The sequence below is a fragment of the Modestobacter marinus genome, from assembly GCF_011758655.1.
Taxonomy (GTDB): Bacteria; Actinomycetota; Actinomycetes; order Mycobacteriales; family Geodermatophilaceae; genus Modestobacter; species Modestobacter marinus.
This window is the reverse complement of sequence record NZ_JAAMPA010000001.1, coordinates 796,094-1,257,466: the sequence shown is the minus strand read 5'-3', so window position 1 is coordinate 1,257,466 and position 461,373 is coordinate 796,094. Positions and strand designations below refer to the sequence as shown.

The 461,373-nt window shown below is 73.9% G+C and carries 417 protein-coding genes, 3 tRNA genes, 3 rRNA genes, 4 pseudogenes and 1 riboswitch (2 of these 428 only partly in view); of the genes and pseudogenes, 230 read left to right on the top strand and 197 right to left on the bottom strand.

Annotated elements, in window-relative coordinates:
• Positions 1-135, bottom strand: partial view of an Nramp family divalent metal transporter gene (locus FB380_RS05930; protein ID WP_229681750.1) — the 5' portion only. Its footprint begins 1,164 nt before the window's first position; only the first 135 of its 1,299 coding nucleotides appear in the window; its start codon is at positions 133-135; its stop codon lies beyond the left edge, outside the window.
• A gap of 116 nt (positions 136-251) precedes the next feature.
• The gene (locus FB380_RS05925) at positions 252-872 is read right to left on the bottom strand and encodes a GNAT family N-acetyltransferase (protein ID WP_166754266.1); all 621 of its coding nucleotides are present in this window, start codon (positions 870-872) and stop codon (positions 252-254) included.
• A 164-nt stretch (positions 873-1,036) separates the two neighbouring features.
• On the opposite strand from FB380_RS05925, the gene FB380_RS05920 reads away from it, so the two are divergent.
• Positions 1,037-1,630, top strand: a complete 594-nt coding sequence (locus FB380_RS05920; protein ID WP_166754265.1) for an ATP-dependent Clp protease proteolytic subunit — start codon at positions 1,037-1,039, stop codon at positions 1,628-1,630.
• 144 nt (positions 1,631-1,774) lie between these two features.
• Complete coding sequence (locus FB380_RS05915; protein ID WP_166754264.1) at positions 1,775-2,287, top strand: VOC family protein; 513 nt, start codon at positions 1,775-1,777, stop codon at positions 2,285-2,287.
• 99 nt (positions 2,288-2,386) lie between these two features.
• Here FB380_RS05915 and FB380_RS05910 read toward each other — a convergent pair whose 3' ends face one another.
• On the bottom strand, positions 2,387-2,896 hold the full coding sequence (locus FB380_RS05910) for a PaaI family thioesterase (RefSeq protein WP_229681749.1): 510 nt from the start codon (positions 2,894-2,896) through the stop codon (positions 2,387-2,389).
• 164 nt (positions 2,897-3,060) lie between these two features.
• On the opposite strand from FB380_RS05910, the gene FB380_RS05905 reads away from it, so the two are divergent.
• The 4 genes from FB380_RS05905 to FB380_RS05890 are packed head-to-tail and all read left to right on the top strand — an operon-like array spanning position 3,061 to position 6,367.
• On the top strand, positions 3,061-4,275 hold the full coding sequence (locus FB380_RS05905; protein ID WP_166754263.1) for an N-acetylglucosamine-6-phosphate deacetylase: 1,215 nt from the start codon (positions 3,061-3,063) through the stop codon (positions 4,273-4,275).
• Positions 4,276-4,277: 2 nt separating this feature from the next.
• A complete protein-coding gene (gene nagB, locus FB380_RS05900) occupies positions 4,278-5,075 on the top strand; it encodes a glucosamine-6-phosphate deaminase (RefSeq protein ID WP_166754262.1) in 798 nt (265 codons plus the stop codon).
• Positions 5,072-5,818, top strand: a complete 747-nt coding sequence (locus FB380_RS05895) for a GntR family transcriptional regulator (RefSeq protein ID WP_229681748.1) — start codon at positions 5,072-5,074, stop codon at positions 5,816-5,818. Before nagB ends, FB380_RS05895 begins: the two co-directional genes overlap by 4 nt.
• 15 nt (positions 5,819-5,833) lie before the next feature.
• Positions 5,834-6,367 (top strand): GNAT family N-acetyltransferase, encoded by a 534-nt coding sequence (locus FB380_RS05890; protein WP_229681747.1) that lies wholly within the window; start codon positions 5,834-5,836, stop codon positions 6,365-6,367.
• A gap of 19 nt (positions 6,368-6,386) precedes the next feature.
• On the opposite strand, the gene FB380_RS25850 is transcribed toward FB380_RS05890, so the two are convergent.
• The gene (locus tag FB380_RS25850; protein ID WP_208382770.1) at positions 6,387-7,058 is read right to left on the bottom strand and encodes an NAD(P)H-dependent oxidoreductase; all 672 of its coding nucleotides are present in this window, start codon (positions 7,056-7,058) and stop codon (positions 6,387-6,389) included.
• An 86-nt stretch (positions 7,059-7,144) separates the two neighbouring features.
• Here FB380_RS25850 and FB380_RS05880 point away from each other — a divergent pair, with 86 nt between their 5' ends.
• A complete protein-coding gene (locus tag FB380_RS05880; RefSeq protein WP_166754260.1) occupies positions 7,145-7,498 on the top strand; it encodes a winged helix-turn-helix transcriptional regulator in 354 nt (117 codons plus the stop codon).
• Between the two features lie 3 nt (positions 7,499-7,501).
• On the opposite strand, the gene FB380_RS05875 is transcribed toward FB380_RS05880, so the two are convergent.
• Positions 7,502-7,939, bottom strand: a complete 438-nt coding sequence (locus tag FB380_RS05875) for a rhodanese-like domain-containing protein (protein WP_166754259.1) — start codon at positions 7,937-7,939, stop codon at positions 7,502-7,504.
• 126 nt (positions 7,940-8,065) lie between these two features.
• On the opposite strand from FB380_RS05875, the gene FB380_RS05870 reads away from it, so the two are divergent.
• The 4 genes from FB380_RS05870 to FB380_RS05855 all read left to right on the top strand — a co-directional run bounded on the left by FB380_RS05870 (position 8,066) and on the right by FB380_RS05855 (position 11,233).
• Positions 8,066-8,722, top strand: a complete 657-nt coding sequence (locus FB380_RS05870) for a GntR family transcriptional regulator (protein ID WP_229681746.1) — start codon at positions 8,066-8,068, stop codon at positions 8,720-8,722.
• Complete coding sequence (locus FB380_RS05865) at positions 8,709-9,752, top strand: 1-aminocyclopropane-1-carboxylate deaminase (protein WP_166754257.1); 1,044 nt, start codon at positions 8,709-8,711, stop codon at positions 9,750-9,752. The genes FB380_RS05870 and FB380_RS05865 overlap by 14 nt, the downstream gene beginning before the upstream one ends.
• 35 nt (positions 9,753-9,787) lie before the next feature.
• Entirely contained in the window at positions 9,788-9,934 is a 147-nt protein-coding gene (locus FB380_RS26195; protein WP_208382769.1) for a type II toxin-antitoxin system Phd/YefM family antitoxin, read from the top strand.
• Between the two features lie 357 nt (positions 9,935-10,291).
• A complete protein-coding gene (locus FB380_RS05855; protein WP_166754256.1) occupies positions 10,292-11,233 on the top strand; it encodes a hypothetical protein in 942 nt (313 codons plus the stop codon).
• A 61-nt stretch (positions 11,234-11,294) separates the two neighbouring features.
• On the opposite strand, the gene FB380_RS05850 is transcribed toward FB380_RS05855, so the two are convergent.
• The 3 genes from FB380_RS05850 to FB380_RS05840 all read right to left on the bottom strand — a co-directional run bounded on the left by FB380_RS05850 (position 11,295) and on the right by FB380_RS05840 (position 14,315).
• Positions 11,295-11,963 (bottom strand): DUF6518 family protein, encoded by a 669-nt coding sequence (locus tag FB380_RS05850; RefSeq protein WP_268237706.1) that lies wholly within the window; start codon positions 11,961-11,963, stop codon positions 11,295-11,297.
• Between the two features lie 121 nt (positions 11,964-12,084).
• Complete coding sequence (locus FB380_RS05845; RefSeq protein ID WP_166754254.1) at positions 12,085-13,494, bottom strand: hypothetical protein; 1,410 nt, start codon at positions 13,492-13,494, stop codon at positions 12,085-12,087.
• Positions 13,495-13,646: 152 nt separating this feature from the next.
• Positions 13,647-14,315: a TetR/AcrR family transcriptional regulator gene (locus FB380_RS05840; RefSeq protein ID WP_166754253.1), complete on the bottom strand. Its 669-nt coding sequence runs from the start codon at positions 14,313-14,315 to the stop codon at positions 13,647-13,649.
• A 359-nt stretch (positions 14,316-14,674) separates the two neighbouring features.
• Between FB380_RS05840 and FB380_RS05835 the strand changes: the two genes are divergently transcribed.
• Positions 14,675-17,470: a glycoside hydrolase family 3 protein gene (locus FB380_RS05835; RefSeq protein WP_166754252.1), complete on the top strand. Its 2,796-nt coding sequence runs from the start codon at positions 14,675-14,677 to the stop codon at positions 17,468-17,470.
• 48 nt (positions 17,471-17,518) lie between these two features.
• Here the strand turns inward: FB380_RS05835 and FB380_RS05830 are convergent, their stop codons facing one another.
• From FB380_RS05830 to FB380_RS05815, 4 genes are all read right to left on the bottom strand, one after another.
• Positions 17,519-18,247, bottom strand: a complete 729-nt coding sequence (locus tag FB380_RS05830; protein ID WP_166754251.1) for an alpha/beta hydrolase — start codon at positions 18,245-18,247, stop codon at positions 17,519-17,521.
• A 26-nt stretch (positions 18,248-18,273) separates the two neighbouring features.
• Positions 18,274-18,474 carry a hypothetical protein gene (locus tag FB380_RS05825; RefSeq protein ID WP_166754250.1) on the bottom strand — a complete coding sequence of 67 codons (201 nt, stop codon included), beginning with the start codon at positions 18,472-18,474 and terminating at the stop codon, positions 18,274-18,276.
• 121 nt (positions 18,475-18,595) lie between these two features.
• Positions 18,596-19,618 carry an NADP-dependent oxidoreductase gene (locus FB380_RS05820; RefSeq protein ID WP_188959479.1) on the bottom strand — a complete coding sequence of 341 codons (1,023 nt, stop codon included), beginning with the start codon at positions 19,616-19,618 and terminating at the stop codon, positions 18,596-18,598.
• Positions 19,615-20,379, bottom strand: coding sequence for an SDR family NAD(P)-dependent oxidoreductase (locus FB380_RS05815; protein WP_166754249.1), 765 nt, complete (start codon positions 20,377-20,379; stop codon positions 19,615-19,617). The genes FB380_RS05820 and FB380_RS05815 overlap by 4 nt, the downstream gene beginning before the upstream one ends.
• Positions 20,380-20,538: 159 nt before the next feature.
• Here FB380_RS05815 and FB380_RS05810 point away from each other — a divergent pair, with 159 nt between their 5' ends.
• From FB380_RS05810 to FB380_RS05795, 4 genes are all read left to right on the top strand, one after another.
• Entirely contained in the window at positions 20,539-21,453 is a 915-nt protein-coding gene (locus FB380_RS05810; RefSeq protein ID WP_166754248.1) for a haloalkane dehalogenase, read from the top strand.
• Positions 21,454-21,487: 34 nt separating this feature from the next.
• Positions 21,488-21,778: a hypothetical protein gene (locus FB380_RS05805; RefSeq protein ID WP_166754247.1), complete on the top strand. Its 291-nt coding sequence runs from the start codon at positions 21,488-21,490 to the stop codon at positions 21,776-21,778.
• An 89-nt stretch (positions 21,779-21,867) separates the two neighbouring features.
• Positions 21,868-22,989, top strand: coding sequence for a class I SAM-dependent methyltransferase (locus FB380_RS05800; protein WP_166754246.1), 1,122 nt, complete (start codon positions 21,868-21,870; stop codon positions 22,987-22,989).
• 43 nt (positions 22,990-23,032) lie between these two features.
• On the top strand, positions 23,033-24,139 hold the full coding sequence (locus FB380_RS05795) for a class I SAM-dependent methyltransferase (protein WP_166754245.1): 1,107 nt from the start codon (positions 23,033-23,035) through the stop codon (positions 24,137-24,139).
• Between the two features lie 16 nt (positions 24,140-24,155).
• Here FB380_RS05795 and FB380_RS05790 read toward each other — a convergent pair whose 3' ends face one another.
• A complete protein-coding gene (locus FB380_RS05790; RefSeq protein ID WP_166754244.1) occupies positions 24,156-24,647 on the bottom strand; it encodes a phosphoribosyltransferase in 492 nt (163 codons plus the stop codon).
• A gap of 192 nt (positions 24,648-24,839) precedes the next feature.
• Between FB380_RS05790 and FB380_RS05785 the strand changes: the two genes are divergently transcribed.
• Positions 24,840-26,450: a methyl-accepting chemotaxis protein gene (locus FB380_RS05785; protein ID WP_166754243.1), complete on the top strand. Its 1,611-nt coding sequence runs from the start codon at positions 24,840-24,842 to the stop codon at positions 26,448-26,450.
• 37 nt (positions 26,451-26,487) lie between these two features.
• Here FB380_RS05785 and FB380_RS05780 read toward each other — a convergent pair whose 3' ends face one another.
• From FB380_RS05780 to uraD, 4 genes are all read right to left on the bottom strand, one after another.
• On the bottom strand, positions 26,488-27,222 hold the full coding sequence (locus FB380_RS05780; protein ID WP_188959478.1) for an ANTAR domain-containing protein: 735 nt from the start codon (positions 27,220-27,222) through the stop codon (positions 26,488-26,490).
• 116 nt (positions 27,223-27,338) lie between these two features.
• Positions 27,339-28,235: a factor-independent urate hydroxylase gene (pucL, locus tag FB380_RS05775; protein ID WP_166754242.1), complete on the bottom strand. Its 897-nt coding sequence runs from the start codon at positions 28,233-28,235 to the stop codon at positions 27,339-27,341.
• A 100-nt stretch (positions 28,236-28,335) separates the two neighbouring features.
• Complete coding sequence (uraH, locus tag FB380_RS25320; RefSeq protein ID WP_166754241.1) at positions 28,336-28,653, bottom strand: hydroxyisourate hydrolase; 318 nt, start codon at positions 28,651-28,653, stop codon at positions 28,336-28,338.
• Positions 28,654-28,726: 73 nt separating this feature from the next.
• Positions 28,727-29,230 (bottom strand): 2-oxo-4-hydroxy-4-carboxy-5-ureidoimidazoline decarboxylase, encoded by a 504-nt coding sequence (gene uraD / locus FB380_RS05765; protein ID WP_166754240.1) that lies wholly within the window; start codon positions 29,228-29,230, stop codon positions 28,727-28,729.
• 20 nt (positions 29,231-29,250) lie between these two features.
• Here uraD and FB380_RS05760 point away from each other — a divergent pair, with 20 nt between their 5' ends.
• The 4 genes from FB380_RS05760 to FB380_RS05745 all read left to right on the top strand — a co-directional run bounded on the left by FB380_RS05760 (position 29,251) and on the right by FB380_RS05745 (position 33,128).
• Positions 29,251-30,453, top strand: a complete 1,203-nt coding sequence (locus FB380_RS05760) for a DUF6986 family protein (protein WP_166754239.1) — start codon at positions 29,251-29,253, stop codon at positions 30,451-30,453.
• Between the two features lie 260 nt (positions 30,454-30,713).
• Positions 30,714-31,625, top strand: a complete 912-nt coding sequence (locus tag FB380_RS05755; protein WP_166754238.1) for a sensor histidine kinase — start codon at positions 30,714-30,716, stop codon at positions 31,623-31,625.
• 76 nt (positions 31,626-31,701) lie between these two features.
• On the top strand, positions 31,702-32,550 hold the full coding sequence (locus tag FB380_RS05750; protein WP_166754237.1) for an SDR family oxidoreductase: 849 nt from the start codon (positions 31,702-31,704) through the stop codon (positions 32,548-32,550).
• Entirely contained in the window at positions 32,547-33,128 is a 582-nt protein-coding gene (locus FB380_RS05745; RefSeq protein WP_229681745.1) for a MarR family winged helix-turn-helix transcriptional regulator, read from the top strand. Before FB380_RS05750 ends, FB380_RS05745 begins: the two co-directional genes overlap by 4 nt.
• Positions 33,129-33,199: 71 nt before the next feature.
• On the opposite strand, the gene FB380_RS05740 is transcribed toward FB380_RS05745, so the two are convergent.
• From FB380_RS05740 to FB380_RS05730, 3 genes are all read right to left on the bottom strand, one after another.
• Positions 33,200-33,409, bottom strand: coding sequence for a hypothetical protein (locus FB380_RS05740; protein ID WP_166754236.1), 210 nt, complete (start codon positions 33,407-33,409; stop codon positions 33,200-33,202).
• A gap of 88 nt (positions 33,410-33,497) precedes the next feature.
• Positions 33,498-33,893, bottom strand: coding sequence for an STAS domain-containing protein (locus FB380_RS05735; protein ID WP_166754235.1), 396 nt, complete (start codon positions 33,891-33,893; stop codon positions 33,498-33,500).
• Between the two features lie 29 nt (positions 33,894-33,922).
• Complete coding sequence (locus FB380_RS05730) at positions 33,923-34,462, bottom strand: NUDIX domain-containing protein (RefSeq protein WP_166754234.1); 540 nt, start codon at positions 34,460-34,462, stop codon at positions 33,923-33,925.
• Positions 34,463-34,501: 39 nt separating this feature from the next.
• On the opposite strand from FB380_RS05730, the gene FB380_RS05725 reads away from it, so the two are divergent.
• Positions 34,502-34,981, top strand: coding sequence for a DnaJ family domain-containing protein (locus FB380_RS05725; protein ID WP_166754233.1), 480 nt, complete (start codon positions 34,502-34,504; stop codon positions 34,979-34,981).
• Positions 34,982-35,044: 63 nt separating this feature from the next.
• Here FB380_RS05725 and FB380_RS05720 read toward each other — a convergent pair whose 3' ends face one another.
• From FB380_RS05720 to FB380_RS05705, 4 genes are all read right to left on the bottom strand, one after another.
• A complete protein-coding gene (locus tag FB380_RS05720) occupies positions 35,045-35,566 on the bottom strand; it encodes a hypothetical protein (RefSeq protein ID WP_166754232.1) in 522 nt (173 codons plus the stop codon).
• A 208-nt stretch (positions 35,567-35,774) separates the two neighbouring features.
• Complete coding sequence (locus FB380_RS05715; RefSeq protein ID WP_166754231.1) at positions 35,775-35,927, bottom strand: hypothetical protein; 153 nt, start codon at positions 35,925-35,927, stop codon at positions 35,775-35,777.
• A gap of 148 nt (positions 35,928-36,075) precedes the next feature.
• On the bottom strand, positions 36,076-37,959 hold the full coding sequence (locus FB380_RS05710; protein WP_166754230.1) for a hydantoinase B/oxoprolinase family protein: 1,884 nt from the start codon (positions 37,957-37,959) through the stop codon (positions 36,076-36,078).
• Positions 37,956-40,019, bottom strand: a complete 2,064-nt coding sequence (locus FB380_RS05705) for a hydantoinase/oxoprolinase family protein (RefSeq protein ID WP_166754229.1) — start codon at positions 40,017-40,019, stop codon at positions 37,956-37,958. Before FB380_RS05705 ends, FB380_RS05710 begins: the two co-directional genes overlap by 4 nt.
• Positions 40,020-40,067: 48 nt before the next feature.
• Between FB380_RS05705 and FB380_RS05700 the strand changes: the two genes are divergently transcribed.
• Complete coding sequence (locus tag FB380_RS05700) at positions 40,068-40,292, top strand: helix-hairpin-helix domain-containing protein (protein WP_229681744.1); 225 nt, start codon at positions 40,068-40,070, stop codon at positions 40,290-40,292.
• 19 nt (positions 40,293-40,311) lie between these two features.
• On the opposite strand, the gene FB380_RS05695 is transcribed toward FB380_RS05700, so the two are convergent.
• From FB380_RS05695 to FB380_RS05645, 11 genes are all read right to left on the bottom strand, one after another.
• A complete protein-coding gene (locus FB380_RS05695; RefSeq protein WP_208382767.1) occupies positions 40,312-42,750 on the bottom strand; it encodes an FAD-dependent oxidoreductase in 2,439 nt (812 codons plus the stop codon).
• Positions 42,747-43,988: a beta-ketoacyl synthase N-terminal-like domain-containing protein gene (locus FB380_RS05690; RefSeq protein WP_166754228.1), complete on the bottom strand. Its 1,242-nt coding sequence runs from the start codon at positions 43,986-43,988 to the stop codon at positions 42,747-42,749. Before FB380_RS05690 ends, FB380_RS05695 begins: the two co-directional genes overlap by 4 nt.
• Positions 43,985-45,289: a beta-ketoacyl-[acyl-carrier-protein] synthase family protein gene (locus FB380_RS05685; protein ID WP_308422983.1), complete on the bottom strand. Its 1,305-nt coding sequence runs from the start codon at positions 45,287-45,289 to the stop codon at positions 43,985-43,987. Before FB380_RS05685 ends, FB380_RS05690 begins: the two co-directional genes overlap by 4 nt.
• A complete protein-coding gene (locus FB380_RS05680; RefSeq protein WP_166754227.1) occupies positions 45,286-45,738 on the bottom strand; it encodes a cupin domain-containing protein in 453 nt (150 codons plus the stop codon). The genes FB380_RS05685 and FB380_RS05680 overlap by 4 nt, the downstream gene beginning before the upstream one ends.
• Positions 45,735-46,709: an ACP S-malonyltransferase gene (locus FB380_RS05675; protein WP_166754226.1), complete on the bottom strand. Its 975-nt coding sequence runs from the start codon at positions 46,707-46,709 to the stop codon at positions 45,735-45,737. The genes FB380_RS05680 and FB380_RS05675 overlap by 4 nt, the downstream gene beginning before the upstream one ends.
• On the bottom strand, positions 46,706-47,200 hold the full coding sequence (locus tag FB380_RS05670; protein WP_166754225.1) for an SRPBCC family protein: 495 nt from the start codon (positions 47,198-47,200) through the stop codon (positions 46,706-46,708). The genes FB380_RS05675 and FB380_RS05670 overlap by 4 nt, the downstream gene beginning before the upstream one ends.
• A 101-nt stretch (positions 47,201-47,301) precedes the next feature.
• A complete protein-coding gene (locus FB380_RS05665; protein ID WP_208382766.1) occupies positions 47,302-47,571 on the bottom strand; it encodes an acyl carrier protein in 270 nt (89 codons plus the stop codon).
• Entirely contained in the window at positions 47,571-49,058 is a 1,488-nt protein-coding gene (locus FB380_RS05660) for an acetyl-CoA carboxylase biotin carboxylase subunit (RefSeq protein WP_166754224.1), read from the bottom strand. The genes FB380_RS05665 and FB380_RS05660 overlap by 1 nt, the downstream gene beginning before the upstream one ends.
• The gene (locus FB380_RS05655) at positions 49,055-49,579 is read right to left on the bottom strand and encodes an acetyl-CoA carboxylase biotin carboxyl carrier protein (RefSeq protein WP_229681867.1); all 525 of its coding nucleotides are present in this window, start codon (positions 49,577-49,579) and stop codon (positions 49,055-49,057) included. The genes FB380_RS05660 and FB380_RS05655 overlap by 4 nt, the downstream gene beginning before the upstream one ends.
• Before the next feature lie 2 nt (positions 49,580-49,581).
• A complete protein-coding gene (accA, locus tag FB380_RS05650; RefSeq protein ID WP_166754223.1) occupies positions 49,582-51,318 on the bottom strand; it encodes an acetyl-CoA carboxylase carboxyltransferase subunit alpha/beta in 1,737 nt (578 codons plus the stop codon).
• A gap of 31 nt (positions 51,319-51,349) precedes the next feature.
• Positions 51,350-51,676, bottom strand: coding sequence for a TcmI family type II polyketide cyclase (locus tag FB380_RS05645; protein WP_166754222.1), 327 nt, complete (start codon positions 51,674-51,676; stop codon positions 51,350-51,352).
• Positions 51,677-52,056: 380 nt separating this feature from the next.
• On the opposite strand from FB380_RS05645, the gene FB380_RS05640 reads away from it, so the two are divergent.
• Together FB380_RS05640 and FB380_RS05635 are read left to right on the top strand one after the other, a co-directional pair.
• On the top strand, positions 52,057-52,848 hold the full coding sequence (locus FB380_RS05640) for a LuxR C-terminal-related transcriptional regulator (RefSeq protein ID WP_166754221.1): 792 nt from the start codon (positions 52,057-52,059) through the stop codon (positions 52,846-52,848).
• A 176-nt stretch (positions 52,849-53,024) separates the two neighbouring features.
• Positions 53,025-53,798 (top strand): response regulator transcription factor, encoded by a 774-nt coding sequence (locus FB380_RS05635; protein WP_341800155.1) that lies wholly within the window; start codon positions 53,025-53,027, stop codon positions 53,796-53,798.
• Positions 53,799-53,940: 142 nt separating this feature from the next.
• Here FB380_RS05635 and FB380_RS05630 read toward each other — a convergent pair whose 3' ends face one another.
• Together FB380_RS05630 and FB380_RS05625 are read right to left on the bottom strand one after the other, a co-directional pair.
• Complete coding sequence (locus FB380_RS05630; RefSeq protein ID WP_229681743.1) at positions 53,941-54,867, bottom strand: ABC transporter permease; 927 nt, start codon at positions 54,865-54,867, stop codon at positions 53,941-53,943.
• Positions 54,864-55,877, bottom strand: a complete 1,014-nt coding sequence (locus tag FB380_RS05625) for an ABC transporter ATP-binding protein (RefSeq protein ID WP_166754219.1) — start codon at positions 55,875-55,877, stop codon at positions 54,864-54,866. Before FB380_RS05625 ends, FB380_RS05630 begins: the two co-directional genes overlap by 4 nt.
• A gap of 355 nt (positions 55,878-56,232) precedes the next feature.
• Here FB380_RS05625 and FB380_RS05620 point away from each other — a divergent pair, with 355 nt between their 5' ends.
• The 3 genes from FB380_RS05620 to FB380_RS05610 all read left to right on the top strand — a co-directional run bounded on the left by FB380_RS05620 (position 56,233) and on the right by FB380_RS05610 (position 58,527).
• Entirely contained in the window at positions 56,233-57,510 is a 1,278-nt protein-coding gene (locus FB380_RS05620; protein WP_166754218.1) for a right-handed parallel beta-helix repeat-containing protein, read from the top strand.
• A gap of 128 nt (positions 57,511-57,638) precedes the next feature.
• Entirely contained in the window at positions 57,639-58,148 is a 510-nt protein-coding gene (locus tag FB380_RS05615) for a hemerythrin domain-containing protein (RefSeq protein WP_166754217.1), read from the top strand.
• Positions 58,149-58,152: 4 nt separating this feature from the next.
• Positions 58,153-58,527, top strand: coding sequence for a VOC family protein (locus FB380_RS05610; protein ID WP_229681742.1), 375 nt, complete (start codon positions 58,153-58,155; stop codon positions 58,525-58,527).
• A gap of 18 nt (positions 58,528-58,545) precedes the next feature.
• Here FB380_RS05610 and FB380_RS05605 read toward each other — a convergent pair whose 3' ends face one another.
• Positions 58,546-59,373, bottom strand: a complete 828-nt coding sequence (locus tag FB380_RS05605) for a dienelactone hydrolase family protein (protein WP_166754216.1) — start codon at positions 59,371-59,373, stop codon at positions 58,546-58,548.
• Between the two features lie 172 nt (positions 59,374-59,545).
• Between FB380_RS05605 and FB380_RS05600 the strand changes: the two genes are divergently transcribed.
• A complete protein-coding gene (locus FB380_RS05600) occupies positions 59,546-61,123 on the top strand; it encodes a molybdopterin-dependent oxidoreductase (protein WP_166754215.1) in 1,578 nt (525 codons plus the stop codon).
• Positions 61,124-61,138: 15 nt separating this feature from the next.
• Here FB380_RS05600 and FB380_RS05595 read toward each other — a convergent pair whose 3' ends face one another.
• From FB380_RS05595 to FB380_RS05585, 3 genes are all read right to left on the bottom strand, one after another.
• Complete coding sequence (locus tag FB380_RS05595) at positions 61,139-62,143, bottom strand: alpha/beta fold hydrolase (RefSeq protein WP_166754214.1); 1,005 nt, start codon at positions 62,141-62,143, stop codon at positions 61,139-61,141.
• A gap of 187 nt (positions 62,144-62,330) precedes the next feature.
• On the bottom strand, positions 62,331-62,957 hold the full coding sequence (locus FB380_RS05590) for a hypothetical protein (RefSeq protein ID WP_166754213.1): 627 nt from the start codon (positions 62,955-62,957) through the stop codon (positions 62,331-62,333).
• A 105-nt stretch (positions 62,958-63,062) separates the two neighbouring features.
• The gene (locus FB380_RS05585) at positions 63,063-63,677 is read right to left on the bottom strand and encodes a copper chaperone PCu(A)C (RefSeq protein ID WP_166754212.1); all 615 of its coding nucleotides are present in this window, start codon (positions 63,675-63,677) and stop codon (positions 63,063-63,065) included.
• 134 nt (positions 63,678-63,811) lie between these two features.
• Here FB380_RS05585 and FB380_RS05580 point away from each other — a divergent pair, with 134 nt between their 5' ends.
• The 3 genes from FB380_RS05580 (at position 63,812) to FB380_RS05570 (ending at position 66,872) form a co-directional block, all read left to right on the top strand.
• Complete coding sequence (locus FB380_RS05580; RefSeq protein ID WP_166754211.1) at positions 63,812-65,296, top strand: phosphatase PAP2 family protein; 1,485 nt, start codon at positions 63,812-63,814, stop codon at positions 65,294-65,296.
• Positions 65,296-66,162, top strand: coding sequence for a metallophosphoesterase (locus FB380_RS05575; RefSeq protein ID WP_166754210.1), 867 nt, complete (start codon positions 65,296-65,298; stop codon positions 66,160-66,162). The genes FB380_RS05580 and FB380_RS05575 overlap by 1 nt, the downstream gene beginning before the upstream one ends.
• An 86-nt stretch (positions 66,163-66,248) precedes the next feature.
• Positions 66,249-66,872, top strand: a complete 624-nt coding sequence (locus FB380_RS05570) for a dihydrofolate reductase family protein (protein ID WP_166754209.1) — start codon at positions 66,249-66,251, stop codon at positions 66,870-66,872.
• A 92-nt stretch (positions 66,873-66,964) separates the two neighbouring features.
• On the opposite strand, the gene FB380_RS05565 is transcribed toward FB380_RS05570, so the two are convergent.
• On the bottom strand, positions 66,965-67,381 hold the full coding sequence (locus tag FB380_RS05565; protein ID WP_166754208.1) for a MarR family winged helix-turn-helix transcriptional regulator: 417 nt from the start codon (positions 67,379-67,381) through the stop codon (positions 66,965-66,967).
• Positions 67,382-67,448: 67 nt separating this feature from the next.
• On the opposite strand from FB380_RS05565, the gene FB380_RS05560 reads away from it, so the two are divergent.
• Positions 67,449-69,296, top strand: a complete 1,848-nt coding sequence (locus FB380_RS05560) for an ABC transporter ATP-binding protein (protein WP_308422982.1) — start codon at positions 67,449-67,451, stop codon at positions 69,294-69,296.
• Between the two features lie 29 nt (positions 69,297-69,325).
• Positions 69,326-70,732 carry a purple acid phosphatase family protein gene (locus FB380_RS05555; RefSeq protein ID WP_166754207.1) on the top strand — a complete coding sequence of 469 codons (1,407 nt, stop codon included), beginning with the start codon at positions 69,326-69,328 and terminating at the stop codon, positions 70,730-70,732.
• Between the two features lie 22 nt (positions 70,733-70,754).
• Here the strand turns inward: FB380_RS05555 and FB380_RS05550 are convergent, their stop codons facing one another.
• Positions 70,755-71,207, bottom strand: a complete 453-nt coding sequence (locus FB380_RS05550; RefSeq protein ID WP_166754206.1) for a hypothetical protein — start codon at positions 71,205-71,207, stop codon at positions 70,755-70,757.
• Between the two features lie 98 nt (positions 71,208-71,305).
• Between FB380_RS05550 and FB380_RS25315 the strand changes: the two genes are divergently transcribed.
• Together FB380_RS25315 and FB380_RS05540 are read left to right on the top strand one after the other, a co-directional pair.
• On the top strand, positions 71,306-72,616 hold the full coding sequence (locus tag FB380_RS25315; RefSeq protein ID WP_166754205.1) for a methyl-accepting chemotaxis protein: 1,311 nt from the start codon (positions 71,306-71,308) through the stop codon (positions 72,614-72,616).
• 134 nt (positions 72,617-72,750) lie between these two features.
• On the top strand, positions 72,751-74,103 hold the full coding sequence (locus FB380_RS05540) for a pectate lyase family protein (RefSeq protein ID WP_166754204.1): 1,353 nt from the start codon (positions 72,751-72,753) through the stop codon (positions 74,101-74,103).
• Positions 74,104-74,146: 43 nt separating this feature from the next.
• On the opposite strand, the gene FB380_RS05535 is transcribed toward FB380_RS05540, so the two are convergent.
• Genes FB380_RS05535 through FB380_RS05520 form a run of 4 tightly spaced genes read right to left on the bottom strand, consistent with a single transcriptional unit; the run spans position 74,147 to position 78,431 of the window.
• Positions 74,147-75,235 carry a M24 family metallopeptidase gene (locus tag FB380_RS05535; RefSeq protein ID WP_208382764.1) on the bottom strand — a complete coding sequence of 363 codons (1,089 nt, stop codon included), beginning with the start codon at positions 75,233-75,235 and terminating at the stop codon, positions 74,147-74,149.
• An 18-nt stretch (positions 75,236-75,253) separates the two neighbouring features.
• Positions 75,254-76,333 carry a LacI family DNA-binding transcriptional regulator gene (locus tag FB380_RS05530; RefSeq protein ID WP_166754203.1) on the bottom strand — a complete coding sequence of 360 codons (1,080 nt, stop codon included), beginning with the start codon at positions 76,331-76,333 and terminating at the stop codon, positions 75,254-75,256.
• On the bottom strand, positions 76,330-77,247 hold the full coding sequence (locus FB380_RS05525; RefSeq protein ID WP_166754202.1) for a DUF6807 domain-containing protein: 918 nt from the start codon (positions 77,245-77,247) through the stop codon (positions 76,330-76,332). Before FB380_RS05525 ends, FB380_RS05530 begins: the two co-directional genes overlap by 4 nt.
• Positions 77,244-78,431 carry a Gfo/Idh/MocA family protein gene (locus FB380_RS05520; RefSeq protein WP_229681741.1) on the bottom strand — a complete coding sequence of 396 codons (1,188 nt, stop codon included), beginning with the start codon at positions 78,429-78,431 and terminating at the stop codon, positions 77,244-77,246. Before FB380_RS05520 ends, FB380_RS05525 begins: the two co-directional genes overlap by 4 nt.
• Positions 78,432-78,950: 519 nt before the next feature.
• On the opposite strand from FB380_RS05520, the gene FB380_RS05515 reads away from it, so the two are divergent.
• From FB380_RS05515 to FB380_RS05420, 20 genes are all read left to right on the top strand, one after another.
• A complete protein-coding gene (locus tag FB380_RS05515; protein WP_208382763.1) occupies positions 78,951-79,808 on the top strand; it encodes a carbohydrate ABC transporter permease in 858 nt (285 codons plus the stop codon).
• A gap of 19 nt (positions 79,809-79,827) precedes the next feature.
• Complete coding sequence (locus FB380_RS24495) at positions 79,828-80,688, top strand: carbohydrate ABC transporter permease (protein ID WP_208382762.1); 861 nt, start codon at positions 79,828-79,830, stop codon at positions 80,686-80,688.
• A 107-nt stretch (positions 80,689-80,795) separates the two neighbouring features.
• Positions 80,796-82,100: an ABC transporter substrate-binding protein gene (locus tag FB380_RS05505; RefSeq protein ID WP_166754198.1), complete on the top strand. Its 1,305-nt coding sequence runs from the start codon at positions 80,796-80,798 to the stop codon at positions 82,098-82,100.
• 82 nt (positions 82,101-82,182) lie between these two features.
• Positions 82,183-83,601 carry a Gfo/Idh/MocA family oxidoreductase gene (locus FB380_RS05500; RefSeq protein WP_208382761.1) on the top strand — a complete coding sequence of 473 codons (1,419 nt, stop codon included), beginning with the start codon at positions 82,183-82,185 and terminating at the stop codon, positions 83,599-83,601.
• A gap of 29 nt (positions 83,602-83,630) precedes the next feature.
• A complete protein-coding gene (locus tag FB380_RS05495; protein WP_229681740.1) occupies positions 83,631-84,779 on the top strand; it encodes a Gfo/Idh/MocA family protein in 1,149 nt (382 codons plus the stop codon).
• Entirely contained in the window at positions 84,776-85,936 is a 1,161-nt protein-coding gene (locus tag FB380_RS05490; RefSeq protein ID WP_166754196.1) for a dihydrodipicolinate synthase family protein, read from the top strand. The genes FB380_RS05495 and FB380_RS05490 overlap by 4 nt, the downstream gene beginning before the upstream one ends.
• Entirely contained in the window at positions 85,933-86,814 is an 882-nt protein-coding gene (locus FB380_RS05485) for a sugar phosphate isomerase/epimerase family protein (protein ID WP_229681739.1), read from the top strand. The genes FB380_RS05490 and FB380_RS05485 overlap by 4 nt, the downstream gene beginning before the upstream one ends.
• On the top strand, positions 86,811-87,695 hold the full coding sequence (locus FB380_RS05480) for an NAD-dependent epimerase/dehydratase family protein (RefSeq protein WP_166754195.1): 885 nt from the start codon (positions 86,811-86,813) through the stop codon (positions 87,693-87,695). Before FB380_RS05485 ends, FB380_RS05480 begins: the two co-directional genes overlap by 4 nt.
• On the top strand, positions 87,692-88,783 hold the full coding sequence (locus FB380_RS05475; RefSeq protein ID WP_166754194.1) for a mandelate racemase/muconate lactonizing enzyme family protein: 1,092 nt from the start codon (positions 87,692-87,694) through the stop codon (positions 88,781-88,783). The genes FB380_RS05480 and FB380_RS05475 overlap by 4 nt, the downstream gene beginning before the upstream one ends.
• 99 nt (positions 88,784-88,882) lie before the next feature.
• The gene (locus FB380_RS05470; RefSeq protein WP_166754193.1) at positions 88,883-89,992 is read left to right on the top strand and encodes an ABC transporter ATP-binding protein; all 1,110 of its coding nucleotides are present in this window, start codon (positions 88,883-88,885) and stop codon (positions 89,990-89,992) included.
• A 59-nt stretch (positions 89,993-90,051) separates the two neighbouring features.
• Positions 90,052-91,170, top strand: coding sequence for an MFS transporter (locus FB380_RS05465; RefSeq protein WP_229681866.1), 1,119 nt, complete (start codon positions 90,052-90,054; stop codon positions 91,168-91,170).
• 217 nt (positions 91,171-91,387) lie between these two features.
• On the top strand, positions 91,388-92,470 hold the full coding sequence (locus FB380_RS05460) for an alkene reductase (protein ID WP_166754191.1): 1,083 nt from the start codon (positions 91,388-91,390) through the stop codon (positions 92,468-92,470).
• Between the two features lie 110 nt (positions 92,471-92,580).
• Positions 92,581-93,189, top strand: a complete 609-nt coding sequence (locus FB380_RS05455) for a maleylpyruvate isomerase family mycothiol-dependent enzyme (RefSeq protein WP_166754190.1) — start codon at positions 92,581-92,583, stop codon at positions 93,187-93,189.
• A 189-nt stretch (positions 93,190-93,378) separates the two neighbouring features.
• The gene (locus FB380_RS05450; protein ID WP_166754189.1) at positions 93,379-94,026 is read left to right on the top strand and encodes a hypothetical protein; all 648 of its coding nucleotides are present in this window, start codon (positions 93,379-93,381) and stop codon (positions 94,024-94,026) included.
• Between the two features lie 256 nt (positions 94,027-94,282).
• The gene (locus FB380_RS05445) at positions 94,283-95,293 is read left to right on the top strand and encodes a LacI family DNA-binding transcriptional regulator (protein ID WP_166754188.1); all 1,011 of its coding nucleotides are present in this window, start codon (positions 94,283-94,285) and stop codon (positions 95,291-95,293) included.
• A gap of 29 nt (positions 95,294-95,322) precedes the next feature.
• The gene (locus tag FB380_RS05440) at positions 95,323-96,273 is read left to right on the top strand and encodes an ABC transporter substrate-binding protein (protein ID WP_166754187.1); all 951 of its coding nucleotides are present in this window, start codon (positions 95,323-95,325) and stop codon (positions 96,271-96,273) included.
• A complete protein-coding gene (locus FB380_RS05435; protein ID WP_229681738.1) occupies positions 96,266-97,222 on the top strand; it encodes an amino acid ABC transporter permease in 957 nt (318 codons plus the stop codon). The genes FB380_RS05440 and FB380_RS05435 overlap by 8 nt, the downstream gene beginning before the upstream one ends.
• Positions 97,219-98,004: an amino acid ABC transporter ATP-binding protein gene (locus tag FB380_RS05430; RefSeq protein WP_425563406.1), complete on the top strand. Its 786-nt coding sequence runs from the start codon at positions 97,219-97,221 to the stop codon at positions 98,002-98,004. The genes FB380_RS05435 and FB380_RS05430 overlap by 4 nt, the downstream gene beginning before the upstream one ends.
• Complete coding sequence (locus FB380_RS05425) at positions 98,001-99,116, top strand: aminotransferase class V-fold PLP-dependent enzyme (protein WP_166754186.1); 1,116 nt, start codon at positions 98,001-98,003, stop codon at positions 99,114-99,116. Before FB380_RS05430 ends, FB380_RS05425 begins: the two co-directional genes overlap by 4 nt.
• Before the next feature lie 252 nt (positions 99,117-99,368).
• Positions 99,369-100,004 carry a hypothetical protein gene (locus FB380_RS05420; RefSeq protein ID WP_166754185.1) on the top strand — a complete coding sequence of 212 codons (636 nt, stop codon included), beginning with the start codon at positions 99,369-99,371 and terminating at the stop codon, positions 100,002-100,004.
• 20 nt (positions 100,005-100,024) lie between these two features.
• Here FB380_RS05420 and FB380_RS05415 read toward each other — a convergent pair whose 3' ends face one another.
• Both FB380_RS05415 and FB380_RS05410 read right to left on the bottom strand, forming a co-directional pair.
• Positions 100,025-100,357, bottom strand: a complete 333-nt coding sequence (locus tag FB380_RS05415) for a hypothetical protein (RefSeq protein WP_166754184.1) — start codon at positions 100,355-100,357, stop codon at positions 100,025-100,027.
• 84 nt (positions 100,358-100,441) lie between these two features.
• The gene (locus FB380_RS05410) at positions 100,442-101,119 is read right to left on the bottom strand and encodes a DUF2306 domain-containing protein (protein ID WP_166754183.1); all 678 of its coding nucleotides are present in this window, start codon (positions 101,117-101,119) and stop codon (positions 100,442-100,444) included.
• A gap of 93 nt (positions 101,120-101,212) precedes the next feature.
• Here FB380_RS05410 and FB380_RS05405 point away from each other — a divergent pair, with 93 nt between their 5' ends.
• Positions 101,213-101,911 (top strand): TetR/AcrR family transcriptional regulator, encoded by a 699-nt coding sequence (locus FB380_RS05405; RefSeq protein WP_208382760.1) that lies wholly within the window; start codon positions 101,213-101,215, stop codon positions 101,909-101,911.
• Positions 101,912-101,963: 52 nt separating this feature from the next.
• On the opposite strand, the gene aztA is transcribed toward FB380_RS05405, so the two are convergent.
• A complete protein-coding gene (aztA, locus tag FB380_RS05400) occupies positions 101,964-102,626 on the bottom strand; it encodes a zinc ABC transporter ATP-binding protein AztA (protein WP_208382759.1) in 663 nt (220 codons plus the stop codon).
• Between the two features lie 47 nt (positions 102,627-102,673).
• Here aztA and aztB point away from each other — a divergent pair, with 47 nt between their 5' ends.
• Genes aztB through aztD form a run of 4 tightly spaced genes read left to right on the top strand, consistent with a single transcriptional unit; the run spans position 102,674 to position 106,913 of the window.
• On the top strand, positions 102,674-103,489 hold the full coding sequence (gene aztB / locus FB380_RS05395) for a zinc ABC transporter permease AztB (protein WP_166754182.1): 816 nt from the start codon (positions 102,674-102,676) through the stop codon (positions 103,487-103,489).
• A gap of 24 nt (positions 103,490-103,513) precedes the next feature.
• A complete protein-coding gene (locus FB380_RS05390) occupies positions 103,514-104,734 on the top strand; it encodes a WD40 repeat domain-containing protein (protein ID WP_166754181.1) in 1,221 nt (406 codons plus the stop codon).
• Positions 104,731-105,627: a zinc ABC transporter substrate-binding protein AztC gene (gene aztC, locus FB380_RS05385; protein WP_166754180.1), complete on the top strand. Its 897-nt coding sequence runs from the start codon at positions 104,731-104,733 to the stop codon at positions 105,625-105,627. The genes FB380_RS05390 and aztC overlap by 4 nt, the downstream gene beginning before the upstream one ends.
• A 44-nt stretch (positions 105,628-105,671) precedes the next feature.
• Positions 105,672-106,913 carry a zinc metallochaperone AztD gene (gene aztD, locus FB380_RS05380; RefSeq protein ID WP_166754179.1) on the top strand — a complete coding sequence of 414 codons (1,242 nt, stop codon included), beginning with the start codon at positions 105,672-105,674 and terminating at the stop codon, positions 106,911-106,913.
• A gap of 67 nt (positions 106,914-106,980) precedes the next feature.
• Here the strand turns inward: aztD and FB380_RS05375 are convergent, their stop codons facing one another.
• Positions 106,981-107,616, bottom strand: a complete 636-nt coding sequence (locus FB380_RS05375; protein WP_166754178.1) for a TetR/AcrR family transcriptional regulator — start codon at positions 107,614-107,616, stop codon at positions 106,981-106,983.
• A 79-nt stretch (positions 107,617-107,695) separates the two neighbouring features.
• Between FB380_RS05375 and FB380_RS05370 the strand changes: the two genes are divergently transcribed.
• On the top strand, positions 107,696-108,103 hold the full coding sequence (locus FB380_RS05370; protein WP_166754177.1) for a RidA family protein: 408 nt from the start codon (positions 107,696-107,698) through the stop codon (positions 108,101-108,103).
• 48 nt (positions 108,104-108,151) lie between these two features.
• On the opposite strand, the gene FB380_RS05365 is transcribed toward FB380_RS05370, so the two are convergent.
• Entirely contained in the window at positions 108,152-109,183 is a 1,032-nt protein-coding gene (locus FB380_RS05365; protein ID WP_166754176.1) for an aldo/keto reductase, read from the bottom strand.
• Positions 109,184-109,271: 88 nt separating this feature from the next.
• Here FB380_RS05365 and FB380_RS05360 point away from each other — a divergent pair, with 88 nt between their 5' ends.
• Complete coding sequence (locus FB380_RS05360; protein ID WP_166754175.1) at positions 109,272-109,832, top strand: TetR/AcrR family transcriptional regulator; 561 nt, start codon at positions 109,272-109,274, stop codon at positions 109,830-109,832.
• A 107-nt stretch (positions 109,833-109,939) separates the two neighbouring features.
• Here the strand turns inward: FB380_RS05360 and FB380_RS05355 are convergent, their stop codons facing one another.
• Both FB380_RS05355 and FB380_RS05350 read right to left on the bottom strand, forming a co-directional pair.
• The gene (locus tag FB380_RS05355) at positions 109,940-110,560 is read right to left on the bottom strand and encodes a hypothetical protein (RefSeq protein WP_166754174.1); all 621 of its coding nucleotides are present in this window, start codon (positions 110,558-110,560) and stop codon (positions 109,940-109,942) included.
• 168 nt (positions 110,561-110,728) lie between these two features.
• Entirely contained in the window at positions 110,729-111,268 is a 540-nt protein-coding gene (locus tag FB380_RS05350) for a CGNR zinc finger domain-containing protein (protein ID WP_166754173.1), read from the bottom strand.
• An 85-nt stretch (positions 111,269-111,353) separates the two neighbouring features.
• Between FB380_RS05350 and FB380_RS05345 the strand changes: the two genes are divergently transcribed.
• Positions 111,354-112,235, top strand: coding sequence for an alpha/beta fold hydrolase (locus FB380_RS05345; RefSeq protein ID WP_166754172.1), 882 nt, complete (start codon positions 111,354-111,356; stop codon positions 112,233-112,235).
• Between the two features lie 82 nt (positions 112,236-112,317).
• Here FB380_RS05345 and FB380_RS05340 read toward each other — a convergent pair whose 3' ends face one another.
• Positions 112,318-112,890, bottom strand: coding sequence for a TetR/AcrR family transcriptional regulator (locus FB380_RS05340; RefSeq protein WP_166754171.1), 573 nt, complete (start codon positions 112,888-112,890; stop codon positions 112,318-112,320).
• Between the two features lie 68 nt (positions 112,891-112,958).
• Between FB380_RS05340 and FB380_RS05335 the strand changes: the two genes are divergently transcribed.
• Entirely contained in the window at positions 112,959-113,990 is a 1,032-nt protein-coding gene (locus tag FB380_RS05335; RefSeq protein WP_166754170.1) for a DUF3995 domain-containing protein, read from the top strand.
• Here the strand turns inward: FB380_RS05335 and FB380_RS05330 are convergent.
• Positions 113,965-114,312 (bottom strand): hypothetical protein, encoded by a 348-nt coding sequence (locus FB380_RS05330; protein WP_188959477.1) that lies wholly within the window; start codon positions 114,310-114,312, stop codon positions 113,965-113,967. The genes FB380_RS05335 and FB380_RS05330 overlap by 26 nt on opposite strands.
• A 79-nt stretch (positions 114,313-114,391) precedes the next feature.
• Between FB380_RS05330 and FB380_RS05325 the strand changes: the two genes are divergently transcribed.
• Genes FB380_RS05325 through FB380_RS05315 form a run of 3 tightly spaced genes read left to right on the top strand, consistent with a single transcriptional unit; the run spans position 114,392 to position 117,100 of the window.
• Positions 114,392-115,339 (top strand): hypothetical protein, encoded by a 948-nt coding sequence (locus FB380_RS05325; protein ID WP_166754169.1) that lies wholly within the window; start codon positions 114,392-114,394, stop codon positions 115,337-115,339.
• A 13-nt stretch (positions 115,340-115,352) separates the two neighbouring features.
• Complete coding sequence (locus tag FB380_RS25310) at positions 115,353-116,432, top strand: sensor histidine kinase (protein WP_166754168.1); 1,080 nt, start codon at positions 115,353-115,355, stop codon at positions 116,430-116,432.
• On the top strand, positions 116,429-117,100 hold the full coding sequence (locus tag FB380_RS05315) for a response regulator (RefSeq protein ID WP_166754167.1): 672 nt from the start codon (positions 116,429-116,431) through the stop codon (positions 117,098-117,100). Before FB380_RS25310 ends, FB380_RS05315 begins: the two co-directional genes overlap by 4 nt.
• Here FB380_RS05315 and FB380_RS05310 read toward each other — a convergent pair whose 3' ends face one another.
• The 4 genes from FB380_RS05310 to FB380_RS25845 all read right to left on the bottom strand — a co-directional run bounded on the left by FB380_RS05310 (position 117,101) and on the right by FB380_RS25845 (position 121,668).
• Complete coding sequence (locus FB380_RS05310; protein ID WP_166754166.1) at positions 117,101-117,751, bottom strand: SRPBCC family protein; 651 nt, start codon at positions 117,749-117,751, stop codon at positions 117,101-117,103.
• Positions 117,748-120,156: an aerobic carbon-monoxide dehydrogenase large subunit gene (gene cutA, locus FB380_RS05305; protein WP_166754165.1), complete on the bottom strand. Its 2,409-nt coding sequence runs from the start codon at positions 120,154-120,156 to the stop codon at positions 117,748-117,750. The genes FB380_RS05310 and cutA overlap by 4 nt, the downstream gene beginning before the upstream one ends.
• On the bottom strand, positions 120,153-120,713 hold the full coding sequence (locus tag FB380_RS05300; RefSeq protein ID WP_166754164.1) for a (2Fe-2S)-binding protein: 561 nt from the start codon (positions 120,711-120,713) through the stop codon (positions 120,153-120,155). The genes cutA and FB380_RS05300 overlap by 4 nt, the downstream gene beginning before the upstream one ends.
• Before the next feature lie 79 nt (positions 120,714-120,792).
• Positions 120,793-121,668 carry an FAD binding domain-containing protein gene (locus FB380_RS25845; protein WP_166754163.1) on the bottom strand — a complete coding sequence of 292 codons (876 nt, stop codon included), beginning with the start codon at positions 121,666-121,668 and terminating at the stop codon, positions 120,793-120,795.
• A 173-nt stretch (positions 121,669-121,841) separates the two neighbouring features.
• Between FB380_RS25845 and FB380_RS05290 the strand changes: the two genes are divergently transcribed.
• From FB380_RS05290 to FB380_RS05265, 6 genes are all read left to right on the top strand, one after another.
• Positions 121,842-123,308: an FdrA family protein gene (locus tag FB380_RS05290; RefSeq protein WP_166754162.1), complete on the top strand. Its 1,467-nt coding sequence runs from the start codon at positions 121,842-121,844 to the stop codon at positions 123,306-123,308.
• Positions 123,305-124,717: a YlbE family protein gene (locus tag FB380_RS05285; RefSeq protein ID WP_166754161.1), complete on the top strand. Its 1,413-nt coding sequence runs from the start codon at positions 123,305-123,307 to the stop codon at positions 124,715-124,717. Before FB380_RS05290 ends, FB380_RS05285 begins: the two co-directional genes overlap by 4 nt.
• A gap of 41 nt (positions 124,718-124,758) precedes the next feature.
• Positions 124,759-125,508, top strand: a complete 750-nt coding sequence (locus FB380_RS05280; protein WP_166754160.1) for a hypothetical protein — start codon at positions 124,759-124,761, stop codon at positions 125,506-125,508.
• 182 nt (positions 125,509-125,690) lie between these two features.
• Positions 125,691-125,957, top strand: coding sequence for a hypothetical protein (locus FB380_RS05275; RefSeq protein ID WP_166754159.1), 267 nt, complete (start codon positions 125,691-125,693; stop codon positions 125,955-125,957).
• Positions 125,954-126,649: a lysophospholipid acyltransferase family protein gene (locus FB380_RS05270; protein ID WP_229681737.1), complete on the top strand. Its 696-nt coding sequence runs from the start codon at positions 125,954-125,956 to the stop codon at positions 126,647-126,649. The genes FB380_RS05275 and FB380_RS05270 overlap by 4 nt, the downstream gene beginning before the upstream one ends.
• Positions 126,650-126,778: 129 nt before the next feature.
• On the top strand, positions 126,779-128,479 hold the full coding sequence (locus FB380_RS05265) for a SpoIIE family protein phosphatase (protein WP_166754158.1): 1,701 nt from the start codon (positions 126,779-126,781) through the stop codon (positions 128,477-128,479).
• Here the strand turns inward: FB380_RS05265 and FB380_RS05260 are convergent.
• Complete coding sequence (locus FB380_RS05260; RefSeq protein WP_229681736.1) at positions 128,461-129,585, bottom strand: PP2C family protein-serine/threonine phosphatase; 1,125 nt, start codon at positions 129,583-129,585, stop codon at positions 128,461-128,463. The genes FB380_RS05265 and FB380_RS05260 overlap by 19 nt on opposite strands.
• Before the next feature lie 180 nt (positions 129,586-129,765).
• Between FB380_RS05260 and FB380_RS05255 the strand changes: the two genes are divergently transcribed.
• A complete protein-coding gene (locus FB380_RS05255) occupies positions 129,766-130,188 on the top strand; it encodes an organic hydroperoxide resistance protein (RefSeq protein WP_166754157.1) in 423 nt (140 codons plus the stop codon).
• Between the two features lie 52 nt (positions 130,189-130,240).
• Here the strand turns inward: FB380_RS05255 and bar are convergent, their stop codons facing one another.
• The 4 genes from bar to FB380_RS05235 all read right to left on the bottom strand — a co-directional run bounded on the left by bar (position 130,241) and on the right by FB380_RS05235 (position 133,542).
• Positions 130,241-131,344, bottom strand: a complete 1,104-nt coding sequence (bar, locus tag FB380_RS05250; protein WP_166754156.1) for a barbiturase — start codon at positions 131,342-131,344, stop codon at positions 130,241-130,243.
• A 3-nt stretch (positions 131,345-131,347) separates the two neighbouring features.
• The gene (locus FB380_RS05245; RefSeq protein WP_166754155.1) at positions 131,348-132,325 is read right to left on the bottom strand and encodes a carbamate kinase; all 978 of its coding nucleotides are present in this window, start codon (positions 132,323-132,325) and stop codon (positions 131,348-131,350) included.
• A 65-nt stretch (positions 132,326-132,390) separates the two neighbouring features.
• Positions 132,391-132,639 (bottom strand): hypothetical protein, encoded by a 249-nt coding sequence (locus FB380_RS05240; RefSeq protein ID WP_166754154.1) that lies wholly within the window; start codon positions 132,637-132,639, stop codon positions 132,391-132,393.
• A 75-nt stretch (positions 132,640-132,714) separates the two neighbouring features.
• The gene (locus FB380_RS05235) at positions 132,715-133,542 is read right to left on the bottom strand and encodes a PHP domain-containing protein (protein ID WP_166754153.1); all 828 of its coding nucleotides are present in this window, start codon (positions 133,540-133,542) and stop codon (positions 132,715-132,717) included.
• Positions 133,543-133,624: 82 nt separating this feature from the next.
• On the opposite strand from FB380_RS05235, the gene FB380_RS05230 reads away from it, so the two are divergent.
• The 5 genes from FB380_RS05230 (at position 133,625) to rrf (ending at position 142,415) form a co-directional block, all read left to right on the top strand.
• The gene (locus FB380_RS05230) at positions 133,625-135,865 is read left to right on the top strand and encodes a RecQ family ATP-dependent DNA helicase (protein ID WP_166754152.1); all 2,241 of its coding nucleotides are present in this window, start codon (positions 133,625-133,627) and stop codon (positions 135,863-135,865) included.
• A 124-nt stretch (positions 135,866-135,989) separates the two neighbouring features.
• Entirely contained in the window at positions 135,990-136,619 is a 630-nt protein-coding gene (locus FB380_RS05225) for an alpha-ketoglutarate-dependent dioxygenase AlkB (protein ID WP_166754151.1), read from the top strand.
• Between the two features lie 388 nt (positions 136,620-137,007).
• A 16S ribosomal RNA gene (locus tag FB380_RS05220) occupies positions 137,008-138,529 on the top strand.
• Between the two features lie 504 nt (positions 138,530-139,033).
• A 23S ribosomal RNA gene (locus FB380_RS05215) occupies positions 139,034-142,155 on the top strand.
• Between the two features lie 143 nt (positions 142,156-142,298).
• Positions 142,299-142,415, top strand: a 5S ribosomal RNA gene (gene rrf / locus FB380_RS05210).
• Together the 16S, 23S and 5S rRNA genes form the textbook arrangement of a ribosomal RNA operon.
• Positions 142,416-142,592: 177 nt before the next feature.
• Here rrf and FB380_RS05205 read toward each other — a convergent pair.
• Genes FB380_RS05205 through FB380_RS05195 form a run of 3 tightly spaced genes read right to left on the bottom strand, consistent with a single transcriptional unit; the run spans position 142,593 to position 144,570 of the window.
• Positions 142,593-143,291 carry an ABC transporter permease gene (locus tag FB380_RS05205; protein ID WP_166754150.1) on the bottom strand — a complete coding sequence of 233 codons (699 nt, stop codon included), beginning with the start codon at positions 143,289-143,291 and terminating at the stop codon, positions 142,593-142,595.
• Positions 143,288-144,211 (bottom strand): ABC transporter ATP-binding protein, encoded by a 924-nt coding sequence (locus FB380_RS05200; protein ID WP_229681997.1) that lies wholly within the window; start codon positions 144,209-144,211, stop codon positions 143,288-143,290. Before FB380_RS05200 ends, FB380_RS05205 begins: the two co-directional genes overlap by 4 nt.
• The gene (locus FB380_RS05195; RefSeq protein WP_166754149.1) at positions 144,208-144,570 is read right to left on the bottom strand and encodes a GntR family transcriptional regulator; all 363 of its coding nucleotides are present in this window, start codon (positions 144,568-144,570) and stop codon (positions 144,208-144,210) included. The genes FB380_RS05200 and FB380_RS05195 overlap by 4 nt, the downstream gene beginning before the upstream one ends.
• 157 nt (positions 144,571-144,727) lie before the next feature.
• Here FB380_RS05195 and FB380_RS05190 point away from each other — a divergent pair, with 157 nt between their 5' ends.
• Genes FB380_RS05190 through allB form a run of 7 tightly spaced genes read left to right on the top strand, consistent with a single transcriptional unit; the run spans position 144,728 to position 150,564 of the window.
• Positions 144,728-145,030 (top strand): urease subunit gamma, encoded by a 303-nt coding sequence (locus FB380_RS05190; protein ID WP_166754148.1) that lies wholly within the window; start codon positions 144,728-144,730, stop codon positions 145,028-145,030.
• The gene (locus tag FB380_RS05185; protein ID WP_229681996.1) at positions 145,027-145,365 is read left to right on the top strand and encodes an urease subunit beta; all 339 of its coding nucleotides are present in this window, start codon (positions 145,027-145,029) and stop codon (positions 145,363-145,365) included. The genes FB380_RS05190 and FB380_RS05185 overlap by 4 nt, the downstream gene beginning before the upstream one ends.
• Entirely contained in the window at positions 145,365-147,086 is a 1,722-nt protein-coding gene (locus FB380_RS05180) for an urease subunit alpha (RefSeq protein ID WP_166754147.1), read from the top strand. Before FB380_RS05185 ends, FB380_RS05180 begins: the two co-directional genes overlap by 1 nt.
• 42 nt (positions 147,087-147,128) lie before the next feature.
• Entirely contained in the window at positions 147,129-147,776 is a 648-nt protein-coding gene (locus FB380_RS05175) for an urease accessory protein UreF (RefSeq protein WP_166754146.1), read from the top strand.
• A 33-nt stretch (positions 147,777-147,809) separates the two neighbouring features.
• Positions 147,810-148,505: an urease accessory protein UreG gene (gene ureG / locus FB380_RS05170; RefSeq protein WP_166754145.1), complete on the top strand. Its 696-nt coding sequence runs from the start codon at positions 147,810-147,812 to the stop codon at positions 148,503-148,505.
• Positions 148,502-149,242: an urease accessory protein UreD gene (locus FB380_RS05165; protein ID WP_166754144.1), complete on the top strand. Its 741-nt coding sequence runs from the start codon at positions 148,502-148,504 to the stop codon at positions 149,240-149,242. Before ureG ends, FB380_RS05165 begins: the two co-directional genes overlap by 4 nt.
• Positions 149,239-150,564: an allantoinase AllB gene (gene allB, locus FB380_RS05160; RefSeq protein WP_166754143.1), complete on the top strand. Its 1,326-nt coding sequence runs from the start codon at positions 149,239-149,241 to the stop codon at positions 150,562-150,564. Before FB380_RS05165 ends, allB begins: the two co-directional genes overlap by 4 nt.
• Positions 150,565-150,592: 28 nt before the next feature.
• On the opposite strand, the gene FB380_RS05155 is transcribed toward allB, so the two are convergent.
• The gene (locus FB380_RS05155) at positions 150,593-150,754 is read right to left on the bottom strand and encodes a hypothetical protein (protein ID WP_166754142.1); all 162 of its coding nucleotides are present in this window, start codon (positions 150,752-150,754) and stop codon (positions 150,593-150,595) included.
• Positions 150,755-150,849: 95 nt separating this feature from the next.
• Here FB380_RS05155 and alc point away from each other — a divergent pair, with 95 nt between their 5' ends.
• Complete coding sequence (gene alc / locus FB380_RS05150) at positions 150,850-151,992, top strand: allantoicase (RefSeq protein WP_166754141.1); 1,143 nt, start codon at positions 150,850-150,852, stop codon at positions 151,990-151,992.
• Between the two features lie 192 nt (positions 151,993-152,184).
• Here the strand turns inward: alc and FB380_RS05145 are convergent, their stop codons facing one another.
• The 5 genes from FB380_RS05145 to helR all read right to left on the bottom strand — a co-directional run bounded on the left by FB380_RS05145 (position 152,185) and on the right by helR (position 159,171).
• Complete coding sequence (locus tag FB380_RS05145; protein ID WP_166754140.1) at positions 152,185-153,015, bottom strand: DUF4397 domain-containing protein; 831 nt, start codon at positions 153,013-153,015, stop codon at positions 152,185-152,187.
• Positions 153,016-153,171: 156 nt separating this feature from the next.
• A complete protein-coding gene (gene pucD, locus FB380_RS05140; protein WP_208382756.1) occupies positions 153,172-155,544 on the bottom strand; it encodes a xanthine dehydrogenase subunit D in 2,373 nt (790 codons plus the stop codon).
• On the bottom strand, positions 155,541-156,047 hold the full coding sequence (locus FB380_RS05135; RefSeq protein ID WP_166754139.1) for a (2Fe-2S)-binding protein: 507 nt from the start codon (positions 156,045-156,047) through the stop codon (positions 155,541-155,543). Before FB380_RS05135 ends, pucD begins: the two co-directional genes overlap by 4 nt.
• A gap of 1 nt (position 156,048) precedes the next feature.
• The gene (locus FB380_RS05130) at positions 156,049-156,942 is read right to left on the bottom strand and encodes an FAD binding domain-containing protein (RefSeq protein ID WP_166754138.1); all 894 of its coding nucleotides are present in this window, start codon (positions 156,940-156,942) and stop codon (positions 156,049-156,051) included.
• An 81-nt stretch (positions 156,943-157,023) separates the two neighbouring features.
• A complete protein-coding gene (gene helR / locus FB380_RS05125; RefSeq protein WP_166754137.1) occupies positions 157,024-159,171 on the bottom strand; it encodes an RNA polymerase recycling motor ATPase HelR in 2,148 nt (715 codons plus the stop codon).
• A gap of 180 nt (positions 159,172-159,351) precedes the next feature.
• On the opposite strand from helR, the gene FB380_RS05120 reads away from it, so the two are divergent.
• Complete coding sequence (locus FB380_RS05120) at positions 159,352-160,725, top strand: 8-oxoguanine deaminase (RefSeq protein WP_229681994.1); 1,374 nt, start codon at positions 159,352-159,354, stop codon at positions 160,723-160,725.
• Between the two features lie 13 nt (positions 160,726-160,738).
• On the opposite strand, the gene FB380_RS05115 is transcribed toward FB380_RS05120, so the two are convergent.
• From FB380_RS05115 to egtA, 9 genes are all read right to left on the bottom strand, one after another.
• Positions 160,739-161,527: an anti-sigma factor gene (locus FB380_RS05115; protein ID WP_166754135.1), complete on the bottom strand. Its 789-nt coding sequence runs from the start codon at positions 161,525-161,527 to the stop codon at positions 160,739-160,741.
• Positions 161,508-162,107 (bottom strand): RNA polymerase sigma factor, encoded by a 600-nt coding sequence (locus FB380_RS05110; RefSeq protein ID WP_229681993.1) that lies wholly within the window; start codon positions 162,105-162,107, stop codon positions 161,508-161,510. Before FB380_RS05110 ends, FB380_RS05115 begins: the two co-directional genes overlap by 20 nt.
• A gap of 44 nt (positions 162,108-162,151) precedes the next feature.
• Positions 162,152-162,853: a class F sortase gene (locus tag FB380_RS05105; protein ID WP_166754133.1), complete on the bottom strand. Its 702-nt coding sequence runs from the start codon at positions 162,851-162,853 to the stop codon at positions 162,152-162,154.
• 25 nt (positions 162,854-162,878) lie between these two features.
• The gene (locus FB380_RS05100) at positions 162,879-163,697 is read right to left on the bottom strand and encodes a DUF4397 domain-containing protein (protein ID WP_229681992.1); all 819 of its coding nucleotides are present in this window, start codon (positions 163,695-163,697) and stop codon (positions 162,879-162,881) included.
• A gap of 79 nt (positions 163,698-163,776) precedes the next feature.
• Positions 163,777-164,946: an ergothioneine biosynthesis PLP-dependent enzyme EgtE gene (gene egtE, locus FB380_RS05095; protein ID WP_229681991.1), complete on the bottom strand. Its 1,170-nt coding sequence runs from the start codon at positions 164,944-164,946 to the stop codon at positions 163,777-163,779.
• A complete protein-coding gene (gene egtD / locus FB380_RS05090; protein ID WP_166754131.1) occupies positions 164,943-165,911 on the bottom strand; it encodes an L-histidine N(alpha)-methyltransferase in 969 nt (322 codons plus the stop codon). The genes egtE and egtD overlap by 4 nt, the downstream gene beginning before the upstream one ends.
• Positions 165,908-166,612, bottom strand: coding sequence for an ergothioneine biosynthesis protein EgtC (gene egtC, locus FB380_RS05085; protein ID WP_166754130.1), 705 nt, complete (start codon positions 166,610-166,612; stop codon positions 165,908-165,910). The genes egtD and egtC overlap by 4 nt, the downstream gene beginning before the upstream one ends.
• A gap of 13 nt (positions 166,613-166,625) precedes the next feature.
• The gene (egtB, locus tag FB380_RS05080) at positions 166,626-167,903 is read right to left on the bottom strand and encodes an ergothioneine biosynthesis protein EgtB (RefSeq protein WP_166754129.1); all 1,278 of its coding nucleotides are present in this window, start codon (positions 167,901-167,903) and stop codon (positions 166,626-166,628) included.
• Positions 167,900-169,234 carry an ergothioneine biosynthesis glutamate--cysteine ligase EgtA gene (gene egtA / locus FB380_RS05075; protein WP_166754128.1) on the bottom strand — a complete coding sequence of 445 codons (1,335 nt, stop codon included), beginning with the start codon at positions 169,232-169,234 and terminating at the stop codon, positions 167,900-167,902. The genes egtB and egtA overlap by 4 nt, the downstream gene beginning before the upstream one ends.
• Positions 169,235-169,479: 245 nt before the next feature.
• Between egtA and FB380_RS05070 the strand changes: the two genes are divergently transcribed.
• From FB380_RS05070 to FB380_RS05035, 8 genes are all read left to right on the top strand, one after another.
• Complete coding sequence (locus FB380_RS05070; protein WP_166754127.1) at positions 169,480-170,454, top strand: sensor histidine kinase; 975 nt, start codon at positions 169,480-169,482, stop codon at positions 170,452-170,454.
• A 1-nt stretch (position 170,455) separates the two neighbouring features.
• Positions 170,456-170,968: a DUF309 domain-containing protein gene (locus FB380_RS05065; protein ID WP_166754126.1), complete on the top strand. Its 513-nt coding sequence runs from the start codon at positions 170,456-170,458 to the stop codon at positions 170,966-170,968.
• A complete protein-coding gene (locus tag FB380_RS05060) occupies positions 170,965-171,405 on the top strand; it encodes an SRPBCC domain-containing protein (protein WP_166754125.1) in 441 nt (146 codons plus the stop codon). Before FB380_RS05065 ends, FB380_RS05060 begins: the two co-directional genes overlap by 4 nt.
• Before the next feature lie 121 nt (positions 171,406-171,526).
• On the top strand, positions 171,527-172,942 hold the full coding sequence (locus tag FB380_RS05055; RefSeq protein WP_341800154.1) for an NAD-dependent malic enzyme: 1,416 nt from the start codon (positions 171,527-171,529) through the stop codon (positions 172,940-172,942).
• A gap of 5 nt (positions 172,943-172,947) precedes the next feature.
• On the top strand, positions 172,948-174,102 hold the full coding sequence (locus FB380_RS05050) for a MalY/PatB family protein (protein ID WP_229681990.1): 1,155 nt from the start codon (positions 172,948-172,950) through the stop codon (positions 174,100-174,102).
• A gap of 80 nt (positions 174,103-174,182) precedes the next feature.
• A complete protein-coding gene (locus FB380_RS05045) occupies positions 174,183-175,052 on the top strand; it encodes an Fpg/Nei family DNA glycosylase (protein ID WP_166754123.1) in 870 nt (289 codons plus the stop codon).
• A gap of 72 nt (positions 175,053-175,124) precedes the next feature.
• Positions 175,125-175,784: an HAD family hydrolase gene (locus FB380_RS05040; protein ID WP_166754122.1), complete on the top strand. Its 660-nt coding sequence runs from the start codon at positions 175,125-175,127 to the stop codon at positions 175,782-175,784.
• A 54-nt stretch (positions 175,785-175,838) separates the two neighbouring features.
• A complete protein-coding gene (locus FB380_RS05035) occupies positions 175,839-176,606 on the top strand; it encodes a hypothetical protein (RefSeq protein ID WP_166754121.1) in 768 nt (255 codons plus the stop codon).
• Between the two features lie 9 nt (positions 176,607-176,615).
• Here the strand turns inward: FB380_RS05035 and FB380_RS05030 are convergent, their stop codons facing one another.
• Positions 176,616-177,815, bottom strand: a complete 1,200-nt coding sequence (locus FB380_RS05030; protein WP_166754120.1) for an MBL fold metallo-hydrolase — start codon at positions 177,813-177,815, stop codon at positions 176,616-176,618.
• A gap of 232 nt (positions 177,816-178,047) precedes the next feature.
• Between FB380_RS05030 and FB380_RS05025 the strand changes: the two genes are divergently transcribed.
• Together FB380_RS05025 and FB380_RS05020 are read left to right on the top strand one after the other, a co-directional pair.
• Positions 178,048-179,016: a cyclase family protein gene (locus FB380_RS05025; protein WP_166754119.1), complete on the top strand. Its 969-nt coding sequence runs from the start codon at positions 178,048-178,050 to the stop codon at positions 179,014-179,016.
• An 8-nt stretch (positions 179,017-179,024) separates the two neighbouring features.
• On the top strand, positions 179,025-180,671 hold the full coding sequence (locus FB380_RS05020) for a class I adenylate-forming enzyme family protein (RefSeq protein WP_166754118.1): 1,647 nt from the start codon (positions 179,025-179,027) through the stop codon (positions 180,669-180,671).
• A 101-nt stretch (positions 180,672-180,772) separates the two neighbouring features.
• Here FB380_RS05020 and FB380_RS05015 read toward each other — a convergent pair whose 3' ends face one another.
• From FB380_RS05015 to FB380_RS05000, 4 genes are all read right to left on the bottom strand, one after another.
• The gene (locus tag FB380_RS05015; protein WP_166754117.1) at positions 180,773-183,235 is read right to left on the bottom strand and encodes an ABC transporter permease; all 2,463 of its coding nucleotides are present in this window, start codon (positions 183,233-183,235) and stop codon (positions 180,773-180,775) included.
• Between the two features lie 4 nt (positions 183,236-183,239).
• Positions 183,240-184,010 (bottom strand): ABC transporter ATP-binding protein, encoded by a 771-nt coding sequence (locus FB380_RS05010; RefSeq protein ID WP_229681989.1) that lies wholly within the window; start codon positions 184,008-184,010, stop codon positions 183,240-183,242.
• Between the two features lie 244 nt (positions 184,011-184,254).
• Entirely contained in the window at positions 184,255-184,965 is a 711-nt protein-coding gene (locus FB380_RS05005) for a response regulator transcription factor (protein WP_166754116.1), read from the bottom strand.
• A complete protein-coding gene (locus FB380_RS05000; protein WP_229681988.1) occupies positions 184,962-186,671 on the bottom strand; it encodes a sensor histidine kinase in 1,710 nt (569 codons plus the stop codon). Before FB380_RS05000 ends, FB380_RS05005 begins: the two co-directional genes overlap by 4 nt.
• Before the next feature lie 215 nt (positions 186,672-186,886).
• On the opposite strand from FB380_RS05000, the gene FB380_RS04995 reads away from it, so the two are divergent.
• Positions 186,887-188,128 (top strand): MFS transporter, encoded by a 1,242-nt coding sequence (locus FB380_RS04995; protein ID WP_166754115.1) that lies wholly within the window; start codon positions 186,887-186,889, stop codon positions 188,126-188,128.
• 3 nt (positions 188,129-188,131) lie between these two features.
• Here the strand turns inward: FB380_RS04995 and FB380_RS04990 are convergent, their stop codons facing one another.
• The 3 genes from FB380_RS04990 to FB380_RS04980 form a co-directional block, all read right to left on the bottom strand.
• On the bottom strand, positions 188,132-188,410 hold the full coding sequence (locus tag FB380_RS04990; RefSeq protein WP_268237733.1) for a GyrI-like domain-containing protein: 279 nt from the start codon (positions 188,408-188,410) through the stop codon (positions 188,132-188,134).
• Positions 188,411-188,636: 226 nt separating this feature from the next.
• Positions 188,637-189,089: a universal stress protein gene (locus FB380_RS04985; RefSeq protein ID WP_166754113.1), complete on the bottom strand. Its 453-nt coding sequence runs from the start codon at positions 189,087-189,089 to the stop codon at positions 188,637-188,639.
• A gap of 33 nt (positions 189,090-189,122) precedes the next feature.
• On the bottom strand, positions 189,123-190,454 hold the full coding sequence (locus FB380_RS04980) for a Rieske 2Fe-2S domain-containing protein (protein ID WP_166754112.1): 1,332 nt from the start codon (positions 190,452-190,454) through the stop codon (positions 189,123-189,125).
• A 168-nt stretch (positions 190,455-190,622) separates the two neighbouring features.
• On the opposite strand from FB380_RS04980, the gene FB380_RS04975 reads away from it, so the two are divergent.
• Positions 190,623-190,997, top strand: a complete 375-nt coding sequence (locus FB380_RS04975) for a DUF485 domain-containing protein (RefSeq protein ID WP_166754111.1) — start codon at positions 190,623-190,625, stop codon at positions 190,995-190,997.
• Positions 190,990-192,603 carry a solute symporter family protein gene (locus FB380_RS04970; protein WP_166754110.1) on the top strand — a complete coding sequence of 538 codons (1,614 nt, stop codon included), beginning with the start codon at positions 190,990-190,992 and terminating at the stop codon, positions 192,601-192,603. The genes FB380_RS04975 and FB380_RS04970 overlap by 8 nt, the downstream gene beginning before the upstream one ends.
• 158 nt (positions 192,604-192,761) lie before the next feature.
• On the opposite strand, the gene FB380_RS04965 is transcribed toward FB380_RS04970, so the two are convergent.
• The 3 genes from FB380_RS04965 to FB380_RS04955 all read right to left on the bottom strand — a co-directional run bounded on the left by FB380_RS04965 (position 192,762) and on the right by FB380_RS04955 (position 194,971).
• Positions 192,762-193,088 (bottom strand): hypothetical protein, encoded by a 327-nt coding sequence (locus FB380_RS04965; protein ID WP_229681987.1) that lies wholly within the window; start codon positions 193,086-193,088, stop codon positions 192,762-192,764.
• A gap of 133 nt (positions 193,089-193,221) precedes the next feature.
• On the bottom strand, positions 193,222-194,085 hold the full coding sequence (locus FB380_RS04960; protein ID WP_166754109.1) for a manganese catalase: 864 nt from the start codon (positions 194,083-194,085) through the stop codon (positions 193,222-193,224).
• 172 nt (positions 194,086-194,257) lie between these two features.
• A complete protein-coding gene (locus FB380_RS04955) occupies positions 194,258-194,971 on the bottom strand; it encodes a sensor histidine kinase (protein ID WP_166754108.1) in 714 nt (237 codons plus the stop codon).
• Between the two features lie 106 nt (positions 194,972-195,077).
• On the opposite strand from FB380_RS04955, the gene FB380_RS04950 reads away from it, so the two are divergent.
• The 3 genes from FB380_RS04950 to FB380_RS04940 all read left to right on the top strand — a co-directional run bounded on the left by FB380_RS04950 (position 195,078) and on the right by FB380_RS04940 (position 198,190).
• Entirely contained in the window at positions 195,078-195,734 is a 657-nt protein-coding gene (locus tag FB380_RS04950) for a response regulator (protein WP_229681986.1), read from the top strand.
• A gap of 108 nt (positions 195,735-195,842) precedes the next feature.
• Positions 195,843-196,949, top strand: a complete 1,107-nt coding sequence (locus tag FB380_RS04945; RefSeq protein ID WP_166754106.1) for a saccharopine dehydrogenase family protein — start codon at positions 195,843-195,845, stop codon at positions 196,947-196,949.
• On the top strand, positions 196,946-198,190 hold the full coding sequence (locus tag FB380_RS04940) for a glutamate mutase L (protein ID WP_166754105.1): 1,245 nt from the start codon (positions 196,946-196,948) through the stop codon (positions 198,188-198,190). Before FB380_RS04945 ends, FB380_RS04940 begins: the two co-directional genes overlap by 4 nt.
• 52 nt (positions 198,191-198,242) lie before the next feature.
• On the opposite strand, the gene FB380_RS04935 is transcribed toward FB380_RS04940, so the two are convergent.
• From FB380_RS04935 to FB380_RS04925, 3 genes are all read right to left on the bottom strand, one after another.
• Positions 198,243-198,884, bottom strand: a complete 642-nt coding sequence (locus tag FB380_RS04935; RefSeq protein ID WP_166754104.1) for a pentapeptide repeat-containing protein — start codon at positions 198,882-198,884, stop codon at positions 198,243-198,245.
• Between the two features lie 73 nt (positions 198,885-198,957).
• A complete protein-coding gene (locus FB380_RS04930; RefSeq protein ID WP_166754103.1) occupies positions 198,958-200,424 on the bottom strand; it encodes a PH domain-containing protein in 1,467 nt (488 codons plus the stop codon).
• On the bottom strand, positions 200,421-200,936 hold the full coding sequence (locus FB380_RS04925) for a PH domain-containing protein (protein WP_166754102.1): 516 nt from the start codon (positions 200,934-200,936) through the stop codon (positions 200,421-200,423). Before FB380_RS04925 ends, FB380_RS04930 begins: the two co-directional genes overlap by 4 nt.
• 83 nt (positions 200,937-201,019) lie before the next feature.
• Here FB380_RS04925 and FB380_RS04920 point away from each other — a divergent pair, with 83 nt between their 5' ends.
• Positions 201,020-201,352: a rhodanese-like domain-containing protein gene (locus FB380_RS04920; protein ID WP_166756047.1), complete on the top strand. Its 333-nt coding sequence runs from the start codon at positions 201,020-201,022 to the stop codon at positions 201,350-201,352.
• Positions 201,353-201,409: 57 nt separating this feature from the next.
• On the opposite strand, the gene FB380_RS04915 is transcribed toward FB380_RS04920, so the two are convergent.
• Entirely contained in the window at positions 201,410-203,026 is a 1,617-nt protein-coding gene (locus tag FB380_RS04915) for a long-chain fatty acid--CoA ligase (RefSeq protein WP_166754101.1), read from the bottom strand.
• A gap of 264 nt (positions 203,027-203,290) precedes the next feature.
• Here FB380_RS04915 and chvE point away from each other — a divergent pair, with 264 nt between their 5' ends.
• The 7 genes from chvE (at position 203,291) to araA (ending at position 212,545) form a co-directional block, all read left to right on the top strand.
• Positions 203,291-204,442 carry a multiple monosaccharide ABC transporter substrate-binding protein gene (gene chvE / locus FB380_RS04910; RefSeq protein WP_229681985.1) on the top strand — a complete coding sequence of 384 codons (1,152 nt, stop codon included), beginning with the start codon at positions 203,291-203,293 and terminating at the stop codon, positions 204,440-204,442.
• Positions 204,443-204,609: 167 nt separating this feature from the next.
• Positions 204,610-206,148 (top strand): multiple monosaccharide ABC transporter ATP-binding protein, encoded by a 1,539-nt coding sequence (gene mmsA / locus FB380_RS04905; protein WP_166754099.1) that lies wholly within the window; start codon positions 204,610-204,612, stop codon positions 206,146-206,148.
• Positions 206,145-207,398: a multiple monosaccharide ABC transporter permease gene (gene mmsB, locus FB380_RS04900; protein ID WP_166754098.1), complete on the top strand. Its 1,254-nt coding sequence runs from the start codon at positions 206,145-206,147 to the stop codon at positions 207,396-207,398. The genes mmsA and mmsB overlap by 4 nt, the downstream gene beginning before the upstream one ends.
• Before the next feature lie 93 nt (positions 207,399-207,491).
• Positions 207,492-208,526 carry a LacI family DNA-binding transcriptional regulator gene (locus FB380_RS04895; protein ID WP_166754097.1) on the top strand — a complete coding sequence of 345 codons (1,035 nt, stop codon included), beginning with the start codon at positions 207,492-207,494 and terminating at the stop codon, positions 208,524-208,526.
• 103 nt (positions 208,527-208,629) lie between these two features.
• Positions 208,630-210,288, top strand: a complete 1,659-nt coding sequence (locus FB380_RS04890) for a xylulokinase (protein ID WP_166754096.1) — start codon at positions 208,630-208,632, stop codon at positions 210,286-210,288.
• Positions 210,285-211,025 carry an L-ribulose-5-phosphate 4-epimerase gene (locus FB380_RS04885; protein ID WP_229681984.1) on the top strand — a complete coding sequence of 247 codons (741 nt, stop codon included), beginning with the start codon at positions 210,285-210,287 and terminating at the stop codon, positions 211,023-211,025. The genes FB380_RS04890 and FB380_RS04885 overlap by 4 nt, the downstream gene beginning before the upstream one ends.
• Positions 211,022-212,545: an L-arabinose isomerase gene (gene araA / locus FB380_RS04880; protein WP_166754095.1), complete on the top strand. Its 1,524-nt coding sequence runs from the start codon at positions 211,022-211,024 to the stop codon at positions 212,543-212,545. The genes FB380_RS04885 and araA overlap by 4 nt, the downstream gene beginning before the upstream one ends.
• 98 nt (positions 212,546-212,643) lie before the next feature.
• Here the strand turns inward: araA and FB380_RS04875 are convergent, their stop codons facing one another.
• The 3 genes from FB380_RS04875 to FB380_RS04865 all read right to left on the bottom strand — a co-directional run bounded on the left by FB380_RS04875 (position 212,644) and on the right by FB380_RS04865 (position 217,184).
• Positions 212,644-214,419: an ATP-binding protein gene (locus FB380_RS04875; RefSeq protein ID WP_166754094.1), complete on the bottom strand. Its 1,776-nt coding sequence runs from the start codon at positions 214,417-214,419 to the stop codon at positions 212,644-212,646.
• Between the two features lie 302 nt (positions 214,420-214,721).
• Entirely contained in the window at positions 214,722-215,579 is an 858-nt protein-coding gene (locus FB380_RS24485) for a LysM peptidoglycan-binding domain-containing protein (protein WP_166754093.1), read from the bottom strand.
• A 7-nt stretch (positions 215,580-215,586) separates the two neighbouring features.
• Positions 215,587-215,724, bottom strand: a riboswitch (cyclic di-AMP (ydaO/yuaA leader).
• 248 nt (positions 215,725-215,972) lie between these two features.
• Entirely contained in the window at positions 215,973-217,184 is a 1,212-nt protein-coding gene (locus FB380_RS04865; protein ID WP_166754092.1) for a cytochrome P450, read from the bottom strand.
• A gap of 104 nt (positions 217,185-217,288) precedes the next feature.
• On the opposite strand from FB380_RS04865, the gene FB380_RS04860 reads away from it, so the two are divergent.
• Both FB380_RS04860 and FB380_RS04855 read left to right on the top strand, forming a co-directional pair.
• Positions 217,289-218,227: a DUF5926 family protein gene (locus tag FB380_RS04860; RefSeq protein WP_166754091.1), complete on the top strand. Its 939-nt coding sequence runs from the start codon at positions 217,289-217,291 to the stop codon at positions 218,225-218,227.
• 91 nt (positions 218,228-218,318) lie between these two features.
• Positions 218,319-219,302, top strand: a complete 984-nt coding sequence (locus FB380_RS04855) for a cytochrome c oxidase assembly protein (RefSeq protein ID WP_229681983.1) — start codon at positions 218,319-218,321, stop codon at positions 219,300-219,302.
• Positions 219,303-219,326: 24 nt separating this feature from the next.
• Here the strand turns inward: FB380_RS04855 and FB380_RS04850 are convergent, their stop codons facing one another.
• Positions 219,327-219,881: a sigma-70 family RNA polymerase sigma factor gene (locus FB380_RS04850; RefSeq protein WP_166754090.1), complete on the bottom strand. Its 555-nt coding sequence runs from the start codon at positions 219,879-219,881 to the stop codon at positions 219,327-219,329.
• 47 nt (positions 219,882-219,928) lie between these two features.
• On the opposite strand from FB380_RS04850, the gene FB380_RS04845 reads away from it, so the two are divergent.
• Entirely contained in the window at positions 219,929-220,699 is a 771-nt protein-coding gene (locus FB380_RS04845; protein ID WP_229681982.1) for a zf-HC2 domain-containing protein, read from the top strand.
• A gap of 141 nt (positions 220,700-220,840) precedes the next feature.
• Here FB380_RS04845 and FB380_RS04840 read toward each other — a convergent pair whose 3' ends face one another.
• Positions 220,841-222,061, bottom strand: a complete 1,221-nt coding sequence (locus FB380_RS04840; RefSeq protein WP_166754089.1) for an arginine deiminase — start codon at positions 222,059-222,061, stop codon at positions 220,841-220,843.
• A 125-nt stretch (positions 222,062-222,186) separates the two neighbouring features.
• On the opposite strand from FB380_RS04840, the gene FB380_RS04835 reads away from it, so the two are divergent.
• On the top strand, positions 222,187-222,477 hold the full coding sequence (locus FB380_RS04835) for a DUF1540 domain-containing protein (protein ID WP_166754088.1): 291 nt from the start codon (positions 222,187-222,189) through the stop codon (positions 222,475-222,477).
• 32 nt (positions 222,478-222,509) lie between these two features.
• Here FB380_RS04835 and FB380_RS04830 read toward each other — a convergent pair whose 3' ends face one another.
• Together FB380_RS04830 and FB380_RS04825 are read right to left on the bottom strand one after the other, a co-directional pair.
• Positions 222,510-222,938: a hypothetical protein gene (locus tag FB380_RS04830; protein ID WP_166754087.1), complete on the bottom strand. Its 429-nt coding sequence runs from the start codon at positions 222,936-222,938 to the stop codon at positions 222,510-222,512.
• A 76-nt stretch (positions 222,939-223,014) separates the two neighbouring features.
• Positions 223,015-223,350 (bottom strand): STAS domain-containing protein, encoded by a 336-nt coding sequence (locus FB380_RS04825; protein WP_208382755.1) that lies wholly within the window; start codon positions 223,348-223,350, stop codon positions 223,015-223,017.
• A 199-nt stretch (positions 223,351-223,549) separates the two neighbouring features.
• On the opposite strand from FB380_RS04825, the gene FB380_RS04820 reads away from it, so the two are divergent.
• Positions 223,550-224,344, top strand: a complete 795-nt coding sequence (locus tag FB380_RS04820; RefSeq protein WP_188959552.1) for a methyltransferase domain-containing protein — start codon at positions 223,550-223,552, stop codon at positions 224,342-224,344.
• 77 nt (positions 224,345-224,421) lie between these two features.
• Here FB380_RS04820 and FB380_RS04815 read toward each other — a convergent pair whose 3' ends face one another.
• The 3 genes from FB380_RS04815 to FB380_RS04805 form a co-directional block, all read right to left on the bottom strand.
• A complete protein-coding gene (locus tag FB380_RS04815; protein ID WP_166754084.1) occupies positions 224,422-225,669 on the bottom strand; it encodes an MFS transporter in 1,248 nt (415 codons plus the stop codon).
• Positions 225,670-225,726: 57 nt separating this feature from the next.
• A complete protein-coding gene (locus FB380_RS04810) occupies positions 225,727-226,818 on the bottom strand; it encodes an FUSC family protein (protein ID WP_166754083.1) in 1,092 nt (363 codons plus the stop codon).
• A 128-nt stretch (positions 226,819-226,946) separates the two neighbouring features.
• Positions 226,947-227,705 carry a MerR family transcriptional regulator gene (locus tag FB380_RS04805; protein WP_166754082.1) on the bottom strand — a complete coding sequence of 253 codons (759 nt, stop codon included), beginning with the start codon at positions 227,703-227,705 and terminating at the stop codon, positions 226,947-226,949.
• Between the two features lie 130 nt (positions 227,706-227,835).
• On the opposite strand from FB380_RS04805, the gene FB380_RS04800 reads away from it, so the two are divergent.
• Entirely contained in the window at positions 227,836-228,735 is a 900-nt protein-coding gene (locus tag FB380_RS04800) for a haloalkane dehalogenase (protein ID WP_166754081.1), read from the top strand.
• A 13-nt stretch (positions 228,736-228,748) separates the two neighbouring features.
• Here the strand turns inward: FB380_RS04800 and FB380_RS04795 are convergent, their stop codons facing one another.
• The 5 genes from FB380_RS04795 to FB380_RS04775 all read right to left on the bottom strand — a co-directional run bounded on the left by FB380_RS04795 (position 228,749) and on the right by FB380_RS04775 (position 236,238).
• A complete protein-coding gene (locus FB380_RS04795) occupies positions 228,749-229,336 on the bottom strand; it encodes a GGDEF domain-containing protein (protein WP_166754080.1) in 588 nt (195 codons plus the stop codon).
• Between the two features lie 110 nt (positions 229,337-229,446).
• Positions 229,447-230,046: a TMEM165/GDT1 family protein gene (locus FB380_RS04790; protein ID WP_166754079.1), complete on the bottom strand. Its 600-nt coding sequence runs from the start codon at positions 230,044-230,046 to the stop codon at positions 229,447-229,449.
• 169 nt (positions 230,047-230,215) lie between these two features.
• Positions 230,216-231,463 carry a nickel pincer cofactor biosynthesis protein LarC gene (gene larC, locus FB380_RS04785; RefSeq protein ID WP_166754078.1) on the bottom strand — a complete coding sequence of 416 codons (1,248 nt, stop codon included), beginning with the start codon at positions 231,461-231,463 and terminating at the stop codon, positions 230,216-230,218.
• A gap of 123 nt (positions 231,464-231,586) precedes the next feature.
• The gene (locus FB380_RS04780) at positions 231,587-234,367 is read right to left on the bottom strand and encodes a diguanylate cyclase domain-containing protein (protein WP_268237730.1); all 2,781 of its coding nucleotides are present in this window, start codon (positions 234,365-234,367) and stop codon (positions 231,587-231,589) included.
• A gap of 101 nt (positions 234,368-234,468) precedes the next feature.
• Positions 234,469-236,238 (bottom strand): GGDEF domain-containing protein, encoded by a 1,770-nt coding sequence (locus tag FB380_RS04775; protein ID WP_229681981.1) that lies wholly within the window; start codon positions 236,236-236,238, stop codon positions 234,469-234,471.
• A 125-nt stretch (positions 236,239-236,363) separates the two neighbouring features.
• Here FB380_RS04775 and pheA point away from each other — a divergent pair, with 125 nt between their 5' ends.
• The 4 genes from pheA (at position 236,364) to FB380_RS04755 (ending at position 239,795) form a co-directional block, all read left to right on the top strand.
• Positions 236,364-237,317, top strand: coding sequence for a prephenate dehydratase (pheA, locus tag FB380_RS04770; RefSeq protein WP_166754076.1), 954 nt, complete (start codon positions 236,364-236,366; stop codon positions 237,315-237,317).
• 144 nt (positions 237,318-237,461) lie between these two features.
• Positions 237,462-238,490: an NAD(P)-dependent alcohol dehydrogenase gene (locus FB380_RS04765; protein ID WP_166754075.1), complete on the top strand. Its 1,029-nt coding sequence runs from the start codon at positions 237,462-237,464 to the stop codon at positions 238,488-238,490.
• The gene (locus tag FB380_RS04760; protein ID WP_166754074.1) at positions 238,487-239,314 is read left to right on the top strand and encodes an SDR family NAD(P)-dependent oxidoreductase; all 828 of its coding nucleotides are present in this window, start codon (positions 238,487-238,489) and stop codon (positions 239,312-239,314) included. The genes FB380_RS04765 and FB380_RS04760 overlap by 4 nt, the downstream gene beginning before the upstream one ends.
• Positions 239,315-239,324: 10 nt before the next feature.
• Positions 239,325-239,795, top strand: a complete 471-nt coding sequence (locus FB380_RS04755; RefSeq protein ID WP_166754073.1) for a MerR family transcriptional regulator — start codon at positions 239,325-239,327, stop codon at positions 239,793-239,795.
• Positions 239,796-239,806: 11 nt separating this feature from the next.
• Here the strand turns inward: FB380_RS04755 and FB380_RS04750 are convergent, their stop codons facing one another.
• Together FB380_RS04750 and FB380_RS04745 are read right to left on the bottom strand one after the other, a co-directional pair.
• Positions 239,807-240,142, bottom strand: coding sequence for a GroES family chaperonin (locus FB380_RS04750; protein ID WP_229681980.1), 336 nt, complete (start codon positions 240,140-240,142; stop codon positions 239,807-239,809).
• 67 nt (positions 240,143-240,209) lie between these two features.
• On the bottom strand, positions 240,210-240,977 hold the full coding sequence (locus tag FB380_RS04745; protein WP_166754071.1) for a dienelactone hydrolase family protein: 768 nt from the start codon (positions 240,975-240,977) through the stop codon (positions 240,210-240,212).
• Between the two features lie 182 nt (positions 240,978-241,159).
• Here FB380_RS04745 and FB380_RS25295 point away from each other — a divergent pair.
• Together FB380_RS25295 and FB380_RS25290 are read left to right on the top strand one after the other, a co-directional pair.
• Positions 241,160-241,600: pseudogene (locus FB380_RS25295) on the top strand (FAD-dependent oxidoreductase); the annotation flags it as partial.
• 445 nt (positions 241,601-242,045) lie between these two features.
• Positions 242,046-242,384 (top strand): FAD-dependent monooxygenase, encoded by a 339-nt coding sequence (locus FB380_RS25290; RefSeq protein WP_279590851.1) that lies wholly within the window; start codon positions 242,046-242,048, stop codon positions 242,382-242,384.
• On the opposite strand, the gene FB380_RS04735 is transcribed toward FB380_RS25290, so the two are convergent.
• Positions 242,381-242,728: a metallopeptidase family protein gene (locus FB380_RS04735; protein ID WP_166754070.1), complete on the bottom strand. Its 348-nt coding sequence runs from the start codon at positions 242,726-242,728 to the stop codon at positions 242,381-242,383. The genes FB380_RS25290 and FB380_RS04735 overlap by 4 nt on opposite strands.
• A gap of 10 nt (positions 242,729-242,738) precedes the next feature.
• Entirely contained in the window at positions 242,739-244,172 is a 1,434-nt protein-coding gene (locus FB380_RS04730; protein WP_166754069.1) for a GuaB1 family IMP dehydrogenase-related protein, read from the bottom strand.
• A 152-nt stretch (positions 244,173-244,324) separates the two neighbouring features.
• Between FB380_RS04730 and FB380_RS04725 the strand changes: the two genes are divergently transcribed.
• The 3 genes from FB380_RS04725 to FB380_RS04715 are packed head-to-tail and all read left to right on the top strand — an operon-like array spanning position 244,325 to position 246,065.
• Entirely contained in the window at positions 244,325-245,179 is an 855-nt protein-coding gene (locus FB380_RS04725; protein ID WP_166754068.1) for a COG1361 family protein, read from the top strand.
• Positions 245,166-245,531, top strand: coding sequence for a hypothetical protein (locus tag FB380_RS04720; RefSeq protein WP_166754067.1), 366 nt, complete (start codon positions 245,166-245,168; stop codon positions 245,529-245,531). The genes FB380_RS04725 and FB380_RS04720 overlap by 14 nt, the downstream gene beginning before the upstream one ends.
• Before the next feature lie 21 nt (positions 245,532-245,552).
• Entirely contained in the window at positions 245,553-246,065 is a 513-nt protein-coding gene (locus FB380_RS04715; protein ID WP_166754066.1) for a GNAT family N-acetyltransferase, read from the top strand.
• A gap of 221 nt (positions 246,066-246,286) precedes the next feature.
• Here FB380_RS04715 and FB380_RS04710 read toward each other — a convergent pair whose 3' ends face one another.
• Complete coding sequence (locus FB380_RS04710; protein ID WP_166754065.1) at positions 246,287-247,063, bottom strand: hypothetical protein; 777 nt, start codon at positions 247,061-247,063, stop codon at positions 246,287-246,289.
• Complete coding sequence (locus tag FB380_RS04705) at positions 247,060-247,407, bottom strand: PadR family transcriptional regulator (RefSeq protein ID WP_229681979.1); 348 nt, start codon at positions 247,405-247,407, stop codon at positions 247,060-247,062. The genes FB380_RS04710 and FB380_RS04705 overlap by 4 nt, the downstream gene beginning before the upstream one ends.
• 128 nt (positions 247,408-247,535) lie before the next feature.
• Between FB380_RS04705 and FB380_RS04700 the strand changes: the two genes are divergently transcribed.
• Positions 247,536-248,438 (top strand): hypothetical protein, encoded by a 903-nt coding sequence (locus FB380_RS04700; RefSeq protein ID WP_166754063.1) that lies wholly within the window; start codon positions 247,536-247,538, stop codon positions 248,436-248,438.
• 310 nt (positions 248,439-248,748) lie between these two features.
• On the opposite strand, the gene FB380_RS04695 is transcribed toward FB380_RS04700, so the two are convergent.
• Genes FB380_RS04695 through FB380_RS04685 form a run of 3 tightly spaced genes read right to left on the bottom strand, consistent with a single transcriptional unit; the run spans position 248,749 to position 251,716 of the window.
• Positions 248,749-250,245, bottom strand: a complete 1,497-nt coding sequence (locus FB380_RS04695) for a glycosyltransferase family 2 protein (RefSeq protein WP_166754062.1) — start codon at positions 250,243-250,245, stop codon at positions 248,749-248,751.
• Positions 250,242-251,333, bottom strand: a complete 1,092-nt coding sequence (locus FB380_RS04690) for a HEAT repeat domain-containing protein (RefSeq protein WP_166754061.1) — start codon at positions 251,331-251,333, stop codon at positions 250,242-250,244. Before FB380_RS04690 ends, FB380_RS04695 begins: the two co-directional genes overlap by 4 nt.
• On the bottom strand, positions 251,330-251,716 hold the full coding sequence (locus FB380_RS04685; RefSeq protein ID WP_166754060.1) for a response regulator transcription factor: 387 nt from the start codon (positions 251,714-251,716) through the stop codon (positions 251,330-251,332). Before FB380_RS04685 ends, FB380_RS04690 begins: the two co-directional genes overlap by 4 nt.
• 121 nt (positions 251,717-251,837) lie before the next feature.
• Between FB380_RS04685 and FB380_RS04680 the strand changes: the two genes are divergently transcribed.
• The 6 genes from FB380_RS04680 (at position 251,838) to FB380_RS04655 (ending at position 261,403) form a co-directional block, all read left to right on the top strand.
• Positions 251,838-254,639: a hybrid sensor histidine kinase/response regulator gene (locus FB380_RS04680; RefSeq protein WP_166754059.1), complete on the top strand. Its 2,802-nt coding sequence runs from the start codon at positions 251,838-251,840 to the stop codon at positions 254,637-254,639.
• Between the two features lie 49 nt (positions 254,640-254,688).
• Positions 254,689-255,993 (top strand): serine--tRNA ligase, encoded by a 1,305-nt coding sequence (serS, locus tag FB380_RS04675; RefSeq protein ID WP_166754058.1) that lies wholly within the window; start codon positions 254,689-254,691, stop codon positions 255,991-255,993.
• A complete protein-coding gene (locus FB380_RS04670) occupies positions 255,990-256,943 on the top strand; it encodes an HAD family hydrolase (protein ID WP_166754057.1) in 954 nt (317 codons plus the stop codon). Before serS ends, FB380_RS04670 begins: the two co-directional genes overlap by 4 nt.
• Positions 256,936-257,745 (top strand): HAD family hydrolase, encoded by an 810-nt coding sequence (locus tag FB380_RS04665; RefSeq protein ID WP_166754056.1) that lies wholly within the window; start codon positions 256,936-256,938, stop codon positions 257,743-257,745. The genes FB380_RS04670 and FB380_RS04665 overlap by 8 nt, the downstream gene beginning before the upstream one ends.
• 58 nt (positions 257,746-257,803) lie before the next feature.
• Positions 257,804-259,534 (top strand): methyl-accepting chemotaxis protein, encoded by a 1,731-nt coding sequence (locus tag FB380_RS04660; protein ID WP_229681978.1) that lies wholly within the window; start codon positions 257,804-257,806, stop codon positions 259,532-259,534.
• A gap of 303 nt (positions 259,535-259,837) precedes the next feature.
• The gene (locus tag FB380_RS04655) at positions 259,838-261,403 is read left to right on the top strand and encodes a methyl-accepting chemotaxis protein (RefSeq protein ID WP_229681977.1); all 1,566 of its coding nucleotides are present in this window, start codon (positions 259,838-259,840) and stop codon (positions 261,401-261,403) included.
• A gap of 106 nt (positions 261,404-261,509) precedes the next feature.
• Here the strand turns inward: FB380_RS04655 and FB380_RS04650 are convergent, their stop codons facing one another.
• A complete protein-coding gene (locus tag FB380_RS04650; RefSeq protein ID WP_166754054.1) occupies positions 261,510-262,991 on the bottom strand; it encodes a sigma-54-dependent transcriptional regulator family protein in 1,482 nt (493 codons plus the stop codon).
• Between the two features lie 178 nt (positions 262,992-263,169).
• On the opposite strand from FB380_RS04650, the gene FB380_RS04645 reads away from it, so the two are divergent.
• The 5 genes from FB380_RS04645 to FB380_RS04625 are packed head-to-tail and all read left to right on the top strand — an operon-like array spanning position 263,170 to position 268,161.
• Positions 263,170-263,637, top strand: a complete 468-nt coding sequence (locus FB380_RS04645; protein WP_166754053.1) for a diol dehydratase small subunit — start codon at positions 263,170-263,172, stop codon at positions 263,635-263,637.
• Positions 263,634-265,346, top strand: a complete 1,713-nt coding sequence (locus tag FB380_RS04640) for a propanediol/glycerol family dehydratase large subunit (RefSeq protein WP_166754052.1) — start codon at positions 263,634-263,636, stop codon at positions 265,344-265,346. The genes FB380_RS04645 and FB380_RS04640 overlap by 4 nt, the downstream gene beginning before the upstream one ends.
• Position 265,347: 1 nt before the next feature.
• Complete coding sequence (locus FB380_RS04635; protein WP_166754051.1) at positions 265,348-265,932, top strand: propanediol/glycerol family dehydratase medium subunit; 585 nt, start codon at positions 265,348-265,350, stop codon at positions 265,930-265,932.
• Between the two features lies 1 nt (position 265,933).
• On the top strand, positions 265,934-267,814 hold the full coding sequence (locus FB380_RS04630; RefSeq protein WP_166754050.1) for a diol dehydratase reactivase subunit alpha: 1,881 nt from the start codon (positions 265,934-265,936) through the stop codon (positions 267,812-267,814).
• Positions 267,799-268,161 carry a glycerol dehydratase reactivase beta/small subunit family protein gene (locus tag FB380_RS04625; RefSeq protein WP_166754049.1) on the top strand — a complete coding sequence of 121 codons (363 nt, stop codon included), beginning with the start codon at positions 267,799-267,801 and terminating at the stop codon, positions 268,159-268,161. The genes FB380_RS04630 and FB380_RS04625 overlap by 16 nt, the downstream gene beginning before the upstream one ends.
• Before the next feature lie 127 nt (positions 268,162-268,288).
• Here FB380_RS04625 and FB380_RS04620 read toward each other — a convergent pair whose 3' ends face one another.
• The gene (locus FB380_RS04620) at positions 268,289-268,819 is read right to left on the bottom strand and encodes a bacterial proteasome activator family protein (protein ID WP_166754048.1); all 531 of its coding nucleotides are present in this window, start codon (positions 268,817-268,819) and stop codon (positions 268,289-268,291) included.
• Positions 268,820-268,958: 139 nt separating this feature from the next.
• Between FB380_RS04620 and FB380_RS04615 the strand changes: the two genes are divergently transcribed.
• Complete coding sequence (locus FB380_RS04615; RefSeq protein WP_166754047.1) at positions 268,959-270,176, top strand: cysteine desulfurase-like protein; 1,218 nt, start codon at positions 268,959-268,961, stop codon at positions 270,174-270,176.
• Between the two features lie 109 nt (positions 270,177-270,285).
• Here FB380_RS04615 and FB380_RS04610 read toward each other — a convergent pair whose 3' ends face one another.
• The 4 genes from FB380_RS04610 to folP all read right to left on the bottom strand — a co-directional run bounded on the left by FB380_RS04610 (position 270,286) and on the right by folP (position 274,646).
• Complete coding sequence (locus tag FB380_RS04610) at positions 270,286-271,275, bottom strand: NAD(P)H-quinone oxidoreductase (protein ID WP_166754046.1); 990 nt, start codon at positions 271,273-271,275, stop codon at positions 270,286-270,288.
• Positions 271,276-271,448: 173 nt separating this feature from the next.
• The gene (locus FB380_RS04605) at positions 271,449-273,044 is read right to left on the bottom strand and encodes a 4-coumarate--CoA ligase family protein (RefSeq protein WP_166754045.1); all 1,596 of its coding nucleotides are present in this window, start codon (positions 273,042-273,044) and stop codon (positions 271,449-271,451) included.
• Positions 273,045-273,181: 137 nt separating this feature from the next.
• The gene (locus FB380_RS04600; protein WP_166754044.1) at positions 273,182-273,607 is read right to left on the bottom strand and encodes a PaaI family thioesterase; all 426 of its coding nucleotides are present in this window, start codon (positions 273,605-273,607) and stop codon (positions 273,182-273,184) included.
• Positions 273,608-273,764: 157 nt separating this feature from the next.
• Entirely contained in the window at positions 273,765-274,646 is an 882-nt protein-coding gene (folP, locus tag FB380_RS04595) for a dihydropteroate synthase (protein ID WP_166754043.1), read from the bottom strand.
• An 11-nt stretch (positions 274,647-274,657) separates the two neighbouring features.
• Between folP and FB380_RS04590 the strand changes: the two genes are divergently transcribed.
• Positions 274,658-275,203 (top strand): DinB family protein, encoded by a 546-nt coding sequence (locus FB380_RS04590; RefSeq protein ID WP_188959551.1) that lies wholly within the window; start codon positions 274,658-274,660, stop codon positions 275,201-275,203.
• A 69-nt stretch (positions 275,204-275,272) separates the two neighbouring features.
• Positions 275,273-275,812, top strand: a complete 540-nt coding sequence (locus tag FB380_RS04585) for a DinB family protein (RefSeq protein WP_166754042.1) — start codon at positions 275,273-275,275, stop codon at positions 275,810-275,812.
• 41 nt (positions 275,813-275,853) lie between these two features.
• On the opposite strand, the gene FB380_RS04580 is transcribed toward FB380_RS04585, so the two are convergent.
• The 3 genes from FB380_RS04580 to FB380_RS04570 form a co-directional block, all read right to left on the bottom strand.
• Entirely contained in the window at positions 275,854-276,807 is a 954-nt protein-coding gene (locus tag FB380_RS04580; protein ID WP_166754041.1) for an acetamidase/formamidase family protein, read from the bottom strand.
• A gap of 50 nt (positions 276,808-276,857) precedes the next feature.
• Positions 276,858-278,105 (bottom strand): serine hydrolase domain-containing protein, encoded by a 1,248-nt coding sequence (locus tag FB380_RS04575; protein ID WP_229681976.1) that lies wholly within the window; start codon positions 278,103-278,105, stop codon positions 276,858-276,860.
• Between the two features lie 134 nt (positions 278,106-278,239).
• Complete coding sequence (locus tag FB380_RS04570) at positions 278,240-278,527, bottom strand: HU family DNA-binding protein (RefSeq protein ID WP_166754040.1); 288 nt, start codon at positions 278,525-278,527, stop codon at positions 278,240-278,242.
• A 345-nt stretch (positions 278,528-278,872) separates the two neighbouring features.
• On the opposite strand from FB380_RS04570, the gene FB380_RS04565 reads away from it, so the two are divergent.
• Positions 278,873-279,796, top strand: a complete 924-nt coding sequence (locus FB380_RS04565; RefSeq protein ID WP_166754039.1) for an aldo/keto reductase — start codon at positions 278,873-278,875, stop codon at positions 279,794-279,796.
• A gap of 99 nt (positions 279,797-279,895) precedes the next feature.
• Here the strand turns inward: FB380_RS04565 and FB380_RS04560 are convergent, their stop codons facing one another.
• Complete coding sequence (locus FB380_RS04560) at positions 279,896-280,069, bottom strand: DUF1059 domain-containing protein (RefSeq protein WP_166754038.1); 174 nt, start codon at positions 280,067-280,069, stop codon at positions 279,896-279,898.
• Between the two features lie 92 nt (positions 280,070-280,161).
• A complete protein-coding gene (locus FB380_RS04555; RefSeq protein WP_166754037.1) occupies positions 280,162-281,253 on the bottom strand; it encodes an EAL domain-containing protein in 1,092 nt (363 codons plus the stop codon).
• A 195-nt stretch (positions 281,254-281,448) separates the two neighbouring features.
• Between FB380_RS04555 and FB380_RS04550 the strand changes: the two genes are divergently transcribed.
• Positions 281,449-284,274: a SpoIIE family protein phosphatase gene (locus FB380_RS04550; RefSeq protein WP_229681975.1), complete on the top strand. Its 2,826-nt coding sequence runs from the start codon at positions 281,449-281,451 to the stop codon at positions 284,272-284,274.
• Between the two features lie 119 nt (positions 284,275-284,393).
• On the opposite strand, the gene FB380_RS04545 is transcribed toward FB380_RS04550, so the two are convergent.
• On the bottom strand, positions 284,394-286,436 hold the full coding sequence (locus FB380_RS04545) for an acyl-CoA dehydrogenase family protein (RefSeq protein WP_166754035.1): 2,043 nt from the start codon (positions 286,434-286,436) through the stop codon (positions 284,394-284,396).
• Positions 286,433-287,137, bottom strand: coding sequence for a TetR family transcriptional regulator (locus tag FB380_RS04540; protein WP_166756040.1), 705 nt, complete (start codon positions 287,135-287,137; stop codon positions 286,433-286,435). The genes FB380_RS04545 and FB380_RS04540 overlap by 4 nt, the downstream gene beginning before the upstream one ends.
• A gap of 105 nt (positions 287,138-287,242) precedes the next feature.
• Between FB380_RS04540 and FB380_RS04535 the strand changes: the two genes are divergently transcribed.
• The 5 genes from FB380_RS04535 (at position 287,243) to FB380_RS04515 (ending at position 291,925) form a co-directional block, all read left to right on the top strand.
• The gene (locus tag FB380_RS04535) at positions 287,243-288,526 is read left to right on the top strand and encodes an acetyl-CoA C-acetyltransferase (protein ID WP_166754034.1); all 1,284 of its coding nucleotides are present in this window, start codon (positions 287,243-287,245) and stop codon (positions 288,524-288,526) included.
• A 106-nt stretch (positions 288,527-288,632) separates the two neighbouring features.
• The gene (locus FB380_RS04530; protein ID WP_166754033.1) at positions 288,633-289,988 is read left to right on the top strand and encodes a 3-oxoacyl-ACP reductase; all 1,356 of its coding nucleotides are present in this window, start codon (positions 288,633-288,635) and stop codon (positions 289,986-289,988) included.
• Position 289,989: 1 nt separating this feature from the next.
• Entirely contained in the window at positions 289,990-290,844 is an 855-nt protein-coding gene (locus FB380_RS04525; RefSeq protein ID WP_166754032.1) for a MaoC family dehydratase, read from the top strand.
• Between the two features lie 53 nt (positions 290,845-290,897).
• Positions 290,898-291,767, top strand: coding sequence for a class E sortase (locus tag FB380_RS04520; RefSeq protein WP_229681974.1), 870 nt, complete (start codon positions 290,898-290,900; stop codon positions 291,765-291,767).
• Positions 291,767-291,925: a hypothetical protein gene (locus tag FB380_RS04515; protein WP_166754031.1), complete on the top strand. Its 159-nt coding sequence runs from the start codon at positions 291,767-291,769 to the stop codon at positions 291,923-291,925. Before FB380_RS04520 ends, FB380_RS04515 begins: the two co-directional genes overlap by 1 nt.
• Positions 291,926-291,938: 13 nt before the next feature.
• Here FB380_RS04515 and FB380_RS04510 read toward each other — a convergent pair whose 3' ends face one another.
• A complete protein-coding gene (locus FB380_RS04510; RefSeq protein ID WP_166754030.1) occupies positions 291,939-294,572 on the bottom strand; it encodes a phosphatase domain-containing protein in 2,634 nt (877 codons plus the stop codon).
• Positions 294,573-294,791: 219 nt separating this feature from the next.
• Between FB380_RS04510 and FB380_RS04505 the strand changes: the two genes are divergently transcribed.
• Positions 294,792-296,195, top strand: a complete 1,404-nt coding sequence (locus tag FB380_RS04505) for a hemolysin family protein (protein ID WP_229681973.1) — start codon at positions 294,792-294,794, stop codon at positions 296,193-296,195.
• Positions 296,192-297,250 (top strand): hemolysin family protein, encoded by a 1,059-nt coding sequence (locus FB380_RS04500; RefSeq protein ID WP_166754029.1) that lies wholly within the window; start codon positions 296,192-296,194, stop codon positions 297,248-297,250. Before FB380_RS04505 ends, FB380_RS04500 begins: the two co-directional genes overlap by 4 nt.
• Positions 297,251-297,265: 15 nt before the next feature.
• Here FB380_RS04500 and FB380_RS04495 read toward each other — a convergent pair whose 3' ends face one another.
• Positions 297,266-299,077, bottom strand: a complete 1,812-nt coding sequence (locus FB380_RS04495; protein ID WP_166754028.1) for a helicase-related protein — start codon at positions 299,075-299,077, stop codon at positions 297,266-297,268.
• A gap of 301 nt (positions 299,078-299,378) precedes the next feature.
• On the opposite strand from FB380_RS04495, the gene FB380_RS04490 reads away from it, so the two are divergent.
• Positions 299,379-299,466 (top strand) — tRNA-Ser (locus FB380_RS04490).
• Here FB380_RS04490 and FB380_RS26190 read toward each other — a convergent pair.
• A complete protein-coding gene (locus FB380_RS26190; protein WP_208383103.1) occupies positions 299,422-300,360 on the bottom strand; it encodes an integrase core domain-containing protein in 939 nt (312 codons plus the stop codon). The two genes, FB380_RS04490 and FB380_RS26190, sit on opposite strands and share 45 nt — an antisense overlap.
• A 703-nt stretch (positions 300,361-301,063) precedes the next feature.
• On the opposite strand from FB380_RS26190, the gene FB380_RS04480 reads away from it, so the two are divergent.
• Positions 301,064-302,368, top strand: a complete 1,305-nt coding sequence (locus FB380_RS04480; RefSeq protein WP_166754027.1) for an SIR2 family protein — start codon at positions 301,064-301,066, stop codon at positions 302,366-302,368.
• A gap of 79 nt (positions 302,369-302,447) precedes the next feature.
• On the opposite strand, the gene FB380_RS04475 is transcribed toward FB380_RS04480, so the two are convergent.
• Positions 302,448-304,193, bottom strand: a complete 1,746-nt coding sequence (locus tag FB380_RS04475) for a DUF2075 domain-containing protein (protein ID WP_208382754.1) — start codon at positions 304,191-304,193, stop codon at positions 302,448-302,450.
• 1,073 nt (positions 304,194-305,266) lie between these two features.
• On the opposite strand from FB380_RS04475, the gene FB380_RS04470 reads away from it, so the two are divergent.
• The 9 genes from FB380_RS04470 to FB380_RS04430 all read left to right on the top strand — a co-directional run bounded on the left by FB380_RS04470 (position 305,267) and on the right by FB380_RS04430 (position 317,227).
• Entirely contained in the window at positions 305,267-306,445 is a 1,179-nt protein-coding gene (locus FB380_RS04470; RefSeq protein ID WP_208382753.1) for an ROK family transcriptional regulator, read from the top strand.
• A 139-nt stretch (positions 306,446-306,584) separates the two neighbouring features.
• Positions 306,585-307,928 carry an extracellular solute-binding protein gene (locus tag FB380_RS04465; RefSeq protein WP_166754024.1) on the top strand — a complete coding sequence of 448 codons (1,344 nt, stop codon included), beginning with the start codon at positions 306,585-306,587 and terminating at the stop codon, positions 307,926-307,928.
• Between the two features lie 113 nt (positions 307,929-308,041).
• Entirely contained in the window at positions 308,042-309,028 is a 987-nt protein-coding gene (locus FB380_RS25285; RefSeq protein ID WP_166754023.1) for a carbohydrate ABC transporter permease, read from the top strand.
• On the top strand, positions 309,025-309,927 hold the full coding sequence (locus FB380_RS04455) for a carbohydrate ABC transporter permease (RefSeq protein ID WP_166754022.1): 903 nt from the start codon (positions 309,025-309,027) through the stop codon (positions 309,925-309,927). Before FB380_RS25285 ends, FB380_RS04455 begins: the two co-directional genes overlap by 4 nt.
• Positions 309,924-310,904, top strand: a complete 981-nt coding sequence (locus FB380_RS04450; RefSeq protein WP_166754021.1) for an ROK family protein — start codon at positions 309,924-309,926, stop codon at positions 310,902-310,904. Before FB380_RS04455 ends, FB380_RS04450 begins: the two co-directional genes overlap by 4 nt.
• Positions 310,905-310,948: 44 nt before the next feature.
• Positions 310,949-312,436, top strand: a complete 1,488-nt coding sequence (locus tag FB380_RS04445; RefSeq protein WP_166754020.1) for a glycoside hydrolase family 3 protein — start codon at positions 310,949-310,951, stop codon at positions 312,434-312,436.
• Positions 312,437-312,607: 171 nt separating this feature from the next.
• Positions 312,608-315,178 carry a bifunctional metallophosphatase/5'-nucleotidase gene (locus FB380_RS04440; protein ID WP_166754019.1) on the top strand — a complete coding sequence of 857 codons (2,571 nt, stop codon included), beginning with the start codon at positions 312,608-312,610 and terminating at the stop codon, positions 315,176-315,178.
• A gap of 275 nt (positions 315,179-315,453) precedes the next feature.
• Positions 315,454-316,440 (top strand): GGDEF domain-containing protein, encoded by a 987-nt coding sequence (locus FB380_RS04435; protein WP_229681972.1) that lies wholly within the window; start codon positions 315,454-315,456, stop codon positions 316,438-316,440.
• A gap of 28 nt (positions 316,441-316,468) precedes the next feature.
• Positions 316,469-317,227 carry a sulfite exporter TauE/SafE family protein gene (locus FB380_RS04430; protein ID WP_166754017.1) on the top strand — a complete coding sequence of 253 codons (759 nt, stop codon included), beginning with the start codon at positions 316,469-316,471 and terminating at the stop codon, positions 317,225-317,227.
• A 41-nt stretch (positions 317,228-317,268) separates the two neighbouring features.
• Here FB380_RS04430 and FB380_RS04425 read toward each other — a convergent pair whose 3' ends face one another.
• The gene (locus FB380_RS04425) at positions 317,269-318,609 is read right to left on the bottom strand and encodes a Wzz/FepE/Etk N-terminal domain-containing protein (protein WP_166754016.1); all 1,341 of its coding nucleotides are present in this window, start codon (positions 318,607-318,609) and stop codon (positions 317,269-317,271) included.
• A 143-nt stretch (positions 318,610-318,752) separates the two neighbouring features.
• Here FB380_RS04425 and FB380_RS04420 point away from each other — a divergent pair, with 143 nt between their 5' ends.
• The 5 genes from FB380_RS04420 to FB380_RS24470 all read left to right on the top strand — a co-directional run bounded on the left by FB380_RS04420 (position 318,753) and on the right by FB380_RS24470 (position 329,248).
• Positions 318,753-319,685 carry a glycosyltransferase family protein gene (locus FB380_RS04420; RefSeq protein WP_166754015.1) on the top strand — a complete coding sequence of 311 codons (933 nt, stop codon included), beginning with the start codon at positions 318,753-318,755 and terminating at the stop codon, positions 319,683-319,685.
• A complete protein-coding gene (locus FB380_RS25840; RefSeq protein WP_166754014.1) occupies positions 319,682-320,950 on the top strand; it encodes an O-antigen ligase family protein in 1,269 nt (422 codons plus the stop codon). Before FB380_RS04420 ends, FB380_RS25840 begins: the two co-directional genes overlap by 4 nt.
• The gene (locus FB380_RS04410; RefSeq protein ID WP_166754013.1) at positions 320,940-322,199 is read left to right on the top strand and encodes an MATE family efflux transporter; all 1,260 of its coding nucleotides are present in this window, start codon (positions 320,940-320,942) and stop codon (positions 322,197-322,199) included. Before FB380_RS25840 ends, FB380_RS04410 begins: the two co-directional genes overlap by 11 nt.
• A 270-nt stretch (positions 322,200-322,469) precedes the next feature.
• Entirely contained in the window at positions 322,470-328,232 is a 5,763-nt protein-coding gene (locus tag FB380_RS24080; RefSeq protein ID WP_208382752.1) for a pectinesterase family protein, read from the top strand.
• A 149-nt stretch (positions 328,233-328,381) separates the two neighbouring features.
• Entirely contained in the window at positions 328,382-329,248 is an 867-nt protein-coding gene (locus FB380_RS24470; protein ID WP_166754012.1) for a WecB/TagA/CpsF family glycosyltransferase, read from the top strand.
• 10 nt (positions 329,249-329,258) lie between these two features.
• Here FB380_RS24470 and FB380_RS04380 read toward each other — a convergent pair whose 3' ends face one another.
• From FB380_RS04380 to FB380_RS04350, 7 genes are all read right to left on the bottom strand, one after another.
• Positions 329,259-330,374, bottom strand: a complete 1,116-nt coding sequence (locus tag FB380_RS04380) for an NAD(P)/FAD-dependent oxidoreductase (RefSeq protein WP_166754011.1) — start codon at positions 330,372-330,374, stop codon at positions 329,259-329,261.
• A gap of 10 nt (positions 330,375-330,384) precedes the next feature.
• Positions 330,385-330,957 (bottom strand): LOG family protein, encoded by a 573-nt coding sequence (locus FB380_RS04375; protein ID WP_166754010.1) that lies wholly within the window; start codon positions 330,955-330,957, stop codon positions 330,385-330,387.
• An 86-nt stretch (positions 330,958-331,043) separates the two neighbouring features.
• Positions 331,044-331,499, bottom strand: a complete 456-nt coding sequence (locus FB380_RS04370; protein ID WP_166754009.1) for a MaoC family dehydratase — start codon at positions 331,497-331,499, stop codon at positions 331,044-331,046.
• On the bottom strand, positions 331,496-333,040 hold the full coding sequence (locus FB380_RS04365; RefSeq protein WP_166754008.1) for an acyl-CoA synthetase: 1,545 nt from the start codon (positions 333,038-333,040) through the stop codon (positions 331,496-331,498). The genes FB380_RS04370 and FB380_RS04365 overlap by 4 nt, the downstream gene beginning before the upstream one ends.
• Complete coding sequence (locus FB380_RS04360) at positions 333,037-333,900, bottom strand: amidohydrolase family protein (RefSeq protein WP_166756036.1); 864 nt, start codon at positions 333,898-333,900, stop codon at positions 333,037-333,039. The genes FB380_RS04365 and FB380_RS04360 overlap by 4 nt, the downstream gene beginning before the upstream one ends.
• A gap of 8 nt (positions 333,901-333,908) precedes the next feature.
• Positions 333,909-334,817 carry an SDR family NAD(P)-dependent oxidoreductase gene (locus tag FB380_RS04355; RefSeq protein WP_166754007.1) on the bottom strand — a complete coding sequence of 303 codons (909 nt, stop codon included), beginning with the start codon at positions 334,815-334,817 and terminating at the stop codon, positions 333,909-333,911.
• Between the two features lie 61 nt (positions 334,818-334,878).
• Positions 334,879-335,733, bottom strand: coding sequence for a PaaX family transcriptional regulator (locus FB380_RS04350; protein WP_229681971.1), 855 nt, complete (start codon positions 335,731-335,733; stop codon positions 334,879-334,881).
• A 169-nt stretch (positions 335,734-335,902) separates the two neighbouring features.
• Here FB380_RS04350 and FB380_RS26315 point away from each other — a divergent pair, with 169 nt between their 5' ends.
• From FB380_RS26315 to FB380_RS04320, 6 genes are read left to right on the top strand one after another with little or no spacing between them, the layout of a single operon-like run.
• Entirely contained in the window at positions 335,903-337,465 is a 1,563-nt protein-coding gene (locus tag FB380_RS26315; RefSeq protein ID WP_166754006.1) for an ATP-binding cassette domain-containing protein, read from the top strand.
• A 31-nt stretch (positions 337,466-337,496) separates the two neighbouring features.
• Positions 337,497-338,390 carry a branched-chain amino acid ABC transporter permease gene (locus FB380_RS04340; protein WP_166754005.1) on the top strand — a complete coding sequence of 298 codons (894 nt, stop codon included), beginning with the start codon at positions 337,497-337,499 and terminating at the stop codon, positions 338,388-338,390.
• A complete protein-coding gene (locus FB380_RS04335) occupies positions 338,383-339,558 on the top strand; it encodes a branched-chain amino acid ABC transporter permease (RefSeq protein ID WP_166754004.1) in 1,176 nt (391 codons plus the stop codon). The genes FB380_RS04340 and FB380_RS04335 overlap by 8 nt, the downstream gene beginning before the upstream one ends.
• Entirely contained in the window at positions 339,555-340,826 is a 1,272-nt protein-coding gene (locus FB380_RS04330; RefSeq protein WP_166754003.1) for an ABC transporter substrate-binding protein, read from the top strand. Before FB380_RS04335 ends, FB380_RS04330 begins: the two co-directional genes overlap by 4 nt.
• A gap of 18 nt (positions 340,827-340,844) precedes the next feature.
• The gene (locus FB380_RS04325; RefSeq protein WP_229681970.1) at positions 340,845-342,380 is read left to right on the top strand and encodes a class I adenylate-forming enzyme family protein; all 1,536 of its coding nucleotides are present in this window, start codon (positions 340,845-340,847) and stop codon (positions 342,378-342,380) included.
• Positions 342,377-343,171, top strand: coding sequence for a TIGR03084 family metal-binding protein (locus tag FB380_RS04320; RefSeq protein ID WP_166754001.1), 795 nt, complete (start codon positions 342,377-342,379; stop codon positions 343,169-343,171). Before FB380_RS04325 ends, FB380_RS04320 begins: the two co-directional genes overlap by 4 nt.
• Before the next feature lie 25 nt (positions 343,172-343,196).
• Here the strand turns inward: FB380_RS04320 and FB380_RS04315 are convergent, their stop codons facing one another.
• Positions 343,197-343,961, bottom strand: a complete 765-nt coding sequence (locus tag FB380_RS04315; protein WP_166754000.1) for an IclR family transcriptional regulator — start codon at positions 343,959-343,961, stop codon at positions 343,197-343,199.
• Positions 343,962-344,121: 160 nt separating this feature from the next.
• Here FB380_RS04315 and FB380_RS25825 point away from each other — a divergent pair.
• From FB380_RS25825 to FB380_RS04260, 11 genes and pseudogenes are all read left to right on the top strand, one after another.
• Positions 344,122-345,045: pseudogene (locus tag FB380_RS25825) on the top strand (PDR/VanB family oxidoreductase); the annotation flags it as partial.
• 23 nt (positions 345,046-345,068) lie between these two features.
• Positions 345,069-346,280 carry a cytochrome P450 gene (locus tag FB380_RS04305; protein ID WP_166753999.1) on the top strand — a complete coding sequence of 404 codons (1,212 nt, stop codon included), beginning with the start codon at positions 345,069-345,071 and terminating at the stop codon, positions 346,278-346,280.
• Between the two features lie 118 nt (positions 346,281-346,398).
• Entirely contained in the window at positions 346,399-347,508 is a 1,110-nt protein-coding gene (locus FB380_RS04300) for an aromatic ring-hydroxylating oxygenase subunit alpha (RefSeq protein ID WP_166753998.1), read from the top strand.
• Positions 347,505-347,825: a hypothetical protein gene (locus FB380_RS04295; RefSeq protein ID WP_166753289.1), complete on the top strand. Its 321-nt coding sequence runs from the start codon at positions 347,505-347,507 to the stop codon at positions 347,823-347,825. Before FB380_RS04300 ends, FB380_RS04295 begins: the two co-directional genes overlap by 4 nt.
• A 182-nt stretch (positions 347,826-348,007) precedes the next feature.
• A pseudogene (locus tag FB380_RS04290) lies at positions 348,008-348,925 on the top strand (PDR/VanB family oxidoreductase); the annotation flags it as partial.
• Positions 348,898-349,692, top strand: a complete 795-nt coding sequence (locus FB380_RS04285) for an IclR family transcriptional regulator (protein WP_166753996.1) — start codon at positions 348,898-348,900, stop codon at positions 349,690-349,692. The pseudogene FB380_RS04290 and the gene FB380_RS04285, both read left to right, overlap by 28 nt.
• A 367-nt stretch (positions 349,693-350,059) precedes the next feature.
• Positions 350,060-350,950, top strand: coding sequence for a hypothetical protein (locus tag FB380_RS24075; protein ID WP_208382751.1), 891 nt, complete (start codon positions 350,060-350,062; stop codon positions 350,948-350,950).
• A gap of 12 nt (positions 350,951-350,962) precedes the next feature.
• Entirely contained in the window at positions 350,963-352,018 is a 1,056-nt protein-coding gene (locus FB380_RS04275) for a hypothetical protein (protein WP_166753995.1), read from the top strand.
• Between the two features lie 10 nt (positions 352,019-352,028).
• Positions 352,029-352,238 carry an IclR family transcriptional regulator gene (locus tag FB380_RS04270; protein ID WP_188959550.1) on the top strand — a complete coding sequence of 70 codons (210 nt, stop codon included), beginning with the start codon at positions 352,029-352,031 and terminating at the stop codon, positions 352,236-352,238.
• A 123-nt stretch (positions 352,239-352,361) separates the two neighbouring features.
• Positions 352,362-354,056, top strand: a complete 1,695-nt coding sequence (locus tag FB380_RS04265; RefSeq protein ID WP_166753994.1) for a PHP domain-containing protein — start codon at positions 352,362-352,364, stop codon at positions 354,054-354,056.
• Positions 354,056-354,649: a hypothetical protein gene (locus FB380_RS04260; protein ID WP_166753993.1), complete on the top strand. Its 594-nt coding sequence runs from the start codon at positions 354,056-354,058 to the stop codon at positions 354,647-354,649. The genes FB380_RS04265 and FB380_RS04260 overlap by 1 nt, the downstream gene beginning before the upstream one ends.
• Before the next feature lie 42 nt (positions 354,650-354,691).
• On the opposite strand, the gene FB380_RS04255 is transcribed toward FB380_RS04260, so the two are convergent.
• Complete coding sequence (locus FB380_RS04255) at positions 354,692-354,988, bottom strand: hypothetical protein (protein ID WP_166753992.1); 297 nt, start codon at positions 354,986-354,988, stop codon at positions 354,692-354,694.
• 101 nt (positions 354,989-355,089) lie between these two features.
• On the opposite strand from FB380_RS04255, the gene FB380_RS04250 reads away from it, so the two are divergent.
• Both FB380_RS04250 and FB380_RS04245 read left to right on the top strand, forming a co-directional pair.
• Positions 355,090-355,563 (top strand): NUDIX domain-containing protein, encoded by a 474-nt coding sequence (locus FB380_RS04250; RefSeq protein WP_166753991.1) that lies wholly within the window; start codon positions 355,090-355,092, stop codon positions 355,561-355,563.
• Positions 355,560-356,234, top strand: a complete 675-nt coding sequence (locus FB380_RS04245; RefSeq protein WP_166753990.1) for a Pr6Pr family membrane protein — start codon at positions 355,560-355,562, stop codon at positions 356,232-356,234. The genes FB380_RS04250 and FB380_RS04245 overlap by 4 nt, the downstream gene beginning before the upstream one ends.
• 34 nt (positions 356,235-356,268) lie before the next feature.
• Here the strand turns inward: FB380_RS04245 and FB380_RS04240 are convergent, their stop codons facing one another.
• Entirely contained in the window at positions 356,269-357,057 is a 789-nt protein-coding gene (locus FB380_RS04240; protein WP_166753989.1) for an endonuclease/exonuclease/phosphatase family protein, read from the bottom strand.
• A gap of 86 nt (positions 357,058-357,143) precedes the next feature.
• Between FB380_RS04240 and FB380_RS04235 the strand changes: the two genes are divergently transcribed.
• From FB380_RS04235 to FB380_RS04225, 3 genes are all read left to right on the top strand, one after another.
• Positions 357,144-358,034 carry a 1,4-dihydroxy-2-naphthoyl-CoA synthase gene (locus FB380_RS04235; RefSeq protein ID WP_166753988.1) on the top strand — a complete coding sequence of 297 codons (891 nt, stop codon included), beginning with the start codon at positions 357,144-357,146 and terminating at the stop codon, positions 358,032-358,034.
• A gap of 98 nt (positions 358,035-358,132) precedes the next feature.
• On the top strand, positions 358,133-358,465 hold the full coding sequence (locus FB380_RS04230) for a hypothetical protein (protein ID WP_166753987.1): 333 nt from the start codon (positions 358,133-358,135) through the stop codon (positions 358,463-358,465).
• Positions 358,466-358,558: 93 nt separating this feature from the next.
• Positions 358,559-359,185: a TetR-like C-terminal domain-containing protein gene (locus FB380_RS04225; RefSeq protein WP_229681968.1), complete on the top strand. Its 627-nt coding sequence runs from the start codon at positions 358,559-358,561 to the stop codon at positions 359,183-359,185.
• Between the two features lie 61 nt (positions 359,186-359,246).
• On the opposite strand, the gene FB380_RS04220 is transcribed toward FB380_RS04225, so the two are convergent.
• Together FB380_RS04220 and FB380_RS04215 are read right to left on the bottom strand one after the other, a co-directional pair.
• Positions 359,247-359,921, bottom strand: a complete 675-nt coding sequence (locus FB380_RS04220) for a TetR/AcrR family transcriptional regulator (protein ID WP_166753985.1) — start codon at positions 359,919-359,921, stop codon at positions 359,247-359,249.
• A gap of 42 nt (positions 359,922-359,963) precedes the next feature.
• Positions 359,964-360,485 (bottom strand): DUF5946 family protein, encoded by a 522-nt coding sequence (locus FB380_RS04215; protein WP_166753984.1) that lies wholly within the window; start codon positions 360,483-360,485, stop codon positions 359,964-359,966.
• A gap of 134 nt (positions 360,486-360,619) precedes the next feature.
• Between FB380_RS04215 and FB380_RS04210 the strand changes: the two genes are divergently transcribed.
• Complete coding sequence (locus FB380_RS04210) at positions 360,620-361,720, top strand: NDMA-dependent alcohol dehydrogenase (protein ID WP_166753983.1); 1,101 nt, start codon at positions 360,620-360,622, stop codon at positions 361,718-361,720.
• Positions 361,721-361,793: 73 nt separating this feature from the next.
• Positions 361,794-362,459, top strand: coding sequence for an HAD family hydrolase (locus FB380_RS04205; RefSeq protein WP_166753982.1), 666 nt, complete (start codon positions 361,794-361,796; stop codon positions 362,457-362,459).
• A gap of 68 nt (positions 362,460-362,527) precedes the next feature.
• On the opposite strand, the gene FB380_RS04200 is transcribed toward FB380_RS04205, so the two are convergent.
• From FB380_RS04200 to FB380_RS04180, 5 genes are all read right to left on the bottom strand, one after another.
• Positions 362,528-363,520 carry a glucosyl-3-phosphoglycerate synthase gene (locus tag FB380_RS04200; RefSeq protein WP_166753981.1) on the bottom strand — a complete coding sequence of 331 codons (993 nt, stop codon included), beginning with the start codon at positions 363,518-363,520 and terminating at the stop codon, positions 362,528-362,530.
• Positions 363,521-363,670: 150 nt separating this feature from the next.
• Entirely contained in the window at positions 363,671-364,501 is an 831-nt protein-coding gene (locus FB380_RS04195) for an MBL fold metallo-hydrolase (protein WP_166753980.1), read from the bottom strand.
• A gap of 30 nt (positions 364,502-364,531) precedes the next feature.
• On the bottom strand, positions 364,532-367,135 hold the full coding sequence (locus FB380_RS25820) for a diguanylate cyclase domain-containing protein (protein WP_166753979.1): 2,604 nt from the start codon (positions 367,133-367,135) through the stop codon (positions 364,532-364,534).
• Entirely contained in the window at positions 367,132-369,780 is a 2,649-nt protein-coding gene (locus FB380_RS04185) for a putative bifunctional diguanylate cyclase/phosphodiesterase (protein WP_166753978.1), read from the bottom strand. Before FB380_RS04185 ends, FB380_RS25820 begins: the two co-directional genes overlap by 4 nt.
• A 127-nt stretch (positions 369,781-369,907) precedes the next feature.
• A complete protein-coding gene (locus tag FB380_RS04180; protein ID WP_166753977.1) occupies positions 369,908-370,204 on the bottom strand; it encodes a hypothetical protein in 297 nt (98 codons plus the stop codon).
• A gap of 135 nt (positions 370,205-370,339) precedes the next feature.
• Between FB380_RS04180 and FB380_RS26310 the strand changes: the two genes are divergently transcribed.
• From FB380_RS26310 to nrfD, 4 genes and pseudogenes are all read left to right on the top strand, one after another.
• A complete protein-coding gene (locus FB380_RS26310; RefSeq protein WP_188959549.1) occupies positions 370,340-370,900 on the top strand; it encodes a molybdopterin-binding domain-containing protein in 561 nt (186 codons plus the stop codon).
• 12 nt (positions 370,901-370,912) lie between these two features.
• Positions 370,913-373,669, top strand: a pseudogene (gene fdh / locus FB380_RS04170) (formate dehydrogenase); the annotation flags it as partial.
• A gap of 31 nt (positions 373,670-373,700) precedes the next feature.
• Positions 373,701-374,813, top strand: coding sequence for a 4Fe-4S dicluster domain-containing protein (locus FB380_RS25815; RefSeq protein WP_166753975.1), 1,113 nt, complete (start codon positions 373,701-373,703; stop codon positions 374,811-374,813).
• Positions 374,814-374,868: 55 nt separating this feature from the next.
• Positions 374,869-376,005, top strand: a complete 1,137-nt coding sequence (gene nrfD / locus FB380_RS04160) for an NrfD/PsrC family molybdoenzyme membrane anchor subunit (protein ID WP_229681966.1) — start codon at positions 374,869-374,871, stop codon at positions 376,003-376,005.
• A 69-nt stretch (positions 376,006-376,074) separates the two neighbouring features.
• Here nrfD and FB380_RS04155 read toward each other — a convergent pair whose 3' ends face one another.
• The 3 genes from FB380_RS04155 to FB380_RS25280 form a co-directional block, all read right to left on the bottom strand.
• A complete protein-coding gene (locus FB380_RS04155; RefSeq protein ID WP_166753973.1) occupies positions 376,075-376,470 on the bottom strand; it encodes a nitroreductase family protein in 396 nt (131 codons plus the stop codon).
• A gap of 2,703 nt (positions 376,471-379,173) precedes the next feature.
• Positions 379,174-379,692: a diguanylate cyclase domain-containing protein gene (locus FB380_RS04150; RefSeq protein WP_166753972.1), complete on the bottom strand. Its 519-nt coding sequence runs from the start codon at positions 379,690-379,692 to the stop codon at positions 379,174-379,176.
• A 107-nt stretch (positions 379,693-379,799) separates the two neighbouring features.
• The gene (locus FB380_RS25280) at positions 379,800-380,816 is read right to left on the bottom strand and encodes a hypothetical protein (protein ID WP_166753288.1); all 1,017 of its coding nucleotides are present in this window, start codon (positions 380,814-380,816) and stop codon (positions 379,800-379,802) included.
• Between the two features lie 800 nt (positions 380,817-381,616).
• On the opposite strand from FB380_RS25280, the gene FB380_RS04140 reads away from it, so the two are divergent.
• A complete protein-coding gene (locus tag FB380_RS04140; protein WP_166753971.1) occupies positions 381,617-383,155 on the top strand; it encodes a sugar transferase in 1,539 nt (512 codons plus the stop codon).
• Between the two features lie 387 nt (positions 383,156-383,542).
• Here the strand turns inward: FB380_RS04140 and FB380_RS04135 are convergent, their stop codons facing one another.
• From FB380_RS04135 to FB380_RS04105, 7 genes are all read right to left on the bottom strand, one after another.
• On the bottom strand, positions 383,543-383,866 hold the full coding sequence (locus FB380_RS04135; RefSeq protein ID WP_166753970.1) for a hypothetical protein: 324 nt from the start codon (positions 383,864-383,866) through the stop codon (positions 383,543-383,545).
• Between the two features lie 14 nt (positions 383,867-383,880).
• A complete protein-coding gene (locus FB380_RS04130) occupies positions 383,881-384,765 on the bottom strand; it encodes a tyrosinase family protein (RefSeq protein WP_166753969.1) in 885 nt (294 codons plus the stop codon).
• A gap of 365 nt (positions 384,766-385,130) precedes the next feature.
• A complete protein-coding gene (locus FB380_RS04125; protein ID WP_166753968.1) occupies positions 385,131-386,183 on the bottom strand; it encodes a glycosyltransferase family 4 protein in 1,053 nt (350 codons plus the stop codon).
• A gap of 5 nt (positions 386,184-386,188) precedes the next feature.
• The gene (locus FB380_RS04120; RefSeq protein ID WP_166753967.1) at positions 386,189-387,310 is read right to left on the bottom strand and encodes a polysaccharide pyruvyl transferase family protein; all 1,122 of its coding nucleotides are present in this window, start codon (positions 387,308-387,310) and stop codon (positions 386,189-386,191) included.
• 153 nt (positions 387,311-387,463) lie between these two features.
• Entirely contained in the window at positions 387,464-388,435 is a 972-nt protein-coding gene (locus tag FB380_RS04115; protein ID WP_166753966.1) for a glycosyltransferase family 2 protein, read from the bottom strand.
• Between the two features lie 18 nt (positions 388,436-388,453).
• Complete coding sequence (locus FB380_RS04110) at positions 388,454-389,101, bottom strand: CHAP domain-containing protein (protein WP_166753965.1); 648 nt, start codon at positions 389,099-389,101, stop codon at positions 388,454-388,456.
• On the bottom strand, positions 389,098-390,249 hold the full coding sequence (locus tag FB380_RS04105) for a polysaccharide lyase family protein (RefSeq protein WP_166753964.1): 1,152 nt from the start codon (positions 390,247-390,249) through the stop codon (positions 389,098-389,100). The genes FB380_RS04110 and FB380_RS04105 overlap by 4 nt, the downstream gene beginning before the upstream one ends.
• Before the next feature lie 310 nt (positions 390,250-390,559).
• Here FB380_RS04105 and FB380_RS04100 point away from each other — a divergent pair, with 310 nt between their 5' ends.
• From FB380_RS04100 to FB380_RS04070, 7 genes are all read left to right on the top strand, one after another.
• The gene (locus FB380_RS04100; RefSeq protein WP_166753963.1) at positions 390,560-391,480 is read left to right on the top strand and encodes a hypothetical protein; all 921 of its coding nucleotides are present in this window, start codon (positions 390,560-390,562) and stop codon (positions 391,478-391,480) included.
• Between the two features lie 196 nt (positions 391,481-391,676).
• The gene (locus FB380_RS04095) at positions 391,677-392,666 is read left to right on the top strand and encodes a glycosyltransferase (protein ID WP_166753962.1); all 990 of its coding nucleotides are present in this window, start codon (positions 391,677-391,679) and stop codon (positions 392,664-392,666) included.
• Complete coding sequence (locus tag FB380_RS04090; RefSeq protein WP_166753961.1) at positions 392,663-394,273, top strand: lipopolysaccharide biosynthesis protein; 1,611 nt, start codon at positions 392,663-392,665, stop codon at positions 394,271-394,273. The genes FB380_RS04095 and FB380_RS04090 overlap by 4 nt, the downstream gene beginning before the upstream one ends.
• Positions 394,270-395,523, top strand: a complete 1,254-nt coding sequence (locus FB380_RS04085; protein WP_166753960.1) for a polysaccharide pyruvyl transferase family protein — start codon at positions 394,270-394,272, stop codon at positions 395,521-395,523. Before FB380_RS04090 ends, FB380_RS04085 begins: the two co-directional genes overlap by 4 nt.
• Positions 395,524-396,096 (top strand): acyltransferase, encoded by a 573-nt coding sequence (locus tag FB380_RS04080; protein ID WP_166753959.1) that lies wholly within the window; start codon positions 395,524-395,526, stop codon positions 396,094-396,096.
• A 151-nt stretch (positions 396,097-396,247) separates the two neighbouring features.
• Positions 396,248-397,366: an acyltransferase family protein gene (locus FB380_RS04075; protein WP_166753958.1), complete on the top strand. Its 1,119-nt coding sequence runs from the start codon at positions 396,248-396,250 to the stop codon at positions 397,364-397,366.
• A complete protein-coding gene (locus FB380_RS04070; protein WP_166753957.1) occupies positions 397,366-398,376 on the top strand; it encodes a glycosyltransferase in 1,011 nt (336 codons plus the stop codon). The genes FB380_RS04075 and FB380_RS04070 overlap by 1 nt, the downstream gene beginning before the upstream one ends.
• A 540-nt stretch (positions 398,377-398,916) precedes the next feature.
• On the opposite strand, the gene FB380_RS04065 is transcribed toward FB380_RS04070, so the two are convergent.
• Positions 398,917-400,719 (bottom strand): ABC transporter ATP-binding protein, encoded by a 1,803-nt coding sequence (locus FB380_RS04065; RefSeq protein ID WP_166753956.1) that lies wholly within the window; start codon positions 400,717-400,719, stop codon positions 398,917-398,919.
• A 158-nt stretch (positions 400,720-400,877) separates the two neighbouring features.
• On the opposite strand from FB380_RS04065, the gene FB380_RS04060 reads away from it, so the two are divergent.
• Complete coding sequence (locus tag FB380_RS04060; RefSeq protein WP_166753955.1) at positions 400,878-401,753, top strand: ATP-grasp fold amidoligase family protein; 876 nt, start codon at positions 400,878-400,880, stop codon at positions 401,751-401,753.
• 64 nt (positions 401,754-401,817) lie between these two features.
• Here the strand turns inward: FB380_RS04060 and FB380_RS04055 are convergent, their stop codons facing one another.
• The 6 genes from FB380_RS04055 to FB380_RS04030 all read right to left on the bottom strand — a co-directional run bounded on the left by FB380_RS04055 (position 401,818) and on the right by FB380_RS04030 (position 407,953).
• Positions 401,818-402,810 carry a sugar-transfer associated ATP-grasp domain-containing protein gene (locus FB380_RS04055; RefSeq protein ID WP_166753954.1) on the bottom strand — a complete coding sequence of 331 codons (993 nt, stop codon included), beginning with the start codon at positions 402,808-402,810 and terminating at the stop codon, positions 401,818-401,820.
• Entirely contained in the window at positions 402,807-403,601 is a 795-nt protein-coding gene (locus FB380_RS04050; RefSeq protein WP_166753953.1) for a hypothetical protein, read from the bottom strand. Before FB380_RS04050 ends, FB380_RS04055 begins: the two co-directional genes overlap by 4 nt.
• 61 nt (positions 403,602-403,662) lie before the next feature.
• Complete coding sequence (locus FB380_RS04045) at positions 403,663-404,796, bottom strand: sugar-transfer associated ATP-grasp domain-containing protein (RefSeq protein ID WP_166753952.1); 1,134 nt, start codon at positions 404,794-404,796, stop codon at positions 403,663-403,665.
• A gap of 72 nt (positions 404,797-404,868) precedes the next feature.
• A complete protein-coding gene (locus FB380_RS04040) occupies positions 404,869-406,296 on the bottom strand; it encodes a hypothetical protein (protein ID WP_166753951.1) in 1,428 nt (475 codons plus the stop codon).
• A 74-nt stretch (positions 406,297-406,370) separates the two neighbouring features.
• Complete coding sequence (locus tag FB380_RS04035; RefSeq protein ID WP_166753950.1) at positions 406,371-407,042, bottom strand: Wzz/FepE/Etk N-terminal domain-containing protein; 672 nt, start codon at positions 407,040-407,042, stop codon at positions 406,371-406,373.
• A 50-nt stretch (positions 407,043-407,092) separates the two neighbouring features.
• On the bottom strand, positions 407,093-407,953 hold the full coding sequence (locus FB380_RS04030) for an alpha/beta hydrolase (RefSeq protein WP_166753949.1): 861 nt from the start codon (positions 407,951-407,953) through the stop codon (positions 407,093-407,095).
• Between the two features lie 725 nt (positions 407,954-408,678).
• On the opposite strand from FB380_RS04030, the gene FB380_RS04025 reads away from it, so the two are divergent.
• Positions 408,679-409,992 (top strand): hypothetical protein, encoded by a 1,314-nt coding sequence (locus FB380_RS04025; RefSeq protein ID WP_166753948.1) that lies wholly within the window; start codon positions 408,679-408,681, stop codon positions 409,990-409,992.
• Between the two features lie 27 nt (positions 409,993-410,019).
• Here FB380_RS04025 and FB380_RS04020 read toward each other — a convergent pair whose 3' ends face one another.
• Entirely contained in the window at positions 410,020-411,246 is a 1,227-nt protein-coding gene (locus tag FB380_RS04020; RefSeq protein WP_166753947.1) for a hypothetical protein, read from the bottom strand.
• Positions 411,247-411,905: 659 nt separating this feature from the next.
• On the opposite strand from FB380_RS04020, the gene FB380_RS04015 reads away from it, so the two are divergent.
• Positions 411,906-412,844 (top strand): hypothetical protein, encoded by a 939-nt coding sequence (locus tag FB380_RS04015; protein ID WP_166753946.1) that lies wholly within the window; start codon positions 411,906-411,908, stop codon positions 412,842-412,844.
• 189 nt (positions 412,845-413,033) lie between these two features.
• Positions 413,034-413,186 carry a hypothetical protein gene (locus FB380_RS04010; protein ID WP_166753945.1) on the top strand — a complete coding sequence of 51 codons (153 nt, stop codon included), beginning with the start codon at positions 413,034-413,036 and terminating at the stop codon, positions 413,184-413,186.
• A gap of 173 nt (positions 413,187-413,359) precedes the next feature.
• Here the strand turns inward: FB380_RS04010 and FB380_RS04005 are convergent, their stop codons facing one another.
• Positions 413,360-413,977: a hypothetical protein gene (locus FB380_RS04005; RefSeq protein WP_166753944.1), complete on the bottom strand. Its 618-nt coding sequence runs from the start codon at positions 413,975-413,977 to the stop codon at positions 413,360-413,362.
• Positions 413,978-414,485: 508 nt separating this feature from the next.
• On the opposite strand from FB380_RS04005, the gene FB380_RS04000 reads away from it, so the two are divergent.
• Positions 414,486-416,042 carry a sugar transferase gene (locus tag FB380_RS04000; protein ID WP_166756031.1) on the top strand — a complete coding sequence of 519 codons (1,557 nt, stop codon included), beginning with the start codon at positions 414,486-414,488 and terminating at the stop codon, positions 416,040-416,042.
• Between the two features lies 1 nt (position 416,043).
• Here the strand turns inward: FB380_RS04000 and FB380_RS03995 are convergent, their stop codons facing one another.
• Complete coding sequence (locus FB380_RS03995; RefSeq protein WP_166753943.1) at positions 416,044-417,753, bottom strand: GMC oxidoreductase; 1,710 nt, start codon at positions 417,751-417,753, stop codon at positions 416,044-416,046.
• 314 nt (positions 417,754-418,067) lie between these two features.
• Between FB380_RS03995 and FB380_RS03990 the strand changes: the two genes are divergently transcribed.
• Positions 418,068-419,171 carry a glycosyltransferase family 4 protein gene (locus tag FB380_RS03990; RefSeq protein WP_229681965.1) on the top strand — a complete coding sequence of 368 codons (1,104 nt, stop codon included), beginning with the start codon at positions 418,068-418,070 and terminating at the stop codon, positions 419,169-419,171.
• 16 nt (positions 419,172-419,187) lie between these two features.
• On the opposite strand, the gene FB380_RS03985 is transcribed toward FB380_RS03990, so the two are convergent.
• Positions 419,188-420,300 carry a glycosyltransferase gene (locus FB380_RS03985; protein WP_166753942.1) on the bottom strand — a complete coding sequence of 371 codons (1,113 nt, stop codon included), beginning with the start codon at positions 420,298-420,300 and terminating at the stop codon, positions 419,188-419,190.
• 371 nt (positions 420,301-420,671) lie between these two features.
• Between FB380_RS03985 and FB380_RS03980 the strand changes: the two genes are divergently transcribed.
• Entirely contained in the window at positions 420,672-421,457 is a 786-nt protein-coding gene (locus tag FB380_RS03980) for a glycosyltransferase family 2 protein (protein WP_424991929.1), read from the top strand.
• A gap of 6 nt (positions 421,458-421,463) precedes the next feature.
• On the opposite strand, the gene FB380_RS03975 is transcribed toward FB380_RS03980, so the two are convergent.
• Positions 421,464-423,545 carry a glycoside hydrolase family 16 protein gene (locus FB380_RS03975; RefSeq protein WP_166753941.1) on the bottom strand — a complete coding sequence of 694 codons (2,082 nt, stop codon included), beginning with the start codon at positions 423,543-423,545 and terminating at the stop codon, positions 421,464-421,466.
• A 234-nt stretch (positions 423,546-423,779) separates the two neighbouring features.
• On the opposite strand from FB380_RS03975, the gene FB380_RS03970 reads away from it, so the two are divergent.
• The gene (locus tag FB380_RS03970; protein ID WP_166753940.1) at positions 423,780-425,159 is read left to right on the top strand and encodes a hypothetical protein; all 1,380 of its coding nucleotides are present in this window, start codon (positions 423,780-423,782) and stop codon (positions 425,157-425,159) included.
• An 8-nt stretch (positions 425,160-425,167) separates the two neighbouring features.
• On the opposite strand, the gene FB380_RS03965 is transcribed toward FB380_RS03970, so the two are convergent.
• Positions 425,168-426,514, bottom strand: a complete 1,347-nt coding sequence (locus FB380_RS03965) for a Wzz/FepE/Etk N-terminal domain-containing protein (protein WP_166753939.1) — start codon at positions 426,512-426,514, stop codon at positions 425,168-425,170.
• A 430-nt stretch (positions 426,515-426,944) separates the two neighbouring features.
• Between FB380_RS03965 and FB380_RS03960 the strand changes: the two genes are divergently transcribed.
• On the top strand, positions 426,945-428,282 hold the full coding sequence (locus FB380_RS03960) for a lipopolysaccharide biosynthesis protein (protein ID WP_166753938.1): 1,338 nt from the start codon (positions 426,945-426,947) through the stop codon (positions 428,280-428,282).
• Positions 428,283-428,386: 104 nt separating this feature from the next.
• Here FB380_RS03960 and FB380_RS03955 read toward each other — a convergent pair whose 3' ends face one another.
• On the bottom strand, positions 428,387-429,454 hold the full coding sequence (locus FB380_RS03955; protein ID WP_166753937.1) for a glycosyltransferase family 4 protein: 1,068 nt from the start codon (positions 429,452-429,454) through the stop codon (positions 428,387-428,389).
• Between the two features lie 341 nt (positions 429,455-429,795).
• The gene (locus tag FB380_RS03950) at positions 429,796-430,827 is read right to left on the bottom strand and encodes an LCP family protein (protein ID WP_229681964.1); all 1,032 of its coding nucleotides are present in this window, start codon (positions 430,825-430,827) and stop codon (positions 429,796-429,798) included.
• Between the two features lie 325 nt (positions 430,828-431,152).
• Here FB380_RS03950 and FB380_RS03945 point away from each other — a divergent pair, with 325 nt between their 5' ends.
• From FB380_RS03945 to FB380_RS03930, 4 genes are all read left to right on the top strand, one after another.
• Positions 431,153-432,472: a UDP-glucose dehydrogenase family protein gene (locus tag FB380_RS03945; protein WP_166753935.1), complete on the top strand. Its 1,320-nt coding sequence runs from the start codon at positions 431,153-431,155 to the stop codon at positions 432,470-432,472.
• 423 nt (positions 432,473-432,895) lie between these two features.
• Positions 432,896-433,999 (top strand): acyltransferase family protein, encoded by a 1,104-nt coding sequence (locus FB380_RS03940; RefSeq protein ID WP_268237725.1) that lies wholly within the window; start codon positions 432,896-432,898, stop codon positions 433,997-433,999.
• Positions 434,000-434,278: 279 nt separating this feature from the next.
• Positions 434,279-435,022 (top strand): 3'(2'),5'-bisphosphate nucleotidase CysQ, encoded by a 744-nt coding sequence (locus tag FB380_RS03935; protein WP_166753933.1) that lies wholly within the window; start codon positions 434,279-434,281, stop codon positions 435,020-435,022.
• A gap of 64 nt (positions 435,023-435,086) precedes the next feature.
• Positions 435,087-435,977: a hypothetical protein gene (locus FB380_RS03930; RefSeq protein WP_166753932.1), complete on the top strand. Its 891-nt coding sequence runs from the start codon at positions 435,087-435,089 to the stop codon at positions 435,975-435,977.
• Positions 435,978-436,034: 57 nt separating this feature from the next.
• Here FB380_RS03930 and cysC read toward each other — a convergent pair whose 3' ends face one another.
• The 4 genes from cysC to FB380_RS03915 form a co-directional block, all read right to left on the bottom strand.
• Entirely contained in the window at positions 436,035-437,063 is a 1,029-nt protein-coding gene (gene cysC / locus FB380_RS24445; protein ID WP_166753931.1) for an adenylyl-sulfate kinase, read from the bottom strand.
• Between the two features lie 70 nt (positions 437,064-437,133).
• Positions 437,134-437,262, bottom strand: coding sequence for a hypothetical protein (locus tag FB380_RS25275; RefSeq protein WP_268237724.1), 129 nt, complete (start codon positions 437,260-437,262; stop codon positions 437,134-437,136).
• A gap of 300 nt (positions 437,263-437,562) precedes the next feature.
• Positions 437,563-437,706: a hypothetical protein gene (locus tag FB380_RS03920; protein WP_166753930.1), complete on the bottom strand. Its 144-nt coding sequence runs from the start codon at positions 437,704-437,706 to the stop codon at positions 437,563-437,565.
• 65 nt (positions 437,707-437,771) lie between these two features.
• Positions 437,772-438,944, bottom strand: coding sequence for a glycosyltransferase family 1 protein (locus FB380_RS03915; RefSeq protein WP_166753929.1), 1,173 nt, complete (start codon positions 438,942-438,944; stop codon positions 437,772-437,774).
• 101 nt (positions 438,945-439,045) lie between these two features.
• On the opposite strand from FB380_RS03915, the gene FB380_RS03910 reads away from it, so the two are divergent.
• Positions 439,046-439,912: an ATP-grasp fold amidoligase family protein gene (locus FB380_RS03910; RefSeq protein WP_166753928.1), complete on the top strand. Its 867-nt coding sequence runs from the start codon at positions 439,046-439,048 to the stop codon at positions 439,910-439,912.
• Here FB380_RS03910 and FB380_RS03905 read toward each other — a convergent pair.
• The 3 genes from FB380_RS03905 to FB380_RS03895 form a co-directional block, all read right to left on the bottom strand.
• Positions 439,877-440,926 (bottom strand): PHP domain-containing protein, encoded by a 1,050-nt coding sequence (locus FB380_RS03905; RefSeq protein WP_188959547.1) that lies wholly within the window; start codon positions 440,924-440,926, stop codon positions 439,877-439,879. The genes FB380_RS03910 and FB380_RS03905 overlap by 36 nt on opposite strands.
• A gap of 9 nt (positions 440,927-440,935) precedes the next feature.
• Positions 440,936-441,484 (bottom strand): DoxX family protein, encoded by a 549-nt coding sequence (locus tag FB380_RS03900; protein WP_188959546.1) that lies wholly within the window; start codon positions 441,482-441,484, stop codon positions 440,936-440,938.
• 118 nt (positions 441,485-441,602) lie between these two features.
• Positions 441,603-441,785, bottom strand: a complete 183-nt coding sequence (locus FB380_RS03895; protein WP_166753927.1) for a hypothetical protein — start codon at positions 441,783-441,785, stop codon at positions 441,603-441,605.
• 229 nt (positions 441,786-442,014) lie between these two features.
• On the opposite strand from FB380_RS03895, the gene FB380_RS03890 reads away from it, so the two are divergent.
• On the top strand, positions 442,015-442,593 hold the full coding sequence (locus FB380_RS03890; RefSeq protein WP_166753926.1) for a hypothetical protein: 579 nt from the start codon (positions 442,015-442,017) through the stop codon (positions 442,591-442,593).
• Positions 442,594-442,615: 22 nt separating this feature from the next.
• Here the strand turns inward: FB380_RS03890 and FB380_RS03885 are convergent, their stop codons facing one another.
• From FB380_RS03885 to FB380_RS03870, 4 genes are all read right to left on the bottom strand, one after another.
• Entirely contained in the window at positions 442,616-443,521 is a 906-nt protein-coding gene (locus FB380_RS03885; protein ID WP_166753925.1) for a hypothetical protein, read from the bottom strand.
• An 8-nt stretch (positions 443,522-443,529) separates the two neighbouring features.
• Entirely contained in the window at positions 443,530-444,075 is a 546-nt protein-coding gene (locus tag FB380_RS03880; protein ID WP_166753924.1) for a DUF6318 family protein, read from the bottom strand.
• Between the two features lie 308 nt (positions 444,076-444,383).
• Positions 444,384-444,923, bottom strand: a complete 540-nt coding sequence (locus tag FB380_RS25810) for a phosphatase PAP2 family protein (protein ID WP_166753923.1) — start codon at positions 444,921-444,923, stop codon at positions 444,384-444,386.
• Between the two features lie 13 nt (positions 444,924-444,936).
• Complete coding sequence (locus FB380_RS03870) at positions 444,937-445,467, bottom strand: CGNR zinc finger domain-containing protein (RefSeq protein WP_166753922.1); 531 nt, start codon at positions 445,465-445,467, stop codon at positions 444,937-444,939.
• A gap of 104 nt (positions 445,468-445,571) precedes the next feature.
• Here FB380_RS03870 and FB380_RS03865 point away from each other — a divergent pair, with 104 nt between their 5' ends.
• The 3 genes from FB380_RS03865 (at position 445,572) to FB380_RS03855 (ending at position 447,053) form a co-directional block, all read left to right on the top strand.
• Entirely contained in the window at positions 445,572-446,780 is a 1,209-nt protein-coding gene (locus FB380_RS03865) for an MFS transporter (protein WP_166753921.1), read from the top strand.
• An 88-nt stretch (positions 446,781-446,868) separates the two neighbouring features.
• Positions 446,869-446,957: transfer RNA gene (locus tag FB380_RS03860), tRNA-Ser, on the top strand.
• Positions 446,958-446,980: 23 nt separating this feature from the next.
• Positions 446,981-447,053, top strand: a tRNA-Arg gene (locus FB380_RS03855).
• 69 nt (positions 447,054-447,122) lie between these two features.
• Here the strand turns inward: FB380_RS03855 and FB380_RS03850 are convergent.
• Positions 447,123-447,788: a biliverdin-producing heme oxygenase gene (locus FB380_RS03850; protein ID WP_166753920.1), complete on the bottom strand. Its 666-nt coding sequence runs from the start codon at positions 447,786-447,788 to the stop codon at positions 447,123-447,125.
• Positions 447,789-447,835: 47 nt separating this feature from the next.
• Positions 447,836-448,255 (bottom strand): PaaI family thioesterase, encoded by a 420-nt coding sequence (locus tag FB380_RS03845; protein WP_229681962.1) that lies wholly within the window; start codon positions 448,253-448,255, stop codon positions 447,836-447,838.
• A 175-nt stretch (positions 448,256-448,430) separates the two neighbouring features.
• Between FB380_RS03845 and FB380_RS03840 the strand changes: the two genes are divergently transcribed.
• Positions 448,431-451,190, top strand: coding sequence for a penicillin-binding protein (locus tag FB380_RS03840; RefSeq protein WP_229681961.1), 2,760 nt, complete (start codon positions 448,431-448,433; stop codon positions 451,188-451,190).
• Positions 451,191-451,645: 455 nt separating this feature from the next.
• Here the strand turns inward: FB380_RS03840 and FB380_RS03835 are convergent, their stop codons facing one another.
• A complete protein-coding gene (locus FB380_RS03835) occupies positions 451,646-452,557 on the bottom strand; it encodes a universal stress protein (protein WP_166753917.1) in 912 nt (303 codons plus the stop codon).
• Positions 452,558-452,981: 424 nt separating this feature from the next.
• On the bottom strand, positions 452,982-454,280 hold the full coding sequence (locus tag FB380_RS03830) for an alpha-hydroxy-acid oxidizing protein (RefSeq protein WP_166753916.1): 1,299 nt from the start codon (positions 454,278-454,280) through the stop codon (positions 452,982-452,984).
• A 250-nt stretch (positions 454,281-454,530) separates the two neighbouring features.
• Here FB380_RS03830 and FB380_RS03825 point away from each other — a divergent pair, with 250 nt between their 5' ends.
• The 7 genes from FB380_RS03825 to FB380_RS03795 all read left to right on the top strand — a co-directional run.
• Positions 454,531-455,781: a hypothetical protein gene (locus FB380_RS03825; protein ID WP_166753915.1), complete on the top strand. Its 1,251-nt coding sequence runs from the start codon at positions 454,531-454,533 to the stop codon at positions 455,779-455,781.
• Between the two features lie 59 nt (positions 455,782-455,840).
• Complete coding sequence (locus tag FB380_RS03820) at positions 455,841-456,356, top strand: MarR family winged helix-turn-helix transcriptional regulator (protein WP_166753914.1); 516 nt, start codon at positions 455,841-455,843, stop codon at positions 456,354-456,356.
• 202 nt (positions 456,357-456,558) lie between these two features.
• On the top strand, positions 456,559-458,058 hold the full coding sequence (locus FB380_RS03815; RefSeq protein WP_166753913.1) for an HAD-IIIA family hydrolase: 1,500 nt from the start codon (positions 456,559-456,561) through the stop codon (positions 458,056-458,058).
• Positions 458,055-459,056: a glycosyltransferase family 9 protein gene (locus FB380_RS03810; protein ID WP_188959545.1), complete on the top strand. Its 1,002-nt coding sequence runs from the start codon at positions 458,055-458,057 to the stop codon at positions 459,054-459,056. The genes FB380_RS03815 and FB380_RS03810 overlap by 4 nt, the downstream gene beginning before the upstream one ends.
• Positions 459,053-460,018, top strand: coding sequence for a glycosyltransferase (locus FB380_RS03805; protein ID WP_166753912.1), 966 nt, complete (start codon positions 459,053-459,055; stop codon positions 460,016-460,018). The genes FB380_RS03810 and FB380_RS03805 overlap by 4 nt, the downstream gene beginning before the upstream one ends.
• A 59-nt stretch (positions 460,019-460,077) precedes the next feature.
• Positions 460,078-461,286: a glycosyltransferase gene (locus tag FB380_RS03800; RefSeq protein WP_166753911.1), complete on the top strand. Its 1,209-nt coding sequence runs from the start codon at positions 460,078-460,080 to the stop codon at positions 461,284-461,286.
• A gap of 26 nt (positions 461,287-461,312) precedes the next feature.
• Positions 461,313-461,373, top strand: partial view of a D-sedoheptulose-7-phosphate isomerase gene (locus FB380_RS03795; protein WP_166753910.1) — the 5' end (the start) only. 608 nt of this gene lie beyond the right edge of the window; 61 of the gene's 669 nt are visible here — the first part of the coding sequence; its start codon is at positions 461,313-461,315; the stop codon falls past the right edge of the window.

Here is a 461,373-nt window from a genome sequence, read left to right as displayed (position 1 = left end):
GACCGCGGCGACGAACGCCGGCCCGAGCAGCGGCCACAGCTTGCGCTTGGCCTTCGGCGCCGGTGGGGTGGGCCGCGGCAGGGTGCGCGGCAGCGTGCTGGTGAGGACGGCGGCCTCGGTCTTCGACAGGTACACGGGGACCTCGCGGGTGGCTGGAGCCTGGGTGGTCGCTCCTGTCCTGCCCGGCCCACGGGGGCCGACCGGGCCGACCTGTGGCCCCCGGGGGTCAGGTCAGCCTTGCCTGCGCCGGGTCAGTTGCGCTTCGGTTGGCGGACCAGGGTCCAGATCGGCAGCTCGTGGTCGACGGCGGTCCGGGTCGAGTGGGTCACGGCGAAGCCGGACCGCTGCAGCCAGCGGACGGCGGTGGAGGTGTAGACCGTCGTCGCCGCCGGCACCAGCTCGGCGTCGCAGCGCTCGAGCACCGGCTGCAGCACCGCCGCGCCCAGCCCCTGGTGCCGCGCGGCGGGCCGGGTGCCCACGGCGTGCAGCCACCAGTGCGGCTCGTCCGGGCGGCCCAGCGCCCCGAGTCGTTCGCTGGCCAGCACCACCGGCTGCCGGGCGCCGAACACCCGGGGCAGGTCCCGGTCGATGACCGCCTGCACGTCGGCGGCGTGCGGCGGCGCGTCGGGGGCCACCCAGGCGGCGGCCGCGTCGACGTCGTCGGTCACCCACGCCGTCTCGGCCAGCACCGGCACCAGCGCGCCCCAGAGCTCGGCCCAGCGGGACAGTCGCTGGGTGCGGCCGTCCTCCGGCAGCGCCCAGGAGGTCCACCGGTAGTCGGGGTAGGCGGCGGCCAGGGTGGCGGCCAGCCGGGGGACGTCGGCGCGGGTCGCCCGGCGCACGACGGGGCGGACGGCGGCTGGCTCGGTCACCGCGCCATCAGACCACGCACCCGCGGACGTGCGCCGTCCAGACCATTCCTCTGACAGCACAAGAAGTGCGCGGAGAGCGCAATACGCCATTCCTGACTGGCTTCCAGGAATGCATGGCGATTGGCTGACGGCGTCCATTCCGATGTTGAAGAGGGGATGCCGAGATGACCGGTCCCACCACCACGTCCCTGGGCGACGCCGTCTACGACCGCCTCCTCCGGGAGCGGATCGTCTTCCTCGGCCGTGAGGTCGACGACGAGATCGCCAACCAGCTCGCCGCCCAGATGCTGCTGCTCTCGGCGGAGGACCCGCGCCGGGACATCCACCTCTACGTCAACTCACCCGGTGGCGGCGTCAGCGCCGGGATGGCCCTGTTCGACACCATGCGGTTCGTCGACTGCGACGTGGCCACCTACGGGATGGGGATGGCCGCGTCGATGGGCCAGTTCCTGCTCAGTGCGGGCACGCCCGGGAAGCGGTTCGCGCTGCCGCACGCGCGGATCATGATGCACCAGCCCTCGGCCGGGCTCGGCGGGACGGCGGCCGACATCACGATCCGCGCGGAGATGCTGACGCGGATGAAGCAAGAGCTCAACGAGCTGCAGGCCGAGCACTCCGGGCAGTCGGTCGAGCAGATCGAGCGCGACTCCGACCGCGACCGCTGGTTCACCGCGACCCAGGCGCGCGACTACGGCCTGATCGACGCGGTGCTCACCGACGCGGCGTCGCTGCCGGGCGGCCGGGCGCCGTTCGGCTGACCTCGGCGCGCAGGGCGCCACCGCCGGCCCGGTCACGCCCGGGCTCCGCCCGCCGCGTCGCTCGGGTCACCTCACCAGGTAGTTGCTTGAATTCTCAAGCAACCAGGCGCAGACTGGCTGCCTCGACGACCTCAGGAGTGCACCGTGCCCGTCCAGCGCCTCAACCACGCCGTCCTCTTCGTCCGCGACGTCGACCGCAGCGCCGCCTTCTACCGCGACGTCCTCGGCTTCCGCGTCAAGGTCGAGATGCCCGGCCAGGCGGTGTTCCTGCAGGCCGAGGGGTCGACCAACGACCACGACCTGGGTCTGTTCGCGGTCGGTGTGCAGGCCGGCCCGTCCGGCGCCGGGCGCAGCACCGTCGGGCTCTACCACCTGGCCTGGGAGGTCGACACGCTCGCCGAGCTGGCCCGGTTCCGGGGCGCGCTGGCCGACGCCGGGGCGCTGGCCGGGGCCTCCGACCACGCCACCACCAAGGCGCTCTACGCCCGGGACCCCGACGGCATCGAGTTCGAGGTCTCCTGGCTGCTGCCCGCCGACCTGATCACCCCCGACGTCCGGGAGCTGGGCGCGACCACCCGGCCGCTGGACCTGGACGCCGAGATCGCCCGCTACGGCGCCGAGACCAAGGGCGGCCTCGGGGTCAGCGTCCCGGCCTGAGCCGCCCGGCGTCCGTCGAGTGAGCACTTGTGGTCGCCGACACGGCGGGACACGCCGCGTGGGTCGACCGCAACTGCGCAGTCGAGGACGGCGACGAGCTCAGCCGACCTGGGTGCCGGGCTGGGGGCGGATGACCAGGATGCTGCTGACCGCCGTCCCGAGCAGCCGGTCGGCCCCGTCGAGCAGGCGGGCCTCGGCGAGCGCGGTGCGGCCGCCCAGGTGGGTCACCGTGCCGACGCAGGTCACCCGGCCGGTGTCCAGGGTGATGGCGCGGAGGAACTTCACCGTCAGGTCCAGGCTGGTGTAGCCGACCCCGGCGGGCAGCATCGAGTGGACGGCGCAGCCGGCGGCCGAGTCGAGCAGCGTCGCGTAGACGCCGCCGTGCACCGAGCCGATCGGGTTGTAGTGGTACTCGGCCGGCTCGAACGCGAAGACGACGCGGCCCTCGGTCACCTCGACCAGGTCGAACCCGAGGGAGGCGGCGATCGGCGGCCCGGGCAGGTCGCCGGACATCGCCGCCCGCAGGAGGTCGACCCCCGCCATCGTCCGGGCGGCCGTCGCCGTCTGCATCGGGTCGCCCCAGGAGTAGGTGCGTTCGCGCTCGCTCACGGCCGGACGGTAGCGCCCGGCCTGCTCCAGCTCCGCGGGACGTGAGGGCACGTTGACACGAGGCTCAGGCACCGGTCATCCTCCATGCACTGGTCATGACCGGACAGGGCCGCTGTCACTGCACCGGCTGAACTGTCAGCCCGCCCGTCCCTGAGGAGTCCTGGATGCCCGCCCGGAGCGTCGCGCCCCGCGGTGGGCCCACCGGCTCGCAGGCCCCGGGCCCCGTGCTGCGGGGCCGGCTGGTCACCGGCGGCTCGGTCGTCGACGACGGGGTGCTCGCCGTCACCGGCGGCCGGGTGGCCTTCGCTGGCCCGGCCGGGGAGTGGGACGGCGTCCTCCCCCCGCCGGCACCGGGCACGCTGCTGCTGCCCGGACTGGTCGACCTGCACTGCCACGGGGCCGCCGGCCACGGCTTCCCCGACGCGGACGTCGCCGGAGTGCGCGCCGCGGCCGCCCACCACCGGGCGCACGGGACGACGACGCTGGTGGCCAGCCTGGTCTCCGCGCCCGCGGCGGTGCTGCGGGGGCGGCTGGCCCTGCTCGCCCCGCTGGTCGAGGAGGGCGAGCTGGCCGGGGTGCACCTGGAGGGGCCGTTCCTCTCCGCTGCCCGGTGCGGCGCCCAGGACCCGGCCGCGCTGCTCCCCGGCGACCCGGCCCTGCTGGCCGACCTGCTGACCACCGGCCGGGGGACGGTCGTGTCGATGACGCTGGCGCCGGAGACCGCGCACCGGGCGGAGCTGGTCGACCTGCTGCGGGCGCACGGGGTGCTGCCCAGCTTCGGCCACACCGACGCCGGCGCGGTCGAGGTCACCGCGGCGATCCGCAGCGCGGCGCCCGGTGGCCCGCTCTCGGCCACCCACCTGTTCAACGGCATGCCGCCGCTGCTGTCCCGCGCGCCCGGCCCGGTCGCCGCCTGCCTGGCCGCCGCGGCGCGCGGTGAGCTGGTGGTCGAGCTGATCGGCGACGGCGTGCACCTGGCGCCGGAGACGGTGGCGACCGTGTTCGACCTGGTCGGCCCGGGCGCGATCGCGCTGGTCACCGACGCGATGGCCGCCGCCGGGACGGCCGATGGCAGCTACCACCTCGGTGCCCTGCCGGTCGAGGTGCGCGACGGCGTCGCCCGGCTCGCCGGCGGATCGGGCGCCATCGCCGGGGGCACCGCCCGGCTGGTGGACGTCGTCCGCGCGACCGTGGCCGCCGGCGTCCCGCTGGCCGGCGCCGTCCTCGCGGCGAGCGGCACCCCCGCCCGGCTGCTCGGCCGCACCGACGTCGGGCACCTGATCCGAGGCGCGCGCGCCGACGTGCTCGTCACCGACCCGGAACTGAACCCCACCGCCGTCCTCCGGGCCGGTGCGTGGGTGCACCGAGAGGAGAGCTGACCGTGGAGGTCGTCCTGCTGCCCACCCCCGAGGAGTGCGGGCGGGTCGTCGCCGACGCCGTCGCCGGGTCGGTGCTGGCCGCGCTGGGCCGGGGCGGTCCGGTGGTGCTGGGCCTGGCCACCGGGTCCTCGCCGCTGCTCGCCTACCAGGAGCTGCTGCGCCGGCACCGGGAGGAGGGGCTGGCGTTCGAGGGCGTGCAGGCCTTCCTGCTCGACGAGTACGTGGGCCTGCCCGGCGGCCACCCGGAGAGCTACCGCGAGGTGATCCGCCGCGAGCTGACCGACGAGCTCGGGCTGGACCCCGCGGTGGTGCACGGGCCGGACGGCGCGGCCGCCGACCCGCTGCAGGCCGCCCGGGACTACGAGGACCAGCTGCTGGCCGCCGGGCCGGTGGCCGTGCAGGTGCTGGGCATCGGGGCCAACGGGCACCTCGGCTTCAACGAGCCCGGCTCCTCGCTGGCCAGCCGCACCCGGGTCAAGACGCTGACCGAGCAGACCCGGGTCGACAACGCCCGCTTCTTCGGCGACGACGTCGACGCCGTGCCCCGGCACGTGATCACCCAGGGGCTGGGCACGATCCTCGGCGCCGAGCACCTGGTGCTGGTGGCGACCGGGGAGGCCAAGGCGGCCGCGATCGCCGCCGCCGTGGAGGGGCCGCTGACGGCGACCTGCCCGGGCTCGGTGCTGCAGCTGCACCGGCACGTCACCCTCGTCGTCGACGAGGCGGCCGGCGCCCAGCTGACCCGGGCCGACTACTACCGGTACGTGCTGCGGCACAAGCTGCCCCAGCAGCGCTGGTGACGGAACGGTCCGACGCAGGGGTGGGCGTGATCGTCGACGGGGTGGTGCCCAAGCACGAGCAGCTGCGCGGCCGGCTGGCCGAGCTGGCGGCCGGGCTGCCCGCGGGTGCGCCGCTGCCCGGTGAGCGGCAGCTGTGCACCGAGCACGGGGTCAGCCGGATCACCGTCCGGGAGGCGATCGGCCAGCTGGTCAGCGAGGGGGTGCTGGTCCGGGTGCGCGGCAAGGGCACCTTCGTCGCGGAGCGGCCCGCGCGGTCCCGGCTGCACCTGGCCTCCTTCTCCGAGGACATGCGCCGGATGGGGCTGCGGCCGGCCACCGTCGTCCTGACGGTCGGCCGGGCCGTGCCGCCGCCGGCGACCCGGGCCGCGCTGGGGCTGGTGGCGGGGGAGCCGGCCTGGCACGTGCGCCGGCTGCGGCTGGCCGACGACCAGCCGATGTCGGTCGACGACGGCTGGTACCCGGTCGCGGTGGCCCCGGACCTGGACGCGGCCGACTTCACCGGCTCGCTGTACACGCTGCTCGCCCAGCGGTACGGCGTCACGATCGAGCGGGCCGAGCAGACCGTGCGGGCGGCGGAGGTCGACCGGGAGTGCGCCGTCCTGCTCGGGCTGGCGGCGTCCCGCCCGGTGCTGGTGTTCGACCGGGTCTCCTACAGCGCCGGCCGGCCGGTCGAGCACGCGCTGTCGACCTACCGCGGTGACCGGTACGAGGTCGCGGTGACGGTCGAGCTGGGGGAGGGCTGAGCGGTGGAGCCGTGCGTGCTGCCGGCCGGTGGCCTGGTGCTCCGGCCCTGGCGGGAGGACGACGTCGACGCCGCCTGGGCGGCGTTGCAGGACCCGGAGACGCGGCGGTGGAACGACGCCGGATCCGGCTCGCGGGAGGACGCCCGGGCGCTGCTGGCCCGACGGCGGGACTGGAGCAGCGGCGACCACGCCTCCTGGGCGGTGGCCGACCCGGCCGACCGGCTGCTCGGCTCGGTGTCCCTGCACTCGGTCGACCGGGATCAGGGGGACGCGGAGATCGGGTACTGGACGGTGCCGGCGGCCCGCGGTCGCGGGGTGGCCGTGCGGGCGGTCGACGCCGCGTGTCGGTGGGGGTTCGCCGTGCTGGAACTGGACCGGGTACAGCTGTTCCACGCGGTGGAGAACGAGGCGTCGGGGCGGGTGGCGGCCAGGGCCGGGTTCACCCGCGAGGGCCGGTTGCGGCGCAGCTTCCGGTACGGGGACGGCGTCCGGCACGACGAGCTGCTCTGGTCGCGCCTGTCCGACGACCCGCCCCCGGCGCTGCGCTGAGCCGGGGTGCGGTCGTGGTTCAGGCGGCGGCGGGGGTGCTGCTGAGCAGTCGGCCGTGCTCGGTGGCCTCCCGCTCGGCGGTCGCCTTCAACTCTGCGGCCAGGTCGGTGAAGGAGTCCAGTGCCGGGTTGACCCCGACCAGGGTGAAGTCGCGCTCGACCACCCGCAGGTCCATCCCCCACACGTCGGCGAGGATGCGGCGCAGCCAGCCGGTGGCGTGGTCCCAGCCCTCGCGCGGGGTGCCGGCGCTGTAGTTGCCGCCGCGGACGGTGACCAGCACGGCGGGCTTGCCCGCGGTCGGCGGCTCGGCGCGGGGGCCGAACCGTGGGTCGGTGATGACCAGGTCGACGTAGGTCTTGATGTGCTGCGAGACGCCGAAGTTGTACAGCGGGACGGCGAACAGCAGGGCCTCGGCGTCGGCGATCTCGTCGGCCAGCGTGGCGGCGAGCGCGAGGGCCCCGGCCTGCTCCGGCGTCCGTTCCGCCGCCGGCAGGTAAGGAGCCGGCGACCGCCGCGCCCCAGGCGGTGGCCGGGATCGGCTCGGTGCCGACGTGCCGGCGGGTGACCGGGGCGTCGGGGTTCCCGGCCCGCCACTCGCGCTCGACGATGTCCGCGATCTCGCGGCTGGCCGAGCCCTCGACCCGGATGCTGGCGTCCAGACGGAACAGGGACATGATCGCTCCTCATGCACTAGTCGCTAGCTGATCGCTAGCACTTCGGGAAAGCTAGCACTTCGATTCCAGAAGTGCCCCCACTGTGGACGACTAGGCTGAGGTCGTGACCGAGGACGTGGTGCACACCCCGGAGGCGTGCGACGGCGCCCTGGTGCGCGCCTTCGGGTTCCTCGGCAAGCGCTGGAACGGCCTGATCATCGGCGTGCTGGCCGGCGGTCCGGCGGGCTTCAGCGGCCTCCGGCGGGCGGTCGGCGGGATCAGCGACTCGGTGCTCTCCGACCGGCTGACCGAGCTCACGCAGGCCGGGTTGGTGCAGCGCACGGTCGACGAGGGCCCGCCGGTGTCGGTGAGCTACCAGCTCACCGACGCGGGCGCCTCGCTGCGGCCGGTGCTCGAGCAGCTGGCCGACTGGGCCCGGGTGAGCCTGCCCGAGCGCGAGTGCACCGGGCACTGCTGAGCCTCAGCAGCCGCAGCTGACCTCGGCCGGCGCGGTCAGCGGGTCGACCGCGGGACGGGCCACCCCGTCTGCCGTCTCGACCGGCAGTCCCTCGCGCGCCCAGTACTCGAACCCGCCGATCATCTCGCGCACCCGGTAACCCAGCTGGGCCAGCGTCAGCGCCGCACGGATGGCCCCGTTGCAGCCCGGCCCCCAGCAGTAGGTCACCACCGGGACGGCGGGGTCGAGCTCTGCCGCGCGGGCGGTGATCTCCCGGCCGGGCAGGTGGACGGCGCCCGGCACGTGGCCCTGGGCCCAGGACTCGGCGCTGCGGCTGTCCAGCAGCACGAAGCCGGGCCGGCCGGACTCCAGCGCGGCGTGGACGTCGGAGACGTCGGTCTCCACGGCCAGCCGCCGGGCGAAGTGGGCGGCGGCGTCGGCGGGGGTGGTCGTCCAGTCCATGCCGTCGATGCTCGCGGCGGCGCGCCGAGTCGGACAGTGGCCGCCCTGCCGAGGACCGCAGCGATCCGGCCTTGCTCCGCGGGAAGTCGTTGACAGCGAGGTGCACTGACATGTCAGATGTCAGTTGTGTCCCTCGATCCGGTCCCGCGCGTGCTGCTGCGCGACCAGGCGCTCACCCGGATCCGCGACGCGATCGTGGCCGGCGACCTCCCGCCCGGCACCGTGGTCAAGGACGCCGCGCTGGCCGGACGGCTCGGTCTGTCGGTGGCCCCGGTGCGCGCCGCACTGGCCCGGCTGACCGACGAGGGGCTGGTGGAGGCCAAGCCGCAGAGCCACACCCGCGTGACGCCGCTGGTGCTCGACCAGGTCCGGGACGCCGCCGTCGTCGTCCGGGCGATGCACGAGCTGGCGGTGCGCGAGGCCGTCGGCCGGGTCACCACCGAGGACGTCGCCGCGATGCGCGCGGCCAACGAGCGGTTCGCCGCCGCGCTGCGGGCCGCGGACGTCGACGCGGCGATGGGCGCCGACGACGAGCTGCACGACGTCCTGCTGGCCCGCTGCGGCAACGCCGCCCTGACCGCCACCGTCGACCGCTTCACCCCGGCGATCCGCCGGCTGGAGCGGCAGCGCTTCGCGGCCCACGGGGAGGGCTCGGTCGCCCTGCACGACCGCCTGATCGCCGCCTGCGCGGCAGCCGACGCCGACACCGCCGTCGCGACCACCACCGAGATCTGGACGGCGCTGCTGTCCCAACTGGAGGAGACGACCGATGAGCGTTCCTGACCCCACCCGACCCTCCCTGGGCGACTTCCCCCGCCACTCCCTGCTGTTCGGCCCCTCGCCGGTGCACCGGCTGGACCGGCTCACCGCGCACCTGGGCGGCGCGGCGGTCTGGGCCAAGCGGGAGGACGTGAACTCCGGCATCGCGTACGGGGGCAACAAGACCCGCAAGCTGGAGTACCTGGTCGCCGACGCGCTGGCCCAGGGCTGCGACACGCTCGTCTCCATCGGGGGCGTGCAGAGCAACCACACCCGGCAGGTCGCCGCGGTCGCCGCGCACCTCGGGCTGAAGTGCGTCCTGGTGCAGGAGAGCTGGGTCGACTGGCCGGACGCCGTCTACGACAAGGTCGGCAACATCCTCATCAGCCGGCTGGCCGGGGCCGACGTCCGGCTGGTCAAGGCCGGGTTCGGCATCGGCTTCAAGGAGAGCTGGGAGTCCGCGCTGCGGGAGATCGAGGCGCGCGGCGGCAAGCCGTACCCGATCCCGGCCGGGGCGTCGGACCACCCGCTGGGCGGCCTCGGGTTCGCCAACTGGGCGCACGAGGTGGCCCAGCAGGAGGCGGAGCTCGGCGTCTTCTTCGACACCGTCGTCGTCTGCTCGGTGACCGGCTCGACGCAGGCCGGCATGGTCGCCGGCTTCGCGCAGCTGGAGGAGCAGGGTGGCCGGCCGCGCCGGGTGCTCGGGGTGGACGCCTCGGCGAAGCCCGCCGAGACCCGGGACCAGGTGCTGCGGATCGCCCAGCGGACGGCCGCGGCGATCGGGCTGCAGCGCGAGCTCACCCTCGACGACGTGGAGCTCGACGAGCGGTACCACGCCGGCATCTACGGCATCCCGGACGAGGCGACGATCAAGGCGATGGAGCTGGCCGCACGCACCGAGGGCATGGTCACCGACCCGGTGTACGAGGGGAAGTCGATGGCCGCGACCATCGACCTCGTCGGCCGGGGCGAGATCGACCGGTCCTCGACCGTCCTCTACGCCCACCTCGGCGGCCAGCCGGCGCTGAACGGCTACAGCGCGTTGTTCTCCTGATCCGGTGGGAGCCGCACCGGCGCTACCTTCTCCGTGTGCGGACGGTCGGGCTCAGCGCACTACAGCGGCAGGCCGCTGACCTCGTTCGGTTGACCGAGTCCGGCGAGGAGGTCATCGTCACGATGGCCGGCCGTCCCCGCGCGCGTCTCGTTCCGGTCGAGGTACGCACCTGGCGTTTGTAGACCGATGTCGATGACCTGTTTCCCGGACCGGCAGATCCGACGTGGGAGCAGGACCGCGACCTCGTCGACTTCACGGTCACCGATCTGTGAGTGCCGAGATGAGGTCTGTCCTGGACTCGGTGTTCCGTGCAGCGTCGTCAAGTCGCACGGCTTGACGACGGTTCCGCGGAACCGTGATCAGCAGCGCGTCGGCGTGGCCCGATCCGTTGGTGGGTGAGAGTGTCCTGGCTCGGCGTTGCTGACCCGACCTCGAACCCAGCTCGTGACGGCTCTGGTCGACGCCACTCGCATCCGTCCCCTGGCCGGCATGGACGAGGACCACCCATCCGGTTTCGGCGAGTGATCGGAGAGGCCCGCGTGGACCCCCTCGAGCAGGACCTGGTCGACGAGTTGACGGGCGGCGCGGGCGGGGACGCCGAGGGTGCGCAGCCCCGCTGGCATCGGCGGCGGGTCCGGCAGGGGCTCACCGCCGTCGCCGCAGTCGTGGTCGCGGTCGGGGTGCCGGTGGCGTCCGGCTGGCTGTCCTCCTCGCCCAGCGCGGCCGACGTCGCCGGGCCGGGGCCGACCACGGCCGCACCTGCGCCGACCTCGACGGCCCCCGCGTTGCCCACCGACCGCCCGGTGACCGCCGACGCCGGCGACGCCGTCCTGACCGGTGGGGCGGCCGACGCGTACGGCAAGGACCCGCAACCCACCCCGACGGACGCCGACTCCCTCGCCCGCCGGGCAGCGGTGCAGGCAGACCTGGGCCGTTTGGAGGCACGGCTCGGCGCACCCGTGCTGTTGACCTCCCCCACCGACTGGGACCGCTGGCTCCCAGACAGCAAGCCCTATCCGGGAGCGGACACCGCGGACGACCTCTCCACGTGCCCGGTGCTCTCCGACGGGCTCGCCACCTCACTCGGACCGCAGATGAGCTATTGGGTGGGCACGCTGCCCAGCGGCCCGGTGGGCTGCACCTGGGCACCGGTGCCCCTGCAGTACGACACCATCGAGTACCCGTTCACCGTCAGCGTGGGCTTCCTCGGCGACGGCACGACGCCCGAGGAGCTGGCCGGCAGCGCGGTCAGCGTCGCCGGGGACCAGCCGACCGGCTGCCCGCAGGCGGTCCTGCCCGGCGGCGGCGTCCTCTACGAGTGCTGGTCGACCCAGGGCGTCACCGACGTGTGGCTCGCGGTGCCCGACGTCCGCGGGGCCGGGGTGTGGGTGGTGAACGGCACCGCGCGGGACGACTCCCCGGTGAGCGCCGTCGATGCGTTCACCGCGGTGCTCGACGGCGTCGTCCGGAACTACGGCTGAGACGGCGTCGAAGTCAGTTCCGCCGGTGTCGAGCCGACCGGCGCGTCGCCGCCGGCAAGACTCAGAACCCCTCGATGAGTCCCTGCTCGATGAAGTCAGGGGCAGATACGGCTACCAGTCCAAGAGCGCTCGCGGCGATCGTGAGGCCCAACGTCGAGAGTGGTCGCTTGTTGTCCCTGGTGGCGATGACGAACACGGCAAGGGCTGCCAGCACATCCACGATGACCGACACGTCGATGTCCCTGTTCCTCGAGAACTGGCGGTAGGCGTCGGCCACGAGGAGCCCCATCAGCGCAGCCGTCGCGGCCGCTCCCTTCCATTCCGGGCGGGGAGCGAAGAACCCCAGCAACCCGAAGGCGACGCCCGCCACGACGGCCAGGACCAGCCACGATCCGATCCTGTCCCAGTTGATCGACATGTGGCTTCCTGAATCGGCCCAGCGGATGTCGTGGCCGACCTTGAGCCCGACGTAGAAAGTGACGACGGCAGTCCCCAGCGATGCGATGGGCGCGCCGATGGCCAGCACTGGAGGTCGACGGAAGGCGACCGCACTGGCCATCACCGCCCACAGGCCCAACGAGTGCGCGAGTGGACGCCACGGGTCGTTGTAGTTGGCGTAGACGGTGGCTGTGGCCACCGCCACCCCGATCGTTCCAGCCATCAGAAGGGTCAGTGCCCACGCGCGGGCCTGAGGCGGCTGCGACGGCGTGGCACGGGACCTGAGCGCCATCGAGTTCCGATCGATCCAGTGCCACGTCAAGGGCGACGGGTGAGCGCTGATCGTGGGACAGCACCGTCCACCTGACAAGGACGTGAACCGACCGGCAACGGTCACCGGGCATCCGTTGAGGTCAGACGTCGATGTGGTCGGCTCCCGGGGCTGCGGCGCCCGGGATGTCCTCGGTGTCCAGGGTCTCCATCAGGTGGATGGCGGCGTACTCAGGTGGGGCCTGTCGCCCGAGTTCGTCGAACAGCGGGACGATCCGCCGGAGTCGTCGTCCGGGGCGGGGCGCGTAGGCGAAGGTGATGTGCAGTGCGGTGTCCGGCCAGGTCCCGACGACGTCGACCCGGCTGTCGCTGAGTCCGCCGGCCAGTGGGGTGCGGTGGCCGTCGGAGCGCGTCCAGAAGTGGTCGAGATCGGTGAGGCGGTCCCGCCAGAAGGACGTGTAGTCCTTCGCGTCGACCGGCTCTGGCGGCAGCGGCCAGCAGTGCTCGGTGACGTCGACGGTGTCTGCGGCGAGCACGGTCACCACGGTCCCGTCGTCCGCGCGCACCCGGATGAGCGCGGTCGGCGCAGGGTCGGTGTAGGTCTCGTAGCGCCTCGGGCCCTCGACGGCCAGCCACAGCCAGCCGCGGGTGGCGATCGCGGCGTGGGCGGTGCCTGGTCCGAGGTCGATCCGGTGCCGCTGGACGGTCGTGCCCGCCTCGTGGGCCAGGACGGCGGCGTGGCGGTCACGGCCGTGTCCGACCCAGCCGGCCCGCCAGTCGACCGCGGCGGGACCCGGGTCGCTGGCCGCAGGACCCTCGAGCGGGTCGTCCTGGTCGGGCCGCGGTAGCCAGCGGTAGCCGAAGCGACGTCCGCCGTCCGGCTCCGCGCTCTCCGTGCCCGGCGGCGGGCTCGATGCATGGGTGCTCAGGCTCAGCTGGTCGGGCAGTGGCTCGTTGGCCGGCAGCCGCAACCACGCAGTCTCCGGCTCGAGGTCCCAGAAGTCGGGGGTGCCCAGATTGCGGCGGGACCATCGGCCGGTCTCCACCTGCAGGTGGACGTCGCCGTCCTGCGAGCGGGCGGCGTGCACCTCGGCGTCGAGGAGCACTGTGGCGGTGGTGCGGTCGGGGTGGGCGACGTAGAGGTGGTGGAGGCCGCCGCGGCCGCGAGGCGGTGTGCCCTCGGTGGCGGCGATGTCCTGGACCGGCGGGTCGGGCAGGCACCAGGCCCCGTGGGCGGACACGGCGCGGAGCGTGCACCCGCCGCTGAGGTGGCCGCTGCGCAGTCCGTCCTCGGTGACCAGCGCGAGGGGACCGCCGGCCTGCTGCACCCACAGCCCGTCGTCGGCTGGGCGGACCTGCCAGCCGCTCGGCCAGTTGTCCGGCCCCTGCGGCGGCAGCTCAGGCCAGCCGACCGTCGCCACCGGCTCGGCGGTGCGGGAGTCGAGGACGACAGCGACCGGCTGCACCTGGTCGATGACCCAGATGCGTTCGCCGACCGTCACCAAGGAGCCCGGACGCAGGTGACGCCGCCGATCAGCCGAGTCGATGACCATGCGCTCACGCTCCCACGGCTGGTGCTGATCCCCTCCACGCCAGCGACGCTCGACGACCCGAGGACGGTCGGTCGCCGGGCAGTCTCTCGACGGGCGATGCCGGCCACGTCGCCCACCGTCGGCCGAGGGGTGGTGGCGAGCCGATCTGGGCCTCAGCTCGGGGTGGTCGGTGGTGGGCTGCTGGTCGACCCGCGGCCGTGGTCCCCTGTTGCCGTCGGTGGGGTCGCAGGAGCGGCGACCAGCTCGAGGAAGTGGTCCAGGATGTCGACGACCGGCAGGTCGTGGTCGTGCAGCCACTGCAGTTGCAGGCCGTCGAGCACAGCGGCCAGGAGCGCGCCGACGTGCTCCGGGTCGATGTCGCCCCGCACTGCACCGGCGGCGACGCGGGACCGCATGTACTCGGTCATGGCGCTGCGGACCTGGGCGTAGCGCTCGACGAAGTAGTCGTGCGCGGGATGAGCGGGCCGGGCCGCGGCGGCGGTCACCTCCAGCCACAGTCGGACGAGCTCTGGTGCGGCCTGGCGCTCGGTGACCAACTCGGCGATCAGCGGCGCGAGCCGGTCCTCGTCGCTGGTGGTGGCGCGCTGAGCGCGATCGCGTGCGCTCTCCTCGGCATCGCGCTGCTGCAGCAGCGCCACGACCAGGTCGTCCTTGCTGCGGAAGTGGTGGAGCAGTCCGGCGTGGGTCATCCCGGCGCGAGCGGCGATGTCCCGCAGGGACGCGCCGTCCACGCCGTGCTCGACGAAGCTGTCGCGCGCCGCACGCAGGATCGACTGTCGCCGCTCGCCGGTCCGCACGTTCGGACCCCGCTGCCGCCCCACGGTGACTCCTCACCCTGCCCTGGCGCCCGCCGGACCTCGGGGCGAACCGCAGGGTAGCGGTCGCAGGCCGCGGCTCGAGCCGGCCGCAGGAGCAGGTAACGGCGAGGTAACGAAGGGGGTCGCGACCTTGGGTCGCCCAACGCCTGTGACCTACGTTACGACTATCACTTACCAAGTGGTTAGCAATAGCGTCGGTTGACGCGTGTGTGCGCCGTTGCCGGCCACCGCGCCACCCCCGAACCTGAGGACGCACGTACATGACACGCAAGCTCGACAGGCGGGCTCGGCGGTCTGCCGCAGCGGTGACCGCCGTGGCCTTCGCCCTGGTGCTGCCAGCCGTTCCCGCGGGAGCCGCGCCGGTGGGGACCGCCCCTGCGGACGACGGCAGGACGGTGGCGAAGGAGATCTCCGACGAGGGCATCGTGCTGCTGGAGAACGAGGCTGCGCTGCCCCTGAGCAAGGGGACCCGGCTGTCGGTCTTCGGGTCCACGCAGGTCGCGCCGTTCCTCGGCGGTGGCGGCTCGGGCTCCGTCATCGACGCCGGTGGTGTGGGGTTCCTCGACGCGTTGCGCCAGGAGGGATTCGAGGTCAACGAGCCGCTCGCGACCCGCTACCAGACGTGGTGGGACGAGGGCATCGACGGCAGCTTGCCGGGCAAGGAGCAGGACTACCGGCCCGTGAGCGACACCGGCGGTGCGTTCGACGAGTTCGGGATCAACTCCGTCGCCCGCGCGGAGATGGAGGTCCCCGCCGACGTCCTCGCGGCGGCCAGCGACTTCTCCTCGACAGCCGTCGTCGTGATCGGCCGCAACGGCAGCGAGGTCCACGACCCGCGGCTGGGTGACCTGGAGCTGTACCCGGCCGAGCGGGCGATGATCGACGCCGTCGCCTCGAGCTTCGGCGAGGTCGTCGTGCTGTTCAACACCGGCGTCGCGCTGGAGATGGGCTTCCTCGAGGAGCACGACTCCATCAAGGCCGCAGCGGTCATCTGGACCCCGGGGCAGGCCGGCATGCTGTCGGTCGCCGACATGCTCTCCGGTGACGTGAACCCGTCGGGCAAGCTGCCGCACACGATCGCCCACCGGACCGAGGACCACCCCTCGACGGTGAACTTCGGCGACTTCGTCAAGCCCGGCAGCGAAGCGGGACTGGACAAGTACTACGTCCAGTACGAGGAGGGCATCTACGTCGGCTACCGCTACTTCGAGACCTTCGACGTGCCCGTCCAGTTCCCCTTCGGGCACGGCCTGTCCTACACCAGCTTCGACCGGGAGGTCCTCGACGTCGACCACGGCCCCGACGGGCTGTCCGTGGCGACCAGGGTCACCAACACCGGCGACGTGCCCGGCAAGGACGTCGTCCAGGTCTACGTCGAGGCGCCCGACGGCGAACTGGAGAAGCCGGCCAAGGAGCTGCGCGCCTTCGGCAAGACCGATGTGCTCCAGCCCGGCGAGTCGCAGATCGTCACCACGACCGTGGACACCTACGGCCTGAGTTCCTGGAGTGAGGAGCGGGGCGCCTACCTGCTCGACGCCGGGGAGTACACCGTCCACAGCGGGGCCTCCGTGCAGGACGTCGACGTCGCGGGGAGCTTCCGGCTGCGCGAGCCGGTGGTCATCGAGGAGGACCCGACGACGGGCGTCCCGTTGGAGAACCGCTTCGCCGAGGTGGGGGAGGGCCTGACGGTCCTGTCCCAGGAGGACCCCACGGGCACGGCCCCCACCGCGCCGGCCACGGGCACGCGGACGGTGCCCAACACCAGCCCGCTCGGCTCCGGCTTCAACGCCCAGGGCTCCGGGAACCCGCCGGGCTTCCTCAACGAGCCCGGCGCCATGCCCGCGCTGGTCGACGGGAACCGGGTCGCGATGTCCCCGGAGCAGGGCCCCGCTCCGATCCAGCTCACCGACGTCCACGCCGACCCCACGCGCATGGACGCCTTCCTCGCTCAGTTCACCGACGCCGAGCTCGTGGCGATGCAGCTGCAGGGCGGCTTCAAGACCCTCGGGTTCGACCGCCTCGGCATCCCCGCCACCGATGCCACGGACGGGCCGGCGCAGGTGAAGGCCCCTGCCGGCAGCGGCCGGCCCAACGGGACGGGCTTCCCGGCGGCGTCCATGGTCGCGGCGACGTGGAACACCGAGCTCGCCCACCGCTACGGTGCGGCCGCCGGCGCGGAGGCCCGCGCCCTCGGTGTCGACGCCTGGTACGCCCCCGGCGCCAACACCCACCGCAACCCCATGGGCGGCAGGAACTTCGAGTACTACTCCGAGGACCCGCTGCTCGGCGCCGGGATGATGGCCAACGTGGTCGTCGGGGCCGGCGAGCAGGGCGTCACCACGGTCGTCAAGCACTTCGTCGGCAACGAGCAGGAGCAGAACCGGCAGGGCGTGGAGACCTACGTCTCCGAGCGTGCCCTGCGGGAGATCTACCTCAAGCCGTTCGAGTACGGCGTGAAGGCCGGGTCGCTGGGGATCATGGCCTCGTTCAACCGGCTCGGTGAGACGTGGGTCGGCGCGACTCCCGAACTGCTCCAGGGCGTCGTCCGCGGCGAGTGGGGCTTCGACGGGTTCGTGGTCTCCGACATCTGGATCTCGCCGTACATGAACGCCGTCAGTGCCTCCGCGGCCGGTACCGACCTGATGCTCAGCATCCCGGGCCAGGGCTACAACCGGCAGGGGCTGGCCGACTTCTCCCGCGCGCTCACCAAGGAGCCGCAGAGCACCCGAGCCGCGCTGGAGGCCAACGCCCGGCACGTCCTCCAGTTCGTCGTGACCACGCCGGCGTTCTCCGCGGTCCTGGGATCGACGGAGAACACGACCAGGGCCCTCGACCCCGGGGCGCTGCCGTTCGACAGCTCGACGGAGTCGGGCAGTGGCATCGTCGACCTGGCGGGCCTGCGCCGGGCCCTCGCCGAGTACCGCGCGCAGGGGAGTGTGTCCGGGCCCGTGGCGGCGCAGCTGACGGCAGCGCTCGATGCCGCGGTCCGGCACGCGGAGCGGGGGCGCCCGCAGGACGTCCGACAGGTCGAGCGGTTCATCGAGCGGTTCATCGACCGGCTCGAGGACCCGCGCGGGAAGAGCACCGTCAGCGACGAGGCGAGGGAGCGGCTGAGCAGGGGGGCCGCGGCCGTCCTGCAGAGGTCGGCCGGGGACTGACCCGGGGACGCGTGCGGCGGGGGTGCCGGTGCTCCCCCGCCCCACGGGTCAGAGCGGGACGGCGAGGCCCTCGGGGCTGGGCTGGGCCAGCGCCTCGGCGATCGCCTCGGGCATGGGCGCCAGCCCGGTCCCGGCCAGGACGACGTCCCGGGCGAACCGGTGCCAGCGCTGCGACCGCCGGACCATGCCGTGCCCGCCGACGATGGTGAACCGCGCGACCCGCGCCTTCGCCCGCCGGGCCCGGACGGCGAACTCCGCGGACAGCCGCGCCGGCACCCAGCGGTCGCCGCGGCCGTGCAGGATCACCACCGTCTGGCCCCCCAGGTGCATCACCGGCTCTCCGGGTGGGGTCCACGGGGCGAGCGCACAGACCGCGGTCACCGAGGGCTCCCCGCCCGCCCGGAGCGCGGCGCGGCCGCCCATCGAGTGCCCGACCAGCACGATCGGGACGTCGGTGCCGTGCTCCTCGCGGAGCTGCCCGATCGCCCAGCGGACGTCCTGGTAGGCGTCGGCCGCTTCCCCGTTCCAGCCGGCCACCCGGTACCGCAGCACCGCGGTGGCGATGCCCTGGTCGGCGGTGGTGCTGTGCACGTACTGCTCGAAGGCCCGCATCCGCACCAGCGAGAGCGCCCGGGTCTTCGGCGGCTCGACGCTGGCGGGGGTGCCACCGTGACAGAACAGGGCGATGCCCCGGGTCTCCCCGACCGCCGGCCGCTGTTCCAGCTCCGGCGAGCGGGGGTCGGGGCGGTCGGCGTCCGGGCTGGGGGATTCGGTCACGACGTCCTCGGGGGTGGGAGCTGCGGTCAGCGGCGGCGCTTGCCGCCCAGCTTCACACGCGCCTTCTCGCCGAGGTCGCCGGCCTTGAGCAGGCCGTTGCTGATCGCGGAGGGGCCGCGGCGCTTCTCCAGGGTCTGGCCCAGGTTGCGCAGCACCGTGGTGGCCAGCGGTGCCAGGACGGTGAGGATGACCCACATGCGGAAACGGCGGGTGAGGAAGAGCCACATGAGGAGCACTCTGCCCTGATCCGACGGTCGTCAACCCAGGGGGCAGCAGGATGATCACCACGGGCTGAGGGCGGTCTCGCTCGACCGGAGGCAGCCCTCAGCCCGTGATGATCACGGCGGGTCAGGACGGGTCGGGGGCCAGCCGGACGACCATCTTCCCGGTGTTCCCGCCGCTGAGCAGCGCCCGGAACGCCTCGACCGCGTCGTCCAGGCCCTCGACCACCGTCTCCCGGGCGACGACCGAGCCGTCCCGCAGCCACCCCGACACCGCGCCGACGAACTCCGGCCGCAGGTCGGCGTGGTCGCCCACGATGAACCCACGCAGCGTCAGCTGCTTGCCGACGATCAGCCCGAGGTTGCGCGGCCCGGGCGGTGCAGAGACGGCGTTGTAGCCGGAGATCGACCCGCACAGCGCGGCCCGGCCGTACGTCCGGAACGCGCCGATCGCCGCCTCCAGGTGCTCACCGCCCACGTTGTCGAAGAAGAGATCGATTCCGTCGGGCGCGGCGGCGCCGAGCAGGTCGGGGACGGCGCCGTCGTGGTAGTCGAACGCCGCGGAGAAGCCCAGCTCCTCGCGCAGCCAGCGCACCTTCTCCGGCGACCCGGCGCTGCCCACGACCCGCGACGCCCCGCGCAGCCGGGCGAACTGGCCGACCAGGCTGCCCACCGCCCCGGCCGCGCCGGAGACGAAGACGGCGTCCCCCTCCCGGAAGTCGGCCAGCCGGAACAGCCCCGCCCAGGCGGTGAGCCCGGGCATGCCGAGCACGCCCAGGTACAGCGACAGCGGCAGGCCGGGCAGCGGCTCGACGACGGAGACGTGCCGGGCCGGGACGACGGCGACGTCCCGCCAGCCCAGCCCGTGCAGCACCAGCGCGCCCTCGGGGACGGCGTCCGAGCGGGACGCGATCACCTGCCCGACCGTCCCGCCCTGCATCGTCTCGCCCAGCTCCCAGCTGGCGGCGTAGGACTTCGCGGCGCTCATCCGGCCGCGCATGTACGGGTCGACCGACATCGCGATGGTCCGCACCACGACCTCGCCGTCCGCCGGGTCCGGTCGTTCGGCCGACACCAGCCGGAAGTCCTCGGCCACCGGCTCGCCGTGCGGACGCCGGACCAGCTGCCACTCGCGCGTGGAGATGCTCATCGCGGGAAGTCCGGCTCGTTGCGGGGGATGACGAACACCTCGGGCACGAAGCTGGTGTCCGGCATGGTGACCATGGTCAGCACCATCCGGGCCACGTCGGACGGCGGCATCATCCGGTGCGCCGGGATGCCCCAGCGCTCCATCATCGGGGTGTCCATCGCGGCCGGCACGATGCTGTGCACCCGCGCCGGGAAGGGGACCTCGGCGCCGTCCGGCCCGACCGTCCCCTTCTCCCGCAGCTCCCGCTGGATGCACCGGGTGGCGCTGCGGAAGGCGGCCTTCGAGCTGTTGTAGGCGATCGCACCGCTGCCGGAGGTCACCGCCGACAGCGACGTCACGTGCACCACGTCGGCGAGGGTGTCGGCCGGGCGGTGCTGGACGGTCTTGAGGAACTCGCTGGTGAGGAAGACCGGGCCCTCGCAGTTCACCGCCTGCACCATCCGGTAGTCGGCGAGGTCGATGTCGGTGATGTAGCCGGGACGGTCGATGCCCGCGACGTTGACCAGCAGGTCGAACCGGTCACCGTGCCGGGCGAACAGGTCGGCGACCACCCGGCGGCGGGCGTCGTCGTCGGTGACGTCGAGGGCCACCACCTCGGCGTCCCGGCCGATCTGGGCGCGGGTCTTCTCCGCGCCCTCGGTGTCCACGTCGCCCAGCGCGACCGTGGCTCCGGCCTCGGCCAGGGCGATCGCGACCGCGCGGCCCAGGCCGCTGGCCGCACCGGTCACCAGGGCCACCCGGCCCGCCAGTTCCGCTGTCATGTGTCTGCTGTCTCCTCCACGTCGGCGGCGCCGCCTTGCGCCCCCGCCACCTTCGCGCAGGGCGGACCGCCGTGCAGGACGGAGTTCCCTCCCCCGCGTCCGACGCCCGGGCCTCCTCGATAACGTCGGGCGTCGTCCCACCAGTCGAGGAGGCCTGCGATGGACGTGCTGCGCACACCCGAGGACCGGTTCACCGACCTGCCGGAGTTCGGCTACGAGCCCCGGTACGTCGAGGTGGACGACGGGGAGGGCGGCCGGCTGCGGGTCGCCGTCGTCGTCGAGGGGCCCGACGACGGCGAGACGGTGCTGCTGATGCACGGGGAGCCGTCCTGGTCGTTCCTGTACCGCCGGATGATCCCGGCGCTGACGGCGGCCGGGCTGCGCGTCGTCGCCCCCGACCTGGTCGGCTTCGGCCGCTCCGACAAGCCTGCCGAGCTGACCGACTACACCTATGCCCGGCACGTCGAGTGGATGCGGCAGGCGCTGTTCGACGAGCTGGCGCTCACCGACCTGACCCTGGTGGCGCAGGACTGGGGCGGCCTGCTCGGCCTGCGGCTGGTGGCGGAGAACCCCGACCGGTTCGCCCGGGTGGTCGTCGCCAACACCGGCCTGCCCACCGGCGACCACCCGATGAGCGAGGCGTTCCTGGCCTGGCAGCGGGCCGCGGCCGGCATGACGGACATGAAGGTCGGCCGGATCGTCTCCAACGGCACGGCGACGGAGATGGCGCCCGAGGTGGTCGCGGCCTACGACGCCCCCTTCCCCGACGGCCGGTACAAGGCCGGTGCCCGGGTGTTCCCGTCGCTGGTGCCCACCAGCCCCGACGACCCGGCGGCGGAGGCCAACCGGGCCGCCTGGGGGGTGCTGCGCACCTGGGAGAAGCCCTTCCTCACCGCCTTCTCCGACAGCGACCCGATCACCGGCGGCGGCGACGCGGTGTTCCGGAAGCTGGTGCCCGGCGCGCAGGGCATGCCGCACCCCACGCTGGCCGGGGGTGGGCACTTCCTCCAGGAGGACGTCGGCCCGCAGCTGGCCCAGGTGACCGTCGACCTGATCGCGGCCACGCCCCGGTAGCGACGTTGCGCCGCCGGCACCGGGAGGGTCCGCCGTGTCCGTGCTCATCACCGTGGTGGGGGTCTGGCTGGGGTACGCCTACGTGCGCCTCGTCAGCCGGCGCCTCGGTCTGACGGATCGGCGTCGCTGGCTGCTGCTGGCGCCCGTGTGGGCGGCCTACGTCGTCGTGCTGCGCACCGCGGACACCGCGGACCCGGGCCCGCGGGCGGTGCAGGCGTTCGCGCTCGCCGCCCTTCTCGGCACCGCGGTCGACGTCGTCCGGGGTCTGTGGTCCCGGCGGGGCGCGAGGCGCGGCCGGCGGTCCGACACCGGCGTGAGCCCCTGACCTCGACCTGTCCGCCCCGCGGGGCAGGCCGCCCGGACGGGACCCGGGCCGGTGTCGGGGGAGCGCGGGCCGCCGGGCACAGTGGGCGCGTGGCCCCCGACGAACTGTTCGCCCAGCTCCGCCGCGAGCCCGACGTCGACGCGCCCGAGCTGGTCGCCGTCGACGCCACCGACCGCCTGCTGCTCGACGAGGCCGCCGAGCTGATCGGGCAGCACCCGGACGGCGTGGTCGTGATCGACGACTCGCACGGTGCGCTCACCCTCGGCGCGGTGGCGCTGCACGGCGCGACCGGCGTCCGGGTGCACCAGGACCTGCTGGTCGGTGAGCTGGCCCTGGCGCGCAACGCCGAGCGCACCGGGCACGCCGGCACCTACCGGTCGCTGCCGCTGGGGGCCGAGCTGGTGCGCGGGGCCCGGGTGGTGCTGGCGCAGGCGCCCAAGGGGCTGGACGCGCTGCGCGAGCTCGCCGAGGTCGTCGCCGCCGACGCCGATCCCGACGTCACGTTCCTGGTCGGCGGGCGGGTCAAGCACATGACCCACGCGATGAACGACGTCCTGGCCGAGAGCTTCCGCGAGGTTCACGCGACCCGGGGCCGGCAGAAGTCCCGGCTGCTGGTCGCCCGGGGGCCGCAGCCGGGAGCGTCGTCCTTCCCGGTCTGCCGGGAGCACCCCGACCTCGGGCTCACCGTGTGCGCCCACGGTGCGGCCTTCGCCGGCGCGAAGGTCGACCGCGGCACCCGGGCGCTGCTCCGGTCGCTCCCCGGCGCCGTGCCGGACGCCGGGACGGCGCTGGACCTGGGCTGCGGCACCGGGGTGCTGGCCGTGGGCCTGGCCACCGCCCGGCCCGGGCTGTCCGTCCTCGCCTCGGACCAGTCGGCGGCGGCGTGCGCATCGGCCACCGCGACCGTCGCCGCCAACGGGCTGACCGGCCGGGTCACGGTCACCCGGGACGACGCCGCCGGCAGCGTGCCCGACGGCAGCGTGGACCTCGTGGTCTGCAACCCGCCGTTCCACCTGGGGGCCGCCGTGCACGCCGCCGCCGCGGAACGGCTGTTCGCCGCCGCGGCCCGGGTGCTGCGGCCGGGCGGTGAGCTGTGGTGCGTCTACAACAGCCACCTGCCGCACCGCGACGCCCTGCGCCGGATGGTCGGCCCCACCCGCCAGGTGACCCGCGACCCCACGTTCACGATCACGGCCAGCACGCGACGCTGAACCCCCTGGTGGCGCCCCGCCGGCCCGAGGACCCTGCAGGGGCATGACCACGACACCACCGGCCCCGCAGGACGACCTCCCCGACCGCCTGCTCGCCGCCCTGCTGGGCGCCTACGAGGTGGCCGCCGTCGCGCTCGGCGACCGGCTCGGCTGGTACCGCTCCCTGGCCGACGGCGGACCGGCGACGGCGGCCGAGCTCGCCGCCCGCACCGACAGCGACGCCCGCTACGCCCGGGAGTGGCTGGAGCACCAGGCGGTCTCCGGCTACCTCGACGTCGCCGACGTGCACGCCGACCCCGAGTCCCGCCGTTACCCCCTTCCCGACGCCCACCGCGCCGTGCTCGTCGACGAGCTGGACCCGGGTCACATGACGCCGCTGGCCCGGTTCACCTCCGCCGTCGTCCGGGGCGTCCCGGCGCTCACGCAGGTGTACCGCGGCCGGCGCACCCTCTCCTGGGCCGACCTCGGTGACGAGGTGCGCGACGCCCAGGCCGCCGCCAACCGGCCGCTCTTCCTCGGGCCGCTGGTCGACGAGCTGCTGCCCGCGGTGCCCGGCCTGGACGCCGCCCTGTCCGCCGGCGGCCGGGTGGCCGACATCGGCTGCGGGCACGGCTGGTCGGCGATCGGCATCGCGCGCCGGTGGCCGCAGGCGCGGGTGGACGGCTTCGACGTCGACCCGCCGTCCGTCGCGCGGGCCCACCAGCACGCGGAGGCCGCCGGGGTGGCCGACCGGGTCTCCTTCCGGACCGACGACGTCGCCGTCCTGGTCGACGACCCGGAGGGCCCCGGGCAGCTCGACGGGGCCTTCGACCTGGTGGCGGCCTTCGAGTGCGTGCACGACCTGCCCCAGCCGGTGCCGGTGCTCCGGGCGATGCGCCGGATGGTCCGGCCGGGCGGCACGGTGCTGGTCATGGACGAGGCGGTCGCCGAGGAGTTCACCGTCCCCGGCAGCGAGGTCGAGCGGCTGATGTACGGCTACAGCCTGTTCTGCTGCCTGCCCGACGGTCGCGCCCACGAACCGTCGGTGGCCACCGGGACGGTGATGCGCCCGGGGACCCTGCGGACGTACGCCCGTGCGGCCGGCTTCGCCGACGTGGAGGTGTTGCCGCTGGACAACGACTTCTTCCGGTTCTACCGGCTGGTCGGGTGACCCGGCCGGCCCGTCCTCAGTGGCCGCTGCCGCCGCGGGAGACGACCGGCGGGAGGGTCGACCACGGGAAGTCGATCCAGGCGTCGGTCCGCTTCCAGGCGTAGTCGCACGTCACCAGCGAGCGCGGCTTCTCGTAGACCACGGCGGTGCGCACCTCGGTGACGTGGCCGGCGCAGAACTCCGTGACCAGCTCCAGGGTCTTGCCGGTGTCGGCGACGTCGTCGGCGATGAGCACCTTCGCCCCGGTCAGGTCGACGACGTCGAGGGTCGGCGGCAGCACCACCGGCAGCTCCAGCCGCTCGTCGACGCCGGTGTAGAACTCGACGTTCATCACGAACAGGTTCTTCACGTCCAGCGCGTAGCCCAGCGCGCCGCCGAGGAAGAGCCCGCCGCGGGCGATGGACAGGATCAGGTCGGGTGCGAAGCCGCTGTCGGCGACCTGCTGCGCCAGCTCCCGCGCCGCCCGGCCGAAGTCCTCGTAGGTCAGGGTCTCCCGCTCGTCGCTCATGGGGAGAGCGTGGCAGGCCGCGGGCGGCAGACCCACAGGCCCGGTGAACATGTGGTGCACAAGACGACTGTGGACGGCCCGTCGCGCCGGGTGTTGCGGTGGTGTTGTGATACGCGACTCGGCTGCACTCCGCCGCGGGCCGGTCGACAACGCAGGTACGGCAACTGCGCCGTCGACGACGGGGAGCACGGCATGGGCACACGACCACGGGACGTCCTCACCAGCGGGGGGCTGCGCCAGATCCGGATCAGCACCCGGCTCCTGGCGCTGGTGCTGGCCGCCGTGGTCGGCATGGGCACCATCGCCGTCATCGGGGCCCTCCAGGTGCGCCAGACCATCGAGGCGGAGCAGCGCAACAAGGCGCAGTCCGCGGTCGAGGCGGTGCTCGGCGTCGTCGCCTTCTACGGCGCCCAGGAGAGCAGCGGCGCGCTGACCCGCGAGCAGGCGCAGGCGCAGGCCAAGACGGCCCTGAGCGGGCTGCGGTACTCCGGTGAGGAGTACTTCTGGGTCAACGACATGGACCCGACGATGGTCATGCACCCCATCAAGCCCGAGATGGACGGCACCGACCTCTCCGGCAACACCGACCCGACCGGCAAGGCGCTGTTCGTGGAGATGGTGGACGTCGTCGAGCGCGACGGCAGCGGCTTCGTCGAGTACATGTGGCCCAAGCCGGGCGAGGAGGAGCCGCAGGCGAAGATCTCCTTCGTCGCCGGCTACGAGCCCTGGGGCTGGGTCGTCGGTTCCGGTCTCTACGTCACCGACCTGAACGGCGCCTTCGTGGACCACCTGCTCTCCATGGCCCTGTGGGCCGCGCCGGTGGTGCTGGTCATCGTGCTGATCTCCCTGCTGGTGTCGCGCAGCGTCACCCGGCCGCTGCGCCGGATGACCGACGTCCTGGCGGCGGGCGACCTGCACGAGCGGCTGGACACCGGCGCCGGGCGGAACGAGCTCGACCAGCTCGCCGGGGCGCTGAACACCACGCTCGAGCGGGTGGCCGACGTGGTCGGGGAGGTCGGCGAGGCCTCCCGGCTGCTGGAGGGTGCGGCGCAGACCCTGTCCGCCACCGGCGCGACGATCGCCGGTGCCGCCGAGCGGTCGACCGGGCAGGCCGACACGGTGACCGCGGCCGCGAAGGAGGTCAGCACCTCGATCGACGCCGTCGCCACGGGGGCGGAGGAGATGGGTGCCTCGATCCGGGAGATCGCGCACAACGCCGCCGAGGCCGCGCGGGTGGCCGGGAGCGCGGTGACCGCGGCGGAGAGCGCCAACCAGACGGTGGCCCGCCTGGGCGAGTCCTCGGTGGAGATCGGCAACGTGGTCAAGGTGATCACCTCGATCGCGGAGCAGACGAACCTGCTGGCGCTCAACGCCACGATCGAGGCCGCCCGGGCCGGTGAGGCGGGCAAGGGCTTCGCGGTGGTGGCCAACGAGGTGAAGGAGCTGGCCCAGGAGACGGCGAAGGCCACCGAGGACATCGCCCGACGGGTGGAGGCCATCCAGGCCGACACCGACAGCGCGGTCGGCGCCATCGGCGGGGTCACGTCGGTCATCGCCCAGATCAACGACTACCAGACGACGATCGCCTCGGCGGTGGAGGAGCAGACCGCCACGACGAACGAGATGAGCCGGGCGATCGGCGAGGCCGCGCAGAGCGGGCGGTCGATCGCCGAGACGGTCGCCGAGGTCGCCCGGGCCGCCCAGGAGACCCACACCGGCGTCGCCGAGCTGCAGTCGGCCACCGGCGAACTGGTGCAGATGTCGGCGGGCCTGCAGCGCTCCGTCGACACCTTCCAGCGGTGACCCGCCGGTGCGGCCGGCAGCGCCGGCCGCACCGGCCTCAGGAGCCGGACTCGGCGGAGTGCGACAGGTCGGCCAGGCTCAGCCGGTCCTCCAGCACGGCCTCGGCGACCTCGTCGAGGTCCCGGCCCGTCCCGTAGGCCTGGGCGCGCAGCAGGGTCAGCGCGTCGGTGCTGTCCAGGTCCAGCCCGATGCTGACGAAGCCGACCGCCTGCCAGACCAGTGCGCGGCGACCCGCCGCCGGGGCGTCCAGCCAGGCCGGGCCGGAGTCGGTGCGCGGCTGCCGGTCCATCGCGTCGGCGAAGGTGTCGCTGAGTGCCGTGGTGACGGTGAGCGCATCGGCGAGGCTCAGGTCCCGGACGGAGCCGGGTGGCTCCACGAACAGGTCCAGGGAACCGATGCCCTCCAGCCCTCCGTGCAGCGGCAGGGCGATGATGCCGCGGATCGCGGTGCGCGCGACCACGGCGTCGTGGAAGACCGGCCAGCGGGCACGCAGCTCGGCCTCGTCGGCGAGCACCGGGCTGCCGCTGCGGTGCGCGCTCAGGCACGGTCCCTCACCGACGGTGAACTGCAGGCGTTCGGCGAGGCCGGCCGCCGCGTCGCTGCCGCCCAGCGGCAGCCGCCGGTCGGCGTTGAAGAAGACGCTGAGCCCGGCGCCGGCCACCGGCAGGACCTGCGCGCACGCCCGGGCCAGCCGCAGGGGCAGCTGCTCGGGGCCGGGCAGCTCCCGCTCGGCGGCGGTGACGCGGGCAGCGAACTCGTGCCAGAGGTCCATGCCTCCCTCTCCGGGGCGCAACGACCGCGGTGGAGAGGGCCGGGGCTGGACCGTGCGTCCGGGGCGTCGCTGGGGGCTGGTACCCCCGTGGGTGGCCCCCGCACACCTCCGGAGGCTCAGCAGAACCCGGGGGTGCCCAGCCAGGCGGCCGGGACGTCGTCCCGCAGCACCGTCCCCTCGATCAGCCCGTAGGGGCGGTCGTCGGCGTGGTAGACCACCGCGCCCGGGCCGTCGAGGTCGTTGTCCAGCCCGAACGCCGAGAGGTCCTGCAGGAAGTGGTGCTTGTTCGGCATCGACATCCGCACCTCGGCCACGTCCCGGTGCTGCTCGAGCACCGCCTCGCCCATCGCGTAGAGCGACTGCTGCAGCGCGAGGGAGTGCGTGGCGGCGAAGGTCTCCAGCAGCGTCGCCCGGACGGCGTCGTACGTCGCGTGCCAGTCGACGTCCAGCCCGGTGTACCGCCAGCGGGCGGTGACCGCGGTGGCCAGGATCCGGTCGGTGGTCTCCGGCAGGGTGGTGTACCGGTCGCGGGGGAAGCCCCAGAACTCCGACCCGGTGGTCTTGAGGACGACGAGGTCGCTGAGCCCGGCGAGCACGTGCAGGTCCTCGCCGTCCGCGGTGACCACCGCCGTCCGCACGTCACCGCCGGTGCGGGAGAAGGCGTGGTCGTGCGGCGCCCCGCCCACGACGATCCGGTCCCAGCCGTAGGACTCGATCGCCACCCGGGCCCCGGTGACCCAGTCGTAGCTGCCGGCGAGGTGCCGGGCCAGCCGCAGGCCGAACTCCTCGGGCGAGGCGATCCCGTCCCGGGCGAAGGCGAAGACGGTGTTCTTCTGCGCGTCGGTGGTCAGCACGTGCCCGTTGTCGCCGGTCGTGTGCGCGGCCGCGAAGTCGCCGCGCAGGGCGGTGCTGACGTTCAGGTCGACGAGGGAGTGCCGGGCGGTGGAACGGTCGACCGCGACGACGCGCACCTCCGCCTTCCCGTACTGGTTGGGGCCGAGGACGATCGCCATGCGCGCACTCTCACTCATCTGCGTTGCCGGGATGTTGCACCAGAAGGACCCCCTGCCCCCCACCACTCGCAAGCTCGCGGCGGGACCCTGCAGGGGGCCGTCACGAACCTCGGTAGGTGGAGTAGGCGAACGGGGAGAGCAGCAGCGGCACGTGGTGGTGCTCGGCCGGTTCGCGAACGGCGAAGGTCAGCACCACCTCCGGCCAGAAGGTCTCCCGGCCCAGCCCGGCGGCCCACTCCCCGGTGCCGAAGACGATCCGGTGCGCGCCGGCGGCGGTGGGCTCCTCGGTGAGCCGGCAGCGGCCGTCGGTGTCGGTGACCCCGGAGGCGACCTCGCCGGCGTCGGCCAGCAGCCGCACCGTCATCCCCGCCGCGGGGCGACCGGTCGCGGCGTCCAGCACGTGGGTGGAGACGCTCACGCCGCCTCCTCGCGGGCGCTCGTCAGCCGCATCAGCGGCGCTGCTGCGCCCATCGGTGAGCTCGCGAGCTCGCTCACTGGAGCAGCCCCGCGACGCGCAGGCCGGTGATCTGGGCAAGCTGCTCGGTGACCTCGGCGCGCTCGGTCTCCGGGTCGTTGCCCAGCCGGCGGTGCAGCTCGGCGAGCATCTCCTCGGCCGACCGGCCGGCGGCGCGGACCAGGAAGACCTGGTCGAAGCGCTCCTCGTAGTCGTGGTTGCCCTCGACCATCGCGGCCCGGACCGAGTCCGCGGCGGTGGTCATCCCGCTCTGCTCCTCGCGGGAGTTCCGCGCCTCCGCCGAGGCGCCCTGCATCCGGTCGCCGATCCGCGGGTGGGCCGCCAGCGCGGCGCTCACCTCGGCCCAGGGCAGGGCCCGGCTGACCTCCTCGGCGCGGGCGACGAGTGCGGCGGTGGAGTCGTAGGGGCGGCCGGCGGCGACGGTCGGGGCGAAGGACGGCGCCGCGTTGCAGGTGCGCAGCAGCTCCTCGGCCCGCACTGCCGGTTCGGCGTTGAAGCTGTCCAGCGGGGAGTCGGGCACGGCTGACAGGATGCCAGTCCATGATCCCCGTGGAGCTGTACGACGAGCTCGACCGGCGGCTGGAGCCCGTCGACGCCGCACGGCGGGCTGCCTACCCGGGCGAGTCGTCGACCCGGCAGCCGGTGCACACCTGCTACGTGCCCGCCGACGCCGTCGTCCCCGGGCTGGTCGCGCACTGGGGAGCCGCCGCGCTGGCCGCGCTGGACGAGCACGGCCTGCCCGACCTCGGTCTGGACGCCGGCCTGGTCGAGCAGGTGCTGCCCCGGGTCCTGGCCAAGCTGGCCACCGAGCCGGTCGAGGACCTGCGGGTCGACGCCGAGGACGGCTACCGAGGCCCCCCGGACGCCGAGGACGGCGACGTCACGGCCGCCGCAGCGGTGCTCGCCGCCGAGACCGGGCTGCCGCCCTTCCTGGGGGTCCGGGCGAAGTCGCTGGAGGAGCCGACCCGCCGCCGCGGGGTGCGCTCGCTGGACCTGTTCCTCACCGGCCTGGCCGCGGCCGGCCGGGAACGGGCGATCGTCACGCTGCCCAAGGTGACCGCCGTCGAGCAGGTCGCCGCGTTCCTGCCGGTGCTCGACGCGCTGGAGCAGACCAGCGGGCTGGGCCTGGACCTGGAGCTGCAGGTGGAGACGCCGCAGGCGGTCCTGGGCCCCGACGGGACGACGACGCTGGCCCGGATGCTGCACGCCGGCGGGGGGCGTGTGACCGGCCTGCACTACGGCACCTACGACTACAGCGCCGCGCTGGGCATCTCCGCGGCCCACCAGTCCTCCGACCACCCGGCCGCGGACGCCGCCAAGCAGGCGATGCAGGTGGCCGTCGCCGGCACCGGGGCGCGCGCGGTCGACGGCTCGACCAACCTGCTGCCCGTCGGCACCACCGCCGCGGTGCACGCGGCCTGGCAGGTGCACGCCGGGCTGGTCCGCCGGGCCCTGGAGCGCGGCTTCTACCAGGGCTGGGACCTGCACCCGGCGCAGCTGGTCACCCGCTACCTCGCCACCTACGCGTTCTTCCGCGCGGCCCTGCCGGCTGCGGCGGCCCGGCTGGCCGGCTACGTGAGCCGGGTCGAGGGTGGGGTGCTCGACGAGCCGGCCACGGCCCGGGCGCTGGCCACCGTGGTGCTCCGTGGCCTGGACTGCGGCGCGCTGGACGCCGCCGAGGTCGAGTCGGCCACCGGGCTGGACCGGGCGGCGCTGGACACCCTGGCCGGTCGCCGCCGCTGACCCGGCGGGTGCGCCGTCCGGACGCTCAGCCGGTGGGTCGTCGCGGTTCGTGTCGTCGTGCGGCGGTTCACCCTCCCGGGGGAGTGCCGATGGCGGGGGCGGTTGCCGAGACCTGGTCCGGGTGATCGAGAATGCCAGCAGTTCCCAGGGTCCATCGTCCGTCGAGGGGTGCCGTGTCCGTGCCCGGAGCTCGTCCCGTGCGCTCGGTCGAGCGCGTGCGGGACGACGCCTGCCCCGGCGGACGCGGGCACACGGCAGTCGTGGTCGGCTCCGACGACGGGCTGCTCGACGTGGTCGTCCCGTGGCTGGAGGCCGGCCTCGCCGCCGGCGACGTGACCGTCCTGTCCTGCGCCGAGGAGACCGCCGAGCTGCTGCGCTCGGCGGTCGGGGCCCCGGACACCGAGCTCCTCAGCGATCCCCGGGTCGCGCTGCGCGGCGCCCGGGCCCCGGACGCCGTCGTCGCCACCCGTCGGTTGCTCGACCGGGCCGCCGCATCGCCGTCGGGCTCGCTCCGGGTCCTGGGCGCACCGGAGTTCGGTCCCGATCCCCGCACGTGGCGGGAGGGGCAGCGGTACGAGTCGGTGGTCAACGACCTGCTCGCCGGCTCCCCGCTGGACGCGTTGTGCTTCTACGACCAGCGGCAGCTGTCCGCCGAGGTCGTCGCGAGCGCCGGGCAGACCCACCCCCACCTCCTCCTCGACGGCGTGCGGGTGGCGAGCGCTGGCTACCTGCCGCCGGCGCAGTACCTGCCGGCGCTGCCGCTGCCGCGCGAGCCGATGGAGGACGGGCCGCCCCTCTTCGCCGTCGACGGTGCCGAGGAGCTGGCTCCCCTGCGGCACCAGCTGGCCGCGGTGCTGGCCACCTGCGTGCCCGACCGGGAGCAGGTCGGTGACCTGCACCTGGCGGTCAGCGAGATCGCGGCCAACGCGTTCCGGCACGGCACGCCGCCGGTGTCGGCCCGGGTGTGGGCCTCGCCCGACCGGGTGGTCTGCACCATCAGCGACCGCGGCGCGGGGTTCGCCGACCCGCTGGCCGGCTTCCAGCCCGCACACGGGGACGACCTCTCCCGGGGCGGGATGGGCCTGTGGCTGGCCCGCAAGCTCTGGGACCACGTCGACCTGGTCCCCGGGCCCGGCGGCCTGACGGTCCGGCTGAGCTCACCGCTGCACTGAGCAGCGGCCTCCGTCCTCCGGGTCGCCACCCGCACGGGAACTGCCCGACCGGGTCCTTCAGAACTAAGATGTCCCGATGATCGTGGTGACTGCGGCCGGTGGGCCCACGGGAACGGCGGTCGTGCGGGCCCTCCGCGCCCGGGGCGAGCCGGTGCGCGCCGTGGTCTCCCGGCGGGGCCCCCGGCCGGAGCTGACCGACCTCGGTGCCGAGGTCGTCGTCGCCGAGCTGTCCGCGCCGATGGCCTGGTCGTCGGTGTTCCGGGGTGCGGACGCCATGTACCTGATCTGGCCGAACTTCGACCCCGACGAGGCCGAGGGCGCGGCGGCCCTGTTCGCCGAGGCCCGCCGGGCCGGCCTGCCGCGGATGGTCTACCACTCGGTGATGCGGCCCCAGCTGCGGGTGATGCCCCACCACGCGGGCAAGGACCGCGCCGAGGAGGCCCTGGACTCGAGCGGGCTGCCGTCCTGGCGGGTCCTCCAGCCCTGCTCCTACGCCGACAACCTGGACAGCCAGCTCGCGTCGGCGCAGACCAGCGGGGTGCTCCGCAGCTTCTGGGGCCTGCGGACGGCGCAGTCCATGGTCGACCTGCGGGACGTGGCCGACGCCGCCGCCGTGCTGCTCACCGAGGACGGCCTGGACGGCGGGACCTTCGAGGCGGCCGGCCCGGAGGCGCTCACCGCACCGCGGCTGGCCGAGCTGATCGGTGCCTGGCTCGGCGACGAGGTCGTCGCCGACGACGTCGTCCCCGGGGGCGAGGTGCCCACCGGCTACGCGGCCCGCTGCCAGCGCACCATGTTCGACCACTACCGGGCGCACGGCTTCGTCGGCAGCCCGCGGGTGCTCACCGACCTGCTCGGCCGCCCGCCGCGCACGTTCGCCGACCACCTCGCCGGTCAGCCGCGACCGGGCGAGGAGGCTCCGTGAGCGACCTGCTGGACGACCCGAGTCGCGCCCAGGACGGCGAGGGGGCCGCGGGCGAGGGGGCGGCCGGGGACGCGATGGACGTGATCCTGGCGCAGTGGGCGCAGGAGCGGCCGGACCTGGACTGCTCCCCGATGGGCGTGATCGGCCGGATCAGCCAGCTGCAGCGGGAGGTCTTCCTCGCGCAGCGGGCCACCTTCGCCCGGCACGGGCTCGACGCGCCGTCCTTCGACGTGCTCGCGGCGCTGCGGCGGGCCGGGGAGCCTTACCAGCTGACCCCGACCGCGCTGATGCGCACCGCCCTGGTCACCTCCGGCGCCATCACCCAGCGGCTGGACCGGCTGGAGGAGAAGGGCTTGATCACCCGTGGCCGGAGCGAGGCCGACGGGCGCGCCGTGGTGGTCACGCTGACCGATGCCGGGCGGACGGCGCTGGACGCCGCGCTGCCCGACCACCTCGACACCGAACACGGCATGCTGGCAGCTCTCTCGCCCGAGGAGCGCACGCTGCTGGCCGACCTGCTGCGCCGCTGGCTGATCAGCCTCGGGCGCGTGCCCGGCGGCACGCCCGACCCCAGCTGACCGGCCCGCCCGGCCCGGGCCCGAGCGGCTGGTCGGCCGCTGGGCCCCGGGCCGGGCGGCCGGGCCGGCGGTCAGTTCTCGGTGTCGCCGACCTCCTCGTCGACCTCCTGCTCGGCGTCGTCGACGCCCTCCTCGACCTCGTCGACACCCTGCTCCACGTTCTGCTCGACGCCGTCGTCGACGACGTCGTCTCCGCAGGCCGCGGTCGTCAGTGACGTGGCGACGATGGCGAACGCGGCGAACGTGCGGCGCACGGTCCGGGGGCGGGCGGAGCTGAGCATGAGACCTCCTGGCTCGGGGTGCTGATGACCTGGAGGGGGTGCCCGGTGTCGCCTGCCGGAAACTCGCCGCTGCCGGGCTGCGGCGCGGTCAGCTGTGGTCGTGGCCGTGCGGAGTGGCCTCGTGGACGTCCTCCGGGTGTCCCTCGCGGCGGTCGACGATGGTGAAGCGCCGCCACAGGCCGCTGAGCTGCAGGGGCCGGGCGACGACGGCGGAGTGCACCACGAGCGTGGTGTCGATGCCCCGGGGCTGGGCCATCCGCTGCACCTGCACCAGCGTCGCCAGCCCGGCGGAGTTCATGAAGGTGACCTCGCACAGGTCGAGCCGGATCTGCTTGAGCGTGGGGCCGGCCAGCATCAGGTCGGTCATCTCGCGCACCAGCGGGCGGCGGGCGTGCTCGGTCAGTTCACCGACGACGGCGATCTCGGCGGACTCCGCGTCGTGCGCGGTGACCGTGACCTCGACGTCCGGAGCAGGTTCGTCCATGGCTCCCCGGTTCCCGTCGGTGGCCCAGTTCACTCCTGCGCCGCGGCCCGGGCGAGGAGCAGCAGGCCGTAGGCGGCCAGCGAGGGCCCGTCGGTGAACCGGCCGTCGCGCACCATCGCCCGGAACTCGGCCTCGGTCACGAACGCCGTGCGCATGTCGGCCTCGGTCGCCTCACGGGCGGTGGGGCCGGGGGTCAGGTCGCCGGCCAGCCAGACGTCGAACTCCTGGGTCGCGAGGCCCGGTGCCAGGTCCAGGTGCCCGAGGTGGCTCAGCCGGGCGGCCCGCAGTCCGGTCTCCTCGGCCAGCTCGGCGCGGGCCAGCTCCTCCGCCGTCCCGGCCCCGCCCGCCGGCCAGGTGCCCTGCGGGAACTCCCAGGAGCGGCGGCCCAGCGGGTGGCGGAACTGCTCGACCAGCCAGAACCCGTCCCGCTCGGCAGCGATCACCAGGCCGAAGTCGGGCCGCTCGACGACGGAGTAGACGCTCGGCGAGCCGTCGTCCAGCTCGATGGCGTCCTCGCGCAGCGTGAGCCACGGGTTCCGGTAGACCTCACGGGTGCTCGTCGTCCGCATGGGGCAGAGACTGGCAGAGGAGCGTGGAGGAGGACGCCGATGACGGAACGCAAGCCGCAAGGCGTGTCGTTCGAGAGCTGGGTCGAGCACCAGATCGTGCAGGCCCGCGAGCGGGGGGACCTCGAGGGCCTGAGCGGCGCCGGGAAGCCGCTGCCCCGGCGGGACCGGGAGAAGTCGACCTACGAGTGGGCGCTGGAGTGGGCCCGCCGGGAGGAGGCCGACGTCGCCGCGATGCTGCCCACCGGGCTGGCGCTGCGGAAGGAGCGCGAGGAGCTGCCGGCCCGGGTCGCCCGGCAGCCCACCGAGGAGCTGGCCCGGGCGGTGGTCGAGGCGCACGTCGCCCGGGTCGACCGGTACTACCGGCAGCCGGTCGAGGGCCCGTGGATCCCGGTCGGCATGCCCGACGTCCAGGAGATGGTCGCCCAGTGGCGGCTCGACCGTCCGCCGGCCCTCCCCGCACCCGAGCTGCCGGTGCCCTCGCCGCGCCGGCGGCGGTGGCTCCGGCGGCGGGCGGCCTGACGACCGGTCCGGCTCACCCGCCACCAGCCGGCGTGGGCCCCTCGTGCGGGGCCCACGGTGAGGTCACTCCTCCTCGGCCGGGACCTGGATGTCGACGCTCTCCGCGACGATGTAGTCCTGGCCGGCGAAGTCGGTGTACTCGCCGTCGGGCAGGTCGAAGCCCTGCTCCTCCTCGACCGCGGCCTCGTCGAACCCGCTCTGCACGGTCCCGGTGACGAGGAGGACCTGCCCGTCCTCGAGGACACCCGCGATGTCGGAGCCGACGACGAGCAGCGGTTCGGCGTCGGTCTCCTCGATGCCGCCGATGGCGAAGGAGTTCGGGTCGTAGATCTCCTCCACCGTCGCCGACACGGTCACCTCCTCGCCCACGAACTGGTCCGACTGCTCGTAGAACCCGGAGTCGTAGCTGCCGTTGAAGACCCCGGCATCGACCCCGGCGTCGGCCTCGACACCCTCTTCGTCCAGGAGGTCCCCGGCGCTCCACACCCCGTCGGGGCCCTTGTCGCTGCAGGCGACCAGGGTGAGGGGCGCGAGGCCCACGGCGCCGGCGAGGACGAGCTTCGCGATGGGACGGGTCTGCTGCACGGTGGTTCCTCTCGTCAGGCGGGCACGGGAGCGCCGCCGCAGGACTCGGTCACCACGGTCATTGCCCGAGTCGGCCGTGCCATGCCCGAGCGCGGGAACTCGACGCCAACACGTGACGGACGCGGCCGACCGGCACGTGTCCGCCAGGACGACGGACGGGACCCGGCCTGCCCGGTGCCCGGCCGGGACGGCTGCGGCGAGCCCGCCCTCAGTCGCGCTCGTCGTCCCCGCGCTCGTCGTCCCCGTGGTCGTCGTCGGAGTGGCGGGCCTGCAGTTCCCGGGTGGCCATGCCACCGGTGCCGCCCTCGTCGTACTGGCCGGGGTGCAGGTTGGGGGCGTCGTCCTGGTCGGGGTCGCTCATGCTCCGAGCCTGCCCCGGCCGGTCGGGGACAGCCACCTGGCAGGAGTGGTGCTCTGGTGCACCAGCCAGGCCAGAGCACTACTCACCCGACCCCGCTGCAGGCGCCCCCCGTCAGGAGTGTGTGTGGTGCCGGCAGCGGGGTCCTCCGTCAGAGCAGGTCGAACTCGTTGTGCGACTCACCGCCGGAGAGCAGGGCGTAGCCGGGGCCGCGGTCGAAGAACGGCTCGACCTCCGGGCGGGCGGCGCGGAGCTCCTCGCGCAGCTGCGCCGTCGCCGGCTCGTCGGCCGTGCCGTCGTCCCGGACCACCACGCCGTAGTCCGCCCGGGCGCCCGCGACGCTGACCTTGTGCCAGGAGATGTCCCGCAGGACCTCCTCGACCGGCCGGTCCAGCGGGTCGCCCCAGCCTCCGCCGCCCGTCGTCCGCACCCGCACGACGGTGCCGGCGCGCAGCGGCTCGGCGTCGGCCAGCGCGTCGACCTCGTGCTCGTCGGGGCCGCCCGGGTCGACGGTGATGGAGAACGGCCGCCCGGCCTTGCCGCCCTTCACGCCCCAGCAGGACAGGATCGAGCGGTCGGCGATGGACATGAAGTGGGCGTCGCGGAGCACCCGGATGTCCTTCTCGTAGCCGCAGCCGCCGCGGTACCGGCCCGGGCCGCCGGAGTCCACCGCCAGCGCGAGCCGCTCGATCCGCAGCGGGAACCGGGACTCGGTGAACTCCGTGGGCAGGTTCCGGGAGTCCGGGACGACGTGGATGGTGTCCTCGCCGTCGGCGTAGTACCGCCCGCCGGAGCCACCGCCCAGCACCTCGCGCATCAGGTACGGCTCGCCGTTTGCGTCGGTGCCGTACACGCCGGTGTAGCGGATCGTCTCCTGGTCGGCGGGCATCCGGCCGCCGGTGGCCTTGGCCAGCACCCCGGCGAGGACGCCGAGCAGCCGCAGGATCACGAACGTCCGGGCGTTCGTGGGCGCCGGGAAGATCGGGGTGAGCAGGGTGCCCTTCTCCGGGAACCGCATCTCGATCAGCGGGACGACGCCCTCGTTGACGTCCAGCTGCGCCATCCGCTCCGGCGACTCGGCCAGGTTGCGCAGGATCGGCGCCAGCCACTTCTTCAGGAAGTTGCCGTCGGCGTAGTCGCCGCAGTGGTTGATCGGGCCCTTGGCCTGCGGGCCGGTGCCGGTGAAGTCGATGACCAGCGGGACGTCCTTGGTGGAGTCCATGGTCAGCGTGATCCGCTGCCGGTGCAGCTGGGGCTCGTCGACGCCGTCGTGCTCGGCGTAGTCCTCCCACACGTAGCTGCCGTCCGGGATCTGGGACAGGATCTCCCGCCGGTAGACCTCGGTGGAGCTGCTCAGGATCGACTCGAAGCAGGCCTCGACCGCGTCGACGCCGTAGCGGTCGAACAGCTCGCCGAGGCGACGTGCCCCGGCCAGGCACGCGGAGCACTCGGCGTCGAGGTCGGCGGCGAGCGAGTCGGGCATCCGCGAGTTGCGGGTCATGATCGTCAGGGCGGCGTCGTTGCGCACGCCGCGGTCCCACAGCTTGATCGGCGGGACCATCAGGCCCTCCTCGAACACGCTGGTGGCCGCCGACGGCATGGAGCCGGGCACCGCGCCGCCGATGTCGTCGTGGTGGCCGAACGCCTGGACGAAGGCGACGACCGTCGGGGCCCCCTCGACGTCGGCGAAGACCGGCACCGTGACGCACAGGTCGGGCAGGTGGCCGATCCCGCCCTCGGAGAGGTAGACGTCGTTGTGGAAGAAGACGTCGCCCGGGTTCATCGTCGGGATCGGGTGGTCGCGCACCACCGGCTGCACCAGCGCGGAGTACGAGCGGCCGGTGAGCTTGCGCAGCCGGCGGTCGTGGATGCCGGCCCGGAAGTCGTGCGCGTCGCGGATCATCGGCGAGCGGGAGGTCCGCCCGATCGACGTCTCCACCTCCTTCTCGATCGCGGCCAGCGTCCCGGCGACGATCTCCACCAGCACCGGGTCGGCGTCCCCCGGGCGGAAATGGCCATTTCTGCCCTGGTTCATCGGGCGTCCTCTCGGGTGAGCAGCAGGTTGCCGAAGCGGTCGACGGTGGCGGTGAAGCCCGGGTGCACCGGGACGGTGGAGCCGAACTCCTCGACGATCGCCGGGCCGGCGACGACGTCGCCGGGGGAGAGGTCGGGCCGCCAGTACAGCGGCGCCTCGACCCACTCGTCGAAGAACACCGGGCGGGTACCGCGGCGGGCGTCCCGGCCGGACGGCGCCGGCTCGACGATCTCCGGACGGCGGATCGGCCCGATCCCGCTGACCCGCAGGTTCACCCACTCCACCGCCTGGCGCGGGTCGGTGGCGAAGTCGTAGCCGTAGAGCTGGCGGTGCGCGGCGTGGAAGGCGGTGGCGACGGCCTCGATGGCCGCGTCGTCGAGCTCGCCCTCGGCGACCGGCACCCGCACCTCGAACGCCTGCCCGACGTAGCGCAGGTCGGCGGTGCGCTGCATCCGCTGCTCACCGCGCGGGAAGCCCTCGCCGTCCAGGGCGACCTCGGCCTGGCCCTCCAGGTCGGCGAAGGCGGTGGCCAGGGCGGCGGGGGAGACGTCGGCGTGCCGGGCGACCATCGTCTGCACGTAGTCGTTGCGGACGTCGACGGTGAGCAGCCCGAAGGCGCTGACGTTGCCCGGGTTCGGCGGCACCAGGGTGCGCGGCAGGCCCAGCACGTCCATCAGCCGGCAGGCCAGCAGGGAGCCCGAGCCGCCGAAGGTGGTGAGGGTGAAGTCGCGGACGTCGAGGCCGCGGGCGACGGTGACCTGGCGCAGCGCGTTGGCCTGGTTCCACGCCGAGATCTCCAGGATCCCGCTGGCCAGCGCCTCCACGGTCAGGCCCAGCTCGCCGCCGAGCCGCGCCAGCCCGGCGCGGGCCGCGTCGACCGACAGCGGGATCTCCCCGCCCAGCAGGTGCGGGGGGATCCGGCCGAGGACGACGTGCGCGTCGGTGACGGTGGGCTGCTCGCCCCCGTTGTCGTAGCAGATCGGCCCCGGGTCGGCGCCGGCCGACTTCGGACCCACCTTGAGCGTGCCCTCGGGCGACAGCCAGGCGATCGAGCCGCCGCCGGCGCCGACGGTGACGACGTCGATCATCGGGATCTTGGACGGGTAGTCGCCGACCGAGCCCTCGGTGGTCAGCGTCGGCTCACCGTCGATGACCACGGTGACGTCGGTGGAGGTGCCGCCGCCGTCGCAGGTGAGCACGCGGTCGAACCCGGCGGTGCCGGCGATCAGGGCGGCACCCAGGGCGCCGGCGGCGGGGCCGGAGAGCATCGTGGTGATCGGCTGGTGCACCACCTCGGCGGCCGAGAGCACCCCGCCGTTGCTCTTCATCACGTAGAAGGGCACGCCCGGGGCGATCTCGTCGAGCCGCCGGCGGATGTTGGTCACGTAGGCGCCGACCCGGGGCTTCACCGCGGCGTCGACCAGCGTGGTCACCGAACGCTCGTACTCCCGGTACTCGCGCAGCACCTGGGAGCTGATCGAGACCACGGCGTCGGGATGTTCCACGTGGAGCACGTCGAGCATCGCCCGCTCGTGCGCGTCGTTCGCGTAGGCGTGCAGGAAGCAGACACCGATCGTGGTGATCCCGGCGTCCCGGAAGAACCGGGCGGCCGCGACGGCGTCGTCGGTGTCGAAGGGCCGGACCTCGGCGCCGCTGACGTCGAGCCGGCCGCGCACGGTGCGGACCAGGTCGGCCGGCACGATCCGCGGCGGCTTGACCCAGAAGTAGCTGTTGCCGTAGCCGTCGGGCACCGACTGCCGGGCGATCTCCAGCACCGAGCCGTAGCCCTCGGTCGTGACGAAACCGATCCGGTCCAGCTTGCCCTCGAGCAGCTGGTTGGTGGCGACCGTCGTCCCGTGGCTGACCGCGGTCACCGACGACCCGTCCAGGCCGAGCTGGCCCAGCACCTTCTGCACGCCGGCGAGGAAGCCGTCGGCCGGGTCGCCCGGCGTGGACGGTGTCTTCGTCGTCGAGACCTCCCCGGTCTCCTCGTCGACGGCGACGACGTCGGTGAAGGTGCCGCCCGTGTCGATCCCGATGCGGACCCGGCGAGAGCTCATGTCGAAGTACCTTAGTGCTGAGATACCTCGGCGGGGAAGGTGCCGCCGATGAAGTCTGCGTCTCCCGGCGGTCTCCACGGCATGACCGACGACGACCTGCCCCCGATCGGCGCACCGGCCCGCCGCGCGCTCGCCGGCGCGGGCATCACGCGACTGGACCAGCTGACCTCGCTGACCGAGGCGGAGCTGTCGGCGCTGCACGGGGTCGGGCCCCGCGCGGTGGGCCTGCTGCGTCAGGCGCTCACCGCACGGGGCCTCGACCTCAACCGATGAGACCTCGCCCGTCGAGACCTCAGCCGGTGAACACCCCCGCCAGGTGCTCACGCAGCGCCTGCTCGCTCACCGGCCGGGTCCGGAACCCCACGTGCCCGTCCGGCCGCACCACGTACGCCGCCGTCCCAGCACCGGCCGTGCCGTAGGCGGCGGCGAAGGCGCCGCGCGCATCCCGGAGCACCGGCAGGTCGACCAGCGGCGGGACGGCGACGTCCGGGCCGGCGATCAGGTACGCGCGCACCTGACCCCCGGTGGTGTCCCGGATCGTCCCGGCCAGCTCCTCCAGGCCGCGCAGCTCGTCGGCCCCGACCCCGTCGCCCGCCGACAGCAGCAGGGTCGCGTGGGTGCCCCGGGTCAGGTCGAACAGCCGCAGGTCGTGCGCGACGCCGAACCGGCGGAGCCCCAGCACGTCCGGTGCCCGGTGGCCGGGCAGCGGTCCGCCGGTGAACCCGACCCCGCCGGCGGCCTCGCCGACCAGCGGGCTGCCGGCGTAGTTCATCGTCATCTGCATCTCGAGCAGGAACTGGGCCCGCTCGTCGTCCATGTCCATCTCGTCGGTGAACGCGACGGCCACGGCGCGGTCGACGATGGCCTTGCCGGCGGGCCGGCGCTCGGCGTCGTAGCTGTCCAGCAGGCCGGCGGAGGCCTGCCCGCGGACGGCGAGGGCCACCTTCCAGGACAGGTTCCAGGCGTCCTGGATGCCGGTGTTCATCCCCTGCCCCCCGGCGGGCGGGTGCAGGTGGGCGGCGTCCCCGGCGACGAACACCCGGCCGGTGCGGTACCGGTCGACGATGCCGTGCTTGACCCGGAAGATCGACGACCAGCGCAGGTTGCTCGCCGTCGTCCCGGCCGGGCCGAGGTCGTCGATCGCGGCCTGGATGTCGGCCAGCCCCGGCGGGTCGTACTCCTTCCAGAACCCGGGCGGCACGACCCCGCTGCCGATCGTCTTCTGCAGCCGCTGCGGCGCCAGCGTCGCCACCCGGTACCGGTTGTGGCCCTTGAGCGGCACGCAGACCAGCATCCCGGTGAAGTCGCCGTCCTCCTCGATCCGCACCCAGCGCACCAGGTGCCCCGGCGGCATCTCCCAGTCGACGTCGACGTCCCCGAGCATGAACAGCTGCGGGAACATCGACAGGCCGCCGTCGAAGGTGAGCCCGAGCTGCTCCCGGACGACGCTGCCGGAGCCGTCCGCGCCGATCAGGTACTGCGCCCGGGTGCTCGACCGGGTGCCCGCGGCGTCGACGAGCTCGGCGGTGACGCCGTCGTCGTCCTGGGTGAAGCCGGTGAGCTCCACGCCCCGGTCGACCGGGACGCCGAGGGAGGTGAGCCGGGCGATGAGGATCCGCTCGGTCTCGTACTGCGGCAGCCCGAGGTGGGCGTAGGGCAGTTCCTCCAGGCCGGACCAGTCGACCTGGTGGGTCTGCTGGCCGTTGACGAACACCGTCTGCCCGTGCAGCCAGCTGCCGGCGTCCATCGCCTCGGTGACGATGCCCTGGTCCTCCCAGATCTCCATCGTCCGGCAGTGCACGCCGATCGCCTTGTCCGCCTGGGTGGCGGGCTGGCTGCGCTTGTCCACCACCCGGACGGCGATCCCCCGCCGGGCCAGCTCGATCGCCGCGGTCAGCCCGGTCGGGCCCGCGCCGACCACCAGCACCTCGCACGCGGTGCGGGTCGGGGCCTCCGCCGGTGGGGGAGCCGGCGCGACCGCCGGCTCGGCCCGGGGCGTCGGCAGGCCGGCGGTCTCCGGCGCGGCCGGGGCAGGAGCCGGACGGGTGGCCCGGACGCCGCGGACCCCGGCCTCCTGCGGGCGGAAGCGGATCTCGTAGAGCTTCCGCTCGAAGAAGACCGACAGCCAGCGGATCAGCGGCCCGCTCTGGTCGGCGTGCGAGGGGTCGTCCACCCAGTTGCGGAAGTCCTCGTCGGACTCCCACTCGGCGAAGATGTGGTACAGGTCCGACCCGGGTTCCCGGAGCAGCTCCTCCCGGATCAGGCCCGGCGTCCCGCGCAGCCGGTCGGTGACGACGGCGTACGCCCGCTCGAACGCCTCCTCCTCGCCCGGGGCCACCCGGGTGCTGATGTCCACCCGGACGTGCGAGGCCTGCTCGCCGCCGGCGATGCCGTACCGGACCTCGTAGGTGCTGCGGTCGGCGTCCTCCCGCAGCTCCCGCAGCGACGCGGTCAGCGCCTCCCGGGCGGCGGACCGGCCGAACGCGTCGGCGGCCGCCCGGTCGGCCCACTCGCCGACGATCAGGAAGGTGCGCGCGTCCTCGGCGTCGCGCATCAGCTCCTGCCGGATGTTGCCCGGCTCCCCGGCGATCTGGACCGCCGCCGTGCGCCAGGCCTCCTCGAACTGCTCCTCGCAGCCCTCCCGCACCCGCATCCGCAGCAGGGTGCGGACCGCGCCACCCGGCTCCCCGGCGGTGGGGGTGGCGGTGGCGGGGTCCTCCAACGTCGTCATGACGTCCTCTCCTCGGTGGGCCGGCGCAGCACCAGGCTGCTGTTGAAGCCGCCGAACCCCCGGGCGAGGACGACGACCGTCCCCACCTGCTGGGCACGGCTGTGCTGGACCAGGTCGAGGCCGGGGGCGTCGACGGGGTCGTCGAGGTACGCGGTGCCGGGCACGATCCCGTCCCGCATGGCCAGCAGGGCGGTGGCCACGTTGAGCGCCGAGCCCCCGGCCATCAGCCGTCCGGTGAAGGACGACGGCGCGGTCACCGGGACCGGGACGGCCCGCCCACCGAAGACCCGCTGCAGCGCCTCGAGCTCCAGCGCGTCCAGCTCCGGCACCCCGGCCCCCTCGGCGAGGACCAGGTCCACCTCGTCCGGGGTGATCCCGGCGTCGGTGAGGGAGAGCTGGATGGCCCGGGCGTACTGCCGGGCGTCGGGCGCGGCGTCGGCGTGGTGGTGGGCGTCGTGCGTGGCGCCGTGACCGACGACCTCGCCCCAGACCTTCTCCACCCCACGGGCCCGGGCGGCGGCGGGGTCCTCCACCAGCAGGATCGCCCCGCCCTCGCCGACGACGTGGCCGGAGGCCCGCCGGTCGAAGGGCTTGTAGGCGTCCTCGGGCGCCGTCGCCGTGGACAGCCGCCCGCTGGTCGCCTGGCAGAGCAGGGCGTAGGGGGTCACCCCGGCCTCGGTGCCCCCGACCAGCACCGCCGGGGTGCCGCGCCGGACGACGCGGCGGGCCCAGCCGATGCTGTCCAGCCCGCCGGCGCCCTCGCTCACCACGACGCCGGAGGGCCCCTTGTAGCCGTCCCGGATGGAGATCTGGCCGGTGCTGGCCGCGTAGAACCAGGCGATCGACTGGTAGGCCCCGACCGACTTCGGCCCCTTGGCCCACAGCCCCTGGATCTCGTGCTGGCTGAACTCGTTGCCGCCGGAGCCCGCGGCCAGGAACACCGAGGTCGCGTAGGCGTCCTCCGGCGGGGAGTACCCGGCGTCCTGCGCCGCCAGGGTGGCCGCCGCCAGCGACATCCACGTCCAGCGGTCGGTCTGCACCATCAGCCGGGGGTCCACGTGGTCGGCCGGGACGAAGTCGGTCACCTGCCCGGCGAGGGAGACGCCGTACTGGGCCGGGTCGAAGCCGACGATCGGCCGGATGGCCGGTTCGCCCCGCACCAGGGAGGACCAGTGCGCCTCCACGCCCACCCCGGTCGGCGCCACCACGCCGATCCCGGTCACGACCAGTGCCGTCATGGGGTCCTCCTCGTCGGGTGGGCCAGCACGATCGCGGACTGGAAGCCGCCGAACCCGCTGCCCACCGAGAGCGCGACGTCGACCTTCTGCTCCCGCGCGGTGTTGGGCACGTAGTCCAGGTCGCACTCGGGGTCGGGGACCTCGTAGTTGGCGGTCGGCGGCACCACGCCGCGCTGCACCGCCAGCGCGGTGGCGGCGATCTCGATCGAGCCGATCGCGCCCAGCGAGTGGCCGATCATCGACTTGATCGAGCTCATCGAGACCTGGTGGGCGGTCGGGCCGAGGCTGAGCTTCACCGCGGCCGTCTCGTGCCGGTCGTTCTGCTTGGTGCCCGAGCCGTGCGCGTTGACGTAGCCCACCTCGTCGGCGTCGATCCGGCCCTGCCCCAGGGCCAGCCGGATCGCCTCGGCCATCTCCACCCCGTCCGGCCGCAGCCCGGTCATGTGGTGGGCGTTGCACCGGTTGGCGTAGCCGCTGACCTCGCAGTACACCTCCGCGCCCCGGCGGCGGGCGTGCTCGAGCTCCTCCAGGATCAGCACCGCGGACCCCTCGCCCATCACGAACCCGTCGCGGCGGGCGTCGAAGGGCCGGGCGGCGTGTGCCGGGTCGTCGTTGTTGCCGGTGGTCGCCCGGATGGTGTCGAAGCAGGCCATCGAGATCGGCGAGATGGGGGCGTCGCTGGCCCCGGCGATGACGATGTCGGCGTCGCCGTCCTCGATCAGCTGGCTGCCGTACCCGACCGCGTCGATGCCGGACGTGCAGCCGGTGGAGACCACGGTGGCCGGCCCCGAGGCGCCGAAGCGGACCGCCAGCTCGGTGGCCCCGCAGCTGGGCACCAGCGCGTGGTGCAGGAACCGCGAGGCGTACCGGGGGTCGACCAGCCAGTGGGTGCCCGCGTCGCTGACCGCGACGTACTCGTCCTCCAGCCGCATGGTGGCCCCGACCGCACTGCCCAGGACGACGCCCACCCGGTCGGGGTCGGGGCCCTCGACGCCGCCGCCGAACGCCAGCCCGCTGTCGGCGACCGCCTCGTCGGCGGCGACCATCGCCATCTGCACGAAGCGGTCGTTGCGGAAGACCTCGTGCGCGGTCAGGCCCTGCGCCCGCCCGTCGAAGTCGACCTCGGCGGCGACCTGGGAACGGAACCGGCTGGGGTCGAAGAAGGTGATCCGCCGGGTCGCCGTCCGGCCGGCGGTGATCATCTCCCAGAAGCCCTCGCGGCCCATCGAGCCGGGGGCGACCACGCCGATCCCGGTGATGACCACCCGGCGGCCCCCGTTCGGCGCCATCGGGGTGCTCACCGGACGCCCATGGAGCCCGGCGAGGGCTCGGTGTCGACGTGGCCCAGCTCGGGACGCGGTGCCAGCGGGCCGGCCAGGAAGACGAAGAACGCCGCCTCCGTGCCGTCGTTGACGATCCGGTGCCGCACCCCGATCGGGATGTGCACCGCCGACTCGCCGCCCAGCCGGCGCTCCTCGCCGTCCAGCGTCAGCAGCACGTCGCCGGAGACGCAGTAGAGGAACTCCTCCGAGTACGGGTGCCAGTGCTCGGTGACGACCTCCCCCGGCTCGAGGGTCAGGGTGCCCATGAACCCGGCGGTGGCGCCCACGCTGGTCGGCGACAGCAGCACCCGGATGTCACCGCCCCGCCGGCGGTTGGGCGGAGCGTCCGCGCGGGACACGGTGGGCCCGCACCGCACCTTCGTCGTGGGGTGCTGGATGGTGGCCGGGGGCTGCTGGACGGTGGTCATCTCTCTCCTCTGCTGGGGGCCGCGCCGGTGAGCGCGGCTGCGGGACGGGCCGGCCGGCCGGGCACGCCCGGTCCGGTGGCCAGGTGGACGGGGAGGTCGGGGTGGACCTGGCGGATCAGCGGCCCCAGGGTCGGGACGGCGCCGACCTCGACGACCCAGGTCGCCCCCGCGTCGGCCACCAGGGCGTGCGCGATGGCCTCCCACTGCACCGGCGACGTGAGGTGCCGGTGCAGGCACCGGGCCAGGTGCTCCGGGTCGCGGGAGGGCCGGGCGTCGACGTCGGACAGGACGGGCACGTCCGGGACGGACCAGTCCAGCTCGTCGAGCGTGGGCGCCAGGCGCTCGGCGATCGACTGCACCAGCGGGCCGTGGGCGGCGGCCCGCCCCGGCAGCCGGACCAGGTCCAGGCCGGCGGCGGCGACGCCCTCCCGGGCCTGGGCCAGCTCCGGGCACCAGCCCGACAGCACCACCTGGGCCGGGCCGTCGTACGCGGCGATCGCCAGGCCGGAGCTGGTGCCCAGGTCCGCGACCACCGCGTGGGCGACCTCGCGGGCGCCCGGCCCGACGACGGCGGCCATGCCCGCGGACGACGGGCGCGGGGAGTGGGCCAGCATCTCCGCCCGGCAGTCGACGAGGTCGACCACCTGGTCCAGCCGGAGCGCGCCGGCGGCCACCAGCGCCGCGTACTCGCCGACGCCGTGCCCGGCGACGGCGACCGGCTGCAGTCCGGCGGCGGTGAGGCTCCGCCACCCCGCCACCCCGATGACGAGCGCCGCGAGGTGGGCGACCGCCGGGTCGTGCAGGTTGAGCGGGTCACCCCACCACTCGACGACGTCCCGGCCCAGCACGTCGGAGGCCTCGGCCGCGACCTCGCGGGCGGCCGGGTCGGGCAGCCACGCCTCCAGGGCACCGGGGACGGCCGTCCACTCGCCCGGGAGGACGACGGCCGCCCCGGTGACCGGGGCGGTCACCGCGCCGGCTCCGGATGGCGGGCGGCGGCCTCGACCTTGTCCCGGATGACCGCCATCTGGATCTTGCTGTTGCCGTCGATCCGCTCGGTCATCCCGGCGGTGTCGATGGGCGCCTCTGGGCGCATCCGGAAGTCCTGCACCCACCGCATCCGGGTGCCCGTGCCCTCCTCGGCGTAGCTCCACCGGATGTCCATGAACTCGAACGGGCCCGGTTCGACCCGGTGCGCCACCACCTCGTGGCGCTCCTCGTCCAAGGTGCGTTCGGAGACCCAGCTCCAGACGCGGCCGCTCTCGTCCGGGTGCATCTTCAGCCGGAACCGGAAGGTCGAGCCGGTCTGCGCGAGCACCTCCACCTCGGCGTACTCGGTGAAGAGGTCCGGCCACGTCGGCAGGTCGTTGGTCATCTTCCAGACGTGGTCGATGCCGGCGTCGATGAAGATCGAGTTGTCGGTGTGGCCGATGGTCGGGCCGTCGTTCTCGGGCGTGCTCATCTGGGTCCTCCGGCGGTGGGGTGGATGTGGTGGTGTGGGGTCCGGCCCCGTCCGGGGGCCCGCGCCGAGGGCGCGGGGCGTGCGGAGGACGGGGCCCGTCGTCAGGCGGGCTGGGACTGCGCTGCGGAGACCCGCTCGACGATGTCGCCGAGGGTGTAGCGCTCCGCGTCGTCGTCGGGCATCTCGGTGCCGAAGCGGTCGTGCAGCTCCGTCTGCATCGAGAGGAAGGCCAGCGAGTCCAGGCCGATGTCGGAGAAGTGGGCGTCGGGGTCGGTGGTGCGCGACTCCGGCGGGAGGCCGGCCTTCGCCTGCAGCAGGTCCATCAGGGCGGCGAGGGTGAACGGGGCGGAGGACAGCGGGGCTGCGGACATCAGGGTGTTCCTTCCAGGGGTTGGGCGGGGACGGGCGGGCCCGGCCGGTGCTGCTCGGGGGCCGGGACGAGTTGGAGGGGGCCGTGCGCGACGGGCAGCCCGGTGGCGGAGCTCTCGGCGAGGGCCGCGGTCTGCACGAGCAGGTCGGGGAGCGCCCGGTCGAGGAACTCGATGTCGTGGGAGTCGGCGCGCACGTCGGGGTGGCGCAGCAGGGCCCGGTGCAGCCCGACGGTGGTGCGCACGCCGGGGCCCTCGACCCGCAGCTCGGCCAGCGCCCGGTCCATCCGCCGGATCGCCTGGTCCCGGTCGGGCGCCCAGACGACGAGCTTGCCGAGCAGCGAGTCGTAGTGCGGGCTGACGTCGTCGCCCTGGCGGTAGCCGGTGTCGAACCGGGTCCAGGGGCCGCCCGGCGGGCGCAGCTCGTCGAGGTGCCCGGGGGCGGGGGCGAAGCCGCGGGTGGGGTCCTCGGCGTTGATCCGGCACTCGATCGCCGCCCCGCGCGGGACGACGTCCTCCTGGCGCAGGTGCAGCCGGCGGCCGCCGGCGGCCAGCAGCTGCTCGCGGACCAGGTCGACGCCGGTGAGCATCTCGGTGACCGGGTGCTCGACCTGGATCCGCGCGTTCATCTCCATGAAGTACGCGCCGGCCTCGTCGACGAGGAACTCCATGGTGCCGGCCCCGGTGAAGCCGACCGACAGCGCGCCGCGCACGGCCAGGGTGCCCAGCTCCTCCCGCCTCTCGGGGGAGAGGTGGCCGGCCGGGCCCTCCTCCAGCAGCTTCTGGTGCCGGCGCTGGAGCGAGCAGTCCCGCTCGCCGAGGGAGATCCCCGAGCCGTGGGCGTCGCACAGCACCTGCACCTCGACGTGCCGGGCCCGGGTGAGGTAGCGCTCCACGTAGACCGTCGGGTCGCGGAACACCGCCCGGGCGACCGCGCGGGTGCTGGTGAAGGCCTCGGCGAAGTCCCCGGGCGAGGTCACCACCGTCATCCCGCGGCCACCACCGCCGGCGACGGCCTTGATGATCACCGGGTAGCCGATCTCGTCGGCGATGGCGCGGCCCTCCTCCGCCGTCCGGACCGGCTCGACGACCCCGGGGAGCAGCGGCAGGCCGGCGTCGGCCATCAGCCGCCGGGCGGTGGCCTTGTTGCCCATCTGCTGCATGACCGCCGGCGGCGGGCCGACGAAGGTGAGCCCCTCCTTGTCGCAGATCTCGGCGAAGTCGGGGTCCTCGGAGAGGAAGCCGTAGCCGGGGTGGACGGCGTCGGCGCCGGTGCGCAGCGCCGCCTCGATGAGGTTGGGCACGTGCAGGTAGCTGTGCCTTGGCGCGGCCGGGCCGATGGTGACGGCCTCGTCGGCCATCTCCGCGACCGCGGAGTACCGGTCGGGGGTGGAGCAGGCGGCCACCACCTCGATGCCGAGCTCCCGGCAGGCCCGCGCGATCCGGACGGCGATCTCACCGCGGTTGGCGATGAGCAGCCGGCTGATCACCGGGGGTCCCCGGCGGAGCGCAGGTACATCAGCACCTGCCCGTACTCGACCGACTCGGCGTCCCCGACGACGACCTCGGCGACCACGCCGGCCTCGTCGGCGACGATCGGGTTCATCAGCTTCATCGCCTCGACGATCCCGAGCGTCTGGCCGGCCTCGACCTCGTCACCGACCCGGACGAAGGGCCCGGCCTCCGGCGCCGGCGCCGCGTAGAAGGTGCCGACCAGGGGGGCGTGGACGGCGGTGAGGTCCGTCGGCACCTCCGGGCCGGGGGCGGGGTCCGCGGCCAGGGCGAGGCTGCGCGGGCCGGGGACGCCGGCCCCGTCGGCCGGCGGGCGGTCCTCGGCGGCCCACTCGATCTCGATCGAGCTGTCCCCGCTGCGCACGGTGAGCCGGCGCAGGTCCCCGGGGAGGCTGCGGGCCAGCTGCAGCACGTCCTCCCGCAGCGAGCGCACCTCGTCGTCCTCACCGGTGGTCGGGCCGGTCACCTCGGCTCGCTGGGCGAGCTCCCCGGGGCGCACGGTCAACGCTCCACCGGCTGGACGGGCTGGAGCGCCCGTACCGGCCGTTCGTCGTCGACGTCGATCCGGGAGAACCGCCGTGACCGGGCCGCCAGCAGGGTGTCGACGTCGTGGCCGGCGAGCTCGTCCAGTTCCCGGCGGAGCGCCGCGCGGAGCAGCCGGGCCGCGGCCGCGGGATCGGTGTGCGCGCCGCCCGGTGGCTCGGCGACCACGGAGGTGGCGATGCCGGACCGGTGCAGGTGCGCGGCGCCCAGGCGCATGGCGCGCGCCGCGGTCGGCGCCGCGGTGGCCGTCCGCCACAGGATGGCCGCGCAGCCCTCGGGGCTGATCACCGACAGGTAGGCGTTCTCCAGCACCAGCAGCCGGTCGGAGGTGCACAGCGCCAGTGCGCCGCCGCTGCCGCCCTCCCCGGTCACCACCGAGACCACCGGGACGCGCAGCCGGCTGCTGCGCATGATGATCTCGGCGATCGCGTGGGACTGGCCGTGCTCCTCGGCCTCCGGGCCCGGGTGGGCGCCGGGGGTGTCGACGAGCGTGACGACGGGCAGCCCGTGCACCTCCGCGTGCCCGAGCAGCCGCAGTGCCTTGCGGTAGCCCTCCGGGTGCGGCATGCCGAACTCGTGCGCCACCCGCTCGCGGACCGAGTGCCCCTTCTCGTGACCGAGGACGACGACGGAGTGACCGCCGATCGAGGCCACCCCGCCGACCAGGGCCGGGTCGTCGCCGTAGGCGCGGTCGCCGTGCAGCTCGACGAAGTCGTCGAAGGCGGTGTGCAGGTAGTCCAGCGTGGTCGGCCGGTCGACGACCCGGGCCCGCTGGACGACCTCCCACGGGTCGCTGTCCGGGACCGGCGCGGTGTCGGGGACGACCGGCTCCGCCTCGTCCTCGTCCTCGACCGCTCCCCGCGGCCGGTCCGGGGCGTGCAGGGCCAGCAGGCGCACCAGCAGCGGCCGCAGCTCGGCCCGGCTCTCGACCCGGTCGACCAGGCCGTGGGCCAGCAGGAACTCCGCGGTCTGGAAGTCGCGGGGCAGCTCGGCCCGGATCGTCTCCTGGACGACCCGCGGGCCGGCGAACCCCACGTGCGCCCCGCGCTCGCCGACCAGCACCGACGCGAGGGTGGCGAAGGAGGCGGACACGCCCCCGTAGGTGGGGTCGGTGAGCACGCAGACGGAGAACAGGCCCGCCTCGCGGAGCCGGCCGAAGGCCTCGCTCACCCGGGCCATCTGGAAGAGCGAGAAGACGCCCTCCTGCATCCGCGCCCCGCCGCTGGCGCACACGGCCAGCAGCGGTAGCCCGCGCTCGAGCGCCAGTGCGGCGGCGCCGCTCACCCGGCGCCCGACCTCCACGCCCATGCTCCCGCCGAGGAAGCCGAAGTCCATGACGGCCAGCGCCACCGGGGTGCCGCCGATGGTGGCCACCCCCGCGACGACCGCCTCGGACTCCCCGGACCGGCTCGCGGCGTCGCGCAGCCGGTCGGGGTAGGGGCGCAGGTCGGTGAAGTCCAGCGGGTCCGCCTCGCGCTCCGGGAAGACGGTCTCGGTGAAGCTGCCGGCGTCGACGAGCTGGTCGATGCGGGCCCGGGCGCCGAGCCGGAGGTGCGCGTCGCACTCCGGGCAGACGTGCAGGTCACGCTCGAGTCGCTTGCGGTACAGCAGCCAGCCGCAGGAGGGGCAGGAGGTCCAGTCCGCCGGTGCCGGCGGTACCGACACCCCGGGCGTCGTCATCGAGGAACGTGTCATGTCGGCCTCTCAACCGTGTGAGCCGCTCGCCTCACTCGGGCGAGGACGTCCAGTGGTAGAAGCGCTGGGCCATCGCGTCCTGCGGTGAGCGCCAGGTCGGGCTGTACGCCTCGATGTAGGGCTTGAGGTCCTCGCTCACCGCGCGGAAGGCCGGCAGCGACTGGGCGATCTGCATGGACTCCGCCGGGGGCCGGTCGAAGCCGATCAGGTGCACGTAGATGCCGTGGAACCGGAACAGCGACCGGTGCGTCACCCCGATCTCGTGGGGCATCGAGGTCGCGTCGTAGCGACCGAAGACGGCGGCGACGTCGTCGGCGTCGGCCGGGTCCATCTTCGCGATGATCATCGTCTCGTGCACGGCTGCTCCTGCGAGTTCGGGACCGGCTGACGAGGCGGAACGCTAGGGCCGCGCCGGACCGGCGGGCATCGGCCGCACGGGCGGTTCTGCAGCCGCACCCGAGGGCGTGGGTGGCGCGCCACCCCCACCGGGAGGAGGGGGGCGGGCCCGTCCGGACGCCCGGGGTGGCCCGTCCGCCGTCGGTCACCTCCACCGCCCGGCGCGGTCGGGTCGTGCGCCTGGAGCCGGGGGGACCACGACCTGGGTATGAACCGTCGGTGCGTTCGGTGACAACGCGCCCGAGTCGGTGGCGCTCACCGTGCGTCATCCCCTAGCTTCCGAGGCCGGTGAGAACCAGGCGGGTGGAGCCTCGCGCCCGTCCTCGAGCGGAGTTGACAGGGATGGTCGGCGACCCGTACATCGGCACGGCCCGTGAGGTGCTGCCCGCCGGCGGGTCCACCCGGCCGGCCGGCGACGGTGCGCCCGACGGCCGCCAGGGCGCCCCCCTCGGTGACGGCGGCGTCCGGGAGGGCGACGGTGCCCCCTTCCGGGTGCTCATCTGTGACGACCACGAGGTGCTCCGGCGGGGTCTGCGGGCGGTGCTGCTCCGGGCGACCGACCTGCGCGTGGTCGCCGACGTGGGGTCGGCGACCGATGCCCTCGCCCTCGCCGCCCGGCTCCGGCCCGACGTCACCGTGGTGGGGCTGGGGTCGTGGGGGCCGGTGGTGGCCGACCTGGTGCGCGCGCTGAGCGGGCTGGGGGTCCGGGTGGTCCTGCTCGGTGAACCCGGGGCGGGGAGCGACCTGGTCGACGCGCTGCAGGCCGGTGCGTGCGGCTACGTGCACACCACGGTCAGCCCCCAGCGGCTCGTCGACGGGGTCCGGGCGGTCGCCCGCGGCGAGGTGGTGCTGGACGCGGCGGCCACCGGCGAGCTGCTGCACCGGCTCGACGACGCCCCGCGGCAGGCGGACGGGCAGCGGACGTCGTACAGCGGGGTGCTGACCGCCCGGCAGATGGCCGTCTCGCGGCTGGTCGCCGAGGGGCTGACGAACGCGGAGATCGCCGCCCGGCTCGACGTCAGCCGGGCGACCGTCAAGGGGCACATCACGGTGGCCCTGCGCCGGCTGGGGCTGCGGGACCGCACCCAGCTGGCGATCCACTTCCACCGCGCGGCCGGGGACCTGCAGGCCTGAGCGCCTGCTGTGAGTTCTGTGGACAGAAACCGACACAGGAACTCGATTGTCCGTTACCGTTCTGTCACCGCAGCCCCGTCAGTCCCTCGCGGCGAGCCGGAGCTGTCGTTGCGCGGGCATCAGGGGGAGTTCGCATGAGCCTTACCGACGTAGGGACCGATCCGGGGCACGGGGACGTGCGTCTCCGGCCCGCCGAACCGCCGGGCCTGCGGGCGCTGCTGCACGACGTGGCGGCCGCGCCGGACACCCCGGCACCCCGGCCCGACCTCGGACCCTGCGCCCGGCGGCCGCCACGGCCCCTGGTCCAGGTGCTGTTGTGCGAGGACCAGGAGGTGTTCCGGCTCGGGCTGCGGGCGATCTTCGAGTCCCAGCCCGACATCGCGGTCGTCGCCGAGACCGCCGACCTCATGGAGGTCGACGCGGTCGCCGACGGCCCCGGCACCCGGGTCGTGGTCGTCCGGCAGAGCCTGGTCGGCAGCGCCACGCTGCCGTTGCTGCGCGACCTGTGCCAGCGCGGGGTGGGCGTGCTCGTGCTGGCCGAGAGCGGTGGCGGGGGGCGGGCCGGCCTCATGGACGTCCTGCAGTGCGGGGTCCGCGGGTTCCTGCCCCGTCGTTCGGCTGCCCAGCGGCTGGTCGACGCGGTCCGCGCCCTCGCCCGCCAGGAACCCGTCCTGGACGCCGCCGTGACCAGGCAGCTCGTGCGGCACCTGACCGGGGAGGTGCCCAGCCAGACCATGGTGGCCCGGGCCCTCGACCGGCTGACCGAGCGCCAGCGCGAGGTGGCCGAGCTGGTGGCGCAGGGGCTGAGCAACGAGGAGATCGCCGGCCGGCTGTTCCTCAGCTCGGCGACGGTGAAGAGCCACCTGACGGCGGTGATGCGCCGGCTGGACGTCCGCACCCGGACGCAGCTGGCCATCCTGGTCAACCGAGAGGACGCCCCGGCGGCCTGACCGGGGACCGCCCCGGGGCGGTCCCCGGCGGCGGGCTGCGCGCCGCCGGACCCGGACCGAGCCGGGCCCGGACCGAGCCGGACCCGGACCGAGCCGGACCCGGACCGAGCCGGGGCCGAGCCGAGCCGGGCCCGGGCCGACGTCAGACGACGTCGCGCCGGGTCAGCAGGACGCCGGTCAGGGTGGTGAACAGCACGAGGAACCCGGCGAGCACCCAGGCGGCCTGGGGCCCGTCGACGATCGCCGCCACCCCGGGGGTGCGCAGCGCCGCACCGGGCCCGGCGAGCGCGGCGACCAGCGAGCCGGCGTTGACCCCGGGCAACCCGGCCTGGGCGGCGTCGAAGAACCCGAGCAACGGTGCGGCGACGTTCACGATCAGGTTCTCCACGGCCAGGACCCAGACCAGCCCGAGGGCGATCGGCAGCGCGGTGCTGCGCAGCGCGTGCCCGAGCAGCAGGCCCAGCGACCCCCAGGTGGCCGCGATGAGCAGGCCGCCGCCGAGGCCCCGGAGCAGCCGGCCGGCCGTCGGCCAGTCGGCGGTCGCCGACTCACCGGCCGCGATCACCCCGCTCGCCAGGGCGGTGATCGCGAAGCTCACCAGCACGGCCACGGCCAGCACCACGAGCAGCGCGAGCAGCTGGGCCGCCAGCACCTGGAGGCGGCGGGGCCCCTGGCCGAGCACCGTCTTCAACGTGCCCCAGCCGTACTCGCTGCCGGCCAGCAGGGCGCCGAGGGTGAGCAGCAGGGCACCCCCGAACAGCGGCAGCCCGGACAGCGAGTTCAGCACCAGCTGGTCGGGCAGCATGCTCGCCAGCACCGCCTCGGGCGGCAGCCCCTCGAACGTCGCGCCGCGCTGGTAGCTGACGTAGGGGATCAGCGTGCTGAACACCAGCTGCAGCGCGGGCCACAGCCCGACCAGCACCCAGGTGGCGGGTCGGCGGAGGAGCTTGGTGAGCTCGGCCGAGACCATGGCCCCGAGCGACCCCGCCGTCCGGCCGGTCCGCGGAGCCGGGCGGGCGGCCTCCGCCGTCCCGGGCCCGGGGTCGTCGGTCTGCGTCGTCGCGGTCACCGCGTCGCTCCTCTCCGGGACAGGCGCCCGGTCCGCTGGGCCGGACGGTCGTCCGGATCGGGATCGGCGACGGCCAGCTCCGACCCGGTCATCTGCAGGAACACCGCCTCGAGGGTCTGTGCCTCCTGGCGCAGCCCGGAGACCTCGACGTCGGCCAGCACCAGCGCCCGGTTGATCCGGGCGGCGTCCTCCGGCCCGGCCTGGGCGTGCACGACCCCGTCGACGACCGACACCCGTTCCGGGCCCAGCAACCGGGTCGTGATCGCGGCCGCCTCGCCCAGCGGCTCCGCCTCGATGACCAGCCGGCGCAGCCCGAGCAGCTCGCCGACGCTGCTCTCGACGACCAGCCGGCCGGAGGAGATGACCGCCACCCGGTCGCACACCTGCTCGACCTCGCCGAGGAGGTGGCTGGACAGCAGCACGGTGTGGCCGTCGGCCGACAGCCGGCGCAGCAGGGCCCGCATGTCGGAGATGCCGGCCGGGTCCAGCCCGTTGGTCGGCTCGTCGAGGACGACGAGCTCGGGGTCCTTGAGCAGCGCGGCGGCGACGCCCAGCCGTTGCTTCATGCCGAGGGAGTAGGTGCTGTAGCGGTCCCGGGCGCGATCGGTCAGGTCGACGGTGTCCAGCACGGCGTCCACCCGGCCGGCGGGTGCGCCGGCGTACCGGGCGAGCACCCGGAGGTTCTCCCGGCCGGAGAGGTACGGGTAGAAGCCCGGGCCCTCGATCAGCGCGCCGACGCCCGCGGACGGGGAGCCGGCCGGCCGGCCGAGCACCGTCGCCGTCCCGCTGGTCGGGCGCACCAGGCCCAGCAGCGCCCGCAGGGTGGTGGTCTTGCCCGCCCCGTTGGGGCCGAGGAAGCCGTACACCTCCCCGCGGCGCACGGTGAGGGAGAGGTCGTCGACGACGGTGCGGGGCCCGTAGCGCTTGGTGAGCCCGGCGATCACCACCACCTCGTCGCCGGGACCGGACTCGACGAGTGGCCGCACACCGACGGCCTGCGCTGGGGGCATGGCGGGACTGTGCCCCTGTGGCTGCCGTGCTGTCGACGGCGACCCGGGGTCGATCCGCAAATCCCTCGCCCGGCGGCAGACCTGCGATGCGCAGGCCAACCAACGGGTGCGACCCGGGACGGGTCCCGTATGCGACCTCGGTCGGGGGTGGGGTCCGCCGCAGGTCGTGGGTTGCCACCTCGGGTGGGGAGAGTTGTCGACCCGCGGCGGCTGCGCGGAGCGCGGTGCGTGATCGAGGGTTGTCCTCGCCTCGGGCCGGGAGCACCGGACCGGGTGCCGGAGTGGCCGCCGCACCGGCGCGGCTCACCAGCACGGCCCTCTCCGGAGGGCCGCGGTCCCGTCCAGGAGGGCGATCATGTTCAGCAGGAACACAACCAGGGCCGGCGCGGTCAGCCGGCGGACCCGAGGCCGGACCGTCGTCCTGGCCGCAGCACTGATGGTCGCCGCCCTGCCGGCGGGCACCGCCGCCGCCGGTGGGTCGAGCACGATCACCGTGCGCCCGGGGGAGTCGATCCAGGCGGCGGTCGACCGGGCGTCCTCCGGCGACACCATCAAGATCGCACCCGGCACCTACCAGGAGGCCGTCTGCGTCGTGGGCAAGGGCCTGAAGATCATCGGCTCCGGCCCCAACACCACGCTGATCACCTGGCCGGAGTGGGGGGCGCAGGCACCGCTGCCCGAGGTCACGTCCAACGCCTGCCTGGAGGCCCACGAGCGCTCGGACGCCGAGGGCAACCCGACCACCCTCTCCGATGACGTCTCCGGGATCTTCTTCCTCGACCCGGACAGCCCGGTCACCGTCGCCAAGCTCGGCACCCGCAACCACCCGGCCAGCGGGATCGCCGCATGGGGGGCCGACGGCGTCACCGTCACGGCCACCTCGGGCATCGCGCACGAGCGGTACGGCGTGGTGGCCGCGGACTCCACCAACATCACGATCGCCGGCAACGTCGAGCGGGGCCTCGACCGGGGAGCGCCCTGGTACTCCGGCACCGGTGGCATCAGCGTCGGCGACTCCGACGGGGCGAACGCGCGGATCACGGCCAACTACGTCGAGGGCTACAACCTGGGCATCTTCTTCCGTGAGTCCCGCGGCGCCAAGATCGCCGGGAACAAGCTGACCGGCAACTGCGTCGGCGTCCTGGTCTTCGACGACGCGCAGACCGAGGTCCCGGACACCACCCGGCAGGTCCAGGGCGGTGACGTCACCCTCACCGCGAACGCCTCGATCGCCAACAACCGGTACTGCATCGCCGGTCGCGACGGCATGCAGCGGGTCTCCGGGGTCGGGATGTCGATCACCAACGCCGACTCCGTGCGGGTCGTCGGCAACCGGATCACCGACAACCAGGTCACGATCCCGGCCGGCGAGGCCCCGATCAACTACCCGGCGGGTGGGCTGGTGCTGGTCAGCTTCGCCCCGCCGCCGGGCACCCTCCCGCCGGGCGTCACCGGGCCGGGGCTGGTGGAGAACGTCGAGGTCAAGTCGAACAAGATCCTGGACAACGACCCGCTCGACGTCTGGGTGACCCGGGCGATCCCGGGCACCCTGCTCCAGGAGGCCGGCCCGGGGATCACCTTCCGGAACAACAAGTGCCGCGTCAGTGACCCGGCGGAGATCTGCGCCCGCTGACCTGCCTGGTGCGAGGCCCTCTCCCGTTCGCGGGAGGGGGCCTCGTCACGTCAGCCGCGGCCCTGCCGCGGGGCTGCACCCCGCCGTCCTGGCGTGTGAGGAGCCGGTACCAGGGGCACGCACCGGACATGGACATCACCGAGATCATCCTGGAGCAGCACCACCAGCAGCGGCGCATGTTCGCCCTCCTCGACGAGATGCCGCGCGGGGACAACGAGGCGCTGCGCGCCATGTGGGATCGGCTGGCGGCCTTCCTCGAGGTCCACGCCGAGGGGGAGGAGAAGTACTTCTACCCGCAGGTGCTCAAGCTCGGGAAGGGCAACCCGGAGGGCGGCGTGCGCGACGAGGTCGAGGACGCGGTCTCCGACCACAACGAGATCCGGGACGCCGTCCGGAAGACGCAGGACCACCAGGTGGGCACCGACGAGTGGTGGACGGCGGTGTGGGAGGCCCGCAAGGCCAACGACGAGCACATGGCCGAGGAGGAGCGGGAGGACCTGCTGGACTTCCGGCACCACGCCGACCTGCAGACCCGGCACGACATCGCCGTGCAGTTCCTGACCTACGAGGCGAAGCACGTCACGGGGATCCCGATCCGGGACAAGGACCCGGACACCTACATCGAGCAGAACAGCTGATCCCGTGCCCGGCCGGCCGCGGATGACGCTGACCGCCACCGTGCTCGACACCCCGGACCCGCGCGGGCTGGCGCGCTTCTACGCGACGCTGCTCGGCTGGCCGATCGGCACCGACGACCCCGAGTGGGCCACGCTGCGTCCCGACGGTCCCGGGCTGTCGTTCCAGCTGGAGGCCGACCACGTGCCCCCGGTCTGGCCGGCCGGCCCCGGTGACCCGCGGATGCAGGCCCACCTCGACATCGCGGTCGACGACCTGGACGCGGCGGTGGAGTTCGCCCGGTCGCTGGGTGCGACCGTCGCGGAGTTCCAGCCGCAGGCCGACGTCCGCGTGCTGCTCGACCCGGCCGGCCACCCGTTCTGCCTGTACCTCCCCGGGTGAGCCGGCCGGCCGAGCGGGTCAGCCCTGCCCGGCGCCGACCTCCTGGCGGGCCAGCCGCTCCCGCAGGAAGGCGACGACCTGCTCGCGCGCCTCGTGGGTCGGGTGGCCGGGCGTCTCGACGTCCCCGTTGGTCAGCACCTGGTGCTCGCGCCGGCCGATGCCCGCGTCGTTCCCCGGCCGGTTGTTCAGCGACACCGGCAGCCAGCCGTCGCCGAACGCCGCGCGCAGGGCCCGGAAGCGGTCGCTGGGGGAGGCGGCGTCCTCGCTGAACCGCAGGCCCATCAGGCAGAGGCCCTCGTTCGTCACCCGTCCCTGGATCACCTCGCGTTCCCGGTCGGACATGCCCAGGTCGCGGCGGCGGCCCGGGGTGAGCGGCAGCGGTGTCGACGGCTGGCTGGCGACCGGCGCGAGGACGGCCGGCTCGGCGGCGGAGGCGAGCGCGAACCCCCCGCTGAAGCACATGCCGATGACCCCGACCCCCGGGCCGCCCACCCGGTCGTGCACCCGGCGGGCCACGGCGCGGACGTACTCGGCCACCGGACGGTCGGCCCGCTTGGCGAAGGCGCGGAACTCCCGGCTGATGCAGGCCCCGGCGAAGCTGCGGGCCGCGTACCCGGGGCTCATCGGCCGGCCCGGGTCACCGAACAGCTCCACGACGGTGACGCTGAACCCGGCACCGACCAGGTGGTCGGCCAGGCCGAGCACCTCCGGCGTCAGGCCCGGCACCTCGGGCAGGACCACCACGCCCGGCCCGGAGCCGCGCGTGTGGAGGGTGTGGGTGATGCCGGCGTTGGTGAAGGGCTCGGGTGCCCAGCCGGCCAGGACGGCGGATGACGACTCTGTCATCGGCTGATCGTGGAGCACGGAGGCCGATCGGTCGAGTCCTCGGCGGGGTGGACCGATCGGTCCGCTCCCCGGGGCCGCACGGATGCCCCTCCGGAGTGCTGTTCCGTGACGATCCTGCGTCGGTTCCCCGGCTCGGCGGGTCCCGCCCGCGGGGCCGGGTGAAGCTGGGTCCATGGGAGAGCCACGACTGGTCGAACGACCGCAGGCCGACGACGCGGCGCGGCGGCGGGCACCGGCCGGTGCCGCGGCGCTGTCCGGGCTGCTGGCGGCGGCAGCGGGCATCGGGGTGGTCGAGCTGGCCGCCGGCGCCCTCGACGCGGTGCCGTCGCTGGTGCTGTCGGTGGGCGACGCCGTCATCGACAGCGTGCCCGGCTGGCTGGAACGCGCCGCGATCGCCGCGCTGGGCACCAACGACAAGCCGGTGCTGCTCGCCTCGATCGCACTGGTCGCCGCGCTGCTGGGTGCGGGCACCGGCCTGCTGGCGCGCCGGCGGTTCGTGCTCGGTGCGGCCGCGTTCGTGCTGATCACCGCGCTCGGGGTCGCCGCCGGCCTCGCCGCGCCGGACGCCTCCGCCGTCCTCACCGTGCTGGCCGGGGCGGTGGGCGCCGCGGTCGGTGTCGGGGTGCTGCGCGTCCTGCTGGCCGCGGCGGCTGCGGACGCCGCGGCGTCGGACGATCGCCCGACGACGGACCGTCGCCACTTCCTCCTGCTGGCCGCCGGCGCGGCCACGGTGGCGGTGGCCAGCGGTGTCGGCGGCTGGCTGCTCAGCGGGCGCGAGCGGGTGGACCAGCTGCGGGCGGCGATCCGGCTCCCGGTGCCGGTGCGGCCGGCTGGGCCGGTGCCGGCCGGCGCCGACCTGGAGATCCCCGGGCTGACGCCGCTGTTCGTCCCGAACGAGGAGTTCTACCGGATCGACACCGCCCTGCGGGTGCCGACCGTCGACCCGGCGGAGTGGCAGCTGGAGATCCGGGGGATGGTGGACAACCCGTTCACGATCACCTACGACGAGCTGATGTCGATGCCGCACATCGAGGCCGACATCACGCTGTCCTGCGTCTCCAACGAGGTCGGCGGCACCCTGGTCGGGAACGCGCGCTGGCAGGGGGTCCCGCTGTTCCGGCTGCTCGAGCGCGCCGGGGTCCAGCAGGGGGCGACGCAGCTGGTCGGCCGGTCGGTCGACGGGTTCACCGCCGGGTTCCCCACGGTCACCGCCCTGGACGTCACCGAGGCGATGGTGGCGGTCGGGATGAACGGCGAGCCGCTGCCGGCCGAGCACGGTTTCCCCGCGCGGCTGGTCGTCCCCGGGCTGTACGGCTACGTCTCGGCGACCAAGTGGCTCTCCGCGATCGAGCTCACCGACTGGGACGTCGACGGCTACTGGATCCCGCGTGGCTGGGCCAAGGAGGGGCCGATCAAGACCTCCACCAGGATCGACGTCCCCGGCCCGGGGCGGACCGTCACCGCCGGGGAACGTCCGATCGCCGGGGTGGCCTGGGCGCCCACGCGCGGCATCGAGCGCGTCGAGGTGCGCATCGACGACGGCCCCTGGCAGGAGGCCGAGCTGGCCGAGCGCCTGGACGTCGACTGCTGGCGGCAGTGGTACCTGCCCTGGGAGGCGACCCCGGGCGTCCACGTCATCGCCGCCCGGGCCACCGACGGGCTCGGCGAGCTGCAGACCGACGAGCGCACCCCGGTGGCCCCGGACGGCGCCTCCGGCTACCCGGTGATCGAGGTCGTCGTCGAGGAGTGACCGGGCGGGGCGCCCTCAGGTGGCCGCCTGCACCCGGTCCAGCAGTGCGCCCAGCGCCGCGTCGACGGTGTCGGGGTGGCTGACGTTGACCAGGTGCCCGGCGCCCGGCACCAGGACCAGCTCGGCCCGCTCGCCGATCTGCGCCGCCATCCGGGGCGCCGAGCGGGGCGGGATGGTGCGGTCGGCGGTCCCGGCCAGGACGAGGACCGGTACGGCACGCAGGGCCGCGATCGCCGGTCGCTGGTCGTAGGTCGTCAGGCTCCGCAGGTAGGCCGCCAGCACCCCCGCCGGGGTGTCCGCCCACATCCGGGACATCGCCTGCACCGCGCCGACGGGCGGGTCACCGGCGAACAGCTGCCGGCGGAGCAGCCGTTGTCCGGGGCGGGACCGGAAGGGGTGCAGCGCGCCCATCAGCGGGGCCATCAGCCACACCGCCCACGCGCCGCCGGTGGACAGGCGGGTGCGGGCCCGGGCGGTGACCGGGGTGCTGGCCCGCTCCGCGCCGGTGAGTGGTGCGGCCCGGGTGCTCATCAGCGCCGCCCCGGCGATCCGGGAGCCGAACAGCTCCGGTCGGCCGGCGGCCAGCGCGAGCACGGCCATCCCGCCCATCGAGTGCCCGACGACCACGACCGGCCCGTCACCGCCCAGCTCGTCGACGACCTGGCCGAGGTCGCGCCCCAGCTGCTCCACGGTCGCCCCGCGCCCGCCGGCCCAGCCGCTGGAGCCGTGCCCGCGCTGGTCGTAGCGGACGAGCCGCGCGCGGCGGCGCAGCGCCGTCCACTGCGGGTCGTACATCTCCGCCGAGGCGCCGATGCCGTGCACGAGGACGACGGTGGGGGCGCCGACCTCGTCGGCGACCTCCACGTGCAGCCGGACGCCGTCGTCGGTGCGCAGGGACGGCGACGTCCCGGTCGTCCGGCGGGCCAGCCGACGTGCGTCCGCGCGGCGTGCGAGGGCCCCGGCGACGAGCGCCGCGGTCGCCAGCGCGGCAGGGGCGGCCCGGCGCGCCCGGGCGCTCACCCGGCCACCTGCGGCGGGTCCGTCTCGGTCAGGGCGTTCTGCACGATGCGGCCTCATCCACGGGGAGGGAACGGTTCGTCACGGTGGAGCGGACGGACGGCGGCGTCCCCGGACCGCAGCTGCGGGCCGGGGACGCCGTCGGGGTCCGGTGCGTGATCACCCGGCAGGGGACCACGTCAGCGCGGGATCACTCCACGAGGGTGATCTCCGACGCCTGGACGTAGAAGTCGCCGGTCTCGAACTGCTGGGCGGGGTCGTAGAGCTGGAGCTCGGCGAGGAACTCCTCGTCGACCTGCTCCAGGGTGCCGCCGAAGCTCACCGTGTCACCCTCCTGCACCTCGAAGGGGGACTCCGGGTCGTCCTCGCCGCCGAAGGGCTGCAGCCGGACCAGGATCGTCTGCCCGGCCTCGGGGCCGACGTAGAACGCCTCGTCGGCGACGACGGCCTGCACCTGGACGGTGTTGGCCTGGACGGGCTCCCCGGCGCTGGCGCTGAGGTCGACCGCCGGGTCCAGCACGTCCAGGTCACCGACGAGGACGGCGCCCAGGGCGATCTCGGGGCCGACCGCCGCAGGGGTCTCGGTCGCGGTGCCGGTCACCTCCGTCTCCGTCTCCGTGTCGGTCTCGGTCTCGGTGGTCTCCTCGACCACGGCGCCGGCGTCGGCACCGGTGTCCAGGTCGTCGTCGCCGGTGAACTCGGCGATGAGCAGCCAGAGCGCGAGTGCGGCGATGAGCGCGGCCAGCAGGATCCAGGGCCAGATCGGCCGCTTCTTCGCTGCAGCGACGGTGGCGCCGCTGTCTCGGGGTTCGGTCATGGGTACGTGTCCTCAGCCTCGGTGTCGGTGTCCGTACACCCGTGCCCGGGGACGGCGGCGCGGTGCGTCATCCGCCGGAACGTCACCGGACCGCAACCTGCGGGGTCAGTTCGTGCTCGGGTCCTCGGCCGGGTCGGGGAAGCTGAACCGCTCGAAGGGGTCGCTGTCGTCCGCGGAGACCGGGACCTCCACGGTGATCTCGCCGGCCTCCTCGAACACGAACGTGACCGGGATCGACTGGGAGGAGCGCAGCTCCGTCCCCAGACCCACCAGGGCGATCGAGGGCGAGCCCTCGGCGCCGACGTAGGTGTTGTCGTTGGGCGCGACGGTGATCTCCAGCGCGTCCGACGGCTCGGCGCTGCCGCCGAGGCTGACGGCCTCCTCGAAGTCCGGGCCGGTGACGTCGACCAGGGTGACCGGCTCGGTGCCGATGTTGGTCAGCGCGGCGTAGAGCGGCACCTCCGCCCCGACCTCCCAGAGCCCGTCGACGGGATAGGCGAGCTCGACACCGACGACCTCGACGTCCTCGTTGACCGGGACCACCGGGGCCTCGGGCCCCCCGACGATCTCACCGCCCTCGTCGTCGACGACCTCGCCCTCGTCGTCCTGGAGGCTGGGGGAGTCCTCGGTCTCGCCGCAGCCGGTGACGAGCAGCAGGGGCGCGGCGACGGCGAGCGCGACGCCCGGCCAGCGGCGGTGCCGGGGGAGGAGGGAGGTCATGAGCGAGTCCGTTCTCTCGGCGAGCAGGGATCTGCCGCCCCGTACCCGGCGGTCCACGGGGTAGACGTGCGGCGCAGGTCACGGTGTCGCAACGATGCCCGCTGTCCCGCGGAGAGCTGGGTAGCGGGACCTCCATGAGCCGGCCCCTCACCACCTCGACCTCGTCCCCACCCGACCAGGACCAGCCACACGCAGCAGGCCGGTTCGGCGGCCGCGCCGTCCTCGGGCTGGTGGCCCTCCTGGTCGGCGCGGTGCCCTTCCTGGTGCTGTGGCTGCTGGTCCAGGGCAGCTGGTCGCCGCTCGCCTCCCTCGACGGTGAGGTCGCGGCCGACCTGAACCAGGCGGTCAGCGGCTCGCCGGTGGCGGTGAGCGTGCTGCGTGCCGTCACCGACCTCGGGGGCACCGGCGCCTCGGTGCTGGTGACGGTGCTGGCGACGCTCTTCCTGCTCATCCGGCGGCACCGGCGGCTGGCCGCGTACGTCGCGGTCACCGGCATGGGGCTGCCGGTCCTCATCCTGCTCACCAAGTACGTGGCCGACCGGGCCCGCCCGGTGGTGCTGGACCCGGTGGTGGACACCCCGAGCAACGCGAGCTTCCCCAGCGGGCACGCGATGACGGCCGTGGTGACCTGGGGGGTGCTGCTGCTGGTGCTGCTGCCGGTGGTGAGCCGCCGGGTCCGGCCGTGGCTCGTCGCCGGGTTCGCGCTGCTGGTGTTCGTCATCGGCTTCACCCGGCTGGCCCTCGGCGTGCACTTCGTCTCCGACGTGCTGGCCGGCTGGGCGCTGGGCGCCGCCTGGCTGGCGATCACGACGGCGGCCTTCCGCGGCTGGCAGCACGACCGGCACGAGTACAGCGACGAGCCGCTGGACCCGCTGGACGTCGACCCGGCGGACGCGCCGCACCCGGCCCCCACCCACCAGTCGGTGCTGCCGGCGGGCCGGACGACGGTCGGCCAGCTGGCCGGGGCGGCTGCGGCGCTGTTCGTCTCGCTCGTCGGGCTGGGGCTGCTGGTCACCCGGGTGCTGGACGACACCGCGCTGGGCCGCTTCGACCGCAGCGTCGCCGCGTGGTTCGTCGAGCAGCGCACCGAGACCCTCACCACGGTGGCCGAGGCGGTGGGCGTGCTGTCGGGCACCCGGGCGGTCATCGCGGTCGGGCTGAGCCTCGCCGTCCTGTCGCTGGCCTGGGTGGGCAGCTGGCGCCCCGTCGTGTTCGTCCTCGTCGTGATCGTCGGCGAGGTGGGGCTGTACTTCGTCATCGGCCTGGTGGTCGGCCGGGTGCGGCCCGACGTCGTCGACCTGACCGAGGGGCTGCCGGCCGGTGCCGCCTGGCCGTCCGGCCACGCGGCGGCGGCCTGCGCGATCTACGGCGCCCTCGCCGCGCTGGTGATCGGCTACGGCGTCAGCCGCCGGCGGTGGGCCGTGCTCGCGGTGCCGGTCCTGGTCGCGCCGGCCATCGGCGTCTCCCGGGTGTACGTGGCGGCGCACTTCCCCACCGACGTGGTCGCCGGGCTGCTGCTGGGCTCGCTGTGGGTCCTGGCCTGCGCCTGGGCCTTCCAGCTCCGCTCCGGACAGGGCGTGCGGCACCCCGCCACCGCCGCGGGCATGGCGAGTCGGTGATGCGGCGCTGGCTGGTCCGTGGTGGCCTGGCGCTGCTCGCGGCCCTCGTGCTGCTGGTCGGCTACGGCGTGCTGATCGAGCCGCGGCTGGTCCTGGACGACGAGCGGCACGCGGTCGAGCTGCCGCGGCTGCCCGCGGGGTCCGACCCGCTCGAGGTCGCCGTCCTGGCCGACATGCAGATCGGCATGTGGTGGGCCAACACCGGGATGGTCGCGCGTGCGGTCGAGCGGGTGGTGGAGGCCGAGCCCGACGTGGTGCTGCTGGGCGGGGACTTCGTCTACCACGCCGGCCCCGACGTCGAGCCGGAGGTGACGGCGGCGATGGACCTGCTCAGCCCACTGCTGGACTCCGGGGTCCCCACCTACGCCGTGCTCGGCAACCACGACCACGCCAGCGGCGCCGCGGACGAGCTGACCACCGTGCTGGAGGACGCCGGGGTGCCGGTGCTGCTCAACGAGTCGGAGCCGGTGCCCGGGGTCGAGGCCCTGCACGTCGTCGGGGTGGGGCCGTCGCGTCCCGGCCTGGCCGACGTCGACCAGGCCCTCGCCGGCCTGCCCGAGACGGCGCCCCGGGTGGTCCTCATGCACAACCCGACGGCCTTCCCGGAGATGCCGGCCGGCAGTGCGCCGCTCACCGTGGCCGGGCACACGCACTGCGGGCAGATCGCGCTGCCCGGGCTGCCGAACTGGTCCTACCTCGGCCTCACCGAGGAGGAGGAGGTCGTCGTCGACGGATGGGCGCCGGCGGGGTACGGGGCCGACGGCAACGCGCTGTTCGTCACCTGCGGCCTCGGCTTCAGTCTCGTGCCGGTGCGGGTCAACGCCCCGCCGCAGGTGGTCTTCTTCGAGCTGACCCCGCCGGACTGACCGTCGCGCGCCGGTGAGTTCCGGGCGGGCGTCCGGTCTGAGCTGCACGAGCCGCCAGAGGGGCGGCCGGCAGCCGGAGGTCCGCCATGCGCCCGCTCGTCGTCACCACCTTCCTCACCCTCGACGGAGTCGCCCAGGCGCCCGGTGGACCGACCGAGGACCCGTCCGGGAGCTTCCGCCACGGCGGCTGGCTGGTGCCGCACTTCGACGAGGTGCTGGGCGCGCAGATGGACGCCTGGTTCGCCGGCGCCGGGGAGTTCCTGCTCGGCCGTCGCACCTACGACATCTTCGCCGCGCACTGGCCGAAGGTCCCCACCGACGGCGACCGGATCGCCTGGTCGCTGAACACGCTGCCCAAGCACGTCGTCTCCCGCACCCTCACCTCGGTCGACTGGGAGGGTGCCCGGCTGGTCGAGGGCGACGTCGCCGACGCGGTCCGGGCGCTGAAGGCCCGCGGCGAGGGCGAGCTGCAGGTGCACGGCAGCATCGGCCTGGTCCAGACGCTGCTGGCCGAGGACCTCGTCGACGAGCTGCGGCTGGTCGTCTTCCCGGTGCTGCTGGGCACCGGGCGGAAGCTGTTCGCCGACGGGACCGTCCCGCGCGCCTGGCGGCTGTCGTCGTCGTCGGTGAGCAGCACGGGCGCGGTGCTGCTCAGCTATCAGCGGGTGGGGGAGGTGCGCACCGGCTCGTTCCAGCTCGACCAGGTCTGAGACGCCTCCGGAGGGCTCGGCGACCACGGCTCCCGCGGTGGACGGCCACGGTCATCGGCACGTCGCCGCGGGTCCGTGCGTGGGCGCGGCCCTCAGTCGGTGAGCTGACGGAGGATCCGCTCGAGCTCGGCGCGGTCGGCGGCCGAGAGCCGGGCGAACAGCTCCCGGGAGTCGGCGGCCCGGGCGTCGTCCACCTCGCGCTGCACCCGGCGGCCGGCCTCGGTCGCCGAGAGCCGGACCGCCCGCCGGTCCGCCGGGTCGGCGGTGCGCTCGACCAGCCCGCGCTCCTGCAGCCCGTCGGCCACCTCGGTCGCCGACCGGGGAGCGATCCGCAGCGCCTCGGCCAGCTCGGAGAGCCGGACGCCGTCGCGCGCGCAGACCACCCGCAGCGCCCGGGCCTGGTGGGGGGAGAGGTCCCACGGGGCCAGCGCGGCGATGAACCGGCGGCGCAGCGTGCGGGCGACCCGCATGAGCAGGTCGCCGAGCGTCGCCGTGCCGCCGTCCGTCATGGCGGGAATGCTAGCGACTGCCCTGAGGTTGCCACACCGTGAGGTAACCTCAGCAAAGCAGAGAGGGGTGGTCGCCATCGACGACACCATGACATCGGGCCGGGGAGGCGGGCGCTCGGGCAGGCGGCCCGACCCGGCCGACCTGGCGCAGCTGGACCGTGCGCCGGTGCGCTGGAGCCGCGTGGCCGGGCTCTTCCGCCCGTACCGCGGGGAGCTCGCGGTCGTGGTCGCGCTCATCGTGGCCAGCTCGGCCACCGCGCTGGCCACCCCGTTCCTGATCCGGCTGGTCATCGACGAGGCGATCCCGGCGCAGGACGTGCCGCTGCTGGGCTGGGCGGTCGCCGGCATGGTCGGCGTCGCCGCGGTGACCGCCGTCCTCGGCGTGCTGCAGACGTGGCTGTCCACCACCGTCGGCCAGCACGTCATGCACGGGCTCCGGACGTCGGTCTTCACGCACCTGCAGCGCCAGTCGCTCGGGTTCTTCACCCGCACCCGGGGCGGCGAGGTGCAGTCCCGGCTGACCAACGACATCGGCGGCATGCAGTCGGTGGTCACCACCACCGCCACCTCGTTCGCCGCCAACGCCACCACGGTGATCGGCACGGTCGTCGCCATGGTCGTGCTGAGCTGGCGGCTGTCGCTGCTGTCCCTCGTCGTCCTGCCGCCGGCCGTCTGGCTGACCCGGCGGGTGGCCCGGATGCGCCGGGAGATCACCGCCCAGCGCCAGCGCTCCCTGGCCGACCTGCACTCCCAGGTGGAGGAGGGGCTCAGCGTCAGCGGCGTGCTGCTGGGCAAGACCCTCGGCGCGGGCCCGGCCCAGTCGCAGCGGTTCGCCGGCACCTCCGACGTCCTGGTCGGGCTCGAGGTCCGCTCCCAGCTGGCCGGCCGCTGGCGGATGGCGACCATGAGCATCGTGTTCGCCGGCATCCCGGCGCTGATCTACCTGATCGCCGGGCTGCCCGCGACGTCGGGCGGGATGACCATCGGCACGCTGGTCGCCTTCACCGCGCTGCAGGGGGCGCTGTTCCGCCCGCTGATGGGGCTGCTGGACATCGGCGTCTCGCTGACCGCCTCGATGGCGCTGTTCAGCCGGGTCTTCGAGTACCTGGACCTGCCCGTCGACATCGACGACCCCGAGCACCCGGTGCCCCTCGACCCGGGCGCGGTCCGCGGCGAGGTGCGCTTCGAGCACGTCGGGTTCCGGTACCCCGACGGCGCCCGCGACGCGCTGGACGACGTCGACCTCACCGTGCCCGCCGGGGCCACCCTGGCGCTGGTGGGGGAGACCGGGTCGGGCAAGAGCACGCTGGCCTCGCTCGTCGCCCGGCTCAACGACCCCACCGCCGGCCGGGTCACGATCGACGGCGTCGACGTCCGGGACGTCACCCTGGCCGACCTGGCCCACGTGGTCGGCGTCGTCTCCCAGGAGACCTACCTGCTGCACGGCACGATCGCGGCGAACCTGCGCCACGCCAGGCCCGACGCCACCGAGGCCGAGATGGTCGACGCCGCCCGCCGGGCCCAGGTCCACGACGTCATCGCCGCGCTGCCGGCCGGCTACGAGACCGTGGTCGGCGCCCGCGGGCACCGCTTCTCCGGCGGGGAGAAGCAGCGGCTGGCGATCGCCCGCACGCTGCTGCGCGACCCGCGGGTGCTGGTGCTCGACGAGGCGACCAGCGCGCTGGACAACACCACCGAGCGCGCCGTCCAGGCCGCGCTGGACGAGGCCAGCCGGGGCCGGACGACGATCACCATCGCGCACCGGCTCTCCACCGTCCGCGACGCCGACGTCATCGCCGTGCTGTCCGCCGGGCGGGTCGTGGAGCAGGGCACCCACGAGGAGCTGCTGGCCCGCGGCGGGCGCTACGCCGCGCTGGCCGGCGCCGCCGAGCGGGAGGCGGCCCTGGTCGCCTGAACCCCGCGGGCCCCGGGTAGGGGGCGGCGATGAGCCAGACCCACTTCGAGCCCTACGTCCACCTCGTCGACGTCGGCCCCGACCGGGCGCTGATCGCCTGGGGCGGGTTCTGGTTCCGGCGCGACAGCCCCGACCGGCGCTGGCGGCTGGTCGACGACGAACAGCTGGACGAGGTGGACCCCGGCCGGGTCGACAGCATCGGTGCCCGATCGCGCTCCTACGGGGAGGCGGTCGTCGAGGTGCTGGACGACGACGGGGCGACCGTGGGCCGGGCGGCGAGCTCGGAGCAGAACCACGTGTGGGTCGAGGGCCTGGAGCCGGACACCCGGTACCACTACCGGATCACCGTCGACGGCCGGCCGTGGGCCGAGGGCGAGCGCTGGGACTGGGTCCCGGTGCCCCGCGGCGGGATGGACCTGTGCCCGGCCGGCCGCAGCTACGCGATGACCTTCTGCACGCACCCCGATTACGAGACCCCGGCACCCCTGAGGTTCGCCGTGCTGGGCGACTACGGCGTCGGCGTGGTGGTCGACTCGGAGAGCAGCCGGCGGCAGCGGCGGGTCGCCCGGGTGCTCGACCGCCTGGCCGACGACCCGGGCATCCGGCTGGTGCTCTCCGGCGGGGACAACGTCTACCAGGGTGAGGGCGTGCACGCCGGCGCCGAGAGCGGCGGCGAGGACGACGACTGGTTCTCCAGCTTCTACCAGCCCTACCGCTACCTGCTGGACCGGGTGCCGGTGTACCCGACGGTCGGCAACCACGACACCAGCGACAACGCGAGCAGTGACGACCGGGAGCAGATCCGGGACAACTTCCACACGGACGAGCGCTTCACCCCGGAGGTCGCCGGTGAGCGCGCGTCGGTCGACCCGGGGATGTTCTACCGGTTCCGGTTCGGGGCCGACGTGGAGTTCGTCTGCCTGGACACCTCGCTGGCCGACCAGCTGGAGACCGAGCACTTCTTCGAGCACCCGAGGCACGGCGCGTGGCTCGACCGCGCCTTCCCCGAGCAGGAGGAGGGCGGCCCCACCTGGCGGATCCCGTTCTCGCACCACCCCACCTACTGCGCGGGGCCGCACCACCCCAACACCGAGTCGATGGTGCGCGAGCTGGCCCCCCGGTTCCGCCGGGCCGGGGTGCGGGCGGCCTTCGCCGGCCACGAGCACAACTTCCAGCTCTCCGAGGTGGACGGGATCAGCTACTTCCTCTCCGGGGCAGGGGGTCAGCTGCGGGAGGACCCGCCCACCGAGTTCGCCGACGCCGGCACGGTCGCCTGGGCCGTGCAGTCCCACGTCCTGCTCGCCGAGGTCGACGGCGACCGGCTGACCGTGACGCCGTTGAGCGGGCTGACCGAGGACGGGCGGCCGCAACCGATGACGGCGCTGTCCCGGGACGGCGAGGTGGTCGAGGTGCCGTTCGTGGTGCGCGCCGGCTGAGGACTCCCGGGGGCCGGGCGGCTCAGCGACCCGGCTCGCGGGGCGCCTCGGTCAGCGCCAGGATGCTGCCCGCGACGCCGATGACGAGCAGGGCGAGCCCCACGCTGACCCAGCCGAACGTGTCCCAGTAGACGTCCTCGAGCTGGATCAGCAGCGCCGCCTCGTCGACCACCAGCGCCAGCCCGATGCCGAAGAACAGGCCCAGGGCGGCCCGGGCCCGGGGGGAGCGGTCGCCCAGCGCGAGCCCGCCGACGACGGCGAGCAGCAGGATGCCCCACAGGTAGTGGTGCAGGTGGGTGCCGCCGACGGCGACGTCGCCCAGCACCGCGACGTCCTCGCGGATCAGCCAGGTGACCAGCCGCAGGACCGCGAAGGTCACGGTGAAGCCCCACCAGGCCAGCACCTGGCCACGGCGGGTGGCGACCACGTCCCGCAGCCGGTGGGGACGACGGTCGGTCCGGTCGCGAGAGGTCATGGACCGACCCTGCCGCAGCCGGTCGGTCCGTCCTCCAACCGGGTCATCTTCCTGTGGTGCTCGCCTTGATCGTGCGCGACACGTGCCGATGTCTGGGCATGACGACGACGTCGACCGGTGCCCCCGAGCGTGTCCCCTTCCTACCGCGGGGGGTCCGGCTGGACGAGGCGAGCTTCGCCGCCCGGCACCGGGTGATCTCCCTGGTCCTCGCCGCGCACGTCCCGGTGCTGGCCGGGATCGGGCTGCTGCGGGGCGTCGGCGGGTGGCTGCTGTGGGGACAGTTGGCCGTGCTCGTCCTGCTCCTGCTGCTGGGGCAGGTGCTGGGCCGTCAGGTCGCCCGGTCCAGCGCGGTCGCCCTCGGCCTGATGATCGGCGCCGACGTCCTCGTGCACGTCGGAGGTGGCCTGACCGACCTGCACATCTGGTTCTACGTCGTGCTGGCCCTGGTCGCCCTCTACCAGGCGTGGGTGCCGTTCCTGCTCGCCGTCGTCTTCGTCGCCGTGCACCACGCGGTGATGAGCCTGGCCATGCCCGCGTCGGTCTTCTCCACCGAGGAGGCCCAGGCCGCCCCGGTGCTCTTCGCCCTGCTGCACGCGGTGTTCCTGCTGGCGGAGGCGACGTTCCTGGCCTACGGCTGGAAGTTCGCCGAGCAGGCCGAGCGGGCCCGGCAGGCGCAGCAGCGGCTCGCCGAGGAACAGCAGGCGGCCCAGGTCGCGGTCCAGGAGGAGCTGGCCGAGGAGCGGGCGCGGGTCGCGGAGGCGGAGGCGGCCCGGCTCTGCGAGCGTGCCGGCCGGGCGGCCACCCAGCAGGAGCAGCTCGCGGCGCTGCTCGGCGCCGGGCGACGGCTGGACGAGAACGTCGGGGTGGCGACCGAGGTCATGGGCGGGCTGCGTGCGGCGATCGGCGAGATCGCCGCGGCGGCGAGCCAGGCGACGTCGACCGCGCACCAGGCCAGCGTCCAGTCCCAGGAGAGCGCGGCCACGGTCGAGCGGCTGGCCGGCACCATGGCCGAGATCGACCAGATCGCGAGCAGCATCTCCAGCATCGCCGACCAGACCAACCTGCTGGCGCTCAACGCCACCATCGAGTCGGCGCGCGCCGGCGAGTCGGGCAAGGGCTTCGCCGTGGTGGCCGGTGAGGTCAAGGACCTCGCGACGGAGACCGCCCAGGCGACCGAGCGCATCCGGCGGGTGGTCGACGCCGTGCGCGGCGACGTGGCCGCGGCCGGGGTGGCGCTGCACGGCGTGCAGGAGGTCATCCGCGGCGTCGTCGACGCCCAGACGACGATCGCAGCGGCGGTCGAGGAGCAGAACTCCTCGTCGGCGCAGGCCCAGGAGGCGATCACCGGGGCTTCCCGCGAGGCCGCGCGGATGGCCGCCGACCTGCAGGGCCTCGTCGCGGAGATGTGACCCGCCGACCGGCCTCCCCTGGTCGGTCGGCGAGTCGTCTCGGACGTGTTGACACCCGTTCGGCGTGCTGGCTAGCGTGACGCGCACCACATGGGAAACCGCTTTCCCACCCTCCTCGAGACCCCAGGAGCGACATGCGCGCACTGCGTCGCACGTTGATCGTCACCGCGGCCGGAGCACTGGCCGTCACGCTCGCCCCCACCGCCGCCCAGGCACACGGCCGTGACCCCGGCCGGGACCTCGGCCGGGAGGTGCTCGGCGCGCAGGACGGCTGGGCCGCCGCCGAGGGCGGCACCACCGGCGGGTCCACCGCGGCGCCGGAGAACGTCTTCCACGTGCACACCTGGGCGGAGTTCCGTGCCGCCCTCGGTGGCGACGCGGCGCGCGGGGACACCACCCCGCGGATCGTGTACGTCCACGGTGTCCTGGACGCCCAGCAGCGCACCCCCGACGGGGCGGTCGACTGCGCGGCCTACGAGGTCGAGGGCTTCGACATGGCCGACTACATCGCGGCCTACGACCCGGCGGTCTGGGGCACCGAGACCGAACCCAGCGGCCCGCTCGAGGACGCCCGCGCGGCCTCCGCGGACGTCCAGGACGCCCGGGTCCGGCAGTACGTGGGCTCCAACGTCACGATCCTCGGGGTCGGCCGGGACGCCGGCATCGTCGGCGCCGCGCTCACCGTGCGGGGCTCGGACGACGTGATCGTCCGCAACCTCCGGCTGTCCGACGCCTACGACTGCTTCACCGCCTGGGACCCGACCGACGGCGACGCCGGCGCCTGGAACGCCGCCTACGACAACCTGTGGCTCGCCGAGTCCACGCACGTCTGGGTCGACCACACCACCTTCGACGACGGGCAGAACCCGCCGGAGGCGCTGCCCACCGTGTACGGGCAGAAGTTCGAGGTGCACGACGGCCTGCTGGACATCACCAACTCCTCGGACCTGGTCACCGTCTCCTGGAACGAGTTCCGGGACCACGACAAGACCAACCTGATCGGTTCGTCCAACAGCCGGGTCGCCGACCGCGGCCGGCTGCGGATCACCTTCCACCACAACCTGTGGGAGGACATCGGCCAGCGGGCGCCCCGGGTCCGCTACGGCGACGTGCACGTCTACAACAACTGGTACGTCGTCTCCGACCCGGCGGCCTACCAGTACAGCTGGGGCGTCGGCGTGGAGGCCGAGATCGTCGCCGACAACAACTTCGTCCAGCTGGCGCCCGGGGTTGACCCGGCGTCCTTCGTCGAGGACTGGCGCGGGGAGGCGCTCGAGGGCACCGGGGTCGACGAGTCGGGCACGCTGGTCAGCGCCGGCCGCTCCTGGCCGCGCCGGACCAGCCTGGTCGAGGCGTACAACGCCGCGAACGACCCGGACATCCCGACCACGGTGAGCTGGACGCCTCCCCACGTGGAGCGGATCGACCCCACGGTCGCGGTGCCCGCACTGGTGCGGGTCAAGGCCGGCTCCGGCGGACTCCGCTGAGCGGAGGGCGCCCTCCCCGCCGGACCGGCGGGGAGGGCGCCCGTCAGCAGCGGACCAGGACGTCGGGCCGCAGCAGCCCCAGCTCGTCGCGGGTGGCCGGCCAGACGCCGTCGGTGGTGAGCACCTCCAGGCCCCCCTCGCCCAGCAGCAGGGTGTCCTCGGTCTTCACCCCGGCGGCCGACGGGTTCCAGGCGACGGCCTGCCCGGCCGCCAGCGGCACCGCGCTGTCCGGGGTGGCGACCGGGTCGCGCCCCCAGTAGCCGGTCGGGCCGCCCTGGTGGTGCCGGGTCCACTCGTCGGCCGGGAAGCCGCGGTCGGCGTAGGCGCTCGCGCCGGCGGCGAAGACCTCACCGAGCGGGCGCCCGGGGGTGGACGCCGCCAGGAAGGCCGTCTCCACCCCGCGGATCCGGGCGTCGGCGTCGGCCTCGGCCGCGGTCGGCGGCGCGAGGGCCACCCAGCGCGTCGCGTTGGCGATCAGCCCGTGCCGCCGCGCGCAGACGACCAGCATCACCCGCCGGCCCAGCGCGCCCCCGGTGGGCAGCGCGTGCCGGAAGGGCAGCCGCTCCTCCCCGGCGACCAGGACGACGACCGGGTCGGCGCCCCGGGCGATCAGCTCGCCGCCCAGCCGGGCCGCCGCCTCCCGCTCGGTCATCCCGGGGTGCAGCCGCAGCGCGGTCGCGGTGAGCGTCTCGGCCGCGTCCCGGCCCAGCCGGCGGTACCGGGCGGTCTCCGCCGGCAGCAGGCCCGCCCGGGCGGCCCGCAGCCCCTCGGCGGCGACCGGGTCGTCCTCGACCAGCACGCCCGGGCTGCCCGGGGACAGCTCCGGGCCCAGCAGCGGTGCCCACCAGTCGGTCACCCGGACCCGCACGTCGGCGGGCAGCTCCTCGGCGGCGAGGCGGTCGGCCTCGTTGGCCGGCACGACCACGGTGTCGCCGTCGGCGTCCACCACGACGGCGACCACCCCGCGCTCCGCGGACAGCCGGACGGCCGGGCGGGCGCCGTCCAGGTACCAGGCCAGCGAGCCCACCGAGGTGAGCACCAGCCGTTCGTGCCCGGTGCGGCGCAGCAGGTCGAGCACGCGGGTGCGCTTGACCGCCCGATCGGCGGCCGATGGTCGTCCCAGGTCCTGCACGGTGTCCTCCGGGGATGGTCAGCCGAGCCGGCGGGTGCTGTCGCGCAGCACCACCTCGGCGTGGACCTTGATGGCCTGGCTCGTGCTCTGCGGTCCGGTGTCCAGCGCCAGCTGCGCCGCCCGGGCGCCCATCTCCTCCAGCGGCAGGTGCACCGAGGTCAGCGAGGGGACGACGTCGCGCAACGGCCCGATGTCGTCGAAGCCGGCCAGCGAGACGTCCTCGGGCACCCGCACGCCGGCGGACCGGAAGGCGGCCAGCGCGCCGAGCGCCATCACGTCGTTGACCGCGAAGACGCAGGTCGGCAGCGGCCCGGCGGCGATCAGCTCGGCGGCCAGGCTCTCCCCGCCCTCCCGGGTGAACTCCCCGTGCAGCACCTGCAGGCCGGCGACGTCGACCCCCTCGGCGGTCAGGCCCTCCCGGAAGCCGGTCAGCCGGTCGCGGGAGGTCAGCAGCCCGCGTGGCCCGGCGAGCACCGCGAAACGGCGGTGGCCCAGCCGGCACAGCTCCCGGGCCAGCGCCCGGGCCCCGGTGCGGTTCTGCGGCACCACGGCGTGGGTGCCCAGCCGGTCCTGGCTGATCACCGCGGCCTGCCCGCCGGCCGCCGCGTACCCCTCGAGCTCGTGGGCCAGGCGCTCGTTGTGCGCCCGGTCGGTGGTGCGGCTGCCGCAGATGATCAGCGCACGGACCCGGTGGGAGCGCATCGTCTGGACGAACTCCAGCTCGCGGTCGACGTCGCTGTGCGTGCTGGCCAGGAAGACGACGAGCTCGCGCTCCTCGACCTGCCGCATCACCCCACCGGCGATGCTGGAGAAGTAGGGGTCCAGCACGTCGTGGATGATCAGCCCGACCACGTTGCTGGCCCCGCGGGCGACCGCCTGGGCCTGCGCGTTCGGGGTGTACCGCAGCTCCTGGGCGGCGGCCAGCACCCGGCCGCGGTGCGGCTCGCCGACCGAGCGGCTGCCGCTGAGCACCCGGGAGGCGGTGGCCAGCGAGACGCCCGCGTGCGCGGCGACCTCGGCGAGCAGCACGGGGCCGCTCCGGCGGGCGGGGGTGGCGCCGGCGGCCCGGTCGGTCGGGCTCTCCCGAGCAGTGGTCATCGCGGCCCACCCTGGCCCGGCGCCGTCCCGAGCGCATCCCCGATCGAGGCGGTGTCCGGCGTCCCGTCGGCCACCAGGGCCCGGAAGCTGCGGGTGACGGCCTCCCCGGCGGCCAGCCGCACCGGGTGCTCGGCGGCCAGCTGGGAGCCCAGGCCGGGGTAGTCGTCGACCCGGACGAACCAGGGATCGGCCCGGGTGGCCGCGTCGGCACCGGCCAGCGCCACGGTGAACGGCGCCGGGCCGGTGGCCGCGAAGGCCACCCAGGGCGCGCACGAGCCGTGCACGGCGCCCTCGCCCTCGGCTTCCGGGCTCCACACCCGGGCGCCGGAGACCGGCGGGAACCGCCAGAACAGCCCGCCGTAGCCGGCGCCGCTGCGCCCGTTGGTCGCCGGGCTGCCCAGCTCCAGCGGGGCGTCGGTGGCGTTGCGCAGGGTGGTGGAGAGCTCGAGGGTCCAGGCGCCGGGGAGCGCGGCCGGAGCCGCCCGCACGGTGCGTTCCTCGGTGAGCAGCGTGCGCCCGTCCGGCCCCTGCCAGTCGAGGGTCTCCCGGAAGCCGTCGGTCGCCTGCGCCGCCCAGCCGGTGTGCACCTGGCGACCGTGGTCGGCCCGCCAGGTGTAGCCCTCGTCCCGCAGGTAGGTGCGACCGCCCCAGACGTTGGCCCCGCCGACGTCCTGCAGGGTGACCGAGACGCCGAGGTGCCAGCGGTGGTCCTCGGGCTGGGCGTCGGTGACCGGGACGCCGGACAGGGTCGTGACCGGGTGCAGGAACGGCCGGGGGGCGAGCGCGCCGGGCAGCCCGGCGCCGTCCCAGCAGGTGGCGACGACGGCGCCGGCCACGGTGAGCGTGGTCAGCGCGGTGCCGGCCGGGGCCGGCTCCTCCGGGACGTGCCCCTGGTGCAGGGCCTTGAGCGTCACGGTCGGACCCCCACGGCGGCCGGCTGCCGCACCGCCGGCGGGCGGGCCCAGGGGGCGCCGAGCTCGGAGAACAGCCGCAGCTCCTCGGCGGCCCGGTCGACCAGCGCGTCGATGCCCGGCACGACCTGGTGGGCGGTGGCGCCCTGCCCCTCGGCCCGCCGGTCCCCGGCCGGGATCTCCGCCGGGTCCGGGGCGCAGCGCACCGCCTCCACGACCTCCATGAAGGAGCGGGTCGCCGACGGGGGCACGAGCAGCGGCCGGGTGCGGTCGCGCAGGTGGGCCAGCAGGTCCTCGAGCAGGTCGGTGCCGGGGTGCGTCGTCGTCTCCTCGACGGCGTCGCCCTGCAGCCGCACCTCGCCGGTCTTGTAGGACAGCGTGATCCGCCCGGTGCTGCCGTGCACGACGAGGACCGGGTCGCGGGGGTGCTCCGCGGCCAGCGTGGCCGCGATGGTCACCACCAGCCCGTCGGAGGTGCGGACCCGCAGGCAGGAGGTGTCGTCGGCCTCGATCGGGTTGGCCCGGTAGAGCTCGACCTCGACCGACGTCAGCGCGCCGGCACCGGTGGCCCCGGTCAGGGCCAGGGCGGTGGCCACCGCGTGGGCGAAGGGGTTGGTCAGCGCGCCGTCGACGACCGGCACGCCGTCGACGCTGCGCCGCCCGGCCCAGCTCGCCCGGTCGTAGTAGGACGCGTCGCGGACCCACGCGCACGCACCGCCGACGCCGCGGACCGTGCCGATGGCGCCCTCCTCGACCAGGGTGCGCACCCGGCCGATGGCCGCGGACCCCAGGCTCTGGAAACCGATCTGGCACGCCGTGCCGGTGGCCTCGAGCCCCTCGACCAGCCGGTCGAACTCGGCCAGCGTCGGGGTGGGCGGCTTCTCCAGCAGCACCGCGCTGCCCGCCCGGGCCGCGGTGAGGGCCAGGTCGGTGTGGGTGTGGATCGGCGTGCAGATGATGGTCACGTCGGGACGGGTCGCGGCGAGCAGCTCGTCCAGCGAGGCGGCCACCGGGACGTCGCCGGCCAGGGCGCGCAGCTCGTCGTCCGGCGGTCGCGGGTCGCAGATCCCGACCAGGTGCGCGTCGCCGGCCGCGGCCAGCCGGCGGAGGTTCTGCAGGTGCCAGCGGCCGTGGCCGTGGGCGCCGACGAGCACCACCCGGCCGGCGGGTCCGGACTGTTCCGGCACGTGATCCCCCTTGATCGAGCCAGGCGCCGACGAGGTCGCCGACTGGGCACCGAGCCTAGCCAGAGTGCGCGCGTCGGGAAAGGGCTTGCCGACGGACGGGTGGGACGCGCTGCGACCGGGATCCGGCGGACGCCGTGAACGTGCTGGTGAGAGGCGAGTTGCACCGGTCGTTGCGCGATCGTTGCCCGATGGCGGGAGTCGACTCGTTGACATGCCGGAGCGTCGGCGAGTAGAAAGCGCTTACCCACTTGTGAGACAGCGCACAGCGTCCAGCAGGTGGTCCGGTGCCCCCGATCGAACGTTGACAGGGTCCCGGCGGAGCGTCTAGAAAGCGCTTACCGAACACGTGAGCCACTGCACACCTGACGCACCGGACGCAGAGGTCCGGCGAGCCGCACAGAGAGGTGAGAGCCCGTGTCGTCAACGCTCGACGTCCCGCCGCGCGAACGCTCGCACGGCGAGGCACCTGGGGGCGCGACCCGTGCGTCCCGGGCGCGGGGACGGAGGTCCGGCCGGCTCGTGCCCTACCTGTTCCTGGCCCCGTGGTTCGCCGGCCTGCTGTTCATCACCGCCGGGCCGATCGCCGCCTCGGCGTACCTGTCCTTCACCGACTACAGCCTCATCGGCTCGCCGGAGTGGATCGGGCTGGACAACTTCCAGCGGATGTTCGACGACCCGCGCTTCTACCAGTCGCTGAAGGTCACGTTCATCTACGTCGCCGTCTCGGTGCCGCTCCAGCTGGCGTTCGCGCTGTTCCTGGCGATGGTCCTGGACCGCGGCCTGCGCGGCCTGGCGCTGTACCGGTCGGTCTACTACCTGCCGTCGCTGATCGGGGGCAGCGTCGCGATCGCCATCCTGTGGCGGCAGATCTTCGGGTCCGACGGGCTGCTCAACCAGGTGCTCCGGTTCGTCGGGTTCGAGAACCCGCCGGGCTGGGTCTCCAACCCCGACTACGCGCTCGGCACGCTGATCGTCCTGAACGTGTGGACCTTCGGCGCCCCGATGGTCATCTTCCTGGCCGGGCTCCGGCAGATCCCGACGATGTACTACGAGGCGGCGTCGCTGGACGGCGCGGGGAAGGCCCGGCAGTTCTTCCAGGTCACCCTGCCGCTGCTCTCGCCGATCATCTTCTTCAACCTCGTGCTGCAGACGATCAACGCGTTCCAGACGTTCACGCAGGCGTTCATCGTCAGCGGCGGCACCGGTGGACCGGCCGACTCCACGCTCTTCTACACGCTCTACCTCTACCAGCGCGGCTTCGGCAACTTCGACATGGGCTACGCCTCGGCGCTGGCCTGGTTCCTCCTGCTCATCGTCGGTGGGCTGACCGCGATCAACTTCTTCGCAGCGAAGTACTGGGTGTTCTATGGCGACTGACCTGACCGTGGCCCCCCCTGTGGCTGCCACGGAGAAGCTGCCCGACCGCAAGAAGAAGCAGCGCCCGCGCTGGCTGGCGCACACCGTGCTCATCCTGGGCGCGCTGCTGATGCTCTACCCGCTGCTGTGGATGCTCTCGAGCTCGTTCAAGTTCACCGAGGACATCTTCAGCCAGACCGGCCTGATCCCCGAGCGCGTCACCACGGGGAACTACCCCGAGGGCTGGACGGCGCTGCCCCGGGACTTCGGCCACTACATCTGGAACTCGCTGGTCATCGTCGCCGGTTCCATCATCGGGAACCTGCTGGCCTGCTCCCTGGCGGCCTACGCGTTCGCGCGGCTGGACTTCCGGTTCAAGAAGTTTTGGTTCGCGATCATGCTCGGCACGATGATGCTGCCGATCCACGTGGTGATCGTGCCGCAGTACGTGCTGTTCTCCGAGCTCGACTGGATCAACACCTACTGGCCGTTGATCGTGCCGAAGCTCCTGGCCACCGACGGCTTCTTCATCTTCCTGATGGTCCAGTTCATCCGGGGCATCCCGCTGGAACTGGACGAGGCCGCCCGGATCGACGGGTGCGGGCACTTCGCCATCTTCTGGCGGATCGTGATCCCGCTGTCGGTGCCGGCCCTGGCCACCACGGCCATCTTCACCTTCATCTGGACCTGGAACGACTTCTTCAGCCAGTTGATCTTCCTGACCGACCCGGAGATGTACACCGTCCCGGTCGCCCTGCGGACGTTCGTCGACGCGACGAGCCAGACCCCCTGGGGACCCGTCTTCGCCATGTCGATCGTCGCCCTCGCGCCGGTCTTCGGCTTCTTCCTCGCGGGCCAGCGCTATCTCGTCCGAGGCATCGCCACCACGGGGCTCAAGTGACACACCCCGCTCGCGCAGCACTCATCCACAGCACTTACAAGGAGGTAAGGAACGTGCACACGATCCGGAGAGATGGGGCGCGTACGCCCTGGCCCACCCGCCTGGGCGTGACCGGCGGCGTCCTCGGGCTGCTGCTGACCACCGCGGCCTGCGGCGGCGACGACGGCGGCGGCGCGGCCGCCGACGGGGGCACCACCCGCGAGGACGGGCCGGTCACCATGCGGATGTCGTGGTGGGGCAGCGACACCCGGCACGCCGCCACCCAGGAGCTGATCGACCTCTACGAGTCGCAGAACGAGGGCGTCACGGTGGAGGGCGACTTCACCGGCTTCGCCGACTACTGGGACCGCCTGGCCACCAGCACCGCCGGCGGCGACGCCCCCTGCCTCATGCAGCAGGACACCCGGTACGTCCGCGAGTACGCCGACCGCGGCGCGCTGCTCGACCTGGCGCCGTACATCGAGGACGGCACGATCGACACCAGCAACCTCGACCAGAACGTCGCCGAGACCGGCATGGTCGAGGACGCCACCTACGCCATCCCGACCGGCGTCAACGCCTTCTCCCTGGTCGTCGACCCGCAGGCCTACGCCGCCGCCGGCGTGGAGCTGCCCGACGACTCGTCCTGGACCTGGGACGAGATGGTCGACACCGCCGCCCAGGTCACCCAGGCGACCGGCGGCCAGGTGTACGGCATGCAGGCCATGGGCCTCAACGGTGGCGACACCAACTTCGAGGTCTACGCCCGCGAGCAGGGCGAGGCGCTGTTCGACGAGAACGGCGAGATCGGCTTCACCGCCGAGACCCTGGCCGACTGGTGGGCCATCGAGAAGGAGGCCTCGCAGACCGGCGCCGAGCCGCCGCCGGCCACCACGGTCGAGGTGTTCAACGGCGGGGTCGACCAGGCGCTGGTCGCCACCGGTGGCGGCGCCTCCGGCTTCTGGTGGACCAACGAGCTGCCGGCGCTGACCGCCGGGGCCGGCACCGAGCTGGAGTTCCGCCAGTTCCCCACCGTGGCAGGGGACGGCGAGACCGGCATGTACCTCAAGCCGGCCATGTTCTGGGCGATCAGCAGCGACTGCGAGAGCCCGGAGGAGGCGGCCATGCTCCTCGACTGGCTGATCAACTCCGAGGACGCCGTCAACATCATCAAGGCCGACCGCGGGCTGCCGGTGAACACCGAGCTGCGCGAGCAGATCGCGTCGACCCTGGACGCGCCGGGTCAGGCGGCCATCGCGTTCGTCGAGGAGATCACCCCCGACCTGCAGGAGCCCCCGGCGCTGCCCCCGCAGGGCGCCGGTGAGGTGCAGGCGATCCTGCAGCGCTACACCGAGCAGATCCTGTTCGACCAGATCTCGGTGGAGGACGCCGCCGAGCAGTTCATGACCGAGGTCGAGTCGGCGATCGCCTGACCGCCGGCCAGGGGGCGGCCGGCCACCGGCCGCCCCCTGGCACCGCCTCCCTGCACCCCTTCCCCGCCACCGAGAGGGAGTCGTGACCACCACCGACCCGTCCGCGCCCCCGGCACCGCGTCGCTACGCGATCGTCGGCACCGGCCACCGCGCCGAGATGTACGTCGCGGCGCTGCTGGGCAGCCACGCCGACGTCGGCCGGCTGGTCGCCCTCTGCGACCCCAACCGAACCCGGATGGCCTACTACCAGCGCCAGTTCGCCGCCGCCCACCCCGGCGCGGCGCCGCTGCCGGCGTACGCGCCGGAGGAGCTCGACACGCTGCTCGAGCGCGAGCGCCCGGACACCGTCATCGTCGCCAGCGTCGACCACACCCACGCCGACCACATCTCCCGGGCGCTGCGTGCCGGGCACGACGTGATCACCGAGAAGCCGCTCACCACCGACGCCGCGGGCTGCCGCACGATCGCCGACGCCGTCGCCGACAGCGGGCGCGACCTCGTCGTCACCTTCAACTACCGGTACTCCCCGCGGAACGCCGCCGTCCGCCGGCTCGTCGCCGAGGGCGCCATCGGCGACGTGACCTCCGTGCACTTCGAGTGGGTGCTGGACTCCGTCCACGGCGCGGACTACTTCCGCCGCTGGCACCGGGACAAGGCGCTCTCCGGCGGCCTCTTCGTGCACAAGGCCACGCACCACTTCGACCTGGTCAACTGGTGGGTCGACGCCGTGCCGGAGACCGTGTTCGCCCTCGGTGGGCTGCGCTTCTACGGCGACGCCAACGCGAAGGAGCGGGGCCTGGGCGAGCGCCCGGTGCGCAGCCACGGCGCCCCGGACGCCGGCCGCGACCCCTTCGCCCTCGACCTGGCCGGCAACGACCGGCTGCGCCAGCTCTACCTGGAGGCGGAGGCCGAGGACGGCTACATCCGCGACCAGGACGTGTTCTCCCCGGGCATCACCATCGAGGACAACATGGCGCTGCTGATGCAGTACGCCGGCGGCCCGGTGCTCAGCTACTCGCTCAACGCCCACGGCCCGTGGGAGGGCTACCGGGTCAGCATCAACGGCACCGAGGGCCGGATCGAGCTGTCGGTGGTCGAGCGCGCCGCGGTGGTCGCCGCGGACGACGTCATCGGCGGGTTCGGCGTCGCCGTCGACCCCAGCGCCACGCCCGAGCAGGTCCCGGCGGCCGCCGGCGTCCGGACGGAGGGCACCGAGCTGGTGCTGCAACGCCGCTGGGAGGCCGCTCAGCGGATCGAGGTCCCGGAGGGGCCCGGTGCGCACGGTGGGGGAGACGCCCTGCTGCTGGACGACCTGTTCCGCCCCGGCACCCGGTCCGACCCGCTCGGTCAGGCGGCCGGCTGGCTCGACGGCGTCCGCAGCGTGCTCGTCGGCGCGGCCGCCAACCAGTCCCTGACCACCGGCCAGGTCGTGCACCTCGCCGACTTCGGCATCCCGCTGCGGCCCGAGGCCGCAGCCGCTCCCGCCGGGAGCACCCGATGACCCCCTCACCCGCTTCGGAGGCAGCAACCGTGTCCAGCTCGATCGGCATCATCATGAACGGCGTCACCGGCCGGATGGGCTACCGCCAGCACCTGGTCCGGTCCATCCTCGCGATCCGGGACGCCGGTGGGCTCGAGCTCGCCGACGGCCGCCGGGTCGTGCCCGAGCCGATCCTGGTCGGCCGCAACGAGCGCAAGCTGGCCGAGCTCGCCGCCCAGCACGGCATCGAGCGGTGGACGACGGACCTGGACGAGGCGCTGCGGGACGACTCCGCGCCGATCTACTTCGACGCCCAGGTGACCCAGGCGCGGGAGAAGTCGATCAAGGCCGCGATCGCCGCGGGGAAGCACGTCTACACCGAGAAGCCGACCGCGGAGTCCCTCGAGGGCGCCCTGGAGCTGGCCCGGCTGGCCGCCGAGGCCGGGGTGAAGAACGGCGTCGTGCACGACAAGCTCTACCTGCCGGGCCTGGTCAAGCTGAAGCGGCTGATCGACGGTGGCTTCTTCGGCCAGATCCTGTCGGTGCGCGGCGAGTTCGGCTACTGGGTGTTCGAGGGCGACTGGCAGGAGGCCCAGCGGCCCAGCTGGAACTACCGCAAGGAGGACGGCGGCGGCATCGTCGTCGACATGTTCTGCCACTGGTCCTACGTGCTGGAGAACCTCTTCGGCCGGCCGGAGGCGGTCACCGCCAAGGCGGTCACGCACATCCCGACCCGGATCGACGAGCACGGGCAGCCGTACCCGGCCACCGCCGACGACGCCGCCTACGGCATCTTCGAGCTGCCCGGCGGCGTGATCGCGCAGATCAACTCCTCCTGGGCGGTGCGGGTCTACCGCGACGAGCTGGTCGAGTTCCAGGTCGACGGCACCGAGGGCAGCGCCGTCGCCGGGCTGCGCGAGTGCAAGATCCAGCACCGGGCCACCACCCCCAAGCCGGTGTGGAACCCGGACCTCCCGGTCACCGAGCGGTTCCGGGACCAGTGGCAGGTCGTCCCGGACAACGCCGACCTGGACAACGGCTTCCGGGCGCAGTGGGAGCAGTTCCTCCGCCACGTGCTGGAGGACGCCCCGCACCCCTACGACTTCCTTGCCGGTGCCCGCGGCGTGCAGGTGGCCGAGCTGGGCCTGCAGTCCTCCGCCGAGGGCCGCCGGATCGAGATCCCCGAGGTGACGGTGTGACGGCGATCCGCCTGCCGCAGGCCGACGGGACGGTCGCCGAGCACGGGATCGGTGCGCCCGGCGCCTTCACCCGCCCCGACGGGCCGCTGACCAGCCGCACCGCCTACGCCGCCGCGCACGTGGTGGCCGACCCGCTCGGCGACAACACCCCCGGCGCGCCGGTGGACGTCGACTGGGAGGCGACGCTGGCCTTCCGCCGGCACCTGTGGTCCTACGGCCTGGGGGTGGCCGACGCGATGGACACCGCCCAGCGCGGCATGGGCATGCCCTGGAGCACCACCGCCGAGCTGATCCGCCGCTCGGCCGCCGAGGCCCGGGCCTGCGGCGGGCTGCTGGCCTGCGGGGCGGGCACCGACCAGGCGCCGGCCGAGCTGGCCGGCACCGAGGAGGTGCTGGCCGCCTACCTCGAGCAGATCGAGGTGGTCGAGGACGCCGGCGCCACCGTGATCATCATGGCCAGCCGGCAGCTGGCCCGGGTGGCCCGCAGCCCGGAGGACTACGCCAAGGTCTACGCCCGGCTGCTCGAGCAGGTGTCCCGGCCGGTGGTCCTGCACTGGCTCGGCCCGATGTTCGACCCCGCGCTGACCGGCTACTGGGGCTCGGCGCAGCTGACCGAGGCCACCGACACGGTGCTGCAGGTGATCGCCGACCACAGCGCCAAGGTCGACGGGATCAAGGTCTCGATGCTCGACGAGGCGCACGAGGTGGAGATGCGCCGCCGGCTGCCCGACGGCGTCCGGCTCTACACCGGCGACGACTTCAACTACCCCACGCTGGTGCGCGGGGACGGCGAGTCCTACTCGCACGCCCTGCTGGGCATCTTCGACGCGATCGCCCCGGCCGCCTCGACCGCGCTGCAGGCGCTGGACCGCGGGGACCTCGCCACCTACGACCGGCTGCTCGAGCCGACCGTGGCGCTGTCCCGGCACCTGTTCGGCACGCCCACGTACTACTACAAGACCGGGATCGTCTTCCTCGCCTGGCTGGCCGGCCACCAGCCGGGCTTCCGGATGGTCGGCGGGCTGGAGAGCGCGCGCAGCCCGCAGCACCTGGCCGAGGTGTTCCGGCTGGCCGACGCCGCCGGGCTGCTGCCCGACCCGGAGCTGGCCGCGAGCCGGATGCGCACCTACCTGCAGACCGTGGGGGTCGACCAGTGACCGGCGACCCCCGGCTGGCGCGGCTGTCGATCAACCACAAGACGGTCGAGGGCTGGCCGATGCCCGACTTCGTCGACGGGGTGGCCGCCGCGGGGCTGTCCGCGCTGGGCACCTGGCGCGAGCCGGTCGCCGAGTACGGCCTGGAGCGGTCGGCGAAGCTGATCCGGGACGCCGGCCTGCGGGTCACCTCGCACTGCCGCGGTGGCTTCCTCACCGCGACCGACCCGGCCGCCCGGGCCGCGGCGCTGGAGGACAACCGGCGGGCGATCGACGAGACCGCCACGCTGGGCGCCGAGTCGCTGGTGATGGTGGTCGGCGGGCTGCCCGCCGGCTCCCGGGACCTGCTCGGTGCCCGGGAACGGGTCGCCGAGGCGCTGGCCGAGCTGGCCCCCTACGCCGGCGAGCGCGGGGTGCGGCTGTCGCTGGAGGCGCTGCACCCGATGTACTGCGCCGACCGGGCCGTGCTCTCCACCCTCGCCCAGGCCCTCGACCTGGCCGCGCCCTTCCCGTCCGCGCAGGTCGGCGTGGTCGTCGACACCTTCCACCTCTGGTGGGACCCGGAGGTCTGGCGCTCGATCGCCCGGGCCGGGGACCGGATCGCCTCCTTCCAGGTCTGCGACTTCCTCATGCCGATCCCGGCCGACGCGCTGATGGCCCGCGGCCACATGGGCGACGGCGTGATCGACTTCCCGCCGTTCGTGGCCGCCGTCGAGGCCGCCGGCTGGACCGGCGCCGTCGAGGTGGAGATCTTCAACGCCGACGTCTGGGCCCAGCCCAAGGCCGAGGTCGTGGAGACGGTCAAGCAGCGGTTCCTGGACGTCGTGCTGGCCGACGCCGTGGTGCCGGACGGCGTCCTCCCGGACGGCGTGCCCGCATGAGGGTGCTGGTCACCGGGGGCGCCGGCCGGCTCGGCCGCAGCGTCGTCGACGGGCTGGCCGACGCCGGGCACGAGGTCGTCTCGGTCGACGTCACCGCCGCGCCGCTGGAGAAGGCCGCCGCCACGTTCCCCGCCGACCTGACCGACCTCGGCCAGGCCTACGGGGTGATGGCCCGGTACCGCCCGGACGCCGTCGTCCACCTGGCCGCGATCGCCGTCCCGTTCAGCCGGCCCGAGTCGGTCATCCACGCCACCAACACCGCGCTGGCCTACAACGTGCTGCAGGCGGCGGTCGACTCCGGCGTCGGCACCGTGGTGACCGCCAGCAGCCCCACCGTGATGGGCTACGGCAGCCCGGCCGGCTGGGCGCCGCGCTGCCTCCCGCTGGACGAGGACCACCCGGCGCGGCCGTGGAACGCCTACGGGCTCTCCAAGCTCGCCGCCGAGCAGACCATGCGGATGTTCGCCGCCCAGCACGGCGACCGGGTGCGGCTGGCGGCCTTCCGGCCCTGCTTCGTGATCGCGCCGGAGGAATGGGCCGGCGCGCCGACCCAGCAGGGGCACACGGTGCGCGAGCGGATCGCCGACCCGCGGCACGGCGCGGTCTCGCTGTTCAACTACGTCGACGCTCGTGACTGCGCGGACTTCCTGGACACGCTGCTGGGCAAGGCCGGCGAGGTGCCCAACGGTGAGGTGTTCTTCGTCGGCGCCCAGGACGCGCTGGCCGAGGCGCCGCTGGCCGAGCTGCTGCCCGAGTTCTCCGGCGTCGCGCCCGAGCTGGCCGCCGGCCTGACCGGCACGAGCCCCGCGTTCAGCACCGCCAAGGCGGAGCGGCTGCTGGGCTGGACGGCGTCCCGCAGCTGGCGGACGGAGCTGCGGTGAGCACCGTCACCCGGCTGTCCAGCCGGCTGTTCCGGCTGCCGCTGTCCCGGCCGTGGGGCGCCGACGTGCCGGCGCTGCACCTGCTGGCCACCGAGCTGGAGACCAGCGACGGCCGCACCGGCACCGGCTTCAGCTGGACGCCGTCCATCGGGGCCCGCGCGCTCAAGTCGCTGGTCGACCACGACGTCGCCCCGGTGGTCGTCGGCGGGCCGGTGGAGCCCGGCGTCGTCTGGGACCGGCTGTGGTGGCACCTGCACGAGGCCGGCGGCGGCGGGCTGACCACGATGGCGATCGCCGCCGTCGACACCGCGCTGTGGGACCTCGCGGCGAAGGCGGCCGGGCAGAGCCTGGTCGACCACCTGGGCCGCCGGCGCGACCAGGTCGCCGTCTACGGCAGCGGGGTCAACTTCCACTACTCCCTCGAGGAGCTGGTGGCGCAGACCGAGCGCTGGGTGGCCGACGGCTGCACCGCGGTGAAGATCAAGGTGGGCCGCCCGGACCTGGCCGAGGACGTCGAACGGGTCGCCGCCGTCCGGGCGGTGCTCGGGCCGCACCGCCGGCTGATGGTCGACGCAAACCAGCGCTGGGACCTGCCCACGGCGCTGCGGGCGGTCCGGGCGATGGCCCCGTTCGACCTGTACTGGGTGGAGGAGCCGCTGGTCGCCGACGACCTGCCCGCGCTGGGCCGGCTGCACGACGCGGGGCTGGGCGTGCCGATCGCGGTGGGGGAGAACGTGTACACCGCGTTCCAGTACCGGGCGCTGCTCGCCTCCGGCGCGGCCGACGTCGTCCAGCCCAACGTGGTGCGCGTCGGCGGGATCACCCCGTTCCTGCGGATCGCCCAGCTCGCGGCGGCCGCCAGCGTGCCGGTGGCGCCGCACCTGCTGCCCGACGTCTCCGGGCAGCTGGCGATGTGCCTGCCGCTGGCCACGATGGTCGAGGACGTCGAGGACGCCTCGTTCGCGGCGCTCGGTGCACTCGCCCGGCCCAGTGGGGTGACCATCGCCGACGGCGTCCTCCGGGCGGAGACGGCACCCGGGCACGGGCTGGTCTTCGCCACCGACCGGATGACGGAGCTGGACGGCTGAGCCACCCGGCCTGCGCGCCGGACCATTGATCGAAGAAAGCGCTTGCCGTACGGTGACGACAGTCACACGCGCGACAGCGGACGAGCGAGGGAGCTCCCCATGGCATCGGTCACCTACGACAAGGCGACCCGGCTCTACCCCGGCGGCGACAAGCCGGCGGTCGACCAGCTCGAGCTGCAGATCGAGGACGGCGAGTTCCTGGTGCTGGTCGGCCCCTCCGGCTGCGGCAAGTCCACCTCGCTGCGGATGCTCGCCGGCCTCGAGGAGGTCGACGGTGGCGCCATCCGGATCGGGGACCGCGACGTCACCGACGTGCCGCCGAAGGACCGGGACATCGCGATGGTGTTCCAGAACTACGCGCTCTACCCGCACATGACCGTTGCGGACAACATGGGCTTCGCGCTGAAGATCGCCGGGATGGGCAAGGAGGAGCGCCGCACCCGGGTCGAGGAGGCGGCCAAGCTGCTGGACCTGGAGCCCTACCTGGACCGCAAGCCCAAGGCGCTGTCGGGTGGGCAGCGGCAGCGGGTGGCGATGGGCCGGGCAATCGTCCGCCAGCCGCAGGTGTTCCTGATGGACGAGCCGCTGTCCAACCTCGACGCCAAGCTGCGCGTGCAGACCCGCACCCAGATCGCCTCGCTGCAGCGCCGGCTGGGCATCACCACCGTCTACGTCACCCACGACCAGGTCGAGGCCATGACGATGGGCGACCGGGTCGCCGTGCTCAAGGACGGGATCCTCCAGCAGGTCGCCAGCCCCCGGGAGATGTACGACCGGCCGGCCAACGTCTTCGTCGCCGGCTTCATCGGCTCACCGGCGATGAACCTGGCCGAGGTGCCGCTGGTCGACGGCGGAGCCCGGCTCGGCGACGTCGTGGTCGAGCTCCCGCGGGAGGTCGTGACGGCGGCCGGATCGGACCGGTCCGTCACGCTCGGGTTCCGGCCGGAGGCGATGGAGCTCGCCGAGCCCGGGCAGGGCTTCAAGGCCCGGGTCGACCTGGTCGAGGAGCTGGGCTCCGACGCCTTCGTCTACGCCTCGATCGCCGACGCCGAGCTGGCCGAGCACCTGCACGGTGGCGAGACCGCGCAGATCGTGGCCCGGGTCGACGCCCGGCGGCCACCGGCCAAGGGCGGCGAGGTGTGGTTCACGATCCGCCCGGGCGAGGAGCACGTCTTCTCCACCAGTACCGGCCGGCGTCTCTCGCCCTGACGGAGCACCCCGCCCGGCCGGGGCGGGCGCCGCGCTGGCTCTTCCAGCTGCTGGGCGTGATGGTCCTGATCCAGGCGGCCATCGCGGTCGCCCGGCCGGTGTCCGCCTACCGGGCGATCGACCTGGGCGCCGGGGCCACCGAGATCGGCCTGCTCACCGCGGCGTTCGCGCTGCTGCCGATGGTGGTCGCCCTGCCGCTGGGCCGGGCCGCCGACCGCTGGCGGCCCGAGCCGATCCTGGTCAGCGGGGTGGCGCTGCTGGTCCTCGGCTGCGTGCTGCTGGCGACCAGCGGCACGCTGCCGGCGCTGGCGCTGGGCAACGTGGTGCTCGGGCTGGGCAACCTGGGCTGCATCGTCGGCGGGGAGAACGTCGTCGCCCGGCTGCCCGGTGACCGCCTGGACTCCGGGTTCGGCCTGTTCACCGCGGTCGTCTCGGCCGGCCAGCTGGTCGGGCCGGCGCTGGCCGGCGCGGTGCTGGCCACCGCGCCCGGGGAGCTGTCCACCGGCACCGCCCGTGCGCTGCTGCTCTCCGCCGCGCTGTGCGTCCTCGCCCTGCCGGCGTCCTGGTGGCTGGCTGCCGGCCGGCGGTTCCCGGCGGCCGCGGCCCGGCCGACCGGCCGCACGTCGGCCTTCCGGCTGCTCGGCCGGCCGCCGGTCCGCTCCGGGATCTTCGCCAGCCTGGTGCTGGCCGCGGCGGTCGACCTGCTGACCGCCTACCTGCCGTTGCTGGGGGAGAACCGCGGCATCTCCCCCGCGGTGGTCGGCGTGCTGCTCAGCGTCCGGGCCGGCGCCACGGTGGCGTCGCGGGTGCTGGTGCAGCGGATGCTGGTGCGGGTCGGCCGGGCCCGGCTGGTGGTGCTGAGCACGGTCGGGTCGGGGATCGCCGTGGCGTTCCTGCCCGCCACCGACGACGTCTGGGTGCTGGGCGCACTGCTGGCGCTGATCGGGTTCCTGCTCGGGGTGGGGCAGCCCCTGCTGATGACGCTGATCATCCGGGCGGTCCCGGACGACGCACGCGGCACCGCGCTCGCGCTCCGGCTGGTGGGCAACCGGGTCGGGCTGGTCGGCACGCCGGCGGCGGCCGGGCTGCTGGCCGGGACGGCGGGGGTGTCCGCGGCGTTCTGGCTGCTCGGCGGCCTGCTCGCGGTCGCCGTGGTCGGCGCCCGGCACAGCGACTGAGCCCTGAGGCGCCCTCGCCGAGTGACAGCTGAGCGGGCTCCCGCGCCCGGGGAAGGCCCGCTCAGCTGTCACTCGGCGGCGAAGCCCCGCGGCGGCGTCATCCGGGCCCCGTGCGGTGGCACGTGGTCCTGTGGCGCGAGCCATCGGGGCACGTGACGAGCACCGCAGTCGGCGCCGTCCCGGAATGGCCGGCCGGAGCGGCGACCTTGTCCCCGGCATGGACTTGTTCTCCCCCGTGGCGCTCGGTGACATCGAGCTCGCCAACCGCGTCGTGATGGCCCCGCTGACCCGCATGCGCGCCGGCGCCTCCGGCGTCCCGAACGACCTGCTCGTCGAGCACTACGCGCAGCGCGCGAGCCTCGGCCTGATCATCACCGAGGGCACCTACCCGAACGCCGAGTCGCGCGCCTACCCCGGCCAGCCGGGGATCGTCGACGACGAGCAGGAGGCCGGCTGGCGCCGCGTCGCCGACGCGGTGCACGCCCGGGGCGGGAAGATCGTCATGCAGGTGATGCACGGCGGTCGCGTCTCGCACACCGACATCACCGGCACCGACCGCATCGTCGCGCCGTCGGCGATCGCCCTCCAGGGCGAGGCCCACACCCCGAACGGCAAGGCGGCCTACCCGGTGCCGCACGCGCTGACCACCGAGGAGGCGCGCGCCACGCTCGCCGACATCGTGGCCGCCTCGGAGCGCGCGATCGCCGCCGGCCTGGACGGCGTGGAGGTGCACGGCGCCAACGGCTACCTGCTGCACGAGTTCCTGTCGCCCGCCTCCAACCAGCGGGACGACGTCTACGGCGGCACCCCGGAGAACCGGGCCCGCTTCGTCGTCGAGGTCGTCACCGCGGTCGCCCAGGCCGTCGGTGCCGGCAAGGTCGGTCTGCGGATCTCGCCCGAGCACAACATCCAGGACGCGCTGGAGACCGACCGGGACGACGTCCGGGCCACCTACGGCGCGCTGCTGGACGGGCTGCGCCCGCTGGGCCTGGCCTACCTGTCGGTGCTGCACGCCGAGCCGGCCGGGGAGTTCGTGCAGGAGCTGCGCCGCCGGTTCGCCGGCCCGCTGATCGCCAACAGCGGCTTCGGCACGGTGACCACCCGGGCGGAGGCGGTCGAGCTGATCGACGCCGCGCACGCGGAGGCCGTCGCCGTCGGCCGGATGGCCATCGCCAACCCCGACCTGGTCGAGCGCTGGGTCGGCGCCCACCCGGAGAACACGCCGAACCCGGCCACGTTCTACGCCGCCGGCGCCGAGGGCTACACCGACTACCCGACCCTGCAGCTCAGCCAGAGCTGAGCCCGGGTCGCCCCGCCGGCGCCCGGGCCGATGAGTCCGGGCGCCGGCGGCCGTCCTCCTGCTGAGGGCGCCCGACCCGGCGTCCGGCGTGGACGACGAGAGGACCCGCGATGAGTGCGAACGGCGAGCACCTCCAGCCCTGGGTGGGGCAGACGTACGACGGCCTGGCCGACCTGCTGGCCACCGGGCCGGCCGCGACCTGGGACGCCCCGTCGCTCTGCGCCGGGTGGCAGGTCCGGCACGTGGTGGCGCACGTGACGATGCCGGTGCGGTTGTCGGGCGAGCAGTTCGGGGTGGAGCTGGCCGCGGCCGGCGGGGACTTCGGGCGGCTCTCCGACACCGTGGCGGCCCGGGACGCCGCCCTGCCGGTCGCCGAGCACCTGGCCGCGCTCCGCTCGCCGGTGCTGCACGGCTGGCAGCCGCCCGGCGGTGGCGCCGTCGGCGCGCTCAGCCACGCGGTGATCCACTCCCTGGACGTGACCGTCGCGCTGGCCCGGCCGCCGGTCGCCCCCGCCGAGGCCGTGCTCGCCGTCCTCGACCACCTCACCGCCGTCGACGGCGCGTTCTTCGGGCTGGACCTGGCCGGCGTCCGCCTGGAGGCCGCCGACGCCGCCTGGAGCTGGGGCGACGGCGAGGTCGTCCGCGCGGACAGCGGCGAGCTGGTCGCCCTGATGGGTGGTCGCACGCTCCCCGACGGTCGGGTGCTGCCCCGCGGTTGAGCCGCGCCGTCGCGCCCGGCGGCGGCGCCCGGCCGGCCAGGTCTCGATCCGGTGACGGTCGGCGCCGGCGTCGTGCGGGAGCCGGTCCGGTGGGCACTCACCGTGTTGCGGACCGCCCACACGGGAATGACGACCGCCATCAGCCGACACACGACGTCCTGGGCCGTCGCGCCCGGGGAGGAGATCGTCATGCGCACCTCCACCCTGCCCCGCTCCTCCGCCGCCCGGCCGGGCCGGCGCAGCCGGCTCGCCCCGGTGCCCGTCACCGCCGCGGCCGCGCTCGCCCTGGTCCTCACCGGTTGCGGCTCGCCGGAGGATGCGGGGGACGGGGCGGAGGAGGACGTCACCGCGGTCGACATCTACAACGAGGAGTTCCCGGTCCTCGCGGGCGACGCGGGGGTCATCCAGGACGAGTCCGACCTCTCCGAGCAGGAGGAGCTGGTGGCGGTCGGTGACGTGGGCGCCGTCGCGCCGGGGGCCTTCGTCGCCGGTGGCGTGGGGATCCCGCAGCTGCTGATCGAGGCCGACCCGCAGGCGGCGCTGGCCGGGCTGCCCGACGAGCCCGCCGTGGCCACCGAGGTCCCGGTGTTCGCCGTCCCCACCGACGAGGGCTTCTGGATCGGCACCGAGCAGGTCCGCTTCTGGGTGCAGCTGACCGAGCCGGGTGAGTCCCCGGTGGACGTGGCGCCGGGCGACCGGGTGTCCTTCACCGGCGAGGTCGTGCCGAACGGCGACGGCTTCGTCGAGGGCCTGTCGCTGCCCGCCGACCAGGCCGCTGCGCTGACCGCCCTCGGGTACCACGTGGAGGTCCCGGCCGGCGAGATCACCGTCGGGTGACCCCAGCTCGACCGGTCGCCGTGCGCTGACCCTCGCCCCTGCACAGGGGGACGGCGGGCACCGCACGGCGGCGACCGGTGGGGGTCACGGAACCGTTGCGGACCGTCCACCCCCTTGACATGTGCTCGTCGTCACCCCGACGATCCCCCGCATGACTACGTTGTCATCGGGATCGCCCGACGAGTCGATGACTACGTTGTCATCGGACGTCGACGCTGGTCCGGGCGGTGCGCGAGCGGCCGGCCGACTGCCCACGATGGTCGACGTCGCCCGCACCGCCGGCACCTCGCAGAAGACCGTCAGCCGGGTGGTCAACGCCGAGCCGGGCGTCCGTCCGGAGACCGTCGAACGGGTGCAGCGGGCCATCGCCGAGCTGGGCTTCCGCCGGCACGACGGCGCCAGCCACCTGCGCCGCGGCACCAGCACCGCCAGCATCGGCCTGGTCCTCGAGGACCTCGCCGGCCCGTTCTACGCCGCGCTCACCGCCGGGGTCGAGCGCCGGGCCCGCGAGCACGGGTACCTGCTGCTCACCGGATCCGCCGACGGGGACGCCGAGCGCGCCGGCCGGCTGGTGCAGGCCTTCGCCGCACGCCGGGTCGACGGCCTGCTCATCGCCCCGAACCTGGTCGGCGACGAGGTGCTCACCGCGAACCTCCCGCCCGACGTCCCGGCGGTGCTGCTCGACCGGCCCAGCGCCGACCACGGCACCGACGAGGTGCTGTCGGACAACACCGGCGGCATCGCCCAGGCCGTGCACCACCTCGCCGAGCGCGGGCACCGGTCGATCGCCTACCTCGGTGACGACGAGCGGTTCTGGACCTCCCGCCAGCGCCGCGACGGCTTCCTCGCCGCGTGCGCCGAGCGCGGCCTCCCGACCGACGGCCTGGTGTCCCTCGGTGCGCTGACCCCCGAGCGCATCGCCGCCGCGGTCTCCGGCTGGACGGCGGCCGGGGTCACCGCCGTGGTCACCGGCAACAACCGGGCCAGCGTCGCCCTGCTGCACCACCTGCACGAGCGCACCGGCCCGCGCCTGGCGCACGTCGGCTTCGACGAGCTCGACCTCGCCGACCTCCTCGACCCGCCGCTCACCACGGTCGCCCAGGACGCCGCCGGCATCGGCTCGGCCGCGGTCGACCTGCTGTTCGAGCGGCTCGCCACGCCGACCCTGCCGCCGCGCTCGGTCGTCGTCGCCACCCGTCTCGTCGTCCGGCGGTCCAGTCCGCCGCCGGACGGCGCGTCCGCACCACCTGACCGGTTCGACCGATGACCGCCCGTCCCGACCTCCAGGAGCAGCCCATGTCCCGCACCCGCCTCTCCGTCCGCGCCGCCGTCCCGGTCGCGCTCACCACCGCCCTGCTGCTGGCCGGCTGCGGCGGGGGCGACGACGAGTCGGCGGCCGCCGAGCCGGCCGCCGAGGGCTCCACCGACTCCGCGGTGCCCGACACCAGCGACATCGTCGGCGGGGTCAGCGAGGACGCCGCGCTGGCCGAGGGCCTGCCGGCGGACCTGACCTCGCTGTCCATCGGGTCGAACGTGCAGTCCCCGCCGAACAACTTCTACGCCGAGGACGGCTCGACCCCGGTCGGCTTCGAGGTCGACATCATCACCGCGATCGGCAACAAGCTGGGCCTGGACGTCGAGTACTCCGACATGGCCTTCGACTCGCTGATCACCGGCCTGCAGACCGGCCGGGTCGACGCCACGATCGCCGGGATGAACGACACGCAGGAGCGGCAGCAGTCGATCGACTTCGTCGACTACTTCGAGTCGGGCATCACGATCATGGTGCAGAAGGGCAACCCGGCCGGGATCGAGTCCAGCGCCGACCTGTGCGGCCAGGCGATCGCCGTCGTCCAGGGGACGACGCAGGAGGACTTCGCCGCCGAGCAGTCCGCCGAGTGCGAGGCGAACGGTGAGGAGCCGCTGGCGGTCACCGCGACCCCGAGCGACTCGCAGAACCAGACCCAGCTGCGCACCGGCCGGGTCGACGCGATCCTCAACGACCTGCCGACCGCCGTCTACATCTCCCAGACGGCCGGCGACGGCGAGTACTTCGAGACCGTCGACCAGGACCCGATCAACGGCGGCCCCTACGGCATCGGCCTCAACAAGGAGGACGCCGCGCTGCGCGACGCCATCCAGCAGGCGCTGCAGCAGCTGATCGACGACGGCACCTACGAGGAGATCCTCACCGCGTGGGACGTCACCTCGGGCGCGGTCGACCAGGCGACCGTCAACGGTGGCTGAGCGCGCCGGCGCGGCGCTGACCAGGCCGGTCGACGCACCGGGGGACGGCGACCTGCTGCCCCAGGTGCGGATCCGGCACTGGGGGCGCGTGGTCGCCGGGCTCGCCGTCCTCGCCGTCCTCGGGTTGCTGTTCCAGGCGATCTCCCGGGGCGACATCGACTACGCCAGCATCCCGGCGCTGCTCACCCAGGACGTCATCCTGGAGGGCCTGGTCGACACCATCGTGCTGGCGGTGATCGCCCAGGCCGGGGCGATCGTCATCGGCACGGTGGTGGCGCTGATGCGGACCTCGGCCAACCCGGTGCTGCGCTGGGTCTCCTGGGCCTACATCTGGGTGTTCCGCGGTCTGCCGGTGCTGCTGCAGATCCTGCTCTGGTACAACATCGCGCTCGTCTTCCCGACGTTCACGATCCCGATCCCGTTCACCGACGCCTACCTGCTCGACCAGCCGGCGAACGTGATCATGACCGGCTTCCTGGCGGCGCTGCTGGGGCTGGGGCTCAACGAGAGCGCCTACATGGCCGAGATCGTCCGGGCCGGGCTGACCAGCGTCGACCGCGGGCAGACCGAGGCGGCCAAGTCGATCGGGATGTCGCCGGCAAAGGTGCTGTCCCGGGTGGTGCTGCCGCAGGCGATGCGGGTGATCATCCCGCCGACCGGCAACGACTTCATCAACATGCTCAAGGGGACGTCGATCGCCTCGGTCATCGGCTTCACCGAGCTCATCCACGCAGCCAACGCGCTCTCCAGCCGCAGCCTCGCGGTCATGGAGACGCTGCTGGCGGTGGCCGTCTGGTACATGGTGGTGGTGAGCGTGGCCAACGTCGGGCAGTACTACCTGGAACGGCACTACAACGCCTCGATCCGGCCCACGGGCACCCGTGGGTCCGTGTGGGCCAAGGTCGGCGGCTCGCTGCGCACGCCGCCGTTCATGCGGGGTTCCCGGTGAGCGGGGGTGCCGCCCAGGGCGAGGTGCTGGTGCGGGCGCGTGGGTTGCGCAAGCACTACGGGTCGCTGGAGGTGCTCCGCGGCGTCGACCTCACGGTGCGGCGCGGGCAGGTCGTCGTCCTGCTCGGGGCCTCGGGTGCGGGCAAGAGCACGCTGCTGCGTTGCGTGAACCACCTCGAGGCCGCCGACGGCGGCGAGATCTGGGTGGACGGCGTGCCGATCGGCTTCCGCCTCGACGGCGACCGGCTGCACGAGCTCCGGGAGAAGGACGTCGCCCGGCAGCGCGCGGAGATCGGCATGGTCTTCCAGCGGTTCAACCTCTTCCCGCACCGCACCGTGCTGGCCAACGTGACCGAGGGGCCGGTGCAGGTGCGCGGCGTCCCGCGGCGCGAGGCGGAGGCCTACGCCCGGGAGCTGCTGGAGCGGGTGGGGCTGGGCGACAAGGTCGACACCTACCCCGACCGGCTCTCCGGCGGGCAGCAGCAGCGGGTGGCGATCGCCCGGGCACTGGCGATGCGGCCCAAGCTGCTGCTGTTCGACGAGCCGACCAGCGCCCTGGACCCCGAGCTGGTCGGGGAGGTGCTGGCGGTGATGACCGAGCTGGCGCGGGAGGGGATGACGATGATCGTCGTGACCCACGAGATCTCCTTCGCCCGCGAGGTCGCCGACCACGTCGTCTTCATGGCCGGCGGGGTGGTGGTCGAGGAGGGGCCGCCGGAGCAGGTGATCGGTGCGCCGCAGCACGAGCGCACCCGCGCGTTCCTGGCCCGGGTCACCGCGTGAGCGCTGGTTACCTGTCCTCCTTCGCCGAGGACGAGGGCTACCTGGACTTCGCCCGGGTCGGCCCGCCGTCCCGGCCGGTGGTCGAGGCCGGCACCGCGGCGCTGGCCGCGGTGTCGGCCGCCGGGCTGGGCACGGTCGACGAGCTGATGGGCGCCGAGGGCCGGGCGCTGGCCGCGGCGTCCCGGCTGCTCGGCTTCCCGCCGGGCAACGTCGCCTACTCGCCGAGCACCTCGGCCGGGCTGTTCCAGGCGGCGTTCGCGGTGCACGGCCCGGTGCTGGTCAGCCCGGCGGAGTTCCCGGCGAACCTCTACCCGTGGTGGCGCGCGGCGTCGGCCGGGCGGGTCGGCGTCGTGCCGCTGCCGGCCGGGCCGGTGACGCCGGACGCCGTCCGGACCGCCCTGCCCGGCTCCGACGCGGCGGCGCTCGTGGTCAGCGCCGTCGACTTCGCCACCGGCTTCCGGGCCGACCTGCCCGGGCTGCGCGAGGTGCTGGGGGAGCGGCTGCTGGTCGTGGACGCGATCCAGGGCCTCGGCGCCGTGGACGAGGACTGGACGGCGGCCGACGTGCTGGTCGCCGGTGGGCAGAAGTGGTTGCGCAGCGGCTGGAGCACGGGGGTGGTCGCGGTCTCCGACCGGGCGCTGGAGCGGCTGGACCCGCTGCTGGCCGGCTGGACCGGGGTGCAGGACGCCACCGGCTACGACGGGGAGGAGCACCCGCTGGCCGAGGGGGCGGCCCGGTTCAGCACCACGAACACCAGCCCGGTCGCGCAGGCCTGCCTGGCCGCGGGGCTGGAGCTGCTCGAGGCCGCCGGCCCCGCGTGGGTCGCCGGCCGGATCTCCGCGCGGGTCGACGAGCTGCTGGAGCTGCTGGACCGGCGCGGGGTGCTCGTCACCTCGTCCCGGGAGCGGGCCGCGCGCGCCGGGATCGTGGCGTTCCGGGTGCCCGGCGTCGACGGTGCGGAGCTGCACGCGGCCCTGGGCCGGGCCGGGGTCACCTGCACCCGGCACGGCGAGCGGGTGCGGCTGAGCGTGCACGCGACGACCACGCCGGTCGCGCTGCAGCGGGTGGACGACGCCCTGTCCCTCCTCGGTGCGACGGCCGCCCAGGCCTGATCGCACCGGTCTGCGCCGACCGGGGTCCGCCCTCGCCGGACGACCCCGGTCACCACCCGGCGGGGCGCCCCCGCAGGCCGCGGGGGACGTGGCGTAGGAGGTCTCGATCCGGTGACGGTCGGTGTCGGGTTCGTGCACGGGCCGATCCGGTGGGCACCCACTGTGTCGCGGGCCGCCCGGATCAGGAGCGGCGACCGCCCCCAGCCGACAGACCACGTCCTGGGCCCGTCGCGGCCCGGTGAGGAGATCGTCATGCGCACCTCCACCCTGCTCCGCTCGTCCGCCGTCCGTCCCGGTCGGCGCAGCCGCCTCGTCTCGGTGCCCGTCACCGGTGCTGCCGCCCTCGCCCTCGTCCTCACCGGTTGCGGTTCGGACGACGAGGTGGGCGTCGGGGACACCGACGTCGTCGAGGAGGACGCGAACCTCCTCGAGGAGGAGACCGAGATGTCGGAGTCGGAGATGTCGGAGACCGAGATGACGGAGGGTGACGCTGCGGACTCGACCGGCGCCGGTGCCGCCGTGCCGGGCTCGTTCGTGGCCGGCGACGTCGCGATCCCGCAGCTGCTGACCGGGGCAGACCCCCAGGCCGCGCTCGCCGAGCTGCCCGACGAGCCGGCCGTGGCCACCCAGGTGCCGGTGTTCGCCGTCCCCACCGACGAGGGCTTCTGGATCGGCACCGAGACGGCCAAGATCTGGGTGCAGCTGGTCGGGCAGGGCGAGTCCCCGATGGACGTCAACCCCGGTGACCGGGTGTCCTTCACCGGCGAGGTCGTGCCGAACGGCGACGGCTTCGTCGAGGGCCTGTCGCTGCCCGCCGACCAGGCCACCGCGCTGACGGAACTCGGCTACCACGTCGAGGTGCCGGCCGGCGAGCTCACCATGGGCTGAGTCGCCGCTGTGCGCGGTCGTCAGGCGGCGTGCTGGGCGGGGAGCTGGTCGGTCAGGGCCTCGGCCAGGTGGCGGCCCCGGGGCGGCAGCGGCGGTGCCGCGTGGATGACCTGGATCGGCTCGGGCGCGGCCTCCACCGTGGGCTCGGCTGCCTCCGCCTGGACCGGCTCGGCCACCGGTGCCGCCGCCTCGGGCAGCGGCACCCGGACCGAGGCCGGGTCCTCGGCGATGGTGGCGACGGCGGCGAGGCCGTCGGCGTGGATGCGCGCGATGGACGCCAGGACGGCGGTGGCCATCTCCTCGATGGCCTGCACGTCCGTGGCGGTGTGCTCGGCGGCAGCGTGGATGCTCATGTCGTCGTCATCGGCAGCCTCCCGCGCCGCCGGAACCGGTTCGTCACGAGGATCCTCAGCGGCGCGGTCCCGGCGCCTCCCGGATCAGACGCCGGAGGCGGCGGCGGGCACCCGGGCCACCCGGGGTGGCGCGGCCGGCCGGCGTCGCAGTGCCCACTCGACCACCGCCAGGTTCACCACCCAGCCGGCCAGCATCGCCACCACCCGGCCACCGCCGCCGGGCTCGCTGCCCAGGAACACCCAGGGCAGGTGGGTGAGCACCTGCGTCCCGGCACCCAGGCCGATCGCGTAGCCGCGGGCCATCCAGGCGCGGTGGTCCGGCACGTCCCGCCGCCGGATGGCCACCACCCCGAGCACGATGCACCCGGCCATGGCCACGCCGAAGAACAGCCGGATCGGCGTCAGCAGCACGTCGTCACCCGCCGGGCGCGCGTAGGACAGCGTCATCCACACCCCCGACAGCGCCGCCGCGAGCCCGGCGAGGACCAGCACCCGGCCGGCCCGCCGGTGCCAGGCGGGCCGGCGCCGGCGGATCCGCGGTGCGAACTGGAAGGCCCCCAGCAGCGTGTACACGGTGGCGCTGACGATGTGCACCACGACCGGTACCGGTGCGGCGACGAACCGGGCGTTGGCCGCGGTCACCTGCGGATCGCCGGCCAGATCGGTCACCCGGGCCGCACCGGCGAGCACCGGGACCAGCCCGAGCAGGAGGAGCCCGGCGAGGACCCACCACTGGCGCCTGTCCGCACTTCTCGAGGCCATGACGCCCTCTCCCCATCGCGGGTGTACGGCGTACACCCATGACGAGGAACGTAGGTGTACGCCGTACACCTGTCAAGGAGGTAGGTTGCCGCCGTGGCTCCTCCCGCGCGGCGCGCACCACTGAGTACCGAGCGGGTGCTGCGTGCCGCGGTCGACCTCGCCGACGTCGCGGGCGTCGAGGCGGTGAGCATGCGGCGGCTGGCCCAGGAGCTCGGCGTCGTCCCGATGGCGCTGTACAAGCACGTGGCGAACAAGGACCAGCTGCTGGACGGCATGGTCGACGTCGTCCTCGCCGAGATCGACCCGGCTGATCCGGCGCTGGACTGGCAGGCCGCGGTGCGGGCGCGGGTGCTGTCCGCCCGGCAGGCGGTGCTGCGCCATCCCTGGGCTCGACAGGCGATCGAGTCCCGCACCCACCGGACGCCGACGGTGCTCGGCCACATGGACTCGCTGGCCGGCGCCTTCCGTCGTGGCGGGTTCTCCGCCGACCTCACCCACCACGTGATGCACGCGCTGGGCAACCGGATCTGGGGCTTCAGCCCCGAGCTGTTCTACGAGCCGCCGGCCGCGGACGCGGCGACCCCCTCTGTCGCGGAGCAGCAGGCGCTGGCGGCGGAGTTCGCCGAGCGGTACCCGCACATCCTGGAGATCGCGGTCGCGGCGACCGGTGGCGACCTGTCCGGCGTCGGCGGGGGGTGTGACGAGCAGTTCGAGTTCGAGTTCGCGCTGGACCTGCTGCTGGACGGCTTCGACCGGCTGCGCGTCCAGGGCTGGAGCTCCCGGCGCAGCTGACGTCAGCCGCGCGGCGGCGCGGGTGGGAGCCGGCTCCGATCCGTGGTGGAGCTCATCGCCGGCCTCCACTGCCCGGGATCGTGGCCGGGCCGTCGGCGACCACGCGCCCCTGGTCGAGTGCCAGCACGGTGTCGGCGTGGGCCACCGCGGCGTCCTCGTGGGTGGCGTGCAGCACGGCCGCACCCCGCCCGGCCTCTGCCCGCAGGGCGTCCAGGAGGGCGTCCTGCGTCGCGGCGTCGACCCCGGCGGTGGGCTCGTCGACGAGCAGGACGTCGGCCCGCGCGACCAGGCCCTGGGCGACCAGGGCCCGCTGTCGCTGTCCGCCGGAGACGGCCGCCAGCGGTCGGTGCAGCAGGGGAGTGAGGCCCAGCCGGTCCGCGCACTCGGCGATCCGGGCGCGGTCGGACCGGCGCAGCCGCCGCCACGGCCCGCGCTCCCGCCAGCAGCCCATGGCCAGCGTGTCCCCGACGGTGAGGGGCAGCTGGGCGCTGACGGTGCCGTGCTGTGGCACGTACGCCACGCTCGACCCGCGGGGGCGCTCGATGCGGCCGCCGGTCGGCGGCAGCACCCCGGCCAGGACGTCGAGCAAGGTCGACTTCCCTGCTCCGTTCGGGCCCACCAGCGCCGTCACCGTCCCGGCCCGGAGCCCGGTCGTCACGCCGTCCAACGCGAGGACGGCGCCGCGGCGGACGCTCAGGTCATGCACGGCCAGCACCGGACCAGGCTAACAGGACTGAGAATCGTTCTCGGTAAGGTGCGGGTGTGGCCTGGCTGATCGACCCGCTCCTGCTCCCGTTCATGCAACGGGCGCTGCTGGGCGGCGTGCTGGCCGCGGTCACCTGCGCGGTGGTCGGCACCTGGGTGGTCGTCCGCGGCCTGGCCTTCCTCGGGGAGGCGCTGGCCCACGGCATGCTGCCCGGTGTCGCGGTGGCGGTGCTCGCCGGCTGGCCACCGCTGGTCGGCGCGGCGGTGAGCGCCGGGCTGATGAGCGCGGGGGTCGGCGCGGTGTCCCGGCGGGCCGGCCTGTCGCACGACACGGCGATCGGGCTGCTGTTCGTCGGCATGCTCTCGCTCGGCGTCGCCATCGTGTCCCGGTCGAGGTCGTTCGCCACCGACGTCACGGCGATCCTGTTCGGCGACGTCCTGGCCATCCGCTCGGCCGACCTGCTGCTGCTCGCCGTCGCCCTGGTCGTCCTGGTCGGGGCCACGGCGCTGCTGCACCGGCCGTTCGTCGCGCTTGCCTTCGACCCGCGCACGGCGGCCACCCTGGGCCTGCGGCCACGCGCGGCGCACGTCGCGATGGTGCTGCTGGTGACGGCCGCGGTCGTCACCTCCTACCAGGCGCTCGGCACCCTGCTGGTGGTCGCGCTGCTGCTCGCCCCGGCTGCCGCGGCCCGCCAGTGGACCGACCGGCTGCCCTCGACCATGGCGCTGGGTGCGCTCTTCGGGGCCGCGGCCGTGCTCGCCGGCCTGCTGCTGTCCTGGCACGCCGGTACCGCCGGCGGTGCCTCCATCGCCTTCTCCGCGGTGGGCCTGGTGGCCCTCTCGGTCGCCGCGCGCGCCGTCGTCCCCCGCTGACCCCCCGATGTCTGGAGTCCTCCCGTGTCCCGACCACCCCGCCTCGCCCTGAGTGCCCTGACCGGCGTGCTGCTGGTCGCCGGCTGCGGCTCCGGCGGTCCCGGCGCCGCTGACGACACCTCGGACGACGCGGCCGCCCCGAGTCCCTCCGGCGGGCACGGCTACGTCGAGGGCGCCGCCGAGCTGACCGAGCCCCAGCTGCAGCTGGCCTACCTCGACGGGGCGGGATCGGTGCACGCGCTGGACCTGCTCACCGAGGAGCAGGCCGAGCTGGGGTCCGTGGGTGAGGTCTCCTCGGTGGCCACCGACGGCCGGTTCCTGTTCGCCGCCTCCGAGGCCGCAGGAGAGCTGACCGTCGTCGACACCGGCACCTGGACCGTCGACCACGGCGACCACGTGCACTACTACCGCGCACCCGCACAGGTGGTCGGCAGGCTGGACTGGTCGGGGGAGGTGCGGGTGGCGTCGTCGGAGACGCTGACCGCCCTCTTCTCCCCGGACACCGGCACCGGCGTGGTGCTCGACCGGGCCGCCCTGGGTCAGGGGGAGGTCGAGGAGGTCGCGAGCGTCGGCGGTGAACCGCACGACGGCGCCCTGGTGCCGCTGGGCAACTGGCTGGTCGCGACCACCGCCGACTCGGTGGTCGGACTGGACGCCGAGGGGGAGCCGCTGCCCGGCGGCGGCGCGGAGTGCGCCGACCCCCGGGGTGGGCACCCCACCCGGGTCGGGGTGGTCGTCTCCTGCGCCGACGGCGCCGTGCTCGCCACGGGCGGCGGCGACACGATCGCGTTCGAGCGGATCCCCTATCCGGAGCCGGTCGCCGAGGGCGAGCGGGCGGCGGGCCTGGACAACCGGGCCGGTCGTCCGTCCGTTGCCGCCCCGGCCGGGCAGCGTGGCGTGTGGGTGCTGGACAGCCGGGCCCGCAGCTGGCAGCTGGTGCCCACCGACACCCCCTGGGTGCACGCGGTGGCCGCCGACGACGCCGACGACCGGGTGGTGGGCGTGGACGCCGCCGGCCGGGTCGTCGTGCTCACTCCCGAGGGCGGCGCGGTCGCGGCGACGGAGCCGCTGCTGCCGGTGGACCGGCTGGCCGAGGTGGACCTGCAGGTCGACGCCGACCGCGCCTACGTCAACGTGCCCGGTGGCGACCGGCTGATCGAGGTCGACTACGCCGACGGCGCCCGGGTGGCCCGGACGTTCGCCACCGAGGTCGAACCGGCGCACCTCGCGGAGACCGGGCTGTGAGGCGCGCGGCCGCACTGTTCGTCACGGGGGCGTTGCTCGCCGGCTGTGGTGGCGCCGCCGCCGACGACCGGCCCCTGGTGGTGGTGACGACGAACATCCTCGGCGACGTCGTCGGCGAGCTGGTGGGCGAGCAGGCCGAGGTGCTGACGCTCATGCCGGCCGGCGCCGACCCGCACTCCTTCGAGGTGTCGGCGCAGCTGGCCGCCCGGATGCGCGAGGCCGACCTGCTCGTCGCCAACGGCCTGGGGTTGGAGGAGGGCGTGGCGCGGCACGTCGAGGCCGCCCGGGGGGACGGGGTGACCGTGGTGGAGGCCGGGGAGTTCGTCGAGCCGGTCGAGTGGACCACCGAGGACGACTCCGGCATCGACCCGCACTTCTGGACCGATCCCCAGCAGGTGCTCGCCGTCGTCGACGGGGTGACCGACGCGCTGGCCGACGTCGACGGCCTCGACGACGGCCGGCTGGCCACCGACGCCGACCGCTACCGCGGGGAGGTCGCCGGGCTGGACGCGGAGATGGCCGAGCGGTTCGGCGAGCTCCCGCCGGAGCGCCGCGCCCTGGTGACCAACCACCACGTCTTCGGCTACCTCGCCGAGCGCTTCGACTTCACCGTGGTGGGTGCGGTGATCCCCAGCGGCACCACGCTGGCCTCGCCCAGCGCCAGCGACCTCGACGAGCTGGCCACCGCCGTCCGGCAGGCCGGCGTGCCGACGATCTTCGCCGACTCCTCGCAGCCGGACCGGCTGGCACAGGTGCTCGCCGAGCAGGCCGGGCTGGACGTCGCGGTCGTCCCGCTGTTCACCGAGTCGCTGACCGCGGACGGGGGCGGCGCGGACACCTACCTGCAGATGATGCGCGCCAACACCGAGGCGATCGTCGACGGACTGGGTTGAGACCGATGTTGGGATTGAGAATCATTGTCAGTATGGTGACGGGCATGAAGACCGCTCGACTCTCTCCCCCCATCCGCTGGGCCACCCTGGGTGCAGCGGGCCTGCTCGTCGTGGGCTGCTCCAGCGACTCCGGCACGACCCCCGACGCCTCCTCCGGCGACGTCTCCCCGGCCGCGTCCGTCGAGGAGGTCTCCGCCCCCCAGTCCCGCGTGGTGCTCACCTACGACGGCGGCGTCCTGGTGCTCGACGCCGGCACCCTCGAGGTGGTCGGCGACCACGAGAAGGACGGCTTCCTCCGGGTCAACGCCGCCGGCGACGGCCGGCACGCCCTGGTCACCACCGACGAGGGCTTCCAGGTGCTCGACACCGGGGTCTGGACCGACGGCGGCACCTCCTACGCCGGTGACCCCGAGCTGACCGACGACGTGTTCGCCGCCGACACCGCCGGGCACGTCGTCGTCCACGGCGACCGCACCGTGCTCTTCGCCGACGGCACCGGCGACATCACCTCCTTCGAGACCGCCGCCCTGCGCAGCTCCGAGGGCCTGCCCGAGACCGAGGAGTGGACGTCGGAGGAGGCGCACCACGGCGTCGCCATCGAGCTGGAGGACGGCTCGATGCTGTCCACCCTCGGCAACGAGGACGGGCGCTCCGGCGTCCGGGTGCTCGACGCGTCGGGTGCGGAGGTCGCCCGCAACGAGGAGTGCCCGGGCGTGCACGGCGAGGGCACGGTGGCCGGTGAGGTCGCGGTCTTCGGCTGCGAGGACGGCGTGCTGGTCTACGACGGGGAGTTCGCCAAGCTCACCGCTCCCGACGAGTTCGGTCGCACCGGCAACGTCTTCACCACCGAGACCTCGCCGGTCGCGCTGGGCGACTACAAGAGCGACCCGGACCTGGAGGGCTACCTGCTCTCCGACATCGCGCTCGTCGACACCGCCGCCCCCGGGCTGACGGTCGTGCCGCTGCCCGAGGGCGTCCGGTACACCTTCCGCGACCTGGCCCGCGGCCCGCAGGACGAGGCGGTCGTGCTGGGTTCCGACGGTGCCCTGCACCTGTTCGACGAGGAGTCCGGCGAGCTGCTGGAGAGCCACCCGGTCATCGACGCCTGGGAGGGGCCGGCCGAGTGGCAGGACCCGCACCCGGCGCTGAAGGTCGTCGACGGCATCGCCTACGTCACCGAGCCGGCCGCGAACGCCGTGCACGCGGTCGACCTGGCCACCGGCGAGGTGCTGGCCACCGGCGAGCTCGACGTCACCCCCAACGAGATCGCCGTCGTCACCGGCTGACCTCTCTCCCCACCCGACGGGCCGGGCCGGCACCTCGCCGGCCCGGCCCCCTCGTCGTCCCGGGCGGTCAGGCGGGGGGTGCGTCGCCGTCGGGAGCGGGGCGGTGCCAGCCCCGCGTGACCGAGGCGCGGCACCGGTCGGGGTCGTCGCCGGAGGCGGTGAACAGCGCGGCGAGCAGGAAGGGGCCGTGGTCCAGGGTCTCCCGGGGCAGCGGCCCGGTGGCGACCAGGGAGACCAGCCCGTGGCCGAGACTCCAGCTCTGGACCGCCAGGTCCAGCGGGACGACGTCGCGGCGGTAGCGGCCGGCGTCCCGCCCCCGCCGGGCGGCCTGCACGAGGTGCTCCAGGGTGGCGTCGGCCGCCGGGAGGTCCTCCAGGTCGACGCTCGCGTCGAACATGACCCGGTAGAGGTCCGGGTGGGTGAGGGCGTGATCCAGGTAGGCCGCGCACAGGGCGGTCAGGTCGCGCACCGGGTCGGGGGAGACGGGCACCGCGGTGAGCCGGGCACTCAGCCGGGTGAAGCCCTCCTGTCGCAGTGCCTGCCAGAGGCCGTCCATGCCGCCGAAGTGCGTGTACACGGCCATGGTCGAGACGCCGGTGCCGGCGACCAGGGTGCGCAGGGTGACCGGTTCGCGGGCCCGGAGCATCACGGCGGCCCGCTCGATCAGCCGGGTGCGGACCGCCGGGTCCTTCGGGCGGGCCATGCGGCGACGGTACATGCCATAACGCTGCTATGTTGACGCGGTGCCCGGAGGGCCGGGCGGCCACGAGCGAGGAGTCAGCATGGCGATCACCCTGATGAACCCGACCGGACTGCCGGCGCCCGACGTCTACCACCAGGTCTCCGTCGCGACCGGGTCCCGGCAGGTGTTCGTCGCCGGCCAGGTCGCCGTCGACGCCACGGGGGAGAAGGTCGGCGTCGGCGACTTCACCGCCCAGGTCGCCCAGGCCTACCGCAACGTCGGCACCGCCCTGGCCGCAGCCGGTGCGACCTTCGCCGACGTCGCGACGATGACCGTCTTCGTCGTCGACTGGACGCTGGACAAGATGCCGGCCTTCCTCGAGGGCGTCGCCCGGGCGTCGGCGGAGCTGGGTGTCACCCCGGCCGCGCCGGCCTCGCTGATCGGGGTGTCGGTGCTGTTCGACACCGACTTCCTGGTCGAGGTGCAGGCCACCGCCGTCCTGGACTGAGGCGGCGGTCCGCGGCCGGGCACGTCGCCGGCCCGGCCGCGGACGGCGTCACCGGCGCCGGGCTGCGGCGCCCAGCGCCGGCGTCGTCCACATGTTGTCGCCGACGTTGACCGTGTGGCCGGGCGGGACGATCGCGTCGATGCGGTCGAGCACGTCGTCGGACAGCTGCACGCCGTCGGCGGCGAGGTAGGACTCCAGGTGCTCCATCGTGCGCGGCCCGACGATCGCCGAGGTCACCGCCGGGTGCCGGACCACGAAGGCGATCGCCAGCTGCACCAGCGTCAGCCCGCTCTCGTCGGCGAGTGTGCCGAGGGCGTCGGCAGCGTCGAGCTTGGCGGCGTTCGCCGGGTCCGCGGCGTCGTAGACCCCGGGGAAGCGCTGCGCGCGGCCGACCGAGCCCGGCCCGCTGACCTCCTGGCCCTTCCGGTACTTGCCCGACAGCCAGCCGCCGGCCAGTGGGCTGTAGGTGAGCACGCCCATCCCGTACCGCTGGGCGGTGGGCAGCACGTCGGCCTCGACGGCGCGGGTGAGGACCGAGTACGGCGGCTGCTCGGTGCGGAACCGCTCCCGGCCGCGGCGCTCCGCGGTCCACTGTGCCTCGACGATCTCCGAGGCGGGGACGGTGGAGGCGCCGAAGGTGCGGATCTTCCCGGCGTGCACCAGGTCCGACAGGGCGCCCAGCGCCTCATCGACGTCGGTGGCCGGGTCGAGCCGGTGCACCTGGTAGAGGTCGATCCAGTCGGTCCCGAGCCGGCGCAACGAGTTCTCCACGGCCTGGGTGATCCAGCGCCGGGACGTGCCGCGCTGGTTGGGGTCCTGCCCGAACGGCAGGCCGACCTTCGTGGCCAGGACGACGCCGTCGCGCCGGCCGCCGGCCAGGGCCTTGCCGACGACCTCCTCGGACTCGCCGCCGGAGTACACGTCGGCGGTGTCGATGAACGTGATGCCGGCGTCGAGGGCGCGGTGGACGATCCGCACGCCCTCGTCGTGGTCGGGGTTGCCGACGGCGCCGAACATCATCGCGCCGAGGCAGAGCTGGCTGACGGAGATGCCGGTGCGGCCGAGATGGCGTAGTTCCACGGGGAGCTCCTCGCGCTGGGTAGGCTGTGCCCGAAACGGACAGCCTGTCCGCCAACCGTACCGAACACCCTCTCCACTTAGGAAGCCCATGACTCCCGACGCCGTCCGTCCCGCTGTGCGGCGTGCCGACGCCGAGCGCAACCGGGAACGGATCCTCGCCGCCGCGCGCCAGGGGTTCGCCGAACCGGGCGCCCCGCTGTCGATGGCCGAGGTCGCCCGCCGGGCCGGGGTCGGGATGGCCACGCTCTACCGCAACTTCCCCGGACGGCGGGAGCTGCTGGAGGCGCTCTACACCGACCAGGTGGACGACGTCTGCGCGGCGGCCGCCTCGGTGGCCGGCTCCCCGGGTGACGCGCTGGTCGCCTGGGTGCACCGCTTCGCGTCCTTCATCGCGAGCAAGCACGAGCTCGCCGCCGAACTGCTCGCGCAGACCGACGGCCCCGGCCCGGTGCTCGACCGGAGCCGGGAGCGGGTGCTGGCCGCCGGCCGGCCGCTGCTCGCCGCCGCCCAGGCGGCCGGGGACGTCCGCGGTGACCTGACCCTGGAGCAGGTGCTCGACATGGTCATCGCGGTGAGCGCCATCCACGGCGACCCCGACTACTCCCGCCCGATCCTGGCCACGGCGCTGGACGGGTTGCGCGCCCGCTGATCGCACCGGCCGGCGGGCGGCGGCCTGGGGCCCGGTCCGGCCTGGTCGGGACGCCCGCGGCACCCCGGCTCGTGCCGGGTACCGACGGGCCGCGGCGGGTGCGTACGTCAGTCGGTGGCGTCGTCCCCGTCGTCGGTCCAGCGCTGCCACCGGTCGCCCCAGCTGACGTCCACGCCTTCGGTGATCCACGCCTCCAGGTCGGCCAGGCGCTCGTCGGCCTGCTCCTGGGTCAGGTCGCCGTCGGTGACGGCCTGGGTGAGCCGCTCCTGCGCGTCCGCGACCAGGGCGTCGACCAGCGTCTCCACGGCCACGCCCTGCTCTTCGGCCACCGAGGCGAGCGTGGCGCCGTCGGCCTGCAGGGCCGTGCGCAGGTCCTCCTCGGTCATGCCCAGGGCCGTCGCCGCGGTCTCGAGGCCGGCGCCGCCGTGCCAGCCGCCGCCGTGCCATCCACCGTCTCCGCCGCCGTGCCACCCGCCGTGGCCGCCGCCGTGCCAGCCGCCGAGGTCGGCCTCGTCGAGGGTGGTGGCGACCTCGTCGACCTGCTCCTGGGTGAGGGAACCGTCCTCGACCAGCCCGGCCAGCGCCTCGGTGATCCGGTCGACCCGCGAGGAGCCCGCGGACGCCGTGTCCGTGTCCGTGTCCGTGGCGGCCAGCGCGGGGACGGCGAGGGCGGCGCCACCCACGGCGAGCACACCGGCGGTGGTCAGGGTGATCAACTTCGTGCGCACGAGGGTCTCCTCCGACTCCGGCCAGTCGATCCGACCGATGCCCTCAGCGTCGGCTGCCCGGCTGTGCGGAGCCTGTGCTCGCCATGGGGCTCGCCTGTCGAGGTGAGCTCGCCCGGCCGTCCGTGCCGCGCGGTCAGCGTGCTCTGGCGGCGCTGACCGACTCGGTCGTCAGTCTCCGGGTTCGACGGTGGATGCCTCGGCGCGCGTGCGCTCGTGGTGCCGGCGGGCCTTCATCCGGTTGCCGCAGGTGGCCATCGAGCACCAGCGGGCGCGGTTGGGCTTGCTGTGGTCGATGAGGAACAGCGCGCACTCGTCGTTGGCGCACGGTCGCAGCCGCCCGGGGCTGGTGCGGTGCACGGCATCCCAGGCCAGCAGCGCGCGGACGACCAGGGTGCGGGGCGGCGGGACGTCCGTGAGGCTCCAGCTGATGCCCTCGTCCTCGATCGAGGGCATCAGGCGCACGTCGGACAGCAGTGGTGCCAGCGCCTGGGCACCCTCGTTCCCGCGAGCGACCGCCTGGAGCGCGTCGCGGGCGGCGCGGGTCGCGTCCTGCTCGGCGACCGAGCCATCGCCGCCGCGGTCCCGCAGCCACGCTCTGCCCTGGTCGCCGTCCAGCAGGTCCTGCTGGGTGCGGTCGACGACCGGCGTCGTGTTCAGCAGCTCGAGCAGGAACGCCTCGTCGGCGGGCCTGTCGTCGACCAGTCGCATCTAACCTCCTCGGTTCGGTTGACAGGTTACAGACTGGCGTGTCAGCGTCTGTAACCACCAACCGAATCTAGAAGGGTTAGTCGCCATGGCCCACGTCCACCACCGCTTCGCCAGAGTCGACGGGCGGCAGCTGTTCTACCGGGAGGCCGGATCGGCCGACGCCCCCGTCGTGGTCCTGCTGCACGGGTACCCGACCAGCTCGTTCATGTTCCGCGAGTTGATCCCGCAACTGGCCGACCGCTACCGGGTGGTCGCGCCGGACATGCTGGGCTTCGGGCTGTCCGATGCGCCGCCGGTGGCGGAGTTCGACTACACCTTCGACGCGCTGGCAGACCTGACGGCCCGTCTGTTGGAGCAGCTGGGCGTGACCCGGTACGCGATCTACGTCCAGGACTACGGCGCCCCGGTGGGCTGGCGGCTGGCGCTGGGCGACCCGGAGGCGGTCACCGCGATCGTCACCCAGAACGGCAACGGCTACGACGCCGGCTTCGTCGACAGCTTCTGGGCCCCGGTCTGGGACTACGGACGGGACCCGAACGCGGACACCGAGGCGGCGATCCGGACCGCGCTGAGCCTCGACGCGATCCGCTGGCAGTACCTGCACGGGGTCGCGGACCAGACGCTGGTCAGCCCGGACGCCTGGCACCACGACCATGCCCTGGTGTCCCGCCCCGGCAACGACCTCGCCCAGCTGGCGCTGTTCCGCGACTACCGCACGAACCCGCCGCTCTACCCGGCGCTGCACCAGTACCTGCGCGACAGCCAGGTGCCCGTGCTCGCCGTCTGGGGCGGGAACGACGAGATCTTCGCCCCCGAGGGTGCGCGCAGCTTCGCCCAGGACGCCGTCGACGCGGAGGTCCACCTGCTGGACGGCGGGCACTTCCTGCTGGAGAGCGCCGGTGACCGGGTCGCCGAGCTGATCCGCGACTTCCTCGGCCGCCGGCTCCCCGGCGCTGCTGCGGCCTGATCCCCGGTCAGGCGCCGGTCGAGGGACCTGATCCCGGAGCTCTGAGCACCGGGGACCGGCCTGATCGCGACGTCCGGCCAGGTCAGGTCGCCGCGAGGACGGCCAGGAGCTCGTCGGCGTACCGGCGCACCGCGTCGGGTGAGGGCTCGCCCACGGCGTCGAGCCGGCGGAGCTGCAGGTGGCCGAGGTACGCGGCGTAGGCGATGCGGGCCCGGTCGTGGGCGCGAGCCTGCGGGAGGCCGAGCTCCAGGAACAGATCGGTGAGGAAGCCGAGGCGGGTGGCGGTGACGCGGGCCAGCGCCGGGGCGACCTGGGGATGGGCCGCGGTGGAGTGGACTGCGTGCTCGAAGCGGTCCTCGTCCGCGTCCCGGAAGACGACCGCGAGGAGCATGCGGAGTCGCTCGCGGGGATCGGCGACCTGGCCCAGCTCGTCGACGACGGCCGCGGTGGCGAGCTGCTCCCACACCTCGAGCACCGCCGTGACCAGTGCGGCCCGGTCGGCGAAGTGCCAGTAGAAGCTCCCCTTGGTGGTGCCCATCCGCGCCGCCAGCGGCTCCACCGCGAGTGCGTCGATCCCGCTGTCGATCACGGCTGCGAAGCCGGCGTGGACCCAGTCCTGGCGGGTGAGGCGGCCACCCGTCGTCTTCTTGACCACGCAGGAGACCGTACCGTACGGTCCCGTACGGAGAGAGACCGTACGCAACCGAATGGTCGGAGGTCGTGGTGCGGAACGCCCATGGACGGATCGTCACGGCACCGTTCGCGCAGGTCGCCGAGCTGCTCGACGGCCTCGGCGCCGACGGCGACCGGCTGTGGCCCGGTGACCGGTGGCCGCCGATGGTCCTCGACCGCGGACCGGAACCCGGCAGCTCAGGGGGGCACGACCGGGTGCGCTACTCGGTGGAGGCGGTGCGACGGAGCGGACCCGTCCGCTCGGTGGCGTTCCGCTTCGCGCCGCCGACGGGGCTCGTCGGCACGCACCGGTTCGACGCTGAGGACCTGGGCGACGGGCGGGTGCAGCTGCGCCACGTCATCGACGCCCAGCCGATCCGCTGGGCGCGGATCGGCTGGCCGCTGGCGGTGCGGTGGCTGCACGACGCCCTCGTCGAGGACGCGTTCGACGGTGCCGAGGCGGTGCTGGCGGGTGAACCGGTCCAGCGGCGCAGGCTGTCCCCCTGGGTCCGGGCGTTGCGCGGCGCGGCCCGCGCGGCCGGGGCCCGGCCGGAGCCCGAGGCGGCCCTCCGGTCCCGGCGCGTCGCGGCCGACGCCACCACCGTGGCGCTGGTCGGCGTCGGTGCTCTGCATGCGGTGTGGGCGCTCGGCGTCCCCTGGCCTGCCCGCGATGCGAGGTCGCTCGCGCAGACCGTCGTCGGCGGCAGCACCTTCCCGTCGGCCGCTGCCACCTGGTCGGTCGCAGGACTGCTCGGCGCCGCCGCCGTGGTCGTGCAGTCACGCGTCCGCCCGCGCCGTCGCGTCGCGGTCGTCCCCTTCCCGGTCGCGGACCTGGGCGTGCGCACGGTCGCGGGGGTGCTGGCGCTGCGCGGCGGCGCAGGCCTCGTCGTCTCCGCGTCCGGGGTCGGCGGTGCCACGGCTCGCTTCCGGGCGCTCGACCTGACCCTCTACTCCCCGCTGTGCCTCGCCCTCGCCTGGGGCACGCGACGCACCTGGGCCGGTGGCGGCGCGCCACCCGCGACCGGCCCTCGCGACCCGCGTGAGGTGCCGAGCTGCGTCACCTCTCCCGGCTCGATGCGGTGAGGCCGATGGTCAGCCCGCCGGCGACCACGGCGATGCCCAGCCACACCAGCGGCCCGGGTGCCACGCCGCCCATCGCCACGCCGCCCATCGCCACGCCGACCCCGGCGGCGGCGACCGGGGCGACGCCGGTGAGCAGGCCGGCGCGGGCGGTGCCCAGCCGGCCGACCGCTGCGTACCAGAGCACGAAGGCGACCGCGGTCATCCCGATCGCCAGGTAGGCGACGGCGGCGAGCTCGTCGCCGTCCAGGCGGCCGAGGCCGGTCGGACCGTCGGTGGCCAGGCCCGGCCGCCGCGGTCGTCGGCGGCGACGGTCCCGCGCCACCGCGCACCCCCTGGGGGGTGGGCGGATCCGCCCCACGAGGGGGACGGCAGAGCGACCCGGCGTCCCTAGCGTCCTGGTCATGACGACGACCACCCGGGCGCTGCTCGACCTCGCGCGGCAGGAGCTCGCGCCGAGGACCTGGGCCCAACGCACTCTGCTGCTGCTGGGAGCGCTGCTGCTCGCCTCCTCGGTGGTGCACGGCGGCATCGCCCTGGCCGCGGCTGTCGAGGGCGCCGCGTGGAGCGGCAGCGTCTCGTGGCGCAAGCCCGTGCTCTTCGGCTTCTCCTTCGGGGTCCTGCTGGTGTCCGTGGTCTGGGTGCTGCGCCAGCTGCCCGACCGCCGCCGGCTGGGCGCGACCGTGGTCTGGCTGGTCGGCGTGGCCTCGGTCGCCGAGGTCTCGCTCATCACCGTGCAGCGGTGGCGGGGCGTGCCCTCGCACTTCAACGCAGAGACCGCGATGGACACCGCTGTCTGGCAGGCCATGGCGGTCCTGGTGATGGTGACGGTGCTCGGCCTGGCGGTGCTCCTCGGCTGGGCGGCCCGCGACCTCCGGCACGACGGGAGCCGCTGGACCGCGGCGGTGCTCGGCATCGCCGGGGTGCTGGTGGCGGGCTGGCTGGGCTCGGACATGGCCGCCGCCGGCGAGGAGGTCGTCGCCGCGACCGGGCGGGTCCCCGAGGAGCTGGTCTTCGGTGCGGCCGGCAGCGCGAAGGTCGCCCACGCCCTCGCGATGCACGGGCTGCAGGTGCTGATCGTGCTCGCGGTGCTGCTCGGGGTGAGCCGGTTCGGTGCGGCTGCACGGACTGCGCTGACGGCCGCGGGAGCGGTCGCGTACGCCATGGTCGTGGGAGCGGTGACCGCCACCGCGTACGCCGGCCGGTCCTGGACCGACCCCGAGACGATCCCGGCGGTGGTCGGGTCGGTCGGGGTCGCCGGCCTGGTGGGGGTCGGCTGGGTGACGCTCGCCGGCATGCGCGGGCGGCGGATCGGGAGCGTGGCGACGGGTCGGCTGGGTGCGCGTTCGTGATGGGGTGTTGCCCGTGATCCAGCGACCGCCCGCCCGGGACGCCCTCGCGGCCGCGGTCGCGCTCGTGCTGCTGCTCGCGGGGCGCGCCGGGGCCGACCTCGATGCCGCGCCGCTGCTCGTCGTCGCGCCGCCGGTGATGGCGGCCGGGGCGCTGGCCTGGGCCCGCACCGCACCCCTGACGTCGTACGTCGTCGGGACCGCCGCACTCGCGGCCGAGGCGCTCCTCGTCGCGCCGGGCACGCTCACGCCGTACGTGAACCTGCTGGGCGTCTACCTCCTCGGGCTCTACGGCAGCCGCACGCACGCGCTCTGGGGCCCGGTCGTGCTGCTGGCCGGCATCGCCGCCTACTTCGCCGGCGGGCGCCCGGCCGCCGCCGGGGTGCCGGTCGGGGTGGTCGCGGTCTGGTTGCTGGCCTGGGCGTTCGCCTACCGGACGGCCCGGCGCGGCGAGGAGCGCGATGCCGCCCGGCTCGCGTTGCGCGACGAGGCCGTGGCGGAGGAGCGAGCCCGCATCGCCCAGGAGCTGCACGACCTGCTCGGCCACACGCTCACCGTCATGGTCGTGCAGGCCGGCGCCGGCCGCGTCGTGCTCGACACCGAGCCCGCCCGGGCACGCGCCCTGCTGGAGACCATCGAGTCCACCGGGCGCGAGGCGATGGACGAGCTCGACCGCCTGCTCTCCGCACTCGGTGAGCAGGCGGCGGACCCGCCCGGGATGGCGGACCTGCCCCGGCTGGTCGCCCGGCTGGCCGAGGCGGGGGTGGCCGTGCGGCTCGACGTGGCGCCCGGGGCCGACGACGTCCCGCGCAGCCTGCACTCCTCGGCGTACCGGATCGTGCAGGAGGCGCTCACCAACGCGCTGAACCACGGAGCCGCGAGCTCGGCGATCGTGCGGGTCGCCCGCGTCGGGGGTGCGCTCACGCTCGAGGTGGTCGACGACGGCCGGGCGCCGCACGCCTACGCGCCGGGGCGCGGGCTGATCGGGATCGCCGAGCGGGCCGCGGTCCTCGGTGGCTCCGTCGAGCACGGGCCGACTGCGGCGGGCGGGTTCCGGGTGTCCGCGAGCCTGCCGGTGCCGGAGCGCGTCGGGTGACCCTCCGCCTCCTGCTCGCCGACGACGACGCCCTGTTGCGCGCCGGGGTGACCGTCGTCCTCTCGCAGCAGCCGGACGTCGAGGTCGTCGGTGAGGTCGCCGACGGGCTCGCCGCGGTCGAGGCGTGTCAGCGGCTGGCCCCGGACGTCGTGCTGATGGACGTGCGCATGCCCGGCATCGACGGCATCGAGGCGACCCGGCGGATCGTCGCCGTCGGCAGCCCGGCGAAGGTTCTGGTGCTCACCACCTTCCGCAACGACGACTACGTCTGGGAGGCGCTCCGGGCCGGTGCCAGCGGCTTCCTCCTCAAGCGCGCGTCGCCTGAGCGCCTGGTCGAGGCGGTGCGCACGGTGGCGGCCGGGGACTCGCTCGTCGACCCGGCCGTGACCCGCGCGCTGATCGGGCGGTTCGTCGCCGGGGCGACGCCCTCGGTCCCGTCCGGCCCGGTCGACGGGCTCACCGAACGGGAGACCCAGGTGTGGCGGCTCATCGCCGACGGGCTGTCGAACGACGAGATCGCGCACGCGCTCGGCATCGCCGCCTCGACCGCGAAGACGCACGTCAAGCACGTGCTCGCGAAGACCGGTGCGCGGGACCGGGCCCAGGCGGTGGTGCTGGCCTACCGCCGGGGCGTCGCGGTGCCCCAGGCGGGGAGTGGCCCGGTCTGATCAGCTCCGGCGGCCGAGGAGGTAACCGACCCAGACGCCGAGCAGGGTGAGCACGCCGCCGCCGGCGGCGCCGACCAGCAGGGGCTTCGCCTCCGCCGGCACCCAGCCCCCCGTCGCGGCCGGGGCCTTCGCCGCGAAGGTCACCGGCTCGGCCGACGGTTCCGCGGAACCGTTGCGCACCACCGGCAGCGGCGTCACCTCGGCGACGACGTTCGGCTCGGTCAGCTCCTTGTCCACGGCGGAGAAGAACTGCCCGGCCATCTTCTTCGCGACGCCGGTGATCATCCGCTGTCCGACCCCGGCGACCGCGCCGCCCACCACCGCGTCCGCCGAGTAGGTGAGCTCCGTGCCGTCGCCGGACGGCGCCAGCTTGATCTGCACCGTGGCCCGCACCGACCCCGGCCCACCCGACCCCGACGCGTGCATCACGTAGGAGGACGGGAAGGTGAGGTCGGACAGTCGCACCTCGCCCGCGTACTTGCCGCGGATCGCACCCACCCCGGCCGAGACGACCATCGTGTAGCTGTCCTCGCCGACCTGGTCCAGCGACTCGCAGCCCGGGATGGTCCGCGCCAGCACGGCCGGGTCGGTGATCACCGCCCACACCTGCTCGGGGGCCGCCGAGAGCACCGCACTGCCGTCCAGGTTCACGCCATCGCTCCAGTCGGGTTGTTGATCACACGCTCGACGTCCGAGCGCACCAGGTCGTACAGCTCGGTGGGGGAGATCGGCATCGCCGCGATCCGCCGTCCCACCGCGTCCTCGATCGCCGAGGCGATCGCGGCGGACCCGGGGATGACGCCGGCCTCGCCGGCGCCCTTGATGCCCAGCTCGTTCAGCGGCGACGGCGTCGACTGGTGGTCGATGTCCACGTCGGGCACCTCGGAGGCGTACGGCATGAGGAAGTCCATGAACGAGGCGTTGGTCAGCTGCCCGTCCCGGTCGTAGGCCATCCGCTCGTACAGCGCCCCGCCCACGCCCTGCGCGACACCGCCGTGCACCTGCCCCTCGACGATCATCGGGTTGATGATCGTGCCGCAGTCGTGCACCACCGCGTACTGCTCGATCGCGATCTCCCACGTCGCCGGGTCGATCTCCACCACCACGGCGTGCGCGCCGGAGGCGAAGGTCGAGCGCAGCGGGGAGTAGTAGTCGGTGTGCTCCAGCCCCGGCGCGTCCCCGACCGCGACCGGCGGCTTCGAGTCGTCGCCCGGGCCGGCGAACTGGGTCGCCTGCCGCGCCGCCTCGTCGAAGGCGTAGCGCAGCGGGTTGGACAGGACGGCGACCGTGCGCAGCGGGATGGAGGCGCCCGGCGTCCCCTTCACCTGCACCAGGCCCTCGTCGATCTCCAGGTCCGCCGGGTCGGCCTCCAGCACCTCCGCGGCGATCCGCAGCGCCTTCTCCTTCACCCCGCGCGCGGCCAGCGCGACGGCGTTGCCGCTCACCACCGCGGCCCGGGAGGCGAAGGTGCCGACCGCGTACCCGAACCGCCGGGTGTCGCCGGTGGTCACCTCGACGTCCTCCAGCGGGACGCCGAGCTCGGCGGCCGCCAGCTGGGCGAACACCGTCTCGTGCCCCTGGCCCTGCGAGGTGAGACCGGTGGAGACCAGCACCTTGCCGCTGCCCAGCACCTGCACGTGCGCGCCCTCGTACGGCCCCGGCCCGGTGCCTTCCACGTAGGGCGCCATCCCGATGCCCAGCAGCTTCCCGCGCGCCTCGGCCGCGGCCCGGCGCCCGGCGAACCCGTCCCAGTCGACCAGCGCCTTCAGCTTGGCGATCATCGCGGGGTAGTCGCCGGAGTCGTAGACCAGCGGCCGGCCGTCCTGGAACGTCAGGCCCCAGTCGTAGGGGAACTGGTCGGGCTGGATCAGGTTCCGCTCGCGCACCAGCGCCCGATCCAGGCCGCGCTCCTGGGCGATCCGGTCCATCGTGCGTTCCATCGCGAAGCAGCCCTGCGGCCGCCCGGCACCGCGGTACGGCGTGACGACGACGGTGTTCGTGTAGACGCTGTTCACGACCGCCCGGTAGACCGGGATGTCGTACGGCCCGAGCAGCTGGGTGGCCGTGTTGATCGGCACGATGATCCCGTAGGGCGTGTACGCGCCGTTGTCGTGCCAGACCAGGACGTCGAGGGCGGTGATCCGGCCGTCGTCGTCGTACCCGACCCGGACCTCCTGCCGCTGCTGCCGCTCGTGCGCGCTGGAGACGAAGTGCTCGCGCCGGTCCTCGGTCCACTTCACCTCGTGGCCGAGCAGCCGCGCGGCCATCGGCACGAGCAGCTCCTCCGGCCACGGGTGCACGATCTTCACGCCGAACCCGCCGCCGACGTCGGGGGCGATGACCTCGACCTTCTCCAGCGACAGCTCGAGCTTGGCCGCGATCGCCGCGCGGACTGAGGTCGAGGCCTGGGTGGAGGAGTAGACCCGCAGCGAGGAGTCGGCGTCGTCCCAGCGGGCGTGCACGCCCTTGCCCTCCATCGGCATGGACGCGCTGCGCTCGAAGTACTGGGTGAAGGACAGGGTGTGTGCCGACGCGGCCAGCGCCGCCTCGACGTCGCCGGTCTCCTGGTGGTGCCGGGCGGCGACGTTGTCCGGGACGTCGTCGTGCACGGTGTGCCCGGCGGCCTCGGCCGCGTCGACGCCCACCACGACCGGCAGTTCCTCGTAGCTGATCTCGATCAGCGCGGCGGCGTCCTCGGCGACGTACCGGTCGGTGGCCACCACCATCACGATCGGCTCGCCGACGTGCTGGGCGACGTCGCGCACCAGCGGGTACCCGGTGCGCGGTGCGGTGAGCTGGGGGTGCGGGATGAGCACCGGCAGCGGCTCGGCCAGCGGGCCGGTGAGGTCCTCGTAGGTGTAGATGGCCAGCAGGCCCTCGACGTCCATCGCCGCGCTGACGTCGATGTCGAGCACCCGGGCGTGCGCGTACGGGCTGCGGACGAAGGCCGCGGCGTAGGCGTCCGGGCCGATGTCGTCGAGGTAGCGGCCCTGGCCGACGATCAGCCGGGCGTCCTCGCGCCGGCGCACCGGCTCCCCGAAGAACTTCGTCGTCACGAGGTCGCCTCCCCATCCGGGGCAGAAATGGCCATTTCTGCCCCGGACGCCTCACGCATGGCGGCGGCGGCGGAGCGGCAGGCCTTCTTGATGTTGGCGTAGCCGGTGCAGCGGCAGAGGTTGCCGCCGACCAGCTCGTCGACCTCCTCGTCGGTGATCTCCACCGACGGGTCGCGGCTGTCCAGGCCCGCGGCGATCGTGGTCAGGAAGCCCGGCGTGCAGAACCCGCACTGCAGGGCGTGGCACTCCCGGAACGCCTCCTGGATCGGGTGCAGCACCTGCCCGCCCTGGTGGTCCGACCGCGACAGCCCCTCGACCGTGGTGACCTCGTGCCCGTCGACCTGCACGGCGAGCACCAGGCAGGAGCGGGTCGGCCGGCCGTCGACCAGCACCGTGCACGAGCCGCAGACCCCGTGCTCGCAGCCCACGTGCGTGCCGGTCAGCCCGAACTCGTGCCGCAGCGCGTCCGACAGCAGCCAGCGCACCGGCACCGTCGCTTCACGTGGAACACCGTTGACGACGACGGAGATCGCCCGCTCGGTCCTGACCTCGATCATTGCTCGGCTCCGCACTCGTTCCGCTCCTCGGTCGCTGGCGCTCCCTGCGATGCTCGCTCGCACGTCGCTCTCGCGGCGGTCACGCGGTCCTCCTGGCGGCTTCGGCGCCGGCGTCGGCCAGCGTGCGGGCGGTGAGGGTGGCGACCAGCAGCCGCCTGTAGTCGGCGCTGGCGTGCAGGTCGCCGTCCGGGTCGACCAGGCCGCGGGCCAGCTCGCCGGCCGCCGCCCAGTCGGCGGTGTCCACCGGCTGGCCGACGACGGCGTCGGTCAGGTCGTGGACCTCGGGCACCAGCCCGACCGACAGGTAGGCGGCCCGGGCGGAGCTGACCCGCCGGTCGGCGTCCAGGGTGACGACGACGCCGGCCCCGCAGACCGCGTAGTCGCCCTTGCGCCGGGCGATCTCGGCGAACGCCGTGCCCGAGCGCTCCGGCAGCGCCGGGAAGAAGGCCTCGAGGACGACGGCCGGCCCGTGCACCGAGGTCTCCAGCGGCCCGAGGAAGAAGTCGCCCCAGCCGATCGTCTCGCGGCCGCCGGGCGTCGCGACCGTGACTGAGCCGCCGGTCAGCGCCAGCACCGCGGTCATCTCGCCCGAGGGGTCGGCGTGCGCGATCGAGCCCACCGTCGTCCCGCGGTTGCGGATGGCCGGGTGGGCCACGTTCGCCGTCGCCCGGCCGAGCAGCGGCTGGACGCCGGCCGCCTCGGCCGAGGCGAGCAGCTCGGCGTGCCGGACCAGCGCCCCCACCCGCACCCCGTCGGTGCCGGCGGAGATCTGGTCCAGGCCGGGCACCCGGTTGATGTCGACCAGGGTGGTGGGCGCGGCCAGTCGCATCGAGAGCAGGGGGAGCAGCGACTGGCCGCCGGCGAGCACCTTGGCGCCCTCTCCCTCCGCGGTCAGGACGTCGAGCGCCTCGTCGACCGAGGTCGGGTCGGCATAGCCGAACGGAGCGGGCTTCACCGGGTGCGGGTCACCTCCGGGTGCGGGCCTACGGACAGGAGCGCGGATCGGGAAGGCGCAACTGTGTCACCGGATCCTGGGACGCGGAAGTACCTCAGCGCTAAATCTTTATTGCCGGATCCGACCGGAAGTACCTCACCGCTGAGAGACCTTCTCGGGTAGCGTCCCGCCAGGTGAGCGACAGTCCAGTCCGGCACGTCTCCCTGCGCAGCGGCGTCTACGCCGACTCCGTCCGGCTCATGCAGGTCAGCCGCGAGATCGGTGACCGCCCCGGCGTGCACGCCGTCGTCGTCGCGATGGCCACGCCGCTGAACCTCGAACTCGCCGCCGGCATGGGCCTGGCCCCCGACGGCGAGGCGAAGCCCGACCAGCTGATCATCGCGCTGACCGCCACGGACGACGCCGAGCTGGCCGCCGCGGTCGCCGCCGTCGACGCCGCGCTCACCGCCCGCGCCGACCGGGGTGAGGCGCAGACCATCCCGGCCCGCACGATCGGCGCCGGCCTCGACGGCGCCGCCGACCCGGCGCTGGCGATCATCAGCGTCCCCGGGCCCTACGCGGTCGCCGAGGCCGCCGACGCCATCGCCGCCGGCCGGTCGGTGCTCATCTTCAGCGACGGGGTGCCGGTCGAGCACGAGGTCGCGCTCAAGCGCGCCGCGCACGACGCCGGCGTCCTGGTCATGGGCCCGGACTGCGGGACGGCGATCGTCTCCGGTGTCGCCCTGGGCTTCGCCAACGTCGTCCGCCGTGGCCCGGTGGGCCTGGTCGCGGCCTCGGGCACCGGCGCCCAGCAGGTCAGCTGCCTGCTCGACGCCGCCGGCGTGGGGGTCTCGCACCTCCTGGGCGTCGGCGGCCGCGACCTCTCCGCGGCCGTGGGCGGGCTGGCCACCCTCGACGCGCTCGCCGCGCTCGACGCGGACCCGGCCACCGAGCGGGTGCTGCTGGTCTCCAAGCCCCCGGAGCCCTCGGTCGCCGCCCGCGTCGCCGAGGTCGCGCAGGGGCTGGACGTCCCGGTCCGTTCCGCCGCGCTCAGCGCCGAGCAGCCCGACCTCACCGCCGCCGTCGAGGCGCTGCTGGGCGACCTGGGCGTCGCCGTCCCCGAGTGGCCCTCCCGGCCCGGGACCGCGGATGCGGTGCCGCCCGGCGCCGTCCTCAAGGGCTTCTACTCCGGCGGCACCCTGGCCGACGAGACGATGCTGATCGCCGCCCCGGCCCTGGGCGACATCCGCTCCAACACCCCGCTGCGCCCCGAGCTCGACCTGGGCACCGACCTGGGCGCGACGGGGCACGTGGTCGTGGACTTCGGCGACGACGCGCTGACCGTGGGCCGGGCGCACCCGATGATCGACCCGACGCTGCGGCTGGAGGCGATCGCCGGCCTGGCGGAGAGCGGGGAGCCCGCCGTCCTGCTGCTCGACGTCGTCCTCGGCCACGGCGCCGACCCCGACCCGGCCGCCACCCTCGTGCCCGCCCTGCGGTCGGCCGGCCTGCCCACGGTCGTGGCGCTGGTCGGCACCGAGGCGGACCCCCAGTGCTGGTCGCGGCAGGCCGACGCGCTCGCCGAGGCCGGCGCCGCCGTCTTCGCCTCCAACGCCGCCGCCACCCGCTACGCCCTCGCGCTGATCGGAGACCAGGCATGACCGAGCCGCTCGGTGGACTGCTGTCCGCCCCGCCGACCATCGTCGCCGCCGGCGTCGAGGTGTTCTCCACCGCGCTCCGGCAGCAGGGCGCGAGCGTCACCGACGTCGACTGGCGCCCACCGGGCTTCGGCAGCGCCGACGACCTCACCCAGCTCGCGCTGGACCCGCGCCGGGCGAGCGCCAACCGGGTCGCCGTGGAGCGGGTGCTCGCGGCGGGCTCCCTGCTGGTCGACGTCCGGCCCGCCCGCGAGGTGCTCGACCTGCCCGACCGGATGCTGCTGCACTCCGGCCCGCCGCTCACCTGGGAGACCGCCTCCGGCCCCATGCGCGGCGCGCTGATCGGCGCCTGCGTCTTCGAGGGCTGGGCCACCGACGTCTCCGACGCCGAGCGCGTCCTGGCCGCCGGCGAGATCACCCTCGACCCCTGCCACCACCACCGCACGGTCGGCCCGATGGCCGGGGTGACCAGCCCGTCGATGTGGATGTGGTGCCTGGAGGACCCGGCCAACGGCGGGCAGGCCTGGTGCAACCTCAACGAGGGCCTGGGCAAGGTGCTGCGGATGGGCGCCTACAGCGACGAGGTGCTCACCCGGCTGGCCTGGATGCGCGACGTGCTCGGGCCGGTGCTCCAGCGCGCCGTCCGGAGCCGCCCCGAGCCGCTGGACGTCAAGGCGATCATGGCCCAGATGCTCCAGATGGGCGACGAGGGGCACAACCGCAACCGCGCCGGGTCGCTGATGGCGCTGCGCGAGCTCTCGCCGTCCATCGTCGGCGTCGACGCGCCGGCCCAGGACATCGCCGAGGTGCTGCGCTTCATCGGCGGCAACGAGCACTTCTACCTGAACCTGGGCATGCCGACGGCGAAGCTCGCGATGGACGCCGCCCGCGACGTCCCCGGCTCGACGATGGTCACCGTGCTGTCCCGCAACGGCACCGAGTTCGGCATCCAGACCGCCGGCACCGGCGACCGCTGGTTCACCGCCCCGGCCAACACCCCGGTCGGGCTCTACCTCGGCGACTACGGCCCCGAGGACGCGAACCCCGACATCGGCGACTCCGCGATCATGGAGGCGTACGGCGTCGGCGGGTTCTCCATGGCCGCCGCACCTGCGATCGTCCGGTTCGTCGGCGGCACCGTGCCCGACGCGCTGGCGACCACCGAGCGGATGTACCAGCTCACCCTGGCCGAGAACCCGGCGATGCAGATCCCGATCATGGGCTTCCGCGGCTCCCCGACCGGGATCGACGTCCTGAAGGTCGCCCGGACCGGCTGGCTGCCGCAGATCAACACCGGCATGGCCGGCCGGGTCGCCGGCACCGGTCAGGTCGGCGCCGGTCTCGTGCAGCCGCCGCAGGCCTGCTTCGAGCAGGCCCTGGCCGCGCTCGCCGAGGAGTCCCGCGCCCGCTGAGGTCGGCGCGAGCGGCCGTCCGGGTGGGCTAGCGTGCCCCGGTGGGGAACACCAGGTGGACGGCGGATGGCCGGACGGCGCTGGAACGCCGGGCCGGAGTGGTCTTCCTGGCCCTCGCCGCGGTCGGCTGCCTGCTCGTCGCGCTGAGCCTGGTGCTGCTGCGGATCACCCCGTGGGACGTGCTCCGCGACCCGTCCTCCCCGCTGGTGCAGCTGCTCGACGTCCGCGCCGAGGGCAGCCTGCACACCTGGTTCAACGTGTGCGTGCTGAGCAGTGGCGCCGTGCTGCACGGCTGTGCAGGCGCCCTCGCCCACCGGGCCGGGTGGGAGGCGTGGCCGTGGGCGCTCACGGCGGCCGCTCTGGCCCTGCTCTCCATGGACGACCTGCTCGCCGTGCACGAGCGACTGGAACCGCTCGGTCGGGCGCTGGGCGCCGGGCAGGGCGGGCTGCACTTCGCCTGGGTGCTCCCCGGTCTGCTGCTCGCGGTGGGCCTGGCGGCCACCGCCGTCGTGGCCGCCCGGAAGCTGCCGTCCTCGGCGAGCCGCTGGCTGCTGGTGGGCGTGGCCGCACTGCTGGCCGCCGCCGTGGGGCTGGAGTCCGTGGGTGGACTGGTGCTCGACTCGGTCGGCGACGGCGCCCTGTACGTCCTCGTCTCGCACGCCGAGGAGCTGATCGAGACACTCGCGGCCGCCGCTCTGCTCTGCGCCGCCGTGTCCGCCGTCCGGCTCGGCGCCGGACCGGGCGCCGGGTTCGAGGTCGGATACGCGCATCCGGTCCGGCGGGCGAGCTGACCGACAGGTCGGCCGGTCGGCACGCGGACACCGCTGCTCTCGTCGGTCGGCTGACCGACCAGCTGATCGCCGACGACGTGACCCTCCTGCCCTCCCGTGCGCCGGCTGTTACGTGGCGGTGTCCACGGGTAGTGCGTCCCGCACGTGACCGGCCCCGGTCCCGTGCCGAGGGAGAGGGACCCATGGCCACCTGCGAGGTCTGCGGGAACGACTACCGGCTCAGCTTCGAGGTGCACGCCGCCGGCGCGGTGCACACCTTCGACAGCTTCGAGTGCGCCATCCACGCCCTGGCCCCGGTGTGCGAGCACTGCGGGGTCAGGGTCGTCGGCCACGGCGTCGAGGCGGACGGCGTCTTCTTCTGCTGCGCCTCGTGTGCCCGGGCGCACGGCACGCCGGACAGCGCCGCGGAGCTGGTCGACCACGCAGGCAGAGCGCCGGACGAGCGGTGACCGTGGACGCCTACCCGATCGTCCGCGCCCTCGCCCGGCCGCTGATCCTGGGGCTGTTCCGGCCGCGGGTCGAGGGGGCGGAACACCTCCCGGCCAGCGGGCCGGTGATCCTGGCCGGCAACCACCCCTCCACGCTCGACCAGTTCTTCCCCCCGGTGCTCACCCGCCGGCGGGTGACCTACCTGGCCAAGAGCGAGTACTTCACCCAGCCGGGCCTGCCGGGCCGGGCCCTGCGCCTGCTCCTGGAGAGCATCGGCATGGTCCCGCTGGACCGCGGCGGCGCCACGGCCGCGGAGGCCGCGCTGCGGCGCGGCCGGGAGGTGCTCGCGGACGGCGGGGTGCTCGGCATCTACCCCGAGGGCACCCGGTCGCCCGACGGGCGGCTGCACCGCGGCAGGACCGGGGTGGCGCGGTTGGCGCTGTCCACCGGTGCCCCGGTCGTGCCCATCGCCGTCATCGGCAGCCGCGCGCTCATGCCCCCCGGTGCGCGGTTGCCCCGGCCCGGCCGGGTCGTCGTCCGGATCGGGGAACCGCTGGACTTCTCCGGCCACCCCGGCCCGGCCGACGACGGGGCGGCGCTGCGCAGCGTCACCGACCAGGTCATGGCCGAGCTCCAGCGGCTGTCCGGCGCCGAGTACGTCGACCGGTACGCCACCGACGTCAAGGCCGAGCGCCGGGGCCGCGCGGCCTGACCCGGCGGCCACGGCGCCCGAGCCGGTCACGGTGCGTCGGGGGTCCGTGCGAGCATCGGGGGCGGCGGCCGACCGGGCGTCCACGAATATCCTGAGGGAGGTACCGCACTGAACGGTCTGCTGGCCGAGTTGCTGCCCGGGGGAGCGCACACCGAGGCGCAGCAGCTGGTGCTGGGCGCCGACTGGGCAGCGACACCGCTGGGGCCGGTGGATGCCTGGACCCCGACGTTGCGCACCGCCGTCGGCACCGTGCTCAACTCGCGGTTCCCGATGCTCCTCATGTGGGGCCCCGAGCTGATCATGATCTACAACGACGCCTACGCGCCCATGCTCGGCGGCCGGCACCCGGCGGGCCTCGGTGCGCGGCTGGCCGACGTCTGGGCGGACGTCTGGCCGGTGATCGGCGACATGGTCGCCCGGGTGCAGGCCGGGGAGTCGACCTACAGCGAGGACCTGCCGCTGACGATGAGCCGCGACGGCTTCCCCGAGGAGACGTACTTCACCTTCTCCTACAGCCCGGTCCTCGAGCCCGGCGGGCAGGTGGCCGGGCTCCTGGACACCGCCGTGGAGACGACGCAGCGGGTGCTGGCCGCCCGCCGGATGCGGGTCCTGCAGCAGCTCGGCGGCCTGCCGCGGTCCGTGCACGGCAGCGTGGACGCCGCCGCGACCGCGGCGGTGGACGTGCTCGCCGCCGCCGGCGCCGACTGCCCGTTCGGGCTCGTCCACCTTGTGGACGACGACGGCGGCATCCGGCTGGTCGCCGGCTACGGCGTCGAGCCGGACCGCCCGCGGCCGGCCGCCGAACTGCGGGCGGTGCACCAGGCGATCGCCACCGGCACCGTCGTCCGGCTGGACGTGCCCGGCGACCGGCCGTCCGGCACCGCGGACGGCGAGGCGGAGGTGACGACGGCGCTGGCGCTGCCGTTGACGGTCCCCGGGAGCGCGCGGGCCGTCGGGGCGCTCGTGCTCGCCACCAGCCCGCACCTGCGGGTGGACGAGGAGTACCTGGTCTTCCTGGAGCTGGCCGCCGGGCAGGTGGCCGCGTCGGTCACCGACGCCCAGGCGGTGCTCGGGGAGCGACGGCGGGTGGCGGAGCGGGCGGAACTGGACCGGGCGCGGGCGGAGTTCTTCACCGACGTCGCGGTGACCCTGCAGCGCGCCGTCCTCGGCCCGACGGTGCTGCCCACCGACTTCGCGGTGCACTACGAACCAGCGGCCGGCACCCTCGAGGTGGGCGGTGACTGGTACGACGTCGTCGACCTCCCCGGCGGTGGGTACGGCGTCGTCGTGGGCGACGTCGTCGGTCGAGGGCTGGACGCCGCCGCCGTGATGGGTCAGCTGCGCAGCGCCGGCCGGGCGCTGCTGCTGGAGAGCCGCTCGCCCGCGCACGTGCTCTCCGCGCTGGACCGGTTCGCCGCGCTCGTTCCCGGGGCGACGTGCAGCACCGTCTTCTGCGCCGTCGTCGACCCGATCGCCGGCTCGCTGCAGTACAGCAGCGCCGGCCACCCACCGGCGCTGCTGGTCGACGAGCACGGCCGGGTCACCCAGCTGGAGGGCGCCCGCGGGCTGCCGCTGGCCGTGCTGGAGGGGGCGGTGCGCCCGCAGACCGACGTGGCCCTCCCGCCGGGCTCGACACTGCTGCTCTACACCGACGGACTGGTCGAGCGTCGGGACGAGGCGCTGGACGAGGGGATCGCCCGGGCGTCCGCCGCGCTCGTCGACGGCCGGCACCTGGCCACCGCCCCGCTCAGCCGCCTGCTGACCGACCAGTTGCTGGCCGACGCCCCGGACGACGACGTCGCCTTCCTGCTCTACCGCACCCCCGGCTGAAGACCGGCCGACTCGGCGCGGGGGAGGCGGACGGCGAGCAGCGCCACGTCGTCGTCCACCCGGCCACCGAGCTCGCCCAGCAGGTCGTCGCACAGCCGGTCGAGGGGGTCGCGGCCGGTCCGGGTCACCTCGTCGACCAGCCAGGCCAGCCCGTCGTCGAGGGGTGCGTCGCGCCGCTCGACCAGCCCGTCGGTGTAGAAGAGCAGCGTGTCGCCGGGGCACAGCCGCAGCGCGTGGTCGGTGCGCCGGGCGCCGGGGACGATGCCGAGCAGGCTCTCCGGGGCCTGCGCGAGCAGGGTGACCCCGCCGTCGGCCCGGGCCAGCACCGGCGGTGGGTGGCCGGCGTTGGACCACCGGAGCAGCCGGGTGCCGTCGGCGGCGTCGGTGGACGGCGGGTCGATCCGCGCCACGACCACCGTGACCAGGGTGTGCAGCTCCAGACCGGCCAGCACCTCGTCCAGGTCGCGGAGCACCTCCGCCGGGGAGCCCGTCGACCGCTGGGCGATCGCCTGCAGCATCGCCCGGGTCTGCGCCATGCTCGCGGCCGCGGGTGCGTCGTGCCCGGCGACGTCCCCGATGACCAGCATGGTGCCGCCGTCCGGCAGGGGGAAGGCGTCGTACCAGTCACCGCCGACCTGGGTGTGCCGGCTGGCCGGCAGGTAGCGCACCGCCGACTCCAGGCCCGCCACCCGGGGCGGTGACCCGAGCAGGTTCACCTGCAGCGCCTCCGCCGTCCGCAGCGCCGCCTCGGTGGTGGCCGCCTGGGCGCTGAGCCGGGCCAGCTGCGCCTCGCGGCGCAGCCGGAGGGTGCAGGCCCCCACGGCCAGGACGCCGCCGAGCACCACCGCCAGCAGCCGGACGAGCTGGGGGATCAGCGTGCTCGCGGTGTACTGCTGGTCGTAGACGCCCAGCAGCGCCGCCAGGAGGAGCGCGAGGACGGCGTAGCCCACCGTCGCCCGCCGGCCCAGCGTCGTCGCCGCCAGCAGCGGGGCCATGACGACCAGGCCCAGGAGGACCTGCCCGGGTCCGCTGAGGACGTCGGTCGCGGTGACGACGGCCAGCACCCCGGCGGGCAGTGCCCGCTGCAGGCGATTCGACCTCGTCAACGGAGCAGCTCCTCGTCCGTCCGGTCCCCGCGGGCCCGGCGCAGCGATCAAGGTAGCCAACCAGGTGGCCGGGCTCACGCACCCCGGGTGCGTGAGCGAGATCGGCCTGGCGCGTGGGCATGCGGACGGTGCGGCGGGTGTTCGGCTGGCTGCTGCAACCAACCAACTGGAGGCCCGCTCGTGCCCAGCATCTACACCGCCGTCGCCACCGCCACCGGGGACGGCCGCAACGGCCACACCCGTTCCTCGGACGGCCTGATCGACCAGGACCTCGCGACGCCGAAGGAGATGGGCGGTGAGGGTGGCGCCACCAACCCCGAGCAGCTGTTCGCCGCCGGCTACGCCGCGTGCTTCCTCTCCGCGCTGAAGATGGTGGCCCGCAAGCAGAAGGCCCCGATCAGTGACGCCGGCGTCACCGCCGAGGTCGGCATCGGCCCGGACGACGCCGGTGGCTTCGGCCTCGAGGTGGACCTGCACGTCGAGCTCGGTGGCGTCGACCAGGCGACCGCGGACCAGCTCGTCGAGGCGGCGCACCAGGTCTGCCCGTACTCCAACGCCACCCGCGGCAACGTCCCGGTCACCCTGGAGACCACCGTCGCCTGAGTGGGCTCGGCCGAGGGCGCCGGCCCGGGTGGTCCCGGGCCGGCGCCGTCGCTCAGGCCTTGACGATGGCGGCGACCGGGCCGCCGCCAGACGGGCCCTGGTGCACGGCGGCCACCGAGACGAACACCGCCGGGTCGCCGGTCACCGAGGCGGCCACGCCGCCGACGGTGGCCTTGATCTGCCGGTGCCAGAAGACGTCGGAGTCGTCCAGCATCGCGTTGCGCCGGCCGCGCACGTAGCCGGTCGGGTCGGCCTCGCACTTGAGGAAGACGTTGACCAGGTTCCCGTCCAGGTCCGAGGTGTGCGGCCGCTCGGGCAGGTCGAGGCCGGCGTCCCGGATGGCGTTCCAGATGCCGTCCTGGTCGAGTGCGTCGTTCATCACCGAGTGGCCGATCCGGTAGTTGCCGCCGTGCCCGCGGGCGTTGCCGACGACGACGATCTGCGCCCGGTCCAGCTCCACGCCCGACGAGCAGGACGCGACCGCGCTGAACAGCGAGAAGTCGCGCATGACCTGCTTCTGCTCCGGCATCTCGATCTCGCCGAGCGCCAGGGCGATGCCCAGGGCCGTCGTGCCGTTGGAGAGGTCCATCGAGCCGTGCGGCTCGTCGTAGTACGTCTCCTGCCCGCGCGACTTGGCCTCGCGGATCGTCTCGATGGTCAGCAACGGCGTCTTGGTCTGCACGTAGTGGACGTCGGCCGGGTCGGTGATGCCCGCCTCGGCCATCGCCCGGCGCACGCCCTCGGCGACCTTCTCCACCATGGTCAGCCGGCCGATGTCCTCGGGCAGCAGCACCTCGCTCATGGCGAACCCGACGGTCAGCCGCGGCTCGTCGGTCTTCTCCACCGCGTCCTCGGGCAGCGTGGCGAAGATGGTGGCGTGCGGGCTGATGACGCCGTCCGTGCCACCGGACCACACGATCGGGATCTCCCCGACTTCCTCCTTGCTCCGCGACCCCTTCTCCATCAGCACCTCGCGGAAGGCGCGGTCGGCGATGATCCGGGTGTAGTCGTTGACGCCGCCGTTGCCCTCGGTCTTGCCGATGACGGCGATGACCCGGTCGGCGTCCATGACGCCGTCGTCGATGAGCTTGGCGAGCTCGGAGGCATCGCTGACGTTGTGCAGCGGGACCTTGCGGACCTCGATCGGTGCGGGCATGACTCACTCCTCCTGTGCGGTGATGACGGTGCCGACGTCGTCACGGGCGACGGCGTCGGAGATGTGGGTCAGTGCGGTGATGACGGCGCGCGCGCCCTGGCGGCCGTCCCCGGAGTCGGTCACGAAGCGCAGGGCGGCCTCGACCTTGGGGCCCATGCTGCCGCGGGCGAACTGGCCGGCGTCGGCGTGCGCACGCATCTCGGCGACGGTGACCCGGGTGAGCGGCCGGGCAGAGGGGCTGCCGAAGTCGACCATCACGTGCGGGACGTCGGTGGCGATGACCAGCGTGTCCGCGCGCAGCTCCCGGGCGAGCAGGGCGGCGGTGAGGTCCTTGTCGATGACCGCCTCGACGCCCAGCAGCGCGTCGCCGTCCCCGGGGCCGGGGACCACGGGCACCCCGCCCCCGCCGGCGCAGACGACCACGAACCCGGCGCCGCTCAGCGCCTCGATGGCCGGGACGTCGATCACCGACAGCGGCTCGGGTGAGGCGACCACCCGCCGCCAGCCGCGCTCGCCGCGGTCCTCCCAGTTCTGCCCGAGGTCGATGAGGCGCTGGGCCTCCTCGCGGGGCAGGTGCCGGCCGACCGGCTTGGACGGCGTCGCGAACCCCGGGTCGGCGGGGTCGACGAGGGTGCGGGTGACCAGTGCGGCAGCGCGCTGCGGCGAGCCGAGGGCGGCCAGCGCGGCGTCCAGCTCGTCGGCGAAGGTGAAACCGATGGTCGCCTGGGTCTGGGCGACGTTCCAGTCCAGCGGGACCGGTGGCACCACGTGCGCGGCCAGCTCGTTCTTGACCAGCAGGTTGCCGACCTGGGGGCCGTTGCCGTGGGTCAGGACCACCTCGGCCCCGGTGGCGACGACGGCGGCAACGTGCCGGGCTGCCGCGGCGATCGCGTCCCGCTGGGCGCGCGGGGTGGCGGAGCCGTCGGGGCCGGTCATCGCGTTGCCGCCCAGGGCGATGACGACGCGACGGGGGAGGGCCATTGCGTGACCCTAGCGGGAAACTGCCTTAGCGGTGAAGTACCTGGGGGTCGATCATGCGGCGGGGATCACGCAGCGGTGGCCGCGCCGGGCCGGAGGACGACGGCCGGCCGCTCGGCCGTGCGGAGCACCCGGACCGGATCGGCGGGCTGCTCCCAGCTCTCGGCCAGCGCCGCGATCGCCGCCAAGGCCTCCTCGTGCAGCCGGGCGACGGCGGCCAGGCCGTCGGCGGTCGCCGCCTGGACGACGGTCTGCGGTCCGAAGGGGACGGCGTCGTCCGCGTCGGTCGGGGCCTCGGAGGCAGCCGGATCGGTCACGGCCCTCTCATCGGCAGTCCACGACCGGATCGACACCGACCGTTCTCGGGAGGTCGTCGGCCTGCGCCGGCGGGGTCAGCGGCGCCAGAAGTCGAAGCGGTCCCGGCCCGGGCGGAAGCCGGCCTGCTCGACGACGTCGACCGCCAGGTCGAACCGCTGGCCGACCAGGTGCGGCTGGTGGCCGTCGCTGCCGAAGCTGACGGCGTCCCCGCCCTCCTCGCGGTACCAGCGGAGCAGCTCCACCGACCACAGCGGGCTGGTGGTGTTGACCTCCAGCGCCCGGCCGCCGGCCGCCAGCGCCCGGAACACCGCGCGGTACTCCTCCTCGAACACGGCCTGCGGGTACTGCTCGCGGCCGCCGGGCCAGTAGCGCCGCGGGTAGTCGCAGTGGGCCAGCACCTGGAAGACGTCGCTGCTCTCGATCATCGCCACCATCTCGGTGAGGTAGCGGCGCATCGTGGCGATCACGTCGATGCCGGGAGCGTGGAGCAGGCGGTTGACGCCCATCAGCCGGCCGTCGACGGGCAGCGAGTGCAGCGAGCCGAGGACCCGGTCGACCGGGGAGGCGCCCAGGTGTGCGGCCACGCTGGCCCCGAACAGGTGCGGCTCGCCGGCCTCGACCCCGGACCAGACCCGCAGCGTCGGGAACCGCTGGCGGGCCTCCCAGATCGTCTCGGCGTAGAGGTCGACGTCGATCGGCAGCTGGTTGGCCGGGTGGCGGTCGGTCAGCCCCTGCGCGGTGGCGCGGTCGGCGGCGTCCCAGACGGTGAAGTCCAGGTGCTCGGTGAAGGCGATGGCCGGGAGGCCGATCTCCACGGCGCGCTCGCAGGCGCGCAGCAGCGAGGCCCGTGGGCCGGTGTCCCACGAGAACTCCGAGTGCACGTGGTTGTCCGGGGGCAGCATCGGTGCCCATCCAACCGGTCGTCCACAGCCACCGCACGCCCAGGTCCGCGAGATGTCGGTACCGCCGCCTACGGTCGAGCGCATGAGCACCGCTGTCGAGACCGATCTGGCCGATGAGGCGCTCGGCGTCCTGCGCGAGCTCACCGGCCGGGCCGACGCCGTCTTCCGCGAGGGTCAGGACGCCGCCGTCACCGCGCTCGTCGAGCGGCACCAGCGCGCCCTGGTCGTGCAGCGCACCGGCTGGGGGAAGTCGGCGGTCTACTTCGTCTCCACCGCCCTGCTGCGCCGTCGCGGTGCCGGGCCCACGCTGCTGGTCAGCCCGTTGCTCGCGCTGATGCGCGACCAGGTGGCCGCCGCCGCCCGCGCCGGGATCAAGGCCGTGGAGATCTCCAGCTCCAACGTGACCGAGTGGGACGACATCAACGCCCGGCTCGCCGCCGACGACGTCGACGTGCTGCTGGTCTCCCCGGAGCGGCTGACCAACCCGCGGTTCCGCGACGAGCAGCTGCCCAGCCTGGTCGAGCGCTGCGGCCTGCTGGTGGTCGACGAGGCGCACTGCGTCTCCGACTGGGGGCACGACTTCCGCCCCGACTACCGCCGCATACGCGACCTGCTCGGTCAGCTGCCCACCGGCACCCCGGTGCTCGCGACCACCGCCACGGCCAACGAGCGGGTCGTCGCCGACGTCGCCGAGCAGCTGGGCGCCGGTGGGGTGGAGGTCACGACGGTCCGCGGCCCGCTGGCCCGCGACTCACTGCGGCTGGGTGTGCTGCGGCTGGACACCGACCGCGCCCGGCTGGCCTGGCTCGCCGCGCACATCGGCGACCTGCCGGGCAGCGGCATCGTCTACACGCTCACCGTCGCCGCCGCCGAGGAGACGGCCGCGCTGCTGCGCGACGCCGGCCACGAGGTGCGCGCCTACACCGGGCGGCTGGACGACGCCGACCGCAAGGACGCCGAGGAGGCGCTGCGCGAGAACCGGGTGAAGGCCCTCGTCGCCACGTCGGCGCTGGGGATGGGCTTCGACAAGCCCGACCTGGGCTTCGTCGTCCACCTCGGGGCGCCGTCGTCGCCGGTGAGCTACTACCAGCAGGTCGGTCGTGCCGGCCGTGCCGTGGCCAACGCCGACGTCCTTCTGCTCCCCGGCCCGGAGGACATCGCGATCTGGCAGTGGTTCGCCACCTCCTCCATGCCCCGGGAGGACCACGCCGCTGCGGTCCTCACCGCGATGGCCGACGGCAAGGCGTGGTCGGTGGCCCGCCTGGAGACGGTGGCCGACGTGCGGCGCTCCCGGCTCGAGCTGCTGCTCAAGGTGCTCGCCGTCGACGGCGCGGTGGAGCGGGTGCAGGGCGGCTGGCGTTCCACCGGCGTCCCGTGGGTCTACGACGCCGAGCGGTACTCCCGGGTCACCGCGACCCGGGAGGCCGAGCAGCGGTCGATGCTCACCTACGCCCGGCCCGTCGACACCGCCGAGTGCCGGATGGCCTTCCTCCAGACGGCCCTCGACGACCCGACCGCCGCGCCCTGCGGGCGTTGCGACGTCTGCGCCGGCCCGTGGTACCCCACCGACGTGCCGGCCGGCGCGGCCGAGGCGGCCACGGCGCGGCTGGACCGGCCCGGTGTCGAGCTCGCGCCCCGGGCGCAGTGGCCCACCGGCGCCGACCGCCTGGGCGTCGAGGTCAAGGGCAAGATCGCTGCGGGCGAGCAGATCGCCACCGGTCGGGCCGTGGCCCGGTTGACCGACCTGGGCTGGGGCCAGCGCCTGCGCACGCTGCTGGGGGACGACGGGGTCGGCGGCGTGGCCACCCTGGCCGAGGACCTCGAGGCGCCCTCGATCGAGGAGGACCCGGACGCCGCCTACGACGTGAGCCACCGGGTGATCCGGCCCGGCCTGCCCAACGACGCACCTCCGGACGCCGAGCTGCTGAAGGCCTGTGCCCGGGTGCTCGGTGCCTGGGACTGGGCGCAGCGCCCCGCCGGGGTGGTGGCGATGCCGTCCCGTCGGCGGCCGGCGCTCGTGACCGGCGTGGCGCAGGGGCTGGCGCAACTGGGGCGCCTGCCCTACCTGGGCGCGCTCGACCTGGCGCACGGCGGCCCCACCGGCGGGCCGGGCGGCAACAGCGCCTTCCGGCTGGCTGGGGTGTGGCAGCGCATCGTGGTCGGGTCGGAGCTCCGCGACCGGTTGGCCGAGCTCGGTGACGCCCCGGTGCTCCTGGTCGACGACCTGGCGGACTCTCGCTGGACCATGACCGTCGCCGGCCGGGAGCTCCGGCTGGCCGGCGCCGGTTCGGTGCTGCCCTTCGTGCTGGCGCTCAGCGCCTGAGGGAGGACCCTCCGCCCCGATGCCTCGCCGGCTAGGCGCGGGCCCGTGCGGAGGGGCCGAGGGGCTATGCCCGTTGTCCACAGCTTTTCGAACAAGTGTGCGAAACCGGGGGTAGCCTCCCTCCATGTCGCTCGCGCACCAGCCGTCCATCTGGGACGTCACCGAGGAGGCCGCGCTCACCCCACTGGCGGGGCGGGTCACCCGGCACCCGTTGACCCGGGGCGCCTGGGTCGACCACCTCCCCGGCTGGATCGAGGGCTCCGGCAGCGTGCTGGACGTGCTCCTCGGTGACATCGGCTGGCGGGAGGACCGCCGGCAGATGTACGACCGCGAGGTGGCCGTACCCCGTCTGCTGCGCTGGTACGGCGGCGGCGAGGTGCTGCCCCACCCGGTGCTCACCGAGGCTCGCACCGCCCTCGACGAGCACTACCGCCCCGAGCTGGGCGAGCCCTTCGTGACCGCCGGCATGTGCCTGTACCGCGACGGCCGGGACAGCGTCGCCTGGCACGGCGACCGCATCGGGCGCAGCCGCACCGAGGACACGATGGTCGCCATCGTCTCGTTCGGTTCCCCTCGGCCACTCCTGCTCCGGCCGGTCGGGGGTGGCGAGAGCCGGCGCTTCACCCTGGGGCACGGCGACCTGGTCGTGATGGGCGGCTCCTGTCAGCGCACCTGGGAGCACTGCATCCCGAAGACGACGAAAGCCGTGGGCCCTCGGGTCAGCGTCCAGTTCCGCCCCCGCGGGGTGGCCTGACAGGCGTTCTCCCTGCTCAGCAGCGCGCATCGACCATTCGAGATGCCCCGGGGGACCCCCCCTGCAGAGGCCCTCTGAGGGCGTGTATCGTTCTCCATGCACCAAGCGAGAACGGACCGGGCCGCAGGGCTTGGGAAACCGCCGGAAGAACCCCCGAGGTTCGACTGCTGCGGAACTTGGTGTAGAGTGGAAATCACCGCCACGGAGAACGGCCAAGAAATTGGCCCGGGAACGTGCGCGTCCGCTCCTTGAGAACTCAACAGCGTGCCGAAAGTCAGTGCCAAGTATCAATACCCCCATTTCGGCGGTCCTTCGGGGTTGTCGATAGGGATTCCTTTGGTTGATTGAACGAGAGTGCCAACTCTTGGTCTCAGCTGCGATCAAATCATCTACGGAGAGTTTGATCCTGGCTCAGGACGAACGCTGGCGGCGTGCTTAACACATGCAAGTCGAGCGAGGCCCACTCTTCGGGGTGGTGCCCTAGCGGCGAACGGGTGAGTAACACGTGGGCAACCTGCCCTCAGCTCTGGGATAACTCCAAGAAATTGGTGCTAATACCGGATGTGACCGCTGACCGCATGGTCTGGTGGTGGAAAGATTCATCGGCTGAGGATGGGCCCGCGGCCTATCAGCTTGTTGGTGGGGTAGTGGCCCACCAAGGCGACGACGGGTAGCCGGCCTGAGAGGGTGACCGGCCACACTGGGACTGAGACACGGCCCAGACTCCTACGGGAGGCAGCAGTGGGGAATATTGCGCAATGGGCGAAAGCCTGACGCAGCGACGCCGCGTGAGGGATGACGGCCTTCGGGTTGTAAACCTCTTTCAGTAGGGACGAAGCGCAAGTGACGGTACCTACAGAAGAAGCACCGGCCAACTACGTGCCAGCAGCCGCGGTAATACGTAGGGTGCAAGCGTTGTCCGGAATTATTGGGCGTAAAGAGCTCGTAGGCGGTCTGTCGCGTCGGCTGTGAAAACCCGAGGCTCAACCTCGGGCCTGCAGTCGATACGGGCAAACTAGAGTACTGCAGGGGAGACTGGAATTCCTGGTGTAGCGGTGAAATGCGCAGATATCAGGAGGAACACCGGTGGCGAAGGCGGGTCTCTGGGCAGTAACTGACGCTGAGGAGCGAAAGCGTGGGGAGCGAACAGGATTAGATACCCTGGTAGTCCACGCCGTAAACGTTGGGCGCTAGGTGTGGGGGCCATTCCACGGTCTCCGTGCCGCAGCTAACGCATTAAGCGCCCCGCCTGGGGAGTACGGCCGCAAGGCTAAAACTCAAAGGAATTGACGGGGGCCCGCACAAGCGGCGGAGCATGTTGCTTAATTCGATGCAACGCGAAGAACCTTACCTAGGCTTGACATGCACGGAAATCTCGTAGAGATACGGGGTGCCTTTGGCGTCGTGCACAGGTGGTGCATGGTTGTCGTCAGCTCGTGTCGTGAGATGTTGGGTTAAGTCCCGCAACGAGCGCAACCCTCGTTCTATGTTGCCAGCACGTGATGGTGGGGACTCATAGGAGACTGCCGGGGTCAACTCGGAGGAAGGTGGGGATGACGTCAAATCATCATGCCCCTTATGTCTAGGGCTGCAAACATGCTACAATGGCCGGTACAAAGGGCTGCGATACCGCGAGGTGGAGCGAATCCCAAAAAGCCGGTCTCAGTTCGGATTGGGGTCTGCAACTCGACCCCATGAAGTTGGAGTCGCTAGTAATCGCAGATCAGCAACGCTGCGGTGAATACGTTCCCGGGCCTTGTACACACCGCCCGTCACGTCACGAAAGTCGGTAACGCCCGAAGCCGGTGGCCCAACCCTTGTGGAGGGAGCCGTCGAAGGCGGGATCGGCGATTGGGACGAAGTCGTAACAAGGTAGCCGTACCGGAAGGTGCGGCTGGATCACCTCCTTTCTAAGGAGCACTGGCCGCCACACTCGTGTGGTGGTCCAGAGCCGTGCACGGACCGTGATGCTCGCCCCGTCTGGGGTGGGTGCGGGTGTTCGTGGCGGAGCTCGAGGGTGGAACGCTGACCAGTTCGGCCAGGCAGCTCAGGCTGCCCCTAGTACGACCCGGTGATCCCGGCCCCTCTCGTAGGGGCGGGGGGAGGGTGTGGAGCGGGGTGGTGGGAGTGGCTGGTCGTAGGCACGCTGTTGGGTCCTGAGGGAGCGGGCTGTTGATCAGCCTGTTGCTTCTGCGGAGGCCTGCTGGATGTCGTACCGCCCGGGGTGTCCTGGGGCTGGCGGTGTCGGGTGGTGGGTCATCTTCCGTACTTTGAGAACTGCACAGTGGACGCGAGCATCTTGTAATCATTTGTTCTGGATATCCGCGCTCATCCACGTACACCGCTCCTCGTCTTCCCTGGGTTCGCCCGGGGTGGGGGTGTGGTTGTGGTGGGTGGGCGTGGGTGTTGTGTGTGGTCAAGTTGTTAAGGGCACACGGTGGATGCCTGGGCACCAGGAGCCGATGAAGGACGTAGGAGGCTGCGATAAGCCTCGGGGAGCTGTCAACCGAGCGTTGATCCGAGGATTTCCGAATGGGGGAACCCCGCACCAGTCATGTGGTGTGACCCGCGCCTGAACACATAGGGCGTGTGGAGGGAACGTGGGGAAGTGAAACATCTCAGTACCCACAGGAAGAGAAAACAACCGTGATTCCGTGAGTAGTGGCGAGCGAAAGCGGATGAGGCTAAACCGATCGCATGCCAAGCCGGCAGGCGTTGTGTGGTCGGGGTCGTGGGACGACTCAGATGGTTCTGCCGAACTGTCAGGGAGTCAGAAAGTCATGGGTTAGTGGAAGGCCTCTGGAAGGGGTCGCCGTAGAGGGTGAGAGCCCCGTACACGAAAACTCATGGCCTCCCGAGTCGTATCCCAAGTAGCACCGAGCCCGTGAAATTCGGTGTGAATCTGGCGGGACCACCCGCTAAGCCTAAATACTCCCTGGTGACCGATAGCGGACAAGTACCGTGAGGGAAAGGTGAAAAGTACCCCGGGAGGGGAGTGAAATAGTACCTGAAACCGTGTGCCTACAAGCCGTGAGAGCCTTATGTCCTTCGGGGCAGGGGTGATTGCGTGCCTTTTGAAGAATGAGCCTGCGAGTTAGCGGTACGTGGCGAGGTTAACCCGTGTGGGGTAGCCGTAGCGAAAGCGAGTCCGAACAGGGCGATTCCAGTCGCGTGCTCTAGACCCGAAGCCGAGTGATCTACCCATGGCCAGGTTGAAGCGCGGGTAAGACCGCGTGGAGGACCGAACCCACTTAGGTTGAAAACTGAGGGGATGAGCTGTGGGTAGGGGTGAAAGGCCAATCAAACTCGGTGATAGCTGGTTCTCCCCGAAATGCATTTAGGTGCAGCGTCACGTGTTTCTTGCCGGAGGTAGAGCACTGGATGGTCTAGGGGCCCCACAAGGTTACTGAAATCAACCAAACTCCGAATGCCGGTAAGTGAGAGCGTGGCAGTGAGACTGCGGGCGATAAGGTTCGTAGTCGAGAGGGAAACAGCCCAGATCATCAGCTAAGGCCCCTAAGCGTGTGCTAAGTGGAAAAGGATGTGGAGTCGCAGTGACAACCAGGAGGTTGGCTTAGAAGCAGCCACCCTTGAAAGAGTGCGTAATAGCTCACTGGTCAAGTGGTTCCGCGCCGACAATGTAGCGGGGCTCAAGCACACCGCCGAAGCTGTGGCATTCACACGAGCCCGTCGTCTCCCTTCGGGGTGGCGGCCAGGTGTGTGGATGGGTAGGGGAGCGTCGTGTGGCGGTGGAAGCGGCGGAGTGATCCAGCCGTGGACGCCACACGAGTGAGAATGCAGGCATGAGTAGCGAAAGGGGAGTGAGAAACTCCCCCGCCGGATGACCAAGGGTTCCTGGGCCAGGCTAATCCGCCCAGGGTGAGTCGGGACCTAAGGCGAGGCCGACAGGCGTAGTCGATGGACAACGGGTTGATATTCCCGTACCCGCGAAAGAACGCCCATGCTGAACCCAGCGATACTAACCGCCCAAAGCCGGTGACTGACCTTCGGGTCTGATCCGGGGGAGCGCGGGACCTGGACTGGTAGTAGGCAAGCGATGGGGTGACGCAGGAAGGTAGTCCTACCGGTGAGTGGTAGTACCGGTGCAAGGGTGTGGCCCGCGATGTAGGTAAATCCGCATCGCATCCAGGGTGAGGCCCGATGCATAGCCGATTGAGGCGAATTGGATGATCCTATGCTGCCGAGAAAAGCCTCTAGCGAGTTCTTAGCGGCCCGTACCCCAAACCAACTCAGGTGGTCAGGTAGAGAATACCAAGGCGATCGAGCGAACTGTGGTTAAGGAACTCGGCAAAATGCCCCCGTAACTTCGGGAGAAGGGGGGCCATCTGCTGTGAACCGCCTTGCGCGGGGCAGCGGTGGGTGGCCGCAGAGACCAGTGAGAAGCGACTGTTTACTAAAAACACAGGTCCGTGCGAAGTCGAAAGACGATGTATACGGACTGACGCCTGCCCGGTGCTGGAACGTTAAGGGGACGGGTTAGCCGCAAGGCGAAGCTCAGAACTCAAGCGCCAGTAAACGGCGGTGGTAACTATAACCATCCTAAGGTAGCGAAATTCCTTGTCGGGTAAGTTCCGACCTGCACGAATGGCGTAACGACTTCTCAGCTGTCTCAACCACAGGCTCGGCGAAATTGCACTACGAGTAAAGATGCTCGTTACGCGCGGCAGGACGGAAAGACCCCGGGACCTTCACTATAGCTTGATATTGGTGTTCGGTTCGGCTTGTGTAGGATAGGTGGGAGACTGTGAAGCGGGCACGCCAGTGTTCGTGGAGTCATCGTTGAAATACCACTCTGGTCGAATTGGATGTCTAACCTCGGTCCGTGATCCGGATCAGGGACAGTGTCAGGTGGGTAGTTTAACTGGGGCGGTTGCCTCCCAAAATGTAACGGAGGCGCCCAAAGGTTCCCTCAGCCTGGTTGGCAATCAGGTGTCGAGTGCAAGTGCACAAGGGAGCTTGACTGCGAGACCGACGGGTCGAGCAGGAGCGAAAGCTGGGACTAGTGACCCGGCACCGGCATGTGGAAGCGGTGTCGCTCAACGGATAAAAGGTACCCCGGGGATAACAGGCTGATCTTCCCCAAGAGTCCATATCGACGGGATGGTTTGGCACCTCGATGTCGGCTCGTCGCATCCTGGGGCTGGAGTAGGTCCCAAGGGTTGGGCTGTTCGCCCATTAAAGCGGCACGCGAGCTGGGTTTAGAACGTCGTGAGACAGTTCGGTCCCTATCCGCCGCGCGCGTAAGAGACTTGAGAAGAGCTGTCCCTAGTACGAGAGGACCGGGACGGACGAACCTCTGGTGTGCCAGTTGTTCCGCCAGGAGCACTGCTGGTTGGCTACGTTCGGCAGGGATAACCGCTGAAAGCATCTAAGCGGGAAGCTCGCTTCGAGATGAGGTCTCTCACCGGGTCAACCGGGTAAGGCCCCCGCCCAGACCAGCGGGTTGATAGGCCGGAAGTGGAAGCGGCGCAAGTCGTGGAGCTGACCGGTACTAATAGGCCGAGGGCTTGACCACATACTCATCCAGCCCATTAGCAAGATGAATGCCGCGTCCACTGTGCAGCTCTGAAGGTATGGAACCCCGTGTTCCAGCCCCTTCAGCACCCAGCTCCGCCCCCACCGGCGGATGAATGGGTGCGGGGTACATCTTCACAGTGTTACGGCGGTCATGGCGAAAGGGAAACGCCCGGTCTCATTCCGAACCCGGAAGCTAAGCCTTTCAGCGCCGATGGTACTGCCCGGGGGACCGGGTGGGAGAGTAGGACGCCGCCGGACATAACTCCCAGGACGGGGTCACAGCTACGGCTGTGGCCCCGTTCCTGCATTTCTGGGTCGAGCTGGAATCGGTGAGTCCCCAGGTGGGGGCACCGAATCGTCAGTGGAGCTATTCGCCTCAGGAGACGCCGAACGGCCGGCGCCCTCTGGGCGTCCGGCCGTCGGGGTCGGGGGTGGTCAGGGGACCGCGCGTCGGAGCCCCAGGTACCCGAGCGCAGCGAGCGCGAGCAGGGCGACCGCGGGGAAGCCGAGCGCGAAGAACTCGACCGAGCGATCGGCCAGCCATGCCCACATGTCCCCCCATGCCCGGCGCCAGGTGAGCAGCAGGACGACTGCGCCGATGCCGACGATGAGGGCGGCTGTGAGCGCGTAGACGCCCGTCGTCCCCCAGCGCTTGAACAGCACGCCCAGACCGATGCCGGCGAAGGCGCACGCGGCCATCGGGACGGCGAAGACAGCGACCTGCAGGGCCGGGTTCCCGACGTCCACGGGCCCGGGAGCCCAGAACTCGAGCCCGACTCCCCAGCCGGCAGTGGCGTTCTCGACCGCGGTCAGCCCGGTCAGGACGACGCCGTAGACGACCGCCTGGACGACGGCGACCAGCGCCGTCCCCAGGTAGAAGACCCGCCGGCTGAGGCTGAGCCCCATCGCCAGGGGGAACACCATCGTCACCGCTTGGATGAAGGTGATCAGCACCGTGATGTACAGGGCCGCCAGGCCTCCGGTGGTCGCGCCGCCCGCGGCGGCGTCCACGTCGCCCAGGCCCCAGACCGCCAGGTTCACGGCGAAGGCGAGTGCGACGATGGCCCAGGCGATGCCGATGGACGCCAGTGGGTTGATGAGCTGGAGGCGGGCGGCGCCGAGGACGCGGTTCATCGGGGGGCTCCCTGCAGTGCGGCGTGGTCGGCGGTCGACGGGGCGGGGGGCTGGGCAGCGGCGAGGCTCATGGCGACCACCAGTCGTTGGATCGAGGTCTGTTCCACGGTCAGGCCGAGGGCGGCGGCGTCCTGCCGGGCGGTCGCCGCCCTGGTCCGGACCACGGCCCGGGCCTGCCCGGCGATCGACTCGTGCTGCAGCACGTCGTGGGCGGCGCCGAAGGTGCTCACCTGCGCGGCCGGGCCGGAGACCGTCAGCGCCGTGGCCCGGAGCGTCTCCGCGTCCGCGTCGAGCAGGAGCCGGCCACGGTCGATGAGCAGCACGTGCTCCAGCAGGTCGCTGATCTCCTCGATGAGGTGCGTGGAGAGCAGGATCGTGCGGGGGTGCTCGGCGTAGTCGGCCAGCAGCCGGTCGTAGAACAGCTGCCGTGCGACGGCGTCCAGGCCCAGGTAGGGCTCGTCGAACAGGGTGACCGGCGCTCGCGAGGCCAGGCCCAGGACGATGCCGACCGCCGAGTTCATGCCCCGGGACAGCTTCTTGATCGGCCGCTTGCGGGGGAGGTCGAAGTCGGCGAGTAACTGGTCGGCGAGCGACTGGTCCCAGTGCGGGTACAGGTGGGCGGCCGCGGAGACGGCGTCGCAGACCCGGAAGTGGTCCGGGTACCGCTGACCCTCCTTGATGAAGCACATGCGACTGAGCACGCCGTCGTTCTCGTACGGCGCCGCCCCGAGCACGGTCACCCGGCCCGCGGTGGGCACGCGGTGGCCGGTGAGCAGCTGCATGAGCGTGGTCTTCCCGGCACCGTTCCGGCCCAGCAGGCCGGTGATCGTGTCCGCCCGCACCGAGGTGGAGACGTCGGTCAGTGCGGTGTGGCCGCGGAAGCGCATGGTGACGCCCTCGAGCGTGGCGGCGGCGGTCACGACCGGCCTCCCCGCTCGCGCAGCAGCTGGACGATCTCGGCGACGCTGATGCCGACCTTGTCGGCCTCGGCCAGCAGGGGCGTGAGGTACTGCTCGGCGAACTCGCTGCGGCGCCGCTTGAGCAGCTGCTCGCGAGCGCCGGTGGCGACGAACATCCCGACTCCTCGTCTCTTGTAGAGGACCCCGTCGGTCACCAGCTGGTTCAGGCCCTTGGCTGCGGTCGCGGGGTTGATGCGGTGGAAGGCGGCCAGCTCGTTGGACGAGGGCGCCTGGCTCTCCTCGGCGAGGGAGCCGTCGACGATCGCGTCCGCGAGCTGGGTCGCGATCTGCCGGAAGATGGGGCCGGCGTCCTCGTTCACCCCGGCCCACGCCCAGTCGAGTGCGCTGGTTCGTTACTCATGTAATGAACCATAGAACTCGCGGCGCATGTCGCACAAGTGCCGGCAACGTGACCGTCACACGGGCCGGTTACGTTCCTGACTCCGCCGGCCCGCCGACGTCAGGAGGACGACGCCCGTGTTGCTGTCCCCGCACGAGCAGGAGCGGCTGATGCTCAGCTACGCCGCCGAGCTCGCCCGCCGCCGTCAGGCCCGGGGCCTCAAGCTGAACCTCCCCGAGGCCACCGCGATCGTCACCGACCACGTGCTTGAGGGCGCCCGGGACGGCGAGCTGGTCACCGACCTGATGCAGTCCGGCCGCACCGTGCTGACCCGGGACGACGTGATGGACGGCGTCCCCGAGCTGCTGGAGGAGGTGCAGGTGGAGGCGACCTTCCCGGACGGGACGAAGCTGGTGACCGTCCACCAACCCATCCCGTGAGCGCCGGCGAGCGCGACTGCCGGGTGCAGCCCGTGGTCCCCGGCGAGGTCATCCCCGCCGAGGGCGTCATCGAGACGCTCCCCGGCGTGCCGCGGGTCGAGCTGGCGGTGCACAACAGCGGCGACCGGCCGGTCCAGGTCGGCTCGCACTTCCACTTCGCCCAGGCCAACCGGGCGTTGGAGTTCGACCGGGACGCTGCCCACGGCCACCGGCTGGACATCGCCGCCGGCACGGCCGTCCGGTTCGAGCCGGGCATCCGGCGCACGGTCACCCTCGTCCCGCTGGCCGGCGCGCGCGTCGTCCCGGGTCTCACGTCGGAAGGTGGACTCGGCTGATGGTGCAGTTGTCCCGCGAGCGGTACGCCCAGCTGTACGGCCCCACGGTCGGCGACCGGATCCGGCTGGCCGACACCGACCTGCTCATCGAGGTCACCGAGGACCGCTGCGGTGGCCCCGGGCTGGCCGGTGAGGAGGCGGTGTTCGGCGGCGGCAAGGTCATCCGCGAGTCGATGGGGCAGGGGCGGGCGACCCGAGCCGAGGGCGCGCCCGACCTGGTGATCACCGGCGCGGTCGTGCTGGACCACTGGGGCGTCGTCAAGGCCGACGTCGGCGTCCGGGACGGCCGGATCGTGGCACTGGGCAAGGCCGGCAACCCCGACACGATGGACGGCGTCCACCCCGACCTGGTCATCGGTCCCGGCACGGAGGTGCTCGCCGGCAACGGCAAGGTCCTCACCGCCGGCGGCATCGACTGCCACGTGCACTTCATCTGCCCGCAGATCGTGCCGACGGCGATCGGCTCGGGCATCACCACGATGATCGGCGGCGGCACCGGGCCGGCCGAGGGCTCCAAGGCCACCACGATCACCCCCGGCGACTGGTACCTGGCCCGGATGCTCGAGGCGATGGACGGGATGCCGGTCAACGTCGCGCTGCTCGGCAAGGGCAACACCGTCTCGGTCGACTCGCTGGAGGAGCAGCTGCGGGCCGGTGCCAGCGGGTTCAAGCTGCACGAGGACTGGGGCTCCACGCCGGCCGCGATCGACGCCGCGCTCACCGTCGCCGGGCGCAACGGCGTCCCGGTCGCGCTGCACTCCGACACCCTCAACGAGGCCGGGTTCGTTGAGGACACCCTGGCCGCGATCGCCGGCCGGAGCATCCACGCGTACCACACCGAGGGTGCCGGGGGCGGCCACGCACCGGACATCATCACCGTCGCCGGGCACCCCAACGTGCTGCCGAGCAGCACGAACCCCACCCGGCCGCACACCGTGAACACCCTCGACGAGCACCTCGACATGCTCATGGTCTGCCACCACCTGGACAGCTCCGTGCCCGAGGACCTGGCGTTCGCGGAGAGCCGGATCCGGCCGACGACGATCGCCGCCGAGGACCTGCTGCACGACCTCGGCGCCATCTCGATGATCGGCTCCGACGCGCAGGCGATGGGCCGGGTCGGCGAGGTCGTGATGCGCACCTGGCAGACCGCGCACGTGATGAAGCGCCGCCGCGGTTCGCTGGCCGGCGACGGGGCGGCGGACAACCTGCGGGCCCGCCGGTACGTCGCCAAGTACACGATCTGCCCCGCGGTGGCGCACGGCATCGACGGCGAGGTCGGGTCGGTGGAGCCGGGCAAGCTCGCCGACCTGGTGCTCTGGGACCCGGGGACCTTCGGCGTCCGGCCGCACGTCGTGCTCAAGGGCGGGATGATCGCCTGGGGCCAGATGGGGGATGCGAACGCGTCGATCCCCACCCCGCAGCCGGTGCTGCCGCGGCCGATGTTCGGCGCGTACGGCCGGGTGCCGGCGCAGACGTCGGTGCACTTCGTCGCCCCGGCCGCGCTGGAGGCCGGGCTGGCCGATCGGCTCGAGGTCGACCGGCGGCTGGTGGCGGTCACCGACACCACCCGGCTGGGGAAGGCGGACATGCCGGAGAACACCGCGCTGCCGGAGATCCGCGTCGACCCGGACACCTTCACGGTCTCGGTGGACGGCGAGGTCTGGGAGCCCGACCCGGTGCGCGAGCTGCCCATGGCCCAGCGCTACTTCCTCTTCTGATGGCCGGCTCCCGATGACGGCTCTCCCGATGGCCGGCTCCCGATGACGGCGGCGCTGCTCACCCTCGCCGACTCGCGGCTGCCCGCCGGAGGGCACACCCACTCCGGCGGCGTGGAACAGGCGATCACGGCCGGGGTGCTCACCGACCCCGGCTCGCTGGCGGTCTTCCTCCGCCGGCGGCTGGCCACCTCGGGCGCCGTCGCCGCGGGGCTCGCCGCGGCCGCGTGCCGGGCGGTGGACGCCGCCGACCCGGTGACCGCGCTCGGCGCGCTGGACGCGGAGGCCGACGCCCGCACCCCCTCCCCGGCGCTGCGCGCGGCCTCCCGGCAGCAGGGGCGCGGCCTGGTCCGGGTCGGCAGCCGCGCCTGGCCGCACCCGGCCTGGGCGGCGCTGCCGGGGCAGCCGCACCACCCGCTGGCGCTCGGGGTCGCCGCGGCGACCGGTGGCCTGACCCCGCGGGACGCCGCGCACGCCGCGGCGTACCTCTCGATCAGCGGGCCGGCGACCGCCGCGCAGCGGTTGCTGGCGATGGACCCGATCACCGTGGCCGCGGTGACCGCCCGGCTGGCCCCGGAGGTCGACCAGGTCGCCGACGCGTCGACGTCGGGCCTGCCCGCCGCCACCGACCCGCTCCTGGACCTGCTCGCCGAGGTGCACGCGGCCCGCGCGGACCGCTTCTTCGCCTCATGACCACTGGCCCCATCACCCTCACTGGGAGTGCACATGCCACCTGACCACCGGATCGACGACTACGTGGACCCGTACACCCCGGAGCACCGGCACTCCCCGGGAGGAGGGCACGGCCCGCTGCGGGTCGGCCTCGGCGGCCCGGTCGGCTCGGGGAAGACCGCCCTGGCCGCCGCGCTGTGCCGCACGCTGGGCACCGAGTACGACCTCGCCGTCGTCACCAACGACATCTACACGACCGAGGACGCCGACTTCCTGCGCCGCAACGCCGTGCTCCCCGACGACCGGATCGAGGCGGTGCAGACCGGCTGCTGCCCGCACACCGCGATCCGCGACGACATCACCGCCAACCTCGACGCGGTAGAGCTGCTGGAGTCCCGGCACCCCGGCCTGGAGCTGGTCTTCGTCGAGTCCGGCGGGGACAACCTGACCGCGTCGTTCAGCTACGGGCTGGTCGACGTCCAGGTGTTCGTGGTCGACGTCGCCGGCGGGGACAAGGTGCCGCGCAAGGGCGGCCCGGGGGTGACCGCCTCGGACCTCCTGGTGGTCAACAAGACCGACCTCGCGCCGCTGGTCGGGGCCGACCTGGGCGTGATGCGCCGCGACTCCGACGCCGTCCGGGGCGACAAGCCCACGCTGCTGATCTCGCTGCGCGAGGACCCGGCGGCCACCGAGGTGGCCGAGTGGGTGCGGGAGCAGGTGCGCGCGAGGGCGTTGCAGACGGCGCCGTGAGGACGCGCGTGGAGGTGGTCGCCCGCTGCGACGCGCGTGGGCGCACGGTCCTGCCGGTCGTGCGCGCCAGCGGCCAGCTGGCCGTGCGGCGCACCGGCCCCGCCTCCGTGCACCTGGTCGCGACGGCGTTCGGCCCGCTGGGCGGGGACGACGCGGAGATCCGGCTGGTGGTGGAGTCCGGCGCCCGGCTCAGCGTCCACTCGGTCGCCGCGGCCGTCGTGCTGCCGGCCCGCGGGGAGTCCCCGCCGTCCCGGCAGGTGGTCCGCGCGGAGGTCGCGGGCGTGCTGCACCTGGCGCCGGAGCCGACGGTGGTCACCGCGCGGGCCGACCACCGGGCCGAGCTGCACGCGCAGCTGGCCGAGGGCGGCGAGCTGACCGCCACGGAGCAGGTGCTGCTCGGCCGGACGGGCGAGGAGCCCGGGCGCTGGACGGGCACCACCCGGGTCGAGCGGGACGGCCGGCCGTTGCTGCAGACCACGGTCGGTCTCGGCCCCGGGGCGCCGGCCTGGCTGCCGCCGGTCGCCCCCCGGGCCTACGTCTCCACGGTGTCGATCGGCTCCACGGTGGGGATCAGCGACCCGCGGCCCGAGGTGGCGACCGGGGTGGACGCCGTCCGGCTGCCGCTGCCCGGCGGCTGGGTGGGCACGGCCTGGGCCGAGGAATTGCACGAGGCGGTGGCGGGGCTGGCTGCGGTCACCCCCGCGGTCGCCGACGAGCTGGTGGAGGTGGCGCGGTGAACGGGTCGCTGGTCGTCCGGGCGCAGCGGGTGGTGCTGCCCGACGGGGAGCGACCGGCCGCGGTGCACGTGCAGGACGGCGTCGTCGTCGCCGTCACCGGCTTCGACGAGGTCGACGGCACGGTGGTCACCCTCGCCGACGACGAGGTGCTGCTGCCGGGGCTGGTCGACAGCCACGTGCACGTCAACGAGCCGGGGCGCACCGAGTGGGAGGGGTTCGCCTCGGCGACCCGGGCGGCGGCGGCCGGCGGGATCACCACGATCGTCGACATGCCGCTGAACTCGATCCCGCCCACCGTCGACGTGCCGGCGTTGCACGTGAAACGCGCGGTGGCCGAGGGGCAGGTCAGCGTGGACGTCGCCTTCTGGGGTGGCGCCGTCCCCGGCAACGCCGAGGAGCTGCCGCGGCTGCTCGACGCCGGCGCGGTGGGCGTGAAGTGCTTCCTGCTCGACTCCGGCGTGCCGGAGTTCCCCCCGCTGGACGACGCCGGCCTGCGGGCCGCGCTCACCGAGCTCGCCGCGGTCGACGGCCTGCTCATCGCGCACTGCGAGGACGAGGACGTCATCACCGCCGCCCCGCAGCCGGGTGGGCGGCGCTACGCCGACTTCCTCGCCTCCCGGCCGGGTGCTGCGGAGGAGACGGCGATCGGCCGGCTCATCGCCGCGGCCCGGGACACCGGTGCCCGGGTGCACGTCGTCCACCTGGCCGATGCCGGGGCGCTGCCGATGCTGCGCGCCGCCCGGGCCGACGGGGTGCGGATCACCGTCGAGACCTGCCCGCACTACCTGACCTTCAGCGCCGAGGAGGTGCCCGACGGCGACACCGCGTTCAAGTGCTGCCCGCCGATCCGGGAGGCCGGGCACCGGGAGGCGCTCTGGCAGGCGCTGGCCGACGGGGACGTCGACCTGGTGGTCAGCGACCACTCGCCGTGCACGCCGGAGCTCAAGCGGCTGGACGTCGGCGACTTCGCCCTGGCCTGGGGCGGCATCGCCGGGCTGCAGGTGACCCTGCCGGTGGTGTGGAGCGGGGCCCGGGCGCGCGGGTACGGGCTCGGCGACGTCGTCCGGTGGATGTCGGCCGCGCCGGCGCAGCTGGCCGGGCTCCCCGGCAAGGGTGCGATCGCGGTGGGCAGGGACGCCGACCTGGTGGCGTTCGCCCCCGACGAGCCCTGGCGGGTGGCCCAGCTGCACCACCGCAACCCGGTGACGCCCTACGCGGGCCGGGAGCTCACCGGGGTGGTCCGCCGCACCTGGCTGCGCGGGCAGCCGCTGGTCGACGGGGGTGCTGCCCTCGGCCGGTTGCTGAGCAGAGGGGAGCGGTGAACCGGCCGCGCCGGTCCACCCCGGTGGGTCAGCTGCGCTGCTCGCCCTCCTCGCGGGCGGCGTCGTCGAGCACCTGCGGGTCGTCCTGGACGCCGCCGGCGGGGTCGGCGTTGCCGAGGGCCGTCTCGGCGGGGAGCTGCTCGACGTGCTGCTGGGCGCGGGCCTTCAGGTCGTCGTCAGGGCTGGTCACGGGTCCTCCTGGGTGGTCGCTCCGGTCAGGTCGTCCACGCCCTACCCCCGCCGTGCCACAGTGACCCGCGCCCACCTCGATCCGTCTGGAGACCGATGACCGGCCCCGCCGCTCCCGAGCCCGCCTTCCTCGCCCTCCCCGACCTCGCCCGCCGCGACCTCGGCGGCGCCGTCGTCGCGGCGAACGACGAGTTCTTCGCCGCCCGGGAGAACCTGGTGCTGCCGCACCCGGCCGTGCCGCGCACCGAGTTCGGGCACAAGGGCAAGGAGTACGACGGCTGGGAGACCCGGCGCCGGCGCAGCCCCGGGCACGACTGGGCGATCGTGCGGCTCGGCGCGCCGGGGGTCGTGGCCGGCGTCGTCGTCGACACCGCGTTCTTCACCGGCAACTACCCGTCGCAGGCCTCGCTGGAGGGCGCCGCGGTCGAGGGGCACCCGTCGGTGGAGGAGCTGGCGCGCGCGGACTGGCAGCCCTTGCTGCCGCTCGTCGACCTCGCCGGGGACACCGCCAACGCCTTCGCCGTCGACTCCGACCGGCGGTACACGCACGTGCGGCTGGCCATCCACCCCGACGGCGGGGTGGCCCGGCTGCGGGTGCACGGCACGGTCGTCGTCGACCCGCGGCTGGTCGACGCCGGCCCGTTCGACCTGGCCGCCCTGGAGAACGGCGGGCGGGTCACGGGGGTGAGCAACGCCCACTACGGCAGCCCGCACCAGCTGATCGGCCAGGGGACGGCCCGGTCGATGGGCGAGGGCTGGGAGAACGCCCGCCGCCGCGGTCCGGGCAACGACTGGGTCGACGTCGAGCTGGCCTGCGAGGGCGTGGTGACCCTCGCCGAGCTGGACACCTCGTGGTTCCTCGGCAACGCCCCGGGGAAGGCGTCGCTCACCGGCCGCACCGCCGACGGTGCGGAGGTCGTGCTGCTGCCGCGCACCCGGCTGCAGCCGGACACCCGGCACCGGTTCGTGCTCGACGGGGACGCCGGGGTCAGCAGCGTGCGGCTGGACGTCTTCCCCGACGGCGGGATGGCCCGGCTGCGGCTGTGGGGCCGGCCGACCACCGCCGGGCGCGCGGCGTTGGGCCGTCGCTGGTTCGACGCGCTGCCCGACGTCCCGGCGCTGGAGGTGCTGGGCTCCCTCGGCGTCGAGCCCGCCGAGGCGGGCCGGGTCGTCGGCGGCCGTCCGCTGTCCGGTGACCTGCCGCCCGCGGTCCGGGGGCTGGTCGACGGCCTGGCCTGAGGTCCCGGGGCGGGGCGCCGGCTCCCCCGGGGCGCGCCCCGTGGTGCCGACGGTCCGGGCGTGGCACGGCTGGGACGGCCCGCCGTGGGTCCCGGCGGGCCGTCCCGATGCCATGTCCGCCGATCCGCTGGGGGAGCCCCGGGCGACGGCGGTGGCGTGGCGCCCCGGCAGCGGTCCCGGGGCGCCGGCCGGTCAGGAGCGGCTGGTGACCAGTCGACGACCGGCCACGGCAGCGGCCGCCAGCCCGGCCATCGAGACCGCGACCAGCGGCAGCGGCAGCTCGTCGTCGGCCAGCCCGGCGTCGCCGCCCGGGACACCACTGGGTGCCGAGGCGGTGCCCGAGGTGGTCTGGGTGGCGAACTGGTAGCCGGCGTCCTCGGAGCCGTAGGCGTACACGGTGGTCGTGGTGCCCTCGGCCAGGTCCAGGTCGACCGGCTCGACGGCGACCGTGTCGGTCCCGGTCAGCGCCGCGTCCGCGCTGACCACGGCGGGGTCGACGACGAGGACCTCCTCGTCCGGGTTCGCCAGCCCGGTCACGACCGGCACCCCGTCGGCCCGGACGTCGACCGCCGGTGCCGCCGCGACGTGCCGCACCACCAGACGGGACTGCCCCGCCGGGACGACGGAGACGTCGTTGACGAACGGCACCAGCGTCGGGGTGCCGTCCTCGGCGAGGAACGCGGTGACGGTGGCGTCCAGGCCGGGGGTGAGCGCCACGTCGGCCAGCTCGGCGGTCGGCTCGTCGGCGAGCGGGTCGGCGTCCACCGGGAAGATCTCCAGGTCGTAGTCGCCGACCGGCAGCGTCAACGGGTCGGTCAGCGTCCCCGGCTCGAAGTCGGCGATCAGCTCCTCGCCGTTGGCGTAGACGTCCACCGGCACGTCCGGGATGGCGTGCAGGACGGTCACCGTGGCGACGTCGGTCGCGGGGTCGGCCTCCGCGGCCAGCGCCGGTGCGGCGCCGGCGCCCACGACCAGGGCTCCGGCCGTGCCGGTGACCAGGGTGAGCGTTCGGGTCCTGCGCATGATCGTTCCTTCCGCCGGGGACAGGTCTGCGCCCGTCCGGGTGCCCAGCGGCCCCGGACGGACGCATGACGATCGTGTTGCGGACCGCATCGGTGCAGGTCAGCGGCCGGAGGAGAGGCCCCCGACCCCGGCGTGTCGCCGGCCGCTCGTCCCCGGTCAGGTCCCCGTGAGGTGCTCCGGCCGCACCGGCACCCGGGTCAGCGGGAGGCCGGTCGCGGCGCGGATGGCGGCCAGCACCGCGGGGCCGGAGGAGATGTTGGGCGCCTCGCCGACCCCGCGCAGGCCGTAGGGGGCGTGCGGGTCGGCGTACTCGAGGACCTCGATGCGCATCGGCGGCATGTCCAGGATGGTCGGGATCAGGTAGTCGGTGAACGACGGGTTCCGCACCTTGCCGTCCTTGATGAGGATCTCCTCCATCACCGCCAGCCCGAGGCCCTGCGCGGTGCCGCCCTGGATCTGGCCGACCACCGCCTGCGGGTTGATCGCCTTGCCGACGTCCTGGGTGCAGGCCATCTCGACCACCTTGACCAGCCCGAGCTCGGTGTCGACGTCGACGACGGCGCGGTGGGCGGAGAAGGCGTACTGCACGTGCGCGAACCCCTGGCCGGTCTCCGGGTCGATCGCCTCGGTGGGGCGGTGCCGCCACTCCAGCGTCTCCTCCAGCACGTCGTCGCCGAGCACGTCGACCAGCGGGACGGCGATGCCCTCCGCGTCGGACACCACGAGGCCACCGGCCAGCCGCAGGTCGGGAACGGTCCGTCCCACCAGCTGCTCCGCCCGGGCGAGCACCTGCCCGCGCACCTCCTCGCAGGCGGCCTTCACCGCCCCGCCGGTGACGTAGGTCTGCCGGGACGCCGAGGTGGACCCGGCCGAGCCGACGGTGGTGTCCTTGGGGTGCACGGTCACCTGGTCGACGCCGAGCTCGGTGCGGGCGATCTGCTGTTCCACGGTGACCAGCCCCTGGCCGACCTCCGCCGCCGCGGTGTGCACGGTCGCGGTCGCCTCGCCGCCGACCACCTCCAGGCGCACCCGGGCGGTGGAGTGGTCGTCGTACCCCTCGGAGAAGGCGACGTTCTTGTACGCCACGGCGTAGCCGACGCCGCGCCGCACGCCCTCCCCGTGGGTGGTGTTGGAGACGCCGCCGGGCATGTCCCGCAGGTCGACGTCGCCGTGGTCGGCGGGGGCCGGCATCGGCATCGCCTCCAGCCGGCGCAGCAGCTCGGCCACCGGGGCGGGGCTGTCGATCACCTGGCCGGTGGGGGTGGCCGAGCCCTCCTCCATCGCGTTGCGGCAGCGCAGCTCCACCGGGTCCATCCCCAGCTCGGCGGCGAGCGCGTCCATCTGCGACTCGTAGGCGAAGGCGGTCTGCACCGACCCGAACCCGCGCATGGCCCCGCACGGCGGGTTGTTCGTGTACGCGCCGTAGCAGTCGACGTGCACGTTGGGGACGACGTAGGGGCCGATCCCCATCGTCCCGCCGTTGCCCACCACGGCCGGCGTGCTGGAGGCGTAGGCGCCGCCGTCGAAGTAGATCGAGGCCTTGACGTAGACCAGCTGCCCGTCGCGGGTCGCCCCGTGCTCGTAGCGCATGGTGGCCGGGTGCCGGTGCACGTGGCCGAAGAACGACTCCTCGCGGTTGTAGGACATCTTCACCGGCCGGCCCGTGCGCAGGGCCAGCAGGCAGGCGTGCACGTGCATCGACAGGTCCTCCCGGCCGCCGAACGCGCCGCCGACGCCGGCCAGGCTGAGCCGGACCTGCTCCGGCGGCAGGCCGAGGGCGGAGCAGATCTGCCGCTGGTCGACGTGCAGCCACTGGGTGGCGACGTAGAGCTCGACGCCGCCGTCCTCGGCCGGGACGGCGAGCCCGGACTCCGGCCCCAGGAAGGCCTGGTCCTGCATGCCCACCTCGTACTCCCCGACGACCACCACCTCGGCGGTGGGCTCGGGGTTCCCGGTGCGGACCTTGAGGTGCCGGACCAGGTTGCCCTCCGGGTGCAGGTGCGCGCTCTCCCGGCTCAGCTCGGTGACCTCGGGCGTGGAGTCGTGGACCATGTTCCAGGTCGGGTGCCCCAGGGCGGTGCGCGCGTCGGTGACCGGCTCCCACACGTCGTAGTCGACCCGGATGAGCGCCGCGGCCCGCCGCGCGGTGTCCGGGTGGTCGGCGGCGACCAGCGCGACCGGTTCGCCCTGGTAGCGGACGACGTCCACGGCGAGCACCGGCTGGTCGGCCAGCTCCAGGCCGTAGACCTTCTCCCCGGGCACGTCGTCGGCGGTCAGCACCGCGGAGACGCCCGGCAGGGCGGCCGCGGCGCTGGTGTCGATGGCGCGGATGCGGGCGTAGGGGTGCGGGCTCCGCAGCGTCACCCCCCAGAGCATGTCCGACATCCACAGGTCGCTGCCGTAGGCGAACTCGCCGCGGACCTTCAGGACGCCGTCGGGGCGCACGGCGTCGGCGCCCACCCCGCCACCGCCGCCGGAGCCGGTCAGGTGCGCCGGCGCACCGGTCGGGGTGCGGGTCGGGGTGCTCATCGGTCGCCTCCGGCCTCGGTACCGGCCCCGGCGGCGGTGCCGGCCATCCGGTCGGCGGCCAGCCGGACGGCGTCCAGGATCTTCTCGTATCCGGTGCAGCGGCACAGGTTGCCGGCCAGCGCCTCGCGGGTCTCCGCGTCGCTGGGCCGCCCGTGCCGGGTGATGAGGTCGTGGGTGGCCACCAGCAGGCCGGGGGTGCAGAAGCCGCACTGGACGGCGCCGGCGTCGACGAAGGCCTGCTGCACCGGGTGCAGCGCGTCGGCGTCGGCCAGGGCCTCGACCGTGCCGACCTCCCGGCCCTCGGCCTGCCCCGCGGCGACCAGGCACGCGCACACCGGCAGCCCGTCGAGGTAGACCGTGCAGGAGCCGCACTCGCCCTGCTCGCAGGCGTTCTTCGACCCGGGCAGCCCCATCCGCTCGCGCAGCACGTAGAGCAGGCTCTCGCCCTCCCAGACGTCGTCCACCTGCTGCTCGGTGCCGTTGACGGTGCAGGTCAGACGCACGTCAGACCTCCTTCGCGGAGTCGTTGCCGGATGCGGTGCGGTGCTCGGCCCAGGCCCAGGTGAGCGTGCGGCGGGCCATCACCGACAGGGCGTGCAGGCGGTAGCCGGCGGTGCCGCGGACGTCGTCGATCGGTGCCGCGCTGCCGGCCACCAGCTCACCGAACCGGGCGGCGAGCCCGGCCGGCAGTTCGGCCCGGGACTCCCACAGCCCGGCGGCGTCGAGCTCGCCGGCCAGGAACTCCTCGGCGGCCGGGGCGCGGCGGGGCGTGGGCGCGGCGGACCCGATGCCGGTGCCGACCGTGCGGCGGTCCGGGTGCAGCGCCAGGCCGAAGGCGGCGACGGCGATGACCATGGCGTTGCGGGTGCCGATCTTGCTGTACTGCTGCGGGCCGCTCGGCGGGGTGATGTGCACGGCGGCGACGAGCTCGTCGGCGTCCATCGCGTTGCGCTTGGGGCCGGTGTAGAAGTCGGTGACCGGGATCCGCCGGCTGCCGCGGACCGACGCCACCTCGACCACGGCGTCGGCGGCCAGCAGGGCGGGGTGCGCGTCGCCGGCCGGGGAGGCGGTGGCCAGGTTGCCGCCGACCGTGCCCCGGTTGCGGATCTGCGGGGAACCGATCGTCCGGGCGGCCATCGCCAGGCCGGGCAGCCGGTCGCCGAGCTCGGTGATGACCCGGGCGTAGCTGACCCCGGCGCCGAGCCGGACCGCGTGCTCCTCGGTGGTCCACTCCCGCAGGTCGGCGACCCGGGTCAGGTCCAGCAGCTGCGCCGGCCGCAGGTGCCCGAAGTTGATGCCGACCATGACGTCGGTGCCGCCGCAGATCGGGACGGCGTCGGGGTGGGCGGCTCTCGCCTCCAGGGCCTCGGCCCAGGTGGTGGGCTGCAGGAACTCCATGGTCGGGTCTGACCTCCGGTGCAGGGGACGGTCACGGTAACCCCGGTTCGTCACGGGCGGATGACGAACAGTGCGCGCCGGTCACGGCCGGGTGAGGACGACGAGCTGCTGCGTCGCCCGGGTCATCGCCACGTAGCGGTCGACCGCCTCCTCGATGCCCCCGCCGGGATCCGCCGGTTCGACCAGGACGACGAGGTCGAACTCCAGCCCCGTGACCAGCTCCGGGGTCAGCGACCGGACCCGGGGCCCGGTCCAGGACGACGGAGCGCCGACGACGCACGCCGTCCCCTCGTCGTGGGCGGCGAGCCAGCTCTCCAGGACCGTGTCCAGTTCCGCGACGGGCCCGTACCGGACCGGCACGCCGGTGCGACGGACCGAGGTCGGCACGTTGGCGTCCGGCAGGACGGCCCGGATGACCGGCTCGGCCGCGGCCATGACCTCCACCGGGGTCCGGTAGTTGACGGTCAGCGACGCGACGCGGACCCGGTCGAGCCCGACCCGCGCCAGCCGCTCCGGCCAGGACCCGGTGAACCCGTGCCGCGCCTGGGCCCGGTCCCCGACGACGGTGAAGCTGCGGGACGGGCAGCGGAGCAGCAGCATCTGCCACTCGGCGTCGGTCAGCTCCTGGGCCTCGTCCACCACCACGTGCGCGAACGGGCCGGCCAGCGCGTCCGGCTCGGCGGTGGGCAGGGCGGCGTCGTCGACCAGGGCGTCCCGCAGGTCCTGCTGGCGCAGGCTCGTCACCAGGCCCTCGCCGTCGTCGTCGGCCTCGATCAGCCGGTCGATGACGTCGGCCATCCGCGCCCGGTCGGCGGCGACGAGCGCGTCGCGCCGGCGGCGGCGGCGCGAGGCGCCCGGGTCGCCGAGCCGCTGCCGGGCGGCGTCCAGGAACGGCAGGTCGGCCGTCGTCCAGGCGCGGGCGTCCGCCCGCTGCAGCGCCCGGACGTCGGCGGGGCCGAGCTGGGGGGCGCACCGGCGCAGGTAGGCCGGCACCGACCACAGGTCACCGACCACGTCGGCCGCGTGGAGCACCGGCCAGGCCCGGTCGAAGGCCGTGCGCAGCTCCCGGTCCTGCTCCAGCGACCGCCGGAGCAGGTCGGGCGGGACGTCGTCGTGGCCGTCCCCCAGGATGGCGAGCAGGCCCTCCCAGACCTGGTCGCGCGCCTCGTTGTGCGGCGTGCCGGGCTCGGCGGCGTCGAACGCCTCGGCCCAGTCGGCGGGGCCGAGGTCGACCTCCGACCAGGGCGTCTCGACGGTCAGTGCCCGCCGGGGTGGCTCCTCGGAGAACCGGACGGCGGCCTCGACCACCGCCTCCACGTCCAGGCCGGCCTTGAGGCGGGCGACCCCCGGGTCGGTCTCCACCGCGGCCGTGGCGCCCTCGGGCACCAGGTCCCGCAGGGTGCAGGTGCGCACCCCGTCCTCGCCCAGGCCGGGCAGGACGTCGGCCACGTAGGACAGGTAGGGCTGGTGCGGCCCGACCACCAGCACCCCGCCCCGGCCGGCGTCGACGTGCGGGTCGGACCAGAGCAGGTAGGCGGCACGGTGCAGGGCGACGACGGTCTTGCCCGTCCCCGGGCCGCCGTCGACGACCAGGGTGCCGGCGGACCCCGCGCGGATGATCGCGTCCTGGTCGGCCTGGATGGTGCCGAGCACGTCGCGCATCCGGGCCGACCGGCTGCTGCCCAGGCCGGCGAGGAAGGCGGACTGGTCGTCCAGGGCAGCGTGCCCCTCGAGCCCGTCGGCGGTGAACACCTCGTCCCACCAGTCGCTGACCCGGCCGCGGGTCCAGCGGTAGCGGCGGCGGCTCACCAGGCCCATCGGGTCGGCGTGGGTGGCGCCGAAGAACGGCTCGGCCGCGGGGGAGCGCCAGTCGACCAGCAGCCGGCTCCCCGCGCCGTCGGTGAGGCCGAGCCGCCCGACGTACACCGGCTCGGGGTCGTCGGCGCGGACCATGCGGCCCAGGCAGAGGTCGAGGCCGAACCGACGCAGCGTGCGCAGCCTGGTGGCGAGCCGGTGCACCTCCAGGTCGCGGTTCAGCGCGGCCTCACCCGTGCCGCCGGGCGCCCGGCGCTCGGCGGCGAGGCGGTCGGACAGGTCGGCGATGGACGCCGCGAGGCCGGTCGCGAGGGCGGCGAAGTGCTGCTCGTCGGCGGCGATCAGCTCCGGGTCGGCCTTGGCGAGGAGGCGGTCGGGGAGGTCGAAGGCGCTGGTGGTGGTCAGCGGGGGCACGTGGTCAGCTCCGTCCCTGGTGGCGCAGCCGGACCATCCGTGCAGGTCAGAGCCGCGGTCAGCGAGTCTGCGGCACCCCCGGGGGCTTGCCGCAAGCCCCCGGGTGCGCTATAGCTTGGAACTGGCGGGAGAGGCTGCCCGGACACACGCCGGACACGACCGGGCGGCAGGATGCGCAGGGTGCAGACCGCTGACCTGCTCGTGCGCGACGCCGAGCTGATCGCCACCGTCGACGACGCCCGCCGCGAGCTGCCCGGGGGGTGGGTCGCGATCACCGACGGCGTGGTCAGCGCCCTCGGCGGCCCGGGCGACCCGCAGCCCGACGCCGTCCGCCGGGTCGACGGGCGTGGCTGCCTGGTGACGCCCGGGCTGGTGAACACCCACCACCACCTGTACCAGAACCTGACCCGCGCCTACGCCCCCGCGCTGAGCGGTGGGCTGTTCGACTGGCTGGTCACCCTGTACCCGCTGTGGGCGCGGCTGGACGAGGAGGCGGCGCACGTCAGCGCGTTCGTCGGGCTCGCCGAGCTGGCGTTGTCCGGCTGCACGACGTCGACCGACCACCTGTACGTGCACCCGCGCGGCGCCGGCGACCTGATCTCCGCCGAGGTGGCCGCGGCCCGCGAGCTCGGCGTCCGGTTCTCGCCCACCCGCGGCTCGATGTCGCTGTCCGTCAAGGACGGCGGCTTGCCCCCGGACTCGGTCGTGCAGGACGACGACGAGGTCCTGGCCGACTCCCAGCGGCTGGTGCAGCTCCACCACGACCGGTCGCCCACCGCGATGACCCGGATCGCGCTCGCCCCGTGCTCGCCGTTCAGCGTCTCGCCCGCGCTCATGCGCCGGACGGCGGAGCTCGCCGAGTCCCTCGACGTCCGGCTGCACACCCACCTCGCCGAGACCCGGGACGAGGACGCCTTCTGCCTGGCGACCTTCGGCCGGCGCCCGGTCGACCACCTCGACGACGTCGGCTGGATGACCGACCGGACGTGGCTGGCGCACGTGGTGTGGCCGGACGCCGCCGAGGTCACCCGGCTGGGCGCGGCCCGGGTCGGCGCGGCGCACTGCCCGTCGTCGAACATGGTCCTGGGCAGCGGGCTGGCCCCGGTCGCCGAGCTGCGGGCGGTGGGCGCCCCGGTCGGGCTGGGCGTCGACGGCTCCGCGTCGGCGGACTCCGCGTCGCTGTGGCTGGAGGCCCGCACCGCGATGCTGCAGGGCAAGCTCCGGCACGGCGCCGCGGCGATGTCGGCCCGGGACGCGCTGGAGATGGCCACCCGCGGCGGCGCCGCCTGCCTGGGCCGGGCCGGCGAGATCGGTCAGCTGTCCGTCGGTGCCTGCGGGGACCTGGCGATCTGGTCGCTGGAGGGCGTGCGGTTCGCCGGCGCGCTGTCGGACCCGGTGGAGGCGTGGCTGCGCTGCGGCCCGGTGTCCGCGCGGGACACCGTCGTGGCGGGGCGGTTCGTCGTCGAGGACGGCGCCGTCCTCCACCCCGGGCTCGACGAGCAGCTCGCCGTCCACCGGCGGGTGTCCCAGCGGCTCCAGGCGCCGCTCGGCTGAGCGGCGCCTGGACTCAGCTGGAGAGCTGGCCGCGGACCACCGAGACGCCGGAGTGCGTGGGGTCGCCGTCCAGCGGCTCCACCGAGACGTCGACCAGCGGGTAGGCCGACAGGTCCAGGCCGTCGGGCAGCGGCAGCACCGTCGCACCCCGCTGGACGACACCGACCGGCACCATCCGCTGCGCGTCGGACTGCAGCAGCCACACCTCGTAGTAGCCGTCGTCCAGCGCCGGCACGTCGAGGTCGACCTGCAGCTCGCGGGTCCCGCCCGACTCCCGGACCTCGGCGGTGCCCGATGCGATCTGCTCCGGCAGCGGGTCGAGCCCGGCCTGGGCGAGCACCGTGCCCTCCGGACCGTCCTGGGTGACCGCGACGGCGCCGGCACCGATGAGCCCGCCCACCAGCACGGCGGCGGCCAGCGGCAGCCACCGGGCCGCCGGCCGGCGGGCCGACCGCGCCGGGAACTGCACGACGGTGGCCCCGGCCGACCGGGACGCGTGCGTCTCCTCGGCGGACGGCGCGGGCACGGGGACGTCAGGGGACCCGCCGGCCTCGACCAGGGCCGGGCGCGGGGAGGCGGCGACCCCGGTCGCCGCGGCGATGGCGGCCCAGACCTGCGGCGGCGGGGCCACCGCCTGGGTCGGCGCGGCCAGCGCGGGGACGGCGAGGACCTCGACGCTGCGGCGCAGCGAGGCGACCTCCTGCTCGCACTCGGCGCAGTCGGTCAGGTGCGCGGCGCACTCCGGCGGCGGCTGCTCGCCGAGGGCGGCCAGCGCCAGCTCGTCAGGATCGCAGTGCTGCACCGTCCACCTCCAAGCGGTCTCGCAGGCGCTCCAGGGTGCGTCTGATGTGGCTCTTCACGGTGCCCAGCGGGATGCCGGTGCGTGCCGCGATCTGTGCATGGGTCAGGTCCTCGAAGAACGCGAGCTCGATGATGCTTCGTTGCGGCTGGCCGATCCGGTTCAGCTCGCCCAGCAGGAGGACCCGGTCGGCCACCTCGGTGGCCAGCTCGCTGCCCGGGTCGGCGGTGGGGGCCGAGCGGGCCTCGCTCGCGGCCGCCTCGGTCGACCGACGCTGCCGTTCCCGCTTGGCCCAGGTGTCGGCGATCTTGTGCCGGCAGACGCCCACCAGCCAGGCCGGGAGGGGCCCCTGGTCGGGACGGTAGCGGCTGCGCCCGGTCCAGGCCGAGATGAAGGTCTGCTGGGTGACGTCCTCGGCGTCGGGGCCGGGGCCGAAAGCCCGCACCGCCATGCCGTGCACCTGCGCCGCCCATCGTTCGTAGGCCCAGGCGAGGGCCTGCTCGTCGCCGTCGGCGAAGCGCCGCGCGACCTCGCTGTCGTCGGGCTCGGCGCTCTGGTGCACCGGGCCCCGGGTGGTTGGCACGTCAGCGACCGTACCCAGGGGTGGCAGCCGGACGGCCAGGAGGCTCATGGGAGTGGTTCGGCAACGACGACCACGTTGTCGCGGTAGCTGCGGAGCTCGGGGATGAACGGGCCGCCGCAGGTGACCAGCACCAGCCGGGGCGGCCCCTCCCGGCCGAAGATGGTGTCCAGCGGCAGGGCCTGCTTGGTGATCAGCTCCCGGGAGACCACCTGCCAGCGGGTCTCCGCGCCGTTCGCGCCGGTGACCACGACGACGTCACCGACCTCGGCGGTGCGCAGCGGGGCCAGGGCGCCGAGCCCCTGCTCCCGGTCGTCGACGTGCCCGGCCAGGACGGCGGAGCCGGCGTCCCCGGGGACGGGCCCGAAGCGGTACCAGCCGACCCGGTCCACGTCCTCCGGCAGCTCCATCTGGCCGTCGGGCGCCACGCCCACCGGGTCGAGCGGGGCGTCCACGCCCCGGGCCGGCACGCTGAGCCGGACCGGGGCCGGCACCGGTGCGGCCACGGTGGGCGCCGCGTCCCGCGTGGTCACCGGTGGGAGGTCCAGTGCAGGCGCCGACGGCGGCACCGCCCCGGAGGGGGACGGTGCCGCCGTCGGCGAGGGTGCCGTCGCCGAGGGCGACGGCGCGTCGAGCGCCTGCTGCACCGTGCTGCCCGCCGTCGCTTCGGGCCGGGTCAGCGCCCAGGTGACCGGTGTCCCGATCGCCAGGGCGAGGCCCAGGACCACCACGACGACGGAACTGCGCACGGTGCTGCCTCTGCTCTCGGTCGGGTCAGACCCGGCTGGTGGCGTACTTGCGGCCGGCGAACGCGGCGGCGGCGAGACCGGCCACGGTCAGGCCGACCAGCGGTGCCGGGATGCCCTCGTCAGCGGCCAGGCCGGCCGAACCGCCGGGGACGCCGGACGGGGCGGAGGCCCCGGCCTGGACCGTCTGGGTGGCGAGCTCGTAGCCGGCGTCACCGGAACCCCACGCGTAGACGATCGTGTTGGCGCCCTCGGCGACCGTCAGGTCGGCCGGGCCGATCGCCACGGTGTCGGTGCCGGCCAGCACGACGTCGGCGCTCACGTTGCCGGCCGGGACGGTCAGCGACTCCTCGTTCGGGTTGGTCAGCCCGTCGATGACGACCTCGCCACCGGCCCGGACGTCGACGGCAGGCGCCGCGGCGACGTGGCGCACGGTGAGCCGGCCCTCGCCCGCGGGGACGGCGGAGGTGTCGTTGACGAACGGGGTGAGCGCCGGCTCACCGGCCTCGGTGAGGTGGGCGGTCACCGTGGCGTTGGCACCGGCCGGGACCTCGACGCCGTCCGCCGACAGCAGCGGCTCGCCGGAGGCGTCCGCGGCGTCGGCCGGGTAGAGCGCCAGGTCGTACGCGCCGCCGGGCAGCGTGAGCGGGCCGGCGAGGGTGCCGGGCTCGAAGTCGTCGATCAGCCGCTCGCCGTTGGCGTAGACGTCGACCGGGGTCTCGGGGATCGCGTGCAGGACCGACAGCGTCATGGTGTGCGAGTCGGCCAGCGCGGGCGTGGCCGCGAAGAGCAGCGCGAACGCGCCGGTGGCGCCGGCGGTCAGGGCGATCGGGCGGGTCTTGTTCACGGTGACGTTCCTTCCGTTGGAGTGGACTGTCACCCCGTTCTTCCGGCCCATCCCCGCCCCTGGATGCAGTCGATCCGGATCAGGACGTCAGCGCGGCGGCCAGCAGGTCGAGCTGCTCGGCGGTGGCGTCCACGTGCGGCGAGACCCGCAGCACCGGGCCGGTGAGCTCCCGGGGTGCCCGTTCCCGGCCGGCTGCGGTGGTCAGCACGCCGTGCTCGCTGCGCAACCGGGCGGCCACCTGCCGGACGTCGACGCCGTCCGGGGGACGCAGCGTGGTGATCGCCGTCGGCTCGTCCAGCGGCTCGGCCACCCGCCACCCGCCCCGGCCGTCCAGCCGCTCGCGGGTGGCGCGGCCCAGCGCCGCCAGCCGCGTGCGGACCCGGTCCGGTCCGGCGGCCAGGTGCTCGCCGACGGCCAGCACCAGGCCGATCCGGCCGGCCACGTGCGCGTCGTGCGACTCGTACCAGCGGGCGTGCTCGACGCCGGCGCCGCCGTCGTCGTACAGCTCGGGGCCGGCCAGCGGGGTCAGCTGCGCGCCGACCGCCGGGCGCAGGACGAGGAAACCGACGCCGCGCGGCCCGGTCAGCCACTTGCGGGAGGTGCCGTAGGCCGCGTCCGCGCCCAGGTCGCAGTCGACGTGGCCGAGCGCCTGCGCGACGTCCAGCACCAGGGGGACGCCGGCGGCCCGGCACAGCGCGGCGATCTCCCGTCCGGGCTGGACGACGCCGCGGTGGCTGGCCACCAGGGTGATGTGCACGAACGCGGGCGGGTCGTCGCGCAGCGCCCGCTCGACACCGGCCAGGTCGGCCCGGCCCAGGGCGTCGGCGGGCAGCAGCACCGGCGTCAGGCCGGCGTCGGTGAAGGCGGCGACGTTCTGCCAGTACTCCCCGGGCAGCACGCCGACCCGGGCGCCGGGCGCCAGCCGCCAGCGGGAGACCAGCGTGCGCACCGACGCGGAGGCGCTCTCGGTGAACGCCAGGTCGGCGGCGGCCAGCCCGACCAGCCCGGCCAGCACCGAGCGGCCCTGCTGCAGCAGTCCCTCGGCGGCCTGCTCGGCGACGTACCCGCCGAGCTCGGCCTCGTGCCGGGCGTGCCGGGCGACGGCGTCGAGCACCGCGGTGCTCTGCCGGCTGCACGCGGCGGAGTCCAGGTGCACCGTCGCCGGCCGCGGGCGGGCGGCGCGCCAGGCGTCGCCGAGGTCGTCGTGCGGCAGGCCGCTCGTCGCCGGGAGGGCGGGGCCGCCCGTCACGCGGGCACCGACAGGGACGCCGCGACGTCGCCGGCCGGGTCGGTCCACCAGTGGGTCAGCCGCAGGCCGGCCGCGGCCAGCTCCTGCTCGACGCGGGGCCGGCGGAACTTGGTGGACACCTCGGTGCGCAGTTCCTCACCGGCGGCGAAGGGCACCGTCAGTCCGAGCGCGGTCAGCTCCACGACCTGGTCCCGGGTCGACCGCAGCCGCATCTCGACCCGCTCCTGCTCGGCGTCCCACACCGCGACGTGCTCGAAGGCGGCCGGGTCGGCGTCGCCCTTGAGCTCCCGGTTCAGCACCGCGAGCACGTTCTTGTTGAACGCCGCGGTCACCCCGGCGGCGTCGTCGTAGGCGCGCACCAGCCGGTCGGGGTCCTTGACCAGGTCGGTGCCGAGGAGGAACGAGTCGCCGGGCCGCAGGGTCGCCGCCAGCGAGGAGAGGAAGGCCGCCCGTGGCGCGGGCTCCAGGTTGCCGATCGTGGAGCCGAGGAAGGCGACGAGCCGGCGGCCCTCCTGCGGCAGCTCGCCCAGGTGCACGGTGAAGTCGGCGACCACCGCGTCGACCGCCGTCCCCGGGTAGGCCTCGGTGATCTGGGCACCGGCCGCCCGGAGCACTGTGGGGTCGACGTCGACCGGCACGAAGCGGCGCAGGGTGCCGGCCTCGGCCAGCGCGGTGAGCAGCAGCCGGGTCTTCTCCGAGGTGCCGCTGCCCAGCTCGACCAGCGTGTCGGCGCGGGTGGCCGCGGCGACGTCCGTGGCGTGCTCGGCGAGGAGGGCCTTCTCCGCCCGGGTCGGGTAGTACTCCGGCAGCCGGGTGATCTCGTCGAACAGCTCGCTGCCGCGCTCGTCGTAGAACCAGCGGGGCGGCAGCGTCTTGCGGGTGGCCGTGAGCCCGGCGCGCACGTCCGCCTCGAGGGCGGCGCCGGCGTCGACCGGGCCGAGGTGGTCGGTGAGCGTGAACGTCATGCGGGCTCCGATGCCTCGAGGGGGGTCTGGGTCAGGCCGTCGGGGGTGACCTCGACGAGCATCCGGTCGGGGACGTCGGACCAGCGCGGGTCGTCGTCCCAGGGCTCGCTGGCCAGCGCCGTCCCCTCGTCGGTGACCAGCACGGACAGGGTGTCGCCCCAGGTGGTGGCCAGCAGCCGGGTGCCGTCGGCGGCGAGCAGGTTCAGCCGGGCGGACGGGTCGGCGGCGCCGACCTCGCGGACGGTGGCGCCGAGGGAGTCCAGGCCGCGGGAGAAGACCAGCGCGGCCAGCTGGGCGCTGTCGACGACGGACTCGGCGTCCCGGGCCGGGGGCAGCACCGCCCGGTCGACGCGGCCGTTGTGCGAGAGCAGCCAGCGGCCGTCGGTGAACGGGGCGGCCGCCGCCTCCTCGATGGGCATCCCCACGGTCGCCGAGCGCACCGCCGCCAGCACGCACCGGGAGGAGACCGCGGGGGCGACCGAGGCGAAGGACGCCGATCCCCACAGCGGCTGCGCCGACCGCCAGCGGGCCGGCTCCGGGTGCCCGTCGGCCCAGAAGCCCACGCCCCAGCCGTCGGCGTTCACCGTGCCGTACCGCTGCCGGCGGGGGGCGTGGGACTGCACCAGCAGGGACGACGGCGGGTCGAGCACCAGCGCGGCGAGCGTGCGTGGCCGGCCGAGCCAGGCCAGGTGCCGGCACATCAGGCGTCCCCCGTCACGCGTCGAAGGCCAGTCGGATGCCGCTGAAGACCTGCCGGCGCACCGGGTGGTCCCAGTTGCGGAAGCTCGGCCGCGACACCGAGGCGCCCACTGCCCAGGAGGCCCCGCGCAGCATCTTGTAGTCACCGCCGAAGAAGGGCGCGGAGTAGTCGGCGTAGAGCATCGGGGTGAAGCCGGGCCACGGACGGAAGTCCGAGGAGGTCCACTCCCACACGTCGCCCAGGAGCTGCTCGACGCCGTAGGCCGAGGCGCCGGCGGGGTAGGCGCCCACCGGGGCCGGCCGCAGCGCCGAGCCGCCGAGGTTGGCCAGCTCCGGCGTCGGGTCGGCCGCGCCCCACGGGAACCGCCGCCGGCTCCCGGTGGCCGGGTCCCAGACGGCCGCCTTCTCCCACTCCTCCTCGGTCGGCAGCCGGCCCCCCGCCCAGGCGGCGTAGGCCTCGGCCTCGAAGAAGGTCACGTGCTGGACCGGTTCGTCCGCCGGCAGCTCCTCGACCAGGCCGAACCGGGTGCGGGTGCCCGCGGGCCCCCAGAACTGCGGCGCGGTGAGCCCGGCGTCGCAGCGGTGCTGCCAGCCGCGCGCCGACCACCAGCGGGGGTCGGTGTAGCCGCCGTCGGCGACGAAGGCGGCGTACTCGGCGTTGGTGACCGGCACCCGCCCGATCCGGAACGCGGGGACGTCGACGACGTGCGCCGGTCGCTCGTTGTCCAGGGAGAACGGCTCCTCGGTGCCGTCGACCCCGAGGCGGAAGGGGCCGCCGGGGACCAGCACGGTGGTGCCGGCCAGCCCCGGCCGGCCGGGCGGGAGCGGGGAGCCGGTGCCCAGCAGCGGTGGGCCGGCGCGCAGCTGCAGGGTCTGCAGCATCGTCTCGTCGTGCTGCTGCTCGTGGCTGACCACCATCGCCACGTCGAACGGGTCGTCGTCGGGCGTGGACCGGTCGAGCCGGTCCAGCACCCGGCCGCGCACCTCCGCGCAGAACGCGCGGGCCTCCACCGGGGGCAGCAGCGGGAGCCGGACCCGGGCGGCCCGGGGGTGGGTGAAGGCGTCGTACAGCGACTCGACGTCCGGCGGCAGCACCCCGGTGCACCGGGCGTCGCCGCCGCGCAGCAGCCACAGGTCCTCCTGCTGGCCGATGTGGGCCAGGTCCCAGACCAGCGGGCTCATCAGCGGCGAGTGCTGGCGCAGCAGCTCCGGCTCGTCCTGCTCGGTGAGCAGCAGGGTGCGCTCCCGGGCGCGGGTGAGCTCCTGGGCGAGGGTCTCCCTCAGGTCGGTCATGTCGCCTCCTCGGCATCGTGGATCGCGGCATCGTGGATCGCGGCATCGTGGATCGCGGCATCGTGGATCGCGGCGTCGCGGGTGGCGGCCAGCAGGGCGGCTGCCGGGCCGGCGGTGCGCGCGGTGTGCAGCAGTGCGTCGCCGGGGCTCGCCCGGCGTCCCACCAGCTCGGCCAGGGCGGTGACCGGCGCCCGCAGGCCCGCCGGTGCCCGGCGCACGGCCACCTCCAGGCAGGCGGTCGCGGCCGCGTGCAGCTCCGGGTCGGCCAGGCCGAGCCGGGTGGCCTGCTCCCAGCGGCCGGCGACCGGCTCGGTCGCGGCGGCGGCGGTGTCGGCGGCCACCGGGTCGTCGAGCAGGGTGCAGGCCACCGCCGAGAGCGCCGGCCACCACGGCTCCGGTGCGGCGTCGAGGTACCGGAGCTCCAGGTAGCCGCGCAGCCGGACCGGCGGGAACAGCGTGGTCAGGTGGTACTCCAGGTCGGTCACCGTCGGCCGCCGGTCGACCGGCCCGGCCCCGCGGACCCAGTCGGCGAACGACGTCCGGCCGTGCACGGGGACGGCGTCACCGGCGGGGCTCCGCACGAGCATCACCGGCGCGGCCAGGGCGAACGCGGCCCACTCGTCGGCCGGGTCGGGCCCACCGGGCAGCGGCCCGCAGCGCGCGGCGCCCAGCTGGGCCCAGGTCCGCTGCCGGCCCGAGCGCCAGCCGGTCTCGCTGCCGGCCAGCATCGGGGAGCAGGCGGAGACCGCCACCAGCACCGGGCCGAGCGCCTGGGCCAGCCGGAGCCGCGCGGCCCACCCGGCCCGGGGCCCGGCCTCCAGGTTGACCTGCAGCGCCGCGGTGGAGGTCATCATCGTGACGCCCGCCGCCCGGTGGCCCAGCGACTGGAAGTGCTCCTCCATCGCCACGTAGCGGGAGCCCGGGCAGACCCGCTGCGCAGGGCGGCACGGGTCCGCACCCAGCGGGGCCAGCCCCAGGCCGTCGGCGGCCAGCCGGCCCCGGACGGCCGCGAGGTCCGACCGCAGGCCGGTGACCGCGGCGGTGACGTCGGGGGCCGGCGGGCCGGACAGCTCGACCTGGCCGCCGGGCTCGAGGGTGACCTGGCTGCCGCCGTCCAGCGGGGGCAGCGTCGCGACGGCGGCGGTGACCCGGTGCCAGGGCACCCGGCTGGCTGGGGAGGCCAGGTCGACCAGGTGGGCCTCGAGCTCCAGCCCGACCGGCCCGGTCGGCGCCGGGTGCAGCGCGGCGGAGCCGACGTGCTCCCGGGCGGCGTCGAGGTCGCGCAGGACGTCCTCGGCGGGATGGTCGGCGAGTGCTGTGGACGTGGTCATGCTGCCCCCTCCAGGTCCGGACCGGTCGAGTCGACCGCGGGTCGGTGCGGGGGCGGCGTGCCGGATGGCGGCCGTCCTCGGTCCCCATCTTCCACGCTCGTGCCCGCGCGGCAACCCCCACCTCCGGCCGTCCGGTGAGCTCCCGGCCGGACCCACGCCTAGGTCGCCGGGGAGCGGGTAGGGAGCCCGTGGACACGGCTGCCAGGACGGCGGCTCCGCAACGGGCAGAACGGGGACCAGCACGCATGGACGGGGCAGCCGGGTCCGCCAGGCACCGGGCGTTGATCGGCGCGTCGGACAGCGAGCTGGTCGATGGCACCGTCGCGTTCGTCTGTGCCGGGCTGGACGCCGGGGAGCCGGTGGTGGTCGTCTGCAGCGACCAGACCACCCAGCTCCTGCAGCAGGCGCTGCCGGACCGTCCGCAGGTGACGTGGGTCGCGTGGTCGGACGTGTACGGCAACGGGCCGGCGGCGGCGATCACCGCCGTCCGCCGCCTCGGGGTGCGCCACCGGGTCGCCGCCAGCCCGGTGGTCCGGGTGGTCCTGGAGCCGCTGCCCGGGTCCGAGCCGGACACCTGGCGGGAGTGGCAGCGCTACGACGCCGTCCTGGACCACCAGCTCGACGAGGCGCACCGCACCGGGGACGACCCGCTCCAGGTCCTGTGCCTGTGCGACACCCGCCGGGTGCCGGAGCCGCTGGTGGCGGCCGCCCGGGCCACCCACCCGGTGCTGCAGGTCGACGGGCACGAGCAGGTGAACCCCGACCACGTCGACCCCGAGGAGTACCTGGCCTCGCTGCCCGTCCCGCCCGAGCCGCTGGAGGAGACCGAGCCGCTGGTGCACGCCGACTCCGTGCGCGACCTGCGCGGGTTGCGCCGGGACCTCGCCTCGCGTGCCGCCGAGGCGCGGTTGCCGAACGGGTCGGGGCCGGCGCTGGAGGACTTCCTGCTCGCCGTCGACGAGATGACCACCAACGCGCTGCGGCACGGCCGGCCGCCGGTCGACCTGCGGTTGTGGGCCGGCAGCGACCGGTTGGTCTGCACGGTGACCGACCACGGCGCCGGGCTGCAGGACCCGTTCATCGGCTACGGGCCGGCGCACGGCGACGACCTGTCGCTGGGGGGCATGGGGCTGTGGCTGGCCCGCCAGCTCTGCGACCACGTCGACATCACGGCGGCCGGCGACGGCGTGCAGGTGCGGCTCACCACCGTCCTGCGCTGACGTGCCCGACGCTCCCCGCGACCGGGACGACGCCGGCCGGGCCCGCAGTGCCCGACCGCGGGACGCGCTGGGCCGGCCGCTGCCGTACGGCTCACCGGGGGAGCCGCGCGCGCCGGAGGGGCTGGTCCGCAGCCCGGACCGGACGCTGGCGGAGGCGCAGCAGCTGCTGGACGCCGGCCGCCCGTTCCACGCCCACGAGGTGCTGGAGGACGCGTGGAAGACCGGCCCGGACGACGAACGGGACCTGTGGCGCGGCCTGGCGCAGCTCGCCGTCGGCCTGACCCACGTCCTGCGCGGCAACCTGCCGGGGGCGGCGACCCTGCTGACCCGGGGCGCCCGGTCCCTGGGCACCGCGGGCGCGGCCGCCGCCCGGCACGGCGTGGACCTCCCCGGGCTGGTCGCCTGGGGCACCCGGCTGGGAGCCGAGGCCGCGGCCGGGGTGCCGCCGGACCCCGCCCCGCCGCGGCTGACCCTTCCACCCGGGAGTGACGGGGAGCACACTCGGTCGCGATGAGGAGCTACGAGGCGGCCACCCGCATCGACGCCGGGGCCGAACAGGTGTGGGCGGTGCTCGTCGACGTCGGCGGCTGGCGCGACTGGAACTCCGGGATCGACCGTGTGGAGGGCGTCGTCCGGCTGGGTGCGCCCCTGCTCCTGGTCGCCACCGGCACCCGGCGCCGGCCGCTGCGGGTCGCGGTGACCGAGATCCGGCCGGCCGAGTCGATGCGCTGGCGCCACGGGCTGCCGCTGGACCTCTTCGTCGCCGAGCGCACCTTCCGGCTGGACCCGCAGGGCGACGGCAGCACGGAGTTCACCGTGCGCGAGCAGTACCGCGGCCCGCTGGCGCCGCTGATGATGCGCACGGTGCCCGACCTCAACCCGGCCTTCCGCCAGTTCGCGGTCGGGCTCAAGGCCCGGGTCGAGCAGCGGGCGGCCGAGCTCCCGTCCTGAGTTCCGCGATACGGGATGCGTTGCCCGACAGGTGGAATAATTCCGGTCGTGGTGCCACGATGGCCGGGTGACGTCCCTCACTCCTGACTCGGCACCCGCACCCGTCGTCCACCGCGGTCCGGTGACGTCGGCGTCCTACTCGATCACCGTGCGGCTCACCGCCGACGGTGACCCGGCCAGCGTCGGCCGGATCGCCACCGCGGTGGGCAACGCCGGCGGCGCGGTCACCGCGATCGACGTCGTCGAGTCCCGGCCCGACGGGCTCACTGTCGACGTCACCTGCTCCGCCGCCGACGCCGAGCACTCCGAGGAGGTCGTCGCCGCGCTCGACGCGGTCGACCACGTGCACGTCCGCAAGGTCAGCGACCGCACCTTCCTGCTGCACCTGGGCGGCAAGCTGGAGGTCGCCTCCAAGGTCCCGCTGAAGACGCGCGACGACCTGTCGATGGCCTACACCCCCGGCGTCGCCCGGGTCTGCCTGGCGCTGGCCGAGCACCCGGAGGACGTCCGCCGGCTGACCATCAAGGGCAACACCGTCGCCGTCGTCACCGACGGCTCGGCCGTGCTGGGGCTCGGCGACATCGGCCCGGGCGCCTCCATGCCGGTCATGGAGGGCAAGGCCGCGCTGTTCAAGCGGTTCGGTGACATCGACGCCTGGCCGATCGCCCTGGACACCCAGGACGTCGACGAGATCGTGCGCACCGTCGAGCTGATCGCCCCCGGCTTCGGCGGCATCAACCTGGAGGACATCTCCGCGCCGCGCTGCTTCGAGATCGAGGCGCGGCTGCGGGAGAAGCTGGACATCCCGGTCTTCCACGACGACCAGCACGGCACGGCGATCTGCGTGCTCGCCGCGCTGCGCAACGCCCTGCGGGTGGTGGAGAAGCAGCTCACCGACGTCGCGATCGTCGTCGCCGGCGGCGGGGCGGCCGGGACGGCGATCGTCACCCTGCTGCTGGAGGCCGGGGCCACGAACGTGCTGGTCTGGGACCGGGAGGGCATCCTCTCCCCGGACGACGACCGGCTCACCCCGGCCAAGCTCGACCTGGCCCGCCGCACCAACCCCGCGTGCCGGCGCGGCGAGCTGCCCGACGCGCTGCAGGGCGCCGACGTGTTCATCGGGGTGAGCGCGGCCAACGTGATCCAGGCCGACGTGCTGGCCGGGATGGCCGAGCGGGCGGTGGTCTTCCCGATGGCCAACCCCACGCCGGACGTCGACCCGGTGCGGGCCCGGCAGTACGCCGCCGTCGTCGCCTCGGGCCGGTCGGACCTGCCCAACCAGATCAACAACGTGCTGGCGTTCCCCGGCGTCTTCCGCGGGCTGCTGGACGCTCGGGCCAAGGAGATCCGCCCCGGCATGCTGCTGGCCGCGGCCGACGCGCTGGCCGCGGTGGTGGGCGACGACCAGCTCAACGCCAACTACATCATCCCCAGCGTCTTCGACCCGGCCGTCGCGCAGGCGGTCGCGCACGCGGTGGAGGAGTCGGCCCGCGCCGAGCCCGGGGCGACCGCGGACGTGCCCGGCGACGCAGACTGACGCCGGTGGGCACCTCCTTCGACGCACTCACCGAGGACGCGCTGCGCTCGGCCGGCAGCCTCAAGTGGACGACGTACGGCGAGGCGCTGGGCGCGTTCGTCGCCGAGATGGACTTCGGGACGGCGCCGGTGGTCACCCGCGCGCTGCACGACGCCGTCGACGCCGGGGCGCTGGGCTACCTGCCGATCCCCGTCGCCGCCGGGATGGCGCGGGCGTGCGCCGGCTGGCAGCTCCGCCGCTACGGGTGGGAGCTGCCGGCGGAGTGGATCACCCCGCTGGCCGACGTCGTCGCCGGGCTGCAGGCGGCGATCGAGCACTTCACCCCGCCCGGCGCTCCCGTCGTGCTGCCCACCCCGGCGTACATGCCGTTCCTGAAGGTGCCCCGGCTGATGGGCCGTCAGCTCATCGAGGTCCCGATGGTGCGCGGCGAGGACGGCCGGCTGGCCCACGACCTCGCGGCGCTGGACCGGGCGCTGAGCCCCGGCGCCCTGCTCGTGCACGTCAACCCGCACAACCCGGTGGGCCGGGTGTTCACCGCCGCCGAGCAGCTCGCCCTGGCCGAGGTGGTCGAGCGCCACCGGGCGCGGGTGTTCGCCGACGAGATCCACGCGCCGCTGGTGTACCCGGGCGCGGTGCACCGGCCCTACGCCTCGCTGTCGGCGGCGACCGCCGCGCACACGGTGACCGCGACGTCGGCGTCCAAGGCGTTCAACGTGCCCGGGCTCAAGGCCGCGCAGCTGCTGCTGTCCAACGCCGCCGACGCCGCGCACTGGGCCGAGGTCGGCGAGCTGGCCGGCCACGGCGCCTCCACCCCGGGGGTGCTGGCCAGCACGGCGGCGTACGACGAGGGTGAGGAGTGGCTGGACGACGTCCTGGCCTACCTGGACGGCAACCGCCGGCTGCTGGCCGAGCTGCTCGCCGAGCACCTGCCGCGGGTGGGATACACCCCGCCGGAGGGCACCTACCTGGCCTGGCTGGACGGCCGGGAGCTGGGGATCGAGGAGCCGCTGGGCGAGTTCTTCCTGCGCGAGGCCGGGGTGGCGCTGGTTGACGGGCCGGAGTGCGGCGCCCCCGGCGCCGGCCACGTGCGGCTGAACCTGGCCACCCCCCGCCCGGTGCTGCGCACCATCGTCGAGCGCATGGCCGCCGCCCTCCCCTGAGGCCCCTCCGGGCAGAAATGGCCATTTCTGCCCTCGGTCGGGGGACGACGGGGACGGCGTCGGGCGTGGATCATGGGCCGGTGCCCGAGTTGCCCGAGGTGGAGGCGCTGGCGGCGTTCCTGCGGGAGAACGCCGTCGGCCGAGTGATCACGCGCGTCGACCTGGCCGGTGTCCAGGCGATCAAGACGTTCGACCCGCCGCTGTCCTCGCTGGCCGGGCTGGAGCTCACCGGGGCCGCCCGGCACGGCAAGTTCCTGGACCTGGACGTCTCCGGGCTGCACCTGGTCGTCCACCTGGCCCGGGCCGGCTGGCTGCACTGGCGGACGAACCTGCCCACCGCCCCGCCCAAGCCGGGCAAGGGGCCGCTGGCGCTGCGGGTGCACCTCGAGCCGCGCGAGGGTGAGCTGCCCGAGGGCTTCGACCTGACCGAGCAGGGCACCCGCAAGGGCCTGGCGGTCTACGTGGTCCGCTCGCCGGCCGAGATGCCGGGCATCGCCCGGCTGGGCCCGGACGCGCTGGAGCTGGACACCGAGACCCTCGGGGCGCTGCTGGCCGGCCGGCGCACCCAGCTCAAGGGCACCCTCACCGACCAGACCGTGCTGTCGGGGATCGGGAACGCCTACTCCGACGAGATCCTGCACGCCGCCCGGCTCTCCCCGTTCAAGATGGCCGACAAGGTCACCGACGAGGAGCTGCTCCGGTTGCACGCGGCGATGCGGGAGACGCTGACCGGCGCCCTGGACCGCCAGCTCGGCCAGCGCGCGGCGACGCTCAAGGGCGAGAAGCGGGCCGGCCTGCAGGTGCACGCCCGCACCGGGCTGCCCTGCCCGGTCTGCGGGGACACCGTGCGCGAGGTCTCCTTCGCCGACACCTCGCTGCAGTACTGCCCGACCTGCCAGACCGGCGGCAAGCCGCTGGCCGACCGGCGGATGTCCAAGCTGCTGCGCTGACGAAGGACCCCGTCGCCCCCCACCACTCGCAGGCTCGCGGCGGGACCCTGCGACGGGGCCATACTGGGCGACGTGCTCGTGACCTTCGACCTGTTCAGCGCGCTGATCGACTCCCGGACGGGTGGTTCGGCGACGTTCGCCTCGCTCGCCGAGGGGCACGGCTGGGACGTCGCCGGGAGCGACCTCTACGACGACTGGGACGCCCGGAACAAGGCCTCCCAGAAGGAGGTCACCGACTGGGTGCCCTTCGCCGAGCACTGCCGGCGCGCGCTCGCCGACACCTACGCGGCCCGGGGCCTGGAGGCCGACGCCACCGCGGACACCCTGGCGCTGCTGGAGTCGCTGCCGGACTGGCCGCTGTGGCCCGACGTCGGCCGGGCGCTGCCGCTGGTGGCCGAGCAGCACCGGGTCGGGGTGCTGTCCAACGTGGACGACGACCTGTTCGCCCGCACCCGGGCGGCCGGGCTGGTGCACCCGGACGCCGTCCTGACCAGCGAGCGGCTGCACGCCTACAAGCCGCACCCGGAGATCTACCAGCGGGCGGCCGAGGCCGGGGCCGCGGTGCACGTTCCCGCGTCGGCGCGGGACACCCGGGGGGCGCTGGAGGCCGGGCTCACCGTCGTCCGGGTGCGCCGGCCCGGGCACCGCGTGGACCCGGACGGGCCGCAGCCGCAGCACGAGGTCGCCGATCTCCTCGAGCTCCCCGGGGTGCTCGCCGCCCTGGCCGGGTAGCCCGGGGGAGCACGTGGCCGGTCCGGCGGCCGCGCGGACGAGGAGGAGGGACCGATGAGGGACACCCCCCGGGTCGTCGCGGTGGTCGTGGCCGCGGTCGCCCAGATCGTCGGCAGTCCGTTGGGCTCGGCGCTCGCCGGCCGCAGCGTCGGTGACGTCAGCGACGCCGACCGCTCCCTGGTCACCCCGGCCGGCTGGGCCTTCACCATCTGGGGGCTCATCTTCGCCGGGTCGCTGGCCTGGGCGGTCTACCAGGCGCTGCCGTCGCAGCGAGCGCGCGAGGTGCACCGGCGCACCGGCTGGCCGCTGGCCCTCGCGTTCGCCGGGAACGCCGTCTGGGAGGTGGTCTACCCGCAGGGCGGGGCCTGGCAGTACGTCGCCCAGGTGCTGATCTTCGGCATCACCGCTGCCGCCGCCGTCGCCTACGTCCGGCTGCAGACGGTGCCGGCCGACGGGCTGGCCCGGCTGCTGCCGCGGGCCACCGCCGGGCTCCTGCTGGGCTGGCTCACCGTCGCCCCGGTGGCGAACGTGGGCAGCACCGGGGTGGCGCTGGGCATATCCCCGGACACCCTGGCGGCCCAGGCCTGGGCCGTGGCCGCACTGGTGACGGTCGCCGGGATCGCCGCGGCCGTGCTCCTCGGCTCCCACGTCGCCGCCGGCCCGTTCGCGGCCGCGGTCGTCTGGGGCCTGCTGGGCATCGCTGCCGCCGAGGGCCCGCGGGAGGTCGCCGTCGCCGCGGTCTGCGCGGCCGCCGTCGTCCTGGTGGCCCTGGCCGGCCGGGCGATCACCCGGTCGGACCGGCGCGCGCTGCTGGTCGGCTGAGCCCGGCGGTCAGCCGGGGCTGCCGGCCCGGCGGGCGGTCCGCCTGCCCCGGGCGGGGCCGGCCGTCGGTCGGCCCGGGGGCACGTCGTCGGCCGAGCCGACCGCCGTCCACCAGTCGTGCAGCGGCGGCGGCGCCAGCACGTCGATCCGCTCACCGGGCTGCGGGACGACGACCTGGACGCCGCGCGCCTCGGCGGCGGTGAGCAGGCGCTGCACGGGCTCGGCCCAGCGGTGGAAGGCCAGGTTGAACGTCGCCCAGTGGATCGGCACCAGCACCCGGCCGCCCAGGTCGCCGTGCGCCCGCACGGCCTCCTCCGGGTCCATGTGGATGGCGTGCCAGGCGTCGTTGTAGGCGCCGATGGGCTGCAGCGTCAGGTCGAAGGGGCCGAGGCGGGCGCCGATCCCGGCGAAGGCCGGCGTGTAGCCGGTGTCACCGCCGAAGAACACCCGGTGCCGGGGGCCGGCGACGACCCAGGAGGACCAGAGCGTGGTGTCCCGGGCGAAGAACCGGCCGGAGAAGTGCCGGGCCTCGGTGCAGGTGAGGGTCAGCCCGTCGATCGTCGTCGCGCCGTCCCAGTCCAGCTCGACGATCCGCTCGTCCGGGACGCCCCACCGGCGCAGGTGGGCGCCGATCCCGAGCGGGACGACGAACGGGGCCGACTGCCCGCGCAGCAGTGCCCGCACGGTGGGCAGGTCGAGGTGGTCGTAGTGGTCGTGGCTGATCAGCACGGCGTCGACCGGCGGCAGGCTCTCCACCGGCACCGGCGGCTCGTGCAGGCGGGTCGGGCCGAGCAGCGGGGACGGCGACACCCGCTCGCCCCACACCGGGTCGACCAGCACCCGCCGGCCGTCGACCTCCAGCAGCGCGCTGGAGTGCCCGAACCAGGTGACCGCCAGCGCCGCGGCCTGCTCGGGCACCTCCGGGGTGGTCAGCGGGATGGGACCGCCCGGGAGGCCCTTGTGCCGGTCCTCGTGCCACTGCCGCAGCAGCCCGTCCCGCGCGTTGGCCGGGGCGAGGGCGGGGGAGGGCAGGTTGTTGTGGAACTTCCCGTCGGAGAACTGGGCGGAGCCGGTGACGGTCGGGCGGAGCCGGCGCTGGCTGGCGCCGAGGGCGATCGGCAGGCCCCAGGCGGCGCGGGCGACCCAGCTCACGCCGCCCAGCAGGGCGGTGGCAGCGGTGGCGGTGGCGGCACGGCGGAGGAACGGCACCGTCCCAGCATCCCCCGGATGGCTGTGCGCCCGCCGAGCGAGTCACGGGGACCGAGGGCTCCGGGGGGTCGGCGCCGGTGACGGCCGCCGCCGTGGCCTCCTGCGTCGTCCCTCCGGGTGCTGCGACCCGGCCGTCCGGCATGTGATTGACATCATACGCAGCGCGGATGGAGAGTCCTGCCGATCCGCCGTCCCGATCGACCGCTCGGGACCACCCGCGATTGGAGACCTCGTGCCCGACACCCCGACCACCACCCCCGACCTCGTCGAGCTGCTCAAGGACGCGCCGACCAACTGGGGGAAGTGGGGGCCCGACGACGAGGTGGGCGCGTTGAACTACCTCGGGGCCGAGCAGGTCCTGGCCGCGGTGCGACTGGTCCGGGCCGGCAAGGTGTTCACCCTCCAGCGGCTGATCGGCGACCCGAAGGGCGACCCGGTGTGGCCCGGCCGCACGCCGGCGGAGCGCACCCAGATCCTCGACGAGAGCGACTGGGACGAGGGCGGGAAGGGGGTGGCCTACCCGGGAGGCCTGCACTACGCCGACGACAAGATCAACGCCTTCCTGCAGGGCTCCACGCAGTACGACGCGCTGGGGCACCTCTGGTACGACGGCAAGCTCTGGAACGGCTTCGACGCGCGGACGACGATCGGCGGGCTGGAGAAGGCCAGCGTCGAGCCCATCGCCCAGCGGGGCGTGGTCGGCCGCGCCGTCCTGCTGGACATGGCCCGCTTCCGCGGCAAGGACACCCTCGACAAGGGGGAGACCTTCACCCACGAGGACCTGATGGCCTGCGCGCAGGCCCAGGGCACCCCGATCGAGAAGCGCGACATCCTGATCATCCGGACGAACTTCCTGCAGCTGTTCTTCGAGCAGGGCGAGGCCTTCTACGAGGGGTTCAACGAGCCGGGCCTGGTGTACAGCCCCGAACTCGTGCAGTGGTTCCAGGACATGGAGATCCCCAACCTGGTCACCGACACCATCGCCAACGAGGTCACGACCGACCCCAACAACGGGATCGCCCTCGTGCTGCACAACGCCCTGATGCGGAACCTGGGCGTCACCCTCACCGAGATCACCGACCTGGAGCAGCTGGCCGCCGACTGCGCCGAGGACGGGCAGTACGCGTTCCTCTACGTCGCCGCGCCGCTGAAGGTCGCCAAGGGCAGCGGTTCGCCGGTCAATCCCGTCGTCGTCAAGTAGCCGCCGGCATGAGCGCCTACGACGAGCGCCCCTGGCTGGCGCTGTACGGGGACCAGCCCGCCGACCACACGCTGGAGTTCGACAACGCGCTGGACATGTACCGGGCGGGGCTGGCGCGGGACCCCGCGGGTGTCGCGCTGCGGTACTTCGACGGCAGCATCACCCGCTCGGAGCTGGACGAGCTCAGCGACGGGCTGGCCAGGGGGTTGCTCGCGCACGGCTTCGCCCCCGGTGACCGGCTGGCGGTCTACCTGCAGAACGTCCCGCAGTTCGTCATCGCGATGGTCGCCGCCTGGAAGGCCGGCGGGGTCATGGTGTCGATCAACCCGATGAGTCGGGAACGCGAGCTGTCCTACCTGCTGAAGGACTCCGGGGCCACCGTGCTGGTCGCGCTGGAGGCCTTGTACGACCAGGTCGGCCGGGCGGTCGTCCCCGGGACCGACGTGCGCCTGGTCCTCACGACCAGCGAGCTGGAGTTCCAGACCCGCGCCGACGAACGGTTGTTCGCCGGGATGACCCGCCGGCGCCACGAGGGCACGACCGACTTCAGCGAGTTCATCGCCGAGCACCGGGGCGAGGCGCCGCCGCCGGTCGACCTCGGGCTGGACGACGTCGCGTTCCTGACCTACACGTCGGGGACCACCGGGGTGCCCAAGGGCGCCATGAACACGCACCGGAACGTGGTGTTCACCGCGCAGGTCTACCGCGACTGGGCGCGGGTCGGCCGTGGCAGTGTGGTCTTCGGGTTGGCGCCGCTGTTCCACATCACCGGGCTCATCGGCCACGTCGCGGTGAGCATGCTGGTCCCCACACCGCTCGTCCTCGCGTACCGGTTCGAGCCCCAGGTCGTGCTGGACGCGCTGGTCGAGCACCGGCCCACCTTCACGGTCGGTGCGATCACGGCCTTCCGGGCCCTGCTCAACGCGCCGGGCTTCGACCGGGACCAGTTCCGCTCCTTCACCTCGATCTACTCCGGCGGCGCGGCCATCTCCCCCACGGCCGAGAAGGCGTTCCTGGCCGCGACCGGGACGCAGGTCCACAACGTCTACGGCCTGACCGAGACCACCTCGCCGATGACGATGGCGCCCTTCGGTGCGCCGGCCCCGGTGGACCCCACGTCCGGGGCGCTGTCGGTGGGGGTGCCGATCCCGAACACGATCGTGCGCATCCAGGACGACGACGGGCAGGACCTGCCGCTGGGCGAGGTCGGCGAGATCGTCGCCGACGGGCCGCAGGTGGTCTCCGGCTACTGGGGCAAACCCGACGAGACGGCGGCGAACCTCCCCGGTGGCGCGCTGAAGAGCGGCGACGTCGGCTTCATGAACGCCGAGGGCTGGGTCTTCATCGTCGACCGCAAGAAGGACATGATCAACGCGTCGGGCTACAAGGTCTGGCCGCGGGAGGTCGAGGACGTCCTGGCCGAGCACCCCGCGGTCCGGGAGGCCGCCGTCGTCGGTGTCCCCGACGAGAAGCGCGGTGAGACGGTCAAGGCCTTCGTGAGCGTCACACCGGGTGCGACCGTCACACCGGAGGAGCTCATCGCGCACTGCAAGGAGCGCATGGCTGCCTACAAGTACCCGCGCATCGTCGTCCTCCTGGACGAACTGCCCAAGACCGTCACCGGCAAGATCCTGCGTCGCGAGCTGCGGGGGTAGGTCCGCCGCCTCGGTCCTCGGGGCGGCCCCGTCACAGGCCCGGCCGGGACAGCGGGGAGGCAAGGCCTCCTCGCTGCCCCGACCGGGGCCTGCCCGCTGGGTCAGCCGGCGATAGCGGCCACCGGCGGGGTCTTCGCCGCCCGGCGGGCCGGCAGCACCGAGGCCAGCAGCCCGGCCACGGTGGCGACCAGCACGATCGCGCCGATCTGCAGCCACGGGATGCTGATCACCACCTCGCCGATCTCGCCGAGCGCCGAGGCGGCGCCGACCAGGCCGTAGGTGCCACCGACGAGCACACCGAGCACCGCCGCGACCCCGGCCACCAGGACCGCCTCCCAGGCCAGCAGCGCACGGAGCTGGCGCCGGGTCAGCCCCAGTGCCCGCAGCAGGCCGCTCTCCTGGCGCCGTTCGACCACCGAGAGGGCGAGTGTGTTGCCGACCCCGATCAGGGCGATGAGCACGGCCACGCCGAGCAGCCCGGTCACCACCAGGAGGAGCACGTCGACCACCTGGTCGATGGCGGCCCGCTCGCTCGCCAGCCCGGTGACGAACGCGGTGGGCAGTGCGGTGCCGGCCAGGTCGGTGACCTCGTCGATCGCCGCGTCCTGGTCGATCCCGTCGTCCAGGCGGAGCCACACCGTCTCGACCTGCGCGTCCGGCGTCAGGGCCCGCAGGTCGGCGGCGGCCAGCAGGGGGCGGTCGGTCTCGCCGGCGACGACGGTCAGCGTGCGGGAGCGGTCGCCGGCGGTCAGCGTCAGCGTGTCACCGGGCCGCACGCCCCACTGGTCGACGTCCCACTCGGAGAGGACCACCTGGCCCAGCTGGGGCAGCGTCACGTCGGCCGTGGAGCGCAGTACCGGCAGCGCCTGGTCCGCGTCGACGCCCCGGGCCCAGGTCTCCATGCCGTCCGGCCCGGTGAGGTCGGCGCCGAGGAGCCCGGCGGAGGCGACGACGCCGTCGGCGGACTCCAGCTGGGTCTGCAGCGACGCGGGCACCGGCTCGTCGAAGCTCTCGATGATCACGTCGGTCGGGTAGTTGGCGGCCAGGCCGGCCTGGGCGGTGGCCCGGGTGGAGCTGGCCCCGACGACCATCGCGGTGGTCAGCGTGACGCCGATCAGCAGTGCGGTGGCGGTGGCCGCCGTCCGCCGGGGGTTGCGGGTGGCGTTGCCGGTGGCCAGGCGGGCCGGCAGCCCGCCGAACCGGCCGAGCAGCCGGCCGGCCGCCGCGACGATCGGAGGCACGGCGCGCTGGGCGAGCAGCAGCAGACCCAGCGAGCTGAGCACCCCGCCGCCCAGCGCGACCAGGATGGACGAAGAGACGACGCCCAGCGCCATCAGGGCGATGCCCGGCACGGCGAGCAGCAGGCCGGTCACCAGCCGGGCCACGCCGCCGCGGGAACGCAGCGGCGCCGGGTCGGTCGGGCGCAGCGCGGCCAGCGGGGCGACCCGGGTGGCGGCGCGGGCCGGGGCCAGTGCGGCGACGAGCGTGGTCACCGTGCCGACGGCCACGCCGACGCCGACGGCGTAGAGCGGCACCGAGACCCCGGACAGCGGGATGGGCGAGTCGATGGTGGACACCAGCGCCGAGACGGCCGCGGACAGCCCGATCCCGGCCAGCACACCGATCACCGAGGCGACCAGCCCGGTCAGCACCGCCTCGGCCAGCACGCTGCGGCGCACCTGCCGGGAGGTGGCACCGACGCAGCGCAGCAGGGCCAGGTCACGTGTCCGCTGGGCCAGCAGCACGGCGAAGGTGTTGGCGATGACCAGCCCGGCGACGAGCACCGCGATGGTGGCGAACACCAGCAGGCTGGTGGTGAGCCAGGTGGCGTCGCCGGTCAGTGCCGCGACGGACTCCTCGGCCTGCTCCGTGCCGGTGCGGACGGTCACGTCCTCGCCGGACAGCGTGGCGCGCACCTCGTCGGCCAGCAGCCCGGGGTCGGTCCGGGCGGGGCCGGCGACGCGCAGCTCGGTCGGTTCCAGCGCGCCCCAGGCCTGGGCCTGGTCGGCGGTCACGTAGGCCTTGCCGTAGATGCCGGCGGTGGGGTCACCGCCCAGGTCGACCACGCCGGTCACCGTGGCGTCGACGGTGGTCGCGGCGCCCTCGGCGTCGTAGGTGGTGACCGGGAGGACGTCGCCGACGGCGGCGCCGACGCGCTCGCTGATCGCGATCTCCCCGGGCCGGACCGGGAGCGAGCCGTCGGTCAGCTGCTGCCAGCGCAGTGCCGGGTCGCCGGCCACGGACTCGACCAGCAGGTACTGGGCGCCGGTGCGGCCGGGGGCGACCGCCTGCACGGAGGTCTGCCAGGTGGGGTCGACGGCCTGGACGGCGGTCAGCGCGGTGAGGGCGTCGACGTGCTCGGCCAGCCCGGTGCCGGAGTCGGAGGTGACCACCACGTCGGTGTCGACGTACTGGGCGCCGGCCGCCTCCAGGACGGTGGCCTTGGTGGTCTCGTTGAGCACCAGGGTGGCGACGACGAAGCCGACGGCGATGACGATCGCCAGGGTCGAGGCGACCAGCCGGCCGGCGTGCGCCCGGATGCTCGCCAGTGTCACTGCGCGCATCTCGTCAGGCCCCCAGTCCGCGCAGCGCGTTGATGATCGAGTCGGTGGTCGGCTGGTGGACCTCGCCGGCCAGCCGGCCGTCGGCCAGCAGCACGACCCGGTCGGCGTAGGCGGCGGCCACCGGGTCGTGGGTCACCATGACGACGGTCTGGCCGGTCTCCCGCACGCTGGAGCGCAGCAGGTCCAGCACCTCCGCGCCGGCGTGGCTGTCCAGGTTGCCGGTGGGCTCGTCGGCGAAGACGACGTCGGGCCGGGGGAGCAGCGCCCGGGCCACGGCGACCCGCTGCTGCTGGCCGCCGGAGAGCTCGTGCGGGCGGTGCCGGAGCCGGTCGCGCAGGCCGAGCCGGCCGATGACGGAGTCCATCCAGGCCCGGTCCGGGCGCTGCCCGGCCAGCTGCATCGGCAGCAGGATGTTGTCCTGGGCGTCGAGCACCGGCAGCAGGTTGAACGACTGGAAGACGAAGCCGATCCGCTCGCGGCGCAGCGTGGTGAGCTGGTCGTCGCGCAGGCTGGTCAGCTCGGTCTCGCCGAGCCACACCTGGCCGCTGGTCGCGGCGTCCAGGCCGGCCAGGCAGTGCATGAGGGTCGACTTGCCCGAACCGGACGGGCCCATGATCGCGGTGAACGCGCCGCGCTCGAAGCTGACGTCCACCCCGGCCAGCGCGTGCACCGCCGTCTCGCCGGAGCCGTAGGTCTTGCGCAGGTCGGTGGCGTGGACGGCGGCGGACGCGGTCGCGGCGGGCTCACCCGGGACGGTCATGACGGGGACGGACACTTCGGCCTCCAGGAACGTGGTCTTCGACTGCGATCACGCTCTCCCGCAGCCGGGTCCACCCGCGTCGCCGCAGGGGCTGGTCCCGGCGGAGGCTGTGCTGCCCCTGTGGGCTGACCCCGGCTCATCCCTGGGGGGCACTCCCGCTCCGCGAGGCATCGAGTGATGACCCGTCGACGCCTCCCCGGGCCGGGAGGGGTCGACAGCTCCGCACTCGGCGGACCGGTCCCTGCAGGGGAGGAGGGGGTCAGGCCGGGGCGTCGCGGAGGAGGTCGGCGGGGGCGACCAGGCCGGTGCGGTAGGCCAGGACGACGGCCTGCACGCGGTCCCGGGAGCCGGTCTTGAACAGCACCCGGCCGACGTGGGTCTTCACCGTCGCCTCGCTGACGAACAGCTGCGCGGCGATCTCGGTGTTCGAGGCGCCGTAGGCCATCTGCACCAGCACCTCCCGCTCCCGCGGGGTGAGCTCGGCCAGTGCATCGGGGTCCACCTGGCTGGTCCCGCCCCCGTTGCCGGCCCCGCGCAGGATCGGCGCGACGTGCTGCAGCAGCCGGCGGGTGGAGCTGGCCGCGATCACCGAGTCACCGGCGTGCACGGTGCGCACCGCGGCGAGCATCTCCTCCGGCGGGGCGTCCTTGAGCAGGAAGCCGCTGGCCCCGGCGCCGATCGCGGCGACCACGTACTCGTCGAGGTCGAAGGTGGTGAGCACGACGACGCGGGGCGGCTCGGGCAGCGCCGTCACCAGCTCGGTGGCGGCGATGCCGTCGGTGCCGGGCATCCGCACGTCCATCAGGACGACGTCGGCCGGCGTCCGGCGCAGCAGCTCGACCGCCGCGGCGCCGTCCCCGGCCTCCCCGACCACGGTGAGGTCGGGCTGGGAGTCGATCACCATCCGGAACCCGGCCCGGACCAGCTGCTGGTCGTCGACGAGGACGACGCGGATCTGTCCTGTGCTCATCGGGATGGACCGTAGGGCAGCGACGCGTGCACGCCGAACCCGCCGCCGGTCCGCGGCCCGGCGGTCAGCAGTCCGCCGTGCAGCGCCGCCCGCTCGCGCATGCCCAGCAGGCCCTGCCCCTGCCCGTCGGACTCCACGATCGCCGCCGACGCGCCCCGGCCGTCGTCCAGCACGGCCAGCTCCAGCGCATCGGGCCGCCAGTGCAGCCGCACCCACGCCCGGCCGGCCGGGCCGGCGTGCTTGAGCACGTTGGTCAGCGACTCCTGCACGATCCGGTAGGCGGCCAGCTGCGCGCCGGCCGGCAGCGGCCGCGGGGTGCCCTCGACGACCAGCTCGACGGCCAGGCCGCTGGCCCGGACGTCGGCCACGAGCTGGTCGATCGCGGCGACGTCCGGCTGCGGGGCGAACTCCTGCCCGTCGCCCTCCCGCAGCACCCCCAGCAGCTTCCGCATGTCGGTGAGCGCCTGCCGGCCGGTGGCCGAGATCGCCTCCAGCGCGCCGGTCGCCGCCGCCGGGTCGACCTGCCCGGCGTAGCGGCCGCCGTCGGCCTGGGCGATGACCACCGACAGCGAGTGGGCGACGACGTCGTGCATCTCCCGGGCGATCCGGGCCCGCTCGGTGGACGCCGCCAACCGCATCTCCTGCTCCCGTTCCAGCTCCAGCAGCCGGGCGCGCTCCTCCAGGCCGGCGACCTGCTGCAGCCGGGCCCGGCGCAGGTCGCCCAGTGCCCAGCAGGCCACCACCAGCACGCTGATCATCCCGGCGGCGAACAGGAAGTTGACCCAGGAGCCCCAGCCGAAGTAGACGGCCGAGGCCAGCGCGGCGCCGACCAGCCCGGCGACCAGTCCGGCCCGGCCGGCCCAGCGGGGGGCGTAGGCGGCCAGCGCGTAGATCATCACCGGGGCGGCGATGTTGGCCGGGAGGAAGTAGTCCGGCACGAGCACGAGCTCGAGCAGGCTGACGCCGACGACCACCGCGGCGGCCCGCACCGGTCGGCGCCGTCGCCAGGCCAGCGGGACCAGCAGCGCCAGCGACAGCAGGACCGCGACGAAGGTGGAGCCGGAGTAGCTGATGCCCGAGGAGGCGGTGAGCAGGAAGAGCACCGCGGCCCCGGCGAGGACGGCGTCGACGCCGAAGGGGTGCTGCCGCAGCCACGCGGCCGCACGCTCCAGCAGTGGCTCGTCCGCCGCGGTGGGGCCCCGGGTCTGCGCGTTGTCCACGCGGCGGCGGCGCAGCAGGCCCAGCGCCCAGGCCACGACGACCAGCACCCCGAGGAGCGTCGTGGTGGTGACGGCGAAGGTCAGCGTCGGGGCGTCGAAGAACGTGGCGCCGGCGAGCAGCGCGCCCAGCAGCCCGGCGCCCAGTCCGGCCCGGCCCGCCCACCGGGGACCGTGCACGGTCAGCGCGTAGACCATCATCGGGGCGGCGACGTCGGCGAGCAGCAGCTCGGCGGGGAGCACCACGAGCTGGACCAGACAGACCAGGGCCACCACCGCAGCGGCGGGCACCGGGTGCCTCCGCCGCCAGGCCAGTGGCGCGCACAGTGCCAGCCCCAGCAGGCCGGTCGCCGGGTTCGAGTCGTTGAAGCCGGAGATCCCCGGCACCGGGACCGTGACCAGCGCGACCAGGCAGGCGAGGACGACGTCCACGCCGAAGGGATGGGTCCTGGGCCAGCCCGCCACCCGTTCGAGCAGCGGCTGGTCCATGCTGCCGACCCTAGGCAGCGCGGCGCCCGCCGTCGTCGTCCCGCGGGGTGAACCGCGTGTCCGCCCCCGGGATGAGCCTCCGGCGGGCACCGCATCGCCGAGTGACAGCTCAGCGGGCGATCAGCGGGGCGGGGACCCCGCTGAGCTGTCACTCGACGGGCTCGGGTCTGCGGGGCGACGCGGGGGTGTCGGAGCGCACTGGCAGGGTGCCGGTCGTGTCCTCGCCCCTCGGTCCGGCGTTCTGGCGGCTCTACGCGGCCAGCGCCGCGTCCAACCTCGCCGACGGGGTGAACCGGGTCGCGCTGCCGCTGCTGGCCGCGACCCTCACCCGGGACCCGGTCGCGGTCGCGGCACTGACGTCGCTGGCCTTCCTGCCCTGGCTGCTGTTCGCCCTGCCGGCCGGCGCCTTCGTCGACCGGAGCGACCGCAAGCGCGCGATGGCCGCCGCCAACGTCGTCCGGGCCGCCGCCCTGGCCGCCCTGGCGGCCACGGTGCTCACCGGGACGACGTCGCTCGTCGTCCTCTACACCGTGGCGTTCGCGGTGGGGGTCGCCGAGACCGTGTACGACAGCGCGGCCCGGGCGATGCTGCCTCAGGTCGTGCGCCGCGACCAGCTCGACCGCGGCAACGGGCTGCTCACCACCGCCGAGGAGGCGAGTCAGGGCTTCATCGGCGCCCCGCTGGGCTCGGTGCTCTTCGTCCTCGCGGCGGCCGCGCCGCTGCTCACCACCGCCGGCGGGTTCCTGCTCGCCGCCGTCCTGGTGGTCGGCATCGCCGGCACCCACCGGCCGGCCCGGGGTGAGGGCCCGCCCACGACCATCCGCCGGGACGTCGCCGAGGGCGTGGGCTGGCTGTGGCGGCACCGCTTCCTCCGCGGCCTCACCCTCGTCTCGGCGAGCACCGCGCTCACCTCGTCGATGACCACCGGTGTCTTCGTGCTGTACGCGCTGGACACCGTGGAGATCGGCGCGGCCGGGTACGGCCTGCTGCTGACCGCAGGCGGGGTGGGCGCGGTGCTCGGCGGGCTGACCGCCGCGCCGCTGGCCGACCGGATCGGGCGCACCGCCACGCTGGTCGCCGGGTCCGTGCTGGCCGCGCTGACCCTGGGCGCCATGGCCTTCACGGAGAACGGCGTCGTGGCCGGGGTGCTGTTCGGGGCCGGGACGGTGGGGGTGCTGTTCTGGAACGTGCTCACCATGTCGCTGCGCCAGGCGCTCATCCCCGAGGCGCTGTTCGGCCGCGTGCAGGGTGGCTACCGGACGCTGGTCTGGGGCGGCATCCCGCTGGGCGCGCTCGCCGGCGGTCTGCTGGCCGACGCGACGAGCGTGCCCACCGTGTTCGCGGTGTCCGGCGCCGTCCAGCTGGTGCTCGCCGGGGTGCTCTGGTGGCTGCTCGCCGCGCACCGGGACCTGGTGGCCAACGCCTTCGCCGCCGACGAGGAGCCGGCGGCGTCCTGAGCGTCAGTCGGAGGTGCCCGGGACGTCGACGTGCAGCACGTGCGGACCGGCGCCGTCGGAGCCGTAGCCGGTGTCCAGCTTCAGGTCGCCGTGCGTCAGGCCCCGCTCGGCACACCAGTCGTGCAGCCGGCCGAAGCTCTCGGCGACCTCGGGCAGCGGCCCGTCGTGGACCAGCCGGGCCCAGCGCGCCGCGGGCAGGACCACGGCCGTCATGCCGGCCGGCACCGCCGTGCGCGCGTCGGCGAGCACCCCCACCGTCTCCCGGTAGCGGCCGCCACCCAGGTGCTGGCTGGCCTCGACGTACCCCGTCGCCCCGGGGTCCGGCAGCTCGGCGGTGCGGCTCAGGAGCGCTTGCTAGGCCCTCGGGACCTCGTGCTGAAGCTCGTCGAACGGGGCCTCGAGCTGCACTCCGACCACGCGCAGCTCGGGCAGGTCGGTCAGCTCCGCGGAGGGGGTCGTCACGCCGGCGAACCGTAGCGGCTCACCGCACGACCGTCACGGGAGAGCGTCAGGGGACGACGGTCACGGGCCAGCGGCCGACCCGCACCAGCCGCACCGCCACCGACCCGATCACCCGGTGGCCGGCCTGCTCCGAGGCGCCCACCAGCACCGCGTCCGCCGGCAGCTCGTCGGCGATCCGGGACAGCTCGGTCACCGGGTCGCCCTGCGCGGTGCGCAGCTCCACCCCGATGCCCAGGTGCTCGGTCGCCGCGCGCAGCTCCTGGCGCAGCTCCTCGCCCACCTGCGCAGCGGCGTCCCGGGCGATCGCCTGGGCCTCGGGCACCCAGCCGACCATCGACGGCGGCTCCTCCACGAAGACCGCGACCAGCCGGGAGTGCTGGCGGCGGGCCAGCCCGGCCGCGTAGGCCGCGGCGCGCAGGGACGTCGGAGAGCCGTCCACCCCGACGAGGATCACCCGCGGGCCGTCGGTGCCCCGCTCGAACTGCCCGGCTGCGGCCATCGGCCCATCCTGCGCGCCCGCGGCACGGCACGGTCAGGCGGTGGCGCGCCCCTGCAGTGCCTCGGCCTGGTCGGCGGCCGCGCAGTCGGCGGCGAAGTCGGCCAGTGTCCGGCGGAGCGCCACCCCCAGCCGGTCGGCCCGCAGGTGCAGCTCGTCCCGGGGCAGCAGGGGCAGCCCGGTGCTGCCCCAGCGCGCCAGCAACGCGAGGTCCTCCTCGAGCTCGGCGGCCGCGGACGCCAGCGCCGCGGCGAGGGTGTCGGGGGAGACCGCGCCGCCGGCCTGCCGCACCAGCACGCAGGTGTGCACCCGGGTCGAGTCGGCGTCCTCGGGCTGCAGCAGCCGCACGACCGTGGTCACCGCCCCCGTCGGCAGGTCCTGCTCCCGCCGCAGCAGCTGGAACGGTGCCCGGTGGACCGAGGTCACCCGCCGGGCGCGCAGCGGCTCCTCCTGCACGCCGGAGAACCCGTCCGGATCGTGGGTCACCTCCGGGACGGCCGGCTCCGGCGCCGGGCGCCCGGGCGGCCGGCGGGAGACGTCGAGGAACGCGTCGGCCAGCGCGCCGGCCGACGCGGCGCTGCGGACCGGGGCAAGCCAGCCGGAGGCGGCCAGCGGGTCCGCGGTCTCCGGGACGGCGAGCAGCTCGGCCCGCGGCTCGGCCGGGGCGATCCAGACCAGGCCGAGGTGCTCGACGACGCCCCAGGCAGGGGGATCGGCGTCCAGCGCGCCGTCGGCCCGGCGGTGCACCGTCCAGGTGCGCCCGAGCAACCGGGTCTGCAGGTACCCGCCGGCGCGGAGTCCGGCGGCCGGGGCGACCGGGTGCCAGGCGTGCTCCAGCGCGGGGTGCAGGTTGTCCAGGACCGGTCCGTCCGGCGGTGGCAGGTCGGGCACCGGCTCCGGCGACGGCGTCGTCCCGTTCGTGCGCGGGGGCCGGGGGACGGGCGTGGGGTCGGGGGCCAGCCACACCCAGCCGTCCCGCTCCTCGACCGCCCAGGGGGCGGAGAGGTCGGCCCGCGGGGGCGGGGTGCCGACCGGCCCCAGCGACGGGATCTCCACGCAGCGGCCCTCCGCGTTGAACTCCCAGCCGTGGTAGGCGCACCGCACCCGGCCGTCGACGACGGTGGCGGTGGTCAGCGGCACCAACCGGTGCGGGCAGCGCGCCGACAGGGCGGTCACCTCCGCGCCGGGCCGGGTGCGGAGGACGACGTAGGGCTGCCCGCCCGCGCCCACCTGCCGCGGCGTCGTCCCCACCTCGCTGGAGCGGGCGACGGCGTACCAGCCGGTGCCGGCCGCGGCCCGCCCGTCGGTCCCCGGCGCACCGGTCCGGCAGCTCGTGGTCCCGGAGGGCGTGGTCCTGGAGGAGGCCATGCACCCATGGCACCAGCCGGCCGTTTCCCCGACGTTGCCCCTGCGTGGACTCCAGGCGTCCTCCGAGACGGCTTCGGTAACTATCGGGACACCGTGGCTCCCATTGTGAGCACGGACACCCTAAGGTGACCGCGATCACCCGACAGGCGACACACAGTGAGGTGCCATGTGACACCCCCGAACGAACGCAAGCTGCTGACCCCGGAGGAGTACCGCCAGGCGCAGGAGTCCCCGGAGTTCACCGAGCTGCGTCGCCGGTTCCGCAGCTTCGCCGTGCCGATGACCGTCGCCTTCCTCGTCTGGTACCTGCTGTTCGTCCTGCTCTCCACCTACGCGGCCGACTTCATGTCCACCGAGGTCTTCGGCAACGTCAACCTCGGCATCCTGCTCGGGCTGGGCCAGTTCGTCAGCACCTTCCTGATCACCCAGCTCTACGTGCGGCACGCCAGCAAGAACACCGACCCCATCTCCGACGAGATGCGCACCCGCCTCGAGGCCCACGAGTTCGCCTCGCCCCGGAACGAGGAGACCCCCCGTGGCTGACGTGTTCGCCGCCGAGAGCGCGACGATCGGCGAGCCGGCGATCAACATCTCGATCTTCGGCGCCTTCGTCGTGATCACGCTGTTCATCACCTTCCGCGCCAGCCGGAACAACAAGAGCGCCGCGGACTACTACGCCGCCGGCCGCAACATCACCGGCACCCAGAACGGCCTGGCCATCGCCGGCGACTACCTGTCGGCGGCCTCGTTCCTCGGCATCGCCGGCGCCATCGCCATCTACGGCTACGACGGCTTCCTGTACTCGATCGGCTTCCTCGTCGCCTGGCTGGTGGCGCTGCTGCTGGTCGCGGAGCTGATGCGCAACACGGCCCGCTTCACCATGGCCGACGTCCTGGCCTTCCGGATGCGGCAGGGGCCGGTGCGCACCGCGGCGGCCATCTCCACGCTGTTCGTCTCGCTCTTCTACCTGCTCGCGCAGATGGCCGGTGCCGGTGGCCTGGTCGCCCTGCTCCTGGGGGTGAGCGGCGCCGCGGCCGAGGCCCTGGTCGTGGTCGTCGTCGGCGGGCTGATGATCTTCTACGTGCTGGTCGGCGGCATGCGCGGCACCACGTACGTGCAGATGATCAAGGCGACGCTGCTCATCGCCGGTGCCCTGGTCATGACGATCTGGGTGCTCGCCGAGTACGGCTTCAACCTGTCCTCGCTGATCGGCGGGGCGATCGCCTCCGAGGGGCAGCAGGTCGTGGAGCCCGGCGCCCAGTACGGGCTCTCGGAGGCGACCCGGCTGGACTTCATCAGCCTGGCGCTGGCCCTGGTGCTCGGCACCGCCGGCCTGCCGCACGTGCTGATGCGCTTCTACACCGTGCCCACCGCCAAGGACGCCCGGAAGTCGGTCGTCTGGGCCATCTGGCTGATCGGCGCCTTCTACCTGTTCAGCCTGGTCATCGGCTACGGCGCCGGTGCCCTGGTGGGCTCCGAGCGCATCCTCGCCGCACCCGGCGGGGTCAACGCGGCGGCGCCGCTGCTGGCCTTCGAGCTCGGCGGCACGGTGCTGCTGGGCATCATCGCCGGCGTCGCCTTCGCCACGATCCTCGCGGTCGTCGCCGGGCTGACCATCACCGCGTCGGCGTCCTTCGCCCACGACGTCTACGCCTCGGTGCTCAAGAAGGGCGAGGGGGACCCGAACTCGGAGGTCCGGGTCGCCCGGATCACCGCCGTCGTGATCGGCGCGGTCTCCATCGGCCTGGGCATCCTGGCGCTGCAGGCGGGGATCAACATCGCCTTCCTGGTGGCCCTGGCCTTCGCGGTGGCGGCCTCGGCCAACCTGCCGACGATCCTCTACACGCTCTTCTGGAAGGACTTCACCACCCAGGGCGCGCTGTGGTCGATCTACGGCGGGCTGATCGTCTGCATCGGCCTGATCATCTTCTCGCCGGTCGTGTCGGGCTCGGAGACGGCGATGTTCTCCAACTTCGACATCGCCTGGTTCCCGCTGCGCAACCCCGGCCTGGTCTCCATCCCGCTGTCCTTCTTCCTCGGCTGGCTGGGGACGAAGGTCTCCAAGGAGAAGCCGGACATCGACAAGTACGCCGAGCTCGAGGTCCGGTCGCTGACCGGCATCGGCGCGGAGAAGGCGGTCGCGCACTGATGAAGGACCTGGCTGCCCCCCACGACTCGCAAGCTCGCCGTGGGCCCCTGCAGCCAGGCCGTGGCGGAGCCGGGTGGAACTGACCTGGTCTCAGCGGACTGAGTGAGGCGCGAGGCGCGTCCCCGGTGGGGGCGCGCCTCGCGTCGTGCCCGGGTGCCTCAGGCGGCAGCCGGTGCGGGAGCCGGCTCGTCCCGGGAGTTGCCGGGCAGGACGGCGGGGTCGGGCAGGACGGTGTCGACGGCGACCGTGGCCGCGCCGAGCGCACCGGCGGCGGAGCGGCGACGGCGGACGACGGAGCGGCTGACCAGCCCGCCCAGCACCACGCACCCGGCGAGCACGTGCTGCCCGGGGGCGAGGAGGGCGACGGCGATCGCCGCGGCGTAGAGCACCGACAGCAGCACCGTGGCGACCGGCAGCCGGCCGGGGAGGCGCAGGGCCGGCAGGGCGGGGGCGGAGAGGTGGGGGGTGGGGACGGACAGGTGCACGGCGGGACCTCCGGGGAGGGGCGGACGCCCGCCGGGCCGGCGTCCCAGGTCCGCTCTGCAGCGGAGCCGGGGCGCCGGCACGGCGACGGCGCAGCGGGTGTGCCCCCCGTGACGGGTCACGGGAGACGGCGACTCACTTGAGGGCGTCCTTGGCCTTCTGCAGGATCCCCTGCATCGGCACCGGCGGGGTCCCGTACAGCCGGGGGTCACCCGGCGGCAGGATCGGGGCGTCGGCGTTGGCCGCGATCGGGCGGGCGGTCAGCTGGTTGTCGGTGCCGTCCAGCGCCGGCCCGTTGGCCCAGCGGCCGTTGGCGGCGTCCGGCCCGTCGGAGGCGTCGAGGAACGCGTAGGCGAACTCCGGCGGCTCCTCGTCCAGCGGGAAGGCCGCCGGCACCGGGATGTTGTCCAGCCCGTCGGCCTTGAGCTCCTCGGCCGCGGCCAGCCACTGCATCTGGTGGTAGTGGTCCCGGGCGATGAGGAACCGGAGGGTGTCCTTGACGCCCTTGTCGTCGGTCATGTTGTAGAGCCGGCTCACCTGCAGCCGGCCCATCATCTCGGCGGTGGCGTTGTAGTGGAAGTCCGCCATCAGGTTGCCGCTGGCGGTCACGTACCCACCGCTCCACGGGAGGCCCATGCTGTCCCGGAAGTAGGCGCCGCCACCGTTGACGATGGCGTGCTGCGGGTTGCTCTGGCCGTACGCGGCGGCGCTCTCCTTGGAGTGGTCCGCGGAGTCGGGCTTGAGCGGCTGGTGGTCCAGCAGCCGGTCGATCAGCGTCACCAGGATCTCGACGTGCGCCAGCTCCTCGGTGCCGATGGCCAGCAGCATGTCCTTGTACTTGCCGGGGAGACGGCAGTTCCAGCCCTGCAGCAGGTACTGGGTGGCGACGGTCATCTCGCCCCACTGACCACCGAGCACCTCCTGCAGCCGGCGGGCGTAGTTGGCGTCGGGGCCGTCGGGCTTGGCCTCGTACTGCAGGGCGTGGGTGTGCGTGAACACGGGCGTTCTCCCTCTGCGTCGGTCGCTGTCGCCGCCCTCGCGGTGACAACTCACAGATGCCCCTCCCCGGTGTCACCCCCGTGCCGTCCGCTGGCCCGCAGGGGCCGACCTGCCTGGCCCCCTTGCCCCCCGCCGCGAGCTTGCGAGCGGTGGGGGGCACGGGGGTCCTCCATCAGCGGTCCGGCAGGCGCACCACCAGCGTGAACGCGCCGTCGGCATCCTGCGACCAGGCCAGCCGCCCGCCGAGCTCCCGGGTCTGCCGCTGCACCGACCACAGGCCCAGCCCGCACAGGTCCACCGGCGGGGTCGTCCGGTTCAGGTGCCCCAGCACCTGGTCGGCCGGCACCCCCGGCTGGGTGACGGCGAGGTCGACCCACCCCTCCCGCCGGTCCACCCGCAGGCGGACCGGCCGGCCCCCGCCGTGCCGGTGGGCGTTCTCCAGCAGGTTGGTCAGGATCCGCTGCACCCGGGCGTCGGCCACCTCCACGTCGCCCGCGTCCGCGGCCAGCTGGAGGTCCAGCTGGCTGTCCGGCAGCCCCGAGGAGCCCACCGAGGCGCGGACGACGTCGACCAGCAGCCGGACCCCGCGCCGCTCGGGCGCGCCGCCGGTCGCGTCGGCGGTGCGGAGCATCGAGGTGAGGTGCTGCGCCTGGCTGCGCGCCAGTTCCAGCAGCTCCGGCCGGCGGTCGTCGTCGTCGAGCCGTTCCAGCACCGACTCCAGGGCGGCCAGCGGGCTGCGCATGTCGTGGCACAGTGCCCGCACCAGCGCATCGCCGGTGCTCACCGGTTCAGCGGCGGGACGGGGGAGGTGACTGCGCACCACGCGCAGCAGGTCGGTCAGCAGTCCGGGCAGCGTCGCAGGGTGTGTGTCGGCAGCGAGGGTCACGGGCACCTCCGGGAGAGCGGTCGGTCAGCCACGCCGGGCGCAGCTGATCTGTGGGAGTGACGTGGAGGGACTCGACGTCGGTGCCGCTGCTGAGCACCGTCCCCCCGTGGACGTGGTGGTGGTCGACGACCACCCGCTGTTCAGCCGGGGTCTGGAACTGCTGCTGCCCCCGGAGAGCGGCGGGCGGGTCCGTGTGGTCGGCACGACGGACGACGCCTCGGCGGGCGCGGCGCTGGTGCTGCGGCACAACGCCGACGTGGCCGTCGTCGACCTGCACATGCCGCCACCCGGGGGCACCCGGGCGATCGCGGCGATCCGCCGGGCGCGGCCGATGACCCGGATCGTCGCGCTGTCCGGGCTGGCCGAGGCCGACGCCGCCCTGGAGGCGCTGCGGGCCGGGGCCAGCGGCTTCCTGCCCAAGACGGCCAGCCCCGAGGCGCTGGTGCGCCCGCTGCTCGCCGTCCTCGACGGCTGGTCGGTGATCCCCGAGTCGCTGCTGCGCCAGCTGCTGGACGACGCAGCGCCCACCGCGGACCAGGGCATCGCCGCCCAGCTGTCCGCCGACGACCGCCGGCTCTGGCGGCTGGTGGCCGCCGGCACCAGCACCGTGGACATCGCCACGACGCTGCACGTCTCCGAGCGCACCGTGAAGCGGCTGGTGGCCAACCTGCTGCGCCAGCTCCGCGTCTCCACCCGGGTGGAGGCCGCCGCTCTCGCCGGTCGGGTCGGACTCGACTCGACCGGGACGGGACCGGTGCGCTGAGCGCCGGAGCGGAGCGGGCATCACGCCCCGGCTACCCGGTGCAGCGCCGCCCATCCGCGGACCTTGCAGTTCCGGTTCGGTTCGGCGCGTCGTGGCTAGGGTCCGCTCATGCCTGCACGGATCGTCCTGCTCGGTGCCACCGGTCACACCGGCGGCCGGACGGCGGCCGCCCTGGCCGCCCGCGGCGCCCGCCCGGTGCTCGCCGGGCGGGACCCGGACCGCCTCGTCCCCCTGGCCGACCGGCTCGGTGGGGCCGCCGGACCGTGGGAGACCGCGGTCGCCGACGTCACCGACCCGGCGTCGGTGCGCGCCCTGCTCGGCGCCGGTGACGTCCTGGTCACCACGGTCGGGCCGTTCCAGCGGCTGGGGGAGGCCGCCGTCGCCGCGGCCACCGACGCCGGCGCGGTCTACCTGGACTCCACGGGGGAGCCGCCCTTCCTGCGCCGGGTGTTCGAGGAGTTCGGGCCGCGGGCGCAGGCGTCGGGTGCCGCGCTGCTGACCGCGTTCGGCCACGACTACGTGCCCGGCGTCCTGGCGGGCGCGCTGGCCCTGGCCGAGGCCGGCGACCGGGCGCACCGGCTGGACGTCGGCTACAGCCTGGACGGCGGGCGGGGACAGGGCTTCTCCCGCGGCACGCTGGTCTCCCTGATCGGCGTGCTGCTGGAGCCGGGGCACGCCTGGCGCGGCGGCCGGCTGGTCGAGGAGCCGGCTGGGGCGCGGGACTGGCGGTTCGACGTCGCCGGCCGCACCCGCCGGGGGCTCGCGGTCGGCGGCTCGGAGCACCTCGCGCTGCCCGGGCTGTCCCCGTCGCTGCGCGAGATCGGCGTGTACCTGGACTGGTTCGGCCCGGCGACGCCGGTCGCCCACCGGCTCGCCCCGCTCACCCCGTGGCTGGGCCGGCTCCCCGGGGCCACGGCGCGGGTGGAGCAGCTCGCCGACCTGGTGGGACGCCGGTTCGCCGAGGCCCCGACCACCCAGGGGGAGACCCGGACGCACGTCGTCGCCGAGGTGCGGGACGCCTCCGGAGCGCGGGTCGCCCGCGTCCGGCTCCTCGGCCCGGACCCCTACGAGCTGACCGCCGAGCTGCTGGCCTGGGGGGCCGTCCGGGCCGCCGGCGGCGGCGTCACCGGCGCCGGCGCCCTCGGCCCGGTGCAGGCCTTCGGGCTCGAGGAGCTCACCGCGGGCGCGGCCACCGCCGGACTGCGGCCGGCATGACCCTGCTCGCCTGCGTCGACGTCGGCTCGACCTGGACCAAGGCGGCGCTGGTCGAGCGCAAGACCGGGCGGCTGGTCGAGACGCGGCAGGCGCCCACGACCCCGGCGGACGTGGTGGTCGGGGTGCTGGCCGCGACCGAGGGCTGGGACGCCCCGGTGCGCGCGTGCTCCAGCGCCGGCGGCGGGCTGCGGCTGGCCGTCGTCGGCTACGAGGAGCTGATCAGCGCCGAGGCCGGGCACCGGGCGGCCCTGTCGGCGGGCGCCCGGGTGGTGCACGTCGCGGCGGGCCGGTTGGACGACGCGGCGCTCGGGCGGCTGGCCGCCGCGGCGCCGGACGTCGTCCTGCTGGTGGGCGGGACGGACGGCGGGGACGCCACCGTGCTGCGGCACAACGCCGCCGCGCTCGCCGGTACGAACTGGTCCGTCCCGGTCGTGGTGGCCGGGAACGTCGACGTCCGGGCGGAGGTCTGCGCCGTCCTCGCCGCGGCCGGCACCCCGGTCACCGCAGCCGACAACGTGCTCCCCGACATCGGGCAGCTGGCCCCGGAGTCCGCCCGCGCCGCGATCCGCGGCGTCTTCCTCACCCACGTCATCGGCGGCGCCCGGTTGTCGGCGGACCCGCGGCTGCGCGCGTGGGTGCGGGCGGTGACGCCGGACGCCGTGCTCGACGGCGTGGCGGCGCTGGCCGAGCTGCGGGCCGGCACCGACGCGCCGGGCGTGCTGGTGCTGGACGTCGGCGGCGCGACCACCGACGTGTACAGCGTGCCGGCCGTCGACGCGGAGCAGGCGTCGCTGCACCGGGCAGCGGTCGGGGTGCCGGCCCGCCGGCGCACCGTGGAGGGCGACCTGGGCGTGCACGCCAGCGCCGGCGCGCTGCGGGAGGCGGCCGTGGCCGAGGGGCTCCCCGACCCCGGGGACGACCCGCTGCCCCTCGGCGAGGCGGCGGCGGTGGTGGCCCTGCGCCGGCACCTGCGGGCCGAGGCGGCCTACGGCCCCGGCGGCGCGAGCGCGCGCGGGGTGGGGCTCGTCGTCCTCTCCGGTGGCGTGTTCCGGCACGCGGCGCCGGCGGCGGTGGACGCCGTGGTGCAGCGGGTGGCGGCCGACCGGGGCGGGGCGGGGAGCGTGCTGGCCGGCGCGCAGGTGGTCGTCGACGGCCGGTACGTGCTGGCCGCGGCCGGGCTGCTCGCCGGGGACGCACCGGCCGCCGCAGCCGGGCTCCTCACCGGCCTGCTCGACGGCTGACGGGAGCCGTCCCCGCCGACCCGGCGCAGTCGGCGGCTGATCGGGAGCCGGTTCAGCCGACGCGGATGCCCAGCTCGGCCGCCATCCCGCCGGCCCAGCCGGCCAGCTGGACCGGGCTGATCGTGCAGCCGCGGAGGTCGGCCACGCCGTCGAGCCGGGTCACCTCCGCGCCCCGCAGGTCCACCGAGCGGCTGCGGGCGCCGCGGAGCACCAGCGACTCCACGGTGCAGTCGACCAGCCGCAGGTCGCGCAGGTCGGCGCCGCCGAGGTCCAGCTCGGCCACGGTGCACCCGGTGAGCGTGACGTCGACCAGGGTGGCGCCGCGCAGGTCGAGGTAGTCGACCTTGACCTCCTGCAGGGCCACCCGGGTCAGCTCGGCGCCGTGGGCGGTGACCGCACCGAACCGCCCGCCGGTGACCACCACGTCCAGCAGCGTCGCGTCGACCAGCGACCAGCCGGCCGCGCGCAGGTCGGTGAGCAGGCAGCTGGACAGCCGGGCCCGGTCGAAGGGCACGCCGGCGAGGTCGCACCCGGTCAGCGCGCACTCGAGGAAGGACCCGCCGGTGGCGTCCCCGGTCAGCTCCAGGCCGGTGTACCGCAGGCCGTCGGCAGTGCCCGCGCCGGTGAGCTCCGGCCCGGGTGCGTCCACCAGCGGCGGGAGGAGGGCCTCGAGGTCGCTCACGTCGATCGGCACGGCACCATCCTCCGCCGTCCCCGGTCCCCACCGAAATGGCCATTTTGGTGGGGGGCCCGGGCTCGGGGGAGGGTCAGCCGTACGGGGTGAGGGTGCCCGCCCACTCGCCGGAGGCGGCCCGGGCGAACCCCGCCACGTCGTCGGCGGCCATGTCCCGGGCGGTGTACCCGCCGCTGCCGGCGCCGACGCAGGCCACCACGGTCGCCAGCCCGGCCCGGCGCTGGACCAGGGACTGCCGGACCTCCCAGCCCACGACGGCGCGGTCCTGCAGCACGGTGTGGCTGCGCACCAGCCACCCCGACCGCATCGCGAACGACCGGGGGCCCGCCACGTGTCCCAGGGCGGTGTAGCGGGCCAGGCCGAGCGGGACGCCGAGCAGCGTCAGCGCCGCCCCGGCGGCCAGCAGCGGCCACCAGCCGGTCGTCGCGAACAGCACGCCACCCGCGGCCACCAGCAGCAGCCCGGGTGTGGTGCCCCGCGCGATGCTGCGCCGGCGGGCGGCGCGGGGGTGCCGGTGCAACGGGCCGGGGTGGTCGACGAGCTCGGCGGAGAGGGCGCGGGCGAGCTCCACCGGCCCGAGCGGCAGCACCTGCCCCCGCCGGGTGGCGTCCCCGAGGCCGGTGACCAGGGCGCTGACCCGGGCCGCGCCGACCAGCCGCATGCCGAGCCCCTCGCTGATGGTGCAGCCCCGGATCCGGTCGATGTCCAGCTCGGTGTGCCGGCGGGTGACCAGGCCACGGACGGCGACGAGCGCCCCACCGCGCCGGAGCAGCCGGAACCGCCAGTTCACCAGGGCGCTGCCGATGATCGACCCGAGGATCAGCAGGAGCAGGGCGCTCACCACCAGCCGGACCACGATCCGGACGTCGGAGACGTCGGGGGACCAGAACTCCGGCACGAACTGGTCGGGCAGCTCCTCGGCGGCCCGGAGCAGGGCGCCGCCGGCGGCCAGGGGCACCGCCAGGTAGCTGCCCACCAGCGGGGCGTAGACCAGCCAGCGGTAGTCGAAGCGGAGCAGCTCCTCCTCCGGCTCGGCCGCGGCGTGCCGGCCGCCGTCGGCGGGGTCCTGCGCCGAGCCGGCCCGGGTGAGCAGCCGGTGCCGCAGCCGGTCGCCCTCGGCGCGGGTGACGCCGTCGATGACCAGCTCCTCCTCGCTGGTCACCGAGCCGGCTGCCGCGTCGATCCGCACCCGGACCAGCCCCAGCAGCCGGTGCAGCGCCGGCGCCTCGACCTCGACCCCCCGGATCCGGTCGTTGGGCACGGTGCGTGCCGACCGGGTGAGCAGCCCGCGGGTGACGACGACCGCGGCGTCCCCGTCGGTGTAGCTGAACCGCCACCAGCTCACCGCCGCGCCCAGCAGCGACAGCAGCGTGACGCCGACGACGAGGGAGACCACCGTGCCCAGGCCGTCACCCAGGCCCTGGGACACCCCGAGGGCCAGCACCGCCGGCACCAGGGCCCGCGCCTGCCGGAAGGTCACGGTGTGCAGCACCAGCACCCACGGCGACGTCCGGCGCCCGACGGGCTCCGGGCCGGTCACGTGGCCTCGTCGCGCACCAGCTCCGCCCGCCGCGCGAGGTCCTCGGCGACCCGCCGGGCGACGTCCACCTCCAGGTGCGGCACCCGGACCGTGCCCTGGGAGGACGCCGTCAGCACCGCGACGGTGGCCAGGCCGAACAGCTGCTGGAAGACCCCGCGGTTGACGTCGACGGTCTGGATCCGGGAGATCGGCACCAGGGTCCAGGTGCGGGTGAGCCAGCCGGTGAGCGTGTAGACCGCCTCGGCGGTGACCTCCCAGCGGTGCACCCGGTAGCGCAGCCGCGGGCGCACCCCGATCGCCACGATGCCGTACAGCAGCACGAACGCGGGGCCACCCCAGCGCAGCAGGGGCACCGCCCAGCCGGCGTCCGCGGGCACGAGGACGATCGCGGTCGCCACGACCACCGCGTACACGACCGTCGCGAGGACCGCCTGCGTCACCCAGAGCCCGATCGCGGAGCGGGACAGCGACCAGGCGGGTTCCCGGACGGGCGCCGGCGGGGGAGCGGACATCGGGTCCATCCTCGCAGTGCCGGCCGGCCGACGGGCCGCACCGCCGGTGGGGTGGCGCCCTGCGTGCCACGATGGACTGCGTGATGATGCCCCAGCAGGTGCCGACCGTCCCCGCCGCCGAGGTGCCCGACGACGCCGTCGTGCTGGACGTGCGCGAGGACGACGAGTGGTCCGCCGGGCACGTCCAGGGCGCGACGCACATCCCGATGGGCGACGTCCCGGCCCGGCTCGGCGAGGTGCCCGAGGGCGATCCGCTGTACGTCACCTGCCGCAGCGGCGGGCGCTCGGCACGGGTGACCGCCTGGCTCAACCAGAACGGCTACGACGCGGTGAACGTGGGCGGCGGCATGGGCGAGTGGGACGCGGCCGGCCGCCCCATGGTGAGCGAGACCGGCCGCCCGCCCTACGTCGTCTAGGCCCCGTCCCGAGGCTCGCCCCGAGCCTGCGAGGGGTGAGGAGGACGGGGTCCTTCTTCAGCCGGTGACCGGGTGGTCGGCGAAGCGGGTGCGCAGGTCCTTCTTGGAGAACTTGCCCACGCTGGTCTTGGGCACCTCGTCGATGAACTCGACCGCGTCGGGCAGCCACCACTTGGCCACCAGCGGGGTGATGTGGTCGAGGATCTCCTGGCCGGTCACGGTCTCGCCCTCCCGGACGACGACGCAGGCCAGCGGCCGCTCGTCCCACTTCGGGTGCGGGATGCCGACGACGGCGGCCTCCTTCACCGCCGGGTGGCTCATGATCGCGTTCTCCAGGTCGACCGAGGAGATCCACTCGCCCCCGGACTTGATCAGGTCCTTGGTGCGGTCGGCGATCCGGATGTTGCCGTGCTCGTCGAGCGCGGCGACGTCGCCGGTGCGCATCCAGCCGTCCGGGGTGGACAGCTCCACGCCCGCGTCGGGCCGGTAGTAGTCCTTCGCGCACCAGGGGCCGCGGACCTGCAGCTCACCGGTGGCCTTGTCGTCCCAGGGCTGCTCCTCCAGGGTGTCCGCGTCGACGATCCGTGCCTGGACGCCGAAGAGCGGCAGGCCGGCCCGGGCCCGCCGCTCGGCCCGGGTGGCCTCGTCGGCGTCGGCCCAGCGGGCCGACAGCGTGCCGCCGGAGGCCACCGGGTGCGTCTCGGTCATGCCCCACGCCTGGTAGAGCGGGAGGCCGACCTGCTCGCGGTAGGCCTCCGACAGCGCCTTCGGCACCGCGGAGCCGCCGCAGCCGATCTTCCGCAGCCGGTGCGGACGGCCGGCCAGGTGCGGCAGGGCCCCCTGGAAGATCGTCGGCACCCCCGCGGTGAAGGTGACCCGCTCGTCGATGATCAGGTCGGCCAGCGCCTGCGGCTGCATCATCGCGCCGGGGAAGACCATCGCCGCACCGGCGGCGGGGGCGGCGTGCGCGATCCCCCAGGCGTTGGCGTGGAACATCGGCACGATCGGCATCGCGACGTCCTCGACGCCGATGCCGAAGCCGTTGGGGGAGACCACGGCCATCGTGTGCAGCACCGTCGACCGGTGCGAGTAGACGACGCCCTTCGGGTTGCCCGTCGTGCCGCTCGTGTAGCACATCGAGGCCGCGGCGTTCTCGTCCGTGGTGCCGAACTCGACCGGTTCGGCGTCGGCCAGCAGCGCCTCGTAGTCGTGCACCCGCGGGTCGTCGGGGACCTCGGCGTCCCCGCCGTCGTCCATCACCACCACGTGGCGGACCGTCGTCATGGTGTCGATCAGCGGCCACAGCAGCGGCAGCACGGTCCGGTCGACGAAGACGACCTCGTCCTCGGCGTGGTTGGCAATGTAGGTCAGCTGCTCGGGGAACAGGCGCACGTTGAGCGTGTGCAGCACCCGCCCGGTGCACGGGGCGGCGAAGTACAGCTCCAGGTGGCGGGCGGAGTTCCAGGCGAACGTGCCCACCCGCCCGTCGGCGCTGATGCCGAGGGCGTCCAGCACCCCGCCCAGCCGCCGGGTGCGGACGGCCCACTCGGCGTAGGTGGTGCGCACCTTGCCGTTGGGGTTGTTCGTGACGATCGGGACGTCGCCGTGGTGCTGCTCGGCGTGCCGGAAGATCGAGTCGATCGTCAAGGGGACGTCCTGCATCAGCCCGCGCATGGCCGCATCGTGCCAGTGACCGAGCTCACGTTCCACCCGTGGCCGCCGCCCGTCGCCGATGTGCCGCTCCACCCCCGGACGAGGGAGCCGGACTCGACCATCGGCGCAGGCCGGGCCCGGGTGAACGGCCCGTTACGCGACCGTGACGATCCAGATCGGGTGACGGGGTTGACGGACCGGGGTTGTTAGCGCTCACACTGTCTCAGCCCGCAGCGGCGGGCCTGCGCCATCAGGGGGCAGATGTCTCGAAGGAGAGATGTGGCAGTGAACAAGAAGCTCGGTCTGACCGCCCTGGGCGCCTCCCTGGCGCTCACCCTCACCGCCTGTGGTGGCGAGGGTGCCGGCAGCAGCAACGACACCGAGAACGCAGCTCCCGAGGACCTCACGATCGGCGTCTCGATGCCGACCGAGACCTCCGAGCGGTGGATCGCCGACGGCGCGAACGTCGAGTCGCAGCTCGAGGAGGCCGGCTACGAGGTCGAGCTCCTCTACGCCGGTGACGACATCCCGACCCAGTCGCAGCAGATCGACCAGATGATCGCCCAGGGCGCCGACGCGCTGATCGTCGCGGCAATCGACGGCACCGCGCTCAGCGCGCAGCTGCAGAACGCCGCCGACCAGGGCATCCCGGTGATCAGCTACGACCGGCTGATCCGGGAGACCGAGAACGTCGACTTCTACGTCAGCTTCGACAACTTCAAGGTCGGCGTCGCGCAGGGCACCGCCCTGCTGACCGGCCTGGGCATCACCGACGAAGAGGGCAACCCGACCGGCGCCACCGGGCCGTTCAACATCGAGCTGTTCGCCGGCTCGCTGGACGACAACAACGCCGGCTTCTTCTTCGACGGCGCCATGTCGGTCCTGCAGCCCTACATCGACAACGGCACGCTCGTCGTCAAGTCGGGCCAGACCGGCATCGAGCAGGCCGCCACGCTGCGCTGGTCGCAGGAGACCGCCCAGCGGCGCATGGAGGACCTGCTGACCTCCAGCTACAACGACGGCTCGGTCGTCAACGGCGTGCTGTCGCCCTACGACGGCATCTCCCGCGGCATCATCACCGCCCTGCAGAACGCCGGCTACGGCCCGACGCAGGACGCGCAGCCCAAGCCGATGCCGGTGATCACGGGCCAGGACGCCGAGATCGCCTCGGTCAAGCTGATCGCCGACAACGTGCAGGACTCGACGATCTTCAAGGACACCCGCCTGCTGGCCGAGCAGGCCGTCGCCGCCGCGACCGCCTACCTCGAGGGCGAGGAGCCGGAGGCCAACGACACCGAGACCTACGACAACGGTGTCAAGGTCGTCCCGTCCTACCTGCTCCCGATCGAGACGGTCTACCAGGACGACATCCAGTCGGTCCTGATCGACTCCGGCTACTACACCGCCGAAGAGGTCGCCGCCGGTCAGACGGACTGACGTCCGTCCCCCAGTCCCGGCCGGGTCCGGCAGCATGCTGTCGGGCCCGGCCGGCTCCACCCCACCTCGAGCCGGACACCGGCCGGGTGGGGTGCCGGCAGGTACACACCCCGAGTGGTCCCCACTCGGCCCACCCACCCCTTGTGAAGACGAGGACGACGGAGTCCATGGACGACAACATCCTGGAGATGCGCTCCATCACCAAGACCTTCCCCGGCGTCAAGGCGCTGGAGGACGTCTCGCTGACCGTTCGCCGCGGCGAGGTCCACGCGATCTGCGGTGAGAACGGCGCCGGCAAGTCCACGCTGATGAAGGTGCTCTCCGGGGTCTACCCGGCCGGCAGCTACGACGGTGAGATCGTGTTCGAGGGGGAGGTCAGCCGGTTCTCCGGCATCCGCGACAGCGAGCACGCGGGCATCGCGATCATCCACCAGGAGCTCGCGCTGGTGCCCTACCTGTCGATCGCCGAGAACATCTTCCTGGGCAACGAGCGGCGCGGCCGCGGCGGCCTGATCAACTGGAACAAGGTCAACGCCGAGGCGAGCGAGCTGCTGGCCTCGGTCGGCCTGCGCGAGAACGCGATCACCCCGGTCGGGCAGCTGGGCGTCGGCAAGCAGCAGCTCGTGGAGATCGCCAAGGCGCTGTCCAAGGACGTGAAGCTGCTCATCCTGGACGAGCCGACCGCGGCGCTCAACGACACCGACTCCGAGCACCTGCTCGGCCTGCTCCGCACGCTGCAGCAGCGCGGGATCACCTCGATCATCATCTCGCACAAGCTCAACGAGATCACCGCGATCGCCGACAACGTGACGATCATCCGGGACGGCAAGACCGTCGAGACGCTGAGCCTGCACGCCGGCGAGGTCACCCAGGACCGGATCATCCGCGGCATGGTCGGCCGGGACCTGGAGTCCTACTACCCCGAGCGCGAGTCGCACCCGGGCGAGGAGGTCCTCCGCGTGGAGGACTGGACGGTCAAGCACCCGACCCAGGAGCGCCTGGTCGTCGACCACGCCAGCTTCAGCGTGCGGGCCGGCGAGGTCGTCGGCATCGCCGGGCTGATGGGCGCCGGGCGCACCGAGCTCGCGATGAGCATCTTCGGCCGCTCCTACGGCCGGCACGTCGGCGGGCGGGTCTTCATGCACGGCAAGGAGGTGCGGACCCGCACGGTCACCGAGGCAATCGACAACGGCATCGCCTACGCGACCGAGGACCGCAAGAAGTACGGCCTCAACCTGATCGAGGACATCCGGCGCAACATCTCCGCCGCCGGGCTCGGCAAGCTGTCCCGGCGCGGCTGGGTGAACGGCAACGAGGAGACCAAGGTCGCCGAGGCCAGCCGGAAGAGCATGAACATCAAGGCGCCCAGCGTCTCCTCGATCGTGGGCAAGCTCTCCGGCGGGAACCAGCAGAAGGTCGTCCTGTCCAAGTGGCTCTACACGGATCCGGACGTGCTCATCCTCGACGAGCCGACCCGCGGCATCGACGTGGGCGCCAAGTACGAGATCTACACGATCATCAACGACCTCGTGGCGGCCGGTAAGGCCGTCGTCGTCATCTCGTCCGAGCTGCCCGAGCTGCTCGGCACCTGCGACCGCGTGTACACGCTGTCCGCGGGCCGGATCACCGGCGAGGTGCCGGTGCGTGAGGCCACCCAGGAGAGCCTGATGGCGCTCATGACCAAGGAGAGGGAGCTCGCAGCATGACCAGGACCGTTCCCCCGCAGGCGGGCCAGACCCCGCCGAACGCGGACTTCACGCCCACCCCGGCCGGGCAGAGCGGGTCCGGTGACATGCGTGAGTTCCTCCGCAGCAACCTCCGGCAGAGCGGCATCTACGTCGCCTTCGTCGCGATCGTCGCCCTCTTCGCGGTCCTGACCGACGGCACCCTGCTCAGCGCCGGCAACGTCACCAACCTCGTCCTGCAGTACTCCTACATCCTGGTGCTGGCCATCGGCATGGTCATCGTGATCATCGCCGGCCACATCGACCTGTCGGTGGGGTCGGTGGTCGCGCTCACCGGTGCGGTCTCCGCGGTCCTGGTCATCGACCGGGGGCTGCCGTGGTGGGTCGGCATCCTGGCCGCCATCGCGGTGGGTCTGCTCGTCGGTGCCTGGCACGGCTTCTGGGTGGCCTACGTGGGCATCCCGGCGTTCATCGTCACCCTCGCCGGCATGCTGCTGTTCCGCGGCCTGACCCTGCAGGTGCTGGACAACGTCTCGCTGTCGCCGTTCCCGGCGGAGTACCGCGACGTGGCCAGCGGGTTCCTCAACGGCCTGCTCGGCGGCTACGGCTACGACGCGTTCACCCTGCTGATCGGTGGCATCGCCGTCGCCGGCTACGCGGTCAGCGGCTGGCGCTCCCGGGCTGCCCGGATCCGCTACGGGCAGCCGGTCGAGTCGATGGCGCTGTTCATCGCCAAGGTCGTCCTCGTCGGTGCGGTCGTCATGGCCTTCGCCTGGCAGCTGGCCAACGCCCGCGGCCTGCCGATCGTGCTGATCATCCTCGGCGTGCTGGCGATCGCCTACGGCCTGATCACCAAGAAGACCGTCTTCGGGCGGCAGGTCTACGCCATCGGCGGCAACCTGTCGGCGGCGACGCTCTCCGGCGTCAAGGTCAAGGCCGTCAACTTCTGGATCTTCGTCAACATGGGCTTCCTGTCCGCGGTGGCCGGGGTCATCTACTCCTCCCGGTCCAACGGCGCGCAGCCGGCGGCCGGCGAGATGTTCGAGCTCGACGCCATCGCCGCGGCCTTCATCGGTGGTGCGGCGGTCACCGGTGGTGTGGGCACCGTGGTCGGGGCCATGGTCGGCGGTCTGATCATGGCGGTCATGAGCAACGGCATGTCGCTCCTGGGCGTCGACCAGTCGCTCCAGTCGGTGGTCAAGGGCCTGGTGCTGCTGCTGGCCGTCGCCTTCGACGTGTACAACAAGCGGCGCGCCGGCGCCGCCCGCTGACGCAGTCGCGGAGCCACCAAAGTCGAGGGCGGCACCGGCGCCGTCCTCATCTCGAGGACGGCAACGGTGCCGCCCTCTGCTGAAGGGGGGACCGTGCTGCCCGATGGAGCGCCGCGCGCGTCGGCTCTGTCCGACGTCGCCGTGCACGCCGGTGTCTCGCACCAGACGGTGTCCCGGGTCGTCAACGGGCACCCGAACGTGGCGCCGGCGACCAGGGAACGGGTGCAGCGGGCGATCGCCGAGCTCGGCTACCGGCCGAACACGGCGGCCCGTGCCCTGGTCACCGGGTCGACCCGCTCGTTCGGCCTGGTGACCTCGCACATCAACCAGTACGGGCCGGCGCAGACGCTGCTCGGACTCGAGAAGGCCGCGCGGGCGGCCGGCTACTCCCTCGGGGTCGCCATCCTCGACGACGACAGCGAGGCGGCGGTGCGCGAGGCGGTCGACCGTTTCGTGGCGCAGTCCGTCGACGCGGTGATCGCGCTGTCCACCTACGGCCAGGCGGTCGAGGCGCTGCGGCGGTTCGAGGCGCCGGTGCCGCTGATCGCGGTGCAGGTGGGCCGGGACGAGTCCCGGCCCACCGTGTGGGTCGCCCAGGAGGTCGGGGCCGAGCTGGCCACCCGGCACCTGCTCGACCTCGGGCACCGGACCGTGCACCACGTCACCGGGCCGCCGGACTCCCTGGAGGCCCGCGGGCGCGTGGCCGGCTGGCGCCGTGCGCTGGTCGCCGCCGGCGCTCCGGTGCCCGAGTGCGTGCACGGTGACTGGTGGCCCAGCTCGGGGCACGCGGCCGGCCGGGAGCTGGCCGCCCGGTTGCGCGCCGGGGAGGACGACCTCACCGCCGTCTTCGTCGCCAACGACCAGATGGCGCTGGGCCTGCTCAGTGCGCTGGCCGACGAGGGGCTGTCGGTGCCGGGCGACGTCAGCGTGGTCGGCTTCGACGACGTCCCGGAGTGCCCGTACTTCACCCCGCCGCTCACCACGGTGCGGCAGGACTTCGCCGAACTGGGCCGCCGCGGTGTCGAGCTCGTGCTCGCCCGGCTGCGCGGAGAACCGCTGGAGTCCCAGCCGGTCCTGCCCCAGCTGGTCGTGCGCCGGTCCACCGGGCCGGCCCGGCGCGCGGTTTGACGGGCCAGTTTGTTAACGCTAACAATCCATCCGGCGCCGCGTCCCGCGGTGGACCGGTTCGCTGGGACCAGGCCCGTCACGGTGGGCGGAAGGGGCTGCTGACATGACGATGGACGCCGGCACGGCGATCACCTCCGGTCGCACGGCCTTGGGGATCGAGTTCGGGTCGACCCGGATCAAGGCGGTGCTGATCGGGCCGGACCACGCACCGCTCGCCGTCGGCAGCCACGACTGGGAGAACCAGTTGGTGGACCGGCTGTGGACCTACTCGCTGGACGCGGTCTGGGCCGGGGTGCAGCAGGCCGTCTCGGCCCTGGCCGAGGACGTGCAGCGGCGCCACGGGGTCGAGCTCGCCGAGGTCGGTGCGCTCGGGGTGTCCGCGATGATGCACGGCTACCTCGCCCTGGACGCCGAGGGTGAGCTGCTCACGCCCTTCCGCACCTGGCGGAACACCAACACCGGCCGGGCCGCCGAGCGGCTCAGCGCGGAGTTCGGCTGCAACATCCCGCACCGGTGGAGCGTCGCGCACGTCTACCAGGCGATCCTGGACCGCGAGGAGCACGTCGGCCGGATCGACCACTTGACCACGCTCGCCGGGTACGTGCACTGGAAGCTGACCGGGGAGAAGGTGCTCGGCGTCGGCGACGCCAGCGGCATGTTCCCGATCGACCCCGCCACGGGCGGCTACGACGCCACGATGCTGGCCCGGTTCGGCCAGCTGGCCGCCGAGGCAGGGGCCGAGCTCGACCTGGCCGGGCTGCTGCCGGCCGTCGCCGTCGCCGGCCAGCCGGCCGGCACCCTCACCGACGACGGCGCGCGGCTGCTCGACCCGACCGGACGGCTGCGCCCCGGCGCCCTGCTGTGCCCGCCGGAGGGCGACGCCGGGACCGGCATGGTGGCCACCAACTCGGTCGCCCCGCGCACCGGCAACGTCTCCGCCGGGACGTCGATCTTCGCCATGGTCGTGCTGGAGCAGGCGCTGGGCAGCGTGCACCGCGAGCTGGACCTGGTCACCACGCCGGCCGGTGACCCGGTGGCGATGGTGCACTGCAACAACGGGGCCAGCGAGCTGGACGCCTGGGCCGGGCTGTTCGGCCAGTTCGCCCGGGCGCTGGGCGTCGAGGCCGACTCGTCCCGGGTCTTCTCCGCGCTGTTCACCGCGGCCCTCGACGGGGCCGGCGACGGCGGCGGGATGCTCGCCTACAACTACCTGTCCGGCGAGCCGATCACCGAGCTCGAGGAGGGGCGGCCACTCTTCCTGCGGTCCCCGGACAGCCCGCTGGACCTCGGCTCGTTCATGCGCACGCACCTCTACTCGTCGCTGGCGACCCTGCGCATCGGGATGGACGTGCTGCAGAAGGCCGAGGGCGTCCGGCTGGACCGGATGTTCGCCCACGGCGGTCTGTTCAAGACCGAGGGCGTGGCGCAGCGGTTCCTGGCCGCCGCGATCGACACCCCGGTCTCCGTCGGCGACGTCGCCGCCGAGGGGGGCGCCTGGGGCATCGCCGTCCTGGCCGCCTTTTCCGCCGGTCGCGCGCCGGAGCAGACCCTGGCCGACTACCTGGACGGCACCGTCTTCACCGACGCGAGCCTGCAGACCGCAGACCCCGACCCGGCCGACGTCGCCGGCTTCGACGCGTTCATGGAGCGCTACGTCGCCGGGCTGCCGGTCGAGCGGGCGGCCGTGGCACACGTCGCCGTCGGCGACCGGCCGACCGACCCGACCCCGACCCCCGCTACCACCGAGGAGCAGCCGGCATGAACTCACCCCACGAAGACGCCTCGCTGGCGCTCGACGTCTCCGCGGGGACCCCGAGAGGGGCCACCCCCACCCGCACCGAGCAGGGGACGCACCGCGCGCAGCGCGAGCACGTCGCCGCCCTGCACGCGTACCTGACCCGCTACGAGCTGGTCACCTGGACCTCGGGCAACGTGTCCGAGCGGGTGCCCGGCGAGGACCTGTTCGTCATCAAGGGCAGCGGCGTCGAGTACGACGAGCTGACCTGGGAGGGCATCACCGTCTGCGACCTGGACGGGAACCCGCTCGACGGCGTCCGTGCGCCCTCCAGCGACACCGCGGCGCACGCCTACGTCTACCGGCACATGCCCGAGGTCAACGGCCAGGTGCACACGCACAGCACCTACGCCGCGGCCTGGGCGGCCCGGCACGAGGAGATCCCCTGCGTGCTCACCGCGATGGCGGACGAGTTCGGCGGACCCATCCCGGTGGGGCCGTTCGCGCTAATCGGCGACGACTCCATCGGCCAGGGCATCGTCGCGACGCTGCAGGGGCACCGCTCGCCGGCGGTGCTGATGAAGAACCACGGCGTCTTCACCATCGGGCCCTCGGCCAAGGCCGCGGTCAAGGCCGCCGTCATGACCGAGGACGTCGCCCGCACGGTGCACCTCTCCCGCCAGCTGGGGGAGCCCGTCCCGATCGCGCAGGCGGACGTCGACTCGCTGTACGCGCGCTACCAGAACGTCTACGGACAACGATGAGCACGAAGGAGCAGCAGGTGGCATTCGAGGGTTCGGAGATCTGGTTCCTCACCGGCAGCCAGGGGCTGTACGGCGAGGAGACCCTCCAGCAGGTCGCCGAGCAGTCGCAGCGGGTCGCCGCGACGCTGGACGGCGCCGACGCCGTCCCGGTCCGGGTGGTCTGGAAGCCGGTGCTCACCGACGCCGGGGCGATCCGGACGATGATGGGCGCGGCGAACGAGGACCCGAACTGCCTCGGGGTCATCACCTGGATGCACACCTTCTCCCCGGCGAAGATGTGGATCTCCGGGCTGGACGCGCTGCGCAAGCCGCTGCTCCACCTGCACACCCAGGCCGACGCCGCTCTCCCGTGGGCGACGATCGACATGGACTTCATGAACCTCAACCAGGCCGCCCACGGCGACCGGGAGTACGGGTTCATGCTCACCCGGCTGCGCACGCCGCGGACCACCGTCTCCGGCCACGCGGGCAACCCGCGGGTGCAGGCCCGGGTCGGTTCCTGGGCCCGCGCCGCCGCCGGTGCCGCCGCCGCCCGGGGCCTCAAGCTGGCCCGGTTCGGTGACAACATGCGGAACGTCGCGGTGACCGAGGGCGACAAGGTCGAGGCGGAGATCCGCTTCGGCATGTCGGTGAACACCTGGGGCGTCAACGACCTGGTCGCCGTCGTCGAGCGGGTCGCCGACTCCGCCGTCGACGCGGTGGTCGCCGAGTACGGCGACCTCTACGAGATGGACGCCGACCTGCGCCCCGGCGGCGACCGGCACCACAGCGTGCGCTACCAGGCGCGGATCGAGGTGGCCCTGCGGTCCTTCCTCACCGACGGCGGGTTCGGCGCGTTCACCACCAACTTCGAGGACCTCGGCGGCCTGCGCCAGCTGCCGGGCCTCGCCGTGCAGCGGCTGATGGCCGACGGCTACGGCTTCGGCGGTGAGGGCGACTGGAAGACCTCGGCGCTGCTGCGGGTGCTCAAGGTCGCCGCCCAGGGCCTGCCCGGCGGCACCTCCTTCATGGAGGACTACACCTACGACCTGGCCTCGGAGACGCCGAAGATCCTCGGTGCCCACATGCTCGAGGTGTGCCCGACGATCGCCGGGGACAAGCCGCGGCTGGAGGTGCACCCGCTGGGCATCGGCGGCCGCGAGGACCCGGCCCGCCTGGTCTTCACCGCCGCCCCGGCCGCCGGCATCACGATCGGCTGGAGCGACCTGGGTGACCGGTTCCGCTGGGTGGCCAACGAGATCGACGTCGTGGAGCCGTCCGAGCCGCTGCCGAACCTCCCGGTCGCCCGGGCGGTCTGGGAGCCCCGGCCGGACTTCGAGACGGCGACCGAGGGCTGGCTGACCGCCGGCGGGCCGCACCACACGGTGCTGTCCACCCAGCTGGGGGCCGACGAGCTGACCGACCTGGCCGAGGTCTTCCAGACCGAGCTGGTGCTCATCGACGCCCACACCACCCGGCGCAGCCTGGCCAAGGAGTTGCGCTGGTCCGCGGCCTACCACCGGCTCAACCAGCGCCTCTGAGCTGAGACGACGATGCCCCGGCCGAGAACCCGGCCGGGGCATCGACGTCTTGGGCCACCCGTGCGCCCGCACCTTGCACGGTTGGGGCGTCGATCTCGCTAGTTCGAGCCAGTAGCTCTACGTGTGCGACTTTGAGACGGAAAGTGCGGGCCGCGTTCGTAGCGCACCGAGGGTCCGCGTTCCGGTGAGTCGTCGGTCTTCTTGATGATCTGTCTGTCTGCCAGCGACCGGAGCAGGACGCTCGCGCGCGTGACTTGCACCTGGCAGAGGTTTTGCACTGTTTGATTGCTGACCGTCGGGTACTCGCGCAAGTGCGCGATGATCCGACGATCCACCTCGTCCTGCTCATTGCGGTGATAGGGGAGTAGGGAGCCGAGTTCGGCGCGCACTCTCTCCCGAAAACGATAGGCGGGCATGCGAGAGCGGCGGTCCTCGCGGGTCGGCTCGATGAGGGCGTAAACATCGTCGCTCAGCCGTCGGAGCGCGTCGGCGGCCTCGTCGATGGTCTTCTGGATTACGGGTGCGATGTCCTTCGCGCGAACGGTCGCGTGCGAGCGCAGATAGTCGATGGTTAGAGCAGCATCAGTGTCCTCTCTGACGTCGTCAGGAAGGTTGGCCATCAGTGAGGCAACTCTCGTCACGGGTGCGCCGCCGGATAGGACGACACGGACTGCCCCACCCCGACTCGTGAAGCCAGGCGGCTTGTGACCGGCTCTCACCATGGTGCGGACCATCACATCCACACCAGTTCCCGCCCGCTCCGCCAGACGCAAGACTCGCAAAGCATCCGCGAGTCTTCGGTTTCGCGGCTTGGAGCTGTGCGTCAGCAGATTGTCTTCCGTGACTCCAAAGACGAGCTCCCCAGGGCTGACGACAACTAGCTGCGAGGGACTGTGTTCGATGACTGTCTGGTCAGGTAGTCGGTAGTCGCGGTGTGCAACGGCATTGACGACGGCCTCTCTGACGGCAGCGCGGGGAATGGTCTCGAGCTGTTGCTGAACGCCACTGGCAAGCGTGACCGGAGTTGTTTCGTTCGCGGCGTCGACATCGCGTAGGCATTCACGAATAGTCAGGAGAAGGGGCAATGCGTGCACCTCGGGAGGGCGGGTCAATGCACCGCCGGGGGTTCGTTTCCGCAAGTACTGGATGGTTGGGTTGGGGGCCGCCTGCTGTCGCGTGAAGAGCAGGGCGCCTGCCCTTAGCAGGCGGCCATCGTCGTCAAGAACTCCGCATTCGCGGAGCAGGTCCTCATTGCTCAACGTGGCTCTGCGTCGGCTCTGGTCATCGCCAGCCTGCTCAAGCAGGCGCCTTGCCTCTTCGATGGCAGTCTCAGCGACGTCCTTCATGGTCCAGTTCGTCAGTTCGGCCGACCAGTCGTAATTGCGCCGTTCATCGCGGACTGCCCCCTCTCGCTCGGGGGTCATTGGCTCGCAGTGGTCGGAGATCCGTTCCCTCAGCTTTCCGCCGACCCGGTGCAGGTCAAAGCCCGGCTCGACCAGGAGGACCAGAATCTCTGCTGACCCAGCCGGGCGCCGCTCGGCCGACACGACCAGGTTCGGCGAGGTCAGTTGCCAGATGCGGTGCCGAAGGTCGTCCTCGTCCAGAGACGGCGGCAATCCGACGAAGGCAGCGGGCCCGGCTGCGTCGTCGTCGACACCGACGACGATCGCTCCTCCGCGAGCGTTGGCCATGCACGCCGCGGCCTCGGCTAGGTCGGCAGCTCCGGCTTTCAGCGAGTCTCGATCGTTGGCAGCCGGCTCCTTGTACTCCTTGAAGTCTAAGTACTGCGATTCAAGGTCGCCGGGTCGTGCGCCAGCCGAGATGGCCTTCAAGGCGTCAGAAACCGCACGGCTGGCCGCGGCGGGTGTCGTCATGCGGTATTACTACACCCTGTCTTGACAGGGAGCAATAAAACTCGACCGTTTGGTCCGACAGCAACGTGGGAGGCGGGCCCGGCTCGCTTCCGTCGGCTGTCAGGGGCGGGCTGACTGGGCAGCCTGCAGTGATGAACTTCCGGCGGCGCCGGATCTCAGTCAGTGCCCCGATGACAGGCCATGACGACGCCCCGGCCGGTAGCCCGGCCGGGGCGTCGTCGTCGCCGGTGGTCCGGTCACCCGGACCGCCGGCCGGGTGGGTCAGCGCGGGACCGCGCCGACCCACCCGCCGCGCTGGTCGATCAGTACCAGTTGTTGGCCTGGAAGTGCGCCCACGCGGCGCACGGGGTGCCGTAGCGCTCGCTGATGTAGTCCAGCCCCCAGGTGATCTGGGTCGCCGGGTTGGTGCGCCAGTCCGGGCCGGCCGAGGCCATCTTCGACCCGGGCAGCGCCTGCGGGATGCCGTAGGCGCTGGAGGTCGGGTTGTCGGCCGTGGTCTGCCAGTTGCTCTCCTTGGTCCACAGGTTGTCCAGGCAGGTGAACTCGCCCGGGCCCCAGCCGCGCTCGGCGACCATGGCCCGGCCGATGGACCGGTTGTCACCGGTGGCGGTCCGGTCGGCGCTGCGGCTGGCGGCCTGCTCGACCGGGCGGCTGGGCGCCGGGGCCGCAGGGGCTGCCGGGGCTGCCCCGCCGAGGGTGAGGGTCTGCCCGACGCGGAGCACGTTCGGGTCGCCGCCGATGGTGCCGCTGTTGGCGGCGTAGAGCGCCTGCCACGTGGTGCCGTGCTGGGCGGCGATCTTGTTGAGCGTGTCGCCGGAGCGCACGACGTAGGTGCCGGACGCCGGCGCCGGTGCGGCCGCCGGGGCCGCGCCGCCGCCGATGGTCAGCACCTGGCCGACGCGGAGCACGTCCGGGTTGCCGCCGATGGTGCCGCTGTTGGCGGTGTAGATGCTCTGCCAGGTGGTGCCGTGACCGGCGGCCAGCTTGCTGAGCGTGTCCCCGGGAGCCACGGTGTGGCTGCCGGTGTGGGCCTGGGCCGGTGCGATGACCCCGAAGGACATCGCCGCAGCCGCCGCGACCACCATGGCCGGGCGCGCCGCGGAAGCGAAGGCGGAACGCCCGGTGGAGCGGTCACGCCGTGCCGTGAAGCGATTGAGCATGGGTGTGTGTGCCTCTCGCCGCCTGCGGAGTTAGCTGTCGGGTTCGGGCGAGAGCTGCCCGGCCGCATGATGCGGCTTCACCCCAAGGCCCGAGGGCCTGGTCCTGCGAGGTGGGTCCCCCGCGCCTGCCCGTGGTCTCTGATGTCCGGGCGGCGGTGGGCAGGTTCGGCGGTGCCGTCGTCCGGAGCCCGCCGTGCGGCGGACTGCCCAACGGTAGGCAGACCGTCGTCCCGGGGTGCCGGTCGACGGTGACCTTTCCCCGGCTCTCCGAGGCGGCCAGTACCAGCGGTGACGGATCACGGACGCGGTGTGGACAACACTTCTCTGGTCGTTTCTTCGCGCAACGGCATGCCAGGGCCCATGGTGGGTACGGCAGGCCGCTCGGTCGACGGCTCAGCGGGCGGTGAGCACGACCGGCAGCTCCTGGAGACCGCGGATGACGAACTCGGGACGGCGCCGGGCCGGGCGGGCCAGCTCCAGCCGGGAGGTGCGGCCCAGCAGCGCGCCGAAGGAGGCCTGCAGCTCCACCCGGGCCAGCGGGGCGCCGATGCAGAAGTGCACCCCGGCGCCGAAGGAGATGTGCGGGTTGTCCGCGCGCCCGACGTCGAGGGTGTCGGGGTCGGCGAAGACGGCCGGGTCGCGGTTCGCGCTGCCCAGCAGGGCGGCGATCTTCTGACCCCACTCGACGGTGACCCCGCCGACCTCGGCGTCGGCGGTGGCGGTGCGCTCGAACAGCTGCAGCGGTGAGTCGAAGCGCATCAGCTCCTCGATCGCCGTCGGCAGCAGGCCCGGGTCCGCGCGCAGCCGGGCCAGCTCGTCCGGGTGCTCCAGCAGCGCCAGCAGGCCGTTGCCGCTGACGTTGACCGTCGCCTCGTGGCCGGCGTTGAGCAGCAGGATGCAGGTGGTGACCAGCTCGTCCTCGGTGAGCCGGTCGCCCTCGGCGTCGCGCACCGTGACCAGGTGGGTGAGCAGGTCCTCACCCGGCGCGGTCCGCCGCTCGGCGGCCAGCTCGCGCAGGTAGGCGACGAACTCGGCGGCGGCCCGCTCGGCGTCGGCCTCGACCTCCGTCGTCCGGCCGTACTCGTACATCTTCACGATCGCGTTCGACCATGGCCGCAGCAGCGGCCGGTCGGCCGCCGGCACCCCGAGCAGCTCGGCGATGACCGCGACCGGCAGCTCCTCGGCCATGCCGGAGAGCACGTCGACGTCGTCCTGCCCGGCGGAGCGCTCGACCAGGGAGTCGACCAGGGAGTCGGCCAGCTCCTGCACCCACGGCCGCAGCCGCTCCACGTGCCCGCGTGCGAACGCCGCGCTGATCAGCCGGCGCAGCCGGGTGTGCGTGGGCGGCTCCATCTCCAGGATGGCGTTTCGGTGGATCAGGTTGAAGCTCTCGAACCGCTCGGCGGGGGTCCGGTCCGACCAGATCCGGCCCAGCCGCCGGTCACGCAGGACGGCGTTGGCCTCGGCGTGGCCGAGCGCCAGCCACATGCCCTGCCGCTCGTCCCACTGCACCGGCCCGGCGGCGCGGGCCACGGCGAACGCCGGGTAGGGGTCGGCGACGAACGCGGGGTCGGTCAGGTCCAACGGGGCGGCAACCGGTGTCACCGGCAGCAGGGTACGGAACGGCCCGGCCGGCCTCCTGCCTCGTCGGGCTCGCGCCTGCCAGGCTCGGCGGGAACGGTGGACCCGGGCCACATACGCTCGCGTGCATGGCCCGCTCCACGACCCGCCGCCGTCCCGCCGCCCCCGCCGCGGCCGCCGGCGAGACCAACCCGAAGGCGCCCTGCCCCTGTGGCTCCGGCCGCCGCTACAAGCACTGCCACGGCTCCGGCTACGGCCAGCCCGTGCTCCGCCCGTTCGAGGGCCTCCCCGGCGAGGTCGACTGGGTGGCGCTGCGCGAGCTCGTGCCGGCTGCCACGGCCGCGCTGACCACCACGGACGGCCGCTCGGTCACGCTGGCCAGCGTGCTCCCCGGCGGCACCCCCGCCCTGGTCCGGGCCAACGGCGAGATCCTGCTCGGCGTCCAGCTGCAGACCTCCTCCGACGACGTCAGCCGCGACCTCGGCACCGCGCTCGCCGCCGCGCTGGAGGCCCCGGCCGGTGCCCCCGTCGACCCGGGCCCCATCGGTGCCGCCGGTTCGGCCGGGCCGCGGCTGCAGGAGCTGCTGGACCTCTCGGCGCCGTTCGAGGTCACCGTGCACGACGACTTCGACTTCTGGCTGGAGGGCGCCGACGTCGACGCGACCGCCCGCGCGAGCCTCCGGCAGGCCAACGACATGGTGATGCCCACGGTGCGGCTGGCCGGGCTGGAGGCCGCCTACTGGTGCCGGCCGACCACCGAGCGCGGCCACGTGCGCTGGGTGCGCCCCGAGCCGGAGGAGGCGCTGCTGGACGCCCTGGCCCGGCTCGGCGCCGCCGAGCAGCTGAGCCTGGGGGAGGGCACCCGTTACGCCGGCGCCTTCCGCGCCCTGGGCCTCGTCGTCCCGGTGTGGGACGTGCCCGGTGAGGTGCCCGGCGCCGAGTGGGCCGGCCCCTCGGCGGAGCTGCACTCCCGGCTGGAGGCCGCGCTGGCGGTCACCGAGCCGCTGACCGCCGACGAGCGGCGGGCACGCGCCGGGCTGCTGTCCCGGCAGGTCACGCTCCGCTGAGCTCGGGGCCCGGCTCCCTCGCCGACTGCGGCGGAGGGGCCGGGCCAGGCCTACCGTGGGGGCCGCACAGCGGCGCGGGGAGAGGACTGACGTGGGGCACGAACACGGCGGCATGGGGATGCACGTCCCGGAGCTGCCGCCGACCACCGGCCGGGTGCTGGGGCTGGACCTGGCCGCCGCCTCGCCGGTCGCCTGGCTCGCCGTGCTGCTGGCCGTCGGCTACCTGGTGGGGCTGTGGCGGCTGCACCGCCGGGGGGTGCGCTGGGCGCCGTCCCGCACGATCGCGTGGCTGATCGGCTGCGCCGTCCTGTTCCACGTGACCGCCAGCGGCCTGCAGAGCTACGGGATGGTGCTGTTCAGCCTGCACATGGTGCAGCACATGGTGCTCAGCATGATCATCCCGTTGCTGCTGCTGATCGGTGCCCCGGTCACCCTGATGCTGCGTGCCCTCCCCGCGGCGCAGGGGCCTGCCGGGATGCCGCGGCGGGCGCTGCTCGGCGCGCTGCACAGCCGGCTGGGCCGGCTGGTCTCCTCACCGTTCTTCACCATCCCGCTGTTCATCGCCAGCCTCTACGGCGTCTACTTCACCCCGCTGTTCGACGACCTCATGGCGACGACGGTCGGGCACACGTTCATGCTGCTGCACTTCCTGGTCACCGGGCTGCTGTTCTTCGGCCCGATCATGGCCATCGACCCGTGGCCCCGGCGCTCCGGGCACGGCGCCCGGATGCTGGAGCTGCTGCTGCCCGCCCCGTTCCACGCCTTCTTCGGCGTGATCGTGATGATGAGCAGCTCGGTGCTGCTGACCAGCTACGCCACCCCGCCGGAGTCCTGGGGCATCGACCCGCTCTACGACCAGGGTGCGGCCGGCGGCATCGCCTGGTCCTTCGGCGAGTTCCCCACCGTGCTGGTGCTGGCGGTCGTCTTCTTCCAGTGGACCCGTTCGGAGGAGCGCGCGAACCGGGCCGCCGACCGGGTGCGGGACCGGGCGATCGCCCGTGGGGAGAGCGGCGAGGACCCGGAGCTGGTGGCCTACAACGAGCGGCTGCGCCGGCTGGCGGCCCAGCACCCCTGATCGCTGGGGGGCGCGGGTCCGGCCCTAGGAGGGGCGGCGGGTGCGTGGGTGGTCGGCGGCGACCAGGGCCTCGACCAGGTCCGCGCGGGCCCGGGCCACCCGTGAGCGGATCGTGCCGATCGGGCAGCCCACCACCTCGGCGGCCTCGGCGTAGGGCAACCCGATCAGCTGGGTGAGCACGAAGGCCTCCCGGCGCTCGGGCTCCAGCCGGTCCAGCACGTCCTGCGCGGCGACCGACCCGCCCACCTCGTCGTCGGGCACCTCGCGGACCAGGTCGGCCAGGTCGGTGTCGTCGGAGACCAGCACCAGGCCGCGGCGCTTCCGGGCCCGCAGGTGGTCGGCGCAGACCCGGCGGGCGATCGACAGCAGCCAGGTGCGCAACGACGAGCGGCCCTCGAAGCCGCGCAGCGCCGGCAGCGCCCGCAGGAACGTCTCCTGGGTGAGGTCCTCGGCGGCCTGGCGGTCGGCCAGGTGCGCGCACAGCCGCCACACGTCGGTCTGCGTCTCCCGGATCAGCGCGGCCTGCGCCAGCGTGTCGCCCTCGGCTGCGCGGGCAGCGAGACGTTCCAGCTGCCCCACGTGGACCCTCCGGGAACTCTGCGGTCGTCGGCGGCGACTATGCCACCGTGAGCTGTGCAGCCTGTCGTGAGGCGGTCTCCGCCGGCCTGGACGGCGAGTCCCCGGGTGCGCCGCAGACCTGGGTGGACGAGCACCTGGGCCGGTGCCCGGCCTGCCGCGGGTGGGCTGAGGCCGCCGCGGAGGTGACCCGGCGGGCCCGGTTGACCCCGGTCGCGGCGATGCCCGACGTGACCGCCGCGGTGCTGGGCCGGCTGCCGGCGGCACCGCCGGCGGCCCGCTCCCGGGCGTGGCTGGACGCGGCGCTGCGGCTCGCCCTGCTGGCCGTCGGCGCCGGGCAGCTGGCGATCAGCCTGCCGACGCTGCTCGGGGGCGGTGCTGCGCAGACCGCGCCCGTGCACCTGGCCCACGAGACGGGTGCCTGGAACCTGGGGCTGGCCGCCTGCTTCCTCGGCGTCGCCGTGCTGCCCCGGCTGGCGGCCGGGGCGCTGCCCTTCCTGCTGCCGTTCACCGCGGTGCTCGCCGCGGTCACCGTCGGGGACCTGGGCGCCGGACACGTGCACGCCGGCCGGGCGATGGGCCACCTGTTGCTGCTCGGGGGCGCGGTGCTGGTCAGCTCCCTCGCGCTGCGCAACCGCCGGGCCCGCCCCGGGCCCGCGGGGGAGCGGGTCGCACCGCGCGTGCCCCGGTGGACCGCGGTCCGGGACCGGTCGGCCGGCGGGTGGGCCGCCCGTGCCGGGTCGCCGGCCCCGCAGGCCGCCGGCCCGGTCGCCCGGGTGGCGGTGCGGGCCGGGTCCGGGAGCGAGCGCGCCGCGGCCTGACCGCAGCCGCGCCGGTGCGCGCGCCGCGGCCGGGCCGCCGGGTCGACCGCAGCCGCGGCGCGGCCGGGCCGCCGCCAGGCCGGGTCACGCGTGGCCGCCGGACCGCGGCTGCGCCGGGCAGCGCGTCGCACCCGGCGGCGGTCAGGCCGGGTCGCGGAGCACCGGGCAGGACATGCACCGCGGGCCGCCCCGGCCGCTGCCCAGCTCCGAGCCGGCGATCGCGACGACCTCGATCCCGGCGGCCTCCAGCGCGGCGTTGGTGACGGTGTTGCGCTCGTAGGCGACGGCGAGCCGCGGGGCCAGCGCCAGGGTGTTGTTGCCGTCGTCCCACTGCTCCCGCTCGGCGGTCACCGGGTCGAGCCCGGTGTCGATCACCCGCAGCCGGTCGATGCCCATCGCCTGGGCGGCGGCGATCAGGAAGGGCTGCGGGCCCTGCACCGACAGCTCGCCCGTGTCGGGGGACGCGTCCCCGGCCGTCACGGTCCAGGCCTGCAGGTGGTCGGCGATCGCCGGGTACATGACCATCGCGTCGACGTCGACCATGGTGGCGACGGTGTCCAGGTGCATGGTGGCCCGCTGCTGGGCGATCGGGACGACGAGCACCGTGTGCGCCAGTCCGCGGGCGAACACCCGCCGGGCCAGCCGCTCCGCGCCGCCGGGCGTGGTCCGCTCGCCCACCCCGACGGCGACCACCCCGGGGGACAGCAGCAGCACGTCGCCGCCCTCGAGGTGCTCCAGGTGCGGGCCGTAGAGCTGCTCGACACCGGCGAACCGGGGGTGGTGGGTGTACAGCGCCGCGGTGAGCGCGCTCTCCCGGTCCCGGGCCGGCATGGCCAGCGAGGTGACGGCGACCTGCCCGCCGACCCACACCGAGGAGTCGCGGGTGAACATCAGGTTGGGCAGCGGCGGGACGACGAAGTCCCCGCGCCCCATCAGCTCGTAGGCCAGCCCGCGCCCACCGCGCAGCTCGTCGTGCGCCACCCCGGTGATCAGGGCGGTGGCGAGGTCCTCGGGTGCGAGGCCGTCGAGGTGGGCGGTGGTCGCGCGCTGCAGGCTGGTGCCCAGCCGGGGGTCGTCGACCGCGGCGGCGATCAGCTCCGCGCGGGCGACCGGCACGGCCATCACCTCGGCCAGCAGCCGGTCCAGGTGCAGGACCTCCACCCCGCGTTCGGTGAGGGCGGCGGCGAAGGCGTCGTGCTCCTCCTGCGCGCGGGCCACCCACGGGACGCCGTCGAAGAGGAGCTCGTCGTTGTTGCGCGGCGTGAGCCGGCGGAGCTCGGCGCCGGGGCGGTGCAGGAGCACGGTGCGGAGCCGGCCGACCTCACTGGTCACGCCGGTGGTCGCGGGGGTCGGGGAAGGCATCCCCCGAGCCTGCTGGATCTTGCTCGGGTCGGCCAGCCCTGATCGGGTGAGCCCGCGCGCGCGGGCCGGGTCAGGGCAGCCTCTCCTGGCTGGCCAGCGTGCCGCGGAGCTGTCAGCCTCGGGTCATGACCCAGATGCTGGACATGCCCCAGGTGCAGGACTGCTCGGTCGACAGCTGTTCGTACAACGCCGAGCACACCTGCCACGCCGGCGCCATCACCGTCGGCGGCGACCACGCCCACTGCGGGACCTTCGTGGAGATCTCGTTCCGCGCGGGCCTCGAGCGCACCGGCGTCGTCGGCGCCTGCCACCGCTCGGAGTGCGTGCACAACGAGGCGCTGGAGTGCCGCGCGTCCGCCGTGCAGGTCGGCTCGGCCGCCGACGCGGCTGACTGCCTCACCTACAGCGCCCGCTGAGCCCGAGCCGGCGGCCCTGCGGGGGCGCCGGCTCAGCCGACCAGCTGCTCCAGCTCGTCGACGTCGCCCACCTGCTCCAGGGCCAGCGACGGCGTGCGCAGCACCGTGTCGGCCACCGACAGCGCCGCGACGGGGTCGCCGTCGTCGACCAGGACGGCGCGGCCCGCGGCCGCGACCGGTCGCAGCGCGGTGAGCACCGCCCGCCGGTCGTCCGCGGCCAGGCCGTCGGTCAGGCGGTCGACCAGGACGACGGACGCCGTACCGCTGCCTGCCCGCAGCACGGCGGCGAGCCGGTTCGGCACGTCGTCGCCGGGTGCCGCGGTCAGCCGCACCACGGACAGGGAGGCGTGCCCTCCGGCGCACCGGGCGCTGCCCGGGTCCAGGGCGGCCATGGTCTCCGCCCGTGCGGCCACCGGACCCAGCAGCACCGTGACCCCACCGACCGGCAGTCGCAGACCCATCCCACCCACCTCACGTCGAGTGAGGCGAGGCTAACCTGACTGGCGTGCTCGGCGCCAGTGGCCCCTCGTCGACCGGTCAGCCGGGGGCGGTCCGGTCCGGGTCCGCTGCGGCTCCGGACCGCGGAACGCCGTCCTGGGTGAGCAGCCGGGACAGCCCGGCCCGCGCCAGCGCCGGTTCCAGCTCGGCGGGCACGGCCAGCAGGCGCAGGCGCGCCCCGCGGCGCTGGGTCTTGCGGCTGAGGTGCACCAGCAGCTGCAGCCCGGCGGCGTCGACCGCGGTGACCCCGGAGAGGTCCGCCCGGTCCGGCCAGTCCGCCGGCGTCACCAGCACCCGGAAGCGGCGCACGGCCTCCCGGTCGATGCGGCCGGTGAACCGGAGCAGCGGACCGGCCTCGTCCTCGGCATGGACCACCTCGCCGGCGACAGGATCAGGGCCGCTGGACACAGAGGACCGGTACCCCTGCTGAGCTGCCGAAACGTGATCACGGGTGGAGCGGCACGCGCCGGCCCCCGATCGCCGGTCCGGTGCGGCGCCGGCGGCCGAGACCCGGCCCGTCCCATCCATCGAGAAGCCCATTCCACTGCCTGGATGGACGGTGCAGGGTGTCGCCGTGGACACCTACACGCACGGGCACGCCGAACCGGTCCTGCAGTCCCACCGCTGGCGCACGGCGGAGAACTCCGCCGCCCACCTGGTGCCCCACCTGCGCCCCGGGCTCGAGCTCCTGGACGTGGGCTGCGGACCGGGCACGATCACCGTCGACCTCGCCGCCCGGGTGACGCCGGGGCGGGTGGTCGGGATCGACGTGTCGCCCGCGCCGCTCGCGGAGGCCCGCGCGCTCGCCGAGCAGGCCGGTGTGACGGTGGAGTTCGGGGTGGGCGACGGCTACGCGCTGGCCGCCGCCGACGACTCCTTCGACGTCGTGCACGCCCACCAGGTGCTGCAGCACCTGACCGACCCGGTCGCCGCGCTGCGCGAGATGGCCCGGGTCTGCCGGCCCGGCGGGCTGATCGCCGTCCGCGACGTCGACTACGCCGCCACCACCTGGTTCCCGGCGTCGCCGGGGCTGGACCGCTGGCTGGACCTCTACCAGCGGGTGGCCCGGGCCAACGGGGCGGAGCCGGACGCCGGCCGGCGGCTGCGCTCCTGGGCGCACGCCGCCGGTCTGCGGGACGCGGTGGCCACGACGTCCGCCTGGTGCTTCGCGACCGCCGACGAGCGCACCTGGTGGGGGCGCTCCTGGGCCGGGCGGGCGACGGCGTCGGCGTTCGCCGAGCAGGCCCGGGCCTACGGGCTGGCCACGCCGGAGGAGCTGCAGGAGGTCGCCGACGCGTGGCTGGCGTGGGCCGGGGCCGACGACGGCTGGCTCGGCATGCTGCACGGGGAGCTGCTCATCCGGGTGTGACGCCCGGGGCCGGCCACCTCGGCGACCGGTGAGCCGCGCCGAGCGGCGGCCCGACGGTGCGGGTCCGCGCCGGTGGGTCAGGCCGGCGCGGGCACCGGCTGCTCGTCGGCGTGGGCGATGTGCCGCAGCGAGCGCCAGATGAGCACCACGAACACGGCCGACCCGGCGAAGGCGAACCAGAACGGGGCGGTGACGCCCCAGTGCTGGGCCAGCACCCCGCCGATGCCCGAGCCGACCACCAGCCCGCCGTAGACGCCGACCACGTTCACGCTGCCCACCCGGCCCTGCAGCGCCGCCGGCACCGCCCGCTGCCGGACCGCGACCGACGTCGTCCCCCAGATGAAGGCGTGCGCGCCGAAGACGAAGAAGACCGGCAGGGCGACCCACGGGCTGGAGGTCAGCGCCAGGGCCAGGTGGGTCAGCGTCTCCACGACCAGGCCGATCCGCATCAGGTCGCCCAGGCTCACCCGGCGGGTGATCCAGCCGTAGGTCAGGCCGCCGACGATGCCCCCGACGGCGCCGACGGTGGTCACCAGCCCGAAGCCGATCTCGCCCAGCCCGATCCGCTCGGTGGCGTAGAGCACCAGCACCGACCAGGCGGCACCGAAGGTGACGTTGAAGATCGTGATGGTCAGGACCAGCGTGCGGACGGCGGCGTGGTGCCGCACCCAGCGCAGCCCCTCGGCGATGTCGTGCCGCATCGCGGGCCGCCGTCCCTCGGCGGGCGCCCGGGCGGGCAGGACGACCCGGGTGATCAGCACCGCCCCGAGGGCCACCAGCACCGCCTGGGCGCCCAGCGCCCAGGCCGCGCCGACGGTGAACAGCGCCGCACCCAGCGGCGGGCCGGCGAGCTGGTTCACCGTGATGAACCCGGTCTGCAGCCGGCCGTTGGCCACCGCCAGGTCGTCGCGGGCGACCAGCACCGGCACCAGCGTCTGCGAGCTGTTGTCGGCGAACACCTCGGCGGTGGCCAGCAGGAACAGCGCGCCGAGCACCGCGACGATGGACACCCGGTCGGTCGCCACCGCCAGGGTGAGCACGGTCAGCACGGCGGCGCGGGCGAGGTCGACGCTCAGCACGATCAGCCGCCGGTCCAGCCGGTCGGTCAGCGCGCCGGCGACCAGGCCGAACAGCAGCGGGGGCAGCCACTGCACGGTCGCGGCGAGGGCGACCAGGAACGCGTCCCGGGTCAGCGAGGCGACCAGCAGCGGCCCGGCGGCCAGCGCGATCCCGTCGCCGAGGTTCGTCGTCCAGGACGAGGCCAGCAGCCAGCGGAAGCCGGTGCCCAGCCGCGCCGGGACCAGGACCTCACCGATGCGGCTCACGAGCGCCAGACCTTAGCCGGGCTCAGGGACGGCGTCGTCCCGATTCCTCTCAGGGCGTCAGGCCGGCGTGGGGAAGCGGACGTGCGCCTCCAGCGTCTGCAGTGACCGGTGCATCCCGACGGTGACCGCGCCCAGGGCGAAGAAGCCCTCGTCGTCGGCGATCTCGGAGCTGCGCAGCAGCGCGGTCAGCCGGTTCGACGCCGCCATCGCGGCGGCGATCGCGGCGTCCCGGTCGTCGGGGGAGTCCTCGGCCTCGTGGAAGGGCAGCCGGACCACGCCGGCCAGGCCGTCCAGCGCGTCGGCGAGCACCCAGCCGGTGCCGTCGTCCACCCGGTCCAGCCCGCGCCGGTGCGGCTGGAACTCCACCACGAGCGTGGTGAGGTCGTCGACCAGGACGGCGACGCGGTCGAGGGCACGGGACTGCGCCCGGATGCTGCCCGCCGTGCCCTGCCACCGGTTCGCCCGCGGGTTCGCCCGCCGGGCCCGCTCGACCTGCGTCTCCGCCCGGCGCATCTGGTCCAGGGCGGCGTCCAGCGCCGCGCCCTGCTCCTCCCACTCGTGCGGTGCCGGGAGCTGCCCGTTGCGCAGCGCCGCGGCGATCGTCTCCAGGTGGGCGGCGAGCGTCTCCCGGGTCCGGGCGATCTGGGTGACCGCGGTGGTCAGCTGCAGCGGCGGGAACAGCGCCGTCGTCACCAGCACGCCGATCACGGCCCCCAGCAGGGTGAGCCCGGCGTACCGGACGGCGTACTCGGCCGGGTCCGACGTCCCGACCGTCAGCATCAGGACGGCGGCGAAGCTGACCCAGCTGGCCTGCTCGCGGAACAGCGACCGCCACTGCTCGACCACGATCGCCAGGGCGACGATCAGCGCGATGGTCAGCGCGTTCGGCACCGCACGGGTGACCTCGTAGACGACGACGGCCAGGGCGAAGCCGACCAGGATGGCCGCGAGACTGCGCCACGCGGCCGAGGCGGAGTCGGCGATCGTCGGGCTGACCGCGATGACCGCACCCAGCGGCGCGTAGTAGGCGTACTCCGACAGCGTCGGCGGCAGCAGCAGCGCCACCTGCCAGGACAGCCCGGCCGCCAGCGCCGCCCGCACCATCCGCTGCACCCAGGGCTGCTGCAGTCGCCCGATCACCCAACCCACCCGACCAGGATGCGGCCCGCTGCCCGGCCGGCGGGAGCGGGGGGAGGGTGACGTCGCTCGCGCGGGTCGACCCGCGTCGACTGGGGTGGAGCCGCGCCGTGACGCGGCCCCACCCCAGGCGGGCCGGCTCAGCCCTGGCGGGCGGCGTTGGCCTGGACGGCGGTGCTCACGTACTGCGCCAGGCCCGGGGCGATCCGCTCGTAGTACGCGGTGAACCGCTCGTCCTCGACGTACATCCGGCCGAGGCCGGCGTGCACCTCCGGCGAGCAGTCGTAGAAGTCCCGGCTGATCTGCTGCCGGTGCTCCTCGGCCACGTCCATCGCCTGCGGGGAGTCGGCGGGCACGCCGGCCGTGAGCGCCTCGGCGAACCGGCGCTCGACGTCGTCGCTCTCGGCCTTGACCCGGAGCCAGTCCTCCTTGGTCATCGCCGCCGTCCGGCGCTGCGACTGCGCCCAGGCGTCCGAGTCGCCCCACCGCTCCTCGGCCTCGGCGGCGTACTCCTCCGGGAGCCAGTCGCCGAACACCTCGAACCGTTCCTCCGGGGTCAGGGAGATCCCCATCTGCCGTGCCTCCATCTCCTTCTCCACGGCCGCGACCATCGCCTGGGTCCGCTCGAGCCGTTCCCGCAGCAGCGCGTGCTGCCGGCGCAGGTGCGCCGCCGGGTCGGCCTCCGGGTCGTCCAGCAGGGTCGCGACCTCGTCGAGGGGGAACCCGAGCTCGCGGTAGACCAGCACCTGCTGCAACCGGTCCAGGTCGTGCGCGTCGTAGCTGCGGTAGCCCGCCGACGTGCGCTCGCTGGGCCGCACCAGGCCGATCCGGTCGTAGTGGTGCAGCGTGCGCACCGTGACGCCGGCCAGCCGGGCCAGCTCACCCACCGTCCAGCTCATCGCCCCTCCTCTCTCTCATTGACGGAGACCACGCAACAGCCTGACCCGACGTCAGGGTCAAGCAGCCGACAGAAATGGCCATTTCTGTCGGGGGTGGTTCGGGTGGCGGGAGACGGGGGAGGTCCAGGGCATGGCCGACGACGTCCGCACGCCCGTGCCCGCCGACGACCCGTTCCCGCGTTCCCGGGTGCAGGTCGCCGACCAGGAGATGGCCTACGTCGACGTGGGGGAGGGCGACCCGATCGTCTTCCTGCACGGCAACCCGACGTCGTCCTACCTGTGGCGCAACGTCATCCCGCACGTGCGGCACCTCGGCCGCTGCATCGCCCCCGACCTCGTCGGGATGGGGCAGTCGAGCAAGCTGGCCGACCCCGGGCCGGGCAGCTACTCCTTCGACCGGCACGCGCAGTTCCTGGCCGGGTTCCTGGACGCCGTCGGGGTCACCGAGCGGGTCACCCTGGTGCTGCACGACTGGGGCTCGGGGCTCGGCTTCGACTGGGCCGCGCAGCACCCCGAGGCGGTGCGCGGCATCGCCTTCATGGAGGCGATCGTCACCCCGATGATCTGGGCCGACTGGCCACGGGCGGCCAAGCCGGTGTTCCAGGCGATGCGCGGGGCCGACGGCGAGCGCAGGGTGCTCGACCAGAACGTGTTCGTGGAGAAGATCCTCCCCGCCGAGGTGCGGCGCGGGCTGTCGGTCGAGGCGCACGACCGGTACCGGGCGCCGTTCCGGGAGCGCGCCGACCGCTGGCCGACGCTGGAGTGGCCGCGGCAGCTCCCGATCGAGCACGTGCCGCCGGGCGTGCACGACGTCGTCGACCGGTACGGCCAGTGGCTGGCGCACAGCGAGGTGCCCAAGCTGTTCGTCAACGTCGAGCCGGGGTCGATCCTGGTCGGCCGGCAGCGCACGAGGGTGCGGCGCTGGCCGGCGCTGACGGAGGTCACGGTGCCGGGCGGGCACTTCGTGCCCGAGGACTCACCCGACGAGATCGGCCGCGCGCTGGCGAAGTGGATCCCGACGCTGCGCTGAGCCGGACGGCGGGTCAGCCGTGCCGGCCGCTGCCCTGGCGCTCGTGCCGGATGGAGGTCATCGCCTCGTTGGCCGACGCCACGAGCGACTCCGGTGTCGAGGCGCGGCCGGAGAGCGCTACCCCGACGCTGAGCCGCACCCGGTGCGCCACGCCCGGCAGCGGCCGCAGCGGCTCGTCGAAGGCGGCGGCGACCCGCAGGGCGATGCGCTGCGGGTCCTCGGCCGCCTGGATGCCGGGGCAGAGGAGGATGAAGGTCTGGGCGCTGATCCGGGCGACGACGTCCCCCTGGCGCACGGCGCCGACCAGCCGGCCGGCCGCCTCGGCCCGGGCGGCGTCGGCGACGGCGGAGCCGCGGGTGTCCTCCAGGACGGTGATGCCGTCGAGGTTGCAGGACAGCACGGCGAGCCGGCCGGTGGCCGGGCCCGCGGCGGCCAGCGCGAGCTCCAGCCGGTCGATGAGCAGGCTGCGCACGGGCAGGCCGGTGAGCGGGTCGGCCACGGTCCGCTGCCGCAGCCGCTGCGCGAACTGGCGCTGGGCGGCGACGACCGCCGCCGTCTGCACCAGCACGTCCTGCGACTCCTCGAGCTTGATCGTCTGCATGGCCTCTCCCTGCTCCGGTCCGGCCGCACGCCGGCCGTGGAGGGGGAGTCGGCCGGAGGGCGCCGGGCCTTGAGCGCACCGGCCGGCGACTGCCCCCGAGGGGTGGCCGCTCAGCCGGTCAGCGCGCGGACGGTCTCCACCACGGCGACGACGGCGAAGACCAGGAAGAGCCCGGCGGCGATCCGGTGCAGCAGCGCCACCGGGAGGCGGTCGGCGAGCTTGCGGCCCAGGAACGCGGCCAGCCCGGAGATCACCAGCAGTGCCGCCCAGGCCCCGACGAACACCGAGAGCGGCTCCTCGTAGCGGGCCGCGAGCCCGGCGGTGGCCAGCTGGGAGAGGTCACCCCACTCGGCGGCGAACAGGACGCCGAAGGAGATCGCCGCCGCCCGCACGAACGACGTCTGCTCCCGGGTCTGCACGGTGGCCTCGTCGTCGTCCCCGCCCTTGCGGGACTCCCGCCACAGCAGCACCGCGCCGGTCAGGAACAGCACCGCGACCACCGCGCTGACCACCGCCTCGGGCAACAGCGACAGCAGGCTCCCGGCGGTCACCGCGATGGCCACCTGCAGGCCGAAGGCCAGGCCGACGCCGACGAACACCGGCAGCGGCGGGAAGCGGGTGGCCAGCACCAGGGTGGCGAACAACGTCTTGTCGGGCAGCTCGACGGGGAGGATCAGCACGAAGGCGGCCAGGACGACGGACAGGACCACGAGTTCTCTCTCTGCTCGCGCCGACCGGCGGGGCGTGGTGCAGGGGCGCCTCCGTCCGGCAGCGCACCGATGGGTGGACTGCGGGCGGAAGGTCTCGCCCACCCGCGGCGACGCGGGCCCGCTGACCGGGCGCGCGCACGCGCCAGCATGTCGACCAGCGGTCGGGGGGCTACTCCCCTTCTCGGTCCAGGAGCGTAACCGAGTCCGGGAGCCCGGCCGGGTCCGGGAGCCGGGCGGACGTCCCCGGGTACGCCTGGTGCGCGGCGGCGGTCGCCGCCCGCAGCACCTCCTTGGCCGGCAGCCCCAGCGAGCGGGCCAGGGCGGCGACGTCCTCGAACTCGACGCTCACGTTCACCACCCGGCCGTCGACGCCGGCCACCTTGACGCCCACCGGGCTGCCGAGCACCGTCACGGTGCGCTGGACCCGCTGCAGCGCGACCTTCTGCACCGGCTGCACGCGCAGCCCGATGGTGGAGGTCGTGGCGACGACGACGTCCTGCACGGCCGCGCGCACCGCGGGCCGGCAGAGCACCGACAGGGTGTGCGCCGGCCGGCCCTTCTTCATCAGCACCGGGGTGAGCCAGGCGTCCGACGCGCCGGCGGCCAGCAGGTCGGCGAGCACCCCGGGCCACAGCCGGGGGTCCAGGTCGTCGACGTTGGTCTCCAGCAGCAGCCCGGTGGCGGGCTCGTCCACCGGTTCACCCAGCACCAGGCGCACCAGGTTGGGCAGCTGCTCCGGGTCCCGGCCGCCGGCGCCCGACCCGACCCGGGCCACCCGCATCGGCGGCAGCGCCGTCCACTCCTGCACGTGTGCTGCCAGCAGCGCCGCGCCGGTCGGGGTGCACATCTCGGCCGGCACCGGGCCGGCGACCACCGGCACCCCGCGCAGCAGCTCCAGGACGGCGGGGCCGGGCACCGGGACGACGCCGTGCGCCCCGCGGGCCGAGCCGCTGCCCAGCGACACGGGTGAGGCGCTGAGCCGGCCCAGCCCGAGGTGGGCGAACCCGGCGACCACGCCCACCACGTCGGCCAGCGCGTCCAGCGCCCCGACCTCGTGGAAGTGCACCTCGTCGGCCGGCACCCGGTGCACCCGGCCCTCGGCGACGGCCAGCCGCTCGAAGACGGCCAGGGCGCCCTCCCGCACCGGCGCGGGCAGTGCGGCGTCGGCCAGGATCGTCCGCACATCGGCCCAGGTGCGGTGCACGTCGCTGGCCGGGGCGTGCACGTGCACCCGGGTGGCACCCAGCCCGTGCCGGGTGGTCGGCTCGGCGGTGAGGGTGACCGGCTCGACCGGCAGCGCGGCGACGGCGCCGGCCAGCACCGCCAGCGGCACCCCGGCGTCGACGAGCGCGCCGAGCAGCATGTCCCCGCTCGCCCCCGCGGAGAGGTCCAGCCACCCGATCACGGGGGACAGCATGCCCGGCACACCGTCTGCGGGGCGGTGCGGGTGCGGTGACGGGCGCTCAGGATGCACCGCGGGCGGGCACCGCTCGGGCCCGGGGCGCGCCACGGCCCGTGGACCCGGGGCGGACCGGGCGGCTCAGGCGGTCGCCGTCCGCCGCGCGATGCGGGCGGCGAAGACGCCGGCGGACCAGCCGTTGTCGATGTTGCTGACCACGACGCCGGGCGCAGCGGAGTTCAGCATGGTGAGCAGCGCGCTGAACCCGCCGAAGGAGCTGGCGCCCTGGCCGGCCGACGTCGGGACGGCGACCACCGGGACCTCGGTGAGCCCGCTGACCACGCTGGCCAGCGCGGCGTCCAGGCCGGCCACCACGACCAGGCAGTCGACGTCGGTGAGCAGCGACCGGTCGGCCAGCAGCGGACGGATCCGGCTGCCGCCGACGTCGTCGACCCGGACCACCTCGGTGCCGGTGACCCGTGCCACGAAGGCGGCCTCGGCGGCGATCGGGGTGTCGCCGCTGCTGGCGCACAGCACGCCCACCCGGCCGACCGGCTCGGGCACCGGGCCGACGGCGGCGGACATCGCCGCCGCGTCCATCGTCGTGTACGCGTCGTGCTCGGTGGCCAGCGCGACCAGGGTGTCGGCGCTGGCCCGCACCACCACCGCCGGGTGCTGGGGGTGCTCGCGGCGGGCCTCGCGCACCAGGGCGAGCACCTGCTCGGTGGTGCGCCCGGTGCCCCAGATGACGTCCGGGCCGATCGCCAGGGCCGGCAGGTCGACCACCGGGGCGGAGGACGCCGACGGGTCGAGCACCGGAGCCGTCGGCTCGGCCGGTTCGAGCCGGCTGCCGGCGCGGGCCGACGGGCCACCGGGGAGCTCGTCGCGCGGGCTGCCCGTCCGGGCGGCCCGCTCCTCGTCGGTCGCCTCGACGACCGGCTCCGCCGCGGCCGGCTCGACCAGCAGGGGGGCGAAGCCGCCGGTGGGGTCCTCGGGCTGCTCGGCGTGGTCGGCGGTCAGCGGGGCCGCGGTCATCTGGTCGGCGGAGGGCGACGCCGGGGCGTCCCCGAGGGTCTCGCCCGCAGCCGGGTCGGTCGCTGGTGGGGCCTCGGCGACCTGGCCGTCGATGGTCGTCCGGTCCGGGTCGGTGGCCCGGGTCTGGGTCACCCCGGACAGCCGGACGACGCGGTCCCGCCCGGCCCGCTTGGCGTCGTAGAGCACCCCGTCGGCGGCGGCGAACAGGGTGCGCCGGTCATCGCCCCGAGCGGCCTGGGCGATGCCGACGCTGATCCGCACCGGCACCTCGACGCCGAGGGCCGACCAGTCGTGCGCGGCGATCGACCGGCGGATGCGCTCCATGGCCCGCTCGGCCTGCTCCGAGGTGGTGTCCGGCAGCAGGATGACGAACTCGTCGCCGGCCCAGCGGCACACCTCGTCGGTGTCCCGGCAGCCGTCGACCAGCAGCTGGCCGACCGCGCGCAGCACGGCGTCGCCGGTCGGGTGCCCGGCGGCGTCGTTGATCGCCTTGAACCGGTCGACGTCGACCACGGCCAGGGCCGGCACCCCGCCGGCGGACAGCAGCCCGTCGAGCCGGGCCTCGGCGTAGCGGCGGTTGGGCAGGTGGGTGAGCGGGTCCTCGTAGGCCTGGCGGCGCAGCTGGCCGGCGGCCCGCTCGGTCTCCAGCAGGCTCTTGCGCCGGCCGAACAGCTCCACCCAGCGGGTGCGCCGCTCGTCGACCCGGTCCAGCTCGTCGGCGAGGTAGGCCTGCAGGTAGGGCAGCGCCCGGGCGGCGTCGTCCAGCTCGGCGTGCAGCGTGCACAGCTCGCGCAGCGCGGCCCGGCGCAACCGCGGCAGCCCGTGCTCGGTGGCGGAGGCCAGCGCGGTGGCCAGGTGGTCGTCGGCGGCCCGGGGATCGCCCGAGCGGCGCAGCGCGCGGCCCAGGCCCAGCTCCGCGGAGGCCAGCAGCGCCCGGTCCTCGGCGCTCTCGGCCGTGCTGACCACGCTGGTCAGCACGGAGCGGGCGGCCGCGTGCTCGCCGAGGCCGACCAGCGCCCAGCCGTGCACCACCTGCGCGTCCAGCATCCCGGGGACGCCGGGGGGCAGCTGGCCCAGCGCCCGGACGGCGAGGTCGCGGGCCTCGGCGAAGTGGGGTGCCGCGGCGTCGGCGCCGCCGTCGTCGAGCAGGCCCTCGCCGACCTCGGCGCACAGTGCGGCCAGCCGGGTCGCGGCCTCCCCGGCGAGCGCGTCGACCGAACCCGCCTCGGCGTCGGTGGCGGCCGCGCCGATCGCCTCGGCGGTGACGTCGGCGGCCCGGCGCTGGTAGTCCAGGGCCAGCGGCATCAGCTCGAGGTCGGCGAGCACGGCGGCCAGCGAGCTCAGCGTGTGCACCAGCAGCGGGCTGGGGGGCAGGGCCGGGTCCAGCAGGCTGGCCGCCTCGACCGCCTCGTCCATCGCCGCGTCGACCCGGCGGGACAGCAGCTCGATCCGGGCGTGCCGGGCCAGCCCGGCGGCGCGCTGCAGGTCGTCGTCCTGGGCGTCGAAGGCCGCCCGGGCCGAGCGGACCAGGGAGATGGCCAGGGCCGCGTGGGTGGCCGACTCCGACCGGCTGTCCCGGTCGACGGCCTCGCCCGGGGCGCCGACCGGGCCGTGCAGGTCCAGCGGGCCCTCCTGCTCGGGGCCGCCCTCGACCAGGGGGTCGCCCAGCAGGGAGTAGCCCGCCCGCCGCAGGCGCCGGACCAGCAGCTCGGCGCGGAGCGTGTCGGCCCACGCGCGGGCCAGGGAGGTGAGCGGCGGCGCCGGGCGGTCGTCGACCGGGGCGGGGGGCAGGTCGCCGTCGATCTCGCGCAGCAGCGTCTCGGCCGTGTCCAGCTGCCAGTTCGACAGCGCTGAGCTCACCTGCTGGTGCAGGAGACCGGGTGGCACCAGGGCACTGTGCCCCGGCGTCCGCGGCGTGTCACGCACCGGCGCGTCGACCGGTCCCTCCTGTCCCACGGGCCCCTCGAGGGCACGGACGCGGCGCAGCCTCACGACGCGACCTCGCTGCCGTCGTCGAACGCCCAGCCCGGTCGCCGCGGTGCCGTGCCGAGGACCTCGGCCACCAGGTCGTCGACCGAGGCGTCGGCCGGCAGCCCGCCGGGCCGGGCGGCGGGCGCCGGCGCGTGCGGGGACCCGCCGGAGGCCCGCACCCGGTTGCGGCCGCCGCGCTTGGCGCCGAACAGGTGCAGGTCGGCCCGGTCGAACAGCTCCCGCCAGGACCTCGGCCCCGGCCCACCGGCCGGCCCCGTGGTGGCGACGCCGATGCTGACCGTCACCGGGGCGGCCATCTCCAGGTCGGCCCACGCGGCGCAGGCCACGGCGCTGCGCAGCCGCTCCATCGCGACCAGCGCCTGCGCCTCGGTGGTGTTCGGCAGCACGACCACGAACTCGTCGCCGGCCCAGCGGAAGACCTCGTCGCCGGTGCGGCTGTGCTGGCGCAGCAGCTCGGCGACCCGGCGCAGCACCGCGTCGCCGTGCAGGTGCGAGTTCTGGTCGTTGACGGACTTGAAGCCGTCGACGTCCACGACGGCCAGCGACACCGGCTCGCCGTCCAGCCGCAGGTCGGTCAGCCGCCGCTCGGCGCTGCGCCGGTTGCCCAGGCCGGTCAGGGTGTCCTCGAGGGCGTGCCGGCGCAGCACGGCGGTCTGCCGCTCGGCCTCGCGCAGCCGGCTGCGGCGCACGAACATCTCCGCCCACAGCTCGCGCCCGCGCCGGTGCGCCCGGCTGGTCTCCGACCGGTAGGCCTCCAGCCAGTGCAGCGCCTCGGTGGTCGACCCCATCGCTGCCGTGGTCTGGCCCAGCTCCAGCAGGCACTGCCGGTACCGGCGACGGTCGTTGACGGCGGCGAAGGCGCCGGAGGCGGCCACCAGCAGGTCGACGGCCTCCTCGCCGTGCGAGCCGGGCTCCAGGGCGTCCAGCCGGCTCAGCAGCCTGGCCAGCACCAGGTCGGTGTACCCGACCAGCCACAGCCCGCCCTCACCGGCCGACAGGTGCCGGCGCACCCGGCGCAGCGGCGGCACGGCGTCGTCCAGCCGGCCGGCCAGGGTCAGGGCCCAGGCCTGGACGACGTCGAGCAGGTCGGCGTCGGCGTCGCTCGGGTCCCAGGGCAGCTCGCGGGCGCTGGTGGCGAACCCCAGCGCGGTCTGGGCCAGCTGGCGCGAGCGGTCGAGCTGGCCGCGCCGGTGCACCGTCTGGGCCAGCTCGGCGTGCTGCTGCGCGCACAGCCGGAGCAGCAGCCATTGGTCGCCCAGGTCGGGCAGCGCCGCGGCGACCCGGGCGCCGCGGAGCGACTGGGCCACGGCGAGCTCCTCGAGGTCCAGCCGGGTCAGCGCCAGGGACAGCCAGTGGTGCGCCTGGTGCAGGGACCGGCTGGGCGGCTCCCCGGCCAGCTGGTCGGCGAGCAGGCTGGCGTCGACGGCCAGGTGCATCGCGGCGTCGAACCGGTCGGCGGCGACCTCCAGGTGCGCCAGGTAGGCCAGCGTCAGGGCGTGCTCGGCCGACGGGAGGCACTCCGCGAGCACGGAACGGGCCACGCCCACCGCGTCCGCGGCGCCGTCCAGGTCGGCGTCGAAGAGCGCGGCCCGGGCGGTGAAGGCGGCCGACCACGCGTCCCAGCAGGGCTCGCCGGTGGTGGCCAGGCCCTCCGAGACCCGCGCGAACTCGTCGGCGAACACCCCGGCGTCCTCGGCGGCGCTGGCGGTCAGCAGCCGCCAGCGGGCGGTCTGCAGCCGGTCGTCGGCGGGGAGCCCCGGGTTCACGCGTCCCTCCACTCAGCTGTCGGGGCACGCGACGTGCGCGGGCCCGGCCGGTGACGAGGCAGCTCCCCCCGCACCGGGGACCCGACGGGAGTCGGTGTCCGGTACGGCCGCACTACCCTCGCCGGATGCCCACTGCACCACGCAGCACAGCCCCGACGGAGTTCGCCTATCTGGGGCCCGAGGGTACCTTCGCCGAGGCTGCGCTCAGCACCGTCACCGGGCCGCTGGGGACGGTCGGGACCCGGCCGGAGCCCAGCGTGGCGGCCGCGCTGGCCGCGGTGCGGAACGGGGAGTGCGCCGCCGCCCTGGTGCCGCTGGAGAACTCCGTCGAGGGCTCGGTGCCGGCCACGATGGACGGGCTGGTCACCGGCGACCCGCTGGTGATCACCCGCGAGGTCTTCCTCGAGGTGGCCTTCGTGCTCGCCGTCCGGCCGGGGAGCACCGCCGCCGACGTGCGCACCGTGGCCAGCCACCCGCACGCGCTGGCCCAGTGCCGCAGCCGGATCGCCGGGTCCCTGCCGGGGGCCGACGTCGTTCCGGCCGCCTCCACCGCCGACGCAGCCCGGCGCGTCGCCGCGGGCGAGTTCGACGCCGCGGTCTGCGCGGCGATCGCCGCCGACCGCTACGGCCTGGACGCCCTCGTCACCGACCTGGCCGACCACCCCGGCGCCGTGACCCGCTTCGTGCTGGTCGAGCCGCCCGGCGGGCTGCCGGCCCCCACCGGGCTGGACAAGACCACGATCACCGCGGTGGTGCACGACCGCACCGGGGCCCTGCTGGACCTGCTGGCCGAGTTCGCGGTGCGCGGCATCAGCCTGGCGCGCATCGAGTCCCGGCCGACCCGTGAGCGGCTCGGCGTCTACTCGTTCTCGATCGACGTCGAGGGCCACGTGACCGACCGGCGGGTGGGCGACGCGCTGGCCGCGCTGCACCGGATCTGCGCCGACGTGCGCTTCCTCGGCTCCTACCCCCGGGCCGACGAGCAGCCGCCCAAGCCGGTGGAGGAGCGGGTGGGCGACCAGGCCTTCGCCGAGGCGGAGGAGTGGGTGGCCCGGGTGCGCGCCGGGACGGCGGTCTGACCGGCGTCCTGCAGCGCTGTCCATGATCACACAGTGTGCTCCTCTGGACACTCGATGCACACCCCGGAGCGGGACCGTTCCGTCACACCACGCCGGGTCCCGGCCTTGCGCTGGAGTCCACTCCAGCTCCTAGCGTCGCCGGGCATGAGACCAGTGAGCGGGTACGCGGCGTACGCGCCGCACGAGGACCTCCGGCCGATCGAGTTCGCCCGCCGCGACCTCCGGCCCGACGACGTCGCGGTCCGGGTGACGCACGTCGGCGTCTGCCACAGCGACCTGCACGCCGTCGAGGCACGCACCGTCGGCGACCCACCGCTGGTGCCCGGACACGAGTTCACCGGGGAGGTGACCGCGGTCGGCCCCGAGGTCAGCCGCTTCCGGGTCGGCGACGCGGTCGCGGTGGGCAACATCGTCGACTCCTGCGGGGAGTGCGACAACTGCCTGGCCCACCGCGAGCCGTACTGCCGGCAGTTTCCCGCCCTCACCTACGGCGGCCGCGACCTGCGCGACGGCACCCCGACGCAGGGGGCGTACTCGACCGAGTACGTCGTCCGGGACGCGTTCGTCTACGCGCTGCCCGCCGGGCTCGACCCGGCCGCGGTCGCGCCGCTGATGTGCGCCGGGGTGACCACCTGGTCACCGCTGACCCGGGCCGGCGTGGGGCCGGGGCAGCAGGTCGGGGTGGTCGGCCTCGGCGGGCTGGGCCACCTCGCGGTGAGGTTCGCCGTCGCGCTCGGCGCCCGGGTCACCGTGTTCACCACCTCACCGGCGAAGGCGGACGACGCGCGGGCCCTCGGCGCGCACGACGTCGTCGTCTCCACCGACCCCGAGGCGATGGCCGCGGTCGCCGGCCGGCTGGACTTCGTGCTCGACACCGCCTCCGGCGCGCACGACCTCGACCCCTACCTGGGCACCCTCCGGCTGGACGGGACGCTCTGCGTGCTCGGCCTGCCGGAGAGCTACACGGTCTCGCCGATGAGCCTGCTGGGCCGCAGTCTCGCCGTCTCCGGCTCCGGCGGCACCGCCGACGCCCAGGCGATGCTGGACTTCTGCGGCGAGCACGGGCTCACCGCCGACGTCGAGGTGCTGCCGCTCGAGGACGTCAACACCGCGTTCGAGCGGCTGGGTCGCAACGACGTCCGGTACCGCTTCGTGCTGGCGGTGGCCCCGTGAGCCGGGTCGACTGGGCCGGGCAGACCACGCTGGTCACCGGTGCCAGCGCGGGGATCGGCGCCGAGTTCGCCCGGCAGCTCGCCACCCGCGGCTCGGACCTGGTGCTCGTCGCCCGGCGCGCCGACCGGCTGACCGCGCTGGCCGCCGAGCTGACCGCCGCCTCCGGGGTCCGGGTCGACGTCGTCCCGCTCGACCTCGCCCGGCCCGCGGCCGGGCGGGCGCTGGCCGCGGAGGTCGACCGGCGGGGGATCGCGGTCACCAGCGTGGTGAACTGCGCCGGCTTCGGCACGCACGGGCCCGTCCACGCCGAGGACGCCGACCGGCTGGCCGAGATGATCGCCGTCGACGTCACCGCGCTGGTCGACGTGAGCCGGGCGTTCGTCGACCGGCTGCGGGCCGGCACCGGCGTGCTGGTGAACGTGGCGAGCATGGCCGCCTACCTGCCCGCGCCCGACATGGCCGTCTACGCCGCGGCCAAGGCGTTCGTGCTGAGCTTCACGGAGGCGCTGTGGGCCGAGTCGCGGGACAGCGGGCTGCGGGTGCTCGCCCTCTCCCCGGGCGCCACCGACACCGAGTTCTTCGACGTCGTGGGCAACGACGCCGCCGACGGCGGCCGGCCCCGGCAGTCGCCGCAGGAGGTGGTGGCCACCGCGTTCCGGGCGCTGGACCGGCGCGACCCGCCTCCCAGCGTGGCGGTCGGCCGGGCCAACCGGGCCTCGGTCCGGGCCGTGCGGCTGCTGACCCGGCGGCGCGCGGTGCTGCTGATGGCAGCGATCACCGGCCGGGCGGCCGAGGACGGGGTGGCGCGCCGTGCCGCCGCCTAGCCTTGCGGTCATGACCGCGGTCACCCCGGAGACGTCCCTCGGCATCCGGCAGGTCTCCGAGGAGACCGGCCTGAGCATCGACACGCTGCGCTGGTACGAGCGCGAGGGGCTGCTGCCGCTCGTGGAGCGCACGTCCGACGGACGGCGGCGCTACCCGCCGGGGGCGCTGCGGTTCATCCGGCTGGTGCAGGCGCTGCGCCGGACCGGGATGCCGGTGGCCGACGTGCGGGCGTTCATCGAGGCCGGTGGCGGCGAGCTGGCCAACCACGCGGGCCGGCTGGCGCTGCTGGAGCGGCAGTGTGCGGCGATCGAGCAGCGGCTGACCGAGCTGCAGGACGACCTGGCCGTCGTGCGGGCCAAGATCGGCTCGTACCACCACCTGATCGCCCGCGGCCTGGACTGCGAGGACGACGTCCCCGAGGACGTGCTGGACCAGCTGCGCGACGACGGCCTGCTGACCGGGCTGCTGCCCCCTTCGTAGGGGTCCGGCCGCTACAGGTAGAGGCCGGTCGACTCCTCGATCCGCTCGGCGGCGACGGCGTGCACGTCGCGCTCGCGCAGGATCACCAGGTCCTCGCCGTGCACCTCGACCTCGTGCTGGTCCTCGGGGGAGAACAGCACCCGGTCGCCGACCTTGATCTGCCGCACGTTGGGGCCGATGCCCTTCGCCTCGCCCCAGACCAGCCGCTTGGCGACCTGGGCGGTCGCCGGGATGAGGATGCCGCCGCTGGACCGGCGGTCGCCGTCCTCCTTGCGGAGGGCGACCAGCAACCGGTCGTGCAGCATCTTGATCGGCAGCCCGCCGGGGTTCGCGTCGTCCTCAGGCACGCCCACGAACGCTACCCGTCCCGGCCCTGCTCCCCGGCGGTCACCAGGACGACGCCGTCCGCCGGCGTCATGCTCCCGGTGGTGTCCGGCCGCCGTCCCCCAGGTGTTCGGCGAACCAGGACCGGGTGCGCGTCCAGGCGTCGGCCGCCGCGACCGGGTCGGGAGCGATGCGCAACACCCGCCGCAGCACCGGCCGCAGCGCCCGTGGTCCCACCTCGGCGTCGTTGAGGAAGCCGTGCGCGGCGTCGGGGTACTCGCGCACGTCGTGCGGGACGCCCAGCCGGGTCAGCACGGCCGCCAGCTCCGCCGCGGTCCCGCGCAGTGCCGGGTCCCGTCCGCCGTAGCTGGCCACGATCGGGCAGGCGCCGAGGAGGACGCCGTGCGGGTCCGCGGGCAGGCGGGCGTAGGTGACCGCCGCGGCGTCGAAGCCGCGGGACGCCAGGTGCAGGGCCAGCCCGCCGCCCACGCTGAACCCCAGGACCCCGACCCGGCCGGTGCAGTCCACCCGCGCCGCGAGGAGACCACGGGCGGCCTCGGCGTCGACGAACGGGCGGCCCTCCCCGGCCGCGACGGCGCGGAAGGTCGGCACCAGGCGGCGCCGGGCGCCGCCGTCGGTGAACAGGTCGGGCATCAGCGCCAGGTACCCGGCGGCGGCCATCCGCTGCGCCTGCCGGCGCATGACGCCGTCCACCCCGAAGGTCTCGTGCAGCAGCACGACGCCCGGCCACGGGCCCGACCCCTCCGGGACGCCGAGCACGCCGCGCAGTCCGGGCGTCCCGCCCGGCCCCGTGGGGATCGGGACGTCGCTCAGCACGGCCCGCTGCAGATCGGTCATGGGTGCCCTCCACGCTCCCGGGTCCCGGTCGCTCGTGGCGATGCTGGCAGACGAGCCGGGCGCGGCGCACCTGCTCGTGGGCGCCACGCGGAGATGGGGTGGACACCCGCCGCGAGGTGTGAGGGGATGCCTGCCCAGGACCCGCCGCCGGCGACGGGCGCGCCGATGCGGAGGTGCCCGGCATGACGCGAGCGATCGTCATCGGCGGCGGGGTCGCCGGCCCGGTGGCCGCCATGGCGCTGCAGCGGGTGGGCATCGAGGCGACCGTCCACGAGGCCCACCCGGCGCCCGCAGGGGACGTCGGCGCGTGGCTCGGCGTGCAGGTCAACGGCCTCGACGGACTGCGCGCCATCGACGCCGAGGACGTCGTCCGCGCCGCGGGGTTCCCGTCCCCCGTGATCGAGTTCCGCAGCTGGACCGGCAAGCTCCTGGGTTCCCTGCCGACCGGCCATCCGTCGTCCGGGTGGGCGCCCGGCCTGTCGATGCGGCGCTCGGACCTGTACCGCGCCCTGCACGCCGAGGCGCTCCGCCGCGGCATCGACATCCGCTACGGCTCCTGCCTGACCGACGCGCACAGCACCGGCGGCGCGGTGACGGCGGTGTTCGCCGACGGCGCCACCGAGTCGGCAGACCTCCTCGTCGGTGCGGACGGCGTCCGGTCGACGGTGCGGACCCTGGTGGACCCCGGCTGCCCGCCGCCCCGGTACGTCCCCGTGCTCAACACCGCCGGCTACTCGGAGCACACGCCGCCCGGTGCCGAGGTGGGCCGGCTGACGATGGTGTTCGGCCGGCGCGGGTTCGCCGGCTGGCTCCCTGCGCCCACCGGGGGCACCTGGTGGTTCGCCAACCCGCCGCTGACGGTGGAGCCGTCGGCCGAGGAGGTGGCCGGGACGTCGGACCTGCAGTGGCGGGCCCGGCTCTACGACCTGCACCGGGGCGACCGGTCGCCGATCGTCGCGCTCGTCGAGGCGACGCCCGGGCCGCTGCGCGGCCGAGGCGACGCCCGGGCCGCTGCGCGGCTGGACGACCTACGACCTCCCGACCGTGGGCCGGTGGCACAGCGGACGGATGGTGCTCATCGGGGACGCCGCGCACGCCACCTCGCCGGCCGCGGGCCAGGGGTCCTCGCTCGCCGTCGAGGACGCCGTCGTCCTCGCCCGCTGCCTGCGCGACCTGCCGGTCCCCGAGGCCTTCCGGGTCTTCGAGGACCTCCGGCGGGCACGGGTCGAGCGGGTCGTCGCCGCGGCGTTCCGCACCAGCAGCGCCAAGTCGCCGCCGCCGGTGGGCCGCCTCGTCCGCGACCTGGTCATGCCGGTGGTGCTGCGCCGTCGCGACCCGCAGGCCTGGGTGCGCGCCCACCAGGTCGACTGGGACGCCCCCGTCGTGCCCGCGCCGGTCCCTTCCTAGCCCCAGCCGAGGGCGTGCAGCTTCTCCTCGTCGATGCCGAAGTGGTGGGCGATCTCGTGGACGACGGTGATCGTGACCTCCTCGGCCACCTGGTCCTCGTCGGAACAGATGTCGCAGATCGCCTCGCGGTAGACCATGATCCGGTCCGGCAGCGCGCCGGAGTGGTCCCAGCCGCGCTCGGTCAGCGCGTAGCCCTCGTAGAGGCCCAGCAGGTCCGGCTCGTCGGGGTTCCGGTCCTCGACCAGCACCACGACGTTGTCCAGCAGCGCCATCAGCTCCGCGGGCACCTCGTCCAGGGCGTCGGCGACGAGCTCCTCGAAGCGGCGCAGCGGGATCGCGTCCATCAGGGCCGGGTCACCAGCTGGTGGGCATCGGGCGGCCCTCCTCGTAGCCCGCCGCGCTCTGCACGCCCAGCACCGCCCGCTCGTGCAGCTCGTCGACGGTGCGCGCCCCGGCGTAGGTGCACGACGAGCGGACGCCGGCCACGACCTGGTCGATCAGGTCCTCGACGCCGGGCCGGGCCGGGTCCAGGTACATCCGCGAGGAGCTGATGCCCTCCTCGAACAGCCCGGCGCGGGCCCGGTCGAAGCCGCTCTGCGTCGACGTCCGGGCCTTGACGGCGCGGGCCGAGGCCATCCCGAAGCTCTCCTTGTACCGGCGGCCGGTGCCGTCCTCGTAGAGGTCGCCGGCGCTCTCGTAGGTGCCGGCGAACCAGGAGCCGACCATCACGTTCGCCGCGCCGGCGGCCAGCGCCAGGGCGACGTCGCGCGGGTGTCGCACGCCGCCGTCGGCCCAGACGTGCCGGCCCAGCTCGCGGGCGGCCGCGGCGCACTCCTCGACCGCGGAGAACTGCGGGCGGCCGACGCCGGTCATCATCCGGGTGGTGCACATGGCGCCCGGGCCGACGCCGACCTTGACGACGTCGGCCCCGGCCTCGACCAGGTCGCGGGTGCCCTGCGCGGTGACCACGTTGCCGGCGACGACCGGCGTGCTGCCGGCCACGGCGCGCACCGCGGCCACCGCCTCGAGGGCCTTCTCCTGGTGCCCGTGGGCGGTGTCGACGACGAGCACGTCGACCCCGGCGGCGAGCAGGGCGCTCGCCTTGCCGGCGACGTCGCCGTTGATGCCGACCGCCGCGGAGGTCAGCAGCCGGCCGTCGGCCCCGGTGGCCGGGGTGTAGATCGCGGAGCGCAGCGCGCCCTTGCGGGTGACGACGCCGACCAGCCGGTCGCCCTCGACCACGGGGGCGGCGCTCACCCGCTCACCGGAGAGGACGTCGAAGACCTTGGGCAGGTCGGTGCCGGCGGGGATGGTCAGCGGGTCGCGGGTCATCACCTCGGCCAGCTGGGTGAAGCGGTCGACGCCCTTGCACTGGCCGTCGGTGACCACGCCGACCGGGGCGCCGGCCTCGACCACCACGACGATGCCGTGCGCCCGCTTGGTGAGCAGCACCAGCGCCTCGCCCACGGTGGAGGTGGGGGAGAGGATGATCGGGGTGTCGTAGACCGGGTGCCGGTGCTTGACCCAGGAGACCACCTCGCCGACGACGTCGACCGGGATGTCCTGCGGCAGGACGGCGAGACCACCGCGCCGGGCCACCGTCTCGGCCATCCGCCGTCCGGAGATCGCCGTCATGTTGGCGACGACGATCGGGATCGTCGTCCCGACCCGGTCCGGGGTGGTCAGGTCCACCTCCAGCCGGGAGCCGACCGTGGAGTGCGCCGGCACCATGAAGACGTCGGCGTAGGTCAGGTCGTGGGCCGGGCGGGTGTCACCGAGGAACCGCATGACCCCAGTGTCCCGCAGCCCGGGCGACCGGGCCGGGGTGGTGTTCTTGGCACGACTTGCCCACCGTCCGGGCCACGATCGACGGGGTGCGGTCGCTAGCGTGCCGCTCGCACGGGACCCGTTCGGCGGTCCCCGGTCGACCGGGTGGTGGCATGGCACGGGTGCGCAGGCCGGGGCGGCGACGGGGCACGGTCCTCGTCGCGCTGCTGGGCGCCGTCCTCGCCGGCTCGCTGCTCGGCCCGCCGGCCGCGGTGGCCGACGCGGACAAGACGGGCGTCCGGGCGATCACCACGCAGACCGCACCCGTCGTCCCCGGGCAGTCGGCCTGGCTGTCGGTGGTCTGGACCGCCGACCGGACGGTGACCGACTGGTCGACCACGGTGACCGCGCCCGCGGGGGTGGCCGTCAGCTACCCGACCACGCGCGGCGGCTCCGACACCTCGCTGTACGGGTCGGCGACCCTGGTCGGGACGACCCGTGACTTCACCGCGGTCAAGCTGGCGGTCCCGTACACCCAGACGACGCCGTTCCAGATCACCCTGCTCTCGAGCTACACAGACACCTGCGGCGACAACGGGCGGTGCAAGGAGCAGGGCGGCGGCAACGACGACAAGGCCCGCCGGCACAGCACAACGGCCACGGTCACCGTGCCCGTGCAGCCGGCCGTCGGGCCGGCGTTCACCCAGGACACCGCGAGCCTGTCTGTCGCGGCGGGCAGCAACGGGTTCCAGCAGATCGCCTTCACCGGCGGCCAGGCCGACCTGGCCGACGTCAGCGTGCGGCTGGGGCCGCTGCCGGCCGGGCTGGCCGTCGCCTACCCCGGCGACGCCACCGCCAGCCGGCTCGCCGGCGGCAGCGCGCTCGTCGGGGGGAGCACCGACCACGTCGCCGTCCGGTTCGACGCGACCGGCCTGGCACCCGGCAGCTACGTCCTGCCCCTCACCGTCTCCTACACCGCTGCGGCACCGCAGACCGTCTCCGGGACGGTGACCCTTGTCGTGCAGTGAGCTGCGCCGGCCGCTGCGGACGCTGGTCGCCGGGGCGGCGCTGGCGCTCGTCGCCGGGACGACCGCCTGCGGCACCGGGGCCGCTGCCGAGAGCGTCAGCGCGGCCGCCGACGGCACGGCCGCGGACGCGACCACCCGCCGGCTCGCCGAGGTCGAGTTCGTCCGGCAGTGCGAGATCGACTCGATGAGCTTCGCCGAGGAGGCCGGCATCACCGCCGACCTCGACGACCGCCTCGCCGCGGCCGGCTTCACCCACCAGCAGTGGAAGGAGTGGCACGACGCGCTCGCCGACTCCCCGGCGCTGGTCGACCAGTTCGCCGAGATCAGTGCAGTCGGCTGCCCCGCGGGCTGAGCTGACGCCACACGTGATCCCGTGAACATCCGAGACCGGGATGATCAGGACCTCGATGGATGCGTCCAGGCGCTCCGGGACGTGCATGAGTCCGATGGGTATCCGACACGGTGGCCTGCGGATCCCACGGCGTGGCTGAGCCCTCCGGACTGCTCTGCTGCCTTCGTGGCCTGTGAGGACGACGGCACCGTCTCAGGTCACGTCTGCGTGGTGACAGGCGTCGACGACGCACTGGTCGCCGCGCTGGCCGGGGTGTCGAGCGACCGACTGGCCGGCGTCTCCCGGCTGTTCACCTCACCCGCGGTCCGTGGTCGCGGTCTCGCTCTGGGTGCCCGACTGCTCTCGGCGGCGCAGGACTGGGCGCAACGTCGGGAACTCCAGTTGATGCTCGACGTCGTCGACGACGGTGCGCCGGCGGTCTTTTTGTACGAACGACTCGGTTGGCAGCTGGTCGATCGACGTGTCGCCGACTGGACCACCCCCGAAGGGCTGCGCCATGACGTCCGGATCTACCTGGCGCCACAGCCCGGGTAGACGTCGCAGCGCCACCACTCGCAGTCACACCTCACGGCAAACGCCCAGACGCCGTCGCCACGGGGCCACGGGGCCACGTGGCGCGAGCCCTCCGGGGAGGAAGCCGGATACAACACAACGCCCTTTGTCCCTGGGTCGGCGGTAGCCGGAGCGTGCTCCGGTTGGGGTACCTGTGCAGGAACGGGCGCCGGTAGGCGGTCGCCTGGTGGGACGGCGGTTGGTCAGGCGGCCAGCCAACCCAGGGCTGCGAAGGCGAGGTAGGCGGCGGGGCCCAGGCAGGCGGGCGCGATGGTGACCCATCGCCTGTGACGAGCTGTGGCCGCCGGCTGGCCGGGGGGTGCCTCGAGAGGGGAGGTCACGAGGTCGCCCTCGATGTCACGGGCCAGCTCGCGGTACTCGATCCACGCCAGGACCAGGACGGCCAGGAAGAGCCCGATCGCGACGACGGGTGCGGGGAGTTGGGCGACGGTCGGTAGGTCGGCGCGACTGGACAGGGCCGCGACGCCGACTCCGAGGAAGACCACTGCGAACAGGGGGCCGCCGATGATCCAGGGATGACGCAGCATCGGGCGCAGCAGCAGCGGCAGGCTCAGCAGGACGAGCAGGAGCAGTCCGAGGCAGGCGACCTGGCCGACGTTGTAGGTGAGGGGTTCTCCGCGGGCCCAGGCCGGGACCGCTGAGATGCCGACGAGGATGGCCGGGACCTGGGCGGCGCCTGCGGCGGTGACCGTCCAGACCCCCTGCGCGCGTTCGGGGGCGCTGTCGTGGTCGAGCCGTGCTGCGTAGTCGGTCGGGTCGCCGAAGGCATCCGAGGGCGCCTCGCCCGTCTCGGTGCAGTGCGTCTCGACCTCTGCCAGGCGGTCGCCGATCACCGGGCCGGGGACGTCTCGGAGTCGGAGCTCGAGGACGAAGTCGCCGCACCACGCGTCGTGGGTCTTCACGAACGGTCGCTCCCAGACCTCCTGAGAGGAGGGGCGGGAAGGGAGTGAGCTGCTCATGTGGTGCTCCTCGAGTAGGTCCGGGATCCGGCTGGTGAGGCCATCTGGTCGGTGCCGGTGGGAGAGAGGTGGTCGGAGACCGTGGCCGAGAAGACCTGCCACTGGGCGAGGCCGGCGTCCAGCTGGTCGCGGCCGGCAGCGGTGAGGGTGAAGTACTTGCGCCCTGGCCCGCCTTCACCGGGCCGCCACTCGACGGTGACCAGGCCGTTCTTCTCCAGGCGGGCCAGCAGCGGGTAGAGGGTGCCGCCCTTGATGTCCCCGAACCCTGCGGCGGCGAGCTCGGCGGCGATGGCGTACCCGTACGTGGGGCCCTCGGCCATCACCCGCAGGACGCACAGCTCCAAGACCCCTCTGAGCCATTCGCTGGGTGTGGCGTCCGAGGGCATGGCTAGACAGTGGCCCTACTTAGCTCGCCTGTCTAGTCCCCTGCTGCTCGCTACGGCTGCTGTCCTTGACCGTTCAGACTGGCCGTGTGTCCGCTCTGGAGCAGCGCATCGAGGACTTCCTGCAGGCGCCGCTGGCCGCAGCGTTCCTCGTGCTGGCCGATCGCAACGACCTGGACGGCGACCAGCTGGCCGACCCGGCCACCGCCTGCACGCTGGCCAGCACCGCCCTGCGCGAGCTGAACCCCTGGAGCGGTGGCACCCGCCCGGCCGTCGTCCGTGCCGACGTCCTCGAGGCCGCTCGGCCGCTGCGCTCCTTGCTGGCAGCAGTGCTGGCCGATGAGCGCAACTCCTGGTGGGACGCCCCGCTGCAGCGTGATGCCCAACTGCTGCTGACCGGCCGCGAGGACCGACAACCGGATCCGTTCCAGGTGCCCGTGCCCGTCGGGCCGATTGGCTCGTGGGAGACGTACGCACAGAAGCCCGTCCATGCACTGATCACCTCCACCGAGCTGGCGGTTCCCGCGGGCGAGCCGATCCGCTCCAGCGCCCACGCCGAGCTGGCCTGCGGGGCCAGTGACTGGGACCCGGCATACCCGGTGGATCAGCGGCGTCTGCAGGTGGCCGAGCACGCCCGCATCGCCGAGGTCCACTCCGCCGCCGACTGGCACGCACTGAGCACCCGCTACGGCGATCCAGCCACCCACCACGGCTCCGACTCCAGCCTGCGCGAAGTGGCCGAGATCGACAACGGCCTGGCTCCGACCTGGAGCGCGCTGGCCGCCGACTACGACGGCGTGCACCTGAGCTTCGCCGGCCTGCTCAGTGCCCTGTACGTCCCGGTCAGCAGCCCGCAGAGCGGGACCACGACGCTGTGGGCGTGGGACTGGGAGTGCACCCACTGGATCCGCTCGGTCTTCATCGACACCACGGCCCTGCCGCAGCTGCCTGAGCCGCCGCAGGCCATGAACTACTGGCAGCCCCTGGGCTGACCGGTACCCGCAGGTCGTTGGCGAGTGCGACGTCCACTGTGTCTCCGTCGCTGGTGGAGCCTCAGCGAACGTCGCTGCAGAGACCCCAGCGCTAGTAGCGCGGCGTGTGTGATGCGGTCGGTGCCGTCGCGCTCGTACTTGACCTTGGCGGAGTTGCGGCCGTTGGTCTCCATGGAGGTCTTGCAGGCAGAGGCTGGGGCTCCCGCATGCAGTGGCGGGGAGTCCCGGCTGCGAGGAGGTCAGATCGTCCTCAGCGGGCTCGCCGTCGACCCAGGGTCAGGAGAGCGAAGAACTGAGCGGGTGACCGGGGTCAGGACGGGACGGGCGTGAGCCGGCCGCCGGCGGCCTGCTGCCCGCCGGCGTCCGCCGGCGCGTCGGGCAGCGGGATGCCACCGGCGAAGCCCACCCGCGGCATCGGCGTCCACACCGGGGCCCGCCGGGTGAGCGCGGCGACCAGGCCGCGCAGTCGGAACCAGGCGTGCAACTGCCGGTAGCCGACGTTCTCCAGCACCCCGGCGGCGAGCAGGGCGAGCAGGTCCCGGCCCCGGCGGTAGCGGTGGAACGTGAACTCCTCGACCGCGATGGTGGTCGTCGACAGCAGCGTCCCCAGGGCCAGCGCCAGGCCGACCATCAGCAGCGCCGTGCCGGGGTCCAGCAGACCGAGGCCCGCCGACAGGGCCACCGAGGCCAGCCCGACCACCTCGACCACGGGGCCGAGCAGCTCGAAGAGCAGGAAGAACGGCAGCGCGACCGTGCCCACGACGCCGTAGCGGGGGTTGCCCATCATCCGGCGGTGCTTCCACAGCAGCTGCCCCAGGCCGTGCGCCCAGCGCTTGCGCTGCCGGCCCAGCACCTGCCACGTCTCGGGCACCTCGGTCCAGCAGACCGGCTCCGGCACGAAGACGACGCGGTGCGGACGGCGCTCCCGGCGCAGCTTCTCCTGCAGGGTGACGACCAGCTCGGCGTCCTCGGCCAGGGACCGCGGGTCCAGGCCGCCGATCTCGACGAGCAGGTCACGCCGGAACAGCCCGAACGCCCCGGAGATGATCAGCAGCGCGTTGGCGTCGGCCCAGCCGGTGCGCCCCAGCAGGAACGAGCGCAGGTACTCCACGGCCTGGATCCGCACCAGCCAGTTCTGCGACAGCCGCGGCTCCAGCACGGTGCCCCGGTCGGTGAGCGCGCCGTTCGCGGTCCGGATCACGCCACCGGTGGCGACCACCTGCGCCGGGTCCTCCACGAACGGCCGGGCCACCCGCAGCAGCGCGTCGGACTCCAGCAGCGAGTCGCCGTCGACCATGCACACCAAGGGGTGCCGGGCGAGGTTGAGCCCGGCGTTGATCGCGTCGGAGCGCCGTCCGACGCTGGTCTTGCGGATCACCGTGAGCGGGTCCCCGGTGGTGGCGCGGTGCACGGAGAGCACCTCGCCGTCGACCCGCAGGGCGGCCGTCGGGTGCGGCACCACCTCGCGCAGGGCGTAGCGGCGTTCCACCAGCTCGAAGGTCCGGTCGGTCGAGCCGTCGTCGACCAGCACCACCTCCAGGGCCGGGTAGCGCTGGCCGAGGGCGGCGGCGAGGGTGTCCAGGACGCCGGCCTCCTCGTCGTGCGCGGGCACCAGCACCGTGACCGCCGGGGTCAGCGGGCTGGCGAAGATCTCGTCGTGGCCCTCGGCGCCCCGCCAGCGCCGGCTGGTGGCCACCCGCCGGGCGCCGGCGAGCACCAGCAGCAGCATGGTGAGGTCGAGGACGACGACGTAGCCGAACACGGTCCAGTTCAGGGCCAGGACGACGTCGGCGGCCAGCTCCCTCATCGGGACGTCACCGGCCGGCGCCACTGCCGCGCGGTGGCGACCGCGTCGAGCGCGGCCAGCGCCGCCCGGCCGGCCGGGCTGCTGCCGATGGCCAGCACCCGGAGCCGGCCGCGGCCCTCGTCGCCGATCGCGGCGAGGGCGTCGGCGCAGGCCGCGCGCACGCCGGGGTCGGTGGCGTGCAGGCCGGAGACGAGGGTGGGGACGGCGGCAGGGTCGCCGATGCGGCCGAGGGCCTCGGCGGCGACCCGCTGCAGCGCGGGCACCGGCCCGGTCGCGAGCAGCTGGGTGAGCTCCGCCGTCGCCTGCGGGGAGCCGATCCGGCCCAGTGCCGTCGCGGCGGCCCGGCGCACCTCGGGAGGCTGCCAGCGGTCGTGGAGCAGGGCGAGCAGGCCGGGTGCCGCGGCGGGGTCGCCGTGCACGCCGAGCACCTCGGCGGCCAGGGCCCGGGCCGCCGGGCTGCCGTCGGTCAGGGCGGTGCGCAGCGCGGGGAGCACGGGGGTGCCGAGGTCGAGCAGGGCCATGCCGACCACGCCGAGGGGGAGCGGGCGGGGGCCGGCCAGCGCGGCCAGCAAGGGGGTCACCGACGCCGGGTCGCCGGCCTTGCCGAGGGCGCGGGCGGCGGCGCTGCGGACGTCGGCGGAGCGGTCGGCCAGGCGGGCGGCCAGGGCCGGCGTGTGCTCGGTGGCGGCGGCCGAGCCGAGCAGCGTCGCGGCCCGGCCACGCCGCCAGGCGGCCCGGGCGGTGAGGTCGGCCGCGGCCCGGCCGACGACCCCGCGGGCGGCCAGCACCCGCTGCAGGGCCTGCCGGTCGCTGCCCCGCAGCTGGGGGAGCAGGTCGAGCACGAGGTCGTCGAGGAGGCGGGGGGCGGAGGCGAGCTGCGGGTCGGCCGCCGGGTCGTCGTCCGCGTCGTCCGCAGGGTCGTCCAGGAGCGCGTGCACGGTGGGCATCAGCTCGGCCCGGCGCCGGGCGTCGCGGGCCTGGCGGCGGGTCCGCTGCCGGTGCTGGAGGGCGACCGCGAGGAGCAGCACGACCACCAGCCCGGCCAGCACGACGCCCAGCACCAGCGCGACCCCGGCGACGGTGGTCACGCGGAGACGCTGCCCGCCGGGAGCGCGGCGGTGACCCGGCTGACCAGCTCCCGGGTGCTGAACGGCTTGGTGACGAAGTCGGTGGCGCCGGCGGCGAAGCCGCGTTCCAGGTCCGGCTCCTGCGCCTTGGCGGTCAGCAGCAGGACGGGGGTGCCGGCCAGGACGGGATCGGGGTCCTCGCGGACGGCCCGGCACACCTCCAGGCCGTTCATCCGCGGCATCATCCAGTCGAGCACGACCAGGTCCGGGCGCAGCTGCCGGATCGCGGCCAGGCCGGCCTCCCCGTCGGTCTCGACGGTGACCTGCAGGCCGAGCCGGCCGAGCCGGAAGGCCACGAGGTCGGCGATGACGGGGTCGTCGTCGACGACCAGGACGTGGGTCATGGGGCTCCGATCAGAGGGTGGGTGCGCCGCTCCATCGGCACGTCGGCCGCGGGACTGAAGCGGTCACCGGGCCAGCCCCGTCCGCCTCAAGGAACCGGCCCCCGCGGTCGATCTGGAGGGGGTGACCGCCGAGCAGCACCTCCCGACGTCCCCCGGGCGTCCCCTCCGCGTCCTCCTGCGGCGTCCGCTGCTGGTCGGGCTGGCCGCGCTGACCACCGTCGCGCTGACGACGCTGGGCCTGGCCGTGCTCGCCGTGGTGGTGCTGGGCGAGCGGGTCGACCGGGCCAACGAGACGCTCAGCGCCCTGCAGGACAGCCACAGCGCGATGATCAACCAGGAGACCGGCCTGCGTGGCTACCTGGTCGCCCGGGAGGACCGCTTCCTGCAGCCGTACGACCAGGGCGTCGCCGACCTCGCGGAGCTGGACGCCGCGCTCGCCGTCCTGGCGGCGGAGGACGACGGGCTGCAGCAGGAGCTGGTCGGGCTGCAGGGCGCCGAGGCCCGCTGGATCGACAGCTGGGCCACCCCGATGCTGGCCGCCCCGCCGGCGATGGACGACATCGCCGCGCTGAGCGACCTGCTCAGCCGGGACAAGCAGCTGTTCGACGCCTACCGGGAGGTCCAGGCGGACGTGCGGTCCACCGTGGAGGACCGGCGCGACCGGGTGATCAGCCAGCAGCGGGTCGTGCTGCTGGGCGGTGCCGTGCTCGGTCTCCTGGTGGCGGGCGTGGTGGCCCTCGCCGTCCGCCGGGCGAACCGCGAGCTGGCCGAGGAGCTGCTGCCGCCCACCCGGGAGGTCCGGGACACCCTGGCGGCGCTGGCCGCCGGCGACGTGGCCCGGCGGGCGACCGAGAGCGGTCCGACCGAGTTCCGGGAGATCACCGGCGACGTGAACGCCCTGGGCCAGGCCCTGGAGGACCGGAACGCCCTGGTGGCCGAACGCGAGCGGGAACTGGTCGACGCGCGGGACCAGGCCGAGCGCGCCGGGCAGGCGAAGACGGCGTTCCTGGCCACGATGAGCCACGAGATCCGCACGCCGCTCAACGCCGTCCTCGGCCTCACCGACCTGTTGCTGACCACCGGCCTGACCCCGGAGCAGCGCGGTCACCTGGAGACGATCGCCGGCAGCGGCGACAGCCTGCTGACGCTGATCAACGACATCCTCGACTTCTCCAAGATCGAGGCCGGTGAGCTGGACCTGGAGACCGCGCCGTTCGACCTGCACGACCTCGTCTACGACGTCGCCCAGCTGCTCGCGCCGCAGGCCGCGGGCAAGGGGCTGGACCTGCTCGTGGACGTCCCAGCCGACCGCTCCTGGCGGTTCGCCGGGGACGGGCCGCGGTTGCGGCAGGTGGTGATCAACCTGGTCGGGAACGCGCTGAAGTTCACCACCTCCGGGCAGGTCCTGATCGGGGTCAGCGCCGGGCCCGGCGGCCCGGGCGACGAGGTCGGCTGCGCCATCTCGGTCTCCGACACCGGCATCGGCATCCCCGCCGACCAGCGCCACCGGCTCTTCCGGTCCTTCAGCCAGGTCGACACCTCCACCACCCGCTCCTACGGCGGGACCGGGCTGGGGCTGGCCATCAGCCAGCGCATCGCCCGGGCGATGGGCGGCGACATCACGGTCGACAGCCAGGCCGGCCGCGGGTCCACGTTCACCGTCCAGGTGCGGCTGGAGGCACTCGCGGACCAGCAGCCGTCCTCAGCGGCCGACCTGGCCGGGCGCCGGGTGCTGGTCGTGGACGACAACCCGACCAACCTGCGGATCCTGGACCACCAGCTGACCCAGTACGGGGCGCACTGCGTGCTGGCCCGCGGCGGCGCCGAGGCGCTGGAGGCACTGGCCGACGGCGACCCGTTCGATCTCGCCGTCCTCGACCTGCACATGCCCGGGATGGACGGCGTGGCCCTCGCCCGGGCCGTCCACGGGCGTCCGGGGACGGCGACGCTCCCGCTGGTCCTGCTCAGCAGCTCCGCCGGCGTCCAGGCCGACGAGCTGAGCGAGTTCGCCGCCCGGCTGCACAAGCCGGTCCGCCCCGACCGCCTCCTGCACACCGTGGGCACGGTCCTGGCGGCCTCGTCGACCGGGGCGGGCCTGCCGCCGCACCCGGCCCCCGGGCGGCCGGTGCGGCCGGGGCAGACCGGCCGGCTGCGAGTGCTCGTCGCCGAGGACCACGCGGTGAACGCCCGGCTGATGAGCCTCTACCTCGACCAGCTCGGTCACGACTGCGTCCACGTCGGCAACGGCGAGCAGGCGGTGGACGCCGTGCTGGAGGGCGCCTACGACGTCGTGCTGATGGACGCGCAGATGCCGGTCATGGGCGGGGTCGACGCCACCACGGCCATCCGCGCCCTGCCCGGGCCGCAGCCGGTGATCATGGCGGTCACCGCGAGTGTCCTGGCCAGCGACCGGGCGGCCTTCCTCGAGGCCGGCGCCGACCTGTTCCTGACCAAGCCGGTCCGGCTCGCCGTCCTCCAGCAGGCGCTGAGCCCCTACGCCACCGCCGGCAACGCCAGTACGTCCGTGATGGAGGCCGGGGCGGCCGTGCCGGTGGCCCCGGACGAGCTGTCGCCCCTGGACAGCGAGACGGTCGAGGAGCTGCGCGACCTCGGCGACGACGGGTTCCGGCACCTCTACGGGCAGTACGTGACGAGCCTGGAGTCCACGGTCGCCGCCCTCCTGGCCGCGGCCGAGGGCCCGGCGACGACCGGGGACGACGAGGAGTCGATGGACCGGCTGGCCCATCGGCTGAAGGGCAGCAGCGCGGCCCTCGGCGCGCTCCGGCTCGCCGAGCTCTGCCAGCGCCTGGAGGACCTGGGCGGCGACCTGTCGCCGGCGCACCAGGAACTGCTGTCCAGCCTGGACGAGGAGAGCACCCGGGTGGGCTCGGCGGTGCGGACCCTGCTGGAGGTCCCGCGGTGACCCGGGGCGCGCGAGGTCGGTCGTGGGTCCCGGCACCTACGATCACGTCGTGATCGACCTGCGCCTCGTCCGCGAGAACCCCGACCTCGTCCGCGCCAGTCAGCGTGCCCGGGGTGCCGACGAGTCCCTGGTCGACCAGTTGCTGACCGCCGACGCCGAGCGGCGGGCCGCGGTGAAGGCCGCCGACGACCTGCGCGCGGAGCAGAAGGCGGCCTCGCAGGCGGTGCGCGGCGCGTCGAAGGAGGAGCGCCCCGCCGTCCTGGAGCGGGCGAAGGCGCTGGCCGCGCAGGTGAAGGAGGCCGAGGAGGCCGAGCGCACCGCCGACGCGGCGCTGCACGCGCTGCACCTGCGCCTCCCCAACGTCGTCCACCCCGACGTGCCGCCGGGCGGCGAGGACGACGCCGTGGAGATCCGGACGGTGGGCGAGGTGCCCGCCTACGACTTCGAGGTGCGCGACCACCTGCAGATCGGTGAGGCCCTCGGCGCCATCGACATGGAGCGCGGCGCCAAGGTCTCCGGTGCCCGCTTCTACTTCCTGACCGGCCCCGGCGCGCTGCTGGAGTTCGCGCTGGCCCAGCTGGCCATCACCCGCGCCGTCGCCGCCGGCTTCGTCCCGGTGGTGGCGCCCGCGCTGGTCAAGCCCGAGGCGATGGAGGGCACCGGCTTCCTCGGCGAGCACGACGAGGAGGTCTACCGGGTCGAGCGCGACGACCTCTACCTCGTCGGCACCTCCGAGGTGGCGATCGCCGGGATGCACAGCAAGGAGGTGCTGGACCTCTCCGCCGGCCCCAAGCGGTACGCCGGCTGGTCCTCGTGCTTCCGCCGCGAGGCCGGCTCCTACGGCAAGGACACCCGCGGCATCATCCGGGTGCACTGGTTCGACAAGGTCGAGATGTTCAGCTTCTGCGCCCCCGAGGAGGCCGCCGCCGAGCACCGCCGGCTGCTGCAGTGGGAGGAGGAGTTCCTGCAGGCCCTCGAGCTGCCCTACCGGGTGGTCGACATCGCCGCCGGTGACCTGGGCACCAGCGCCGCCCGGAAGTTCGACATCGAGGCCTGGTTCCCCAGCCAGGGCACCTACCGAGAGCTCACCAGCACGTCGGACTGCACCACCTTCCAGGCGCGCCGGCTGCAGGTCCGGCACCGGGACGCCGACGGGAAGCCGCAGCCGGTGGCCACGCTGAACGGCACGCTGTGCGCGATCGCCCGCACCATCGCCTGCCTGCTCGAGGTGCACCAGCAGGCCGACGGCTCGGTGCGCGTGCCGGTGGCGCTGCGCCCCTGGCTGGGCGGCCACGAGGTGCTCACCCCGGGCATGTCGCTGGCCGCGGTCGCCGGCCCGGGCGTCCCCGCATGACCGGAGACCAGCCCCGCGGCGGTGGCCTCACCGCCCCGGCCGCGGCGGTCCACGCGCAGGAGCTGGTCGACCTCGGCGACCTCGGGTCCCGGCTGGGCAGCTGGCGACCGCGGCTGGTGGTCAGCGACATGGACGGCACGCTGCTCGACTCGGCCGGCGAGGTCAGCGGGCGCACCGCCGCAGCGATCGCCGCCTGCCGGGCCGCGGGCATCCCGGTGGTCGGCGCGACCGGCCGCGGGCCGCGGTTGCTGGAGAGCGTCCGCGCCGCGATGGCGGGCCGGGGCATCGCCGTCCTCGCCCAGGGTGGCTACGTCGTCCGGTTCGGCAGCGGTGGCGCACCGGACGAGGTGCTGCGCACCGTCGGGATGACCCGCGAGGTCGCCACCGCGGTGATCGCCTCGATCGAGGACGTCGCCGGCGAGCTGATCGTGGCGGTGGAGGACGCCGCCGAGCAGGCCGAGGCGCTGCGCCCGCTGCGGGTGCAGCACGGCTTCGACTGGCCCTACCCGGAGCCGGCGCACCTGCTGCCCCGGCACGACGTGCTGCCGGTCGGTGCGGTGCTCAAGGTGTTCCTCCGCTCCCCGCGCCTGGCGGAGGACCGGCTGGTCGCGCTGGCCCGCTCGGTGGTCGACCCGGCCGACGCCGAGCTGACCCACGCCGGGCTGGGGTTCATCGAGGTGCTCCCGCCGGGGGTCACCAAGGCCACCGGGCTGGCCGTCGTCCTCGACGAGCTGGGCGTCGGGTTCGGCGAGGTGCTGGTGTTCGGCGACATGCCCAACGACCTGCCGATGTTCGAGGCGGTCACCGCCGCGGGGGGCCGGGCGGTCGCGATGGCCAACGCCCACCCCGCCGTCCGGGCCGCCGCCGGTGACCGGACCAGCGGCCACGACGCCGACGGCGTCGCCCGCTACCTCGAGGCCCTGCTCGCACTGGAGGGAACCGTTGTCTGACTGGCGCCCGAAGCTCATCGTCAGCGACCTCGACGGCACGCTGCTGCGCAGCGACGAGACGATCAGCGACGCGACCCTGGTGGAGCTGCAGCGCTGGGCCGGCGAGGGGGTGCCGCTGGTCCTGGCCACCGGCCGCCCGCCCCGCTGGATGCTCGGGGTGCGGGACCGCCTGGGCGGCGGCACCGCGATCTGCTGCAACGGTGCGGTGCTGCTGGACCTGGACGAGTTCCAGGTGCTGGAGGAGCACCCGGTCCAGCCCGAGGTGCTCCAGCAGATCACCGGGCGGCTGCGTGAGCACCAGCCCGACACCTGGTTCGCCGTCGAGTACGGCGACCAGTTCCGGCACGAGCCGGTCTACCGGCCGCGCTGGGACCGGGACGCCCCCGGCGTCGCGGTGGCCACCCTGGCCGAGATGGTCGCCCAGCCGGTGGCCAAGCTGCTGGCCCGGCACGAGCGGATGGGCCGCGACGAGTTCGTCGCCCTGGTCGCCGACGTCGTGGAGGACACCGCCACGGTCACCTACTCCTCCTCCGACGCGATGGCCGAGATCTCCGCCGTCGGGATCACGAAGGCCTCCGGCCTTGCCCGGCTCGCCGCCGAACGGGGGCTGACGGCGGCCGACGTCGTCTACTTCGGCGACATGCCCAACGACCTGGCCGCCTTCGACTGGGTGCGCGAGGGGGGCGGCCGGGCCGTGGCGATGGCGCACGCCCACCCCGACGTGCTGGCGGCGGCCACCGACGTGACCGACTCGAACGACGCCGAGGGCGTCGCGAGGCTGCTGGCGTCCCTGCGCGCCTGACCCTGCGGTAACGGACGGGCTCGTTCCGTCAGCGGGACTCAGGTGGAATCGTTCCCGCATGGTGCCGATCCCATGGGCGGAGGGCGCGCTGGTGCGCCCGCGCTACGAGAGGCACGGCATGGACGCGACGACCCACCACCCCGCGACCCACGACCCCGGGACCCGCGACTCCGACCGGTACGTCCCTGACCCGGCGGACGAGCCCGGGGGCAACCCGCTGACCCGGCTGGGGCTGCGCGGCAGGTTGCTCGCGGCCTTCCTCACCGTTGCGCTGATGACCCTCGTCGTCGGTGGCCTCGGCATCTCCCGGATGTCTGCGCTGAGCCACCAGGCCGAGGTGGTCTACGAGGAGGGCGCCGTTCCGCTCCGCGACATCCTGCTGCTGCGTTCCACCTACTGGCAGTACCAGGCGACCATCTCCCGGTCCACGGGTGCGGGCCTCTCGCCGGAGATCGTCCAGGCCCTGCAGGAGCAGATGGTGACGATCCGGGAGACGCTGGACGGGCTGCGCGTCGACCTGGACCAGGTGGCCCTCCGGCCGGACACCGAGGCCGCGTTCCAGGACTTCCAGGCCGCGATCCAGCTCTACGACGAGACCAGCGCCCAGATGGCCGAGATCGGCGCCGCCGGCGGTGACCCGTTGTCCCTGCTGCCCACGCTGATCGAGGCCGAGACGAACGCCATCGACGCGCTCACGGCGGCCAGCGACGCGCAGATCGCGGCCACCGAGGCCACCGTCCAGGAGGCCCGCGACGCCTACGCCGCAGCGCGCACGCTGACGCTCCTCGGCGTGGTGATCGGGTTCGCGGTCTCCGTCGCGCTGGCCGTGCTGGTGGCCCGCAGCGTGACCCGGCCGGTGGAGCGCATCCGCGAGGTGCTCGCCCAGGTGACCGCCGGTGACCTGCGGGTGCGCGCCGGCCGGACCGGTGGTGCCGAGCTCGGCCAGGTCGCGGAGTCGCTGGACGAGACGCTGGATGCGCTCGGTGGCGTGCTGAGCCTGGTGAACGACTCGGCCGGGCGGCTGGCGACGGCGTCCCTGCAGCTGAACGCGGGTGCGGAGGCCATGGCCGGCAACGCGCGCAACGCCGCGGGCCAGGCCGACGTCGTGGTGGCCTCGGCCGGCGAGGTCGCCGCCAGCGTGGACACGGTGTCGACCGGGTCGCAGCAGATGGAGGCGGCGATCCGGGAGATCAGCCGGAACGCCAGCGAGGCGTCGCGGGTGGCCGGGCAGGCCGTCGCGGTCGCGGAGAACACCACCCGCACGGTCGGGAAGCTGGGTGACTCCTCGCAGGAGATCGCCACGGTGGTGAAGCTGATCAACGGGATCGCCGAGCAGACGAACCTGCTGGCGCTGAACGCGACGATCGAGGCCGCCCGGGCCGGTGAGGCGGGCAAGGGCTTCGCGGTGGTGGCCAGTGAGGTGAAGGAGCTGGCGCAGGAGACCGCCCGGGCGACCGAGGACATCTCCCGCAGGGTGGAGGCGATCCAGGGCGACACCGCCGGCGCGGTCGACGCCATCGGGGAGATCAGCACCGTGATCGGCCAGATCAACGACTTCCAGGCCACGATCGCGGCGGCGGTGGAGGAGCAGACCGCGACCACCAACGAGATGAACCGCAACGTGGCCGAGGCGGCGGGCAGCTCGCGGAGCATCGCCACCGCGATCACCGGGCTGGCGGCCGGCACGGCGGAGACCAACCAGCGGGTCGCGGAGGCCCAGCAGTCCGCGGCCGAGCTGTCCCGGATGAGCGACGAGCTCCAGGAGGCGGTCAGCCGGTTCACCGTCTGACGGAGGGCCTCCCTCCCCGGGTCAGGACGGCCCGGGGAGGGGGGTCGTCCCCGCACGTCGCCGGGCCCGGCGCCGGTCACCGCACGCGCGGTGGCCGGCGCCGTCGTCGTCCCGGGCCGGCCGGGCAGCACCGCCCGGACCGTCGCGCCCGTCACGCCGGGTCAAGGAGTGGGCGCTGCTGCCGATCAGAGAGGAGCGGGCCGCACGGGCGCGCCGTGGGCAGAAGAGGGACAGATGGACGTCATGGCGCAGGGACCGGCAACCACCGAGTCGAGGGGGGCAGGGAGGTCCCTGGCCGGCCGGGTGGGGTTGCGCGGCCGACTGCTGCTGGCGATCTTCCTGGTGGCGCTGACCACCCTGACCGTCGGGCTGGTCGGCATCCAGCGGATGTCGACGCTCAGCGACAAGGCGGAGCAGGTGTACTCGGAGGGCGCCGTGCCGCTGGACGGGCTGCGCCAGTTGCAGGCCCAGTGGTGGCAGCTGCAGACCTACTCCGCTCGGACGAGCATCCCAACCCTGCCCGCCGAGACGCTCGCCGCTTCTGCCCAGGGCTTCACCGACGGGGTGGCGACCCTGGCCGAGCAGACCGCCGCCGTCGAGGAGATGCCGCTCACCCCGCAGACGCGGGCCGCCTTCGAGACCTTCAGTGCCGGGACGCAGGAGTACCTGTCCCTGCTCGCACAGCTCCAGCAGGCCCCGCCGGGGAACCGCGCGGTGACGGGCCCGATCATCCAGGCGATGACCGCCACCCAGGCCACCATCTCCGAGGCGCTGGTCGACGCCACGGCCGCTGCCGAGGAGGCGGCCGTGGGCGAGGCGCAGGAAGCCGAGGACGCCTACACCAGTGCGCGCACCCTCACGGTGGTGATCGTCGTGGTCGGGCTGCTCGTCTCCGTGCTGCTGGCCCTGCTCGTCGTCCGGTCGGTGATGCGCCCCGTGCAGCGGGTCCGTGAGGTGCTGGACCAGGTGGCCGACGGTGACCTGAGCGTCCGCGCCGGCGCCACCGGTGGTGCCGAGATCGGCGAGGTCGCCCGGTCGCTGGACTCGACCCTGGAGTCGCTCGGTGGGGTGCTCCGGCTGGTCAGCGACTCCGCCGGCCGGCTCGCGGTGGCCTCGCAGGCGCTGAACGACGGCGCCGCCGGCATGGCGCAGAGCGCCCGGGCGGCGACCGGCCAGGCCGACGTCGTCGTCAGCTCCGCCGGGGAGGTCGCCGCCAGCGTCGACACCGTCGCCACCGGCTCCCAGCAGATGGAGGCGGCGATCCGGGAGATCAGCCGGAACGCCAGCGAGGCGTCGCGGGTGGCCGGGCAGGCCGTCGCGGTCGCGGAGAACACCACCCGCACGGTCGGCAAGCTGGGTGACTCCTCGCAGGAGATCGCCACGGTGGTGAAGCTGATCAACGGGATCGCCGAGCAGACGAACCTGCTGGCGCTGAACGCGACGATCGAGGCCGCCCGGGCCGGTGAGGCGGGCAAGGGGTTCGCGGTGGTGGCCAGCGAGGTGAAGGAGCTGGCGCAGGAGACCGCCCGGGCGACCGAGGACATCTCCCAGCGCGTGGAGGCGATCCAGGCCGACACGGCCGGGGCGGTCTCGGCCATCGGGGAGATCAGCTCGGTGATCGGCGAGATCAACGACTACCAGGCCACCATCGCCGCGGCGGTGGAGGAGCAGACCGCGACCACCAACGAGATGAACCGCAACGTCGCCGAGGCGGCGGGCAGCTCGCGGAGCATCGCCACCGCGATCTCCGGGCTCGCGGCCGGCACCCAGCAGACCAACGAGGGCGTGGCGGAGGCGCAGCGCTCGGCCGCGGACCTGGCCCGGATGAGCGACGAGCTGCAGGAGGCCGTCCGGCGGTTCACCGTCTGAAGAAGGACCCCGCTTCCCCCCACCACCTCGCGAGCTCGGCGGCGGGCCCCTGAAGCGGGGCCGCGCCAGCACGTCCCGTGGACCCGGTGGGACGCCGGTCGCGTGCTCAGTCCGACAGCAGCCGCGCCCGGCGGACGGCGACCGCGGCCGACCGCGGGTCGTCCCGGGGGAGGAGCTCGGCCAGCCGGTCGTGCACCGCGCCGTCGTGCTCACCCAGGGGGTGGGTGCTGAAGCGGTGCAGCAGCTCCGCGTCGTCGGAGTCGAGCACCGCCCGACGCAGGCCGGCGGTGAGCTCGTCGCTCAGCTGCCGGATCTCCACCGCCTCCGACCGGGGCAGGACCGGCCCGCGGCACACGCTGAGGGCGGCGGTCAGCTGCCGGGCCGCCAGCGCCCGGCCCGCCGTGCCGAAGTCGCTCGCGACCTCGGCCACCAGCCGGTAGGGCCGGGTCTGCAGCAGGTCGGCGCCGACCACGGCGCGGAGCCGGCGGATCTCCCCGCGCACCGTCGTCTGGTTCCCCCGGTCGCCGTAGAGCAGCTGGGCGAGCTGCTCCCCGGTGAGGCCCTCGGGGTGCAGCGCCAGGGTGGTGAGCAGCTCCGCCAGGCGCAGCGGCAACGGGACCGAGCGGCCGGCGACGGACACCGTGGGCGTCTCGTTCCCGGTGCACCGCAGCGACACCGGGTGCTCGACCGGGGGGTGCGGTGAGCGGGACCTGCGGACGGCGGTGCGCAGCAGGCAGCCGTCGGTCAGCCGCTCGACCCGCGCCTCCCCGCCGTCGGGCAGCCGGACCAGGTCGGTGTCGTCGAGCTGGACCCGGGCCGGCCACCGGGCGGCGGGCTCGGCGGCCACCACCCGGCCGCTCGGCGTCACGAGGGCCCCGGCGTCGCCGATCGACCGCAGGTGCCGCTGCCGCAGGCGCTCGTCGGCGATGGCGAGCCGGACCCGCAGCTGGTCCTCGGCCAACCGGGCGGTGGCCGCCACCAGCTGGGCCAGGGCTGGGTACACCGTCTGCAGCGGCCCGCTGACGTCGAGGACGCCGATGATCGCCCCGGTCTCCGGGTCGTGCACGGGGGCGGCGATGCAGGTCCAGGAGTGGTACGTGCGGACGAGGTGCTCCGCCGAGTGGATCTGCACCGGGGTGCCGACGGCGAGGGCGGTGCCCATCGCGTTCGTCCCGATGGCGGCCTCGCTCCAGTCGGTGCCGGGGAAGAGCCCGACCCGGTCCGCCCGGCCGAGGAGGTCGCGGTCGCCGTCCCGCCACAGGACGTGACCGGCGGCGTCGGTGACGAGGACCAGGTGCACCGTCTCGTCCGCGATGCCCACCAGGGCGCTGCGCAGCAGCGGCATGACCACGTTCAGCGGGTGGGCGGCGCGCAGGTCGTCGAGTTCGTCCGGTGCGTGGACCACCGGCGGCGTCCGGCGCTCCGGGTCGATCTGCGCGGCGAGGCTCCGCGCCCAGGACGCGGAGATCATCGGCCGCGGCGCGTGGACGACGGTGTCCTGACCGAGCACCGCGTCGAAGGTCTCGGCGAGCGTCCGGGCGTGCCCGCGGGGGTCCTCACCGGCCGGGTGCCCCGCATGGACGGACATCGCACCCCCGGGCGGCCTCGCAGCGCAGGCGCCGGCAGTGGCGCCGGTGCGGATCATCGCTCACCCCCCGACCCCCGGCAACCACCGGCGGCGGCCCCGGCCGTGCCGGATGCAACGGAGAGGCAACGTGCGCTGTGTCACAGTCCCGGTCGATGGACGGACGAGGAGGGATGCGTCGATGAGCACCTCGCTGGACACCGGACTGACCACCGGGGACTACCCGCTGTCGGTCAACCGGCCGGAACTGCTCCGGACGCCGACGGGCAAGCCGATCACCGCGCTCACGATGGACGCGGTCGTGTCGGGCGAGCTGTCGGCCGAGGACCTGCGGATCGCCCCGGAGACCCTGGAGCTGCAGGCCCAGCTGGCCGATGCCAGCAACCGCCCGCAGCTGGCCATGAACTTCCGGCGGGCCGCGGAGATGTGCGCGATCCCCGACGCCGAGGTGCTCGGCATGTACAACGCGCTGCGCCCGCGCGCCTCCACCGCCGCCCAGCTCACCGAGCTGGCCGACCGCCTGCAGGGGACCTGGTCCGCGCCGGTGTGCGCGGCGCTCGTCCGCGAGGCAGCCGAGGTCTACGCCCGCCGCGACCTGCTCGCCCGGCCCGACGACGCCGGCTCCGAGGACGGAGAGGACACCCCATGACCGCCACCCAGCCGCGGCCGGCGGACCAGCCCCGGCACTCGCTGCGCACCGAGGTCCTGGAGGCCCGCCCGGTCAACCTCGACGGGTTCGTCGAGGAGTGGCCCGAGAAGGGCCTCGTCGCGATGGAGAGCGACTTCGACCCGGCGCCCAGCGTGCGCGTCGAGGACGGTCGCATCGTCGAGCTGGACGGCAAGCAGCGCGCCGACTTCGACTTCATGGACACCTTCATCGCCGACCACGCCATCGACGTGGCCTCCGCCGAGGAGTCCAACGCCCTCCCCTCGGCGGAGATCGCCCGGATGCTCATCGACCCGCGGGTGTCCCGGGACGAGGTCCTCGCGGTCACCCGTGGGCTGACCCCGGCGAAGGTCCTCGACGTCGTCAAGCTGATGAACGTCGTCGAGATCATGCAGGGGATGCAGAAGATGCGCGCCCGGCGCACCCCGGCCAACCAGGCGCACTCCACCAGCGCCCGGGACAACCCCATCCAGGTCGCCGCGGACGCGGCGGAGGGGGCGCTGCGCGGCTTCGCCGAGCTGGAGACGACGCTCGGCGTCGTCCGCTACGCGCCCCTGGTGGCGATCGCGCTGCAGGTGGGCGCCCAGGTCGGCCGCGGCGGCGTGCTCACCCAGTGCGCGCTGGAGGAGGCCACCGAGCTCGAGCTCGGCATGCGCGGCATCACCGCCTACGCCGAGACGATCTCGATCTACGGCACCGAGTCGGTGTTCATCGACGGCGACGACACCCCGTGGTCCAAGGCGTTCCTCGCCTCCGCCTACGCCTCCCGCGGGATCAAGATGCGCTTCACCTCCGGCACCGGCTCGGAGGTGCAGATGGGCAACGCCGAGGGCAAGTCGATGCTCTTCCTGGAGATCCGCTGCATCCTGATGGCCAAGGGAGCCGGGGTGCAGGGCCTGCAGAACGGCTCGATCAGCTGCATCGGGGTGCCCGGCGCCGTCCCCGGTGGGCTGCGCGCGGTGGCCGCGGAGAACCTGGTGGCCAGCATGATGGACCTGGAGTGCGCCTCCGGGAACGACCAGTCGTTCTCCCACTCGGCGATGCGCCGGACCGCCCGGATGATGCCGCAGCTGCTGCCCGGCACCGACTTCGTCTGCTCCGGCTACTCGGCGGTGCCGAACGCGGACAACATGTTCGCCGGGTCGAACTTCGACACCGAGGACTACGACGACTGGAACACCATCCAGCGCGACTTCCAGGTCGACGGCGGGCTGCGGCACGTGCGGGAGGACGAGATCCTGCTCGCCCGGGGCAAGGCGGCCCGGGCGCTGCAGGCGCTGTTCGCCCACCTGGACCTGCCGGCGGTCACCGACGAGGAGGTGGAGGCCGCGACCTACGCCAACTCCTCCGCCGACTACCCGTTCCGCGACGTGCTCGCCGACCTCAAGGGCGCCCAGGCGGTCATGGACCGGGGCATCACCGGCCTGGACCTGGTCAAGGGGCTGGAGGCCGGCGGGTTCTCCGACGTCGCCGAGAACCTGCTGACCGTGCTGCGCCAGCGGGTCTCCGGGGACCTGCTGCAGACCTCCGCGGTGCTCACCGCCGACTTCACCCCGCTGTCGGCGATCAACGACCCGAACGACTACGCCGGCCCCGGCACCGGCTACCGCCTGCAGGGCGAACGCTGGGCGGAGCTGAAGAAGCTGCGGCACGTCACGTCCGCGACCGACCCCGAGAGCGAGGTGGGCTGAGATGACGACCGCCGCCCCCGACCGCACCGTCCGGCTCCGCGAGCTGTCCCCGGCGATGCGGGGCACCCGCCCCGACGAGGTGGTCATCGCCGTCTCCCCGGCCTTCGCCGGGCACTTCACCAAGACGATCGTCGACGTCCCGCACGCCGAGGTGCTGCGCCAGCTGATGGCCGGCATCGAGGAGCAGGGCGTGGCCTCCCGGCTGGTCCGGGTCCGGGAGACCGCGGACCTGGCGGCGATCGCACACCTCGGCGCCAAGCTGTCCGGCTCCGGCATCGCCGTCGGCGTGCTGTCCCGCGGGACGACGATGATCCACCAGAAGGACCTCGCCCGGCTGAGCAACCTGGAGCTGTTCCCGCAGTCGCCGCTGCTGGACCCGGCGGTGTTCCGCATGATCGGGTCCAACGCCGCGCAGTACGCCAAGGGGGAGTCGCCCCAGCCGGTGCCCACGCGCAACGACCAGATGGCCCGACCCCGCTGGCAGGCCAAGGCCGCGCTCCTGCACCTCAAGGAGTTCGAGTGCATCGAGACCGGCCGGAGCCCGGTGGAGGTCGAGGCCGTCTTCGAGCCGGCCCCCGTGGGCTGAGGTGGGGGCGCCCGGCCACGACCCGTCGTCGGCCCGGCTGGTCGTCGGCGTCGACATCGGCAACTCGACGACCGAGGCCTGCCTGGCCAGCCTCGCTCCGGACGGGTCGGTGACCTACCTGGGCGCCGACCTGACCCGCACCACCGGCGTCAAGGGCACCCCGGACAACACCGCCGGCGCGCTCCGGGTGGTCCGCGACGTGCTCGCGCGGGCCGGACGGCGGCCCGAGGAGGTGCACACCGTCCTGCTCAACGAGGCCACCCCGGTGATCAGCGGCCTGGCGATGGAGACCATCACCGAGACGATCATCACCGAGTCCACGATGATCGGGCACAACCCGACGACCCCGGGCGGGCAGGGGCTCGCGGTGGGCACCACCGTGGCGATCGCCGACCTGGCGGGGCACCCCCCGGGCGAACCGGTGGTCTGCGTGGTGCCGGTCGAATGGGACTTCGACGACGTCGCGCGGGTGGTCAACGCCGCCGTCGCCCGCGGGGTGGCAGTGGTGGCCGCCGTCCTCGCCGGGGACGACGCCGTGCTGGTCACCAACCGGCTGGACTTCCCGGTGCCGGTCGTCGACGAGGTGCGCGCGGTCGAGAAGGTGCCGCTGGGCATGCTGGCCGCGGTCGAGGTGGCCGCACCGGGCCGGACCATCCGCACGCTGTCGGACAGCTACGGGCTGGCCTCGGTGTTCGGCCTGGACCCCGACCAGACCCGGGCGGTCTCCCCGGTGGCCCGCGCACTCACCGGGAACCGGTCGGCGGTGGTGGTGCGCACCCCGTCCGGCGACGTCACCGACCGGCGGATCCCGGTCGGGGAGCTGGTGCTGCGCGGCGCGGGGCGGGAGCTCCGCGTCGACGTCGACGCCGGGGCCGAGGCGATCATGGCCACCGTCGCCCGCCTCCAGCCGCTGGACGACGTGCACGGGGAGCCGGGCACCCACGTCGGCGGGATGCTCGCCCAGGTCCGGGACACGATGACCGACGTGCTGCACGACGCCGACGGGTCGGCGGAGCCGGCGGCGATCGCCATCCGCGACGTCCTGGCGGTGGACACCTTCGTGCCCGCCGAGGTGCGCGGCGGGCTGGCCGGTGAGGTCGCGCTGGAGAACGCCGTGGCGCTAGCGGCGATGGTGCGGACCAGCCGCAGCCGGATGCAGCTGGTCGCCGACCAGGTGTCCGCCGCGCTCGGGGCCCGGGCGGAGATCGGCGGGGTCGAGGGGGAGATGGCCGTGGGCGGGGCGCTGACCACCCCCGGCGTCGACCGGCCGGTCGCCGTCCTGGACCTCGGCGGCGGGTCGACCGACGCCGCGCTGATGACCCGGGACGGGGTGTGCACCGCCGTCCACGTGGCCGGCGCCGGGGAGCTGGTGACCAAGCTGATCGACTCCGAGCTGGCGCTGGGGGACCGGGAGGTCGCCGAGGGCGTCAAGTGGCACCCGCTGGCCAAGGTGGAGAGCTTCTTCCACCTGCGGCACGAGGACGGCACGGTGCAGTTCTTCGACCACCCGTTCCCGCCGCAGGTCTTCGCCCGCGTCGTGGTGATGACGCCGGACGGCCCGGTGCCCGTCGACACCCGGCACGGCCTGGACCACGTCCGCCGGGTGCGCCGGGCGGCCAAGAGCCGGGTCTTCGTCGTCAACGCCGTCCGGGCGCTGCGGCAGGTCGCGCCCGGGGGCGACCTGCGGGCACTGGACTTCGTGGTGCTGCTGGGCGGCTCGGCGCTGGACTTCGAGATCCCCGAGCTGATCGCCGACGAGCTGGCGCCCTACGGCATCGTCTGCGGCACCGGCAACGTGCTGGGCACCCAGGGCCCGCGCACCGCCGTGGCCTCGGGACTGGTCCGGTCCCACGCGGCCGCGATGTCGTGCCCGGCCGGCTGAGCGGCGCCGCAGCGCGGCCGGCCGTCCTGGTGCACCGTCCCCCGGGTGCGCCGGCCGCGGTGCTGCGCGAGGTGCGCGCCGGCGCGGAGGAGGAAGGCGTGCCCACCGACGTCGTCGACGTGCCGGGCCGGCCGGCCGACGCCGTCGGGCTGGCGCACGCGGCCGCCCGGGCCTCGCAGCTGGAGGTGGGCATCGGCGTCGACGACGACGGCGCGGTCGCGGTGCACCACGGCAAGCTGCCCGCGCACGGCCCGGCCGCGACCACGGGCCGGGACGCCGGGCCCGGGGACTGGCGGCGGGCCGGCCGGGTCGCGGCCCGGATCGTGAAGGGCCTGCCGTTGAGCTGAGCCGGGACCAGCTGAGCCGGGACCAGCTGGGCCGGGACCAGCTACGCCGGGATCGGCTGGGCCGGGATCGGCTGGGCCGGGATCGGCTGGGCCGGGATCGGCTGGGCCGGGATCGGCTGGGCCGGGATCACAGGTACTGGCCGCCGCCGGGCCGGTGCTCCTGGGCCGGCGCACCCGGCGGGAGGGCCTTGCGACGCATCTCCTCCAGCTGGGCGCGGGCGGCCATCTGCTGGGCGAAGAGCGCGGTCTGGATGCCGTGGAAGACGCCCTCCAGCCAGCCGACCAGCTGGGCCTGGGCGATCCGCAGCTCGGCGTCCGAGGGGGTCTCGCCCTCGGTGAACGGCAGCGTGATCCGGTCCAGCTCCTCGCGCAGCTCGGGGGCCAGCCCCTGCTCGAGCTCGCGGATCGAGGAGGCGTGGATGTCGCGCAGCCGGTTCCGGCTGGCGTCGTCCAGGGGCGCCGCCCGCACCTCCTCGAGCAGCTGCTTGATCATCGTGCCGATCCGCATGACCTTGGCCGGCTGCTCGACGAGGTCGCCGACCCCGGCCATGCTGCCCTCGTCGCCGTCGGACAGGGTCATGCCCCCGACCGGCTGACCGTCCGGGCCCACGACGAGGACCTGCTGGGGACGGGGCTCACCGGTGCCTGGTGCTGTCATGCCCCCATCCTGCCCCGGCGCCGTCCGGTGCCGCCGGGTACCCGACGCCAGCGGCGCCCGCGGGCGCGGGCGGAGGCGCACCGGCGGGCGCCGCGGAGGCGGACCGATGGGCACAGCCGGAGGAACTACGCTCCCCGCCATGTCGTCGGGGGAGGGCCAGCTGGACGTGGCCCGCGTCCGGGGCCTGTTCCCCGGGCTGTCCGACGGCCTCGTGCACGCCGACGGACCCGGCGGCGCGCTGGTCCCGGAGAGCGTGGTGCGCGCCGTCTCCCAGGCGATGCGGGTGCCGATCGCCGGCCGGGGCGGCGTCTTCGCCTCCTCCGCCCGGGCCGAGCAGCTGGTCGCCGGCGCGCGGTCCGCGGTGGCCGATCTGGTGGGCGGCTCGCCTGCCGGCGTCGTCCTCGGACCGAACCTGACCACGCTGACGTACGGCGTCGCCCGGGCGCTGGCCAAGCACTGGGGTCACGGCGACGAGATCGTGGTCAGCCGGCTAGACCACGACGCCAACATCCGCCCGTGGCTGCAGGTCGCCGCCGCGCTCGGGATGACCGTGCGGTGGGCCGAGGTGGACATCGAGACCGGGGAGCTGCCGGACTGGCAGTACGACGAACTGGTCACCGCCCGCACCCGGCTGGTCGCCGTCACCGCGGCCAGCAGCGCGATCGGCACCCGTCCCGACGTCGCCGCGATCGCCGAGCGGGCGCACCGGGTCGGGGCGCTGGTCGTCGTCGACGCCGCCCACGCCGCGCCGCACGCCCCGCTGGACGTCGACGAGCTGGGTGCGGACTTCCTCCTGCTGTCGGCCTACAAGTGGTGCGGCCCGCACGTCGGCGCGCTGGTCGCCCACCCGGGGCTGCTCGAGGAGCTGGAGCCGGACAAGCTGCTGCCCGCATCCGAGCGGGTGCCCGACCGGTTCGAGACGGGCGCGCCGCCGTTCGAGCTCTACGCCGGAGTGGCGGCCTCGGTCGACCACCTGGCGGCGCTCTGCCTCGAGGCCACCGGCACGCGGCGGGAACGGCTGCGCACCTCGATGGCCGCGGTGAGCCGCTACGAGGAGCAGCTGTTCACCCGGCTGGACGCCGCGCTGCGGTCGATGGCCCACGTGCAGGTGCTGGGCGACCCGGGGTGGACGACGCCGACGCTGTCCTTCACCGTCGACCGGCTGCGCCCCCGGCAGGCGGCCACCGAGCTGGCCCGCAACGGCGTCTGTGCCTGGGACGGCGACTTCTACTCCCGGGAGCTGTTCGACGCGATCGGGGTCAACGAGGCCGGCGGCGCGGTGCGACTGGGCCTGATGCACTACAACACCGCCGAGGAGGTCGACCGCCTCGTCGAGGCCGTCGCCGACCTGCGCTGACGGACCCGTCGCCGACGGCCAGCACTGTGCGCTGAGGACCCGTCCCGCGCTCGGAGTGGGCTCTCAGCGCACAGCGCTCGGGTGCGGGCGGCGTCGGCCGCGAGCGGCGTCAGCCGGGGAGCAGCAGGACCTTGCCGATGTGGCCGCTGGACTCCAGCAGCGCGTGCGCCTCGCCGGCCCGGGACATCGGCAGCCGGCGGTCCACGATCGGCCGGACGACGCCCCGCTCGACGTCGGGCCACACGTCGTGCCGCACCGCCGCCACGATCTCGGCCTTGCCGCCGGGCCCGGTCGCCGGCCGCGAGCGCAGCGTGGTGGCGTGCACCGAGCCGCGCTTGCGCATCAGCTTGCCCAGATCGATCTTGGCCTTGGTGCCGCCCTGCATGCCGATGCCGACCAGCCGGCCGCCGGTGGCCAGCACGTCGAGGTTCCGGGCCAGGTACTTGGCCCCGATGATGTCCAGGACGACGTCCGCCCCGTGCCCGTCGGTGGCCTCCCGGACCACCTCGACGAAGTCCTGCTCGCGGTGGTCGACCAGGATCTCGGCGCCGAGCTCGCGGCAGAAGGCCAGCTTCTCCGGGCTGCCGGCCGTCGTCGCCACCCGGGCACCGGCGCGCCGGGCGAGCTGGATCGCCATCGTGCCGATGCCGCTGGACCCGCCGTGCACCAGGAAGACCTCGCCGGCCCGCAGCCTGGCGAGCATGAACACGTTGGACCAGACCGTGCAGACCACCTCCGGCAGCGCCGCGGCGGTGGCCAGCTCGACGCCGGCCGGGCGGGGGAGCAGCTGCCCGGCCGGGACGGCGACCCGCTCGGCGTACCCGCCACCGGACAGCAGCGCGCACACCTCGTCGCCCACCGACCAGCCGGTCACCTCGGCGCCGACCTCGCTGATCACGCCGCTGCACTCCAGGCCGAGGACCTCGCTGGCGCCCGGCGGGGCCGGGTAGTGCCCCTGGCGCTGCAGGGTGTCGGCGCGGTTCACCGCGGTGGCGGCCACGTCGACCAGCACCTCACCGGGCCCGCAGACCGGGTCGGGCACCTCACCCCAGCCGAGCACCTCGGGGCCGCCGGGGGAGGAGATCGTCACCGCACGCATGCCCCGACCCTAGAAGGACCCCCGTGCCCCCCGCTCCTCGCAAGCTCGCAGCGTGGCCCTGCACGGGGGCCGGAAGAACCTCGGCCGCGACGATCACGGAGCGCTGGTGACGACACGCGGCCGGTCAGCCGCGTGCCGCCACGCCCGCTCCATGATCGTCGCGGGGGTGGACCTCAGCGGTTCTTGAGGTCCTTGCGGAGGATCTTGCCGGCCATGGACTTCGGCACCTGGTCGATGAACTCGACCAGCCGGATCTTCTTGTGCGGGGCGACGTGCTCGGCCATGTAGGCCTTGATGTCGTCCTCGCTGATCTCCGAGCCCGGCGCCCGGACGACGAAGGCCTTGGGCAGCTCCTCGCCGCTCTCCTTGTCCAGCACCCCGATGACCGCGGCGTCGGCGATCTGCGGGTTGTTGAGCAGCACGGCCTCCAGCTCGGCCGGGGCCACCTGGTAGCCCTTGTACTTGATCAGCTCCTTGACCCGGTCGACCACGGTGTAGCGGCCCTCGTCGTCGACGATCGCCACGTCACCGGTGTGCAGCCAGCCCTCGCCGTCCAGCGTCTCGGCGGTGGCCTGCGGGTTGTTCAGGTAGCCCTTCATCACCTGCGGCCCGCGCACCCACAGCTCGCCGCGCTCGCCGGGGGCGGCGTCCTCGCCGGTGGCCGGGTCGATCAGCCGACACTCGGTGTTGGGCAGCGCGTAGCCGACCGTGCCCTTCGGGGTGGGGCCGGCGCCGGCCGGCTCCAGGCCCACCTCGGGGGTGGTGTGCGAGACCGGCGACAGCTCGGTCATGCCGTAGCCCTGCCCGACGCTGACGCCCTCGCTCGCGCCCTTGCGGAGCCGGTCCTGGGCGGCCTGGGCCAGCGACTCGTCCAGCGGCGCGGCACCGGAGGTGATGCTGCGCAGCGAGGAGAGGTCGAACTGGTCGACCATCGGGTGCTTGGCCAGCGCCAGCACGATCGGTGGGGCGACGAACGCCCGGGTGATCTTCTGGTCCTGGACGACCCGGAGGAACTGCTCCAGGTCGAACCGCGGCAGGGTGACGACGGCGCCGCCCCACTGCAGGCCCTGGTTCATCAGCACGGTCAAACCGTAGATGTGGAAGAACGGCAGGACGGCGATGATCCGCTCGTTGCCCTCGTCGACGCCGGCCAGCGGGCGGGACTGGGTCACGTTGGCCACCAGGTTGCGGTGGGTGAGCATGACGCCCTTGGGCAGCCCCGTGGTGCCGCTGGAGTACGGGAGCGTGATCAGGTCCTCGGCCGGGTCGATGTCCACCTGCACGGCGGGGGCGTCGGCGGTGATCAGGTCGCGCAGCGAGGCGTGGCCCTCGGCGCCGTCCATGACGATGACCTCGTCGACCGGCGACTTCTCCGTCGCCGCCAGCGCGCGGTCCAGGAACGGCGAGACGGTGACCAGCACCTTCGCGCCGGAGTCCTTGAGCTGGAAGGCGATCTCCTCCGGCGTGTACAGCGCGTTGACCGGGCTGATCACGCAGCCGGCCGCGGCGATGCCGTGGAAGACCACCGGGTACCAGATCGTGTTCGGGCTGAAGACGGCGACGACGTCGCCCTTGCGCAGGCCCCGGGCGTGCAGCGCGGCGGCGACCCGCTCGACGTAGAAGGCGAGCTCACCGTGGGTGATCGTCTCGCCGGAGAGGCCGTCGATCAGCGCGGGGCGGTCGGCGCGTTCGGCGGCGCCGCCCAGCACGAACTGCGGTACCGACAGCTCGGGGATCTCGACATCGGGATAGCGACTGGCGAACGCCACGGGTCCTCCTCGACTCAGGTGCGGTGACGCCAGTCTCACATTCGGCGTGTCGCGCGCCACACCCGGGCTACCCGCCGGTAGCTCCGAGGGGTCATCACCGCCGGAGGCGACTGGTCATCACCGCCGGAGGCGACGGGTCATCGCGGCCAGAGCACCGACTGGGTGCAGCGGAACAGCGCCAGCGTCTTCCCGGTGGCCTCGGCGGTCACCACGGCGTCCCAGACCTGCGTCGTCCGGCCGGCGTGCACGTTCGTGGCGACGGCGGAGATGCGGCCCTTCCGGGCGGTGCTCAGGTGGTTGCTCTTCAGCTCGATGGTGGTGAAGCCGCTGGACCCCTCGGGCAGCAGCGCCCGGGTCGGCAGGCCGCAGCTGGTGTCGGCGAGGGTCACCACGGTGCCGGCGTGCAGGTAGCCGTTGGGCGCCAGCAGCTCGGGCCGGACGTCCAGGTGGGAGGTGAGCCGGCCCGGCTCGTGGGTGTCGACGACGATGCCGAGCAACCCGGGGAAGGTGCCCGGCAGCAGGTCGTTGAGCTCGTCGGCGGTGTGGAACCCGGTGGCGGCCATGCCCGCAACGTAGCGATCCCGGACGCATTCCCCGTCACCGGCCGACGGCCTCTCTCCAGGGGCCCGCCGCGAGCCTGCGAGGCGTGGGGTCAGGCCCCGTCCCGAGGCTCGCCCCGAGCTCGCGAGGGGTGAGGAGGACGGGGTCCTCCCACCTTCGTCAGGCCAGGCCGCGGGTGGTGCGGGCCGGCGGCCGGTCGCCGCGGATCGAGGCCACCATGTCCAGCGTCTGCCGGGTGGCGGCGACGTCGTGCACCCGGAACACCCGGGCGCCCAGCCACGCGCTCACCGCGGTCGCGGCGAGGGTGCCGGTCAGCCGCTGGTCCACCGGCAGGTCGAGGGTCTCCCCGACGAAGTCCTTGTTCGACAGCGCCACCAGCACCGGCCAGCCGGTGGCGACCAGCTCGTCGAGCCGCCGGGTGGCCTCCAGCGAGTGCCGGGTGTTCTTGCCGAAGTCGTGCCCGGGGTCGATCAGCACCCGCTCGGGGTCGACGCCGGCGGCCACCGCGGCCTCGGCGAGCGCCGTCGTCCGCCGGATGACGTCGGCGACCACGTCGTCGTAGGTCACCCGGTGCGGCCGGGTGCGGGGCGGGAGGCCGCCGGCGTGGGTGCAGACGATGCCCGCGCCGGCCTCGGCGGCGACGTGCGCGAGCTGCGGGTCGACCCCGCCCCAGGCGTCGTTGACCACGTCGGCGCCGGCGGCCAGCGCCTCCCGGCCGACCTCGGCCCGCCAGGTGTCGATGGAGATCGGCAGCTGCGGGTGGGCCGCCCGGATCGCCGCGACCAGGTCCACGGTCCGGCGGATCTCCTCGGCCGGGTCCACCTCCGCGCCGGGGGCGGCCTTCACCCCACCGACGTCCACCATGTCCGCGCCCTCGGCGACCACCTGGTCGACCCGGGCCAGCGCCGCGTCCAGCCCGAAGGTGGCGCCGCCGTCGTAGAACGAGTCCGGCGTGCGGTTCACGATCGCCATGACGACCAGCCCGCCGTCGGGGACGTCGAGGGGGCCGATGCGCAGCACCGGGACAGCCAACCACGCCATGATCTGCGGTCATGACCGACTTCGTGCACGCCCCCGAGCGCGTCGACCCGCCGTACCGGGACGCCGAACGCCCCGCGGTGCGGGCCTGGCTGGAGTACCAGCGGGGCACCCTGCTGACCAAGTGCGCCGGGCTGACGCCCGAGCAGCTGGGGGAGCGGTCGGTGCCGCCGTCGTCGATGAGCCTGCGCGGGCTGGTCCGGCACATGACCGAGGTGGAGCGGGGCTGGTTCCGGAAGGTGCTGGACGGCCAGGACCGCGCCCTCCTCTACTGCTCGGACGACGACCCGGACGGCGACTTCGACGGCGTGGGCCGGGACGCCGGCGATGCGGACACGGTGGCCGCGGAGTTCGCCCGGTTCGCCGAGGAGTGCCAGGTCAGCCGGGACGTCGCCGACGGCTTCGACGCACTGGACGACCTGGGCCGGGGCCGCACCAGCCGCAGTGGGGAGCAGGTCTCGCTGCGCTGGGTGTACCTGCACATGATCGAGGAGTACGCGCGGCACAACGGCCACGCCGACCTGCTCCGCGAGCGCATCGACGGCGCCACCGGTGAGTGATCCCAGACCCCACCGACATGGCCATTCTGGTGGGGCGTGGGATCACAGTCCGCCCGGCAGACTGGCCGGGTGACCGTGGTCCCGCCCGCCCCCACCCGCGTCGTCCCGCCCTCCTCCGACGGCGAACGGGCCGCGCTGGCGGCCTGGCTGGACTTCCACCGGGTGACCCTGCTGACCAAGTGCGCCGGCCTCACCCCGGAGCAGCTGGGCGAGCGCGCCATCCCGGAGTCGGCCCTGAGCCTGCGCGGCCTGCTGCGGCACCTGACCGACGTCGAGCGCTACTGGTTCACCCGGGTGGTCGCCGGGCGCGATGCGCCGACGGTCCACTGGACCGAGGAGGAGGACGCGGAGTTCACCGGGGTGGGGGCCGACGGCGACGACCCGGCCACCGCCGTCCCGGCGGAGCTGGCTGCCTTCACCGCCGAGGTCGAGGCCAGCCGGGCGGTCGCCGCCGGGCACGGCTCGCTCGACGACCTCAGCGCCGGCCTGCGGTACGGCGAGCAGGTGACGTTGCGCTGGGTGTACCTGCACATGATCGAGGAGTACGCCCGGCACAACGGCCACGCCGACCTGTTGCGCGAACGCATCGACGGCGCAACCGGCTGGTAGCCCCGGACCACCGAAATGGCCATTTCGGTGGGCCGGGCAGTTCAGCGGATGGCGCCCCAAGGGAGGACGGCGTGCACGCCGACGACCTGGTTGACCACCTGGGTGACCCGCAGGTCGACCGCGACACTCGCCAGGGCGAGGGCGTCGGAGCGGCCGATGCCGTGCAGCGCGGCCATGACGTCGAGCATCGCGTCCAGCGCGATCGCCATCGCCTCGTCCAGGTCGTCGGCCACGCCCATGGTCACCCAGCCGGCGGGGGTCCGGGCCACGGGTGTGGTGACCGGGGCGCCGAAGAGGTCCGGCAGCACGTCCAGGGTCAGGTCGACGGCGTCCATCGGGCACTCGATCGCCGTCCCGGCCACCTCGCCGTCCCCCTGCGCGGCGTGCCCGTCGCCGACCGACAGCAGGGCGCCGGGCACCGTCACCGGCAGGTAGAGCGTCGCGCCGGCGACCAGCTCGCGGCAGTCGATGTTCCCGCCGTGCCAGTACGGCGGGATCGTCGAGTGCTGGCCGGGCTCGGCCGGCGGCACGCCCATCACGCCGAGGAACGGCCGCAGCGCCACCGAGTGCCCGGCCTGGTTGCGGCCGATCCCGGCGGTGCCGTCCAGCGTCCAGCGGTGGACGACGGGCGCCGCGGTCACGCCCAGCCGCTCGTTCAGCGCGGTCGACCGCAGCCCGCAGTACGTCGTCCCGAAGGCACCCGGGACGACGTCGTCGATGCGGACGGCGAGCACCTGCCCCGGCATGGCGCCCTCGACGCAGACCGGGCCGGTGAGCGCGTGCCCGGCCGCCGGGTCGTGCGCCGGGTGCCGGGGCCGCTCGGCCAGGTCCGCCACGGTGTCCCCGCCGGTGTACGGCCCGGTCGACCAGCCGGAGTCCAGCGTGCCGATGCGCACCGTCGTCCCCGGCTGGACGGTCAGGGCCGGCGGGAGCGAGGGGTCCCAGTGCCCGTGCAGCGTGCGCTCGTCGGGCAAGAGGACGTGCCGGGGCTCCATGCCCCCATCCTGCCGGGGGGCAGAAATGGCCATTTCTGCCCCCCGGGGGATCAGAGCAGGGCCTGCTGGACCAGGGGGCGGAGGTGGCTGCGCACCGGCAGCGTGCTGGAGGGCAGCAGCTGCGTGTAGAAGGTGACCGTCAGGTCCTCCACCGGGTCGACGTAGAACTCCGTGGAGGCCGCCCCGCCCCAGCTGTACGTGCCCACGCTGGACACCCCGCCGTAGCGCACCGGGTCCAGCACCATGGAGAACCCCAGCCCGAAGCCGACGCCGCGCAGCGGGGTCTCGGCGTACAGCGGCCGGCCGGCGGACTCCAGGTCCGCACCGCCGGGGAGGTGGTTGCGCACCATGTGCGCCACGGTGCGGGACCCGAGAACCCGGCCGGCGTCCGGGTCGTCACTGACCGAACCGCCGCGGCGCAGCATCTCCACGAACCTCAGGTAGTCACCCGCCGTGGAGACCAGCCCGCCGCCGCCGGACAGGAAGGTGGGCTTGCGCAGCGCGGCCTGGGCGAACGGGGCCGGCAGCAGCGTCACCCCGGGCCCGTAGAGCTGGGCGAGGGAGTCGGCGTCGTCCTCGGGGCGCAGCCCGAAGGAGGTCTCGGTCATGCCCAGCGGCCCGAACACCCGCTCGGCGAACACCTCGTCCAGCGGCTTGCCGGCGACGACCTCGACCAGCCGGCCGAGCACGTCGGTGGAGACGCCGTAGTTCCACTCGGTGCCCGGCTGGAACAGCAGCGGCATCTCCGCGAACTGGCGCACCACCTCGGCCGAGTCCGCGCCGGGCGGCGTGCCCCACTCGTGGCCGCGCAGCCGGTACAGCCCGTCGACCGGGTGGGCGTGGTGGAAGCCGTAGGTGAGCCCGGAGGTGTGCGTCAGCAGGTGCCCCACCCGGATCGGCTCCAGCAGCGGCACGGTCACCGGCTTCTGCGCCGGGCCGGCGGTCCAGACCCGGGTCTCGGCGAACTCGGGCAGCCAGCGGCTGATCGGGTCGGTGAGCTCGAAGGCGCCCTCCTCGTACAGCGACATCGCCGCGACCGAGGTGACCGGCTTGGTCATCGAGTAGATCCGCCAGCGGGTGTCGTCGGTGACCGGGCGGCCGGCCTCGACGTCGCGCTGACCGTGCCGGCCGACGTGCACCAGCCGGCCGTGCCGGGCGACGGTGACCAGGAACCCGGGCAGCTGGCCCTCGTCGACGTAGCGGGCCAGCCGGTGGTCCAGGCGCTGCAGCCGGGCGGCGTCCAGCCCGACCTCCGCCGGGTCGGTGGTCACGGACAGGTCGGTCTGCACAGCCGTCACGCGGGCGCTCCGCTCGTCACGGGCCCCGCTCCCCGATGAGCGGCGCCCCCGCCGGGCATCCTGGCACGGGGTGCCAGGAGCGCGACGGGGGCGCCGGGGTGCTGCTCGGTGCGGCCCTGCGGGAGGGCCCGCGGTCAGGAGACCGGGACGGCGGCAGCGGCCTTCTTCAGGTTGGAGCCGGCGGTCACCTTGGCGGTGTGCGCAGCGGCGATCTCGATCGACTCGCCGGTCTGCGGGTTGCGGCCGGTGCGGGCCGAACGCTGCGAGCGCTCGACGGTCAGCAGGCCGGGGACGGCCACCTTGTCGCCCCGGGTGATGGCGTCGACGAGCTCCTCCTGGAGCCCGTTGAGCACCGAGTCGACGGTCGACGCCGGGACGTCGGCGCGCTTGGAGATGGCGGAGACGAGTTCGGCCTTGTTCATGGTGTTCCTCTCGCGTGGGTGGAGCAGCCCACCCCGGTGCGGGGTGGGCGCAGACGTGGTGTCGCGCCTGGTCGACCGGGCATCGCCCGGCCGTCCTGGTGGACCTCCGAGTCTCCACCGTGCCAACTCGCTGGACACAGGTGTGCAGCGGGGGCCCGGTGGGCGGATCTGGCCGACCCCGTCGTCGACCAGGAACGCCGGGCACGTTGCCATGCCGACCTGGGTGTTGGCGAGCCGGAAGCCCGGATTCCCGGGGTTTTCCTGCTCGCTGGTCACAACCGTCACGTCCCCGGGCCGCGTCGCCTCGGCGCGCGACGTCCCGTCGGCCGTCCTAGCGTTGGGGCCATGCCTCAGCTCCCCGGGACCGATCTGACCGTCAGCGACCTCTGCCTGGGTGGCAACGTCTTCGGCTGGACGGCGGACGAGCCGACGTCCTTCGCCCTGCTCGACCGCTTCCTCGACGCCGTCCCCAGCACCCAGTCGCCGTTCGTGGACACCGCCGAGATGTACGGCAACGGCGTCTCCGAGACGATCCTCGGCAACTGGATGGCCGAGCGCGGGGTGCGCGACCGGCTGGTCGTGGCCACCAAGGCCTCGCCAGGGGAGAAGGAGCACCCGCTGTCGGCCCCGGAGATCCGGGCGGCGGCCGAGCGTTCGCTGCGCAACCTGCAGGTCGACACCATCGACCTCTACTACGCGCACTACGACGACGAGACGACGCCGCTGGAGGAGACGCTCACCGCCTTCGACGAGCTGGTGCAGGCCGGCAAGGTCCGGTACGCGGCGGCGTCGAACTACTCGGCGAAGCGGCTGACCGAGGCGCTGGACACCGCCCAGCAGCTCGGCGTGACCGGGTACGTGGCGCTCCAGCCGCACTACAACCTGATGGAGCGCGAGGTCTACGAGGCCGAGCTGGCCGCCGTGGTGACCGAGCGCGGGCTGGGGTCGATGCCCTACTTCGGGCTGGCGCGCGGCTTCCTGACCGGCAAGTACCGGGCCGGGGAGACGATCGACTCGCCGCGGGCCAAGGGCGCGGCGAAGTACGTGGGGGAGAAGGGCGACCGGGTGCTGTCCGCGCTGGCCGAGGTGGCCGAGGCGCACTCCGTCACCGGTGCCGCGGTGGCGCTGCGCTGGCTGGCCGACTCCCCCGCGGTCACCGCGCCGATCGCCAGCGGCCGCTCGGTCGAGCAGCTGGCCGACCTGCTGCCGATGCTGGACCTGGTGCTCACCGACGACGAGCGGCAGCGCCTCACCGACGCCAGCGCGTGAACCGGGTGGGTCGCCGCAGGCGGCCCACCCGGTTCATCGGCCCTGCTGCAGGGGCCCGCGGCGCGCGGAGCGTGTCGCGGGGGGCAGCAGGGTCCTTCGTCAGACCGCGACCAGGTGGGCGCGGACCTGCTCGACGAGCTCGGGCGGGATGCTGCCCAGCCCGTGGTCGGTGGTCGCGTGCGCCGCGACCTGACCGAGGACGGCGTCCTCGTCGGGGCCGGTGAACGTCATGGTGCAGCCGGGGACGACGTCCCCGCAGGCGAATGCCTTCATGTGGGCTCCAGTGCGCTGGTGGTGCGGGGACCTGTCCGCCGGACGACGGTCAGGGGTGGTGCACCGGGGGCGGGGTCAGGGCCCCCGGGGGCTCAGTCGGTGGCGGCTGCCGACGCCAGGTCCTCGATCCGCAGCAGGCCGAGGACGGCTCCGCTGCGGTCGGTGCACAGCACCGGGTCGAACCGGTGCACGGGCGGGCGGGTGAGGGCGCGCTGCAGGGTCTCGGTGACCCCGGCCGAGGGGTGCACCCGCAGCGACACCGGCGCCCGGTACGGGGCACCGGTCCGCGGGTCGGCGAGCACCAGCTCGACGGGCACCTCGGCGCGGTCCAGCACGACGTAGGGCGGCGGGCCGTCGTCCCCGTCGAAGGCCTCCCGCCGGCGGACCGGGCGCAGCAGGCTGGCGACGCTCTCGGCCAGCTGGGCGCGGGCCACCTGGGTGCGGACCAGCTGGGTGACCTCGGGGGAGAGCGGGGCGAAGTGCGGTGCGGGGCGGCCGAACAGCCAGCCCTGGGCGAGCGGGACGCCGAGCCGGGCGAAGACGGCGAGCTCGCCCGCGGTCTCGACCCCCTCGGCGAGCAGCCAGGCGTCGATCCGGCTGGTGAAGGTGCCGACCATCTCGGCGAGCGCGGCCTTCACCGGGTCGGTGTCGGCGCCGGCGACCAGGGCCCGGTCGAGCTTGACCAGCTGCGGCCGGACCTCGGCGAGCTGCTGGAGCCCGGCGTAGCCGGAGCCGGCGTCGTCGATGGCGATGAGCGCGCCGCGACCCCGCAGTGCAGCGGTCTGCTCCCGCAGCGCCGCCAGGTCCGGGGTGGGCATGTGCTCGGTCAGCTCGACGACCACCCGGCGCAGCGTGGCCGGCTGGGCGAGGGCGGCGGCGACCGGCGCGGTGCCCAGCAGGTGTGGGCTGACGTTGACGGTCAGGAAGGTGTTGGGCGGCAGGTCGGGCAGGGCGGCGAGCGCCTTGCGCAGGGCGAGCGCCTCGAGCTCGGCACCCAGGCCCGCCTCGGCGGCGGCGGCGAACCACACGTCCGGTGCGGCGGTGCCGGGGAACCGCGCGAGCGCCTCGTAGCCGGCGACCGAGGCCGAGGCCAGGTCGACGATCGGCTGGAAGACGACGGTCAGGTCCTCCTCACCCGCGAGCAGCGGGCGGCAGTCCCAGCGGTCCGGGAGGGTCGACGTCACCTCCTCTGGATCGGCCGCGCCGCCCCGCAGCTTGAGACCGGCCCCACCCCGGCGGGGGACACCGCTCCGTGCCGTCGGTGCCGGGCCCGGTCGGCCTGGCGTGCCAGCATGAGCGGAGCGCGCCCAGCCGGGCGTGTCGACGACCATCGGCACCCGCGTCCGGCCCGCCGGCGCCAGCAGGGAAGGATCCCAGCCGTGCCCGCTCCGAGCACGCCTGCCGAACCCGACCCGCTGGCCGACCCGGCCCGCATCGCGGTGGTCCGCCGGTTGCTCGTCGAGCTGCCCGGGAGCGCCCCCTTCGACCGGCTGGCCCGCCTGGCCACCCGGCTGCTGGCGGTCCCGACGGCGCAGGTGGTGCTGCTCACCGACGTCGCGGTGCGGGTGGGGGGCTCCGGCCGGCCGATCGTGCTGGGGTCGGCCACGCCCCTGGACGAGGTGCCGGGCAGCGTCGCTGCGCGCCTGCGGGCACCGCTGGTGGTGCCCGGCGCCGCCACCGACCCCCGGGTCGCCGGCCTGCCGGCCGTGCTCTCCGGTGAGGTCCGCGCCTGCCTGTCCCTCCCGCTGGTGCTCTCCGCCGGGGACGTGGTGGGCGCGCTGACCCTGCTCTCCCCGGAGCCCCGGGCCTGGGCCGAGGACGACGTCGCCCTCGCCGGTGAGGTCGCGGCCACCGTCGTGACCGAGCTGGAGCTGGTCGCCGCCACGCTCGCGGTGCGCAGCTCGCTGGGCCGTCTGGAGCTCACCCTGGCGGCCAGCGAGGTCGGCAGCTGGGAACGGGACCTGCGCACCGGGACGACCTCCTGGGACGAGCGCAACGCGGCGATCTTCGGTCTCCGGGGCCCGGTCGAGCTCGACGGCGACGAGGTGATGGCCCAGCGGATCCACCCCGACGACCACGCGGCGGTCGCGCAGGCGATGCAGACCGCGCTCGCCGGCAGCGGGGAGTTCGTCGTCGAGATGCGGGTCCTGCGGGCCGACGGCGAGGTGCGCTGGACGGTCTCCCGTGGCCGGGTGGTGCGGGACCAGGCGGGCCGGCCGGTGCGCCTGCTGGGCACCACCGTCGACGTCACCGAGGCCCGGCGGCAGGCGCAGCTCCGGCTGGCCGCGGTCCAGCGCGCCGCCGTCATCGCCGAGGTCGCCGCCGCGCTGGCCAACGCCGACCGGATGACGGACCTGGCGGAGGCGGCGCTGCGAGGAGCGGCGGTGCTGGGCGCCGACGCCAGCGCGCTGGCCGTCTTCGACGGCGGCCACGGGCCGCTGCGGCTGCACATGACCCGCCGGCTGGTCGACGCGGTCGAGGCGGGCGCCGACGTCGTCCTCTCCGGGGAGGGGGTGGAGCTGCCGCTCGACGACGCGCTGCCGACCCAGTTCGTGGCCAGGCACGGCGAGCCGGTGCTGCTGACCGACCGGGCGGCGGCCGTGGCCCGGTTCCCGCGGATGGCCGAGGTGGGGGAGCTGGTCGGGGTGCGGGCGCTGGCCGCGCTGCCGGTGCGGCTGGAGGGCCGGGTGCTGGGCAGCTTCGTGGCGGTGTGGGGCGAGGACCACGTCTTCACCCCGGAGGACGTCGAGCTGCTCGGTGCGCTCACGGCCCAGATCGGCCTCAGCGTCTCCCGGTTGCACGCCGATGCCCAGCGGGACGCCGCGGTCGCGGAGATGGCCGCGGCCAACGCCCGGCTGGAGCTGCTGGCCGAGACCGGGCGGGTGCTCTCCGGGACGATGGAGATCACCGAGCAGCTGGGCCGGCTGGCCGAGCTCGTGGTGCCGGCGCTCGGTGACTGGTGCTGGGTCGTCGTCACCGACGAGCACGGCCGGATGCGCCAGCTCGCCTCGGCGCACCGGGACCGCGCGAGGTCGGCGGAGCTGGCCGACTACGTGCGCGCGATGGTCGGCGGGATGACCGAGCACGCCGCCGCCCGGGTGGTCACCCGCACCGGGCGGCCGCTGCGGGTGCCCGGCCTGGACGCCGCCTACATCGCGCGGGCGCTGCCGGACCCGGTGGCCCGCGAGCAGCTGGCGCGGCTGCACCCGGACTCCGGCATCGTCGTCCCCCTGGTCAGCCGGGGACGGACGCTGGGGGCGCTGGGGCTCTACGTCAGCGTCGAGCGGGGGCGGCACAGCGACGCGGAGCTGGACACCGCGCTGGAGCTGGGACGACGCGCCGGGGTGGCCCTGCAGCAGGCCCGGCTGTTCGGTCAGCAGCGGCAGCTGGCGGAGACGCTGCAGCGGAGCATGCTAACCGCGCCACCCGCGCCGGACCACTGCGAGATCGCCGTCCGGTACGTGCCGGCCGCGGCCGGGGCCGAGGTCGGCGGTGACTGGTACGACGCGTTCGTCCAGCCCGACGGGGCGACCATGCTGGTGATCGGGGACGTCGTCGGGCACGACAGCCGGGCCGCGGCGGCGATGGGCCAGCTGCGCGGGCTGCTGCGCGGGATCGGGCACCACACCGGCGGCACCCCGGCCGAGGTGCTCACCGGCCTGGACCGGGCCAGCACCGGCCTGGACCTCGACGTCATGGCCACCGCCCTGGTCGCCCGGCTGGAACAGGACGACCCGGAGCTGTCGGCCGCGCAGACCCGGGTGCGCTGGGCCACCGCCGGGCACCCGCCGCCGGTGCTGATGAGCGCGGACGGCGAGGTGACGGTGCTCGACGGCGTCGACCCGGACCTGCTGCTGGGGGTGGAGCCGGGCACCGCACGCAACGACCGGGTCGCGGTCATCGGCCGCGGGGGCACCCTGCTGCTCTACACCGACGGCCTGGTCGAGCGGCGCGACCGGGACCTGGACGCCGGCGTCGCCGAGCTGTGCCGGGTGCTGGCCGGGCTCACCGACGTGCCGCTGCAGCAGCTGTGTGACCGGCTGCTGGAGCGGATGTACCTGCCCGACACCGAGGACGACGTCGCGTTGCTGGCCGTCCGGCTGCACCCGCAGGACCGGCCGCGGCCGGCCGAGGCCGGCCCGCAGCGGGTCCCGCCGGGCATCGCGCCGTCCCCGGACGTGCACCCGGAGGCCGGCGCCGGCTGACACCCCACCCGAGCCACCACAGAAATGGCCATTTCGGTGATCCTCCAGCCGTCCGAGGGGGACCACCAAAATGGCCATTTTGGTGGTCCTCGTGCCAGGTGTCGCGGGAACGGCTCCGGCTACTGGGCGGGGGCCATCTCCAGGTCGGTCGCGGTGGCCTCCTGCTGCGGCTGTGCCCCGGCGGACCGCAGGGCGGCGTCGTGCGCGGCCATCGTCTCCTGGCGGCCGGGCTCCTCGGCCACGATCGCGCAGTTGAGCCACGACTCGGGGATGGCGAAGCCGTCGACCAGGGTGCGCATGTGCGGGCGCAGCTCCTTGAGCAGGTCGTTCACCGCACCGGTCAGCGCCTTGGCCCGGGTGGGGGTGAGCCGGCCGTGCTCGAGGAACCAGCCCTTGTCGGCCTCGATGGTGCTCAGCGCGTAGAGGTCGCAGACCCGCGCCAGCAGCGCCCGCGCGGCCGGGTCCGGGGTGCGCTCGATGCCGGCGACGAACGCCTCCAGCACCACCCGGTCGATGTGCGCCTCGGCCGCGGCCAGCACGTGGTCCTGCACGTCGTTGAAGATGTCGAACGGCCGGTCCTTCTTGACCGCGGCGCCGCCGCGCAGCCGCCGGATCGCGCTCTCCAGGAGGTGCTTCTCGCGGTCCTCGAAGGTGGCCAGCTGCCAGCCCCGGTCGAGCATCGAGACGTCCTCGTCCCGCCCGGGGACGGCGTCGACCAGCCGCTGGATCAGCCCGCGGGCCGCCGTCCGCTCCAGCACCGTCTCGCGCACCTGCTCGGCGACGAAGGCGGCCCGGCCCCAGCCGTCCAGCGAGCCGAAGGCGTCCCGGTAGCCGGTGAGCAGCCCCTTGGCGACCAGCTGCATGAGCACGGTGTTGTCGCCCTCGAACGTGGTGAAGACGTCGGTGTCGGCCTTGAGCGTGGGCAGCCGGTTCTCCGCCAGGTAGCCGGCCCCGCCGCAGGCCTCCCGGCACAGCTGGATCGTCCGGGTGGCGTGCCAGGTGCTCACGGCCTTGATCCCGGCCGCCCGGGACTCCAGCTCGCGCTGCGCCGCCTCGTCGACGTCGGCCGCCCCCAGGACGTCGTGCATCGTCGAGGTCAGCTCCTCCTGGGCGAAGCTGAGGGCGTAGGTCTTCGCCAGCGCGGGCAGCAGCTTGCGCTGGTGCACCAGGTAGTCGTTGATGACGACCTCGCGGTCCTCGCCGGGGGCGGAGAACTGGCGGCGGGTGTCGCCGTAGCGGACGGCGATCTCCAGGGCCACCTTCGTCGCCGCCCCGGCCGAGCCGCCGACGCTGACCCGCCCGCGCACCAGGGTGCCGAGCATGGTGAAGAAGCGCCGGGTCTCGTTCTCGATCGAGCTGGTGTACGTGCCGTCGGCGGCGACCTGGCCGTAGCGGTCGAGCAGCATGTCGCGCGGCACGGCGACGTGGTCGAAGGTCAGCCGCCCGTTGTCCACCCCGAGCAGCCCGGCCTTGGGGCCGTCGTCGCCGATCGTGACGCCGGGCACCGGTGCGCCGTCGGCGTCCCGGATGGGCACGAGGAAAGCGTGCACGCCCCGCCCCTCCCCCTGGGTGACCAGCTGGGCGAAGACGACGGCCATCCGGCCGTCCTTCGCCGCGTTGCCGATGTAGTCCTTGCGGGCGGCCTCGTGCGGGGTGTGCAGGTCGAAGGTCTGCGTGGCCGGGTCGTAGGTGCAGGTCGTGCGCAGCTGCTGGACGTCGGAGCCGTGGCCGGTCTCGGTCATCGCGAAGCAGCCGGGCAGCGCGAAGCCCATGATGTCGGGCAGGTACCGGTCGTGCTGGCGCTTCGTGCCCAGCGCCTGCACCGCGCCGCCGAACAGTCCCCACTGCACCCCGGCCTTGACCATCAGGGACAGGTCGGCCTGGGCGAGCATCTCGATGGCGGTCACCGAGCCGCCGGCGTCGTCGGCGCCGCCGTACTCGACGGGGAAGCCGAGGGAGACGCGGCCGGTGGCGGCCAGCTCCGCGGCCAGGGCGGTGACCCGCTCGCGCGCCTCGGCCATCGACTCGCCGTACACCGGTGCCCAGCGGGGGTCGTCGAGCTGCTCGCGGCTGTCCCGGCGGACGTGGGCCCAGCGGCCGTCGAGGACCTCGGTGAGCCGGGCGGGGTCGACCGGCGTCAGGGGGGTGGGAGTGCTGGTCATGCTTCCTCCATCGGACTCGCGGGGGCCGGGGTTGAGGGGCCGGGGTGCGTGGGCTCGGGGGTCACGACGCCGCGCAACCCCGTCCACGCCAGGTCGGTGAGGTGGGTCGCCAGGTCGGCGCGGGGCATCGGGCGGTCGGCGCGCAGCCACCAGTCGGCGGCGGCCCGGACCAGGCCGATGACGCCGTGGCCCCAGGGGGCGGCCGCGGCGGTGTCCTGCCCGGCGTGGGTCAGCGCGGCGGCGACCAGTGCGCCGACCTCGTCGCCGACCAGGTCGGACAGGCTGCTGATCGGGTCCGTGCCGTCGGCGACCAGGTCCCCCGGGCGGTCGGTCAGGGCGTGGGAGACGACGAACCGGTAGACCTCCGGGTCGGCCTCGATGAAGGCCAGGTAGGTCTCCACGGCCGCGGTGACCATCTGCCGGGGGTGGGCGCTGCTGCCCATCGCCTCGCGCAGCTTGCGGGTGAGCTGGTCGGCCACCCGGGCGCAGACGGCGACGTAGAGCTCGCTCCGGTCGGCGAAGTGCCGGTAGACGACGGTCTTGCTGGTGCCGGCCGCGGCGGCGATCTCCTCCATGCCGACGCCCGCGCCGTGCCTGCCGACCGCGGCGAGGGTGGCGTCGACCAGCTGCTCGCGGCGCGCGCGGCGGTGCTCGTCCCACCGCGAGTCCCGCCGGTCACGCGGGCCGGCCGCCGTCTCCATGTTCACGACACCGACGGTACCTGATACTCTCGGTACCCGGCACTGACCGCGTCACCCCTCCACCAAAATGGCCATTTTGGTGGTGACCAGCTCCTGGAGGCCCCCATGGCACCGCAGACCCGGAAGGCCGCGATCGTCGGCGGCAACCGCATCCCGTTCGCCCGCTCCAACGGCGCGTACGCGCGGGCCAGCAACCAGGACATGCTCACCGCGACCCTCGACGGGCTCGTCGCCCGCTTCGGGCTGCAGGGTCAGCAGGTGGGGGAGGTGGTCGCCGGCGCCGTCCTCAAGCACGCCCGCGACTTCAACCTGACCCGGGAGAGCGTGCTGGGCTCCCGGCTGTCGGCCGCGACGCCGGCCTACGACGTGCAGCAGGCCTGTGGCACCGGGCTGGAGGCCGCCGTCCTGGTCGCCAACAAGATCGCCCTGGGGCAGCTCGAGTCCGGCATCGCCGGGGGCGTGGACACCACCTCCGACGCGCCGATGGCGCTGAACGAGGACATGCGCCGGGCCCTGCTGGCGGTCAACAGCGCGAAGACCCTGCAGCAGCGGCTCAAGGCGCTGGCCGGCATCCGGCCCGGCCAGCTGGTCCCGGAGATCCCGCGCAACGCCGAGCCGCGCACCGGCCTGGCCATGGGCGACCACGCGGCGATCACCGCCGCGGAGTGGGAGATCGGCCGGGAGGAGCAGGACGAGCTGACCGTCCGCTCGCACCAGGCCCTCGCCGCGGCCTACGACCGTGGCTTCTTCGACGACCTGGTGACGCCGTTCCTCGGCCTCACCCGCGACCAGAACCTGCGGCCGGACACCTCGGTGGAGAAGCTGGCGAAGCTGAAGCCGGTGTTCGGGCAGGGCGAGGGTGCCACGATGACAGCGGGCAACTCGACCCCGCTGACCGACGGCGCCTCCGCCGTCCTGCTCGCCTCGGACGAGTGGGCCGCCGAGCACGACCTGCCGGTGCTCGCCCACCTGGTCGACGCGCAGACCGCCGCGGTCGACTACGTGCACGGCGGCGAGGGGCTGCTGATGGCCCCGGCGTACGCGGTGCCGGTGCTGCTGGCCCGCAACGGCCTGAGCCTGCAGGACTTCGACTTCTACGAGGTCCACGAGGCGTTCGCCTCCACGGTGCTCGCGACGCTCAAGGCCTGGGAGAACCCGGCGTTCTGCAAGGAGAAGCTCGGGCTGGACGCCCCGCTGGGCTCGATCGACCCGGCGAAGCTGAACGTGCACGGCTCGTCGCTGGCGGCCGGGCACCCGTTCGCCGCGACCGGCGGCCGGATCGTCGCGACGCTGGCCAAGACGCTGCACGAGGCGGGCCCGGGCAAGCGCGGCCTGATCTCCATCTGCGCCGCCGGTGGCCAGGGCGTCGTCGCGATCCTCGAGTCCTGATCCCCCGGCTCCCGGGTCCGGGCCGCCCGTCACCCGGGTCGACCCGGCCCACCTGACGTCGAGCCGCTCGACCCGACCTCCACGTACCACGGAAGGACGACCACACGTGAGCGACTGGTACCGCGACTTCGCCAACTCCGGCGTCGGCACGACCATCACCAAGCAGCTGGGCCTGCCCCGGCCGGCGCAGCTGCGCCGGTACGAGCCCGGGCAGCCGCTGCTCCCGGGCCCGGCGGTGGTCGGCTCGGCCGGTGAGGGCCGGCTGCGCGAGGAGGTCACCGGGCTGCTGCGCGACGCCGGTGTGACCGTCGTGTCCCCCGTCGCCGCCGACGGCTCGGCCGACGGGGAGCGGCTGGCGGCGGTGCTGCTCGACGCCACCGGGCTGACCGGCCCGGCCGACCTGGCCGCCGCGCACGACTTCCTCGCCCCGGCGCTGAAGCGGCTGCGGCCGTCCGGCCGGGTGCTGGTGCTCGCCGACCCGCCCGCGGAGACGTCGTCCCCGGCCCAGGCGGCTGCCCGGCAGGCGCTGGAGGGGCTGGTCCGCTCACTCGCCAAGGAGCTGCGCGGCGGGTCGACGGCGAACCTGGTGCACGTGCCCCTCGGCGCGGAGGGCTCGCTGGCCAGCCCGCTGCGGTTCTTCCTCTCCGGCCGGTCGGCCTACGTCGACGGCCAGGTGCTCGCGGTCACGGCCGCCGACCTGCCCGCCGGCGCCGACGACGAGCGGCCGCTGGCGGGCAAGGTCGCCGTCGTGACCGGTGCCGCCCGCGGCATCGGTGCGGCCATCGCCCGGGTGCTGGCCCGCGACGGCGCCCACGTGGTCGCCGTCGACGTGCCGGCGGCCGGCGAGCAGCTGGCCGAGGTCGCCAACGAGGTCGGCGGGACGGCGGTGGCCCTGGACATCACCGGCGCCGACGCCGGCCAACGGCTGGCCGCCCAGCTGGTGGCCCGGCACGGCGGGGTGGACGTCGTCGTGCACAACGCCGGCATCACCCGGGACAAGCTGCTGGTCAACATGGACGCCGCCCGCTGGAACTCGGTGATGGCGGTGAACCTGCAGGCCCAGCTGGACCTCACCCAGGCGCTGCTGACCACCGAGGGGGCGCTCAAGCCCGACGCCCGGGTGGTCTGCGTCAGCTCGCAGTCCGGGATCGCCGGCAACCGCGGGCAGACCAACTACGCCGCGTCCAAGGCCGGGATCATCGGCATGGTGCGCAGCTGGGCGCCGGAGTTCGCCGAGCGCGGGGCCACGATCAACGCCGTCGCGCCGGGCTTCATCGTCACCGAGATGACCGCGAAGATGCCGCTGGGCACCCGCGAGGTCGGTGCCCGGCTCAACTCGCTGCAGCAGGGTGGGCTGCCGGTCGACGTCGCCGAGACGATCGCCTGGCTGGCCCAGCCGGGCAGCGCCGGGGTCAACGGCCAGGTCGTCCGGGTCTGCGGCCAGTCGCTGCTGGGGGCCTGACGTGACCCGCACGGTGCTCGACACCCCGCCGGCGATGCCGGCGCTGTTCGCCCGGGCCGCGCTCACCGCGCGCGGCCGGGGCGGCGCCCTGCCCGACACCCGGCTGGCCCGGCTCGGCGTCGAGGTCGACCCGGCGCACCTGGCGGCCTACGCCCGGGTCTGCCGGTTCCCGCTCGCCGACACCCTGCCGGTGACCTACCCGCACCTGGTCGCCTTCCCGCTGCAGGTGGCGCTGATGACCGACCGGGGGTTCCCGCTCGCGCTGCCCGGCCTGGTGCACGTGCGCAACCGGGTCGAGCAGCTGCGGCCGATCGGCGCCGGCGAGGCGCTGGACGTCGAGGTGTGGGCCGACCGGTTCGCCGCCCACGTGCGCGGGGCGACCGTCGACCTCTGCGCCTCGGTCTCCGCGGCCGGGGCGGAGGTCTGGCGCAGCCGGTCGACGTACCTGGCCCGCGGGGCCACGGCGCCCGAGGGCGCGCCGGACGCCGACGTCCAGGTGTCGGTCGGGGCGCTGGACCGGGTCGCCGCGCAGTGGCGGGTGCCCGCCGACGCCGGCCGCCGGTACGCCGCGGTGTCCGGGGACGTGAACCCGATCCACCTCAGCGGGGTCACCGCCAAGGCGTTCGGCTTCAAGCGGGCGATCGCGCACGGCATGTGGGTGAAGGCCCGCACCCTGGCGGCGCTGACCGGCCGGCTGCCCGACGCCCTGGCGGTGGACGTGGCGTTCCGCAAGCCGCTGCTGCTGCCGGGCACGGTCACGCTGTCGACCGAGCAGGCCGACGGGGGCTGGGACGTCGCCGTCCGCAACGCCAAGGCGGGCACCGAGCACCTGCTCGGCACGATCCGTCCGTCCTGAGCTCCCGCGCGGCGCGCGGTCACGGAGCGCTGCTCACCTAGCATCGCCCCGTCATGGACACGCAGCCGATGCAGCAGGTGAGCCCGGGTCGAGCGCTGCCGGCTCTGTCGGAGGAGCCGAGCCCCCTGTGGACGCAGCTCGACCAGGACCCGGGGCCCCGGTCCGGGGAGCGCACGCGGGAGCCGCTCTGGCAGGTGCTGACCCGCGGAGCCGGCGAGCTGATGGTGACCGTGGGCCTGGTCCTGCTGCTGTTCGTCGTCTACGAGGTCTACGTCACCGACCTGCTCAACGACCGCCGGCAGGACCAGCTGACCGAGGAGATCCGCGACGTCTGGGCGGACGCCCCGGCGCCCACGGCGGCGCTGCCGGTGCTGGTCGAGCCCGCCGTCGGCGAGCCGATCGCGGTGCTGCACGTCCCCCGGCTGGGGTCGGACTACCAGCAGGTCGTCCTGCAGGGAACCGACGAGACCCAGCTGTCCCAGGGCCCGGGCCACTACGTCGGGACGGCGATGCCCGGGCAGCCCGGCAACCTGGCGCTGGCCGGGCACCGGGTGGGCAAGGGGTCGCCCTTCATGGACCTCGACCGGCTGCGGCCCGGGGACCCGATCGTGGTGGAGACCGCGGACGCGTGGTTCGTGTACCGGGTGCTCGGCGACCCGGCCACCGGCGACTTCACCACCGACCCCAGCGGGGTCCCGGGCCAGCAGATCGTCCAGCCGGCCGACGTCGACGTCATCGCCCCGACGCCGGGGGCTGCGGGTGCGGCGCCGTCGGGCACGTACCTGACCCTGACCACCTGCCACCCGAAGTACTCCGCGCGGCAGCGGCTGATCGTGCACGCGGACCTGGACGGCGCCCCGGTCGCCAAGGCCGAGGCGCCCGACGGCCCGCCGGCGCTGCTCGAGGGCGGAGAGGACTCCTGATGTACGGCTGGATCTGGCGGACCCTCCCGGGCGGGCGGACGAGCAAGGCGCTGCTGTCGCTGCTGCTGGCGCTCGCCGTCTGCGCGCTGCTGCTGCTGGTCGTCTTCCCCTGGGTCGAGCCGATGCTCCCGTTCAACGACGTGACCATCGACCAGTGACCCGGGCCGGCGGTCACATGCTGCGGCGCACCTTGAGCCGGGGCGGGCGGCCGTCGGGGTCGATGGACCAGCGGTAGAGCGGGGCGGCCAGCAGTCGCTCCCACAGCGGCGGGCGCTCGACGGCGTGCCTGCGCAGCCGGCCGGGAGGGCGGGCCCCGCGGCGCCCGCCGGTGTGCCAGGCGTCCAGGGCGGCGGCGCTGCGCTGCACCGCCGCGACGGCCTCCGCCGGGTCGAGCAGGTCGTCGTCGTCGCCGTCGAGCCGGCCGAGGTGCTCGCGCATCAGCTGCAGCCGCAGCTCCCGGGCGAACCGGCGGGCGCCGTCCCCGTGCCCGCCCGGGTCGGTCGGCTCCCGCGGGTCGCGCTCGCTGTCCACCACGGCCGCGGTCAGCTCCGAGTCGTGGGTCCAGGACCGGCGGTTGAAGTTGTCGCTGCCGACCGTGGCCCAGACGTCGTCGACGACGCAGACCTTGGCGTGCACGTACACCGGCGCGCCCTCCGCGTTCTCCACGTCGAAGACCTGCACCCGGTCCCCGCCGGCCTCCCGCACCATGTCCAGGGCCCGGGACTGCCCGACGGCCGCGGGCAGGATGCTCACCGGGCTGTCCTTGTCCGGGTGCCGGGGGACGACGACGATAAGGTGCAGCCGGGGCCGCGCGCGGAGCGCCTCGGCGAAGACCCGGGCGACGTCGGTGGACCACATGTACTGGTCCTCCACGTAGACCAGCCGCTCGGCGCGGGCCAGCGCCTTGGCGTAGCCGCGGGCCACGCTGCGCTCGCCGTCCGGGGCGAACGGGTACCCGGGCCAGCGGTTGGGGTAGGTGCGCAGCAGCTGCACCGCGCACGACCCCTCGCCGGGCGGCGCCGGCCGGACCTCGGGCAGCGACGACGGCGCCCGGTCCTGGCCGCGGAGCAGGTCGGGGAGCACGTGCCAGGGCATCCGGCTCAGTGCCGCGGGGTCCTCCCAGCGCTCCCGGAAGACGGCCTCGACCTCGCGGACGACCGGCCCGCGCAGCTCGACCTGGACGTCGTGCCACGCCGGGGTGTCGCCGTAGGCGTCGGCGAACGGTCGCGCCTGGGGGTCGCCGTCGTGCGCGGCGTCGTCCCGGCGGCTGTGCGCCACGTCGATCCCGCCGACGAAGGCGACGTCGTCGGCCGGGCGGTCCCGGTGCCGGACGACGACGAACTTCTGGTGGTGGCTGCCCATCGGCCGGACCCGCTGGTCGAGCAGGACCTCGCCACCGGTCTCGTTGACGTCCATGGAGAGGTCGCGGTTCTGCTCGGCGGAAAAGGCCATCGACTCCATGTGCGACCGCCAGATCAGCCCCTTGACCAGGGCGCCGCGGCGGACGGCGTCCGACAGCGCCCTGCCCACGGTCAGGCCGTCGCTGGTGAGCAGCTCGTCGGTGTCGCCCCGCCAGCCGGCGAGGAAGACCACGTCGCCGCGCCCGGCGCCGGCCAGCGCCTCGGCCAGGGCGGGGAAGTAGCTGCGGCCGTGCACGACCGGGCGCACCTGGTTGCCCTCGGTCCAGGGGCGGAGCCGGGTCGCGTCGTTGCCGCGCTCGGCGGCGGAGAGGAACCAGGCCTCGAGGCCGGCCGGGGCTGCGGGGGGCAGGTCGAGGACGGGGTCCAGCCGGGCGGCCAGTGCGGCGCCGTCCGGAGCCCGGACGACCGGCACGCCGTCGGCGTCGTCGGTCCGCTCCTCGTCACCGCCCGGCAGGACCTGCCGCAGCGCGATGGCCTCCACCCGGTCGGGGTGTCGGCGGGCGAAGTCGCGGTAGATCTCCGGGTCGTGCTCGCCGTCGTCGCCGACGAGCACCCAGCGGATCCCGGGCAGGTCAGCGGACAGCCGCTCCAGCGCGCCCCGCTTGTGGGCCCGGCCGTCCCGGAACCAGGCGCGCGGGGTGATGCCCCAGTCGGTCATCAGCAGCGCCCCGGCCGGGAACCGGTTCCGGTGCAGGAACCGGGCCACCGGGCCGGCCAGGTTCCACGGCCCGTTGCTCAGGTAGACCACCGGGGCGTGCGGATGGTCCTGGACCAGCCGGGTCAGCAGCAGCGCCATGCCCGGCACCACGGTGCGGCCGCTGCTGGACCGGCCGAAGGTGCGCCACGCGGCCCGCAGCGGGTGGCGCAGTCCGGTCACCCAGACGGTGTCGTCGACGTCGCAGACCACCCCGCGGCGCGCGTCCGGCCCGGCGACGTGCACGGTGGCCCGGGCCGGCTCGCGCCCGGGCACGAGGAACTCGACCTGCGCCGGCCCCGGGGGGAGCTCCACGTCGAGGGTGACGTCGACGAGCCCGGCGGCATCGGACCGGGCCCGCCGCCGCACGCCGCCCAGCGCGAGCTCCACGTCGCCGCCGGGCTCCTCGAGGGTGAGGAAGCGGCGCCAGCCCGGGATGTCCCGCCGGGCTCCGGGATCGGTGCCGACCGGCGCCAGCAGCAGCCGGCCCAGCACCCGCGCCCGGCCGCCGGCGCCGTAGCCGGGGAAGGTCAGCGCCGCCGGGTGCCAGCCGCGGCGCCGGGCCACCCGGGCGAGCTGGTCGCGCAGGCCGTTCTCCGCCCGGTACGCGATACGGATCCAGCGGCTGGGGGCGCCGTCGGCCGGGTCAGCGGCCGCACCGGTCTCATCGCGGCGGGTCTGTCCGGTCATCCTGGCGTCTCCGTACGTGATCGGCGCGTCCCCCGGCCGTGTCCGGCGGAGCCTGACGCGAGCCGGGGCGGGCGGGTCCTCAGTCCTACCGTGGAACCAGTCGGTCCGCTCGGGCGTTCAGTCCGGGAGCGGTGGAGCGCAGTGCGGACGCCGGACGGACGACGAACAGGGGACCACGGTGGACACGCGCTGCCCAGGGCTGCGCCATGACCGCACTCGGTGGGGACGCCGGTGATCGAGTGGTTGCTGCTCCTGGCCGCCGTCCTCCTCGTCGCCGCCAACGCGGTGTTCGTCGCGGCCGAGTTCTCCCTGATTGCCGCCGACCGGGTCACCCTGGAACGTGAGGCGGCGGGCGGCGACCGCCGGGCGGCGAGCGTGGTGACGGCGATGCGCTCGCTGTCCACCCAGCTCTCCGGCGCCCAGCTGGGCATCACCGTGACCAGCCTGGTCGTCGGGTTCATCGCCGAGCCGTCGCTGGCCACGCTGCTGCGTGGGCCACTCGGGCTGACCGGGCTGGGCGACGGGGCGGTGACCGCGATCTCCGTCGGGCTCGCACTCGCCGTCGCCACCGGGGTGCAGATGGTCTTCGGCGAGCTCGTCCCGAAGAACTGGGCGATCGCCGAGCCCACCCGGGTGGGCAAGTTCGTCGCCGGGCCGCAGCGGGCCTTCACCCGCGCGACCCGACCGTTGATCACCTTTCTGAACGGGTCGGCGAACCGGCTCCTGCGGTCGATGGGCATCACCCCGACCGAGGAGCTCGCCTCCGCGCGGGCCCCGCAGGAGCTGGCGTCGCTGGTCAACCGGTCGGGGCAGGCCGGGACGCTGGACGTCGGCACGGCCGACCTCGTCGCCCGGTCCATCCAGTTCGGCGAGCGGACGGCGGCCGACGTGATGACCCCCCGCCCGCGGGTGCACTTCCTCCGCGCCGACCAGCCGGTCGCCGACCTGCTGGAGCTGGCCGCGTCCAGCGGGCACGCGCGTTTCCCGGTCGAGGGCGAGGGCGTCGACGACGTCGTCGGGGTGGTGCACTTCAAGCACGCGATGGCGGTGCCGGCGGCACAGCGGGCGACCCGCACGGTGGGCGAGGTGATGGTGCCGGTGCGCGCGGTGCCGGAGACCGTCGAGCTCGACCCGCTGCTGGAGACGCTTCGGGAGCCGGGGCTGCAGGTGGCCGTGGTGGTCGACGAGTACGGCGGCACCGCCGGCATCGTGACCCTGGAGGACCTCATCGAGGAGATCGTCGGCGAGATCGACGACGAGCAGGACGCCCCCGTGCACCGGCAGCGCCAGGCACCGGACGGGTCGTGGGTGCTCTCCGGTCTGCTGCGGCCCGACGAGGCGGGGGACGCCGTCGGGCTGGAGCTGCCCGAGGGCGAGGGGACGGACACGCTCGGCGGGCTGCTGACCGAGCGGCTGGGCCGGCTGCCGCGGGTCGGCGACCGCGTCGTCCTGCCGGCCCGCGACGTCGCCCACCCGGATGCCGACGGCGTCCCTGTGCCGACCGAGGTGGCGGTGACGGTGACCCGGCTGGACGGCCACCGGGTCGACCGGGTGCGGATGCGGCGCACCGGGGGCGCGACCGCGGCCTCGGCACGACCGGACGAGACGGAGGCCGCCCGATGAGCGACACCGTGGCCATCGTGCTGGCGGTGGCCCTGCTGGCCGGCAACGCGTTCTTCGTGGGCGCCGAGTTCGCGCTGGTCTCCGCGCGGCGGACCCAGATCGAGCCGCGCGCGGCCGAGGGCGTGCGCGGTGCCCGGACGACGCTGAAGGCCATCGAGAACGTCTCGCTGATGATGGCCGGCGCGCAGCTGGGCATCACGGTCTGCTCGCTGGGGCTGGGCGCCGTGGGCGAGCCGGCGGTGGCGCACCTGCTCGAGGGCCCCTTCGCCGCGGCCGGGTTGCCCGAGGCGCTGGTGCACCCGGTGGCGTTCGCCCTCGCGCTCGCCGTCGTCGTCTTCCTGCACATGGTGCTGGGCGAGATGGTGCCCAAGAACATCTCCCTGGCCGGGCCGGAACGGTCCGCACTGCTCCTCGGGCCGGCGCTGTACTGGGTCGTCCGGGGCCTGCACCCGCTGATCTGGCTGCTGAACCAGGTGGCGAACCTGGTGTTGCGGGCGCTGCGGGTGACGCCGCAGGACGAGGTCAGCTCGACGTTCACCCGGGACCAGGTGACCGGCCTGATCGGCGAGTCGCATCGCGAGGGGCTGCTGGACGAGCGGGAGCACCAGCTGCTGACCGGCGCGCTGCAGTTCGACGAGCAGCGGACCGCCGACGTGGCGATCCCGACGGCGGACCTGGTCACCGTGCCGTCCCGGATCACCGTGGGCGAGCTCGAGCAGGTGTGCGCGGCCACCGGCTACTCCCGCTTCCCGGTGGTGGACGGCGACGGCGACCTCGAGGGCTACGTGCACCTCAAGGACTTCCTCGCCGTCCCGGTGGCGGAGCGGGACTCCCCGGTCGACCCGGCGCTCGTCCGGCCCCTGGCCGGGGCGACGACCGACCAGGGGCTGCGGGACGTGCTGGCCACCATGCAGCGGGAGGGTGCGCACCTGGCGGTCGTCCGCGACGCCGGCAGCGGACGCACCGTCGGCGTCGTCGCCCTGGAGGACGTGCTGGAGGAGCTGGTCGGCGAGGTGCGCGACGCCGCCCAGACGGTGGCGGCCGGCCGCCGATAGCGGGTCCCGCAGCCGTCAGCTGCGGCGCGACCCCCGGGAGGACCGGTTGCGCCGTCCGGCGCCGGCACCGGTGTTCGCGGTCGGCGTCGGGCGACCGCCGGACCGGCCGCGACCGCCGGCCGGCCGGGAGCGCTCACTGCCACCGCGGCCGGACCGCGGGCCGCTGCACGGCCGGCAGGTGGTGAACCACGGGGCGATCGAGGTGCCGCACTCGGTGCAGGTGCCGGACCGGCCGATGGAGATGGCGTCGGGCAGCAGCTCGGTGATCGTCTGGGCGCACGCCTCCTCGAGCTCGGCGGCGTCGTCGCTGTCCAGCCCGGCCACGCCGGGGAACTGGCGAAGCAGGGTCTGGGCGTCCCGCGCGGCGGCGGCGGTCTGCTCGTACTCCTCGACCGACCCCTTGACCGGGTACTCCGGCAGCACGGTCGCGACCGGCACCGGCAGGCCGACCGCGTGCTGCAGGGCGGCCCGGGCCAGCACCAGCCAGCGGGTGCGCCGCGGCGGGTTGTAGTCGATGGCCAGGTTGATCAACCGCCACACCGTCTGCAGGTCGCCGGCCTCGCCCAGCGGCCCGCGCAGCATCGGCAGCAGGGCGTGCACGCGCAGCACCAGGCCGGTGACGTCGTCGGCGGTCATGCCCTCGTCCTGGGTGGCCACCCGCGCCCAGGCCATCCAGCGGGTGAGCGCCTCGGGCAGGTCGACCGCCTCGAACGCGCCGAGGTCCTCCAGCTCCGGGCGGAGCCGGGGCCGGCGCTTGGGCAGGTCGCTCATCTCGTCGCCGCGGGCGACCGCGGCACCGGCGCCGACCAGCGCGCCGACCGGCTTGAGCCCGGAGACGCCGATCAGGATGCCCGTCTGGCCGTGTCCGGTGAGCCCGTACCGGCCGGCGCGCCCGGCGATCTGGGCGACCTCCCAGGTGCGCAGCGGGCGCAGCTCCTGGCCGTCGAACTTGGTGGTCTCGGCGAACAGCACCGTGGTGGCCGGCACGTTGATGCCGTGGCCGATGACGTCGGTGGTCACCAGCACGTCGAGCTCGCCGCGGGTGAACCGGTCGATGACCTGGCGGCGGGTGGCCGGGGGCAGCGCGCCGTAGAGGACGCCGACCTTGCCGGGCCGGTGCTGGTCCAGCTCGGCGGCGACGGCGTAGACGGCCTTGCGGGAGAAGGCCACGACCAGCGTCTGCGGGCGGACGGCGTCGGTGCGCACCGGGGCCCGGAGGACGTCGAGCCGGGAGAGCCGCTTGTGGTTGACGACCTGCACCTGCTGGGCGTCGGTGACCAGCGGCTTGAGCACCAGGTAGGCCTCGGCGGCGGAGATGAGGTGCATCTCGCGGTACTCGCCGGTCAGCAGCAGCCGGGCCCAGTGGTGGCCGCGGTCGGGGTCGGTGACCCAGTGCGACTCGTCGAGGACGAGCATCTCGCCGCGGTCGGGGGCCTTCTCCACGGTGCAGCAGACGATCGCCGCGTTCGGGTCGATCTCCTCCTCGCCGGTGGACAGGCCAACGGTGCCCGGGGGCAGCTGGGCGGAGAGCTTGGCGTAGGCCTCGTGGGCCAGCTGGCGCAGCGGGGCGGCGTAGACGCCGGAGCCGAGGGCGGCCAGCGCCTGCAGCGACTCGTAGGTCTTGCCGGAGTTCGTCGGGCCGAGGTGGAAGACCACCTTCTCCGGGCGGGTCGCCCGGCTGGGCAGCTCGGGTGCCGCGCCGTCCACCCAGATCTGCTGGGCGCGCTTCTCGTCGCGGGCGGCCACCCGGTCGGCGTCACGGGCGGCGGTCTCGCGGGCCGCGCTGCGCTCACGGCGCCGGGTGGGGGAGTGCTGGGTGCCGGTCACAGGCAGGGAGTGTCCTTCGGTCGGCGTGCTGAGTGGGGGAGGTCGACGCGAGCCCTCGCGGACCATCTGGGAGCTGCAACACCGGGGTGCTGCCGGGCATGCCCGGCCGGGCCCGGTCGTCGCCGCGCGCCCCGGTGGGCGGCGGCCTGCGGCCCCGCCCGTGGTGCTGTGCTCCCCACGAGTCTGCCAGCCGGACGCCGGTCACGACCGGGTGACCCTCCGTGCTCGCGTCGTCGCGGTGTCCCGCTCGCCGGAGCGGGGACGGTGCCCAGCGCGGCGGGGCGTTAGCCTCGGACCGCCAGGAGGGCTCGCCTAGTGGCCGATGGCGGCGGTCTTGAAAACCGCTAAGAGTTCACAGCTCTTCGTGGGTTCGAATCCCACGCCCTCCGCGCTGTGATGTCGCAGGACATCGGCATAGCCCGGACCCACGATTCGTGGGTCCGGGCTAGTGCTTTTTCGGGGTGGGTCCGGGTGGTCGGCCGGTGGGCTGGTAGTCGCGGGTGGGGTCGAGGGTGAGTTCGCGGAGGAGTTCGCCGGTGGCGGCGTCGATGACGCGGATGTGCAGGTCCTGGACCAGGAGCAGGACGTGGGTTCCGGCGTGGGTTCGGCCGATGCCGATGTGGTGGAGGCGGCCGGCCAGGCGGAGGCTGAGGCAGCCGGTGGAGTCGATGCGGTCGGTGCGGACCCGGTCGTTGGGTGTCGCGGCTGCGGTCGGCGCCGGGGCCGGCTTTGGGCCGTGCGGCGTAGGCGGTGGCCGGGGTGGCTCGGTGCGGCAGTGACCGATGCGGGCGGTCGTGGTTGTAGGCGGTGAGGAAGACGCCGATGAGGGTCTGCAGCTGGTCGAGCGTGGTCGGCTGATCGGGCTGGGCGGCCAACCACTTCTTCATCGTCTGTTGGAAGCGTTCGACCTTGCCGCAGGTGGTGGGGTGGTTGGGGCGGGAGTTCTTCTGGGTGATGTGCAGGCGGCGTAGTTCGTGTTCGAGGTGGTTGCGTCCGCCGCGACCGCCGGCGAAGCGGGTGGTGTAGACCGTGCCGTTGTCGGTGAGTATGGATGCTGGATATCCGTGCAGCGGCTTGCCGGAAGGTGGCCAGCACGATCGGTCCGGTGATCCGGGTGTGGGCGGAGACGTGGAGTGCCAGCCGGTGTGGGCGTCGAGCCAGGTGCTGATTTCGCTGTCGGCGCCGGTGGCCAGCCTATAGTGGGTGAAGTTCGACTGCGAAGTCTCGTTGGGCTGTTCGGCGGCTGCAAATCGAATGTCGCCAAGCGCAATCTGTAAACGCATGTCGATACAGCCTTGGCTGAATTCGCGACTTGGCCAACGGCCAGGCGGCCTACCGGCAAGAAGTCCGATTCCGCCATCATGACAAGCTGAGTATTAATGGCGACTGAATCTATCGTGGGGCTGATCGCGCGGCGGGGGGTTGCACAATCAAGAGCATCGAATCGGCACACCAGTGACTAGCGGAAACTAAGTCGAGCTCTCGTCATCTCGGCCGACTCCTCGCCGGAAGTTCCTTTGCGTCCCTGCCGGACCCACAATCGCTGGCTACACAGTGAAGACTGTGCGATTGCCAGCGACCCTGTATGCCTCATGGGCGGCGACCAACTTCGGACATACCCGCCTGCATGCGTCCAACTTGCGTGTCCACGGCAGTGCCGTCGGTGAGATGTGGCACGCTGTTCGTGAAACCGTCTCGTGCGAAAGGCCCTGCCAGATGACAACCTCGGACGGCCCCTTGTCGCCCCTTCGACTTCTTCTCGACCGCCTGGAGGAGGAAGCTAACCTTCTCGCGGGGGCCCGACGATTCGAGGCTCTAGTTTTGCGACTCCTGGCAGCGGACGCACCCCCCGCCTCCTCGGGTGAGAAGCAGGTCACGCCTGAGTCACTTGAACTCGCCCGAGCTTCGCCTAAGCGTAGAACGTACGCATTTGATGCGGTAATTCCGTTCGCGGTGGCAAGCCTCGTGCCGCCGTTGATGGTCGACGTGAAGTTCTTCTCGAATAATCCAAGAATGGCAAGTTTTAGGCTTCGCGAAGTTGTCAGACGCGCCGCGATTGAAGGCGTCGCGGCGTCAGCGGGGACGGTCCTTATTATCCATAACCTCTCCAGTCGTCAACTTCGGCGACTAGGTCTCGATGCTGAGCTACACGAGCTGTCTTCTGCGATGCGGCCAGACGCCCCTCCCGTAATTGTCTGGGGCGTTGAAGACCTCGAGGATCTGGCCGCCCGGCATTCAGAAATACTGGCGGATGAACTCGCGGCCCGACCGACCGTGAAACCTCCGGCACCGCAAGAAGCCACAAAAGTCCGTCGTCAGGAGCGGAATTTCGTAAGATCTGAGGCTATAGGCGAACTGCGCGACATCTTCAACCGCGAGGGCGTGTCGCTGTTTCTGGGGGCCGGCGCCTCGATGGACTTGGGTCTACCGTCCTGGAACCAGATGATCGCTTCTCTATTTGATGCCGCGTTCAGCTCTCAACTCGACTCGCGCTCGGGGTCGTCGGAGCTTACGGCCCTCGGCCTGCTCGCCGGTCATCTTAATAGCGATTCGCCTCTCCAACTGGCTCGGTATCTTCAGCAAGCTTTGGAGCGCGGCGGCGAGGACTTCAAATCGCATTTGCGCAGCATTCTATATGCTAACGCCTCCAACGACAGGCCAAAGGCTCTCCTGCGAGCAATCTCCGATCTGTGTGTGCCCACGCGCGCAGGCTCACGCGTGCACTCGGTGATCACCTACAATTTTGATGACCTATTGGAAGGTAACCTCAATACTAGGCGTGTTCGAGCAGTAGCGGTTTACGAAGGGAAGACAGCGCCAACCTCGCAGGAATTGCCCGTATATCATGTCCACGGCTTCCTGCCAAGTGATCCAGATACTTACTTGGGCGTTCATGAGCAGTTTCTAGTCATGAGTGAACAAGGGTATCACCAAGTGTACTCAGATCCATTTCACTGGACCAACATCGTCCAGCTGAATGCCATCAGGGAACATGCATGCCTTTTCGTCGGACTGTCGATGACGGACCCGAATCTTCGTCGCATGTTGGACATCGGTGCACGCAGTGTCGACACGGCACGGCACTATGCATTCATGAGACGGGAAAACCTGTCGACAGCTCGCCGGTCGGTCAAAGAACTAAAGTCAATCTCCGATCCAAGTTTGCGGAAGTTCCTTGACATGCATCACGGACTTGTCGAAGAAATCCTCATGAGCCTAGGGGTGAGAGTGCTGTGGTTCGACTCCTTCGAGGAGATCACCGATGCGGTACAGGACCTGGCCGACTCTTAACGCCGTATTTTGACAGACGTCTACCTAGCGGGACTACATTAGTAGGTCGTTGTCCGCACCAGATTGTACGTAATCCGGGCTAGCGGACGACTGTCTTGAGGAATTCCTGCGTCTCCTCATCGGTCGAATAGAGAATAGTTCCGCGCAGACCTCGGGTCAGCAAAACTTTATAGACGTTGCGAACGAGTACGTCGAAGTCCGCGTCACTGACACGTCGCAGATTCTTAAAGTCCGGGTCCATACTCGCTTGGCGCACAGTCACCCAGTCGTCGTTCCGCCACACTAGGTCGGGTCCCACAAGCACACCGCTCCATTCGTAGTCGAACCCCTGAGCCGAATAGACGGTGCCCACTTGCCCGAAACCGCGGTCGTCACTCGCCCAAAGCGCGGCTGGCGGCGCCCCGCCGACCGACCGATCACCCTTAAGGGCCCAAGGGTGCATCCATTCGCCGATCCGGACGTCCGGTACGAGGGACCCGTCCGGAAGCGGGTCACTCCACGGCCAGCAGTAGCCAGCAGCAATGCGCGCACTTTGCCCCATTACGACCCTATCGGCCAGCATCGCCTCCAGTGCAGACGGGGATGATGCCAACTTGAGTTCGAAGTCGGCATTCCCCGTCCACGGTGCGGGTCTTCCTGCCGTTAGTCCGAGAAGTCGGTCCACCCAGTTGACATACTCGGGATCCCCGCCGCTGCGGTACTGTCCGTCTAGAGCAACGTGACTTACTGGGATGCCGCGCGCCCGCGCGTGGTCTTCAATTTCTTCAAGAGTGCCCGTCTCGCCGGGGCGTACCACTTGGTCCTGGTCTAGCAAAAAGACAGACAGGCGAGCGGCGTCGATAATTTCGTCGACCTGGCGCTTGCCGGTGTTCAGCTCTGGCCTGGTCCACCTATTCACTGACGTCTTCCGCAGTCGATGAGCTTCGTCCGCTATCAGAACGTCGAGGCCGTTTTCTGGAGCATCTATGAACTGATTGAAATACTTGAACAGTGCAGCGACCCGCGGCGCTTGCGGGCTAATCACCCGCCGTAGCGTTTGAGTAAAGGATCGCGATCCTGTCACGTGGGCTGCTATTAATCCGCGGAGGTTCAACTCGCCGAGCAGCGACAATGCGACCGCACTCTTTCCGCTACCAGGCCCGCCCGAAATGACTACCACAGACTTGTGGTCGACAGATTGGGCTTTGGTTGCCTCATGTAACACCAAGTTGAATGCCACTAGCTGTTCGTTCAGGAAAATGAATTGTGGGCGGCCGTGAAACTCTTCGGCCGCTACGCTGAGTAGTCTCTTGCACGAAGTGAACGACGACCTGAGAAGGCGATCGGCGTGAATGTCCGCATTGATGGGAGATAGGCGGCTGCGAAGATAGTCCAAGAACCTGGCTCGGCCGAGGGCGGTGAATAGTTGACCTGACCGATCCTGCGGGTAAGTGCGGAGCGCGTGTACCGAGTCATCGCTAGCGTTGTGTAGATAGGCGGCGCCAGAGACGGGGTCGGCGGACATGTCCGCATATCCCAGTTTGCTACGTAGGTACTCGCACTGTGCATGAACCTGCGCGACTGGATGAAGACTTGGTCGGCCTCGCGTGCCGGACTGGAGGACGAGCTTTGGATTATCTTCAAATAGAGTCGCTTCTTGCCAAGGCTTAATATTCAGAAGAACGTATGAAGGTCCAAGCCGCTCCGCTTGTTGGCCAACGAGGACAACGTCGACATGATGGCTAGAGTGCGGAAGCCGGTAGGAGATGAGGACCTCAACGTCTCCTAGGTTGGCTTCACTAAGGTCGACGGCGAGTGTGCTTAGGCTATTCGCCCAAGCGCTCATGCTTCGACTAGAAATCATCGGCCGATGAGTGAGGGACATCTGCCTGGCTAGTGTCGCGCTCAGTGAATTGCCATCAGCCAGCGCTTTAAGGCGGCGACCAGAGAGTCGCAGTAGGGGCAAGGCGTGGTCCCTTGGTCGTAACAATTCTGCGGAGGATGGCATGTGGGGCAGAGCAGCGGAGGGGCCTGCTGAGTCTAGACGTAAACGGTTACTTCAGGCGCGGACGTCGTCGGACATACAGTACTCCCACGTCTGCCCCAGTCGACCTTTAAGGCGCGCCGGGGTCGTCTGCAGGTGTGGTACCACGCTAGAAATAGTGCAGCAGTGGTTAAATCCAGGCTTGCCGGGTCCGTTACGGTGGGATGGCCACCTCCTGAAGGACACGATTCTCGTCTGCCAGCGGTCGGCGGATCGGTGGCTGAGCAAGGCGGCTGCTGGCCCAACTTCTCAGGGGGACTTGGCGGTCGGCTCGACCGCGTACATCTAGACCCCTTGGGCGTGGTCGCGCGGCTCCGAGGCTAGCCGTCTCACTGTGCCAGCGCGCGAGACCTGTGACGGGAACGCACCGTTGCATTGCAGCCCCGCGACCAATTGCGAGACCGCATCTGGCGCGGGGCAAACCCGCGGCTGGCTTGGTAGCCAGTGGCCGGCGACGCGTGCGACTGGTATCTCCGGCGCTGGTCTTCGTCGTCGTTCAGCATCGCCTCCAGGCGGTCTTCGTCCACGGTAGCCAGCTGGTAGCCGTATCGGCCGGCGGGGCGGTTGCGGCGAAGCTCTTAAGGTCACGCGCTACCTCGCCCCGCCGCGGGATCTCAACGGACAGTCAGAGTTGCGGGCGGTGAACCGAATCTGAATCTGGCCATTCGAAGGGCGGAGCGGCGGCTCCAAAGATTGCGCTGCGATGGTCGGAAGCTTCGAGGGCGGCTCTTCATGTTTCGAGTCCCATGTCATCCGTAGCAGCGCGAGCCGTGTGCGCGTGCCGGGCCGGTGAGCTGCAAGTAGGCAGGTTGCGTTCTGCTCACTCGCGCGCCACCCCCTTGACAGGTGTTTGTAAGGACGGTTGCCTAACAAATGTGACCGCCGTCGCAGACACCCCGCAGCACCGACGAGCGCTGCGCTCCACCGCCAAGGTGCTGCCCGAGCACGCCCGGGCGAGCAACCGGTCGATGGTGCTCCAGCTGCTCTTCCACGCCGGGCCGCGGTCGCGGGCCGAGCTGGCCCGGGCGACCGGGCTGACCCGGGTCACGATCTCCGACCTCGTCGCCTCACTGCTGGCCCAGGGCCTGGTCACCGAGCTGGGTCAGCAGGCCGACGGCAAGGTCGGCAAGCCCGGCACGCTGGTGGGGCTGGACGCCGAGGCCTTCCAGATCGTCGCCGTCGACCTGGCCGACGACGAGCTGGTGCACGGCGCCGTCCTCGACCTGTCCGGCGCCGTCCAGGAACGCCGGACGGCGGCGGTCGGCGGCCGCACCGGTGCCGCGGCGGTCGAGGTGCTGCTGGGCCTGTGCCAGGAGCTGGTCGCGGCGACCACCCGCCCGGTGCTCGGGGTGGGGGTGGGCTCCCCGGGCGTCATCGACCCCTCCGGTCGCGTGCTGCAGGCGCCCAACCGCGGCTGGTACGACCTGCCGCTCGCCGAGCAGCTGAGCGCCGCGCTGGAGCTGCCGGTGCACGTGGCCAACGACGCGGACACCGCGGCCCTGGGCGAGTTCACCTGGGGCGGCGCCTCCGGCAACGGCCTGCTGGTGCTCACCGTCGGCGGTGGGGTGGGCGCCGGCATCGTGCTGGACGGCGCGCTCGTCCAGGGCAACGAGCACGCCGCCGGCGAGCTCGGGCACGTCACCGCCCTCGACGAGCGCGACGAGCACGACCAGGCACCCCTCGGCCGCCCCCAGCCCTGCGCCTGCGGGCGCCGCGGCTGCCTGGAGACGGTGCTGTCCGTGCCGGCGATGCGCCGGCGGATCGCCGGGCTCGACCCTGCCGCCACCGATGCCGCACTGGCCTCGGTCGGCCGTCGGCTGGGCATCGTGCTGGCCCCCGTGGTCAGCGCACTCAACCTCTCCGAGGTCGTGCTCTGCGGCCCGGGGGAACTGCTGGGTGGGCCGCTGCGCGACGCGGCACTGGACACCCTGCGCGAACGCACCATCCCGGTCGTCAGCAGCCACGTCCAGCTGCGGATGACCTCGCTCGGCGAGCACGGCGCCCTGTCCGGGGCCGCCGTGCTCGTGCTGTCCGGTCAGCTCGGGGTCACGTGACCTCGCGAACGTGGTCACGCGACCCGGGTGGTGGTGCACCCAGGCGACGACCCCGAGCCGACCTCCTGCACGTCGGGAGAGCACGCCCCCTGGAACGGCGCTGTCCGGCACCGTCCGCGCATCGGGAAGGAACCCCAACATGAAGAGGGTACGCACGAGTGGCCTGGCGGCCCTGGCCGTCGGGATGCTGGCGTTGACCGCCTGTGGCGGTGGCGAGGACGCCGCCGACAGCGGCGGTGGCGGCGAGAGCGGTGGTGAGCTCCGGCTGTGGCTGGCCGGCTCCGACACCCCGCAGGAGCTCCGCGACCACCTGGTGGAGACCTTCGAGGCCGAGCACCCCGACGCGACCCTGGTGATCGAGGAGCAGGACTGGAACGGGCTCGTCCCGCGGCTGCAGACGGCGCTGACGTCGGAGAGCCAGACCCCGGACCTGGTGGAGATCGGCAACACGCAGAGCCCGACGTTCACCTACGCCGGCGCCTTCAGCGACATCTCCGACATGTACGAGGAGCTGGGCGGCGACGACCTGCTGCAGGGCTTCGTCGACGCCGGCACGGTCGACGACACGCTGTACGCGGTGCCCTACTACTCCGGTGCCCGCGCGGTCTTCTACAACAAGGAGGTCTTCGCGGCCGCCGGGGTGGAGGTGCCCACCACCCTCGCCGAGTTCACCGAGGTCGCGCAGACGCTGCAGCAGGCCAACCCGACCGGGGCGCCGAGCTTCTCCGGGTTCTGGCTGCCCGGTCAGGACTGGTACAACGGCGTCGCCTGGCTGAACAGCCACGGCGGTGAGCTGGCCGTCGAGGAGGACGGCGAGTGGACCGGCGCGCTGTCCAGCCCCGAGTCGCAGGAGGGGCTGGCCGAGGTCCAGGAGCTGTTCACCACGGCGACCAGCGCACCGCGGGACGCCGACTCCAACGAGCCGTGGATCGCGTTCAACAACGGCGAGGCGGCGATGTTCTCCGCCCCCACCTGGGCCCGCTGGAGCATCGACCTGCCCGCGTGCAACAAGGGCGTGGCCGCCGACGACGAGTCCGAGGCGGCGAAGGCGCTGCTGGCCGAGCAGCAGGCGTGCAACGAGGAGAAGACCGGCATCTTCGCCCTCCCCGGTCTCGAGGAGGGCTCGGTCGCACCGGTCTTCGCCGGCGGCTCGAACATCGGCATCCCGGCGAAGTCGGGCAACCAGGAGCTGGCCCGCGACCTGCTGCGGATCATCTTCAGCCCCGAGTACCAGACGATGCTGGCCGAGAACGGGCTCATCCCGGGCAACACCGAGTACGCCGACGCGCTCGGCGACGACGTCTACGCCCAGGCGGCGCTGGCCGCCGCGGTCGACGCCGAGCTGACGCCGCCGGCCGAGAAGTGGGCCGACGTCGAGGGCGCCCGGATCCTGGAGGACCTCTTCCAGGAGATCGCCAGCGGCACCGACCCGGCCACGGCCGCGGCCGAGGCGGACCAGCTGATCACCGACACGCTCAACTGACCGCCTGACCCCGCTCGCCGGGGGCGCGATCGCGCCCGCCCGCCGTCCGGTGCCCGCGCGCCGCGATCGCGTCCCCGGCCCGGCCCGGTCCTGCCCGGATCCAGGAGCCCGCCATGTCCGCGCCACCCGCACCCGCCGCGCCCGCACCCGCGGCGCCCCGCACACCACCCCCGGCGACGGGGAGCACCGCCGCGGCACCGCTGCGCCGCCGTCGGCCGCTCCCCGCCCGCGTCGGGCCCTACCTCCTGCTCGTCCCCGCCTTGGTCCCGCTGGCGGTGGGCCTGGGGTACCCGCTGGTCCGCCAGTTCGTGTTCTCCTTCCAGGAGTACGGCCTGGCCCAGCAGTTCGGCCGCCCGGCCGAGTGGGTCGGCCTGGACAACTACGTCACCCTGCTCTCCGACCCCTACGTCTGGGGGGTGATCGCCCGGTCGATCGCCTTCTGCCTGGTGAACGCCGCGCTGACCATGGCGCTGGGCATCGCGCTGGCGGTGCTGATGACCAAGGTCGGCCGGGCGGCCCGGATCACCCTGCAGGTCGGCATGCTGCTGGCCTGGGGCACCCCGGTGCTGGCCACGATGACCGTCTGGCAGTGGCTGTTCGACTCCCAGTACGGCGTCGTCAACTGGGTGCTGGCCGGGCCGCTGGGGATGGAGGGCCAGCGCGGCCACTCCTGGCTGATCGAGCCGCTGTCCTTCTACGCGGTCGCCACGGTGATCGTGGTCTGGATGAGCGTGCCGTTCGTCGTCTTCACCGTCTACGCCGGGCTGCTGCAGGTGCCCGACGAGTGCATGGAGGCCGCGCAGCTCGACGGGGCGAGCAGCTGGCAGCGGCTGTGGCGGCTGGCGCTCCCGATGATCAAGCCGGTGCTGTTCGTGGTGGCCCTGCTCCAGGTGATCTGGGACCTCCGGGTGTTCACCCAGATCCACGTCCTGCAGCGCGCCGGCGCGCCGACCCGGGAGACCCACCTGCTGGGCACCTACATCTACTCGCTGTCCAAGGAGTTCTCGATGGCCGGGGCGATGGCCACGATCATGCTGGTGATCACGCTGGCGCTGACCGTCTTCTACATCCGCCGGATGCTGCGCGAGGACGAGGCATGACCGCCGTCGTCCCGCCGCCGAACACCGCCGTGCCCGCGCGCGCCCAGGTGGTGCGGCGCCGTCCCCGGCGCCGGGCCTCCGCGTCCCGCCGGCTGCTGGGGGCGCTGGCGGTGGTCGTCGCGCTGGCCTGGGTCTTCCCGGTCTACTGGATGATCAACAGCGCGTTCCTGCCGACCAACCGGCTGCGCACCCCGGAGCCGTCGTTCCTGCCGTTCGGCGGCACGCTGGCCAACTTCCGCCGGGTGCTCGGCGACCCGTCGTTCTACGACGCCTTCCGGGTCTCCCTCGCCGTCACCGGGCTGACCCTGGCCGCCGCGATCCTCTTCGCCTTCGTGGCGGCGCTGGCGATCAGCCGGTTCCGGTTCCGGGGCCGCAAGAGCTTCGTCGTGACGGTGCTGGTCGTGCAGATGATCCCGGCCGAGGGGCTGTTCATCTCCCAGTACCAGATGCTGGACACCTGGCACCTGGTCAACTCGGTGCTGGGCCTGTCGATCGTCTACGTCGCCGCCGTCCTGCCGTTCACCATCTGGATGCTGCGCGGCTTCGTCAGCGGGGTGCCGTTCGAGCTGGAGGAGGCCGCGATGATGGACGGCCTGTCCCGCACCGGCGCGTTCTTCCGGATCACCTTCCCGCTGCTCGCCCCCGGGCTGGTCGCCTCCGGCGTCTACGGGTTCCTCCAGGCCTGGAACGAGTACACCCTCGCGCTGGTCGTGATGACCGACCCGGCCGAGCGCACCCTCCCGCTGTGGCTGCAGGGCCTGGTCGAGGCCAACCGGGCCACCGACTGGGGCGTGGTCATGGCCGGGGCCGCGGTGATCACCGTGCCGGTCATCCTCTTCTTCCTGTTCGTCCAGCGGCGGATGAGCTCCGGTCTGGTGGCCGGGGCGGTGAAGGGGTGACCGCGCGCTCGGCAGGCGAGGGCCGGTGCACGGTCGGGCTCGACGTCGGCGGCACCAAGGTGCTCGGGGTGCTGCTGGACGACGCCGCGACGGTGCGGGCCAGCGTGCGGGTGCCCAGCCGGCCCGGCACCGAGGGCGTCGTCGGTGCCGCGGCCGAGGTGGTCACGCAGCTGTGCCGCACCGCCGGCCTCCCCCCGGGAGAGCTGGCCGGCGTCGGCGCCGGGGTGCCCGGACTGGTGGACCCGCTGACCGGCGAGGTCTCCCACGCGGTGAACCTGGGCATCGCCGACGAGCCGGTCGCGCTGGCCCCGCTGCTGGCCGACCGGCTGGGCGGTGTGCCGGTGACCGTGGAGAACGACCTGAACGTCGCCGCCGTCGGCGCGGCCCGGGTGCTGGGCCTGCGGGGCGACCTGGCGTTCCTGTCCCTGGGCACCGGGGTGGCCGCCGGGCTGCTGCTCGGCGGGGAGCTGCGGCGCGGCCACCGCGGCGGCGCCGGGGAGATCGGGCACATCCCGTACGACCCGGCGGGCCCGCGCTGCCCGTGCGGTCAGCGCGGCTGCCTGGAGCTGTACGCCTCCGGGGCGGCGCTGGGCGCAGCCTGGCCCGGCCGCACCGGCCGGCCCGCCGCCGTGGAGCTCTTCGCGGCTGCCGCCGGCGGGGACGCCGCCGCCGTGCGGGTCCGGGACGCCTTCGCCGGCGCGGTCGCCGCCGCCGTCCGGCTGCTGGTGCTCACCTGCGACGTCGAGCACGTGGTGCTCGGTGGCGGGGTCGCCGAGGTGGGCACCCCGCTGATGGCGGCGGTGGCGCACCAGTGCCGGCGGCAGGCCGCCGGGTCGCCGTTCCTGGACAGCCTGCGGATCGCCGACCGGGTCCAGCTCGTGCCCGCTGGGGTGCCGGTGGCGCCGATCGGAGCCGCGCTCGCCGTGCGGGACCGGGTCGCCGCCGACGGCCGCCGTCCGGTGCCCGCGCCGTCGTGACCGGTCCGGCGGCACCCCCTTCCCCCGACGAGGAGCAGCGCAGCATGACCACCGAGGAGCCCAGCACGCCCGACCTGGACCGGCTGGTCAACGCCTGCCTGATGCCGGGCTTCACCGGCCCGACGCTCCCGGCCTGGGTCGCCGACGCCCTGGCCGACGGCCTGGCCGGGATCTGCCTGTACGGCCAGAACCTGACCGGCGAGGGCCCGCCGGTGGCCGAGCGGGTCGCGGCGATCACCGCCGCGGCCCGGGCCGTGCGCGGCGACGTGCTGGTGGCGCTGGACGAGGAGGGCGGTGACGTGACCCGCCTGGAGTACACGACGGGCAGCAGCTGGCCGGGCAACGCCGCCCTCGGCGTGGTCGACGACGAGGCGGCCACCTTCGCGGTGGCGGCCGGGATCGGCGCCCAGCTGCGCCGGGTCGGGGTGGACGTCGACCTCGCGCCCTCGGTGGACGTCAACAGCGACACGGCCAACCCGGTCATCGGCGTCCGCTCGTTCGGTGCCGACCCGGCGCTGGTCGCCCGGCACGGGGTGGCCTACGTGCGGGGGCTACAGGCGGCCGGCGTCGCCGCCGCCGCGAAGCACTTCCCCGGGCACGGGGCGACCACCGTCGACTCGCACCTCGGGCTGCCCGTCATCGACGCCGACGAGGCCACCTTCCGGGCCCGGGAACTGCCGCCCTTCGCCGCCGCCGTCCGGGCCGGGGTGGACCTGGTGATGACGGCGCACGTCGTCTTCCCCGCCCTGGACGGCGCACCGGCCACGCTGAGCCGCCGGCTGCTGGTCGACGTGCTCCGTGGCGAGCTGGGCTTCACCGGGGTCGTGGTCACCGACGCCCTCGACATGGCCGGGGTCCGGGCCGCGCACGGGCTGGCCGGGGCCGCCGTGCTCTCCCTTGCCGCCGGCGCGGACCTGCTGCTGCTGGGCGCCGAGGACGGCGAGGAGCACTGCGCGGCGATCCGGTCGGCGGTCCGGGCCGCCGTCGCCGACGGCACGCTGGCCGAGGACCGGCTGCGGGACGCCGCCGCCCGGGTGACCGCGCTGCGGCAGCGGCTGGGCGCCGCCGAGCGCCCCGAGGCCCCGGTGACCGCGCCGGCCCTGGCGCGGGACGCCGCGCGGGCCGCCCTCCGGGCGCGCGGGGTGGCGCCGCTGGCCGGGCCGGCGGTCGTGGCCGAACTGCGCGCCGCCACCAACCTGGCGGTCGGGGACGCGGCCTGGAGCCTGGCCGAGCCGCTGGCCGCGGTCGGACTGCTGGCCGGGGTGCACACGGTCACCGAGGGCGGCGTCGCCGCCGACGAGGTGGTCGCCGCGGGGGCCGGTCGGCCCCTGGTGGTCGCCGTGCGGGACGCCTACCGCAGCCCCTGGCAGACGGCGTGGCTCGACCGGCTCCTCCGGGCCCGGCCCGACGCGGTGCTGGTCGCGCTGGGCATGTCGGTCGACGCGGAGCGGGCGGCGGGGCCGGCGATCGCGGCGCACGGTGCCGCCCGGGTCGTCACCCGGGCGGTCGCCGACCTGCTCCGCGGCGACTGAGTCCTCGGGCGGCCCTGGCGGGGAGCGCCCGGCGAACGTGAACGGGACCTGTTCGTATCGACGACTGCCTGCTTCTATGTCGACACGTCCCGTTCACACGACTGAGTGACAGTGCTCGGCGTCGTCCCGATCCGTCGCATCCGGAGGAAACACGTGCCCTTTGCCCACTCGATGACAGCGCGCAGGGCCGCTGCCGTCACCGCCGTCGCCGTCGGGGGTGCGCTCCTCGGTGCGTCCCCCGCCCTGGCGATCGAGCCGCCCGCCGGCAGCCCGTTCATCAGCGAGTTCCACCACGACAACGAGGGCACCGACGCCAACGAGCGCGTCGAGGTCACGGCCGCACCGGGCACCGACCTCACCGGCTGGACGGTCGTCGGCGTCGACGGCGACGGTGGCGCGCCCTACGACGCGAAGGCCCTGTCCGGCGTCGTCGACGAGTCCGGCACCGTGGTCGTCGACTTCACCGGCCTGCAGGACGGCGGCCCCGACGGCATCGCGCTGGTCGACCCGGCGGGCACGGTCGTGCAGTTCCTCTCCTACGGCGGCGCGCTCAGCGTGACCGTCGGCGGATCGGTCTTCGACTCCACCGACGTCGGGGTCACCGAGGACGGCTCCGGCCCGGCGGACGGGTCGGTGCAACTGGTCGACGGCGTCTGGGTGGTCACCGACACCAACACCTTCGGCGCGGCCAACGCGGTGGTCGAGCCCACGGTCCCCGAGCCCACGGTCCCCGAGCCCACGGTCCCCGAGCCCACGGTCCCCGAGCCGGGTACCGGCGGCGAGGACGACGGCACCGTCGACCTGCAGCTGCTGGGCATCAACGACTTCCACGGCCGGCTGGACGACGCGGTGGCCCTGGCGGGCACCGTCGAGGAGCAGCGGGCCCGCGAGGACGTCGACGCGACGCTGCTGCTCTCGGCCGGGGACAACATCGGCGCCTCGCCGTTCGTCTCCTCCAGCCAGCAGGACGCCCCGACGATCGAGGTGCTCAACGAGCTGGGGCTGGACGCCTCGGCCGTGGGCAACCACGAGTTCGACCGCGGCTTCGCCGACCTGACCGGCCGGGTCGGGGTCGACGGCGAGAGCGGGCTGGCCGACTTCGACTACCTGGGCGCCAACGTCTACGGCGAGGACGGCGAGCCGGTGCTGCCGGAGTACACGCTGCTGGACGCCGAGGGCGTCACGGTCGGCGTGATCGGCGTCGTGACCGAGGAGACGAGCTCGCTGGTCTCCCCGGCCGGCATCGAGGGGATCACCTTCGGTGACCCGCTGGAGGCCACGAACCGGGTGACCGACGAGCTCACCGACGGGGTCGGGGACGAGGCGGACGTGATCGTCCTGCTCGCCCACGAGGGTGCGCCGGAGGGTGAGGCCACCAGCACGCTGGAGGAGCAGCTCGCCGCCGACACCGCCTTCGCCGCGATCGTCGCCGGTGCCGACGCCGACGTGGACGCCATCTTCACCGGGCACACGCACCAGACCTACGCCTGGCAGGCGCCGGTCCCCGGCACCGACGGGACCCGCCCGGTGATCCAGACGGGTTCCTACGCCGCGGACCTCGGCCGGATCGTGCTCAGCTACGAGGAGTCCACCGACGAGGTCACCGCCTCCACGGTGGAGAACCTGGCCCTCACCGAGGTGCCCGAGGAGGAGCTGGTCGTCGCCTACCCGCGGGTCGCCGAGATCGCCGAGACCGTGGCCGCCGCGCAGGCGGTGGCCGAGGAGGTCGGCAGCCAGGTCGTCGGGTCGGTGACGGCCGACATCACCCGGGCCTTCACCACCGGCCCGGACGGTCAGCCGGCCGAGGACCGAGGTTCGTACTCGGCCCTGGGTGGCCTGGTGGCGGACAGCTACGTGTACGGGGCCGCGGACAGCGCCATCGAGCCGGCCGACCTCGGCCTGGTCAACCCCGGTGGCCTGCGGGCCGACCTGCTCTACGGCGAGGACGGCGTGGTCACGCTGGCCGAGGCCAACGAGGTCACCCCGTTCGCCAACGACCTGGTCGTCGTCTCGCTGACCGGGGCGCAGCTGGTGCAGGTGCTGGAGCAGCAGTGGCAGCCCGAGGGCAGCTCGCGGCCGTTCCTGGCCCTGGGCACCTCGGAGGAGCTGACCTGGTCCTACGACCCGGAGGCGCCCCCCGGTGAGCGGGTCATCGTCGACAGCATCCGGGTCTCCGGGGAGCCGATCGTCCTGGACGCCACCTACCGGGTGGCGACCAACAGCTTCCTGGCCTCCGGCGGCGACAACTTCACCACCTTCGCCGAGGGCACCACGGAGCAGACCGGTCTGATCGACTTCGATTCCTTCCGGGCCTACCTGGAGGAGAACTCGCCGCTCAGCCCGGAGCAGTTCACCGGGCGGGTCACCGTCGGGGACGCCTCCGAGCAGCCGCAGCAGCCGGCGGCCGAGGTCGCGGTCTCGCCGTCGACCTTCGCCCCCGGCGACCTGGTGACCTTCTCGGTGAGCGGCTTCGGCCCGGCCGAGCGGGTCGAGGTGACCGTGGACGGCCGGCGGCTCGGCCGGGTCACGACCGACGCCGAGGGCGCTGCGACGGTCCGGGTGCGGGTCCCCGCCTCGGTGGACAGCGGCACGGTCGAGGTCACGGCCACCGGCGTCACCACCGGCTCGACCGCGACGGTCGAGGTGCAGGTGACCGAGCAGGCCCGCCCGGGCAACGGTGGCACCGTGGTGCAGAAGCTCACCTCGTGGCTGCGGCAGCTGTTGGGCACCTGGCTGCGCTGACCACCGGTACCCCGGCCCGGGTGCACGACCGGCCCAGGCCGGGGCACTGACCACCGCGACACCCACGACGACGGGCCCCCACTCCGGTGGGGGCCCGTCGCCGTCCTGCCCCCCGGCCGTCGCACTCACCCGTCCGGGGCAGCCGGCAGGTCGATCGTGCACAGCCGATCTGCCGGGGCGCCGATCACCGGAGGGTGCAGATCGACGAGCGGCTGAGGGCGCGAGACCCTCGGACGGCAGCCCGGACCGCGGTCCCGGTGCTGCTGGTGTGCGCGGTGACGCTGCTGGTCTTCTCGCTGTTCGGGCCCAACGCGGTGACGACAGGGGGCGTCGTCGCCTCCTGGCTGTGTGCCGCGCTGCTCGCCGTCCTGGCGCTGGTCTACCGGCTCACCGATCCCGTCCGGATCGACGCCCGCGGCGGCTTCGTGCTCACCGCCGTCCTCGGCGTCCTGCTGACCTGCGGGATGAACTGGCTCACCCGCGACCCCTCCGCCGCCGGCCAGGCGTTCCTCGCCTTCCCGGTGCTGTGGGCCGGCGTCCACCTCCGGCGCGACGCGGTGTGGCTGGTGACGGCCGTCGCGATCGGCGGGGACGCCGTGGTGCTGTTCCAGCTTCAGCCGGCCGGCCACGCGATCAGCGACCTGAGCTTCTTCGGTGCGGTGCTGGTGGTCATGGCGACGATGCTGGCTCGCGCCGGCGACACCCAGGCCCGGCTGGTCGCCCAGCTGCAGCAGCAGGCCGCCACCGACTCCCTCACCGGGCTGGTCAACCGGCGGGTGCTCGACGAGGCGCTGGACGCCGCCCTGGCCACCCCGGCCGCGCCGCGGGGCACCTCGCTGGTCCTCGTGGACGTCGACTCCTTCAAGGCGATCAACGACGAGCACGGCCACCCGGTCGGCGACGAGGCCCTGGTGCACATCGCCGCGGTGCTGCGCTCGGTGGTCCGGGCGGGGGACGCCGTGCTCAGCCGGATGGGCGGTGACGAGCTCGCCGTCCTGCTGCCCGACTGCCCGGCGGACGCCGCCGCCGCCCGCGCCGGCGAGGTGCTCGACGCGGTCCGGGCCACGCCCCTGACGCTGCCCGACGGCACCCTGCTGGCCATCTCGGTGAGCCTGGGCGTGGCCCACGCGCCCACCCACGCCACCGGGCTGGAACAGCTCTACGCGGCCGCCGACACGGCGCTGTACGCCGCCAAGCGCGCCGGCCGCGGCCGGGTCGAGGTGGCTAGGGTCGGCGCGACGACCCCGGTGCGACCCGGCTGACCTGCGGTCGGTGGGGGAAGGGCGTGCAGTGGACGGGACGCTCCTGGTGGCCGGGGGTGTGGTCGTCCTCCTCGCCAGCGTCCTGGCGGGCGGCACGGGCTTCGGCTACTCCCTGGTGTGCACGCCGCTGCTGCTGCTGGCCGGCATCCCGCTGACCGACGTCGTCGTCCTCAACCTCACGGTCGGCGTCGTGACCCGCCTCGGGGCCGTGCTGCGGCTGCGGCACTCGGTCGACCGGCAACGGTCCGCGTACCTGGTCGCGGGCTGCGTCCCCGGACTGCTGCTCGGCCACCTCACGCTCGACCTGGTGGACGCCGACGCGCTCAAGGTGACGGCCGGCGCCGTGGCGGTGGTCGCCGCGGGCTTCCTCCTGCTGCGGCGGCCGGCCACCTCACCCCCGGCCCCCGGCGCGCCCTCCCGCCTCGCGCCGGGCGTGGCCGGGGTGCTGGGCGGGTTCCTCGGCATCACGACCTCGATGAACGGCCCACCGCCGGTCATCCTGCTGTCCCACCGGCAGGTGGCGCCCCGGGCCTTCATCGCCGACATGGCGGTGTACCTGCTGGCCTGCAACGCGATGGCGCTGACCCTGATCGGGCTGACGGGTGGGCTGTCGCTGGACCGGGTGGGGCTGCTGCTGGCGTGCTGGCTCCCGGGCGCGGTCCTCGGCAACCACGTCGGGGTCACCTACGGCGCCCGCCTGCCCCTGACCGGCTTCCGGCTGCTGACGCTCGGGCTGGTCATGGTCACGGGGCTGGCGACCGTGGCCACCTCGGTCGGTGGGGGATGACCGCGGCCCGGCACCGGGTGGCCGGGTCGAGGTGGCGGGGGTCAGCCGAGCCGGTGGGGGACCGGCCGCCGCGACGGCCGGTCGGCGGACTCCAGGACGGCGCCGACCAGCGGCGCACCGAGCGTGTCGAGGAGGGAGGTGACGTCGTGCAGCTCGCGCCGCGTCGTGCTCCCGGCCCGGACGGCCAGGACCACGCCGTCGCTGAGCGTGGTCAGCGACGCCGCACCCGACCGCCGGTCCAGCGGCGGGGGCACCACGATGGTGACGTCGGCGTCGCCGGACACCCGGGTCAGCACCTCGGCCATCCGCGGGCCGTCGAGCAGGTCCTCGCCCCCCGCCTCCGGCGCCCGGCCGGCCGGCAGCACCCGCAGGCCGTTCGGGCCCGGCCGCAGGGCCTCCTGCAGCGGGAGGCGCCCGGCGAGCACCTCGGCCAGGCCGGGCGTCTGCTCGGGCAGGCCGAGCAGTCCCGCCGCGCCGGGGGACCACAGGTCGGCCTCGACGAGCACCGTGCGCAGCCGTGCCGCGGCGAAGACCCGCGCCAGGTCCCACCCCAGGGCGGCGGTGTCGGCGCGTGCGGTCGTGCCGAGCACGGTGACGGTGCGGGGTGCCGGGGTGCGGCGGCCGGGCCGGTCCCCGAGGTGGGCGCGGATCCGGCGCAGCGCCTCGCCGCGGTCCGGGGCCGGCCCCTCGGTCGCGTCCCGGTGCCGCCGGTCGCGCGGCGGGACGACGCCGAGGACGGGGACACCGGCCGCGGACAGCTCGTCGGCGTCCCGGACGGTGTCGTCCAGCGACTCGCGCAGGAACGCGACGGCGACGCCGACGGCCAGCCCGAGCAGGGCGCCGACGGTGAGCAGCACCGCGGTGGTCGGTGCGGTGGGGGTGGTCGGCAGCGCCGCCGGGCGGATGGTGCTGACCTGCACCGTGTCGACGGCGGCCCCCGGTGCGTCCTCCAGCTCGGCCAGCAGCGCGGAGAACGCGTCCCCGACCGCGTTGGCGATGTCCTGGGCGCGCTCGGGAGAGGGGTCGCTGACCCGCACGGTGAGCAGCACCGTCTCCGCGGGCACCTCGACCGTCATCTCCCCGGCCACCTCGGCGCCGGTCAGCTCCAGGTCGAGGCGCTCGGCGACCCGCTCCCCGAGCAGCGGGCTGCCCAGCACGGCGGCGTAGGACTGCATGCGCTGCTGCAGGTAGGCGGTGTCCTGCCGGGTCACCACGCCCTCGTCGGCCTCCTCCGAGGCGCCGAGGAACAGCTGCGACTCGGCGACGTAGACCGGGGTGCGCAGCAGCGACCAGGCCAGGGCCAGGGCGACGCCGAGGACGACGCACAGCGCGATCGGCAGTGCGCCGTGGCGGAGCGCGCGGGAGATCTCGCGGAAGGTCATGGAGGTGCCTCATCAGATCGACGGTGTCCCGGTGGCGACGTCCGCACCTGTACCGTGCCCTCGGTGGCGCCGAGCCGACGTAGCGTAACCAGCCGTTCGCAGGAAGTCGCGAACGGCGCACGTACGTGGGCACGGAGGCGTCAGTGACCGGCACGGACAGCACGGCTGGGCCGGGCGTGGCGACCGGCCGGGTCGGGGTGGTCTGCGTGCTGCACGGCGACCCGGAGGTGCCGGGGTGGCTGTTCGCGCTCGCCCGGGCCGTGCCCCTGGTGCTCGTGGTCAACGACCCGGGGCCCGGGCGGTACGCCCGCCTCCCCGCGGCCGCGACCACGCTGGTCAACGACGAGCCGGCGGGCTTCGCGGTGAACGTGGACCGGGGCGTCGACGCCCTCCTCGAGGCCGCGCCGGTCGACGTCCTGCTGAGCGTCAACTTCGACCTGGAGCTCGAGCCGGGCGTCGTCGACACGCTGGTGGCCGCGCTGGACCGGCACCCGGAGGTGGCGGCCGTGGGTCCGCTGCTGACCGGGTACGACGGCGAGCCGGTGTTCAGCTCCGGCCGGCTGCCCCGCCCGGCGCTGGAGTTCCTGCGCGCCGCCGGCCTGCGCCAGGGCCGGCTGCTGCAGTGGCAGCGCCTGCTGCTGCGCCGCTCGGCCGCCTGGCGCGAGCGCAACTCCGGTGCCGCCCGCGCCGGAGCCAGCAGCGCCCCGGTCCGGCTGCTGCAGGACGGCGAGTACCTGCCGTGGACGTGCGTGGCGGTGCGCCGCGCGGCCTGGACGTCGGTGGGACCGCTGGACCGCCGCTTCCGGCTGTACGCCGAGGACATCGACTGGTCGGTGCGGGCTGTCGCGGCCGGCTGGCGGCTGGGCCTGGTCACGCCCGACACCCCGGTCCTGCACGCCGAGCGCTGGACCCGCAGCCCGACCACCGACGCCTGGTACGAGGCCAGCCACGTCCGGCTGCACCGCAAGCACGGCTGGACGGCGAGCGGCCGGGCCCAGCGGGCCGGTCTCGCGCTGCGCCGGTGGACGCCGCTGCGGTGGGTCAGCCCGCTGGTCTGGTCGGAGACGCGCCGGTGACCTCCCCGGCGCTGTCCCGCCGCTTCGTCCTGGGCTACGCAGCCCTCTGGCTCGCCGGTGCGGGCTTCCTGTGGTGGCCGTGGCTGCTGGTCCGGTTGCTGCTGCGTGCCCGCGCCGACCACCGGCCGCCGCTGCTGCTGACCGGGGTGGCGGGCTTCCTCGGGCTCAGCCTGCTGCTCGCGATCGTCCAGGACCCCCCGGCGGGGCGGGTGCTGGGCGCCGCGCTCAACCTGCTCGTCTGGGTCTGCCTGGTGCTGCTGGTCGCCGCCCGGCCCTCCCGGCGACAGCTCGCCGAGGCCGCCGCGGGCCTGGTGGGGCTGGCCCTGGTCCAGGCCGCGCTGACGTTGCTCGCCCTGCTGGTCTACCCGCGGGCGCAGGACCTCGTGCTCCCGCTGGGCCGGCTGCTGCCCGACTCCGTGCTGGCCGACCCCAGCATCTCCGCCTTCGCGATCACCCACCTCGCGTTCCCGGACTACTTCGCGATGCCGGTCGTCCGCAGCGGCGGCATCCTCGGCAACCCGACCTGGGGCGGCGCGCTCGCCGCGCTCGGGATCCTGCTGCTGCTGGTGGACCCGTTCGGGCTGCGGCGGCCAGGGGTGCGGGGCTGGGCGCTCACGGCCGCGGGCGTCGTCGTCCTGCTGCCGTCGCTGGTGCTGTCGTACTCGCGCAACACCGTGCTCGCCCTGCTGGTCGCCCTGGTCGCGGCCGGGGCGGTGCTGCTGCGGCGCCGGATGGGCGCCCCCGGCTTCGCCGCCCTGCTGTCGCTGTCGGTCGCCGGTGCGGTCGCCGTCCTGGCGGTGCTGCCGGTCCCCGCGTTGATCGCGTCGCTGAACGGCACCCGGGCCGGGTCCGCCGAGACCCGCGGCGAGATCTACCTGATCACCCTGGACCGGGTGCTGAGCTCGCCCACCCCGCTGCTCGGCTCCGGGGTCAAGGAGCGGGTGCCCGGGCTGGTGGCCAGCCTGGGCAGCCACAGCAGCTACCTCGGGCTGCTCTACCGCGGCGGCGCCGTCGCCCTGCTGCTCTTCGTGGCCGCGCTGGTCGTGGCGGGCTGGGTGGCCTGGCGGCGCGCCGAGGCGGCGGCGCTGGCGCTGGTCGTCTTCACCGCGGTCTGGTCGGTGGCCGAGGACGTCGACGTGGGGCACTTCGTCCCCCTCGCGCTGGTGCTCGCGCTCGGCCTGCTCCGGGAGCCGGGGCCGGCGGACGCCCCCCCGGCGGCCGACTCCGTGCCGCTGCCCGCCGCGTCCGGTGTCCGTGTCGGCTGATCAGGCCGTCCCCGGGGAGGAGGTGCGCCCGGGGCGCCAGCGGCTGTTCACCCTGCTCGACCAGGGGCTGTCCAGCGTCACCAACTTCGCCCTCTCCCTGGTCGCCGCCCGCGAGCTGGCCCCCACCGAGCTCGGCGCCTTCGCCGTCGCCGTGGCCACCTACCTGATCCTGCTGGGCCTGGTGCGGGCCGCCTGCGGGGAGACCCTGCTGGTCCGGCACGCCGGCGCCCCGGCCGGCGACTGGCCGGTGCTGACCCGGGCGGTCACCGGGCTGGCCGCGGCAGGGGGGTGCCTGGCCGCGCTCCTGGTGGCGGGGGCCGGGCTGGCGATCGGTGGCCGGGTCGGGCCGGCCCTGGTCGTGCTCGCGCTGACGCTGCCCGCGCTGCTGGTGCAGGACGCCTGGCGGTACTGCCTGCTGGGCGCCGGGCGCGCCGGGGCGGCGTCGGCGCTGGACGGTGTCTGGGTGGTGCTGCTGGTCCCCGCGTTCGCCCTGCCGCTGGTCACCGACCGGGTGAGCGCCCCGTCGCTGCTGCTGGCCTGGGGGGTCGCGGGTGCGGCGTCGCTGCCGCTGGCGGTGCTGCTGGACCGGGTGCGCCCGGACGTCGCCCTGGGCCGGCGGTTCCTGCGCGAGAACGCGCAGCTGATCCGGCGCTACTGCCTCGAGTCGCTCACCGGCTTCGGCGCCTACCAGCTGCTCGTCTACGGGCTCGCCGCGCAGTTCGGCCTGGCGCTGGCCGGCGCGCTCCGGCTGGCGCTGACCGCGCTCAGCCCGGTGAACGTGCTGTTCCAGGGCGCGTACACGATCGCCACCGTGCGGAGCGTGCAGCTGCGCGGCCGGGGTGCGGGGCCGCACCTGCGCTGGTCGGTCACCGTCGGCGCGACGCTGGCCGGTGTGGCGGTGCTCTGGACGGGCGTGCTGCTCGTGCTGCCGACGGGGGCGGTGAGCGCCGTGCTCGGGCCGGAGTGGCCGGAGGTCCGGGGGGTGGTGGCCGTGCTGGGGCTCTGGCTGGTGGCCATCGGGGTCCAGTCGGGGGCGGCCACCGGGCTGCACGGGCTGGTCGACTCCGGCCGCAGCCTGGCCGCCCAGCTGACGTCCGCACCCGCACTGCTGGTCCTGGCCTGGGCCGGCGCCGCGCTGGCCGGCGTCCAGGGCGTCGCGGTGGGCTACGTGGCGGCCGGGGTGGTCTCCGGGGTCGTCTGGTGGAGCCTCTACCGCCGCTCGCTGCGGCTGGGCCCCGCGCCCGCCTGAGCGACGCGTGCTGCCCGTCAAGGGCCCTTCCGTTCAATGAAAAGTCGCTCACGTTGTGTAGTCGGGGACCGGCACTACTGCGAGTGACCGGCCACCCGAACAGGTGAAACGGGCCTCAACCGCCTGAACGCTGATGACTCAGCGTTGCCTGGGGCGCAATCGGAGTCGTAGCGTTCCGCGGCGAAACCCCGATCGCCCAGTGGTGTGCGGATCGGCGTGTCGCCGTCCTCGGAGCCTGTCTCCTCGGCCCCTGCAGAGAAGAGCTCGTCTGTGTCTCGCACTTCCCGCCCGCCCGCACTCGTGTCCCGTGCCGGCGGCGCCACCCTGGCGGCCGCGGCGCTGCTCGGCAGCGTCGTCGTCGGGGTGCCCAGCGCCGCCGCTGCCACCGGCTCGACCGCCGTGGCCGACTTCGACGGGGACGGCGCCAGCGACCTCGGCGTCTTCCGGCCGGCCGAGGGCCGCTTCCTGATCGAGGGCCAGGACGCCACGTGGTGGGGCGGCGAGGGAGACCTCGACGTCTCCGCCGACTACGACGGCGACGGCACCACCGACATCGCGGTGTTCCGCCCCTCGACCGGGCAGTGGTTCGTCGACGGCGGTGCCACCTCGTGGTGGGGCGAGGCCGGCGACGTGGCCGTGCCGGCGGACTACGACGGCGACGGTGCGGCCGAGATCGCGGTGTTCCGCCCCTCGACCGGGCAGTGGTTCGTCGACGGCGGTGCCACCTCGTGGTGGGGCGGCGCCGGCGACGTGGCCGTGCCGGCCGACTACGACGGCGACGGTGCGGCCGAGATCGCGGTGTTCCGCCCCTCGACCGGGCAGTGGTTCGTCGAGGGCGGTGCCACCTCGTGGTGGGGCGGCGCCGGTGACGTGGCCGTGCCGGCGGACTACGACGGTGACGGTGCGGCCGAGGTCGCGGTGTTCCGCCCGGAGACCGGGCAGTGGTTCGTCGAGGGTGGCGCCAGCACGTACTGGGGCGGCGCCGGCGACGTGGCGGTGCCGGCGGACTACGACGGCGACGGTGCGGCCGAGATCGCGGTCTTCCGCCCCTCGTCCGGGCAGTGGTTCGTCCAGGACGGCGCCAGCACGTACTGGGGCGGCGAGGGCGACCTCGCGCTGACCCGCGGCCTGGGCGCCCGCCAGGCGACGGCCGCCGCGCCGGTCGAGGACACCGAGGCCCCGGCCGCGCCGGCCGACGTCCGCACCGTGCTGGGCGACAGCTCGGTCACGGTCACCTGGGCGGCCTCCGCCGAGGGCGACCTCGCCGGGTACGACGTCCAGCGCACCGCCGACGGCGGCGAGCCGGTCGAGCTGACCGACGCGGTCGTCGAGGGCACCTCCTTCACCGACTCCACCGCCACGGTCGGGACCCGGTACTCCTACACGGTCACCGCCACCGACACCGCGGACAACACCTCGGACGCTTCCGCTGCCGCCGTCGCCACCCCGGTGGACGCCGACGTCGTCGTGGCCGCCGACGGCTCCGCGGACGCCACGACGGTGCAGGCCGGCGTCGACCTGGTGCCGAACAACGCCGACCACCGGGCCGACCCCAAGCTGGTGCTGGTCCAGCCGGGCACCTACGAGGGCCTGGTCGCCTCGGGCAACCGGTACGGCGTCACGATCATGGGCGCGACGACCGACCCCGCCGACACGGTCCTCACCGCCGCCGACGCGGTGAACCCGACCGTCTCCCTCTCCGGCCACGAGTGGTCGCTGCTGAACCTCACCGTGGCGAACACCAACGGCACCGGGGTCGCCGGCGCCCAGGCCACCGCGCTGAAGGTCAACTCCGGTGACCGCGACGTGTTCGACAACGTCGCCTTCCTCGGCAACAAGCAGACCCTGCAGCTGCAGACGGCGAACACCACCACCTACAGCCGGCTCTACTTCACGAACGCCTACGTCGAGGGTGGCCAGGACACGATCCTCGGCCGCGCGGTCGCCGTCTTCGAGGACAGCACGATCCACGTGCTCGACCAGCCCGGCGCTGCCCTCACCGACTCGGCGGTCAGCTCGGCGCACCCGTACGGCTTCCTGATCACCGACAGCGAGATCGTCACCGACGGGGCCGCCGGCTCGATCTACCTGGGTCGCCCCTACCCGGCCAGCACCGTGTCGCAGGCACAGGTGACGATCCGCGGCACCGAGCTCGGTGCGGCGATCAACACCGCCCAGCCGTGGAAGGACTGGAACGCCACCACGCCGTGGACCTCGGGTCGCTTCTCCGAGTACCAGAACACCGGCCCGGGCGCGACGGTCAACGCCAACCGCCCGCAGCTGACCGACGAGCAGGCCGCGCAGTACACCAAGGCCGCCTACCTCGCCGGCACCGACGGCTGGGCCCCGGTCGGGCAGCAGCTGCCCACCGAGCCGGCCGACACCACCGCCCCCGCGGTCCCCGCCGGCCTGACGGCCACCGCCGGCGACGCCCAGGTCGAGCTGACCTGGACGGCGAACACCGACAGCGACCTCGCCGGCTACGACCTCTACCGGGCCGCGGGCGGCACCGTCGAGGTGACGGCTGCGAACAAGGTGAACACCGCGCTGCTCACCGGCTCCTCCTACACCGACCGTGCGGTGGTCAGCGGCACCGGGTACGCCTACGTGCTCGTCGCCGTCGACGGCTCGGGCAACGCGTCGGCCGCCTCGGCGACCGTTTCGGCCACCCCGACCGGTGAGGTGCTGCCGCCGCACGACCTGCTGGTCGCGCAGGACGGTTCCGGTGACTTCACCACCGTGCAGGCCGCTGTCGACGCCGCCGGCGCCGGCACGGCGGGCGACCCGGTCGCCATCGCGGTCAAGCCGGGCACCTACCGCGAGCTGGTCAGCATCACCAAGGGCAACATCTCGCTGTTCGGCACCACCGGCACCGCCACCGACGTCGTGCTGACCTACGACAACGCGGCCGGCACGACCAACCCGGCCACCGGGTCGGCGTACGGCACCGGGAACAGCCAGACCGTGCTGGTCAAGGGCAACGACGTCACGGTCAGCGACCTGACGATCGAGAACGCCTTCGACGAGGCGGCTGCGACGTTCAAGGACAAGCAGGCGGTCGCGCTGAACACCACCGGCGACCGGCTGGTCTTCGACGGCGTCCGGCTGCTGGGCAACCAGGACACGCTGCTGGTCAACTCCGGCGACGCCAACGTCGTCGCCCGGTCCTACTTCGTGGACAGCTACGTCGAGGGCGACGTCGACTTCGTCTTCGGCCGGGGCACCGCGGTGTTCGACCGCAGCACGATCCACGCGCTGACCCGGGGCAGCAGCTCCAACAACGGCTACCTCACCGCCGCGAGCACCGCGGACGACAACCGGTACGGGATCCTGATCACCAACTCCACGGTGACCAGCGACGCCCCGGCGGAGACCTTCTCCCTCGGCCGCCCGTGGCGCGGCTGGAGCGACGACTACACGAAGAACGGCGTCGAGATGCCGAACTCGCGTGGTCAGGTCGTCATCCGCGAGACCGAGCTGCCGGCCGCGATCCGGACCAGCCAGCCGTGGGCCGACATGTCCCCGAACCTGTGGACCGACGGCCGCTTCGCCGAGTACCAGAACACCGGTGCGGGCGCGACGGTGAACGCCAACCGCCCGCAGCTCTCGGTCGCCGGGGCCACCGACTACACCAAGTGGGACTACCTGGCCGGCGAGGACGGCTGGAACCCCACCGGTGCCGAGGAGCCGGCCACCGGCGACATCACCGCCCCGGCGGCACCGGCCGGCCTCATCGCCTCGGCGGACGCCGCTGGTGTGGCCGTGACCTGGACGGCGAACGGCGAGGCCGACCTGGCCGGGTACCACGTGTACCGGGCCACCGGCAGCACGGTCGAGGCCATCGCGGCCAACCAGCTCACCACCGAGCTGCTGACCGAGGTCGGCTACACCGACACGGCCGTCGCCCCTGGCGTCGAGTACAGCTACCTGGTGACCGCGGTGGACACCACCGGCAACGTGTCGGCCGCCTCGGCGCCGGTCACGCTGACCACCACCGGGACCCCGCTGCCCGACCACGACCTGCTGGTCGCCCAGGACGGCTCGGGTGACTTCACCACCGTCCAGGCCGCGGTCGACGCGGCCGGCGCGGGCACCGCGGCCGACCCGGTCGTCATCGCGGTGACCCCGGGTGAGTACCGCGAGGTCGTCACCATGTCCCGCAACCACGTGACCCTCATCGGGACCACCGGCAACGCCGCGGACGTCGTCATCGTGGAGGACAACGCGGCGGGCACGCAGAAGCCGGACGGCTCCGGCACCTACGGCTCCTCCGGCAGTGCCACCGTGCTCATCAAGGGCAGCGACATCACCGTCCGGGACCTCACGTTCGCCAACGACTTCGACGAGGCCACCTCGACGCTGTCGGCGCAGCAGGCCCTGGCGCTCAAGACCCAGGGCGACCGGCTGGTGTTCGAGGACGTCCGGTTCCTGGGCGACCAGGACACCCTGATGGTCGACTCGCCCGGGACGGGCGTGCAGGCGCGGTCGTACTTCGTGGACAGCTACGTCGAGGGTGACGTGGACTTCATCTTCGGCCGGGGCACCGCGGTGTTCGACCGGAGCACGATCTTCGCGTCCACCCGGGGCAGCAGCTCCAACAACGGCTACCTGACGGCCAGCAGCGTCGACATCAGCCTCCCGTACGGGATCCTGATCACCGACAGCAACGTGGAGAGCGACGCCCCGGCGGGCAGCTTCCACCTCGGCCGGCCGTGGCACCCCAGTGGTGACGTGAACGCGATCGCCCAGGTCGTCATCCGCGACACCGAGCTGCCCGCGGCGATCAAGTCCGCGCCGTGGACGGACATGAGCGGGTTCTCCTGGACCGAGGCCCGGTTCTTCGAGTACCAGAACACCGGCCCGGGCGCCGGGGTGAACGAGAACCGTCCGCAGCTGACGGCCGCCGAGGCCGAGCAGTACACCAAGTGGGACTACCTGGCCGGCAAGGACGGCTGGAACCCCACCGGTGAGGACGAGCCGGCGCCGTCGGACACCACCGCGCCGGCCGTGCCGGCCGGGCTGGCCGCCGCGGTGGCACCGGGTGCGGTGACGCTGGACTGGGCGGACGACGCCGAGGGCGACACCGCCGGGTACGTCGTCTACCGCGCGCTCAGCGAGACGGGCACCTACGCCCGGCTCACCAGCACCCCGATCACCGCCTCGACCTACGTGGACAACACCGTCCCGGTCGGCTCCACCGGCTGGTACCGGGTGACCGCGGTCGACGTCACGGGCAACGAGTCCGCGGCGGCCACGGTGAGCGCGACGGTGACCGAGGGCAGCGGCGAGACCCGCCCGCTCAGCGTCTTCGTGATCGGTGACTCGACCGCGTCGGTCTACCAGGCCAACGAGGGCCCGCGGACCGGCTGGGGTCAGGCGCTGGGGCTGTTCACCACCGAGGACGCCACGGTGGTCGACTACGCCAAGTCCGGGGCCAGCTCCAAGGACTACTACGACAGCGGCCTGTTCGACCGGACGCTGGCGGAGATCCAGCCGGGTGACTTCCTGCTCATCTCCTTCGGTCACAACGACCAGAAGGCCGACGACCCGAGCCGGTACACCGACCCCTACGGCACCTACCAGGAGTACCTGCAGAAGTACGTCGACGGTGCCCGGGCCAAGGGTGCGACGCCGGTGCTGGTGACCCCGGTGGAGCGCCGCCGGTTCGACGAGGCGGGGGTCGCCAAGACCACCCACGGCGAGTACCCGGCCGCGATGCGGGCGCTGGCCGCCGAGCAGGGCGTCGCGGTGGTCGACCTGACCGCCATGAGCACCGACCTGTGGAACGAGCTGGGGCCGGAGGGGACGAAGGACTACTTCCTCCACGTCGCGCCGGGCGAGTACCCGAACTACCCCGACGGCCGCGCGGACGACACCCACTTCCAGGCGCGGGGGGCGATCGAGCTGGCTCGCATCGTCGCCACGTCCCTGGCCGAGCAGGGCGTGCTGCCCGCGGGTGGCGCCTACTTCCAGCGGCTGGACGGCGCCGTCGCCGACGACGAGATCGTCTGGCCGGCCAAGCGCCCGATCTGACCCGACGGGGTCCTCGTCACCCGGCTGGGTGGGCCGGCTCCTGCCAGCCCACCCGGCCGGGTGACGTACCCGCCCGCGGACGAGCACCGGGGCTCGCTCGCGGGTGAACTGGACGTGCACAACAGGAACGGACGAGGCGAGGACAGCGCGTGCGCACCCCGGAGACACCACCGCTCGGCTCGGTCGTCGACTTCACCACCGAACGGGCCCTCCGCCGGGGCGAGCCGGTCACCCGGCCCGCTGCGGACCCCCGGACCGACCCCGTCGCCGAGGTGGCCGGCCACCTCGCCCGGCTGCACGACAGCGGCCAGCCGGTGGTCACCGTCTCCTGGGTGAACCACCACAGCGCCCTGGAGCTGCTGCACGCTGCGCCCGAGCTGCTGGGGCGGCTCACCTACCTCGGCGTCGACGGGCTCTTCCTGCGCAGCCTGCTGGGCGGCGGCCTGGTGCCCCGCACCAGCGCGGACCTCGTCCTCCCGGAGCTGCTGGGTCGGCTCCGGGCACCGCGGGTCGCCGTCGTCGGCGGGCGCCCGGAGGACGTCGCGAGCCTGCGGCGCGCGGTGGCCGCGCTGCTCCCCGCGGACGGCGAGATCGTCTCCGTCCGGGACGGCTACGCCGGCCGGCCGGCGCCCGAGGACATGGACGTCTGGCTGGCCCGCACCCGGCCGACGGTGGTGCTGGCCGGGCTCGGCGCACCGCTGCAGGAGCAGTTCGTCCTGGACGTCGCCCGGTACCTGCCGCAGGGGCTGGTGCTCACCTGCGGGGGCTTCCTCGACCAGGTGCAGCAGGCCGGCTACTACCCCGCCTGGGCCTACCCGCTGAAGCTGAACTGGCTGGTGCGGCTGGCCCGGGAGCCCCAGCGGATGTGGCGGCGGTACTCGGTCGAGGCGGTGGCGGCGCTCCGGGCCCGGGCCGCGTTGCGCGCCGAGGTGCTGGGCGCAGCGGGCTTCCGCCGGCTGCGCTGGTACGCCTGGCCCGAGGTCGACCAGCGGCCCGCCGAGGCCACCAGCTCCTGAGCGTGCGCGGTCAGCGCAGTCCGCGCACCGTGGCGGCGAGGGTCCGGGCGGTGAGCCGCCCGTCGGCCAGCCCGAGGGCGACGACGTCGTCGAAGACCCCCTGGTCGGCCTGCGCCGCGCGCACGGCGGCGTCCATCAGCACCGGCCACCGGCTCAGCTGGGAGGTCACCGACGAGGCCCGGAGGTGCCCGCCGAGGCGGCGGCGCAGCAGCTGCCGGTGCACCTCACCGGCCCGCCGGCCGGAGCCGGCGGCCGTGCCGGCCAGCGCGCCGGAGAGCACGGCGTAGAAGATCCCCTCCCCGGTGAGCGGGTTGATCAGTGACTGCGCATCCCCGGCCAGCAGCACCCGGCCGCCGGGCAGCCGGGGCCGGCCGGTCGACAGCGGCAGCCGGTGCGCGCGCAGCCCCTCCGGCTGCACCCCGGGGAGCATCCGGTGCAGCCCGGCGACCAGCTCGGTGCGGGTCACCCCGCCGGAGACGAGCTCGCCGTAGCCGACGTTGGCCCGCCCGTCGCCGAGCGGGAAGGACCAGGCGTAGGCCGGCCACCGCTGGTCGGTGGTGGTCACCACCTGCACGCCGTCGGTGCCGGGGAGCACCGGCGCGTAGCCGCGGATCGCGATGGCCAGCCGGTCCGGCGGGTTGGGGGCCACCCCGAGCGCGCGGCGCACCACCGACTCGGCGCCGTCGGCGCCCACCAGCACCCCGGCCCGGACGGCGCCGTCGACCTCCACGTGGGTGGGGTGCACGGTGACCCGGCGGACGGTGTGCCGCCGGAACCGCACGCCGGTGGCCAGCACCTGCTCCAGCAGCCGGCCGTCGAGCACCGCCCGCGGCACGACCAGCGAGGGCCGGTGCAGCGCGCGCTCGACGGTCGTCCCGGCCGGGCTCTGCAGGCGCAGCCGGGGGACGGCGGGGAAGCCCGCGGTCAGCGCCGCGACGTCGATCCCCAGCCCGGCGAGCACGTCGAGCGCCTCGGGGGCGATCCCGTCACCGCAGACCTTGTCCCGGGGGAAGTCGGTCCGGTCGAGGACCAGCACGTCGGCGTCCGGCCGGGCCCGGCGGACGGCGGCCGCGCACGCCGCGCCGGCCGGCCCACCCCCGACGACGACGACGTCCGCGTGCTCCATGGGCAGCAGGCTAGGCGGCCGGCGGTGGAGTCCACTTGCGCGCGGGGTGCTCGTAGCCCGCGACGAAGGACAGCAGCTCCGCGGCGTCGTGCACCACGCCGAGGGCGTCGAGCCGGTTGGCGGCCAGGTAGCCGTCGTCGACCATCCGGCGCAGCTGGCCCAGCAGCGGCTGCCAGAACCCGTCGACGTCGAGGAACGCGGTGGGCTTGGCGTGCAGCCCGAGCATCCCCCAGGTCCAGGCCTCGAACAGCTCCTCCAGCGTGCCGGCGGCACCGGGCAGCGCGACGAAGGCGTCGGAGAGGTCGGCCATCACGGCCTTGCGCTCGTGCATCGTCTGCACGACCTCCAGCCGAGGCAGCCCGGGGTGGGCGACCTCGTCGTCCACCAGGTGCTGTGGGATCACCCCGACCACCTCGCCGCCGGCGGCCAGCGCCGCGTCGGCGACGACGCCCATCAGCCCCACGTCCCCCCCGCCGTAGACGATGCCGACACCGGCCCGGGCCAGCTCGGTGGCGAAGGTGGCGGCGGCCCGCTGGTGGGACGGCGGCCCGGCGTGGGACCCGGTGAAGACGGCGATGCGCACACCGCGGACGGTATGCGCATCGCCGTCGTGGCCCTCCTGCAGGGCCCGCCGCGACCTCGCGAGCGGTGGGGCAGGAGGGTCCTCCGTCAGGCGTAGGCGCGGGTGACCCACTCGGCGATGCAGACCGGCTTGTCGCCGCCCTCGCGCTCGATGGTGACGGCGAAGGTGTTCTGCAGCCCGCCGGCGACCTCCTCGACGTCCTTGAGCGTCACGCGGGCCCGGACCTTCGAGCCGACCGGCACGGGTGCGGGGAACCGGACCTTGTTCAGCCCGTAGTTCACGCCCATCTTCGAGTCGGTGATCGCGTAGGTCTGCGAGACCAGCGGCACGAGCAGCGACAGGGTCATGTACCCGTGCGCGATGGGGCCGCCGAACGGGCTCTCCGCCTTCGCCCGCTCGACGTCGACGTGGATCCACTGGTGGTCGCCGGTGGCGTCGGCGAACAGGTTGACCGCCTCCTGGGTCACCTCGTACCAGTCGCTGGTGCCCAGCTCCTGGCCCTTCAGCGCGGGCAGTTCGGCCATGGTGGTGGTGGTGCTCATGCGTCCTCCTCGATGGGTACGTACGTCTGTCGTAGGTCCGGTTTGCGGATCTTGCCGGTCGCGGTCTTGGGCAGCTCGTCCACGTAACGGACCTCCTTGGGCACCTTGAACCCGGCGAGCCGTTCCCGCAGCGCGGCGCGGAGCGCGTCCGGGTCACGGGGAGCCCCGGGCGCGGGGACGACGACGGCCAGGCCGACCTCGCCCCAGTGCGCGTCGGGCTTGCCGATGACCGCGACCTCCTGCACCTCGGGCAGCTCGAGCATCACCGACTCGACCTCGGCCGGGTACACGTTCTCACCGCCGGAGATGATCATGTCCTTGTACCGGTCGCGGATGTAGAGGTAGCCGTCCTCGTCGGTCGAGCCGGCGTCCCCGGAGTGGTACCAGCCGTCGACGATCGCGGCGGCGGTCGCCTCGGGGGCGTTCCAGTAGCCGGCCATGACGTTCGGCCCGGACAGCACGATCTCCCCGACCTCACCCGGCGGGCACTCCGTCCCGTCGGGCCGGACCACCTTGACGTCGGTGAAGAACTGCGACTTCCCCGCCGACCCCACCTTCGCCACGGCGTCCGCGCTGTCCAGGGCGGTGCCGGCCGGCGCCGACTCGGTCATCCCGTAGGCCTGCTGCACGGTCACCCCCCGCTCCAGCCAGGTACGCAGCAGCGGCAGGGGGAGCGGGGCGCCGGCGGCGCCGATGGTGCGCAGCGCCGACAGGTCGAGGGTGTCGAAGTCGGGCTGGCGGCTGAGCGCGTCGAGCATGGTGGGGACGGCGAAGAACGACGTCACCTGCTGCTCGGCGATGACCGCCAGCGTCGCCGGCGGGTCGAACCCCCGCACCAGCACGGCGCAGCCGCCGCGCAGCAGCGTCGGGTTGAGCGTCCCGTTCAGCCCGCCGATGTGGAACAGGGGGGCCAGCGCCAGGGTCCGCTCGTCCGGGGTGAAGTCGAACCCGAGCACCTGGCTCATGCACGACCAGGTCATGTTCCCGTGGGTGAGCACCGCGCCCTTGGGCCGGCCGGTGGTGCCGGAGGTGTACATGATCAGGCAGATGTCGTCGAGGCCGACCGGCTCGTCGCGCTGCACCGGCTCCGCCGCCGCCAGCAGCCCCGCCCAGTCCAGCGAGTCGGCGCCACCGGACAGCGGTGGCTCGGCGGCCACCCAGTGCCGGACGGCGGGCAGGGCCGCGCGCAGGGTGTCCGCCGTCGCCCCGTGCTCCCGGCCGTGCACGACCAGGGACGCCCCGGAGTGCTCGAGCACGTACTGCGCCTCGGGCGGGGTGAACCGCGCGTTCACCGGCACCCAGATCGCCCCGAGCTGGCCGCAGGCGTACAGCGTCTCGAGCCCGGCGGGGTGGTTGGCCCCGAACCAGGCCACCCGGTCGCCGCGCTGCACCCCCAGCTCGGCCAGGGCGGCGGCGGCCCGCCGGACTCGCAGGGCGAACTCGCCGTGCGTCGTCGTCGTCCCCTCGAACCAGAGCGCCGGCTTGCGGGGGGAGCTCCGGAGGTGCCGTTCGGGCCAGGAGCCCAGGCCGGCGTTCCTCACCGCAGTCCCAGGGCCACGATCGCGTTCTCCTTCATGATCAGCGGCCGCACCTCGTCCTTGATCTCCAGTGCCTCGAAGTCGCGGATCCAGCGTTCGGGGCGCAGCAGCGGGTAGTCGGAGCCGAAGAGCACCTTGTGCTTCAGCATGGTGTTGGCGGCGCGGACCAGCTGGGGCGGGAAATACTTCGGCGACCAGCCGGACAGGTCGATGTAGACGTTGGCCTTGTGGGTGGCCACCGAGATCGCGGCGTCCTGCCAGGGCACCGAGGGGTGGGCCATGATGATCGTCAGCCCCGGGAAGTCGGCGGCGACGTCGTCGAGCAGCATCGGGTCGGAGTAGCGCAGCTTGATCCCGCGCCCACCGGGCAGCCCGGCGCCGATCCCGGTCTGCCCGGTGTGGAACAGCGCCGGGACGCCGAGGGACTGCAGCTCCTCGTAGAGCGGGTAGACCGACCGGGAGTTGGGCTCGAAGGCCTGGATCGACGGGTGGAACTTGAACCCGCGCACCCCGTGCTGCTCGACGAGCTTGCGGGCCAGGGCGATGCCCTTGCTGCCTCGCGCCGGGTCGATCGAGCCGAACGGGATGAGCACGTCGGGGTGCTCGGCGGCGAGATCGGCGATCTCCTCGTTGGACAGCGCCGGGTGACCGGTGGCGTGCTCGATGTCGACGGTGAAGACGACGGCGGCCATGTTCGCGGCCCGGTAGTCGGCGGCGATGTCGGGCACGGTCGGGTTGTACGGGTCGCCCTTGAAGTACTTGGCGGCCGCGTCGTTGAGCTCGTCGTCCAGCGCCAGGTGGCCGTGGGTGTCGGCGTGCACGTGCGTGTGCACGTCGATCGCGACCAGCGCGTCCAGGTCCAGCTCGAGACTCACTTCGGGGGCTCCGGCAGCTGCTGGCCCACGGTCTGCTGGGAGCCCTCGAACGCCTTCGGCCACACCTCGGCGATGGCGTCGGGGGACCAGCCGGTCCCGTCGGCGAACTCGACGACGACCTCGGTGGGGTGGCTCCACAGCGCGAGCCGGTCACCGCCGATGCCCACCGCCTGCCCGGTGATGCCGCTGGCTGCGTCGGAGGCGAGGAAGGCGACCAGCCCGGCGGCGTCCTGGGGGCTGCCGAAGCCGAGCTCCTGGCGGGCGAAGGCCGGCAGCGGGTCACCGGCGGCGAGCGCGTCGACGTAGGGCTTGAGGAAGGGCACCGTCTCGGTCATCGCGGTGGCGGCGACCGGGACGACGGCGTTCACGGTGATCTCGGCGCGGGCCAGTTCCATCGCCCAGGTGCGCACCATCCCGACGATCCCGGCCTTGGCGGCGGCGTAGTTGGTCTGGCCGAAGTTGCCGACCTGGCCGGTGGGGGAGCCGATGCAGATGACCCGGCCGCCCTCGCCCTGCTCCCGCATCCGGACCGCGGCGGCGCGGGTGCAGGTGAAGGTGCCGCGCAGGTGGGTGGTGAGCACGGCGTCGAACTGCTCGTCGGTCATCTTCCACAGCGTGGTGTCGCGCAGGATGCCGGCGTTGTTGACCAGCACGTCGAGCCGGCCGAACTCGTCCACCGCCCGGTCGACCAGGGCCTGGGCGGCCTCGCTGCTGCCGACGGCGACGACCTCGGCGACGGCGGTGCCGCCGGCGTCGGTGAGGGACTGCACCGCCGCCTCGGCGACCGCGGCGTCGACGTCGTTGACGACGACGGCGGCGCCGCAGCGGGCGAGTTCGGTGGCGTAGGCGAGGCCGAGGCCCCGTCCGGATCCGGTGACGACGGCGACCTTGCCGGTCAGGTCCACGAGTGCTCCTTCGTTCGGGGGTTCGGTGGGTGGGTCGATCGGGTGGTGGGGTCCGCCGTCGTCACGGGCCGGTGGCGGCTCGGACGGTCCGGACCAGGGCGGCCTGGGCGCCGGGCCGGAGTGCGGCGAACGTCTGCTGGTAGAGCTCGGCGCTCCGCGCGGCCGGCCAGTCCGGGCCGAGGTGGAGCGCGGGCAGCCCGGGGTCGGTGCGGAGCAGCCGGAGCCAGTCGGCGATGAGCAGGGTGGCCCGCCCCAGCTCGCTGAGGTGCGCCGGTGGGGTTGCCCACGCCTGCAGGAAGGCCTGGTGGGCGGCGAGCACGGCCGGGACGTCCCAGGCCCGGTGGACCATCCCGTCGACGTCCGTGCCCGGCAGTGGCTGCGCGGCGAACCAGTCGGCCAGCGCGGCGGCGTCCTCGAGGCCGGCCTCGGCGAAGACCTCCGCGACGTCGACCGTGCCGGGGGCGATCCACAGCCCGTCGCGGAGGCCGCCGAAGCCCGCCCAGGTCAGCCGGGAGCGGACCCGGTGCCGGAGGTCGCGGAGGGTCTCCGGCATCGAGTAGCTCAGCAGCGTCCAGCCGCCCTCCGGGTGCTCGAACGGGGTGGGTGAGTCGACCCGCCGGCCGGCGCGGCTGAGCACCCCCTCACTCAGGGCGGTCAGCTGGTACCGCGCGGTGCGCCCCACCTGCGACCGCTCCAGCAGGCCGCGATGGGTCATCCGCTTGAGCGTGGCCCGGGCGGCGGCCTCGGTGACGCCGAGCTCCCCGAGCAGGTCGAGCAGCACCACCGCCGGCAGCGGCGGCAGGTCCCTGCCCAGCACGAAGCCACCGAGGAAGCCGAGCAGCAACGACTGCGGGCGGTGCGGCCCGTCAGCACCCAGGTCGGCCGACGCCGCCTGGGTGCGCACCGCTGCGTCCACGGGACCCCCTCGTCCGGAGCCGCCGGGTCACGGCTCGCGAGCACAAAGCTAGACAACTCCTTGACGCACGTCGAGACCCTCTCTAGCTTTTGTGTGACACCGAGCACGTCGGGCGCCTCGTCGCCCGGCGCTGCCCGCCCCCGCTCGGAACTGACCCGGAAGGACGGCGATGGCCGAACCGCTGCTGCGCGTCGAGCACCTCGACGTCTCCTACGACGGCGCCGTCCAGGCGCTGCGCGACGTGTCGCTGGAGGTGGGAGCCGGCTCGGTCGTCGCCGTCCTCGGCTCCAACGGCGCGGGGAAGACCTCGCTGCTGCGGGCGGTCTCCCGCGCCCTCGGCTCCTACGGCGGCGCGGTTACCGGCGGGACGATCCGCTACCAGGGCGCCGACCTGGCCGGGCTGGACACCTCCGCGGTGGTCCGGCGCGGGCTGGTCCAGGTGCCCGAGGGCCGGCGGGTGTTCCGGGACCTCACGGTCGAGGAGAACCTGCGGGCCGGTGGGTTCACCGTCCGCGACGGCAAGGCCCGCGACGAGGCCCGGGACCGGGTCTTCGACCTCTTCCCCGTGCTCGCCGAGCGCCGTGGCCAGCTCGGCGGGCTGCTGTCCGGCGGCCAGCAGCAGATGCTGGCGATGGGCCGGGCGCTGATGACCTCGCCGGAGCTGCTGCTGCTGGACGAGCCGTCGCTGGGGCTGGCCCCGCTGCTGGTCGACCAGATCGGCGAGATCGTCACCACGATCAACGCCCAGGGCACCGCCGTCCTGCTGATCGAGCAGAACGCCGTGATGGGCCTGCGGGTCGCCGACCGGGCCTACGTGCTCGAGGTCGGCCACGTCACCGCGTCGGGCAGCGCCGCCGAGCTGGCCGCCAGCGACGACGTCCGGGAGCGCTACCTGGGCGTCGCCGCGCCGGAGCGCCCGGCCACCGTGGTCGTCACCGAGCCGGGGATCCCGACCGCCGAGGCGCCCAAGCGGCTCGCCGTCGAGGAGCTGACCGTGCGCTTCGGTGGCATCTCCGCGCTGTCGGAGGTCTCCTTCGCCGTCGAGCCCGGCACCGTGCACGCGCTGATCGGGCCGAACGGGGCGGGCAAGTCCACCTGCATCAACGTGCTGGGTGGCGCCTACCGGGCCACCGAGGGGCGGGTGACCTACGGGGACGACGAGCTGACCGCCCTCCCCTCGCACCGGACCGCCGAACTCGGCGTGGCCCGCACCTTCCAGAACATCTCGCTGGCCCTCGAGGACACCGTCGAGGACAACCTGCTGGTCGGCCGGCACCGGCTGATGCGCTCCGGCGTCCTGGCCAGCGCCCTGCGCACGCCGGGAGCCCGCCGCGAGGAGCGCGCCCACCGGGCGACGGTGCGTGACATCGCCGACCTGCTGGGCCTGGGCCCCCTGCTGGACGTGCCCGTGCACAGCCTGTCCTACGGCAACCGCAAGCGGGTCGAGATGGGCCGCGCGCTGGCCGCCCGCCCGTCCCTGCTGCTGCTGGACGAGCCGGTCGCCGGGATGACCCACGGGGAGTCGCAGGAGATGGCCGAGACCATCCGCCAGGTGCGCCGGGACCTCGGCCTGTCGATCCTGCTCGTCGAGCACGACATGCCCTTCGTGATGGGGCTCGCCGAGCAGGTCACCGTCCTGGACTTCGGCAAGAAGATCGCCGAGGGCACCCCGGCGGAGGTCCAGCGCGACCCCGAGGTGCTCCGCGCCTACCTCGGGGCGTCGGCGGCATGAGCCGGCACGACGTCGGAGCGGAGGCCCCGAGATGAGCTACTTCCTCACCCAGGTGCTCAACGGCCTGTCCTACGGCCTGGTGCTGAGCCTGATCGCCGCCGGCTTCGCGATCGTCTTCACCTCGACCGGGGTGCTGAACTTCGCGCACGGCTCGATCGTGCTGCTGGGGGCCTACCTCGTGGCGGTCCTGCACCCGACGATCGGGTTCTGGCCCGCGATGCTGGTCGCGCTGCTCGGCGCCGCGCTCGTCGGGGTGCTGATCAACGCATTGCTGGTGCGCAACCTCGCCGACCCGAACCCCGGGACGGCGGCCATCCTCATGCTCGGGGTGGACATCGTGCTGCTCACCGAGCTGACCCGGCGGATCGGCAACCAGGTGCTCCCCGTGGGCGCGCCCTGGGGGGCCTCGGTGGTCCGCTTCGGCGAGATCGCGCTGCCCACCGGGCGGGTGGTGGCGGCCGGCGTGACCGTGGTCGCCTTCGCCGCCCTCTGGTACCTCTTCTCCCGCACCGACCTCGGCGTGGGCATGCGGGCCGCGGCCGCCGACGGCCCGACCGCCTCCCTCATGGGCATCCGGCTGTCCCGCACCGCGGCCACCGGCTGGGCGCTGGCGGGGGTGCTCGCCGCGGTCGCCGGCGTCTTCCTCACCTCCTTCCCCTCGCCGGGCGTCGCCCCGACCATCGCGCTCAGCGCCTTCGCCGCGATCCCCGCCTGGGTGCTCGGCGGGTTCGACTCGGTTCCCGGCGCCGTCGTCGGCGGTCTGCTCATCGGGCTCACCAGTGCCCTGGTCACCGGCTACGAGGGCGACCTCGAGGGCTTCCTCGGCACCGGCTTCGGCGAGGTCGCGCCGTACGTGGTCATGATCGTCGTCCTGCTCGTGCGGCCCTCGGGTCTGCTGGGCAGCAAGGAGGCCGTCCGTGTCTGACCACCTCCGCCGGATCGGGGGGCTCGTGCTCCTCGCCGTCGCCCTGGCCCTGCCCCTCGTGCTGAACGACTTCTGGCTGCAGACCGGGCTGTTCGTGATGGCCGCGGCCATCGGTGCGGTCGGGTTGACCCTGCTGGTCGGCGTCGCCGGGCAGCTGTCCCTGGGGCACGCGGCCTTCGCCGCGATCGGCGCCTACGTGTACGCCTGGTCCACCGGTGAGACCACGACGTCGGTCACCGGCGCCGGCCTGCCGCCGGTGCTGGGCCTGGTGCTGGCCGCACTCGTCGCGGCGGGGGTGGGGGCCGCCTTCTCGCCCGTCGCCGGCCGGCTGCGGGGCATCTACCTGGGGCTGGCCACCCTGGGGCTGGTCTTCATCGTGCGGCACCTGCTGCTCAACCTCACCGACTGGACCGGCGGGTTCACCGGCCGGTCGGTCGAGTCCTTCGCGCTGGGCGGCTTCAGCTTCAGCAACCGCGACCCCGACTACCTCGCCGTCGGTGGCGTGGAGTTCGAGGGTCTGCACCGGCTCTGGTACCTGTTCCTGCTGCTCGCGGTCGTGGCCTGCTGGCTGGCCGCGAACCTGCGCACGAGCCGCACCGGCCGGGCCTGGGCCAACGTGCGCGACTCCGAGACCGCGGCGGCCGCCATGGGCATCGGGGTGGCCCGGGCGAAGGCGGCGGCCTTCGTCGTCTCCTCCGCCTACGCCGGGACCGCCGGGGCGATGCTCGCCCTCGCCTACGGCCGGGTCGCCCCGGACGTGTTCTCCCTGACCGCGTCGGTCGACTTCCTGGTGATGATCGTGCTGGGCGGGCTGGGCTCGGTGGCCGGCGCCGTCGTCGGGGCGCTGTTCGTGACCGCGCTGCCGCTGGTGCTGGCCGAGTACAGCTCCGCGCTGCCCTTCCTCGCCGCGCCCGGCTCGGGCGGGCTGGACCCGTCCACGGCCAGCCGGATCGTCTACGGGCTGGCGATCATCGCCGTCCTGGTCTTCCTGCGCGGCGGGCTCGCCGGCGCCGCCCGGCGGCTCCGCCACCGCGGGGGCCCCGGCACAGGCGAGCCGGCCACGCCCGGGCCTGGCTCGCCCGGTCCCAGCTCACCCGACCTCGACACGTCCGACGGCGGCCACCCGGCCGCGGTCACCCACCCCCGGTCGAAGGAGACCACCCGATGAAGCACCTGCCCCGCACCTGTGCGCTCTCCGTCGCGGCTGCCGCGATGCTCGCGCTGGCCGCCTGCAGCACCACGGACCCGAACGCGTCCGGCGGTGACGGTGGCGGCGGAGCGGAGGGGGACGTGACCACCGGGGCCGGGGTGACCGACTCGGAGATCACCGTCGGCATGCTCACCGACCTGTCGGGCCCCTTCGCCGCCGGCGCCGCGGTGCAGGTCACCCAGACCAACGCCTACTGGGACCAGGTCAACGCCGACGGCGGGGTCTGCGACCGGGACGTCGTGGTCGACGTGCAGGACCACGGCTACGACCCGCAGCGCGCGGTGACCCTCTACCGCAGCATGGCGCCCGACGTCATCGCGCTGCAGCAGGTCCTCGGTGGCCCGACGAGCGCCGCGGTGCTGCCCCTGGCCGAGCAGGACGACGTGTACGTCGGCGGCGTCGGCTGGACCGGGTCCGCGCTGCAGTACGAGAACAACCAGCTCCCCGGTGCCAGCTACGCGATCGAGGCCGCCAACGCCGTCGACTACCTGGTCGACGAGCTCGGCGTGCCGGAGGGCGGCAAGATCGGCGTCGTCTACTTCGCCGGCGACTACGGCGGCGACGCCCTCGCGGGGGCGGAGCACGCCGCGGAGGAGCGGGGGGTGGAGATCGTCGCCCAGGAGATCACCTCGCAGACCACCGACCTCTCCGCGCAGGCCTCGGCGCTGGTCCAGGCCGACGTCGCGGGCGTCGTGCTCGCCGCGGCACCGACCCAGCTGGCCTCGCTCGCCGGGGTGCTGGCCACCCAGGGCGCCGACATCCCGATCGTCGGGATGAACCCGACGTTCAACCCCTCGCTGCTGGGCAGCCCGGTCGCGGACGCCCTGCTGGCCAACGCCTACAGCATCACCAGCGTCGCGCCGTACGCCTCGGACGCCCCGGGCGTCCAGGCCGCCAACGAGCTCTACGCGTCCGTCGCCCCCGAGGGCGACCTGGGCTGGGAGGTCCCGCTGGCCTACGTCCAGGCCGAGCTGCTCCGGCAGGCGCTCGAGGGCGCGTGCGAGTCCGGTGAGCTGACCCCGGAGGGCGTCGTCGCCGCCCTGCAGGAGAGCTCCTCGGTGGACACCGACGGCCTGCTGCCCGACGGGCTGGACTACTCCCAGCCCGGCCAGTCGCCCACCACCACCGTCTACGTCTCCAAGGTGGACGCCGCAGCCGAGGCCGGTCTGGCACTGCTGGACGAGTACAGCGGCCCCAGCGCGGAGTCCTTCTCCTACGGGGGCTGAGCGGTGCCGGCGCTGCGGGTGAGCGAGCTCAGGTCGCCGGCCGGGCACCTGGTGGAGGGCGTGCTCGGCGACGTCCTCCACCGGGCAGCCCGACAGGGGCCTGACGACCTGCTGCTGAGCACGCCGGCCACCGGCGGCACCTGGACGGCAGCGCAGCTGCTGGCCGACGCCCGGGCCGTGGCCGCGGGGCTGCTGGCCGACCGGGCGCCCGGCGCCCGGATCGCCACCTGCCTGGGCAACGGCCCCGCCGCGGTGCTCCTGCAGCTGGGCGTCGCCCTGGCCGGGATGACCCTCGTCCCGGTCAACCCCCGGTCCCGGCCGGCGGAGCTGGAGCACGCCCTCCGGCTCTCCGGTGCGGTCCGCGTCTTCGCCGCCGAGGACGTCGCCGGCAACCCGGTGGCCGATCTCTGTGCCGGGGTCGACGGGGTCGAGGTTGTCCGGGTCGGCGCCGACTGGCGGGCAGCCCTGCCGGAGGCCGCGCCGGGGGAGCTGCCGGTCGTCGACCCCGGGAGCCTGGCCCAGGTGCAGTTCACCTCGGGGACCACCGGCCGGGCCAAGGGCGTGCGGATCACCCACCGCGCGATGGTCCTCACCGGGCACGCCTTCGCCGACCGGCTGGGGCCGACCGCCGGACGGGTCTGGTGCAACCCGATGCCGCTGTTCCACACCGCGGGCAACGTGCTGGGGGTCGTCGGGGCGCTGTGGGCACGGGCCGAGCACGTCGTCCTGCCGTTCGCGCCCGGTCCGGTGCTGGAGGCCCTGGCCGACCGCCGGGTGACCATGCTGTCCGCCGCCCCCACCCTGCTCGACCTGCTGGCCGCTCAGGGTCCGCCGGAGCTGCCCGACCTGCGCGTGCTCTTCACCGGCGGGATGACGGTGACGCCGGCGTTCGTCGACCGGGTGGAGCAGGTGTTCGGCGCGCGGCTGTCGATCACCTTCGGCATGACCGAGACCTGCGGCTCGGTGCTGCTGACCGCACCGACCGACCCCGACCCGGTCCGCCGGGAGACCGTCGGGGCGCCGCTGGCCGGCACCGAGGTGCGGATCGCCGGTCCGGACGGCGCCGTGGTGCCGCCCGGGACGCCGGGGGAGCTCTGGGTGCGCGGCGAGCGGATCACCGACGGGTACCTCGACGACCCGGCGGCGACCGCTGCGGCCATCGACGCCGACGGGTGGCTGCACACCGGCGACCTGGCCGAGATGGACGCCGGTGGCGCCTGCCGGGTCGTCGGCCGGCTGAAGGACATGATCAAGACCGGCGGGGAGAACGTGTCCCCGGTGGAGGTCGAGGAGGTGCTGGCCGAGCACCCCGACGTCGCCCGGGCCGCGGTGGTCGGCGTGCCCGACGAGCGGTGGGGGGAGCTGGTGGTGGCCTTCGTCGTCCCGGCCGGCGGCCGCGACCCGCGGCCGGACGAGCTGACCGAGCACTGCCGGGAACGGCTGTCGCCGTTCAAGGTGCCGCGGTCGTGGCGGGTGGTGGACGAGCTGCCGATGACCGCCTCGGCCAAGGTGCAGCGCGCCGAGCTGCGCCGGATCGCGACGGCGGCGCCGTGAGACCCGGGCTGCTGGCCGACCTCGCGGCCGAGGGCACGGCGCTCGACGAGTTGCTCGGCGCACTGACGCCGGCCGACTGGGCCCGGCCCACCCCCGCGGCCGGGTGGACCGTCGCCGCCCAGGTGGCGCACCTGGCCTGGACGGACGAGATCGCCCTGCTCGCGGCCACCGCCCCGGCCGCCTTCGCCGCCCGGGCGGCAGACCACCCGGCCGACGCCGTGGACCGCGGAGCCGCCGAGGGGGCGGCCGCGCCGCCGGCTGCCCTGCTGGCCCGGTGGCGGGCCGGGCGCGCACGGCTGGCCGACGCGCTGTCCGCGGCGCCCGAGGGCACCCGGCTGCCCTGGTTCGGCCCACCGATGAGCGTCGCCTCGATGGCGACCGCGCGGCTGATGGAGACCTGGGCGCACGGGGTCGACGTCGGCGATGCCCTGGGCCGGCCTCCGCGACCCTCCGCGCGGCTGGACCACGTCGCCCACCTCGGCGTCCGCACCCGGGGGTTCGCGTTCGCCGCCCACGGGCTCCCTGCGCCGACGGCGCCGATCCGGGTGGAGCTCACCCGGGAGGACGGCTCCTCCTGGACCGACGGCCCCGAGGACGCCGAGCAGCGGGTGCGCGGGCCGGTGCTGGACTTCTGCCTGCGGGTGGTGCAACGCCGCCCCCGGGCCGACCTCGCCCTCGTCGCCGTCGGCCCGGACGCCGACCGGTGGCTGGACGTCGCCCAGGCGTTCGCCGGACCGCCGGGCCCGGGCAGCGAGGGCCGTCCCCGCGGCGGCGACGGGAGAGCGCGGTAGACCGGGCGCCCGTCGTCCCCGGTGCTCACGCGACCGGTGCATCCGGCCCGCGGAGGGCCCGGGAGATGCCGCGCGCGGCGGCCAGCAGCAGCGGGACGAGGTCGCGCCCGCGGCCGTCGTTCGGGACGATCACCGAGAGGGCCGCCACCACGTCGCCGCGACCGTCGCGGACCGGGACGGCGACGCCGGTCGCGTCGGGGTGCTGGTGTCCGGCGAGCACCGCCGCCTGGCTCCGCCGGACCTCGGCCAGCGCCGTCCGCAGCGGAGCGGCCGTACCGAACCCGGCCGGGGTGATCGGGCGCAGCGGACGCGACAGCACCCGTTCCTGGACGTCGTACGGCGCGTGCGCCAGCAGCACCAGACCGGACGACGAGGTGGGCAACGGCAGCCGGCCGGCGATCCGGGAGAAGTTGATGACGGCGTCGCGGGCACTGAGCCGTTCGAGGAAGAGCACGTCCTCGCCGTCCAGCACACCGAGTTGGGCGTGGTGGCCGACCACGGCGTGCACGTCCTCCAGGAACGGCATGGCGGCGTCGCGGAGCGACACCGTGGGGGAGGCGCGCGCGCCGAGCTCCCACAGCCGCACGCCGACCCGCACCTCGCGCCCCGGACCGCGCTCCAGCAGCCCGTGGGCGACCAGTTCGGCGACCAGCCGGGACGCGGTGGCCACGTGCAGACCGCTGCGCCGGGCCACCTCGCCGACCGTCAGGCCCGGCTCGTCGGCGGTGAAGGCGTCCAGCACCCGCACGGCGCGGGCCAGCACCGACTCGCCGGTCGGGGTCCGCGCCACGGAGGAAGTGTGACACCGGTCTCTCGTCCATTGAGAAAGACCTCCAGCCGGAGGTCACCGGTGTCGCACGCTGCCGGACGACGACGACGAGGAGGTCGGAGTGCCCCAGGTGGAGCAGTCGAACGAGACCCGCCGCAGCGCGGTGGACCGCACGGTGGTGCAGGTGGCGGAGAAGGTCCGCGTGGCGGACGGCGTCGTGACCCTGACGCTCACCGCGCCGGACGGCGGGCGGCTCCCGGACTGGACGCCGGGTGCGCACGTCGACCTCACCCTGGGCGACGGCCTCAGCCGGCAGTACTCGCTGTGCGGCGACCGGTGGGACGCGCACAGCTACCGGGTCGGTGTGCTGCTGGAGCCGGCGTCCCGCGGCGGGTCCCGGTACGTGCACGAGCAGCTGGAGCCCGGGCACGTGGTGGGGCTCGGCGGCCCGCGGAACCACTTCCCGCTGGTGCCCGCGGAGTCCTACCTCTTCGTGGCCGGCGGCATCGGCATCACCCCGCTGCTGCCGATGATCGTCCAGGCCCAGCTGCTGGGCGCGGACTGGCGACTGCTCTACGGCGGCCGGACCCGCAGCTCCATGGCGTTCCTGGCGGAGCTGTCGGCGTACGGCGACCGGGTCGCGGTGCGGCCGCAGGACGAGTCCGGCCTCCTGGACCTCGCCGGCTTCGTGGGCGACCCGCGGCCGGGGACCGAGGTCTACAGCTGCGGGCCGGCGCCGCTGCTGACCGCGATGGAGGCCGCGTGCGCCGCGTGGCCGGCCCGGGCGTTGCACACCGAACGGTTCGCCGCCGCCGAGCAGGGCCCTCCGGTGCGCACGGCGGCCTTCGACGTCCAGCTGCACCGCACCGGCCGCACCGTGACCGTCACCCCGGACGTGTCGGTGCTGGAGGCGCTCGGCGCCGCCGGTGTGGACGTGCTGTCCTCCTGCCGGCAGGGCACCTGCGGCACCTGCGAGACCACCGTGCTGGCCGGCGTCCCCGACCACCGCGACTCCTTGCTCAGCGACGACGAGCGGGCCGCCGGCGACTGCATGTACCCCTGCGTCTCCCGCTCCTGCAGCGACCGCCTCGTCCTCGACCTCTGACCGTGACCCCCCTGGAGCCGACCATGACCCTCGCCCCCAGCCCGGCGACCGACCTGCCGGTCAGTGACGCCGACCCGTTCGGTCACGAGGTCCTCGAGGACCCGCTGCCCCTCCACCACCAGCTGCGCGAGGCCGGGCCGGTGGTCTACCTGAGCCGTTACGACGTGCACGCGCTGAGCCGGTACGAGCAGGTGCAGGCCGCGCTGGTCGACTGGCAGCAGTTCCAGTCCGCAGCCGGGGTGGGACTGTCCAACTTCCGCACCGAGGAGCCCTGGCGGCCGCCGAGCCTGCTGCTGGAGGCCGACCCGCCGCGGCACGACGCGCCTCGCCGGGTGCTGACGGCGGTGCTCGGCCCGCGGGCGCTGCGGCGGCTGCGCGACCGCTGGGCCGCCGACGCCGAGCAGCTCGTCGACGAGGTCCTCGCCGCAGGCACCGAGTTCGACGCCGTCCCCGCCCTGGCGCAGGCGTTCCCGCTCCGGGTGTTCCCGGACGCCGTCGGCCTCGGGCCGGACGGCCGCGAGAACCTGCTGCCCTACGGCGACCACGCGTTCAACGCCTTCGGGCCGGCCAACGACCTGGTGGCCAAGGGCACACCCCGCGTCGCGGAGCTGTCGGGCTGGGTGGGCGAGCAGTGCGCCCGTGCCGCGCTGAGCGAGGACGGCTTCGGCGCGGCCATCTGGGCGGCGGCCGACCGTGGCGAGATCACCCCGCAGCAGGCGCCGCTGGTGGTCCGCTCCCTGCTCACCGCGGGGGTGGACACGACGGTGCACGCACTGTCGGCGATCCTCCACGCCTTCGCGACCCACCCCGACCAGTGGGCGCGGCTGGTCGCCGACCCGTCGCTGGCCCGGGTGGCCTTCGACGAGGCGATCCGTTGGGAGTCGCCCGTCCAGACGTTCTTCCGGACGACGACCGCCGACGTGCGCATCGGTGGCGTCGTCGTCCCCGAAGGGCGCAAGGTCCTGCTGTTCCTGGCCGCCGCCAACCGCGACCCGCGGCGCTGGACCGATCCGGACACCTTCGACCTGGGGCGTGACCCGTCCGGTCACGTGGGGTTCGGCATGGGGCTGCACCAGTGCGTGGGTCAGCACGTCGCCCGCCTGGAGGCCGAGGCCGTGCTCACCGCACTGTCCCGTCGGGTGCGGACGATCGCCCTCGCCGGCCCGGCCCAACGGCACCACAACAACACCCTGCGCGCCTGGCACAGCATGCCGGTCCGGCTGACCGTGCGGTGAACCCGGTCGGCGCCGAGCCGGCCTGCCGGCCGTGCTTCCGTGTGACGGAAGTGGCGTAGCCGGAGGTCCGTGAGGTCGGTCACTGTCGACCTGTCCAGGCATCTGCGAGAGGGAGACGATGACGTCGATCGTGCGCAACCAGTGGTACGTGGCCGCCTACGGTCGCGAGGTCGGCCGCGAGCTGTTCAGCCGCACGATCTGCGGGGAGTCGATCCTCTTCTGGCGGACCGAGGCCGGTGCGGTCACCGCGATGAGCGACCGCTGCGTGCACCGCCGGTTCCCGCTCTCCCAGGAGCCCAGTCACCTGGTCGGCGACACCGTCGTCTGCGGGTACCACGGCTTCACCTACGGCGCCGACGGCGGCTGCGTGGCCGTCCCCGGCCAGACGCGGGTGCCGCGCACCGCCCGGCTGAAGAGCTACCCCGTGGTGGAGCAGGACAGCTTCGTCTGGGTGTTCATCGGCGACGCCGAGAAGGCCGAGGGCACCGCGATCCCGCGCGCGCCGTGGCTGGCCCAGGAGGGGTGGACGACGGTCAGCGGCATGGAGCCGCTCGCTGCGCGGGCCAGCCTGCTGGTCGACAACCTGATGGACCTGTCGCACGAGACCTACCTGCACGGCGGCTACATCGGGACGCCGGAGGTGGCGGACACCCCGATCACCACCGAGGTCGACGACGCCGCGGGGGTCGTCTACGTCAGCCGGCACATGGCCGACGCCGAGTGCCCGCCGTTCTACGCGAAGAGCACCGGCATCACCGGCCGGATCACCCGCTGGCAGGACATCGAGTTCACCCCGCCCTGCCTGTACAAGCTGCACAGCCGGATCGCCCCGGTCGGGGTGCTGCCCCACGCCGACGGCAGCGACCCGGACGCCTTCCACGTCGAGGTCGTCTACGCGATCACCCCGGAGACGGAGTCCAGCACGCACGACTTCTGGGCCGTCGCCCGGGACTTCGCCCTCGACGACGAGGGGGTCTCCGACTTCCTCCGGGAGAGCAACCGCACCGTCGTGCTGCAGGACGTCGTCGCCCTCGACGTGCTGGAGAAGGTGCTCACCGGTGAGCCGGACGGCTACCAGGAGCTCTCCATCAACATCGACACCGGCGGCCTGGCCGCCCGGCGGATCATCGCCCGGCTGGCGGCCGAGGGCGCCGGCGAGGAGGCCCCGGCCGCGCCGCCGGCCCGCACCCCCGCCGGTGTCCGCAGCCCCGCGGCGGCCACCCGGTGACCGTCCCCGAGCCCCGGGACGGGTCGCGCACCGAGCCCGGGCTGACGCTGCCCGCGCCGCGCCAGGTGCTCGAGGGCGAGCGGGTGCTGCGGGTCAACTGGCTGCCCGGCTCCGACCGGCTGCGCGGCCTGTGCCACTGCGGCGCCGAGGCCGAGGCCTCGGACCCGGTGGAGATGTGGGAGTGGCTGCTGGCCCACCCCGACCACCCCGCGGGCGGCCCGGTCGAGCCCTCGGTGACGGGCCCGCTGCCCACCCCGCCGGCCCATCTGGTGACCGACCCGCTGGTGATCGTCCGCCGGGTGCCACTCCCCGCCTGAGCGCGGACCCCCACCCACCCGCCGCCGGAGGTCCCCGCCCTCCTGGCGGGAGTCCGGGGACGGACCCGGCAGGGAGCCGGGGACGCATGCCGGCTGCGGCAGGACCATGAACGAGGAGAACAGTGCACAGCACCCATGACGAGGTCGACCTGCGGCTGCAGGTGACCCGGCGGACGACGGGTGCCGAGGGCGTCGTCGTCCTGGAACTGCGCGACCCGACCGGGGCCGACCTGCCGGCCTGGTCGCCCGGCGCGCACATCGACCTGCGGCTGCCCGGCGGGCTGACCCGGCAGTACTCGCTGTGCGGCGACCCGCACGACCGGGCGGTCTGGCAGATCGGCGTGCTCCGGGAGCCGGCGGGCCGGGGCGGTTCGGCCCTCGTGCACGACCAGGTGCAGGAGGGCGCGGAGGTCGACGTCCGCGGGCCCCGCAACCACTTCGAGCTGGTGCCCGCCGCGCGGTACGTCTTCATCGCCGGCGGCATCGGCATCACCCCGATCCTGCCGATGGCCGCGGCCGCCGAGGAGGCCGGCGCCACCTGGGAGTTCCACTACGGCGGGCGCACCCGCACGTCGATGGCCTTCCTCCAGGCGCTGGAGGCGCTGGAGGCGAAGACCGGGCACGGCCTGCGGGTCACGCTGCACCCGCAGGACGAGGTGGGGCTGATCGACCTCGACCGCATCCTGGGCACCCCGCAGCCGGACACGGCGGTGTACTGCTGCGGGCCCGAGCCCCTGCTGACGGCGGTGGAGCAGCGCTGCACCGACTGGCCGCCCGGGGCGTTGCACGTGGAACGATTCGCACCCAAGGAGCAGGGCGAGCGGGTGCTCAGCGGCGACTTCGACGTCGAGCTGACGCTGTCGGGGACGACGCTGACCGTCCCGCCGGACAAGTCGATCCTGCAGGTGGTCGAGGAGGCGGGCATCCCGGTCCTCTCCTCCTGTCAGGAGGGGACGTGCGGCACGTGCGAGACCGGGGTGCTGGAGGGGACCGTCGACCACCGCGACTCGTTGCTGACCCCGGAGGAGCAGGCGGCGAACGACACGATGTTCATCTGCGTCTCCCGTGCGGCGTGTCCGAAGCTCGTCCTGGAGCTCTGAGCCCGGCCGGGCCGGCGGCGCGGCGGACGGCGGGCAGCAAGCTGCTGGCCGTCCTCGACGCGTTCACCCGGGACCGGCGCGCGCTGACCCTCTCGGAGATCGCCCGGGCCACCGACGTCCCGCTGTCGACCGCGCACCGGCTGATCGCCGAGCTGTGCAGCTGGGGCGGGCTCGAGCGGGACCCCGACGGCCGGTACCGGGTCGGGCTGCGGCTGTGGGAGCTCGGCGCCCTGGCGCCGCGCGGGCTGGGGCTGCGGGAGGCGGCCCTGCCGTTCATGGAGGACCTCTACGAGGTGACCCACGAGAACGTCCAGCTGGCGGTGCGGGACGGCGTCGAGGTGGTGTTCGTCGAGCGCTTCGCCTCCCGGGACGCGGTCGCGGTCTACACCGAGGTCGGCGGCCGGTTCGCGCTGCCGCCCACCGGGGTCGGGCTGGTCCTGCTCGCGCACGCCCCGGCCGAGGTGCAGGAGCAGGTGCTGGCCGCGCCGCTGCGCCGGTACACCGCGCAGACGATCACCGACCCGGTGCAGCTGCGCCGCGTCCTGGCCGAGGTCCGCCGCGCCGGGGTGGCGGTCAGCGACCGGCAGGTCACGGACGACGCGGTCTCGGTGGCGGCGCCGATCTCCGCCCGCGGCGAGGTGGTCGCGGCGCTGTCGATCGTGGTGCGGGGCAGCTCGCCGGCCGCCGTCCGGCCGATGGCGCCCGGTGTCCGGGCCGCTGCCCGGGCGATCAGCCGGACCCTGTCCGGAGGCTCAGCCGAGGGCTGAGTGTTCACCCACAAACCTCCGCAGCCTACCGAGCGCGCGAGCAGCCTCAGCGAGTCGCTTGCCGGGCGTCTCAATCGTGTGAGAGGTTCAACCCGTGATGGATTGGTTGTTCGACGATAGAACTCAATGTTGGTCAGTCCAGACAACTATGACGGTTCCTGACTATGTGACCTTAATTCGAGAGGCGCACGAGTCCCAAGGGTCGCTCACTGGTCAGCGTGACGTGTTGACTACTACAACGGCGAAACGCATCCGCACGCGGATGGTTGCTGACTTGAACTTGGGGGCCGTGCTGCCCCCGGTGGTCATCGGAGCCGTCGTTCCAGCCGACCTATTCGGAAAGCTCCCTATGGAGGACGCCTCGGCGGTGGCCGAGTTCCTGCCAGAAGGAACCATCAAGACGCTTTCGATTATCGACGGTATGCAGCGAACTGCCGCAATGCTAGAGGCCCTCGAGATAAGCGACGCACTGAAATCTCGATCAATCCGCGTTGAATTCTGGATCGCCAGCAACGTGAGAAGCATGATTTATCGAATGTTGGTGCTGAACACCGGCCAAGTGCCCTGGACGATCAGTCGTCAGCTTTCAGTGATCTATGCGCCATTAATCGAAGAGATCGTAGGCCGCGTCTCAGGTGTCGAGAGGGTGTTCACGCCCGACAGTCCAGGGCGGCGCGTGGACGCCGGACAGTACTCGAGTAGTCACTTGGTCGAGTTGTACATCGCCTTCTCGCTACGGAAAACGTCTGTCGATACAAGAGAAGCCGTCTCCGACGAGTTCTCGCGGCTAGACTTCGTGGAAAATCTCTCAGAGCCCGAGTTCCAAGAGCAATTCTATTCCGCTATGGGGATTCTTGCGGCTCTAGACAGAGCCTTCACGCGATTCGACGCCGGTTCCGGTCAACGGTACAGTCGGGGTAAAGATGTTTTTGGGGCGCAGCCCGCACGAATTGGGTTGATTGTTGCGATCGGTGCATATGTCCTCGGCCGGCCGGGGGCCGACACTTCTGCCGATGACCGTGGTCGCCGACTTGCGCGTGTTCAGAGTTGGTCGGACACCCTTCTGGCCCGATTGAACGAACTCGACGACGAGCAGCTGGGCGAATTCTTGAAGCTAGATGTTCTAGCAGAGACGCTGGACCGACGCGTCGGACAGGTTGGTCGCTATGAGCGGTCCGTCTTTTATGAGGCGTTCAAAGCTCTAATTGAGGATCAATTCGAGGTACCGAGTATGGAGCCCTGCTGGCGGGCTAACTAAATGTCGCGGGAGATGATCGCAGCCAACGCTGCACTGTTTGGCCACCTACTTGATTACTGTCGAGATCGAGGGGATGAATGGCCAAATGGTGATGCTCGACGATTCGTCGCCAGCGACGACGCTGACAAGCGGTACTTGAAGGAACTGCGAATACTTGAGGTTGTTCGTTTTGGGCTGCGCCGCGCTATTGCTCGAATTGCAGTCGAAGAGGCGCACTACTTCGTGACGGTAGGGTTTGAGTTCGACTCTTCCGTCGACGGTCTGGTTTCCGTCGAGGCCAACGGCGGTGCCGTCGTGGCGATACTCTCGGAGCTTCGCCCACTCCCCGTTGCGCCAGCCTCGATGGTGCGGAACATCGTTGAAGTCGGCAAGATGGGCGACGTTGGATATATAGGGCATGACATCGGAAGCGTTCACTCGCTTTTTCCCGAGGTGCGCCTATATGAATGCTCCAACATGCCGGCCGAAAGTACTTGGCGTGTCTTTTTGCTCTTGGGTGTTGATGAATGCTCCCTGGGGGAGTCGTGGGTAGACGCGGGTTTGCGGGAAGGGTTGGTCAACCTAGCCAGCATTCAGAATGCCGACTTGCCGTATGGTGCCCTTTGTCGATCGATCTTCGACTGGGACCCGACCGCCATGTATATGGCCTTATATAGGTGCATTGAGGCGACTTACGCATACGAGGCGTGCCGCAGGCTTGCAGTAGCACTGCAAGTAGATGAGTCGTGGCAGTCGATTGCCGCGGTTCTGCAGAAAGAGATTGGATGGTACCCGCGCGAAGCTCAAAGTCTTGTCCTCGTGTTGCAGTATGCGGACGATGGTGACCTTCGCGAGATATGTGACCAGTTGAACGTCGGGCCAGCTGATGACGTTAAGGTCGCGGCGGCTCGTGCTATCTACGAATTGAGAAATCGATTAGTCCACTTTCGGGTCGGGCAGGAGGCGGTGCGCCGTGAGGCCATGGACTGGAACCGGCTCTGTGAATCAATGAGTCGAGTGGTCGCGGATGTCTTCAGTACCGCGTTCCGCCGCATGGATGTCGAGCTCGGACAGCCGTTGGTCAGCTAGTGCCGAGGGCGTGCACGGCCATTCCCCCCGCGGCCGGCAGGTCACCGACGACGCGGTCTCGGTGGCGGCGCCGATCTCCGCCCGCGGCGAGGTGGTCGCGGCGCTGTCGATCGTGGTGCGGGGCAGCTCGCCGGCCGCCGTCCGGCCGATGGCGCCCGGTGTCCGGGCCGCTGCCCGGGCGATCAGCCGGACCCTGTCCGAAGGCCCCGAACAGGCCTGAGGTATGGCGCGCTCCCGGACGTGCGCTGTTCTCCCGATCATCTCCTGAGGGTCACCCGCTGGTCCGCCCTGGCGACGGAGAGTTCCCGCGACAGATGCACAGCGGACCATGCGGGAGCCTTCGATGAGCCACGACCACCACCACGACCACCCTCACCACCACCACCACGACGGCCACTCGCACGGTGCGGACTCCGGCGTGGAGGGCACCTGGGCCGACCCGCAGGCCGACGACCCGTTGTCGGTGTCGCGCCGGGCCTTCCTGGCCACCACCGCCGTCGTCGCCGGTGCCGCCGCCGGGCTGGGCGGCGCCGCCTCCGGCCTCGGTCAGGGTGTCGCCGCCGCCGCGGGCGCGGGGACGACCACCAACCCGTGGACCGGTCGCACCCGGTACTACGCCGGCGACCACCACATCCACACCCAGTACTCGCCCGACGCGCAGTACGACGTGGCCACCCAGGTCATCAAGGGCCGGCAGTACGGCCTGGACTGGATGGTCATCACCGACCACGGTGGCGTCGCCCACCAGAAGCTCTCGATCGACAAGATCACCCCGGAGATTGAGGCGGTCCGGCGGCAGTACGCCGGCACGATGATCTACCAGGGCCTGGAGTGGAACATCCCCAACGCCGAGCACGCCACGGTCATGCTGCCCCCGGGGAGCGCGACCGTCGACATCCTCAAGGCCTTCGAGGCCGGCTACGACGGCAGCGTGCTCGCCGCCAACGGCGTGACCGGCAACGTGGAGGCCTACGCGATCGAGGCGCTGAAGTACCTGGACAACCAGGTGCGCAACCGGCGGACCGAGATCGCGCTGATGTTCGCCAACCACCCCGCCCGGCAGGGCATCGACAGCCCGCACGAGATCCGCAACTGGCGCGACGCCGCCCCGTCGGTCGCCGTCGGCATGGAGGGCGCGCCCGGCCACCAGGCCGCCGGCATCCCGGTCTCGCAGGGCGGCCCCGGCAGCGGCCGCGGCTACTACGACAACGCCGGCGCCCGGGCGGACCGGTTCGTGCCGTACCCGCCGGAGTCCTACCGGACCTTCGGTGGCTTCGACTGGATGACCGCGACCCTCGGCGGGCTGTGGGACTCCCTGCTCGCCGAGGGCAAGCCGTGGTGGGTCACCGCCACCTCGGACTCCCACCGGGTCTTCCGGGACACCCGCGTGCAGGGGCCGCTGGACTTCACCACCAACGGCACCAAGGGCGACGCCGTCGACACCGGCCGGCCGATCACCCAGTACGGCGACTTCTGGCCCGGCCAGTACAGCAGCACCCTGGTCGGGTCGGACTCCCGCTCCTACGTCGGGATCATGCAGGGCCTGCAGGCCGGCAAGGTCGTCGCCGTGCACGGCCGCATCATCGAGGCCCTGGACGTGCGGGTCCGCTCGGTCAAGGACGGCGACCCGCGGGGTGCCACGCTCGGTGGCCGCACCTGGGTGCGCCGTGGCGGGGCCGTCACGGTGACCATCACCGTCAAGGTGGCCGGTGGCGCGAACGCCAACGGCGACGTGCCCAAGCTGGCCAAGGTCGACCTGATCAGCGGCCCGATCACCGGTGAGGCCAGCGACCGGGACCGGTTCACCGCCCCGGAGACCACCGTGGCGAAGACCTTCGAGGTGGGCCGCGGCCGGGCGCAGTGGACCTTCGAGCACACGTTCACCAACGTCGACCGGTCGTTCTACGTGCGCCTGCGCGGCAGCGACGGCAACCAGCTCGACAGCAACGGCAACCCGCTGATGGACGTCGTCGGGGACGCGAACCCGTGGGAGGACCTCTGGTTCTACGCCAACCCGGTGTTCGTCGACGCGATCTGATGACGGGCGCGCTGACCGCACCCTGGTGGGGCGCGGCGCCGGGGGCCGAGCTCCCCGACGCCCACCTGCTGGCGGCGGTCGACGAGGCGCTCGCCGGGTCGGGGGCCGAGGCGGAGCTGGTCTGCACCCACGTGGACGGCTCCGCCCCGGCGCCCCGGGTCGGCGTCTCGATCCGGCTGACCGGGGAGCCGGCCGACCCGGCGGCCACCCGGTCGGCGCTGGCCCGGGCGCTCGCCGGCCCGGTGGTGGCCGGCGGCACCGGCGACGCGGACGTCGCCGGGCCGGCCCGGACGGCGCTGCGCGAGGTCACTGCCGGAGAGGCCGGCCGGGCGATCCGCTTCCCGGGGTCGGCGTCGGTCACCGGGCGGGTCTCCGCGACCGACCTGGTCGCGGCCACCGCGATCGAGCAGGTCACCGGGATCGGCGTGGAGCCGGCCGGCACCGACGTCGTGGACACCGGGCCGAACGGGTTCCTGCGGCCCAGGTTCACCGGCGGGCGGCTCACCCTGCTGGTCGAGCGGGCCGCCGGGGGAGTGCTCCAGCCGTTCGAGATCGAGGACCCGCACCAGTGCTGCGAGGGCGGCGGGCACTGAACACCCGGGCGACAGGGATGGCCATCCCTGTCGCCCGGGGACTCAGACGGCGGAGACGGCGAAGCCGATCTCCTTGTCCGAGACGCACGCCGGGAAGGTCTCGAACACCCGGGCCCGCTCGGGGGAGTCGTGGTAGGCGTCCTCCACCCGGCGGAACTCGTCCTGGTCCCCGTCGTGCGCGACGGCCCAGGTGAACGTCCGGTGCTCCTCGTCGGCGAGGGCGAACAGCACCCGGAACCCGTACTGCTCGCGCACCGGCAGCAGCGTGGGGAACCAGGCCAGGAAGTCGGCCATCCGGCCCGGTTCCAGCACGTATCGGCGCAGCTGCACGGTCTCCATGCCGTCATCCTGCCCGCCGCGCCCGGGCCGCGCGGACGAGGGAGGCCGTGACCGACCGGTGTCCCGCGCGGCGGTCGACCGACCCACGGCAGACTGTCGGCGTGCGCTCTCCGACCGACGGCTGGACGACCTGCGCCCTGGGCCACCGGCACTGGGGGCTCGCCGGGGCGGCCGGCCTGCTGCTGCACCGGCCCGGCGATGGCGGCGGGGTCGAGGTGCTGCTCCAGCTGCGGGTCGGGTGGTCGCACCACGGCGGCACCTGGGGCACGCCGGGGGGCGCGCTGCATCCCCAGGAGTCCGCGGTCGACGGCGCCCTGCGCGAGGCGGGGGAGGAGCTCGGGCTGCGCCGGGCGGACGTCGTCCTGGGCGCGGAGTCGGTCGACGACCACGGCGGCTGGAGCTACACCACCGTGCTGGCCACGCCCGCCGGTGCGCTCGAGCCCGGCGACCTGGCGCTGAACGACGAGAGCGAGGGCGTCGGCTGGTTCGCCCTCGACGCGCTGCCGGTGCTGCACCCCGGGCTCGCCGCCACCCTGCCCGCGCTCGCGCGCGTGGTCTCCGGCACCGCCCCGTGACCGGGCGGCTGACCGCGGCGCGGGTCCACTGGACCGTGCTGGCGCTCCTCGTCGGGGCGTGCCTCGTGACGTCCCTGACCCGCACCCTGGTCGAGACGGCCGGCGGCCGCACCACCGCGGTGACGGAGCTGATCCGGTGGCTCAGCCTGTTCACGGTCGGCAGCAACGTGCTGGTGCTGATCGCCGCGACGTCCCTGGCGCTGGAGCCGCTGCGCTCCGGCCGGCTGTGGCGGGTGCTCCTGCTCGACGCGCTGCTGGCCATCACCGTCACCGGCCTGGTGTTCTCGGTGCTGCTCGCGCCCACCGTCGACCCCAGCGGGGTGACGGTGTGGACCAACCTCGTGCTGCACTACCTGTCCCCGCTGGCCATGGTGGTCGGCTGGCTGGTCTTCGGTCCCCGGCCGCGGATCACCGGCGGCACGGTCGCCTGGGCGATGCTCTACCCGGTGGCCTGGATCGGCTGGACGATGGTGCACGGGGCGGAGAGCCGCTGGTACCCCTACTTCTTCCTGAACGCCCGCGACCTCGGTCTGGCGGTCGCGCTGCGGAACACCGCCGGCGTCGTCCTCCTGGCGCTGGCGTTCCTGCTCGTCTACTGGGCGGCCGACCGGTGGCTGCCGGCCACCCCGGGCCGCCGACGCGAGCGCGACGAGGTCCCCGCGGCCGGCTGACCGGGGACGTCGGCGTCCCGGTCGCGCGCGGAGCTCAGCCCGGGGACACCGACACGGTGACCAGCCGGTGGTCGCCGAGCGGGAGCTGCCGCACCTCGGGGTGCTGCGGGTCCAGGCCGGCCGGGCCGAGCACGTGGTCGAACTGCACCCGCGGGGCCGGGGCCGGGTAGCTCGGTTCGCTGACCAGCCGCGCAGCGCCGAACACCCGGGCCGGCACCGGCCCGACGAGGTTGAGGTCGCCGGCCAGCACGACCGGGCCGGGCAGCCCGGCGCACCACCGGCGCAGCCGGGTCAGCTGGCGCAGCGCGGTGTGCGGCGCGAACGACAGGTGGGTGCAGACCACGGTGCACTGCTCCAGCTCGGCGGCGATCGCCAGCCGCGGCTCGTCGGGGAACCACCACCGGCGCACCTGCCCGGTCCGCGGGTCGGGGGCCTGCAGCGGGAGCCGCGCCCGCCCGGCGCCCAGCCCCAGCACCGACCAGCGCCGCACCGGCAGCCGGCTGACCAGCGCGATCCCGTAGTGCGGGCCGGTCAGTGCCTCCCAGGACCCGCGGAGCACCGGCGGGTCGACCGGCGTCCAGCTGCGGAACGGGTCGGGGGTGCCGGCGACGGCCGCGGCGAAGCGCCACTCGGGCGCACCGAGCGCCCGGGCCACCTCGGCCGGCTGGTCGACACCGTGCGACCGTGGCTGGGCCACGTCGACCTCCTGGACGGCGAGGACGTCGACGTCCACGTCTGCCAGCCCGGCCCGCAGGGCCGCGGCGTCCAGGGGGCGACCCCCGGCGTCGCGACCGGAGGCGAGGTTGAAGGTCCCGATCCGCACCGGGAGAACCCTGCCCCCTCTCCACCGAGATGGCCATTCCGGTGGAGGGAGGGCGAGGGGAGGGGCGGGCGGCTAGGTTCGGGGCCGTGAGTGCCCGCGCCGACGTCTCGGAGATCTTCGACCCCACTGCCTGGCGGCCGGTGGAGGGCTTCGAGCAGCTGACCGACGTCACCTACCACCGCGCCGTCGACGCCGGGGTGGTGCGGATCGCCTTCGACCGGCCCGAGGTCCGCAACGCCTTCCGGCCGCAGACGGTCGACCAGCTGCTCGCCGTGTTCGAGCACGCCCGGCTGGCCACCGACGTCGGCTGCGTGCTGCTCACCGGCAACGGCCCGAGCGCCAAGGACGGCGGCTGGGCGTTCTGCTCCGGCGGTGACCAGCGGGTGCGCGGCAGGTACGGCTACGAGGCGGGCGACGGGGCGAACGGGCGGCTGCACATCCTGGAGGTGCAGCGGCTGATCCGGTTCATGCCGAAGGTCGTCGTCTGCGTCGTCCCCGGGTGGGCGGCCGGCGGCGGGCACAGCCTGCACGTGGTCGCCGACCTGACCCTGGCCAGCGCCGAGCACGCCAGGTTCAAGCAGACCGACGCCGACGTCGGCAGCTTCGACGGCGGCTTCGGCTCGGCGTACCTGGCCCGCCAGGTGGGCCAGAAGTTCGCCCGAGAGGTGTTCTTCCTCGGCGAGGAGTACTCCGCGGAGGAGGCGCACCGGATGGGCATGGTCAACCGGGTCGTGCCGCACGCCGAGCTGGAGGCCACCGCGCTGGACTGGGGCCGCCGGATCGTGGCCAAGAGCCCGACCGCCCAGCGGATGCTCAAGTACTCGTTCAACCTGATCGACGACGGACTGGTCGGTCAGCAGCTGTTCGCCGGGGAGACCACCCGGCTGGCCTACATGGCGGAGGAGGCGGTGGAGGGGCGGGACTCCTTCCTGGAGAAGCGCCCGGCCGACTTCTCCCGCTTCCCCTGGCATGTGTGAGGACCCCGTCGCCCCCCACCACTCGCTCCGCTCGCGGCGGGTCCCTGCGACGGGGCCTTCCAGCCCAGCCCATAAGCCCACGTCCCGGAGGTAGAGAGATGATCGTCGAGGTGATCGGTGGTGCCGACGAGGTGCCCGAGGTGCGGGTGTCCGACGTCGACGACCTGGCCACGCTGCACCTGGCGGTGGGTGCGCTGACCGACGAGGACGTGGACCGAGCGCTGCGCGACGCCGGCCTGGGCCGGCTGACCGACGGGGACACCGGGCTGCTGGACGTGGCGGCCCTGCGCGCCGCCGCCGAGCCGCAGGCGACCGCCGACGGCTGGGCGCAGCACTTCGACCGGATGGTGCAGCAGGCCGGCGAGAAGGGCTGGACCGCGGACGACGGGGCCAGCCTGCAGGTGCACGTGGAGCCCGCCGCGTCAGCCTGAGGACGCTCCGACGACACGCCCGGCGACATGTGATCTGAATGTGGAGTCGCTCGGTTGTTGTGGTCACTCCACCTTCTTGGGCACGATTGCACGGTGACGACGACCGAACTGTCTCCGCGACCCGCCGGCGCCCGCCCACCGGGGCGTCCGCTCTCCTCGGAGCTGTCCGAGCAACTGGTGGCCGTGGCGGTGGAGATCCTCGCCGACGAGGGCTGGGGGAGGCTCAACAGCGACCGCGTGGCTGCCCGCGCCCGGGCCGGCAAGGCCGGCATCTACCGGCGTTGGCCCACCATGGCCGCGTTGGCGCGGCACGCCCTGAGCACCGCGCCGCTGGTCGAGCTGCCCCCTGACTCCGGGTCACTGCACTACGACCTCTGCGAGCTGCTGGCCCGCTGGACCCGTCCGCTGGACCGGGCCGAGCGCGCTGCCGCGAGCCTGATGGGGGCCGCACGGCACGACGAGGAGCTGCGCGCTGGCCTGGAGGAGGCGCTGGTGCGCCCGCTGGCCGACGTGGTCCGCGAACTGGCGGCGCGGGAGGCCGCCCGCGGGCGGGAGCTGCCGCCGCAGCGGGTCGCGCTGCTGAGCTCGGCGGTGCAGGCGCTGTGGTGGCAGCGCTACACGGTCTTCGGTCCCGCGCCGATGAGCACCGCGCAGGTCGAGCAGCTGGTCACCGGCGTGCTGCTGCCGATCGCCGGGCCGGAGCAGCTGCCCCCCGACTGACGGAGGACCCCGTCCCCCGCGAGCTCGGGACGGGGCCGGACGGCGGCAGCGGAGTCCTCGCTCAGTCGATCCGGACGTCCAGCTGGCGGGCGAGCCGGCGCACCCCGTCCTCCAGCATGGAGAGGGTGGCGGCGGTGCTCGCGTGCTCGGGTCCGCGCGCCGCGGCGCCGTGCTCGGTGCCGAGCACCCGCCGGCGGTTCGCGAGCACCAGCACGCGCCCGGCCACCAGGAACAGGTCGCCCGCCAGCCGGCTGAGCAGCTCGACCGACGCACCGTCCGGCTGCTCCGATGACGAGAGCGCCGTCGCCAGGGCGGCGGCCACCCGGCTGCCGGCCTCCTCGACCAGGGTCCGCTCCCGTTCCTGCAGGCTGGTGGACCGCGCCAGGACCTCCACGTAGCTGCGGTTCTCCGGCTGCGTCTCCTGCTCCAGCAACTGGTGGAGGTCGTCCTCCAGGTAGTTCCGCAGCGCGGCGAGCGGTCCGGTGCCGTCCGGCCGCGTGGTGACGGCGGAGGCGACCCCCTCCACCCACGGGGTCCGGCCGTCGAAGAAGAGCGCTTCCTTGCTGTCGAAGTGGTTGAAGACGGTCTGCACCGCGACGTCGGCGGCAGTGGCGATGTCGGCGATCGTCACCACGTCGAAGCCGCGCTCGGCGAACAGGCGCTGAGCCGCCGCGCGTATCTCCGCCCGGGTCTGCGCCTTGCGGCGTTCCCGGCGCCCCCCTGCCGCCGCGTCCACGGTCGCCAATGTAGAGCCCAGCCCACCCTGGCGGGCACCGAGTCAGCTGGTCAGGGCCGTGTCCGCGGCGGCGCGCAGCCGGGCGTGTGCCGGTGCCCAGTCCGCCCAGACCGCGTCGGCCCAGGCGCGGACCAGGGTCGGCAGGTCCACGACGTCCAGGTCGGCGGCCAGGTCGGCGACGGTGGTCGTCCACCGGGACGGTGGGGTCAGGTCGCGGGGGGCGGCGTCGTCGACCCGGCTGCCGAGTGCGGCCGCACGTGCGGGGTCGACGTCCCGCTCCCGGGCCAGGGCAAGCCGGACCGGTGCGGCGGCCGGTGCACCGGGCACCAGGTGCTGGGCGTCGTAGGCGTCGGTGGACACCTGCAGCAACGCAGCGGCCCGCACGTCCTGCCCCGCTTCCTCGCGCAGGCCGCGCACCGTCACGGCGAACAGCCCGGCGCAGCTGGCCGAGGCGCCGGCGTGCGTACCGGCCAGGCCGGGGACGACGGCGAGCACCGAACCGCAGCCGGGGCAGACCGAGGTCTGCGTCGCCGGCTCGGGGGTCGGGGTGTCGATGCCGGTCACGACGGTCGATCGTGCCGCACCGGCCCGGGCACCGCCGACCGGGCGCGATGGCACTGGGTGCCACCCCCGCGGCGGGAGAGGGCGCCGGACCCCCTAGCGTGGGCCAGGTCACGCTCGAGACAGGGAGACGGTGGATGAAGACGCACGGTGCGGTGCTGCGGGGTCCCGGTGACTGGGAGGTCGTGGAGCTGGAGCTGGTCGACCCCGGCCCGGGGCAGGTGCTGGTCGAGATGGCGTACGCCGGGCTGTGCCACTCCGACGAGCACCTGCGGTTCGAGAGCCAGCGGTACCCGATCGTCGGCGGGCACGAGGGTGCCGGCGTCGTCCAGGCCGTCGGGGCCGGGGTCACCGGCGTGCAGCCCGGCGACCACGTGGTCACCTCCTTCCTGCCGGCGTGCGGCCACTGCCGCTGGTGCGCGACCGGCCGGTCCAACCTCTGCGACCTCGGCGCGACGATCGGCACCGGGCAGCTGCCCGACGGCACCTGGCCGTTCCGGCTGGACGGCGAGGAGCTCGGCGGCTTCTGCATGGTCGGGGCCTTCGCCCGGCACTCGGTGCTGTCGGAGTTCTCCTGCGTCAAGATCGAGCCGCACCTGCCGCTGGACGTCGCCGCGCTGATGGCGTGCAGTGTCCCGACCGGCTGGGGGTCCGCGGTGAACGCCGGGCCGGTGCGCCAGGGCGACGTCGTGGTCGTCGTCGGCACCGGGGGAGTGGGCTGCAACGCGGTGCAGGGCGCGGCGATGGCCGGGGCGGGCGCCGTCGTCGCCGTCGACCCGGTGGCCTTCCGCCGCGAGTTCGCCCGGACCCTCGGCGCCACCCACGCGGTCGCCGACACCGGGGAGGCGGCGGGCCTGGCCCGGCAGCTGTCCCGCGGCACCGGGGCCGACGTCGTCATCCTGGCCACCGGCACGACCAGCCCGGAGATCACCGGCGGCGCCTACCGCTGCCTGGGCAAGGGCGGCACGCTGGTGCTCACCGGCCTGGCCGACCACACGATGGCGACGACCGTCGCGCTGCCCGGCAACATCACCACGGTCTACGAGCAGCGGGTGCAGGGCGCGCTGTACGGGATGTGCAACGCCTACCGCGACATCCCGCGGCTGCTGCGGCTCTACGAGGACGGCGCGCTGCAGGTCGAGTCGCTGATCACCAAGCGGTACTCGCTCGACGAGGTCAACCAGGGCTACCAGGACCAGCGCGACGGCACGGTCATCCGCGGCGTCCTCCAGCACTGATCCCCGGGGGGCCGAGGTCGCGACTTCGGCCCCTCGGGGATGGGCGGGCGGGTGGCTGGGCAGGGGACCGGGCATGGCCGAACCCACGATCGCCGTCATGGACGTCGACGGCACCCTCGTCGACTCGAACTACCAGCACGCCCTGGCCTGGTACCGGGCGCTCCGCTCGCTGGGGGAGACCTTCCCCGTCTGGCGCATCCACCGCCTGATCGGCATGGGAGGTGACCAGCTCGTCGCTGCCCTCGGTGGGGACGACGTCGAGCGGCGGATCGGTGACCAGGCCCGGGACAGGTGGGTCGCCGAGGTCGACCCGATGATCGACGAGATCGCCCCGCTGCCCGGCGCCCGCGACCTGCTGGTGGCCATCAAGGAGCGCGGGCACCGGCTGGTGCTGGCCAGCTCGGGCAAGCCGAAGCACGTGGAGGTCTTCCTCGACCTGCTCGACGCCCGGGACCTCGCCGACGCCGTCACCTCCAGCGGCGACGTCGAGTCGTCCAAGCCGGAGCCGGACCTGCTGCAGGTGGCGCGGCAGATGCTCGGCGCCGCCGACGACACCAGCAGCGTGATGGTCGGTGACTCGGTGTGGGACGTGGTCGCGGCGAAGAACGCCGGGATGCCGGCGATCGTCGTCCGCTCCGGTGGCTTCGGGGACGACGAGCTGACCGAGGCCGGGGCCGTCGGGATCTACGACACCCCCGCCGACCTCGCGGCCGCCCTGGACGACACCCCCCTCGCCTGAGGGGTGTGCGGTGAGGGCCCGTTCCCGGCGGGGAACGGGCCCTCACCGCACGGTGCCGGGGACGCTCCTCAGCCGACGACGCCGGCGCGCAGCGAGGTGTACTCGTCGACCGCGCACATCGGCGGCCGCTCGTCGACGGCGACGGTGTGGCTGGTCGGCACGAACCCGCGCCCGTCGTGGGCGAACTGGGTGAGCAGCCCGCCGGGCTCCAGACGGCGCCGGTCCGCCCGGCCCCGCTCGGCGCGGGACAGCACGGTGGAGACGATCTGACCGGCCATCGTGCCCAGCGCCTCGTCGGTCTGGTGGGAGTGCGTGCGGGTGCCCAGGTCGACCTGGGCCAGCCCGTTGAGGCCGCAGACCCCCAGCAGGTCGACCAGCAGGCCCACCTCCACGCCGTAGCCGGAGACGAACGGCACCTGCTCCAGGGCGGAGCGCCGGCCGGCGTACTCCCCGCCCAGCGGCTGCACGAAGCCGGCCAGCTCCGGCCACAGCGCGTTCAGCAGCGGCCGGGCGGTGAGCTCGGTGACCCGGCCACCGCCGGCCGGGCGGTGCTCACCGTCGACGGTGAGCGGGCGGGTGTAGCAGCCCTTGACGTACTCGACGCGCGAGTCGGTGAGCAGGGGGGTGAGCAGCCCCGGCACGTAGTGGCTGACGTCGCCCAGCAGGTCGGAGTCGATGAAGACGACGAGGTCCCCGGTGGTGGCCGCCAGCGACTTCCACAGCGCCTCGCCCTTGCCCGGGCGGTCGCCCTGCCGCGGCAGCACGTCGCCGACCGCGACGACCTCGGCGCCGGCCGCCCGGGCCACCTCGGCGGTCGCGTCGGTGGAGTGGGAGTCGATGACCACGAGCTCGTCGACCAGCGGCACCCCCTCGACCCAGCGGTCGACCAGGTCGCGGACCAGGACCCCGACGGTGGTCTCCTCGTTCCGCGCGGGCATGACGACGCTGACCCGGTGGCCGCCGCGGCGTTTGGCCAGCAGCAGTGCCTCGGCGTCGATCTCGGCCAGGGAGGTGGCCGACGTGGTGCGGTGCTCGAACCAGGCCCGGGCATCAGGTCGCATCAGCCCACTGTCGAGCACTCCACCCACCTCCAGCACGTCGGCGGGGCGGCGTTCACATGAACTTCACGTTCCCCCTCGAACCCAGGGTGACGGCTCGATCAGCACCCGGCAACTCCCGTCCGACGACCCGTCCGGGGGTCCCGGGGCCGGTCAGCCGGCCTCGTGGTCGGCAGGGTCGGGACCCGCGACGCCGAGTGCCACGGCGTCCCCGGGGGCGGTCAGGGCCACCGCGGTGGCCGTGTCCCCGGCGGCCACCGCGGCCGCGAACCGGCGGGGTGGCTCGACGAGCAGCGACCGCATCCGGGCCCGCCACGGGCTGGGCAGCGAGGTCAGCCCGAGGACGGCGAAGGTGCCCCAGTGCACGGGGACGGCGACCCGCGGGCGGAGCAGCGCCACGGCCCGGGCGGCCCCGGCCGGGTCCAGGTGGCCGGGGCCGAGCGTGGGCCCCCACCCCCAGACCGGCAGCAGGGCGACGTCCACGCCGTCGTCGCCGAGGTCGGCCATCCCGGGGAAGAGGTCGGTGTCGCCGGCGGCGTAGACGGTGACGCCGTCCCCGGTGAGCAGGTGCCCGACCGCCGGCGCGTGCGGGCCGTGCGTGAGGTGCGGCCCCCAGCGGTGGGCGGCGTGGTCGGCGGGCGTGGCGGTGACGGTCAGGCCGCCGTCGGTGAGGGTCTCCCCGGCGCCGAGCTCGGTGACGGCGGTGAAGCCGTGCCGGGCGAGCCACCGGCCGGCGCCGCGGGGCACCACGATCGGCGTGCCGCGGCCCAGCCGGCGCAGTGAGGGCAGGTGCAGGTGGTCGCTGTGGAGGTGCGAGACCACCACCAGGTCGACGCCGGCCCAGGCCTCCGGTGCCGGCCGGGGGACCACCCGCCGCAGCGGACCCAGCCGGGAGGTGAGCAGCGGGTCGGTGAGCACCGTGCGGCCGGCCAGCTCGACACGGACGGTCGAGTGCCCGAGGAAGCGCAGGGACGGCGCGGTCACCGGGTCAGTGTCACGCCGCGCACCCCGGCCTCACACCCCGGCGGCTGCCCGGGCCGGCGGCAGGGGTGCGACCACCGCGGGACCGGGCCGGCGCAGCAGGCCGGCCACCTCGGCGACGGTCAGGCCGGTCGGCAGCACCGGGCCGGCGACGGCGACCACGCCCTGCACGCGCAGCTCGTGGAGCAGCTGCCCGGAGGTGATCTCCTTGGCCACGGTGGACACCTCGAAGTCGCGGGCGCTGCGGCCGATCGCGCCCAGCAGCTCCGGCGTCCGGTCGTGGTTGCCGCCGGCCGACAGGTTGCGGACGTCGACCATCACCACCTCCAGCGGCAGCCGGGCGAGCTGCGACCACAGGGTCGAGCCCATCCCGTAGTCGTCCAGGCCGAGCCGGACGCCGGTCCGGTGCACGGCGTGCAGCGCCGGGATGAGGGCGGCAGAGGAGGTCTGCAGCACCTCCTCGGTGACGAGGAGGGTGAGCCGGGGCGGTGCCAGGCCGGCCGCGCGCAGTGCGCTGTCCACCTCGCCGGGCAGCTCGTCGGCGTGCACCAGCCCGGCGGGCAGGTCGACGGCGACGAGCAGCTGGTCGTCGAGGGCGGCCACGTCGCCGCAGGCGCGGCTGATCAGCCACTGCTGCAGGGCGGCGGTGCACCCCTGCCGCTCGGCGGCCGCCCACAGCTCCGCGGCGGGCAGTGCGCCGAGCTCGGGGTGCACCCACACCGGCTGGGCGTGCACCGCCGCGAGGACGCCGGTGTCGCCGTTGGCGATGGTGTCGAAGCGGAGCTGGACCTCCCCGTCGGCCAGGGCGATGGCCACGGAGCTGCCGGCCGCGGCCTGGGCCACCCGGTCCTCGGTGTGCAGCCGCCAGCAGCCCTTGCCGGCCTTCTTGGCGGCGCCCAGGGCGGCGTCGGCCTGCCGGAACGCGAGCTGGCCGCCCCCGGGGTGCACCAGGCAGAGACCCACGCTGGCACCGACGCTGAACGTGCGGTCGCCGATCCGGCAGGGGCGGGCGAGCGCGTCGACCACCCGCTGGGCGGCCTCGACGGCGGCCTCCTCGTCCCCGGCCAGCAGCACGGCGAACTCGTCGCCGCCGAGGCGGGCGACCAGGTCGTCCGCGCGCAGCAGACCCTGCAGCCGGCGGGCCACCTCGACCAGCAGCAGGTCACCGGCCTCGTGCCCGGCGGAGTCGTTGACCGCCTTGAACCCATCGAGGTCCAGCACCAGCAGGGCGCGGTCGCCGGTGGCCGTGGACACGGCGGCCATCTCCTGGAAGAGCAGCGCGCGGTTGGGCAGCCGGGTGAGGTGGTCGGTGAACGCCATGCGCTCGAGTTCCCGCTCGCGACGTCGCCGTGTGGTCACGTCCCGCAGGTGCAGCACCCGGCGCCCGCTGCCCGGCCGCTCGTGGTGGGTGACCTCCAGCTCGCGGGGCCCGCCCTCGCCGTCGCCCAGCTGCAGGTGCACCGCGGGAGCCGCCCCGCCGGCCGCGGTGCCCAGCTCACGACGGACGCGGGCCCGGTCCTCCTCCGGCAGCAGGTCCAGCAGCAGCGGGTGCGGGTCGGCGTCGGCGATCCCGAGCAGGGTGCGGGCCGCGGGGGAGGTGAACTCCAGCCGGAACCCGGCGTCGACGATCGCCACGCCGTCCGAGCTGGCCTCCACCAGGCCGCGGAAGTCGTCCTCGCTGCGGAGCAGGTCCTCCTCGATGCGGTCGCTGTCCCGGATCCGCATGAACAGCCGCACCAGCAGCAGCAGGACGACGACGGCGGTGCAGGCCAGCGCGCCGTCGGTGACCCGGAGGTCCAGCAGCAGGGCGGTCACCAGGGTGACCGGCACCCCGACGAGCGCCAGCACGTCGACGGCCACACCCGCGGTGTTCACCGCCGGTGCGGTGTCGGCAGCGGAGAGCTGCGCGGGGACGGCGCTGGCCAGCCGGACCGCGTGCACCCCGGTGACCAGCGCGCCGACGATCGCCACGTCGGCTCCGGCGGCCCACGGCCCGGCCGGCTGCACGAGGTGCGCAGCGAGCAGCGCCGCGGCCAGCCCGAGCAGGGCGGTCATCAGGATGACCGCGGTCGCCGGGCGCCGGACGGCCGCGGCCGACACCGTGCACAGCGCCCCGACGACGCCCACGGCCACCGCCGGGTAGACGCCGTAGGCGATCACGAGGGGCTGCAGGACCGGGTCGATCGCCCCCGGCGTCATCGCGGGGGCCAGCACCAACACGTCGACCACGACGACGAGGGCGACGGTGACCATCAGCACGTCGATGACCAGGACCGGCCAGCGGGTGCCCCGGACCTGACCACCGATCAGCGCGGCGCTCACCATCGGCCCGAGTGCGGCGACCAGGACGAGGACGCCCACGCCGAACCGGCCCTGCGCGCCGCCGATGCCCAGTCCGGTCACCAGGCCGGCGCAGGTGAGGAGCAGGGAGCTGAGGCCCAGCAGCCGCCAGGGCAGCCGGGCGCGGCCGGTCATCCCCCGGGTCAGCCGGGCGCAGCGCCACGCCGCCCACGCCCCGACCGCGGTCAGCACCAGGTTGTCCCACTGCGGCACCGCCCCGCTGGGGCTGGCCGGCACGGCGAGGGCCAGGGCGACGAGTGCGCCGAGGAGCACCACCGGCTGCTGGGCCGGCCTCACCTCGGCAGCCCGTCGTCCGCGGGCCGGGGCGGGCCCGGCAGCCCCGCGGCCGACGTCGGCACGGCCGCCCCGCCCAGGCCCGGGAGCTGGGTGGTCAGGACGGCCCGGTCGAGGGGCCGGGCCAGCAGGTAGCCCTGGATGAACCGGTGGCCCATGTCGCGCAGCAACTGGAGCTCGGTCGCCGTCTCGACGCCCTCCACGACCACGACCAGGCCCAGGCTGGTGCCCAGGTGCAGCACCGAGCTGCACAGCGCCCGGCGCTGCGGGTCGGTCTCGACGTCGGCGAGGAACTGCCGGTCCATCTTCAGCACGTCGATCGGCAGGCCGACGAGGTAGGCCAGCGAGGACCAGCCGGTCCCGAAGTCGTCGACGGCGATCCGCACGCCCAGCCGCCGCAGGGCGGCCAGGTCGTCGGTCACGTGCTCGTCGTCCAGCAGCACCGACTCGGTGATCTCCAGGATGAGCCGGGAGCTGGGCAGCCCACTGGACTCCAGGGCCCGGAGCACGTCGGCGACCAGCTCGCCGCTGCGGACGTGCCGGGCCGAGACGTTGACCGCGACCGCCAGGTCCGGGTGCGGGAGCGCGGCCACCGTGGCGGTGGCCTCGGCGAGCACCCACCGCCCCAGCTCGGAGATCAGCGCGGACTCCTCGGCCAGCGGCACGAACTCCGCCGGCGAGACCTCCCCGTACACGGGGTGCCGCCAGCGCAGCAGCGCCTCGACCGAGACGGTCCGGTGCAGCGCCAGGTCCACGACCGGCTGGTAGACCAGCCGCAGCTGGCCCTCGGCGAGGGCCCGGTCCAGGTCGGTGCGCAGCGTCTCCTCGCGCTGCTGGGTGATCCGGAGGGCGTCGGAGTGCCGGCGGACCCGGCCGGGGCCGGCCGCGCGGGCGCTGCGCAGCGCCAGGTCCCCCCAGCGCAGCGCCTCCCCGGCGTCCGCGTCGGCGTCCAGGGGCGTGACGCCGGCCGCGGCGGTCAGCCGCAGGGTGCCGTTGCCGGTGGCGACCGGCTCGACGGCGGCGACCAGCCGGCCGGCGATCACCTCGGCGTCGGACACCGTGCCGGAGACCAGGACGGCGAACTCGCTCACCCCGGAGCGGGCCAGCCAGTCGTCGCCGCGCAGGGCCCGGGCGAACCGGGTGGTCAGCTCGCGCAGCACCGTGACGTCGTCGCCCACGGGCAGCCCGTCGACACCCAGCACGACCAGGGAGGTGCGGGTGGTCGACGGGGCGCGGAGGGTGGCCGCGAGCCGCTGGGTGAGCGCCGAGCGGTTGGGCAGGCCGGTTGCCGGGTCGCTCGTACTGAAAGCCGGCACGGGCTCGGCCGGCTGCGGCGCGTTCGCGCTGACGTCCCGGCAGTAGAGCACCAGGGCGCCGACGTCGGGGTCGCCGCGCAGGTCGCGGACCTGGGACTGGATCAGTCGCCAGCGGCCGTCGAGGTGCCGCACCCGCGCCGTCCGCGTCTTGGTCTCCGAGGCGTCCGCGGAGGTGGCGTTCAGGGCGGCGACCAGGCCCGGGGCGTCGTCGGGGTGGACGGCGTCGGCGATCGAGCGGCCGACGATGCGCTGGGGGTCCAGGCCGAGCAGCGCGGTGATCGCGGGGGAGACCCACTGCACCTGCAGCCGGTCGTCGAGGATCAGCACCGGGTCGGCGCTGCCGCGCACCAGCGTGCGGAAGTAGGCCTCGCTGCGCTGCAGGTCGGTGGTGAGCCGCTGCTGGGTGCGCCAGGACGCCACCTGGTGGGCCAGCAGGGCGCCCAGCCCCAGCACGCCGAGCGCCGCCCCGAAGGCGGTGAGGTCACCGGTGACCGGGACGCTCAGCAGCAGCAGCGAGCCACCGGCCAGTGCCGTCGCGTGCGGGAGCAGCGCGCCCAGGGTGGAGCCGTCCACGTTCCGGGGGTCGGTCCGGGGGAGCGGTCGGTCGGCGCGGCAGGCGACCACGAGCAGGCCCAGCCCCAGGACGCTCAGCGCGCAGGCCAGGTACTGGACCCAGCCAGGGCCGGAGGCGATCGAGGAGCACGCGCCGGCCAGCGCGGTGGCGACCTGGGAGGCGAACAGCAGCCAGCCGACCGGGCGCTGGGCGGCAGGGCAGACCGCGATGAGGACCAGGGAGAAGCCGGTGCCGACGGCGATGCTGGAGAGCAGGGCGAACAGGGCGACCGTCTCGGACAGGGAGAGGACCCCCTGCCGACCGATGGTGAGGTGGTACAGCGTGTGCACGGTCAGCAGGTCGGCGAGCACGAAGAGGGCGAACATCGTGGCGACGTGGGCCCGCGCGGCTCGCAGCGAGGCGCGGTCGAGCATCCGGAGGATCGCGATGACCACCAGCAGCTGACCGGGGACGCTGCCCAGGGCGGTCTGCCCCCAGGGCAGCACCGCACCGGCGGCCAGCGCACCGACGGTGCCCACGCTCACGGACACGACGTACCAGCGCCAGCCCGCCGGGTGGGCGCTCCGCCGCCCGGCGCGGGCGAGCAGGACCAGGACACCGGCGACGGCCAGGAAGTTCACCGTGACGGCGACGGTGACGGCGGTCGGGCCGGGCAGCAGGCCGGCGGAGAGGGTGGCCAGGGCGGCGAGGACGGCGAGCAGCAGTGGCCGGCTCAGCGTGCGGACCGCGGTCGGGCCGCCTCGCGTCGGAGCGGCCATGGCCCGCGTCGGTGCGGTGAGGGCTCCGGAGGTCACGGGTCAGTTGTCGGGAGACCCGTGCCCCGACTGGACCGGTGGCCCGTGGCACTCACCCGAAGGAGCGGGGGCCGGGCTCAGCGGCCCGGGCTCACCAGCGCAGCGGGCTCTTCGACCGGGAGTCCGCGGTGCGGCAGACCCGGCAGTGGCCCCACGTGACGATCCGCAGCGGGCTGCTGGGCTCGCCGCACTCGGGGCAGTCGACCAGCGCGTCGGCGCCGTCCGGCACCCCGCTGCCGGACGGGGCTCCGCCGCCCGGCTGGGCGCGGGCGGCGTGGACGGCCTGGTCGCCGGCGCAGGTGCAGCCGGGGTCGGCTCCTGGGCAGCGTGCGTGGTCGGTCGCGATGGGGCGCCTCCTCGGGTCCGTGACGACGCTACTCAGCAGCACCAGCCCCCCGTCCCGCTCGGCCCCGGTGTCCGCCGTGCCGCCGGGATCGGGCCGGTCGCCGGACCTCCTCGACCCGACGCGCCAGATGTGAGGCCGGACGCGCACCACGCGCGATCAAGTGGCAAGCTCGGCGGGGTGAAGACGTGGCTGGATGCATGGCCGGTGTTCCGGCAGCTGACGGGTCCTGATCCGCTGGGGCGTGGCACGGCCGCGCGCAGCAAGGCGACCGAACAGGTGGTCAGCCGCACGGCGACCGCCGACAGGGTGGTGCAGTCGGTCTGCCCGTACTGCGCGGTGGGCTGCGGCCAGCGGGTGTTCGTCAAGGACGAGCAGGTCGTGCAGATCGAGGGCGACCCGGACTCGCCGATCAGCCGGGGCCGGCTCTGCCCCAAGGGCAGCGCCAGCAAGCAGCTGGTCACCAGCCCGAGCCGCGTCACCACGGTCAAGTACCGCCGTCCGCACGGGACGGAGTGGGAGGACCTGGACCTCGACACGGCCATGGACATGATCGCCGACCGCGTCCTGGACGCCCGCCGCAAGGGCTGGCAGGACGAGGTCGACGGGCACCGGGTGAACCGCACGCTGGGCATCGCGAGCCTCGGCGGGGCGACCCTGGACAACGAGGAGAACTACCTCATGAAGAAGCTGTACAGCGCCATGGGCGCTGTGCAGATCGAGAACCAGGCCCGCATATAGCACTCCGCGACGGTCCCCGGTCTGGGGACCTCGTTCGGTCGTGGCGGCGCCACGAACTTCCAGCAGGACCTGGTGAACTCCGATTGCATCGTGATCGAGGGTTCCAACATGGCCGAGTGCCACCCGGTCGGCTTCCAGTGGGTCATGGAGGCCAAGGCGCGGGGCGCGAAGGTCATCCACATCGACCCGCGGTTCACCCGCACCAGCGCGCTGGCGGACCTGCACGTCCCGCTGCGCGCCGGCACCGACATCGCGTTCCTCGGTGGGCTGATCAAGTACGTCCTCGACAACGACCTGGACTTCCGCGAGTACGTCGTCGCCTACACCAACGCGGCGGCGATCCTGCGTGAGGACTTCCAGGACACCGAGGACCTCGACGGCCTCTTCTCCGGCTTCGACCCGGAGACCGGGCAGTACGACGAGACCACCTGGCAGTACGAGGGCGTCAACGTGCCCGCCTCGGCCGGCCAGCGCTCGCCGAGCCAGCCCGGTGGGTCGGCCTTCCGCGTCGACGAGGACGGGAGCGACCGGCCCGACGACGCGGCGGACGACGGCACCGACGACGAGTCCGAGGGCGTGAAGGAGGCCGACCAGCAGCAGGGCGCCCAGGGCTCGGCCGACATCCACGGCAAGCCGAAGCGGGACGAGACGCTGCAGCACCCGCGCTGCGTCTTCCAGGTGCTCAAGCGGCACTACGCCCGGTACACCCCGGAGATGGTCGCCGACATCTGCGGCATCGAGCCGGAGGTGTTCCTCAAGGTCGCCGAGTGGGTCACCGCCAACAGCAACCGCGAGCGGACGACGGCGTGGGTCTACTCGGTGGGCTGGACGCACCACACGGTGGGCGTGCAGTACATCCGGACCGCGGGCATCCTGCAGGCGCTGCTGGGCAACATGGGCCGCCCGGGCGGCGGGATCCTGGCGCTGCGCGGGCACGCGAGCATCCAGGGCTCCACCGACATCCCGACGCTGTTCAACATCCTGCCCGGCTACATCCCGATGCCCCACGCCCAGCAGCACACCGACCTGGACAGCTTCTGCGCCTCCAGCGACGACCGGGTCGGCTTCTGGGGCAACATGCGCTCGTACACCACGAGCATGCTGAAGTCCTGGTGGGGCGACGCGGCGACGGCGGAGAACGACTTCGCGTTCAACTACCTGCCCAAGATCACCGGTGACCACGGCACGTACACCACGGTCGCCGACATGATCCAGGGCAACGTGCCCGGCTACTTCCTGGTGGGCGAGAACCCCGCGGTGGGCAGCGCCAACGGGCGCATGCAGCGCTTCGGCCTGGCCAACCTGGAGTGGCTGGTCGTCCGCGACCTGCAGATGATCGAGTCGGCGACGTTCTGGAAGACGGCCCCGGAGATCGAGACCGGCGAGCTGGTCACCGAGGACATCGCCACCGAGGTGTTCTTCATGCCCGCGGCCACGCACGTGGAGAAGGAGGGCACCTTCACCCAGACGCAGCGGCTGCTGCAGTGGCGGCACAAGGCGGTCGAGCCGCCGGTCGACTGCCGCAGCGACCTGTGGTTCTACTTCCACCTGGGTCGCCGGCTCCGGGAGAAGCTGGCCGGGTCCACCGACCCCCGGGACCGTCCGCTGCTGGACCTCACCTGGGACTACCCGACGCACGGCGAGCACGACGAGCCCAGTGCGGACGCGGTGCTCCGGGAGATCAACGGCTCCGGTCCGGACGGCGAGATGCTCTCGACCTACCTGGACATGAAGGACGACGGGTCGACCACCGGCGGCTGCTGGATCTACACCGGGGTCTACGCCGACGGGGTCAACCAGGCCGCCCGGCGCAAGCCCGGCCGGGAGCAGGACTGGGTCGCCGCCGAGTGGGGCTGGGCGTGGCCGTCGAACCGGCGCACGCTGTACAACCGCGCCTCGGCCGACCCGTCCGGCAAGCCGTGGAGCGAGCGCAAGGCCTACGTCTGGTGGGACGAGGAGGCCGGGAAGTGGACCGGTCACGACGTCCCCGACTTCGAGGCGACCAAGCGGCCGGACTACGTCCCGCCGGAGGGCGCGGTGGCGCAGGCCGGCATCGGCGGCGCCGACCCGTTCGTCATGCAGGCCGACGGGAAGGCGTGGCTCTACGTGCCGGCCGGGCTGGCCGACGGTCCGATGCCGGCGCACTACGAGCCGGCCGAGTCCCCGGTGGACAACGCCCTGTACGGCCAGCAGGCCAACCCGGGCCGGGAGGAGATCCAGGCTGCGTACAACCGGGGCAACCCGCCGCGCAGCGAGGTCTACCCGTTCGCGATGATCACGTACCGGCTGACCGAGCACCACACCGCCGGTGCGATGAGCCGCACGCTCCCCTACCTGTCGGAGCTGCAGCCGGAGTTCTTCGTCGAGGTCAGCCCGCAGCTGGCCGAGCTGCGGGGGCTGGAGAGCGGCGGGTGGGCGACGCTGATCAGCGCCCGGACGGCGATCGAGGCGAAGGTGCTGGTCACCGAGCGGATGCGGCCGATGAAGCTCAAGGGCGGCCAGGTCGTCGAGCAGATCGGCATCCCGTACCACTGGGGCGAGCAGGGCCTGTCCACCGGCGACTCGGGCAACGACCTGTTCGGCGTGGTCATGGACCCGAACGTGCACATCCAGGAGACCAAGGTCGCCACCTGCGACATCCAGCCCGGGCGGCGTCCGCGCGGGCGGGAGCTGGTGCAGTACGTGGAGGACTACCGGATCCGGGCGGGCGTCCAGTCGGGCCTCGTCCCCAGCGGCGGCCGGGCACCGATCGAGGAGGGGACGAGCTGATGGGGCTGGTCCCGATGGAGGAGGAGCGCGCGTGACGACCGTCAGTTCGGCCAGCCCAGCGCTCACCGGCAACGACCCGGCCAACCGGCTCTACGGCCCGCTGCCCGACGTCAGCGGGGAGGCCGGGTACGAGGAGGACCACCCCGCGCGGGTGGGCTTCTTCACCGACACCTCGGTGTGCATCGGCTGCAAGGCGTGCGAGGTCGCCTGCAAGGAGTGGAACACGCTCCCGATGGACGACGCGCAGGGCAACCGGGACGCCATGGGCCTGACGGCGCAGTCCTACGACAACACCGGCATGCTCGGCGCCAACTCCTGGCGGCACGTGGCGTTCGTCGAGCAGAGCCGCGCCGTCGACCTGCCCATGCCCGGTGTCGGGCTGCCCGGTGCAGACGCCGCCGGGTCCGGTGGGGGCTGCGGCTCCGGCGGCTGCGGGTCCGGCGGCGGGGCCGACGAGCACGCCCGGTCGCACGGCGGCAACGCCGACGGCGGGCTGACCGCGCAGTCCAGCGTGCCAAACGCCGAGGCGCTCAGCGAGTTCGACCCGCAGACCGGGCAGTCGGCCGACCGCGAGATCCGCTGGCTGATGTCCTCCGACGTGTGCAAGCACTGCACGCACGCCGGCTGCCTGGACGTCTGCCCGACCGGGGCGCTGTTCCGCACCGAGTTCGGCACCGTGGTGGTGCAGGGCGACATCTGCAACGGCTGCGGCTACTGCGTGCCGGCCTGCCCCTACGGCGTCATCGACCAGCGCAAGGACGACGGCCGGGTCTTCAAGTGCACGATGTGCTACGACCGGCTCACCGACGGCCTCCAGCCGGCCTGTGCGACCGCGTGCCCGACCCAGTCGATCCAGTTCGGTGACCTCGACGAGCTCCAGGCCCGGGCGGACGCCCGGCTGGCCACGCTCAAGGAGCAGGGCGTGCAGACCGCCCGGCTCTACGGGCGCGACGAGGAGGACGGTGTCGGCGGTGCCGGGGCGTTCTTCCTCCTGCTCGACGAGCCGGAGGTCTACGGCCTGCCGCCGGACCCGATCGTCACCACCCGCGACCTCCCGTCGATGTGGAAGCACGCCGTCGGCGGCGCGGCCATGGTGGTCGGCTTCGCGCTCTCGGCCGTGCTCGGCTCCCGGCGCACCCGATGACCCACGTCCGAGGGCAGAAATGGCCATTTCTGCCCCAGCAGAAGGGGATGCGCCGGTGACCGAGGGACTGGTGACGCCGGGCGCAGGCTGGCGACGGGCCGACGGCCCGCCGGCCCAGGCGCGGGAGAAGAAGCGGCGGAAGGGCGGCCGCCGTGGCGGTGGTCGCGACGGTGACCCGACCGTCGACGAGGCCGAGTTCACCTCCTACTACGGCCGGCCGATCATCAAGCCGCCGGTGTGGAAGACCCCGGACGTGCCGCTGTACCTGTTCCTGGGTGGTGCGGCGGGCTCGTCGGCCGTGCTCGGTGCGATCGCCGACGCGAGCGGCAACCGCGCGCTGACCCGGGTCGCGCACTACACGGCCGGCGGCGGGGCCCTGGCCTCGGTCGTCTGGCTGATCCACGACCTGGGTCGCCCCGAGCGGTTCCTGCACATGCTGCGGGTGATCAAGCCGACCTCGCCGCTGTCGGTGGGCTCCTACATCCTGGCGCCGTTCAGCGCGCTGACCGCGGCGACGGCGGGGCTCCAGCTGCTCGAGGCGTTCCCCGGCCTGCAGAGGTTCGGGCTCCGGCGGATCTCGGGCTGGTTCCCGGCGCTGGAGAAGCTCACCGGTGGCGTCTCCGCGGTCTTCGGCGGCCCCATGACCACCTACACGGCGGTGCTGCTGGCCAACACCGCGGTGCCGTCGTGGCACGCGCCGTACAAGGAGCTGCCGTTCGTGTTCGCCGGCTCCGGGATGGCGGCCGGCGGTGGCATCTGCATGGCGTTCACCCCGGTCGCCGACGCGGGGCCGGCCCGGAAGATGGCGGTCGCCGGTGCGGCGGTCGAGCTGGCCGCGATGCACAAGGTCGAGCACGACCACGGCATCGTCGGTGAGCCGTACCAGCTGGGCCGGCCCGGGAAGCTGATGAAGGCCGCGCGGGCTTGCACCGCCGGCGGTGCCGGGCTGACCGTGGTGGCCGGCCGCACCCGGGTCGGTGCTGCGGTCTCCGGTGCGCTGCTGGCCGCCGGTTCGTTGCTCACCCGGTTCGGCGTCTTCGAGGCCGGCATGGCCAGCGCCCGGGACCCGAAGTACACGGTGGTCCCGCAGCGGGAGCGGATCGCCGCCCGGGAGGCCGCCCGCGCAGCGTCGGCCGACGGCAGCGAGGGCAACGACGTCCCGACCGACGAGGCCAGCACCATCACCCGCTGAGCAAGGCGACAGCAGCAGGACACCGCCCGGCGCCCCAGGAGGGGTGACCGGGCGGTGTCCGGCTCGGGGTCAGGACAGGTCGCTGTGCAGCACCTCGTCGACCGGACGGCGGGGGGAGCGGGCGACCCGCAGGCCGTCGCGGGGGTGACCGGCCGCGACCAGGGTGACGACGTCCAGGTGGTCCGGGATCCCGGCGGCCCCCCGCAGCCGGCGCGACTGGGCGTGGCCGACGGACCAGTTGAGCATGCAGGAGGCGACGCCCTGCGCGTGCAGGGCCCAGACCAGGGACATCGCGTAGAGCCCGCCGTCGACCCAGCGCTGGTTGCGTTCACCGGCGCCGGCGAACAGCTTCGCGTCGACCGTGACGACGAGCAGGCACGGGATCTGGTCGCGGAAGCCCGCGTTGCCGTTCTGCAGCCCGGCCAGCCGGGCGATGCGGGCCGGGTCGGGTCGGAGAAGCTCCACAGCCCCCAGGCCTGGCGGTTGCACACGGACGGTGAGGACAGCGCCAGGTCGGCGGCCCGGCGGACGAGCGCGACGTCCAGCGGCTGGTCGGCGAAGTCGCGGACGCTGACCCGGCTGCGGAAGAAGGCCTCGATCTCCGCGTCGTCGAGCGGAGCCCAGGGGAGGGGGGACTTGGTGGGGCCGCCGTCGGTGTGCTCGGTCCGCTCGTGCCACCGGTGGAGCCCGTCGAGGGCACTGCGGGCGTGGGAGACCACGGCCGGGTCGTGGTCGGGCAACTGCTCGTAGCGGAGCAGGTCGCGGTCGAGCCGGGCCGCGGGGGCAGCGCCGAAGCCCACCCGCGGGGAGCGCAGCGAGAGGCCCTTCTCGATCCGGTGGTAGTCCTTGGTGATCTGGGCCTCGATGTGCCGTGTCTGCGCCGACAGCGCGCTGCGGCTGTCGGTCGCGGCCGAGTACCGGAGGTGCCGGCGGCCGTCGGCGGTCGTCTCGCGCCAGATCTCGGCACGGTCCTGCAGGTGCCGCACGTTCAGCCGGAGTCGGGCGCCGGCCCGCCGGCGGAGTCCCTGGTCCTGAGTTCCCATGTCGTCTCCGATGGGTCGCCGGGTTCGGCTCGCGCAGGGCCTCGTCGCCGAGCTCGGCGGCGTCGTCGCCGAGGGAGCCGCTGTGCAGGTGGCCTACAGGCTGGGGCCGTGGTTCGCATCCAGCTGGACCACGCTCGCCGAACCCGCACGCAGGTCCGAGCACAGGAGCGGTGAGCAGGGCCAGGTCGTCGGTTCCGACTCCGCCGGCGGGCCCGCCGCGGCCGATCATGTCGGAGTCGGCCACTCCTGTCACCCATCGCTCGTGGCCCGGCGTTCTCGTCCCTGCCGTGGCCGGGCGTCGACGTCCTGGGCCTCGGCCCATGGCCCATGGCTCATGGCCGGTTCAGGGACAGAGCCCTCCACCGTCCGTGGTGGTCAGGGCTGTGGAGCGGCCTCGTCGTCGGTCGGGCCCGGCGTCGGCTCGGCGTCGGTGGGTGTCGGCGTCGGCGTCGGCTCTGTGGGATCTGCCGGATCGGTCGGAGTGGGCTCCGGATCGGTCGGCGTCGGCGTCGGCGTCGGGGTGGGCTCCGGGTCCGTCGGCGTCGGGGTGGGGACCGGGTCGGTCGGCGTCGGGGTGGGTTCCGGGTCCGTCGGCGTCGGGGTGGGTTCCGGCTCGGTCGGGGTCGGCGTGGGGGTGGGCTCGGGATCCGTCGGGCTGGGCGTCGGGGTGGGGCGCGGCGCGGTGGGGTCGGCCGGACCCGTCGGCGTCGGCACGGTGGTGCGGGTGTCCCCGTCGCTGGGGGAGTCGCTCGCCGGCGGTCGGTCGCCGGGCACGGGAACGGGCGGCACCGTCGGCCCGTCGGTGGGCGCGTCCCCGGTCGAGGTCGCGGGTGCGGAGTCGGTCGGGCGCGGATCGGTCCGGCGCGAGTCGGTGGTGGACGTGGCGGGGCCGCGGTCGGTCACGCCTCCGGGGGACCGGTCGCCGTCCTCCTCCGGCGCCTGGTCGCCCTCTGGGAGCGGCCAGTCACGGATCTCGATGGGCGGCAGCCCGGACATCGCGGCCCCACGGTTGAGGGCGTCGAAGGTGGCCGAGACCTGGTCCGGGTGCGCGGCGAGCTCGGCCCGCAGCGGGTCGCTGTACCCGAGGGTGCTGCCGGACCTGGCCAGGACCGGGGCGAGTGCGATGGCCGAGAGTGCGGTGAGGGCGAGCAGGCGCTGTGGGGCGCGCCCTCGCGGCCCCGGCCGCGCGGGCCCACCCCGGGTCCAGGCCCGGATCCGGCCGGTGGGAGCGGTGGGCGCGGAACCCGCGCGAGGTGGCCGGACCGATCGCGACGGCCGGTGGGACGGCGTCGAGGCGAGGACGGCGGCAGACACCGCACCCCGGGCCGCGGCGGGAGCGTGGCCGGCGGTCCGCCGGGGTGCGCGGCAGGCGTGCGCCTCGGCACCGGGCACGCGGATGAGAGGGGTCCGGCGAGACGTCCGCCGCCGGCGCCGGGAGCCGAGCGGGGCCTGGAGGGAGACGCGGCGGACCGGGCCGCGGGTCAGGCCGGAGGGGAGCCCGGCGCCGGTCGTGGCGGACCGTCGGCGGACGAGGGACACGCCGGACGGACGGCCGGCCGGCGGACGGGAGGCGGGTCGGCGGCGCAGGCCCAGGGGATGCCCACCGGGGAGGTGGGCGCGCTGCACCAGGGTCAGCTCATGGCAGTGGTCCGGTGGCACCCGGGTGACGACGACGTGGAAGACGGCAGCCGCGAGCAACCCCACCAGGGGCCAAGCGATCAGCAGCCACCACCACGCCACGGAGTTCCCTCGTCTCGGCCGCTCTGCCCACGCTGGCAGCGTCCCCACGCCAAGGTTCGCCCGGTCGGGCGTTCCCGTCAATCGCGTGTCTCACCAGGTCATCGGTCCGTTGGGGCGACAGCCGACCTGGTCCTCGGCGGTGCACCAGCGGGACGGTGGCTCCTCCGGTCCGGAGGGCGTCACCGTGGACCGGGAGACGAGCGCAGCGGGAGCTTAGGGGGCATGGCGCGGCGGCCCGGCGACGGGTGGGTGCGGGCGCCGTCCAGGCTCGTCCGGCCGACCACGTGGAGCTGCCCCGTGCCGCCGGGACGCGGCGGCACGGGGCAGGTCTGGTGGACGCCGATCGCCCGCGGGTCCACCGCGCCGCTGCGGTGGACCCGCGGCGTCAGCGGCGGGTGCCGCGGTAGCGGATGACCCTGCCGCCGCCGATGCTGCGAGCGGCGGTGAGGCACAGGGTGGCCCGGCGGTGCACCTCGCTGGGCGACGTGTCCGGGGAGAGCCCGGCGATGCCGGCGCAGGCGGTCAGGCCGGGGACGCCGGCGTCGGAGACGACCTCGGTGAGCCGGTCGGCCGCGGTCTCGGCGTGATGTGCGACGGCGCCCAGCAGGACGGCGAACTCGGTGGCCCCGGAGCGGGCCAGCCAGTCGTCGCCGCGCACGTTCGCCGACAGCGCCGCAGCGACCCGGTCGAGGTGCTCACCCGGCATCGGCCAGCCGGTGTCCCGGCGGAGCAGGCCGACGAGCACCAGGGTCGCCGGCGAGAGCTCCGAGGAGGGGGTCTGCTCGGCGATCCGGTCGAGCAGCGTGACCCGGGTGGGCAGCAGGGAGACGGCGGCGGGGGCGTGGCGGCCCGGTGGTGACGGGACCCCGTCGGTGACGGTGACGGTGGCGGCGGCGATCGGCATGACGGGACGGTCGGCGCCCCGGACGGCCTGGTTGAGCCCCGCGGCCACCGGCGTGCCTCGTCGGAGGGAGCGGTCGCTGTCCCGTGGGCGGGCTGGCGCGGCCCGGGTCAGGGACCGGCGAGGATGCCGGCCCGCTCGAGGAGGGCGGCGACGGTGCCTGCGGGCGCCTCCGTCGTCGCGGACGCCTCCGTCGCGGACGCCGACGGGGTCGTCCCGCCCGGGGACGGCTGCGCGGACTGCGGCGCGACGGTCGGCTCCGGCGTCGCGGTGGACGGCGGGGTGGGGGCCGGCGTCGGGGTGCCCTCGACCAGGAAGGCCTGGACGGACGGTCCGCCGGTCGACGGCGCGTCCGCGGTCCCCGGATCCGGCAGGCCGTCCGTCCCCGGCGTCGCCCCCGTCGGCGTCGCCCCCGTCGGCGTCGCACCGGTCGGCGTCGCACCGGTCGGCGTCGCACCGGTCGGCGTCGCACCGGTCGGCGTCGCACCGGTCTGCGTGGCACCGGTCGGGGCCGCACCGGTCGTCGTGCCGGTGGTCGTGCGGGTGGTCGTACCGGCCGGCGTCTTGCCGGTCGAGGTCGTACCGGTCGAGATCGTACCGGTCGGTCCCGTCCCGGCGGGCTGCGCGCCGGTCGGCACGCGGGTTGCCGAGCCGGCGCCGGGCGGCGGCTGTCCCACGGTCCCGGCGGACGGGCCGCCGGCGGCGGACGGTCCGGCAGCCGGTTCCCCGGCCCCGTGGGTGCCGGCCGCGCCGGGCGCGGCGGAGGCGTCCCGGGTGGCTGCGGCACCCGGGACCGCCGGGGCCGCGCGGTTGCTCTCTGCCGCACGTGCGGCGGAGCCGGCGGCAGCGGCGGGCGCGGGAGCCGGGCCGGGCGACGGTGCACCGGCCACGAGGCCGCCGGCGGGAAGCGCCGCCAGGGTGTCCTCGGCCCGATCGGGCTGGGCGGCGACCTCGGCGGCCACCGCGTCGTGCAGGCCCAGCGCACTGGAGGACCGGGCGAGCAGCGGCGTCACGGTGACCAGCAGCAGCGCGGCGCCGGCGAGGACCCGCTGCGGTGTCCGGCTGCGGCGGCGGCGCGCGTCGGGGTGCGAGGTCGGCGCCGCGTCCGCGGCGTGCCGTCGACGCACCGACCGCGGCGGCTCCGGGGGCGGCGGGGCAGGGAGGGGGCTGGGGGTCGGCGCCTCGCTGGGGATCCACCGCGGCTCCGGGGTCGCCAGGGCAGGCAGGGCACTGGGGATCGGCAGCGAGCTGGGGATCCACCGCGGCTCCGGGGTCGACAGGACAGGCAGGGCACTGGGGACAGGCGGGGCGCTCGGGGTCGGCAGCGAGCTGGGGACCCGCCGCAGCTCCGGGGCCGGCAGCACGGGCTCGGTCACCCGCGGCGGCGGAGCGCTGACCACGCGGTGCCGACCGGTCTCGACGGGTGCCGGTGGCACCTGGACCCGGCGGTGTCGGCCGGAGGTCTCCGGACCCGGTCGGTCGGTCTGCACGTCCTGCGTCCCCCCTCGCGCGCCGGCAGGAGCCGACGGCAGCAAGCTAGTTGCCGTAGCAGGCTGTGCCTAGACGGTTACGGCGTGTCCGATTCGACACGCTGGGCGGCCCGAGTGCCCGCGCCGGCCGGCCCGCCCGACACGGGGGTTTGTGGGGCGGCGCGCCCGTCGTGACTCATTTCACCCGCCACTCGAACCTGCGCCACGCCGAATATGTCGCGTGCGTCGTCGCAGTACGTATTGGTCGACTGACTGCCTGTGCCCGACCAATGTCCTTTACACCGACGTCGGCCGAAGTTCCATTCTCACGGGGTGCCGCTTTTGCTACAGCTTCGTTACCGTCACCGTGCCGGTCTGACAGCGCAGTCGTCGGTCCGTCCCAGACATGACTACGAGGTTGCGTTTCCCGTGGCGCCGGCCTCCCGGGGGTTCACTGCATGAGCATGCTCGACGAGCGGAACACCGCCGTCCGTCCTCGACGGAGCGCGGCGTCCAAGCATCGGGCGCAGCAGCCCCGTCGCCGCACGTTCGCACGGTCCTGGCTCCGTGGTGAGGGCACCGTCGCCCGCCGGGCCTGGCGTGCCGACTACGTCCGCCACATCGCGGCCGGGGACGCCGTCGCGGCCGGGCTGGCCGCCACCGTCGGGTACCTGACCCGCTTCGGGCCCGAGGGGATGACCGCGGGCCAGCACTCGTCGGTCTGGCTGGCCGTGCTGCTCCCCGTGGTCTGGGTGGGCCTGATGCTCGTCAGCCGCAGCTACGAGGAGCGCTTCCTCTGGGTGGGCCCGGAGGAGTTCCGCCGGGTCTTCTCCGCCGCCGTCCTGCTGCTCGCCCTGGTCGGCACGGTCTCCTGGGCCTTCAAGCTCGAGCTCGCCCGGGGCTTCATCGTCGTCGCACTGCCCCTGGCCACCGGCCTCTCCCTGCTGCAGCGCTACCTGCAGCGGCAGTGGGTGCACCGCCGCCGCGCCGAGGGGCGCTTCCTGCAGACGGCGATACTCGTCGGTCACCGCAGCGGCGTCACCGCCCTGCACGCGCAGATCGACCGCGAGGCCTACCACGGCTACCGCGTGATCGGCTGCTGCCTGCCGGCCGGCCCGCGGGGGGAGTCCCCGGAGGCCTTCGACGGGCTGCCGGTGCTGGGCACCCTCGACGAGGTGGTCGACGTCGTCCACGCCTACGAGGTCGACACCGTCGCGGTGCTGCCCTCGCCGGAGCTGGACGGCCCGGCGCTGCGCCGGCTGGGCTGGGACCTGGAGAAGACCCGCGCCGAGCTGCTGCTGGCCCCCGCGGTCACCGAGATCGCCGGTCCCCGGGTGCGCATCCGCCCGGTGTGCGGGCTGCCGCTGCTGCACATGGAGCGGCCCGAGCTGCGCGGCGTCCGCCGGCTCACCAAGGAGTCCTTCGACCGCATCTCGGCCACGCTCGGCATCCTGCTCATCCTGCCGGTGCTGGCCACCCTCGCCCTGGCCGTCGGGCTCACCAGCCGCGGTGGGGTGTTCTACCGGCAGGAGCGGGTCGGCCGGGACGGGCAGACGTTCGGGATGCTGAAGTTCCGCACCATGGTCGCCGGCGCGGACCGGATGGTGCCCGGCCTGGCCGAGCAGAGCGACGGCAACGGCGTCCTGTTCAAGATGAAGGGCGACCCGCGGGTCACCCCGGTCGGCCGGGTGCTGCGCCGCTACTCCCTGGACGAGCTCCCGCAGCTGCTCAACGTGCTGCGCGGTGAGATGTCGCTGGTCGGGCCGCGCCCGCCGCTGCCCAGCGAGGTCGAGCGCTACGGCTTCGACATGCACCGCCGCTTCCTGGTCAAGCCCGGGATCACGGGTCTGTGGCAGGTCAGCGGCCGCTCGGACCTCTCCTGGGACGACTCGGTCCGCATCGACGTCCGGTACGTGGAGAACTGGTCACTGGCCTTCGACTTCATGATCCTGTGGAAGACGGTGGGCGCGGTCTTCCGCGGCTCCGGCGCCTACTGACCTGACCACCGCCGACGGGGTGGGCCGGGAGCTGCGATGCAGCCCCCGGCCCACCCCGTCGTCGTCTGGCACCGGCGACAGCCGGCTCCCGCGCACCGGTGCCGCTGAGAGTCCGCTGAGTGCGTCCTGCCCCCGTACGGCCGGCTGCGCACGCCCTGCCGGCGACGGCCGGCTCCCCGGACCGTCCAGCCGACGGGCCGCCCCGCACGCCGTCCGGGCGACACGCGGCCGTCCACCCTCGCCGCCGGCACCAGGACGGCGCGGTCGCAGACCCGGTCACCGGCGCCCCGTGCCGCCGAGGGCCACCGGCAGCACGCCGAGACGACACAGGCGGGGCGCTGGTCTGCCCAGCGCCCCGCCCGTGTCCTGCCGTCCGTGCCCGACTGGCTAGACGATCAGCAGCCCGGCGTCCTCGGCCTCGATGACGGCCTCGACGGCCTTGCGCGGCGCCTTGTACGTCGCGAAGGGGAGCAGGTGGGTGGCGTACCCGCCGTTCATCTGCTCGAGGTGGACGCCGTGCCGGCCGTTGACCACGGCATGTGCGTTCTTCCCGACCTTCTGGATGACCACCTTGCGCCCCCGGTGGGTGAAGCGCTCCTCTGCGGCGGCCGCTGCCTCAGGGATGTCGTCGAACGGAGGGGTCCCGGTCACGGCCACCGCCGTGCCGGCCACAGCCACGGTGGCCCCCATCATGAAACGTCTGCGATCCATGAGCGCTGGTCCTCCTAGACGTAGGTGTAGTCGAGCCGGGTGATGTCGAGGACGTCCGCCGGGGTCCGCGGGACGATCAGGCCCTGCATCGTGTCGTTGAGGTTGTGGCCGGTGGGGCCGCCGGACGCGGGCTGGTAGTTGTTCACGCCGCGCATCCCCTGCCAGACCCACCAGAGCCGGTCCACGTTGCCGTGGACGAGCCAGAAGACCGGGTCGTTCGGCGACGTGCCGGCGAGCATGTCGCCGCCCACCCACCGGTGCACCAGGTTGTGCATGCGGGGGCCTCCGGACCAGCCCTCCATCCGGTTGCGGAAGGTCGCCACGGTGGCGTCCCAGGGCGACCGGTCGTAGGTCGAGTAGCGGTCGATGGCATCGGTGACCTGCGACGGGTCGGGCAACCTCGTCGACCCGCGGGGGTCGCGGCCGAGCATGCGGATGAGGCCGGGGGTGGAGCGCGGGACCATGGCGCCGGTGGTGTTGTTGACGATGAGCGCCACCCAGTGCGCGAACGGCCCGTTGAGCACCCGGTTGCCCCGGGCCGGGTCGCCGTCCCCGCCGATGCCCCCGGCGCTCCACAGCGGGGAGCGTCGCGGGTCGCCGCCGTTGAGCGCCGTCTCGTTCTGCCACCGCCAGTAGGGCAGGCCCTCGATCGACGGGTCGACGGCCTGGAGGGCGTTCTCGATGTCGAGGAGGGTCGCGCGGTGCCAGGGGAGGAAGGCCGGTGCCCGGTGGGCGGCGTTGCGCGTGGAGCCCGGCGGGGTCGCGATGTTCATCGCGTCGACGTGGTGCCGGATGAACTCGTCGTAGGTGCCGTTCGCCTTCAGCACGTTGAAGGCCGACGTCAGCCGCTGCACCTCGCTCGGTGACAGGCTCAGGATGTTCCGCCTCGTCCCGGTCATCGGGAGCACGCCCCCGTCGGGTGGGAGGGGCCGGCGACCGTCGACGCGGGGCCTGCTGGTGCAGTGACTTCTTCGAGCATCTTCGACCTCAGAACAGTTGGCGACTACACAACGGAGCGGAGTCCGACCGTCATGACTCCGCCTGCTGTTCAGCGGGAACTGAGAGGTCGTCCACTCGTCAGAGCGTGGACACCATAGCCACAACAATTGCCGATGAGGACGGCGGTGGTGGCGCATTTCTGTCTGTGATCAGGAGGTCACTAACAGCATTGAGGAACGTCACTCATCGCATGCGCCCGGTCACGCATTCACTGCATTCGCCGGTGCGATCGCGAAATCCGGTGACCATTCGGTGACCCTGGGTGTCAGTCTTTCGTCGAGGCTCGACGGGCGGGTCGACGGCGGTCGGCAAGTGCGGCGAGCCACAGGTCCTCGACCCGGGGGAAGACCGCGTCGGCGCTGTAGCGCTCCTCGAACGCCTGGAGGGCCGACCCGGCCAGCCGCGACCGGCGCTCCGGGTCGCTGAGCACCAACTGCAGGGCGGCGTGGAAGGCCTCGACGTCCGCGGGTGGGACGACGATGCCGTGCTCGTCCCCCAGGACGGCCGCGATGCCCCCGACGTCGGTGGAGATGACGCAGTTGGCGCGGGCCATCGCCTCGAGGATGAACATCGGCATCGCCTCGTCCCGGGACGGGAGCACCGCGATGCGCGACCGGTCCAGCAGCGCCATGAGCTCCTCGTGCGCCAGCGAACCGGCCATCGTCAGCCCCGGGACGTCCGGACGCACGAGCGCGGCGTCCTGGACCGGGCCGGCCACGACCAGCTCCCAGCCGGGGGCGTCGATCCGGGACCACGCCTCCTGCAGGACGTCGATGCCCTTGCGGTGCGACACGACGCCGCCGAAGACCACCAGGTCCTCCTTCGCGGCGGGTGCGCTGGAGGGGATCGCGTTTGGGATCAGCACGACCCGCTCGGCCGGCACGAACCGCGCCGCCACCTCGGAGGACTCGGCCGACAGGCTGATCACCCGGTCGGCCCCGCGCAGCGCCCAGCCGGTCAGCCGCGGGTGCGCGGCGGCGAAGGCGGCGAAGGAGCTGCCGTGCAGGTGTGCCACCGTGGCGATGCCGCGGGCGTGGGCCACCCGCATCAGCGCGCCCTCGCGGACGAACGACCCCCGCTCGGACATGTGCGCCACCACGACCGAGGAGCGCCGGGGCAGCCGCAGGACCCGGGCCAGCGCGCCGGCGCCCTTCACCAGCGTCGCCCGCAGGTCGTGCGGGTCGCCCCGGGAGGTGAGCACCGCGACGTCCACCCGCGGGAAGGGCCACGCCAGGTAGCCGTTCATGACCTGGGTCATCCCGCCGGGGATGTCGCCCACGCGGCCCAGGTGGAACACGGTCGGCCGGGACGTCGTCACCGCCGTCAGCCCGCGACCGGCTCGGTGGTGGCCGGCGCCGCCGGGGAACGCCCGGACAGCACCTGCTGGATGTCCTGGCGGTGCCCGCGCAGCCGCCGGCGCGCCTCCAGGAGGGCGGCGAACAGCTCGGCCCGCCGTCCGGCGAGGGCCTCCAGCCGGGCCACCAGCTCGTCGGCGGAGTCGATGCCGGCCGAGACGGTCACCCCGGTGATGCCGATGGTGGTGAAGTGCCGGTCCACCTTGTCGGAGTCCCCCACCGGCGAGCCGACCGGCACCGCGCCCTCGGTGAACGCGGCGATGACCACGTGCAGCCGGTCGGACAGCACGACCGCGGTGCGGGAGTAGAGCTCCCGCAGCCGGCGCTCCTGCTCGTCGTGCCCGGTGGGGCCCGTCCAGCCGAGCACCTGGCCGCCCAGGTCCGCGGCCAGCCGCCGGGAGCGCTCCTCGTCGGTCCAGACCTGGGTGACCGCCCAGATCTCCAGGTCGTGCGCCGCGGCGTAGGACCGGACGCCGTCCAGCCACGCCCGGCTCGGGTAGGGGCGGGCCGGGTCCTCGCCGCGCATCGAGACCACGAGCGCGTTCCGCTCCGGGGCGGGGGAGGCGAACCGGGAGACGGCGGCGTCGTCCGCGCCCTCCCCGAAGGCGAGGTCCGGCATGACCGCGCCGGTGCCCATGTACCGCCCGGTCGCGTCGTCGCGCCACAGCGTCCGGTCCGACAGTGCGATCGACGGGCGCATCAGGGCGCGCGGCACGGCGGCGAAGTTGCGGGTGCCGACCCCGGCCCGGACGGCCGCGCCGCCCCGCAGCTTCAGCGCCACCAGCAGGGGCAGCAGGGAGAGGTGCTCCTTCATGCCCACCAGGGTCAGCTGGATCTCCCCGGGCTTGAAGACGTACGCGGCCTCACCGCGCAGCGCCGAGGCCAGGGCCACCCGGTACCAGGCCCGCAGCGACCGGTAGACCCGGTCGCCGGGCCGCAGGCCGAGGCCCTCGTCGTAGCCGTCGGGGGAGGCGCCCACGTAGACGTGCAGCTCACCGGCCGGCCGGACCCAGTCGAGCAGCTGCCGGCGCAGGATGATGTCTCCCACGTTCTCGTACTGGCCGCGGCCGATCGCGAACACCTTCGTCATGCGGGCGCCTTTCGGGGACGGTGGCGGCGGTGGCGTCAGCGGCACCTCAGGACACGCGGCTCCGGGTGGCCTCGACGGCACCTGCGGTGCGCGGGTACACACGGCCCTGGGAGCCGCCGAACGGTAACGCACCTCCCGGCCCGGCGACGGTGCTCACCGGTCGGCGACGGCCAGGAGCCGGCGGTAGGCGGGCAGGGACACCTTCGCCGACGCCGCCAGCGCGAGCCGCTTGGCGTCCCGCCGGCGGGCCAGGAGCACCAGCTCCCGCACCCCGAGCCGGCGGCGCAGCCGGCGCACCAGCTCCGCGCTCTCCGCGGGGCCGTAGGAGCCGAGGACGGCGTCCTTGAGCCCGGACAGGGTGAGGTAGCGGGTGACGAAGTAGCGGTACTCGGCGGTGCCGGTCACGGCGGGGTCCACCCGCCGGGCGGCGGTCTCGACCGCGGCGGCGATGAGCTCGAGGGACTCCGCGCGCCGGGACCGGGTGGTGATGATCGAGGCGCTGCGCACCCGGTACTCGTAGACGGCCACCGGCAGGAAGGCCACCCGGCGGGCGCCGGCGACCGCCTGGGCGACCATGGCGAGGTCGGACTGCACCCGCGCCGGGGTGAAGTCGATGGTGCGCAGCAGCTCCCGGCGGAACAGCTTGTTCCACAGGTGCCCGGTGATCCGCCCGGTCAGGAAGAGGCGGAACGCCTCCCTGCCCGGGACGGGCGGGCCGGACGGCGGGTCGGTGCGGGTGGGCGCCTTGCCGGACTCGAAGGTGGCGCGGGCACCGGCCACCACCACGTCGGTGTCGGGGGCCGCCTCCGCGGCGGCCAGCAGCCGGGCGGCGGCGTCGGGCAGCCAGCCGTCGTCGGAGTCGACGAACCAGATCCACTCCGCGGTCGCCTCCTGCACCCCGCGCTCCCGGGCCCGCGCGACACCGCCGTTCTCCGGCAGGGGCACGAACCGGACCCGGGCGTCCCGGTCGGCCGCGGCCCGGGCGATCGCCCGCGAGCCGTCGGTGGAGCCGTCGTCGACGAGCACCAGCTCGACGTCGACCCCCTCCTGGCCCAGCACCCGGTCGATCGCGTCGGCGAGGTGGGTCGCGTCGTTGTAGACGGGCAGCACGACGCTGATCAGCACGTTTCCTCCAGGCAGCGGTCAGGCGTAGGCAGGGTAGCCGTAGCTGATCAACGCCTGGTCCTCCCACGGGCGGGCGTAGCGGCGCACGAAGCGCTCGGGGTAGGGCAGCGCGAAGGGGTGGTCGCCCTCGACCGTCTGCGGCACACCCCGGGTCACCGAGGTCACCAGGCCCACGTGGTGCGGCCGGTTGACCTCGCCGCGGGAGTAGAAGAGCAGTGCCCCGGGCTCCGGGGTCGAGCCCACCCGGTCGGCGCGCTGCAGCTCCGCGTAGAGGGTCACCGGCTCCGCCGTCCGCGGCACTCCGTTGTCGCGGAGCAACCAGCTGACGTAGATGGCGCTCCACGGCTCCGACGTCTCGCCGAACCAGGCCCGCCACGGGCTGCCGAGCAGCCGGCGTCCGGCGGTCCGGTCGGCCTCGGCGAGCACCGCGTCCAGGGAGCCGGGCACCGGTGCGGGGGCGGGCGTCCCCGGGGTCGGCGCCGTCACCGGAGGGGTCTCCGGCTCACCCGACCGGGACAGCCCGGTCGCGACGGCCGCACCGCCGGCGAGGACGGCGCCGCCGGCGAGCAGGAAGGCGCGGCGACTGATCGGCCGCCGGCCGGGGGCCGCGGCGTCGGAGCCGGCCGGCGGGTCGCCGCGCAGGGAGGGGCCGTGCGGGTCGATCACGGCAGCACCCCGCCCCGGTAGGAGCCGGGGTCGGCCTCCTCGACCGTGCGGGCGATCGTGTGGCCGGTGTGCCACAGGGTCACCCGGTCGAAGCGGCCGGCCACCCGGTAGATCTGCATGTCCGTCCGGTGCGGCTGGGACTCCGGCCGGAGGAGCACCCGGGGGACCCGGAGCCGGCCGTCGGCGAGGTGCATCGGGCGGACCGCCGTCGACTCGCCCTGGTTGAGGTGGCACTCCACCCAGCCGGAGGCGATGGACGACGACGCGCGGACCCGGAAGACGACGTCGGTCCACTGCCCGCGGCGGTAGGGCAGCGAGAGGAACGGCACCGGGTCGCCGGGGTTGAGCTCGTTGCCCCGCACGCTGAACTCGTCGATCGGGTCGTCGGGCGTGCGGCGCTCGGTGTGCAGCACGAACGGGGAGCCCTGCTCGTACGGCGGCCCGTAGAACTGGAAGACGGCGATGTAGCCGGAGGCCTCGCCCTCGGGTTCCAGGACGCCGTCCCGGGGGTGCACGGAGGGGAAGTCCTCGGGGGGCAGGAACGCGAACCCGACGCAGAACTCGTCGCCCTCGCGGATGTCGGAGGGGCTCGAGGACTGGAACCGCACGGTGGACGACGTCGGCTGGTCACGGTCGCCCCGTGCGCTGTCGGGCACGGAGACCCGGACGGCGCGGCGGGCCGGCCCGAGCACGGGGTCGGGCTCGACGGAGGCGTACTCGGCCCCGACGACGGGCGTGGTGCTGGCCAGCCACTGCTCGGTCGAACCGCTGTAGTCCGCGGCCCAGGCGAGCTCCTCCCGCCACCCGCCGGCGGACTCCGCGCGCACGGCGTCCCGGTCGTTGGCGGTGACGACGGCGAGGTACGGCGCCTCGACCCGGATGCCGTCGACGACCGCCGCGGCGGTGATCCAGAACATCGCGTCGGCCGGCGCGGGGACGTCGGGGTCGACCAGCTTGCGCCGGGTGTCCCAGCGGGCGACGTACACCCGGTCCCCGACGGGCTCCGCCGGGAGGGTCCCGAAGGCGGGATCGCCGATGGCGACCGTGACGCTCCCCACCCTGCTGCCGCCGCGGACCTCGACGCGCACCTCGACCGTGCCGCGGACCCGGTCCCCCGGAGAGGGGCTCAGGACGGCGATCGACGCCATGCTCCTCCTCGGGACGATGCGCGGGTCCGGGCGCCGCGACGGGCCGTGGGCCAGGGAAGTCGGCCTTCGGTCCAGGGTACGTGCCGGAACGGCTCCACCGGCCGCTGTCCGCCACGGGTGGGCGGTGGGAGGGCCCCACGGTGCGTGCGGTGGCGGGGTGGTGGTCCCCGATCGGGTGACACCCGGACGGGACCGGCCGCAGGTCATCCCTGGCTTCTCCGGTCGGTGGAGGTTAGTTTTCCGGTACACGTGTTGCGGTCCTGCGGCGCGGTGTCGACCATCCGTCCCGGCCTCATGGAGGGCATAGCCCGTGTCCCGAGCCCGTTCGGACGTCCCGGCGTCCGACCCGTCCACCGTCCGTCCGCCCCTGGCCAGCCGCCGCGCCGTCCTGTTCGGTGCCGCTGCCGGGCTCGCCGGCGTGGCCGTCGGTGCCGGGCCCGCGCAGGCCGCCCCGGTCTACAGCCCGATCCCCAAGCTGCCCGGCGAGGTCTCCCGCACCGACACCCGGACCACCCGGATCGGGAAGAAGAAGTACGAGGCGATCGACGTCGTCTGGGGCACCGACCGGGCGCGGCTCTACGTGCCGCACGCGACCCCCCCGAAGGCGCCGAAGCCCAGCGCGGTCGCCTGGATGTACCACTCGAACGGCAGCACGCACACCGCGATGGACGGCGCGTACGCCTACCCCGGCATGCTGCTCGTCGACCGGGGCGTGGTCTGCGTCTGCCCGAACTTCGGTGGCAGCACGTGGACGACGCAGGCCGCCCTGACCCACCAGGTCAACTGGGACAAGTACATCAGCGCGGTCTTCAACGTCGGCGTCGCGTTCGCCCGCGCCAACTCCGGCGGCGGCTCGCTGATGACCTACGCCTACGGCAACGGCATGGTCCGCGGGATGCGCGGGATCTACCTCGCCAACGCGAGCTACGACATGGAAGACCTCTACGCCCGGGACCCGGGCCGGATCGGCCCCCCGTACGGCAACGACCCGGCGCGCGTCGCGGCCACGAACCCCGCCCGCCTGCCGCAGAGCGCCTGGGCCGGCAAGCGGGTCAAGACCGTGGTCTCGCTCGTCGACCCGATCCTGCCGCCGGACCGGCACGGCCTGGCGCTGGCCGGTCTTGCCAAGCCCGTCGCGGCCGACGTGCGCGTCCAGTACCACGACCAGGGGCACACCGTGCCGGGTTGGACGCACTCGGACATGGTCGCCACCTTCAACTCCTGGCTGTGAGCGTCCGCTCCCGGCCTGATGTCCCTCGCACCGACCCCTCGTCTGCCGACCGGCAGGCGGTCCTCCCCGTGACCGCGCGGGGAGCGGTCCCCGGCCGGCCGGACGGTGCGGTGCCCGGAGACGGGCAGGGCCCGTCGTGATCGGCCGCCGGGCTCCGCAGCCGTCCGTCCCCCGGGCCGACGCCGACCGTCGCCTGGTGGTGCTGCACTCCCTGCGCGAGCCGGACGGCACCACGCAGTACGCCGACCAGATGGTCCAGGGCGCGGCGCCGGACGTCGACGTCCGCTTCTTCGACTGGCAGACGGGGCTGTTCGGCCGGTACGACGTGCTGCACGTGCACTGGCCGGAGCTGCTCATCCGCGACAGCCGGCGGCCGTGGCTGCGGTTCGTCAAGCGCCGGCTGCTGGAGCTGCTGCTCCTGCGCCTGCGGGTGCGGCGGATCCCGCTGGTGTGGACGGCGCACAACCTCAGCCCGCACGAGCAGGGCAGCCGGTCCGACCACCGGTCGCTGGACCGGTTTTACAGGCACGTCGACCTGGTGATCCGGCTCAACCCGGCCAGCCCGGTCACCGCCGGGCGCGAGACGGTGACGATCCCGCACGGGCACTACCGGCAGCCCTTCGCCCAGTACCCGCAGCCCGAGGCGCAGCCGGGGCGGCTCCTGTACTTCGGCATCATCCGGCCGTACAAGGGCGTCGACGTCCTCATCGACGCCTTCCGCGGCATCGACCGCGCCGACCTGCGGCTGCGGATCGTCGGCAACCCGCACCCGGGCCAGGCCGAGCTGGTGCACGAGAGGTCCGCGGGCGACCCCCGCATCGACACCCTGCTCCGCCTGGTGAGCGACCAGGAGCTGGTCGAGGAGATCTGCTGTTCGCAGCTGGTGGTCCTGCCCTACCGCGGGAGCATGCACAACTCGGGGTCCCTCTTCGCGGCGCTGTCCCTGGGGCGGCCGGTCCTCGTGCCGGAGTCGCCGACCAACGCGGCGCTGTCGGAGGAGGTGGGCCCCGGGTGGATCCTGCAGTACCCCGGTGAGCTGACCCCGCAGGTGCTCGAGGAGGCGATCGCCGCCACCGCGGCCCGCCGGGGCGGGGAGCCGCGGCTCGACGACCGCGACTGGGAGCGGATCGGGCTCCACCACCGCGACGCCTACCGACGGGCCCGAGTGCTCAGCGGGCGAGGGTGACCGGGCCCACCGCGGGGGAGGGGCAGGGGCTCGGTGCACGAGCCTCCCGGGGTGCCGCCGTCACCCTGGGCGGGCAGGGGCTCCGCGTGCTCGTCCAGCTGGTGGGCATCGCCGTCCTGGCCCGGCTGCTCGACCCCGAGGACTACGGCCTCCTCGCGATCGTGACGCTGATCGTCGGCTTCGGCGAGCTGTTCCGGGACTTCGGTCTCTCCTCGGCCGCCGTCCAGGCCAAGACGCTCTCCGACGGGCAGCGGGACAACCTCTTCTGGCTCAACACCGGCATCGGCGCCGTCCTGGCCGTGCTGGTCTGCGCCGCGTCGCCGCTGGTGGCGCTGGCCTTCGACGACGACCGGCTGACCCTCGTCACCGTCGTCATGTCGGCCACGTTCCTGCTGAACGGGGTGTCCACCCAGTACCGGGCGATGCACACCCGGCACCTGCGCTTCGGCAAGCTCGCGCTCTCCGAGATCGGCGGGCAGGTCGCCGGCGTCGCCGTCGGCATCGTGCTCGCCGTCCTCGGCGCCGGCTACTGGGCGCTGGTCGCCCAGCAGCTCACCCAGGGGCTGGTCGCACAGGTGTTCCTGGTCGCCACCAACCGGTGGCTGCCGGGCCGGGTGGACCGGAGCGCGTCCGTCCGCCCCTTCATCGGCTACGGCATGCCGCTGCTCGGCTCGCACCTGCTCAACTACCTGGGCCGCAACATGGACACCCTCGTCCTCGGTGCGCGCTACGGTGCGGCGCCCGTCGGCCTCTACAACCGCGCCTTCCAGCTGGTCATGATGCCGTTGCTGCAGGTCCAGGCGCCGTCCACGCGCGTGGCCCTGCCGGTCCTCTCCCGGCTGCAGGACGACCGGAAGCGGTTCGCCGAGTTCATCAGCTTCGGCCAGGTCGCGCTGCTCACCCTCATCGGCGGCCTCTTCGCGGTGCTCTTCGCGCAGGCCGAGTCCGTGGTGTTCGTGATGCTCGGGCCGCAGTGGACGGAGGCGGTGCCGGTCTTCCAGGTGCTGCTCGTCGCCGGGTTCTTCCAGGCCGCCACCTACGCCGTCTCCTGGGTCTTCCTGGCCAAGGGGCTGACCCGGACGCAGTTCGTCTACGCCCTGGTGACCAGGCCGGTGATGGCGGTCGTCATCGTGGTCGGCTCCACCTGGGGGCTGCTGGGCGTGGCGGTGGGCTACGCGGTCGGGGTGGCGTTGGCGTGGCCGGTGGCGCTGGTCTGGATCGCCCGCGTCTCCGACGCCCCCGCCGGGCGGATGTTCCGCAACGGGCTCCGCACCGGGCTGGTCTTCAGCGTGGCGTCGGCCCTCTCGTTCCTGTCCACGGTCGCGCTGCCGGACGACGCGCACGCGCTGCGCCTGGTCGTCGGCGTGCTCGCCGTCCTCGGCGCGACCGCCCTCGCCGCGCTCGTCTGGCCGACGTTCCGGCGCGACCTGCGGGGGATCGCCGGGATGCGCAGGTCCCTCCGGCGCGGCTCCGGCCGTCCGGCCACCCGTCCGCCGGAGGACGACGGCGCGCCCGTCGGCGTGCCTCCCGGCCCGGCCCCCCTGAGCCTCACCGGTGCGGCTCCCACCGACCCGATCACGACCCCGAAGGCGGGTATGGACCCATGACCAAGGCCATCGAGCGCGCGCACCGGATCTGGCGACGGGCGGTGGTGGCATCGGGGCTGCCCAGCCTCGTCGACCGCCGGATCATCCGGTCCCGGGTGCGTGCGGAGCCGCGCGTCCGCGGCCGGCACCTGCTCCTCGCCGCACCCGGCGGCGGCAACGTCGGGGACCAGGCGATGCTCGAGTCGGTGCTGGAGAACACCGCCGGGCCGGTGACCCTGGTCGTGCCCGACCCCGCCGCGGTGGAACTGCCCGAGGAGTTCCGGCAGCGGGTGGAGGTCCTGGAGATCCCGCACCTGGTCTACGGGACCGGCGCCGACCACCGGGCCTCGGTGGCCGCGTTCGGCCGCGCGCTCGCGGGTGCGGCCCAGCTGTCCGTCCTGGGCGCGGACGTGATGGACGGCCGGTACTCGCTGCCGGCGTCGGTCCGCCGGTCCAACCTCGCCCGGGCGGCCGCCCGCGCCGGGGTCGACACCCGGATCATCGGCTTCAGCTGGAGCGACCGGGCCCGGGTCGCGGCCCGGCGGTCGCTGGCCGGCGCGGCGCGCGACGGGGTCCGGCTCCTGCTGCGCGACCCCATCTCCGCCGAGCGCGCCCGCGCGGACGGGATCGCACCGGTCGAGGAGGTGGCGGACGTCGTCTTCGCCGCCCGGACCGTGGACGGGTCGGCGGCCGACGAGCTGCTGCGGGACGTCACCCGGCCGGTCGCGCTGGTCAACGTCAGCGGGCTGCTCGCCGACCGGGTCGACCAGACCGAGGAGTACGTCCGGATCGTGGAGCACCTGCGCGGCCGTGGCCTGCACGTGCTGGTCATCCCGCACGTCGACCGGGAGCAGAGCGGCGACATGGCGCCCTGCGCCGCCCTCATGGCGCGGGTGGGTGAGCTGCCCGACGTGAGCGGCGTGCCCTCGATCCTGTCCCCGGCGCAGGTCCGCGGGCTGACCGCCCGGGCGAGCGTCACGGTCACCGGGCGGATGCACCTGGCGGTGATGTCGCTGCTGAACGGCGTCCCGGCGCTGACCCTGGCGTCCCAGGGCAAGGTCGAGGGCCTGATGCAGCTGTTCGGGACGCCCGAGCTGCGCATCGACGCCGTCCCCGGCTTCTCGGCGGTCGTCGCCGAGGTGATCGACCGCGTCCTCCCCGAGGACTCGGCAGCCCGGCAGTCCATCCGGCAGGCGCTCCCGGGCGTCGTGGCGATGGGGCAGCGCAACACGGCCGACCTGCTGGCCTCCGTCCCCACCGGGCAGGCCTAGATGAGCGGCAGGATGCGCGGCGCACTGGCCAGCACGGTGGCCGGCAGCCCGGTCTGGGCTCCCCGTACCCGGGCGCGGCTGCTCCGGGCGCTGGGCGTCCGGGTGCACGGCAGTGCCCGCGTCTACCCGTGGATCCGCTTCGTCGGCGGCGTCGACCACCTGGAGATCGGCCGGGGGGCGTTCGTCAACGTCAACGCCACGATCGGGGCCAACGCCCGCATCGTCATCGGCGACCGGGTCCACCTCGGCCCCGGGGTCAGCCTGCTGCCCACCTCCCACGACGTCGGGCCGCGGGAGCAGCGCGCCGGGGCGCCGGTCAGCGCCCCGATCACGATTGGGGACGGCGCCTGGCTCGGCGCCGGCGTCACCGTCCTGGGCGGGGTGACCATCGGGGCGGGCTCGGTCATCGCCGCCGGCGCCCTGGTCAGCGGCGACACCCAGCCGGACGCCGTCTACGGCGGGGTGCCGGCGCGGCTGATCCGCCGCCTCGACTCGTCGGGAACCGGACCCGCACCCGCCCCGGCGGAGCCGACCACCGCCCCGGCGGAGCCGACCACTTCCACGGTGGAGTGAACCTGCCCTCGGTCAGGCGTACGACCGTCCCGATCCCCGTACCGTCGGTGTACCGGCTGTTAGGGTCCCGGCGGACTCGCGGGTTCCCGCGGGTCCGGGTGACCGGACACGGTCGGGCGACGGACCAGGCCGTAGGAAGAACGGATCCTCGATGAGCGCCCAGAGCACTGCCCCGACGACGGGGCGGTTCGCGTGGCTCGAGCCCGTCAAGGGCCTGGCCATCTTCATGGTCATCGCCTACCACGTGACCCTCTACCTGAAGACGGCGGACGTCGACGCCGTGCTCGGCCGGGCCAAGGCCGTCTTCGAGCTCTTCCCGATGCCGGCGTTCTTCCTGATCGCCGGGATCTTCGCCGGCCGGCACGGGGCGACCAAGTTCCGCGCGTTGTGGAAGCGGCGGCTGCTGCCGCTGCTGTACCTCTACGTGCTGTGGTCGGTCATCCGGACGATCTTCTACTTCGTCATCCCCGGGCTCAACGGCGAGCTCGGTGAGATCCCGGCGACCGACCCGCTGGCGCTGCCGCTCATCCTGTTCTGGCCGAGCAGCAGCTACTGGTTCCTCTACGCGCTCTTCCTCTTCACCCTCTTCCGCTGGCTGATCGCCCGCGCGCCGATCTGGGTGCAGCTGGCCGGTTCGGGCCTGGTGTCGACCCTCTTCACCAGTGGCCTGGTCGACGCACACAACATCGGCTGGAACCGGGTCGGCGCACTGTTCTTCTTCTTCACCCTGGGTGCGGTGTTCTCCCGGGAGATCCGGGACCTCGTCGAGCGGGCGCGGCCGGTGCACCTCGGGATCGCCTTCGCCGTCCTGGTCGTGTCCACCGCGCTGATCGTCCTGGGCTTCCGCTGGGTGCCGCTCGTGGTGCTCGTCGGGCAGCTCGCCGCCGTGGCCGTCGGCATCCTGGTCGTCCGCTACCTGGTCCGGGTGCCGGGCTTCGGCATCTTCACCTCGATGGGCACCGCCAGCCTGAAGCTGTACCTGCTGCACCTCTACGTCATCGTCCTGGCGACCGCGCTGATCGCGCTGCTGGAACCGGCGTGGCCCCGGTGGGTCGACGTCGGCGTGCAGGTCGCGCTGGTCGTCCTCACCGTCCTCGCGTCCTTCGGCCTGGCCCGGCTCACCAGCCGGGTCCGCTGGCTGTACGCCCCACCGGCCTTCCTCCGCGGCCCCCGTCGCCGCGGGGCACAGGACCGCACCCCGGACGACCCCGAGAAGGCGGTCACCCCGCCGACCGAGCTGTCGCCCCGGCCCACCGAAGTGAGGGAATGATGTCCCCCCGAGAGCTGCCCGAGCTCCGGCCCGGCGCCGACCGCCGGCTCGTGCTGGCCGCCTCCACCGGCGGGCACCTGGCCCAGCTGGTCCGCCTGGCCCCGGGGCTCGGTGCGTCCGACGACTCGCTCTGGATCACCTTCCCCACCGCTCAGAGCGAGTCGCTGCTGGCGGGGCGGAACGTCCTGCACGTGCCCTACATCCGGCCGCGCGAGGGGCTGAAGATCGCCCGTGCGTTCCGGACGATCCTGCCGCGGCTGCGGTCCGAGCACTTCGACGCCGCGGTGAGCACCGGGTCGGCGCTGGCCCTGGCCGCACTGCCCGCCGCGCAGCTGGCCGGCATCCCGTCGCTCTACATCGAGAGCGTCTCGCGGGTGAACGGGCCCTCGGTCAGCGGACGGGTGCTGGCCGCGATGCGCTTCGCCGAGCTCCGGACGCAGCACCCCGCCTGGGCGGGGGGCCGGTGGGGCACCCACCCGAGCGTGTTCTCGGCGTTCCGGATGGTCCCCCGGCCGGTGCGCAGCGAGGGGCCGGCCCGGCTGTTCATCACCCTGGGCACGCTCCGCGGCTACCCGTTCCACTCGATCATCGACCGCATCCTGGAGCTGGGCCTGGCCGACGAGCACACGGTCTGGCAGCTGGGGGAGACGGAGCCGGCGGTCGAGCTGCCGGGCCGGGTGCACCACGAGCTGTCCGGCCAGGACTTCGACCAGTGCGCGCGCGACGCGGACGTGGTGATCACCCACGCCGGTGTGGGCAGCGTCCTCGGGTTGCTCGAGATGGGGATCGCCCCGGTCGCGGTCGTGCGCCGCCGGTTCCGTGGCGAGCACGTCGACGACCACCAGCAGCAGCTGGCCGGGCTGATGAAGAGCAGCGGGATCGGCTTCGCCGTCGAGGTCGACGAGCTCTGCCCGGAGGTCGTCGCGGCAGCTGCGCGCTCCCGGGTGGAGGTCGACCCGGGTACCACGGGGGAGAGCGGGACGTCGCTGTCCCGCCCCGACCGGCCCTGACCGCCGCACGGCCTACGCGCGGCCACCCTGCGGCGGGGTGCTGCGCCGGCACGAGCACCAGGCGACGGCCCACTCCTCTCCAGGCGGTGCCGCGGCCGGCAGGACGCTCGCCGGTAGAGCCGGTCGCGATGCGGGCAGCTCGCTGAAGGAGGCCAGGGCCTAGGTGTGCACGGCGGCCGCCCGCAACCAGTGCGCTGGTTCGTGGAGAGGGCATTCGGGCTCGTGGTCCTGGAACACCTGTCGATGATGGCGCAGGAACGGGCCCGTGGGCCGGTCTGCTCACCCGCGCTGGTCGTACCCAGGTGACGTTGCTCCGCCAGCGCCGTGAGGTGGTGCCACCGGCACGGTCGGGAAGGCTCTGGAAGGTCAGGATGAGCCGCCTCGCCGACCCTTGAGCCGCGCCGTGAGGCGGCTCAAGGGTCGGCCGGACGGCGTGACCTGCCGCGCTGATGACCCGCGGACGCGTGCTCACCAGCAGCAGCGACCTGCCGTGACGACGCTCGGTGACCTCCCTCCCGGGAGGTCACCGCACCGCCGGGATCAGGGGACGCTGTGCCCGGCCTGCGAGATCTCGGTGATCTCCCGGAAGAAGTCGTTGTCGCGCAGCAGGACCTCGGGCTCGGCGATGCCCTGGAGCCGGCCGTCGCCCATCACCATGACCCGGTCGCAGATCGACAGGGTGGACACCCGGTGCGCGACGAGCAGCAGCAGGACCTCGCCCTTCATCCGGGCCAGGGACTCCTGGACCGCCTGCTCGCTCTTGACGTCCAGCGCGCTGGTCGGCTCGTCGAGGATCAGCACGTCGGGCCGCCCGGCCAGGGCGCGCGCCAGGCACAGCCGCTGGCGCTGGCCGCCGGAAATCGCCGCCGCGCGCTGCCCGATGACCGTCTGGTAGCCCTTCGGCCAGCTGAGGATCTCCTCGTGCAGCGAGGCCTTGCGGGCGGCCTCCTCGACGTCGGCGTCGGAGATGTCGTCGCGGTAGAAGCGGATGTTGTCGGCGACGGTGCCCCAGAGCAGCTGCGGGCTCTGCGGCACGTAGGAGACCCGGTGCCGCCAGTCCTCGAGGCGGAAGTCGCGGCCGTCCTGGTCGTTGACCGTGACGGTGCCGCTGGTGGGCAGCCGGAGGCGCAGCAGCAGCTGCACGATGGAGGACTTCCCCGCCCCGGACGGGCCGACGATGCCGATCACCTCGCCGCGGCTGGCCTCGAAGGAGACGTCGTGCAGGACGGGGGTCTTGGCGTCGTAGCCGAAGTCCACGTGGGACATGCCGAGCCGCTCGATGCGGGACAGCGGCTGGTCGCCGTCCTGCCGGGTGTGGTCGGCGTAGTGGTCCAGCGCCCGGCGCAGCCGGCCCATGTAGGGGATCAGCTCGTTCATCCGGGTGGAGGAGGCCTGGATCCGCTGCCCGAAGGTCAGCGACCGGATGAGGATGAGGACCACCGCACCGAGCTCGCCGATCGCCGTCGCCCCGGAGAGGAAGACGATCGTGAGGGCGAGGAGCAGCAGGAAGAACGCCACGCTCTGGTACAGCGCCGGCACGGCCCGGTTGAGGAAGCGCGTCTGCAGGAGCGGACGACGGACCTCCTGGATCATCCCCTCGACCGCCTCGCGGTAGGCCCGGCTGGCGCCGAAGACCTGCGTCTCCTCGGCCAGCTGGACCATCTCCTGCACGCCCTTGGCGTACTCGACGTTCTCCGCGCTCAGCGCCCGGGCGTGGCCGCGCTGGCGGCGGGCCAGCGGGGCCAGCATCACGAACAGGACCGCCGAGGCGCCGATGAGGATCAGCGCCGTCGGGGCGCTGAGCAGGAAGGCGGAGGCGAGCAGCGTGAAGAACATCAGGACGGCGCTGATGCCCTCGGAGAGGGTGGTGACCGCCGCCGAGGCCTGGATCGCCTGGGTGGTCATCAGGGACTGGAAGTGCCCGTCACGCTCGGCCGACTGGATCTTCCAGGACGCCGAGGTGAACCGCTCGAACAGGTCACGGCGGAGGTTGGCCATCACCGCTGCGCTCATCGACGCGGGGACGTAGGCCAGCCAGACCTGCAGCGCGCCGCGGAAGACGGCCACCCCCATGCCCACCAGGCAGAGGACGAGCAGCGGTGCCTCGAACTCGAGCGGGCCGGGGAGGGCGTCGACCTGCGTCTGCCCTTGCGAGAGCGCGGTGGCGAGGGAGGCGACCAGGGCCAGCAGCACGGCCTCGACCAGACCGGCGACCACCGAGCCGCCGGCCATCACCGCGATGCGCGACTTCGACGAGCCGAGGAAGGGACCGAACTGTTGCCACGCGGTCGTGTAGCGCCGGACGACCCGGGTCGGGGTCGGCCACTGCTTCGGCAGTGACAACTGCTCTCCTGGGTGTGCGGCAGACCCCGGACCGGGGTCTGGTCACGCCGACCCTACCGTCGCGCGGTGGCCGCGAGCAGCGTTGTCGCCCACACTGGGGGACGCCCGGAAGGGGGGCGACGTTGCGGCGTCCGCGCGCGTCTGTTGGAGTGTGCGCCGTGGCCCGTGCGCCGTTCCCCCGTCTCGACCCGCAGCGGCTGGTCCCTGTCCAGCTGCGCCGGGCGAGGAAGTTCTACCTCCGGCACGGTCGGCTGCCCCCGCTGGTGGACTTCGAGACCTTCAACGACAAGGTCCAGTGGCGGGTGACCCGCGACCGCCGCGAGCTGCTCCGGCTCACCTGCGACAAGCTGGCGATGAAGGAGCACGCCGCCCGGCTCGCGCCGGACCTCACCCGCACGCCCGAGACCTACTGGTTCGGCACGGACGTCGCCGAGCTGCGGGACGTCGACCTCCCCGAGAACTGGGTGCTGAAGCCGAACCACGCCAGCCAGCGCGTGGTGATCAGCGGTGGCCCGGCCGACGTCGACGCGCTCGCCGCGGAGGTCGAGGGGTGGGTGAGCGAGCCGTACTGGCGGCGCAGTGGCGAGTGGGCCTACCGCACCGCGCGCCCCGGCCTGCTCGTCGAGGAGTTCATCGGCACGCCGGGTGAGGTGCCGGCCGACCTCAAGCTGTTCGTCTTCGACGGCGTGCCCCGCGCCGTCGCCGTCCACAGCCGGGACGGGAACGTGCACCGGGCGCGGTACTACACCCCCGACTGGGAGCCGCTGCCCTGGAACGGCGGCTACGCCCCCGGGCCGGACACCGCACGGCCGGAGCGGCTGGAGGACATGCTGAAGGCGGCGTCCCTGCTGGCGGCGGACTTCGACATGATGCGCGTGGACTTCTACGAGCACGACGGGGTGCTGTGGTTCGGCGAGCTGACCCCGTACCCCGCGGCGGGCCTGGCCCGGTACGAGCCGGAGCTGGACCGGCTGCTGGGCAGCTGGTGGGAGCTCCCGGTCTCCGGGAAGCGGCGGCTGCTCCGCCTCCGCTGAGCCCCGCCCGGGGCCGCGGCAGGCGCTCCCCGGCACAGGGGAGCGCCTGCGCCACCCCGTGGGTTCAGGCGTGCCGGCGGTCGAGCAGGCCGTGGTCGATGTAGAAGCGCCGCACGCGCGGGTCGGACAGGAACGACCCGTGGAACTGGAACACGTTGAGGTTCGGGACCCCGGCGTTCCCCTCGAGGACCAACGGGCCGCGGTCGGTGACGCAGACGTCCCAGCCGACGTGGGTGACCTCCGGGAAGGCCCGCATCAGCTCCCCGACCAGGTCGAGCACCTCGCCCCAGTGCGGCACGGTCTCCCCGGCGATCTGCACGTCGGTGTCCGGGTGCCGGTCGTACGTCGGCCGCCCGCGCTCCCGGGGGCGGCCCACCGCCGGGCCGAGGCGCCCGGACGCGAGGTCGACGGCGCTGCACAGGCCGCCCGAGCTGACGTTGTCGACGGCGCCGCTGGCCGCGGTGCCCCACCGGTGGACCGCGGCGGCGACCACCGGGTCGCCGTCCGGCAGCCGGATGGCCAGCGCCCGGAGCGTGTTGAGCGAGCCCGGGTGCACGGCGCGCAGCTGCGGGTGCTGCGCCAGCCGCTCCTGCACGAGGACGACGGCGTCCGGGTCACCGGCGACCAGGCTCTCGACCTGCTCGCCGGCCACGATGCGGACCCCGCGTCCGCCCGCCCCGTCGAGGGGCTTGACGACGACGGCCGCCGCCGCACGCATCCGGTCCAGCGCCTCCGCCGACCGGCCGTACAGGACCCCGCGCAGCCCCACGCCGTAGACCTCGGGTGCGCTCGCGGCGAGCCCGCGGGCGACCACGACGTCGGCGAAGACGTTCTTGTCCTCCAGCAGCCGGGCGCCGGCCGGGTGGTTCAGCCGGCGCAGCCGGGCCTCGACCGCGGCGTCGCTGATGAAGGGGACGGCGGGGTCGTGGATGCCGGGGTAGGCGTACCAGCGGTTGGAGAGGAAGCCGCGCCGCCACATCGTCGGGTGCAGCCGCCCGGCGTACTGGCGCCGCTCCAGGCGGGCCATGGTCCGCAGCAGCGTCGCCCGGCTGGTCATGCGGCGCGCCGGACCCGCCGCCTGGCGGCCCGGGTGAGCCGCCGCTGGGTCCGCACGACCTTGCGACCGAGGACCAGTGCCGGGGGAGCGAAGGTCACGCCGTCCCGGTTGGTCAGCTGGCAGGGCCGGCACTGACCGCAGGGCAGGTCGCCCAGGGGGTCGTGGCAGAACCAGCGCTGCGACAGCAGGTCCAGGAAGCCGTGATCCCGGGCGATCGCGGCCATCTCGCCCTTCGTCGTCCGGAGGACGGGGAAGGACCAGAAGCGGAACATCTGCGCCTCGGGGGCGGAGCTGAGCGTGCCGCGGTCGTCGGTGAAGACCAGGCGGTGCAGGGCGGTGGGGCCGTCGTCGTGGGCCTGCATGCAGACCTCCACGTTCGACCAGCCGAGCTTCTCGGCGACGCCGGCCAGGTAGACGTACTGGCTGCCGATCCAGACGCCGTGGCGCAGGATCGAGGCGTTGAGGGCCTGGAGCTCCTCCGACGGCGGGAAGTCCCAGCGCAGGTGCAGCTCGGTGGGGGCGAGCATCGCCGGGTCGTCGAGCCGCTGGAGCAGCTGCTCGCGCATCCGGGACATCGTGCTGAGCTCCAGCAGGGTGCTGCGGCGCTCGGGGTTGACCACGTAGATCGGCTGCACGGGCCGGTGGTCGACGAGCAGCGCCTGCATCAGCCGGAAGGAGGAGTCCCAGCCGCCGGTCCACAGCAGCCGGACGGGGGAGTGATCAGTGACGGGGGCGGCGGCCGCGGTGGGGGCGGCGTCCTCGGTCAGCGCGTGGTCCTCGGCGGCAGTCATCGCCGTCCTCTCGTTCGTTCCAGGGGTCACGGGTGCGGTGCCGGACGACCGGCCGCGGGGTTCATCGGGAGCCGAGGGCGCGACCGGCCCGCCGGGCCACCCGGCCGGCGCGGTCTCGGCCGCGGAGCGCCATCCCGAGGGCGACCTGCCGGGACACCCGGCCGGTGGGCAGCGGCACGCCGAGGGCCTCGACCCGCTCCCGGGTGACCGGGTCGGCGAGCCAGCCCTCGTCGGCCAGCATCTGCGAGCCGCGCAGGCTCCAGTGCACGTTGCCCTCGAGCAGCACGGGCCCGTCCGGGCCGATCACCACGTCCCAGCCGAGGAAGCGCAGCCCCGGGAAGAGGACGGCGGCGCGGCGGCACAGGTCGACGGTCTCCTGCCACAGGGGCAGCTGCCGGCCGGCGAACCGCTCGCCGGTGTCGGGGTGGTCGGTCAGGTCGCCGGGCACCCCCTTGAGGATGCCGGGGCCCATCACGCCGGTGGTCACGTCGATCGGGATGCTGACCCCGCCGGAGCCCCAGTTGTCGATCATGTTCCCGCGCCGGCCGAGGCGGGTGCTCGCCGCGTGCACGTGCGCCGTCCCGTCGGCGGCGACGGTGGTGAGGACGCGGCAGGTGTTGGTCGTCGTGGGGGCGAGTGCGGCCAGGTCCGGGTGGTTGCGGACGGCGTGCTGCACGACGTACCCGCTGACCCCGCGCTCACCGCCCGGGTCGAGGGCGGCGAACACGCGCTCGAGGGTGGTCTCCTCGCCGGTGCGGGTCGTGGCCGCGCCGGTCGCGTGGTCGATCCGGTCGAGGATGGTGATCTGCGCGCCCTGCCCTCCGCCTGCGGGCTTCACCACCAGCCCGGTCGGGCGCTCGCGGTCCAGCTCGGCGAGGACCTGCGGCACGGTCCGCAGCGGGCGCTCGCCGTCCCAGGTGGTGCCCTGGACGCTGTCGTAGAAGCCGATGGTCGGCGGCACGGGCAGGCCGAACCCGTCGGCGAAGCGGTAGAAGACCCACTTGTGCTCGGTGAGCACGTGGTTGCGCGGGTCGTTGACGACGTCCTGGACGAACCTGCGGTTCCAGTCGCTGCCCAGGAACCGGCCGGCGTCGGTGGGCGGGCGGCCGTCATCGAAGCCGTAGGCGGCGAAGTCCGCGGGCCGGTAACCCCACAGCCAGACCAACTTGACGCGCTGCAGCCTGCTCAGGGTCACCTAGTTCCTCCTACCGCTGCACTCATGACGGCGCCGGTGGCCGGCCGGCCACGGCATTCTGCCCGAAGACGATCAAGCTGTGACCGGTTCTCCGTGCCCCATGGCCGGTGCTGGTCCCCGGGACGCGTCGTGCCGGGCCTCGTGGCGCGCGTCGACGCGGAGCGAGGCGATGACGCCGGCGGCGGCGAACACGAACGGGAAGGACGGCGACGACACGAACACCGGGGCCACGGCGGACTCCACGAGCAGCAGGATCAGCCACCCGACGCCGGTGATCCGGATCCAGCGGACCAGCACGTCCTCGTGGGCGGAGACGCGCCGCAGCAGGGCGACGACGATGCAGGCGAGGCCGGCCGCGAAGAAGAAGGCGCCGAACCAGCCCGTCTCCCCGTAGATCGCCGGCCACTGCGAGTCGTTGAGGAACTGGCCGGAGTCCGGCCCCGGGCCCAGGCCATAGCGGCCAGGGAAGCCCAGCGCGTAGTACAGCGGGCTGTAGTCGTCGGCGGCCGTGGAGCTGCCGTACCGGCCGAACCCCGCGCCGACCGGGAAGTACTGCGCCGCCACGGTGATCCCACCCGCGGTGAGCAGGCCCCGCGCGGAGTCCTGGTTCAGGTAGATCTCGATGTCGCCACCGATGAGGTCCGCCAGGGGAGGCACGGTGATCAGCGCGATGAGCGGCCCGATGCAGAGGATCGCCGCGACCCCGACCGGCCGGAGGAAGCGGGCGCCGACCACCGCGAGCGTGGCCAGCAGCCCGACGATCGACTTCACCTGGAAGGTCAGGAAGGCCAGCCCGCCGGAGACGAGCACCAGGACCGTGTTGGCGAAGGACCGGCGGACGACCATGCCGTAGACGAGCGCGGCGACGGCGAGCACCCCGCAGAACCGGCTGAAGGCGGCCGGGTGCTGGAACGCGCCGTTGATCGCCGGGAACGGGCCGATGTAGCTGATCGGCGGCCGCCCGGTGGTGAACTCCGCCCACGCGGCCGGGGCCGCGAGGTTCAGCAGGGCACTGAGGGCCATGAGCACGATCGCCGTGATGCCGAGGCGGACCAGCAGGGCCAGGTCGTCGCGGTCCCAGTGCAGCTGCGCGATGGCGAAGGCGAACAGCACGCCCTTGACGGCGATGAAGGCCGCGGGGACGGCGAGCCCGACGGGCACCTCGGCCAGCGCGGCGCTGACCAGCCCGGCGACGAGGAAGCCGACGAACCAGCCGGTCCCGGGCAGCCAGACCAGGCGCCCCTCGGTGACCAGGCGGCGGGTGGTGAGGGCGACGAAGGCGAGGGCGATCACGCCCTCGTCCGCGTAGGTGCCCACCTGTCCCAGCACGTTCTGGATGGGCGCCGAGAGGATGATGACGACCAGCGCCAGGAGGACGAAGAGCTTCGGCCGGAACGCCGCGATCAGCACCCCGGTGAGGGCGATGAGCACGGCGAGCGGCAGGGCCGGCTCGATCAAGGCCAGGGCGGCCAGGACGAAGGTCAGGGCTGCGGCGAGCACCGCCCAGGCGGGCCCGGGAGGCGTTCCCGGGCCGGACCGCGCGGTGGCGCCAGCGGTCGTCGGCGGCGCCGACATCAGCGTCCCCGGGTCCCCGCGGAGAGCGCCTGGCGGAACACGATCACCAGGAAGGCGACGAGCAGGCCGACCGCGAGCCCGGCCAGCAGGTTCAGCAGGAGCAGCGGCGACGCCAGCTCGTCGGGGATCTCCGGGGCCTCGACCACGGTCCCGGTCAGGCTGACCGGGGTGGCGGCGGCGCCGTCCCCCTCGATCTGGGTGATGAGGCTGGCGGCGATCGCGTTGGCGAGCTCGGCGGCGTTCGTCGGCGTGCCGGCCTCGACGGTGATGTTGATGATCGAGGTGCGGGGGATGACCTCGGCGGAGACGTTGTCCACCAGCTCGGTCGAGGAGACGTCTGCATCGATGGCGTCGATGGCGGGGTCGAGCACCGCGGGGGTCTGGGCGAGGGCGGCGAAGGTCTCCACCCGGTCGGCGACGAGCGCGGACGCCTGGGACAGGCTGTCGGTGGCCTCGACGGCGACGACCGGGTCGACGAGCACCTTGGTCTCGGTCTCGTACCGCTCCGGCAGGAAGACGGTGAGGAGCCAGCCGGCGAGGAGCCCGGCGACGACGGCGGCCACGATGATCAGCCAGCTCCGGCGGATCACGCGCAGCACGTCACGCAGCGGCGTGCCCGGGTCCTCGTGGCGGTACCGGGGGAGCGGGGGCGCGGCGGTGTCGGTGGTCATGTCCGTGGTCCTCTCGGGGGGTACCGGCGTGCGCGAGTCCGGCGCGCCGATCACAGTTGTTCCTGCAGGAAGTCGAGGACCTGGCGCCGCACGTCGCTGTCGAGCAGCGTGATGCCGTGCTTGGGCCCGTCGACGAGCAGCAGCTCCGCCGGCACGCCGACGGCGTCCAGGGCTGCTGCGAGTGCCTCCGGTTGTTCCGCGGGCACCAGTTCGTCGGTGCCGTTGACCAGCAGCATCGGTGGGTCGGAGGGGTCCACCCCGGTGATGGGGGAGGCCGGCACCGACTGCGGGCAGTCGGTCACCGAGGTGCAGCCCAGGTAGTTCAGCACCAGGTCGGCGGCGTCCTCGCTGGGCTGCCCCAGCTCGAGGCCCTCGGGGGAGAGCACGGAGACGCCGCTCAGGGACGCCACCGCCGCCAACCGTGCACCGCTGTCGAGCGGACCCTCGCCGCGGGTGGCCAGGCTCTGCGCGATGATCGCGCCGGCCGAGCTGCCGATGGCGCCGATCCGCGCCGGGTCGATGCCGAACTGCTCCACCTGGGCGGGGTCGCGCAGCCACTGCACGGCGTTGGCGAGGTCGTCGACCTGGGCGGGGTAGGTGAACTCGGGTGCGAGGCGGTAGTCGACGGAGAAGGCGGCCGCGCCCTGTTCCGCCGTCAGCTCGCACAGGGTGCGGACGCCGGTGCTGTCGCGGGCGCCCTCGGTGAAGCCACCGCCGTGCACGATCAGCACCGCCGGGAGCGGCTCCTCGGCGTCGGTGGGGAGGCAGGCGTCCAGCTTCAGCTCGGTCTGGTCGTCGGACCAGTACGTGAGGCCCTCCGTCACCTGGACGTTGTCGGGACCGGGGTCGAGCCGGGCCGTCGGCTCGGACGGCGAGGAGCAGGCGCTCAGCGTCACGAGCAGTGCGGTCACGCCGAGGGCGGCCGCGGGGAGGAGGCCGCGTGGCGACGCCGCGGGGCTGGTCACATGCATCGGGGTCTCGAATCCGTTGGGCGGCGACGGACGAGGGCCCCCGTGCCCGAGGACGGCGGGGCCGGGTCTCGTCGAGGCCATCGGCTCATCAGTGCTGGGCGGCTGTGCTGCCCGGTCCAGTCGTCAGGGAGGCAGCCCCGTGAACTTAGCGTCCGGACCGGGGCGGCGACCGTGATCGCTGTCACGACCCCGCGCCGGATGAGGGTGGCGACGGACGGCGCGCTGGGTCGCTCGTGGACCGTGAGCGACGCGACTCACGAGTCGAGGGGAAGTGATCACTCACAGCAACTACTGCGCGTCCTTGTCCGTCGAGTGACACAGCGTGGCGAGAGGCCAGTTTATCCGGCGCACGCGGGGGCGGGGCCAGCCTCGTCACCAGATCGGGTGTCCCTGAGCACGCTGCCGTCGTCGTGGTGGGCCGGTCGGAAGGTGCTGATCAGGGCGGTACGGACGGTGGTCGCAGCAATACATCGGATGAGTTGACGCCAGCTGGTGCGGATCGTCGGGTGACCTGCCGATGCATCCGGTGCGGCCGGGACGTCGACAGCGCGGCCGGTCGGTTCGTCGGGTGCGTGGGCGGGCACCCCGTGTCACTTCTGTACCACCGGACTCAGAAGTTCCCCAATCCCGTGGCGTGACGTAATCGCGCTGCTACGTTCCGCTGCGTGCCTCGCTCCCGTTTCGTCTCCACACGAAAGTCCGCCTCGGCCACCTGCCGCGCGATCATGGGTGGTGGCCGCAGTCGCTGGCTCGCCCTGGCGATCGCCATGGGCTGCCTCGTCCCGGTGACCGAAGCCGCCACCGGTGCCGCTGAGCCGGTGCCCGCCGCCGACGTCGCGGCGCCCGCGCCGGCCCCGGTCGCGGACGCGCCCGTCGCGGCGGTGACCGAAGCACCGACCGAGGACCCGGCCACGCAGCCGAACGCCGGTGCCGCGGCCAGTGCGTCGGCGGACGCCCGAGCCGACAGCCTGGCGGCCTCCTCGTCCGCCCCGAAGCCCCCTGCTCCCGCTCCTGCCCCCACCGCCGAGGCACCCCGCGTCGAGGAGGTGGCGGCACCTGCGCCGGCCCCCGCGCCGGTGAAGGTCGAGCAGGTCGCCGCACCGGCCCCGGCGCCGGCGGCCACCACTACCTCGGGTGCCGCGCTCAGCTGGGCGCCGCCCGCCGGCTACGCGAACTACCCCGTGACCAAGGTGACGGCGACCAACTCGCTGACGACGATCAGCGGTCGCGGTGGTGACGTGCTGATCCAGCTGCCCAAGGACCGTGCGGTGGGCCCGATCACGATCGCGGACTGCCGCAACGCCGTCATCATCGGCGGCAGCATCCGGGCGCTGCCCTCGGCGAAGGTGTCCGGCTACGACCAGCGCGCCATCTACGTGCGCAACTGCACCGGCACGGTGCACATCGAGGGCGTCCACATCGACGGCGCCGTGAGCGGCGCGCAGACCGACGGCATCGCCGCGAACGCGCCGAAGGCCATCCTCCAGATCCAGAACGTGCGGGTCGACGGCCTGCGCGGCATGAGCACCGGGAACCACGCCGACGTCTTCCAGCCCTGGGGCGGGCTGAGGGAGTTCCGCATCGACCGGCTGACCGGCTCGTCGAACTTCCAGGGGCTGCACATCTTCGAGAACACCGGGCCGATCGGCGCCGGCATCATCCGGAACACCAACATCTTCGGGCACAACGACGCCCCGGTGGACAAGGGTGGCTACTACATCTGGACCGACTGCGCCGACGACTACCCGCTGACCCTGGACGGCGTCTACGTCGCACCCCGGCCGGGTCGGCCCTTCGGTCAGAGCGTCTGGCCCTCGGTGACCCACAAGACGTGCGCGGCGAACGTCTCCAACGGCGTGGCGACCTGGCCGAAGGACGCCTCGATCACCGGCAGCGTGCGGGAGGGTCGCCCCTCGTCGGGTGACTTCGTCCCGGCCGGCTCGGTCGGCGCCACCTACACCTCGCCCGGCTACCGCTGACCTCTGGTCAGACTCCGGCTGTCGCGCTCAGCGACCGATCTGATGCCGCCGAGAGGCGGCGCCGAGTGCCTCGTCCCCGGACCTCCGGGGGCGAGGCACTCGGCTGTGGTGGCCGGCGCGCCTGTCACGCAGCACCATCCCGGCGAGGAGTGCGGTGCACACCGCGGCCTCGATGATGAGGGTGGAATCGAGTGGCTGCCGGAAACGCGTCCTGGTGAAGGTCAGCGCCATGAAGGCGGCGCTCGTCATGAAGACGGTGAGCAGCAGCAGTTCCGGTGGCTTCGGCGGGAACCTGCGCCACAGCGCCAGCCGTACAAGCGCCAATGCGACCAGCGGCACGAAGGTCAGGTACGACACCAGCCGCTCCATCAAGCCGCCGCCGGTCGCGGACGCGGGCTCGTTGTACGGAGCGAAGTAGTTCACCACCTTGCCCAAGTAGAGCTGCGCTGCCTCACCGGGGTTCTCGCCCACCCAGGTGAACGCGGCATCGGTGTAGAAACTGCTCTCCTCGCTCTCCGTCATGGCCGCCCGGTCAGCAGTTGCCCGGTGGCTGTCGATGTCGGCGGTGACCCCGGAGGTGGGCGTCGCCTCGGCCGAGTTCCCCAACAGCAGGTTGACGCCGGTGGCGGTGCTCACCGGGACGAACGCGTCGAAGGCGACAGCGTTGCGCGCCGTCCAGAGCGCCACCGGGAGCAACCCGGCCAGCACCGCCGGGACCACGAAGCGAACGGCCTGGTGGCGGAACCGCCACAACGCCCACAGGACGGCGACGAGGGCGGCGAAGGCCAGGGTCGGCACGGAGTACAGGACGACGACGGCCAGCAGCCCGACACCGGCTCCGTGCCAGGGCCGGGCCGCCCGAGGGTCGACGAGGCTCAATGCGATCGCACCGAGCAGGGCGGCCATGCCCAACGTCTGCGGGTACAGGGTGGCCGCGGTGTAGACGTTCAGCGGGTAGAGCAGGAGCAGGAACGCTGCGAGCCACCCCGCCGACGGCCCCGCGATGTGTGTCGCTATCCGACGGGCCAGGAGCGCGGACGCGACGAGCAGTGCCACCGACACGGCTACGAGGAGCTCGATCGGTGTGCCGAGGAGCCGGAACACCGCGAGCAGCAGGGGCCAGGCCGGCGGTCGGTAGGCGGTGGTCTCACCGTCCAGCTCGTAGCCGTCACCGCGGAGCACCGCGTCGGCGATGGTGACGTAGCCCCGTTCGTCGCGGTAGGACAGGTCACCTGTCACCAGTGCGAAGGCCACGACCACCGCAGAGGCGCACCAGAACATGACCCAGATGAGCCGGTCCCGATTTGTCCGAACCGCTTTCAGCAAACGCGTCACAGTTGTTGACCCCCGTGGTCGGTATTCCGGGGGACCGTAGCTGAGTCATTGGCATTTCGGGGCCCAATTCGTCCGGTAGTTGGTCTCGGGAACTGTGTGCGATCCAACCGCTACCTGCCGTTGCGCGAATGAGAGTTCGTGCAGGTCCTTTCGATCACGCTCAGCGGCGAGGGCGGTACTGATTGCGATTCTGCCAATCCGAGCAGGGATCAACTCGGCGACAGGCCCGTCTGCCACGCGCCACGGCGTGAGGGTCCTGAGAAGCGGTTGATCTGCTGCCGGGGGGTCGTTCGCGGGGTGAACTGCGTGTGACGTTGTCGAGACCGTTGGCCCACCGCGTGCGGTGAGCCGGTTCGTTCGGTGCGGGCCAGGTCACCCGGAGTGGTCCTCATATCACCGGACCGAGCAGTTCCACAAGATGTGCGGTGTGACGTAATGACGCTGCTACCTTGCCCCGCGTGCCTCGACCCAGTTTCGTCTCCTCACGAAAGTCCGCCTCGGCTACGCGCCGTTCGATCGCGAGTGGCGGCCGCGGCCGCTGGCTTGCGCTCGCCATAGCCGCCGGCTGCCTCGTGCCGATGACGACCACCGTCACCGCCGCCGAGCCCCAGGCGCCCGCGCCTGGTGTGGCCCTCGCATCGCCGCAGCTCGAGCTGGCTGCCGCGACCAGCCGCCCCAAGCTCAGCTGGGCGCCGCCCGCCGGGTACGCCAACTACCCCGTCAAGAAGGTGACGGCGACGACGTCGATGACCACGATCAGCGGTCGCGGCGGTGACGTGCTGGTCAAGCTGCCCACCGACCGCGCGGTCGGCCCGATCACGATCACCGACTGCCGCAACGCCGTCCTCATCGGCGGCAGCATCAAGGCCCTCCCCTCGGCAAAGGTCGGCGGCCACGACCAGCGCGCGATCTACGTGCGCAACTGTACGGGCACCGTGCACATCGAGGGCGTCTACATCAACGGCGCCGTGAGCGGAGCGCAGACCGACGGCATTGCCGCCAACGCGCCGCGGGCCGTCCTGCAGATCCAGAACGTGCGGGTCAACGGCCTGCGCGGCACGAGCACCGGGAACCATGCCGACGTCTTCCAGCCGTGGGGCGGGCTGCGGGAGTACCGCATCGACCGGCTGACCGGCTCCTCGAACTTCCAGGGCCTGCACGTCTTCGAGAACACCGGCCCGATCGGTCGCGGGACGATCCGGAACACCAACATCGTCGGGACCAACGACGGCACGGTGGACAAGGGCGGCTACTACATCTGGACCGACTGCAACGATGACTACCCGCTGGCCCTTGAGGGCGTCTACGTCAGTCCCCGGCCCGGCCGGCCCTTCGGTCAGAGCGTCTGGCCCTCGGTGACCCACAAGCAGTGCCCGTCGAAGGTCGCCAACGGGGTGGCGACCTGGCCGAGGGACAGCTCGATCACCGGCAGCGTGAGGCAGGGGCGCCCGTCGTCGGGTGACTTCGTCCCCTCCGGCTCGGTCGGCGCGACCTACACCTCGCCCGGCTACCGCTGACCTCTCCTCAGACTCCGCCGGTCGCGCTCAGCGACCGATCTCATTCGCCGAGAGGCGAAGCCGAGTGTCTCGCCCCCGGTGCCCCGGGGGCGAGGCACTCGGCCGTGGTGGCTTGCACGCCTTTCGCCCGCACCATTCCAGCGAGTAGCGCGCCCGGCAGGGCGACCGCACCCAACGCCACCTGCCCCAGTGGATCGCCGCACCCAGGACGTCCAGGCGTGCGCCCAACTGGGCATCGCCCGCGGCTACACCAAGTACCCTGTCACCACGGCCACAGCGACGAAGTTGCTGACGACGGTGAGCGGTCGCGGGGGTGGCGTGCTGATCGAGCTGGGCCGGTGATCCTGCACCGGTTCTGCGGCAGTTGATCGGCTTGGATCTATGTCCGTGATGGCGGATCAGGGTGACAGCTCGCCCTGATGTCCACCGCCGCGTGCGGGAAGCCGGATGAAGATTGCGTGGGCACTGCAGAACAGTGCATCTGCCGGCGACCTCGCGCCGCCAGTCTCATCTCCTCACGCGCTGATTCTGGCGCGGTCGGGGTTGGCTGGAATGGACGTGTGCCAGGCCAGGACGGGCACGGCGATCCACTGGAATGCGCCCAGCAACTTGAGACCGTCCTCCAAGAGGTACGCAGGGGAGGAGGTGCCACTCAGCAATGGGTCGACCACGACCGAGCCAGCCAGGAAGATGCCGCCGATAACGAAGGCTGTGCCGACGCCTTGTCGTATGTGGTCACGCAACGACCAGGCTATCGACGCGGAAAGTAGTGCATAGAATGCGAAGATCGCGCCTTCGGCGTAGTAAAACGACGATGGTATCTGTTCATGGATCAGCAGGGCGTCGTCTGCTAAGAGCAACAAAGCCAGGATCCCCAGTCGGCGCAGTGGGGATCGTAAGTTCGATGTGCCTGAGTGGGCCACGAAGAGGGCCAGGCTGGCAACCGCTCCCCATGACACTGCGCTGAGAATGCTCACTGCGCCGGCAAAAGGGGGCAGTGAGGGTGCCAGTGCACCGGGATCGCGTGTGTAGGTCCCTACGTTCAATCCGCTGGCTGCTGATGCGACGACGACGGATGCCACGACCGACAGACTCGCCCCCAGGGCGACGCCTATCGTTCGGCCGGAGTTCATCCGGCAAAGCTAGGCCATAGTCGTCGACCGCGGAAGATCCCGTGGTGGTCGGAGTCACGGACCCGCCGGAACGCCTGTTCGATGGGCTCGTTTCGGATGGCCCGATGCGATACCGCTGCCTCGGCTCCCATTCTTCACTCGGGCAAGATTCGAGATGCCGGTGCGGGTCCGCGTGCGCTGACCGCTGCTCCGCATGTAGTACCTCTTGCCTCGAGCCCCGGATCAGCTGATTCAGGACGCACTTTAGTGGTCACAATCACATGCACTCTGCGAGCCGTCGTCCTGCTGGGGGAAGGCGCGTCACAACTGAGAGCGATTGACCCCTGACTTTCCGTCGATCACCACGGCGGCTCACTCGACGGTGAGCCGTTATTTACCTGTTTGTGTCTCCCGCTAACGCTGCGCAGCCGATAACTTCTGTCCGCCGGTCGACAGCGTGGTTCCCGGTAAGCCGAGGATGTCGCTGCTGGCACTGGCTGCAGCTGAGCACGGGGGTGCGCACTTGACCATGATCGAACAGAGTGACGAAGCAATTCGTCACCTCGACGGACAGCCCAGTTCCAGGACCCGGTCGAACGTGGGCCGACGATCGGCTGGTGCGCGGCGCTGGTCCTTCTCCGTCTCAAGGTTGCGAGGGGAGGGCACGGCAGCTCGCCGAGCCTGGCGCGCCACCTACGTCCAGCGCATCGTCGTCACAGATGCTGCTGTCGCCATCACGGCAGCCATGGTCGGCTTCCTCGCGAACTTCGGGCCCGTCCCGGGCGCCGAGCAGGCGCCGAGCTCGTCGTTCTGGATGGCCGCTCTCCTCCCGGTGGTGTGGGTCCTCGCGATGCTGTTGGTGCGCAGTTACGAGCAGCGCTTCCTCTGGGTGGGGGCCGAGGAGTTCCGTCGGGTCTTCAGCGCCGGCGTGTTCCTCCTCGCGGCCGTGGGCACCGTGTCCTGGGCTTTTCGACTCGAGCTGGCGCGCGGATTCGTCGTCATCGCACTCCCGTTGGTGACCGTGCTGACCCTGGCGCATCGGTTGGCGCAGCGACGTTGGCTGCACAGGCAGCGAATCCAGGGCCGATTCCTCCAGACGGCAATCATCGTCGGGCACCGGAACGGCGTCATGGCGTTGCACGAGCAGATCGACCGAGAGGCGTACCACGGTTACCGGGTGATCGGAGCGTGCATGCCTGGAGGGCACGTCGCCGATTCGGGCGGTAGCTTCGACGGCCTGCCGGTCCTCGGTGGGCTGGACGACGTGGTCGAGGTGGTCCGACGGTACGAGGTCGATACCGTCGCGGTCCTGCCGTCCCCGGAGCTCGATGGCCCCGCGCTTCGCCGGCTGGGTTGGGACCTCGAGACAACCGATGCCGAGCTGCTTTTGGCCCCCGCGGTCACCGACGTGGCTGGTCCGCGAGTTCAGATCCGGCCGGTGAGTGGACTCCCGCTTCTGCACATGGAGCGCCCCGAGTTCACCGGTGTCCGGCGATTTGCCAAGAACCTCTTCGACCGCTCTGCAGCGGCCATCGGGATCGTCGCTCTCCTGCCCGTTATCGTGCTGCTGGCTCTGGCGGTGAAGGTCACCAGTCGTGGCCCGGTGTTCTTCCGCCACGAGCGGATCGGCCGGGATGGGCAGCCTTTTCACGTGCTCAAGTTCCGCAGCATGGTCCAGGGAGCTGACCGGCAGGTGGACTCGCTCCTCGACATGAGTGACGGGAACGCCGTCCAGTTCAAGATGAAGTCCGACCCTCGCGTGACGACGGTCGGCCAGGTCCTGCGTCGCTTCTCCCTCGACGAGTTGCCGCAGCTGTTCAACGTGCTCGGCGGCAGCATGTCCCTGGTGGGGCCGCGGCCACATGTCACCCGCGAGGTGGAGCAGTACGGCTTCGACATGCGGCGCCGTTTGCTGGTCAAGCCGGGCATCACTGGGCTGTGGCAGGTCAGCGGTCGTTCGAACCTCTCGTGGGACGACTCCGTTCGCATCGACGTCCGCTACGTCGAGAACTGGTCACTGGCCTTCGACCTGATGATCCTGTGGAAGACGGTGGGCGCTGTCTTCCGCGGGTCGGGCGCGTATTGAGCTACTGAGCTGGCCAGGCAGCGGGTGACCCCCACCCGCTGCCGGGCCGCTCCGACCGTTGGCTGCGCCGACGGGCGGGATCGGTGAGGTGGTGGGCCAGCCGAACCGCGAGAGCGACCGTCATGAAGGTCGGATTGGCTTCTCCCGCCGTCGGGAAGACGCTGCTCGACGCCACGAACAGGTTGGAGAAGCCGTGCACGCGGCAGTCCGGGTCGACGACGCCGGCGCTGGGGTCCGCGCTCATCCTGGTGGTGCCGATCTGGTGGTAGCCGTCCATCGCCTGCTGCCGGATCGCCTCGCTGCGTCGCTCTTCCGGGTGGTCGTAGATCAGGTGTCCGACCCCAGTTGACGCCAGCTCCGCGTCCAGGAGCTGGTGCGCGCGAAGCACTGACTCGACGTCCTGGTCGGAGTAGCGGAGGTCGATGTCTACGCCGGGAAGCCCGTCGGCGCCGGTACGGCCGTTGCAGCGAACCCGGCTGTGCGGGTTCGGCACCTGCTCGGCGTGATAGCGCAGGGCGTACGTCCCCCGGTCGTTGTGAATGACGAACACCGACCTGCGGGGGGAGGACAGGTAGCGCAGTCGCACGATCGCGGCTACCTCGGCGGGGAGCCGCCGGGGGCGCCGGGCGATGTTCTGGAGGTGTGCTCCCCAGCCACCGACCGGGCGGCCGGCGTTCCTGCGGCGCGTCTCGGCTCCCGCCAGACAGCGGCCGATGAGGGGCGACGTGAGGGCGAGGAAGAAGGCGGAGAGCGTGGGGCTGCCGTGCCGTGCGTCGCGGAAGGGCAGGTTGCCCAAGTAGAACGAGGTGTGCAACAAGTGACCCCGGATCTGTGCCTCTCGCATCAGGGTGAACCGGCGGCGCACGTAAGTGCCATCCTCCTCCTGCCGGAAGTCCAGTTCCGTGAAGAGCTCGGGCGGCGTGATCGAGATGCTGGCGATGCTGCCGGTGAGGTGGCCCATGTAGTAGCGGCCGAGCGGGCCATCCGACCCGCCGAAGAAGGCGGGCTCGCGCCGTTGCACGTGCAGGAGCAGCCGGGTGGTGGCCAGCCCTCCGCAGGCCAAGACGTAATCGCGAGCGGTGAGCGGGACCTCGGTACCTGCCCAACGCACACGCAGTTGTGTCACGGCGGTGCCTGCGGGGTTGAAGCGGACGTCTGTGGCGACGGCGCCGGTGAGCACCGAGACGGTCGGGTGGGCGATCACCTGCGCCCCGAGGTGGGGAGCGAGTTGAGGGCGCCGGGACCAGCGCTCCTGTTGCGACGTGCTCACGGCCTGGCTCTGCCACCCGGACATCGGTTCGGTCTGGAAGTCGGCGGACCCGCAGTCGAGGTACTCCGCAGCGCGGTTTTGCCATGGCGCAAGGTCGGAGGGGCAGATCGGCCACCCCGAGAAGGTGACGTGCGCACGCAGCTCGTAGTCGATCGACTCGAAGGGGACGCATCGCCCACCCCACAGCCAGCTGGTTCCGCCGATGCCAGTCCGGGTTGTCTCGCTGAGCGGGGCATGCCGCCGGTGATCCAGCACCCTCATGGTGGTCGCGGCGAAGCGGGTCGCCGGCGGGACGGCCTTCCTGGCGAGCCCCGCTTCGATGATGAGGACGCGCAAGCCGCCCCGAGCTGCCTCCAGCGCGAGCGACAACCCGGCTGGGCCCGCACCCACCACGCACAGGTCGAAGACCGCCTCCGGGGCGGGCGGAGAGTTCAACAGCACCGGGAGCCTTTCCGCAGGTTCGTTGCGGGGATGGAGGTCGAGCACGTAGCGGCGGCGCGGCGGGCGAAGTCGGGTACAGGTGGCGTCACTCTCAGTATGCAGCCGGCCTCGTCTAATCTCCTGCCGAGACCGCGGGCCGCAGGCTCCGTGACCCGGGTGTGCGAAATCCAGTCGTGGTGCATCGCGCGCATCGCCGAACAGAGATGAGGATCGATGTCGTCGAACGCCGGCGCTGGTGAGGTGGCCGCCGCCTCCCGCCCCGTCCCAGACCACGGTGTCCCCCCGACGGGTCTCCGGCCTCCGGGGGGCGGCGCGTGACGCGGCCGGCCCGGTGGCTGCTGATGGCCGGTCACGTGCCGCCGGATGCGCGCGGGGGCGGGATCGTCCGGTACACCGTCGAGCTGGCCCGTGCGCTGCATCGGCGGGATGATGTGGAGCTGCACCTACTCACCTCGCCGGAGGCTGCCGGTCCGCTCGCCGAGCTCGCCGGGTCGGAGGAGCGAGTGGTGGTGCTGCCGAAGGTCCCGGATCCGGCCCTGCCCTCCGTCGAGCGGTACCTGATGGGCCGCCGGCTGGGTGCACACTTCGACGTGGTCCAAGGGGCCAAGCACCTACTGCCGCGTGGAGTGGCGGCGCGTACCGCCCTCACGGTGCACGACATGCTGCTGTTCGACCGGCCGGCAGACTTCCCCCTGCCCAAGCGGGTGCTGCTGCGCCAGCCGTACGCAGCGTCCCTGCGTCAGGCAGACGCCCTCCTGTGCGTCAGCGCGGCTACCCGCGACAGGCTCGTCGGGTGGTCACCTGCGCTGGTCGGCCGGATCAGCGTCGTGCACTCTGCGACCAGCCCCCGGCTCCTGGCGACTGTCCCGTCGCCTGCTGCCGCGGTAGCGGGGCGTCCCTTCGCGCTGGTCGTGGGGGATCCCTCGCCGCGGAAGAACCTCTCCGTCGTGGTCTCGGCCTGGCATCGCGTGGTCCAGCAGCGGCCGGACGCGGTGCTGGCTCTCGTGGGCCCGCCGGCGTGGGGAGCCGAGGCGTACGGCCCACACCATGCAGAGCTCGTGGCCTCGGGGCACGTGGTCCAGCTCATCGGCGTGGACGACGGCACCCTGCGCTGGTGCTACGAGAACGCCACCGTCGTCCTGGCCCCGAGCCTGGCCGAGGGGTTCGGGCTGCCTGCGGTGGAGGCCCTGGACCTCGGTGCTCCGCTGGTCACCTCGCTGGACCCCGCCCTGGTGGAGGTGAGCGGCGACGCCGCCGACCACCTGCCGGCTGGCGACGTGTCGGGCTGGGCGGAGACGATCCTGCGCCACCTGTCCGGGGGAGTGGTCCGGACGGCGGCGCCCCGGCGCCCTCGCTCGTGGGACGACGTGGCGGCCGAGACGGTCGAGGCGGTGCTCCGGCGGCCGGCCGGCCAGTGATCCGGCCGGCCGGTGATTAGGCCGCCTCGATCGTCGCCGTCACGACGTCGGCCATCGCCTTCCGGAATGAAGCCCGGGAGAACGACTCGGCGTGTCGGCGGATAACGGCGGAGTCGTAGGCAGCCGCGTCGAAGGACGCCAGCTGATGGGCCCAGGCATCCACCTCGTCGCCGCCGAGCGGGGCGGGCGGGACGAGCTCGCCGGTGACGCCCGGGAGCACGGAGTCCCGGGCGCCGCCCGCGTCGATCGCGAGCACGGGGGCGCCGCACGCTTGTGCCTCGACCGGCACGATCCCGAAGTCCTCCGTGCCGGGCATCAGCAGCGCCCGGCACCGCCGGAACAGGTCCCGCAACTCCGCGTCATCGACCCGGCCCACGAAGCGGGTGTCCGGCCCTGCCAGCTCCTCCAGCTCAGCGCGGGCGCGGCCGTCGCCGGCGACCACGAGGGGGACCCCGGCCCGCTGGGCGGCACGAACGGCCAGGTCGGGCCGCTTGTAGGGCACCAGGCGTCCGGCGATCAGGAAGAAGTCGTCACGTGACACGCCGGCGTCGGGCGTGTAGTACTCCGTGTCGACCGGTGGATGCACGACTGTGGCCTCCCGGCCCCACCAGTCCGAGACCCGGTCGGCGACCGCCCGAGAGTTGGCGACCATGGAGTGCACCCGAGCCGCCGCTGCCCGGTCGACGGGCCGGAAGGCGGTCGAGAAGGCGGCCAGCGCAGCCTCGCCCAAGCGCCCGCCGGCTTCGCCTGTGCGCATCGACGGGTCCCACACCCAGCGCGCGGGGGAGTGGACGTACGCCACCACCGGGGCCGACGTGGCTCGCACGACCTGAGTGGCGAAGGCGTGGTGCGACGCGATCACGACGTCCGAGGGGGGGAGCGAGAGCCGGCTCATGGCGACCGGGAGTGCGGGCAGCAGGTGCGCGTAGGTACTGCCCCGGAGGAGACGGCTCAGCCCAGTGGTCCGCAGACGGCGCTCGAGTTCGGGAGGGAGGACACCCGGCCGGCCGATCGGGGCGAAGATCGGCGCGTCCGGCCATTCGCGGGCCATCTGCTCGACGACGGCCTCGGAGCCGGCGAACTCGGTGAACCGCTCGTGCACCAAGGTGACCTGTGGTCCTGCGGACACGCGGTTCACCGGGGCGCCAGAGGCGAGGAACGGTCGGGGAGTCGTCCGGCCGAGAGGCTCTCCATGCTCTTCACCCGGTCATGATGCCCTTCCTCCCCCAGCTGTTGGACGAGAGGACGGGGGGATCGGCAGTGAGCGATAGCATCTTGCCGCCGTGGTCGCACTGCAGCGCCCATCCGACGGTCACCCGCCCGTGCCAGAGGAGTCCAGTGCCCGACACGACCAACGACGGTTCCACGTCCGCTGATCCACGGTCGAGGAGTCACGCCACGTATCGACTGGCTGTCGTCCTGGCCTCGGCGGGCCGCCCCGAGCTGCTGGGCGAGGTGGTGGCGGACCTGGGGCGGCAGACCCGACAGGACTTCACCCTCGTGGTCTCGGTGCCCGACGCATCGAGCCTCCCGGACCGACCGCTGCCGAGCGGCACCGTCGTGGTGCACGACCGCGGCCTGGCAGCTCAGCGCAACGCCGGCCTGGACGCAGTACCTGAAGCCACGCACGTCTTCTGCTTCGACGACGATGCCGTGGTCCGCGAGGACTTCCTGGAGCAGGCGATGACGTTCTTCGACCGGCATCCCGAGGTCGTCGCGCTCACTGGCCGCGTCCTCCTGGACGGTGCGGCGTCCGAGGCCGTCCCGCGTGCTGAAGCCGAACGGGCGCTGGCCAGGTCGATGTCCGACCCGCTGGAACAGCAGTGGGTAGTGAGTCGCGAGCTCTACGGCTGCAACTTCGCCTTCCGCCCCGTTGCGTTGCACGGTGAGCGATTCGACGGTCGACTCCCGTTGTACTCCTGGCTCGAGGACCACGACTTCGCCCGGCGGGCGATGCGCCACGGTTCCCTGGCCAAGGTCATGGACTGTGTGGTCGTGCACCGCGGGGTCAAGTCCGGTGGCCGGATGGCCCATGAACGACTCGGGTACTCCCAGGTGATGAACCCGGCCTACCTGCACCATGTGGGCAGCTTCCCGTTCGGCCTGGCTGTGCGGGAGACGTGGCCCCGCGTCGCGAAGAACCTGGCCCGTTCCCTCGTCGGTCGAGAGGCCACCTGGCGGCGGGAACGGCTTCGCGGCAACCTGCGGGCTGGTGGCGATGTGCTGCGCCGACGGTTCACCCCTGAGCGGATCCTCGAGATCCCGGTGCTCGCGGATCGCGACTGACGTGGCTCAGGTCCAGACGCGAACCCAGTCGACGTAGAGGTCTGCGACCCCCGTGGTGCTGGACAGGTCGACCGGCCAGCCCCCACCGAGGGCCAGGTCGACCATCCAGAAGTACGGGTGAGCGTCGTTGACCACGCCGACCATCCGGTGGACCTCTCGCCCGTCGACGGTGAACACCGCTTCCCCCGGCATGATGCGGACCCCATACGTGTGCCAGCTCAGCGCCCAGTCGCCGCGGATGCCGTCCTCCAGGCAGAACTGCTCGTCCAGGGCGTCCTCGCCGTCGGTCCACGCATGGATGGCGTGACAACTGCTGGCCGTGTTGCGCCCGTACAACTCGACAGCGTCCACCTCACTGGTCACCTCACCTCGATTGGTGGCACTCTCCGAGTCGAGCATCCAGAACGCTGGCCAGGTGCCGAGGCCGGCGGGGCCGAGCATCCGGGCCTCGAAGTACCCGTACTGAGCCGCGAACCCACTGCCGCCGACGCGCGCGGACGACAGGATGCCACCTACATGCTGCTGGTCGTACGGGGTGCGGATGTCCCGGTTCCCGATCGGATCGACGCGAACGCGCAGGTGGCCGTCGAGCGTCGCGAGGTTCTCCGACCCGTCTGCGGGATCGGCGAACACGGCGTCGCCGAACTCGGACGGACCCCAGGGTGCGGGCTTCGTGGCGGCGTAGCGCGCTCCGGCCCCGGTCTGGGTGGCCGACAGCGGGGTGCTGAAGTCCTCGGCCCACTGCAGGGTCATGCCTGGCGGTGACGATCCCTCCGAAGTCACCTGCTCGCCGCCGCGATTGACCAGCTGCACGTAGAGCGGCCTGACGTCACCCTGCACCTCTGCGGTCATCCTGACGGCGAACGGACCGTGTTGGAGCGAACTCGCATCGAAGGTGAGCGGAAGTCGGCCAGCGGCATCCGCTGTGCCTGACGCGATGGGCTCGATGGAACCACTGCGGCTCCCGGGTGTGGCCGGGCGCCAGGCCGTCGCCGTCACGGCCGTTCCTGCCGGAGCATGCAGCACGACGGACGTCTCCCCGTCGATGGCCGCCCCCGGGGCAGGGCAGACGAGTGCGAGCTGACCATCCGGGCCGCCCGCAGAGGGCGGTGCAGCCGCGGTCCCGCAGTCGTCTGCCTCGGGAGCGGCGACGACATGGCCCTGCTCTTGCTGCGGCCACACGGGAGGGGTGGTGCCGGCCTCGTGGACAGCGATCTCGCGGATCGCGAACTCGGCCTGGTCGATCGTCTTCTCCAGGACCAGGCGTACCGAAGAGGCCATGCGCGGCGTGAACGCGATGGTCGTGACCTGCGGCTCTCCGCTGGAGATCCCGGAGACCAGGACGCTGCTGCCGTCGTCGAACACCAACCGCCCGTGGAGTGCGGCGGATGCGGAGGACGTGGGATCGAAGGCACGGGCGCTGGGGCCGACGATCTGCACGCTGGACAGCTCCCGCGCTCCTTCCCAGCTGAGTTCGCCCCACGGGGCGAGGTCGTCCGGCAGGGCCTCCCACTCGCCACCCACCTCACCGGAGCCGATGTCGCCGTCGACGAGGGCGCCGGGGTCGGCTCCGCTCGAGATGGTCACCTCGGCGGAATCGGTGGCCTCTCCGTCGGTGGCGCGGGGATCTCCTGATCCGTCGAGGACGAGGGACGTGAGCGCGACGGACGTGGCCTCCTGGGGGACCTCGGCGAAGGTGAGCCGTGCGCTGGACACCTGGCGCGCCGGGAAGTCCAGCCCGACGTTGCCGTCCTCGTCGGCGGTGAGCAGGAGCGAGCCGCCCCGGTCGAACGTGAGCACGGCGTTCTTGAACGGTGCTCTGCCGGCAGCGCGTACCTCGACGTGGTCGACGGTCGTCGGCTCCGGCCAGTCCAGCTCCACCCAGGCGCCGGTTGTCTCGTCATCGCTCCGCCAGGAGACCGGGCGATCGGAGAGCGGGACGGCTGCATCGAGCTTGTCGTGATCGAGAAGAGCGGCCGGCTCGGAGCCGGCGGCCGAGGACGAGGCGGAGACCTGGACGTCGGCGGCTCGCGCGAGGAGGAATGCGGTGGAGCCGGCGACCAGCGTGAGAAGAACGAACAGCACCACGAGCAATTTGGTACGCGACACCGGTCACCATCTCACGGTCATGCGAGCAAGGAGCGAACTGCAGATCTGCGGGGAACGTCGATGGGCCCTGCGCCGAGACTACGAGCCGAAGAGGGATCGGGGGCGGACGCCTGGTTACGCTCAGGCACGCACGCGGGCTGTCGATGTCCCACGTCCCGAGCCTTCCTGGAGCCGTGGGGCGCCTCTCGCCGTCGAAATGACAGGAGCCGCCTGATGACGAGTCTCACCGTGGTGACGCTCATCATCATGCTCTACGGCGCGCTGTCCTCCCATGGCTACGGTCGAGCGCTCGCCCTGGGAGGGGCCACCCCGGTAGGGGCGGCACTCGTCGCCGGGGGGACCGCGGTGCCGACCTTCTACTTCGTGGCGGTCGGCGCGGGGGTGGCGCTGTTGGCGGGGTTCCTGGACCGTTCGCGCCAGTTCCACCGGTCGACCGCCCGACCCGTGCCCGGGCTCGCAGCGCTGGTGGCCTTCGCCGCCTGGTCGACCCTCGTCACGTTGGTGGCGCCCCTGCTCTTCGACGGGCTGAGTGTGAGCGCCTCCGGCGGCGCCGAGGCACGCCTGGCAGCTGGCATCGTCACCTCCTCGAATTTGGCCCAGATCGTCTACCTGGTCCTCGGGTTGTGCGTCGTCGTGTACCTGGCGCGTGCCCGGGAGGCCGGTCCGGAACTCATCGGGTTGGCGGCTGGGCTGGCCACTCTGTTGTCGTTCTGGGCGTACCTGGGGGCGACGTTCGCGGTCCCCTTCCCCACCGGCCTCTTCGACAACTCACCGACCTTCGTCTTCATCGACACGCTTCCTGGAGGCGCCCCGCGAGTGCGCGGCATCTTCTCCGAGCCGGCGGGGTTGGCGATGTCGTCCCTAGTCACGGTTGCCTACATGGCATCACGGGTGCACCAGGTGGCCGGGCTTCGGCGGGTCGGTGTGATCATCATGATCGCCCTGGCCGCCTACCTGGGTGCCGTGTCGACGTCGGCGTCGTTCGTGGTCGCCGCGGTAGCCCTGATCGTCACATCCGGCGTGGTGTTCGTGGTGCGAGTCACGCTTCGGCGTGGCTCGATCGGTGCACTGACCCTGGTCGGCACGGCGATCACCGTCATGGCGGCCACCTTGCTGCTGCCGCGGCTCGTCGGCTGGGTGCAACGGGTGGTCAGTTCGAAGGTGGACTCGTCGTCGTACGACGAGCGTTCAGGTGCCGACGCTCGGTCCTACGGGATCTTGCTGGACACGTTCGGGATGGGGGCAGGGCTCGGCTCCAACAGGCCGTCGTCCTTCCTGGCGACCTTGGTGAGCACGACTGGCCTGGTCGGCACCGCTCTGTTCATCGCAGCCGTCGTCACAGTCCTGCGCGCGGGCAGCAAGGTGCCCGAGTACCGGCCGGTGGCGTGGGCGTTGATTTCCGTGCTCATCGTGAAGGTGATCAGCGGACCGGACCTGTCGGACTCCAGTGGCATCTTGTGGATGTCGATCGGACTGCTCGCCCGCGCATCCCTGCGCGACCGCGTTCCCCGTCCGGAGCCGAGTCTCTCGCCAGGCCAACTACCGACCAGCTGGCGCGAGACCCGGAGTTGGATCTCCCCCTCAGGTCGGTGAGCCTCCGTCTAACGGGCTGACCCGGCCGCAGTGGCGCCCAGCTCAGGGGCCATCCGGGTGTACCCCAGGTCGGGATCCCGCACGTGGTCAACGACGAGGTGCACCCGGGCGACTCGAGAACCGGCCAGCTTCTCCACCGCGCTGACGTAGTCGGCACGGCGTGTCCGGCCAGACTCCACGAACAGCAGGCAGTCGCCGGCCAACCTGGCCACCGTGGCGGACTCGGACCGCTCGGACAGTGGCGGGCAGGCGAGCAGGACGTAGTCGAAGCGTGCGCTGAGCTGCTGTACCAGCTCCGCCATCGCCGGGCGACCGATGAGCCGCGGCGACGTGGCCTCGACGCGGCCGGGGCCGAGCACGAAGGGGCCACCGGACCCGCCCTGGGGGAGCATGTCGCTCAGTTGCGTCGCGCCGGTGAGGAGCTCCGCCACACCCGGTTTGGCCTCGGCTCGCTCCTCTGCGGGCCGGTGGCTACCGCGTTCACTGGGGTGCAGGTCCAAGTCGACAACTGCGACCGTGCAGTCCAGCTCGGCGAGGACGGCCGCCAGTTGCCCGGCTGCCTCCCGGACGTCGGACTCAGCGGTGGCGCCCAGCATGGCCATCGGCCCCCGGGCGTGCGCGCCCACGACCAAGGTCGTCCGAAGCGCGCGGAACGCCTCCCGGCGTGCTTCCTCACGCGCCATCCGGCTGGTCCGGTGCCGCGGTTGGGTCGGGATGCTCGTGATGGTCTCCAGCGGGGTCGGCCTGGGGGCGTCGGAGGCGGTCCTGATCCTGGTGTCCAATGCGCCGAGTACCACGATGGCCAGCAGGGCAACTCCCAGCCCGACGGCCACGCCGACCAGCACGTTGTTCCGCGGACGGGGGCTGGTGGCGTTGTCCGGGGCCTCGGCAGCTTCCACGATCGTCAGCTGGAGCGCCGGCGGGCTCCCGACTGCGGGCGCCGGTTCCTGCACCTCCAGCAACTCGACCGCGTTCACGAGGGCTTCCGCGACCGCGTTGGCCCGTGCGGCGGCGACGGACGCCTCCGTGCCTGATGCGCTGATGTCGACCATGGAGGAGTTCTCGCGGGCAGCGGCGGAGACGACCTCCTGCAGCTCCTCCTGATTCGGCTCGCCGAGGATGGCCGTGGCGCGGCCGAGTACGGCGGAGGTCTCCGCCAGGTCGGCGTAGTTGGCGGCGCGTTCCATGGCGTCAGGGTTGTCGGACGTGGTGGTCACGTAGACAGTGGTCTGCGCGTAGTAGGTCGGCGCCGCCAGGTAGGCCAGGGCAGCCCCCGCTGCGCCGCCGAGCAGGGCGAGCGTGAGGACGACCCACCAACCACGTCGAAGCGCCCCGACATAGTCGTGCAGAACCAACGAGCCACTTCCTTGGATTCGGGCGGTGCGGGAACGCGACCAGGCGGCGGGGTCGAATGACGATAGCGTGCAGATCGAGCGGTCGATGGCTCGCTGGCCCGTCCGGGGGAGGCGCGGCTACCCGGTGCGGGCAGGGAGATCGCACCGGGACATGTCATGATCCCCGCGCACACCGCGGGGTCGGCCATGAGCCTGTTCTTCTCCTGCGAGGGCACGGGTGTACGTCGGCGTCGACGGTCACCCGGTTCATCGCCAGCGCGGCGGGAGACGCTTCGCACCGAAGAGGGTGTGTGGCGGGGTGGGCCCTCGTCGTTTGTGCGTGCCCGACCGCCGCCCGGGATGTGTCCCGTCACCCGATCGGCAGGTGAGGGCGCGAGGCCGCCGGCCGGCTCCGGTGGGTGGTAGTGCTCATCGACGTAGTGGAGGCCTGGTGTCCGACAGCAGCATCTTCCGACGGGCCGTGCTGCTGTCCTCGGTCACCAGTTTCCTCGTCCCCCTGGTGGGCCTAATGACGGCCCCGATCCTCGCCCATGCCCTGGGAGTGGAGGGTCGTGGCGAGATGGCGGCGGCGGTCGCCCCCTACTCCCTCATCGTCGCCGTCGCCACGCTCGGCTTGCCGCAGGCCCTGACGTTCTACCTCGCCAAGAACCCTGAACTGACCCGGCGGGTGCTTCTGTCGACGACGGCTGTGACGCTCACGCTCGGGGCCGGCTGCCTCGCTGCGATGGCTTGGCTGGTGACTCCACTGTCCGGAGGCAACTCCGAACTGGCGATGTTGATCATGCTCGCTTCTGCGTGCGCTCTGCCGGCGCTGGTCGTCAACCTCATGCGGGGAGCGGCGGCCGGTCGCCAGATGTGGGGCTCCGTCGCCAGTGAGGGGGTGCTCAACTCATCGCTGCGTTTGATCGGACTCGGTGGGCTGGCCTTGGCAGGACTGCTGGACGTCCGTCTCGCCGTCCTCGTGACCGTCGTCGGCCCGGCCATCGCCGGGATCGCCTACTGGAAGCTCCTGCGGCGCCCCACCGAGGCTGCGCCGTCGGACGCCGTACCGATGAGTCGACCGAACAGGGTGCTCCTGGGCTACGGAGCGAGGACCTGGCTCGGATCGGTGGCGAGCATGCTCACGGCGCGGCTGAGCCAGTTGCTGGTCACGCCCCTGTCGGACGTCGGTCAGCTCGGCCTCTTCGTCGTGGCAGTGACGATCGCCGATGTCCCGTTCCTGGTCACCGCTGGAATCCGTGATGCGGTGTTCGGCGTGAGCAGCCAGACAGCGGACCCGCAGCGGCTGGCTGCGACATCACGGGTCGTCACACTGGCCGGGCTGCTGGGCGCGGGGGCCATTGCGGCCACTCTTCCTTTCTGGATCCGCACGGTGTTCGGAGAGGAGTTCGGGGCGGCCATCCCGGCTGCGTTGATCCTCCTGGCTGCTGCCGTGGCGAACATGCCTGGCCTCATCGCTGGGGTGGGCCTGGGCGCCTGGGGTCGGCCGGGCCTCCGGAGTTGGGTGCTCGTCGCCACGCTGGTCACCAACTTGATCGCGCTCCTCACGCTGGTGCCCGTGGCCGGCGCAGTCGGCGCTGCGCTCGCCGGGCTGCTCAGCGGGACGGTGATGTCGGTGTTGGCAGTAGCGCTGACCGCGCGGGTCGTGGGAGTGCCCGTCCATGCCTTCGTGTTCCCGCGGACGGCAGACCTACGGCTCCTGGTGGCTGAGGTCCGGAGAGCGCTGGGCAAGCTGAGACGACGGCGGACCACGCGATCACACAGCTGATCAGGCGGGCGGCCAGACGGCGTGACCGCACCAGCGAGGCCGCGCGGTCGTTCTGGCGCGGGCAGGCATCGGTCTCCGCGACGCCTGCCCGTCACGCCAGCGCCTCAGTGCGCGACCGTCGCGTAGACGGCCTCGTACTCACGTGCGGCCCGCTGGACGCTTGCACTCTCCAGGTCGGTCAGGGCGGCAACGCGCAGTCGGGCTGCCAGTTCGTCCTCGGTGAGCACTGACACGATCGCCTGCGCCAGGCCCTCCTCGTCCTCGGGTTCGACGAGCAAGCCCGCCTTTCCGTTGGAGAGCGCCTCCGGTATCCCGCCCACGTTGCTGGCCACGATCGGAGTGCCGGTCGACCGAGCCTCGGTGAGGACGTTGCCGAACCCCTCCGCGCGGGACGGCAACACGAAGACGGAGGCCGCCTTCATGTACGCCCGCGGATCGGGACTGAAACCGACCCACGTGACGACGTCGTCCAAGCCCAGATCAGTGGCGAGCCGTTCCATGGCGGGGTTGTCCCGGTTGCCGACCAGGTACAGGTGAGCCCCCGGCACGGCTTCACGGATTCGCTGCATCGCCTTCAGGAGCACGTCGACGCCCTTGCGCTCGTAGATGGCACCGACGTAGACGATGGGCTTCCCTGGGAGGTCGGCCGGCTCGACGGACTCGACGGACGGCAGGCGGCCACTGCCGAGCGTGCCGTTGAGGATGGGAGTGGGACGGCGCAACCCGCGCGTCCTGCGGTGGACGTAATCGCGATCCGCGGCACTGATGCTGACGATCCTCCTAGTCAAGTACATGACGAAGACCGACCGCTGGTACGGGTTGTGCAGCGTGGACACCGATCGCCGGAGAAAGTGCAGAGGTGCAGCGAGCATCGTCAGGAGCGTCGTCCGGACGGTATGCACGTGCAGAACCTCATAGCTGCGGAGCTGACGGGCATGGGACCGGGCCGAGGCGAGCAGCGCCTTGGGTGAAGATGCGTCGAAGTCCTCGAACACCTCGATCCCGTGCTCAGCCAACAGCTGACGCATGGGGTCGTCGGAACTGTGACAGAAGACGGCGACCTCGTGGCCGGCGGCCGCATGCGCGAGCATCAGATCGGTGGTCGAGTTTGTGAAGCCCGTTCCATCCAGTTTAAGCGTGTTGGTCAGATGGGCGACTCGGTAGTGGCTCATTTCTGCGTGCTCCCGGGAGTGCGGTCGGAGTCGGCCTGCATGGGGTGTCCGTTCTCGGTCACCTGCGTGACGCATGGTCGGTGAGGTCGCCGCGGTTTCGCTCGTCACCGTCCAGGCGGGAGAACTCGTCGGGCGGGGCGGAGGAAGCCGGTCCAAAGGGGCGCTCATGAGCATGGCGAGCGCTCGTCAGCGCCAAGATCATAGGGGCGCGTGTCCATATGTCCCGTCAATGCCAGCCGGGGCCCACGGCGGGAATCCTCGTTCCCTCGCTGACCCTCTGACGGTGCAGGGGACCGGGGCTGGCATCCGGTCGGGCTGGCCGGCGCGAGAGGCCGGCCGGATCAGCGGGGGACATCAGGCAGCGCCTCATCGCTGAACTCGCCGGCGTTCTGGCCCAGCGAGTCGGTCTGCAGATAGCCCCACATGCGCTCGCCGGCCGTCTGGTCCAGGTAGACGACGCTGGCCGCGCCCTCGGTGCCGGTGCCCAACACCGGAGCGGTGAAGAACTCGACGTCGGCCGGCGTGAGACCGCGCAGCGAGTAGGCCATCGACAGCAGGTCGCCGTTGCTCAGCGCATCGTCGACGGCGACCGCACTCGTGACCGCGCGCAGCGCGGAGTCGAGCTTGCCCGGTGAGGTGAACACCTCCTGGCTGAACAATCTGGTGAACATCGCCCGCAGGTAGTTCTGCTGCCGTTTCACCCGGTCGAAGTCGCCACCGGGCAGGTCGTAGCGCTGGCCGACGTACCAGCGGGCCTGGTCGCCGTCGAGGTGGTTGAGCCCCTCGGAGAAGGTGTAGGGCCCGTTGCTGGTCGTCTCGGCGACGACGACGTCGACACCGCCGAGGTCGTCGGTCACCTGGATCAGCCCGGCGAAGTCGATGGCTGCGTAGTGGTCGATCCGGACGCCGGTCAGCTGCTCGATCGTCCGGATCAGCAGCGGGGGCCCGCCGAGGGCGTACGCCGCATTGATCTTGCCCTTCCCGTGGCCGGGGATGTCGACCCAGGAGTCACGGGGGATGGAGACGACCTGGGCGTGCTCTCGGTCGCCGGCGAAACGCGCGAGCATGATGGCGTCGGAACGGGCATCGGGCAGCTCGCCGGGGGCGAGTTCGGCGCGGGTATCCGAGCCAACCAGCAGGAAGGTGATCGGATCCTCAGTGGGTTGCAGGTCGCCGGTCGGCGAAGGTGCGGCCGGGCGGGAGCCCTCCTCGAGGGCCGCGAAGACGTCGCCGACCCGGTCGATGTTGCTGCCGTACCGGTTGCTCAGGAACCACAGGCCGGTGCCGATGACCATGGCGAGCACCAGCGCCAGCACGCCCAAGCTGGTCAGCGTGCGTCGCAGCCATCGTCGTCGCGGAGCGGGCTCCGGCACGTGGCCGATGGCTCCTCCCGGCTGCGCTGGTCCCGGAGCGGAGGGCCCGTCGCCGGATGTCCGGTGGGTCATGTCCGCCTCCTCTGCATCACCGGCCCGGACCGTAAGCTCGACGTGATCATGGGAACTGCGTCTTGGTGGGTGACGTCACTCGGCCGGGGGATCGCGGTCTCGGCACCCTCGTGACCTCGATGGCCGTGCTTCCACCGGGTGAACAGTCGACTGCTCCTGGGTGACCACGGCTGGCGCACGGTCGTGTCCGTTGTCTACGGTTCGCCGGGGGCTGGGCGCGTTCGGTGTCCGCCGGTAGGGGAGTGACACACGCATGAAGATCTCGGTCATCGGTTGCGGCTATCTGGGCGCGGTGCACGCGGCCTCGATGGCCGAACTCGGCCACGACGTCGTCGGCATCGACGTCGACCAGCCGAAGATCGACGCGCTGCAGCGGGCCAAGGCTCCCTTCTACGAGCCCGGCTTCGAAGACCTGCTGGGCACCTCCCTGGCCTCGGGACGCCTCCGGTTCAGCACCGACATGGCCGACGCCAGTGACGCCGTCGTCCACTTCGTCTGCGTGGGCACCCCGCAGAAGCGCGGGGAGTACGCCGCGGACCTGCGGTTCGTCGAGTCGGCGGTTGAGGGGCTGCTGGCGGCGCTCAAGCCCGGTGACCTCGTCGCCGGGAAGTCGACGGTCCCGGTCGGCACGGCGGCTCGGCTGGCGGAGCTCGTCGCCGACAAGGTGCCCGGCGCAATGCTCGCCTGGAACCCGGAGTTCCTCCGCGAGGGCTTCGCGGTGGAGGACACGCTGCATCCCGACCGGTTGGTCTACGGCCTCCCGGCCGGCCCCGACGGTGCGACGGCCCGGGCGATGCTGGATGAGGTCTACGCCTCGATCGTCGCGGTGGGCACCCCTCAGGTGGTCACCGACTACGCGACCGCGGAGATGGTGAAGACCGCTGCCAACTCCTTCCTCGCCACCAAGATCTCCTTCATCAACGCGATGGCCGAGCTGTGCGAGGCCACCGGCGCCGACGTGAAGCAGCTGGCGGACGCGATCGGGCACGACGATCGGATCGGCCGCAAGTTCCTCAACGCCGGTCTCGGCTTCGGCGGCGGCTGCCTGCCCAAGGACATCCGGGCGTTCATGGCCCGCGCCGGGGAGCTGGGGGCGGACCAGGCGCTGACGTTCCTGCGCGAGGTCGACAACATCAACATGCGCCGGCGGATCCGGATGGTCGAACTGGCCCGTGAGGTCTGCGACGGCTCGCTGGTCGGCAAGCGGGTTGCGGTGCTGGGGGCGGCGTTCAAGCCCAACAGCGACGACATCCGCGACTCCCCGGCGCTCAACGTCGCCGCCCAGCTGCAGCTGCAGGGCGCCGCGGTGCGGGTGACCGATCCGGCGGCCGGGGACAACATCCGCCGCAGCTGGCCGCAGCTGGACGCCGTGGACACCCCGGAGGAAGCGGCCGACCGGGCCGACGCCGTCCTGGTGCTCACCGAGTGGCAGCAGTACCGCGACCTGGACCCCGTCGCCTTCGGCAAGGTCGTGGGGCAGAAGCGGATGCTCGACGGGCGCAATGCACTGGACCGTGACCGCTGGGTCGCCGCCGGCTGGACCTACCGCGCCCTGGGCCGCCGCGCCGGCTGACGGCCCCCGAGCATGCCTTGTCTGTCGGGCGTTCGGCGGCACATAGCTGGCGCCCCTGCTGAGGCGGGCTCTTTCCGGATATTTTTCGGGGCCACTGTGGTCGGTACGGGATGCGTCAAGCCCGGCAGTGAGAAGATTTCGGCGCTCCTAGCACTCAGCGTCGTCGCTGAGTCGCAGCAGCCGTTGACTCCCTGAGCTGAACGCTTCAGCTGCGGTGGAGCAGTCACCAACTGTGGCCGAAGATGGAGCAGCACGCACACGTCAATGGGAGAGGCCGACGATCGGGCCGACGCAGTCCTGGTGGAGCGAACGGCGGGTACATGCGCCCTCGTCAGGGCCAGGTGTCAGTGCAACGGTTACTAAGCCGTGAACTGTGATGCATCAGCCTTGGCGTTTCTCGGTGGAAGCTGAAAGCCTCAAGCGGTGTCTTCACGGGGGCGAGTCGAAGGCTTAGACGTACTTCGTGGCGTGGCTGTAGGTCTGGTACTGCTGCGGCACGCCTGGCCAGACTTGTTCCCGGGCGCAGGCATCGTCGGGGTGACTATCTTCTTCACTCTGTCCGGCTACCTGATCACCGGCATCATCCGCCGGGAGGTCGAGCAGACTGGCGGATTCTCGTACCGACGGTTCTACCGCAACCGTGCGCTGCGGCTGCTGCCTGCACTGGTGGCAGTGCTTGCGGTGTTCGCGGTCGTCGAACTTGCCACCAACCTTGCCGGTCAGGCGCAGCGGGTGTGGAGCACCATCGCAATCGGCCTGCTGTACCTCGCAGATGTCCCCAGGTTGCCGATCGCGGACAACATGTCGCATTTGTGGACACTCGCCGTCGAGGAGCAGTTCTACCTCGTGTGGCCAACCGCGTTGTTGCTGGCCATCCGGCGCGGCAGAGTCCGGCGCTTGCTCATCTGGGGAGGCTCGCTGTGGCTGGTGTCGTGCCTGGCATTGCTGGCGGTGGTGCCGGAAGGCCCGTTGCACCTGTACCAGCTCCCGACGACGTGGGTGATCACCATGCTCGCCGGGGCTGCGCTGAACCTGTACCGCGACCGCCTTCCCGCCGCAGGCCCGTGGGCGGCGACGGCGGCGGGACTGGCCCTCGGCGGCATGTGCTTTCTCCCCGAGGCGAAAGAGCAGGCGGCCACGTATCTAGTCGGAGCACCACTGACCGGCCTGGCGTCGGCCGTGCTCATCTCCTTTGCGATCCGCCGCGCCGCCGTGTCGGGCGGCCTGGTCCCGCTACGCTGGCTGGGGCTGATCTCGTATGCCGCCTATCTGTGGAACTTCCCAGTGCTCAGCTGGCTGGTGGCGTCGATGGACAATGACCCCTGGGCGGCCTTGCTGTCGCTGCCCGCGACGGTCGCGATGGCGACACTGAGCTGGTTCGCCATCGAGCGTCCAGCCCTTGCGTGGAAGAGGCGGCTGGATCACCGACACCAGCACACTGCTCTGGTCGGCCGCAGCGCCGCAGTGGACGGGCCTCCCGTGCCTAGCAGCGAGCATGAGCCACGGCTGGGTCTCCCCGCTGGGTGAGAGGCGTCCCAGAGTTGCATCTGAGCTGATTCGAGGACCCATGACCGGCCCCTCGAGGCTGGCACCGGATGGGACCTCCCATCAGTGAGGTGTAGATCGTCCTTCGCCATGTATGAGACCGGTCACTCGACCTTCACCCCTAGATTGCGGCGAGACACCAGGAGCGGTGATGCACGGCTCCGGGCCCTACTGGCGAGGCGAGCCTGGGATGCTGACTGCGAACGCGGTGTCGCCGGGCAGGGAGGATGACCCCCACCCCCGCCCGGACGGAGACCGACGTTGACTGGCACCGATCACGACCTCGCCCGCACGCTGGCCACCCGGGCCGGCGAGCTGCTGCTCACCGTGCGCAGCCGGGACCACGCCGACGCCGCGGCCCGCAAGGCCGCCGGCGACGGGGAGTCCCACCGCTGGCTGGCGGCGCAGCTGGGCGCCCTGCGGCCCGGGGACGCCGTGCTCTCCGAGGAGGCTGCCGACGACCCCCACCGGCTCGCCGCCGACCGCGTCTGGATCGTCGACCCCCTCGACGGCACCCGGGAGTTCTCCGAGCTCGAGCGCAGCGACTGGGCGGTGCACGTCGCGCTGTGGGAGCGGGGCGAGCTGGTCGCCGGCGCCGTCGCGCTGCCGGCCGAGGGCACGACCCTGGCCACCGACGGCGTCGCGCCGCCGCCGGCCCGCCCGGACGGTCCGCTGCGCCTGGCGGTGAGCCGCAGCCGGCCGCCGGCGCTGGTCGCCGACCTCGTCGCCCAGCTCGGCGCCGAGCCGGTGGCCATGGGGTCGGCCGGGGTCAAGGCGATGTCCGTCGTCCGCGGGGCGACCGACGCCTACGTCCACGGCGGCGGCCAGTACGAGTGGGATTCCGCGGCCCCCGTGGCGGTGGCCCGGGCCGCCGGGCTGCACACCAGCCGGCTCGACGGCTCCCCGCTCCGCTACAACCGGCCCGACCCCTACCTGCCCGACCTGCTCGTCTGCCGGCCCGAGTTCGCCGACCAGCTGCTCGCGGCCCTGGCCGACCGGAGCTGAACCCTCCGGAATCGGCAGCCCGGACCCGGTCAAGCACCGGTTCCGGGCTGCCGATCACGAGGACATGCCGTGGTGGGGATGGGTGCTCGTCGGGTGGGCGGTGCTGGCGGTCGTGGTCGCCGTGCCCCTGGGCATGGCGATGCGGATCGCCGACGAGCGCTCCCGCGCCGACGCCGGCCTCGCGCCGGTCGCGTCCCGCCCCGTGGCCCGCGCCCGGGTCCGGCGGCGCCGGCTCCCCGTGCCCCCGCTGGCCGCCGCGCTGATCGGCGTCGGCGTCACCCTGGAGTCCGTCGGCCTCGGCCTGCGGATCGCCGGCAACGACCGGGGCGTCGCCCGCTACCTGTCCATGGACGCCCCGCTGTCGGTCCCGCGGATGTGGGTCACCGCCCTGCTCGCCACCGCCACGGTGGCCGCCTTCGTCGGTGCCGCCCGCGCCACCGAACGCCGGCCGTGGTGGCTGGGCGTCGGTGTCGTCGCGGCCCTGGCCGCCCAGGTCAAGGGCGGCGGGACCGTGCACGTCGAGGCGCTGCGGACCGCCGGCCTGGCCGACCGTCCCGTGCTGGCCGCAGCCGTCAGCGCCGCCCTGGCCGGGCTGACGCTCAGCGTGCTGTGGTGGCTCAGCCGTACCGAGCGGCGTGACCGCCGGCGGGTGATGACCGCCTTCGCGGTCTACGCCGCAGCCGCCGTCGGCCTCTCCGGGGTCTCCTCGGTCGTCGGGTCGGCGTCCGGGACGTTCCCGTGGGCCGCCCTCGCCACGTTCGTCGAGGAGAGCGGTGAGGCCGTCGGTGCGGTGGCCGTGCTCACCGCCGTCCTCGTGGGGGTCGCACCCCGGCTCGTGCTCCCGGCCGACTGGGCGCTGCGCCGCCGTGCCGACGCCGAGACCGTCGACGCCCCGGGTGCGCTGCCGGCCTGGCGCACCGGCCCCGACCGGCTGCCGGGCTGGCCCGGCTCCTGACGCTGGGCTGCGGCTCGCGACCCCGGACCCCGCTCGTCAGCCGCCGACCCCTGCCCCTCAGCCCCCGATCAGGTGCGCCAGCACCTGGCGGGCGCTCTCCTCGGGGCTGAGGTCGCGGGTGTCGATGGTGAGCTCGGCGTCCGTGGGCTCCTCGTAGGGGTCGCTGATCCCGGTGAAGGCGGCGATCTCCCCGCGCCGCGCCTTGGCGTACAGCCCCTTGCGGTCCCGGGCCTCGCACTCGGCCAGCGGGGTGGCCACGTGCACCAGCACGAACGACCCCGGCCCGGCCTGCTCCTCCACCAGCCGGCGGGCGTCGGCGCGGGTCGCGGCGTAGGGGGCGATCGGCGCGCACACGGCCAGCCCGCCGTGCTTGGCGATCTGCGCGGCGACCCAACCGATCCTGCGCACGTTGGTGTCCCGGTCGGCCTGGGAGAAGCCGAGCCCGGCCGACAGGTGGGTGCGCACCTCGTCGCCGTCCAGCAGCGTGACCGTCCGGCCGGCCTCCAGCAGCAGCTCCACCAGCCGCCCGGCGATCGTCGACTTCCCGGCGCCGGACAGCCCGGTGAACATCACCACCCGGCCGCCGGTGCGCAGCGGTGCCGGGTCCGTGCGGCTGCCCAGCAGCTCGGCGCCGTAGGCGGCGGCGACCTCGGCCCAGCCGGCCTCCGGCGCGGTGGCGGTCAGCGGCACGGGGATGACGACCAGCTCACGACCCTCGGCCCACCCGGCCCAGGCCGCGGCACCCAGCGACAGCGCCGCCGAGTCCGGGGAGGTGCCGGCCGCGGGGAGCAGCACCAGGAGCTGCCCGGGCAGCTCCGTCCCGTCGGCCGGGGGTGCGCCCACCCAGGCCCGTGGCGCCGACCAGCCCCGCTGCGCCAGCTCGGCGCGGACGGCGGAAGGAGACCGCCAGCGCGGGATCTCCCGGACGGTCAGCCCCGCGTCGTCCCGGGTGGCGACCAGCACACCCTCGGCGTCCTCCAGCTCGGCGGCCGGGGGGACGGCGGGTTCATCGGCCACGAGGTCGAAGCCGTACCGCGCGAGCGCGGCGAGCTCGGTGTCGGTCAGTCGGGCCCGCGTCTGTGCCATGCACGGAGTCTGGCAAGCACCGTGCGGGCGGACCGAACCGGTCGGGGCCGCACCCCGCCCGGGTGCGCCGTCACATGCCGGCGCGGACCACCCCGCAGCGGCACGCGTACAGCGACGCGCTGCTGAACGGGTCGTCGCCGGTGCGCCGGAAGCGGTGCATGTGCACCGGCGAGGGCCGGCTGGGACCCGGGCGGGGCACCGACCGAGGGCCGGCGGACGCCCCGGGGCGCGGCGATGTGGGTGAGCGCACGCGCAGATTCTGGAGTGCGCCCGCCCGTGGCGGAAGTGCGTCGGACGTCAACAGTCGATGAACTCCGTCACCCGCCCGGGCGGTCCGGGCGAGTGACGGCCGGCCGGGTGGTCACCGGCCGTGGTCGCCGAGGCGCCTGTGCGGCGTCCGGCGCGGCAGGAGCAGCGGGCCCGGTCGGGCGGACGCGCTGGAGACGCGCGCCCGGACGCGGCGGGAGCCGCGGGCCCGGATGCGGCGGCGGTGGTCGGGTCAGCGGGCCCGGACGGCGGCCCGGCCGCGCGGGCGGCGCTCGTCAGCGGCCCGCTGGGCGGCGAAACCGGACTGCAGGGCGTCGGCGAGCGCGAGGGCGGACGTGGCGGGACCGGCGACCGGAGAAGGTGCAGTACGCGTCATGGCGGAAAGCTAGGCCCGGCCGGGGTGCGGGGAACGGCGACACCCGGCCGGCGTCCATTGCGAGTTCATGACGGGTGCACACCCGTCACATCGGGCAGACGATCACCCAGCGCAGCGTCCAGCCAGGCGTCGGTGCGCCGGTCCCAGGTGCGGTCGGCGGCCCAGCGGACCCGATCGCCGGCCCAGCCGGCCGGCTCGTCGGCGGCGGCCTCCATCGCCGCGGCCATCTCGGCCGCGCTGTCGACGACGTAGCTGTGCGGCGGGGCGTCGCTGGAGTGCTCCAGGTGGCCGGCGCTCGCCACCACCGGGACGCCCCGCGAGCAGTAGTCGTAGCTCTTCATCGACGACTGGCCCAGCGCCCGGCTGGCCACGTCGGGCACCAGCGCGACGGCCGCGGAGTCGAGCACCGCGGGCAGCTCCGCCCGGGCGACCGGCCCGGCGTACCGGAACCGGCCCGCGGTCTCCTGCTCCAGCGCCAGGAAGCGCTCGGCCGCCGCACCGGCCCGCAGCGGGAACACCAGCTGCCCGTGCACGGTCAGCGTCCACTCCGGGAGCAGGGTGAGCACCTCCCGCACCAGGTCGACGTCGAACCGTTCGGCGACGCTCCCGACGTACACCGCGTGCCGCTCCCGCCGCTCCGCCGACCGGGGTGCGGTCAACAGCGCCTCGTCGGTGCCGTTGGGGACGACGACCGGTTTGCGACCGGGGAAGAGGTCGGCGAGGACCTGGTTCACCACGATCACCTCGTCGGCCTCGTCGGCGATCCGGCGGAGCTGCTCGCCGAGCCCGCGGGCCTGGGGGAGCAGCCGCGCCCAGTCGTCGGTGCAGTCGAACACCACCCGGCCGGCGATCGAGCGGGCCGCCCGCCACTCCCAGGGCAGCATGAACACCGTCAGCGCCTGCTGCCAGGAGGACCGGCGCAGGAAGCGGCCGAGCAGTGCGGCGTCGAGCCGCTCGGCCACCGGTCCGCGCAGCCCGGGCAGCACCGTGGAGCGCTCGGTGACCGTGATCCCCGGTGCGACCTCGGCGAACCGGCCGGCCGGCAGGTGCTGCCACCAGTTGGCGGGGTCGCTGCGCACCCGGCGCCAGTCGGCCGGTGCCTGGACGAACTGGACCGGCGCACCACGGCGGGCCAGCTCGGCGGCGATCATGTGCTCGCGCCGGATCGCGGGGTGCCAGGGGTCCTTGGCGACGAAGCCGACGTTGAGTGCGGGGGAGGGCAGCGCGGGGAAGGGCATGGAGCTCAGCGCGGGGCCCCTGACGTGGTCACCGCTCGACCCTAGGAGCCGCCTCCGGCGGCCGCTGCACCAGACTCTCGGTCGTGCATCACAGCTGGGCAGTGGAGCGCGTTCCCCCGGCCGTCGTCCGCCGGCTGCCGCTGCCGGCCAAGCGTGCGGTGCTCTACCGGCAGGCGCACGGCCGCGCGCCGGCCCGCCCGCCGCGGACGTTCACCGAGAAGGTGAACTGGCGGGTGGTGCACGACCGGCGGCCGCTCATCGGGCAGCTGGGCGACAAGCTGGCGATGCGGCAGTACGCCGCTGCGGTGCTGCCCTCGCTCCGTGTGCCCCGGGTGCTGTGGGTCGGGGTCGACGTCGCGGCCCTCGCCCGGGTCGACCTGCCCGACCGCTGGGTGCTCAAGCCCAACCACGGCACGATGCGGGTGCACGTCGGCACCGGGCGCCCGGACGTCGACCAGCTGCGCTGGGTCACCGCAGGCTGGCTGGACGAGCCGCTGTACCGGGACCGCGGCGAGTGGGTCTACCGCCAGGCGCGGCGGGTGCTGCTGGTCGAGGAGTTCCTCGGCCCCGCCGACGAGGTGCCGGCCGACCACAAGCTGTTCGTCTTCGACGGCCGGGTGCGGCTGGTCCAGGTGGACACCGGGCGGTTCGGTGCGCACCGGCGGCGGCTCTACACACCGGACTGGACGCCGCTCGACGTCGACGAGGCGGTCGCCCCGGGGCCGGTGACGGCGCCGCCCGCCTCGCTGCCGCAGCTGACCGAGGTCGCCGAGGCACTGGGAGCAGCGTTCGACTTCGTCCGGGTCGACCTGTACGACGTCGCCGGCGAGGTGTGGTTCGGCGAGCTCACGCCCTATCCCGGGGGTGGCCTGGACCGCTTCGACCCGGCGCTCGACGTGCTGCTCGGCTCGATGTGGCGGCTGCCGCCGCGCTCAGCCGTGCGTGCGGGCCAGCAGCTCCTCCGCTGACCGGCTGTTGATCACTCGTTCGGCCGGCACGCCGCACTCCACGGCGCGAGCGCAGCCGGCGTCCTGCCAGTCGAGCTGACCGGGGGCGTGGGCGTCGGTGTCGATGGCGAAGTCGCAGCCCAGCTCCACGGCCTGGCTGAGCAGCCGCCGGGGCGGGTCGAGCCGCTCGGGGCGGGAGTTGATCTCCACCGCCGTCCCGTGCTCGACGCAGGCCCGGAAGACGGCGTCGGCGTCGAACTCGCTCTCCGGGCGGGGGCGCTGGGTGCCGTTGCGCTGCTTGCGGCCGATGACCAGCCGCCCGGTGACGTGCCCGAGGACGTCGGTGTGCGGGTTGGCGACCGCGGCCAGCATCCGCTCGGTCATCTGCGCCCGGGGCGCCCGTAGTTCGGAGTGCACGCTCGCGACGACGACGTCCAGCCGGCCGAGCAGTTCGTCGGTCTGGTCCAGGGAGCCGTCGGCGAGGATGTCGCACTCGATGCCGGTGAGGATGCGGAAGGGGGCCAGCTCCTCGTTGAGGGCGGCGACCACGTCCAGCTGCTGCTCCAGCCGCTCGGGGGTGAGGCCGTTGGCGACGGTGAGCCGCGGGGAGTGGTCGGTCAGGGCGAGGTACTCGTGGCCGATGCCGATCGCGGCCTCGGCCATCTCGCGGATGGGGCTGCCGCCGTCGGACCAGTCGGAGTGGGCGTGCAGGTCGCCCTTGAGCGCGGCCCGCAGCGCCGCGGCGTCGTCGGCCAGCGGGGCCAGCTCGGCGTACGCCTCCTCGAGCTTCGCCAGGTAGGCCGGCAGCTCGCCGCGGTGGGCCTCGAGGACGACGGTGGCGGTCTTGTCGCCGATGCCCTTGAGGTCGGTGAGGGTGCGGGTCGCCACCCGGCGGTCGAGCTCGGCGTCGTCCAGGCTGGCGACGACGGTGGCCGCCGTCCGGAAGGCCTGGACGCGGTACGACGGCTCGCGGGCGCGTTCCAGGAGGAAGGCGATCCTCCGGAGCGCGCCCGCGGGCGTCAGTGCCGTGCTCATGCGGTCAGCTCAGTGCGTGAGCTTCTTCGCCTGCTTGGTGGCCCGCTTCTGCGCCTTGGCGGCCCGCTTCGAGGCCTTGGTGTAGCTGGCCTCGGCTGCGGCGGCCGCCATGCCGGCGGTGCGCTTGGCGCGCCAGCCCACCGACGGCTTGCCCTCGGTGTCGACGGTGGCGAGGAGCAGCCCGCCCAGCATGCCGACGTTCTTGAGGAAGTGGCTGGTCTGCCCGAAGCGCTCCTTCGGGTCCTCGTGCTCCCAGAACCGGTGGCCGGCCAGCGTGGTCGGCACCAGCGAGGTGGCCAGCGCGAGGGACGAGAAGCGGGGGAACCGGCCCAGGGCCAGCAGCGAGCCGGCGCCCACCTGAACCCCGGCGTTGATCTTGACCCACTGCTCGACGTCGCGGGGGACCTCGACAGGGAGCTGCTTGTCAGCGATCTCGGTGATCTGTTCGACGATCGGTGCTGCACCGGGCACGCGCGACTGCGGGTTCCGGAGGGTGTTGACCCCTCCGTAGATGAACGTGGCGGCGAGCATCGGCCGGGCGATCCGGCGGACCAACATCTGGAACCTCTTCCCATCGGTGACGTCAGCGGTGCAGTGCCCTGGTCAGCGCCGGGACAACCGCTGCATCGGAACCGTAGTGAGAAGTGGCGATCACCGCCGGGCGAGCGGCCCTGGGTCAGTGGCTGGGCTGCGGGCTGCGTCCGCCCAGGACGTCGGCGACGGTCAGGTCGGCCGGCAGGCCGATCAGGTCGTCGGTGAGGGGTGCGCGGTCGTCGGCCATGCGGATGCACCCGCCGACGACCAACGCGACGACTCCGGAGACGGCGGCCCACGACAGGGCGACAACAGCGACGATCACGGGTACTTCGTACTGCGCGGAGCCCGCCGTCAGGCCGGTGTCCGCACGGCAGAACCTGACCAAGATCGGTGATCGCCGTTGGGGGATCGCACACGGACGACGCCGCGCGGCCCTGCAGCTGACACCGGTGGTTCAGGATGATGGCGGTGTGACGGGAGGGGTGGAGGGGCCGCGCCCGGCACGGTCGGCCTCGACCCCTCGCCCGGCCCGGTGGGTGCTGGTTCCGGCGGTGATCGGTGGCCTGCTGTTCACGGTCGGTCTGCTGGCGGAGGCCCGCTGCGCGGTGGGCCGGTGTCCGGACGCGGGGTGGTACCGCCTCGTCGCCCTGGACTCGGTGGGTGCGCTGCCCCGGCTGTTCACGACGGCGGTGTTCCTGGCTGCCGGGCTGCTGGCCGGGGTGGGCGCTGTCCGGTCGACGGGGAGGGCGCGGTGGTGGTGGGCGGCGGTCCTGGCGGCCGGAGTGGTGCTCGCGGTCGCGAAGGCGGGCAGCGTCTCGACGGCGGCGGAGCAGGACGGCGGCAGGTACGCGACGTTGGCCGGGACGCTGCTGCTGTCCGGCGTCGGGCTGTCGGTGCTGTGGTGGGCCGGGCGACGCTGGTCGGTGCGCGGCACGGCTCGGGTCACGCTGGCGTTGGCCGGGTACGTGGTGGCGGCGCTGGGGCTGGACCAGGTCACCGTGGCCGTCCGGGCGGTGTCGGGCTCTCCGCTGGCGCTGGCGGTCGCGACGTACCTGGAGGAGGGCGCGGAGGCGGTGGCTGCGCTGCTGCTCCTGGCCGTGGTGTCGGCGTGGCGGCCCGGGCGGACCTGACTGGTCGACGCCGCCCGGGCTGTCAGTCGTAGGGGCTGGTGAGCACCGAGCGGGCCTGCAGGACGGTGAAGGTCGCCGGTGCCCCATCGGTGGTCGTGGTGCCGGGGACGTCGGCGCTGACCCCGCCGTCGACCGAGTAGGTCGCGCCCCAGGTGGTGGTGAGGGAGGCCGTGTAGGTGCCCGAGGAGTACTCGTGGCTGATGGTGTGGTCGGGGTAGGGGGCGCCCGGGTCGGTCGTGGTCAGGGTCGTCCCGTCGCCGGTGCGCCATGTGTAGCTCACCGCGTTGGCGGTGATCAGGACGTCGAACCCGCGGATGTCGACCGTGAAGGTCTGCGTCGTCGGACTGTCGGTGAAGAAGATGACCGGCAGCCCGACCAGCGCCTCACCGGGTGGCTGCTGGCGGGTGGTGAGCTGGGGGAGCGGCAGCGTCTGGAAGTACCGGAAGACCTCCGCCGGCGACGGCGGCGGATTCAGATCCGTGACATCGACACAACCAGCGAACGTCGTCTCGAACGCGCCGTAGCCAGTTCCAGCCTCTTGGCCGGCCGGTGGCTCTTGGCCGTCAACTGCGGAGCCATCCGGCTGAACCAGTCGCTGGCGCTGAACTACGTAGTAGGAGATCGCGCGACCTTCTGTCTGGTCACACGTGACCGCATCAGAACTGCAACCCCCAACATCAACGTCGGTCACTTGACACTGCGTCCGCAGGCGGAACGAATAGGTCGGTGCCCCGGTGTCAACACTCGCGCTCGCATAGCCCGTTGCTCCTCTCACCTCGAAGGCGGCCGCCACCAACTCGCCGTCCCCTGCGGTGACGTCGGGACTGGGAGCGCATGAGCGGAAGACACAATCGTCGGCCTTGGCTGTCTCAGCCCCGCTTAGCGCAACCAGCGAGACGGCCAAGACGAGCGCCTGCGCGAGGCGCAAGGCGGTGATCAAAGTCGGTCTGCCGTCCAGTCTGTAACAATCCAGGTCGAGCGACTTGGATCCCAATCCAGAGTCATTCCTCCAGAAATCTGGAAAGTGTCCGTGGCGCGCTCGGGAATGTCTTTCCCTTGGTTGTCGATCACGCGCACTGGTGACTGTGAGAGCAGTAGGGGTATTTCTGCATCGTCTGTATCGACCATTGCCGTCCCTGTCGAGACAACCGCGATTTCGCCCCCGACATAGGTTAGCCCCTGCGCCTGTGAGTCGTCATATCCATCGGCTAGCTGATCACAGGTTGAGCATTGGCTGCTGAGGTCCCTTAGCGGTTGGCTTTCAAGTGACTCGAGTAGGTGGTTGCTGAGTTCGATGTAGTACCGCGCGAACGCCTCGACACCTGCGGCGCTTTGTTCGCGGGCTTCGGGGGGCATGGGGAGGTCGGGCGGGCCGAGGGGCGGGAGGGCCTCGCTGGTCTCGGTCGCTGACGGTGAGGCCTCGGGCAAAGTCTCGTTCGCCGTCTCGCCGCGGGCGCAGCCGCTGAGCACGGCGATCGTCACGGCGGCTGCCACAGCTGCCCGGACCGGCCTCATGTGTCGTCCTCCCTGCCCCACCCGACTGAAGTCGTCAGGAGAGTACGCAGGTCAGCGGCTCGGCGCGTCGCCCAGAAGGTCGAACTGTGGACGCTAGTGCTCTGGTGCAGCAGTGCAGCCAGAGCACTAGTACCGCTGGGTGCAGTGCGTGGCCAGCCCGCCGCCACGGTTGGACGCGCGGTGGTCACTGGCAGGCTCACGGGTGGCCGTTGGGGTGTGGTGGCGGCTCGGCGTCGTCCCGGGTCGGGCGGTTGGGGCGCTGCCCGGATGGGCGGCTACTGGGCTCTGTCCCCGATGAGGGGGCGCCAGTGCCGGCTGGCCAGGGCGACGCCGCAGCCGAGCGCCATCCCGGCCAGCACGTCCCCCGGGTAGTGCACGCCCACGTGCACCCGTGAGTAGCCCACGCCCAGCGCCAGCGGAGCGATCAACGCCCCGGCCGCCGGGCTCTCCAGCGCGACGCCCGTCGCGAACGCCGCCGCGGACGCCGAGTGGCCGCTCGGGAAGGACGACGTGTGCGGTGCCCGGCGCAGTGCTCGTTCGGTCGACGCGGTCACCAGGTCCGGCCGCACCCGGCGGAACAGCCGCTTGACGACGGCGTTGACGAGCGCGCTCGTCACGGCCATCGACCCCAGTCCGCGTGCGGCGGCCCGGCGGGGCCGGCCGGGTCGCAGGGCGAATACAGCGCCGATCAGCGCCCAGAGCTTGCCGTGGTCGGCGGTGGTCGACAGTCGGCGCAGCCACCGGTCGGCCGGCGTCGCGGGCAGTCGGCCGACGCGTGCGAACAGCAGCGCGTCCCAGTGACGGGGGTGGAGCACCCGGCGCCGACCCTCAGGTGCGCTGGCGAGCGCGGTACGCGGCCACCGTGGAGCGGCTCGCGCAGGTGTTCGAGCAGTACCGCCGGCTGGCGTTGCGCGAGGTGTCGACGTAGACGTGCCCGCAGCCCTCCGCCGAGCAGACGCCCAGACGCTGCCAGCCGTGCTGCACCACGACCTGGGACAGCCCCATCGCCACCGTCGTCGTCAGCTGCTCCACCACGCCTGCGTCGGGGCGGGCGTAGTGCAGGTGCAGCTCGCCGTCGTGGTCGGTGGCGTAGGGCCTCGGGGAGGCCAGCGCCAGCAGCGCGTTCAGTCGCGCCATCACCTCCGGCTCGCTGTCGGCCTCGGCGACGTCACGCACCAGGGACGACGTCTGCGCCACCGCGCCGGCCTCGGCGGAGCTCAGCTCCAGCGCCGTCCCGTCGGTGAACCACTCGTCGTGGGCGTCGAGGAACACCCGCACCCAGCCCGGGTCGTCGCGGTCGGCGTTGGCCAGGTCGATGGCCAGTTCGACAGCGTTCGACCCGTAGGTGTCGTAGTTCATTTGACTCCCTACTCGTTGGTCCGTAGCCTCCGGAACCTGTAGGCGGTGAAAAGCAGCTGACCGCCTACACATTCCCCTCTCGCACGTCTCGAAGTGAGCCAGTCATGCGTTCGTACCTCGCCGTGTGGCGGTTGCCGTCCGCCCCGGTGCTCCTGCTCGCCGGGTTCGCCGGGCGACTGCCCTCCTCCATGGTGCCGCTCGCACTGCTGCTCATGGTGCAGGAGCAGACCGGTTCGTACGCGATCGCCGGCGGCGTCTCGGCCACGTACGGCATCGCCACCGCGGCGATGGCCCCGGTGCTGGGCCGGCTGGCCGACCGGCGCAGCCCGCGCCAGGTGCTGTTCGCCCAGTCCGTGGGCTACCCGCTGCTGCTGGCGCTCGTGGCCGCCGCCGTCCTCGGTCGCGCGCCGCTGCCGTGGGTGTTCGCGGCCGCGGCCGCGGTCGGGGCCGCCACCCCGCTGGTCTCCGGCACGGTGCGGGCGCTCTGGTCGCGGGTCGACGTCCGCGTCCGCCCCACGGCCTACGCCCTGGACGCGACCGCCACCGAGCTGGTGTTCGTGGCCGGCCCCACCCTGGTCGCGGCGCTGACCTTCGTCGCCGGCCCCGCGGTCGCCCTCGGTCTGGCCGGTGTGCTCGGCGTCCTCGGCGCGCTAGGGATCGCCACGAGCGCACCGATGCGCGCCTGGCAGCCGGTGGTCAGCGCATCCCGACGGCTGCTGTCGACGGTGACCACGCCGGGCATGCCGCGGGTCCTGCTCAGCGGCACCGCACTGATGTTCGGCGTCGGCGGGCTGGAGGTCGCGGTTCCGGCGTTCGCCGACGACGCGGGGTCTCCCGGCATCTCCGGGCTGTTGCTGGCGGTGTGGGCCCTGGGCTCGGCCGGCGGTGGCCTCTGGTTCGGTGCCCGGGTGGTCAGCGCCTCCCTGCCCCGCCAGTACCGCTGGTGCCTGCTGGGCGTGACGATCGGCCTCGCGCCGCTCGCGGCCATCTCCGACCCGTGGGTGTTGGGCGCACTGCTCTTCCTCGGCGGGACGGCGATCGCCCCGACCCTCACCGTGCAGAGCTCCCTCGTGGGGTCGATCGCACCCGCGTCCGCGGTCACCGAGGCCTTCACCTGGCTGTCGACCGTGACCTTCGGCGCTTCGGCGATCGGTGCCGCGGTCGGCGGTGCGCTGATCGAGACCTCGGCCGGGGTGGCCGGCGCCCTCATGATGGCCACCGGTGCCGCTGCGCTGGCCGTGGCGGTCACGCTGGTGCCCGGACGCCGTCCTGACCTGCCCTCCGCGCCCCAGCGGGCCGCCGTCCCGGCCTGATCGACGGCGGCTCCCGACCCCGGTTGGGAGCCGCCCGCACGCGCTGGTAACCTTTCCCCTCGGTGGTTCCGGGGCAACCCGGTCCCCGGGAGGCTTCGCCTAGTCCGGTCTATGGCGCCGCACTGCTAATGCGGTTTGGGTTAATCCCCATCCCGGGTTCAAATCCCGGAGCCTCCGCGCAACAACTGAACACGCACCACGCGCCCGTAGCTCAACGGATAGAGCATCTGACTACGGATCAGAAGGTTAGGGGTTCGAGTCCCTTCGGGCGCACGTCTGGTTGAGACAGCACCACGGCCCCGCACTCTGGCGAGTGCGGGGCCGCAGTGTTCTCTGGGCGTCTCAGGCCGGGGCGGTCACGCCGTGTCGCGCGCCCAGGTCGGCGAAGACGTCGGCGTTGAGCCGGAAGGCCAGCGACACCTCGGCGATCACCCGGTCCTGCTCCGCGGCACTCCAGGGCGCGGCGTCGAGCGCCGCCCGGTAGGCGTCCTTGAACGGCTTGGGCTTGGGGATCTGGTCGAACACGTAGAACCGCACGCCGTCCTGGTCCAGGCCGAAGGTGCGACTGACCAGCCGGCGGATGATCTGCCCGCCGGACAGGTCGCCGAGGTAGCGCAGGTAGTGGTGGGCCACCAGCCCGGCCGGCCAGTCGAAGGCGACCTCCCGCAGCCGGGCCACGTAGCACTCCGTCGCCGGCAGGAGGACCTGCTCGCGCCGCCACCCCGGGCCGGACAGGAAGGCCAGGTCGGCCTCCAGCGCGGGCAGCCGGACCAGCCCCGGGTGCAGGAACGGGCGCACCTCCGGGGACGCGGCCTGGGCTGCGGCGGCCTCCTCCAGCACCGCGTACACGGCATGTGTCTGGGTGAGCAGGTCGGCGTAGGCGGTGCGGGGGAGCTCCCCGGCGAGCAGTGCGGTGACGAACCCCGAGCCCTCCGCCGCGGTGTGGTCGGCCTGGGTCGCCTCCTTGAGCCGGGCGGCGAACCCGGGTGGGGTGCGGGTGCTGGTCATCGGTGCGGCTCTCCGGTCGTCGTCAGGAGCGTGGGGCTGGGCCGTGCTCATCGGGGGCGCAGCACCGTCTTCGTCACCTGGCCGGCGGCGACGAGCTCCCCGTCGACGCTCGCCTCGGCGCGCAGGAACGCCACCGATCGGCCCAGCCGCAGCAGCGTGCCGGTCAGCCGCAGCTCCGCGCCCGGCTGCACCGCGCGCAGCAGCGAGCTGGTCGCGTCGTGCGTCACCGCGTTCTCTCCCGGGCCCAGGTGGGGGAGCAGGCGGACGTAGGCCGCGACGTCCAGCAGGGCCGCGACCAGTCCACCGTGCAGCACCCCGCCGTTGTTCAACGTCGCGGGTCCGACCGGCAGCACCAGCCCGGCCGCCGGGTCGGCCGGGTCGGCCAGCCGTAGGCCGAGCCAGGCGTGCAACGGGACGTCGAGCACGCCCTGGACCCGTTCGGTCAGCAGCTCCTGCGCAGCGGTCACCCGAGCGACCGTACGTCCCGGCCCGAGCGCGCCGCCGCCCCGTCCGGCAGTGCGGCGAACATGACGATCGCGTTGAGAAGTACCGCCGGCGTGCATGGGCCGGGCGTCCCGGAGCACCGTGGGGAGAACCCACCGTGGCCGGCGGGCAAGAGTCGGCTGCCCGTCGCCGGAAGAGGTGCAGGTCATCGCCGCAGCAGGACGTCGGCCCCGGGAGGGGCAGCCCTGGCTGTTGCCGGCGGCCGAGCCGGCCGCTGCGCGTCCACGGCGTCGCGGCGTCGTCCTGCTCCGCCTGCTCCTCGCCCTCGTGGTCGCCGGCGGGCTGGTCGCCGGGGTCGTCGCGCCCTGGATCGGCGGGGCGAGCGCGCTGGCCCAGCAGGGTGCCGCCCTCGTACGCCCGCTGGAGACCGCCGCCGTCGACACCCGGCTGCCGGGCAACACCCGCGTCCTCGCCGCGGACGGCTCGCTGATCACCGAGTTCTACTCGCGCAACCGGAACCCGCTCACCGGCGAGCAGATCGCACCGGTGATGAAGGACGCGCTGATCGCCATCGAGGACGCCCGGTTCCGCGACCACCCGGGGGTGGACTCCCGCGGGCTGCTGCGCGCGCTGGCGCGCAACATCGCCGCCGGCGAAGTCGCCGAGGGCGGGTCGACGATCACCCAGCAGCTGGTCAAGCAGCTGCGGCTGCAGATGGCCGAGGACGCCGACGGGCGGGCCGCGGCGACGGCGGACACCGTCGGCCGCAAGCTGCGGGAGGCGCAGATCGCCCTGGCGGTGGAGGCGCAGTACAGCAAGGACGAGATCCTCACCCGCTACCTGAACACCGTGTACTTCGGCAACGGCGCCTACGGGGTCGCCGCCGCCGCGCAGCGCTACTTCGGCACCACCGCCGACCAGCTGACCGCCGCCCAGGCCGCGATGCTGGCCGGGCTGGTCCGCAGCCCGGCCTACTACGACCCGGTGACCGCACCCGAGCCGACGAAGCAGCGCCGGGACCTCGTCCTGCGCCGCATGGCCGAGGTCGGCCTGCTCGACCAGGCCGCCGCGGACGCCGCCACGGCCGAGCCGCTGGGCGTCATCGACGGCGGCAGCGCCCCCAACGGGTGCACCGAGGCGACCATCGGCGGCTTCTTCTGCGGGCACCTGCTGAAGGTGCTCACCGAGCAGTACGGCCTGACCACCGAGCAGCTGCAGGCCGGCGGGCTGACCGTGCGGACCACCCTGGACCCGGTCCTGCAGCGGGCCGGGGACGCCGCCGTGGTGCAGACCCTGGCGCTGGACGACCCCCGCGCGGCCGTCTACGTCAACGTCGAGCCCGGTACCGGCCGGGTGCTGGCCATGTCGGTCAACCGCACCTACGGGCTCGACGAGGCCGACCCGACCCAGACCACGGTCGACCTCCCGGCCGCCGCCGGCCAGGGCGCCGGCTCCACCTACAAGGTCTTCACCGCCGCCGCCGCGCTGGAGCAGGGCTTCGGCCTGGACTTCCAGCTGCGGACGCCGGACCCCTACGTCTCCGAGGTCTACCGCGACGGGGACGGCCCCTACGACGTCGAGAACGCCGGCAACTACCCGCGCCGGCTGGACATGGAGCAGGCCCTCTACCGCTCCTCCAACACCTACTTCCTCGCCCTGGAGGACGCGCTGGGCAGCGTCGAGGCGCCGGTCCGGGTGGCCCAGCGGCTCGGGCTGGCCAGCCTCGACCCGATCGCCGACCAGGTCATCGCGGAGAACCGGGGCTCGTTCACCTTCGGCGCCGAGCCGACCAGCCCGCTGGCCCTGGCCAACGCCTACGCCACCCTCGCCGCTCGCGGCACGCACTGCGAGCCCCGGCTGGTCGAGGCCATCGTCGACCGGGCCGGCGAGCCGCTGGCCGGCCCGGACGGCCAGCCACTGGTCGGCGGCCCGCAGTGCACGCCCGAGGTGATCGCGCCGGGCATCGCCGACACGCTCACCCACGCCCTCCGCAAGGACGTCGAGCCCGGTTTCCCCGGGCAGACCGGTCGCCGGGCGTACGTCCCCGGCCACCAGATCGCCGGTAAGACGGGCACCAGCCAGGGCAACTACTCGGTCACCTTCGTCGGCTACACGCCGCAGTTGGCGGCCAGCGTCATGGTCTACGACCCGGTCCGCAACCAGGACGTCGGCGGGTTCGGTGGCGGCAAGGCGGCCACCATCTGGCACGACGCGATGGCGCCGGTGCTCACCAGCCGGCCGGTCGCGGCCTTCCCGCCGCCGGACCCCCAGTACCTGCGCAGCGAGCGCGCCACCGTGCCGGGCGGGTGCGTCGGCGCCTGGGCGGACTGGTGCCGTGGGCTGCTGGCCGAGCGTGGCTTCCAGGTCGTCCGCCAGGTGGTGGACGGCGCCCGGCCCGCCGGCCGGGTGGTCGGGCTGTCCCCGTCGGGTGGGCGATCCGTCCCGCCGGGTGGCCAGGTGACGATCCTGGTCAGCAACGGGGCCGACTACGCGCCCCCGCCGCCGGTGCGCCGGCCCGCGCCCCAGCCTGAGCCGGCACCGCAGCCGGCTCCCGAGCCGCGTCCGGAACCGACGCCGGAGCCCAGCCCGGTGCTGGCCCCGGAGCCCGCCCCTGCTCCCGAGCCCGCCCCGGAGCCGACGCCTGTGCCGGAGCCGACGCCGTCTCCCACGCCCGATCCGTCTCCCACGCCCGATCCGTCTCCCACGCCCGATCCAACTCCGGTGCCCGACCCGACTCCGGTGGCCGACCCGACGCCGACGCCGTCGCCCGAGCCGACCCCGGAGCCGACCCCCGAGCCGGGTCCTGCCCCGACTCCCGCGCCAGAACCCCAGCCCGACCCGGCGCCGGTACCTGAGCCAACCCCCGCCCCGGCCCCGGAGCCCGCCCCGGAGCCGGGGCCCGCGCCCGCGCCGCAGCCGACTCCGGACGCGGCGCCGGAGCCGGTCCCGGCTCCCTGAACCCGCCCCTGAGCCGGGGCCCGCGCCCGCGCCGACTCCGGACGCTGCGCCGGAGCCGGTCCCGGCTCCCTGAGCCCGCCCCTGAGTCGGGGCCCGCGCCCGCGCCGCAGCCGACTCCGGATGCCGGAGCCGGTCCCGGCTCCCTGAGCCCGCTCCCGAGCCGGAGGCTGCACCCGCGCCGCAGCCGACCCCGGTGCTGCGCCGGAGCCCATCTCGGCTCACTCAGTCCGCTGTAGGACACGGACCTGGGTGCGAGGTGGCAGGGGCTCGAGCGGCAACGCCGCGTCGGAGTCGGCGGACCGGTAGGAGTCGATCGACCGCACGGGGGAGAGGCTGAGGGGCGGGGGGCCGGTGCTGACGGTCTGGCCGCGTTGGTCGGTCTCTCCAGCAGTGGAGAGCCACTCGTTGCCGGCTCCCCCGCCCGAACCAACTGTGACTCAGGCCACAGCCATCGGTCAAGTCGACGGCGGCGCGCCGCCCTCACCGCGCGGCACCACCAGCACCGGGACGGTCGCGGCCCGCAGGATCTTCGTCGCCGTCGAGCCGAGGAAGACCCGCCCCTCCGGGCCGAGCCGTGACGACCCGAGCACCAGTACGTCCCCGGGCAGCCAGGGCACCGCGGCCACCGCCCCCGCCCAGCCGGCGCCGCGGCCCTGCACGGTCTCCGGGGCCGGCCACGGGCCGGACCAGTCCGCCACGACGTCGTCCAGGGAGCCCTGCACCTGGCCGGCCCACTCCTCGCTGACCACGTGCTCCAGCGGCAGGCCGGTCTCGGACGGCAGCAGGGCGGCGCGCTCGGGCACGAACGTCGCCAGCCGGATCGGCACTCCCCAGCGCCCGGCGAGTGCTCGGGTGGCCGACAGCGCGTCGGAGGAGCGGGCCGCGTCCGCCCAGGTGCAGGTCAGCCCGGTGGGCTCCGCCGGCGCCGACCACGCCCGCGGAGCCAGCGCCAGGGGCACCGGCGAGCTGTGCAGCAGCGGCTCGGCGACCGAGCCGGGCGCGAACCGGCCCGCCGGCGCCTCGGTCGCGGCGCCGAGCACGATCAGCCGCGCCCCGTACCGGTGGGCGGACTCGACCAGACCGGCGGGCACCGAGGACGCCGGGACGACGGCGGCGCGGACGTCCTCGACCCCGGCCCTCCGCAGTGCGGTGAGCGCCTCCGCGTGGCGGGTGGCGGTCAGTGCGGCCCGCCACTGCCGGTACTCGCGGTCGAGCCGCGAGGCCGTCGCCTGCGGTGGGTCGAGCGGCACGACCGTCGTCACGACGACTGGGGAGCCCTCCGCGCCGGCCAGCCCGGCGGCCAGCCGGAGCGCGCCGTCGTCCCCGCCACTGTGCTCGGCGGCCTCCAGGCCCAGCAGGACGGTCATCGGGTCAGCACCGTCCGGTGGCGGTGCCGGGGGCTCGCCCGCCGGGGTGCCGGCGCCGGTCGCCGGCACCCACGGCCCGCAGCTGGCACCTCGTCCGGATGACGTCGGGGTCGGGCACGACGGGCGTCTCCGGTGGTCGAGGGGATACGGGCCAGTGTGCCCGCCAGCACAAGGACGTGCACCGCGGCGGGAGAGGCGCGGGTCGCAGCGACGGTGGAGCCTCGGCGGGGTGGATGACCTGGCTCGGCGACCGGGTGCGGTGGGCCGCGCGGTGTCGATCCCGCCGCGGCAGCGGCCGCGCTCGACCCTGCATCCAGCGCCATCAACGCCGGCTGGCCAAGAGTTCAACCGGCGGTGCTCGTGCTCTGACTGCACTGGTGCACCAGAGCTCTAGCGTCCACAGTCCGACCTCCCGGCCCGGTGGTCAGGGGCGGCGGCGCAGGACCTCGCGGGAGAGCTGGTCCACCGCGGTGTGCCCGGTCAGCCCGAGCGTGAGGTCGAACTCGCCCAGCACGTCCTCGACCACCTGGCGGACGCCGTCCTCGCCGGCCACCCCCAGGCCCCAGGCGTACGGCCGGCCCAGCAGCACCGCCCGGGCGCCCAGCGCGACGGCCACCAGCACGTCGGCACCGCTGCGCACCCCGCTGTCGAACAGCACCGGCACCCGGTCGGCGACCGCGTCCACGACGTCGGGCAGGGCGTCCAGGGCGGCGATCGACCGGTCGACCTGCCGCCCGCCGTGCGTGCTGACCACCAGCCCGTCGACGCCCTCGTCGACCGCCCGCCGCGCGTCGTCCGGGTGCAGCACGCCCTTGAGCACGATCGGCAGCCGGGTCCGCTCGCGCAGCCAGGCGAGGTCGGCCCAGGTGATCGAGGGCCGGGAGTAGATGCCGAGGAAGACCTCCACGGCCGCGCGGGGGAGGGGTGACCGCAGCGCCTCGCGCATCGGCATGCCGGTGGCGCGCGACCACGCCCGCGACATGCCCACCAGCGCGCGGACGGCGGCGGCGTTCGGCCGCGGCTGGGGGTCCCGCGGTGTACCGGCCGCTGCGGCCCGCTCCTCGACGAGGCGGCGGAACACCGGGTCGGAGGTGTACTGGGCGATCCCCTTGCCCAGCGCGAACGGCAGGTGCCCGAGGTCGAGGTCCCGGGGGCGCCAGCCGAGCATCGTGGTGTCCAGGGTGACGACGACGGCGTCGCAGCCGGCGGCCTCCGCGCGACCCAGCAGGCTCTCGACCAGCTCGTCGGAGGTCGACCAGTACAGCTGCATCCACCGCGGGCTGTCGCCCATCGCGGCCGCGGTGGTCTCCATCGGCACCGACGCCTGGTTGGAGAAGACCATCGGCACCCCGACCGCCGCGGCGGCGCGGGCGACGGCGAGGTCACCCTCGGGGTGCACCAGCTCCAGCGCGCCCACCGGCCCGAGCAGCACCGGGGCCGGGAGCCGCCGTCCGAACAGCTCCACGGAGGTGTCCCGGCGGCTGACGTCGCGCAGCACGCGCGGGACGACGGACCAGTGGTCGAACGCCGTCCGGTCGGCCCGCTGGGTGGCCTCGTCGCCGGCGCCGCCGGCGACGTAGCCGTAGGCCCGGGCGTCCAGCCGGCGCTTGGCCTCCCGCGCCAGCGCCCGATACACGGTGGGCACCCGGGGGTGCCGGCCGTAGACCCCCGCCCGGTAGACCACGTCCTGCCGCCGCCGCCCGGTCCCTGCCGCTGAGGTCATCCGGTCACCGTAGTGACCTGCGTCTCGCACCCCGGACCGGCGTCGACCGGCGGGACCGGGATCGGGGCGCGGGCCGGCCGGGCGGTCGGTCCGACACGCCAGCTGCGACACGCCTGTGGGACGGAAGTGACGGGAGTGGCGAGCTCGCGGCGGATCCGGACCACCGGGCATGGTGGAGGGAGTTCCTGGGCAGGACGACGGTGCGCCGCGCAGCAGTCGTCCGTCGAGCGCCGGAGAACGGGGGACCGCAGTGCCGCTGACGTGTTCGTCCGCCCGCCCGGTGCGGCCCGCCGCCCGGACCGTCGGCCTCGCCCTCGGCGCCGTCCTGGCCGCCGGGGTGGTCACGGCCGGTCCCGCCGCCGCCCTCGAGGACCCCCGCCGGCCGACCGGGACCGTCACCCACGGCCCCAGCTGCGGTCCGGCCGTCGTCCGGGTCCAGGTCACCAACGGCACCGAGCCGCACCGGGTCGCCCTGGTCTTCGACGGGGTCGAGGAGCAGGACGCCGCCGACCTCCTCCCCGGTGAGCAGGTGGAGCTGACCAGCGGGGACGTCGACTGGGGCGTCACCGTCGACGTGTCGGTCACGGTCGCGGACCCGGACGGCACGACGGAGCCGCCGCTGGAGTTCCGGACCTACACGCGGCCCAGCGAGGAGGACTGCGCGGCGGTCGCGCCGCCCACCACGGAGCCCCCCGCGCCGACCTCGGCACCGACGCCGGATCCCGAGCCGTCGGGGTCCCCGGTCCCGTCGACCCCCGCACCGGACCCGACGCCGACTGCTCCGCCGTCGCCGACGGCCACGCCGACGCCCTCCGCGCCGTCCAGCCCCCCGCCGTCACCCGAGGGGCCCAGCACCTCGCCGCCGCCCAGCACGCCGACCCCCACGACGGCCGGCCCCACGCCGTCCAGCCCGTCCGGGCCGCGGTCGAGCGGCCCGGGTGGCACAGGGACGCGCGCGCCGTCCCCCACCCGCACGGAACCCCCGGGCACGGGCTCCACCGACACCACGGGCACGGACCCCACCGGCACCGAGCCCACCCGCACCCAGCCCACCCGCACCCAGCCCACCTCCGAGCCCAGCGCCCCGTCCCTCCCCGCCGACCCCGGTACAGCGGCGCCGGCGGCGATCGTGTCGCCGGGCGGGGTGGTGACCGTGCGGGCCAGCGGCTTCGACCCGGGCGAGACGGTCGACGTCCGCATGGCGGGCGGCACCGAGCTGCTCGGCACCGTCACCGCGGCGGCCGACGGCAGCGTCGAGGCGGTCGTCCAGATCCCGCGCGGCACCGCGCTGGGTGCGGCCACGCTGGAGCTCGTCGGCGGGGAGTCCGCGGCGACGGCCGAGGTCGGCCTCCGGGTGGCCGCTCGCGCCGCCGCGGCGACCGAGCAGACCGGCTCCCCGGCGGTGCTCGCCGCCGGCCTGGTCCTGCTCACCGCGGCGGGGTCTCTCGGGCTGGTGGGCGTGCGCCGGGCGCGCAGCGGGCACCCGGGGGGTCGACGCTGAGCGGGCAGCACGGCGGACGGCACCGGGACGAGCAGTACGAAGGAGACGTGGACCCAGCGATGGACCAGCCCAGGGACCAGCTGCACGACGGCGCACCACCCCGAGGCGTGCCCCGGGACGTGCGGGGGCTGGCGGCCGCGGGGCCGAGTGCCCCGGAGACCTGGCTGCGGATCGTCCAGGTGCACGACCGGATCACCCGGCGGGTCGACTCGGCGCTGCACCGGCAGCACGGGCTGTCCCTCACCGGCTTCGAGGTGCTGCGCCGGGTGGCCGAGTCCCCCCAGGAGCACGCCTCGATGGGCGACCTCGCCGATGCCGTCGGCCTCTCCCGTCCGGGGATCACCAGCACCGTCAACCGGCTCGTCGACGACGGACTGGTCACCCGCGAGCGACTGGACGGCGACCGGCGGCTGCTGCACGCCCGGCTGACCGACACCGGCCGGGAGCGGGTCCGGGCGGCGACGTCCACCCACGACGACCTGGTGGCGCACCTGCTCACGATGCTCGGGGACGACGCCGCCGTGGTCACCGACGCGCTCGCCCGGGTGTCCTCCGCCACCCGCCGCCCCCGCTGACGGCAGGGACCGGCACCGCCCGTCCCTGCCCCGGTCGACCCGGGCGCGGGAGGGTCGAGCCGTGTGCGCACCCGGCTCGACCCCGCCCGGTGCGGGTCGTCCCGCACGGTGCGGGACCCTCGTCCGGGTGACAGAGAGCCAACGGCCGGGAAACTTAAAGCCCGTAGTGTTTCGGGAACGATCTTCCGGGCACGATCGGGGCATGAAGGGTGTCCTGCGCAACTGCACGGTCGTCGTGCCGACGATCGGTCGGCCGTCGCTGGACGTGCTCCTCGACGCCCTGGCCGGCGCCCCCGGTCCGCGGCCGGCCCAGATCGTGCTGGTCGACGACCGGCCCACCGGGGAGCCACTGCGCCCGGAGCGCCCCGGCCTGCCGCCGGTCCGGGTCGTGCGCACCGGGGGCGGTGGTCCGGCGGTGGCCCGCAACCTGGGGTGGCGCACCGCGCGCACCGAGTGGATCGCCTTCCTCGACGACGACGTCGTCCCCGACCCCGACTGGTACGACCGGCTCGCCGAGGACCTCGCCGCCCTGCCCGCCGACGTGGCCGGCACCCAGGGCCGGGTCCGCGTGCCGCTGCCCGCCGACCGCCGGCCCACCGACTGGGAGCGCGGCACCGCGGGGCTGGCCACGAGCAGCTGGATCACCGCCGACCTGGCCTACCGCCGGTCCGCGCTCGCCGCGGTCGGCGGCTTCGACGAGCGCTTCCCCCGGGCCTTCCGCGAGGACTCCGACCTCGCCCTGCGGGTCATGGACACCGGCTCGACGCTGACCCGCGGCGAGCGGTGGATCACCCACCCCGTCCGGCCGACCGACCGCTGGGTGTCCGCCCGGGTGCAGGCCGGCAACGCCGACGACGTCCTCATGCGCCGGCTGCACGGGCCGACCTGGCGCGAGCGCGCCGACGCCGCCGTCGGCCGCCGCCCCCGCCACCTCGCCGTCTCCGGTGCGGCCCTGGCGGCGCTCGGCCTGGCCGCTGTGGGACGGCCCCGGGCCGCGGCGCTCGCGGCCCTGGGCTGGGCCGCCGGCACCGCCGAGTTCGCCTGGGCGCGGATCGCCCCCGGCCCGCGGGACCGCGCCGAGGTCACCACCATGCTCGCCACCAGCGCGCTCATCCCGCCGCTGGCCAGCTGGCACTTCCTGCGCGGCGCCGTGCAGCACCGCACCGTGACGCCGTGGCGCGGCCTGCCCGACCTGGTCCTCTTCGACCGCGACGGCACGCTGGTGCACGACGTGCCCTACAACGGCGACCCGGCGCAGGTCCGGCCGGTCGACGGCGCCCGTGAGGCGCTGGACGCGCTCCGGGCGCGCGGCGTGCGGATCGGCCTGGTGACCAACCAGTCCGGCGTGGGCCGTGGCCTCATCACCCGGGCGCAGGCCGACGCGGTCAACGCGCGCGTCGCCGAGCTGCTCGGCCCCTTCGACACCGTGCAGGTCTGCCCGCACGCCCCCGAGGACGGCTGCGACTGCCGCAAGCCGGCCCCCGGCATGGTGAAGGCGGCCTGCGCCGAGCTCGACGTCGACCCCGGCCGCGTCGTCGTCATCGGGGACATCGGTGCCGACGTCGGAGCCGCCACCGCGGCCGGCGCGGCGTCGATCCTGGTGCCGACGACGGTCACCCGCCCCGCCGAGGTCACCGCCGCGGCACACCGGGCGCCCACCCTGGTCGAGGCGGTCGAGGACGTGCTGGCGGGCGCCTGGTGACCCGCACGGTCCTGGTCGCCCGGCTGGACAACGCCGGTGACGTGCTGCTGCAGGGGCCGCTGGTGCGGGCCGTGGCCGCCGGCGCCGACCGGGTCGTCTTCCTGGCCAGCCCGCAGGGCACGGCGGCCGCCGAGCTGCTGCCCGGCGTCGACGACGTGCTGACCTGGCACTGCCCGTGGATCGACGGCTCGCCGCAGCCGGTGGACGCCGACGACCTCGCCGCGCTGGTCGACCGGGTGCGGGCGCTGGGCGTCGACGAGGCGGTGGTCAGCACCAGCTTCCACCAGTCGCCGCTGCCGCTGGCGCTGCTGCTGCGCACCGCCGGGGTGGGGCGGATCTCGGCCATCAGCGTCGACTACCCCGGCTCGCTGCTCGACGTCCGGCACCGGGTGGACGACGACCTCCCCGAGCCGGAGCGGGCCCTCTCGCTGGCCCGCGCCGCCGGCTTCGAGCTGCCCGCCGGGGACGACGGCCTGCTCGCCGTGCGCCGTCCGCTGCCGGCCACCGGCCAGGCGCCGGGCTACGTCGTCCTGCACCCCGGGGCCTCCGTGCCGGCGCGCGCCTGGCCGGCCGGGCACTGCGCCGGGGCGGTCGAGGCGCTCACCGACGCCGGCTGGCGGGTGCTGGTCACCGGCGGGCCGGGGGAGCGGGCGCTGACCGCGGCCATCGCCGGCACCCGCGGGACCGACCTGGGCGGCGCCACGACGCTGGCCGAGATGGCCGCGCTGCTCGACGGTGCGGCCGCCGTCGTCGTCGGCAACACCGGCCCGGCGCACCTGGCCGCCGCCGTCGGCACCCCCGTCGTCTCCCTCTTCTCCCCGGTCGTCCCGGCCGTCCGGTGGGCGCCCTACGGCGTGCCCACCGTGCTGCTGGGCGACCAGTCCGCCCCCTGCCGCGACACCCGGGCCCGTGAGTGCCCGGTGCCGGGGCACCCCTGCCTCTCGTCGGTGAGCCCAGCCGACGTCGTTGCCGCCGTCGACAAGGTGGTCGCCTCATGAAGGTCCTGCTCTGGCACGTGCACGGCTCCTGGACGACGTCGTTCGTCCAGGGCACCCACGACTACCTGCTCCCGGTGACCCCGGACCGGGGCCCCGACGGGCTGGGCCGCGCCCGCACCTGGGAGTGGCCGGCGTCGGCCCGCGAGGTCACGCCCGAGCAGCTGCGGGAGGACCAGCCCGACGTCGTCGTGCTGCAGCGCACCCGTGACCTGGAGCTGGTCCGGGAGTGGCTGGGCCGCGAGCCCGGCCGCGACCTCCCGGCCGTCTTCCTCGAGCACAACGCCCCGGACGGGGCGGTGCCGAACACCCGGCACCCGCTGGCCGACCAGTCGGCGATCCCGATCGCCCACGTCACCTTCTTCAACCAGCTGTTCTACGACAACGGCTCGGCGCCCACGACCGTCATCGAGCACGGCATCGTCGACCCGGGCGAGCGCTACACCGGCGAGCTGGCCCGGGCCGGGGTGGTGGTCAACGAGCCCGTGCGCCGGGGCCGGTACACCGGCGGCGACCTGCTGCCGCTGCTGTCCGCCGCCGCGCCGCTGGACGTGTTCGGGATGGGCCTGACCGGGCTGTACGAGCGCTACGGGCTCGACCCCGACCGGGTCGGCCTGCACGACGACCCGCCGCAGGCCGCGATGCACGACGAGCTCGCCCGCCGCCGGGTCTACGTGCACCCGGTGCGCTGGACGTCGCTGGGGCTGTCGCTGCTGGAGGCCATGCACCTGGGCATGCCGGTCGTCGGGCTGGCCACCACCGAGGCCGTGGAGGCGGTGCCGGCCGAGGCCGGGGTGCTCTCCACCCGGCCCGAACGGCTGGCCGAGGCGGTCCGGGACTTCGTGCACGACCCGGACGCCGCCCGGCTGGCCGGCAAGGCCGCCCGCGCCGCCGCGCTGGAGCGGTACGGCCTGGACCGGTTCCTCGCCGACTGGGACGCGCTGCTGACGGAGGTGACCCGATGAGCACCCCCGCACCCGGCTCACCCCGCCCGGTCGGTGGCGTCCCACGAGGAGGTGATCCGATGCGGATCGACCTGGTCAGCGAGCACGCCTCGCCGCTGGCCGCCATCGGTGGCGTCGACGCCGGCGGGCAGAACGTGCACGTGGCCGCGCTCGCCGCCGGCCTGGCCCAGCGCGGCCACCACGTCACGGTGCACACCCGCCGGGACGACGCCGCGCTGCCGGACCGGGTGACCACGGCCCACGGCTACGACGTCGCGCACGTCGCCGCCGGTCCCGCCCGGGTCGTGCCCAAGGACGAGCTGCTCCAGCACATGGCGACCTTCGCCGACGTGCTGCGCGCCGAGTGGTCGCAGACCCGGCCCGACGTCGTGCACGCCCACTTCTGGATGAGCGGGCTGGCCTCGGTGCAGGCCGCGGCCGGCCTCGACATCCCGGTGCTGCAGACCTTCCACGCCCTCGGGTCGGTCAAGCGCCGGCACCAGGGCGACGCCGACACCTCCCCGGAGCAGCGGATCGACCTGGAACGCGGCCTGTGCCGCGACGTCGACCACGTGGTCGCCACCTGCAGCGACGAGGTGTTCGAGCTGCGCCGGCTCGAGCTGCCCAGCGACCGGGTGTCGATCGTGCCGTGCGGCGTGGACACCGACGAGTTCACCCCGGACGGGCCGGTCGCCCCGCGCTCGGGCCGCCCCCGGCTGCTTGTGCTGGGCCGGCTGGTCGAGCGCAAGGGCCAGGAGGACGCCGTCCGGGCGCTGGCCGCCGTCCCCGACGCCGAGCTGGTCGTCGTGGGCGGCCCGCCGACGGACGAGCTGGACACCGACCCGGAGGTCGGCCGGCTGCGGGCCGTCGCCGCCGAGCTGGGGGTCGCCGACCGGCTGGTCTTCACCGGCGCCGTCTCCCGGGCCGACGTCCCGGGCTGGATCCGATCGGCCGACGTCGTCCTGGCCGTGCCCTGGTACGAGCCGTTCGGGATCACCCCGCTGGAGGCGATGGCGTGCGGCCGGCCGGTCGTGGCCACCGCCGTCGGCGGGCTGGTCGACACCGTCGCCGACGGCGTGACCGGCGAGCTCGTCCCGCCGCGCGACCCCGCTGCCCTCGGGCGGACGCTGGCCGCGCTGCTCGTCGACGACGAACGGCGGAGCACCTACGGCGCCGCCGGCGTCGCCCGGGCCCGGACCCGCTACCGCTGGTCCCGCGTCGTCGCCGACACCGACGCCGTCTACCGGCAGGTGCTCTCCGCCCGCAGCCCCGTGGAGGCCGCCCGATGAACCCCCTCGCTGGAGGAAGGACCGTCATGAGCACCGCCCCGTCCTCGGACCTCGAGGTCGTCTCGCCCGACACCTGCACCCACCTCA

Excerpts from the sequence above, each read along its gene's own strand:
- FB380_RS05920 (WP_166754265.1), top strand. The coding sequence starts at position 1,037 with ATGACCGGTCCCACCACCACGTCCCTGGGCGACGCCGTCTACGACCGC.
- FB380_RS05905 (WP_166754263.1), top strand. The coding sequence starts at position 3,061 with ATGCCCGCCCGGAGCGTCGCGCCCCGCGGTGGGCCCACCGGCTCGCAG.
- FB380_RS05875 (WP_166754259.1), bottom strand. The coding sequence starts at position 7,939 with ATGGACTGGACGACCACCCCCGCCGACGCCGCCGCCCACTTCGCCCGG.
- FB380_RS05865 (WP_166754257.1), top strand. The coding sequence starts at position 8,709 with ATGAGCGTTCCTGACCCCACCCGACCCTCCCTGGGCGACTTCCCCCGC.
- FB380_RS05850 (WP_268237706.1), bottom strand. The coding sequence starts at position 11,963 with ATGGCGCTCAGGTCCCGTGCCACGCCGTCGCAGCCGCCTCAGGCCCGC.
- FB380_RS05845 (WP_166754254.1), bottom strand. The coding sequence starts at position 13,494 with ATGGTCATCGACTCGGCTGATCGGCGGCGTCACCTGCGTCCGGGCTCC.
- FB380_RS05825 (WP_166754250.1), bottom strand. The coding sequence starts at position 18,474 with ATGTGGCTCTTCCTCACCCGCCGTTTCCGCATGTGGGTCATCCTCACC.
- FB380_RS05820 (WP_188959479.1), bottom strand. The coding sequence starts at position 19,618 with ATGAGCATCTCCACGCGCGAGTGGCAGCTGGTCCGGCGTCCGCACGGC.
- FB380_RS05815 (WP_166754249.1), bottom strand. The coding sequence starts at position 20,379 with ATGACAGCGGAACTGGCGGGCCGGGTGGCCCTGGTGACCGGTGCGGCC.
- FB380_RS05810 (WP_166754248.1), top strand. The coding sequence starts at position 20,539 with ATGGACGTGCTGCGCACACCCGAGGACCGGTTCACCGACCTGCCGGAG.
- FB380_RS05795 (WP_166754245.1), top strand. The coding sequence starts at position 23,033 with ATGACCACGACACCACCGGCCCCGCAGGACGACCTCCCCGACCGCCTG.
- FB380_RS05790 (WP_166754244.1), bottom strand. The coding sequence starts at position 24,647 with ATGAGCGACGAGCGGGAGACCCTGACCTACGAGGACTTCGGCCGGGCG.
- FB380_RS05785 (WP_166754243.1), top strand. The coding sequence starts at position 24,840 with ATGGGCACACGACCACGGGACGTCCTCACCAGCGGGGGGCTGCGCCAG.
- FB380_RS05780 (WP_188959478.1), bottom strand. The coding sequence starts at position 27,222 with ATGGACCTCTGGCACGAGTTCGCTGCCCGCGTCACCGCCGCCGAGCGG.
- pucL (WP_166754242.1), bottom strand. The coding sequence starts at position 28,235 with ATGGCGATCGTCCTCGGCCCCAACCAGTACGGGAAGGCGGAGGTGCGC.
- FB380_RS05760 (WP_166754239.1), top strand. The coding sequence starts at position 29,251 with ATGATCCCCGTGGAGCTGTACGACGAGCTCGACCGGCGGCTGGAGCCC.
- FB380_RS05750 (WP_166754237.1), top strand. The coding sequence starts at position 31,702 with ATGATCGTGGTGACTGCGGCCGGTGGGCCCACGGGAACGGCGGTCGTG.
- FB380_RS05740 (WP_166754236.1), bottom strand. The coding sequence starts at position 33,409 with ATGCTCAGCTCCGCCCGCCCCCGGACCGTGCGCCGCACGTTCGCCGCG.
- FB380_RS05735 (WP_166754235.1), bottom strand. The coding sequence starts at position 33,893 with ATGGACGAACCTGCTCCGGACGTCGAGGTCACGGTCACCGCGCACGAC.
- FB380_RS05730 (WP_166754234.1), bottom strand. The coding sequence starts at position 34,462 with ATGCGGACGACGAGCACCCGTGAGGTCTACCGGAACCCGTGGCTCACG.
- FB380_RS05725 (WP_166754233.1), top strand. The coding sequence starts at position 34,502 with ATGACGGAACGCAAGCCGCAAGGCGTGTCGTTCGAGAGCTGGGTCGAG.
- FB380_RS05715 (WP_166754231.1), bottom strand. The coding sequence starts at position 35,927 with ATGAGCGACCCCGACCAGGACGACGCCCCCAACCTGCACCCCGGCCAG.
- FB380_RS05710 (WP_166754230.1), bottom strand. The coding sequence starts at position 37,959 with ATGAACCAGGGCAGAAATGGCCATTTCCGCCCGGGGGACGCCGACCCG.
- FB380_RS05705 (WP_166754229.1), bottom strand. The coding sequence starts at position 40,019 with ATGAGCTCTCGCCGGGTCCGCATCGGGATCGACACGGGCGGCACCTTC.
- FB380_RS05700 (WP_229681744.1), top strand. The coding sequence starts at position 40,068 with ATGAAGTCTGCGTCTCCCGGCGGTCTCCACGGCATGACCGACGACGAC.
- FB380_RS05695 (WP_208382767.1), bottom strand. The coding sequence starts at position 42,750 with ATGACGACGTTGGAGGACCCCGCCACCGCCACCCCCACCGCCGGGGAG.
- FB380_RS05690 (WP_166754228.1), bottom strand. The coding sequence starts at position 43,988 with ATGACGGCACTGGTCGTGACCGGGATCGGCGTGGTGGCGCCGACCGGG.
- FB380_RS05680 (WP_166754227.1), bottom strand. The coding sequence starts at position 45,738 with ATGACCACCGTCCAGCAGCCCCCGGCCACCATCCAGCACCCCACGACG.
- FB380_RS05670 (WP_166754225.1), bottom strand. The coding sequence starts at position 47,200 with ATGAGCACGCCCGAGAACGACGGCCCGACCATCGGCCACACCGACAAC.
- FB380_RS05665 (WP_208382766.1), bottom strand. The coding sequence starts at position 47,571 with ATGTCCGCAGCCCCGCTGTCCTCCGCCCCGTTCACCCTCGCCGCCCTG.
- accA (WP_166754223.1), bottom strand. The coding sequence starts at position 51,318 with ATGACACGTTCCTCGATGACGACGCCCGGGGTGTCGGTACCGCCGGCA.
- FB380_RS05640 (WP_166754221.1), top strand. The coding sequence starts at position 52,057 with ATGGTCGGCGACCCGTACATCGGCACGGCCCGTGAGGTGCTGCCCGCC.
- FB380_RS05625 (WP_166754219.1), bottom strand. The coding sequence starts at position 55,877 with ATGCCCCCAGCGCAGGCCGTCGGTGTGCGGCCACTCGTCGAGTCCGGT.
- FB380_RS05620 (WP_166754218.1), top strand. The coding sequence starts at position 56,233 with ATGTTCAGCAGGAACACAACCAGGGCCGGCGCGGTCAGCCGGCGGACC.
- FB380_RS05615 (WP_166754217.1), top strand. The coding sequence starts at position 57,639 with ATGGACATCACCGAGATCATCCTGGAGCAGCACCACCAGCAGCGGCGC.
- FB380_RS05605 (WP_166754216.1), bottom strand. The coding sequence starts at position 59,373 with ATGACAGAGTCGTCATCCGCCGTCCTGGCCGGCTGGGCACCCGAGCCC.
- FB380_RS05600 (WP_166754215.1), top strand. The coding sequence starts at position 59,546 with ATGGGAGAGCCACGACTGGTCGAACGACCGCAGGCCGACGACGCGGCG.
- FB380_RS05590 (WP_166754213.1), bottom strand. The coding sequence starts at position 62,957 with ATGACCGAACCCCGAGACAGCGGCGCCACCGTCGCTGCAGCGAAGAAG.
- FB380_RS05585 (WP_166754212.1), bottom strand. The coding sequence starts at position 63,677 with ATGACCTCCCTCCTCCCCCGGCACCGCCGCTGGCCGGGCGTCGCGCTC.
- FB380_RS05580 (WP_166754211.1), top strand. The coding sequence starts at position 63,812 with ATGAGCCGGCCCCTCACCACCTCGACCTCGTCCCCACCCGACCAGGAC.
- FB380_RS05575 (WP_166754210.1), top strand. The coding sequence starts at position 65,296 with ATGCGGCGCTGGCTGGTCCGTGGTGGCCTGGCGCTGCTCGCGGCCCTC.
- FB380_RS05570 (WP_166754209.1), top strand. The coding sequence starts at position 66,249 with ATGCGCCCGCTCGTCGTCACCACCTTCCTCACCCTCGACGGAGTCGCC.
- FB380_RS05565 (WP_166754208.1), bottom strand. The coding sequence starts at position 67,381 with ATGACGGACGGCGGCACGGCGACGCTCGGCGACCTGCTCATGCGGGTC.
- FB380_RS05555 (WP_166754207.1), top strand. The coding sequence starts at position 69,326 with ATGAGCCAGACCCACTTCGAGCCCTACGTCCACCTCGTCGACGTCGGC.
- FB380_RS05550 (WP_166754206.1), bottom strand. The coding sequence starts at position 71,207 with ATGACCTCTCGCGACCGGACCGACCGTCGTCCCCACCGGCTGCGGGAC.
- FB380_RS25315 (WP_166754205.1), top strand. The coding sequence starts at position 71,306 with ATGACGACGACGTCGACCGGTGCCCCCGAGCGTGTCCCCTTCCTACCG.
- FB380_RS05540 (WP_166754204.1), top strand. The coding sequence starts at position 72,751 with ATGCGCGCACTGCGTCGCACGTTGATCGTCACCGCGGCCGGAGCACTG.
- FB380_RS05530 (WP_166754203.1), bottom strand. The coding sequence starts at position 76,333 with ATGACCACTGCTCGGGAGAGCCCGACCGACCGGGCCGCCGGCGCCACC.
- FB380_RS05480 (WP_166754195.1), top strand. The coding sequence starts at position 86,811 with ATGAGGGTGCTGGTCACCGGGGGCGCCGGCCGGCTCGGCCGCAGCGTC.
- FB380_RS05470 (WP_166754193.1), top strand. The coding sequence starts at position 88,883 with ATGGCATCGGTCACCTACGACAAGGCGACCCGGCTCTACCCCGGCGGC.
- FB380_RS05465 (WP_229681866.1), top strand. The coding sequence starts at position 90,052 with ATGGTCCTGATCCAGGCGGCCATCGCGGTCGCCCGGCCGGTGTCCGCC.
- FB380_RS05460 (WP_166754191.1), top strand. The coding sequence starts at position 91,388 with ATGGACTTGTTCTCCCCCGTGGCGCTCGGTGACATCGAGCTCGCCAAC.
- FB380_RS05455 (WP_166754190.1), top strand. The coding sequence starts at position 92,581 with ATGAGTGCGAACGGCGAGCACCTCCAGCCCTGGGTGGGGCAGACGTAC.
- FB380_RS05450 (WP_166754189.1), top strand. The coding sequence starts at position 93,379 with ATGCGCACCTCCACCCTGCCCCGCTCCTCCGCCGCCCGGCCGGGCCGG.
- FB380_RS05445 (WP_166754188.1), top strand. The coding sequence starts at position 94,283 with ATGGTCGACGTCGCCCGCACCGCCGGCACCTCGCAGAAGACCGTCAGC.
- FB380_RS05440 (WP_166754187.1), top strand. The coding sequence starts at position 95,323 with ATGTCCCGCACCCGCCTCTCCGTCCGCGCCGCCGTCCCGGTCGCGCTC.
- FB380_RS05420 (WP_166754185.1), top strand. The coding sequence starts at position 99,369 with ATGCGCACCTCCACCCTGCTCCGCTCGTCCGCCGTCCGTCCCGGTCGG.
- FB380_RS05415 (WP_166754184.1), bottom strand. The coding sequence starts at position 100,357 with ATGAGCATCCACGCTGCCGCCGAGCACACCGCCACGGACGTGCAGGCC.
- FB380_RS05410 (WP_166754183.1), bottom strand. The coding sequence starts at position 101,119 with ATGGCCTCGAGAAGTGCGGACAGGCGCCAGTGGTGGGTCCTCGCCGGG.
- aztD (WP_166754179.1), top strand. The coding sequence starts at position 105,672 with ATGAAGACCGCTCGACTCTCTCCCCCCATCCGCTGGGCCACCCTGGGT.
- FB380_RS05375 (WP_166754178.1), bottom strand. The coding sequence starts at position 107,616 with ATGGCCCGCCCGAAGGACCCGGCGGTCCGCACCCGGCTGATCGAGCGG.
- FB380_RS05370 (WP_166754177.1), top strand. The coding sequence starts at position 107,696 with ATGGCGATCACCCTGATGAACCCGACCGGACTGCCGGCGCCCGACGTC.
- FB380_RS05360 (WP_166754175.1), top strand. The coding sequence starts at position 109,272 with ATGACTCCCGACGCCGTCCGTCCCGCTGTGCGGCGTGCCGACGCCGAG.
- FB380_RS05350 (WP_166754173.1), bottom strand. The coding sequence starts at position 111,268 with ATGCGACTGGTCGACGACAGGCCCGCCGACGAGGCGTTCCTGCTCGAG.
- FB380_RS05345 (WP_166754172.1), top strand. The coding sequence starts at position 111,354 with ATGGCCCACGTCCACCACCGCTTCGCCAGAGTCGACGGGCGGCAGCTG.
- FB380_RS05325 (WP_166754169.1), top strand. The coding sequence starts at position 114,392 with ATGACGACGACCACCCGGGCGCTGCTCGACCTCGCGCGGCAGGAGCTC.
- FB380_RS05300 (WP_166754164.1), bottom strand. The coding sequence starts at position 120,713 with ATGATCGAGGTCAGGACCGAGCGGGCGATCTCCGTCGTCGTCAACGGT.
- FB380_RS05285 (WP_166754161.1), top strand. The coding sequence starts at position 123,305 with ATGACCGAGCCGCTCGGTGGACTGCTGTCCGCCCCGCCGACCATCGTC.
- FB380_RS05275 (WP_166754159.1), top strand. The coding sequence starts at position 125,691 with ATGGCCACCTGCGAGGTCTGCGGGAACGACTACCGGCTCAGCTTCGAG.
- bar (WP_166754156.1), bottom strand. The coding sequence starts at position 131,344 with ATGCCCGCACCGATCGAGGTCCGCAAGGTCCCGCTGCACAACGTCAGC.
- FB380_RS05245 (WP_166754155.1), bottom strand. The coding sequence starts at position 132,325 with ATGGCCCTCCCCCGTCGCGTCGTCATCGCCCTGGGCGGCAACGCGATG.
- FB380_RS05235 (WP_166754153.1), bottom strand. The coding sequence starts at position 133,542 with ATGCTGCCCCCGGACAACCACGTGCACTCGGAGTTCTCGTGGGACACC.
- FB380_RS05230 (WP_166754152.1), top strand. The coding sequence starts at position 133,625 with ATGAGCACCGCTGTCGAGACCGATCTGGCCGATGAGGCGCTCGGCGTC.
- FB380_RS05225 (WP_166754151.1), top strand. The coding sequence starts at position 135,990 with ATGTCGCTCGCGCACCAGCCGTCCATCTGGGACGTCACCGAGGAGGCC.
- FB380_RS05205 (WP_166754150.1), bottom strand. The coding sequence starts at position 143,291 with ATGAACCGCGTCCTCGGCGCCGCCCGCCTCCAGCTCATCAACCCACTG.
- FB380_RS05180 (WP_166754147.1), top strand. The coding sequence starts at position 145,365 with ATGGTGCAGTTGTCCCGCGAGCGGTACGCCCAGCTGTACGGCCCCACG.
- FB380_RS05175 (WP_166754146.1), top strand. The coding sequence starts at position 147,129 with ATGACGGCGGCGCTGCTCACCCTCGCCGACTCGCGGCTGCCCGCCGGA.
- ureG (WP_166754145.1), top strand. The coding sequence starts at position 147,810 with ATGCCACCTGACCACCGGATCGACGACTACGTGGACCCGTACACCCCG.
- alc (WP_166754141.1), top strand. The coding sequence starts at position 150,850 with ATGACCGGCCCCGCCGCTCCCGAGCCCGCCTTCCTCGCCCTCCCCGAC.
- FB380_RS05145 (WP_166754140.1), bottom strand. The coding sequence starts at position 153,015 with ATGCGCAGGACCCGAACGCTCACCCTGGTCACCGGCACGGCCGGAGCC.
- pucD (WP_208382756.1), bottom strand. The coding sequence starts at position 155,544 with ATGAGCACCCCGACCCGCACCCCGACCGGTGCGCCGGCGCACCTGACC.
- FB380_RS05130 (WP_166754138.1), bottom strand. The coding sequence starts at position 156,942 with ATGGAGTTCCTGCAGCCCACCACCTGGGCCGAGGCCCTGGAGGCGAGA.
- egtD (WP_166754131.1), bottom strand. The coding sequence starts at position 165,911 with ATGACGTTCACGCTCACCGACCACCTCGGCCCGGTCGACGCCGGCGCC.
- egtC (WP_166754130.1), bottom strand. The coding sequence starts at position 166,612 with ATGTGCCGGCACCTGGCCTGGCTCGGCCGGCCACGCACGCTCGCCGCG.
- egtB (WP_166754129.1), bottom strand. The coding sequence starts at position 167,903 with ATGACCGACCTGAGGGAGACCCTCGCCCAGGAGCTCACCCGCGCCCGG.
- egtA (WP_166754128.1), bottom strand. The coding sequence starts at position 169,234 with ATGACCACGTCCACAGCACTCGCCGACCATCCCGCCGAGGACGTCCTG.
- FB380_RS05070 (WP_166754127.1), top strand. The coding sequence starts at position 169,480 with ATGGACGGGGCAGCCGGGTCCGCCAGGCACCGGGCGTTGATCGGCGCG.
- FB380_RS05060 (WP_166754125.1), top strand. The coding sequence starts at position 170,965 with ATGAGGAGCTACGAGGCGGCCACCCGCATCGACGCCGGGGCCGAACAG.
- FB380_RS05035 (WP_166754121.1), top strand. The coding sequence starts at position 175,839 with ATGAGGGACACCCCCCGGGTCGTCGCGGTGGTCGTGGCCGCGGTCGCC.
- FB380_RS05020 (WP_166754118.1), top strand. The coding sequence starts at position 179,025 with ATGAGCGCCTACGACGAGCGCCCCTGGCTGGCGCTGTACGGGGACCAG.
- FB380_RS05015 (WP_166754117.1), bottom strand. The coding sequence starts at position 183,235 with ATGCGCGCAGTGACACTGGCGAGCATCCGGGCGCACGCCGGCCGGCTG.
- FB380_RS05005 (WP_166754116.1), bottom strand. The coding sequence starts at position 184,965 with ATGAGCACAGGACAGATCCGCGTCGTCCTCGTCGACGACCAGCAGCTG.
- FB380_RS05000 (WP_229681988.1), bottom strand. The coding sequence starts at position 186,671 with ATGGACCAGCCGCTGCTCGAACGGGTGGCGGGCTGGCCCAGGACCCAT.
- FB380_RS04985 (WP_166754113.1), bottom strand. The coding sequence starts at position 189,089 with ATGGCCGCAGCCGGGCAGTTCGAGCGGGGCACCGACGGCCCGCGGGTG.
- FB380_RS04980 (WP_166754112.1), bottom strand. The coding sequence starts at position 190,454 with ATGGCCTCCTCCAGGACCACGCCCTCCGGGACCACGAGCTGCCGGACC.
- FB380_RS04945 (WP_166754106.1), top strand. The coding sequence starts at position 195,843 with ATGCCTGCACGGATCGTCCTGCTCGGTGCCACCGGTCACACCGGCGGC.
- FB380_RS04940 (WP_166754105.1), top strand. The coding sequence starts at position 196,946 with ATGACCCTGCTCGCCTGCGTCGACGTCGGCTCGACCTGGACCAAGGCG.
- FB380_RS04925 (WP_166754102.1), bottom strand. The coding sequence starts at position 200,936 with ATGTCCGCTCCCCCGCCGGCGCCCGTCCGGGAACCCGCCTGGTCGCTG.
- FB380_RS04920 (WP_166756047.1), top strand. The coding sequence starts at position 201,020 with ATGATGCCCCAGCAGGTGCCGACCGTCCCCGCCGCCGAGGTGCCCGAC.
- FB380_RS04915 (WP_166754101.1), bottom strand. The coding sequence starts at position 203,026 with ATGCGCGGGCTGATGCAGGACGTCCCCTTGACGATCGACTCGATCTTC.
- mmsA (WP_166754099.1), top strand. The coding sequence starts at position 204,610 with ATGGACGACAACATCCTGGAGATGCGCTCCATCACCAAGACCTTCCCC.
- mmsB (WP_166754098.1), top strand. The coding sequence starts at position 206,145 with ATGACCAGGACCGTTCCCCCGCAGGCGGGCCAGACCCCGCCGAACGCG.
- FB380_RS04890 (WP_166754096.1), top strand. The coding sequence starts at position 208,630 with ATGACGATGGACGCCGGCACGGCGATCACCTCCGGTCGCACGGCCTTG.
- FB380_RS04885 (WP_229681984.1), top strand. The coding sequence starts at position 210,285 with ATGAACTCACCCCACGAAGACGCCTCGCTGGCGCTCGACGTCTCCGCG.
- araA (WP_166754095.1), top strand. The coding sequence starts at position 211,022 with ATGAGCACGAAGGAGCAGCAGGTGGCATTCGAGGGTTCGGAGATCTGG.
- FB380_RS04875 (WP_166754094.1), bottom strand. The coding sequence starts at position 214,419 with ATGACGACACCCGCCGCGGCCAGCCGTGCGGTTTCTGACGCCTTGAAG.
- FB380_RS24485 (WP_166754093.1), bottom strand. The coding sequence starts at position 215,579 with ATGCTCAATCGCTTCACGGCACGGCGTGACCGCTCCACCGGGCGTTCC.
- FB380_RS04860 (WP_166754091.1), top strand. The coding sequence starts at position 217,289 with ATGGCCCGCTCCACGACCCGCCGCCGTCCCGCCGCCCCCGCCGCGGCC.
- FB380_RS04840 (WP_166754089.1), bottom strand. The coding sequence starts at position 222,061 with ATGCCTTCCCCGACCCCCGCGACCACCGGCGTGACCAGTGAGGTCGGC.
- FB380_RS04835 (WP_166754088.1), top strand. The coding sequence starts at position 222,187 with ATGACCCAGATGCTGGACATGCCCCAGGTGCAGGACTGCTCGGTCGAC.
- FB380_RS04830 (WP_166754087.1), bottom strand. The coding sequence starts at position 222,938 with ATGGGTCTGCGACTGCCGGTCGGTGGGGTCACGGTGCTGCTGGGTCCG.
- FB380_RS04805 (WP_166754082.1), bottom strand. The coding sequence starts at position 227,705 with ATGAGCTGGACGGTGGGTGAGCTGGCCCGGCTGGCCGGCGTCACGGTG.
- FB380_RS04800 (WP_166754081.1), top strand. The coding sequence starts at position 227,836 with ATGGCCGACGACGTCCGCACGCCCGTGCCCGCCGACGACCCGTTCCCG.
- FB380_RS04795 (WP_166754080.1), bottom strand. The coding sequence starts at position 229,336 with ATGCAGACGATCAAGCTCGAGGAGTCGCAGGACGTGCTGGTGCAGACG.
- larC (WP_166754078.1), bottom strand. The coding sequence starts at position 231,463 with ATGCTGTCCCCCGTGATCGGGTGGCTGGACCTCTCCGCGGGGGCGAGC.
- pheA (WP_166754076.1), top strand. The coding sequence starts at position 236,364 with ATGCCCACTGCACCACGCAGCACAGCCCCGACGGAGTTCGCCTATCTG.
- FB380_RS04765 (WP_166754075.1), top strand. The coding sequence starts at position 237,462 with ATGAGACCAGTGAGCGGGTACGCGGCGTACGCGCCGCACGAGGACCTC.
- FB380_RS04755 (WP_166754073.1), top strand. The coding sequence starts at position 239,325 with ATGACCGCGGTCACCCCGGAGACGTCCCTCGGCATCCGGCAGGTCTCC.
- FB380_RS04745 (WP_166754071.1), bottom strand. The coding sequence starts at position 240,977 with ATGACCGATCTGCAGCGGGCCGTGCTGAGCGACGTCCCGATCCCCACG.
- FB380_RS25290 (WP_279590851.1), top strand. The coding sequence starts at position 242,046 with ATGGTGCTCATCGGGGACGCCGCGCACGCCACCTCGCCGGCCGCGGGC.
- FB380_RS04735 (WP_166754070.1), bottom strand. The coding sequence starts at position 242,728 with ATGGACGCGATCCCGCTGCGCCGCTTCGAGGAGCTCGTCGCCGACGCC.
- FB380_RS04730 (WP_166754069.1), bottom strand. The coding sequence starts at position 244,172 with ATGCGGTTCCTCGGTGACACCCGCCCGGCCCACGACCTGACCTACGCC.
- FB380_RS04725 (WP_166754068.1), top strand. The coding sequence starts at position 244,325 with ATGGCACGGGTGCGCAGGCCGGGGCGGCGACGGGGCACGGTCCTCGTC.
- FB380_RS04710 (WP_166754065.1), bottom strand. The coding sequence starts at position 247,063 with ATGAGCAGCTCACTCCCTTCCCGCCCCTCCTCTCAGGAGGTCTGGGAG.
- FB380_RS04695 (WP_166754062.1), bottom strand. The coding sequence starts at position 250,245 with ATGAGGGAGCTGGCCGCCGACGTCGTCCTGGCCCTGAACTGGACCGTG.
- FB380_RS04685 (WP_166754060.1), bottom strand. The coding sequence starts at position 251,716 with ATGACCCACGTCCTGGTCGTCGACGACGACCCCGTCATCGCCGACCTC.
- FB380_RS04670 (WP_166754057.1), top strand. The coding sequence starts at position 255,990 with ATGACCGGAGACCAGCCCCGCGGCGGTGGCCTCACCGCCCCGGCCGCG.
- FB380_RS04660 (WP_229681978.1), top strand. The coding sequence starts at position 257,804 with ATGGTGCCGATCCCATGGGCGGAGGGCGCGCTGGTGCGCCCGCGCTAC.
- FB380_RS04650 (WP_166754054.1), bottom strand. The coding sequence starts at position 262,991 with ATGTCCGTCCATGCGGGGCACCCGGCCGGTGAGGACCCCCGCGGGCAC.
- FB380_RS04645 (WP_166754053.1), top strand. The coding sequence starts at position 263,170 with ATGAGCACCTCGCTGGACACCGGACTGACCACCGGGGACTACCCGCTG.
- FB380_RS04640 (WP_166754052.1), top strand. The coding sequence starts at position 263,634 with ATGACCGCCACCCAGCCGCGGCCGGCGGACCAGCCCCGGCACTCGCTG.
- FB380_RS04635 (WP_166754051.1), top strand. The coding sequence starts at position 265,348 with ATGACGACCGCCGCCCCCGACCGCACCGTCCGGCTCCGCGAGCTGTCC.
- FB380_RS04620 (WP_166754048.1), bottom strand. The coding sequence starts at position 268,819 with ATGACAGCACCAGGCACCGGTGAGCCCCGTCCCCAGCAGGTCCTCGTC.
- FB380_RS04615 (WP_166754047.1), top strand. The coding sequence starts at position 268,959 with ATGTCGTCGGGGGAGGGCCAGCTGGACGTGGCCCGCGTCCGGGGCCTG.
- FB380_RS04610 (WP_166754046.1), bottom strand. The coding sequence starts at position 271,275 with ATGCGTGCGGTGACGATCTCCTCCCCCGGCGGCCCCGAGGTGCTCGGC.
- FB380_RS04600 (WP_166754044.1), bottom strand. The coding sequence starts at position 273,607 with ATGGCCGCCACCGGGTTCCACACCGCCGACGAGCTCAACGACCTGCTG.
- folP (WP_166754043.1), bottom strand. The coding sequence starts at position 274,646 with ATGGCGTGGTTGGCTGTCCCGGTGCTGCGCATCGGCCCCCTCGACGTC.
- FB380_RS04590 (WP_188959551.1), top strand. The coding sequence starts at position 274,658 with ATGACCGACTTCGTGCACGCCCCCGAGCGCGTCGACCCGCCGTACCGG.
- FB380_RS04580 (WP_166754041.1), bottom strand. The coding sequence starts at position 276,807 with ATGGAGCCCCGGCACGTCCTCTTGCCCGACGAGCGCACGCTGCACGGG.
- FB380_RS04570 (WP_166754040.1), bottom strand. The coding sequence starts at position 278,527 with ATGAACAAGGCCGAACTCGTCTCCGCCATCTCCAAGCGCGCCGACGTC.
- FB380_RS04565 (WP_166754039.1), top strand. The coding sequence starts at position 278,873 with ATGCCTCAGCTCCCCGGGACCGATCTGACCGTCAGCGACCTCTGCCTG.
- FB380_RS04560 (WP_166754038.1), bottom strand. The coding sequence starts at position 280,069 with ATGAAGGCATTCGCCTGCGGGGACGTCGTCCCCGGCTGCACCATGACG.
- FB380_RS04545 (WP_166754035.1), bottom strand. The coding sequence starts at position 286,436 with ATGACCAGCACTCCCACCCCCCTGACGCCGGTCGACCCCGCCCGGCTC.
- FB380_RS04540 (WP_166756040.1), bottom strand. The coding sequence starts at position 287,137 with ATGGAGACGGCGGCCGGCCCGCGTGACCGGCGGGACTCGCGGTGGGAC.
- FB380_RS04535 (WP_166754034.1), top strand. The coding sequence starts at position 287,243 with ATGGCACCGCAGACCCGGAAGGCCGCGATCGTCGGCGGCAACCGCATC.
- FB380_RS04520 (WP_229681974.1), top strand. The coding sequence starts at position 290,898 with ATGGACACGCAGCCGATGCAGCAGGTGAGCCCGGGTCGAGCGCTGCCG.
- FB380_RS04515 (WP_166754031.1), top strand. The coding sequence starts at position 291,767 with ATGTACGGCTGGATCTGGCGGACCCTCCCGGGCGGGCGGACGAGCAAG.
- FB380_RS04510 (WP_166754030.1), bottom strand. The coding sequence starts at position 294,572 with ATGACCGGACAGACCCGCCGCGATGAGACCGGTGCGGCCGCTGACCCG.
- FB380_RS04500 (WP_166754029.1), top strand. The coding sequence starts at position 296,192 with ATGAGCGACACCGTGGCCATCGTGCTGGCGGTGGCCCTGCTGGCCGGC.
- FB380_RS26190 (WP_208383103.1), bottom strand. The coding sequence starts at position 300,360 with ATGCGTTTACAGATTGCGCTTGGCGACATTCGATTTGCAGCCGCCGAA.
- FB380_RS04475 (WP_208382754.1), bottom strand. The coding sequence starts at position 304,193 with ATGAGCGCTTGGGCGAATAGCCTAAGCACACTCGCCGTCGACCTTAGT.
- FB380_RS04465 (WP_166754024.1), top strand. The coding sequence starts at position 306,585 with ATGAAGAGGGTACGCACGAGTGGCCTGGCGGCCCTGGCCGTCGGGATG.
- FB380_RS25285 (WP_166754023.1), top strand. The coding sequence starts at position 308,042 with ATGTCCGCGCCACCCGCACCCGCCGCGCCCGCACCCGCGGCGCCCCGC.
- FB380_RS04455 (WP_166754022.1), top strand. The coding sequence starts at position 309,025 with ATGACCGCCGTCGTCCCGCCGCCGAACACCGCCGTGCCCGCGCGCGCC.
- FB380_RS04445 (WP_166754020.1), top strand. The coding sequence starts at position 310,949 with ATGACCACCGAGGAGCCCAGCACGCCCGACCTGGACCGGCTGGTCAAC.
- FB380_RS04440 (WP_166754019.1), top strand. The coding sequence starts at position 312,608 with ATGACAGCGCGCAGGGCCGCTGCCGTCACCGCCGTCGCCGTCGGGGGT.
- FB380_RS04425 (WP_166754016.1), bottom strand. The coding sequence starts at position 318,609 with ATGACCTTCCGCGAGATCTCCCGCGCGCTCCGCCACGGCGCACTGCCG.
- FB380_RS04380 (WP_166754011.1), bottom strand. The coding sequence starts at position 330,374 with ATGGAGCACGCGGACGTCGTCGTCGTCGGGGGTGGGCCGGCCGGCGCG.
- FB380_RS04370 (WP_166754009.1), bottom strand. The coding sequence starts at position 331,499 with ATGAGCACCACCACCACCATGGCCGAACTGCCCGCGCTGAAGGGCCAG.
- FB380_RS26315 (WP_166754006.1), top strand. The coding sequence starts at position 335,903 with ATGGCCGAACCGCTGCTGCGCGTCGAGCACCTCGACGTCTCCTACGAC.
- FB380_RS04340 (WP_166754005.1), top strand. The coding sequence starts at position 337,497 with ATGAGCTACTTCCTCACCCAGGTGCTCAACGGCCTGTCCTACGGCCTG.
- FB380_RS04330 (WP_166754003.1), top strand. The coding sequence starts at position 339,555 with ATGAAGCACCTGCCCCGCACCTGTGCGCTCTCCGTCGCGGCTGCCGCG.
- FB380_RS04305 (WP_166753999.1), top strand. The coding sequence starts at position 345,069 with ATGACCCTCGCCCCCAGCCCGGCGACCGACCTGCCGGTCAGTGACGCC.
- FB380_RS04300 (WP_166753998.1), top strand. The coding sequence starts at position 346,399 with ATGACGTCGATCGTGCGCAACCAGTGGTACGTGGCCGCCTACGGTCGC.
- FB380_RS04275 (WP_166753995.1), top strand. The coding sequence starts at position 350,963 with ATGATCGCAGCCAACGCTGCACTGTTTGGCCACCTACTTGATTACTGT.
- FB380_RS04265 (WP_166753994.1), top strand. The coding sequence starts at position 352,362 with ATGAGCCACGACCACCACCACGACCACCCTCACCACCACCACCACGAC.
- FB380_RS04260 (WP_166753993.1), top strand. The coding sequence starts at position 354,056 with ATGACGGGCGCGCTGACCGCACCCTGGTGGGGCGCGGCGCCGGGGGCC.
- FB380_RS04255 (WP_166753992.1), bottom strand. The coding sequence starts at position 354,988 with ATGGAGACCGTGCAGCTGCGCCGATACGTGCTGGAACCGGGCCGGATG.
- FB380_RS04230 (WP_166753987.1), top strand. The coding sequence starts at position 358,133 with ATGATCGTCGAGGTGATCGGTGGTGCCGACGAGGTGCCCGAGGTGCGG.
- FB380_RS04210 (WP_166753983.1), top strand. The coding sequence starts at position 360,620 with ATGAAGACGCACGGTGCGGTGCTGCGGGGTCCCGGTGACTGGGAGGTC.
- FB380_RS04205 (WP_166753982.1), top strand. The coding sequence starts at position 361,794 with ATGGCCGAACCCACGATCGCCGTCATGGACGTCGACGGCACCCTCGTC.
- FB380_RS04200 (WP_166753981.1), bottom strand. The coding sequence starts at position 363,520 with ATGCGACCTGATGCCCGGGCCTGGTTCGAGCACCGCACCACGTCGGCC.
- FB380_RS04185 (WP_166753978.1), bottom strand. The coding sequence starts at position 369,780 with ATGGCCGCTCCGACGCGAGGCGGCCCGACCGCGGTCCGCACGCTGAGC.
- FB380_RS04150 (WP_166753972.1), bottom strand. The coding sequence starts at position 379,692 with ATGCCGATCGCCGCCGCCACCGTCACCGTCACCGACGGGGTCCCGTCA.
- FB380_RS04140 (WP_166753971.1), top strand. The coding sequence starts at position 381,617 with ATGAGCATGCTCGACGAGCGGAACACCGCCGTCCGTCCTCGACGGAGC.
- FB380_RS04135 (WP_166753970.1), bottom strand. The coding sequence starts at position 383,866 with ATGGATCGCAGACGTTTCATGATGGGGGCCACCGTGGCTGTGGCCGGC.
- FB380_RS04130 (WP_166753969.1), bottom strand. The coding sequence starts at position 384,765 with ATGACCGGGACGAGGCGGAACATCCTGAGCCTGTCACCGAGCGAGGTG.
- FB380_RS04120 (WP_166753967.1), bottom strand. The coding sequence starts at position 387,310 with ATGACGAAGGTGTTCGCGATCGGCCGCGGCCAGTACGAGAACGTGGGA.
- FB380_RS04105 (WP_166753964.1), bottom strand. The coding sequence starts at position 390,249 with ATGGCGTCGATCGCCGTCCTGAGCCCCTCTCCGGGGGACCGGGTCCGC.
- FB380_RS04085 (WP_166753960.1), top strand. The coding sequence starts at position 394,270 with ATGACCAAGGCCATCGAGCGCGCGCACCGGATCTGGCGACGGGCGGTG.
- FB380_RS04080 (WP_166753959.1), top strand. The coding sequence starts at position 395,524 with ATGAGCGGCAGGATGCGCGGCGCACTGGCCAGCACGGTGGCCGGCAGC.
- FB380_RS04075 (WP_166753958.1), top strand. The coding sequence starts at position 396,248 with ATGAGCGCCCAGAGCACTGCCCCGACGACGGGGCGGTTCGCGTGGCTC.
- FB380_RS04070 (WP_166753957.1), top strand. The coding sequence starts at position 397,366 with ATGTCCCCCCGAGAGCTGCCCGAGCTCCGGCCCGGCGCCGACCGCCGG.
- FB380_RS04055 (WP_166753954.1), bottom strand. The coding sequence starts at position 402,810 with ATGACCAGCCGGGCGACGCTGCTGCGGACCATGGCCCGCCTGGAGCGG.
- FB380_RS04050 (WP_166753953.1), bottom strand. The coding sequence starts at position 403,601 with ATGACTGCCGCCGAGGACCACGCGCTGACCGAGGACGCCGCCCCCACC.
- FB380_RS04035 (WP_166753950.1), bottom strand. The coding sequence starts at position 407,042 with ATGACCACCGACACCGCCGCGCCCCCGCTCCCCCGGTACCGCCACGAG.
- FB380_RS04015 (WP_166753946.1), top strand. The coding sequence starts at position 411,906 with ATGACGACCACCGTCACCGCCGCCGAGCCCCAGGCGCCCGCGCCTGGT.
- FB380_RS04005 (WP_166753944.1), bottom strand. The coding sequence starts at position 413,977 with ATGAACTCCGGCCGAACGATAGGCGTCGCCCTGGGGGCGAGTCTGTCG.
- FB380_RS04000 (WP_166756031.1), top strand. The coding sequence starts at position 414,486 with ATGATCGAACAGAGTGACGAAGCAATTCGTCACCTCGACGGACAGCCC.
- FB380_RS03970 (WP_166753940.1), top strand. The coding sequence starts at position 423,780 with ATGACGAGTCTCACCGTGGTGACGCTCATCATCATGCTCTACGGCGCG.
- FB380_RS03955 (WP_166753937.1), bottom strand. The coding sequence starts at position 429,454 with ATGAGCCACTACCGAGTCGCCCATCTGACCAACACGCTTAAACTGGAT.
- FB380_RS03945 (WP_166753935.1), top strand. The coding sequence starts at position 431,153 with ATGAAGATCTCGGTCATCGGTTGCGGCTATCTGGGCGCGGTGCACGCG.
- FB380_RS03930 (WP_166753932.1), top strand. The coding sequence starts at position 435,087 with ATGCCGTGGTGGGGATGGGTGCTCGTCGGGTGGGCGGTGCTGGCGGTC.
- cysC (WP_166753931.1), bottom strand. The coding sequence starts at position 437,063 with ATGGCACAGACGCGGGCCCGACTGACCGACACCGAGCTCGCCGCGCTC.
- FB380_RS03920 (WP_166753930.1), bottom strand. The coding sequence starts at position 437,706 with ATGACGCGTACTGCACCTTCTCCGGTCGCCGGTCCCGCCACGTCCGCC.
- FB380_RS03915 (WP_166753929.1), bottom strand. The coding sequence starts at position 438,944 with ATGCCCTTCCCCGCGCTGCCCTCCCCCGCACTCAACGTCGGCTTCGTC.
- FB380_RS03905 (WP_188959547.1), bottom strand. The coding sequence starts at position 440,926 with ATGAGCACGGCACTGACGCCCGCGGGCGCGCTCCGGAGGATCGCCTTC.
- FB380_RS03900 (WP_188959546.1), bottom strand. The coding sequence starts at position 441,484 with ATGTTGGTCCGCCGGATCGCCCGGCCGATGCTCGCCGCCACGTTCATC.
- FB380_RS03870 (WP_166753922.1), bottom strand. The coding sequence starts at position 445,467 with ATGAACTACGACACCTACGGGTCGAACGCTGTCGAACTGGCCATCGAC.
- FB380_RS03865 (WP_166753921.1), top strand. The coding sequence starts at position 445,572 with ATGCGTTCGTACCTCGCCGTGTGGCGGTTGCCGTCCGCCCCGGTGCTC.
- FB380_RS03850 (WP_166753920.1), bottom strand. The coding sequence starts at position 447,788 with ATGACCAGCACCCGCACCCCACCCGGGTTCGCCGCCCGGCTCAAGGAG.
- FB380_RS03835 (WP_166753917.1), bottom strand. The coding sequence starts at position 452,557 with ATGACCGTCCTGCTGGGCCTGGAGGCCGCCGAGCACAGTGGCGGGGAC.
- FB380_RS03830 (WP_166753916.1), bottom strand. The coding sequence starts at position 454,280 with ATGACCTCAGCGGCAGGGACCGGGCGGCGGCGGCAGGACGTGGTCTAC.
- FB380_RS03820 (WP_166753914.1), top strand. The coding sequence starts at position 455,841 with ATGGACCAGCCCAGGGACCAGCTGCACGACGGCGCACCACCCCGAGGC.
- FB380_RS03815 (WP_166753913.1), top strand. The coding sequence starts at position 456,559 with ATGAAGGGTGTCCTGCGCAACTGCACGGTCGTCGTGCCGACGATCGGT.
- FB380_RS03805 (WP_166753912.1), top strand. The coding sequence starts at position 459,053 with ATGAAGGTCCTGCTCTGGCACGTGCACGGCTCCTGGACGACGTCGTTC.
- FB380_RS03800 (WP_166753911.1), top strand. The coding sequence starts at position 460,078 with ATGCGGATCGACCTGGTCAGCGAGCACGCCTCGCCGCTGGCCGCCATC.